This window comes from Oceanimonas baumannii (assembly GCF_002245495.1).
Taxonomy (GTDB): domain Bacteria; phylum Pseudomonadota; class Gammaproteobacteria; order Enterobacterales; family Aeromonadaceae; genus Oceanimonas; species Oceanimonas baumannii.
The window spans coordinates 57,672-396,017 of record NZ_NQJF01000002.1 but is presented as its reverse complement, the minus strand read 5'-3'; the positions used below and the strand labels follow the sequence as shown (position 1 = coordinate 396,017).

The 338,346-nt window shown below is 55.7% G+C and carries 312 protein-coding genes, 3 tRNA genes, 3 pseudogenes and 1 riboswitch (1 of these 319 cut by a window edge); of the genes and pseudogenes, 110 read left to right on the top strand and 208 right to left on the bottom strand.

Annotated elements, in window-relative coordinates:
- The 7 genes from B6S09_RS03870 to B6S09_RS03840 form a co-directional block, all read right to left on the bottom strand.
- A partial coding sequence (locus B6S09_RS03870; RefSeq protein ID WP_141201984.1) for a retention module-containing protein occupies window positions 1-3,133 on the bottom strand: 3,133 nt, incomplete at its 3' end.
- 213 nt (window positions 3,134-3,346) lie between these two features.
- Window positions 3,347-5,254: a bifunctional diguanylate cyclase/phosphodiesterase gene (locus B6S09_RS03865; RefSeq protein WP_094277172.1), complete on the bottom strand. Its 1,908-nt coding sequence runs from the start codon at window positions 5,252-5,254 to the stop codon at window positions 3,347-3,349.
- 82 nt (window positions 5,255-5,336) lie between these two features.
- Window positions 5,337-6,020 carry a transglutaminase-like cysteine peptidase gene (locus B6S09_RS03860; protein ID WP_094277171.1) on the bottom strand — a complete coding sequence of 228 codons (684 nt, stop codon included), beginning with the start codon at window positions 6,018-6,020 and terminating at the stop codon, window positions 5,337-5,339.
- A complete protein-coding gene (locus B6S09_RS03855) occupies window positions 6,017-6,616 on the bottom strand; it encodes an OmpA family protein (RefSeq protein WP_094277170.1) in 600 nt (199 codons plus the stop codon). Before B6S09_RS03855 ends, B6S09_RS03860 begins: the two co-directional genes overlap by 4 nt.
- Window positions 6,617-6,636: 20 nt before the next feature.
- The gene (locus tag B6S09_RS03850; RefSeq protein ID WP_094277169.1) at window positions 6,637-7,941 is read right to left on the bottom strand and encodes a TolC family outer membrane protein; all 1,305 of its coding nucleotides are present in this window, start codon (window positions 7,939-7,941) and stop codon (window positions 6,637-6,639) included.
- 21 nt (window positions 7,942-7,962) lie between these two features.
- On the bottom strand, window positions 7,963-9,345 hold the full coding sequence (locus B6S09_RS03845) for an HlyD family type I secretion periplasmic adaptor subunit (RefSeq protein WP_094277168.1): 1,383 nt from the start codon (window positions 9,343-9,345) through the stop codon (window positions 7,963-7,965).
- On the bottom strand, window positions 9,338-11,479 hold the full coding sequence (locus B6S09_RS03840; RefSeq protein WP_166670279.1) for a type I secretion system permease/ATPase: 2,142 nt from the start codon (window positions 11,477-11,479) through the stop codon (window positions 9,338-9,340). The genes B6S09_RS03845 and B6S09_RS03840 overlap by 8 nt, the downstream gene beginning before the upstream one ends.
- Before the next feature lie 236 nt (window positions 11,480-11,715).
- Between B6S09_RS03840 and B6S09_RS03835 the strand changes: the two genes are divergently transcribed.
- Complete coding sequence (locus tag B6S09_RS03835; RefSeq protein ID WP_094277166.1) at window positions 11,716-13,338, top strand: methyl-accepting chemotaxis protein; 1,623 nt, start codon at window positions 11,716-11,718, stop codon at window positions 13,336-13,338.
- 121 nt (window positions 13,339-13,459) lie between these two features.
- On the opposite strand, the gene B6S09_RS03830 is transcribed toward B6S09_RS03835, so the two are convergent.
- The 9 genes from B6S09_RS03830 to B6S09_RS03790 all read right to left on the bottom strand — a co-directional run bounded on the left by B6S09_RS03830 (window position 13,460) and on the right by B6S09_RS03790 (window position 23,353).
- A complete protein-coding gene (locus B6S09_RS03830) occupies window positions 13,460-14,818 on the bottom strand; it encodes an MBL fold metallo-hydrolase (RefSeq protein ID WP_094277198.1) in 1,359 nt (452 codons plus the stop codon).
- Window positions 14,819-14,972: 154 nt separating this feature from the next.
- Window positions 14,973-15,773, bottom strand: a complete 801-nt coding sequence (locus tag B6S09_RS03825) for an undecaprenyl-diphosphate phosphatase (RefSeq protein WP_208321686.1) — start codon at window positions 15,771-15,773, stop codon at window positions 14,973-14,975.
- A gap of 124 nt (window positions 15,774-15,897) precedes the next feature.
- Window positions 15,898-17,169, bottom strand: coding sequence for an exopolysaccharide biosynthesis polyprenyl glycosylphosphotransferase (locus B6S09_RS03820; RefSeq protein WP_244900095.1), 1,272 nt, complete (start codon window positions 17,167-17,169; stop codon window positions 15,898-15,900).
- A 28-nt stretch (window positions 17,170-17,197) separates the two neighbouring features.
- Window positions 17,198-17,977 (bottom strand): glycosyltransferase family 2 protein, encoded by a 780-nt coding sequence (locus B6S09_RS03815; protein ID WP_094277164.1) that lies wholly within the window; start codon window positions 17,975-17,977, stop codon window positions 17,198-17,200.
- Window positions 17,970-18,938: a glycosyltransferase family A protein gene (locus tag B6S09_RS03810; RefSeq protein WP_094277163.1), complete on the bottom strand. Its 969-nt coding sequence runs from the start codon at window positions 18,936-18,938 to the stop codon at window positions 17,970-17,972. The genes B6S09_RS03815 and B6S09_RS03810 overlap by 8 nt, the downstream gene beginning before the upstream one ends.
- 30 nt (window positions 18,939-18,968) lie before the next feature.
- Window positions 18,969-19,745, bottom strand: a complete 777-nt coding sequence (locus B6S09_RS03805) for a glycosyltransferase family A protein (protein WP_094277162.1) — start codon at window positions 19,743-19,745, stop codon at window positions 18,969-18,971.
- Window positions 19,746-19,790: 45 nt separating this feature from the next.
- Window positions 19,791-20,723: a sulfotransferase family protein gene (locus B6S09_RS03800; RefSeq protein WP_094277161.1), complete on the bottom strand. Its 933-nt coding sequence runs from the start codon at window positions 20,721-20,723 to the stop codon at window positions 19,791-19,793.
- Between the two features lie 10 nt (window positions 20,724-20,733).
- Complete coding sequence (locus tag B6S09_RS03795; protein ID WP_094277160.1) at window positions 20,734-22,020, bottom strand: flippase; 1,287 nt, start codon at window positions 22,018-22,020, stop codon at window positions 20,734-20,736.
- Between the two features lie 4 nt (window positions 22,021-22,024).
- Window positions 22,025-23,353 (bottom strand): nucleotide sugar dehydrogenase, encoded by a 1,329-nt coding sequence (locus tag B6S09_RS03790; protein WP_094277159.1) that lies wholly within the window; start codon window positions 23,351-23,353, stop codon window positions 22,025-22,027.
- Between the two features lie 220 nt (window positions 23,354-23,573).
- Here B6S09_RS03790 and rcsF point away from each other — a divergent pair, with 220 nt between their 5' ends.
- Window positions 23,574-23,942 carry an Rcs stress response system protein RcsF gene (gene rcsF, locus B6S09_RS03785; RefSeq protein ID WP_094277158.1) on the top strand — a complete coding sequence of 123 codons (369 nt, stop codon included), beginning with the start codon at window positions 23,574-23,576 and terminating at the stop codon, window positions 23,940-23,942.
- Between the two features lie 61 nt (window positions 23,943-24,003).
- Entirely contained in the window at window positions 24,004-24,699 is a 696-nt protein-coding gene (gene tsaA / locus B6S09_RS03780) for a tRNA (N6-threonylcarbamoyladenosine(37)-N6)-methyltransferase TrmO (RefSeq protein WP_094277157.1), read from the top strand.
- A gap of 165 nt (window positions 24,700-24,864) precedes the next feature.
- Here the strand turns inward: tsaA and B6S09_RS03775 are convergent, their stop codons facing one another.
- The 3 genes from B6S09_RS03775 to B6S09_RS03765 all read right to left on the bottom strand — a co-directional run bounded on the left by B6S09_RS03775 (window position 24,865) and on the right by B6S09_RS03765 (window position 26,718).
- Entirely contained in the window at window positions 24,865-25,305 is a 441-nt protein-coding gene (locus B6S09_RS03775; RefSeq protein ID WP_094277156.1) for a flavodoxin, read from the bottom strand.
- A gap of 358 nt (window positions 25,306-25,663) precedes the next feature.
- On the bottom strand, window positions 25,664-26,386 hold the full coding sequence (gene truC, locus B6S09_RS03770; RefSeq protein WP_094277155.1) for a tRNA pseudouridine(65) synthase TruC: 723 nt from the start codon (window positions 26,384-26,386) through the stop codon (window positions 25,664-25,666).
- Complete coding sequence (locus B6S09_RS03765; protein WP_094277154.1) at window positions 26,383-26,718, bottom strand: YqcC family protein; 336 nt, start codon at window positions 26,716-26,718, stop codon at window positions 26,383-26,385. The genes truC and B6S09_RS03765 overlap by 4 nt, the downstream gene beginning before the upstream one ends.
- A gap of 88 nt (window positions 26,719-26,806) precedes the next feature.
- Here B6S09_RS03765 and B6S09_RS03760 point away from each other — a divergent pair, with 88 nt between their 5' ends.
- The 5 genes from B6S09_RS03760 (at window position 26,807) to B6S09_RS03740 (ending at window position 29,818) form a co-directional block, all read left to right on the top strand.
- A complete protein-coding gene (locus B6S09_RS03760) occupies window positions 26,807-27,841 on the top strand; it encodes a DUF3549 family protein (protein WP_094277153.1) in 1,035 nt (344 codons plus the stop codon).
- Complete coding sequence (locus B6S09_RS03755) at window positions 27,834-28,136, top strand: DUF3301 domain-containing protein (RefSeq protein WP_094277152.1); 303 nt, start codon at window positions 27,834-27,836, stop codon at window positions 28,134-28,136. Before B6S09_RS03760 ends, B6S09_RS03755 begins: the two co-directional genes overlap by 8 nt.
- A gap of 391 nt (window positions 28,137-28,527) precedes the next feature.
- Window positions 28,528-28,755, top strand: coding sequence for a DUF2789 domain-containing protein (locus B6S09_RS03750; RefSeq protein ID WP_094277151.1), 228 nt, complete (start codon window positions 28,528-28,530; stop codon window positions 28,753-28,755).
- Between the two features lie 14 nt (window positions 28,756-28,769).
- Entirely contained in the window at window positions 28,770-29,045 is a 276-nt protein-coding gene (locus B6S09_RS03745) for a hypothetical protein (protein WP_094277150.1), read from the top strand.
- The gene (locus B6S09_RS03740) at window positions 29,045-29,818 is read left to right on the top strand and encodes a Zn-ribbon-containing protein (protein WP_094277149.1); all 774 of its coding nucleotides are present in this window, start codon (window positions 29,045-29,047) and stop codon (window positions 29,816-29,818) included. Before B6S09_RS03745 ends, B6S09_RS03740 begins: the two co-directional genes overlap by 1 nt.
- 17 nt (window positions 29,819-29,835) lie before the next feature.
- Here B6S09_RS03740 and syd read toward each other — a convergent pair whose 3' ends face one another.
- Window positions 29,836-30,393, bottom strand: a complete 558-nt coding sequence (gene syd, locus B6S09_RS03735; protein WP_094277148.1) for a SecY-interacting protein — start codon at window positions 30,391-30,393, stop codon at window positions 29,836-29,838.
- Between the two features lie 73 nt (window positions 30,394-30,466).
- Between syd and queF the strand changes: the two genes are divergently transcribed.
- The 6 genes from queF to B6S09_RS03705 all read left to right on the top strand — a co-directional run bounded on the left by queF (window position 30,467) and on the right by B6S09_RS03705 (window position 38,448).
- On the top strand, window positions 30,467-31,318 hold the full coding sequence (queF, locus tag B6S09_RS03730) for an NADPH-dependent 7-cyano-7-deazaguanine reductase QueF (RefSeq protein WP_094277147.1): 852 nt from the start codon (window positions 30,467-30,469) through the stop codon (window positions 31,316-31,318).
- Window positions 31,319-31,401: 83 nt separating this feature from the next.
- The gene (locus tag B6S09_RS03725; RefSeq protein WP_094277146.1) at window positions 31,402-33,657 is read left to right on the top strand and encodes a tetratricopeptide repeat protein; all 2,256 of its coding nucleotides are present in this window, start codon (window positions 31,402-31,404) and stop codon (window positions 33,655-33,657) included.
- A 26-nt stretch (window positions 33,658-33,683) separates the two neighbouring features.
- Entirely contained in the window at window positions 33,684-35,189 is a 1,506-nt protein-coding gene (locus B6S09_RS03720) for a GGDEF domain-containing protein (RefSeq protein ID WP_243832783.1), read from the top strand.
- A gap of 29 nt (window positions 35,190-35,218) precedes the next feature.
- Window positions 35,219-36,574 (top strand): nucleotide 5'-monophosphate nucleosidase PpnN, encoded by a 1,356-nt coding sequence (ppnN, locus tag B6S09_RS03715; RefSeq protein WP_094277145.1) that lies wholly within the window; start codon window positions 35,219-35,221, stop codon window positions 36,572-36,574.
- Window position 36,575: 1 nt separating this feature from the next.
- The gene (gene xni, locus B6S09_RS03710) at window positions 36,576-37,364 is read left to right on the top strand and encodes a flap endonuclease Xni (RefSeq protein WP_094277144.1); all 789 of its coding nucleotides are present in this window, start codon (window positions 36,576-36,578) and stop codon (window positions 37,362-37,364) included.
- Between the two features lie 76 nt (window positions 37,365-37,440).
- A complete protein-coding gene (locus tag B6S09_RS03705; RefSeq protein WP_094277143.1) occupies window positions 37,441-38,448 on the top strand; it encodes an isocitrate dehydrogenase in 1,008 nt (335 codons plus the stop codon).
- An 86-nt stretch (window positions 38,449-38,534) separates the two neighbouring features.
- Here the strand turns inward: B6S09_RS03705 and rlmM are convergent, their stop codons facing one another.
- The 4 genes from rlmM to B6S09_RS03685 are packed head-to-tail and all read right to left on the bottom strand — an operon-like array spanning window position 38,535 to window position 41,518.
- Window positions 38,535-39,626 carry a 23S rRNA (cytidine(2498)-2'-O)-methyltransferase RlmM gene (gene rlmM, locus B6S09_RS03700; protein WP_094277142.1) on the bottom strand — a complete coding sequence of 364 codons (1,092 nt, stop codon included), beginning with the start codon at window positions 39,624-39,626 and terminating at the stop codon, window positions 38,535-38,537.
- The gene (locus B6S09_RS03695) at window positions 39,623-40,009 is read right to left on the bottom strand and encodes a DUF423 domain-containing protein (RefSeq protein ID WP_094277141.1); all 387 of its coding nucleotides are present in this window, start codon (window positions 40,007-40,009) and stop codon (window positions 39,623-39,625) included. The genes rlmM and B6S09_RS03695 overlap by 4 nt, the downstream gene beginning before the upstream one ends.
- Window positions 39,999-40,610, bottom strand: a complete 612-nt coding sequence (locus tag B6S09_RS03690) for an alpha/beta fold hydrolase (RefSeq protein ID WP_094277140.1) — start codon at window positions 40,608-40,610, stop codon at window positions 39,999-40,001. Before B6S09_RS03690 ends, B6S09_RS03695 begins: the two co-directional genes overlap by 11 nt.
- A complete protein-coding gene (locus B6S09_RS03685) occupies window positions 40,607-41,518 on the bottom strand; it encodes a transcriptional regulator GcvA (RefSeq protein ID WP_094277139.1) in 912 nt (303 codons plus the stop codon). Before B6S09_RS03685 ends, B6S09_RS03690 begins: the two co-directional genes overlap by 4 nt.
- A 132-nt stretch (window positions 41,519-41,650) precedes the next feature.
- On the opposite strand from B6S09_RS03685, the gene B6S09_RS03680 reads away from it, so the two are divergent.
- A complete protein-coding gene (locus tag B6S09_RS03680) occupies window positions 41,651-42,271 on the top strand; it encodes a DUF2726 domain-containing protein (RefSeq protein WP_094277195.1) in 621 nt (206 codons plus the stop codon).
- A gap of 12 nt (window positions 42,272-42,283) precedes the next feature.
- Here the strand turns inward: B6S09_RS03680 and B6S09_RS03675 are convergent, their stop codons facing one another.
- From B6S09_RS03675 to B6S09_RS03665, 3 genes are all read right to left on the bottom strand, one after another.
- On the bottom strand, window positions 42,284-43,015 hold the full coding sequence (locus B6S09_RS03675) for a 3'-5' exonuclease (protein ID WP_094277138.1): 732 nt from the start codon (window positions 43,013-43,015) through the stop codon (window positions 42,284-42,286).
- A gap of 7 nt (window positions 43,016-43,022) precedes the next feature.
- Window positions 43,023-44,894: a putative nucleotidyltransferase substrate binding domain-containing protein gene (locus B6S09_RS03670; protein WP_094277137.1), complete on the bottom strand. Its 1,872-nt coding sequence runs from the start codon at window positions 44,892-44,894 to the stop codon at window positions 43,023-43,025.
- A gap of 62 nt (window positions 44,895-44,956) precedes the next feature.
- On the bottom strand, window positions 44,957-46,594 hold the full coding sequence (locus B6S09_RS03665) for a BCCT family transporter (RefSeq protein WP_094277136.1): 1,638 nt from the start codon (window positions 46,592-46,594) through the stop codon (window positions 44,957-44,959).
- A 187-nt stretch (window positions 46,595-46,781) separates the two neighbouring features.
- Here B6S09_RS03665 and B6S09_RS03660 point away from each other — a divergent pair, with 187 nt between their 5' ends.
- Window positions 46,782-48,509 (top strand): proline--tRNA ligase, encoded by a 1,728-nt coding sequence (locus B6S09_RS03660; RefSeq protein WP_094277135.1) that lies wholly within the window; start codon window positions 46,782-46,784, stop codon window positions 48,507-48,509.
- A 99-nt stretch (window positions 48,510-48,608) separates the two neighbouring features.
- Here B6S09_RS03660 and tyrA read toward each other — a convergent pair whose 3' ends face one another.
- Both tyrA and B6S09_RS03650 read right to left on the bottom strand, forming a co-directional pair.
- On the bottom strand, window positions 48,609-49,739 hold the full coding sequence (gene tyrA, locus B6S09_RS03655) for a bifunctional chorismate mutase/prephenate dehydrogenase (RefSeq protein WP_094277134.1): 1,131 nt from the start codon (window positions 49,737-49,739) through the stop codon (window positions 48,609-48,611).
- Between the two features lie 79 nt (window positions 49,740-49,818).
- Window positions 49,819-50,889 (bottom strand): 3-deoxy-7-phosphoheptulonate synthase, encoded by a 1,071-nt coding sequence (locus B6S09_RS03650; RefSeq protein ID WP_094277133.1) that lies wholly within the window; start codon window positions 50,887-50,889, stop codon window positions 49,819-49,821.
- Between the two features lie 213 nt (window positions 50,890-51,102).
- On the opposite strand from B6S09_RS03650, the gene B6S09_RS03645 reads away from it, so the two are divergent.
- A complete protein-coding gene (locus B6S09_RS03645) occupies window positions 51,103-51,408 on the top strand; it encodes a hypothetical protein (RefSeq protein WP_094277132.1) in 306 nt (101 codons plus the stop codon).
- A 15-nt stretch (window positions 51,409-51,423) separates the two neighbouring features.
- Here B6S09_RS03645 and B6S09_RS03640 read toward each other — a convergent pair whose 3' ends face one another.
- The 49 genes from B6S09_RS03640 to zipA all read right to left on the bottom strand — a co-directional run bounded on the left by B6S09_RS03640 (window position 51,424) and on the right by zipA (window position 98,834).
- Window positions 51,424-52,215, bottom strand: coding sequence for an MlaA family lipoprotein (locus B6S09_RS03640; protein ID WP_094277131.1), 792 nt, complete (start codon window positions 52,213-52,215; stop codon window positions 51,424-51,426).
- Between the two features lie 73 nt (window positions 52,216-52,288).
- Complete coding sequence (gene ccmI, locus B6S09_RS03635; protein WP_094277130.1) at window positions 52,289-53,503, bottom strand: c-type cytochrome biogenesis protein CcmI; 1,215 nt, start codon at window positions 53,501-53,503, stop codon at window positions 52,289-52,291.
- Window position 53,504: 1 nt separating this feature from the next.
- Window positions 53,505-53,966 carry a cytochrome c-type biogenesis protein gene (locus B6S09_RS03630; RefSeq protein WP_243832785.1) on the bottom strand — a complete coding sequence of 154 codons (462 nt, stop codon included), beginning with the start codon at window positions 53,964-53,966 and terminating at the stop codon, window positions 53,505-53,507.
- 3 nt (window positions 53,967-53,969) lie between these two features.
- Window positions 53,970-54,503, bottom strand: a complete 534-nt coding sequence (locus B6S09_RS03625) for a DsbE family thiol:disulfide interchange protein (protein WP_094277129.1) — start codon at window positions 54,501-54,503, stop codon at window positions 53,970-53,972.
- Window positions 54,500-56,458: a heme lyase CcmF/NrfE family subunit gene (locus B6S09_RS03620; RefSeq protein WP_094277128.1), complete on the bottom strand. Its 1,959-nt coding sequence runs from the start codon at window positions 56,456-56,458 to the stop codon at window positions 54,500-54,502. Before B6S09_RS03620 ends, B6S09_RS03625 begins: the two co-directional genes overlap by 4 nt.
- Entirely contained in the window at window positions 56,455-56,949 is a 495-nt protein-coding gene (gene ccmE / locus B6S09_RS03615; protein ID WP_094277127.1) for a cytochrome c maturation protein CcmE, read from the bottom strand. The genes B6S09_RS03620 and ccmE overlap by 4 nt, the downstream gene beginning before the upstream one ends.
- Window positions 56,946-57,152 (bottom strand): heme exporter protein CcmD, encoded by a 207-nt coding sequence (gene ccmD, locus B6S09_RS03610; RefSeq protein ID WP_094277126.1) that lies wholly within the window; start codon window positions 57,150-57,152, stop codon window positions 56,946-56,948. Before ccmD ends, ccmE begins: the two co-directional genes overlap by 4 nt.
- Window positions 57,142-57,888, bottom strand: coding sequence for a heme ABC transporter permease (locus B6S09_RS03605; RefSeq protein WP_094277125.1), 747 nt, complete (start codon window positions 57,886-57,888; stop codon window positions 57,142-57,144). Before B6S09_RS03605 ends, ccmD begins: the two co-directional genes overlap by 11 nt.
- Before the next feature lie 106 nt (window positions 57,889-57,994).
- On the bottom strand, window positions 57,995-58,663 hold the full coding sequence (ccmB, locus tag B6S09_RS03600) for a heme exporter protein CcmB (protein ID WP_094277124.1): 669 nt from the start codon (window positions 58,661-58,663) through the stop codon (window positions 57,995-57,997).
- Window positions 58,660-59,292 carry a cytochrome c biogenesis heme-transporting ATPase CcmA gene (ccmA, locus tag B6S09_RS03595; protein WP_094277123.1) on the bottom strand — a complete coding sequence of 211 codons (633 nt, stop codon included), beginning with the start codon at window positions 59,290-59,292 and terminating at the stop codon, window positions 58,660-58,662. The genes ccmB and ccmA overlap by 4 nt, the downstream gene beginning before the upstream one ends.
- 186 nt (window positions 59,293-59,478) lie before the next feature.
- A complete protein-coding gene (locus B6S09_RS03590; protein WP_094277122.1) occupies window positions 59,479-59,883 on the bottom strand; it encodes a DUF2802 domain-containing protein in 405 nt (134 codons plus the stop codon).
- Complete coding sequence (locus B6S09_RS03585; RefSeq protein ID WP_094277121.1) at window positions 59,883-60,371, bottom strand: chemotaxis protein CheW; 489 nt, start codon at window positions 60,369-60,371, stop codon at window positions 59,883-59,885. Before B6S09_RS03585 ends, B6S09_RS03590 begins: the two co-directional genes overlap by 1 nt.
- Window positions 60,372-60,390: 19 nt before the next feature.
- The gene (locus B6S09_RS03580; RefSeq protein WP_094277120.1) at window positions 60,391-61,143 is read right to left on the bottom strand and encodes a chemotaxis protein CheW; all 753 of its coding nucleotides are present in this window, start codon (window positions 61,141-61,143) and stop codon (window positions 60,391-60,393) included.
- Window positions 61,140-61,922: a ParA family protein gene (locus B6S09_RS03575; protein ID WP_094277119.1), complete on the bottom strand. Its 783-nt coding sequence runs from the start codon at window positions 61,920-61,922 to the stop codon at window positions 61,140-61,142. The genes B6S09_RS03580 and B6S09_RS03575 overlap by 4 nt, the downstream gene beginning before the upstream one ends.
- Window positions 61,919-62,764 (bottom strand): flagellar motor protein MotB, encoded by an 846-nt coding sequence (locus tag B6S09_RS03570; protein WP_243832786.1) that lies wholly within the window; start codon window positions 62,762-62,764, stop codon window positions 61,919-61,921. Before B6S09_RS03570 ends, B6S09_RS03575 begins: the two co-directional genes overlap by 4 nt.
- Window positions 62,761-63,504 carry a flagellar motor protein gene (locus tag B6S09_RS03565; protein WP_094277118.1) on the bottom strand — a complete coding sequence of 248 codons (744 nt, stop codon included), beginning with the start codon at window positions 63,502-63,504 and terminating at the stop codon, window positions 62,761-62,763. The genes B6S09_RS03570 and B6S09_RS03565 overlap by 4 nt, the downstream gene beginning before the upstream one ends.
- Window position 63,505: 1 nt before the next feature.
- Window positions 63,506-64,633, bottom strand: a complete 1,128-nt coding sequence (locus tag B6S09_RS03560; protein WP_094277117.1) for a protein-glutamate methylesterase/protein-glutamine glutaminase — start codon at window positions 64,631-64,633, stop codon at window positions 63,506-63,508.
- A 28-nt stretch (window positions 64,634-64,661) separates the two neighbouring features.
- A complete protein-coding gene (locus tag B6S09_RS03555) occupies window positions 64,662-66,692 on the bottom strand; it encodes a chemotaxis protein CheA (protein ID WP_094277116.1) in 2,031 nt (676 codons plus the stop codon).
- 9 nt (window positions 66,693-66,701) lie between these two features.
- Window positions 66,702-67,463 carry a protein phosphatase CheZ gene (locus tag B6S09_RS03550; RefSeq protein WP_094277115.1) on the bottom strand — a complete coding sequence of 254 codons (762 nt, stop codon included), beginning with the start codon at window positions 67,461-67,463 and terminating at the stop codon, window positions 66,702-66,704.
- Window positions 67,464-67,472: 9 nt separating this feature from the next.
- Window positions 67,473-67,844: a chemotaxis response regulator CheY gene (gene cheY / locus B6S09_RS03545; protein ID WP_439331555.1), complete on the bottom strand. Its 372-nt coding sequence runs from the start codon at window positions 67,842-67,844 to the stop codon at window positions 67,473-67,475.
- 144 nt (window positions 67,845-67,988) lie between these two features.
- Window positions 67,989-68,702, bottom strand: coding sequence for an RNA polymerase sigma factor FliA (locus tag B6S09_RS03540; protein ID WP_094277113.1), 714 nt, complete (start codon window positions 68,700-68,702; stop codon window positions 67,989-67,991).
- Complete coding sequence (locus tag B6S09_RS03535) at window positions 68,695-69,582, bottom strand: MinD/ParA family ATP-binding protein (RefSeq protein ID WP_094277112.1); 888 nt, start codon at window positions 69,580-69,582, stop codon at window positions 68,695-68,697. Before B6S09_RS03535 ends, B6S09_RS03540 begins: the two co-directional genes overlap by 8 nt.
- On the bottom strand, window positions 69,575-70,933 hold the full coding sequence (gene flhF / locus B6S09_RS03530) for a flagellar biosynthesis GTPase FlhF (protein WP_094277111.1): 1,359 nt from the start codon (window positions 70,931-70,933) through the stop codon (window positions 69,575-69,577). Before flhF ends, B6S09_RS03535 begins: the two co-directional genes overlap by 8 nt.
- Window positions 70,934-70,947: 14 nt before the next feature.
- Window positions 70,948-73,047 (bottom strand): flagellar biosynthesis protein FlhA, encoded by a 2,100-nt coding sequence (gene flhA, locus B6S09_RS03525; protein WP_094277110.1) that lies wholly within the window; start codon window positions 73,045-73,047, stop codon window positions 70,948-70,950.
- A gap of 159 nt (window positions 73,048-73,206) precedes the next feature.
- A complete protein-coding gene (gene flhB / locus B6S09_RS03520) occupies window positions 73,207-74,340 on the bottom strand; it encodes a flagellar biosynthesis protein FlhB (protein ID WP_094277109.1) in 1,134 nt (377 codons plus the stop codon).
- A gap of 1 nt (window position 74,341) precedes the next feature.
- Entirely contained in the window at window positions 74,342-75,130 is a 789-nt protein-coding gene (fliR, locus tag B6S09_RS03515) for a flagellar biosynthetic protein FliR (RefSeq protein ID WP_094277108.1), read from the bottom strand.
- 141 nt (window positions 75,131-75,271) lie between these two features.
- Window positions 75,272-75,541 carry a flagellar biosynthesis protein FliQ gene (fliQ, locus tag B6S09_RS03510; protein ID WP_094277107.1) on the bottom strand — a complete coding sequence of 90 codons (270 nt, stop codon included), beginning with the start codon at window positions 75,539-75,541 and terminating at the stop codon, window positions 75,272-75,274.
- Entirely contained in the window at window positions 75,541-76,218 is a 678-nt protein-coding gene (gene fliP / locus B6S09_RS03505) for a flagellar type III secretion system pore protein FliP (RefSeq protein WP_417604648.1), read from the bottom strand. Before fliP (B6S09_RS03505) ends, fliQ (B6S09_RS03510) begins: the two co-directional genes overlap by 1 nt.
- 138 nt (window positions 76,219-76,356) lie before the next feature.
- Entirely contained in the window at window positions 76,357-76,692 is a 336-nt protein-coding gene (gene fliO / locus B6S09_RS03500) for a flagellar biosynthetic protein FliO (RefSeq protein WP_094277105.1), read from the bottom strand.
- Window positions 76,689-77,102: a flagellar motor switch protein FliN gene (fliN, locus tag B6S09_RS03495; RefSeq protein WP_094277104.1), complete on the bottom strand. Its 414-nt coding sequence runs from the start codon at window positions 77,100-77,102 to the stop codon at window positions 76,689-76,691. The genes fliO and fliN (B6S09_RS03495) overlap by 4 nt, the downstream gene beginning before the upstream one ends.
- Entirely contained in the window at window positions 77,102-78,157 is a 1,056-nt protein-coding gene (gene fliM / locus B6S09_RS03490) for a flagellar motor switch protein FliM (protein WP_094277103.1), read from the bottom strand. The genes fliN (B6S09_RS03495) and fliM overlap by 1 nt, the downstream gene beginning before the upstream one ends.
- A gap of 7 nt (window positions 78,158-78,164) precedes the next feature.
- Window positions 78,165-78,644, bottom strand: a complete 480-nt coding sequence (locus tag B6S09_RS03485; RefSeq protein WP_094277102.1) for a flagellar basal body-associated FliL family protein — start codon at window positions 78,642-78,644, stop codon at window positions 78,165-78,167.
- Between the two features lie 28 nt (window positions 78,645-78,672).
- Window positions 78,673-80,787 carry a flagellar hook-length control protein FliK gene (locus tag B6S09_RS03480; RefSeq protein WP_094277101.1) on the bottom strand — a complete coding sequence of 705 codons (2,115 nt, stop codon included), beginning with the start codon at window positions 80,785-80,787 and terminating at the stop codon, window positions 78,673-78,675.
- Between the two features lie 143 nt (window positions 80,788-80,930).
- Complete coding sequence (fliJ, locus tag B6S09_RS03475) at window positions 80,931-81,368, bottom strand: flagellar export protein FliJ (protein ID WP_094277100.1); 438 nt, start codon at window positions 81,366-81,368, stop codon at window positions 80,931-80,933.
- On the bottom strand, window positions 81,368-82,645 hold the full coding sequence (gene fliI, locus B6S09_RS03470; RefSeq protein WP_417604650.1) for a flagellar protein export ATPase FliI: 1,278 nt from the start codon (window positions 82,643-82,645) through the stop codon (window positions 81,368-81,370). Before fliI ends, fliJ begins: the two co-directional genes overlap by 1 nt.
- Before the next feature lie 40 nt (window positions 82,646-82,685).
- Window positions 82,686-83,480: a flagellar assembly protein FliH gene (gene fliH, locus B6S09_RS03465; protein ID WP_094277098.1), complete on the bottom strand. Its 795-nt coding sequence runs from the start codon at window positions 83,478-83,480 to the stop codon at window positions 82,686-82,688.
- Window positions 83,477-84,523, bottom strand: a complete 1,047-nt coding sequence (fliG, locus tag B6S09_RS03460) for a flagellar motor switch protein FliG (RefSeq protein ID WP_094277097.1) — start codon at window positions 84,521-84,523, stop codon at window positions 83,477-83,479. Before fliG ends, fliH begins: the two co-directional genes overlap by 4 nt.
- Window positions 84,516-86,207 carry a flagellar basal-body MS-ring/collar protein FliF gene (gene fliF, locus B6S09_RS03455; protein ID WP_424991644.1) on the bottom strand — a complete coding sequence of 564 codons (1,692 nt, stop codon included), beginning with the start codon at window positions 86,205-86,207 and terminating at the stop codon, window positions 84,516-84,518. The genes fliG and fliF (B6S09_RS03455) overlap by 8 nt, the downstream gene beginning before the upstream one ends.
- Window positions 86,208-86,233: 26 nt before the next feature.
- Complete coding sequence (gene fliE / locus B6S09_RS03450) at window positions 86,234-86,548, bottom strand: flagellar hook-basal body complex protein FliE (protein WP_094277095.1); 315 nt, start codon at window positions 86,546-86,548, stop codon at window positions 86,234-86,236.
- An 82-nt stretch (window positions 86,549-86,630) separates the two neighbouring features.
- A complete protein-coding gene (locus tag B6S09_RS03445) occupies window positions 86,631-87,950 on the bottom strand; it encodes a sigma-54-dependent transcriptional regulator (protein ID WP_094277094.1) in 1,320 nt (439 codons plus the stop codon).
- A 195-nt stretch (window positions 87,951-88,145) separates the two neighbouring features.
- Window positions 88,146-89,168, bottom strand: coding sequence for a sensor histidine kinase (locus B6S09_RS03440; protein ID WP_094277093.1), 1,023 nt, complete (start codon window positions 89,166-89,168; stop codon window positions 88,146-88,148).
- 216 nt (window positions 89,169-89,384) lie between these two features.
- Window positions 89,385-90,836, bottom strand: a complete 1,452-nt coding sequence (locus B6S09_RS03435) for a sigma-54 dependent transcriptional regulator (protein ID WP_094277092.1) — start codon at window positions 90,834-90,836, stop codon at window positions 89,385-89,387.
- A 295-nt stretch (window positions 90,837-91,131) separates the two neighbouring features.
- Window positions 91,132-91,527, bottom strand: a complete 396-nt coding sequence (gene fliS / locus B6S09_RS03430; protein WP_094277091.1) for a flagellar export chaperone FliS — start codon at window positions 91,525-91,527, stop codon at window positions 91,132-91,134.
- Between the two features lie 23 nt (window positions 91,528-91,550).
- Window positions 91,551-91,847, bottom strand: a complete 297-nt coding sequence (locus tag B6S09_RS03425) for a hypothetical protein (protein WP_094277090.1) — start codon at window positions 91,845-91,847, stop codon at window positions 91,551-91,553.
- Entirely contained in the window at window positions 91,844-93,247 is a 1,404-nt protein-coding gene (fliD, locus tag B6S09_RS03420; RefSeq protein WP_094277089.1) for a flagellar filament capping protein FliD, read from the bottom strand. The genes B6S09_RS03425 and fliD (B6S09_RS03420) overlap by 4 nt, the downstream gene beginning before the upstream one ends.
- A 10-nt stretch (window positions 93,248-93,257) precedes the next feature.
- Window positions 93,258-93,635 (bottom strand): flagellar protein FlaG, encoded by a 378-nt coding sequence (locus B6S09_RS03415; RefSeq protein ID WP_094277088.1) that lies wholly within the window; start codon window positions 93,633-93,635, stop codon window positions 93,258-93,260.
- A 106-nt stretch (window positions 93,636-93,741) separates the two neighbouring features.
- Window positions 93,742-95,241, bottom strand: coding sequence for a flagellin (locus B6S09_RS18725; RefSeq protein ID WP_094277087.1), 1,500 nt, complete (start codon window positions 95,239-95,241; stop codon window positions 93,742-93,744).
- Window positions 95,242-95,580: 339 nt separating this feature from the next.
- Window positions 95,581-97,620: an NAD-dependent DNA ligase LigA gene (gene ligA / locus B6S09_RS03405; RefSeq protein WP_094277086.1), complete on the bottom strand. Its 2,040-nt coding sequence runs from the start codon at window positions 97,618-97,620 to the stop codon at window positions 95,581-95,583.
- A 233-nt stretch (window positions 97,621-97,853) separates the two neighbouring features.
- Window positions 97,854-98,834 carry a cell division protein ZipA gene (zipA, locus tag B6S09_RS03400; RefSeq protein ID WP_243832787.1) on the bottom strand — a complete coding sequence of 327 codons (981 nt, stop codon included), beginning with the start codon at window positions 98,832-98,834 and terminating at the stop codon, window positions 97,854-97,856.
- A 279-nt stretch (window positions 98,835-99,113) separates the two neighbouring features.
- Here zipA and cysZ point away from each other — a divergent pair, with 279 nt between their 5' ends.
- Entirely contained in the window at window positions 99,114-99,875 is a 762-nt protein-coding gene (cysZ, locus tag B6S09_RS03395) for a sulfate transporter CysZ (protein ID WP_094277084.1), read from the top strand.
- On the opposite strand, the gene mepK is transcribed toward cysZ, so the two are convergent.
- Complete coding sequence (gene mepK, locus B6S09_RS03390) at window positions 99,842-100,387, bottom strand: peptidoglycan L,D-endopeptidase MepK (protein WP_094277083.1); 546 nt, start codon at window positions 100,385-100,387, stop codon at window positions 99,842-99,844. The genes cysZ and mepK overlap by 34 nt on opposite strands.
- Window positions 100,388-100,525: 138 nt before the next feature.
- Entirely contained in the window at window positions 100,526-102,031 is a 1,506-nt protein-coding gene (locus B6S09_RS03385) for a L,D-transpeptidase family protein (RefSeq protein ID WP_094277082.1), read from the bottom strand.
- A 286-nt stretch (window positions 102,032-102,317) separates the two neighbouring features.
- On the opposite strand from B6S09_RS03385, the gene cysK reads away from it, so the two are divergent.
- From cysK to dsdA, 6 genes are all read left to right on the top strand, one after another.
- The gene (gene cysK, locus B6S09_RS03380) at window positions 102,318-103,286 is read left to right on the top strand and encodes a cysteine synthase A (RefSeq protein ID WP_094277081.1); all 969 of its coding nucleotides are present in this window, start codon (window positions 102,318-102,320) and stop codon (window positions 103,284-103,286) included.
- A 141-nt stretch (window positions 103,287-103,427) separates the two neighbouring features.
- A complete protein-coding gene (gene crr, locus B6S09_RS03375) occupies window positions 103,428-103,937 on the top strand; it encodes a PTS glucose transporter subunit IIA (protein WP_094277080.1) in 510 nt (169 codons plus the stop codon).
- 4 nt (window positions 103,938-103,941) lie between these two features.
- Window positions 103,942-104,220, top strand: a complete 279-nt coding sequence (locus tag B6S09_RS03370; RefSeq protein WP_094277079.1) for an HlyU family transcriptional regulator — start codon at window positions 103,942-103,944, stop codon at window positions 104,218-104,220.
- Complete coding sequence (locus tag B6S09_RS03365; RefSeq protein WP_094277078.1) at window positions 104,213-106,207, top strand: tRNA(Met) cytidine acetyltransferase TmcA; 1,995 nt, start codon at window positions 104,213-104,215, stop codon at window positions 106,205-106,207. The genes B6S09_RS03370 and B6S09_RS03365 overlap by 8 nt, the downstream gene beginning before the upstream one ends.
- Window positions 106,208-106,324: 117 nt before the next feature.
- A complete protein-coding gene (locus tag B6S09_RS03360; RefSeq protein WP_094277077.1) occupies window positions 106,325-107,665 on the top strand; it encodes an alanine/glycine:cation symporter family protein in 1,341 nt (446 codons plus the stop codon).
- Between the two features lie 329 nt (window positions 107,666-107,994).
- Window positions 107,995-109,350 carry a D-serine ammonia-lyase gene (gene dsdA / locus B6S09_RS03355; RefSeq protein WP_094277076.1) on the top strand — a complete coding sequence of 452 codons (1,356 nt, stop codon included), beginning with the start codon at window positions 107,995-107,997 and terminating at the stop codon, window positions 109,348-109,350.
- Window positions 109,351-109,597: 247 nt separating this feature from the next.
- On the opposite strand, the gene B6S09_RS03350 is transcribed toward dsdA, so the two are convergent.
- Window positions 109,598-110,197 carry a transglycosylase SLT domain-containing protein gene (locus tag B6S09_RS03350; RefSeq protein WP_094277192.1) on the bottom strand — a complete coding sequence of 200 codons (600 nt, stop codon included), beginning with the start codon at window positions 110,195-110,197 and terminating at the stop codon, window positions 109,598-109,600.
- 210 nt (window positions 110,198-110,407) lie between these two features.
- On the opposite strand from B6S09_RS03350, the gene B6S09_RS03345 reads away from it, so the two are divergent.
- Window positions 110,408-112,669, top strand: a complete 2,262-nt coding sequence (locus tag B6S09_RS03345) for an arginine/lysine/ornithine decarboxylase (protein ID WP_094277075.1) — start codon at window positions 110,408-110,410, stop codon at window positions 112,667-112,669.
- 93 nt (window positions 112,670-112,762) lie between these two features.
- Here the strand turns inward: B6S09_RS03345 and flgL (B6S09_RS03340) are convergent, their stop codons facing one another.
- The 13 genes from flgL (B6S09_RS03340) to B6S09_RS03280 all read right to left on the bottom strand — a co-directional run bounded on the left by flgL (B6S09_RS03340) (window position 112,763) and on the right by B6S09_RS03280 (window position 125,286).
- Window positions 112,763-114,013 carry a flagellar hook-associated protein FlgL gene (gene flgL / locus B6S09_RS03340; protein ID WP_094277074.1) on the bottom strand — a complete coding sequence of 417 codons (1,251 nt, stop codon included), beginning with the start codon at window positions 114,011-114,013 and terminating at the stop codon, window positions 112,763-112,765.
- A gap of 9 nt (window positions 114,014-114,022) precedes the next feature.
- Window positions 114,023-115,984, bottom strand: coding sequence for a flagellar hook-associated protein FlgK (flgK, locus tag B6S09_RS03335; RefSeq protein ID WP_094277073.1), 1,962 nt, complete (start codon window positions 115,982-115,984; stop codon window positions 114,023-114,025).
- 9 nt (window positions 115,985-115,993) lie between these two features.
- Complete coding sequence (gene flgJ / locus B6S09_RS03330; protein WP_094277072.1) at window positions 115,994-116,968, bottom strand: flagellar assembly peptidoglycan hydrolase FlgJ; 975 nt, start codon at window positions 116,966-116,968, stop codon at window positions 115,994-115,996.
- Window positions 116,969-117,038: 70 nt separating this feature from the next.
- Window positions 117,039-118,133, bottom strand: a complete 1,095-nt coding sequence (locus B6S09_RS03325) for a flagellar basal body P-ring protein FlgI (protein WP_094277071.1) — start codon at window positions 118,131-118,133, stop codon at window positions 117,039-117,041.
- A 13-nt stretch (window positions 118,134-118,146) separates the two neighbouring features.
- Window positions 118,147-118,821, bottom strand: coding sequence for a flagellar basal body L-ring protein FlgH (gene flgH / locus B6S09_RS03320; protein ID WP_094277070.1), 675 nt, complete (start codon window positions 118,819-118,821; stop codon window positions 118,147-118,149).
- A gap of 13 nt (window positions 118,822-118,834) precedes the next feature.
- Entirely contained in the window at window positions 118,835-119,623 is a 789-nt protein-coding gene (flgG, locus tag B6S09_RS03315) for a flagellar basal-body rod protein FlgG (RefSeq protein WP_094277069.1), read from the bottom strand.
- Between the two features lie 11 nt (window positions 119,624-119,634).
- A complete protein-coding gene (locus B6S09_RS03310; protein ID WP_094277068.1) occupies window positions 119,635-120,381 on the bottom strand; it encodes a flagellar basal body rod protein FlgF in 747 nt (248 codons plus the stop codon).
- A 151-nt stretch (window positions 120,382-120,532) separates the two neighbouring features.
- Window positions 120,533-121,801 carry a flagellar hook protein FlgE gene (gene flgE, locus B6S09_RS03305; protein WP_094277067.1) on the bottom strand — a complete coding sequence of 423 codons (1,269 nt, stop codon included), beginning with the start codon at window positions 121,799-121,801 and terminating at the stop codon, window positions 120,533-120,535.
- A 9-nt stretch (window positions 121,802-121,810) separates the two neighbouring features.
- Entirely contained in the window at window positions 121,811-122,509 is a 699-nt protein-coding gene (locus tag B6S09_RS03300; RefSeq protein ID WP_094277066.1) for a flagellar hook assembly protein FlgD, read from the bottom strand.
- Window positions 122,510-122,514: 5 nt separating this feature from the next.
- Window positions 122,515-122,934, bottom strand: coding sequence for a flagellar basal body rod protein FlgC (gene flgC / locus B6S09_RS03295; RefSeq protein ID WP_094277065.1), 420 nt, complete (start codon window positions 122,932-122,934; stop codon window positions 122,515-122,517).
- Window positions 122,931-123,332: a flagellar basal body rod protein FlgB gene (flgB, locus tag B6S09_RS03290; protein WP_094277064.1), complete on the bottom strand. Its 402-nt coding sequence runs from the start codon at window positions 123,330-123,332 to the stop codon at window positions 122,931-122,933. The genes flgC (B6S09_RS03295) and flgB (B6S09_RS03290) overlap by 4 nt, the downstream gene beginning before the upstream one ends.
- Before the next feature lie 198 nt (window positions 123,333-123,530).
- Window positions 123,531-124,352 carry a CheR family methyltransferase gene (locus B6S09_RS03285; RefSeq protein ID WP_094277063.1) on the bottom strand — a complete coding sequence of 274 codons (822 nt, stop codon included), beginning with the start codon at window positions 124,350-124,352 and terminating at the stop codon, window positions 123,531-123,533.
- A gap of 22 nt (window positions 124,353-124,374) precedes the next feature.
- Window positions 124,375-125,286, bottom strand: a complete 912-nt coding sequence (locus B6S09_RS03280; RefSeq protein WP_094277062.1) for a chemotaxis protein CheV — start codon at window positions 125,284-125,286, stop codon at window positions 124,375-124,377.
- A gap of 236 nt (window positions 125,287-125,522) precedes the next feature.
- On the opposite strand from B6S09_RS03280, the gene flgA (B6S09_RS03275) reads away from it, so the two are divergent.
- The 3 genes from flgA (B6S09_RS03275) (at window position 125,523) to B6S09_RS03265 (ending at window position 126,978) form a co-directional block, all read left to right on the top strand.
- Window positions 125,523-126,182 carry a flagellar basal body P-ring formation chaperone FlgA gene (gene flgA, locus B6S09_RS03275; RefSeq protein ID WP_243832788.1) on the top strand — a complete coding sequence of 220 codons (660 nt, stop codon included), beginning with the start codon at window positions 125,523-125,525 and terminating at the stop codon, window positions 126,180-126,182.
- 68 nt (window positions 126,183-126,250) lie between these two features.
- A complete protein-coding gene (gene flgM / locus B6S09_RS03270) occupies window positions 126,251-126,565 on the top strand; it encodes a flagellar biosynthesis anti-sigma factor FlgM (protein WP_094277060.1) in 315 nt (104 codons plus the stop codon).
- Window positions 126,565-126,978 carry a flagella synthesis protein FlgN gene (locus B6S09_RS03265; protein WP_094277059.1) on the top strand — a complete coding sequence of 138 codons (414 nt, stop codon included), beginning with the start codon at window positions 126,565-126,567 and terminating at the stop codon, window positions 126,976-126,978. The genes flgM (B6S09_RS03270) and B6S09_RS03265 overlap by 1 nt, the downstream gene beginning before the upstream one ends.
- A gap of 8 nt (window positions 126,979-126,986) precedes the next feature.
- On the opposite strand, the gene B6S09_RS03260 is transcribed toward B6S09_RS03265, so the two are convergent.
- Both B6S09_RS03260 and B6S09_RS03255 read right to left on the bottom strand, forming a co-directional pair.
- Complete coding sequence (locus B6S09_RS03260; RefSeq protein ID WP_094277058.1) at window positions 126,987-127,385, bottom strand: LPP20 family lipoprotein; 399 nt, start codon at window positions 127,383-127,385, stop codon at window positions 126,987-126,989.
- Window positions 127,375-128,175, bottom strand: coding sequence for a FlgO family outer membrane protein (locus tag B6S09_RS03255; protein WP_094277057.1), 801 nt, complete (start codon window positions 128,173-128,175; stop codon window positions 127,375-127,377). Before B6S09_RS03255 ends, B6S09_RS03260 begins: the two co-directional genes overlap by 11 nt.
- A gap of 162 nt (window positions 128,176-128,337) precedes the next feature.
- Between B6S09_RS03255 and B6S09_RS03250 the strand changes: the two genes are divergently transcribed.
- The 9 genes from B6S09_RS03250 to B6S09_RS03210 all read left to right on the top strand — a co-directional run bounded on the left by B6S09_RS03250 (window position 128,338) and on the right by B6S09_RS03210 (window position 135,437).
- Window positions 128,338-129,501: a flagellar assembly protein T N-terminal domain-containing protein gene (locus B6S09_RS03250; protein ID WP_094277056.1), complete on the top strand. Its 1,164-nt coding sequence runs from the start codon at window positions 128,338-128,340 to the stop codon at window positions 129,499-129,501.
- A 93-nt stretch (window positions 129,502-129,594) separates the two neighbouring features.
- A tRNA-Arg gene (locus B6S09_RS03245) sits at window positions 129,595-129,669 on the top strand.
- A 64-nt stretch (window positions 129,670-129,733) separates the two neighbouring features.
- Window positions 129,734-130,564: an SDR family oxidoreductase gene (locus B6S09_RS03240; protein ID WP_094277055.1), complete on the top strand. Its 831-nt coding sequence runs from the start codon at window positions 129,734-129,736 to the stop codon at window positions 130,562-130,564.
- 22 nt (window positions 130,565-130,586) lie between these two features.
- Window positions 130,587-131,438 (top strand): TraB/GumN family protein, encoded by an 852-nt coding sequence (locus tag B6S09_RS03235; RefSeq protein ID WP_094277054.1) that lies wholly within the window; start codon window positions 130,587-130,589, stop codon window positions 131,436-131,438.
- A gap of 70 nt (window positions 131,439-131,508) precedes the next feature.
- Complete coding sequence (locus tag B6S09_RS03230; protein WP_094277053.1) at window positions 131,509-131,661, top strand: DUF3149 domain-containing protein; 153 nt, start codon at window positions 131,509-131,511, stop codon at window positions 131,659-131,661.
- Between the two features lie 113 nt (window positions 131,662-131,774).
- Window positions 131,775-132,356, top strand: coding sequence for a DNA endonuclease SmrA (gene smrA, locus B6S09_RS03225; RefSeq protein ID WP_094277052.1), 582 nt, complete (start codon window positions 131,775-131,777; stop codon window positions 132,354-132,356).
- Window positions 132,357-132,380: 24 nt separating this feature from the next.
- On the top strand, window positions 132,381-133,856 hold the full coding sequence (locus tag B6S09_RS03220) for a carboxypeptidase M32 (protein ID WP_094277051.1): 1,476 nt from the start codon (window positions 132,381-132,383) through the stop codon (window positions 133,854-133,856).
- Between the two features lie 51 nt (window positions 133,857-133,907).
- Window positions 133,908-134,285, top strand: a complete 378-nt coding sequence (locus B6S09_RS03215) for a thiol-disulfide oxidoreductase DCC family protein (RefSeq protein ID WP_094277050.1) — start codon at window positions 133,908-133,910, stop codon at window positions 134,283-134,285.
- A gap of 66 nt (window positions 134,286-134,351) precedes the next feature.
- Window positions 134,352-135,437 carry a ketoacyl-ACP synthase III gene (locus B6S09_RS03210; protein ID WP_094277049.1) on the top strand — a complete coding sequence of 362 codons (1,086 nt, stop codon included), beginning with the start codon at window positions 134,352-134,354 and terminating at the stop codon, window positions 135,435-135,437.
- A 17-nt stretch (window positions 135,438-135,454) separates the two neighbouring features.
- Here B6S09_RS03210 and B6S09_RS03205 read toward each other — a convergent pair whose 3' ends face one another.
- Entirely contained in the window at window positions 135,455-135,934 is a 480-nt protein-coding gene (locus tag B6S09_RS03205) for a VC2046/SO_2500 family protein (protein WP_094277048.1), read from the bottom strand.
- A gap of 132 nt (window positions 135,935-136,066) precedes the next feature.
- Between B6S09_RS03205 and B6S09_RS03200 the strand changes: the two genes are divergently transcribed.
- The 3 genes from B6S09_RS03200 (at window position 136,067) to B6S09_RS03190 (ending at window position 136,885) form a co-directional block, all read left to right on the top strand.
- Window positions 136,067-136,151 (top strand) — tRNA-Tyr (locus B6S09_RS03200).
- 53 nt (window positions 136,152-136,204) lie between these two features.
- A tRNA-Tyr gene (locus B6S09_RS03195) sits at window positions 136,205-136,289 on the top strand.
- Window positions 136,290-136,405: 116 nt separating this feature from the next.
- Window positions 136,406-136,885 (top strand): DUF6515 family protein, encoded by a 480-nt coding sequence (locus B6S09_RS03190; RefSeq protein ID WP_134113962.1) that lies wholly within the window; start codon window positions 136,406-136,408, stop codon window positions 136,883-136,885.
- Window positions 136,886-136,888: 3 nt separating this feature from the next.
- On the opposite strand, the gene B6S09_RS03185 is transcribed toward B6S09_RS03190, so the two are convergent.
- Both B6S09_RS03185 and B6S09_RS03180 read right to left on the bottom strand, forming a co-directional pair.
- Entirely contained in the window at window positions 136,889-139,978 is a 3,090-nt protein-coding gene (locus B6S09_RS03185; protein ID WP_094277046.1) for an efflux RND transporter permease subunit, read from the bottom strand.
- Window positions 139,965-140,984 (bottom strand): efflux RND transporter periplasmic adaptor subunit, encoded by a 1,020-nt coding sequence (locus tag B6S09_RS03180; protein WP_094277045.1) that lies wholly within the window; start codon window positions 140,982-140,984, stop codon window positions 139,965-139,967. Before B6S09_RS03180 ends, B6S09_RS03185 begins: the two co-directional genes overlap by 14 nt.
- A 216-nt stretch (window positions 140,985-141,200) precedes the next feature.
- Between B6S09_RS03180 and xthA the strand changes: the two genes are divergently transcribed.
- On the top strand, window positions 141,201-142,010 hold the full coding sequence (xthA, locus tag B6S09_RS03175; RefSeq protein WP_094277044.1) for an exodeoxyribonuclease III: 810 nt from the start codon (window positions 141,201-141,203) through the stop codon (window positions 142,008-142,010).
- A 63-nt stretch (window positions 142,011-142,073) separates the two neighbouring features.
- Here xthA and B6S09_RS03170 read toward each other — a convergent pair whose 3' ends face one another.
- From B6S09_RS03170 to B6S09_RS03155, 4 genes are read right to left on the bottom strand one after another with little or no spacing between them, the layout of a single operon-like run.
- Window positions 142,074-142,766 carry an ABC transporter permease gene (locus B6S09_RS03170; protein ID WP_094277043.1) on the bottom strand — a complete coding sequence of 231 codons (693 nt, stop codon included), beginning with the start codon at window positions 142,764-142,766 and terminating at the stop codon, window positions 142,074-142,076.
- Window positions 142,767-142,769: 3 nt separating this feature from the next.
- Window positions 142,770-143,510 carry an ABC transporter permease gene (locus tag B6S09_RS03165; RefSeq protein WP_094277042.1) on the bottom strand — a complete coding sequence of 247 codons (741 nt, stop codon included), beginning with the start codon at window positions 143,508-143,510 and terminating at the stop codon, window positions 142,770-142,772.
- A gap of 47 nt (window positions 143,511-143,557) precedes the next feature.
- On the bottom strand, window positions 143,558-144,334 hold the full coding sequence (locus B6S09_RS03160) for an ABC transporter substrate-binding protein (protein WP_094277041.1): 777 nt from the start codon (window positions 144,332-144,334) through the stop codon (window positions 143,558-143,560).
- Between the two features lie 28 nt (window positions 144,335-144,362).
- Window positions 144,363-145,130, bottom strand: coding sequence for an ABC transporter ATP-binding protein (locus B6S09_RS03155; RefSeq protein WP_094277040.1), 768 nt, complete (start codon window positions 145,128-145,130; stop codon window positions 144,363-144,365).
- Between the two features lie 382 nt (window positions 145,131-145,512).
- Between B6S09_RS03155 and B6S09_RS03150 the strand changes: the two genes are divergently transcribed.
- The 3 genes from B6S09_RS03150 to ycaO all read left to right on the top strand — a co-directional run bounded on the left by B6S09_RS03150 (window position 145,513) and on the right by ycaO (window position 149,566).
- Window positions 145,513-146,424: a LysO family transporter gene (locus B6S09_RS03150; protein ID WP_094277039.1), complete on the top strand. Its 912-nt coding sequence runs from the start codon at window positions 145,513-145,515 to the stop codon at window positions 146,422-146,424.
- 146 nt (window positions 146,425-146,570) lie between these two features.
- Window positions 146,571-147,674, top strand: a complete 1,104-nt coding sequence (gene asd / locus B6S09_RS03145) for an aspartate-semialdehyde dehydrogenase (protein WP_094277191.1) — start codon at window positions 146,571-146,573, stop codon at window positions 147,672-147,674.
- Between the two features lie 134 nt (window positions 147,675-147,808).
- Window positions 147,809-149,566 (top strand): 30S ribosomal protein S12 methylthiotransferase accessory factor YcaO, encoded by a 1,758-nt coding sequence (gene ycaO, locus B6S09_RS03140; protein ID WP_094277038.1) that lies wholly within the window; start codon window positions 147,809-147,811, stop codon window positions 149,564-149,566.
- A gap of 87 nt (window positions 149,567-149,653) precedes the next feature.
- Here ycaO and B6S09_RS03135 read toward each other — a convergent pair whose 3' ends face one another.
- Together B6S09_RS03135 and B6S09_RS03130 are read right to left on the bottom strand one after the other, a co-directional pair.
- A complete protein-coding gene (locus B6S09_RS03135; protein ID WP_094277037.1) occupies window positions 149,654-150,382 on the bottom strand; it encodes a DsbA family protein in 729 nt (242 codons plus the stop codon).
- A gap of 67 nt (window positions 150,383-150,449) precedes the next feature.
- Window positions 150,450-151,076 carry an energy-coupling factor ABC transporter permease gene (locus B6S09_RS03130; protein WP_094277036.1) on the bottom strand — a complete coding sequence of 209 codons (627 nt, stop codon included), beginning with the start codon at window positions 151,074-151,076 and terminating at the stop codon, window positions 150,450-150,452.
- A gap of 229 nt (window positions 151,077-151,305) precedes the next feature.
- Here B6S09_RS03130 and B6S09_RS03125 point away from each other — a divergent pair, with 229 nt between their 5' ends.
- The 5 genes from B6S09_RS03125 (at window position 151,306) to B6S09_RS03105 (ending at window position 157,742) form a co-directional block, all read left to right on the top strand.
- Entirely contained in the window at window positions 151,306-152,253 is a 948-nt protein-coding gene (locus B6S09_RS03125) for a TAXI family TRAP transporter solute-binding subunit (RefSeq protein ID WP_094277035.1), read from the top strand.
- A 57-nt stretch (window positions 152,254-152,310) separates the two neighbouring features.
- Window positions 152,311-154,323: a TRAP transporter permease gene (locus B6S09_RS03120; protein WP_094277034.1), complete on the top strand. Its 2,013-nt coding sequence runs from the start codon at window positions 152,311-152,313 to the stop codon at window positions 154,321-154,323.
- Entirely contained in the window at window positions 154,320-154,691 is a 372-nt protein-coding gene (locus tag B6S09_RS03115; protein ID WP_094277033.1) for a DUF1850 domain-containing protein, read from the top strand. The genes B6S09_RS03120 and B6S09_RS03115 overlap by 4 nt, the downstream gene beginning before the upstream one ends.
- A 98-nt stretch (window positions 154,692-154,789) precedes the next feature.
- Entirely contained in the window at window positions 154,790-156,457 is a 1,668-nt protein-coding gene (locus B6S09_RS03110; RefSeq protein WP_243832789.1) for a sensor histidine kinase, read from the top strand.
- Window positions 156,438-157,742, top strand: coding sequence for a sigma-54-dependent transcriptional regulator (locus tag B6S09_RS03105; RefSeq protein ID WP_094277031.1), 1,305 nt, complete (start codon window positions 156,438-156,440; stop codon window positions 157,740-157,742). The genes B6S09_RS03110 and B6S09_RS03105 overlap by 20 nt, the downstream gene beginning before the upstream one ends.
- A 17-nt stretch (window positions 157,743-157,759) precedes the next feature.
- Here B6S09_RS03105 and B6S09_RS03100 read toward each other — a convergent pair whose 3' ends face one another.
- Both B6S09_RS03100 and B6S09_RS03095 read right to left on the bottom strand, forming a co-directional pair.
- Window positions 157,760-158,461 carry a DUF3108 domain-containing protein gene (locus B6S09_RS03100; RefSeq protein WP_094277030.1) on the bottom strand — a complete coding sequence of 234 codons (702 nt, stop codon included), beginning with the start codon at window positions 158,459-158,461 and terminating at the stop codon, window positions 157,760-157,762.
- Window positions 158,462-158,472: 11 nt separating this feature from the next.
- A complete protein-coding gene (locus B6S09_RS03095) occupies window positions 158,473-159,786 on the bottom strand; it encodes an MFS transporter (protein WP_094277029.1) in 1,314 nt (437 codons plus the stop codon).
- Between the two features lie 129 nt (window positions 159,787-159,915).
- Here B6S09_RS03095 and B6S09_RS03090 point away from each other — a divergent pair, with 129 nt between their 5' ends.
- The gene (locus B6S09_RS03090) at window positions 159,916-160,554 is read left to right on the top strand and encodes a response regulator transcription factor (RefSeq protein WP_094277028.1); all 639 of its coding nucleotides are present in this window, start codon (window positions 159,916-159,918) and stop codon (window positions 160,552-160,554) included.
- Window positions 160,555-160,607: 53 nt separating this feature from the next.
- Here the strand turns inward: B6S09_RS03090 and B6S09_RS03085 are convergent, their stop codons facing one another.
- Together B6S09_RS03085 and B6S09_RS03080 are read right to left on the bottom strand one after the other, a co-directional pair.
- The gene (locus B6S09_RS03085; protein ID WP_094277027.1) at window positions 160,608-164,081 is read right to left on the bottom strand and encodes a hybrid sensor histidine kinase/response regulator; all 3,474 of its coding nucleotides are present in this window, start codon (window positions 164,079-164,081) and stop codon (window positions 160,608-160,610) included.
- Complete coding sequence (locus tag B6S09_RS03080) at window positions 164,078-165,223, bottom strand: 3-phenylpropionate MFS transporter (RefSeq protein WP_094277026.1); 1,146 nt, start codon at window positions 165,221-165,223, stop codon at window positions 164,078-164,080. The genes B6S09_RS03085 and B6S09_RS03080 overlap by 4 nt, the downstream gene beginning before the upstream one ends.
- 91 nt (window positions 165,224-165,314) lie before the next feature.
- Between B6S09_RS03080 and B6S09_RS03075 the strand changes: the two genes are divergently transcribed.
- Window positions 165,315-166,229, top strand: coding sequence for a ChaN family lipoprotein (locus B6S09_RS03075; RefSeq protein ID WP_094277025.1), 915 nt, complete (start codon window positions 165,315-165,317; stop codon window positions 166,227-166,229).
- On the opposite strand, the gene B6S09_RS03070 is transcribed toward B6S09_RS03075, so the two are convergent.
- Complete coding sequence (locus B6S09_RS03070) at window positions 166,230-167,594, bottom strand: GGDEF domain-containing protein (RefSeq protein ID WP_094277024.1); 1,365 nt, start codon at window positions 167,592-167,594, stop codon at window positions 166,230-166,232. It abuts the gene before it with no gap.
- 143 nt (window positions 167,595-167,737) lie between these two features.
- Between B6S09_RS03070 and B6S09_RS03065 the strand changes: the two genes are divergently transcribed.
- Window positions 167,738-168,070: a DMT family transporter gene (locus tag B6S09_RS03065; RefSeq protein WP_094277023.1), complete on the top strand. Its 333-nt coding sequence runs from the start codon at window positions 167,738-167,740 to the stop codon at window positions 168,068-168,070.
- A 242-nt stretch (window positions 168,071-168,312) separates the two neighbouring features.
- Here the strand turns inward: B6S09_RS03065 and ugpC are convergent, their stop codons facing one another.
- Genes ugpC through ugpB form a run of 4 tightly spaced genes read right to left on the bottom strand, consistent with a single transcriptional unit; the run spans window position 168,313 to window position 172,422 of the window.
- Window positions 168,313-169,386, bottom strand: a complete 1,074-nt coding sequence (gene ugpC, locus B6S09_RS03060; RefSeq protein ID WP_094277022.1) for a sn-glycerol-3-phosphate ABC transporter ATP-binding protein UgpC — start codon at window positions 169,384-169,386, stop codon at window positions 168,313-168,315.
- Window positions 169,386-170,234: a sn-glycerol-3-phosphate ABC transporter permease UgpE gene (gene ugpE, locus B6S09_RS03055; RefSeq protein ID WP_094277021.1), complete on the bottom strand. Its 849-nt coding sequence runs from the start codon at window positions 170,232-170,234 to the stop codon at window positions 169,386-169,388. Before ugpE ends, ugpC begins: the two co-directional genes overlap by 1 nt.
- Window positions 170,234-171,112, bottom strand: coding sequence for a sn-glycerol-3-phosphate ABC transporter permease UgpA (gene ugpA / locus B6S09_RS03050; protein WP_094277020.1), 879 nt, complete (start codon window positions 171,110-171,112; stop codon window positions 170,234-170,236). Before ugpA ends, ugpE begins: the two co-directional genes overlap by 1 nt.
- Window positions 171,113-171,123: 11 nt before the next feature.
- On the bottom strand, window positions 171,124-172,422 hold the full coding sequence (gene ugpB, locus B6S09_RS03045; protein WP_094277019.1) for a sn-glycerol-3-phosphate ABC transporter substrate-binding protein UgpB: 1,299 nt from the start codon (window positions 172,420-172,422) through the stop codon (window positions 171,124-171,126).
- Between the two features lie 188 nt (window positions 172,423-172,610).
- On the opposite strand from ugpB, the gene B6S09_RS03040 reads away from it, so the two are divergent.
- Window positions 172,611-173,330, top strand: a complete 720-nt coding sequence (locus B6S09_RS03040) for a glycerophosphoryl diester phosphodiesterase (RefSeq protein WP_094277018.1) — start codon at window positions 172,611-172,613, stop codon at window positions 173,328-173,330.
- 160 nt (window positions 173,331-173,490) lie between these two features.
- Entirely contained in the window at window positions 173,491-174,888 is a 1,398-nt protein-coding gene (locus tag B6S09_RS03035; RefSeq protein WP_094277017.1) for a DEAD/DEAH box helicase, read from the top strand.
- Window positions 174,889-174,923: 35 nt separating this feature from the next.
- Here B6S09_RS03035 and B6S09_RS03030 read toward each other — a convergent pair whose 3' ends face one another.
- From B6S09_RS03030 to B6S09_RS03010, 5 genes are all read right to left on the bottom strand, one after another.
- Window positions 174,924-176,075 (bottom strand): benzoate/H(+) symporter BenE family transporter, encoded by a 1,152-nt coding sequence (locus B6S09_RS03030; protein WP_094277016.1) that lies wholly within the window; start codon window positions 176,073-176,075, stop codon window positions 174,924-174,926.
- Window positions 176,076-176,146: 71 nt separating this feature from the next.
- Window positions 176,147-176,581 carry a CBS domain-containing protein gene (locus B6S09_RS03025; protein ID WP_094277015.1) on the bottom strand — a complete coding sequence of 145 codons (435 nt, stop codon included), beginning with the start codon at window positions 176,579-176,581 and terminating at the stop codon, window positions 176,147-176,149.
- A gap of 141 nt (window positions 176,582-176,722) precedes the next feature.
- The gene (hutZ, locus tag B6S09_RS03020) at window positions 176,723-177,259 is read right to left on the bottom strand and encodes a heme utilization protein HutZ (protein WP_094277014.1); all 537 of its coding nucleotides are present in this window, start codon (window positions 177,257-177,259) and stop codon (window positions 176,723-176,725) included.
- Window positions 177,252-177,755: a heme utilization cystosolic carrier protein HutX gene (gene hutX / locus B6S09_RS03015; protein WP_094277013.1), complete on the bottom strand. Its 504-nt coding sequence runs from the start codon at window positions 177,753-177,755 to the stop codon at window positions 177,252-177,254. The genes hutZ and hutX overlap by 8 nt, the downstream gene beginning before the upstream one ends.
- Window positions 177,756-177,768: 13 nt before the next feature.
- Window positions 177,769-179,718 carry a TonB-dependent hemoglobin/transferrin/lactoferrin family receptor gene (locus B6S09_RS03010; RefSeq protein WP_166670274.1) on the bottom strand — a complete coding sequence of 650 codons (1,950 nt, stop codon included), beginning with the start codon at window positions 179,716-179,718 and terminating at the stop codon, window positions 177,769-177,771.
- A gap of 254 nt (window positions 179,719-179,972) precedes the next feature.
- On the opposite strand from B6S09_RS03010, the gene B6S09_RS03005 reads away from it, so the two are divergent.
- The 12 genes from B6S09_RS03005 to pdxR all read left to right on the top strand — a co-directional run bounded on the left by B6S09_RS03005 (window position 179,973) and on the right by pdxR (window position 190,495).
- Window positions 179,973-180,659 carry an energy transducer TonB gene (locus B6S09_RS03005; RefSeq protein WP_094277011.1) on the top strand — a complete coding sequence of 229 codons (687 nt, stop codon included), beginning with the start codon at window positions 179,973-179,975 and terminating at the stop codon, window positions 180,657-180,659.
- A gap of 3 nt (window positions 180,660-180,662) precedes the next feature.
- On the top strand, window positions 180,663-181,283 hold the full coding sequence (locus B6S09_RS03000; RefSeq protein ID WP_094277010.1) for a MotA/TolQ/ExbB proton channel family protein: 621 nt from the start codon (window positions 180,663-180,665) through the stop codon (window positions 181,281-181,283).
- Window positions 181,280-181,702 (top strand): ExbD/TolR family protein, encoded by a 423-nt coding sequence (locus tag B6S09_RS02995; protein ID WP_094277009.1) that lies wholly within the window; start codon window positions 181,280-181,282, stop codon window positions 181,700-181,702. The genes B6S09_RS03000 and B6S09_RS02995 overlap by 4 nt, the downstream gene beginning before the upstream one ends.
- Window positions 181,702-182,523, top strand: a complete 822-nt coding sequence (locus tag B6S09_RS02990; protein ID WP_094277008.1) for a heme/hemin ABC transporter substrate-binding protein — start codon at window positions 181,702-181,704, stop codon at window positions 182,521-182,523. Before B6S09_RS02995 ends, B6S09_RS02990 begins: the two co-directional genes overlap by 1 nt.
- Window positions 182,520-183,536: a FecCD family ABC transporter permease gene (locus B6S09_RS02985; RefSeq protein ID WP_094277007.1), complete on the top strand. Its 1,017-nt coding sequence runs from the start codon at window positions 182,520-182,522 to the stop codon at window positions 183,534-183,536. Before B6S09_RS02990 ends, B6S09_RS02985 begins: the two co-directional genes overlap by 4 nt.
- Window positions 183,533-184,300, top strand: a complete 768-nt coding sequence (locus B6S09_RS02980; protein ID WP_166670275.1) for a heme ABC transporter ATP-binding protein — start codon at window positions 183,533-183,535, stop codon at window positions 184,298-184,300. The genes B6S09_RS02985 and B6S09_RS02980 overlap by 4 nt, the downstream gene beginning before the upstream one ends.
- Before the next feature lie 84 nt (window positions 184,301-184,384).
- Window positions 184,385-184,579, top strand: coding sequence for a hypothetical protein (locus tag B6S09_RS18275; protein WP_134113963.1), 195 nt, complete (start codon window positions 184,385-184,387; stop codon window positions 184,577-184,579).
- 187 nt (window positions 184,580-184,766) lie between these two features.
- On the top strand, window positions 184,767-185,822 hold the full coding sequence (locus B6S09_RS02975; protein WP_094277006.1) for a BMP family protein: 1,056 nt from the start codon (window positions 184,767-184,769) through the stop codon (window positions 185,820-185,822).
- Between the two features lie 289 nt (window positions 185,823-186,111).
- Window positions 186,112-187,779, top strand: a complete 1,668-nt coding sequence (gene ettA / locus B6S09_RS02970) for an energy-dependent translational throttle protein EttA (RefSeq protein WP_094277005.1) — start codon at window positions 186,112-186,114, stop codon at window positions 187,777-187,779.
- A gap of 126 nt (window positions 187,780-187,905) precedes the next feature.
- Entirely contained in the window at window positions 187,906-188,613 is a 708-nt protein-coding gene (locus B6S09_RS02965) for an AzlC family ABC transporter permease (RefSeq protein ID WP_094277004.1), read from the top strand.
- Entirely contained in the window at window positions 188,610-188,921 is a 312-nt protein-coding gene (locus B6S09_RS02960; protein WP_094277003.1) for an AzlD family protein, read from the top strand. Before B6S09_RS02965 ends, B6S09_RS02960 begins: the two co-directional genes overlap by 4 nt.
- A 92-nt stretch (window positions 188,922-189,013) precedes the next feature.
- Entirely contained in the window at window positions 189,014-190,495 is a 1,482-nt protein-coding gene (pdxR, locus tag B6S09_RS02955) for a MocR-like pyridoxine biosynthesis transcription factor PdxR (protein ID WP_094277002.1), read from the top strand.
- A gap of 21 nt (window positions 190,496-190,516) precedes the next feature.
- Here pdxR and B6S09_RS02950 read toward each other — a convergent pair whose 3' ends face one another.
- The 4 genes from B6S09_RS02950 to B6S09_RS02935 all read right to left on the bottom strand — a co-directional run bounded on the left by B6S09_RS02950 (window position 190,517) and on the right by B6S09_RS02935 (window position 194,862).
- On the bottom strand, window positions 190,517-191,284 hold the full coding sequence (locus tag B6S09_RS02950) for an IclR family transcriptional regulator (RefSeq protein WP_094277001.1): 768 nt from the start codon (window positions 191,282-191,284) through the stop codon (window positions 190,517-190,519).
- A 32-nt stretch (window positions 191,285-191,316) separates the two neighbouring features.
- Window positions 191,317-191,724, bottom strand: a complete 408-nt coding sequence (locus B6S09_RS02945) for a GlcG/HbpS family heme-binding protein (protein ID WP_208321688.1) — start codon at window positions 191,722-191,724, stop codon at window positions 191,317-191,319.
- Window positions 191,725-191,798: 74 nt separating this feature from the next.
- Complete coding sequence (locus tag B6S09_RS02940) at window positions 191,799-193,751, bottom strand: TRAP transporter large permease (protein ID WP_094277000.1); 1,953 nt, start codon at window positions 193,749-193,751, stop codon at window positions 191,799-191,801.
- Between the two features lie 118 nt (window positions 193,752-193,869).
- On the bottom strand, window positions 193,870-194,862 hold the full coding sequence (locus B6S09_RS02935) for a TRAP transporter substrate-binding protein (protein ID WP_208321689.1): 993 nt from the start codon (window positions 194,860-194,862) through the stop codon (window positions 193,870-193,872).
- Window positions 194,863-195,126: 264 nt separating this feature from the next.
- Here B6S09_RS02935 and B6S09_RS02930 point away from each other — a divergent pair, with 264 nt between their 5' ends.
- Window positions 195,127-196,749 carry a GMC family oxidoreductase gene (locus B6S09_RS02930; RefSeq protein ID WP_208321690.1) on the top strand — a complete coding sequence of 541 codons (1,623 nt, stop codon included), beginning with the start codon at window positions 195,127-195,129 and terminating at the stop codon, window positions 196,747-196,749.
- A gap of 90 nt (window positions 196,750-196,839) precedes the next feature.
- Here B6S09_RS02930 and B6S09_RS02925 read toward each other — a convergent pair whose 3' ends face one another.
- Window positions 196,840-197,655, bottom strand: coding sequence for a phytanoyl-CoA dioxygenase family protein (locus B6S09_RS02925; protein ID WP_094276998.1), 816 nt, complete (start codon window positions 197,653-197,655; stop codon window positions 196,840-196,842).
- A 95-nt stretch (window positions 197,656-197,750) separates the two neighbouring features.
- Between B6S09_RS02925 and B6S09_RS02920 the strand changes: the two genes are divergently transcribed.
- The 3 genes from B6S09_RS02920 to B6S09_RS02910 all read left to right on the top strand — a co-directional run bounded on the left by B6S09_RS02920 (window position 197,751) and on the right by B6S09_RS02910 (window position 200,626).
- On the top strand, window positions 197,751-198,656 hold the full coding sequence (locus B6S09_RS02920) for a LysR substrate-binding domain-containing protein (protein ID WP_094276997.1): 906 nt from the start codon (window positions 197,751-197,753) through the stop codon (window positions 198,654-198,656).
- Between the two features lie 99 nt (window positions 198,657-198,755).
- On the top strand, window positions 198,756-199,841 hold the full coding sequence (locus tag B6S09_RS02915; RefSeq protein ID WP_094276996.1) for a DUF2817 domain-containing protein: 1,086 nt from the start codon (window positions 198,756-198,758) through the stop codon (window positions 199,839-199,841).
- On the top strand, window positions 199,838-200,626 hold the full coding sequence (locus B6S09_RS02910; protein ID WP_243832790.1) for an alpha/beta fold hydrolase: 789 nt from the start codon (window positions 199,838-199,840) through the stop codon (window positions 200,624-200,626). The genes B6S09_RS02915 and B6S09_RS02910 overlap by 4 nt, the downstream gene beginning before the upstream one ends.
- Before the next feature lie 53 nt (window positions 200,627-200,679).
- On the opposite strand, the gene B6S09_RS02905 is transcribed toward B6S09_RS02910, so the two are convergent.
- Together B6S09_RS02905 and B6S09_RS02900 are read right to left on the bottom strand one after the other, a co-directional pair.
- Window positions 200,680-202,032 (bottom strand): Na+/H+ antiporter family protein, encoded by a 1,353-nt coding sequence (locus B6S09_RS02905; RefSeq protein ID WP_094276994.1) that lies wholly within the window; start codon window positions 202,030-202,032, stop codon window positions 200,680-200,682.
- Window positions 202,033-202,157: 125 nt separating this feature from the next.
- On the bottom strand, window positions 202,158-202,754 hold the full coding sequence (locus B6S09_RS02900; RefSeq protein WP_094276993.1) for a DUF4202 domain-containing protein: 597 nt from the start codon (window positions 202,752-202,754) through the stop codon (window positions 202,158-202,160).
- 171 nt (window positions 202,755-202,925) lie between these two features.
- On the opposite strand from B6S09_RS02900, the gene hmpA reads away from it, so the two are divergent.
- Both hmpA and B6S09_RS02890 read left to right on the top strand, forming a co-directional pair.
- A complete protein-coding gene (hmpA, locus tag B6S09_RS02895) occupies window positions 202,926-204,122 on the top strand; it encodes an NO-inducible flavohemoprotein (protein WP_094276992.1) in 1,197 nt (398 codons plus the stop codon).
- Window positions 204,123-204,350: 228 nt separating this feature from the next.
- Window positions 204,351-205,184, top strand: a complete 834-nt coding sequence (locus B6S09_RS02890; RefSeq protein ID WP_094276991.1) for an HpcH/HpaI aldolase/citrate lyase family protein — start codon at window positions 204,351-204,353, stop codon at window positions 205,182-205,184.
- A gap of 48 nt (window positions 205,185-205,232) precedes the next feature.
- Here the strand turns inward: B6S09_RS02890 and B6S09_RS02885 are convergent, their stop codons facing one another.
- Complete coding sequence (locus B6S09_RS02885; protein WP_094276990.1) at window positions 205,233-205,376, bottom strand: entericidin A/B family lipoprotein; 144 nt, start codon at window positions 205,374-205,376, stop codon at window positions 205,233-205,235.
- A gap of 51 nt (window positions 205,377-205,427) precedes the next feature.
- Entirely contained in the window at window positions 205,428-205,718 is a 291-nt protein-coding gene (locus B6S09_RS02880; RefSeq protein WP_094276989.1) for a hypothetical protein, read from the bottom strand.
- A gap of 87 nt (window positions 205,719-205,805) precedes the next feature.
- Here B6S09_RS02880 and B6S09_RS02875 point away from each other — a divergent pair, with 87 nt between their 5' ends.
- Window positions 205,806-206,717, top strand: a complete 912-nt coding sequence (locus tag B6S09_RS02875; RefSeq protein ID WP_094276988.1) for a lytic transglycosylase domain-containing protein — start codon at window positions 205,806-205,808, stop codon at window positions 206,715-206,717.
- Here B6S09_RS02875 and B6S09_RS02870 read toward each other — a convergent pair.
- The 22 genes from B6S09_RS02870 to flgB (B6S09_RS02765) all read right to left on the bottom strand — a co-directional run bounded on the left by B6S09_RS02870 (window position 206,711) and on the right by flgB (B6S09_RS02765) (window position 225,359).
- Window positions 206,711-207,643: a flagellar motor protein MotB gene (locus tag B6S09_RS02870; protein ID WP_094276987.1), complete on the bottom strand. Its 933-nt coding sequence runs from the start codon at window positions 207,641-207,643 to the stop codon at window positions 206,711-206,713. The genes B6S09_RS02875 and B6S09_RS02870 overlap by 7 nt on opposite strands.
- Window positions 207,643-208,509 carry a flagellar motor stator protein MotA gene (gene motA / locus B6S09_RS02865; RefSeq protein WP_094276986.1) on the bottom strand — a complete coding sequence of 289 codons (867 nt, stop codon included), beginning with the start codon at window positions 208,507-208,509 and terminating at the stop codon, window positions 207,643-207,645. The genes B6S09_RS02870 and motA overlap by 1 nt, the downstream gene beginning before the upstream one ends.
- On the bottom strand, window positions 208,509-209,228 hold the full coding sequence (locus B6S09_RS02860; RefSeq protein ID WP_094276985.1) for a FliA/WhiG family RNA polymerase sigma factor: 720 nt from the start codon (window positions 209,226-209,228) through the stop codon (window positions 208,509-208,511). The genes motA and B6S09_RS02860 overlap by 1 nt, the downstream gene beginning before the upstream one ends.
- A 9-nt stretch (window positions 209,229-209,237) precedes the next feature.
- Window positions 209,238-209,723, bottom strand: a complete 486-nt coding sequence (locus B6S09_RS02855; RefSeq protein ID WP_094276984.1) for a flagellar basal body-associated FliL family protein — start codon at window positions 209,721-209,723, stop codon at window positions 209,238-209,240.
- A gap of 17 nt (window positions 209,724-209,740) precedes the next feature.
- A complete protein-coding gene (locus B6S09_RS02850; RefSeq protein WP_243832791.1) occupies window positions 209,741-211,051 on the bottom strand; it encodes a flagellar hook-length control protein FliK in 1,311 nt (436 codons plus the stop codon).
- Window positions 211,048-211,449, bottom strand: a complete 402-nt coding sequence (locus B6S09_RS02845) for a hypothetical protein (protein ID WP_094276983.1) — start codon at window positions 211,447-211,449, stop codon at window positions 211,048-211,050. Before B6S09_RS02845 ends, B6S09_RS02850 begins: the two co-directional genes overlap by 4 nt.
- Window positions 211,446-211,841, bottom strand: a complete 396-nt coding sequence (fliS, locus tag B6S09_RS02840) for a flagellar export chaperone FliS (RefSeq protein WP_094276982.1) — start codon at window positions 211,839-211,841, stop codon at window positions 211,446-211,448. Before fliS (B6S09_RS02840) ends, B6S09_RS02845 begins: the two co-directional genes overlap by 4 nt.
- Window positions 211,842-211,859: 18 nt before the next feature.
- The gene (gene fliD, locus B6S09_RS02835) at window positions 211,860-213,176 is read right to left on the bottom strand and encodes a flagellar filament capping protein FliD (RefSeq protein ID WP_094276981.1); all 1,317 of its coding nucleotides are present in this window, start codon (window positions 213,174-213,176) and stop codon (window positions 211,860-211,862) included.
- Between the two features lie 194 nt (window positions 213,177-213,370).
- Window positions 213,371-214,240: a lateral flagellin LafA gene (lafA, locus tag B6S09_RS02830; RefSeq protein ID WP_094276980.1), complete on the bottom strand. Its 870-nt coding sequence runs from the start codon at window positions 214,238-214,240 to the stop codon at window positions 213,371-213,373.
- 131 nt (window positions 214,241-214,371) lie between these two features.
- Window positions 214,372-215,229, bottom strand: coding sequence for a lateral flagellin LafA (gene lafA, locus B6S09_RS02825; RefSeq protein WP_094276979.1), 858 nt, complete (start codon window positions 215,227-215,229; stop codon window positions 214,372-214,374).
- 275 nt (window positions 215,230-215,504) lie between these two features.
- Window positions 215,505-216,503, bottom strand: a complete 999-nt coding sequence (locus B6S09_RS02820) for a hypothetical protein (protein ID WP_094276978.1) — start codon at window positions 216,501-216,503, stop codon at window positions 215,505-215,507.
- 10 nt (window positions 216,504-216,513) lie between these two features.
- Window positions 216,514-217,410 (bottom strand): flagellar hook-associated protein FlgL, encoded by an 897-nt coding sequence (flgL, locus tag B6S09_RS02815; RefSeq protein ID WP_094276977.1) that lies wholly within the window; start codon window positions 217,408-217,410, stop codon window positions 216,514-216,516.
- Between the two features lie 11 nt (window positions 217,411-217,421).
- Window positions 217,422-218,744 carry a flagellar hook-associated protein FlgK gene (flgK, locus tag B6S09_RS02810; protein WP_166670276.1) on the bottom strand — a complete coding sequence of 441 codons (1,323 nt, stop codon included), beginning with the start codon at window positions 218,742-218,744 and terminating at the stop codon, window positions 217,422-217,424.
- A gap of 6 nt (window positions 218,745-218,750) precedes the next feature.
- Window positions 218,751-219,137, bottom strand: a complete 387-nt coding sequence (locus B6S09_RS02805) for a rod-binding protein (protein WP_094276976.1) — start codon at window positions 219,135-219,137, stop codon at window positions 218,751-218,753.
- Between the two features lie 17 nt (window positions 219,138-219,154).
- Window positions 219,155-220,264: a lateral flagellar basal body P-ring FlgIL gene (gene fgIL / locus B6S09_RS02800; protein WP_169713354.1), complete on the bottom strand. Its 1,110-nt coding sequence runs from the start codon at window positions 220,262-220,264 to the stop codon at window positions 219,155-219,157.
- A gap of 116 nt (window positions 220,265-220,380) precedes the next feature.
- The gene (gene flgH / locus B6S09_RS02795) at window positions 220,381-221,049 is read right to left on the bottom strand and encodes a flagellar basal body L-ring protein FlgH (RefSeq protein WP_417604454.1); all 669 of its coding nucleotides are present in this window, start codon (window positions 221,047-221,049) and stop codon (window positions 220,381-220,383) included.
- Complete coding sequence (flgG, locus tag B6S09_RS02790; protein ID WP_094276975.1) at window positions 221,049-221,834, bottom strand: flagellar basal-body rod protein FlgG; 786 nt, start codon at window positions 221,832-221,834, stop codon at window positions 221,049-221,051. The genes flgH (B6S09_RS02795) and flgG (B6S09_RS02790) overlap by 1 nt, the downstream gene beginning before the upstream one ends.
- A 46-nt stretch (window positions 221,835-221,880) precedes the next feature.
- Window positions 221,881-222,612, bottom strand: coding sequence for a flagellar basal body rod protein FlgF (locus B6S09_RS02785; RefSeq protein WP_094276974.1), 732 nt, complete (start codon window positions 222,610-222,612; stop codon window positions 221,881-221,883).
- Window positions 222,613-222,621: 9 nt separating this feature from the next.
- The gene (gene flgE, locus B6S09_RS02780; protein WP_094276973.1) at window positions 222,622-223,887 is read right to left on the bottom strand and encodes a flagellar hook protein FlgE; all 1,266 of its coding nucleotides are present in this window, start codon (window positions 223,885-223,887) and stop codon (window positions 222,622-222,624) included.
- Window positions 223,888-223,906: 19 nt separating this feature from the next.
- A complete protein-coding gene (locus tag B6S09_RS02775; RefSeq protein ID WP_094276972.1) occupies window positions 223,907-224,569 on the bottom strand; it encodes a flagellar hook assembly protein FlgD in 663 nt (220 codons plus the stop codon).
- A 2-nt stretch (window positions 224,570-224,571) separates the two neighbouring features.
- Window positions 224,572-224,991: a flagellar basal body rod protein FlgC gene (gene flgC, locus B6S09_RS02770; protein WP_094276971.1), complete on the bottom strand. Its 420-nt coding sequence runs from the start codon at window positions 224,989-224,991 to the stop codon at window positions 224,572-224,574.
- 2 nt (window positions 224,992-224,993) lie between these two features.
- Window positions 224,994-225,359 carry a flagellar basal body rod protein FlgB gene (flgB, locus tag B6S09_RS02765; protein ID WP_094276970.1) on the bottom strand — a complete coding sequence of 122 codons (366 nt, stop codon included), beginning with the start codon at window positions 225,357-225,359 and terminating at the stop codon, window positions 224,994-224,996.
- A 155-nt stretch (window positions 225,360-225,514) separates the two neighbouring features.
- Between flgB (B6S09_RS02765) and flgA (B6S09_RS02760) the strand changes: the two genes are divergently transcribed.
- The 3 genes from flgA (B6S09_RS02760) to flgN are packed head-to-tail and all read left to right on the top strand — an operon-like array spanning window position 225,515 to window position 226,930.
- On the top strand, window positions 225,515-226,189 hold the full coding sequence (gene flgA, locus B6S09_RS02760; RefSeq protein ID WP_243832792.1) for a flagellar basal body P-ring formation chaperone FlgA: 675 nt from the start codon (window positions 225,515-225,517) through the stop codon (window positions 226,187-226,189).
- A 58-nt stretch (window positions 226,190-226,247) separates the two neighbouring features.
- Window positions 226,248-226,523, top strand: coding sequence for a flagellar biosynthesis anti-sigma factor FlgM (flgM, locus tag B6S09_RS02755; protein WP_094276969.1), 276 nt, complete (start codon window positions 226,248-226,250; stop codon window positions 226,521-226,523).
- Window positions 226,520-226,930 (top strand): flagellar export chaperone FlgN, encoded by a 411-nt coding sequence (gene flgN, locus B6S09_RS02750; protein ID WP_094276968.1) that lies wholly within the window; start codon window positions 226,520-226,522, stop codon window positions 226,928-226,930. The genes flgM (B6S09_RS02755) and flgN overlap by 4 nt, the downstream gene beginning before the upstream one ends.
- Here the strand turns inward: flgN and B6S09_RS02745 are convergent.
- The 15 genes from B6S09_RS02745 to B6S09_RS02675 all read right to left on the bottom strand — a co-directional run bounded on the left by B6S09_RS02745 (window position 226,902) and on the right by B6S09_RS02675 (window position 241,173).
- Window positions 226,902-227,315, bottom strand: a complete 414-nt coding sequence (locus B6S09_RS02745) for a hypothetical protein (protein ID WP_094276967.1) — start codon at window positions 227,313-227,315, stop codon at window positions 226,902-226,904. The genes flgN and B6S09_RS02745 overlap by 29 nt on opposite strands.
- Window positions 227,284-228,642 (bottom strand): FliI/YscN family ATPase, encoded by a 1,359-nt coding sequence (locus B6S09_RS02740; protein WP_094276966.1) that lies wholly within the window; start codon window positions 228,640-228,642, stop codon window positions 227,284-227,286. Before B6S09_RS02740 ends, B6S09_RS02745 begins: the two co-directional genes overlap by 32 nt.
- Window positions 228,629-229,339, bottom strand: coding sequence for a FliH/SctL family protein (locus B6S09_RS02735; RefSeq protein WP_243832793.1), 711 nt, complete (start codon window positions 229,337-229,339; stop codon window positions 228,629-228,631). The genes B6S09_RS02740 and B6S09_RS02735 overlap by 14 nt, the downstream gene beginning before the upstream one ends.
- Window positions 229,339-230,364, bottom strand: coding sequence for a FliG C-terminal domain-containing protein (locus B6S09_RS02730; RefSeq protein ID WP_094276964.1), 1,026 nt, complete (start codon window positions 230,362-230,364; stop codon window positions 229,339-229,341). The genes B6S09_RS02735 and B6S09_RS02730 overlap by 1 nt, the downstream gene beginning before the upstream one ends.
- Window positions 230,357-232,054 carry a flagellar basal-body MS-ring/collar protein FliF gene (gene fliF / locus B6S09_RS02725; protein WP_094276963.1) on the bottom strand — a complete coding sequence of 566 codons (1,698 nt, stop codon included), beginning with the start codon at window positions 232,052-232,054 and terminating at the stop codon, window positions 230,357-230,359. Before fliF (B6S09_RS02725) ends, B6S09_RS02730 begins: the two co-directional genes overlap by 8 nt.
- A gap of 9 nt (window positions 232,055-232,063) precedes the next feature.
- Complete coding sequence (gene fliE, locus B6S09_RS02720) at window positions 232,064-232,387, bottom strand: flagellar hook-basal body complex protein FliE (RefSeq protein ID WP_094276962.1); 324 nt, start codon at window positions 232,385-232,387, stop codon at window positions 232,064-232,066.
- A 2-nt stretch (window positions 232,388-232,389) separates the two neighbouring features.
- Window positions 232,390-233,742 carry a sigma-54-dependent transcriptional regulator gene (locus B6S09_RS02715; protein ID WP_243832794.1) on the bottom strand — a complete coding sequence of 451 codons (1,353 nt, stop codon included), beginning with the start codon at window positions 233,740-233,742 and terminating at the stop codon, window positions 232,390-232,392.
- On the bottom strand, window positions 233,739-234,584 hold the full coding sequence (locus B6S09_RS02710) for a MotY family protein (RefSeq protein WP_094276960.1): 846 nt from the start codon (window positions 234,582-234,584) through the stop codon (window positions 233,739-233,741). Before B6S09_RS02710 ends, B6S09_RS02715 begins: the two co-directional genes overlap by 4 nt.
- Window positions 234,585-234,697: 113 nt before the next feature.
- Window positions 234,698-234,784, bottom strand: a riboswitch (cyclic di-GMP riboswitch).
- Between the two features lie 126 nt (window positions 234,785-234,910).
- A complete protein-coding gene (gene flhA, locus B6S09_RS02705; RefSeq protein WP_424991645.1) occupies window positions 234,911-236,959 on the bottom strand; it encodes a flagellar biosynthesis protein FlhA in 2,049 nt (682 codons plus the stop codon).
- Between the two features lie 40 nt (window positions 236,960-236,999).
- Complete coding sequence (gene flhB, locus B6S09_RS02700) at window positions 237,000-238,130, bottom strand: flagellar biosynthesis protein FlhB (protein ID WP_094276958.1); 1,131 nt, start codon at window positions 238,128-238,130, stop codon at window positions 237,000-237,002.
- Complete coding sequence (gene fliR, locus B6S09_RS02695) at window positions 238,131-238,910, bottom strand: flagellar biosynthetic protein FliR (RefSeq protein ID WP_094276957.1); 780 nt, start codon at window positions 238,908-238,910, stop codon at window positions 238,131-238,133.
- On the bottom strand, window positions 238,911-239,177 hold the full coding sequence (gene fliQ, locus B6S09_RS02690; protein ID WP_094276956.1) for a flagellar biosynthesis protein FliQ: 267 nt from the start codon (window positions 239,175-239,177) through the stop codon (window positions 238,911-238,913).
- Entirely contained in the window at window positions 239,178-239,909 is a 732-nt protein-coding gene (gene fliP / locus B6S09_RS02685; RefSeq protein WP_094276955.1) for a flagellar type III secretion system pore protein FliP, read from the bottom strand.
- Window positions 239,899-240,273, bottom strand: a complete 375-nt coding sequence (gene fliN / locus B6S09_RS02680; protein WP_094276954.1) for a flagellar motor switch protein FliN — start codon at window positions 240,271-240,273, stop codon at window positions 239,899-239,901. Before fliN (B6S09_RS02680) ends, fliP (B6S09_RS02685) begins: the two co-directional genes overlap by 11 nt.
- An 18-nt stretch (window positions 240,274-240,291) precedes the next feature.
- The gene (locus B6S09_RS02675) at window positions 240,292-241,173 is read right to left on the bottom strand and encodes a FliM/FliN family flagellar motor switch protein (protein WP_243832795.1); all 882 of its coding nucleotides are present in this window, start codon (window positions 241,171-241,173) and stop codon (window positions 240,292-240,294) included.
- Between the two features lie 195 nt (window positions 241,174-241,368).
- Between B6S09_RS02675 and chrA the strand changes: the two genes are divergently transcribed.
- Window positions 241,369-242,499: a chromate efflux transporter gene (chrA, locus tag B6S09_RS02670; RefSeq protein WP_094276952.1), complete on the top strand. Its 1,131-nt coding sequence runs from the start codon at window positions 241,369-241,371 to the stop codon at window positions 242,497-242,499.
- Between the two features lie 107 nt (window positions 242,500-242,606).
- On the opposite strand, the gene purT is transcribed toward chrA, so the two are convergent.
- The 6 genes from purT to B6S09_RS02640 all read right to left on the bottom strand — a co-directional run bounded on the left by purT (window position 242,607) and on the right by B6S09_RS02640 (window position 251,068).
- On the bottom strand, window positions 242,607-243,788 hold the full coding sequence (purT, locus tag B6S09_RS02665) for a formate-dependent phosphoribosylglycinamide formyltransferase (RefSeq protein ID WP_094276951.1): 1,182 nt from the start codon (window positions 243,786-243,788) through the stop codon (window positions 242,607-242,609).
- Between the two features lie 50 nt (window positions 243,789-243,838).
- Window positions 243,839-246,292: a heavy metal translocating P-type ATPase gene (locus B6S09_RS02660; protein WP_094276950.1), complete on the bottom strand. Its 2,454-nt coding sequence runs from the start codon at window positions 246,290-246,292 to the stop codon at window positions 243,839-243,841.
- A 15-nt stretch (window positions 246,293-246,307) separates the two neighbouring features.
- Window positions 246,308-246,499, bottom strand: a complete 192-nt coding sequence (locus B6S09_RS02655) for a heavy-metal-associated domain-containing protein (protein ID WP_094276949.1) — start codon at window positions 246,497-246,499, stop codon at window positions 246,308-246,310.
- A gap of 157 nt (window positions 246,500-246,656) precedes the next feature.
- A complete protein-coding gene (locus tag B6S09_RS02650; protein WP_094276948.1) occupies window positions 246,657-248,189 on the bottom strand; it encodes an EAL domain-containing protein in 1,533 nt (510 codons plus the stop codon).
- Window positions 248,190-248,301: 112 nt separating this feature from the next.
- Window positions 248,302-249,582, bottom strand: coding sequence for a 4-aminobutyrate--2-oxoglutarate transaminase (gene gabT, locus B6S09_RS02645; RefSeq protein WP_094276947.1), 1,281 nt, complete (start codon window positions 249,580-249,582; stop codon window positions 248,302-248,304).
- 22 nt (window positions 249,583-249,604) lie between these two features.
- Window positions 249,605-251,068, bottom strand: coding sequence for an NAD-dependent succinate-semialdehyde dehydrogenase (locus B6S09_RS02640; protein ID WP_094276946.1), 1,464 nt, complete (start codon window positions 251,066-251,068; stop codon window positions 249,605-249,607).
- Between the two features lie 157 nt (window positions 251,069-251,225).
- On the opposite strand from B6S09_RS02640, the gene B6S09_RS02635 reads away from it, so the two are divergent.
- The 5 genes from B6S09_RS02635 to B6S09_RS02615 all read left to right on the top strand — a co-directional run bounded on the left by B6S09_RS02635 (window position 251,226) and on the right by B6S09_RS02615 (window position 255,812).
- The gene (locus tag B6S09_RS02635) at window positions 251,226-252,155 is read left to right on the top strand and encodes a LysR family transcriptional regulator (protein ID WP_094276945.1); all 930 of its coding nucleotides are present in this window, start codon (window positions 251,226-251,228) and stop codon (window positions 252,153-252,155) included.
- 316 nt (window positions 252,156-252,471) lie between these two features.
- Entirely contained in the window at window positions 252,472-253,479 is a 1,008-nt protein-coding gene (gene dctP, locus B6S09_RS02630; protein ID WP_094276944.1) for a TRAP transporter substrate-binding protein DctP, read from the top strand.
- Between the two features lie 57 nt (window positions 253,480-253,536).
- Window positions 253,537-254,070: a TRAP transporter small permease subunit gene (locus B6S09_RS02625; protein WP_094276943.1), complete on the top strand. Its 534-nt coding sequence runs from the start codon at window positions 253,537-253,539 to the stop codon at window positions 254,068-254,070.
- The gene (locus tag B6S09_RS02620) at window positions 254,067-255,383 is read left to right on the top strand and encodes a TRAP transporter large permease (RefSeq protein ID WP_094276942.1); all 1,317 of its coding nucleotides are present in this window, start codon (window positions 254,067-254,069) and stop codon (window positions 255,381-255,383) included. The genes B6S09_RS02625 and B6S09_RS02620 overlap by 4 nt, the downstream gene beginning before the upstream one ends.
- A gap of 6 nt (window positions 255,384-255,389) precedes the next feature.
- Window positions 255,390-255,812, top strand: coding sequence for a universal stress protein (locus B6S09_RS02615; RefSeq protein WP_094276941.1), 423 nt, complete (start codon window positions 255,390-255,392; stop codon window positions 255,810-255,812).
- Window positions 255,813-255,925: 113 nt separating this feature from the next.
- On the opposite strand, the gene zntR is transcribed toward B6S09_RS02615, so the two are convergent.
- A complete protein-coding gene (gene zntR / locus B6S09_RS02610; protein ID WP_094276940.1) occupies window positions 255,926-256,354 on the bottom strand; it encodes a Zn(2+)-responsive transcriptional regulator in 429 nt (142 codons plus the stop codon).
- Window positions 256,355-256,552: 198 nt separating this feature from the next.
- On the opposite strand from zntR, the gene purH reads away from it, so the two are divergent.
- Entirely contained in the window at window positions 256,553-258,136 is a 1,584-nt protein-coding gene (gene purH, locus B6S09_RS02605) for a bifunctional phosphoribosylaminoimidazolecarboxamide formyltransferase/IMP cyclohydrolase (RefSeq protein ID WP_094276939.1), read from the top strand.
- A gap of 15 nt (window positions 258,137-258,151) precedes the next feature.
- Window positions 258,152-259,435, top strand: coding sequence for a phosphoribosylamine--glycine ligase (purD, locus tag B6S09_RS02600; protein ID WP_094276938.1), 1,284 nt, complete (start codon window positions 258,152-258,154; stop codon window positions 259,433-259,435).
- Between the two features lie 293 nt (window positions 259,436-259,728).
- Here purD and B6S09_RS02595 read toward each other — a convergent pair whose 3' ends face one another.
- From B6S09_RS02595 to B6S09_RS02580, 4 genes are all read right to left on the bottom strand, one after another.
- Window positions 259,729-260,109: a sirohydrochlorin chelatase gene (locus tag B6S09_RS02595; protein ID WP_094276937.1), complete on the bottom strand. Its 381-nt coding sequence runs from the start codon at window positions 260,107-260,109 to the stop codon at window positions 259,729-259,731.
- A 1-nt stretch (window position 260,110) separates the two neighbouring features.
- On the bottom strand, window positions 260,111-260,530 hold the full coding sequence (locus B6S09_RS02590; protein ID WP_094276936.1) for a hypothetical protein: 420 nt from the start codon (window positions 260,528-260,530) through the stop codon (window positions 260,111-260,113).
- A gap of 128 nt (window positions 260,531-260,658) precedes the next feature.
- Window positions 260,659-260,931 (bottom strand): nucleoid-associated protein HU-alpha, encoded by a 273-nt coding sequence (gene hupA, locus B6S09_RS02585; RefSeq protein ID WP_094200167.1) that lies wholly within the window; start codon window positions 260,929-260,931, stop codon window positions 260,659-260,661.
- 216 nt (window positions 260,932-261,147) lie between these two features.
- A complete protein-coding gene (locus tag B6S09_RS02580) occupies window positions 261,148-262,011 on the bottom strand; it encodes an NAD(P)-dependent oxidoreductase (protein ID WP_094276935.1) in 864 nt (287 codons plus the stop codon).
- Window positions 262,012-262,169: 158 nt separating this feature from the next.
- Here B6S09_RS02580 and B6S09_RS02575 point away from each other — a divergent pair, with 158 nt between their 5' ends.
- Window positions 262,170-264,143 (top strand): TonB-dependent copper receptor, encoded by a 1,974-nt coding sequence (locus tag B6S09_RS02575; protein WP_094276934.1) that lies wholly within the window; start codon window positions 262,170-262,172, stop codon window positions 264,141-264,143.
- Between the two features lie 59 nt (window positions 264,144-264,202).
- Here the strand turns inward: B6S09_RS02575 and B6S09_RS02570 are convergent, their stop codons facing one another.
- Complete coding sequence (locus tag B6S09_RS02570) at window positions 264,203-265,090, bottom strand: LysR family transcriptional regulator (RefSeq protein ID WP_094276933.1); 888 nt, start codon at window positions 265,088-265,090, stop codon at window positions 264,203-264,205.
- 80 nt (window positions 265,091-265,170) lie between these two features.
- Between B6S09_RS02570 and B6S09_RS02565 the strand changes: the two genes are divergently transcribed.
- Entirely contained in the window at window positions 265,171-266,415 is a 1,245-nt protein-coding gene (locus B6S09_RS02565) for an MFS transporter (protein ID WP_094276932.1), read from the top strand.
- A gap of 50 nt (window positions 266,416-266,465) precedes the next feature.
- Here the strand turns inward: B6S09_RS02565 and B6S09_RS02560 are convergent, their stop codons facing one another.
- From B6S09_RS02560 to B6S09_RS02530, 7 genes and pseudogenes are all read right to left on the bottom strand, one after another.
- Entirely contained in the window at window positions 266,466-267,269 is an 804-nt protein-coding gene (locus B6S09_RS02560; RefSeq protein WP_094276931.1) for a DUF1338 domain-containing protein, read from the bottom strand.
- Window positions 267,270-267,287: 18 nt separating this feature from the next.
- Entirely contained in the window at window positions 267,288-268,757 is a 1,470-nt protein-coding gene (astD, locus tag B6S09_RS02555) for a succinylglutamate-semialdehyde dehydrogenase (RefSeq protein ID WP_094276930.1), read from the bottom strand.
- Window positions 268,750-269,778: an arginine N-succinyltransferase gene (gene astA, locus B6S09_RS02550; protein WP_094276929.1), complete on the bottom strand. Its 1,029-nt coding sequence runs from the start codon at window positions 269,776-269,778 to the stop codon at window positions 268,750-268,752. The genes astD and astA overlap by 8 nt, the downstream gene beginning before the upstream one ends.
- Window positions 269,779-269,842: 64 nt before the next feature.
- Window positions 269,843-271,057: an aspartate aminotransferase family protein gene (locus B6S09_RS02545; protein ID WP_094276928.1), complete on the bottom strand. Its 1,215-nt coding sequence runs from the start codon at window positions 271,055-271,057 to the stop codon at window positions 269,843-269,845.
- A 440-nt stretch (window positions 271,058-271,497) separates the two neighbouring features.
- Window positions 271,498-272,079, bottom strand: a complete 582-nt coding sequence (locus B6S09_RS02540; protein WP_094276927.1) for an anthranilate synthase component II — start codon at window positions 272,077-272,079, stop codon at window positions 271,498-271,500.
- Between the two features lie 423 nt (window positions 272,080-272,502).
- A pseudogene (locus B6S09_RS02535) lies at window positions 272,503-273,418 on the bottom strand (IS5 family transposase).
- A 140-nt stretch (window positions 273,419-273,558) separates the two neighbouring features.
- A pseudogene (locus tag B6S09_RS02530) lies at window positions 273,559-273,959 on the bottom strand (ISAs1 family transposase); the annotation flags it as partial.
- 221 nt (window positions 273,960-274,180) lie between these two features.
- Between B6S09_RS02530 and B6S09_RS02525 the strand changes: the two are divergent.
- Window positions 274,181-275,200, top strand: coding sequence for a helix-turn-helix transcriptional regulator (locus B6S09_RS02525; protein WP_094276925.1), 1,020 nt, complete (start codon window positions 274,181-274,183; stop codon window positions 275,198-275,200).
- On the opposite strand, the gene B6S09_RS02520 is transcribed toward B6S09_RS02525, so the two are convergent.
- Window positions 275,182-275,832 carry a HEPN domain-containing protein gene (locus B6S09_RS02520; protein WP_208321691.1) on the bottom strand — a complete coding sequence of 217 codons (651 nt, stop codon included), beginning with the start codon at window positions 275,830-275,832 and terminating at the stop codon, window positions 275,182-275,184. The genes B6S09_RS02525 and B6S09_RS02520 overlap by 19 nt on opposite strands.
- Before the next feature lie 515 nt (window positions 275,833-276,347).
- Between B6S09_RS02520 and B6S09_RS02515 the strand changes: the two genes are divergently transcribed.
- From B6S09_RS02515 to B6S09_RS02490, 6 genes are read left to right on the top strand one after another with little or no spacing between them, the layout of a single operon-like run.
- A complete protein-coding gene (locus tag B6S09_RS02515) occupies window positions 276,348-278,042 on the top strand; it encodes a dynamin family protein (RefSeq protein ID WP_094276924.1) in 1,695 nt (564 codons plus the stop codon).
- Entirely contained in the window at window positions 278,039-279,541 is a 1,503-nt protein-coding gene (locus B6S09_RS02510) for a dynamin family protein (protein WP_094276923.1), read from the top strand. Before B6S09_RS02515 ends, B6S09_RS02510 begins: the two co-directional genes overlap by 4 nt.
- Before the next feature lie 6 nt (window positions 279,542-279,547).
- Window positions 279,548-280,300, top strand: a complete 753-nt coding sequence (locus B6S09_RS02505) for a hypothetical protein (protein WP_094276922.1) — start codon at window positions 279,548-279,550, stop codon at window positions 280,298-280,300.
- Window positions 280,297-281,745, top strand: coding sequence for a hypothetical protein (locus tag B6S09_RS02500; protein WP_094276921.1), 1,449 nt, complete (start codon window positions 280,297-280,299; stop codon window positions 281,743-281,745). Before B6S09_RS02505 ends, B6S09_RS02500 begins: the two co-directional genes overlap by 4 nt.
- Before the next feature lie 14 nt (window positions 281,746-281,759).
- Window positions 281,760-283,877, top strand: coding sequence for a dynamin family protein (locus B6S09_RS02495; protein ID WP_094276920.1), 2,118 nt, complete (start codon window positions 281,760-281,762; stop codon window positions 283,875-283,877).
- A gap of 59 nt (window positions 283,878-283,936) precedes the next feature.
- Window positions 283,937-284,599 carry a hypothetical protein gene (locus B6S09_RS02490; protein WP_094276919.1) on the top strand — a complete coding sequence of 221 codons (663 nt, stop codon included), beginning with the start codon at window positions 283,937-283,939 and terminating at the stop codon, window positions 284,597-284,599.
- 76 nt (window positions 284,600-284,675) lie between these two features.
- On the opposite strand, the gene darG is transcribed toward B6S09_RS02490, so the two are convergent.
- From darG to B6S09_RS02445, 9 genes and pseudogenes are all read right to left on the bottom strand, one after another.
- Window positions 284,676-285,722: a type II toxin-antitoxin system antitoxin DNA ADP-ribosyl glycohydrolase DarG gene (gene darG / locus B6S09_RS02485; RefSeq protein ID WP_094276918.1), complete on the bottom strand. Its 1,047-nt coding sequence runs from the start codon at window positions 285,720-285,722 to the stop codon at window positions 284,676-284,678.
- Window positions 285,723-285,736: 14 nt separating this feature from the next.
- Window positions 285,737-286,393: a type II toxin-antitoxin system toxin DNA ADP-ribosyl transferase DarT gene (darT, locus tag B6S09_RS02480; RefSeq protein WP_208321692.1), complete on the bottom strand. Its 657-nt coding sequence runs from the start codon at window positions 286,391-286,393 to the stop codon at window positions 285,737-285,739.
- 121 nt (window positions 286,394-286,514) lie between these two features.
- Window positions 286,515-287,747 (bottom strand): annotated as a pseudogene (locus B6S09_RS18815) (tyrosine-type recombinase/integrase); the annotation flags it as partial.
- Between the two features lie 278 nt (window positions 287,748-288,025).
- Window positions 288,026-289,672, bottom strand: coding sequence for an electron transfer flavoprotein-ubiquinone oxidoreductase (locus B6S09_RS02470; protein WP_094276916.1), 1,647 nt, complete (start codon window positions 289,670-289,672; stop codon window positions 288,026-288,028).
- Window positions 289,673-289,727: 55 nt separating this feature from the next.
- Window positions 289,728-291,071, bottom strand: coding sequence for a YjiH family protein (locus B6S09_RS02465; protein ID WP_094276915.1), 1,344 nt, complete (start codon window positions 291,069-291,071; stop codon window positions 289,728-289,730).
- A 119-nt stretch (window positions 291,072-291,190) separates the two neighbouring features.
- Entirely contained in the window at window positions 291,191-292,123 is a 933-nt protein-coding gene (locus B6S09_RS02460) for an electron transfer flavoprotein subunit alpha/FixB family protein (RefSeq protein ID WP_094276914.1), read from the bottom strand.
- Window positions 292,123-292,872, bottom strand: coding sequence for an electron transfer flavoprotein subunit beta/FixA family protein (locus tag B6S09_RS02455; protein ID WP_094276913.1), 750 nt, complete (start codon window positions 292,870-292,872; stop codon window positions 292,123-292,125). The genes B6S09_RS02460 and B6S09_RS02455 overlap by 1 nt, the downstream gene beginning before the upstream one ends.
- Window positions 292,873-292,884: 12 nt before the next feature.
- Entirely contained in the window at window positions 292,885-294,024 is a 1,140-nt protein-coding gene (locus B6S09_RS02450; RefSeq protein WP_094276912.1) for an acyl-CoA dehydrogenase family protein, read from the bottom strand.
- A gap of 113 nt (window positions 294,025-294,137) precedes the next feature.
- Window positions 294,138-295,283, bottom strand: coding sequence for a CaiB/BaiF CoA transferase family protein (locus tag B6S09_RS02445; RefSeq protein WP_094276911.1), 1,146 nt, complete (start codon window positions 295,281-295,283; stop codon window positions 294,138-294,140).
- Between the two features lie 105 nt (window positions 295,284-295,388).
- Here B6S09_RS02445 and B6S09_RS02440 point away from each other — a divergent pair, with 105 nt between their 5' ends.
- Window positions 295,389-296,297 (top strand): LysR family transcriptional regulator, encoded by a 909-nt coding sequence (locus B6S09_RS02440; protein ID WP_094276910.1) that lies wholly within the window; start codon window positions 295,389-295,391, stop codon window positions 296,295-296,297.
- Between the two features lie 150 nt (window positions 296,298-296,447).
- Here the strand turns inward: B6S09_RS02440 and B6S09_RS02435 are convergent, their stop codons facing one another.
- The 3 genes from B6S09_RS02435 to B6S09_RS02425 all read right to left on the bottom strand — a co-directional run bounded on the left by B6S09_RS02435 (window position 296,448) and on the right by B6S09_RS02425 (window position 302,689).
- Window positions 296,448-298,427 carry a sensor domain-containing diguanylate cyclase gene (locus tag B6S09_RS02435; RefSeq protein WP_094276909.1) on the bottom strand — a complete coding sequence of 660 codons (1,980 nt, stop codon included), beginning with the start codon at window positions 298,425-298,427 and terminating at the stop codon, window positions 296,448-296,450.
- A 150-nt stretch (window positions 298,428-298,577) separates the two neighbouring features.
- Entirely contained in the window at window positions 298,578-301,610 is a 3,033-nt protein-coding gene (locus B6S09_RS02430; protein WP_094276908.1) for an efflux RND transporter permease subunit, read from the bottom strand.
- Between the two features lie 14 nt (window positions 301,611-301,624).
- On the bottom strand, window positions 301,625-302,689 hold the full coding sequence (locus B6S09_RS02425) for an efflux RND transporter periplasmic adaptor subunit (RefSeq protein ID WP_417604526.1): 1,065 nt from the start codon (window positions 302,687-302,689) through the stop codon (window positions 301,625-301,627).
- Window positions 302,690-302,845: 156 nt separating this feature from the next.
- Here B6S09_RS02425 and B6S09_RS02420 point away from each other — a divergent pair, with 156 nt between their 5' ends.
- Window positions 302,846-303,289: a helix-turn-helix domain-containing protein gene (locus tag B6S09_RS02420; RefSeq protein ID WP_094276907.1), complete on the top strand. Its 444-nt coding sequence runs from the start codon at window positions 302,846-302,848 to the stop codon at window positions 303,287-303,289.
- 6 nt (window positions 303,290-303,295) lie between these two features.
- On the opposite strand, the gene zapE is transcribed toward B6S09_RS02420, so the two are convergent.
- The 4 genes from zapE to B6S09_RS18415 all read right to left on the bottom strand — a co-directional run bounded on the left by zapE (window position 303,296) and on the right by B6S09_RS18415 (window position 317,556).
- Window positions 303,296-304,411, bottom strand: coding sequence for a cell division protein ZapE (gene zapE / locus B6S09_RS02415; RefSeq protein ID WP_094276906.1), 1,116 nt, complete (start codon window positions 304,409-304,411; stop codon window positions 303,296-303,298).
- Window positions 304,412-304,479: 68 nt separating this feature from the next.
- The gene (locus B6S09_RS02410) at window positions 304,480-305,481 is read right to left on the bottom strand and encodes a protein kinase domain-containing protein (RefSeq protein WP_166670277.1); all 1,002 of its coding nucleotides are present in this window, start codon (window positions 305,479-305,481) and stop codon (window positions 304,480-304,482) included.
- Window positions 305,482-305,489: 8 nt separating this feature from the next.
- The gene (locus tag B6S09_RS02405; protein WP_243832798.1) at window positions 305,490-310,295 is read right to left on the bottom strand and encodes a CapA family protein; all 4,806 of its coding nucleotides are present in this window, start codon (window positions 310,293-310,295) and stop codon (window positions 305,490-305,492) included.
- Window positions 310,296-310,434: 139 nt separating this feature from the next.
- On the bottom strand, window positions 310,435-317,556 hold the full coding sequence (locus B6S09_RS18415; RefSeq protein ID WP_169713353.1) for a hypothetical protein: 7,122 nt from the start codon (window positions 317,554-317,556) through the stop codon (window positions 310,435-310,437).
- 235 nt (window positions 317,557-317,791) lie between these two features.
- Here B6S09_RS18415 and B6S09_RS02395 point away from each other — a divergent pair, with 235 nt between their 5' ends.
- The 5 genes from B6S09_RS02395 to B6S09_RS02375 all read left to right on the top strand — a co-directional run bounded on the left by B6S09_RS02395 (window position 317,792) and on the right by B6S09_RS02375 (window position 323,694).
- Window positions 317,792-319,198, top strand: a complete 1,407-nt coding sequence (locus B6S09_RS02395; RefSeq protein ID WP_094276903.1) for a TolC family outer membrane protein — start codon at window positions 317,792-317,794, stop codon at window positions 319,196-319,198.
- Between the two features lie 65 nt (window positions 319,199-319,263).
- Window positions 319,264-321,405: a type I secretion system permease/ATPase gene (locus B6S09_RS02390; RefSeq protein ID WP_094276902.1), complete on the top strand. Its 2,142-nt coding sequence runs from the start codon at window positions 319,264-319,266 to the stop codon at window positions 321,403-321,405.
- Window positions 321,402-322,721: an HlyD family type I secretion periplasmic adaptor subunit gene (locus B6S09_RS02385; RefSeq protein ID WP_094276901.1), complete on the top strand. Its 1,320-nt coding sequence runs from the start codon at window positions 321,402-321,404 to the stop codon at window positions 322,719-322,721. Before B6S09_RS02390 ends, B6S09_RS02385 begins: the two co-directional genes overlap by 4 nt.
- Window positions 322,718-323,341, top strand: coding sequence for a response regulator transcription factor (locus B6S09_RS02380; RefSeq protein ID WP_094276900.1), 624 nt, complete (start codon window positions 322,718-322,720; stop codon window positions 323,339-323,341). Before B6S09_RS02385 ends, B6S09_RS02380 begins: the two co-directional genes overlap by 4 nt.
- Window positions 323,341-323,694, top strand: coding sequence for a tryptophan synthase subunit beta like protein (locus B6S09_RS02375; RefSeq protein ID WP_243832861.1), 354 nt, complete (start codon window positions 323,341-323,343; stop codon window positions 323,692-323,694). The genes B6S09_RS02380 and B6S09_RS02375 overlap by 1 nt, the downstream gene beginning before the upstream one ends.
- A gap of 9 nt (window positions 323,695-323,703) precedes the next feature.
- Here the strand turns inward: B6S09_RS02375 and B6S09_RS02370 are convergent, their stop codons facing one another.
- The 3 genes from B6S09_RS02370 to B6S09_RS02360 form a co-directional block, all read right to left on the bottom strand.
- Window positions 323,704-325,629 carry a bifunctional diguanylate cyclase/phosphodiesterase gene (locus B6S09_RS02370; protein ID WP_094276898.1) on the bottom strand — a complete coding sequence of 642 codons (1,926 nt, stop codon included), beginning with the start codon at window positions 325,627-325,629 and terminating at the stop codon, window positions 323,704-323,706.
- A 40-nt stretch (window positions 325,630-325,669) separates the two neighbouring features.
- On the bottom strand, window positions 325,670-326,359 hold the full coding sequence (locus B6S09_RS02365; protein ID WP_094277180.1) for a transglutaminase-like cysteine peptidase: 690 nt from the start codon (window positions 326,357-326,359) through the stop codon (window positions 325,670-325,672).
- A 115-nt stretch (window positions 326,360-326,474) separates the two neighbouring features.
- Complete coding sequence (locus tag B6S09_RS02360) at window positions 326,475-327,188, bottom strand: UTRA domain-containing protein (RefSeq protein WP_094277179.1); 714 nt, start codon at window positions 327,186-327,188, stop codon at window positions 326,475-326,477.
- A gap of 237 nt (window positions 327,189-327,425) precedes the next feature.
- On the opposite strand from B6S09_RS02360, the gene B6S09_RS02355 reads away from it, so the two are divergent.
- Genes B6S09_RS02355 through B6S09_RS02330 form a run of 6 tightly spaced genes read left to right on the top strand, consistent with a single transcriptional unit; the run spans window position 327,426 to window position 332,603 of the window.
- A complete protein-coding gene (locus B6S09_RS02355) occupies window positions 327,426-328,433 on the top strand; it encodes an ABC transporter substrate-binding protein (RefSeq protein WP_424991650.1) in 1,008 nt (335 codons plus the stop codon).
- 2 nt (window positions 328,434-328,435) lie between these two features.
- On the top strand, window positions 328,436-329,239 hold the full coding sequence (locus B6S09_RS02350; RefSeq protein WP_094276896.1) for an alkaline phosphatase family protein: 804 nt from the start codon (window positions 328,436-328,438) through the stop codon (window positions 329,237-329,239).
- Window positions 329,236-330,147 carry an ABC transporter permease gene (locus B6S09_RS02345; protein ID WP_094276895.1) on the top strand — a complete coding sequence of 304 codons (912 nt, stop codon included), beginning with the start codon at window positions 329,236-329,238 and terminating at the stop codon, window positions 330,145-330,147. The genes B6S09_RS02350 and B6S09_RS02345 overlap by 4 nt, the downstream gene beginning before the upstream one ends.
- Window positions 330,140-330,922: an ABC transporter permease gene (locus B6S09_RS02340; RefSeq protein ID WP_094276894.1), complete on the top strand. Its 783-nt coding sequence runs from the start codon at window positions 330,140-330,142 to the stop codon at window positions 330,920-330,922. Before B6S09_RS02345 ends, B6S09_RS02340 begins: the two co-directional genes overlap by 8 nt.
- Window positions 330,922-331,938 (top strand): ABC transporter ATP-binding protein, encoded by a 1,017-nt coding sequence (locus B6S09_RS02335; protein ID WP_094276893.1) that lies wholly within the window; start codon window positions 330,922-330,924, stop codon window positions 331,936-331,938. Before B6S09_RS02340 ends, B6S09_RS02335 begins: the two co-directional genes overlap by 1 nt.
- Complete coding sequence (locus B6S09_RS02330; protein ID WP_094276892.1) at window positions 331,938-332,603, top strand: HAD family hydrolase; 666 nt, start codon at window positions 331,938-331,940, stop codon at window positions 332,601-332,603. Before B6S09_RS02335 ends, B6S09_RS02330 begins: the two co-directional genes overlap by 1 nt.
- A gap of 152 nt (window positions 332,604-332,755) precedes the next feature.
- On the opposite strand, the gene B6S09_RS02325 is transcribed toward B6S09_RS02330, so the two are convergent.
- The gene (locus tag B6S09_RS02325; RefSeq protein WP_341802690.1) at window positions 332,756-332,992 is read right to left on the bottom strand and encodes an NADPH-dependent FMN reductase family protein; all 237 of its coding nucleotides are present in this window, start codon (window positions 332,990-332,992) and stop codon (window positions 332,756-332,758) included.
- A 179-nt stretch (window positions 332,993-333,171) separates the two neighbouring features.
- Complete coding sequence (locus B6S09_RS02320; protein WP_094276891.1) at window positions 333,172-333,513, bottom strand: DUF2750 domain-containing protein; 342 nt, start codon at window positions 333,511-333,513, stop codon at window positions 333,172-333,174.
- 145 nt (window positions 333,514-333,658) lie between these two features.
- Here B6S09_RS02320 and B6S09_RS02315 point away from each other — a divergent pair, with 145 nt between their 5' ends.
- The 4 genes from B6S09_RS02315 to B6S09_RS02300 all read left to right on the top strand — a co-directional run bounded on the left by B6S09_RS02315 (window position 333,659) and on the right by B6S09_RS02300 (window position 336,729).
- Entirely contained in the window at window positions 333,659-334,306 is a 648-nt protein-coding gene (locus B6S09_RS02315) for an isochorismatase family protein (protein WP_094276890.1), read from the top strand.
- Window positions 334,299-335,486, top strand: a complete 1,188-nt coding sequence (gene pncB, locus B6S09_RS02310) for a nicotinate phosphoribosyltransferase (protein ID WP_094276889.1) — start codon at window positions 334,299-334,301, stop codon at window positions 335,484-335,486. Before B6S09_RS02315 ends, pncB begins: the two co-directional genes overlap by 8 nt.
- 97 nt (window positions 335,487-335,583) lie before the next feature.
- Entirely contained in the window at window positions 335,584-336,378 is a 795-nt protein-coding gene (gene phhA / locus B6S09_RS02305) for a phenylalanine 4-monooxygenase (RefSeq protein ID WP_094276888.1), read from the top strand.
- Between the two features lie 9 nt (window positions 336,379-336,387).
- Window positions 336,388-336,729 carry a 4a-hydroxytetrahydrobiopterin dehydratase gene (locus tag B6S09_RS02300; RefSeq protein WP_094276887.1) on the top strand — a complete coding sequence of 114 codons (342 nt, stop codon included), beginning with the start codon at window positions 336,388-336,390 and terminating at the stop codon, window positions 336,727-336,729.
- Between the two features lie 123 nt (window positions 336,730-336,852).
- On the opposite strand, the gene B6S09_RS02295 is transcribed toward B6S09_RS02300, so the two are convergent.
- Window positions 336,853-338,127 carry an NAD(P)/FAD-dependent oxidoreductase gene (locus tag B6S09_RS02295; RefSeq protein ID WP_094276886.1) on the bottom strand — a complete coding sequence of 425 codons (1,275 nt, stop codon included), beginning with the start codon at window positions 338,125-338,127 and terminating at the stop codon, window positions 336,853-336,855.
- Between the two features lie 13 nt (window positions 338,128-338,140).
- Window positions 338,141-338,346, bottom strand: partial view of an aldehyde dehydrogenase PuuC gene (gene puuC / locus B6S09_RS02290; protein ID WP_094276885.1) — the 3' end only. 1,279 nt of this gene lie beyond the right edge of the window; the window shows 206 of its 1,485 coding nt (coding positions 1,280-1,485); its start codon lies beyond the right edge, outside the window; it ends in the stop codon at window positions 338,141-338,143.

Below are 338,346 nucleotides of genomic sequence, written 5' to 3'. Positions count from 1 at the left end.
CCACCCCCACCACGGCACCACCGGTTGCCCAGTTATCGGCTCCGGCGGTGTCGTTATCGAGCACGCCATCAACAGCACTCACGTTCAGGGTATCCCCTTCGGTGACGCTGTTGCTGTCATTCGCAGCCACCGGCTCGTCATCCACAATGGTGATGACCACGGTGTTGGTCACCGTGTTGCCGAAGCCGTCGGTGGCGGTGTAGCTGAAACTGTCGGTCTCTGCGACGCCATCCACGTCCGTCGTTGCTTGGGTCAGGGTGTAGCTGAAGGTGCCATCGGTGTTCACCGACCAGCTGCCAAAACCAGCGGTGCCACTTTGTGCCCCGTCCACACTCCAGCCAGACTGCAGGTTGAGGCTGCCATTGATGATTTTTTCACTGTCATCGCCGGCACTGGTGCCCGCCGGCAGGCCCGCTTCATCCACCTGACCGGTGGTGGTCGCCGGCACCCCGGTAACGTCGTTGACATTGATGGTCAAGGTGGCGTACGCCAGATCGCCGTCGCCGTCCTGTACCGTGTAGGTGAACACGTCCTGCGCGTTACTGTTAATGGCATCGGCCGTGGCCACATAGGTGTAGCTGCCATCGGCGTTCAGCATCAGGCTGCCGTAGCTGCCGGCCACGGTCGTGCCCACGTTGCCATTGCTGGCCGCTGCCCCACTGTTACCGGCCACCACCCCCACCACGGCACCACCGGTTGCCCAGTTATCGGCCCCGGCGGTGTCGTTATCGAGCACACCATCAGCGGCATTCACCGCCAGGGTATCCCCTTCGGTGACGCTGTTGCTGTCATTGTTGGCATTGGGGCCATCGTCGCGCACTTCAATGCCCAGGATGCCCTGTACCGGTGAGCCGTCGCTGTCGGTCACCCGGACATCAAAGTCATCACGTACCACATCGCCCGCTTCTACCTGATTGGGATCGGTGTGATCTTCGGTGTTGTCACTCAGGGTATATGCCCAGCGATAACTGCCGTCGGGATTTTGCGTCACCTCCAGGGTGCCATAGGTGCCGGACACGGTGCCGCCCCCGGTGACATTGACCCAGGTGCCACTGCTGTCCTGAACCCGCACTTCCAGACTGGCCAGGCTGTCACCGAAGGTGTTGATGTCCAGGGTGCCGCGGGTGCTTTCGTTATCACTGCTGCCATCGGAGCCGCCGTCATCCAGCGCCGATTCCGCCACCCAGTCACGACCATCATCAAAGGTAATATTCAGCGTGGGAGTGGAGTCTTCTCCCACCGTCACCGTCAGGATCGCAGTATCGCTGTCGCCGTCACTGTCGGTAAGGGTGTATTCAATCTGCACCTGTCCTTCGGTACCGGCCGCCGGCTCAAAGCGGATCTGACCGTCTTCGGTAATGCTGACCGTGCCCGCCTCTTCAAACCCCGGCAGCAAGACCACCGCGGTCACTTGCGCGCCGTCGGCACCCTCAACGTCATTGGCCATCACATCCACCACAATGGCGGTGTCTTCCGGGGTACTGACGCTGTCATTGTTGGCATTGGGGCCATCGTCGCGCACTTCAATGCCCAGGATGCCCTGTACCGGTGAGCCGTCGCTGTCGGTCACCCGGACATCAAAGTCATCACGTACCACATCGCCCGCTTCTACCTGGTTGGGATCGGTGTGATCTTCGGTGTTGTCACTCAGGGTATATGCCCAGCGATAACTGCCGTCGGGATTTTGTGTCACCTCCAGGGTGCCATAGGTACCGGACACGGTGCCGCCCCCGGTGACATTGATCCAGGTGCCACTGCTGTCCTGTACCCGTACTTCCAGACTGGCCAGGCTGTCACCGAAGGTGTTGATGCCCAGGGTGCCGCGGGTGCTTTCGTTATCACTGCTGCCATCGGAACCGCCGTCATCCAGCGCCGATTCCGCCACCCAGTCACGACCATCATCAAAGGTAATATTCAGCGTGGGAGTGGAGTCTTCTCCCACCGTCACCGTCAGGATCGCAGTATCGCTGTCGCCGTCACCGTCGGTAAGAGTGTATTCAATCTGTACCTGTCCTTCGGTACCGGCCGCCGGCTCAAAGCGGATCTGACCGTCTTCGGTAATGCTGATCGTGCCCGCTTCTTCAAAGCCCGGCACAAAAGCCACACCAGTAACAGTGGCGCCGTCCGCGCCTTCAATATCGTTATCAATTACATCCACTACTATGGGAGTATCTTCCGGCGTACTGGCAAAATCATCAATGGCATCGGGGCCGTCATCCAGTACTTCAATATGAATATTGCCGGTGGCCTGTTCACCGTCATCATCGGTAATACGAACCGGAACAACTTCCGATAAACGATCGTTATCAAAGACCGCATCGCTGTCGCCATGCTGCTGAGGATCATTAACCGTGTAGGTCCAGTTATAATTTTCATCAAACACCAGGGTCCCGTATTCCGTTAGCACGGTGCCGCCACTGGTAATATCAACCCAGTTACCGCTGGCATCCTGCACTTCTACCAATGCCAGTACATCATTACCGGTATTAATAATTAGGGTGCCGCTTGCCGATTCATTGTCAGAGCCGGAACGGCTGCCAACAGGTAAAGCACCTTCATCGACCCAGGCAAAATTACCATCTGCAAGTTCAGGGAACACCGGAGGAATTTCAGCAGGCGTTAACGGAGGGTTATAGTTAATATCCAGCTCAGGGAGGCTGTTTTCATCCAGTAACCGGGGCAGCTCATCAAGCACAGTCGCAAATGCCTCGGGCGCAAAGGCGGTATCAAAACCAGCTTCGGCCAGCAGCGCATCACCGGTTCTGTCCACCACCACAAACCCGGCATTGCCGCTGCCGTCGGCAGTCACTGGTCCGGCTGCGGGGTTACCGGCTGCAGGCGCATCAAACAATTTGGTAGGGTCAAGACCAGCCAGAATGGCAGCCTGAATGGCTTCTGCTTCTTCGGCTGCACCAGGGGCATCTGTCATATCTGGCTGGGTAACAACGGTACCGGCTTCAGCCGGAACATCAGTGTAAACAATACCGGAGTTTTCATCGGTCAGCAGCACACTGCCTGCAGGCAAAATCTGTCCCGGACTTACCGGCGTCACAGTGCCGTCTTTTTCAATAACAAACGCCTGACCTTTCAGGCTGGTAATTTGAACAGCGCTTTCAATGCGTACGGTATCCATGCTTTTAGCCCCTTTTTTTCCTTTAAATTAAGGTTAGGGCTGCTTCACTTATGGATCCTGCACAAAATTTAGCCGCATCAGGAAGGGTTAATAATAGCTTCTTTCTATAAAAGCGAACAATCTACCCATTCGAGTCTCGTTTTTGGATTAAGAGGTAGTCACCCATTCCCAAATGGACTCATGTAAACCTTATCCGCCAGCAGGTGCCAAAGCCTACAGCAGGCGACCCGGCGGGCTGACAAATCCCTGATAGGCGTCTACATGTAGGGTTTTCAGACGTTCTACCTGCTCACCGGTTTCCACTCGAGACGCGATGGTCAATGCTCCCATACTGTGTGCTGCACGGCATACCGCAGCCAGAAAAGCATCATTATAATCAGGATGCTGTACCTGACTGGTGTAACCATGATCCAGCTTCACATACACAGGCCTTAACTTTCCCAGGTGCACCAACAAATCAAAATGCCGACCAAAATGATCTACACCCCAGTCAACTTTCAATCCGGCAAGTGGAGAAATCAGCCGCTCCCAGCCAAGGGCAAAAGCGCTTTCTGGCAACTCCAGCAGGAGCCGGTCGCGCACCGGCTCATAGCGTTCCAGAATTTGTGACAGCTTGCGCCAGAATCCTTCCTGATGACAGCTCTGTCGCGTTACGTTGACCGCCAGCTTCAATTCCGGCCGGGACTCCAAAATACGTAATACGCAGGCAATTACATGCAAGTCCAGCCGCTCCCCCAGGCCAAATTGCTCGGCCACCGGCAAAAAATGATCGGCACCATAGGCAATATCGTTGTTACGGATGCTGACAAATACTTCATCGTGACAACGCTCACCACTAAAGTTCATCACTGCCTGTGTGCTCAGTTCAAATCCGTTGCTGTCCAGCACCTCCTCCAGCCGCGCTTTCCACTGCAATCTGCCCAGTCGTTCCCGCTGCTGGTGCGCATCAACAACAACGCCGGTTTCATTGATCCGCGCCCGGTTAAGCGCATGGTCCGCCCGGGTGAGCAAGCGGCTAATATCGTCACCGGGTTGTACCAGCACAATGCCTACCACTGACAGCTCACGTTCATCACCCGGATCTTTCACCAGTTCGGCAATGCGCCGGTTAATGGCATCTCCCAACTGCTTAAGCAAGGCCGGATCCGGCTCGCTAATCAGCACTGCAAACTCCGTCAGCGAAATACGTGCCAGCACATGTTCACCAAAATCCCGGCATAACTGACGTAAATGCTTGCCGATCACCCGCAGCATCTGATCCCGGGCCTCAAACCCCTCCTCTTTGTACAACCAGTTAAGCACCGTAGCCGAAACCATCACCAGGGCTCCACCACGGTCGTCATCCAGCCAGCTCTGGCTTTGCGCCGTCAGCCAGGCTCGATTGCCAAGGCCGGAGGTATGGTCCAAAAACGCCCGTTTTCGCAAACGTTCGGCCTCGTCAGCCTGCTCTTCAAACTGCGCTTCCAGTTTGCCCGACATATGATTAATGGCCTGTACCACCTGCTTAAGCTCACGGGTAGCGGGCAACGCAATGGTCTTACCAAAATGATGCTGCTCAATATCTCTGGCCTGCAGTTCTATATCGTGCAGCGGCTTCAGTAAATGGCGCAGCGCCATCACCAGCGCCACCCAGACCAGCGCAAAACTGATGGAAAACCAGGCCAGCAAACGGCTCATGCCCTGCCACAGCTGAAAATAAGCATGCCCGGTATGCCCCTCCACATACAGCTGTCCAAGCTGCATCCAGCCAGATGTCAGCACCGCCTGGTGATGCCCGCCTTCAAACAAGCCCAGCTCTGAAAACCAAGCCGGTACTCCCCGCGGGGGAGCGATGTTTTCCCGGGTAATGGTCATATTACCGGCCAGCAGGTTCAGCTCTACCTTACGGTAATAACCGCCATCGAACATGGCATTGATGACCGACTCGGCCCCCAGCTGGTCCTCATTTTCCAGATAAGGAGTTAACGCAAGCCCCAGAGAAGTGGCCGTATTGATCACCATAAATTCCTGCTGCTGAGCAAGGTAATTGCGGGTTGAACTGAACTGCACCGAGTAGGCTGATACAAACAGCAGGAAAAACAATATCAGCGTGGTGATCAACAGTTGCCGGTATAGCGTCATATCCAAGTCCTGTTAATAAACTCCTGACCCAGCCATGGAAATGGGGCCGTCAATGGTAAGCCCCGTTTCAGCGATGACATGCTTAATCGAGATTAATGGCGGGTCGCTTCAGGCGGGTGGTATTCAGCCGGCTCCGTAAATCATTCCATAACGAAAGCCGCGACGACTCACCGGCCAGCTCCCCCCGGCCCCGTTCTTTCATCAGCCACAAATGTTCACCGTTAAAGCTGTAAATAGGTGCCAGATCACCCCGCTGTGTGGCCGGCATAATCTCTGTTTTAAGGTTGTCCAGGATCAGCGGAACTGATGCCGGCGTCGGATAATAGGCCACGACCATATGAAACTGATTCAACTCCAGCGCCTTGACATAAACCAGGCGAAGCTTGTGATCCGCAACACCCAGCTCCCGCAATGAGAAATACTTTGCCAAGCTGAAATCTTCGCAATCTCCCCCGCCAGCGCCAATAAACTCCATGGGCGTTGCCCAATAGTCATTCTTCGCCCACAATCTGATGTCATCAACAAACGCCAGCCGGTTAAAAAATCCGTTAATCCGTGTCATGGCCTGCTGCTCATCCCAGCCTACGCTTTGCCCCTCACGTACCAGCCGTCGCCACTGCGCCAGCCTCCCTGCCGCTGCCGAACCATACACACTCTGCACAGCGGCACGCATGTGGCTGTCTTCTTCTTCCAGTGACCAGGCTGGCACCCCGAGCAACACGCTCAGCAGTACCAGCCCGTAAAGCCGGTGATAAATCGGCCTCATTGCTCAGAAGCTGGCTCCATGCTGTATACATTCCAGCGCAGTCGCGCCCCCTCGGTCATATTGGTAAGCGCGCCCACCACCCGCCGGTTGGCGGCAGCCGACTGCTCATCGTCTCCCATCAATACCGGTTTGCTCTCGCCATAACCGATAATCTCCAGGCGCTCACCGGCGACCCCTTGTTGGATCAGGGCTCGGCGCACTGTCTCTGCCCGCCGTTTAGACAACGCCAAGTTATAGGACTCGGTTCCCACCTGGCTGGCATGCCCTTCCAGCAGCAGCTTCAGCTCGGGGCTGTCGGTCATAAACGCCGCCATCTGGTTTATCTCACCTTGATACTTGGGCATGATGTTCGATTTGTCGTGCGCAAACAGCACAATAATATCCTGCTGTAATACCCGGTTTTCACTGCCGCCACAGCCATCGTTATCCACCAAAGCATTCATGACTGAGTCCAGACAGTTATCCCGGGCAGTGATCACACCGTCTCTGTCCATATCGGTAAGATCATATTGAGGGGTTGTTTCGAGCTCCGGCTCGGCAGTAAGGGAACACCCCGCCAGCGGCAGCACCAAAGCCAGCAAAATCCATGTTTTCATCGTCATTCTCCTTGTTGTTGTTACTGCCACTGCTCAGGCTGCGTAAAGCGCAATGCATCCAGCAACTGACCCGATGCATTGATAATGCGATATTCCGCCAGCAACTGATCATATTCCGCATTAATGTAAGAACGCCGAGCCTCAAACAACTCGTTCTCGGTGTTCAGCACATCCAGCAACGTCCGGCTTCCCAGTGAAAACTGTTTCTTGTACGCATCCACAGTGTCGTAACTGGACTCCACATGCCGGCGCAAAAAGTCTTTCTGCCGGCCCAACGACTCATACGCCGCCCAGGCCAGGCGCATGCCTTCATCCACCTGACGGTGGGCATTCATATGAATGTCTTTGGCCTGCATTTCCAGCGCCGAGGTAGAACGGCTGCGAGCCACATCGGCACCGCCGTTAAACAGGTTGTAGCGCATGCGAACCATGGCGGTGAAATCGTTGTTATGGCCGCGAATGCCGTCTATGTCATCATTCCAGTTACTGTCGAGCTCAATGTTTACCTTAGGGTAAAAGCCTGACTTGGCATCTTTGTGCTGTTGATGCGCCGCTTCCACATCAAAAGCGGCCGACTTCAGGGTGGGGTGCTTCTCTTTCGCCACCACCAGCGCGTCTTCCAGCGTGGGCGGCACAAAATTGGCGTCAGGCGAAGGCTGACGTAAATCGCCGGGCATCTCGTTAACCAGAGACATAAACTGGCTTTGTGCATCCCGCAGATTATTTTCTGCCGCTGTCATATTGGAATAAGCCCGCGCTACCCGGCCATTAATTTGATTAAGATCTGCAGTGGAGCCCACCCCCGAGCTGGTACGCCGCTGAATATCCGACAAAATCTGCTCGTGTGTCGCCAGGTTACGCTGCGACAACTCTACTATTTCATGCTGGCGTAGCACGTTGAGGTAAACTTCAGCTACCCGCAGTGCGATATTTTCTGCGTCCGATAACAGGGTGTAACGCTGGGCATCAGCTTCCGCCTGGGTACGATGTACATTGCTGGACGTTTTAAAGCCATCGAACAACATTTGCCTGAGCGACAGTCCGGCTTCCTTCCTGGTCAGTGTTTTATCTGCCCGAGGGTCACCATCGCGCACACCGGGGCTGTCGGTGTATTCATAACCAATGCCGGCACTGGCATCGAGCTTGGGCAAATAACCTGCCACTGCCTCATCGTTGTCATATTGCCGTGATTGATAAAGGTGGAAGGCCTCTTTCACCTTGGGATGGGTCATCAGAGTCTGCGTGACCGCCTCTTCCAGTGTTTGCCCATAGGCCGGCAGTACCATGACGGTACCGACCAGCACTGCAATCGCCGATTTTTTCATTATTGACACTCCCTTTCTCACTTAACGCTCACGCAAAGCACCCTGCTTTGCTCTTAAGATGGGCTTAAGCAGATAGTCCAGTACCGTTTTTTTCCCGGTAATAATGTCTACCCCGGCCTGCATGCCCGGAATAATCCGAAGCGGTGCCTGCTCGCTGCCCAAATAACTTTCATGTGTTCGAATGGTGGCCAGAAAAAAAGTATTGCCGTCTTTATCCTGAATGGAATCAGCACTGATTTTTTCCACCTCACCCATCAGCCCACCGTAAATGGTGAAATCGTATGCGGTGAACTTGACCATGGCCTCCAGCCCCGGTCGTAAAAAGCCGATATCGCGCGGTTCAATGCGGGCTTCTACCAGCAGCGTGTCTTCCAGCGGTACGATTTCAACCAGGCTCACACCGGGCTGTACCACGCCTCCCACCGTATTCACACTCAGGGTTTTTACCGTTCCTTTTACCGGCGACAGCACGGAAGTTCGCTTCACCCTGTCTTGCAGACCAACCTCTCCCTCTTTTAACTGTGCCAGCCGGCCGCGCCGTTCATTGAGCTCCTGCTGCGCTTCTGAGCGAAAACTCAGGGCCACTTCTTTGCGCTTGAAAATAGCCTCACGCAGGGTGGCCTCCAGTTTGGGCAGCAACAACCGGGCCGAATTGAGCTCCCCCTGCAGTTCATTCAGCTGTCGCTCGAGGCGCAGAATCTCAACCTGCGGCACAATGCCTTCCCGGGCCAGCGGCCGGCTCATGTTCACTTCCCGGGCGGCCAGCCCAACCCCTCGGCGCAGGGTGCTGACCCGGGAGTTGGTTTCCACAATCTCCTGTTCACGCTGGCTGATCTGGTTACCGATAATGGATAACTGGTTTCTGACATAATCCAGCCGTTCGTTATACAGCGAGCGCTGAATGGCCGGCTGCTCGGCATATTGGGCCACAAATTCATCGGGGAAATTCAGCGGCACCGGCACAACCTGCACCTGTTCGCGCCAGCCGGCATTGGCATCCTCCTGCACCAAAATGGCGTCCACCTGCGCGCCCAGCCGCAGCACATCCCCCTGCAGGGCCGCAATTTCCTGCTCACGCTCGCGCAAGTCCGATTTAAAACGGGTATCGTCGATCAGCAGCAATGGCTGGCCTTTTTCCACCCGCTCCCCCTCACGTACATACAACTCGCGCACTATGCCCCCTTCCAGGTTCGACACCACCTGCAACTGGCTGGACGGGATCACGGTGCCGGTGCCGGACGTTACTTCCTCCAGCCAGGCAAGGCGGGCCCAGACAATGGCCGCCAGTACAAAGGCGAGCATGCACCACAACAGCGCGCGGGCCCCTTTGGGCGTATTCAGCAACAGGGCAGCAGCCGTGTCACTGGCATACTCCAGTTGTTCCGGTCTGGGAGGGTTAGCCATGACTGGCCTCCCGCACCGGGGCCGCACCGGCCTGCAGTTGCGCCAGTACCTGCTCCTTCGGGCCGCTGGCCATGATCCTGCCCTGTTCCAGCACGATCAGCCGGTCCACTACATCCAGCATGGAGGTACGGTGTGTAACCAGCAGCAGCGTTTGCTCTTTGGTCAGGTGCTTAAGCTGCTCACGCACATGCAGCTCAGAGCGGTTGTCCATATTGGAAGTAGGCTCGTCCATCATCATGATCACGGGGTTATTGAGCCAGGCTCTGGCAATGGCTACCGCTTGTCGCTGTCCTCCCGACAGTAAGCGGCCGCCCTCACCCACCTGGCGATCCAGACCGTCGGGATCCTGGTGAGAAAACAGGGTTACCCCGGCCCGGTCTGCCGCTCTCAGCACCGCCTCTTCATTAACCAGCGGATTAGCAATCACAATGTTGTCGCGCAGGGAGCCATAAAACAGGGTGACATCTTGCGGCACGACCCCCAGGTTGCTTCTCAGGGTGGCCGGTTGCAGCTGCTCGATATTAATACCGTCAATACGGATGGTGCCTTCCGTGGGTTTATAAAGGCCGGCCACCAGCCGTTCCAGAGTGGTTTTGCCCGAGCCAATACGGCCAATAATGGCCACTTTTTCACCCGGCTTAATGTGCAGGCTCACCTTGTTCAGTACATTCAGCTGCGAGCCGGGATAACAAAAGCTCACTTCCTCAAATACGATGTCGCCCTTAAAACGGGGATGATGAATAAAACGCCGGCCTGCTTCCTGCTCATCAGGGGCCGCCATCACGTTTTCCAGAATATCCATGGCCGAGCGGGCATGGTTGTAGCGGGTAGAAAGCACGGACAATTGCACCATGGGGGCAATGGCCCTGCTGCCCAGCATAACGGCGGCAATTAACCCGCCCATAGACAGCTCACCGGCGGCAATAAGGTATACCCCCAGCACAATCAGGCTGATGGTGGTTACCTGCTGAGTAACACTGGCCAGCACCGACACCCCGTTGGTCAGCCGGCGGGTTTTCATGCCCCAGTTTGCCATGTGGCTCACTGCCTGCTCCCAGCGATGCTGAAACGCACCCTGGGCACCAAACAACTTGATGGTTTCCAGCCCGGCAATGCCCTCCACCAGGTTGGCATTTTTCTGCGAGGCCAGGCGTGACCCCTCCTCAATGCTGTGCCGCAGCGGCCGTTGTACCAACAGGCTGATCACCAGCAACAGCAGCATGGCGATTAACGGAGCCCATACCATGTGGCCGGCAAATACCCAAATAATGAACAAAAACAACAGCGCAAACGGAATGTCCACCAGTGCAGCCACGGTGGCTGAGGTCAGAAATTCACGAATGGCCTCGAACTCCTGCAAATGCCGGGCAAACGCCCCGGTAGAGGGCGGTCGGGCTTCCATGCGCATGCCCATCACCTTGGAAAAAATACGGGCTGAGAGCAGCACGTCGGCTTTTTTCCCTGCCACATCAATAAAGTGGCTGCGCAGCAAACGCATTACGAAGTCAAATACGAACACCACGGCCGCCCCCGTGGCCAGCACCCACAGCGAATCGAACGCCAGGTTAGGCACAATCTTGTCGTAAACATTCATGGTGAACAGCGGGGTAACCAGAGCGAACAGGTTAATCAGCAGCGAACCGGCCAGTACATCACGATAAATAGAGGCAGAACGGCGAAGGGTGCTCCAGAACCAGTGGCCATGATCATGATCCAGCACCTGAGGTGATCGCTCATCAAAGCGGAAACGGGGTTTCAGCAAGATAAGCCGGCCACTGTAACTGTCGGCCAGGTTACCGGCAGGCAACCATTGTTCGCCTTCACCGGTGTCAGGCAATAGAATCCGGTAACCCCGTTCATCATCCTGCTCAAGTAATACGCAGGCACTGCCGTTTTTCAGTAATAAAATGCAGGGCAGCAATAAATCGGAAATATCGCCAAGGGAAGATGTATCCTGTCGAGAAGAAAAACCGGCACGCTCTGCCGCTCGGGGGAACAAAACCGTCGTCAGCCGGCCATCAATCAGCGGCAGGCCATGTATCAGCGCCTCTCCCTGATGAGGCTGACCATAAAAACGGGTAAGAAATACCAGGCTCTGCAACAACGAACACCCGGCGGAGTTTGCATCCTGCATCCCCATCACCGCTCCATGTGTTAGCACCTGAGGCTAAGTCTAGTGAAACAATGAGGAAACGGCGAAAAATCGAACAATTAATCACACCAGAGCGGACGCGCTGCGGTCCTGACCTCTTTTTTGATCTGGCTCAGTAAACTGGCCATAACTTCCCCGTTAGCCTGGTTGCATCAGGCACCGGAAACGGGTTTAATCTGCGGCTGATTTTTAGCGCGGCTGTAAAAAAGGAACGTTGTATGCTTCGAAAAATTAGAATAGCCCCTCGCTCTGCCATGGCTTTTGGCACTCTCGGTCTTATTACCCTTATCATTGGATTAATGGCCATTGCTCAGCTTAAAAGCATCGACAACCTGGTATCAGGCCTCACCTATAAACGTATTCCCGCTACCAACAACGTGGGTAAACTGCGTCAGAACTTTCTGCTGCTCCGGCTGTATACCCTGAACGCCGTTTATCCGAAAGATGACCAGCACCGCAGAGAATCACTTAGCCGCCTGCAGGAGCTGGAAAAAGAGTTCGATCACGATATTCAAACCATGCAAAGCTATATCACAACGGATGAAGGCAAGGCTCTGCATGCCAGGCTGGAAGCAGCCAAATCGCAATATGATCAACGACATCAACAACTTGTTAGCATGATCCAGCGTAACCAGCAGGAACAGGCAGAACAATTCCGTTATCAGGGCTTTAACGAGCTGGGCATTGCCGTTAGCAGTGCTCTTGATAATATCGCCAACTATCACCAGAGACGGGCTACGTTAGCTGCCGAGCAGGCCAACAGCACCATAAAAGTCTCCACCCTGGCCATGGGTATTGCCATGATCGTAGCCATCGCTCTGGTAGTGGTTCTGGCACTGCTGTTCAGCCGGAGCCTGCTGCTGCCCATTCGCAAAGCGGTAGAGGTGAGTGAAACCATTGCCTCCGGCAACCTCACCACCCACTTCAGCGACGACGCCAAAGACGAAGCCGGCGAGATGATCCGGGCCCTGGCCGCCATGCAACAGCAGCTGAAAAACACCATTCTCGATATTAATGATTCATCCACTCAGCTGGCCTCCACAGCCGAAGAGCTGAGCGTGGTGACTGATCAGTCCACCCGTACTCTGCAACAGCAAAGCGATGAGCTGGAGCAGGCCGCCACAGCCGTGAACGAAATGACATCTGCTGTGGAAGAAGTGGCCCGCAATGCGGCCGCCACCTCCCAAAACTCTGACATCGCCGATGACAAAGCCCGCATTGGTCACGATAAGGTCATGCACACCATTAATACGGTGACCGAGCTGGAGCAGGAAATCGTCAATACCCGTCAGGGGGTAGAAAGCCTGGCTAACCGGGTGCGCGACATTGGCAGCGTGCTGGATGTTATTCGTGGTATTGCCGAACAAACCAACCTGCTGGCCCTTAATGCCGCCATTGAAGCCGCCCGGGCCGGTGAATCAGGCCGTGGCTTTGCCGTGGTGGCTGACGAAGTTCGGGCACTGGCACACCGCACTCAGGAATCCACCAAAGAAATTGAAAGCATGATGCATGCGATTCAGAACGAAACTAACGACACCGTCAATGCCATTCACGTTAGTACCGAACGCAGCGTGCAGACTCGTCAGGTTGCCCAGGAAGCCGGGGAGGCTCTGCAACTGATCACAGAAGCCATTATACAAATCAATGAACAAAACCAGACCATTGCCAGCGCCGCTGAAGAGCAGGCCTCGGTATCCCGAGAGGTAGACCGTAACCTGGTCAATATCCGCGACCTCTCGGTGCAAACCTCTGCCGGCGCACATCAGACCAACGTCTCGAGTAACGATCTGGCCCGTCTTGCCGAACGTCTGCATCAACTGGTCACCCAGTTCCGGGTGTAATGCCCCTGGATTCCGGCCTACGGGCCGGAATCCATTCCTCAGACGGCGCTGTTGGTTAAGAATGTGCACATCTGCACGGGAGCGACGACACTGTCTTTCCAGCCCCCAGACCGGGATCCCTTTAAGGCACAACCACCTCGCACTCCGGCAACAACACCGCCAGCTTCTGCTGCAACACGGTTTTGGCACCGCTCTCCCCATGAATGAGCCTGATTTGCCGGGGCGGCGGATTCATACCGGTCGCAAATGCGATCAGATCGTCTTGCCCGGCATGGGCCGAATAACCACTCACCTGATGCACCCGGGCTCGAATATCAAAGCGCTCACCATCAAGCTCCACCCAACCGCCCCCAGGACCATATTCCAGAATATCCCGCCCCGGAGTGCCCTCGGCCTGATAGCCGACAAACAACACATCGTTACGCGCATCATTCAGCAGCGCCTTTAAATAATTCACCACCCTGCCCCCGGCACACATCCCTGAGCCGGCCAGCACCACACAAGGCTGATGCGAGCGGGCCAGGTACCCCACCGCATTAAGGTGGTCCTGATGTGAGTTGATCACCGTTAACTGCTCAAACGACAACGGATGCCTGCCCTCACTCACCCGTGCGTGAGCCTCATCATTCCAGAATGGCTTCAGCTTACGATAAATCCCGGTAAAATTTGCCGCCAGAGGAGAGTCCACTACCACCTCCAGTTCATTCCAGGGCAGTCCCGGTGCTGCCTGTTCGCCGCCAAACTCCGCAATCAGGCTTTCCAGCTCATACAGCAAATCCTGCGTGCGTCCCAGACTAAAAGCCGGAATAAGCAAGGTACCACCATCTTCCAGCGCATGTTCCACCGCTACTTTCAGCCGCAAACGGCGATCTGCGCGACTTTCATGATTTTTATCGCCATAAGTACTTTCCAGCACCAGAACATCTGCGTATTCGGGTGATTCCGGCGGTACCAGCAAGGGGGAGTGAGGAGCCCCCAGGTCGCCGCTGAAGACAATGCGCTGCTCGCCGGCCTCACACTCCACATAGGCTGAGCCCAGAATATGCCCCGCCCGTTGCAGCCGGATGCGTATATCACTGCCCTCTACCTGTTGCCACTGGCCATAAGGCAAGGGCCGCAAACGCGAAGCAAGCACCTTAAGCACCCGCTCAATCAGCTTTTTATCACGGGTAAAACCAATTCTCAGCGCATCTTCCAGCATGGCTGGCAGTAATAAGGCCGACGGCTGCGAGCAATATATCGGCCCTTCAAACCCAGCTCCCAGTAAATAAGGCAGCCGCCCCACATGATCAATATGCACATGAGTCACAACCAGCGCTTTAATATGCTCCACAGGAAAATCAATGGCCAGGCCGTCCCGCGCATCCAGTCCCTGAAATAAACCGCAGTCAATTAACACACCGGCCCCGTTTAGCCGCAGTTCATGACAAGAACCGGTCACTCCCCGTACCGCGCCGTGATGTAAAATGTCCACCGTCATGTTCACCCCCACCGATGCATCCCGCCCTTTTACCCGTTAAGATAAAACAGCACCTGCAAATCATTCAATATATGCCACCATAGCCCGTCATCAAAAAAAATGCCCGCTGCTTAATCTGGCAGCGGGCATAAAACACCTCAACAAATACGGCAGGCTACTGATACGTCAGCACTGCCACCAGCACTCCCCCCAGAGCAAGCCGGTAAATAACAAATGGCAGAACACCAATTCGGTTAAGCAAGGCCAAAAACAATTTAATACAGGCCAATGCACTTACAAACGACACCACAGTGCCAATGATAATGGCTGACCACGACATCATCGCAGAGCCATCCAGCAAACCACTGGCCTGGTGGCTGCCAGCCAGAAAGATAATGGGAATGGACATCAGAAACGAATAACGTGCTGCAGCTTCACGGGTAAGGCCAAGCATGAGTCCGGCCGTTATGGTAATACCGCTGCGCGACGTGCCCGGCACCAGAGCCAGCGCCTGAGCACAGCCCAGAAACAGTGCACTGCGCCAGCCTGCCTCATATTCCGATTTAAACTGCCTGGCCATACGATCGGCCCACCACAGCAAAACGCCAAAAAATACCGTGGTAGCGGCAATCACCCAGCCACTGCGTAAATAGCGTTCAATCACATCTCCCAGCAACATTCCCGCTACACAAGCGGGAATGGTCGCCAATACAATCCCCCAGGCCAGCCGCGATTCGGCACACAAGGCTTTGCCCCTAAGTGAGCCAAACCACGCCCCTGCCATGGCAAAGACTTCCTTTCGGAAGTAAACAATCACTGCCAACAGGCTTCCCAGGTGAACGGCCACATCAAATGCCATCCCCTGATCCTGCCAGCCAAACAATACTGACGGCAATACCAGATGAGCAGAGCTGGACACCGGCAGAAACTCGGTAAAGCCCTGAATTAAAGCTAAAAAAACTGCATGGAATTCCACTTTAATGCTTCCTGTACAGGTACAACCCCGGGCACACAGACTACATCCGACCGCCATATTCAACCATGACTTTACTACTGAAAGATGACAGCCCCGTCAGCAGCACAGATGGCACAAGCATGTGTTATCTTGCACCAAACCCGGTAAACAGGATCCTGATGGTTTTATAAACAATCAAAATATCCAGCCACAAAGAGAAATTCTTAATGTAAAAAAAGTCATACTCAAGCTTTTTTTTCATACCATCCAGCTCGGCAGCATAACCTTGTTTGACCTGAGCCCAGCCAGAAATGCCTGGCCGCACTATATGACGATAACTGAAAAAAGGAACATCCTGCTCATACCACTCCGACAACTCACAAGACTCCGGACGCGGTCCGATAAAGCTCATCTCTCCTTTTAACACATTCAGCACTTGCGGCAGCTCATCCAGCCGGTATTTTCTGAGCACTTTTCCCACCTTGGTAATACGGGGGTCCTGACTGCTCTCGGTAAAACACTTACCACCACCATTAACATGCATACTACGAAATTTATACATATTGAACAGCCTGCCACCGTAGCCCACCCTTTTCTGCACAAACAGGGCCGGTCCTTTACTGTCGCAGCGAATTAAAACCGTCAGCACAACAAACACCGGCACCAGCACGGGCAACAAACATAACGCCAGCACAATGTCTGCGGCCCGTTTAATAAAGCAATACACAACCGAAGGCTGAAGTGACCCGAACTCATTTTCAGAAACATACTCTATTTTTACCCGGCCCGTCAGCGACTCCATCAGCCGCTTATAGTGAAAAACCGGGATTCTCTGTAGCGTGCAGGCCGCAAGAAAACGCTGCCAGTGTTCCGGAATACTGGCATGCAGATCGGTCATAATGGCGTCTACATGCGTAGTGAGCGGCTCAGCGTGTTCAAGCTTGATCCATCTGACCCCCGGCAGTTCAGGATGGGGCTCGGCCCGCCCGAGGGGAAGATAGGCGATATGATAAAATACATGCCTGACGACCGTAAAATACGTAAAATAGAAAAACAGCAGTGCCGCCAGAAAACTATAAAAAATATAATAAACTGAGTAACCAAAACGAAAAGCAAAGAAGAAAAACACCAATCCCCCATACCAGGCCAGCACGGTGGGTAAAATATAAAGCGCTTTTCTCGCCTCCGGGAACCCCATCAGCTTATGCAAAGACACCAGGCTTAAAGAAAAAGCGCACGCTACTCCCGCCTGACTGTTTAATTTAATCATGTCGGGAGACACAACTCCCTCCACCTTCCACATCAACAATGAAGGCAAGAGCACCACAAAGAAAAAACCAGAAAAAAACTGAAATGTACGGGAGTATATTAACTTATGAGACAATAACTCCGCCTGTTTCACAGATACAACTTCCATGACCTACCTCATCAATCCATGATGAATGTCAGTGCATAACACCAGTCAGCCTGGCAAATGCAGGAGCGTACTTTCTTAATACCCCTCTCAGGGCATAATGAGTAAAATAATACGCAGCCACCGGCACCGGCAGCTTTTCGCACTCTCTGTAAACCCGCCAGGTATGCCTGGCAGCACTAAATTTGTTATAAGAAACAGAACCTTTATGTATTCTGTATTTAGCCAGAGGCTGAGAGATACCATAAGCATAATCCGTATGCTTCAGTAATGTCAGCCATAGCGCATAGTCCTGCCGCTTTCTTACTTCCGGCATCAACACCTTGCCAAAGTGGTGAGTGTCATACATAGCCGTAAGACATCCGATATAACAGGTTTTAAGCAGATCTTGATAGCTCACCCGCTCCGGCACCCCGACGAATCCAATATTATTGTCCTCTCCGTCTATCTTGTAATAAGAGGAAAATGATATTGGTGCATGATTAGACAGCATAAACTCAACCTGCTTTTCCAGCTTATCCGGCAGCCAGAGATCATCCGCATCCAGAAAAGCAATAAAGCGTCCACTGACCATTGCTATGGCTTTATTTCTTGCTACCGCAGCCCCTGAGTTACAAGGCAGCCTGAAGCAACGAATGCGTTTATCCTGTTCAGCCAGTGATAACGCAAGCTCATAGCTGTTATCGTCGGAACCGTCGTCGACTATAAGCAGTTCAAAATCAGGGTAAGATTGGCTGAGCACTGACAACACCGAATTGTGCAGAGTGGTAGCTGAATTAAACACAGGCATAATAACACTAACCTTACCCATAATTATTTCTTTTCCAATCTACAAGCTTAGCCATAATACGGTGGAGTGGCATTGAAATGCACACAGGAACTGAGGAAAACAGATAATAAAAACAAACCTTTATCGGAGCAACATCTTTAAAAAGTCTACCTTTGATATCAAATAAATCAGAATTCCCCATTCTCATGTTTTGGTTCCAGCAGTATATAACTTGATTGTTGAATCTAACTTTAAGTGCTGAGCTTACTTCTTTATCTTGGTAATGGTTAATAAAAGAGAGCAAGTGTTCATTCGCAACCTCCTCATCTGTATAAGGAGTGGTTTTGGTAACCATGCTATCAGAATCACGATAATATATTGCTCCCGATTTATTTATAAGAATATACTCAGACGTTTCTTCTATGGCTCTAAGCCATAAACATACATCTCCCCCGCGTTTTACTCTACCGGCAGGGAAGCCTCCAACACCATGGAAAAGGTTCTTATTCATTATTACAGTTGATGTATAAAAAGGAGAAGCATATAAATAACTCAGAAAAGACACCACTCTAAACATTTCATGTTCACACTGAATGCTCGATCTTAGATTAATACCATCATATACATCAAATAGGGCAGCAAAGAACTTATGACTGGGGTTATTTTCTAGCGCCACCACAAAATTATTTAAATGTTCAGGAAGCCACTCATCATCAGCATCAATAAATGCAACCCACTCAGAATTAGACTTTTCCACCCCAAGATTTCTTGCTGCATAACCTCCAGGACCGGCTTCATCACGATAATAGATAGATATACGCTTATCCTCAAAACGCTCAACAATATGAGTACTTTTATCAGTAGAGGGATCACAGACAATAATCAACTCAAAAAGAGGGTATGATTGATTAAGGACAGAGTTAATTGAACGAAGAAGATGCCTCTCCTTGTTATATACAGGCATGACAACAGAAATAAGAACCCCATACCTAACAGTTTCCATAAAACTCCAAAACTAAAGAAAAAACAACATCTACACCTTCCTAAAAATATATTTCAAGACCCTTACCCCACCCCCAAAATCTTTAAGCCTATAAAAAACAAAACAAAAGAACAATACCCTCCCCATAAAGAGACCAAAAACTCTTTTGAAACACTCATACCTAGACTCTATTGCATAATATGATTTAAAGTCAGCTCCACTTGATTCATCAGGATGATCACAGATATTGAGAGGTACATAGATCCCTCGGCAACCTGCTCTTATAAGCGATGCCAAAAAAACAGGTTCATCACATAAGAACAGTTTTTGACCTGTCCCCATATCCTCGGGAAAGAAACACCTTGCGTTCAACAATGAACTTCTTAAACAACTTATTTCTATAGTGCCTACACTAAGGATAGAGAAAAGGTCGTGCTTAGTTTTCCTTTTTGAAAACTTAACAGGTTGAGTTAACCCCCTATTATAAGAAAACGTTATAAAATCCACACCACTATTTTCTTTGTACGAAAGAATGACTTTTTTATAAAAATCATCTTCATACACCACATCATCGTCACAAAACAAAACAATATCAGCATGTGAGTTTTCAATAGCTACATTTCTACTTTTTGTGACTCCTACACTATTTATTGGTATATACCTAATATCACTTCGCCGCTTAAAATGCTCTTGATAATTCATCAACTGATCACATCCGCCAACTTGATGAACAATTGTTATGGAAACATATAAGCTCTGTGGGGGCAAGTTATTAATTAACCTGAATATTCTATCTCCATAAGTGGAATACAACATCTCAAGAGTCATACGTAAACAGCCAGTAGTTAACAGTAAAAAATATGCATGACATAGTTAAGCATTAATTACACTGTTAATAATATCTATTTCTCTGTCAGTAAGGAACTTCTTACCTTTCCCTATCGATTTTCTATTCGGTGCGTCATATACAGAAGCATGATGCTTTCTTAAACAGACATCACCCATAATATCCAGAATGTCTTTCACTCTTTTTTCTCTAAGTGGGACCCCAATTCTACCAGATATTTCAAGAATAGTATTTTCTGGTGCAGAAACTAACTTTTCATAATCCACCTCGATAAATCTTAGGTTTGGATTATCCGTCTTAAAATTATTCCAAGCACAATAACTAGCTTTCCACCTTTCAGCCGCACGAGATACATCACCACATAGCCCAGAGTTAATATATGAAGAAACAACATCAATAGGATCTCTCTTCATGCATATATATCTAGCTCGTGGGAATGCTTTCCTTATAACACCTAAACTCAAGGTGTTCAATGGTGTCTTATCACCTACAAACCTAGATTCAACACCATCATTCACAGAAAGCCAAAAGTATAACTTGTTTATCAGATTAAAAAGGCTTTGCTCTTTCTCTGGCCACCTACATGCCTCTTCCACGAAATCCCTCAGGGTTAAGACATTGAAAGTATCAAACTCCTTATGATACTCAAGTAAACTAATCGTTGTTTTTACTTTATAATCCCAAGACTCCCCAGAATTTCTGTAGAAATGCATTATTTGCTCAGGTAGAACATAAGTCTCCGGTGGTATATATATATCCATCTCTTGCATCATAAGCCGACGGAGCAAGGTATTTCCTGATCTGCCACACCCCACCAAAAAGATAAAATCTTTACTTGCTCCATCATCCTCAAGTCGACATTTCTTTGTGACTTTAAAAGTCATAGACTTAATCAGTCGCATATGAAACTGGTATTTTGGGTTTGTTTTATAGAAAAACCTGAGTTCATTCATATTCATGCCATCACCATTAAATATAAGACATCCCCATTTTTTTAAAAACAAAAAACAACAAAACACAATTCCAGATTACAATACTTATAGCCACACCAATAGCAGCCCCAATAGCTCCATAAATTGGGATCAACCATACACAAAGCAGAACACTAAAAAGTACTGCAACCAATTGCCCTTTCAAAGTATCCCTTTCATGCCCACTCATGGAGAGCAGATAACCCACAGAGCCACAAAACACATTAAATAACTGCCCGATCACCAGCACAGCCATGGGGTAATAGGCCGACAAGGCATATTCATCACCAAACACCCAGCCCAGCAGACTTTGCCCACCAAACAGCAATATCAGACCAATGGGCAGCGCAATGGAAAAAGATCCCCGTGCTGCCTGTCTGGCCAGGTGTTGCAGTTGCTCCTTATTTTGATCTCGCCATGCCTTGGCGAAATAAGGCGCAACCACCAGGTTGACCAATGTTAACGACAGCACCACAAACTGGGCACCCCGCTCTGCTACCCGCATGGCGGCCACCTGATCATCTGTGCTGAGCACCCCAAGTAACACCAGGCTGATTTGGGTATTGAATGAGCTAACCAATGCCAGCAAGGTAAAAGGCAGCAGAGCCCGCCCCCACTGCTTGGTGTGATACTCAGGTTTAGTATCTGAAGTAAACACTGGCTGCAGCTTTAAAAAAGCCAGGCTGAATAAAACAAATATTATAAAAGCCACGATTATCTGGCTGTAGATAAGATTTTCTACACTCAAACGATTGGTACTCAGCAGGTATAAGAAGGCTATCAGCAATAAAGCTGGCTGGATGAGCAACTTGGGCAGCTCTGAATAAAATGGTTTGGCCAGACCTTTAAGAGCACCGTCCCGTACTGCAGCCAGCGCAGTAAAGGGAAGTATAAATACTGCCAGTGTTATGAATTGCCATTTACTTTCACTGGGTAACCAGCCAGAAAGACTTAAAAAAACAGCAAGAACAATCAAGCTGAATACGCTCACCCAGACATGTGCAAACCTGATCACTCCCCGATACAGCCCCCACTGCATTTTATGAGAGAATACAGCGATTTCACGCGTTAGCAGGGCAGGAACTCCACCCGCCACAGGCAGTGCCAGCATGGATATGACTGTCATGACAAACACATATTGCCCGAACTTTTCTGGCCCCAGCTCTCTGGCCAGTAACACACTAACCACCAGGCTCAAAGGTAAAGACGCAGCCCGCAGCATACCAAGACTGATAAAGCTTTTAATCAGGGGGCGTTTTATCACCAGAAGAAGTTTATTCCACATTTATTTAGTCGTTTCCAAATAAGTCTCTGGTATACACCTTTTCCGCCACACTCTGCAGCTCTGGTGTTAACCGGTTTGCCACAATGACATCCGCCTTTTGTATAAACTCGCCAATTCCTTTAATAACTGGTGATTGTAAAAACTCCGCATCATCCAGCAATGGCTCATAAACAATAATATTTATCCGGTGGGCTTTAATCCGCTTCATAATGCCCTGAATGGCAGAGTCCCTGAAATTATCGGATCCCGCTTTCATCGCCAGCCGGTAAATGCCCACGGTGGGAACCGGTGGGGCCTGTACAGGTGTGGTACAGACCGTGGCAAATCCGGAAGAATTGCAGTGTGCTTCTGAATAGTGATAGTGATACAGCGCTTGATAAGGTTGCCGGACACTGAGGTGGCGATTTAGCTTTTCTATTATCCGGCTGGCAATAAAGCTTTTCCGGGTGCTGTTGGCGTCCACAATGGCCTGAATAAGATTACTGGGGATATCCCGGTAGTTAGACAGCAGCTGCCTGGTATCTTTGGGCAGGCAATAGCCACCATAGCCAAAGCTGGGGTTGTTATAGTGCTCACCAATGCGCGGATCCAGGCAGACTCCCTCAATAATCTGTTTGCTGTTCAGGTTTTTACTTTCTGCGTAGGTATCCAGCTCATTAAAAAATGCCACCCGCATAGCCAGATAAGTATTGGCAAACAGCTTGATGGCTTCGGCCTCGGTGCTGCTGGTAAACAGCACCGGAACCTGCTCAACCGCCGCTCCCTGCTGCATCAGCGCAGCATAACGCCCGGCCAGATCCGGCTGCCCGCCCACAATCAGCCGTGACGGATAAAGGTTGTCGTGCAGCGCACGGCCTTCACGAAGAAACTCGGGCGAAAACAGGATATTGGCGTTTTGAGTGTGCTGAATAAGCTGGCAGGTAAAGCCCACCGGTACGGTAGACTTGATAATGATAAGCGCGTGAGGGTTAAGGCGGGTAACGGCTTCTGCCACTTCGGTGACAGACCGGGTATTGAAATAACCGGTATCCGGATCGTAGTCGGTTGGCGTGGCAATAATCACCAGCCCGGCCTGCCGGCATGCGTGAGGCAGACTGGTAGTTGCCTGAAAAGTGATGGCCGGATCATTCAGAAATGCCTGAATGTCATTGTCTTCCAGCGGAGATATACGGTTATTAAGCTGAGTGATTTTAGCCGGGTTGATGTCTTGCAAGACTACGTGGTTATGCTGTGCCAGCAGCAGTGCATTAGCCAGCCCCACATATCCTGCTCCGATGACGGCAACCACCTGACGTGGCTGACCGCTTTTTACGCTACCGCCCGTGGAGTGCATACGGCGTTTCTCCCATTGCCGATGTCCGAAATGTGCACAACAGCGCATGCTCGTCCTGAGTATGCTTTCCGCTGTTGTCTTTATTGATAATACACCTTTTTGGAAAAAGTGGCCGCGAAGCCGAATGCACATTACCGGGCTGATCATGCGTTTGTGACTTTCCGCGGGCTGCCAGCTAAGGCAGAATAGGCGTAACTCACTCAGATATTAAGGATTTGTCATGCGTGTACCTGCACTGGTTCTGGCTGCCCTCACTCTTTCCGGTTGTGCCAATATGGCGGTAGACAGCAATGTGTCGCCCACCGGTATTAAGGATTATTACAAAGGTAACAACGTCACCCTGTATGGCCGTGATGAACTGAAAGGCCTTAACTATGTCACCCTGGGCACGGTGGAAGGCGAAGCCTGTAAGATTGAAGCCAATGAACCACCTCCTAAAGATGCCGATGCCCGTGCCCACATTCGCCGCCGTGCCGCCGATATGGGAGCCAATGGCATTTTGCTGGACCGCTGCACCCGGTTTAATGACATGCCCGGATGCATTGAGCAGGTGCTGTGCAGTGGCCAGGCACTTAAAGTTAATAAGTAGTAAGCCCCAGGCTGTCGGCCGTAATTACTGCTGGCAGCCATGACTGTGTTTTTGAGAATTTATGACCACGATTAATCTTGATCCGATTGGCATCGTCCGCTCGCCTTATAAGGAAAAATTTGCGGTACCGCGCCAGCCGGGGCTGGTAAGCCGCGCCCGGGCACAGCTTGAGATGTTGCCGCCTTATAACGATCCCAGTGCATTCAGAGGGTTGGGCGAGTTCAGTCATTTATGGCTGGTGTTTGTCTTTCACCAAACCATGGAGCAAGGCTGGAAGCCCACCGTGCGTCCCCCCCGCCTGGGAGGAAACGAACGGGTCGGTGTGTTCTCTACCCGCTCCACCTTCCGCCCCAACCCGCTGGGGTTGTCGGTAGTCGAGCTGCGCGACATGTGCAAAAGCGGCAACAAGGTATGGCTGGAGCTGGGAGGGGTAGATCTGGTCGACGGCACCCCCATTGTAGACATTAAGCCCTATTTGCCCTGGGCCGATGCCGTGCCCCACGCTCATGGGGGCTTTGCACCTACACCACCGGATCTGGGTATGGAAGTCATTTTTTCGCCCGATGCCGAGCAGGCTTGCGCGCGCTCTTCCGTGCCCGACTTGCAGGAATTTATTACCGAAGTTCTGGTGCAGGATCCCCGCCCTGCCTATAAAAAACAGGAACAGGGCTGGCAGAAATATGGCGTGCGTTTATACGACTACAACGTGCGGTATGAAGTGTTTGGCCAGCTTACCCGTGTGTTAGAGATAGTCTAGATTAGCGCCTGCAGGCCCGGTTTTAACACGCTTACAAACCGGGCTATGGTGTCGCATAGGGTACGGTTTTCATCGCCATGCTTGCTGCATGGATTCCGGCTCGGAGGCCGGAATGGCGGCAGTTGCACTCCCGCACAGACGGCAGCCCAGGCCATGTTGCAGGTGTTAAATTTTTTCCATCCAGCTTTTCAGCCACTGCAGTGCCGGCACTTCCGGCTCCAGGGTTTCAGAAGCGTCTACTTTTAAATGCTCAGTCACCGCCTGTGCCTGCAGCTCCTGCAACTGCTCGTTAAGCAGCTCGCCGGCACCACAAAAATGCTCATAGCTGCTGTCACCCAGGGCTACCAAGGCATAACGCACGTCGGGAATAGGCGGGCAGGTTTCACGCAGTTCCTGATAGAAAGGCACCAGATCGGGCGGCAGTTCTCCCTGCCCGGTGGTTGAGGTAACAAACAGCCAGAAGTGGGAGCGGTCGAGCCCGGCAAGCTCGGCATCCTCATGCAGGCTTACACTGTGGCCGGCTTTAATCAATTCTTCTTCCAGCGTTTCAGCCACCAGCACGGCCGAACCGTAAACGGTTCCGATAATAATATCCACTGTTGCCATTCATGCGCTCCTTGTTTTTATTGGTGTCGGTGCACTATGCCATGGCCAGCCAGGCATGTGTAGGGCCGGAATGACAGTGTGTCGTCGCTCCCGTGAAGAAACGTCATCCCCGTGAAGACGGGGACGGGAGCCCAGAGCAGACGTGCACACTCTCAACCAACAGCGCCGTCTGAGGAATGGATTTCCGCCTGCGCGGGAATGACGACTAAACGAGCGGGAATGACAAAATCTCGTCGCTCCCGTGCAGACGGGAGCCCAGGGCAGACGTGTACACGCTCAGCCAACAGCGCCGTCTGAGGAGTGGATTTCCGCCTTCGCGGAAATGACAACGAAGCGAACGGGAATGACGACTAAGTTTCTACAAATTCCACCCGAATTCGTTGGCAAGGTGCTTCCAATGGTGATCTACGGGGGCGACGATGTTGAGCGGCGCTCCGGTGACCGGATGGGTAAGACTCAAGCGGGCAGCATGTAGCATAAGGCGATCACATTGATACTGCTCCCGGAAAAAACGGTTATGACGACCATCGCCGTGACTGGTGTCGCCCACAATAGGGTGACGCAGGTGAGCCATGTGCCGGCGCAGCTGATGCTTGCGCCCGGTTTCAGGGCTGAGCTGCATCAGGCTGTAACGGCTGGTGGCATGCTTTTTGGACACCGTAAAGGGCAGTTCAACCTTTGACAGTCCCTGCCAGCGGGTAACGGCATCCTGAGGCGGTTTGTCGGCATCGGCAAATTTGTCAGCAATGTCATCAAGTTCGCAGGTAAGGGCATAGTCAAGCCTCCCCTCCCCTTCCAGATACCCCCTCACCACAGCCAGATAGGTTTTGTTTATCTCACGGCCACTGAAAGCCTCGGTCAGTGTGCGGGCTACCTCGGCATTTTTGGCAAACAGCAGCACGCCCGAAGTAGGGCGATCCAGCCGGTGTACCGGAAACACATGGCAACCCACGGCATCACGGGTCAACTGCATGGCAAAACGGGTTTCATGACGATCAAGCCAGCTGCGGTGAACCAGCAGGCCAGGCTCTTTATTAACGGCGACCAGCCACTCATCTTCATAAATCAGTGAGATACTCATGCTTCGCGCTCCACCGGCAGGCCGGTCAGGGTTTCATCCAGCTGAGCAATGGCTTCAAGCAGTGCGCTTGTTTCTTCGGGTGCGCCTTTCATGCTTTCCGTTGCCATCGGGTAAACCGCAATGCGGGCAGGCAGCGGCAGGCCGGCGGCCAGCAGATCTCGCAGCCGGGGCAGCAACACAAACTGCAGCCATTGAGGCAGGCTTAAGGTATCGAGACAAAAGGGCTGCGTACTTTGCAGGGCACCAGGTGGCGGGGGCTCGTCTTGCCACCAGCCAAGGGTGTTAAGCTCATTTTCTATGGTGAGCAACAAATGATGAACCGTGGCAGACATGCAGCAAACTCCTCTTTAAAACTGCCCGCTACTATACCATCCCGGCTTTCTACTCCCTATAATTCGCCTCTGCAGACAGGAGGATCCGATGCAAATAGACACTCTCAGTGAATTTTTAACTCAGGCCGGCACCGATTTTCGGCTGTTCGACCTGGGCCGGCGGCTGCAGCCCCTGGAGCAGAGCGACTTTGCCGCCATCGAAGCTGGCCGCCGTCCCTACCCCTGGCCCTTGCAGCGCCATGCCTGGCTCGCCGTCTGCTACTGGCAGCAAAACGGCGGCCAGCCTTATGTGTGGTTTTTAAAAATCCCCCTGGATGAACGCGGTTTGTTTAACAATGCCGCGGTAAAGCATTTTCTGTCCGCTCTGGTGGAGCAGCTGGGGGGGGATATACATGCCCCGCTGACCGATGAACAACAGCAACAGCTGGCAGACACCCCGTTTACCTTCCAGCCGGCACAAGACAAGCTGGCGGCGTTTCATGCCCGCCTTAGTCTGGCGCTGAAGCATGCGCCTTCGGCTTATTATCAGGGAGCGGTTGATTACTTAACTACGCCGGCCAGCCAGCACTGGCAACAACTCGGCCTGCAAGGACTGGCGGATGTGGCTGCCCGGCTGCATAGCGATACTGCCCTGGCCAACACCGTGCAGCAGCATCTGTGGCAATTGCCGGAGCCGGTGCAACAGGCACTGCTGACCCAATGCGAACATCACCCTCTGCCCGCGCCGCTGGCCAAAGCCATGATTGAGGCGGTAAGCGCCGAGCAGGAACGCCAGGAGCCCAATGAAGAACGCATTGCCCTGCTGTTGCGCGCCACGGCCGGTTGCGCCCCGTTCAAGGCGCGCAGTGCCAAGCTTTCCAGCCTGATGTCTCTGCAACCGGGCCAGCCGCTGCTGCTGACCATGGCAGCTCGCCTGTGGCAAGATCTGACCGACGAAGCCCTGCTGCTGCAATATTTAACCCTGCTGGCCGACCAGCATGGCGAACTGTTTAACGGCCTGTTTGCCGAGCTGGTATCGGTGCCGGCCCTGCGCCCGCTGATCCTGGCCAATTTGCATAATCCGGAGTTACCTGCTCCACTCAAGCAGGCCTTTGGCAATTTGTTTGCGGCCACCCATGGCTGAGCTGCTGGGCTTGCTGGCCCTGTTTGTGCTGGGTGCCAGCGTGTGGCAGCTGCGTCGCCAGAGCGAATTTGCCAACCGCTGGCTGGTACATTACTGCAAGCGCCAGCAGTTTCAGCTGCTGAGCGTGTACCGTTACCGGTTTTGTCTGCGCAAGGGTCGGCTGCTGGCTCATTTCCGTTTTGAGTTCAGCCACGATGGCATGCAGCATAATGAAGGTGAATTGTGGCTCTGCGGCCTGAAGGTGATGGAAGTATCAGTGCCGGTGCTGCGGGAAGACCCCTTCGGGGAGCTGTAAACTGTAAGTGGTGTTGGCTGTTGCCGCCGGCCAATGGATTCCGGCTCGGAGGCCGGAATGACAAGATTTCGTCGCTCCCGTGAAGAAACGTCATCCCCGTGAAGACGGGGACAGGAGCCCAGGGCAGACGTGCACATTCTCAATCAGCAGCGCTGTCTGAGGAATGGATTCCCGCCTGCGCGGGAATGACGACTAAACGAGTGAGAGTGGCGAAATCTCGTCGCTCCCGTGAAGACGGGAGCCCAGGGCAGACGTGCACATTCTCAATCAACAGCGCTGTCTGAGGAATGGATTCCCGCCTGCGCGGGAATGACTACTAAACGAGCAAGAATGGCGATTAAGAAAGCAGGCACGGTTTGCCCGAATCAACTCGGGCCTACAGGAGGAAGATATGGAACATATGATTCATCCATTCAGTGAATTGTTTGAACAGTTAGGGCTGGATGCCAGCCATAAAGGTATTGAGCACTTTCTGCAACAGCACAAGCTGCCACCAGAGATGGAGCTGGTTAATGCCCCCTTCTGGAACAATGCTCAGGCAACATTTTTAAAAGAAGGACTGCAGGAGGATTCAGACTGGGCTGAGGTGATCGATCAGCTGAATGCCAGTCTGAGGTAATTTACGGAGTTTGCATGTCGCAACCTATTATTGATGTTATTCATCGCCTCGCCGCCGAAGGCAAGGCGGTGACCACCGCCACAGTACGGGCCCGCTTGTCGGGCCCGGTTAACATGGCTGAGCTGATCAGCCTGGTCAACCGCTATCGTAGTGCGCCAGAATCACTGCCGACAGCAGCCCCGGCAGAGACGTCGTCCGAACAATCCCCCGAGCAGCGCCTGCTGGCGCTGGAAGAGAAAGTGCGCATGCTGGAAGCTCGGCTGGCACGCCTTGAGGAGTCCGGTGTCTGATGTGGGTATGTGAACTTCAGTTTGATTGTTATCAGGACACACAGCTGTCCGGGGCCGAGCAGGCCATTCGTCAGTTGCTGGACGCGCTGCGCTATAACGGCCAGATTATTGGCCGGGAATTTCCAACGGCCATTTATCAGGGCTGGCTGATCAGCCGGGTTGTGTGTCCCGAGCAGGACAGCCTGCACCCGCGCCACAACAGCCGCCAGGTGGAGCTGGCCATTGAACAGTTACACCAGGCCGGGCTGACCAGCCCGAAAGTCACCACCCGCGGGCCGGACCTGAATTCCGATACCACCGATGAAACGCACACGCCAGGGTGGCAGATACTGTACACCAGCTATCTGCATACCTGCTCACCCCTGCGCTGTGGTGAACATTTCTCTCCCATACCGCTTTATCGCATTCCGGCCGTGGCCAACGGGGATTTTAAGCAGGTATTAAAATGGCAGGAAGACTGGGAAGCCTGTGATCAGCTGCAGATGAACGGCTCCATTCTGGAGCATGCCGCCGTGGAAGAGATTTCATCACCCACCAGCCTGCTCAGCCGCCGGGGCCGGGATCTGGCCAAACGCATCGAGTATTTAACCAAAGTCCCTACTTTTTATTATTTATACCGGGTGGGTGGCGACAGCCTGTCCGCAGAGCAGGCCCGCCACTGCCCCGGTTGCGGCGACCACTGGCACCTGGACGCACCGCTGCACGATATTTTTGACTTTTTCTGCGAGCCCTGCCGGCTGGTGTCGAATCTGTCGTGGGACTTTAAATCGTAGCTCCGGATGCAACGGGGCTACGGCGTTAAATGATATGCATGCGGCCCCACCGGTTCGGCCCGGTGCAAAAAAGTGGCCAGATCCGGAGCCAGAGTGCCGATAGCCCCCTGCCCCAGGCGTTCCAGCAGCACGGCTCCGCTGACATTGTCCAGGGTAATCAGCCGGCGTTCATCGCGGCAGGTAGCAATAAACCAGGTGGCTGGCAGCTTCAGTTTCTGCTGCATCAGCTGATGGCCGATCTGATTTTGCTGCAACCGCTCAAAATCAGCGTCATTCCAGGGCTGCAGCAAGGTAATAAACATTCCCTTGTAACACAGGGGTAAATGGCCGGCGTAATAATGCCCGAACAACGCCGGCAGCGACGGATGCACCGGCATATTCAGCGCCTGTGCCAGGTTGTCAAAAGAGCCCGGCTCTGCTCGGGTATAAGGATGCCAGGCTACCTTGCCCTGGTGTGCCGGCAGTTGCCCTGCAGGAGATGGCTCACCGGGATCATGTTCGGCCAGCGGCTGACCATAGTTCCTTTGATAACGCTCAAACAGGGCGGCCAGTGCCGTCACCACTTGATTCTGCATGGCAAACCCTCACAATAATGTCTTTAGCAATGTATACAACATGAAAGCCCCATTCTACCAACCGGACATTCAAATGACACCAGAGCAAAAATATCAGCACAGTGATTCCCTGGCGGGGCTGGAGTTAGGCAAACAGAGCAGCTACGTCAGCGAATATGATCCGGGGCAGCTGCAGGCCGTGCCCCGCAGTCTGAACCGTGATGATCTGGGGCTACAGGCCGATGCCCTGCCCTTTTCCGGTGAAGATTTATGGAATCTCTATGAGCTGTCATGGCTGAATGCCAGAGGGAAGCCGGTGGTAGCCATGGGTGAAGTGCGGGTGCCGGCCACCAGTACCCATCTGATTGAATCAAAGTCATTCAAACTGTACCTGAACAGTTTTAACCAGAGCCGCTTTGAAAGCCTGACCGCCGTGGAAGAAACCCTGGCCCGGGATCTGTCCGCCTGCGCCGATGGCAAGGTGATGGTCAAACTCTACGAGCTGCAGATGGCACCGGCTCAGTTTGGCCGCCTGCCCGGCCACTGCATTGATCAGCTGGATATTGATATTGAGCATTATCAGCCGGTACCGGATCTGCTGGCCAATGCCACAGACACCGAAGAAGTGTGCGAAACCCTGCACTCCCATTTGCTCAAGTCCAACTGTCTGGTAACCGGCCAGCCCGACTGGGGCAGCGTGATGATCCGTTACCAGGGGCCGCGCATTCGGGAAGATGCCTTGCTGCGCTACCTGGTGGGTTTTCGCCAGCATAACGAATTTCACGAGCAGTGCGTAGAACGGATTTTTATGGATATTATGCAACACTGCAAACCCAGCGAGCTGACCGTGTATGCCCGCTACACCCGCCGGGGTGGGTTGGATATTAACCCCTATCGCAGCAATGTTGCCGGCAAGGCCGCTAACGTTCGTTTGCTGCGTCAGTAACTTGTTAAACCGGCAAGGCTGGACGTGGGCAGGCGGGCTTCGTAAACTGCGCTACTGGCCCGGTTTTTTCGGTATCGATTATTGTGATTCTGTCTGTCGCCGTTCTGGTGTCACATCTGGCGGGCGCACCGCCGCTGTCATCTTACCAACCTGAGCCCGCTGAACTGCAGCGGGCCCGGCGACTTATGCTGAGCCGGCCCGGTGAATGCGTGGCACTTACTCACTTCTTTCTGCAACGTAAAGAAGCCAAGCCGGCCTCCATGTTCAACTCCCGGCAGGAGCTGGACAAACTGGAGCAGGCCAAACGCTACCGTACCCGGGGACAGACCTTTACCGCATGGCAGCTGCAGGCCTTGTGTCAGGCCAACGACGACCAGTTACTGACCGCCGATGCCAGTATTAACCAGGCTATCAGCCTGGCCCGACGGCACCGTCAGTCCGATGCACTGGTCACAGCCCTGCTGATAAAAGCCAAACTGGCCCTGGCCAGCGAGCATGTGGATCAGGCGCAGACCTTGCTGGATGAAGCCCAGAAGGCCATTCTGCCATCCGACCTGACGCTGATGGGGGATCTGCAGTTGCTGCAGGCAACCCTGCTGATGTACCGGCACCGTTACGATGAAGCCCGTCAGCTATTAGAACAGGTGCGTCTGCAGGCATTGCAACAGGATGATGCCCTGCACCAGTCGTGGGCCAACTTTTTGTTGGGCGATTACTATCTGCAATTGCAGCAGGACGAACTGGCACTCTCCCATTTTCTGGAAACCCTGGATGTACTGGGCGATCGCCGCCAGTTTTATGTTAAGGCCCTGGCCGCCAAAAAAACGGCTGCCATTTATGCTGCCCTGGGCCAGAACGACAAAGCTCTGCAATTTGCCAACCAGTCCACCACCGAATTTGAACAGCTGGGTAACAGCCCGCTGCTGATAAGCTCACTGCTTAACCTGGGCCGGGTTACCCGGGCCGGCAATGATGCCAACCTGGCACTGGTATACTTTTTTAATGCCCTGGATTTAGTGAAAATCCAGGGCGATACCGAGCAAATGGCAGCACTTTATCTGGAGATCGGTCAGTCTTATTCCTGGCTGGGAAGTTATAAGGAAGCCCAGCACTACCTGGATCTGGCTCGAACCGGGTTTGAACGTACGCACGATCTTCCTCACCTGGCCGATACACTGATTCAACTGGGCAAAATGCACCTGGCACAAACAGAATATGGTGTGGCGCTGCTTCGACTGGAACGGGCGAGAATCATCGCTGAACAGCTTGATGATGTAGTGAAATTAATGGAAACACACCGCTTGCTGGCACAGCTGTTTGAACAAAGTGGCAATATGGCCGCCGCGCTGACACATCAAAAAGCACTGCATGCCTATTTCCAGCGAGCCACTAATGTTAATCGGTTACTAACCCAGAGCCTGGTTCAGGATAATGAATTACAACTGCAACAAGAACGCGAACTAAGCGAACTGGGCAGACGCAGTGAAAAACTACTGCAGGACAGGGAGCGCTTTGCTCTGCTGGCAGCAGGCCTGAGCCTGCTGTCGCCACTGTTACTTTATGGACTGCTACGTAACCATATTCGCAGCCGCCGCCTGTGGCGGCAAAATCAGGAGCTGCAACAGTCTTTATTAATTGAACCCCTTACCGGGCTGCCCAACTGGCGTAAACTGATGCAACGGCTGCCCAAGGAAATGGCCCGCCAGCAGCAACGATCTGAACAGTGGTACCTGAACGAAGAACAGGCCCGGCCTTTTGATGACAAGATTTATTACCTGCTGTTGCAGGTACCCTTTATGAGCAGTCTAAGGGAGCGGCTGGGACTGGCACAGTCTACCGAGATCCAACAACAACTGGGAGCTTATCTGCGTGGCCGCATTCACCCCAGGTCCCGGCTTTATGATCTGCGTGATGGTCAGTTTATTTATGCGATTCCACAAAAGGAAGTTGCCGAATTGGCCCCCATTTTAACCGCGCTGGAGCGTATGTTTGCCGAGTTCCCTTGCCAGTATGAACTGGACAGACGCATTTTTACCGGCATTATCGGACACCCGTTTTTACCCAAAGCACCCAATGCGCTCGACGATTTACGCCTTGGCGATATTCTCTACCTGGCGCTTGCCGGTGCTCGACAACTGGCGGAAATTACACAGGAATCAGCTTGGGTTGAACTGGTGGCTGTAGATTGTCAGCAAGCAGCCTTTTTTACCGGTGACGTACGCAGCTGTTGCATTCAGGGTATTATGAAAGGGCTGGTAAAAGTGAACAGCTCTCATAAAAAACAACAAATTGACTGGCAAGCACTTCAACCCGAGTTACCATCGACACATCAGGGATAGTCGCTGTGAGAGCCTTATGGTGAATAATGAATAATGATGATCTCTGGATGCTAAAGGATCTGCCATCTGCCATCACAGCGCTGGAAACCCTGTGTGATGGCCTGCAGCACAGTTTGTCCGATGACGGGGCGCTCTCCGGACAGGAAGATAACCATGGCCTGCGGGTACAATGGCAAAAGCTGCTCGGAAACTTGTCACCTGCACACACGCACAATAAGGCATCGAACAGCAATGAGGCGACGCTAATTGATGCGCTGCAGGCACAACTGACATTTTTGAAACGCCATCAGCAACAACAGCAGGAGCAGCAGCAGCAAAGCCGTGAGCAATTGTTGCAGGCCGCACATTTTTTACAGGAAGCCGATTACGCTGAAGAACGGTTGTCCGGCCTGATTACAGCGCTTGAGGGTAATGGCCATATTATTTATTACCTTTATCCCCTACTGGAGTGCTACCAGCAGGCGGTCTCTGTTTGCGCACAACAGCGGCAGCAGGAGCGTGCTCGTCAACAGGAAATCTGTCAGCGTTTACTTACCCTGATCGATGAGCTGAGCTATACCGGAGATGTCGGCAACGAAATTAACAGCATTAAGCAACTGCTGCTTGCACAGAGTGACCACACCAACCTGCCAGCCCACTGCCTGCGGCTGATAGCGCTGGTTATCGAAGGCAGCCGTCTAGAACGTCAGCTTTCCAGCCGCTTTTTACTGCGGCTGAATAACAATCTGGAAAGCATGCAGACACAATGCCTGACCTCGGTCAGTGAAGGTAAGAGGATTGTCAGTGCCCGCCAGATTCAGGATGCCAGCCTGGTAGAAGAGATCCATGCTATTGACCGGCATTTGTCCGGACACCTTGATACATCACTGGCACAAAGCATCGTTGCCCACCTCAATGGCCTGAAAACAGTGGCGCAACAACATGCTCAGCTGCAGCAACGAGAAGCTGCTCTGTTAAGCCAGCTTGAATCACTTGAAAATGAAGTCGGTAAACTTAAACAGCAGACCAGTGACTACCGGCGGCGTCTTACCAGTCAGAATGAAAAGCTGATGATAGACGGACTTACACAGATTTATAACCGGACCGCGCTTGATGAACGACTGAAAGTTGACTTTGCGCGCTGGCAGAAAACGCAAAGCCCGCTGTGCATTGTGCTGTTGGATGTGGATTTCTTTAAGAAAATTAACGACCAGTACGGCCACCTGGCAGGCGACAAGGCATTACGCCTGATTGCCCGCACACTGCGTAACAGTTTAAAAGAAAGTGACTTTATTGCCCGGTTTGGCGGGGAAGAATTTGCCATTTTAATGCTGGATGTTGACCCGATATTATTGCACCGGCCTTTACATCAGTTGCGCCAAAAAATTGAGGCCATCCCGTTCAGCTTTAAACAGGAGCGCGTTACCATCACCGTTTCTATAGGAGCCACCCTGTTACAACCCGGGGACACCATTACCACGGCTCTGGAACGCGCCGATCAGGCCCTTTACAGGGCAAAAAATGCAGGCCGTAATCAGCTCGTCATTGCCTGAGCCTGCTCATTACAACTCAGAGATACATTATGATCACCCATATTAATCCGGTTGGCAGCATGAATCTGTTGTCGCAAATGGAGGTGGATCGCCTCAAGCAGTCAGCTTCAGGCAGTCTGTATCATTTGTTCAGAAATTGTGCTTTAGCGGTACTTAACTCCGGCAGTAAAACCGACAGCTCCAAAGAAATACTGGAACGCTATAAAGACTTTGACATTAATGTTATCCGCCGTGAACGGGGTATTAAACTGGAGTTGTTCAACCCTCCCGAGCATGCTTTTGTAGATGGTGAAATTATACGCAGCATTCAGGACCATCTGTTTTCTGTACTGCGGGACATTATCTATGTCAATAGCCATTTACAGGCCAGCTCACTGTTTAACTTAACGGCCTCTACGCATATCACCGATCTGGTATTTTCCATTTTACGTCATGCCAAAGCCATTAACCCGGGAGCCGATCCTAATCTGGTGGTCTGTTGGGGGGGGCACTCCATCAGCCCGGTGGAATATCAGTATACCCGTGAGGTAGGTAATGAGCTGGGGCTGCGCGAGCTGAATATTTGCACCGGCTGTGGTCCGGGAGCCATGGAAGGTCCCATGAAGGGAGCAGCCGTCGGCCATGCCAAGCAGCGGGTTACCGGCAGCCGTTATATCGGCCTGACCGAGCCTTCCATTATTGCCGCCGAGCCACCTAACCCGATTGTCAACGAGCTGGTGATTCTGCCGGATATTGAAAAGCGGCTGGAAGCCTTTGTCCGCCTGGGCCACGGCATTATTATTTTCCCAGGTGGCGTGGGCACAGCAGAAGAAATTCTGTATATCCTCGGCATTATGATGCACCCGGAAAACCGGAATCAGCCGCTGCCCATTATTCTCACCGGCCCTAAAGAAAGTGCTGATTATTTTCGCAGTATTGATGAGTTTATCGGCAGTACTCTGGGCCCGGATGCACAGAGCCTGTATGAAATTATTATTGATGACCCGGCAGAAGTCGCCCGCCGCATAAAAACCACCATGCCAATGGTACGGGATTACCGCAAGTCAGTGGGCGATGCCTACTCCTTTAACTGGTCATTGAAAGTTGAGCCGGAATTCCAGCTGCCTTTTAACCCAGATCACGAAAGTATGGCCAACCTGAATCTGCACTGGGATCAGGCCCCGCAGCAACTGGCAGCCAACCTGCGGCGGGCATTTTCCGGCATTGTCGCGGGCAATGTAAAGGAAAGCGGGCTGCATGCCATTGAGAAAAAAGGGCCGTTTTTGATTAATGGCGATCCCCGCCTGATGAAGATGATGGACAAGCTGCTACGGCAGTTTGTGGAGCAGCAACGTATGAAACTGCCCGGCTCGGCCTACGTGCCTTGCTATCGCATCAGCCGCTGACATGCCCGCTCAGCTGCTGATTCTGGATGCGATGAACCTGGTGCGCCGGCTGCATGCGGTGCAACTTAACCAGTATGCCCAGCCCGAAGCACAACTGGCGGCAACACGTGCCGCCCTGGTGCAGGCGACCGGAAAGCTGCTGGGCCGGTTTCGGCCAAGTCATGTGGTGGCTGTCTTTGATGGCGCACCGGTGGGATTTCGCCACCGGCTGTACCCGGAATACAAAGCCAATCGCCAGCCCATGCCGGCAGAGTTGTCCGGTTACCTGGACGAGCTGCAGCAGGCGCTGTTGCAACAGGGCATCAGTGCCCTGCTGTCGGACAGTGAAGAAGCCGACGATCTGGTGGCTACCCTGGCCTGCCAGCTGGCCCGCCATGGCGGAAACAGCGTTATCGTGTCGACCGACAAGGGCTTTTGCCAGCTGCTGGGGCCCCATATTCAGCTATGGGATCACTTTGGCCAGCGCTGGCTGGATGAAGCACATGTACAGCAGAAATTCGGTCTGTCCCCGCAGCAACTGGTGGATTACTGGGCACTGACCGGCGTGACCGGTAGTAATGTGAAAGGCGTGCCCGGAATTGGGCCCAAACGAGCCCAAAAGTTACTGCAACAACTTGATAACCTGGATACCATCCTGACCATCACGGCCACCGGCAAAGAACAAAATACTGTTCAAAAGCATAAAAATGATGCTCTGTTGGCGCGACAACTTGTGAAACTGGTGGATGATATTGAGCTAGGGGTTAATCTTCAGCAGCTTCGATATCACAATCAGACCAAAGAGCCATAGGCATAATGGGAACAAAATGTTATAAAGTCGCTGCTAAACAGAACGTAAACCAACCATTGATAACGGAAGCTGCCCCATGAACAAACGCAGTATTACCGTGATCCCGGGTGATGGCATCGGTCCCAGCATTATCGATGCCGCCCTGCGCATTATGGATCACGCAGGTTGTAATTTTCACTATGACTACGCCGATGCCGGCCTGATGGCCCTGGAAAAACACGGCGAGCTTCTTCCTCAGATAACCCTGGACCAGATCAGCCAGAACAAAATTGCCCTGAAAGGCCCTCTTACCACACCGGTAGGCGGCGGCTTTACCTCCATTAACGTTTCCCTTCGCAAGCTTTTCAACCTCTACGCCAACGTACGCCCGGTAGTGTCGTTTGAAGGCACGAAAAGCCGCTTTGAAAACATCGATATCATTACCATTCGGGAAAATACCGAAGGCATGTATTCCGGTGCCGGACAAAAGCGCGCCGATGATAACAGCAGCGCCGAGGCCATGAGCATTATCACTCGCGAGGGAGCCGAGCGTATTGTGACCTTTGGTTATGAGCTGGCCCGCAATGAAGGCCGCAAAAAGGTCACCGTGGTCCACAAGGCCAATATTCTCAAGTCTACCTCCGGTTTGTTTTTGGAAGTGGCACGGGAAATTGCTCAGCGTTATCCCGATATTGAAACCAATGAAATGATCGTGGATGCCGCCTGCATGAACCTGGTGATGTATCCCGAGCGCTTTGATGTGATTATCACCACCAACCTGTTCGGTGACATTCTTTCCGATCTCTGCGCCGGCCTGGTAGGCGGTCTGGGTATGGCTCCGGGTGCCAATATCGGCAAAGACGTGGCCATTTTTGAAGCCGTGCACGGCTCGGCCCCTGATATTGCCGGCCAGAACATTGCCAACCCCTGCTCGGTGATCCTGGCCTCCATTCAGATGCTGGAACACCTGGGCATGGCCGACAAGGCTGCACAAATCCGCAATGCCGTGCGTAAAACCATTGCCGAAGGCCAGACCGTTACCCGGGATCTGGGCGGCACAGCCAGCACCACAGAGTTTACCGACGCGATTATTGCCAACCTTTAATACCGGCTTTAAGCGGTTACCAAAACAAAAGGCGCTGTAATAACAGCGCCTTTTTTAGTTTTATCCGTGGCCGTTGTCCGAAAGAGTCAGGCCTTGGGCTCCAGTCTGGCAACCTTGCGTGGCTGACATACATGCACAGTGATCTCTTCACGATCGTGATAAAGCTGTTTTGCCTGCACCTGAAACCCACCCAGCTGATCGAGTTTTTCCTGCAATTGCTGCAGGTTATACACCGCCTCGGCATAGCGCTTTTTCATCGGCAATTTAAGGTTGAAGATCGCTTCCTGGCAGTCTTCTTCCAGCAGCCAGTCGGCCATCAGCGCAACAACTCTGGCCGGTTTATCAACCATGTCGCAAACCAGCCAGTACACATTCTTGCGGCTCGGACGCCACTTAAAACCGTCTTCCCGGTAATGCTTTACCTGGCCGGTGTCCATCAGGCTTTGCGCCATGGGGCCATTATCAATGGCGGCCACCATCATCCCCCGCGCCACCAGCTGATAGGTCCAGCCACCAGGTGCAGCCCCCAGATCCACTCCACGCAGGCCCGAAGTCAGACGGGTATCCCATTCTTCCCGGGGAATAAACACGTGAAAGGCTTCTTCCAGCTTAAGACTGGAACGGCTGGGAGCATCGGCAGGAAAGCGCAGTCGCGGAATGCCCATATGAAAAGGAGACTGGTTATAGGAATAGGAATACCCCAGCATCACTTTGTTATTGGCCGTAAAAAATAAATGCAGTGTCGGCCGGTTACGGGCTTCACTGCGGGTTAATATGCCTTTGCCACGCAGCGCCTGACGCGCAGGTACCGTAAACTTGCGGCAAAAACGCGATAATTCTTTGCCGTCGTTGGTGTCTGCGGTTTCCACCCTGATTTCCCCGCACAGCGGCATGCCTTCGGCAGCTTCCAGCAGCGGGCTGATGCGATCATCAAGAGGGAGATCGTTCAGCTCCGCCCATACTACCAGCATCTGGCGGGCAAAAATCAGTTCGCGGAACGGCAACTTACGCGCCAGCAAATCGCCATCTTCTGGCTGAAAACACTCATATACGACAAAACCGCTGTCATCTTTGGTACGGGCAAAACCGGGACACCCCATCAGTCCTGCCCTTTCCTGAATTTCCGCTGCCGCTTCTTTTTCAAATCCGGGGCGGCAATATATCAACAACTGTTTCATTTAAACCTCAACCAGGTGCGGCCAGCCAGTAACAGGCACAGCCAGCCCACCATAAAACTCATCCCCCCGAGCGGGGTAATAAAACCAATCCCTTTGGTGCCAAACAACACCAGGGTATAAATACTGCCGCTGAACATCACAATGCCCAGCACAAAAAAGATCACGGCGGCATTCAGCAACCCGCTAGCACGCTGTTTTAGCATCACAGCCACCAGCAACAAGGCCAGTGCATGTAAAAACTGATATTGCACACCGGTGTTAAATGCCGATACCAGCGTCGCGGCCGTGCCACCGGCTGCCAGGCCATGAGCTCCATAAGCCCCCAGCGCAGTCGCTGTCAGACCAAACAGGGCTGCCCCATAAAACGCGAGATTAATGCTCACGAATAAAGTTCCTCATGTTGTCGATAACACACGCCAGGTTGCTTTCAAGCGTGGCCCCCGACGCCTTGCGGGGCTTGAAGCCATGATCACCGTCCGTTATCCAGCTGGTCTGTACCGTATCAGCCAGATCGTACCCAGCCACGGCTTCCCGATCGCCAAACGTATCCCGCTCCCCTTGCAGCAACAACGTCGGTGTTGTTATGGAAGCCAGGTGCTGCCCGCGAAAGCGATCCGGCTTGCCTGGCGGATAAAAAGGAAACCCCAGCAATATCAAACCAGCGGGCTGCAGCTCATCGGCCACCAGTGAAGCCATGCGCCCGCCCATGGATTTGCCCGCCATAAACAGCCCGGGGTGAGCAAATTCAGCAACGACCTGCCGCCAGCAGTCAAGCAATACCGGCTCCCGGTCGGGGGGGCGGCGGCGACCATCAGCGCGGGTTTTCTGCATATACGGAAACTCAAAACGAATCACCTGAATATCATCACAGGCTAGCCCTTGCGCCAGCGTTTGCATGACATCATGCTCCATGCCAGCACCGGCACCGTGCGCCAGCAATAAGCGGCGACACGCCGTATCAGAGCCGTTTTTTAACACCTTCATCCGTTCACCGCCTTTTGCTTTTCTTCTTTGGTCACCAATGCCAGCATCCAGTCGCGAAAAGCGGCTATCTTACCCAGGCTGGCCTGAGACTCATGTGTGACCAGGTAATAAGCATTCTTCGACATTAACACCTGCTCAAAGGGACAGACCAGCCGTCCGGCGTCAATTTCCGGCTGAGTCAGCACACTGTGACCGAGTGCCACTCCCTGCCCGTGAATGGCAGCCTGGATCACCATGGAAGAGTGGCTGAATATCGGCCCCTGATTCACATTGGCCGCCTGAATATCCAGCTGTTTAAACCAGGCCTTCCAGTCACGCCGGGAAGTGTCGTGCAACAGCGTATGCCGGGTCAGATCATCCGGGCTTTTCAGTGGCCGGGTGCCCATCAGCAGCATGGGTGAGCACACAGGGATAAGGTATTCAGTGTGCAGTTTGTCGGCACGCAGCCCGGGCCAATGTCCCTTGCCGTAATAAATGGCCACATCCACATCGTCAGTCAGTGACCCTTCATCAAGATCAACGGCCTTGATGCGCACATCAATGTCCGGATGCTCTTCACTGAAGCGCACCAGCCGGGGTACCAGCCACTGAATGGCAAAACTCGGCTGCAGACTGACCGTTAATGCTCCTTTGGCACTGCGTGCCAGCAGCCGCTCAGTAGCGTCGGAGATACCGGTAAAAATATCCTTTATTTCAAGAAAATAGCTTTGGCCTTCTTCCGTCAGCAACAGCGAGCGGTTACGCCGGCGAAACAGCTTGATACCCAGATACTCTTCCAGCCCCTTAATTTGATGGCTGATGGCTGCCTGAGTGACAAACAGCTCTTCCGCCGCCCGGGTAAAACTCAGATTCCGGGCCGCGGCTTCAAAGGCCTTCAGTGCATTAAGCGGGGGTAATCGCCGGGACATGCTCACCTCTGGCAGCGTTTTAATGGCTGTGAATTATAGGGGTGAGCGCCGGTGCATACCAGCACCACCCCGGTTCATTTTTTATTACTGGCTGAGTACACTGATAATATCTTGTTCATACCGGATAAAATGATGATCGACTGGTTGCCCGTTTCCTTACTCGACTGGCTGATGCTGAGCCTGGTAACACTGCTTGTTCTGCTGGTGCTTTTCAGCCTGCTGCGCCGTATCTGGCAAGGCAAGCCGGGCCAGGCGTATGTGCAGAAGATCATGTTCAGCCCGGAGGCCGCCACGGCCTTTAAGCTGCTTGAACGCACCGCTGGTACCCACCTGCGAGTGTTTCCGGCGGTGCAGATGAGCGAAGTGCTGGCGCTGTCGCCCACACTGAGAAAAGCACATAAAGAGCAAGCCTGGCAGACAATATATGGCGAGAAGCTGGATTTTGTGCTGTGTGCGCCCGGCGATCTGACCCCCCGCCTCGTTGTAGCCCTGACCGACGACAGCCTGAGCCGGGCCGATGGCCGACACCGGCACCGGTTACTGGAGCAAATTGAAGCAGCCGGTCTGCCCGTGGTACATATCTCCCCCAAAGACTGGCCCGAGCCTCAGGAGCTGCAGGACGAAATAAAAGCCTTGCTGCGCCCTGTGAGTCAGCCTGCCCCGCTCGCCGGTGGCCGCCGGGAACCAGTGCTCAGCCTGCCCGACAGCGAACCCGATGACGGACCTAAAGTACCTCCCCTCGGGAAACTGTGACCCCTTTGAAAATTAGAGCCACAGCTCACTTAATGGCATTTCCGGTGTGTAGTGATAGGCTATCTGCGCTTGTAACAGTTCGGCGGTAGCTAATGCATCGGTCAGGGCATGATGGGGCGGATAGTGAGGCAGGTTGTAACGCTCACGGCTTTTGGCCAGCCGGATAGATACCGGCTTGTGGCCGCGCAGACGGCTCCACAGACTGAGTGTTCTCGGGTGAAAACGGGTTTCCAGCTCCATGGTATCGACCACCGGAAAACGAATATCCTCATTCAGCCGGGCCTTCAGCGCCGCCGCAAAAAATATCTGCTCTATACGCCGGTAATGCACCACCACAATATGACCGGCCAGAGCAGTGAGCAGTTCATCAAGCACCTGCAGCAAATCCGGGGCTTCTTCTATTTCAGAATGGGTTATACCGTGTAAGGCAACGGTTTCCCCTGCCAGTGGCCGGTGCGGATTTACAATCCAGTGGGCCGCATCGCGACAGCGAATACGGTGCAGGGTAAACGGTACCAGACCAATGCTGACAATGGCGTCTTTCCGGGCATCCAGACCGGTCGTTTCAAAGTCCAGTGCCACGAAAGGCACCTCGGCAAGGGGCGTGTCCGGATCTGGCAGGCCGGCCCGGTAAAAGCGCTGCAACCGGTAATCACGGGCACTGCGGGCCCGCTGTTCAAACAACGCCGGCCAGTCAGGTGCACGAACCGGCTCCACCAGTGATGACGGTCTCAGGTAAACCATAACTTCCTCAAGGGGCTCGTCCGGGCTGATAACGGAACTTCAGAAATTTCTGAGCCTGGCTCAGGATCTGAAAGGCATCTTTTAAATTCCGCCGCTCAAAGTCGGACAGATTTTCCGGCTCTATATTGTTATCGGGCTCCCGGCCCGCTTCCACATCCATGGCCTGATGGCGGATACGCACCGTGGCAATAAACTCCATGGCATCACGCAAATCCGGTCCCCTTCCTCTGGGCAGAATGTCGGCTTCTATCACATCGTTCAGCCGTTCAAAGGAATTGCGGGCCTTGGATCCCGTGGCCAGGGCATGTACACGGATCAGATCCGCCAGCGGCGCCGTTCCCCGGCGCTTGAGATTGATGGAATTGTTATGCTTGCCATCCTGCTCCATCACGAACTCTTTGAAGAAGCCCAGCGGCGGCGTACGCAGCAAGGCATTGCGGGCCATGCTGGCCAGAAAACGCGGACTGCGCCGGGCCCGGCGCACGATCAACCGGTTAAGCTGCTCGGCCCACTCCAGGTGCCCGTATACGCCGTCAAGATCGAAGAAAACGTTGCTGTTAAGCAATGAGCGGGCACTGGGGTTATCGATCCAGTCAAGAAAGCACTGTTCCCATTCTTTACGGGTTTTACGCCATTCAGGATTGGTGGCCATAATATTGCCGGTGCAATAACTGTAGCCGCAGGCGGCCAGACCATCGCTGACATATTTGGCCAGTGCAGCAAAATAATCGTTATGATGCTCTGCACTATAACCATTATCCAGAATAATAGCGTTATCCTGATCGGTCACCACCAGCTGCTCGTCACGGGCCATCGAGCCCAGCGCCAGAAAGCAGTAGGGCACCGGCGGTGGCCCCAGGTTTTCTTCGGCCAGCTCCAGCAGGCGCTGTTTAAAGCTGCGGCCAATCACCGCCATGGCCGAGCCAATCATATGAGAGTTGGCATCTTCCTTGACCATGCGCACAAAGCAGGCCCGGGCATCATCGGCAATGGTGGCAAGCTCATCGGCATCCTGAGCCCGGAAGATATGCCGCACCACAAACAGGCTGTTACGGGACTCATGTCGCATCACATCTGACAGCGCCACCACGCCAATAGGCTTTCCTCTGTGCAGCACCGGCAGATGATGCAGGTTATAGCGCAACATGGTGAGCATGGCTTCAAACACGTATTGATCACTTTCTGCCGCCACCAGATCCACCGACATAATGTCGGCCACCGGAGTATCGGCTGGCAGCTGTTCCGCCAGTACCCGGGTTCGCAGATCCCTGTCAGTAATAATACCGGCCACCTCGTCCTCTTCTTCACCCTGTTCATTCAGGATAAGAATGGATGACACCGCTTCTTCGGTCATTTTACGGGCCGCATCATAGACGCTGGCCGAACGACCGATGGACACCGGCTCCCGCGAGATCAGCTCACGAATGCCCGATGTCATCAGCTCATTGGCATCCTGATAACGGGATACTGCATGGCGCAGCCGGGCACTGTCCCCGACCTCCACAAAGTCGGCAAAAACTTCAAAACGCTCATATAGATCATGAAACACCGCTTCCGGCAGACAGTACACCAGGGTGTCTTCCAGTGCCGTGGCCGGCAACCGGTTTTTGTTATTCATCAGCAGTCCCATCTGGCCAAACAGACTGCCTTCACTCAAACGGTTATACAGCTCGCCGTTACGACGGTGTATTTCCACCGCCCCGCTGCGGATCAGATAAAGATCATGTACCGCATCGCCATATTTGAAAATAATGGTGCCGGCACGAAAGTAGGCAACTTCCACCTGGGTCGCCACCTGCTCCAGCACATCTTCGGGCAATGACTTAAAGGGATAGTACTGGCGAATGAAGGCAAGTACCTCCAGTTGCTCAGCTTCCATGGCTCACTCCTGCAAAGCGAAAAAAGGCAGCGCATGGCTGCCTTGAATAAATGAATCCGGCGTTATTTGCCTCTTGGCTCCGACATCAGTCCCTTGATCAGCGCCACACAGGATATCAGCAGCACAATGGTAAAGGGGAAACCGGTAGAAACGGCCATGGCCTGCAAGCCGGCCAGACCACCGCCCAGCATCAGCGCAATAGCCACCAGCCCCTCAAAGGTACACCAGAATACCCGCTGAGGTTTGGGCGCATTCACCTTGCCACCGGCAGCGATGGTGTCTATCACCAGCGAGCCGGAGTCGGAAGAGGTCACAAAGAACACCACCACCAGCACAATACCGATAAAGGAGGTAATGGCCGTCAGCGGCAGTTGCTCTAACATCACGAACAGCTGCAACGGCAGATCCGCCTCAGCAACAGCATTAATGCCTTTACTGACCACCAGATCAATGGCAGTACCACCAAATGCACTGAACCACAGCATACAGGCGGAAGTCGGCACCACCAGCACGGCAATCAGGAATTCACGAACGGAGCGGCCACGGGACACCCGGGCGATAAACATGCCGACAAAGGGTGACCAGGAAATCCACCAGGCCCAGTAGAAAGCAGTCCAGCCTTGCGAGTAGTTGGCATCTTCACGGCCAAAGGGCATGGACAAGGCCGGGAAATATTCAAAATAAGAGACAATGTTGTTAAACAGACCGCTTAAGATCAGCAAGGTTGGACCGACTATCACCACAAACAGCAGCAGCAGTGCGGCCAGTGCCATATTGATTTCCGACAGGCGCTTCACCCCGGCATCCAGGCCCGCCAGTACCGAAACCAGTGCCACCGCCGTGATCAGGATCACCAGCACCACCTGAGTGGTGATGGTGTCGGGAATATCAAACAGGAAGTTCAGACCGGCAGAGGCCTGCGACGCCCCGTATCCCAGCGAGGTGGCCAGACCAAACAAAGTGGCCACCACGGCCAGAATATCAATAATATGCCCGGGCCAGCCCCATACCCGCTCTCCCAGCAGCGGATAGAGTACGGAGCGCATGGTCAGCGGCAGCCCCTTGTTAAAGGAAAAAATGGCCAGACCCAGCGCCAGCACGGCATACACGGCCCAAGGGTGTAATGCCCAGTGATAAAGCGTGGCTGCCATACCCAGACGGGTCGCCTCAGTGGCATCACCGGCAGCACCGCCCAGAGGAGCCCAGTCGGTACGCATCCCATTCTCTGCAGTGGTACCGGCCATGGACGTACTGAAGTGGGTCAGCGGCTCCGATACCCCGAAGAACATAAGACCAATCCCCATGCCGGCAGCAAAGAGCATGGAGAACCAGCCAATGTAGGTAAAATCAGGCGAGGCCTCGGTACCACCGATACGCACTCTGCCCAGCGGGGACACAATCAGGCCCAGGCACACCAGCACAATAATGTTGCCGGACATCAGGAAGAACCAGTCAAGGGTTGATGTCAGCCAGGCCCGCAGATCGCTGAACATGGGGCCAACCTGATTCTGAAAGGCAAGTGTCAGAAACACGAAGGCCACAATGGCCAGCCCGGAAATCATAAAAACGCGGTTGTGAATATCCAGCCCGAACGGGCCGATTTGCAGGGCGATATTGTCTTGCCCTATCTGATAATCCGTATCGATCGGATTCGCTCTGCCCTCGGGGGCGATAACATCGTGGTTATCTTTTTCGGCCATGAAAATGCTTCCTTGTTTAAGGGATTGGCTTGTTTTTACGGTTACAGGGTAGCACAGCGGGGGCAGTCAATGGGCTCAGGCAGGCCCGCATGAACAATATTTAAGCAGCGCAAGACACTTCTGCCCGCCCCGCCCCCCTGCTACAATTCGGGCTTTCATGGATTTTAAGCTAACAAGGTTCCCGTTCATGCGTACCAGTCAATACCTGCTTTCCACCCTTAAAGAAACTCCGAGTGATGCCGAGGTGATCAGCCACCAGCTGATGCTGCGTGCAGGCATGATCCGCAAGCTGGCGTCAGGCCTTTACACCTGGCTGCCCAGTGGCCTGCGGGTATTGAATAAAGTGGCGGCCATTGTGCGGGAAGAAATGAACCGCGCCGGTGCCATTGAAATGCTGATGCCGGTGGTCCAGCCTGCGGATTTATGGCAGGAAACCGGACGCTGGGACAAATTCGGCCCCGAGCTGCTGCGCATTAAAGACCGCCATGAGCGTCCTTTTGTACTGGGCCCGACCCATGAGGAAGTGATTACCGCCATGGTGCGTAACGAAGTGGCGTCTTACAAGCAGCTGCCCCTGAACCTGTATCAGATCCAGACCAAATTCCGCGATGAAGTGCGCCCTCGTTTTGGTGTAATGCGCTCCCGCGAATTTGTGATGAAGGATGCCTACTCCTTCCATACCAATCAGGAAAGCCTTCAGCAAACCTATGACGCCATGTACCAGGCCTACAGCCGGGTGTTTGAGCGCATGGGACTGGACTTCCGGGCCGTACTGGCCGACACCGGTGCCATTGGTGGCAGTGCGTCCCACGAGTTCCACGTGCTGGCCGAGAGTGGAGAAGACGATATCGCCTTCTCCAGCGGATCCGATTACGCCGCCAACATCGAAATGGCCGAAGCCCTGGCACTCAAAGACGCCGCCGATGCGCCCACTCAGGACATGGTGCTGACCGACACCCCGGATACCAAAACCATTGCTGATCTGGTGGAAAAATTCGGCCTTAATATCGAGCAGACCGTAAAAACCCTGCTGGTGAAGGCCGCCGACGACATGGACGCCCCGCTGGTGGCGCTGCTGGTACGTGGCGATCACGAGCTGAACGAAGTAAAGGCAGAGAAACTGCCCCAGGTAGCCAGCCCGCTGACCTTCGCCACCGAAGAAGAAGTCCGTGCCGCCGTGGGTGCCGGCCCCGGTTCATTGGGCCCGCTCAACATGCCGGTACCGGTGATTGTGGATCGCACCGTAGCGGTAATGAGCGACTTTGGTGCCGGTGCCAATATCGACGATAAGCACTATTTCGGCATCAACTGGGGCCGGGACCTGCCTCTGCCCGAGGTGGCCGATCTGCGTAATGTGCGCGAAGGAGACCCCAGCCCCTGCGGCCAGGGTGTATTGCAGATCAAACGCGGCATTGAAGTGGGCCATATCTTCCAGCTCGGTAACAATTACTCCGAAAAGATGAACGCCACCGTGCTGAACGAAGGTGGTAAAGCCACCGTGCTGGAAATGGGCTGCTATGGCATTGGCGTCTCGCGTATTGTGGCTGCCGCCATTGAGCAGAACCACGATGACCGCGGCATTATCTGGCCCGACGCCCTGGCTCCTTTCCAGGTCGTGATTATTCCCATGAACATGCACAAGTCGCACCGGGTGCAGGAAGTCGCCGACAAGCTTTATGCCGACCTGACTGCCGCCGGTATTGAAGTGCTGTTTGACGATCGCAAAGAACGTCCGGGCGTGATGTTTGCCGACATGGAACTACTGGGTGTTCCTCACAGCATTGTGATTGGTGAGCGCGGCCTGGATAACGGCGTGGTGGAATACAAACACCGCCGTGGCGGCGACAAACAGGAAGTGGCCATTACCGAGATCGTTACCAAAATTCAGGAACTGACCGCTCAGGCTCCGCATTAACGAACCTGTGGCATGCTATGCCCGCTTTTATACGGGCATAGCAGACCGCTTCAGAGTGCCGCACAGCATTGAAGGCCGCGTATCAACGCGGCCTTTTTGTTAGTCGGCGTGATGGCGGCTGTCGTTGGCCTGAGCCAGCAACATGCGGCTTTCTTTAAGGAAGGTGCCGGCATAATCGCCGAAATAGTCACTGACAGCACGAAACTGTTTGACGAATGCCTCACGCTCACCGCTTTCCAGCTGTTCCAGCAGCTCACCAAAACGAGCGTGATAACGGCGGATCATCGCCAGATTACGGGGAGAGGACAAAATAATATCGGCATAAAGCGCCGGATCCTGTGCAAACAGACGGCCGACCATCGCCAGCTCCAGCCGGTAGATGGGCGAACTCAACCGCAGCAACCGGGCCAGGTCTGCCCCTTCAGCACACAGATGCGCACCATAGGCAAAACTGGTGAAATGTCGCAGCGCCTGTACCAGACTCATGGCTTCATCATGATCGGTGGCAGGGACTTCCTGCAGACGGGCTCCCCAGATACGCATTTGTGCCAGCAGCCACTGGTAACGTTCTGCTCCCCGGCCATCACAGTGAATAATCACCTGTTTGGCAAGACTGGGAATATCCGGTCCGAACATGGGATGCAGGCCCAGTACAGGACCGCCATGCGCCTTCAGCATGGCAGCAACCGGCTCGCTTTTCACACTGGTAAGATCCACCAGCAGACAGTGCTCAGGCAATGCCGGCAACCGCTCAATCACCGCCACGGTCTGATCAATCGGAACAGCAATCATCACCAGGCCCGCATCGGCCAGCAACTCATCCGCCCGGCTCCAGTCATCTTTTTCCAGGATTTCAACCTGATAGCCTGAAAGCGTCAGCAAATGCGCAAACACACCGCCCAGCTGACCACCGCCACCAATGACCACAGCCTTGCCGAGCTCAGGATTAACGCACTTGAAGCCGGTGTCTTTTTCACTGGCATAAGACTCACGCATAAAGCGGCGCAATACATCTTCAATCAGATCCGGCGGCACGCCCTGGGCTTCAGCCTCGGCCCGACGGCTGGCCAGCATGGCAGCTTCCCGATCCGGTGCGTATATCGGCAGACCATGGCGGCTTTTTACTTCCCCTACCCCGGCTACCAGCTTTAACCGCTGAGCGAACAGTGCTACCAGCTGTTGGTCAACCTTGTCGATCTGATCCCGCAGGACCTTAAGTTCATCTACCATTGCATTCATCCCGGAATTAAGACGCCGGACCTGAGTCCGGCGTTGCATTATGCCTGTTTCTTGCCTGAGCTGACAATTATCAGGCTACGCGCGCCTTCAGCGTAGCAGAAAGCTGCTGATGACAGCGCTCAAGCAGCTCGGCGGTGGTGTCCCAGCCAATGCAGGCGTCGGTAATGGAAATACCGTACTGCATGTCACAGACCGGCTGCTCACTGGACTGATTGCCTTCAAACAGGTGAGATTCCAGCATAATACCAAGGATCGATTCATTACCTTCCTGGAGCTGACGTACCACATTATCGGTAACCAGCGGCTGCAGACTGTAATCTTTATTGGAGTTACCATGGCTGCAGTCCACCACCAACCGCGGCTTGAGGCCGGCAGCAGTCATGGCTTTTTCGGCCAGGGCAATATTTACCGAATCATAGTTGGGCTGTTTTCCCCCACGCAGAATGACATGGCCATCGGGGTTACCCTGGGTAACCAGCAGCGCCACTTGTCCCTCCTGGTTAATACCCATAAAGGCATGAGACTCGGCAGCCGCCTTCATGGCATTAATGGCCGTACCCAGATTACCATCGGTGCCGTTTTTGAAGCCTACCGGCATGGACAAACCGGATGCCATTTCACGGTGCGTTTGCGACTCTGTCGTGCGGGCACCGATGGCCGACCAGGAAAACAGTTCCGCCAGGTATTGCGGGCTGATGGGATCCAGCGCTTCTGTCGCCAGAGGCAGCTCGAGCTCGGCCAGCCAGCACAGCAGCTCTCGGGACTTGTGCAGACCCAGTTCAATGTCAAAAGAACCATCCAGGTGAGGATCATTAATAAACCCCTTCCAGCCAACCGTGGTGCGCGGTTTTTCAAAATAGACACGCATTACGATATAAAGGCTGTCGCGGTATTCATCATGCAGTTTTTTGAGGCGGGTTGCGTACTCTTTGGCTGCGTCGACGTCATGAATGGAGCAGGGACCGCAAATCACCAGCAGACGGTGATCCTTGCGATGAACAATATCGGAAATGGTTTGCCGTGCCTGACCAATGTAGTCCAGTGCCTTTTGCGAAATAGGCAGTTTTGCTTTCAGCTCGGCCGGGGTGATCATTACTTTTTCGGATTGAATATGGATATTGTTTAATGTGTCTTTCTGCATGATGACATCCTCACTGTAAACCTTTCGTTACAACCAAACAAAAAATAAAAGGAGAATCATATTTGACTTATGATAACTTCTCTTTTACGCAACCACCTTCAACCTTATCAAGGCTTGCTGGGCTTGCAAAGCCCGGAATGCGGCAAATGCGTGTTATTTTAGTGAATGGTCAGAAAGCACTCTGTTTATAATGAGAATAACCAAGGAGCCCGCATGCCACTGAGCGAACGAGAGCACCGCGAGCTGGTGTCAGCACTGCGGCGTATTCTGGATCATTACGGAGTGGATTACCGGCAGAGCCCGGAGTCATATAATTATGACACCCTGTATGATCACCAGTGCCGGTTGATTCTGGACGAGGTTGCCACCAGCTGGCAGCAACATTATGGCTATCGGCCCAGCCCCCTGGCTCTGCAGAAAGCCCTGTTTGCCGCAGAGCACAGCCGCCGCTTTTCACCCCCCTGGTACAAAAGGCTGATAACGCGGTTTAGCCGGAAGTCATCACCCCGGCCCCGTTAATACGGGGCCTGCAGGTTAGCCGTCAATTTCGTCCATAAAGGCATCGAGGTTTTCCTCGGCCGGTGCATCGGTTTCCTTGCCGACTCTGGCGTCCTGGTACTGCAGATAAAAGTCTTTAGTCAGCCCATAAGGATCAAGGGAGTTGTCGATAATGGCTTCTCTATCAATCAGTTCGCTGCGTTGATACAGACCATCCAGCGCCCATTTACCGGTACGCATCGCAAACGACATCAGATCGTAGGGAAAGTACAGCGTATCAACAATATCACCGGAAAGCTGGCGCAGTGTAGCGGGTCCATAAAACGGAATCATCAGGAAAGGCCCATCACCCACCCCTATTTGTCCCAGAACCTGACCAAAGTCTTTGGCCTGGGGATCAAATGACATTTTACTGGCCACATCAAAGTAACCCAGTATCCCAACGGTACTGTTAACCCCGAAACGTACCAGGTTGGTACCGGCACCAGGAAAATCCCCGGTCACCAGATGGTTAACAAAGCTGGCCGGCTCTTCCAGGTTCAGTACCACATTCTGAATACCATCGCGTACCGAGCGGGGAACATAGTCGGCATAGGCATGGGCTGCCGGACGCACCAGATAAGGCTCAGCTACATCGTAGTTGATTGCCCAGCCAACGCGGTTAACCGGCTCAAAGGGGTCGCGGGGATCGTCCGCGGTGGATTTGGCGTAGTCGGCAGGAACAGCCGGCGAGAAGGGGTCATTGACCCGCTCCTGCTCCACACCATGATGTGCCGCACAACCGGTCAATAATAACCCGGCTGCGGGGATAAGCGCTCGATGCCACATTCTTGGTCGCTCATGGTTGTTGTTATAAGACATAAAGTTTAATCATGGCTGGCTATAACAGCCAGCCACAGGCTTAAAGCGGTGTGTCGATCAGCACGGTTAACTGACGATCTTCATCGGTACTGAGCTTGCTGCTACGCCCTTCCCAAGCATTGGTCACATCGGTCACGTTACCACTGGGTGCAATACGTGCCTTGATCACCACCTCATCACGGGTGCTGAGGTTGTTCTCAGGTACCATGGCATCAGCATTGGAAAGGGTTACGCTCAGCGGAAACGCCGGCTGTTCAATACGTCGTGCAGCCAGCGGCATCTCACCGCCATTGGCGTCCACCGCAAACACAAACAGCACAGCCCCGGGATGATAAGGCACACTGGTGCCGGTATTGATTTCCACCTGATAACGAGGACCGGTAACCGGTGCCTGCTCACTGCTGGTCATTTGCTGTTCGGCAAAGGTAATGGAGCGCTGCACCATGGCATAGCGCGGATTATCTTCCGGCATGATGTTCAGCATCTGCTGCCAGCGGGCAATGGCCAGCGCATAGTCATTCTGCTGCAGCGCCATAAAGGCAAACACCGACCAGGCCTCCAGATTACCAGGCTGACGGGCCAATACACCACTTACCATCTGTTCGGCACGCAGGCTTTCTCCGGTCATGGCCAGCGCTTCGGCATAAGGCACCCGCACGGCGTCCGGCTCATCGGTTAACCGCATGGCCTTTTCAAGCGCATCGCGGGCAGTTTCACCGTCACGCATCTCCAGTGCCAGCCGGCCCAGCAGCAACCAGCCACGATAATCATCCCCCTCCAGATGCAGCCGGGTACGCAGGGCCAGCATCAGCTCGTGCATATCCTGCTCAGTCACGGTTTCATCGGGCTCGATCAGTACCTTGCGGGACAGCTCCTGCAGCTGAGCGGACACCCTCTGCCATTCTGCCACTTCACGATGCGCACCCACCTGCCAGTAAGCACCAACGCTCACCAACACCGCCAGTGCAACGGCTGATATCACCACCAGCGGGCTGCGACCGCCACGGGCTTTGGGCTCCTGGCTGACCACATCGTCCAGCAGACTTTTCTGTAATTCCTGCTGCAGAGCGGTATCGTCTTCCAGAAGACCCAGTTCGCTGTCCTGCTTCAGCTCTTTCAGACGCTGATGATACAGCTGTGTGTTCAGCTCATTACGGCTGTGGCTCGATTCGGCACGGCCCCGGGTCAAGGGCAAAATAATAACCAGTGCCAGCAGCGCCGTCAGGGCGGCACTGAGAATCCAGAAAAGGGTCATGTCAGCTCTCTTTGTTCTTGTTCAGCAGGCGATTAAGGCGTTGCTTTTCTTCTTCGCTCAAGGCCTCATCGGCAGACGCCACCGGCTTTTTACGGGTGCGTAACAGCACCACCACAGCGCCAATCAGCAGCACCAGTACCGGGCTGGCCCACAGGATCAGGGTGGAAGCCATAAACGGCGGCTTATAGAGAATAAAGTTGCCGTAGCGCGCCACCATATAGTCGACCACCTCATCCTTACTGTTGCCATCCTGCAACATCTGATAGGTTTTTTCGCGCAGGTCCTTAGCGAGTTCGGCATTCGAGTCGGCAATGTCCTGGTTCTGACATTTAGGGCAACGCAGCTCTTTCAGCAGCTCGCGAAACACGACTTCCTTGTCCGGGTCATCAAAGTCGTATACATCAATGGCGGCATGAGCCACCGGCAGCCAAAACAGGGCAGCCAGCATCAGCACTCGCAACATGGGTTACTCCATCTGCTCAAAAATGGGCTTGAGGGTTTGCTTCCAAACCTGATCGTTCACATCCCCCACATGGCGATAGCGGATAACCCCTTTACTATCGATAAGAAAGGTTTCGGGTGCACCATATACTCCCAGATCAAGCCCAAGCATACCGCGGGGATCATACAGATCGATGGCATACGGGTTACCCAGGTTGCTCAGCCAGCGCAGCGCTTTTTCCCGCTCATCCTTATAGTTCATGCCGATGATATAAACCCCTTCAGTGGCCTTCAGCCGGTTCAGGTACTCATGTTCGGCATAACAGGTAGGACACCAGGTAGCCCACACGTTCAGCAGCATGGGTTTGCCGGTAAAAATGGCTTTGTCATGTTGCTTGGCGGGGTCGTGCAGATCCTGCAGGGTGAACTCAGGAATAGGCTGATCGATCAGTACCGATTCCAGTTTGGTGGGGTCGGAAAACAGCCCCTTATACAGGAATACGCTGGCCCCCAGAAACAACAGCAAGGGAATTGACAGGATCAGGATGCGACGGTTCATTGTGCCTCCACAGTCTGTTGCTTACGGCCAAAGCGATAACGCTTGTCCATCATGGCGATCACGCCACCGATGGACATCAGCAGGCCACCAAACCAGATCCAGCGGACAAAGGGCTTGTAATAAAGTCGTACCGCCCAGGCACCATCATCCAGCTCTTCACCCAGTGCGGCATAGAGATCCCGGGTGAAACCGGCATCAATGGCCGCCTCGGTCATTGACATGCGCTGCACCAGATAAAAACGCTTCTCGGCTTTCAGCTCGGTAAGCGGCTGACCGTTTTTGGCCACGCTGATAACCCCTTTGAAACCATCGTAGTTCGGGCCGTCGGCTTCTCGAATCCCCTCAAAGGTAAAGGTGTAATCGGCAAAGGTCACGGTATCACCGGGGAGCATGCGCACATCACGTTCAATGCTGTACAGCTGGGTACAGCTTATCCCGATAATGGTGACCGCCAGGCCGATATGGCCAAGGATCATGGCCCAGTGACTGTTACCCAGCTTACGCACACCAGTAAAGAAAGCATGACGATGGGTCGCACGCACCCAGGTTTCCTGCAGACTGGTAATGGTAATAAAGGCACCCAGACCAATACCCAAAGCAGCCCAGGGCTCAAACTGAGCGGAGAAAAGCACCGGCAGTGCCACGCCGATCGCGATACTGAGCACCAGTGCCAGCAGCAACTTGCCGTTGATCTCTTTCATCTGCTGACGACGCCAGCGGAACAGCGGACCGGCCCCCAGCAACAGCGCAAAGGGAATAATCAGCCAGGCATAAAGGCTGTTAAAAAAGGGCGCGCCAATGGAAATACTGCCCATGCCCAGCTCTTTGTGCACCAGTGGCAGCAAGGTCCCGATCAGCACCACCACCAGGCCCGCCATCAGAATGATGTTGTTACCCAGCAACAGGCTTTCGCGGCTGGCCAGCTCATGTTTGCCGTGGCTGCGTACTTCGGCTCCTTTGATGGCATAAAGCAGCAGTGATGAGCCCACCACCAGCAACAGGAAAATAAGAATGAACAGACCTCGGGTAGGATCGGACGCAAAGGCATGTACCGATACCAGCACACCGGAGCGCACCAGGAAGGTACCCAGCAAACTTAAAGAGAATGCCATAATGGCCAGCAACACGGTCCAGGCCTTGAAACTGGCGCGCTTCTCAGTAACGGCCAGAGAGTGGATAAGGGCCGTGCCGGCCAGCCAGGGCATAAAGGAGGCGTTTTCCACCGGATCCCAGAACCACCAGCCGCCCCAGCCCAGCTCGTAATAAGCCCACCAGGAGCCCAGAGCGATGCCCAGCGTCAGAAAGATCCAGGCGGCCATGGTCCACGGGCGGGACCAGCGGGCCCAGGCAGCATCCAGCTTGCCGGTCATCAGAGATGCAATGGCAAAGGCAAAGGCCACCGAGAAACCCACATACCCCATATACAGCATGGGCGGATGGAAAATCAGGCCGGGATCCTGCAGCAGCGGATTCAGATCGCGTCCGTCTACCGGGAAAAACGGCAGTGTACGCTCAAAGGGGTTGGAGGTGAGCAATACAAACAGCAGAAAGCCGATGGCAATCATGCCCATCACGCTCAGCACCCGCGCCACCGCATCCAGCGGCAGAGCGCGGCTGAAGCGGGCAACGGCGGCCGTCCAGCCTGCCAGGATCAGCACCCACAGCAGCAATGAGCCTTCATGTGCACCCCACACTGCAGAAATACGGTAAGCCAGTGGCAACAGACTGTTGGAGTTGGACGCCACATACAGCACAGTAAAGTCATGCTCTATAAAGGCCCAGGTCAGGCACAAGAAGGAGATCAGCAGAAAGCCGAACTGGGCATAAGCCAAAGGGCGGGCCAGCAGCATCATGGCAGTGTTGCTGCGGGCGGCCCCCAACAAGGGGTAAATACTCAGTACCAGAGCGCTGGCCAGGGCCAGTATCAGGGTAAATTGTCCAAGCTCGGGGATCATAGGTTGCTGCCCTTCAGCTGTGCCTCCGTGTACTCGGGTTTGAAGTGCTCCATTCCCTTGAGCGCTTCTGCCACTTCAGGTGGCATGTATTCTTCGTCATGCTTGGCCAGCACTTCGAAGGCATCAATGGTACGGGCGTCAGCCAGGTGCCCCTGGGCGACGATACCCTGCCCTTCCCGGAACAGATCCGGCAGAATGCCGTCAAACCGCACCGTTACCTGCTCACCACCGGCATCCACCAGTGCAAAGCTGACTTTCAGGCTTTGCTGATCCCGTTCAACGGAACCCGGCACCACCAGGCCACCGATACGCAGACGCTGACCCACTTCCGGCGTAATATTTTCTTTACCCTTACCCTGTACCAGTTCGGTGGGAGTGTAAAAAAGGTCAATGTTTTGCTGCAGGGCATAAAGCATCAGCCCCACCATAAGCGATAGTCCGGCCACCACGGCCAGCAACACCGTCATTCGCTTTTTACGTCTGGGGTTCATAACGTATTCTCCAACTTGCGGGCAGCTTCACGGCGAGCAGCCCTGGCTTGTTTTTGACTGACTTCACGCAGCAAGCGTTTTTTTGTTTTGACAGTGACGACCACCTGCCCAAGCAGCACCAGCAAGGTGACAGCAAAAGATAACCACACGTAAAAGCCATAGCCTCCCATGGCCCAGAAGGCAGACCAACTCTCAAACTTCATGTTGTTTCTCCGCCAGCTTCAAAACCCAGGGACGATGAGACTCCCGTCTGATCAGCTCATTACGCAACCGCATCAGGGTCAGCGCACCAAGGAAGCAAATAAAGGCAAAAATCATGATCAACAACGGCCAGAGCATGTCGTTTGAAATGGACGGCTTATCAAATTTGGTGATAGTGGCTCCCTGATGCAGGGTATTCCACCATTCAACGGAGTAATGAATAATGGGCAGGTTGATCACCCCGACCAGCGCCAGAATACCGGCGGCACGGCCAGCCAGCACCTTGTCGGAAATGGCGTTATAAAGCGCAATCACCCCAAGATAGAGAAACAGCAGAATCAGTTCGGATGTCAGACGCGCATCCCATACCCACCAGGTTCCCCACATGGGTTTACCCCAGGCAGCACCGGTGAACAGGGCAATAAAGGTGAATACGGCTCCCACCGGCGCGATGGCCGACACCGCCATGTTCGCCGTTTTGATTTGCCATACCAGACCAATAAAGGCAGCAATGGCCATGGAAGAGTAGGCCCCCATCGACATGATGGCCGCCGGCACATGGATGTAAATGATGCGGAACGCATCACCCTGCTGGTAGTCGGCCGGCGCAAATGCCAGCCCCCACGCCAGTCCGATGGTAAAGGAGATCACGCTGAATGCAGCAAACCAGGGTAGCCACAGACCGGCAATGCGGTAAGCGTCCTCTGACCTGGCGTAGGGGTGTAACCATTTCCACATCTTGCTCAAAGACCTTTTATATACTACGTATTTTTGGGCGGGGTTAAGATAACCCAAATCCGCTCTGTTTAAAAATTTTTGCCGATCTTTAACGGCTCAAATGACCCTAATTCACGCTAACCCGCAGCGCCGCTGCAATGGCAAAAGGTGCCAGCGTCACACTGCCCGCCAGCATGGCCCCCAAAATGGCCAGCTGACCACTATAGGGCAAGCCAAGCCCCGCAGTTTCAATCGCGGAAGTCGCAAAGATAAGCACGGGAATATACAGCGGCAGTGTCAACAGACTGAGCAGCACCCCCCCCTTGCCAATGCCAACGGTCAGTGCCACTCCAATCGCTCCCAGCAGGCTGAGAATCGGTGTCCCGAGCAACAGCGTCCAGAACATCCCCAGAAAACCGTTCATATCCATGCTGAGCAACACCGCCACCAGCGGTGACAACAGCAATAACGGTAACCCGGTCAGCAGCCAGTGCGCCAGCACCTTGGCCAGCACCACAACCCCTAACGGGCAGGGCATCAGCATCATTTGTTCCAGAGTGCCGTCAATATAGTCATCGCGAAACAGCCGTTCCAGCGCCAGCAACGACGCCAACAGCGCCGCCACCCACACGATACCGGGGGCAATACGCGCCAGCAGCGCCGGCTCGGGCCCCACGCCCAGAGGAAACAGGGTAATCACGATGACGAAAAACCACAGCGGATTTAGAATATCGGCGCGCCGGCGCAGGGCGCTGACCAGCTCCCGGCGCACCACACCGGCGAAAGAATGCATCATTGGGCGTCCTCGCGGGATGACGTGAGATGAAGAACTCGTGCCCGGTCGGCGCACAGATTAAGATCCTGGTGAGTGGTGATCAGCACCATCCCCCCCGCATCAGTGTGCTCCAGAAACAACCGCTCCAGCACTTTTACCCCATGTTTGTCGATGGCGGTAAAGGGTTCATCGAGGATCCAGAGCTTGGGTCCACCCAGCCATAAACGAGCCAGTGCCACCCGGCGCTTCTGCCCGGCGGAAAGCTGACCGGCATATTGATCTTCCAGACCGGCCAGCCCGACCTGAGCCAGCACTTCCCACAGATTGGCATTGCTGCCCTGATGGTGCATGCGGCGAAAAAAGGCCAGATTCTCATAGGCAGAGAGCTCGTGCTTAATGCCGGCCTGATGGCCGAGATAGAATAATTCCTGGTGGAAGCTGTCACGACAGTGCTCAATATTCTCTCCCTGCCAGCTTACATTGCCTTCATAAGGCCGGGACAAGCCTGCCAGCAGACGCAACAAGCTGGTTTTGCCAGCCCCATTGGGTCCGGCAACCTGCACCAGCTCACCGGGAGCAACAGAAAGAGACAGCTCACTGAACAGAGTGCGTTCTTCGCGAACGCAGGTCAGAGCGTTGGCTTCAAGCATAGTAAGAGTTCGGCCGTTAAAAAATGGCCGCCAGTCTAGCACAAGGTGCCGGTACAGACTTGCCCCTTGGGGCCATAAGGCAGAATTACAGGAAGTTTATTGCGCTGGGACAAAAATAGCGAAAAGAAGCAGGTCAGGATTCGCTGCGCTCATCGCCAACCTGCGTCAATGGGAACAGTTCAGGGGTTAGCGCCGACGATGCAGCGACAACAACAGCTCGGCTTCAGCTCTGGGCATGTCACATTCGGCCATGATTTCTTCAATATCGGCACCCAGCTGAACCATGCGGGCAGCCCGGCTGTAAAGCTTGCTCTGGGGATCCTTGAGCGCCAGCTCCTGCTGTTGTTCGCGCAGCGCGGCCAGATAGCGGCCCAGCTCATTCAGCTTTTTGCCCATGCCGATATTGGCCGTCTGCAGCTCTTCCAGTTGTTTGCGGTAGCTGTCCCGGTTACGGGCCAGCTCTCGCATCAGGGTGCTCATGGCCTCAAGCTTGCGCTGGCTGCGCCGCCACATCATCCAGGCAATCCCTATGGCGGCCAGCGCCATCACCAACGCCAGTAACGCCAAAAGCAAGGCGGTTTCACTGATCATTAAAGCTGGCTCAGCTCTTCCCACTCATCATCGGAGAGCAGCTTATCAAGATCCACCAGGATCAGCAGTTCGTTTTCCCGGTTGCACACGCCCTGAATAAAGCGGGCGCTTTCACTGGTGCCGACATTGGGTGCGCTTTCTATTTCCGACGACTTCAGATAAACCACTTCGGCCACGCTGTCGACCAGAATACCGACCACCTGCTTTTCTGCCTCAATGATCACAATACGGGTATTGTCGGTCACCTCTACACTCGGCAGGCCAAAACGCAGACGGGTGTCGAGCACGGTAACCACATTGCCACGCAGGTTAATAATCCCCAGCACATAGTCCGGCGCACCGGGAACCGGAGCAATATCGCTGTAGCGCAATACCTCCTGCACCTGCATCACATTGATACCATAGGTTTCGTTATCCAGACGAAAGGTAACCCACTGCAGGACTTCGTTTTCGGCCAGACTTTCCGCCACATTGCGATGATTGCTCATACACGCATCCTTATTTCTCTCAGACCCGATGTCCGTCGATATTTTTACCTTGCTCCAGCAGCGCGATCAACGCATCCACATGCAGCAGAGCACACATTTTTTCTTTTACCATTCCTGCCAGCCAGGGCCGGGAGCCGGGTGTGGTCCGCCATTTCACCTGCTCCCGGCTGAGCAGGGAGGTGCCTTTCAGCTGATGACAGGACAGCCCCCAGTGGCTTTCGCCCAGGGTGACCACATACTGATATTCTTCATCCTGAATATGCCCGGGCATGGCCCAGCGCGCCGTGTCTACCACACTGAGCTGGCGTTCCCGTTCGGTCATGATACCGGCAAACCAGGCCGGCTTACCAAACAGGCTGGTGAGCCTGGTCAGCTGATAAATGCCTCCCAGGTGTGTAAGCGGTACGGCAAAGGTCATGCCGGCCACTTCAAAAAACAGCGCCTGAAAATGCGCTTCTGTTTCCATATTGCGCCAGGCCGGTGCCTTATCCGGTGCGGGCAGAGGGGCCGCTGTGACCTCCGGTATGGGCGACGGCACCTCGTCGGACATCGCCTTTAATTCCGGTTCACTGAGCGGCGCCAACGGCTCGGCAGCCGCTTCTTCTTTCAGCTCGGCGACGGTAGCCAGCAATGACTCCAACGCCCGGCGACGTTCATCTTCCTGTGGATCGGCGTAAGCCACCGGCGCAACCTCAGGTGCGGGCTGCGGCTCATGTTCTTCCAACAGGGCATCGAAGTAATCGTCGAGAGCCGCAAACTGACGTTGATTCATAACGGCTGGTCTCCTCCGTCGAGACGCCACAAATAGCGCAGCAGGGTCTGATAGGCATACACACCCCGGCTGCCCTTGGCATAGTAAGACGGTGGTTCATGGCGCAAGCTGGCATCACGAAATTTGGTATCTACCGGTACCACCGCCGGCCAGACGCGATCGCCATACTGCTCTTTCAGGCTTTCAAGGCTCTGTACAGAGGCCCGGGTGCGCTGATCATACATGGTTGGTACCACGGTGTAATTAAATCCGTCTTTGCGGGCCTTATGCATCAGCTTAAAGGTACTGACCATGCGCTCCAGCCCCTTGAGCGCCAGAAATTCGGTCTGAACCGGCACCAGAATACGATCGCAGGCCGCCAGGGCGTTTACCATCATCACCCCCAGCACCGGCGGGCAGTCGATAATGGCCACATCAAAGTCGTGCTTTACTTCGGCCAGCAGCCGTTTCAGTACCAGCCCCATCCCTTCCCGGCTGCTGGAAGTACGCTCCAGTGTGGCCAGGGAAATGGACGCAGGCAGCAAGGTGATGCCCTCAAACCGGGTCTGCAGTGCTACCCGGTCAAACTCAGCTCGCCCTGCCCCGGCCTGAAACAAGTCAAACAAGGTGCCCTGCAGCGCATCCGAGTTGTAGTCCAGATAGGCGGTCAGTGAGCCGTGGGGATCCGTGTCGATCAACAGCACCCGTTTGTTGCGCTGCGCCAACAGGCCCGCCAGCGCCACCACTGAGGTGGTTTTTCCAACACCGCCTTTTTGATTTGCTACGGTCCAGACTATCACTGCCTTATCCTGTCGTTGGTAATGCGAATGCCGCCTCCCGGCAGCTCATAAATCTGAATGCCTTCTTTTTGCTCCGGCTCGGGAGGCCGCGCCGGTGGTGGCAAAGGGGGCTGCCAGCGGCTGGCCGCAATGGCAATTTCCACCCGCCGCTGGGGCCCACGCCCCGCTTCCCTGCGTTGTTCGGTAGCCACTGGCCGGTATTGTCCGTAAGCCTCGAGCCGCAGCCGCTGTGGGGCTACTCCACGCTGCTCCAGCTGTTCCAGTACTGCCCTGGCTCGCTCAGCAGACAGCTGCCAGTTGGATGCATACAATTCGTTGCTGACGGCTATATTATCGGTAAAACCCCGGACATGAATAAAGTGGGTGTCCTGAATAAGCAAGGGTATCAGGGCGCTAAACACCGCCTCACTGTTACCGCCAAGCAGTGCACTGCCTTCGGCAAACAGCAGACTGCCATCCAGCGTCAGCACCAGTTCGTGATCACCCTGCTCTATGCTTGCCAGCTGCCGTTTGGTAAGCGGGGCCAGTTTTTCGCCCAGCTCCAATTTCAGCTGATGCAGGCTATTCGCACTGCTGGTGGCCGCCAGAACATCGCTGGCCGGCAGTGCCGGCTGGCCTTCATATTCCATGGCACCATTCATCTCCGGCCGGGCCCCTAGCTGGCCCAACGCCTGCTGCACGCCCTCCATCACCGGCTGACGCAATTCAGTACGGGACGCATGCACCGCATACAGCACCACAAACAGTGCAAAAGCCAGGGTCATGTAATCGGCATAAGAGACAAGCCAGCGCTCGGTATGCTGATCCCGGCTGGCCGGCATCAGTGAACGGCGTTTAATCAATGTCTGCCTCCCTGAAACTGATTAAGCTGGCGGCTGACCGACAAGCTGCCTTCTCCACGGGCGATGGCCAGCAGGCCGATGGCAGTCAGCTCCCGATAGCGCAGCTCGAGCCGGCAGATAGCCCGCAACCGGTTGGCCAATGGCAATAACAACAGGTTGGCCAGCCCCACCCCGTAAAGGGTGGCCACAAAGGCCACGGCAATACCGCTGCCGAGGCGGGCAGGATCATCCAGGTGCGACATCGCCTGAATCAGCCCCAGCACGGCACCAATAATGCCAATGGTCGGGCTGTAACCGCCCATGGCCTCAAACACACGGGCTTCCAGTTCTTTCTGCTCTTCAATACGGGCCAGCTCATTATCCAGCAACTGTTCCATCATGGCCGGCTCGGTGCCATCCACCAGCCATTGCAGTCCCTGACGGGTGAAGTCATCAAGGTTATCGGAGTGCAAGCGTCCTTCCAGGGCCAGAAAACCCGATTGTCTCGCCTCATGCGACCAGCGCAGCAAGCGTGAACATTGTTCCTGAAAGGGCCAGACCGGCGGGGTCAGTACCCTGCCCAGCGCCCTGAGTGCAGCACAAAACTGGAACCAGGGTGTTTGCAGCCATACCGCCCCCAGACTGCCGCCCAGCACAATCAGCAACGCCGGCCCGTCCAGCAATACCGACAGGCTACCTCCGTGCCACCACTGAGCCAGCACGATACAGGCAAGCGCAAGCAGCAGACCGGCCAGCGCCATATCAGCCTGCCATCTCGTTAACAATGGCCTCGCCGATCAACGGCAGCGGCAGCGACTCAGACGCAATCCCGGCTTTGGCCACCGCCTGAGGCATCCCATACACTACACAGGTTTCTTCATCCTGTGCCCAGATGCTGCCTCCCTGCTCCTTGAGCAGACGGGCACCGTCACGACCATCGGCACCCATGCCGGTGAGCACCACTGCCAGCACCTTGCCACCATACACTTTGGCAGCAGAAGCAAAGGTGATGTCGACACAGGGCTTGTAATTCACCTTGTCATTACCATCAAGAATACGCAGGCGCGCCGCACCGGGCCGGCCTTCAAAAATCATTTGCCGGCCACCCGGTGCCAGATAGGCATGCCCCGGGCGAAGAACATCACCGTCCTGAGCTTCCTTAACCCGGATCTGGCACAGTCCGTCCAGCCGGGCGGCAAAAGCAGTGGTAAAGGTGCCGGGCATATGCTGTACCAGCACAATGGGATGAGGAAACGTGGCCGGCAGCTTGGTCAGCACGGCTTGCAGCGCCACCGGACCACCGGTTGATGTTCCGATGGCCAGCAGCTGATAACTTTTGCCACTGCGCCGGGGTGGAGCTCGCCGTTCGCCGGCGCTGGCTGCCAACGGGACTGTCGGCTCCCGGCTGAAACGCGCAGGTGCAGCGGTGGTCGCAGGACGTGCTGACATAGACACCGGAGCTGCTGCCGGCCTGGGCGCAACCGCTCTCAGCCGCCGGCGGGCAATGGCCCGTACCCGCTGCTGCAGCTGAGCAATCGCTTCTTCCTTGCTGCGGGCAATGTCTTCAAAACGCTTGGGCAGAAAGTCCATGGCACCGGCGTCGAGCGCTTCCAGCGTCGCACGGGCACCGTCGTGAGTGAGGGATGAAAACATCAGCACCGGCGTGGGCATGGCTTTCATGATCTCGCGCACGGCAGTAATACCATCCATCACCGGCATTTCGATATCCATGGTGATCACATCCGGCCGCAGGATTTTCACCTTGTCGATGGCTTCTTTACCATTGGCAGCCGTGTCGACCACCTCCAGCAGCGGATCCTGCCCGAGGATCTCACTGACCCGCCGGCGAAAGAAGCTGGAATCATCAACCACCAGAACCCGAATAGTCATTGTTGTTATCGTGCTCCCTGTTGGTGCGTCAGGCGTAACGCCGCGCATAAGCCTTGATCAGGCCTGCAATATCAAGAATAAGGGCAATACCGCCATCGCTGGTGATAGTCGCACCCGCCATACCTGGGGTGCCATGCAGCAGGTGGTCCAGTGGTTTAATCACCACTTCTTCCTGGCCGATAAGGCCATCTACCACAAATCCCACCTGTTGATTACCAATCATCACCAACACCACATGGCCATGCGCCTTGCGCTCCCGCCTGCCGTTACGCAGCAGCCAGTCCTGCAGGTAAAACAGCGGAATGGCCCGGTTGCGCACCACCACGGTAAGCTGGCCGTCGACCATGCTGGTTCTGGTTAAATCCAGGTGGAAGATTTCATTGACGTTGGTCAGCGGCAGGGCAAACGTCTGCTCTCCCACCACCACCATCAGGGTAGGCAAAATGGCCAGGGTCAGCGGCACCTTTATCTGCAGTCTGGTACCCTTGCCTTTTTCCGAGTCGATCAGGATAGAGCCGTTTACCGAGCTGATGCCGGTTTTCACCACATCCATGCCGACGCCCCGACCTGATACGTCGGTAATCTCCACCTTGGTGGAAAAACCCGGGGCGAAGATCAGGTTATAGGCTTCATTGTCACTCATCCGGGCGGCACCATCGGCATCAAGAATGCCCCGCTTGATGGCAATGCTCTTGAGCTTTTCCGGATCCATACCGGCACCATCGTCTTCAATGCCCAGCAGAATATGATCCCCTTCCTGAGACGCGGTCAGCCGGATCACTCCCTTACGGGGTTTACCGGCGGCTTCCCGTTCTTCGGGAGATTCGATGCCATGATCACAGGAGTTACGTACCAGGTGCACCAGCGGGTCGGCCAGGGCTTCCACCAGGTTCTTATCGAGATCAGTGTCTTCCCCCACCATTTCCAGCTCGATTTCCTTTTTCATATTCCGGGCAATATCACGCACCACCCGGGGAAAACGGCCAAATACCTTTTTAATGGGCTGCATACGGGTTTTCATCACCGCGCCCTGCAGGTCTCCGGTCACCGCATCCAGATTGGTGACCGCTTTGGTGATTTCTTCATTTTCGTGCCCCGCTTGCAGGCTGAGCAGACGGTTACGTACCAGCACCAGCTCACCCACCATATTCATGATGCTGTCGAGGGTTTTGGTATCGACCCGGACTGTAGTGTCTGCCGGCGGTGCAGCCGGTTTAGAAGGGGCCGCAGGCCTGGAAGCCGCCGGCGGTGCGCTTGAGATAACTGGCTTGCTGCCATCGGGCACGGCACCACCCGGTGCAGGAGTGACAGTGGGTCCTTTACCGGCACCATGAAGTTGATCGAGCAGGGCTTCAAACTCGCCATCATCAATCAGCTCGTCGCCAGTTTGGCTGCTTGCAGCAGAAGGGGCTGCCGGCGCAGGGCTCTCAGCCTCGGGCACGCCGCCATGTTTGCCGGCACCATGCAGTTGATCGAGCAGGGCTTCAAACTCATCGTCGGTAATATCATCGCTATTGCTGCTTTCAATACCGACCTGTTCACTGTATTGCTCCGTATTGAGCTCACCGAGCATTTGCTGATATTCCTGCTCGTTCAGTGACTCAATGGTATTAATGTCGGCCGGTGTTGCTGCCACCGGCTCGCTGCCTGGCGCAGCGCTCTCTTCCTGCCCAGGCTGGCAATAGAAGCTCAGCTCTTCCAGCAGAGCCGGATCGGCCGGCGTGGGCTCTTGGCGATTCTGGATTTCTGCGAACATGGAGTTCACCGTATCCAGCGCGCGTAAGATCACATCCATCAGCTCGGAAGTAACGCGGCGCTGTCCGGTGCGCAAAATATCAAACACATTTTCCGCTTTATGACAGGTTTCTACCAGGGCGGTGAGAGACAAAAAGCCGGCTCCCCCCTTGACGGTATGAAAACCACGGAAAATCGCGTTCAGCAGATCCTTATCGTCGGGCTGACGCTCCAGGGTTACCAGTTGCTCCGACAGCTGCTCCAGAATTTCCGATGCTTCCACCAGAAAGTCCTGCAGAATATCCTCGTCTACCTCAAAGCCCATGCTTGCTCCTTAAAACCCCAGACTGGACAGCAGATCGTCCACTTCATCCTGATCCGAGACCACATCATCCCGTTGTTCTTTATTAATGATGGGCCCCTCGGCTGCAACGGCCTTGCCTGGATCGTTATTCTGAACCACGACCTGCCCGCCGGTTGCCGGTTGCTCACCGGTAAGACGACCAAATACCGATAAAATCTCTACCAGCTTGGCTTCGACTTCCTGTACCAGGGTAATCACCCGGCGAATAACCTGGCCGGTCAGATCCTGGTAGTCCTGAGCCATCAGTATTTCGGTGAGCAGCTCCCGCAACTGATTGGCGTCCTGATCCGAGTTTTGCAGAAAACCGTCCAGCTGGTAGCAAAGCTCCTTAAACTGGCCAAGCTCTAACTGACGCCGCATCAATCCCTGCCAGCCCGGCTTCACCTGCTGAATGCGATCGTTAAGGCGATCGGCAATGGGCAGGCTCGCTTCAACCGCGTCCATGGTGCGGTTGGCAGCCTTATCGGTCATATCAATGACATAATTCAGGCGTTCGCGTGCATCGGGAATATCGGTTTCTGCCAGCTCGGGTAAACGGGGATCATTACGGAACTCCTGCAGAGAATCGTGTAACTGGCGGGTCAGCTGCCCTACCTGATCCAACAGGGCGTCGGCATGAGGCATGCAGACATCCGTCATAAAACGATCGGCCCCGGCCTGATCGCCCTGCTCCAGCAGTGCCACCAGTTCCCGGGCCTGTTCCAGACTGATCAGTCCGTGTGGTTGTGTCATGTGAGGCCTTTATCCGATGCGCTCGAATACCTTCTCGAGTTTCTCTTTCAGGGTGCCGGCGGTAAAAGGTTTTACTACATAACCGTTCACACCCGCCTGGGCAGCGGTAATAATCTGCTCGCGCTTGGCTTCTGCCGTCACCATTAATACCGGCAAATGCTTCAGTTTTTCATCAGCCCGAATGGCCTTGAGCAGATCAATGCCCTGCATACCGGGCATATTCCAGTCGGTGACCACAAAATCGAAATCACCATTTTTAAGCATGGGCAGCGCCGTAAGGCCATCATCCGCTTCGTGGGTGTTATTAAAGCCCAGATCTCTGAGCAGATTTTTTATGATCCTGCGCATGGTGGAAAAATCATCCACAATGAGGATTTTCATGTTCTTGTCCAACCCATTCCTCCTGTACTGCTGCACCAACAGCCGCTGAACATGGTGTAAAAATACCTACTCAATACAAGTCGGCAGATATGCCCGTTTCTGAACGGGAATATGATATTTTTCAACTTAACTGGCGTTTTTTTATCAAGCCGTCCAGTCTTTAAGGCGAGATTTCAGCCGCAGCATGGCCTGGCTGTGAATCTGGCTCACACGGGACTCAGATACCTCCAGTATGCCGCCGATTTCACGCAGATTCAGCTCTTCATCGTAATAAAGAGATAACACCAGGGCTTCGCGTTCCGGCAACTTGCGAATACCTTCTGCCAGTGCATGCTGAAAACGCTCTCTGGCCATCCCCTCAAAGGGGCTGCCGGCATGGGCATAGGAATCGGCCTGATGCTCAATCCCCTGCTCAAACTCATCCATTTCCAGCAATTTGCCATGATTCACATCGGCCAGCATGGCGTGATATTCGCTCAGGGATACCCCCAGTTCAGCGGCAATTTCACGATCTTGTGCCGGCCGGCCCTCCCGCCGCTGAATGATATTCATGGCATCGGAAATGTTACGGCCATTGCGGTGCACCGAACGCGGAACCCAGTCACCACGGCGAATTTCATCCAGCATGGCCCCCCGGATACGAATGCCGGCAAAGGTCTCAAAGCTGGCCCCTTTGGACGCATCAAAATTTCTGGACGCCTCCAACAACCCCACCATGCCTGACTGGATCAAATCGTCGAGCAGCACACTGTCGGGCAGTCGCGCCAGCAAATGCTGAGCAATGCGTCGCACCAGTCCGGCATGGCGTTCAACCAGGCTCTGGCTGTTGTGCCGGGCATAGGCCTGTACCTTATTCACCACGGGCACCTTGCGCTTCAATGGCCGGATTCATCAGTAACCGTTCAACAAAGAACTGCAGGTGGCCTTCCGCCCGATGTGGCGTAGGCCAGGTCAGCGCCTTGGATGCCAGAGCACGGATCGCAATGGCCGATGGTGATTTGGGATACTGATTGACCACCAGGGCCTGTCGCCGCACCGCCATACGCAGATTGCCATCGAAAGGAATGCAGGCCACCAGCTCCAGTGAGGCATCGAGAAACTTGTCGGTCACCCGGGTCAGCTTGGCAAACAACTCATTGCCCTCCCGCTGGCTGCGTACCATGTTGGCCACAATCTTAAAACGGAACACGCCGTGCTCCCGGGAAAGCAGCTTGATCAGCGCATAGGCATCGGTAATGGAAGTGGGTTCATCACACACCACCACCAGCACCTCCTGAGAAGCACGGGAAAAGCTCAGCACCATATCAGAAATACCGGCCGCAGTGTCGACCAGCAGCACGTCCACCGGGGTTCTCATTTCACTGAAGGCACGGATAAGGCTGACATGCTCCAGAGGCGACAGCTCGGTCATGGACTGATTACCGGAAGTCGCGGGGATAATACGAATACCCTGAGGGCCTTCCACCATAACGTCATCCAGGCTGCACTCGCCTCTGAGCACATGAGAAAGGTTTCGCCCTACCCGAATGCCGAGCAGTACATCGACATTGGCCAGCCCCAGATCGGCATCCAGCACCATGACCCGTTTCCCCTGAGCCGCCATGGCGGAGGCCATGTTCAGGGTAATATTGGTTTTACCCACGCCGCCCTTACCGCCGGTTACGGCAATCACCTGCACCCTGTTCATTTTCTGCATAAGCCGCAATCCGTTTGCCTGATCATGAAACCAATTATTCATAAAAACGTGCATCCTTATCATCGGCCCCGGCAGCATCCCAGTAATAGGGGTCTTCCCGCCGCTCCACGGCACCCATTGCCTGCTTGACCAGCTCCTCGGCCTTGGCCAGACGCAAATCTTCCGGAACCCTTTGCCCGTCAGTGACATAGCTGATGGGCAGGCTGTTCTGAATACTGATATCAAGCACATCTCCCAGTGACAGGCTTTCATCAAGCTTGGTCAGGATGCAGCCGGCAAGAGGAATACGCCGGAAGTGCTCTACGGCTTCCTGCAGCACACGTCGCTGAGCGGTAGATGGCAAGACCAGATAATTACGAATGCGGATCTGGCGATCTCCCACCAGATTATCGAGCTGCTCGTTCAGGCGCATATCCCGCTGCCCCATGCCGGCGGTATCGATTAATACCAGGCGACGATGCCGCAATTGATAAAGCGCCTGCGCCAGCTCCTGATAGGTTCGGGCCTGTTTGACCGCCACTCCCATAATTCGGCCATAGGTCTGCAATTGCTCATGGGCTCCGATGCGGTAGTGATCCGTGGTGATCAACGCCAGCTGATCCGCACCATGGCGGGCGGCAAAGCGGGCAGCAAGTTTGGCGATCGTCGTGGTTTTCCCCACGCCGGTCGGCCCCAACAATGCCACGGCACCGCCCTGACGCATAATTTCGTCTTCACCGGTGACCAGCAGTCCGGTTAATGCATGCTCTATCTGAGCCCAGGCTTCATGAGGGGCGGAACCTTCATCAACACGCATGGCCAGCATATCGGCAAAACCGTCACTGAACCCCAGCTGATTCAGTTGTTTGATCAGCATGGCCCGCACCGGCTCACGCCGCTCCACTTCCTGCCACATCAGACCGGATACCTGGTGCTCCAGCAGCCGGCGAATGCTGGCAATTTCCTGACGCATGGCATTCAGTTCTTTATCTTTGGCACTTTCTTTTTGACGATGGCGGCTTTTTTCTCCACCGGCAAATAAAGGAGCTTGCTGGGGAAGCACCGGCTCGCGCCGCTCCTCAGGCTGACCCCAGTCGACCTGATCGGCCAGCGTCTGGGGGGAAGGTGCGGCACTGCCACGGCTCAGCAGAGCTTGCAGTGAATCGGCCTGCTGCTGCTCATTGAGCGGTGCCACAAATTGACGGGCCTGCGACGAAATTCTGACATTATCGTCCCTGAGTGAACGCTGCCCCTGGTCGACCGGCGTATTATCGTCGTCGTCAACAGCCGCCACTATCTCAATGCCACCCGATACTTTTTTATTAGACATAATGACCGCATCAGCGCCCAGCTCTTCCTTTACTTCGGCCAGGGCAGCCCGCATGTCTTTGGCAAAAAAACGTTTAATCTTCATTCAACTCTCTCCCGCTACTGCTGCCCTACCGACGCCACGATACGGATTTGACGATCATCCGGCACTTCCTGATAAGACAGCACCCGCAGACTGGGAATAGTATGCTTTACAAAGCGCGCCAGGGTGGTGCGCAACATGCCCGACGTCAGCAATATTGCCGGCTGACCTTCCAGCTCCTGATTGGCGGCGGCCTGAGACAGAGACTGCTGCATGCGTTCTGCCAGTCCCGGCTCTATGCCGCTGCCCTGAGCGCCACCGGCCTGCAAAGAGTTCTGCAAAATTTGTTCCAACTCTGGTGCCAAAGTAATAACCGGCAGCTCGCGCTCGGTACCGGCAATTTCCTGCACCAGAAAACGACGCAGTGAAATACGGCAGGCAGCGGTGAGCACTTCCGGATCCTGACTCTTGGGTGCATATTCGGTAAGGGTCTGCAGAATGGTCCGCATATCCCTGATGGACACGCCTTCGTTGAGCAGGCTTTGCAGCACCTTGGTGACCAGAGCCAGGCTAAGGGTGTTAGGGACCAGCCCTTCGACCAGCTTGGGCTGGGTGCGGCCTACCTGGTCAATCAGATTCTGTACTTCTTCATGGCCCAGCAGCTGAGAGGCGTTATTGGTCAACAGCTGGCTTAAGTGCGTGGCCACCACGGTGGCCGCATCCACCACCGTGTAGCCCAAGCTCTGGGCATTTTCTATCTGATCCCGGCCAATCCAGGTCGCTTCCAGCCCGAACGCCGGATCCCGGGTATCGATTCCCTGCACCGGACCAAACACCTGGCCCGGATTAATGGCCAGCTCCCGCTCGGGATAAATATCGGCCAACCCCGAGCTGACGCCCATTAAGGTGATCTGATATTCGTTAGGTCCCAGCTCCAGGTTGTCGCGGATGTGCACGGCGGGGATCAGAAAGCCCAGTTCCTGAGACAGCTTTTTACGCACGCCCTTAATGCGGCTGAGCAGCTCTCCCCCCTGAGAAATATCCACCAGACTGATCAGACGGTAGCCCACTTCCAGCCCGATGGTATCGACCTGAGTCACATCATCCCAGCTCAGCTCACGGTTCTCATTGCCAGCCACCGCCGGCGGCAGGGCAGCATCTTCCTGCTGTTTCAGTGCCTGTTGCTGACGGCGTTTGTGCATCCACCAGGCACCACCGGCAGCCAGGCCACCGAGCAGCAGAAAGGCAAAGTGAGGCATGCCCGGCACCAGCCCCATGGCGATCAGTATACCGGCGGCAATGGACAGTGAACGCGGATTGTCAAAAAGCTGACCCAGCATGGCCTGCCCCATGTCTTCACGGGTATTTTGCCGCGTCACGATAATGGCGGCGGCGATGGACAGCAGCAAGGAAGGAATCTGCGCCACCAGACCATCACCAATGGTCAGCAGTGTATAAACACGGGCGGCTTCGCCAAAGCTCAGTTCGTGCTGGGCCATGCCAATAATGAAACCACCGATGATATTAATGAACAGGATCATGATGCCGGCAATGGCATCGCCTTTTACAAACTTTGAAGCACCATCCATAGAGCCGTAAAAATCGGCTTCCCGGGTGACTTCATCACGGCGGGTACGGGCCTCATCCTGATTGATAAGGCCGGCATTCAGATCCGCATCGATGGCCATTTGCTTGCCAGGCATCGCATCCAGGGTAAAACGGGCACTGACTTCGGAAATACGGCCGGCACCCTTGGTGACCACCACAAAGTTGATGATCATCAAAATCAGAAAGACGATAAGGCCCACGGCATAGTTGCCGCCAATCACCACAGAACCAAAGGCTTCAATAACGTTACCGGCAGCATTACCGCCCTGGTGTCCTTCCAGCAGCACGACCCGGGTGGACGCCACGTTGAGCGCCAGCCTGAGCAGCGTGGCGATCAGCAGTACGGTAGGAAAAGCCGCGAAGTCGAGCGGGCGTTGTGTATAAACGGCGACCAGCAACACGACCAGTGCCAGGGCGATATTGAAGGAAAACAGCACATCCAGCATCAAGGGCGGAATGGGCAGCACCACCATAGCCAGTGCCGCCAGCACCAGCAAGGGCGTGCCCATACCCGAATGCACCCACCGGGACCACTGTTTAACCTGAGAAAGCCTTGCCCTTAACTCCATGACGCTCGCTGATGTTCAAAAATCATAGCAGCAATCATGCAAAAAATGAGCCAACCCCACCAAACCCTAACCCTCCCCTTATCAAGAGGAAGAAATCAAAGCGTGAAGAAGTCCGCATGTTACACCTTCCCCTGTGAAGAAGGGCTGGAAGGGGACAGGTCACACCCGGTATTCATCCGGGATGGGCAAGTCATCCTTGAGCGGCACCGGCTTGTTTCCCTGCCCTTTGCGCCAGGCGTTCAGCTGGAACACATAGGCTAGGATCTGCGCCACGGCCACAAACAGACCGTCAGGGATTTCCCGGTCCAGCTTAGTGGAATGATAAACTGCCCGCGCCAGGGCCGGTGAAGAGATCACCGGCACCTTGTATTCCCGGGCAATTTCCCGGATTTTAAGGGCCACTTCATCCAGCCCCTTGGCCACGACCACAGGCGCAGAGCCAGGTTTGTCCTTGTCATAACGCAGCGCCACAGAATAGTGGCTGGGGTTGACCACCACCACATCGGCGGTGGGGACTTCCGCCATCATCCGGCGGTTGGCCATTTCCTGCTGCAGGCGGCGAATACGGCTTTTCACCTCGGGCTTGCCCTCGGTATTTTTATATTCGTCCTTCACTTCCTGCAGGGTCATTTTCAGCTGACGGGTGTGATTCCAGACCTGAAACGGCACATCAATGGCTACAATGGGCAGCAGCGCCAGGCATAACCCCAGCCCCATCCAGAGCAACAGCTCCAACGCATCCTTCATCGCCATATTCAGGGTTTCGCTGCTTAAACGCAGAATATTGTCGAACTGCCCCCACAGCAGCCAGATGGCAATGGTGGCGATGAATACCACCTTGGCGATGGACTTGAGCAACTCCACCAGTGCCTGGACGCCAAACATGCGCTTAATGCCGTTGACAGGGCTCAGACGATTCCATTTCGGCATCATCGCCTGGGTACTGAAATTAAAGCCACCCAGCAGACTGTTGCCCACCAGCGCCGCCACCAGGACTACCGCAAACAGCCCGAGCAACGGCCACATTAATCCGCCGATGGCGGAAGCCAGTGCCGGCATCATGGTCTCGGGATCAAAAATAGCGGCCCGTTCCAGCTGAAAGCTTTGTGCAAACACCGCCGACATGGCCGTACCCAGCGTATCTCCCAGCATCAGCAGGGCGGCAGCGGCACTGAGCAGTACCGCAGCCGTACCCAGTTCCTTGGAGCGGGGGATTTGCCCTTTCTCCCGGGCCTGACGAAGTCGCTGCTCCGTGGGCTGTTCTGTTCTTTCCTGACCGTCTGACTCTGCCATATCAGCCTCCTTCGCAGGTCAGCCTAAGGGTGTCACACATCACCTGTTGCAGCCGCAACCACTGGTTTTCAAAATGATCCATAAAGCCACCCAGCGTCAGCCACATAATAAACAAGCCACATACCATGCTGATGGCAAAACCCACGCTGAAGATATTGAGCTGGGGGGCCGCCCGGGTCATGACCCCGAAACTGAAGTTAATCAGCAGCATGGCCACTATCGCTGACAAAGACATGGCTACCGCCGCCTGAAATAACAGTGTCAGCAAGCCCGCCAGATTCTGCCAGTCCCCCACCCTCAGACCGCTGGCCGATACCGGAACAGAGGTGAAGCTGAGCACAATGGCTTCTATCATCACCAAATGACCATTGAGTGCCAGAAATAACAAGGTGCCCAGCATCAGGTAAAGCTGGCCCACCACAGGTGCCGACTGGCCGTTAAGCGGATCCACCATGGAGGCAAAACCCAGGCTGGTCTGCATCGCAATAATCTGCCCGGCGGTAACAAACGTTTGCAGCAAAAATTGCGACAACAAGCCAATCACGGCACCAATCAGCACCTGCTGCATGCTGATCAAAAATCCTTCCACCGAAAACAACGCCACCGGCGGCATGGCCGGCAGCACCGGTGCCACGGCGATCGTGACTGCTACCGCCAGTAACAGACGCACATACACAGGGGTCAGGTTTGCACCAAACATCACCATGGTCATCATTAACCCGGCAATACGGAAGAGTGGCCAGAGATAAGACGACAGCCATTGCATCAGCTCAGCAGTGGTATAGCTCAAACAAACTCCTGAATAAGAAAGCGATAAGCCGTGAGCAGCCCGAGTCGTTGGCAAGCCTTCCGTTATCAACTCAGTTAGTGAGCAGAACTCAGTTCCTGCGAGCAACGGGTTTAGCTTACGGCTTAAAGCTTATGGCTGCGTTTAACCGATTACCTGCGGTATCAGGTCCGTCAGCTCGTGAAAGTAATCAATCAGCATGCCGAATCCCCAGTGGGCCCCCACCGCCAGCGCGCCCAGGGTGACCAGCAAACGGGGCAGAAAGCTCAGTGTTTGTTCGTTAATGGACGTAGCCGCCTGAAAAATGGACACCATCAGACCTACCGCCAGGCTCGGAAAAATCACCGCCGACACCAGCAGCGTCACCAGCCAGAGCGCGCTGCGGAACAGATCCACAAAAGTTTCCGGGCTCATCAGCTGGCTCCCAGCCCGAAGCTGTTGGCCAGGGTACCCATAATCAGGTTCCAGCCGTCCACCAGCACAAACAGCATCAGTTTGAACGGCAACGAGATCAGCATGGGCGAGAGCATCATCATCCCCATGGCCATCAGAATACTGGCCACTACCAGATCAATGACCAGAAATGGCAGAAACAGCATAAAGCCTATCTGAAAAGCGGTTTTCAGCTCACTGGTCACAAAGGCCGGGATCAGTACCCGCAGGGGCACCTCGGCTTCATTGCTGACCTGTACGCCGGCAATATTCAGAAAGGTCTCAAGATCCTTGACCCGGGTCTGGGCCAGCATAAAGTCGCGAATAGGTTGCTCGGCCCGGGTGAGTGCCTGTTTTGAGCTGATTTCTTCTGCCAGATAGGGCTGCAGCGCTTCGGCGTTAACCCGATCAAGTACCGGTGACATGATAAAAAATGACAGAAACAGGCTGATGCCAATCAAAACCTGGTTGGAAGGGCTTTGCTGTAACCCCAGCGCCTGTCGCAAAATGGACAGCACCACAATAATGCGGGTAAACGAAGTCATCATAATCACCATGGCCGGCAAGAACGACAACGCCGTCATTAATGCCAGTACCTGCAGCGTCAGGCTGTATTCCTGACTGCCGTCTGGATTGGTGGTCACCGTGACCGCTGACATGCCCTGCTGAGCCAGGGCAGGGGTAGCCAATAATAACAAAAGCGGCAAAACATAACTGAGACGGCTCACCTTTTCTTCCTTTTCATTTAAACCTGCTCCGGTGCTGCATAAAACCTGTTTTGCCGAATAATGCCGGGTCTACAACGGAGGCTGCTTTTTGACTTCGGGTGGTGACAGTGGTTGCTCCAGTTTACCCAGATGGTTAATGTTCTGCGGCGTAATACCCAGCAGCCATTGCTCTTCACCCACTTGGACCACCACCAGTTTTTCTTTATGACCCAGCGCCAGGCTGGAGATCACCCTGAGCTGCCGGTTACCGCCAAACGCCGGCAGTTTCAGCCGGCGCAGCACCTGGCCCAGTACCAGCAACAGCCCAATAACCAGTAAGGACGACAGCGCCCAGGAGCTCCAGTCAATCTCCGGGCCCTGAGCAAAGGCAGGTGTCACCATCATCAGTAGCAGTGCATGCCTCATTTGAGCTTTTTAATCCGTTCGGTCTGGCTGATGACATCGGTCAGGCGAATACCGAACTTGTCGTTAACCACCACCACCTCACCATGAGCAATCAGGGTACCATTCACCATCACATCAAGGGCTTCACCGGCCAGACGGTCCAGCTCAACCACCGAGCCCTGGTTCAGCTGCAGCAGATTACGAATGCTGATCTGAGTGCGACCGACTTCCATGGAGATGGTGACCGGAATATCCAGTATGGTGTCGAGCTTACGCCGCTCTTCCTGGGTAATGGGGTCATTAGCACTGCTGAAGTCATCCAGCTCAGCCTTTTTAACCCCGCCTTGCTCCTGCTCCGCCATAGCGTCGCCCCAAATATCATCCAGCTCGCTTTGATCGAGTTGTTCACCTTGATCGTTCTGCTCGCTCATTATGCGTCCTCAATGGTTCTTTCCAGTTCTTCCAGCTCGGCTTCGCCATCTATGCGTATGCCTCCGCGGGTTACTTCATGCAGTTCGGTTTTCACGGTATCGGGCCGTTTTATCTTTTCGGTAATGCGAATGGCCATCTTTTCCTGGGTTCTGCCCAGCTGAGCCCTGAAAGTTGGCAGCTGCTCTACCGACACCAGCAAGTGCTCGGGCATATCAACGGGAATAATATCACCGGCCTGCCAGTCCATGATATTGCGCAGCGTCACTTCCTTTTCCAGCAGGCGGGTCGACATTTCTACTTCCACGTCCAGAATTTCGTCACGCAGCGCCTTGCCCCAGCGCAGATCGTTTTCGCCTTTATCGCTTTGCACACCGGCATCCAGCAGTTCGCGAATCGGCTCCAGCATGCCGTAGGGCAGTGTTACATGAAAGTCACCGCCACCACCGTCGAGATCAATATGAAACGAGCTGACCACCACCACTTCGGTAGGGCTGACAATATTGGCCATGGTGGGGTTAACTTCGGAGTCGAGGTATTCAAACTCCACGTCCATCACCGGTGCCCAGGCTTCTTTATAGTCTTCAAACACCAGCTTCAGCAGCAACTGGATCACCCGCCGCTCGGTAGGCGTGAATTCCCGGCCTTCAATTTTGGCATGACGCCCATCACCACCAAAAAAGTTATCCACCAGAATAAATACCAGCCTGGCTTCCATGGTCACCAGACCAATCCCTTTCAACGGACGAAAGCGCACCATATTCAGGCTGGTCGGCAAAAACAGCGAATGCACATATTCGCCATATTTGATTACCTGCACACCATTTATGGATACCTCGGCGGTACGCCGCATCATGTTGAACAAACTGATGCGCATATGGCGGGCAAATCGTTCATTCACCATTTCCAGGGTCGGCATACGACCCCGGACAATGCGATCCTGAGAAGAGAAATCAAACGAAGCAACCCCGCCTTCCGATTTAACTTCCTCTTCCTTGATCTCGTCGGCCCCGTGTAGCAAGGCATCGATTTCATCTTGGGATAACAGATCGCTCACAGCTCACCTATTGCATCACTATGCTGGTAAATAACACTTTTTCGAACAGACGCTGCTCCAGCACCTCGGCAGTGGCATGATTCAGCTCATTCAACGCTTCTTCACGCAGTGCCTTTTTATTGGCGGCCGTCAGATAATTGTCAGCGGTTTGACGGCTGAACACATTCAGCAAGGTACTCTCAAACAGTGGCAAATGCTTCCGGGCAAGCTCGGCATTCGCCTCCCCCCTGACCATCAGCTGCGCTTCTATCTGTACCAGCCGGTCCCGGCGGCCACCGGGCACGCTGAAGATAAACGGCTGAGACAGGCTGACATACATAGCCTGACTGCTATCGGTATCCTGCCCGGCTGAAGCAACCTGCTCCGCCGGCACCAGCAATAACCAGGCGGCAGCCCCGCCGCCACCGGCCAGCATAATCAGCAGCAATATCCAGACCAGTTTTCGTTTGTACCATGCCACCTTGGGGATGGTGAGGTTCTCTGCCATTAGGTGTCCTTAACAATTACCCGAGCCATCAGGCAAAAAAGTCGATGCGGCCATCACGAATCTGCGCATCGGTCGCATAACCGCCATAAGCCGTTTCGTCATCATTCCGGCCCTGCTCAAAAGAGGAAGAATTATGCCCATTTTCCCGGCCTGTTGCACCCTGCCCCGAACCGCCATTTTGTGCCGAGCCCTGCTGCTGGCCGGCAAAACTGCCTACTTGTCCCTGCCCCAGCTGAATACCCTGCTGACTGAGCATATCCCGCAGGCGCGGCATGGCCTGCTCCAGCATATCCCGTGCCTGAGCGTGCTGCGCCTGAATATGCATGCTGACTTCACCCTGTTCAAATTTCAGCTGAATACGCATGCCACCCAGCTCTGACGGATTAAGGCGAATATCCGCCTCCTGCAGATCCTGATTGATCATCACCTGCACCTGCTGGCTCAGTTGCCGGGCATTATGCTCAGGCGACGCCTGATGCAGATTGAGCAGCCTGTCGGCCTGAGGCTGAGCGGCCCGCTCCGGTATGGTGCCGGCCACATCACGGGTCGCGGTGATGGCTGCGGCAGGCTGACTTTGCTGCTCAGAGCCCGCCTTGGCGGTATTTTCTGCCCCGGCGGCCGAAGCCATATTGGCCATTGCTTCGGCCAGCCGTTCACCACGGCCGGCGTTTTCACTGGCACTGCCATCCTGGTCTTTAGCCTCCCCGGCACTGCTGTCGGCGGCAGACAAGCTCATCTCGTCATTTGTCACTGCCGGTGCATCCGTTTTAGGTTCGGCACTGCCTTGCTGCGCCCAGCGGCGACCATGTTCAATCTGGGCCAGCCAGTCGGGAGGAGCGGTCTGACGCTGACTCTCTTTCTGGGCGGCAGCCACACTTTCCTGCCGCAACGGCGCAGCCGGCTCATCATCGTTATCAGCCGTGACTTCCGGCCGAGTCAGGTCAGCTGCTCCGGTGGTCTGAGGCGGCTGAGCAATGCGCTGCGTGACTGATTGGCTTTCCATGCCGGCTGCTGCCGGCACCTGCTCCCCTTTGCTCTGGCCAGTGACGGCCTTCACCGAATTGTGCTGATCAGGCGCAGTTTCTGACTGCGGTTTCTGTCCGCCATGAACGGACTGAGCCTGTTCAGCAACGGGCCTGCTATCTGCGCTGAAAATCTTGGTGTCACCCTGGCCCGCAGCCCGGACCAGGTTCTGCTCTGTTGTGGCCGCTTTCCTGTCGGAGCGCTGAGCAGCGGCTTGTTCTGCTGCCTGTGTTTGCTCATCACGACGGGCAGCAGTACCGGTGTTCACTGCCCCCTGTCCGGTCTCTGCGGTTGCTCCGGCTGTTTTATTCTGATGACTGGCCAAGGGAGCGCTGTCAACATCAGCCACATTACCCAGGGCTGCACCGGCCGGGAGCGGTTGCACGGCGCTGCCGGCACCTTGGGAACGGTTTCCTTTGTCGCCGTGCTCAGACGCCTTCACGTTATCCGGAGCTACGTCATCCGGAACTACGTCAGCCCCCTTTGCCGGGGTCTCACTCAGATACCGGCCCGGCTCATTCCCCTTACTGCTATCAGCATCGGACTTACCCTGCGCACCGGCATTTATCTGAAAGCCGCCTTCCGCCCTGCCGGCCGGTTCGCTGGCCACCTGCTGCAACACGGAAGGCTCTGCCGGTTGTCTGGCCGCAACAAGCAGCTCCGAACGACCTGGTTGAAGGCGCTCATCAGCTGCCGGCGCTATGATGCCGGATGTTGCCGCTTCCGGCAGCGAATTGCCGGCCCGGGGGGGCGCAGCAGCAGTATTCAGCTGGGCAGCACCGCCATCCTCTTCGGTCACCACCTGACTGGAGGGAGTGGTTTCCGTGGTGTGCTGCCCGGCAGCCTCCGGCCTGTCGCTGCCTTCCGTATCCTGCCCCTGTTCGCTGCCCGCAGCGTCTTTCGCCGGCTCATCGGTTTGGCCACTGGCCGTTGTCTCGCTATCGCCGGCATTCACTTCACCCTTGCTCTCGGCGGAAGTGGATGTGACCGGCTGGCTGGCATCGGCTTCAGCGGTTTTCAGCAGCTCGGAAAAGTCTGCCCGCTCCCCTTCTGGCTGTGGCTGCATCGCGGCACTGGCTGAACCCATGCCGCCGGACAGGATGGAAATGACTGTGGTCATACTGATTCACCTGATTAAGAGTGTGGCCACTTGGCTGACACGCTGATAGCAAGATAATGCAATATACAAGCCAACTTTAATAAGCGCAGCCGGTGGACGACGAGCATACAGTCACCCGCTCATCGGGCCTGCAGAATGGGGGGTTAAAGAGGTTTGCGGTGGTAACGATAGATAGCGAGGTTATCGAGCATTTTTTGCTCCTGGCGGGCAGCCTCCTGCTTTTTTCGCTCGGCTTCACGCTCCATCAGCTTGGCAATGGCCTGTTTGCGGGAGCGCACCGCCAGCCAGGCATCGCGGCTTTTGGCAAGTTGCTCACGGGCCTGCTGCAGCCCTTCCTGCTGCTGCTGCTGTGCCACCTCCAGCTTGTCGATAAAGCCCCGGAAATGACCGAACTGGTGCGCTTCCAGCCCGCTGCGGCCCCGCTGCTGAAAGGTTTGCACATATTGCCGCTGGTACTGGCTCAAGGTCTCCAGCTGTTGTTCCATTTGCTGCAGTTGCAACTGAGCAACGTTCAGTTCGGCTGCGGATCTGCGCTCTTCGCCGTCGAGCTGCTCCAGCAGCAGATTCAGCGCCCGGCTCATCAGCCGGCCCTCAACAGCGGCATGGCGACCACTTCCAGCTCTTTCAGACAGGCCTCGTAATCAAACACATCAGTCATGCCCTGGGTTAAAAAGCGCTCCAGCCGGGGCCGGATGGTAATGGCCATATCAAGACGGGGATCGGCACCGCTTTTATACGCTCCCAGGTTAATCAGATCGTGATTCTGCTGATAAAGCGCATAAGCCTGTTTCACGGCCCGGGCCTGCTGCTGGTGCAGAGGAGAAGTCACTGCCGTCATCACCCGGCTGATCGATTTTTCAATATCAATAGCCGGATAATGACCGCTGTCTGCCAGTTGCCGGGACAACACAATATGGCCATCAAGAATGGCCCGGGCCGCATCGGCAATCGGATCCTGCAGGTCGTCCCCTTCGGTGAGCACGGTAAAAAAGGCGGTAATACTGCCCTGCCCTTCACCCCCGTTACCGGCCCGCTCTACCAGTGCCGGCAATTTGGCAAAGACGGAAGGCGGATAACCCTTGCTGGCCGGCGGCTCGCCTACTGCCAGGGCAATTTCCCGCTGGGCCTGAGCGTAGCGGGTAAGAGAGTCCATCAACAGCAGCACATTCAACCCCTGTTCCCGGTAATATTCCGCCAGGGTAAGGGCGGTTTCACAACCTTTAAGGCGCATCAGCGGCGAAGCATCGGCGGGAGCAGCTACCACCACGGAACGGGCCCGCCCGTCCTGCCCGAGGATGACATCAATAAATTCTTTTACTTCCCGGCCCCGCTCACCGATAAGGCCCACCACCACCACATCGGCCTTTGCCCCTCGGGTCATCATGCCCAGCAGCACACTTTTCCCCACCCCCGAGCCGGCAAACAGCCCCATGCGCTGCCCCTGACCCACCGTCAAGACGGAATTAATGGCACGCACCCCCACATCCATGGGGGCTTCAATAGGTTTGCGGGCCATGGGGTTGATGGGGCGGGAGACAAAATCGGCGGTAGTGCCGGTGTTAATGGGGCCAAGACCATCCAGCGGCTGACCTATCCCGTTGATGACCCGGCCCAGCAGCGCCATGCCCACAGGCACACCGTTGCCATCGCCGGCGGGGGTGACCCTGGCCCCCGGGATCACGCCTTTCAGCGATTCGCTGGGCATTAAATAGAGTTTATCGTCGGCAAAACCCACCACTTCAGCATCCATTTCTCCGAAACGGGTCTGCACCTTGCACTGACTGCCCACGGCGGCAGTGCACCCTACCGCCTCCAGGGTTAACCCCACCACCCGGGTGAGTTTGCCGCTGGCAGCCATGGAAGGAGCCAGGCCGGCGCACTGATATGCGCGCAGGCGTTCAGCCAGCGTCTGTGTCATGAAAACGGTTCCAGTTGGCCTTGATAAAGTTGGCCATCAGCTCGTCGATACGACTGGCCATACTCACATCCAGCTGCGACATGGCAGTGTTGAGCCGTAACTCGCCCCGCTCCAGCCCGGGCTCCGCTACAAACTCCCAGCCCCGTTTGGCCTGAGCGGCCTCGTCGTACCGAGCCTGCAACATGGCCATGTCTTCCGCATGCAAATAAAAGGTAAGCGTGCCTTCATGATGTGGCAGCGCCTGCAGCGCTTCCTGCACCGTGGCCAGCAGCAGTTTGGGTGAGGTCGTCGCCTCGGCTTTTAACAAGTTGCGCGCCAGCTCCATGGCCATGATCACCAGGCTCTGCTCCACGGTATGATCAATAGTAGCCAGCGGGGCCTGCAGCTGCTCCGTTAGCGTATTCCAGCGCTCAAGCAACGCTTGCATTTGCGCTTCACCGTCTGCCAGGCCTTGTTCAAGCCCTTGTTGCAACCCGGCTTCATGACCTTCCTGCATGCCCTTCAGGCGGCCTTCTTCCCGTCCTTCCGCCAGCCCCTGCTCCTTCCCCTCGGCGTGGCCTTCTTCATAGGCGGCCTGACGAATGGCTTCCAGGGCTTCGGCAGTCAGCGGCTCGGGAGCCATCTCGGCTTCCGGCTCCTGCTCGGGTGCCAGCGGCTCGGGTTCATGGCGCAGCCTGAATGCAGCCTGCTCCGGCTGTTCCGGCTCCGGCAGGTTCAGCTCGGGCCACTGCCAACCGGCAGGGATGCGACCTTTGGCATCGTACTCCCGGCTCATACGTAATCATCTCCGCCGCCCTTGGCCAGCATCAGTTCGCCGGTATCGGCCAGACGACGGGCAACGGCCAGAATGTCACGCTGGGCAGATTCCACATCGCTGACCCGTACCGGCCCCATGGCTTCCAGATCGTCCTGCAGCATTTCAGCAGCACGGCGGGACATATTATTGAAGAACTTCTCTTTAAGCTGATCGTCGGCCCCTTTAAGGGCTCGCTGCAGCAGTTCGGCATTCACTTCGCGCAGCAGTACCTGAATGCCCCTGTCGTCCACATCGATCAGGTTTTCGAACACGAACATCAGATCCTGAATCTTCATGCTCATTTCTTCGTCCTGATCGCGAATGGAGTCCATCAGGGCCCCTTCTACCGAGGTATCCAGGTAGTTCATGATATCGGCGGCGGTTTTCAGGCCGCCCATTTTGGCTGCCTTGGCATTGCTCTTGCCAACGAACTGTTTCTCCATGATGTCGTTCAGCTCCTGCAGCGCCGCCGGCTGTACTTCTTCCAGCTCGGCAATACGCATAATCAGATCCAGCCGCATCGGCTCAGGGAACTGCTGCAAAATGGCCGCGGCCTGATCGGCATCGAGATAAGACAATACGATGGTCTGAATTTGCGGGTGTTCATTGTGAATAATGCCGGCCACCTGACGGGCGTCCATCCACTTCAACGAGTCGAGACCGCGGGAGCCGGCACCGGCGGCAATCTGGTTCACCAACCGGCCGGCCTTGTCTTCACCCAGCGCGGCCACCAAGGCATTACGCACAAAGTCCTGACTGCCCACACCAATTTTGGTAAAGCGCTGAATGTCTTCAATGAACAAGCGGTGCACGGCACCGACCCGATCCGGACTGAAGTCACCCATGGCGGCCATTTTCATGCCCAGGCGCTGCACCTGTTTGGGATCGAGGTGACGAAAAATCTGGGCAGCATCGTCTTCCCGCAGGCTCAGCATCAGCAGGGCCGCCTTTTCGGTGCCCGTCATGCGCGACAGCAGCTGCCGCTGGGCATCGGTTATTACCAGTCCCTGATCATCAGTCATCGCTTTGCACCCAGTCTCTGATTACCTGTGCCGCCAGATCCGGCTCGTTGGACACCAACGCACGCACCGCCGACAGCAAGTCTTCGTCTTTATTCAGGTCCGGTAACCGGAGCTGGCCGTCCTTGATACCGAACATACCGTCTTCCAGCTCAGCCTGCTGCGCCAGCAGCTCCAGATCATCACTGCCCGACAGCGCACTCTGGCCATCCAGATCCAGATCGTCGGCCTTGTCATCAATATTCAGCAGACGTTTTACCATGGGCCGCACCAGCGCCAGCAGCAGCACCACCAACACCAGTACGGCACCCAGAATACGCGCCAGTCGCCAGAACCAGGCCTGTTCATAAAAAGGAATATCGGCCACGGCATCGAGATCGGGCCGGTTAAACGACATGCTCACCACTTCCAGCGCATCTCCCCGGCTCACATCAAAGCCCAGTCCGCCTTTCAGCAGGCGCTCAATGCGGGCCAGCTCGGCACTTTCAAGCGGAACCCGGTCTACCGTGCCATCGGCCTGTGTTACTGTCTTGTAATCTACCGCCACCGACACCGTCAGCCGGCGAATATCGCCCACGGCGCTTTCGGTATGGCTGATGGTGGTGTCCAGCTCAAAGTTGCGGGTGGCTTCGCGCCGGCTGCGCTCGGTTCCGGTTTTTTCCGAGGTCTGCCCGGCCTGCTCGGGAATGTCCGAATCCATCGGAGGCTGATTGGTCAGGGCCCCGGGAATGCCAATGGGGCCGTTGCCGGAGGTGTTGTCTTCCATCACCATTTCCGAGCGCACCGCGGGCATGTCGGGATTAAAAGTTTTAACGGTTTGCTGATGGCGGCGGAAGTCCAGGTTCAGGTCTACCTCGGCGGTATAATTGCCAAGCCCCAGCACCGGACTGAGAATGGCGTCAATCTTCTGACGATATTCTTCTTCCTGCGTTTGCTGCAGTTCAAATTCCCGCCGGTTGCGGGCCGCCTGCGGATCCTGCGAGCCGGAGTTGAGCAGGCGTCCGTTCTGATCGGTCACCGTTACCCGGCCAGGCGTAAGATCAGACACCGCTGAGGCAACCGTATCGACGATGGCGTCCACTTCTTCCTGGCGCAAACTGCTGCCCCGGCGCAGATTCAGTACCACAGTGGCGCTGGGTTTGCGCTTGTCGCGCACAAATACGTTTTCACGGGGAATAGCCAGCAGCACCTGCGCCCGGGCCACGCTGTTGTATTGCTCTATCACCCGCGCCAGCTGACGCTCGCGGCTCAGGTTAAGGCGTTCACGCTCCAGCCGCTGGCTGATGCCAAAACCGGGATCGGAAAGCAGTATGCTGTCGCCTTCAGGTGGTGCCTGAGTAAGACCAGAGCGGCGCAAACCGAGCTGAATGTCGGCATATTGATCGGCGCGTACCAGCACACTGTTGCCATCAATTTTATATTCAACCTTTTGCGCATCGAGGTAGTCGAGGGTTTCAATCAGTTCCTGATTGTTATACACCCCCAACGGCCGCATTTCGGGCTCTTTGCCCCACAGCAGCACAAAAATGGCCATGGCCAGGCAAATGGCCAGCGCCAGCACAATAACAATCTGGCGCAACACATCGGCATTGCCCAGCAGCGCAAAAGGCGTACTTTTTCGCTCTTGTGCTTCCATGTCGGCGCCATCGCTGTTGGCCGGAAGTGTGCGTCTGTCGGTTTCCGCCAGCGGATTGTCAGCCACCCGTCAGCTCCTTACACCGGCATGTTCATAATGGTTTTATAAGATTCCACCAGCTTGTTACGTACCTGTACGGTAGCATCAAAGGCAATGCTGGATTTTTGTGCAGAAATCATCACCTGCTCCAGACCCACGGCAGGGTCTCCCAGTTCAAAGCGGGTACGCAAATCACCGGTGGTTTGCTGCAGCCCATTCACCTTGTTCACGGCCTGACCCAGCAGTTCAGCAAAATCCTGACGGGGTGCCGTTTCCTGCACCGCAGCCATATTCCGGGCTTCCCCCTGCAGTGACTGCATTTCTGCCAGCAATGCGGCGGCTTTAATGTCCATGATAATGGCTCCTCAATCAGTGAATTTCACACAACCCGCGCATATTAATGCAAAGCTCGGGCCAGTTCATCTTTGGTACGTGTTAAACCGGAACTTCGATGCCGGCATCACGCATACGGGCCAGCTTGTAACGCAAGGTACGCGGGCTGATCCCCAGCTGTTCGGCAACTTCCCGCCGGCTGCCGCCACTGCTTTGCAGCGCCTGCAGAATAATTCGGTGCTCCTGGCTTTCCAGTTTATCGCCAAGCTCACGGGGAGCCGCAGCAACACAGGGGCCGGCATCATCCAGGAAAATATCACCGGCGGAAATCTGATGGCCGCCAGCCAGGATCAGTGCCCGCTGCATCACATTATCCAGTTCCCGTACATTGCCTGGCCAATGCCAGTTTTTCAGCCGTTTTTCGGCGTCGGCCGACAGGCTTATGCCATGCCGCCCCTGCATGGCACCGTGCCGATTTAACAGAAAACGGGCCAGCGGCAAAATATCGTCGGGGCGCTCGGCCAGCGCCGGCCACACCAGCGGAAACACATTCAGGCGATAATACAGATCTTCTCTGAAGCGCCCTTCAGATACGGCTTTGCGCAAATCACGGTTACTGGTGGCCAGTACCCGTACATTCAGCCGCAGGCTTTTTCGCCCCCCCAGACGTTCTACTTCCTGCTCCTGCAGCACCCGCAGTAACTTGGCCTGAAGGTTCACATCCATTTCAGTAATTTCATCCAGCAGCAAGGTACCTTCGTCGGCCAGCTCAAACTTGCCCGGGCAGGCCTGTACCGCACCGGTAAACGCCCCCTTTTCATAGCCGAACAAGGTTGCTTCCAGCATATTATCGGGAATGGCAGCACAGTTGATGGCCACGAACGGTTTAGTGGCCCTGGCTGAACGGGCATGAATAAACCGCGCCAGCACCTCCTTGCCGGTACCACTCGGACCGGAGATCATCACACTGGCCTCGGTCACGGCGACCCGCGCCGCCAGCTGCAGCAACTGACGACTGGCAACATCTTCGGCAACAGGGTCGTCGCTGTCGACAGACTCAGGACGCACATACCGGCGCACCCGCTCCAGCAAGGCCTCTGGGGTAAAGGGCTTGGCCAGATAATCCACGGCACCGGCACGCATGGCGGTAACCGCTCCCGATACCTGAGCATGGGCGGTAATCACCAGCACCGGCAGTCCCGGCAGCCGCTCATTTATCCACTCCAGCAGCTCCAGACCATTCATGCCCGCCATCTGCACATCAGTAATCACCATACGCACCGGCGTTTGCTGTAAATAAAGGATGGCCTCTTCAGCGCTGTTCACACACTGGCTTGTCAGCCCGGCCAGCTCCAGGGTGTCTTGCAATGCCTGCTGCAGACCGCTATCGTCTTCCACAATCAGAATATCGATATTCATCATGTTTCCCTATTCAACTTGATGGCTAACCCATCAAGATCTCTGCTTTAAAGGTCGTCATATTCACCCCTACCCACCGTCATCTCCACCCTTACCCACCGTCATCTCCGCGAAGGCGGAGATCCATGACATACCGCACCGAACTCCTGTCCCCACCGAGTGACCACAGAGAAAAGAAAACGTTTTCACCCGTGTACATTATTCTGTCGCCAATGGCAGCCACAGGCTGAAGCAACTACCCTGCCCCTCTGCAGAGCTGACTTCTACCCTGCCCTGATGGGCGCGTATTACCGAGGCCACCGCCGCCAAACCAAGGCCGGTGCCCTGGCTGCGGGTAGTAAAAAAAGGCGTAAAAACTTGCTGCTGCAGCTCGCGGCTCATTCCCTTGCCGTTATCCGTTACCTGAATAAGCAATTGCTGCTGCTGCGCACTGGCGTTCACCGTCAACTCACTGGCTCCGGCTTCCACGGCATTTTCCAGCAGATTAAGCATGATGCCCCTGAGACTGTTAACATTGCCCATCATGATCAAGCCCGGCTCCGCCCGGCATTGCAGGCGGACGTTGTCCGCAAACAAGGTGCCGGCGGTGTCGGTAATGTCATTGAGTAATGCAGGCACGCACAACGGCTCGGCCAGTGCCGCCTGATCCGGACGGGCAAACAACAGAATGTCGCTTATTTGACGCTCAATATCGCTCAGCCTTTCCATCAGCCGGCCCTGAAAGCGCTCTCGCTGCGCCGTATTCAGGCTGGAACTGGCTAGATTGGCCCCGTACAGAGTGGCGGCCGCCAGCGGCGTACGAATTTGATGAGCAAGGGTTGCCGCCATGCGGCCCAATGCCGCCAGCCGCTCGGCATGACTCTGCTGTTCAACCCAGGCTCGGGTGGGGGTGAGATCCGTTAACTGCACCAGCTGCCCGGGCTGCCCTTCTAGATGGGAAATGGCCAGCTGCACCCGGCGGCCATTTTTCAATGACACCTGCAGGCCATCGTCGGGCCGAGGCGCAAAATCACGGGAAATCACCTCAAGCCAGGGAATATTCAGCAGTGGCTCATCCAACAGCCCGCGGGCGGCGGCGTTGGCCCGGCTGACCACCCCCTGACCATCCACCCACAGCAGACCGCCGGGCATGGTGTGCAGAATTTGTTCCAGCTGCTCCGGCCCCAGTACATCAAACCAAGGCGCATCGGGCACAGCAATAGCAGAGTTGAAAGGTATCATGACTGGTATTATTCAAAATACGTGCCAGCTAAGGGCCAACGTTAAGCTATCAGCTGTAAGCTGTCAGACGATCGAGTTGTCAAAAAATAAAGTACAGTGCTTACAGCATTACTAATTGCCAGCACCTTTCATTTCTCGGACTGAGCTCGGCATTACAGCTCGCTAAAATCGTCTTACAGCTGATAACTGACGGCTTCCAGCTCCCCGTAAGGGGGATTAATCCCTTGCTATGCCATATTTTTTCATTTTTTCCACCAGGGTAGTGCGCCGCATACCCAGATGTTCGGCGGCCCGGGCAACCACTCCCTCATTGGCATCCAGCGCCTTGCCAATCACATCGATTTCAATGCTGGCCAGCACTTCCTTCAGGTTATAGCATTCAGAAGTTAAATCAGGAATATGCAGATCACCGTTTACCGCTGTGTGGATTTCTTCATCCGGCTCAAACTCAAAAAAAGCAGCGCCGTCATCTTCAGGTTCGTCACTGTTGCTCGAAAAAACGGACGCCAGTGCTGCCTGCTCGTCCATTTCGTCGAACACCTCGGGCACATAATCGCCGCGGTATTTTTCCGGCAAATCCCCGGGCTCCACCTGCTGTCCCGGGCACATGATCATCATACGTTCCACCAGGTTGGACAACTCCCGCACATTTCCGGGCCAGTGATAGCCCTGCAGGGTATTCACGGCTTGGGCAGAAAAAGAAATATTCACCTGATGGTTTTCACGATGGCGTGCAACGAGCTCACTCAGCAACAATGGCAAATCGTCCTGACGCTGACGCAGCGGGGGGGAAATAATAGGAAATACATTCAGCCGGTAATATAAATCTTCCCGAAAACGCTGCTCCTGGATCATGACTTCCAGATCCCGGTGAGTGGCAGCAATAATACGCACATTGGTCTTAATCGGGCGAGTGCCTCCTACCCGTTCAAAGGTCCGCTCCTGTAACACGCGTAATAATTTTACCTGCATAGGCAGCGGCATATCGCCTATTTCATCCAGAAACAGGGTGCCGCCTTCGGCCAGTTCAAAGCGGCCTTTACGTGCCGCCACAGCACCGGTAAAGGCCCCTTTTTCATGACCGAACAACTCACTTTCCAGCAATTCGGCCGGAATGGCACCACAGTTGATGGGTACAAAAGGGCCAGCAGACTGTTGTGACAATAAATGTATAGCTTGCGCAATGACTTCCTTGCCGGTACCAGACTCTCCCAGCAGCAACACATTGGCCTGCTTGTCGGCCACCTGCCGGATAAGGACTTTCACCTCTTGCATGCCGGCGCTTTCGCCCACCAGCAAGGTTTTCAGCTGCTCGTTTTGTTCATCACTCACGGTAACAGGACGCCATTGCGATGCCTGATGCAACAGCCGGGTCAGCTCGTCGTAAGTGAGCTCTTTCAGGGTGCCCAGCAGATTATTGGCCTGGCACTGACCAGGGTGCAGGCTGATAAACACATGGTGGGAATGATCATCAAGCAGCTCCTGGAGTGGAAAGTCCGTTTCCCCCAGCAGTACCGTCATGGTGTTGGGCTGCTCACGCAGCCACGCAAGATCACTGGCACGGCTGCCACTGCGCCACTCAACCTGCATAAAAGAAAGGATAGCCTCAAGCCTTGACCGTCGCTCCTGGTTATGATCCATGATCAAGACACAGCCGTTAAAGCCCATAGGGTAAATATCCTTTAAATTCACTTGGTTATTGGATTGGTTTCTGATTTTTCTTCCCGGCTCGACATCAGAACCACACTAAAGTGATATATAACCACACCAAGGTGATATTGACATGAAACCAACTTTAGTCGTAATTCTGACACAGGCGTCAAAACAACTCGACAAAGATAGTCGCAGAAGAGCCACTTTTATTGATCAGGATCAAGTTTAGGGCAGGAGTGGATATTTTTTTGACGAATGGCGGGGCATTAAAGACAATTCAGCCCGCTGTTTGCAGCGGGCTGAAGGGTAATCAGGCAGGAATTTGTTGCTGTTCAACGGGAATAGCGTCCCAGGCTTCCTTGATTTCACGCAGCAAGGCGCTGATGGACTCGAGCTTTTCAATACTGTTTTCGCTGTTGGCCACCACCAGCTCCGCCATCATAAATTCATAAAGGTTATCAAGGTTGGCAGAAATATCGCCGCCTTCCTGGTGATCCAGAGCGGCACGCAGTTCGGCAACAATGGTCATGGCCGAGCCAAGCAGCTCGCCTTGCTCGGCACGCTTGCTCTGCTCCATGGCTGAACGTGCCCGGGCCAGTCGTTCCAGTGCGCCGGCCAGCAGCATTTGCACTACTTTATAAGGCGAGGCCACGGTTTTCTGGCTGTCCAGAGCCACGGATTTATAGGCTTTCATTGAGCCGCGCATGGATACTTACTCCTGAATAACAATTAGTTTCGTTTAACGGTTTGATAGGCCTGCACCGAACGCCGGCCCTTTTTCATACTTTTCAGCTTGTCACCCAACTGTTGCTTAACCGCTTCGGCAGACGCTTTAAGCTGGCGGGAGCGCTGAATAAGGGCTGCCGAGTCATGCTCGGACACACTCCCTTGCTCAATAAGCTGCTGCAATAAGTGTGCCCTGGTCTGCAATTGCTCAGACAACCACTGCTCATCCAGAGCATCTGGATTGACCAGCGCGGCAAGCACACTCTCATCCAGCTTTTCTAACTGCTCAACCAGTGTCATTGCTTGCCGCCACTGAAGTCTGGCATGTTATCAAAAGCAGCAACAACAGAGCTGAGCTGCTGGTTTAGCTGGGCTACCATAATATCCATATCGGTAAACTGCTTATAAACGCGCTCTTCATACTTTTCCATGTAGATCTCGAAATCCGCCCGCTCTTTATTCAGCTTTTTCATCTGCTCGTTGAGCGAGGTATCCCGTTTGGTCAGGATCCCTTCCTTACCCACAAAGCTTTCCAGCATATCGTCCAGCTTTTTGGAGACCCCTTCTTCCGATGCAAACAACTGACCGATTTTGGAAAAGTTTTCATCAATCTGCTTTTTCAGCAGATCTTCATCCAGCTCAATTTTACCGTCTTTTTGGGTGGTGATGCCCAGGTCGGTCAGCGACTTGACGGGAGCACTGGCTCCTTCTATCGGTTCACTGAGCATGCGGCGGATCTGTGATGTCAGGTTGCGGGCGGTACCGTCACCGTTCAGCGGGCCGGCCTTTTCTGTTTCGGCATCATAGGAAGTGAGCTGATTGATAGTGGCAATCACGGAGTTAAAAGATTTAACGAACTCCTGCAGGTTTGTTTCTACCGTGCCCTTGTCATAACCAATGGTCAGCTTGGTATCGGGCTTTTCGCTGTCTGCAGAGGTATCGTTCACCTTTTTCAGATCCAGGGTAACGCCCTGAATGGCATCCTTAATCTCGTTGGTCTGGCTGGTAACCAGGGCTCCATCAATTCTGACCTGAGCATCTTTGGCGGCCTGAATTTCAGTGACAGTGCCAATGCTGGAAAGATCGTGAGCTCCTTCACCGTCTCCATTGCCGGATGCAGATACGGTTATGGTATTCTCGGTGCCGGTTTTATCTGAGAAAAATACCAGGCGGGAGCCGGTGTCGTCGGTAACTACGGTTGCCCGCACGCCCTTGTTGTCTTCCGCGTTATTGACCGCATTGGCCACATCGGCCAGGGTACTTTTGTCTTTATCAATAGAAACGGTAAAAGACTCATCACCCACTCCCAGCGTTAGCGAGCCTGAGCCCAGCTTTTTCTCGGCATCGGCTTTAGGAATAGCGCTGGAGCCTACCTTGTGCGCTTCTGCCAGCTGCTCCACCACTATGGTATAGGTACCGGCCACCGCAGTTTTATCCGCTGTAGCACTGGCAAAGCCGCTGTTGGAAAAACTGGTAGAGCGTTTTTCAAAAGCTTCTTCATCGCCCAGTGTTTTTAATGAGTTTTTAAACTCTTCCAGCATGCCTTTAAGGGTGCCGTAAGACGACAGCTGTATGCCAATATCACCGGCACGACGCTGAAACATTTTTTCTTTGGGCGCGCGTTCGCCCGCGACGGTTGCATCCACAAAACTTTGAATGGGAAAGCCCGAGCCTACGCCCGGCAGTTTGAGGTCGCCCACAATATGTCTCCTATGCCTTCGTGTCTATCAGGCCGCCGCTGGCTTCGGCCAGCCGGCTGATCACTTCAAGCAGCTCTTCGGTCGGGATCTGACGAATGATATCACCACTGTGGTTATCCACCACCGTTACCACATTACGGCCCGAGTCTTCATCAACCCGGAACTTGAGCCCGCGATTAAAGGTGCCGATAAACGACTCCATCTGCTCCGCCATTTGCTCCAGCTGCTCACCGGACAGCTCACTCTCCTGCGGCTTGTCTGCCGCCTGTACCGCCTGCGCAGTTTGCGTGGCTTCGCTGCCAACAGGCTGAGTGGTAACGGGTGCTTGTTTTTGGGCAAGGTCTGCCGCGGCGGCAGGAGTACGTTGGTTCAGCGGGAGCGTATCCATGGTTGCGTCCTCATGTGAAAGCGCCGTTCAGCTTAATGGCCAGAATACTGCGGCACTAAGCTCAACGGCGAAAAAACCGGGGGTTGCCCCCCGGTTGAGGTTCAGCTTAGCCCAGCAGAGACAGTGCTGCCTGCGGGATTTGCTTGGCTTGCGCCAGGATGGAGGTACCGGCCTGCTGCAGAATCTGCTGCTTGGTCAGGTTCACGGTTTCCTGAGCGAAGTCAACGTCCTTGATACGGGACATACCGGCCGCCGCGTTCTCACGGGTGTTGGCCAGGTTGTTGATAGTGCTGTTCAGACGATTCTGCATGGCACCCAGGTCGGAACGCTGAGCATCGATCATGCCGATGGCACCGTCGAGAATACCAATGGCCTTCTGAGCACCATCCTGAGTGGCCAGACTGATGGTGGACACATCCTTCAGTTCGGAAAACTCACCAGCAGCAAGAGTACCCAAGGTCGCGTTATCAGCACCATCTTTTACTGAAAAAGCGTCATTGGAGTTCAAGCGTACTGAGCCAGCAATAATAGTGCTGTCGTCTGCTGCGGTACCGCTGGTAAGAGCAACGGCCGCTGTGCCGGCATCGTTTCCGTCAATGTCTTTACCACGAACATTAATGGTGTCACCGTCGGCATTGCCAACAAAGTTTTCAATTTTAATATCGGTGCCATCATCGCTGGTCAGAACCAGATCACCACCATCCATGGAAGCTTTAATACCGCTTTCAGCCGCTTTGGCGTTAATCGCATCAGCCAGCGAGGTCAGATCTGTTTCACTTTCAACGTTTGCTGAAACGGCAACACCATTCAGTTCAAAACCCACTTTACCGGCAGCGCTCAGTCCTGACAGTACGGCGGTAGACTTGGCTTCGGCGCTAACGCCAGTTGCAGAGCTAACATCATTCACTGCTTTGGCGATATCTTTCGCAGAAGCGCCGGCGGCCACGGCTACATCTACCGCTTCACGACCATTGATGGTAAGGGTGCCAGATGCGGTGACACCGTTATCAGCCACGGTTGCCAGGTCTGCCGCCGCAGCACTGGCCGCACCCAGACCTTCACCGGCGGTACCGGCGGTCAAGGTTTGACGGTGAGAACCGATTTTATTGGCTGCAACGCTCTTCAGGGTCAGATCAATGGTTTCATTAGCATTGGCACCAACCTGTAGAGTACGGCTACCAAAGCTGCCATCGAGCAGGTTCTGTCCACCAAAAGACGTTGTTTCTGCAATGCGGGTCAGCTCGTTTTGCAGCGCGCTCACTTCCTTCTGAATGGCGCTACGGTCATCATCGGAGTTGGTACCGTTAGCAGATTGCAGCGCCAGGTCACGCATACGCTGCAGGATGGCGGTAGACTCGTTCATCGCGCCTTCTGCCGTCTGGGCAATGGAGATACCATCGCTGGCGTTTTTCATCGCCACACCCAGACCACGCACCTGAGAATTCAGGCGGTTGGAGATTTGCAGGCCGGCAGCATCATCCTTGGCGGAGTTGATACGGCTACCGGTAGCCAGACGCTCCATGGAAGTGGCCAGAGCATTGGAAGACTGGTTCAGGTTACGCTGGGCGGTCATGCCGGTAACGTTGGTGTTTACTGTAATCGCCATAATTAGCTCTCCGTTGAGGTTTCCGGTATGCCCGGTATTGCTTTGTTACTCAGGGTATCGGCGAGGGTTCTGGCTTCTTTAGTGTTTTTTTCACCAGGTTTGCAGCTATGTAGCTCAGGCCGCCCTGCCTTTCATAAGGGCTATCGGCTTCATTTGGCCAAGCTTTAGAACGTTTTGGCAGGTTCAGCTTTAAGCACTGATGTCGCTTGGAGAAAGGTTCCGGAGCGGGGCCGGAATGATGAGGGGCAGGTATTACTGACGGATGAAGATTGCCGCTTCGCGGTAAGTTGCGGGCATTGGCCCGCATGGACCCCCGCCTTCGCGGGGGCGACGTTAAATTCAGATAGCTTTGTGCTGCTCCAGAAGAGCAATCAGCCCGTCTTCATCCATAATGGTGATGCCCAGCTCCTGAGCCTTGGCAAGTTTGGAGCCGGCGGCTTCACCGGCCACCAGCACGCTGGTTTTGGCGGACACCGAGCCGGCCACTTTGGCCCCCAGAGCCTGCAGTGCGGCCTTAGCGTCGTTGCGGGGCATGCGGCTTAAGGTGCCGGTCAGTACCCAGGTCTGGCCCGCCAGCGGCTGGGCGTCCGCTTTGGGTGCTTCCATCTCCGGCCAGGCAAGACCACAGCCGCCCTGATCTTTAGGAGTCACCAGGGCATCAACGACTTCCCGGTTATGGGTCTGGCGGAAGAAATAATAGATGTGTTTGGCCACAATTTCGCCCACATCGGGCACTTCAATCAGCTTTTCCACCTCGGCATTCATCACCGCCTCCAGTTCAAGGAAGTGACGTGCCAGATTGTTGGCGGTGGCTTCACCCACCTCGCGAATGCCCAGGGCATAGAGAAAACGCGGCAGCGTGGTAGTTCGTGCCTTGTCAAAGGCAGCCAGCAGTTTCACTGCGGACTTTTCGCCCATGCGCTCCAGGCCCATCAGGGTTGCTTGCTCGAGATGAAACAAGTCTGCCGGGGTTTTGACCAGCTCGTTATCCACCAGCTGCTCCACCAGTTTGGTACCCAGTCCTTCAATGTCCAGTGCCTTGCGGGAGGCAAAGTGGCGCAGGGCTTCCTTACGCTGGGCGGCACAGAACAGGCCGCCGGTGCAACGGGCCACGGCTTCGCCTTCTATCCGCTCGATATCGGATTCACATACCGGGCACTGCGCGGGAAAAGTAATGTCCTGTGCAGAAGCGGGCCGGCGCTCCGGCACCACTCCCACCACCTGGGGGATCACATCACCGGCGCGACGGATGATGACGGTATCACCAATTTTTACCCCCAGCCGTGCAATTTCATCGGCGTTGTGCAGGGTAGCGTTAGACACGGTCACACCGGCTACCAACACAGGTCTCAGCTTGGCCACCGGCGTAATGGCACCGGTGCGGCCCACCTGGAATTCCACGTTCAGCAGTTCGGTCAGCTCTTCCTGGGCCGGAAACTTGTGGGCAGTGGCCCAGCGCGGCGCCCGGGCCACAAAACCCAGTTGTGCCTGCAGCGCCAGCTCGTCCACCTTGTAGACCACACCGTCGATTTCATAGGGCAACTGATCCCGGCGCGCCAGAATATCGTCATGATAGGCCTGGCAGCCTTCACGCCCGCTGACCCGCTTGATCTCCGGGCTGACCGGAAAACCCCAGCCCTTGAGGGTTTGCAGAATATCAAAGTGGCGTTCGCCCAGTGGCTGCCCCTCAACCAGGCCGGTACCGTAGCAATAAAAAGCCAGAGGCCGGCTGGCGGTGATTCTGGAGTCGAGCTGACGCAGGCTGCCCGCCGCCGCATTGCGGGGATTTGCAAATACCTTGCCGTCTTCAAGGCGGGCACGTTCATTCATCTGCTCAAAGCCGGCTCTGGGCATATAGACTTCGCCGCGCACTTCCAGCCGCTCGGGCCAGCCTTCACCGCGCAAATTCAGCGGCACGGCGCGTATGGTGCGCACGTTTTCGGTAATGCCCTCGCCGGTGGTGCCGTCGCCCCGGGTGGCGGCCTGTACCAGCCGGCCCTGTTCGTACACCAGGCTCACAGCCAGACCATCAAGCTTGGGCTCACAGCAAAACTCAAGCGGCTCACTGCGCCCCAGGCGATCGAGAATACGTTTTTCAAACGCGGCCAGCTCATCTTCGCTGAACACATTATCCAGCGAGAGCATGGCCATGGCATGCTGAACTTCGGGAAAGGCCGACACCGGCGCACCGCCTACCCGCTGACTGGGTGAGCCGGCATCCCGCCATTCCGGGTGCTCCGCTTCCAGCGCCAGCAGCTCACGCATGCAGCGGTCATACTCCGCATCGGGTACGCTGGGATCGTCTTCCACGTAATACTGATAGTTCCAGGTGTTAAGCTGTTCGCGCAGGGCGAGTAAACGGGCGTGGGCATCGTTCATGAATGGATTCCGCATAAACAAAAAGTCAGACTGCTGGCAAACCTTTGAGTTTTCCTGTCGTGATTCCAGCCAGGGAGCCGCATCCTAGCGCAGGCGGAAGGTCTCCACCTTCGTGGAGATGACGACATGCTACAACAGCGTTACAAAGAAACAGGTAGCAAAACACAAATGCTGTATTTGCCATTAAAACAAAAAGTGCGGCTGACGCCGCACTTTAACGTTATCAATAAGGGTTATTGGACCTGGCTGTCATAATCGCGTAACTGCTCGCGACAGTGAGCCAGATAGTCGGGGCTGACAGGCGAACGCTGTGCATCAAACAGCAGGGCATCCAGCTCTTCGGCCAGGTTCTCGGCAGTCTGCACCATCAGGTTAAACTGGTTTTTGGCCATCCCCGGACGCGGCAGCTGCATAAAAATAGAAACACCGGGCGTACGGAAATCAATCATTTCCTTCGGGTTAAAGGTGCCGGGCTTCATCATGTTGATCAGGCTGAACAAGATGCTGCCCTGCCCCGCGGGGGTCTGATGGTGATGAAAGATATCCATCTCACCAAAGTGAAAGCCATTGCTGGTCAGTGCCCGCATCAGAGCAGTGCCGTCAATCTGCTGATTGGGTCGGGCCATCAGGTTAATCACATAAACATCCTGCCAGGTTCGCGGTACTTCGCGTAACGGCGGCAGCGGCTCGGGTTCTGCTACGGGCTCAGGCTGCACCTGTGGCTCGGGCTGTTCGGCATCGGCATCAACAACAGCAGCTTGCTCTGCTGCTTCAAATTGACGCCCTACGGCCGGCTCTGCTTCAGCTTCCGGCATCACGGCCTGCTTCGGACGCACCGGCTCGCCGAACAAGGGATCAAACTCATCTTCATCTGCGGGCTGTGGTTGCACAGCCGTTTTGCGGGCTGCCGGCGGCTCAGGTACCCTGACCGGCTCATCATCGTCATCCAGGGCCGAAAAGCGGGGTTCTTCACGCCAGTCATCAGCAGTAGCATCCTGCTCCGTCGTGGCGTTATTAGCACTGGCCACACGCACCTGCCCAATGCCGTCCTGATCAAAGCTGTCTTCAGATGCCGGATCCGACGCCACCTTGTCCATGGGCTTGTCGCGCATGGATGGCTGACGGTCTTTTTTGCTGCTCCATAATCCATGGATCAACAGGGCGGCGATGGCCATGGCGCCCAGAATAATCAAGATAATTCGCAAGTCCTGCATTATCGCTTCTCTTGTTTTTGCCGCCGAGCCGCTGGCACCGGCATTATCCATAGGGATATCCCATTACTGCGACAAGGGTATGTTTACCATTCTGATTTGACAAGAGTCTGGCCGGCCCTAATCCCATAAAATCATGACCTTTTTGCAGTCAAGGCCGCTTCCAGCGGGAAAATACGCTGCGACAGGCACCTTCGCGCCGTGTTTTTAGCCGGAGGAGGAGGCTGGCGATGCGCCTGCCCCTTCTTTAGAATAAGCGCTTCATTTTGCGAGAGAGTTGTTATGTCTGTCAGTTATCATAGCGCCAGCGGGCCACAGTATCTGATGAAGGGGTTATCCCTGATCAGCGACCGGGATCTGCGCCCCTTTGTGTTAATTCCGCTGCTGGTGAACCTGCTGCTGTTTGGCGGCGCATTTTACTACCTTTACACCCAGCTGGAAGTGATGTTTGGCTGGCTGTCAGAACAAACCCCGGATTATCTGCACTGGCTGGGTTATGTGTTGTGGCCGCTGGCCCTTGTCACCATTGCGGTGGGCTTTTCGTTTGTGTTTACCGGTTTTGCCAATATGCTGGCAGCCCCCTTTAACGGTCTGCTGGCCGAACGGGTAGAACTGAAACTGACCGGCAACCCGGTGCCCGACAGCGGCTGGCTGGACTTGATTAAAGACACCCCGCGCATGCTGGGCCGGGAATGGCGCAAAATGGCCTACTACCTGCCCCGGGCACTGGGTTGCCTGTTGCTGTTTCTGGTGCCGGTGGTGGGCCAGACCCTTGCCCCGCTGGTGTGGTTTGCCTTCAGCGCCTGGATGATGGCCATTCAGTATTGTGATTACCCGTTCGATAATCACAAAATCGACTTTACTCTGATGCAACGGGAGCTGGGCTCCAAGCGCCGGCTTACCTGGGGGTTCGGAGCCAGCGTAACCCTGTGTTCAAGCCTGCCTTTTGTTAACCTGCTGGTCATGCCGGTGGCCGTATGCGGTGCCACCGCCCTGTGGGTGGATCACTTTTACCAGCTGCGTACCGGCCCGGTATCCAGGTGAACAAAGTCAGACTTGGGATAATATCCCACCCCGCCCACAGCCAGGTTGCGGGCGGCATTGCGCACATGAGCCAGCTCCACGCCGGGCAGGCGCAAATCAATGGCCTGTCCTTTCATGTGATAGCTTTTTTTGGCAACCCCCGAACTTTTGCTGCGCAACATGGCGTTGGTCACCGGTGAGCGATAACCGGAGATAATCTGGATCTCTCCCTGCTGGCCAAGGCGGTGCTGCAGCAGAAACAATTGATCAAACAAACCGGGATCGATGCGATGAACTTCATTGCTGCGAAAATCACGCATGACCTGGTTGAAAGAGGCCAGGCCATCGTCAATGTAGTGCCCTTCTTCCCAGAAGCTGGCACTGACTTTCTCGCCGGTATGCAGGTTATGCAGACTGAGCTTGCGCACCGGTGCCGACAAACTGGCCTGGGCCGGACCGGTAAACAGCGCAGCAGCACCCAGCCCACCCAGCCCCAGTAAAAAACGACGACGATCAAGATGGCGCGACAGCATAAAACCTCCTTCAGGCGCACAAGAAAGCCGGGCTGACCGTAAAGAAACAAGCAGCGTTTTCTTCACCGGCCGGCCCGGCCCCGTTCAGTATCGGGCAAAAATTAACCCATATCGATATTGAGGATCAACAACCTTTGGTTATAAGGAGGCAGACGCCCGTTCGCTCAGACTCATTTGATCTTTTGCCAGGCTGCTTTTAAACGGATCGGACAACGTGCGATCAAACTTGTAGATGTCATCCCGGAACTGGGGCAGTTCACTGCCTGCCAGCCAGCCCCGCCAATACACCATATACACCGGCAGCGGATCCTGTACCTTCAGCCAGCGGGTACGTTTACTCGATTTCAGCTTTGCCAGCCCTTCGCGGCTCCAGTTTGCACTCAGCAGCCATTCCGCCAGCTGCTCGGCGTTCTCTACCCGCACACAGCCCGAGCTGAGCGCCCGACTATCCCGGGAGAACAGTCCGCGGGCCGGCGTGTCATGCAGATAAATGGCATCATTGTTGGGCAAATGGAACTTCCAGGATCCCAGCGCATTGTTGCTGCCGGGTTTTTGCCGTAAGCGAAACGGAAAGCGATTCTCCATATAAAGCACATATTGCCATTCTTCACCGGATACCACGTTGCCGGCGCTGTCGATAACCTCAAATCCCATCCGATCAATATAGCCCGGATCCCGGTAAAGTTTCGGGACTATGTCTTTTTGAAGAATGGAGCGAGGCACGTTCCAGGGCGGATTCACCACCACATTGGTGATCTGGCTGTACATAATGGGAGTTTTACGACTGTTCCGGCCCACTATCACATCGCTTTCCAGTACCATCACCTGTTCCTGATAAAGCCGTAACCGATATTCGGGAATATTCACCAGCATATAAGAAGGTGGCAGGCTGTCGCCTATCAGGGTGCGCAGCATGCTGCGCATCAGCAATTGAGCCCGGACGCGGGGAGTGGTATCAAGCCAGGCATAGGTACGCTTCCCCACCACCCCGTCCGTTGTCAGCCCGTGCCGTGCCTGAAAGGCCTTAACCGCCTGCGCCAGCGGTTCATCAAACAGCTCGGGATGCAGGCCAGGCTCGCCGGCGGGCATGTCTCCCAGCCGCTGCAGCCGTTTGCGCAGCAGCAATACCGCAGCCGCTTCATCGCCGGGCCTGAGCGTGGCACCGGCAATCGCCGGCCAGGGCTCATCGGCCATGGCCAGTAACCGAGCCAGCTGTATTTTGAGCGAGTGATAATCACCAAAGCCAGGCACCAGTTTATTAACCAGCGCCTGCCGGTCTCCGGCTTGCGGCCTGCTGCCGACCGCCTGCAGCAGGCTCTCCCTTTCTTCTGCGCTGGCCACCAGTGGCAGCTTGCGCGTACGTAAATATTGCCGAGCTTCAAAATCCATTGCTGACCATTCGCGCCAGAAAGACGACAACGCCAGCCAGAGTTCATCATCGGCGGTTTCTGATGCCGTGTCGGCCAACACGGCCTGTTGCCAGCGTTGGGTAATGGCCGGATGTACATCTGCCAGCGCCAGCTCCAGCCCCAGCTGGTGCAGCTGCAAACGGGCATCGGGCTCCTGTTGCCAGGTCCCAGCCTGGGACGACAGGCTGAATAAACAAAGGCTGCATAGCCAGGTTAAAACAACGGTTTTTTTCATTGATAAATTCCGGTATTCGGCTCCTGCTAAAGACCAGCAAAGGCCTGAGATTCTGACATTAATGAATAACGCCGGGATAAACAGAACTCAGCCATTCAGGCACAAAAAACATCATGATAATGATCACGCATACGGTGACGATGCCAAAAACTAAGCTGATAGGAATATGATTTTATCATCTAATAACATATTGTTATAACAAATCGTCACTTCTCATTCCTGCCGGAATGATTAAGCTGAATACTGTATTTCATCTTTTTCGTTATTTACATCAGGGACCGCCACAATGAGCAAGATTTTTGAAGATAACTCTCTCACCATTGGCCGCACACCTCTGGTAAAACTGAATCGGGTCAGCCAGGGCCGGGTGTTTGCCAAGGTGGAAAGCCGTAACCCCAGCTTCAGTGTTAAGTGCCGCATTGGTGCCAACATGATCTGGGATGCAGAAAAGCGCGGTGAGCTGGTCGCCGGCAAAGAACTGATTGAGCCCACCAGTGGCAATACCGGTATTGCACTGGCCTTTGTGGCGGCTGCCCGTGGTTATGCCATTACCCTGACCATGCCCAACACCATGAGTCTGGAGCGCCGCCAGCTGCTGAAGGCCCTGGGTGCCAAACTGGTGCTGACCGATGGTGCCAAAGGCATGAAAGGTGCTATTGAGAAGGCCATGGAGCTGAAAGAATCTCAGCCGGAAAAATACGTGCTGCTGCAGCAGTTCAATAACCCCGCCAACCCGGAAATCCACGAAAAAACCACCGGTCCCGAGATCTGGGAAGACACTGACGGTGAAGTGGACGTGTTTGTGGCCGGTGTGGGCACCGGTGGCACCCTGACCGGTGTTTCCCGCTACATCAAGAACACCAAAGGCAAGGCTATTACCACCGTTGCGGTTGAGCCGGTAGAGTCTCCGGTCATTGCCCAGGCCCTGGCCGGTGAAGAGATCAAACCGGGTCCTCATAAAATTCAGGGTATTGGTGCCGGCTTTATTCCGGGCAACCTGGACCTGTCCCTGATCGACCGCGTTGAGCAAATCTCCAGTGAAGATGCCATCGATATGGCCCGCCGCCTGATGAAAGACGAAGGCATTCTGGCCGGCATCAGCTCCGGTGCCGCCGTAGTGGCCGCCAACCGTATTGCCGAGTTGCCCGAGTTTGCCGGAAAGAACATTGTGGTTATTCTGCCAAGCTCCGGAGAGCGCTACCTGAGCACAGCGCTGTTCCAGGGTATTTTTACCGATCAGGAACTGCAGCAGTAAGCACTGCACAAACCGCATAAGGCACCGTAAGGTGCCTTTTTTGTGATGATATCATCAGGCTTTAATACAACGGACACAGGCTGTTTATTCACTTTCTGGCCGTGCTATCATCATCGGGTAAATCCTTCAGGAGCTGAGACAATGGGTCTGTTCGATAAACTGAAAAAAATGGTGTCTGACGATACCAATGTTGCCGATGCCATTGAGGTATTTGCCCCGCTTTCCGGTGAAATCGTGCCTCTTGAGGAAGTACCGGATGTGGTGTTTGCGGAGAAAATCGTGGGTGACGGCCTGGCCATCAAACCCAGCGGTAACAAAATGGTGGCTCCTTGTGACGGCACCATCGGCAAAATATTTGAAACCAACCATGCATTCTCCATTGAATCGGATTCAGGGCTGGAAATGTTTGTGCATTTCGGTATTGATACCGTTGAGCTGAAAGGTGAAGGCTTTACCCGGATAGCACAGGAAGGCCAGCAGGTGAAAAAAGGCGATACCGTGCTGGAATTTGATCTGGCCCTGCTGGAGCAAAAAGCCAAGTCCACGCTCACTCCCGTGGTCATTTCCAATATGGATGAAGTAAAAGAGCTGGAAAAAGAAAGCGGTATTGTTAATGCAGCCGACGACGTGATTCTGCGAGTATGGAAATAACCGTATGCTTGGCTGGCTGAAAAACCTGTTTACCCCGCAAGCCCCCGCCGGCCCCCGCTTTGAGCCGGTGGAATACAAGGGTTTTACCATTATTCCCGAGCCCGGTGCCGAGGGTGGGCAGTTTCGGTTACAAGGGCGCATTGTGCACAGCAAGAACGGTGAACAACGGGAGTACCGGCTGATCCGGGCTGATCTGCTGCCCGGAGCCGAGCAGGCCGCCGAACTGATGATAAGCAAGGCCCAGCGTCTTATCGACGAAAACGGTGAACGGCTGTTTGACTGACTGGCCCGGCTTTTGCCGGCAACTGCAATATACAGGTGAACGCCGCCTGCTGGTGCTGAGCGGCGAAGAAAGCTGGGCACAGCAGCAGGCTCAGGCGCTGCTTGCCCTTTCTGCTGCTACTTCCACACTCTGGCTGGGTGATGCGCCTGCCGGACAACCCCACAGCCCTACGGGCAAATATCATACCGCCCTCGGACGGGAGTATCAGCACCTGGTATTTAATGCCTTCAGTGGCTTGCATCCGGATGCACTGGGGGCTTCCGCCGGCGCGCTGACCGCAGGTGGTGTGTTGTTACTGCTATGCCCTCCTCTCAAGCTCTGGCCCGGTTTTGCCGATCCGGATCTGCGCCGCTATGTGGCCCTGCCGGAACAGGCGGCCGGGCTGACCAGCCGTTTTATTACCCGCTTTATACGGATCCAGCAGGCTGATCGCCACGTGCTGAGCTGGCAACAGGGAACACCTTTTCCGACTCTTTCGCTGCCCGCCGGCACCTTATGGCAAGGGCAACAGGATAACCGTGGATGCCTGAATCCACAGCAGCGCCATGCACTGGCAGTCATGCTGCACAGCGCCCGGACCCACACACCTGTGGTATTGACCGCAGACCGGGGCCGGGGCAAGTCCAGTCTGCTTGGCCGGCTGGCGGCACGTTTGCTACGGGCCGGCAAACGCATCGTGCTGACGGCACCCAACCCGGGAGCCGCCGCTCAGGCCCAGGCTCACTGTCCTGTTCCGCTGCCCTTTATAGCACCCGATACCCTGCTGAAAGCTCCCCCTCCGGCAGATCTGGTCCTGGTGGACGAAGCCGCCGCCATTCCGGTGCCCATGCTGCTCACCCTGGCCCGACGCCATTGTTGCGTATTTGCCAGCACAGAACACGGCTACGAAGGCACCGGCCTTGGTTTTGCGCTTAAATTCCAGCCAGCCCTGGCAGCCCTGCATCCGCACTGGCGCAAGCTGCATATGAATATGCCGGCACGCTGGAGCAGCACAGATCCGCTGGAGCCACTGCTGTTCCGGCTGCTGGCCCTGAATGCCAGCCCCCCAGCACCACCACCGGCTGGCGAACTGAATATCCAATGGATAAGCCGGCAGCAACTGCTGAATAACGACACCTTGCTGCTGCAGGTATTTGGCCTGCTGATCCTGGCACACTATCAGACACGCCCGGGAGACCTGCGCCAGCTGCTGGACGCCCCCGGCATGTCCCTTGCCGTGGTGTTCCGCCAACGGACTCCGGTAGCCGCGGCGTTATTGCAGCGAGAAGGAGCCCTGGAGCAGACACTGGCAGACGCCATCTGGCGTGGCCAACGCCGCCCCCGGGGACATTTGCTGCCTCAGTCGCTGGCTTTTCATGGCGGACAGGCACAGGCCTGCCAGTTCAGTTATGAACGCATTATGCGCATTGTGGTGCATCCGGACAGCCAGAAGACGGGAATCGGCTCGCAATTAGTGCACTGGCTGAAACACAACACGCAAGCCGACTTTCTGGGCACCAGCTTTGGTGCCAGTCCGGATCTGCTGGCCTTCTGGCATCACAACCGGTTTAAGCTGGTGCGCACCGGGCTGGCTGCCGATGGCGTCAGCGGTTTGCCTGCCGCCATGATGTTGTGGCCGCTGACCACAGCAGCACAAACGGTATTACCCGTCTGGCAGGGATCTTTTGCTGCCGACCTTCAGGATGAGGGCCGCAATATGCCCGGCGATTTACCCCACCCTGTGCCCCGGGTTAACGAACAACAGGACCGGCAGCGAGCCCATGACCTGGCCTTTTATCACCGGGACTGGCATGCAGACCGTCCCGCATTACGCCGCTTTGTGCATCGCCAGCCGCCTTGCCCCTCCCTTGATGAACAGCAGCAACGACTGCTGCAGGCCGCCCTTATACCGGGAGCCGATCCCGTTGTGCTGGCCAGAGAGTTTGGTCATGCAGGGCAAAAAAGTGTGATCTCGGCGTTACGCCGGATCATGCAATGCTATTTTTAGTTTCACCCGAAACACGTTAGGAGTAGTCTAAATGTTCTGAATGGGTCTAGTCTGTATGCCATGCAGCACGACTCATTAATCACACTTTAATTCTTATTTTGCTCAGGAGTGACACCGATGGAATGGATCACCTCACTGCTTACCTCTGTTAATGGCGTGGTATGGGGCGTCCCCATGCTGGTTGGTATTCTCGGCCTCGGCCTTTATCTGCAGCTGGGCCTTGGTCTGATGCCCATACGCAAGCTGGGCACCGGCTTTAAGTTATTGTTCAGCCGCACCGAGGCCGGTGCCGGGGAAATTTCTCCCTTTAATGCCCTGATGACCGCCCTGTCGGCCACCATTGGTACCGGTAATATTGCCGGTGTGGCCACCGCCATTTTCTTCGGCGGCCCGGGTGCCTTGTTCTGGATGTGGATGACGGCCCTGGTGGGCATGGCCACTAAATACGCCGAGGCAGTGTGCGCGGTGAAATACCGTGAGACCGACGACCAGGGTAACCATGTCGGTGGCCCTATGTACTACATCCGCAACGGGCTGGGTGCAAAATGGGCATGGCTTGGGGTGGCTTTTGCCATCTTCGGCGGCATTGCCGGCTTTGGCATTGGCAATACCGTACAGGCCAACTCGGTAGCCGACGCACTCGATTCATCTTTCGGTATTTCCCATACCACGACGGGGGTGGTGCTGATGGTACTGGTCGGCCTGGTACTGATTGGCGGTATTCGCTGGATCTCTGAAGTGGCCGGGAAACTGGTACCACTGATGACAGTGTCTTATTTTGCCGCCGGTATTGTCGTTCTCGCCATGAACCTGAGTGCCATTCCTTCCGCCTTCGGCTTGATCATTGAATATGCCTTTACACCTATCGCTGCCCAGGGTGGCTTTGCCGGTGCCGCGGTATGGGCCGCCATTCGTTTTGGTGTTGCCCGGGGTGTGTTCTCTAACGAAGCCGGTCTGGGCAGTGCGCCCATCGCGCATGCCGCCGCCAAAACCGACAACCCGGTACGTCAGGGCCTGATTGCCATGCTGGGCACCTTTATCGATACTATTATTGTGTGTTCCGTCACCGGTCTGGCCATCATTGTGACCGGCAGCTGGACCAGCGGTGAGGCCGGTGCTTCGCTTACCACCCTGGCATTCTCCATGGCCATTCCCGGCGGTGAATATATCGTTTCAGTGGCACTGGCGGTGTTTGCCTTCACCACCATTCTGGGCTGGAGTTTTTACGGCGAGAAATGTGTGCAGTTCCTGTTTGGTGTTAAAGCCATTGTGCCTTTCCGTATTGCCTGGGTGCTGGCTCTGCCCATTGGTGCCACTCAGTCGCTGGAATTTATCTGGCTGATGGCCGACACCATGAATGCCATGATGGCCATTCCCAACCTGATAGCCCTGGCGCTGCTGAGCCCGGTCGTCTTCCGCCTGACCAAGGAATATTTCGCCCGGCAGAAAGCAAGCTGATTGATAAGGTAACCACCAGTACAAAGGGCACCGGCAGCGGTGCCCTTTTTGTTTGTGACGACCGGTTCTGGCAGTGGATGTCGGCGGCATGGACCCCGCCGATGATCTTTCCATGCAGGAAATGAGTATTTCGTCATGCCCGTGAAGACGGGCATCCAGAACATGGGGACAAGATATTGACCACAACCCAACGCCTGCAGAAGTGCATGGATCCTCCGCGTCCTGGGTGACGTTTCTTCGCGGATGAGTCCATAGAATGACGGCGACGCCCTTTGTTCGTTGCCCAACGCTGTTATACTGGCAACAGCTTGTATTCAGGACATTTTCCCATGCATTCACAGCCCCATTATTCCCAAAGTGCCATTCAGGAACTCTGCCGTCATTACCCCTTGCTTAACCCGCTGATGGCATTAACGCCGGTCTGCTGGTTCAACCCTGAACGCCAGCCGCTGGAGCAGGCGCTGAGCAGTGTCGGGCTGACTGCCGATGATGTGGCGGATGCCGCCGCCCGGCTGAACCGCTTTGCGGCTTATTTCAGGGCGGTATTTCCTGAAACGCAGGCCCTGAATGGCATTCTAGAATCTCCCCTGCAAGCCATTCCCGGCATGCAGCAGGCCATGATCCGGCAATATGAACAGCCACTGGCCGGCACCCTGATGCTGAAACGGGACGATCTGCTGCCGGTGTCCGGCTCCATCAAGGCCCGAGGTGGCATTTATGAGGTATTGCACCATGCAGAAAAGCTGGCGCTGAAAGCAGGTTTACTGCACCTGCACGACGATTATGCCAAGCTGGACAGCGATGAGTTTCGCGCCTTTTTTGGTCAACATGCGATTGCCGTTGGCTCTACCGGTAACCTGGGGCTGTCCATCGGCATTATCAGCGCCAGACTGGGCTTTAAGGTCAGCGTGCATATGTCTGCAGACGCCCGGGAGTGGAAAAAACACCTGCTGCGCAGCCACGGCGTCAGGGTTGTAGAGTACCAGAGTGATTATTCGGTAGCCGTGGCCGAAGGCCGCGCCGACGCTCTGAATGATCCTTACTGCCACTTTGTAGATGACGAGAACTCGGTACAACTGTTTCTGGGTTACGCCGTGGCCGGACTCCGGCTGAAAGCCCAGCTCGAGCAACAGGGGATTAGCGTCAATCGTGAGCATCCCCTGTTTGTCTATTTGCCCTGTGGTGTGGGCGGTGGCCCCGGTGGAGTGGCTTTTGGACTGAAACTGGCCTTCGGCGATGCCGTACACTGCGTGTTTGCCGAGCCCACCCACTCCCCTTGCATGTTACTGGGAGTATATACCGGCCTGCACGATGCGATTTCGGTTCAGGATCTGGGCATCGATAACCTGACCACTGCCGATGGCCTGGCGGTGGGGCGCCCTTCCGGCTTTGTGGGCCGGGTCATGGCCCCCATGCTGGATGGCTTTTACACCCTGCCCGATGAAGAAATGCTCAGTTTGCTCAACCTGCTGGCACAACAGGAAAATATTCGTCTCGAGCCCTCGGCCCTGGCCGGCATGCCCGGTCCCTGGCGGGTTGCGAGTGAAGATCAGGGTTACAAAGAACGCATGGGACTGACCCCGGCCCGTATGGCACGCGCCCACCATCTGGTCTGGGCCACCGGCGGCGGCATGGTACCTGAAGAAGAAATGGCAAAATACCTGAGCACAAGCCGTAAGCCGTAAGCCGTAAGCGATCAGCTTTAAGTAGAGTGGCTGGTGGTTTTTGAGGTGTGCCTGTTTAGTACATGCTGTTTGCTTGATGGGCTCCGGCCTGCGCCGGAGCGACGATAATGATGCTGTCATTCTGGAGAAGGCCAGAATCCATTGTACAAACCACACAGAAACTTCAGACACCACCTCGTATCGGAAGGCCCTAAACAGAAAAACTTACAGCTGATAGCTTACCGCTTACAGCTCCCCGAAGGGGTCGTCAGAACCAGCCTTTATTCAGCTCATCCTTACACTGCCAGTATTGCTCGGAGTAACGTTTGGCACGGGCTTCCACTTTACGGGAGACACCCAGCAGCCAGCGCTTACGCTGGTGACTGCCTCGCTTATAGCCGCCCCAGCCTTCGTGGTAATTCAGATACTGGCCATAGGCATCCCATTTTGACACGCCATTCAGCCGACTGGTTTTGCTCATGTACCAGCCCATAAAATCCATGGCATCATCAAAGTCGTCTCTGTCGGCCCAGCCATTACCTGTTTCCCGCTGATAATCGGCCCAGGTTTCGTCTTTGGCCTGAGCATAGCCGTAAGCGCTTGACGCCCGGCCATAGGGGATAAACAAAAACCAGCGCATGGGCGGCCGGGCATCGTGCCTGAAGCTGCTCTCCTGATACATCATGGCCATGGTGACATGCACCGGGGCTCCCCATTTTTCACGGTTTTTTTCAGCCGCCTCATGCCAGTCGGAATATTGTTCAAAAATGGAGCAGATATTGGCAGGATTATCAGGCGGTGCCGTGGCACAGCCGGACAAGGTGATAGCCAGCGAGGCCATAGCGAACAATTGAAGCTTTCTGAACATAAGCATCTCTTACCGTCAATCGGGCCTCAGATAGTGCCCTTGATAATGATGTTTTTCCAGCGCTCAGGCCATACGGAACACTGCCATTATTTAGTCACACAATATGCATAACTATCTTTTGTCAGTACTCCGGTCTGGCAGTAGAATGCAGTTCGGCTATGATTCTGACATTCGCTTTCAGCACCTGTCTTTGGCAATAAGGGACTATTAATGCGCTTTTACTTTCCCATCGTCATCATTGACGAAGATTTTCGCTCCGAAAATACCAGCGGCTCGGGTATTCGTGAACTGGCCTCCGCCATTGAAAAGGCCGGTATGGATGTTGTGGGCTACACCAGCTACGGCGACCTCACCTCCTTTGCCCAGCAGCAGAGCCGGGCGGCCGGCTTTGTACTGTCCATTGATGACGAAGAGCTGGCCGGCAGCCGGGAAGAAGCGCACTCGGTATTGGAGCAGCTGCGCCGCTTTGTGGAGCAGATTCGCCATCGCAACCCGGATATTCCCATTTACCTTTATGGTGAAACCCGTACCGCCCGCCATATTCCCAACGCCATTCTGCGGGAGCTGCACGGCTTTATTCACATGCACGAAGACACCCCCGACTTTGTGGCAAGGCATATTATTCGTGAGGCCAAAAGCTACCTGGACTCGCTGGCTCCGCCGTTTTTCCGTGCTCTCACCCACTATGCCCAGGACGGCTCCTATTCCTGGCACTGCCCGGGTCACTCCGGCGGGGTCGCTTTTCTGAAGTCGCCGGTCGGCCAGATGTTTCATCAGTTTTTTGGTGAGAACATGCTGCGCGCCGATGTATGCAACTCGGTCGACGAGCTGGGCCAGCTGCTGGATCACACCGGCCCCGTAGCGGCTTCCGAACGCAATGCAGCCCGTATTTTTAATGCCGATCATCTGTTTTTTGTCACCAACGGTACCTCTACCTCCAACAAGATTGTGTGGAACTCCACGGTGGCTCCCGGTGATATCGTGGTGGTCGATCGCAACTGTCACAAGTCCATTTTGCATGCCATCATGATGACAGGTGCGGTACCGGTATTCCTGATGCCGACCCGCAACCACTACGGCATTATCGGCCCCATTCCCCGCAGCGAATTTGAGCCCGAGCGCATCCGTGAAAAAATGGAAGCCAACCCTTTCTGCAAGGAAATTCTGGCTAAAAACCCGAATATCAAACCACGGGTACTGACCATTACCCAGTCGACCTACGACGGTATTCTCTATAACGTGGAAGAAATAAAGAACCTGCTCGATGGGGAAATAGAAACCCTGCACTTTGACGAGGCCTGGCTGCCTCATGCGGCGTTTCATGACTTTTATGGTGACTATCACGCCATTGGCGAGGGCCGGCCGCGCTGCGAAGACTCCATGGTGTTTGCCACCCAGTCAACTCACAAGCTGCTGGCTGGATTGTCTCAGGCATCCCAGATCCTGATCCAGGATGGGGAAAAAACACAGCTTGATCGCCATGTCTTTAACGAAGCCTATCTGATGCACACCTCTACCAGTCCGCAATACGCCATTATTGCCTCCTGCGACGTGGCAGCCGCCATGATGGAAGAGCCGGGGGGTACCGCGCTGGTGGAGGAATCCCTGGCCGAAGCACTGGAGTTTCGCCGGGCCATGCGCAAGGTGGACGACGAATACGGCATCGACTGGTGGTTCAAGGTATGGGGGCCGGATGATCTGACCGATCACGGCCTGGATGAGCGCGATGCCTGGATGCTGCGCTCGGAAGACAGCTGGCATGGTTTTGGTGATATCGAGCCCGGCTTTAACCTGCTGGATCCGATTAAAGCCACCATTCTTACACCGGGCCTAAATATGAAAGGCCAGTTTGCCGAATCAGGCATTCCGGCGGTCGTGGTCACCAAATATCTGGCCGAGCACGGCATTGTGATTGAGAAAACCGGGCTGTACTCCTTTTTTATCATGTTTACCATCGGCATCACCAAAGGCCGCTGGAACACCATGGTGACCGAGCTGCAGCAGTTTAAGGACGATTACGACAAAAATGTGCCGCTGTGGAAAATTTTGCCTCAGTTTGTACAGAGCCAGCCCCACTATGAGCGGGTAGGCCTGCGGGATCTGTGTGATCAAATTCACGCGGTGTATAAAGAGAACGACGTGGCCAGACTGACCACCGAAATGTATCTGTCAGATCTGGTGCCGGCCATGAAGCCAGCAGACGCCTTTGCCAGAATGGCGCATAAAGAGATTGAGCGGGTACCGCTGGATGAACTGGCCGGGCGCACCACGGCGGTGATGGTGGCCCCCTACCCGCCCGGCATTCCGCTGTTGATCCCAGGTGAAGTGTTTAACGACACCATTATCAGCTACCTGCGCTTTGCCCGTGAGTTTAACCAGCGCTTCCCCGGCTTTGAAACTTATATTCATGGTCTGGTGGCAGAAGAGCGCCAGGGCGAAATACAGTATTTCGTAGATTGTGTGATCGAATAACCCCCCCCTGACCCTCCCCTTAACAAGGGGAGGGAGTAGACATAGCGCTGTGTCCCTCCCCCCTGCTAAGGGGGAGGCTGGGAGGGGGTACCGTTAAATGTAATTAAACAGACTCATGCTCTGCACTTTGCCGAACATGGTTTGGGTGGCCTGCAAGGCCACCATGGTCTGGCTGAATTCACCGGTAGCTTTGGCATAGTCGAGATCTTCCATACCACCACGCAGCTTGTTCAGGGTCAGACTCATGTCTTCATGAGTGACCTGCTGGTTTTCAATACGCTGCATGCGGTTGCCGGTGTCTGCACGTACCCGGGTAAAATGACTGCCCATTGCATCCAGCTCATTCAGGATATCGCTCATCTCACTCTGGCCCGATGGGTTATGGCCGTCACTTTCCAGCCAGTCTTTGGCCCGGTTCAGTATATCGAATACATCACGGCTATCCTCGCCAGTACCGTCATTCACATCGGAGGACAAGGTGATTTTGTCGCCGGCTTTGGCTTCTCCCTTAATGGTGATATCCACTCCGTCTACGGTGATTTTCTCACCCGGAACATAAGGTGCAGGGTTATTAGGATCCGCCGGAACAGACACACCATTGTCGTCAGTGACAATCACCGCAATACCACCGGGATTGTTTGGATCATCAACAAAATCAATAGTGTAGTCGTGAGCGTCAGTAAAGCTGGTCTTATCCGAAATAGCCGCTTTTTCCACTCTGAGGTTGTCTTCCCGGGCTTCACCTCCCAGCGCATAAGAAGCGATAAAATCCCCTTTGGGATTGGGCACACCGCCAAACACCACCTCACCACTGTGATTAATCCCCACCCTGACATTATCCCCGACCATCATGTCGCGCTGACCGCCGTCCCCGCCATAACTGACAGAGCCGTCGGGCTGACGGATAAAGGGAGAGCTGTCGGTCTGAAAACCACCAAAAATATACTGGCCAAATTCGTCCCGGGTATTGGCCAGATCCAGCATTTCGTCAATGCGGCTTTGCAGCTCTTCCTTGTAAGCGTCCCGCTCCTGCTGGGTAATGGCCGGATTATTAGCCCCAAGCATAATTTCCTTGACCTGCTGCGTGGTGGTTTCGGCCGAGCTTAATGCCCATTCTTCCCGGCGCAAGCGGTTCTCTGCCAGGTTAATATTATTCTGGTATTGCGCGAGCTTACGCAGCTCCTGCTTATAGTTAAGAATGCCGTTGGCAGCAACCGGATCTTCACTGGCATGCTCCACCCGTTTGCCGGAAGACATTTTTCCCAGTTGATCGTTAGCCTGAGCCGTCCGGGCACTGATGTTATTCAGGTTACGCTGAATAAACTGAAAACTGGCAACACGCATTATGGCTCCTTAGCGGATCTGCAACAGGGTATTCATGGTTTCGCTGGCGGTAGATACTACCCGGGCCGCCGCCATATAAGACTGCTGAAAACGCAGCAAGTTAGCAGCTTCTTCATCCAGGTTCACGCCGGAGGTCGACATCATACGATCATAAGACTGCTGGTAGGCCGCTCCCGCAGCTTCTGCCTTTACCCCCTGATTACGGGTCAGGCTGCCAATACCCACGGCTGTCTGGTTAAGGCTGTCTGTCACGGTGGACTTGCCGTTATTAAGCCACTTTTTGTTTTGCAGCTCGGCAAAGGCCAGGGCATTTTCATTGTTCCCCGAACCACTGGCCTGTCGAATTTCAAACTGGTCAAAGGCCTCCGGGTCCCCGTTCAGGGTCAGTTCCAGATCGCCAAAACTCATTTTGCCATCCGTTACCGTGACATTGGTGAACAAGTCATTGCCGTCTTTATCCTGCACGTTGTACTGCAGGCCGCCGGCTCCGTCATCCACCACTTTCAGGGTCAGCGGATAAGCACTTTCGTCAATGGCTGAAGCGGGGGGCACCGATTCGGCAACGCTGACCGAGGGTTTGGCAGTGCCTTTGTTATCCCCGTCAGGGCTGATCGTCAGTGAGCCGGATGCGGCTATCTGATCACCGGTATTCAGTTTTAATTCCAGATCAATCGCCCCCTGGCGGGTAGGCTGCACCAGCATTTCATCACTGACATTGGGCTCGTCCGACAACGTCAGACTAAATCCGAGTTCATTACTCAGATCCAATACCTGCGCAGCGGGATCGGTCGGGTCGGCGGTGGCAGTGATGGTTTGCCGCTTGCCGGTGGTGATATCGGTTAAAACGTATTCATTACCGCCCTTATATTGCAGGCTGTATTCCCCGCCGGTCAGTTTGCCGGTATCGGTAATTTCTACCGCGCCGGTCACATTGGGGTTACTCCCCACAAAGCGTCTGGACATAGCATCAGGGTCGTTAATGTCATTAAACATGCTCTTGCCCGGGTCACCGTTAAGATCCACCCCCTGAGCCTGAATTTTGTTAAAGGCATCGGCAATGGCAATGGCGGTTTTCCCCATGTCGCTCAGATTCGGTCCCAGCACCTGATCGCGGTAATGGAACAACGCGCCCATTTCGCCTCCCAGTGCCTGACTGCCTTTAATGCGGGTAGCCTGACCATTACTGTTTGGCGCTACCAGGTAAAGCTCACTTTGCTTATGCTCCGGCGAGCCTTCCCGCACCTCCATCTGATAGGCCTGGTTGCCCGATACCAGCGGCTCACGACCGGCCAGCATCACGGAAATCATGCCATTGCTGTCTTTCAGTGTGGTGATCTGCACCTGTTTGCCCAGCTCCTGGATCAGCTGGTCACGCTGATCAAGCAGGTCGTTGGGGGTACCGTTCTGCCCGGCATTCATGATTTGCTGGTTCAGATCGGCAATACCGGCAGTGAGCGAGCTGACATGAGCGGCCCGGGATTCGATATCCCGGTTTTTAATCATCTGCTCCTGCTCCAGCGAACTGTAAAATTCGTTGAAGTGATCGACAATGTCCTGGGCATTGGCCAGCATCAGCTCCCGGTTGCCAAGGTTACCCGGGTTATCGGCCACGGCGTTAATAGCACTGTAAAGATCGTCGAGACTGCTGGCCAGACCACTGTTAACGCTGGTCATGGTTTTGTCGAGATAGGAAAGATGGTTATACAGTGCCTCAGCCCCGGCCTTTTCGGTATTGTTGACCAGCACATCACGAAAGGCATATTCCTGATACATGCGGGTGACATCGGTCACCCGGGTACCGGTACCATAAAAGCTGCCACCGGAAAACATGTGCATGGTGGTGGCCTGTTCAGCCCGCTGCCGGTGATAGCCTTCGGTGTTCACGTTGGCAATGTTGTGACCGGTGGTCGCCAGCTGGGCCTGAGCTGCCAGCAGCCCGCTTACCCCGGTTTGATAAATATCAACAGCCATAATGTGTCCTTATGCTTGTGATGCCAGCCGGTTAACGGTGTCGAGAACCGCACTCAGTTTGCTGGCATAGTTCGGGTCAGTGGCATAGCCCGCCTGTTGCAGGGCCCTGAAATACTGATGCGGTGAGCCGGTTTGCTGAAGCGCCTTACCGTAACGGGGATTATCGTTCAGAAACTGCACATAATCGTTAAAACTGTCGTTGAACGAGGCATAGGATCGGAACGGTGCCTGTACCTTAACGGCAATCCCCTGCTCATATTCCAGTGTACTGACCCAGGTTTTCTGCTCTTTCCAGCTTTTATCGGCCTTGATGCCAAAAAGATTATGGCTGGATGCCCCATTTTTTCTGCCGATAATCTTTTTACCCCAGCCGGTTTCCAGCGCAGCCTGCGCCAGCATGGCTTTCGGGTCCAGCCCCAGACGCTTGCCGGCAGCGGTGGCGGCAGGCAACAACTGCCGCACAAACGCTTCCGGTGAGTCAAATTTTTGACCGGCCGCCAGGGTCACTGCGTCTTCTGGCGTATTCTGCGCCGCCTTCAGCGGCGGCCGGGCCTTATCTGTTGCCGGCGACTCACCGGCCTCGGTGGGTCTTGCCACCTTGCCATTGATACGACGAACATTTTCCAGACTGAAATGACGGGCTTCAGAGGCCGCCTTTTGGTCGTCTCCGCCCCCCAGCTGACGCACAATCAAATCCGCAAGCCCCAGGCTGCCCTGCCGGCTGAGCTCGCTGCTCATCTGCTGATCGTGCATATCCTGATAAAACTGGGTGTAACGACTGTTCATGGGACTGTCGGATTCAAACACCTTGTTGGCATCACGCATCGACTTAAACAACTGCTGGGTGAACAGGCTTTCAAACTGGCGGGCGGCTTCATCCAGTGCCTTGCCTCTGTCCTGAGCAAAACCCTGCTGGCGCAGCCGGTCCAGCCCCTGAATGTCGTTGGCCAGCAGGCTGTTCTGAACGGTGTCGATATTTTTCATGTGTTGCCTCCAAGTGCCCCGGATGCCCGTGTTCGTGGGCATAAGATGGCGATACCCTCTGCCATGCCCGCTAGATAATCACCAGCTCACCCTGAATGGCACCGGCCTGACGCAGGGCTTCCAGAATGGCGACCAGATCGCCCGGAGCCACTCCCACCTGATTGACTGCCCGTACCAGGTCATCCAGCGTGGTACCGGTATCCAGTTTGAACATACGGCCATCCTGCTGCTCTACGTTAATTCCCGAGTTAGGCACCACCACGGTATTGCCGCCGGCCAGCGCATTGGGCTGAGACACCTGCGGATTTTCATTAATGGTAATTATCAGCCCGCCATGAGTGATAGCAGCAGGCTTAAGCTGTACCTGCTGGCCAATCACCACGGTACCGGTGCGTGAATTGACGATAATTTTTGCTGCTTCATCGGCCACGTCCACGGTCAGGTTTTCCAGTGTCGACAAAAAACTGACGCGCTGCCCGGTATCCCGTGGGGCATAGACGGTCACCGAGGTGGCATCCAGCGCCTGCGCACTGGCCGGCCCTACCAGATCGTTAATCACCTCAGCCATGCGTCTGGCAGTGGTAAAGTCAGGGCGGTGCAGGTTAAAGGTAATGGTGTCCCCCCGGCCGAAAGAACTGGGGACTTCCCGCTCTACCATGGCCCCGGCCGGAATACGGCCTACCGTCGGAGTGTTAATCATGATGGAAGAACCGTCGGCTCCCTCAGCCCCCAGACCACCGACTACCAGGCTGCCCTGAGCCAGAGCGTAAACCCTGCCATCCACCCCTTTCAGAAAGGTTTGCAGTAAGGTTCCGCCACGCAGGCTCTTTGCCTCGCCAATAGCGGAGACGGTCACATCAATGGTCTGACCCGGCTTGGAGAAAGGCGGCAGCTCGGCATGCACCGCCACCGGCGCTACGTCGTTCATTTTGGGACGAAGGTTTTCGGGTATGGTAATACCGAAATTAGTCAGCATGGTACGAAAGGTTTGCTGAGCAAAAGCATTGTTACGCTCACCGGTGCCAGGCAGGCCGGCCACCAGGCCATAACCCACCAGCTGGTTGGCCCGCACACCGGCCACCGAACTGATATCTTTAATCCGGGCCGCCTGTGCCGGCAATGCCAGCATGGCCATACTCAACAGTAATGTGCTAAGCCTTTTCATTTATGTGCCCTCATTAAAACGGAAACCAGGGACTGTTAAAGAACTTGGCCAGCCAGCCCCGGTTCTGGGTGTTGGCAAAATCGCCGGTGCCGCCGTAATAAATACGGGCATTAGCCACTCTGGTCGACGCCACCCGGTTGTCGGAGCTGATATCCTGCGGTCTGATCATGCCGCTGATCCGAACATATTCTTCGCCGGTATTCAGCATCAGCCACTTTTCTCCCTGCACCATCAGATTACCGTTCGGCAATACTCTGGCCACACTGACGGTAATACTGCCCTGCAGGCTGTTGCTCTGGTTGGTATTGGCCTGACCATCAAACTCATTGTTGCTGGACATACTGGCCGTGACCGGGTAGCCCGCGATGTTGATGGGCTGGCCACCAATATTGAGCGGATTGACAGTCAGACTATTGTCTTTCGCCTGCTGGGTAGTGGCCCGTTTCTGCGCCCGGGTCGATTCTGACAAGTCCACGGTAATGATGTCACCCACCCGGTGCGCCTTAATATCGGAATACAGGCTGTTGGCGTAGTTGTCCTGAAAAATCGCCCCATTGGGCTCCAGTTGCTCGCTCCCGGGGCCGGGGATCACCGGCGCATAGGCCGGGTCGTCGGGCTTTGGGGTATAGGGCGTAGATGTACAGGCCGCCAGCAACAGGGCGGCACTCAGCATCAGAACACGCTTCATCACCTGCCTCCGCTTACAATTGCTGGTTAACGTAGGCCAGCATGTCATCCACGGCGGAGATCACCTTGGAGTTCATTTCATATACCCGCTGAGCCTGAATAAGGTTAACCAGTTCTTCGGTGACGTTGACATTAGAGGTTTCCAGCATGCCCTGCTTCAGATTGCCAAAGCCATCTGCACCGGCAATGCCCTGCAGCGGCGCACCGCTGGACTGGGTTTCCAGATAAAGGTTTTCCCCTTTGGGCTGCAGACCGGCGGGGTTGGCAAAATCAGTCACAATGATCTGACCAATCACCTGTCCTTCGGCCTGCCCGGCCAGTTGCACCGACACCTCACCATTGGTACCAACGCTGATGCTCTGAGCATTTTCCGGGATCTGCATTTCCGGCAGCAACGGATAGCCATTACCGGGGGTAACAATAATGCCTTCATCGTTAAGAGCAAACTGACCGTTGCGGGTATAGCCGGTAGTGCCATCGGGCAGCAGCACTTCAAAAAAACCACGACCGTCAATCATCACATCAAGGGCATTATCGGTGGTCTGCACGTTGCCCTGAGTAAAGCTTTTCTGGGTCGCGACCACCTTACTGCCCGCACCTATCATCAGACCCGATGGCAGGTTACTGTCGGCAGTGGCACGGCCGCCGGGCTGGTGCACATTCTGGTAAAGCAGATCTTCAAAAATGGCACGCCCTTTTTTAAAACCAACGGTGCTGGCGTTAGCCAGGTTATTGGAAGTCACCGAAATATTGGTCTGCTGGGCATCCAGTCCGGTTTTGCTAATCCACAATGCGGGGTTCATTCTGATCTCCTTTAGCCAATACGCAGCAGTTGGGCATGGGCCTTGTCGTTCTCTTCGGCATGGCTCATCATTTTCAGTTGTGTTTCAAAGCGCCGTTGCAGGTCAATTAAATGGGTCATTTCGGCAATAGGGTTCACGTTACTGCCTTCCAGCGCACCGGCAATCAGCTGCACCTGGGCTGAAGCTGGCTCAGCCTCACCGTCTTTACGACGAAACAAACCATCCGCACCTTTTTCTATTGCATCATATTGCGGCAGCACCGTTTTGATACGCTGCAACTCGGCACCGCCATTGGGGGCTTCGCCTTCCAGACGGGCAAAAAGGGTACCGTCTTTGTTAATCTCCAGTTTTTCCAGCGGCAGCGGCACCACTATCGGGTTACCACCATCATCTAGCACATTCAGGCCGGTGCTGGTTTGCAGCAGACCTTCTACCGACACCTGAAGATTACCAAAACGGGTATAGGCTTCGCTGCCGTCTGCCGCTTCCACCGCCAGCCAGCCGTCACCGGCGACCGCCACGTCAAGTTCCCGGCCCGTGGTCTGAATAGGGCCGGCGGCAAAGTTTTGCCCCGGACGTTCCGTCATGGCAAACACCCGGGAAGGCAGACCTTCACCAAACGCCTGCATGGCCCTGGCCTGCTCCAGATCGGCACGAAAGCCGGTGGTATTAGCATTAGCCAGGTTATTGGCGCGCAAAGCCACACTGTGCATATTTTCTTTCGCGCCCGACATGGCGATATAAAGCAGGTGATCCATTTCAGCTCCGTGGTTGTCCGGCTGGTAATGGTGGAATTTAATGCAAAATTAATGCCACCACAGTATGAAAGGCCCGCTCAGAAGTAAAAAATGAACCATAAAAAAACCCGGGATCTTGGGCCCCGGGTTTCTTTCAGCTTCCGGCTTAATATTAGCGGATTTGTAGTATGGTCTGCTGCAGGGTGCTGTTGATTTCCAGCGCCCGGGAGTTTGCCTGGAAGTTGCGCTGAGCGGTGATCAAGTCCACCAGCTCGGTGGTCAGATTGGTATTGGACTGCTCCAATGAGGCCACGCTCACCTTGCCGAAAATACCGGTATTGGGCTGGCCGGTCACCGCTTCACCCGACAGCAATGACTCCCGCCACTGGGTATCACCAATCTGGGTCAGCCCCTGTTCATTGGGAAACCGTGCCATGGCCACAACACCCAGGTTTTCGGTGCTGCCGTTACTGTAAGTCGCACGCACCAGACCGTCGGCCCCGACATCCACTTTGGTCAGCCGGCCTACGGTATTACCATCCTGATCATTCTCGGTCACCTCAAAAGGTCCGGAATTCAGCGTGGCGGAACTTAAAGACAACTCGATGGTCTGGTCGGGGTCAGAACCATTGGTAAAGCCCAGTGCACTCGTCGTAAACTCCGCCGGATCAGGCGCAGTCAGCTGACCACTATTATCGAATGTCAGTTGCTGAGCACCGCCACCGACATCACTGCCATCAACATAAACGTGCATCTCCCATGTATTATCCGTGACAGGAGGAGTGGCATCCGGGTTAGGTCCTGTTTTTACAAAATACTGCGTCAGTGTATGAGTATCTCCCAGAGAGTCATAAATGGTCATGGACGTGGAGGAGGTATAAGTCGCGGAATTTCCCGGATCGAAGTTGGCAGTGTCCAGAGCTTCAGCTTTTACCGGCAAGTTCACACCGATAGAAACATTCTCGGTCATTTTAGGCTCACCGGCCTTGTCAGGTATACGCAAAGGCTGAGTGCTGTTAATACCCAGTCCGGCAGGCGTACCATCTTTATTGGACGCATAGGTCTGCAGGTAATGACCCTGTGAGTTGACCACAAACCCTTCATCGTTCAGCTTAAAGGCACCAGCCCGGGTAAAGGTGCGATCGAGAGAACCAATTTCATTGGACATCACAAAAAAACCGCTGCCGTTAATCGCCATATCCAGGGAGTTATTGGTGAACTGCAATGCCCCCTGATGAAACTGCTGGGCCACGGCGGCGGTCTGCACACCACTGCCCGACTGGGTTTTGGCGTTGGCAAAAATGGAGTTGGCATAGACATCGGCAAACTCGGCGCGGGATTCCTTGAAGCCGATAGTGTTGACGTTGGCAATGTTGTTGGCGGTGACGTCCAGATCTTTCTGAGCCGCATTGACGCCGCTGAGTGCGATATTAAAAGACATAAGTACTCCTTACGCCGCCTTGCGGCTGGCTATTTCCAGAATTTGATTAAGCGGCAGGCCACCCAGGCCGGCCAGGTTGACCAGAGTGGGACTGTCAGCACTGCCCAGTGTGACACTGTCTACCTTTGCAAAAGCTAACGCACTCAGATCTTCCCGCTGATCGTTAACCAGGCCACTGACTTTAATTGTGTATTTACCTGTCGGGGCAGCCTCTCCGGCTTCGTTCATACCATCCCAGGTAAATTTAACGTTACCACGCTGATCACCTTCGAGCGGAATGGTACGTATCAGTTCGCCTTTTTCATTTTCAATACGAACCAGTACGTTACTGGCACCTTCTCCGGCCACCACCACACCCTCAACCGGCTCGCTGTTGTCCCAGTAGGCAACTTCACTCGGCACCAGTACTTTCTGACCGACCAGGCTGGAGGCCTGTAATGCCTGGCTGGAGGTCATCACACTACTTAATCCGGCCAGCTGTTCACTCATTTTGCTGATGCCGTCAGCGGTGGTAAATGAGGTCATTTGCGAAATCATCTGAGAGTTATCTGCCGGCTTGAACGGATCCTGATAAGCCAGCTGCTGACTCAGCAGGGCAAAAAAGTCTTCCTGCTCGAGCTGCGCCTTGCTGTTTTCAGCGGCCTTATCTGCCGGGCTTTGCTCTCCCGGCCACTTAAGACCGTTAAAGTAATCATTATTAATCTGCATGCTGATTATCCCTTACCAAGCCGCAGGGTCTGCTGCAGCATTTGCTTGGCGGCATCGGCCACCTGCACATTGGTCTGATAATTACGCGAGGCACTCAGCATATCGGTCATTTCTTCCACCACGTTAACGTTGGGCTTGTAGATAAAGCCCTCAGCATCCGCCATGGGATGATCCGGATGAAATTCTTTTTGCAGGGGCTTGTCGGTTTCCACAATGCCCATGATTTTGACACCGACACTTTCCTGACGATCCGACAGTGCCTTGTCGAGATCGGCAGCAAATACCGGTTTACGGGCCCGGTAGGTTTCATCAATGCTGGAGCTGACACTGTCGGCGTTGGCCAGGTTACTGGCCGTGGTATTAAGGCGGACCGACTGGGCGCTCATGGCGCTGCCGGAAATATCAAAGACGTTAAAAAGGCTCACATCGAGTCTCCTTTTATGGCTTTCAGCAGACCGGAAATCTTGCTGTTAAGAAACTCCAGCGAGGCCTGATATTGCAGAGCATTTTCCATATAACTGGCGCGCTCGGTCTGCACATCGACGGTATTACCATCACCGGTGTCGGGCTGATTGGGTACACGATATTGCACCGTACCGGGCGGAGCCAGTTCAACGGCAAAATGACGGCTGTCGGTACGGCTGAGTGAAAAGCTCTGCGCCCCCTGTGCCTTGCTGAGTGCCGCCTGAAAATCCATGTCTTTCGCCTTATATCCCGGCGTATCTGAATTAGCCAGGTTACCGGCCAGCAGCTCGGCACGCTCGGAACGTGCCGTCAGCGCATGCTGATGAATGCCAAATGCTTTGTCGAAAGAAATCGTCACCGCCCACCTCCCGCGTTATCGTGACCCACAACCGGGAATATATAAGCAAAAGGTATGCCAAGAAATTAGAAAACCGGTAATGAAATATGCAGGTTAAGCCTGAAACAGGCTGCATCATGCCAGCTAATGCGTTATGTAACAGAAAGTAACGTAGTCATGGTGCCTTCGCGCAGCGAAGGCACCATCAGAGAAGAAAGACTACCTGAGGCGATAAATAATACCGGGACTGCAACGGATCATTTCAAACCGATCCGACAGGCCGGTGAGTGATTCTGATGCGCCAAGCAGCAGGTACCCTCCCGGATTCAGAGCACCGGCAAACTGATTGAGAATTTTGGATTTATTCTCCGGGGAGAAGTAAATCAACACGTTACGACAAAAAATGATATCGAACTTGCCCAGCGAAGCATAGCTGTCCAGCAGATTGTAAGACCGGAAGCTCACCATGTTTCTGATGGCGGGCTGCAATTGCATGCGACCGTTATCAAGCGCAGTAAAAAATCTGCTGCGACGTTCCGGCGACAATCCCCGGGCCAGAGAAAGGCTGTCATAAATGCCCTGTTTGCATTGCTCAAGCATGGTGGCGGAAATATCAGTGGCAATAATTTGCAGCCCCGGCAACGCTCCCGGCCGCCGGGACATGTATTCCTGGGCGGTCATGGCAATAGAGTATGGCTCCTGACCCGATGAGCAGGCAGCTGACCAGACCCGCAACGATTTCCCAGGCTTGGCCAGTTCGGGGAACAACCGTTCACTAAGCTGGGTAAAGGGGTAATTGTCGCGAAACCACAAGGTCTCATTGGTGGTCATGGCATCGATAACCGCCGTTTTCAGCTCACGTTCCCGCAATTGCATGGAACGCTCTATCAGCTGCCCCATAGACTCGATACCAAAACGGGTCATCAGCGGCGACAGACGGCTTTTAACCAGATATTGCTTGCTGTTACCGAGGACGATGCCGGTATTGTTTTCCAGAAACCGGCAAAACGCCTGATACTGATCGTCAGTGAAGTTTTTCATCCGTGTTTGTTACACCCTCAGTTTATAGCGCGTCACTGACCGCAGTAGCCAGTTCATCCGGCTGAAACTTGGCAATAAAGTTATCAGCCCCCACTTTCTCAACCAGAGCCTTATTAAACACGCCACTCAGTGACGTATGCAGGATCACGTGCAAGCTTTTGAGGGCTGGGTGACTGCGGATTTCGGCAGTGAGAGTGTAACCATCCATCTCCGGCATTTCCACGTCGGAAATAACCAGAGACACCTGCTCCTCAATCGGCCCTTGCGCAGCCATTTCAACCAGTTTATTCAGTGCCTGACGGCCGTTTTCAGTGACGATACATTCCAGACCCAGAGACTCCACCGCCTTGACTACCTGGCGGCGGGCAACAGAAGAGTCATCGGCAATCAGTACCGGTTTGTGCCCGGCAGACTGTTGCCGGGAGCGTGCAACAATCGCGGCATCCACATCGGTGCTGGCGGGAGAGATCTCATCAAGAATTTTTTCCACATCGAGAATTTCCACCAGCTCACCGTCAATTTCAGTGACCGCGGTCATGTAGTTAAAACGACCGGCGCCTTTGGGAGGAGGCAGAATGGACTCCCAGTTAACGTTGATAATACGTTCAACCGAGCTGACCAGAAACCCCTGCACCGAGCGGTTGTATTCGGAAATAATGACAAAACTGTCTTCGGTCTGCTCTACCGGACGACCACCCATGGACTTGCTTAAATCAATAATGGAAATCGTCTGACCACGAATGTTGGCAACGCCCCGGATAACCGGATGACGCTGAGGCAGCCCACTGAGCCTGGGGCACTGCAGCACTTCCTTGACTTTAAACACATTGATGCCAAATCTTTGACGGCCGTTGAGCCTGAACAGCAATAATTCCAGCCGGTTTTGCCCCACCAGTTGAGTTCTCTGGTTTACCGAGTCGAGTACACCCGCCATTATTCAGCCTCCGGAATGAGTTTCAGCGGCCACAGCATCCTATGGCATGCTTTATGCAGCGATAAAGTAATCGTTCTAGCTTAACACCGGCCATTTGCCAGCGCTACTTGAGTACTGCAAAGTTGGAACCAATCATCACTAACAGCATTATCGGCGATGGAGTAACGATGCTTAATGGTTTTTTGCGGCAAACCTATTCCCGGTCCCGGCTCACCCAAAAGACACTGACAGGGCTTGTGCTCTTACTTGCCGCACTTCCGCTTGCTGCTCAAACCAGTCCTCATCACGAAATTCGTCGCTATGCTGAAGAATATGTACGCGACTTTGTTCATGCCGGCCCCGATGACAAAGTCAATATTGAAGCCGCCAGCATAGATACCCGTCTGCAGCTGACAGAATGTCCAGGCATGCTGACTGCCGATATTCGTGGTAGTGGCGAGGTCCGGCGCAATACCCATGTTTTTGTACAGTGTCATGAGCAACCGGGCTGGAGTCTGTTTGTGCCGGTACGGGTCCGGGTGCTGAAACCGGTAGTAACGGCAGCCACCCCCATCTCCCGCAACACGCTGCTGCAACCAGCTCAACTACAGCTCAGCTATCAGGATGAAGTGCTGGTCAGGGGCGATGTGTTCGATAATATTCAGGCGCTGGCCGGCACCCGGAGCAAACGGGATCTGCGCCCTGGCCGTCCCATCCTGGCCAACCAGCTTTGCGTGGTATGCAAGGACGACAAAGTCACCATTGTGGCTGAAAACGGCGGCCTTTCCATCCGGACCACAGGGATCGCCGATGAAGATGGCACTTTTAATGAAAATATACGTGTCCGCAACAGTCGCTCAGGACGGCAGATACAGGGACGAATCAGCGAGGCCGGTATTGTAAGAGTTGGTCTTTAAATTCTGCTAAAGTTGCTGTCAGGGCGGCCGATAACCGCTCTGACAGCAGCAAACCAGGACAATGCATTATGGCCATAGACAAACTTCCGCCCGGGTTTCACAACAACCCGGTCAGTAATAACAAGTACCCGCAGAAGAGCGGTAGCGCTGCAGCCAGCGGCACCCCCGCCCCTGTATCAGGCCGGGATGAGGTCACACTGACCCCCGAAGCCAGACAGCTGAACCGCATGCAGCAGAGCCTGTCTGCCGGCACCGGTGCCGATAACAGCGCCCGGCTGGAAGCTATTAAAAAAGCGATAAATGAAGGCAGCTACACAGTAAATGCCGACCGCCTGGCCGGTAATATCATTAGCCTCGAACGCGATATAGAGTCACTGTATTAATGAACCTGGATACGCTGCTGACACAACAACACGCTCAGCTTGAGCGCCTGCTCGATATCACTGAGCAGGAACTCGAGCTTATCGTCCAGCGCAAAGCGCTGGAGCTTCCTCCCCTGACCGGGCAAAAACAACAACTGCTTGCGGATATCCAGGATACCGACGCCAGCCTGTGCGCGCATCCTGATGTAGCACTGCTGGCCAGCGAGTATGAGTCCAGGGTAAATGAATTACGGGCATTAATGAACCGCTGTCAGGAACGCAACCAGGTCGCAGAGCAGGTACTGGAGCAATCCCTTGCCGGGACCCGCCAGCTGGCCAATATTCTCAGCCGCCTGCATGAACGCCAGAGCATGACCTATGATCAAAAAGGTCATACCCGGGGCATCAATAAAGGAACCGGCTTTAAAGTATAACGCCGGCCTTACCGCCCTCCCCGGCGCAGTCGCTCATACAGGGCAAGATCCAGCTCCAGTTCAGTGACATACATATCTCCGTCAGGATAACTGTTGACCACTCTGGCCCCCCGCACTACCCCGCGACTGGTGCTGTTTACCGGTCCGTCCTGCAGAATATGACTGTTCAGTTCACTCGAACTTGATATCCGGACGCCTCCCAGCTGTTCGTTCAGCTCGCGATAAGCATCCAGTCGTGAAGCCCGCATGGCGTGCAGCAGCTTCTGCTGAAAATCAGCAGGTTGTTGCAGGCTGATGGGCGCGTAGCCCACCGCATGTAATGTCCCTTTCAAGGCCGTTTGCTCATGACCGGAACTGCACGCTGCCAGCAGAATACTGACAGCAACGGCAAAAAGTTTATTTCGCATATCGGCTTCTATCTATTGGCTGCAAGGGCATGGCCGGTCCTTTCAGCTGTGGCGTGCTGGATGCCAGGTATTCGGGCACAAACTGCTGGGCACTGGCAACCATGGTGTTATCACCCATCCGGATCAAACGGGCATTGACCATGCGGCCCCCGGACGTTCTGGTAATGGTGCCATGTAACAAGAAAGAGGCGCCGATATTGGAGGTCAGCTCACGATAATCCCGGCTGGTGCTGATATCCCCTTGAGGGGTGATACGAATATAAGGCAGCGCCTTAAAATCAACTACTTTAAAACCGTACTGGTTCAGCTGAAACATCATGGTTTCAGATAAAAAGCGGCTGAAGCTATCATGAGTGCGGTAATCATCCTGCTCAACAAAACCACTGACCGCAATACCCGAGCCGGCGTTCAGTCCGTGTACGCTCGACACCAGCTGATGCGCCAACGCGGAAATATGCTTTTGCAGCAAGGTCTGGCTACCAATATCAGCATCCGGCGCATTCTTGAGATAAACACTGCGGTTGCCGGGATGAATACGCATCGGAATGCCATCGCGAATCTCAATGGCCCGTGCATCAGCCTGGACTTTCTGGTGATAATGCACTTCCTGTTTGCCGGACGGAGTATAAAGAGGGCCTCGTCCCGCACTCTGGGTATAATAGTGTGCGCTGTGATCATGCGGCAGATAATGATGGTACGCATCAAATCCCTGCACATGACCCTGTTGGTGCCTGTCAGCACAGCCCGACAGAGCAACCAGCCCGGCCAGAGCAACCATTTTTGCCTTCATTTATTATCCTTATCGCGTGAGACGAAGCTGGCTCTTGCTTTTATATATTTAAATATCGGCCATTAAAACACCGACTTTAGACATTTATTGTCAGTCATGCAATATGGCGCACTTTTTGCTTAAAATATACCATCAACCGCTAGTCCAGAATAAAACATTATCATGCGTACCGCTTTGCTTTTGCTCAGAAAACTGCCCCGTTTCAGCGGGCTGGTTTTATTAATATGGTCATCCTGCATCCGGGCTGACTGGTACCAGGCGGAAGGTTCGGCACCACTAAGCCTGGGAGCCGATACCGCTCGTCAGCAGGCACTGGAGCAGGCATTGAGCGATGCATTGCTGCAATCGGGGGCATCGCTGAATACTACCCAATCAGCCACAAATGGCACCTTTAGCGGCCAGCAACTGGACATTTCCGCTCAAGGCGAGCTGATGGACTATCTGATTATTAATGAGCGTAAGCAACAGGGCCGCCTCTGGCTGACAGTTCGGGCGGATATCTGGCCTGGTGAACACCGCCGGGAGCAGTGTGCCGGACGTTACCGGCCCGGACTGGCCCTGAGCACCATCACACTGCGTCATCCCGAGCAAGGCAGCACCGGTCAGATTTATGAGCTGGGTGCCGCCGTGACCAGCCGTTTATCGTCATTGCTGGCAGCAAACGTCAATATTACGTCGGCACCGGGCGCACCGCTGACTACCGATACCGCCCTGCCTCGCAGTGCCGGTTTACGTCAGGGAGGGGATGTCCTGGCCGCTCATCAGCAAGCACGGCTGCTGCTCAGCGGTACCATTGAAGACATCAGCATCGAAGACGGACACTGGAGCAAGTGGACCTTCTCGGATATTCCCCGCGCCTTTCACATGCGGCTGGTGCTGGAAGACAGTCTGACCGGTGATGTGCTGTTACAGCGGGATTACCAGACTCGCTCAAGCTGGGATTATGGCAAACACGACCGGGTAAACGTGCATGAACAGGGCTTCTGGCAATCGGAGTATGGTATGGCCGTAGCCCAGTTGCTGAAAAATGCCAGCCGGGAGCTGGTTCAGGCTCAGGTCTGCCTTAAAGCAATAGGCAATATCGTTCAGCAGTCGGAAGAAGGGGTGTTAATGGATCTGGGCCGCCGCGAAGGCATTCAGGCCGGCGATCGTTTTACCCTGATGCACCGGCGTCAACTCACACCGGGCTATTACAGTGAGAGCTCGTCAACGGCAGTGTTTACAGTACAGCAAAGCCACGCCGACTACAGCATACTGCTCCCTGCCGGTAACGAGGCCAAAATCACCCCCGCCCGCCCCGGTGACCGGCTGGTACAACTATGGTAAGCCTGACATCAGGGTAAGCTTGGTTACTTAACCGGCAAACGGCCGGCACAATATTGCGCTGCAAATGGAAATTTGCAATATTGTGCTTCGCTTGTCCCCGTAGTTTAATGGATAAAACAAGCCCCTCCTAAGGGTTAGATGCAGGTTCGATTCCTGCCGGGGACGCCATTCAATCGATTTTCATCTCTTCTTTCTGCTACATTGGTTTCTCGTTTTTGAAGGAAGCCATGTTATGTCCGGATCTGTTCTTGTTACCGGTTGTTCTACCGGTATTGGTTACGCTGCTGCACACTACCTTAAACAACACGGCTTTGATGTGGTTGCTTCCGCCCGCAACGCACAGGATGTAACACGGCTTCGCCGGGAAGGGCTGAAGGCGGTTCAGCTGGATCTGGCCGAGGACACCAGCATAGAGCAAGGCCTGGAACAGGCGCTTTCCATGACCGGCGGCCAGCTTTATGGCCTGTTTAATAACGGGGCCTATGGCCAGCCCGGCGCGCTGGAAGATCTGCCAACGCAGGCGCTGCGCGAGCAGTTCAATACCAACCTATTCGGTACTCACCACCTGACCCGCCTGGTATTACCCCTGATGCTGAAAGCCGGAGAAGGCCGCATTATTCAGAACAGTTCGGTGCTTGGATTGGTGGCAATGAAATATCGCGGTGCCTACAACGCCTCCAAATTTGCACTCGAAGGTTACACCGACACCCTGCGCCTAGAGCTGACCAACACCAATGTGCACGTCAGCCTGCTGGAACCAGGTCCCATTGAAACCCGATTTCGCGCCAATGCCAGAGCCGCCTTTTTACGCCATATTCACATGGATCAAAGCCGCCACCAGGCAGACTATCAACACACGCTGGCCCGGCTGGAAAAGCCCGGTCCGAGCTCCCGCTATAGCCTGCCCGCCGAGGCTTGTCTGCCCCCGCTGTTACATGCATTAACCAGCCCGGCCCCCAAAGCCCGCTACCCGGTCACCCGCCCCACCAAAATGCTGGGCTGGCTGCGCCGGGTACTGAGCACCCAGGCACTGGACCGGCTACTGTTAAAAGCGGGTGGCTGAATACCAATAACCGGGAGTTCCCATGAAACGATTTCTGTATTTATGGCTGTGGCTCTGGTGCGGCACCGCCTTTGCCGCGCCGGCATTGTGGCTGGCGCAAAAGGGGGAACAACAATTCTGGTTGTTCGGCTCGGTGCACATTGCCGATGAGCGTCTCAAGACGCTGCCTTCGCCGGTAACACAGGCTCTGAGTAACAGCGAGCTGCTGTTGCTGGAAGTAGATCCGCTCAAGATGAACGCCAGTAGTTTTGCCCATGTACTCACTCCCGGTACAGACTGGCAGCATCGCCTGGGGACGCCCCTTGCCGATGAACTGGAGCAGGCGGTCACGACCAGCGGACACGCTATGCTGCAACAGTTACCCCCCTGGTTTGCAGCCCTGCAACTGACCCAGCTGAAAGCACAGGAGCTGGGTTTTCACAGCCGGCAGGGGGTGGATATGCAGTTGCGACTGCTGGCCAGGCAACAAAGTGTCCCCGTGGCCGGGCTGGAACAGCCGACCCTGGTCATGGAATTGCTGGCCTCCCTGCATGAACGCGGCCTTGAGCGTGATTTTGTGTCTCACAGCCTGCTGGAAATGGCACAGCTGCAGTCTCATCTGGACCGCCTGTTAACAACCTGGCTTGATGGCGACGAACAGGCTCTGCTGGCCTTGTTGCAGGAAGAGCAAAGCCCGGCCCTGACCCGGTTTATCGAGCATGAACTGCTGGAAAAACGGAATCGCCTCTGGCTGCAGCGTCTGGAGCAGCTGAACCCGCAGCAGGCATTCATCGTGGTGGGTGCCCTGCACCTTTATGGGGAACAGGGACTGATCAGTTTGCTTGAAAATGCCGGCTATACCCTTAGTAAAGTCAAGGACAAGTCCGTTTATTGATCAGGATCAGCATGTGCCGGACTGGTCCCGCTAGTATGCCTGTAACGGAGCGCGTGATAGGAGAAAGGCAATGGCATTCTGGCTCGATTTAATGTTTGGCAGCGATGTAGGGTTTATGTCGATGATGGTGATCATTGCAACTACCCTGCTCATCAGTTTTTATGCCGGGTATTTCATCTACAAGGTGATGAAATCCGATCCCAATGGCGAAGCCGGCAAATAACTAACGATTTAACAACGGCGGGCCTCACACTCCTCCTCCCCGGGGCCCGTCGTTCCCCTCTTCATTTCATTTGCTTATACTGCGGCTAATCCCGGATTAAAAGGAGCCGCGCCATGAGCCATTCTGACTGGTCGTCCTTTCTCGATGAACTGGACGGATTCACTGCCATCAGGCAAGACACCCTGCCGGCTGCCCATGGCCACAAAGGCGATGCCGCCGCCATGGCCGAACGCCGCCGGGCAGCACAAACCGACACGGATGCCACTGAACAGGCGCTTTCTCTCGATCATGTCAAACTGCTGCGCCCCGATGATATGGTCAGCTACAAAAAGGCCGGCGTACAGGAAGGCGTATTTAAAAAGCTGCGGCTGGGTAAATACCCGTGCGAGGCTCGCCTCGACTTGCATCATCACACCGTAGAACGCGCCCGCGATGCCCTGCTGAACTTTTTACATGGCTGTCTGCGCCGGAATATCCGCTCGGTCATCATAGTGCACGGCAAAGGTGAGCGCAGCCAGCCCCCTGCCCTGCTGAAAAGCTATGTTTCCGGCTGGTTGCCTCAGTTAGCGGAAGTGCTGGCCTGCCACAGTGCCCTGCGCCAGCATGGCGGCAGCGGCTGCCTTTATGTATTGTTGCGCAAAAGCGAACAGGCCAAACAGGATACCCGTGAGCGGCTGCAGAGCCGGCAGGGCTGAGAACTTAACCCCAAGGAACACTCCATGTCTTATTCCGCACTGGAACAGCATTTTGAACAACTGCACCATCTGCAGCACCTGGGAGCCATCTGTGGCTGGGATCAGGCAACCATGATGCCTGCCGGTGGCAACGAAGCCAGAGCCGAAGCCCTCGGCACGCTGGCAGTATTGTGTCATCAGCAGTTACAGGATGAGCGCCTTGCCGGCTGGTTTAATGACGCCGGCAACGAAGTCCTGTCGCTTCAGCAACAGCAAAGCCTGAAAGAAATGCAGCGTGTATGGCGCGATGCCACCCTGCTGCCGGCGGATCTGGTACGGGCACGCTCTCTCGCCGGCTCCCGCTGTGAACACGCCTGGCGCAGCCTGCGGAAAAATAATGACTGGCACGGTTTTTTGCCCCTGTTTGAAGAAGTAGTGGCGTTATCACGGCACGCCGCCAGTGCCCGGGCAGATGCCCTGGGGTTATCCCGTTATGACAGCCTGCTTGAGCAGTATGAACCGGGTATGCGCACCCACACCCTGGATGCCTTGTTTGATGATATCAATCAATGGCTGCCGGGGCTGATTGGACAGGTACAGGAAAAGCAGGGTCATGAACCCTTTTTGCAGCCGCAAGGGCCATTTGCCACCGACAGGCAAAAAGCGCTGGGGCTGGAGATAATGACGCAGCTGGGCTTTGATTTTAACCGGGGCCGGCTGGATGTCAGTGCTCATCCTTTTTGCGGTGGCGTCAGCGACGATGTGCGCCTGACCACCCGTTATGATGAGAACGATGCGGCACAGGCTCTGATGGGAATTATCCATGAGACCGGTCATGCCCGCTATGAACAGGGCCTTCCGGTAACATGGCGCAAATGGCCGGTGGGTCAGGCCAGATCCATGGGCGTGCACGAGTCTCAGAGCCTGTTTTTTGAAATGCAGCTGGCTCGTCATCCGGCTTTCCTGACACAGCTTTCCCCCTTACTGAATCAGTATCTGGGGGAGCAGCCGGCGTTTGCTCCCGAGAACCTGGCCCGGCTGTATACCAGGGTAAAACCCGGCTTTATTCGCGTAGACGCCGATGAAGTCACTTATCCGGCCCACATCATGCTGCGTTATCAGATTGAGCGGGATCTGATTGACGGCAATATGGAGCCCCGCCACCTTCCTGAACGCTGGGATCAGTTGATGCAGCATTATCTGGGGCTCAGCACAAAAGATAATTATAAAAACGGTTGCCTGCAGGACATTCACTGGACCGATGGCAGTTTTGGCTACTTTCCCAGCTATACCCTCGGGGCCATTTATGCCGCTCAGCTGGCCGAGGCCATGCAGCAGCAGCTCGGCCCGTTTGAGAAGTTGCTCACCGGCGACCTTACCGCTGTGTTTGACTGGCTGCAGCACCACGTGTGGCAGCATGCCAGCCTGTTATCCACCGACGCGCTGCTGACACAGGCTTCCGGCCAGGCGCTGACGGTAAGGCCGTTCCGCCATCATCTGGAACAACGCTATTTAAGCTGAAGCGACTATGCTCAATACAGGTTTCACGGATGAAGCCATGGAGGAAGCACTGTGGATGACCATAAGGTACGCCACCGGCTGGTGGTGTTTTATGACGGTGCCTGTGAAGGCTGTATCAAGGACAGAGCCCGCTATGAACGCTGGGCGGGCGAGCAAGGCAAGGATATTTACTGGTTCGATATTACCGATAAAGAAGAAGTTCTGCTGAGCATGGGCATCAGCCCGCAGCAGGCATTGCGAGAACTGCATGTACAAACCGCCGAGGGCGATATTTATTCCGAGCTGGACGCGTATATTCTGCTGATGAAACGGGTGCCACGACTCAAGCCCCTGGCTCTCTTCATTGGTCTGCCGGTGATCCGCCCGGCCCTGTCCTGGCTGTACCGTACCTGGGTGCGTAGCCGGCTTGAACGGGATGGCCGTTTGTAAGCAGTAGAGTTCCGGTCATGCCTTGGGCATAATTGGCAGACCCCACACCGAACAAGCGGGAATATCATGCGTTATGCCAATATCACCGGCTGGGGCAAGTGTCTGCCGCCGGCCGTGCTGACTAATGAGGATCTCAGTACCTTTCTGGATACCTCGGACGATTGGATTCAAAGCCGCACCGGCATTCGGGCCCGGCGCATTGCCCATGTAAACACCTCCGAACTGGCCACCGTGGCCGCCCGCCACGCCCTGGCCGCCGCCGGCCTTGAACCAACGCAGATTGACGGCATCATTCTGGCCACCGCCAGCCCCGATACCCTGGTACCCAGCGCTGCCTCGGCAGTACAACGCAATCTCGGCATTCCGGCTGCCGCCGTGTTTGATCTGAATGCCGCCTGCACCGGCTTTATTTATGGCCTGAGTGTCGGCTCGGCATTAATTCGCGCCGGCAGCATGAACCGGCTGCTGGTTATCGGTGCTGAACGCCTGACACATTACCTTGACTGGACCCGGCGTGATACCGCCGTGCTGTTTGGTGATGGTGCTGGTGCCGTGGTGCTGGAAGCCAGCGAGCAGCAGAGCGGCCTGCTCGCCGACAAGCTCGGCTGTGACGCCGAAGCCAGAGATATTCTGGCGGTGCCCGACTCGGGTACCGGACGTACCCGCTTTGCTCATATTGATGGCCTGTTTGACGTGAACTTTGAAGGCCAGGAAATTTTCAGGCGGGCCGTGCGAGGCATGGGAGACGCGGCCGGTTTTGTGCTGGAGCAGGCCGGTGTCAGCCCGGAGCATATTGACTTGATGCTGCCGCACCAGGCCAATGTGCGCATTATCGAAACGCTGGCCAGAAAAATGTCTGTGCCACCGGAAAAGGTCATGATCAATATTGCCGACTATGGCAATACTTCTGCGGCCACCGTGCCGGTTGCACTGTGTGAGGCACTGGAGCAGGGCCGAGTCCGCCCCGGCTCACTGCTCCTGACCGCCGCCTTTGGTGCCGGCCTGACCTGGGGAGCCGGTGTGATTCGCTGGGGAGAGCGGGTCACCCCGCTCAGACAAAGTGATGCCACCCTGCCTCCGTGCGAACATACGGCCCTGGAGCTGCTGGCTCCGGCCATTGCCGGCTGCCGACAGGCACAACGGGAACAATAAACCTCGCCAGCCGCCGTTCAGGCGGTTGCATGTACCGCTTCCAGTACCTCGAGCAGCCTGCCGGGCTGCTCGGGTAACAAGGCATTCAGTTTGCCCTGCATCCGGGCCAGGGCTCGGGGTGCCAGGTTGGAGGCCACTTCCGCCGGCAACTCATCAGGTGACGGTTTAAGCGGCTCGCCGCGCATGGCCAGTAATAACCGCAGGCTGTCTTGCTGTAAGGTGCCGGCAAGCTGGCTCAGCCCCGCAACGCGGGCAGTATCTTCCGGTTCAGCAAACAGAGGCGGCGTGGGCGCGGGCAGGCTGAAATGCTGCCGCCAGTCAGGCTCGGCCGAGCCGGCTGCCGGCTCCTCAATACGGGGCAAATCCCGGGCATCTTCCGACAGCATCGCCAGCAACAGGCCAAAATCACCACGACGCCCCTGGTGAACGGCCTGATTAAGGCTGTCTCCCAGCTGGCTGTCGTTGATCAGCAAATTGGCGTGTACCGGCGTGGCCATAAAAAACCCGAAAAGTTTAAAAGTTAGGCATTTAACTCTTTATCGGCCGAAAAGCCCCAAATTTTAGTAAATTAATTGCCTTTCAGGGGTTCACATCCCTGCCGGTTTTGGTAGTATGCGCCCCACTGATGTGGAGGGGTTCCCGAGTGGCCAAAGGGATCAGACTGTAAATCTGACGGCTCAGCCTTCGCTGGTTCGAATCCAGCTCCCTCCACCACCTATTCAGTTCATCGCCACGGCGCTGAACCACACAATTTGAAGTTTACTCGTGGAGGGGTTCCCGAGTGGCCAAAGGGATCAGACTGTAAATCTGACGGCTCAGCCTTCGCTGGTTCGAATCCAGCTCCCTCCACCATTATTTAAAAGCCGGTGCCTAGCACCGGCTTTTTTTATTGCTGCGCCAATGAACCATACTTGAAGTATCTCCGGGTGCCACGACACAGTGCCGTGGCCGGGCAATACAGGAGATAGATGATGGTATCTTCATTCATGTATCACGGCGTCCGGTTACTGACCCTGCTGACAGTATTATTGCTGCCTTCCCTGAGCCAGGCAGAGCAAGGACATTACCGGGAGCATCACCGGCTGCAGCAATATGCTCCCCCCGACAGGCAACATCGCAGCCAGAACAGCTACCGCCATGACCGCCAGCATAAGGCAGCCCGGAACCACGGGTTACGCCGGCATAAGCACCATGTCTCCCCCCGCGTAAGGGTCCAGCGTCCCTATTACTATTCCCCGCCCCGGGTACTGTACCGTGGCCGCGCGTCACCGGGCCCCGGCATTGCTGTCCTGTTACCCCTGGGCAGCCTGATCCGCGAGCTGCCCGGTGGTTACATCAGCCTGTATTTCAATGGCTATCCCTACTACTACCATGGCGGCAATTACTATCGTTCTTACCGGCACGGCTACCGGGTGGTAGCCCCGCCCGGCCGCTCTTCCGGCTGGTAAGGGCTAGTCGGACTCATGCAGTACGGCATCAAGCCGGCGCTGCTGATGTTCCGGTGAGCGGGTATGCCGCGCCAGCATGCGATACATGGCCGGCACAATAAACAGGGTCAGCAAGGTGGCCAGCGCCACACCGCCAAACACCACCATGCCCACCGACTGCCGGCTTTCTGCCCCGGCCCCACTGGCAAGAATAAGCGGTACGGCACCGGCAACCGTGGTAAACGCCGTCATCAGAATCGGCCGCAGGCGACGCACCGCCGCCTCGGTCAGGGCCTCGTCAAACTCCAGCCCCTTGTCTCGTAGCTGATTGGCAAACTCCACAATCAGAATACCGTTTTTGGTCACCAGCCCTATCAGCATAACCATGGCAATCTGGCTGTAGGCATTCAGCGTAATGCCTGAAAAGTACAACCCCAGCAAGCCACCCAGCAGCCCCAGTGGCACGGTCAGCAACACAATAAAAGGGTGCACAAAGCTTTCGAACTGGGCTGCCAGGATCAAAAACACCACCACCAGCGCCAGCCCGAACACAAAGGCTACATCACTCTGGTTGGAGCGATATTCCAGCGACTCCCCTTTATAGTCGACGGTCGCGGCATCGGGCAGATTGTCCCGCACCAGCCCATCGAGGTAGTCGAGCGCTTCTCCCAGGCTGTAACTGCCCTCCAGGTTGGCACTGAGGGTAATGGCTTTTTTCCGGTTGTAGTGATTCAGCGAGCCCGGTGCACCCTGCTCCTGCAGGCTGACCAGGTTGTCGAGAGACACCAGATCACCGCCGTTGGTACGCAGATACAGCGACGCCAGATCATCCAGCCGGCCGAAATCGTTTTCGTCCCCCTTGAGGAACACATCATATTCCTCACCCTGGCGGGAGTAAGTGGTCATGGCCTGGCCTCCCAGCATGACATTTAGGCTGTCAGCTACCTCGGTCACCGAAATACCCAGGCTGGCCGCTCTTTGCTTATCGACCTGCACCAGCAGCTCAGGCTTGGTTCGATCAAAGTCCAGCTCCAGATCACTCAGTCCGGGGTTATCACGAGCCAGGGTACGAAGCTGCTCGGCCCATTCCAGCAGCTGATCATAATCGGCTCCTCCCAGCACAAACTCTACCGGTGTACTGGAGCCGCTGCGAATAGACGAAGGCAAAATGGGGATCACCAGCACCTCAGTCACATGACGGGTCAAGGCACGGATACGCCCTGCCACTACCGCCGATGACACACTGCGCTCATCCCAGCCGGACAGGCTGGCAAACATGATTCCGCTATTCACACCGCCACCAAAACCGGGGGTGCGAACCGTCAGGCTGCTGATAATACCTTCTTCCCGGAGTGGCATCAGACTGCTTTCTACCTCGCCCATGGCCTGGCTCATCCGCTCAAAGCTGGCTCCTTCGGCCCCCTTGACCAGTACAATCACCACGCCTCTGTCTTCTTCAGGTGTCAGGCTCTGAGGGACTTCCCGAAACAGCACGGCAATCACCCCCAGTGCCGCCACCATCACCAGCGGTGCCCACCAGCCATGACGCAGTTCCCGCACCAGCAAACGGCGGTAGCCCGTTTCAAGCCGGGCAAAAGCCCCGTCAAAATAGCGTGCCAGCCGGCTGGGTGACTGTGCAGGCTTCAGCAGTTTCTCCGCCATGACCGGGCTGAGGGTCAAGGCCACCAGGGAGGAAAAGCCCACGGCAGCAGCCAGCAGTACCGCAAACTCGGTAAAAATACGACCGATAATTCCGCCCATAAACACGATGGGTAAAAACACCGAAATCAGGGTAAGGGTGGTGGCGATGACCGCAAAGCCCACTTCACGGGTGCCGTGCCAGGCCGCTGCCAGCGGGGAACGGCCGCGTTCCAGATGATGATGAATGTTTTCCAGCACCACAATGGCATCGTCCACCACCAGGCCAATGGCCATAATCAGCGCCATCAATGTGATCAGGTTGACTGAAAAGCCCATGATCATGGCCACAATGAAGGCGCTGATCAGCGAAACAGGCACTGTCACCGCCGGGATCAGGGTGGCACGAACCTGCCCGAGAAAGAGATAAATCACCAGCACCACCAGTGCCATGGTGATCATCAGCGTCTGATAAACCTCATCAATGGCGCTTTCAATAAATACCGAGCTGTCGTAGGTCCAGGTCAGTTCGGTATTGTCGGGCAAAAAGGGCTGCTGAGCCTGCACCGCCCGCTTTACCTCATCAATCACTTCCAGGGTGTTGGCCTGGGTTTGTTTGACAATGCCAAGGCCCACCACACTCTGGCCATTGGAGCGGAACAGGGTGTCTTCCGGTTTTTCCCCTTCCCATATCTCTGCCACGTCCCGCAGATAAATACGCTCGCCACTACCGAGGTTGCGGATGGCCAGGTTATTAAAATCGGCGGCACTGTTGTAACCGCGTTCAATGCGGGCGGCAAAATTCTGCTGATCATTTTCCAGTGTGCCTGCCGGCAGCTCTACATTCTGACTGCGCAGAGCGGCAGCGATATCGGCCACGGTAACGCCCCGTACTGCCATGGCGGCAGTATTCAGGCGTACATTCATGACCCGCTCTTTGCGTCCGCCCACCCAGACCGAGCTGACACCATCCAGCAGGCTGAAGCGATCAGCCAGCACGTTTTCCGCATAATCCCCCAGTTCCAGAGCCGACATGCCAGTAGAGCGGAGCGTAACCCAGAGGATCACATCATTACGGCCGGTATCTTTGGTAACCACAGGCGCATCGGCATCATCCGGCAATTGACGGGAAGCGCGGGAGACGGCTTCGCGTACATCGCTGGCGGCATTATCAAGATCCCGCTCGGGGTTGAATTCAACGGTAATGCTCGATCGGCCATCACTGGTGGCAGAGCTGATAAATTTGACACCGCTGATCCCGGACAACTCATCTTCCAGGCGCTTGGTCACCTGGCTTTCCATTACGCTGGCACTGGCACCGGTGTAGTCGGTGCGCACGGTCACAATGGGTGATGTGGTGTCGGGCATTTCCCTCAGCGGTAACTCAAAAAAAGCAATCAGGCCGAATACGCACAGCATCAGGCTGAGCACCGTGGCCAGCACCGGCCGGGCAATGGCAATATCAGAGAGCCGCATCGGCCACCTCCACCTGTATGCCATCCCGCAACTTGACGATACCTTCGCTGACCACCCGCTCTCCGACAGCAAGGCCGGTGCTTATCTGCACCCATTCCCCCAGATTACGGCCCACACTGACACTGCGCCGGCTGACCTTATTCGCCTCATCCACGACATAAACATAACGCTGGTTACCGGCATAAAGCAGGCTGCTGGCCGGCACCGCCAGACCGGTGCCATTACTCAGCACCAGCTGCACCCGCATCAGCATTCCCGGTACCAGAGCGCCGTCACTGTTATCAAACTCCAGCCGAACCTGAGCATTAAGGGTGGCGGGATCCACCGCCGGTGCCACCACCGCCAGCCGGCCGTCAAACCGTCGATCCCCGTGGGCATCCGTGGTGCCCTGCAAGATATCGCCCACCTTTAATTTCAAAAAATGTTTTTCCGGCACGGCCAGATCCAGTTTGAGCAGGCTGAGATCATACAGCTCAGCCACCGGCTCACTGGCCCCCAGCAAACTACCCGGTGCCACGTCGCTCAGCCCCATCACGCCGGCAAAAGGCGCTTTCAGGCTAAGGTAATCGAGCTGCACCCGGGCCGCCTGCAAGCGGGCCTCCGCCATGGCCACGGCAGCCTGCTGGCCTTCCAGCTCGGTCTGGGTAACGGCCTTGCGCTTAAACAGTGTCTGAAAATTGGTCAGGATGCGTCTGGCGTCACGCAGCCCGGCAACGGCTTCACTGACTGCCGCTCTGGCTGCCCTGTCGTCCAGGCTCAGCAGCAGTTGGCCCTGCTCGACTTGCTGGCCCGGCACAAAATGGACCTGAGTGACCCGGGCGCTGACCTGAGGCGCAATGGCCACCCGTTGACTGGCCTTGAGGGTGCCTACCAGTTGCAGCCGGGCCGGCAGCTGCTGCTCGGTAACGGTAACGGCCCTGATCACAGGCCCTTGCTGAGCCGGCACCACGGCAGAAAATAAAAGCAGGAACCAGGCCGCCGCCAGGGAATAATAATTTTTTTTCATGTACTTGCTTCCAAACACGCATTACCGCCAGTGTACCTGTTTGGCACAGCCAGACTATGTCAATGTCACGCAACCTTGTCACAAAATGTGACAATCCCGGCAGACGCTCCGCCCATCCCGGCAGTGCCGGATGAAAAGCTGGCCGTGACGTTCACCGGCTGCCGATGGCGAGGCTTTCTGCTAGCATGTGCTCAAATTTCTCAACTTCCGTGTGTTATGAAAGTTATTTCTTTTAATATCAATGGCCTTCGCGCCCGCTTGCATCAGCTGCAGGCCCTTATCGACAAGCACAACCCTGATATTATCGGACTGCAGGAAACCAAGGTACACGATGAGGCCTTTCCGCTGGAAGCCGTACAGGCGATGGGCTATCACGTCTATTTTCATGGTCAGAAAGCCCACTATGGTGTCGCCCTGCTGAGCAGACAGCCGGCCGTCAGCGTACAAAATGGTTTCCCGACCGATGATGAGGATGCCCAGCGACGCATGATTATCGGCCGTTTTACCCGCCCTGATGGCAGCCTGTTCACCGTGCTGAACGGATATTTCCCGCAGGGGGAAAACCGTAAACATGAAACCAAGTTTCCGGCCAAGGAGCGCTTCTATCAGGATTTACAGCACTACCTGAATACGCATCACCAGCCAGGTGAGGCACTGGTGGTGATCGGTGATATGAATATATCTCATACCGATCTGGATATTGGCATCGGCGAGCCCAACCGAAAACGCTGGTTGCGGGATGGCAAGTGTTCTTTTCTACCGGAAGAACGAGAGTGGATGGAACGTCTGCTGGGCTGGGGCCTGACGGATACCTGGCGTTCGCAGAATCCGGTAAATGCCGAAACCTATTCCTGGTTCGATTATCGCAGCAAAGGCTTTAATGACAACCGAGGCCTGCGCATCGATCTTATCCTGGCCACCGAGCCGCTGATGGCGCAGCTAGAAGAATCCGGCATCGATTATGAACTGCGCGGCATTGAAAAGCCCTCTGATCACGCACCTATCTGGGCCAGTTTTAAAGATTAACCGCATTGGCCGGCCACCGTGTTGCAAAGCAGCGGCACAGTAGCCGGCCATGACGGGGACTGTCTACACCTTACGCGGGAGCAAGTGCCGGAACCAACGCTTTTCCAGCCAGCGAAAGCCCCAGACCAGTAGAAAGGTCAGGCACATATATAAAAAACCAGCCGCCAGAAAGGCCTCAAACGGTGAGTAATAGCGGGAGTTTACAATGCGCGCGGCACCGGTCAGATCCACGATAGTGATCACCCCTGCCACCGCTGAACCGTGCAGCATAAAGATCACTTCGTTACTGTAGGCCGGCAGCGCCCGGCGAAAGGAGTTGGGCAGAATAATGCGACGCAAGGTAGTCAGCCGGCTCATGCCAAAGGCATAGGCAGCTTCTATTTCCCCTTTCGGCATGGCACTGATGGCACCACGAATGATCTCGGCCGTGTAAGCACCGGTATTAAGGGTAAAGGCCAGCACGGCACAGAACCAGGCCTGGCTGAACCATTCCCAGGCGGTGGAATCTTTCAGCCATTGCCACTGGGCAGCACCGTAATAAATCAGAAACAACTGCACCAGCAGCGGCGTACCGCGGAAAAAATAAATATAAGCCCAGGCCGGTCCTTTCAGCAGCCAGGAATGGCTGTTACGCATAATCCCCATGGGCACTGCCAGCAGCAGCCCCAGAACCAGCGCCAGCGACACCAGCCAGACGGTGGTGTACAGCCCCTGCCAGTACACCGTCCACTCGTTTAAAACAATTGAGAAATCCATGGCTTACCTTCCCGGAATGGCATAATGGCGCTCAGCCCAGCGCAACATGGAAGTAGACAGCGTGGTAAACAGCAAAAAGATGAGTGCCACCGCCATATAAAAGGTAAAAGGCAACTGCGTGGCCCCGGCAGCCAATGATGCTTTTCGCACCATGTCATCCAGGCCGATAATCGACACCAGTGCCGTGGTTTTCAGCAACACCAGCCAGTTGTTGCCCAGCCCGGGCAACGCATGCCGCATCATCTGGGGAAACAATATTCGCCGGAACACCAGCAATGGCCTCATGCCATAGGCGCGGGCAGCTTCCAGCTCTCCTTTGTCCACCGCCAGAATGGCACCACGAAACGTTTCCGCCATATAGGCACCAAAAATAAAGCCAATGGTAACTATGCCGGCAATAAAGGGGCTGATTTCAATGTAGTCCGGCACATAGCTGGTCCACTCATGACCGGGATCGCCGCCTCCCAGCCATTCATTCAGCGATTCGTTAAGTGAATAAAGTGAATTGTTCAGTAACACCTGGCCGCCAAAGAAAATCAGCATCATCAGCACCAGATCGGGGATCCCGCGTATTACCGTGGTATAAAGGGTGGCCAGCCAGCGAGCCGGCCGCACCGAAGACAACTTGGCCACTGCTCCCAGCAGACCCAGAGTGACCGCCAGCAGTAATGACAGCAATGCCACCTGCAGGGTAATCCAGGCCCCTTCCAGCAGGGCTCCTTCGTAACCTTTTAAATCGAACATCGCCACGTCCTGTGATAGCCGGTCCCGCCAAGGACCGGCCCGACCGATTACTTGCCGTAAACGTCGTAATCAAAGTATTTGTTGTTCACTTCCTGATATTTACCGCTTTCGCGCAGATCCAGAATGGCCTGATCCAGCATTGCTTTCAGATCCTTATCCTGCTTGCGCACGGCAATGCCAAAGCCTTCGCCAAACCACTTTTCATCAGTGACTGACGGACCAACAAATTCAAAGGCATCACCGCCTTCCTTATTCAGCAGACCTTCTTCAATGGCAGTGGCATCGAGAAACACATAATCAACCCGGCCCGCCTTGAGATCCAGGTAGGCATCGTCGGCATTGCCATACCGAACCAGACCCACCTCATCGCCAAAATTCTCGGTCAGGTACTTGTCGTGTGTGGTCGCTATCTGCACACCGATTTTCTTTCCGGCCAGGCCTTCCACGGACAGTTCGAACTCAGTACCTTTGGCCGCCACAAACTTGTTCGGCACCAGGGCATACTTACCGGTAAAGTCCACGGTACGCTTGCGCTCCTCAGTGATCGACATGGCCGCAATAATGGCATCGTATTTACGCGCCAGCAGGGCCGGAATAATGCCGTCCCAGTCCTGGGCCACCAGCTGACACTTCACCTGCATCTGTTCACACAGGGCATTGGCCATGTCAACATCAAAGCCCTGTAGTTCCCCGTTTTCATCAGTCCATGAAAACGGCGGATAGGCCCCTTCAATACCAAAACGCACGGTTTTCCATTCCTTTGCCTGTACGGCCCCTGTCGCCAGCGCTGCCATCACGGCACCTGCTATCCACAGTTTTTTCATGACGTTCTCCTTGTATGCATCGTTTGTTTCAGTAAACCGAAGAAATAAATTGCCGGAACCGTTCAGAAGAGGGGTTAGCAAAGACCTCTTTAGGGTTGCCCTGCTCTTCAACCATGCCCTGGTGCAGGAACATCAGCTTGTTGGATACATCCCGAGCAAAGCTCATTTCGTGCGTCACCACCAGCATGGTGCGGCCTTCTTCTGCCAGCGCCCGCATGACACCCAGCACTTCTCCCACCAGCTCCGGATCCAGCGCCGAAGTCGGCTCGTCAAACAGCATGACTTCAGGTTCTACCGCCAGGGCACGGGCAATCGCCGCCCGCTGCTGCTGACCGCCGGAAAGATGGCCCGGGTAATAATCCCGCCGCTCATACAATCCCACCCGCTGCAACAAGGCTTCCCCCTTGGCAACAGCGTCCTTTTTGGGGACACCCAGCACATGCACCGGTACCTCAATAATATTCTGCAAAATCGTCATGTGTGACCAGAGGTTGAAACTCTGGAACACCATGGCAAGGCGGGAGCGAATTCGCTCCACCTGGCGCATATTGACCGGTTCACGCTCACCGGCCCGGTTGGTCTGCATGGCGATAAGCTCGCCGTGCAGGCGCACCTCACCCGCTGAGGGCATTTCCAGCAGGTTAATGCAGCGAAGAAATGTGGATTTGCCAGAGCCGGAAGAGCCGATAATGGAAATGACGTCTCCCTTTTCGGCAGTCAGATCAATGCCTTTAAGTACTTCCAGCGAGCCATAATGCTTATGCAGGCCCGTGACTTCGAGGGCGGGTTTGCTCATCCGTTAGACCTTTTATTACCGGAGCCCATCATGGGATCCTGTTCCTTTCCTGTACGTTAACAGCCTGTTAACCTTTCTGGAAAAAGTTACCACCAGACTGGCCCAATAACAACATAATCAGCGGCAAAAAACCATTAATGTTGGTTTTTTATACTAACATAACGGCTGTAACAATATAAAAATATGCATAAAACCGGAATAAAGTATCACTCAGATATACTCTTCCCCGCCTTTCAGCTGTTTAATCAGCAAGCAGATCACATTCTTATTCACTAAAGCCCACCGCGTTCGCTTTTTTTTAACGAATTGCTCACGTATGCTGTCGCAACATAGATTAATGGTCAAAAGTTGTGCCTGACCACCTGACTGGAAGATAATTACCATGTACTCCGGCATGCTTATCGTATTACTGCCCCTTGCTCTTGGCTACTGCATTCCCTGCCGCTCCCAATCGCTGGTGCACTTTATTAATGTGGCCGTTGAGCGCATGGTGTACCTGATCCTGTTTCTGATGGGGATCAGTCTGGCTTTTGTAGATAATCTTAGTACTCATCTGGGCACAATTTTTATTCTTTGTGGCGTTTTTCTGGCCTGCATCACGCTCTGCAACCTGGCCGGACTCTGGCTGCTGGATCTGCGCCGGGGACGACTGAGCGGTGAACGGGGTGTGCCAGTTATCAGCAAATGGGCACTGCTGCTGGACTCAGCCAAGCTATGTCTGGTGATCCTGGCCGGGCTCGGTGCCGGCCAGTTTCTGGATCCCGAGTGGTTTCAGGTAGATACCCTGAGCGAGTGGGCACTGATGCTGCTGCTGCTGCTTATTGGCGTACAACTGCGCAATTCGGGCATGAAGCTGCGCCAGATTCTACTTAATCGATGGGGTCTTGCCATAGCTCTGACCGTAATGGTGAGCTCCTGGGTCGGCGGTTTGCTGGGGGCCTGGCTGATGAACATGCCACTGACTCAGGGGCTAGCCTTTGCCTCGGGCAACGGCTGGTATTCGCTGTCGGGTATTTTAATCGGTGACAAACTGGGGCCTGTCATGGGCAGTGCTGCCTTTCTTAACGATCTGGCCCGGGAGCTGATCGCCATCATGATCATTCCGGCTCTGATGCGACGTCACCCCTCCTGCGCCATCGGTTATGGCGGCGCTACCTCCATGGATTTTACCCTGCCGGTTCTGCAACGCTCCGGCGGGGTGGCCATTGTACCGGTAGCCATTGTCTCAGGATTTGTGCTGAGCCTGGCAGGTCCGGTGCTCATGTTAGGCTTTCTGTCGTTTACCTCCGGCTGACAGTCGCGCTGTCATGGCCCTTTGAATAACGGCAAGCTGTACAAAAAACGACCTTTCTTTTTCGCTTTCCCCTTGCACCTTTGGCTGCAATCGGTATTGTGTTGGGCAGGTTTTTTGATTCTCTTTCAAAGCAAGGACACTGAATGATGAAAAAAGTAGGTCTGGTCGGCTGGCGCGGTATGGTCGGCTCCGTACTGATGAGCCGCATGGTAGAAGAAGGTGACTTTTCTCGTATTGATCCCGTCTTTTTCACCACCTCCCAGGCCGGGCAGCCTGCCCCCAACTTTGGCAAAGACGCCGGCACACTGCAGGATGCCTATGACATCGAAGCGCTGAAGGCGCTGGATGTGGTACTGACCTGTCAGGGCGGTGACTATACCAAAGACGTGTATCCCCGTTTGCGTGCCGCAGGCTGGAATGGCTACTGGATTGATGCCGCCTCTGCCCTGCGCATGGATGACGATGCCCTGATTGTGCTGGATCCGGTAAACGGCAAGCAAATTCAGGAAGCTCTGGCCAACGGTGCCAAAACCTTTGTAGGCGGCAACTGCACCGTGAGCCTGATGCTGATGGCACTGGGCGGCCTGTTTGAACAGGATCTGGTTGAGTGGGTATCGGTATCCACCTATCAGGCAGCCTCCGGTGGCGGTGCCCGTCATATGCGTGAGCTGGTTACCCAGATGGGCATTTTGCGCGACGAAGTAGCCGATGAACTGGCCGATTCAGGTTCAGCCATTCTGGAGCTGGAACGCAAGATCACCGAGAAGACCCGCAGCGGTGACCTGCCGGTCGATAACTTTGGTGTACCGCTGGCTGGCAGCCTGATCCCCTGGATCGATTCTCAGCTGGAAAACGGCCAGAGCCGTGAAGAATGGAAAGGCCAGGCCGAAACCAACAAGATCCTGGGCATTGAACAGGCGATTCCGGTAGACGGTCTGTGCGTACGCATCGGTGCGCTGCGTTGCCACAGCCAGGCCTTCACCATCAAGCTGAAGAAAGATATTTCCATTCCGGAAGTGGAGAAGCTCCTGGCTGCCCATAACGACTGGGTGAAAGTGATCCCCAACGATCGCCAGCAGTCCATGGATGAACTGACGCCGGCCGCCGTCACCGGCACCCTGAGCGTTCCTGTTGGCCGTCTGCGCAAGCTGAACATGGGTCCGGAATATCTGGCTGCCTTTACCGTCGGAGATCAGCTGCTGTGGGGTGCCGCCGAGCCCCTGCGTCGTATGCTGCACCTGCTGCCATAAGCGCTTCGCTGATTACCTGAAACGCCCGCCTCATGCGGGCGTTTTTTATTGGTGGCAACCCGCTTTGTGCTTGTTCAAATTATCACCTCGGGTTAGGATCAGCCCCTTTTTTGCCGAACCCGCCAGAGGTATTCATGAAAACCTTTATCCCCAGCAAAGACGCTGCGCTGGAAGACTCTATCAGCCGCTTCCAGAACAAACTGCAGGCGCTGGGCTTCGATATTGAAGAGGCCTCCTGGCTGAACCCGGTACCTCACGTATGGTCGGTTCATATTCGCGATAAAGAGTGCGGTCTGTGCTTTACCAATGGCAAGGGGGCCAGCAAAAAAGCGGCTCTGGCCTCAGCCCTGGGTGAATACTTTGAGCGTCTGGCCACCAACTATTTCTTTGCCGATTTTTACCTTGGCCGTGACATCGCCGACGGCGATTTCGTGCATTACCCCAATGAAAAGTGGTTTCCCGTTCCTGCGGACAATCAGCTGCCTGCGGCCCTGCTGGATGACTATACCCGCGGCTTTTACGATCCGGACAAAGCACTGACCGCCGATATGCTGATAGACCTGCAATCCGGCAACGAAGATCGGGGTATCTGTGCCCTGCCCTTTGAACGTCAGGGCGATCATAAAACCGTTTATATTCCCATGAATATCGTGGGCAACCTGTATGTGTCCAACGGCATGAGCGCCGGTAACACCAAAACCGAGGCCCGGACACAGGGGCTGTCGGAAGTATTCGAGCGCGCCATTAAAAACCGCATTATTGCCGAACGCATCAGCCTGCCCAAAATTCCTGAGCAGGTGATGAACCGTTATCCGCATATTCAGGAGTCCATCGCTACCCTGGAAGCGGAAGGCTTCCCGATCTTTGCCTATGACGCGTCTCTCGGTGGCCGCTATCCAGTGATCTGCGTAGTGCTGTTCAACCCGGCCAACAGTACCTGTTTTGCCTCATTTGGTGCCCATCCCCGTTTTGCCGTGGCACTGGAACGCACCGTGACCGAGCTGCTGCAGGGCCGCGGTCTGAAAGATCTGGACGTGTTCGTCCCGCCCTCTTTTGACGATGACGAAGTGGCTGATCACCATAACCTGGAAACCCACTTTATCGACTCTTCAGGTCTGATCAGCTGGGATCTGTTCCAGGTGCAGGCAGATTACGCATTTGCCGACTGGGACTTCAGCGGCAGCTCCGAAGAAGAGTTCAACCATCTGCTGGGTATTTTCAACGAGCTGGAACAGCCGGTTTATATTGCTGACTATGAGCACCTTGGCGTCTACGCCTGTCGTATTCTGGCTCCGGGAATGTCGGATATTTACCCGGTAGAAGATCTGGAGCTGGCCAATAACAATATGGGCGCGCATCTGCGAGCGACTCTGCTGAGCCTGCCCCAGAGCGATGCCGACGGCGAGCAACTGATGGCACTGTATGATCAGCTGGAGCAGGAAGGACTGGATGACTTTACCCGGGTACGCGAACTGATTGGTATTGCCCCCGATAAAGGTACTGCCTGGCATACCCTGCGGGTTGGCGAGCTGAAATGCATGCTGGCCCTGGCCGCCGGTGAGCTGGAAAGCGCACTCGATTATGCCGACTGGACCCTAAGCTTTAATGCGTCCGTGTTCAGTGAAGCGCGCGCCCGCTACTATCGCTGTCTGAAAGCCTCACTGGAGCTGCACCTGTCTGAAGAGCGTAAGCCAGAGCAATATCGTGCTGCCTTTGACCGCATGTTTGGTCAAGACACGGTTACCGCCGCCTGGGCTCAGATAGACGGCAGCGCCCGCTTTCATGGCCTGACCGCCGCCGATGAAAGCCTGAAAGACTTTGGCACTCATCAGGCCTTGCTGGCTACCTACGAGAAGCTGCAGAAAGCAAAGCGCGAAGCAAGCTGGGCGTAATATCCGGATCTCCTCCGGTACTCAGCTAAACCAAAAGACCCGGGCAAAGCCCGGGTCTTTTTGATCACATCCGCTCCCTGCACTGACTCAGGATTTCTGCTCTTCCAGAATTTTCTTCAGGCCTTCCTCATCAATGGCACCGGGGATCAGGGTGCCATCAGGGAAGACCAGTGCCGGTGTGCCATTCAGGCCGAGGGCTCGGAATAGGGTCAGGTTCTGGTTCAGCTTGTCGGCGATATCCTTGCTGCCGGCCGTTTTCTGCAGGCTTTTGGCGTCCAGGCCGGCTTTATCGGCAATGGTGGCCAGGGCGGCGGCCTGAACCCGTTTCTGACTCATCAGGGCCTGATGCAGCTCAGCATACTGCTTGGGTGCTTCTTTTGCTGCGGCCAGCGCCAGACGTGCCGCTTGTACGGAGTCCGGACCGAGAATGCCCAGATCCTTTACGATAATTTTCAGCTCGGGTTCAGTCTTCAGCACTTCCAGCAGCGTCTGGTTCAGGCGATGGCAGTAAGGGCAGTTATAATCGGTGAAATACACCATTTCCACTTTGCCATCGGGATTGCCTATTACGCCGTCCGTGTTGTTGGCGAATAATTGGGCAGACTGCGCTTTCAGCTGTTTGGAGAACTCCGCCTGCTGGGCTACCCGGTCGTTTTCTTCCAGCTTGATAATGGCATCCCGTAGCATTTCCGGCTCGGCCATCAGTGCTTCCCGCACCCGCTTCTGAAACTCTTCCTGACTCATCTCCGCCTGCGCCATCATGGGCAGGCTCAGGGCCACCAGAGGGGCCAGTATTTTCAGTGTACGATGTTTCATCTTATTCTCGCTTTAGCGCAATCAATCTGCACAGCCTACCAGAGCCAGCACGGCTTCAGAAGCCCCGCTATTTATTGATAAGGTAATCCCTGTCATAAAAGGTGCACATCCACTGGGGACGAAACACCACCAGCAGGGTGATGGCCATGCCGTTAAGCAGTGCCTCGGGAAACAGTAATAACGGCAGAATAGTCAGGTAATCGTTCTGCACCATCGCCCAGCTGTAGTCTCCCGACCACACCATATACCCTGCCAACGCTGCGGTTTTAACGGCAATGGTCAGGGCCGCGTTAAAAAAGCCCGCCACAAAGATATACACAAACAAATGACGGTACAGATAACTGTAAGTCAGCAGAAAAATAAAGTAACTGAACGAAACAGGTAAAATGACGCCCAGCAACACATTTACCCCGAACTCCGGCCAGGTTTCAAAACCAAACGCAGTGATCAGCACCAGGGTCAGCGTGGCCATCAGCAGACCCAGCCGCCAGCCCAGCATCAGAGCCAGGGTGGTCAGACCAAGAAAATGAATTTCCTGGCCATCGCGAATGCCTGCCTGCAACATCCACAGCGGCACCAGTGCAATGGCCCCGCCAAAGCACAAATGCTGCCGTTGTTTGTCTTCCATCAACGCCGGCCAGTTCACCCGCCAGGCTGCCAGCACCAGCGTGGCCACTGCCATAGTCCAAATCATTACCTGTTCTCTTCTTTGCCTTATCCGTATTCAGGTTACCAGAGAGGCGACATGACGCACATTCATTCTGAATATTCAGACAACGGGATGCCCATATTCTGAAATTACAGAAAAAGGTTGCCACCCCACCTATAAAAATCAACAACTTAAATAAAAAACACCTGTTTAACTTGTGGCATCAAAAGTGCAACACAATGAGTGCAAACCCACAACCAAGGAAGCCAAATCAATGAAGATGTTTAAACACTGTTTGCTCGGCGCCTCTCTGGCTCTGTCCGCCACCACCGCTCAGGCAGCGGAATTCATCAACGTGCTGACCGGCGGCACCAGTGGCGTATATTATCCGCTCGGCGTGGCCATCTCTCAGCTTTACGATGAACATATTCCTGACTCCCGCGTTCAGGTTCAGGCCACCCGAGCGTCGGTTGAAAACCTGACCCTGTTGCAAAAAGGACGGGGCGAAATTGGCTTTGCCCTGGCCGACAGTGTGGCAGATGCCTGGAACGGTGAAAAAGAAGCAGGCTTTCCCGCCCCGCTGGACAAACTCAGAGCGGTGGGGGCTACTTACTCAAATTACATTCAGATTGTTGCCCGGGCCGACAGCGGCATCACCAGCCTGGAAGACCTTAAAGGCAAGCGCATTTCTGTCGGCGCTCCCCGTTCAGGAACCGAGCTGAACGCCCGCACCATCTTCAAGGCGGCCGGTCTGAGCTACGACGATTTTTCCCGCACCGAATACCTGCCATTTGGCGAGTCGGTCGAACTGATGAAAAACCGCCAGCTTGACGCCACATTACAATCGGCAGGTCTGGGGATGGCGGCTTTCCGCGATCTGGCCTCTCATGCGCCGGTCGTGTTTATTTCCATCCCAGCTGAACTGGTCGCCAAAATCGGCAATGATGCCTACCGCCCCGGCCTGATCCCCGCCGGCACCTATACCGGTCAGGACGAAGATGTGTCTACCGTGGCCATCAGCAACCTGCTGATCACCCATCAAAATGTTTCCGATGACACCGCCTACCAGATGGCCAAACAGGTATATGAAAACCTGCCGGCCTTGCGTAATGCGCATAATGCCGCCAATGGAATTGATCCTGCCAGCGCCGTCGACGGCCTGCCATTACCGCTGCACCCGGGAGCAGAGCGCTACTACCGCGAACAGGGACTGGTGAAGTAATTCCATATAACAACAAGTCCGGCCGCCCTTTCGGGCGGTTCGGGCCGGGAGACAACAATGAGCAGTTACCAGAACCGGCACGCCCTGATCTTTTATGGAGCATTGTGCTTTTCCGTTTTTCAGATCATTACCGCCGCGTTCAGCCCGCTGTCCACCACTGTAGTAAGGGCAATACACGTGGGCTTTTTACTGTTCCTGGTTTACCAGCTTTATGGTGCCCGGGGCCAGTCTTTAACACGACCTTCGGTATGGGGCACCTTACTGGGCACGGTCGCGCTGTTATTTGCCTTTTATCACTGGTGGTTTGAAGCGGATCTTATCTACCGCGCCGGTGAAATGAACCAGACAGACTGGATCATCGGCAGTGTCACTCTGTTGATGGTGTTCGATGCCGCCCGCCGCCTGATGGGCTGGGCGCTACCTCTTATCTGCCTGACATTTGCCGGCTACGCCCTGTTTGGTCAGCATTTGCCCGATGCCCTTATGCACCGGGGATATGGCCTGGATCAGGTTGTTTCACAACTGGCGTTCAGCACAGAGGGGATCTACGGTACTCCCACTTATGTTTCATCCAGTTATATTTTTCTGTTTATTCTGTTCGGTGCCTTTCTGGAACAGGCCGGTATGCTCAGGCTGTTCAATGATGTGGCCATTGGCTCCGTTGGCCATACCCGAGGCGGGCCGGCCAAGGTGTCGGTGCTGTCATCGGGCATGATGGGAACCATTAATGGCTCCGGTGTCGCCAATGTGGTCAGCACCGGCCAGTTTACCATTCCGCTGATGAAAAAATTCGGGTACCGGGCCGACTTTGCCGGTGCGGTTGAAGCCACCAGTTCCATGGGCGGCCAGATCATGCCGCCGGTAATGGGTGCCGTGGCATTTATTATGGCGGAAACCATTAATGTCCCCTATGTGGAGATCACCAAAGCCGCACTGATCCCGGCCCTGCTTTATTTCTTCACGGTGTTTCTGATGGTACACCTGGAAGCCGGACGCGCCGGCCTGAACGGACTGCCCAAATCAGAATGCCCCAACCCGCTGAAAGCATTAAAAGAGCGCTGGTATCTGCTGCTCCCTCTGGCGGCCCTGGTCGTAATGCTGTTCTCTGGCTTCACGCCCCTGTTTGCCGGCATGATGGGCCTGGCACTGACGGTGGTGCTGATTATGGGCAACGGCCTGGCCCGGCATATCAGTGCCAAAGGGTTGCGCTATGGGTTCTGGGTATTACTGGGGCTGGCCTGCGCCACCTTCAATCACTACGGCATTACCGCCATTTTTGTCATTGTGGCCATCTTGACCGTGCTGTTGCTGGTAAAGCGTGAACAGAACATTTTAAGCACAGTGATCAACGCCCTCTATCAAGGCGCACTGCATGCCCTGCCGGTAGGGGTTGCCTGTGCCCTGGTGGGCGTGATTATCGGCGTAATCTCCCTGACTGGTGCCGCCACTATTGTAGCCGGTTTTATCATTCAGCTGGGAGAGCACAGCCTGCTGCTGTCACTGGCACTGACCATGCTTACCTGTCTGGTGCTCGGTATGGGGATTCCCACTATACCCAACTACATTATTACCAGCTCCATTGCTGCGCCGGCCCTGCTTGAACTGGGTGTGCCGCTGATCGTCTCGCATATGTTTGTATTTTATTTCGGCATTATGGCTGACCTGACCCCTCCGGTGGCACTGGCAGCGTTCGCCGCCTCCCCCATCGCCGGCGCATCGGGCCTGCGCATTGGTATGCGCTCGTTACAGATTGCCATTGCCGGATTTGTGGTGCCCTATATGGCGGTCTACACACCCGAACTGATGCTGCAGGGCGATGCCGGCATCGCAGCTACCCTGTTTGTCATCTTCAAGGCACTGCTGGCCGTGTCTTTATGGGGGATGGGAGCCATTGGCTACTGGCTGAAACCGTTCACGCTTGTCGAGCGGCTGATTGCAGTGGGTGCCGCTGCCCTGCTGGTATTTTCTCTGCCCATGACTGACGAACTGGGGCTGGGCCTTGCTGCCCTGCTGCTGGGCCGGCACTGGTGGCAACAGCGCCGCCGCCAGCCGTTAATGACGGCATCATGATCTGTCTGTCTGGTGCAAACACCCTGGTGATGCTGCTGACCGGCAGCATCACCTTAAGCTGGCAGCACTCGGTAGAAAAAATACGCTGGGAAGAGCAGTATCAGGCTCATCCCCCCTATTTATACCTTACCGGTGCCAGCGTGCTGGGCTCAGGGGCCGGCATGGAGCCTCCCTCTGACGCCCAGCTGCATAATGGCCGCTGGTACTGGCAGCCGGATCTGAAGGTAAAAGAAGTGGTACTTGCCGGTTCGGAGTTTACCGGCGAATATACCCTCTGTTTTGCCGCCGGCCGCTGCCATCCGCTCAGCCACTGGCTGGATACAGGGCAACAGGTCATTCTTTCAGCCTGTCGTCCGGAGGGTGACTGATTTTACCGTTAAAAAAACAGGCCGGCTGGCTGCTGCTGTTACTGCTTTTTATCCTGCTGTTACTGCAGGTCTGGCATCAAAGCTGGCAACATCAGGCCATGGCACAAGAGCAGCGGGCACAGCAACAGCTGCAGGTTTACCGGGCGGCACTGGAATCGGAAATCGCCCGTTTTGAAAACATTCCCCGGGCATTACAGTTTCATCCGGTGTTGCTTCAGGCGCTGGAACAACCCGACAACAACCATGCCAGCGACAAAGCCAACCGCCTGCTGCAGCAACTGGCTGATGATACCGGCGTTGAAGCCCTGTATCTTATCAATGCCGGCGGCGTCACTCTGGCAGCAAGCAACTGGCACACCCCTTATAGTTTTGTCGGACAAAGTTACCGTTTCCGGCCTTACTTCAATGACGCCCTGAACGGCAATATCGGCGAATTTTATGCCGTGGGTGCCACCACCCGTACTCCCGGATACTTTTTTGGGCTGCACATGAGCGGGCAAGGCGGTGCTAACGGAGTTCTGGCGGCAAAAATCACCCTGAAGAAGCTGGAGCAAAACTGGCAACTCTCCGGCGAAAAAGTGCTGGTGGTCGATAAAGAACAGGTTATCGCGCTGGCATCTGATACCCGGCTCAAATTTAAAACCCTTGCTCCCCTCACTACCGAGGCCCGGCAACGACTGGAGCTGGCCCGGCAATATACTCCCATGTCCCTGGCCCCCGTGACCATCACCCGGCACGGTCAGCAAATGCAATGGCAGGGAAGGCTCTATGGTACCAGCGAGCTGTCGCTGCCACGACTGCAGTGGCGTATGCAGTTATGGTGGCCAAGCCGCCAGTTGTCACTCAATGCCACCCTGCTGACAACATTGACCGGGTTCGGACTGATCGTCCTGCTGTTACTACTGCTTTACTGGCGGCAACGCCGCCGCTACTACCGTATGCAGGTAAAGGCACGCTGTGAGCTGGAACAACAGGTCACGTCCCGCACTGCCGCCCTGGCCGCCACCAATTATCAACTTGAACAGCAAGTGCAGGAGCGAACCCAGGCAGAAGCCAGGCTCAGATCCATGCAACATGAACTGATACAGATTAACCGGCTGGCCGCCTTGGGGCAGATGGCCGCAGGGGTGGTACACGAAGTTAACCAGCCGCTGACGGCGCTGAGAAATCAGTCGGTCAACACGCTCTTGCTCAGCGAACGCGGCAGATATGATGAAGTCAAAACCAGCCTGCAAACCATGGAGCGACTGATCAACCGGATTGCCCGTCTGACTTCACAGCTAAAGCTGTTTGCCGCCACCCGCCGCATTACCAAAGGCCAGAGTGATCTTCATGAAGCGCTGGACAACGTAATGAGCTGGCTGTCGTCACGCTTTACGACACAGGGCATTGAGCTGTGTCGGCAGTACTCCGATACTGTGCAGCTGCCAATAGAGCTGCATGCTCTTGAGCAGATATTGGCCAACCTGCTGGCCAACAGCCTGGATGCGCTGGATCATCACAGCCAGGGCACGATCACGGTCAGCGCCGGCCCGGGCTGGCTGCAGGTCCGGGACAATGGCCCGGGCATTGAACCGGCATTACAGGACAAGGTGACCGAGCCATTTTTCTCTACCAAGCAGGCCGGTCAGGGCCTTGGCCTGGGCTTGTCGATTGTGCGCGACCTGGCCGAAGCCAGCGACGGCCGGCTGACGATTCAGCACCCGCCCGAGGGCGGGATCCTGTTTCATATTGACTGGAGCCCCCATGACCAGACCCCCCATTGAAATATGGCTGGTTGAAGACGATGAAGACGTACGTCAGACCCTGCTGCAGACGCTGCAGTTGTCGGATTTGCCTGCCCGTGGATTTTCCCGCGCGGAGCACGCCCTCAAGGCACTGACGGCGGATGCTCCGGTGGTGATGCTGAGTGACGTACGCATGCCCGGTATGGACGGGCTGTCCTTGCTGCGGCAACTGCAGAAACATGATGCCGAGTTGCCGGTGCTGTTACTGACCGGCCATGGTGATATCCGGATGGCCGTTGAGGCCATGCGGATGGGGGCCCAGGACTTTTTTGAAAAACCCTATCAGCCGGAGCAGCTGCTGCACAGCCTGCGCCAGGCCATGGAAAGGCGAGCACTTGTGCTCGATAACCGCCGGTTACGCCGTTGCCTGGCAGCAGGCAAACAGCCTGATTTATTGCTGGGCCATACACCGGAAATGGATCTGCTGCGCCGGCAAATTGACAATATCGCCGATACCAGTGCCAGTGTGCTGATCCTGGGCGAAACCGGCACCGGCAAAGAGCTGGTGGCGCGCAGCCTGCATCAGGGCAGCGGACGCAAAGGACATTTTGTTGCCGTTAACTGTACCGCCCTGCCGGAGTCCATTTTTGAGAGTGAAATGTTCGGTGCCGAGCCCGGCGCCTTTACCGGTGTCACCAAAAGGCGTATCGGGAAAGTAGAACATGCCGATAATGGCACCCTGTTCCTTGATGAAATTGAGGGCATGCCCCTGCCTTTGCAGGCCAAAATGCTGCGGGTGCTGCAAGAGTCCGTTCTGGAACGACTGGGAGGTAACCAGCTGATAAACGTTGACGCCAGAGTCGTTGCCGCTACCAAAATTGACCTGCAGGAAGCCGGCCGTGCCGGGCTGTTCCGCCCCGATCTCTACTTCAGGCTGAATGTGGTCACCCTGGCTCTGCCTCCGTTACGTCAGCGACGCGCCGATATTCCGTTATTGTTTCTGCATTTTACAGAACAGGCAAAAGAGCAATATAACCGGGATGCCGCACCGCCGCCGGATGCGCTGTTACAACAGCTCATTTGCCGTGACTGGCCCGGAAATGTGCGCGAGCTACGCCATGTTGCGGAACAGTATGTTTTGGGAGTCCTGCCAGTCACAGCAGCTCAGTCTCCCCTGACCTTGCCGGAGCAACTGGCGGCACTGGAGCAACAGCTGATTTTTGATGCTATGCATAAAAGCCAGAATCAGGTAGCCCAGGCTGCAGAGCAGCTTGGGATCCCGCGAAAAACCCTGTACGACAAACTGGCCAGATACCGCCAGTAAGCACAATAAAAGCCGGCTCAGCCTTCGTCTGCCAGCCGGTAATCCATTTTGCTGAGGGTAGCCGTCACCGCCAGCTGACGGTTTTCTTCGTGACTTATCTGCACCAGCAAATAGTCGAGCTCAGGGGCAACCCAAAACCGGGTTTTACGTTTACTGTTGCCCCGGTCCCGTTCCACAATAAGGGTGTCGAGCGTACCGATGCCTGTTTTCAGCGCCTGGGTTCCCACCACTTTGAAAGGCATGCTTTTTATCTCACCATCACGCGCTACCTTGTACTCAAAGGCCTGCTTGCCGGCAATCAGATCACAACGGGCCTCAAAGAAAAAGCTGACCGGATCAAACACACCACCTTCTGCCGACAGCAGCTTGTCGCCGTCTTTATCCTGATAAAGCAACATGTCGGTGCCCTTATCAAACACCAGCCGCTCTTCCCGGGTCACTCCCAGAGCTTTGGCTTTATAGCTGAAGGTCTCGGGACTGGCAGTACAGTCATGCCAGGTAAAGCTTGCTTTCTGGTCTACATCCAGCAGCCAGTGACGTAATGAAAAGTGGACATGATATTGATCGCGGTTGCGATCAATACTGAGGGTGTTTACTCCCTTGGTCGCATCACCGTTAAGCATGACCGAAAATTCGGCCCGCATATGGTCAATATCGCGAGCGGTGGCCGCACTTGCCAGTAACAGGCCGGTCAGCGCCAGCAGACATTTTTGCAACATGATGTATCCTCTTATGAGTCGTCCTGAACATTCGGCAGGCCCTGTGCCAACCATACACCAAGAAGTGTTAACAAAGAAAACACCAGTATCACCGCCAGCGCCGACAGCAACCCCAGCAACATACTCAGCGCCCCTGCCAGCAACAGCAGAACTCCCATCAGCGTATTGCTCACGGCAACATAATCGGTGCGTTTGTCACCTCCGGCCAGATCGACCAGAAAGGTTTTTCGGCCCACCCGCACACCGGCATGAGCCACGCTGAGGATAAAGATAACCAGTGCAAAATATCCCGCTGGCACACGGTCTTCAAGAGCAAGATGAAAACAGACGACCAGCCCCAGCACGGCGGCAATCAACCCGGCCAGTTGCAACACCCGCAGTGAAGAAACATCGGCCAGCTTACCCCAGAGCCAGCTGCTGATAAACTGGGCCAGTCCCTGAGCGATAACCATCCCTCCCAGCACCTGTATGCCCCCGTTATAATCCTGCGCCACCAGCACATAATAGGGTGCAACCAGCGCCGTGGACATCAGCAGGGTTCTCACCAGCAGAAAGCGCCCGAACGCAGGATCCTGCTTGACCAGTTTCAGGCTGGCAAGCGCATACTGCCAGCCGTTAACGCCCCCTTCGGTGGCTCCGGGCAGCTCCTGAATACCACTGTAGCACCAGATCCCAAGCCCCCATATGGCCGCGGCGGTCAGCAAAATCAGCACATATCCCCACAGCGGCAGAGAATCCGGTATCGTCAGCAGCAAGCCGAATATCAGCCCCGCTCCCCCAGCCAGACTGGCCCCGGCACCGGTCACCTTGCCCCGTTCTTGTTTGGGAATGGTCTTACCCAGCACGTCCTTGGAAGCAATAGAGCAAAGTCCTCTGGCAAGGCTCATCAGGGCCAGCAGCAGCAATAACAGTACCCCGGCCAACCAGCCCGACCAAAGCCATGCCGTCATGGCCATCAGTACCAGACAGCCGGCCTGCAAACCGGCCCCCCATAACCAGGCTCTCTTGCGCAACGGCATTAACCGCACCCTGGCCCCGAGCAAGAGCTGAGGCAGCATGGAGCCGCTTTCCCGAATAGGCACCAGCCAGCCAATCAGCCAGAGCGGTGCCCCTACAGCCTGAAACAGCCAGGGCAGAACGGTTTTGGCATTCATCATCAGCTCGGCCAGTGCCGTGGCCAGCTGAGCCAGAATCAATCTGCGCCGGTTACCCACCGCCTGATGACATTGATCATCGGGAATATCTTTGCAGATGCGAGCATCTTCATCATTATCTGTCAGGCGGGCCAGCCAGCCGCGCTCTGATTCTGATTTGCTTTCAAACATGTTCCGGCTCAATCTACGTGATCACGAAAATAGGGCCAAAGAGTTCTCAGCCACGCTGCAAAGCCCTATCATACAATTTAAAATGGAACGAGCTTCCATTGAATACTTTACCGACACAAGGAACGCATCATGGACTCGGGCTATCGCATTATCATTGCCGATGACCACCCCCTGTTTCGCAACGCACTGCAGCAGGCCGTGCAGCTGGCCGTGCAGGGAGTTCACCTGCAGGAAGTGGACAGCATCGACAGCCTGCTGCAGCTGTTGTCAGAAACCGATGACACAGACCTGCTGCTGCTGGATCTGAAAATGCCCGGCGCCAGTGGCTTCTCCGGCCTGACCCGGCTACGGGCACTGTATCCGTCACTGCCCGTAGTCGTGGTATCGGCCAGTGAAGAAACCAATGTAGTACAACAGGCTATGCGTCTCGGGGCCGTGGGTTTTATTCCCAAATCATCCCCCATGCCGGTGCTGGTCAATGCGCTGAATACAGTGCTGGAAGGCGACGGCTGGTTTCCGGAAGGCATTAATCCTGATGATGCCCCCGAAGACGACATGGCCAGCCGTCTGGCCAGCCTCACGCCTCAGCAATTCAAGGTGCTGACCATGTTGTCGGAAGGCAAACTGAACAAGCAGATTGCCTATGAACTGGATGTATCGGAAGCCACCATCAAGGCGCATGTTACTGCTATTTTCCGCAAGCTTGACGTGAAAAACCGTACTCAGGCGGTCATCGCGTTGTCACAACTGGAAGGCGGCGAGTTCTGACCTGGCGGGCTCGGAACCGGCAGACAGCGAGCCCACAGACTGCCCTGACACCCCTATCCTCCGCTTTTCACCAGGTGCTGCAGCAACGTCCTGAGCTTGAGCGGCTTGACCGGCTTGCTCAGATAACTTAAATCCAGCTGTTGTAACTGCTGTTGCAGCTCAGGCTGACGATCGGCGCTAATCACCACGGCAGGAATACAGCCAAATTCCAGGCGAAGCATATTGATGGCGGAAACACCGGTTTCACCATCATCGAGATGATAGTCAGACAGGATCACCTGAGGTACCAGGCCTTCATGACACAGCGCCTGAGCACTGCCTGCACTGCCTGCCAGCGATACCTCACATCCCCAGCGTTCCAGCAGGCTCTTCATCGCCGTCAGAATATCCGCTTCGTTATCAATGCACAGCACCCGCAAACCAGCAAGCCGGTTATTGCCGCCGGCCACGGCAACGGGGGCCGGCACCATGGTGCCTGGCAACTGACGGGAACGCGGCAGCGTCACGCTGAATACCGAGCCTTTTCCCTCCTGTGAGTGCACCCCCAGCTTATGATCAAGTATTCCCGCCAGCCCCTGCGAAATGGCCAGTCCAAGGCCCAGTCCCTGCTGATGACGCTGCCCCGGCTCCAGCCGCATAAACTCATCAAAGATCACATCCAGCTTGTCGGCAGGTATGCCGGGACCGTTATCCCATACTTCAATGCGTACCTGGTCACCCAGCCGGCGCAGACCCAGCACAATATGTCCCCCATTGGTATAACGCAGGGCATTGGTTAAAAAATTCTGCAGAATGCGCCGCAGCAAGCGAGGATCGCTGTGCACCCCCACTTTGCTGTTCACCACGGCAAACGCGCCGCCCTGCTGCTCTACCAGCACGCCAAACTCCGCCTGGAGGGTATCGAACAGTCCTTTAATGGGAAAATCCTGAAACCGGGGCACCAGCTTGCCCGACTCCAGCCGCGACATATCCAGCAAGTCACCAATCAGTTCTTCCGCCGCCGTTAACGAGCGATCAATATGCCCGGCCAGCCGCCGGCTCTCCTCGTCGCCGGAAGTTTCCAGCCAGGAAGAAGCAAATAACTTGGCCGCATTTAGCGGCTGCATCAGATCATGACTCACTGCAGCCAGAAAACGGCTTTTGGAGGCATTGGCCAGCTCCGCCTGACGGTTCGCTTCCAGCAACTGCTCATTCACTGCCGACAGCTCCTGAGTCCGCTCGGCCACCCGTTGTTCCAGCATAACATTGGCGTCTTTCAGCACCTGCTCGGCCTTGCGGAAGGTAGTGATATCGCTGAAGGTCATCACAAATCCGCCTCCGGGCATGGGGTTACCCTGCACTTCAATCACCCGGCCATCGGGGCGGGTGCGGGACGACACATGCCGGCTGCCGGCTTTCATGAAAGACACCCGGCGGTTGACTTGTTTATCAACCTCACCCGGGCCGCACAGACCCTGCTCGGCATTATGGCGAATAATATCGGCAATAGGCCGGCCCACCCGTACCAATCCGGTGGGGTATTGAAACAATTCCAGATAGCGCCGGTTCCAGGCCACCAGTCTGAGCTCTTTGTCCACCACCGAAATACCCAGACCAATGTGCTCGATGGCACCCTGTAACAAACCCCGGTTGAAACGAAACACATCACCGGCTTCGTCCACAATGGTCGCAAGCTCTTCCAGCTCCATAGAGCGTCCCTGCACTGCTGACGCCAGTACCAGACGGGCCGATGAGGTGCCAAATACCCCGGCCAGCACCCGCTCGGTATGCCGGATTAAGCTGGCCGGAGCTTGCATGCTGCCTTCCAGCGTACCCTGCTCTCCGGCGTAACGGGCAAAAGCCCGCTTGACCCTGGCTTCGCCCACAAAACGCGATGCCAGCTGCTCCAGATCCCGTACCGTCACCTTGGCCCGGTAAACATCACCATCATCTTTCTGATGCCGGCCGACAAAGGCCGCAGCCTGAAAGCGCTCTCCCATCGATGACACCGACAGCCAGGAGCCCGCCAGATAGCCAGCGAGGTTACACCCCAGGCTGAGTAAAATACCCCAGGTCACCGGGCTCATCTCGGCCAGCCACCCCAGTGCCGGCGGCGTCAGCAACCAGAGCACCACGTTGGTACTGGCATCACCAGCAAACAGGCCGGTTTCCGCCATCAGGTTCAGCAGCCACATCAGCATGCCCAGGCTTAACCCCCAGTAGGCCCCCCGCCGGTTGCCACCTCGCCACAACAGCCCCAGCACCAGTGCCGGAGCAAACTGGGCGATGGCCGCAAAACTGAGATAGCCGATACGCGACAGGCTGCTGATGTCGCCCAGCCATAAAAACACCAGCCAGGCCGTGGCCATGATCACCACAATGGCGGTGCGGCGCACGTTCAGCAGCAGTTGCGCCACATCCTCAAACCCCGCCCCCTGCAACTGACGCCGGCGCAGTATCATCGGCAACACCAGATCATTACTGATCATGATGGCCAGCGCGATGGTGGAGATAATCATCATACCGGTGGCGGCCGATGCCCCGCCGATAAAGGCCAGCATGGCCAGATAGGAATGCCCAAGATCCAGCGGCAGACTGATAACATAGGTATCGGGAGACGTCCCCGGTGACAGCCACTGCTGGCCGGCCAGCGACAACGGCAACACCAGCAGGCCGAACAACAGCAGATAAACCGGAAAGATACGACGGGCCAGACGCAGATCGGCTTCGCTGTGATGCTCCACTACCGCCACATGAAACTGACGCGGCAGACAAATGATGGCACTCATGGACAACAGGGTGTACACGCCGATATCCAGCAGATGACCGCCGCTTACCGTGCTCAGACTGCCGATGAAATCTTCTGCCACCATCACCCTGTGCTGACTGGGATAGGCCAGCACCAGCCAGAGTGCAAAACCGCCGACCACAATAAAGGCAATCAGCTTCACCACCGATTCGGCGGCAATGGCCACCATCACGCCCCGCTGATGCTCGGTAGCATCAATATGACGAGTACCGAACAGCAGAATAAACAGGGTAAACAGCAAGGTGACCATCAGCGCGACTTCACCGGCATTACGGCCGGCACCGGCCACTACATCAGGCGCCATCAGGCTCAGCCCCATCACAATGGCTTTGAGTTGCAGCGCGATATAGGGCAGCACCCCGACTATCGCGATCAAGGTGATAAACACCGCCAGCCGTTGCGATTTGCCATAACGGGCAGCAATGAAGTCGGCAATGGAGGTGATATGTTCCCGCTTGGCCACTTCAATCAAACGGGCAATAAAGCGTCCGCCGAAGGTGAAAATAATCACGGGACCAAGATAAATGGTGAAAAAGGTCCAGCCATCGGTACTGGCCTGACCGACAGTGCCAAAAAAGCTCCAGGAGGTGCAGTAAACGGCCAGAGACAAGCTGTACAGCATGGGCCGCATACGGCGTACCAGGTTGCTCATGCTCGGCCGGTCTCCCAGCCAGGCCAGCAAAAACAGCACCCCGAGGTAGACCAGTGCAATATTAATAACGGTCCAGCCCTGCATCATCTCGCTTGTTGCTCCTCAGACAAGGGCCTGGCCAGCAGCCAGGCCACCGGCAGCACCAGCGCTGCCATTAACCAGAAAGTATGTCCGCCCAGGCCCGGATAAAGCTGCCCCGACAACATCAGCAGTATGCCTGATACCATGCCAAGGGCAATGGAGGCATACAGCGCCTGGGCACCAAATACAGCCGCTTCATCCAGCTCGCGGCTGATAAAACGCACCGCACCCAGATGGCTGAGCCCGAAACTGCCGGCATGCAGCAACTGCGCCAGCACCAGCCATATCAGCTCGGTGGTGGCACCCAGCATTAACCAGCGGCACAGAGCACAAAGCAGGCCGGCCGCCAGCAGTACGCGCGCCGTCAGCTGAGCGAGCCACTTCCGGTCCAGCGCAAATATCATAATTTCGGCCAGTACGCCCAGCCCCCACAAATAACCGATCACCGTCGTACTGTAACCCTGCTGTTGCCAGTAAAGGGCACTGAACCCGTAGTAAAACGCGTGACTGCCCTGCAACAAGGCCGTGATCAGCAAAAAACGTCCCACCCCGGGCCGCTGCAGCACCCGCATGATACTATCACCGCCACGCCCGGCCGGCTGCTCAGCGGGGGCAGGCCGGGGCTGCAGCAAGGTCAACAGGATAAGCAGAGCCAGCGACATCACCATGCTGTGCAGTATCCACTGGCTACCACCGTATTCATTGAGCATGCCCACCGCCAGATTGGCGGCAATAAAGGCCGCAGAGCCCCATAGCCGGGCCTTGCCGTAATCCAGCCGGATCTGCACAATATAACGGCTGGCCATGGCCTCGCTGAGCGGGATCAGGGCCGGATACACCAGGTTTACCGCCAGCGTCAGCACCAGCAGGCCGACGGTGGACTGCCAGCCATAAAAGGCCATAAAGGCGAGCAGACTCAGCACACTCAGGCCCTGCATGACCGGCAGCAAATGCCGGGCCGACCGCACCCGGCCCATAATCCCCAGAATGCCGGCACAGCGCACCGCCATGCCCAGCCCCAGCAGTAACCCCACCAGCCCGGCGCCGGCACCGGCGTCTCCCAGCCACAGCGCCCAGTAAGGTAAAAAGGTGCCGTAGCCAAAGTAATAAAGGGCAAAAAACAATGCCAGCCAGCGTGCAGGCGTCATAGTGGTTTCAGTTGAATCAACATGCTGGTTATGATAATGCCTTTAATGGTGAATTACCGTTACCAAACCGTATTAAATAAAAGGGCCTCTGATGAGACAGATAAGTATGTTGCTGTGCGCTCTGCTGCTGACCGGCTGTCAGGTGCATACCGGTGCCGCAACTGCCCCCGCCACCCTTTACGATTTTACCCTGACAGATGACAGAGGCCAGATGCTGAGCGCAGCAACGGCGGCAGAGCGGCTGGCCGGCATGGATGTCATTATGGTGGGTGAGCTGCACGGGCATCCGGGGGTGCACCGGTTTCAGGCAACACTGCTGGCCGCCCTGCTGGAACAGCCTGAGCCGCTGGCACTGGCCATGGAGCAATTCACCCGGAATCATCAGGCTGAACTGAACGCCTACCTGAGCGGCAAGCTGGGAGAGGATGCGTTTATTGAGCAGGCCGATGCCTGGCCTTCCTATCGCCACGATTATCGCCCGCTCATAGAGCTGGCCAAGTCGGCCGGTATCGATGTCATTGCTGCCAACGCGCCCCGCCACATTGTGCGTTGCATTGGCCAGCAAGGTCCCGGCTATCTGGACAAACTGCCGGCGACCGAGCGGGGCTGGGTGGCCGGGCGGCTGACGCTGGATGAAGACGAATACAAGTCCCGCTTTATGAACACCCGCTTTCATGGCCACAGCCCCGACGAACGTCAGTTTGCCGCCCAGACCGCCTGGGACGACACCATGGCAGAAAGCATGGCAGCCTATCTGGCCACACACCCGGGGCACAGAATCATGCTGACCGTTGGCCGTTTCCATATTGCCGATGGTATGGGAACCGCCCAGCGCCTGAAAGCACGCATGCCAAAGCTGAATATTGCCCTTATCTACCCGGTCTTGTCCGGTGAGGCTGCGCCAGACGCGCCGTTATGGTCTCTGAAGGTTCAGGCCCTGCCCGCTCCCCGGCTGGACGGTGAACCATTCCCGGCTATAAAAATGGAACTCCCCGAATGCCTGTGATTACCCGGCAGCAACACAGCGATTACGGCCTGCAGATTTGGCCTGATAAAGCGCCTGATCGGCACGTTTAATCAGCTGTTCATAATCAGGATGACCGTCAAAGCTGGCCACGCCACCGCTGATGGTCACTTTCAGACTCTGATTGTCGGGCAATTCCAGCTCACTGCTCAGCAACTTTTCACGAATTTTATCAGCCACTGTCAGTGCATTGCTGATATTGGCTTCCACCAGCACCACCAGTAATTCTTCACCGCCATAACGAAAACAAAAATCACTGCTGCGAATGTTTTCTGCCACCAGCCTTGCCACCTGCTGCAAGACCATGTCTCCGCCCTTGTGCCCATGGTTATCATTAATGGACTTGAAATGGTCAACATCAAACAGCACCACGGAGAAGCTCCCGCCGCCACGCATGGCCAGCCTCACCTCTCGGTTGAGTACCGCCGGCATAAAACGCCTGTCCAGCAACCGGGTCAGCGTATCCCGGCCGTGCTCCAGCTCGATAAAACGATCAAACAACTTGGTCAGTACATAAGAGACCGATCTCAGCTGCTGCTGTAAGGCGGCCATGTTTTCTGCCAGTGCAGCCCTGTCTTCAAGCACCGGTATCAGTGCCGGCAGGTGCTGCTCGTCAATCCGGTGAAGGATATGCTCAATTTTTTCCAGCTCGTTTGCACCTTCAAACATCGAAACAGCCTGGTGATAAAACCAGAGCCCGAACTCCGACTGTCGCAGCGGCTGCAACGACATGCCGGGCTGATGCAGGGTAAACATCAGCTCCTGGCTCCAGTCAAGCAGAGCTGCCCGCTGGCGCTCACGCTCTACTGAAAGATTCAGTCCCAGATTATGCAGACGGTAGGCCTCGGCTGCCCGACTTTTGGTATCCGCTTTGGTAACAAACGCAAGGTTCATCAGCTCCAGCGACAGATCGATAACCCCGGCCAGATAGGTAGCGGCCTGCAGCCAGTCATCGGGCCCGGACCAGCGCCGGGTAACATGCTCAAGCAGACGTTTTTTATGCAGACGGGCTCCCGCCGACACCAAACTGATGGGCAGATTAATACGGGCATGCACCCGGCCCACTTCAAACTGGCGTTCCACGGACGGCCCTATCTGGGCAGGCTCCTGAACCGAAAAGACCTGATCCAGCCAACGGCTCATGGACGCTTTCAGCTGTTGCTCTACCTGTTCGTGCTCCAGAAAACGCCGGGCATCCGGCAGTTCCATCATTTGCTGATAAAAATTGCTCGCCAGTTCCCGGCTGTGCGCCTGCACCAGTTCACGCATTTCATGTCTTAGCGCCGGTGAATAGTCATGAAGAATTTGCAGCCACTGGGACTGGCCATAATCGAAAGGGTTTAACATAAGGAGGAGCTACTTCAGTATTTGGCTATATATTACCGCAAACAAGATAAAAACTCACGCCAGGTCCGGTAACCTGCACCAATGTGCCCGTCCGTTTGATACACTCGGCTCACTGATGGTTTCTTTTGTTACTGAGCAACATAATGAATGCTTATCTGCTGCTGACCCTGGCCATTGCTGCCGAAGTCGTCGCCACCACGGCACTCAAGGCATCGGCCGGCTTTACCCGACCCGGGCCCTCATTACTGGTGGTGGCCGGTTATGGCCTGGCTTTCTGGCTACTGAGCATGGTGATAAAAACCATGCCGGTGGGCGTGGCTTATGCTATCTGGTCCGGGGCCGGTATTGTGCTGATTACACTGCTGGCGGTGTTGTTTTACCGCCAGATCCCCGATATGGCGGCATTGCTGGGCATGGGGCTGATTATTGCCGGTGTGGCCGTAATACAGTTATGGTCAAAAACCGGCGGGCACTAATTCAGGCAGCATTTTGAATTTTTATATTTCGCAGTGAACATAAAGTCTGGTGTTTGTATTGATACAACACCCTGCCAATGCAAACAGTGGTAAGAAAAGCAAACTTAATAACTTCATTTATCACCTGAATTTAAATGATTTCTATCATCACCAGCTTGATAAAAAACCATCAAAACAGTGGGGGCTATATCATGATTTAAATTCAGAGGCAGATTATCACATGAAATTTTGTCATTCACTTTTTAACTTATCAGCATCTCCGGCTCCAGCCGGCGACCAGTTTCCGCCGAGAACAAATGCAAGTGTTCCGCTCCGATCACCAGATTTTGTGGCTGAGGCAACACACTGATGTCGTCGAGCCTGGCGACCAGCTGCTGCTGGGTACCCGGCAACCGGCAATAATAAAGACACTCTGCCCCCAGCATTTCGGTCATTACCGGAGCAATGCTGATCGGTAATCCCGGCCCCTGCAACCGCAATTGCTCGGGCCGCAGGCCCAGCATCACCTTACCCTCTTGATACCTTTGCGCCAAGGTCAGCCTCTGGCCGTCTTCCAGCAGCAGACTATTCCCTTCCACGCTGGCAGGCAGAATATTCATCGCCGGTGCACCGATAAACTGCGCCACAAACAAACTGGCCGGACGCCGGTATATGTCCATCGGTCGTCCGACTTGCTCCACCCGCCCCTGATTCAGCACCACCAGCCGGTCGGCCAGGGTCATGGCCTCGACCTGATCATGGGTCACATAAACCGCAGTGGTATTCAGCTTGCGCTGCAGCCGTTTAATTTCCAGCCGCATCTGCCCCCTGAGCTTGGCATCCAGGTTCGACAGTGGTTCATCAAACAAAAATAACCGCGGATTACGCACAATCGCCCTGCCCATCGCAACCCGCTGACGCTGGCCGCCGGACAGCTGACGCGGCCGCCGTTCAAGCAGCGCTTCCAGCTCCAGCAAAGACGCGGTTTCTTCTACCCGGGCCCGGATGGCTGCGCGTGCCATCCCGCGCACTTTCAGTCCATACGCCATATTGTCAAACACGGTCATATGGGGATAGAGCGCATAGTTCTGAAATACCATGGCAATATCACGCTCACCGGGCTCCCGTTCATTCACCCGCTCGCCATTAATCAGCAGCTCACCTTCGGTGATCGGCTCCAGGCCGGCAATCATGCGCAACAGCGTTGACTTGCCACAACCCGATGGCCCTACCAGCACCAGCATTTCGCCGTGATCAATATCTATATTCAGCGCCTGCACGGCACGGTGACCATTGGCATAGGTTTTTTGCAGGCCTTTGAGTTCTATCTTCGCCATTACTTTTCCGGCTCCACCAGACTTTTTACAAAAAATCGCTGCATGCCAAGCACCACCACTACCGGTGGCAGCATGGCCAGCAGACTGACTGCCATGACCCGGTTCCAGGCGATATCGCCGTTATCTACCGCCAGCATACGGGACAAACCCATCACCATGGTGTAATAACTGTCATCGGTAGTGATTAACAGTGGCCAGAGATACTGATTCCACCCGTAGATAAAGGTGATCACAAACAAAGCCGCCAGGTTGGTCCGGGACAGCGGCAATACTATGTCCCTGAAGAACCGCCAGGGTCCGGCCCCGTCCATGCGCGCCGCTTCCAGCAGCTCCGGCGGCAGCGTCATAAAAAACTGGCGGAAAAGAAAGGTCGCAGTGGCACTGGCAATCAGTGGCAGCGTCAGACCGGTCATGGAATTCAGTAATCCCAGATCAGCCACAATTTTGAAGGTGGGCATAATCCGGACTTCTACCGGCAGCATCAAGGTGATGAAAATCAGCCAGAAGCACAGCATGCGGCCGGGAAAGCGGAAAAAGACCACAGCGTAAGCCGACAACATGGAAATGCTCAGCTTACCCACGGCAATCAATAACGCCATCAGGGTGGAATTGAATAGCATGCCGGCCACCGGCACTCCGAGCTCCCGGCTGGCCTCGCCATTTAACACCTCGGCAAAAACGGAAAGACCCAGCTCTCCCGGCAGCCAGGAAACCTGTCCACTCATGACTTCATGACTGTGATGGGTTGCCGCCACCAGTGCCAGCCACACCGGCAACGCCACTGCAATCACACCGAGAATAAGCAACAGATAAGAGCAAAAAGATAACCAGGGCCGGTTTTCTACCATCAGTACGCTACCCGCTTTTCAATGTATTTAAATTGCACCACGGTTAATCCTGCCACCAATATCATCAGCACAACTGACTGTGCGGCAGAGCCCCCCACATCCAGGCCGACAAAACCATCGGTATAGACCTGATACACCAGAGTGGTGGTGCTGCTGCCGGGCCCGCCCCGGGTAGTGGCATGAATCACCCCGAATGTATCGAAAAAGGCATACACCAGATTGATAACCAGCAGGAAAAATGCGGTGGGTGACAGCAACGGGAATACGATGCTGAAAAAACGCCGGACAGGACCCGCCCCGTCAATGGCGGCGGCTTCAACCAGGCTGCCGGGTATGCTCTGCAGGCCGGCAAGGAAAAACAAAAAGTTGTAACTTATCTGCTTCCAGGCCGATGCCAGAATCACCAGCCAGAGAGCATGATTTCCGTTCAGGGCCGGATCCCAGTCTATGCCCATACTCACCAGCCAGCGCCCGACCTGGCCGACCCCGGGATTAAACATAAATAACCACAACACGCCGGCCACCGCCGGCGCTACTGCATAAGGCCAGATCAGCAGGGTTTTAAACCCGCCGGCAACCCGGGTGATCCGGTTGGCCAGTACCGCCAGCAGCAAGCCGCCAGATAACGCCAGCACCGATACGGCCAAACTAAAGCCCAGCGTGGTCAATGAGGTGGTGTAGTAACGCGGCTCTGAGAGCAGCATGACAAAATTCGTCAGGCCGACAAATTCACTGTTCAGGCCAAAGGCGTCTTCACGCAACAACGCCTGCCAGAAGGCCTGGCCTGCCGGCCACAGGAAGAAGATCAGCGTAATGATCAGCTGAGGCAACAGCAACAGCAGGGGGAACCCCTGCTGACGAAAATAATGGTGTTTCACTGCTATTACACTCAGTTCACTTTGGCAAACCGGCCAAGCTGGGCATTGGAACGCTCAACAATGGTATTGAGTGCCTTTTGGGGTTCACTTTGATCTGCCCAGACCTTTTCCAGCTCTTCATCCACAATATCGCGGATCTGCACAAAGTTACCCAGCCTGATACCTTTGGAGTTCACCGTCGGCTCGGTCCGGGTCATCTGTTCGATGGCCACTTCCGTACCCGGGTTCTGCTGGTAAAAGCCCTGCTCCTGGGTAAGCTTGTAAGCGGCATGGGTAATGGGCAGATAACCGGTAAACTGATGCCAGTCGGCCTGAATTTCCGGTGAGGACAAAAACTCAAAGAATTCGGCAACACCCTGATATTCTTCTTGCTCATGCCCCTGCAATACCCACAGGGTTGCGCCGCCGATAATCGAGTTCTGTGGCTGCTTAATCAGCGTTTCGTTGTAAGGCAGCAGGCCGACACCGAACTCAAAATCAGGGGTATTGTTTTTAATACCGGCATAAGAGGCGGATGATCCCATAAACATGGCGCACTCACCGGAGTAGAATAAAGGCAGACTGTCGGACTGGCGGCCGCCATATTTAAACAGACCGCTCTTACCCCACTCGGCCAGCTGCTCAATATGCTGCACATACTCAGCACGGTTCACCAGCAGCTCCACCTCGGTTCCGGCAAAACCATTATTGGCCGTGGCAAAGGGAATATCATGCAGGGCAGCAAAGTTCTCCAGCTGCACCCAGGGTGTCCAGCTGGTAGTAAAGGCACAGTCAGTACCTGTTTCTTTCAGCCGTTGCCCTGCCTGCGCCATTTCTTGCCAGGTGGTGGGCACTTCCACTCCGGCCCGTGCAAGCAGATCACGATTATAATAAAGCACCGGCGTGGAGCTGTTAAAAGGCATGGACAACATGTTGTTGTCATTGTCTGTGTAATAGCCGGTGACCGCCGGCAGATATTTACTTTGATCGAATGCCTTGCCAGCATCCTGCATCAGCTTATATACAGGATAAATGGCATTATCGGCCGCCATCATGGTCGCCGTACCGACTTCGAATACTTGAACAATATGAGGTTGCTGCCGGGCTCGAAATGCCGTGATGGCCCCGGTCATGGTCTCACTGTAACTGCCCTTATAGACCGGCTTAATCTCAAACTCAGACTGGCTCTGATTAAATTTACCGGCAATTTCATTGACCTTGTTTCCGAGCTCTCCACCCATGGCATGCCACCATGCAATCTGGGTTGCCGACGCCGCCTGGCCGCTCAGAAACAGACCGGAAAGGGCAAGACTGATTGCTTTAACATTCATGATGAGTCCTCACTGAACAATGAAATACGGTATCTGAGGTCATCAGCCTGAAGGACAAATATGAATCTTTTGTAGGTTTTTTATAACACCTTGATGGCAGGGCCTTAATCAGTGAATCATCCACTCACCGGCTGTCATAAAAAGGTGATAGCCTGTCACTCCACAAAACGTGTAGACGGATATAAACCATGCTGTTATGCGGACACCGCGGGGTGGCAGCCCTGGCACCGGAAAACACCCTCGCCGGGTTGAGGACTGCTTACAGGCTCGGGCTTGAATGGGTAGAAATTGATGTGCAACTCAGCCGCGATGATGAAGTGGTGGTGATCCACGATAATACCGTGAACCGCTGCAGCAACGGCCGCGGCAAAGTGAGCGAACTGGAGTGGCCGGAGCTTGCCAGGCTGGATGCCGGCGGCTGGTTTGACGCCGGGTTTTACGGCGAAGCCATTCCCCGGCTGAGTGATTACCTTGGCCTGGCCCATGCGCTTGGCATCAAGGTGAATATTGAGCTCAAAATTCACGCCGGTGACGACCCTCGCCGGCTGTGCCAGCACGTTCACGCTGTTATCGCTCAACTCTCTCTGCCGGAAAATACCCTGCTGTTTTCAAGTTTTGAACCTGCCTGTCTGGCACACCTGCAGCAACTTGCCCCCGCCATTGCCCGTGGTCTGCTGGTAGAACGCCTGCCCCACGACTGGCACGCGCAATTACTGCGACTGGGCTGCATGGCCCTGCACTGCAATCATAAATATCTGACTCATACTCAGGCCCGGGCCGTCAACGCCGCCGGCTTTTTGCTGCACTGCTATACCGTCAACGACAAGACCCGTATGCACACACTGGCCGACTGGGGAGTGGATATGATTTTTACCGATGATCCACAAGGGTATCAGCATCAGCCCTGAATAACGCCCGCCGCAAACCTCCCCGACAGAGTATTGGCCCGCTCTGTGCTCCTTCATTAGCACTTTTTATGGCTTTTGGTGCTTTTCTGTTATCATGCCGCCACTTTGCCCACCGGCAATCCCTCAATCGTCCGCCAGGACCTTGTTAGTTCGGAGTCTCATGTCATTTGCTTCTCTCGGTCTGAACGAACAGCTCGTTCAAGCCATTAACGAATGTGGCTATACAGAGCCGACCCCCATTCAGCAGCAAGCCATTCCGCTGGTCCTGAAAGGAGGTGACCTGCTCGCCGGCGCTCAGACCGGCACCGGCAAAACTGCCGGCTTTGGCCTGCCCATGCTGCAACGCCTGGGTGAAACCAAAGCACGCCCTCTGGCCAATGGCCGGGCACCGGTACGCGCTCTGGTACTTACCCCCACTCGTGAGCTGGCCGCTCAGGTGGAAGAGAACCTGCGCGCCTATGCCAAACATACCGGTTTGCGTACCCTGGTCATGTTCGGCGGGGTCAGCATCAACCCGCAAATGAAAGCCCTGGGCCGCAAGGTCGACGTGGTTGTGGCCACCCCGGGCCGGCTGCTTGATCATGTATCCCAGCGTTCTATCGACCTGTCCCGCATAGAAATGCTGGTACTTGACGAAGCCGACCGTATGCTGGACATGGGCTTTATCCGTGATATCCGCCGCATTCTGGCATTGCTGCCCAAACAGCGTCAGAACCTGCTGTTTTCCGCCACCTTTTCTGATGACATCAAGGCACTGGCAGAAGATCTGCTGCATAAGCCCGAGCACATTGAGGTTGCCCGCCGCAACGCCACCGCCGAGACCATTTCCCAGCGCTTCTTTGACGTGGACAAGGGCCGCAAGCGGGCGCTGCTCAGCTACCATATTGGCCATCACAACTGGCGTCAGGTACTGGTGTTTACCCGTACCAAGCACGGTGCCAACCGCCTGGCCGAGCAGCTGGGCAAAGACGGTCTGCCGGCCATGGCCATTCATGGCAACAAGAGTCAGGGTGCCCGCACCAAGGCCCTGAGTGAGTTCAAAAACGGCGGCATTCGCGTACTGGTTGCTACCGACATCGCCGCCCGTGGCATCGACATCAGCGAGCTGCCCCATGTAGTGAACTATGAGCTGCCCCACGTGGCAGAAGATTACGTGCACCGCATCGGACGCACCGGCCGGGCCGGCAGCAACGGTGAAGCACTGTCACTGGTCAGTGCCGAAGAAAAACCACTGCTGAAGGCCATTGAAAAGCTTATCAAGCAAAGCGCCGAACTGGAGCAGGTGCCCGGCTTTGAGCCCGACCCCAACGCCCCGGTTACGCCCCTTGAAAATTCACGCGGAGGCAACCGTGGCCGCAATGGTGGCGGCCAGCGGTCTGGTGGCCAGCGCTCCGGCAATCGCAACGGCGGTAACCGCAATGGGGGCGGTCAGCGCTCTGACGGCCAACGCTCGGGCAACCGCAGCGGCGGCAATGGTGAAGGTCAGCGTACCGGGGCTCCCCGTCGCCGGCCGCGCCGTGACGGCCAGCCCCGGCCTCAGGCCGAGCACAACAGCTGACAACAAAACCCCGGGCTTGCCCCGGGTTTTTTATGTTAACGACGGTGCCGGCTGTTCAGCCAGTGCACCCCGCCCCCCACCACCAGCCCCCAGAACGCACTGCCGATACCCAGCAGGGAAACACCCGAGGCGGTGACCATAAAGGTCAGCAGGGCCGCATCCCGTTCCTGTTCATCACGTAGTGCTACGGTCAGGCTGTTGCCAATGGTACCCAGCAACGCCAGGCCGGCAATGGCCATAATCAGCTCTTTGGGCAGAGCTGCAAAGAGCGATACCACGGTGGCGGCAAAGATGCCCATCAGCAGATAAAACAGGCCAGCCCAGAGACTGGCCCGGTAACGCCGTTCAGGCGCGCTGTCCACCTCCGGCCCCATGCAGATAGCCGCACTGATCGCCGCCAGATTAAAGGCAAAACCGCCAAACGGGGCCAGCAGCACGCCGGCCAGCCCGGTCACACTGACCAGCGGCGAAGCCGGCACGTCATAACCGTGCGCCCGGAGTACCGCCACCCCGGGCACATTTTGTGACGCCATGGTCACCATAAACAGCGGTATACCAATGCCAATCAGGCTGGTCAGGCTGAATTCAGGCCAGGTCAGCACGGGCATGGCCGGTTGCCAGTCAAGCTGCTCGGTCTGCATCAGCCCCATTCCGCTGGCCAGGCCCAGCCCGGCCAGCAGGCACAGCGGGATCACATAGCGGGGCAAGCGCCGGCGCAAACCGAGGTATACCACCAGCATCGTTATCACCAGCAGCGGCGCACTTTGCACCGACACAAACAGGTCCAGCCCAAAGTTCAGCAGCACCCCGCCCAGCATGGCGGCCGCCAGACCACCGGGAAGTAACCGCATAATATGATCAAACCAGCCGGTGAGACCGCATACCAGCAACAGCAGAGAGCTGAATAAGAATACTCCCACCGCCTCATTCATCGGCAGGCCGGCCAGGGCCGTCACCAGCAGAGCTGCTCCCGGAGTAGACCAGGCCGTCAGCACCGGCTGACGGTAACGCAGGGTCAGCAGCAGGGTAGTCAGTCCCGAGCCCAGCCCCAGCGCCCACATCCAGGAGCTGGTCTGGGCCTGACTGGCCCCGGCAGCCGCCGCCGCCTGAAAGATAATGGCGGCCGAGCTGCTGTAACCAACCAGCACAGCAATAAAACCCGCAGAAAGGTGAGACAAACTGAACATGGGGACTCCAAAAAAACAGGCGCAGCCGGGCCGCGCCTTATTACCTAAACGATCATTACCTCAGTAACAAATCAGCCCCGTTCTTTCAGCAGTCCGGCACATAAGCGTACAAAGTCGGAAGAAGTGACCATGCCCTGTAACCGGCCTTCTTCATCAACGACCGTCAGGCAGCCGTGCTTGTTGCTGAGAAAAAACTGCACCACTTCGGTCAGCGGTGCCTGGGCATCCACACTTTCAAGATCGGAATCCAGAATTTCCATCACCCGGCACTGACGTTCCCGCCGCTCCAGCGCGCTGACCCCATAATCAGACAACAACCCCATAATGGTGGCGAGCATGCGTTTCTGAGTGAGCACACCCAGCAGTTTGCCGGTCAGCGGATCCACCACAGGAATATGACGAATACTTTTTTCCCGCATCAGATCATGCGCATCTTTAAGGGTCGCGGTTTGATCCAGTGTCAGCAGATCGCGGGTCATGATGTCGCAAACACGTTCTAACGCCATGAGAAACTTCCTTTTTCCTGTTTATCACGATAAACAATAGTATGTTCCCTGTTTTGGCACAGTGCCGTACAGGTTGCAACAAAAAACAAAAAGCCCGCGAAAATCACGTATTCGCGGGCACTCATGGGGGAGTTAACTGTATTATTGATGCGCAGGCACCGCCTTGTGGCCATCGGTCAGATGCAGTACATCAACCAGATCATCGCCGCTTACCGCAAAGGCCTGACCAAATCCCTTCACGAACAGTCCTCGCTCCGGCACCAGGCGGAACAGATGGAAATCGCCGAGACCGGCCAGCCCGGTGACCATGTCACCGTGGCGCTCGGTCAGGGCTCTGATGCCCGCCAGCCAGGCCTCGGTATCACGCTCCACCCGCTCCGGACGCGCATCAAAAGTGAGCCGTTTACGGGCAAACAGGGTACGGCAGCCTTGCTCATCTTCCACCATCATCAGCGAAACGCTGGGGACAGACAGCAAATTGCGGGTATGACGGGCCAGTTCGCTGATCAGGATGTAATACCCGTCCTCTCGCAGTGCAAACGGAGCATAACTGACATTAGGGGCGCCCTCAGCATCCACCGTAGCCAGCAGCAAGGTCTTCATACTGTCGCGGAACTCGCGGATTTCCGGCTCCAGCCGCCCCTGTAAGCGCGCTTGTTTTTCGGCGTGTTCAACCATGCTGTAACTCCTTTAATGCGTGAAAGGCGGCGACTTGCTCAGGGAACAGCACTCCCTTGTCGTCCCGGCCAAGATAGATTTTAAAAACACAGTGGCCGTCGTCATTGTAAAAAACAATGGCGTGAGCCTCCTTGCCCCGGTGCGCCTTGCTCTGCAGTGCAATATGGCCAATGGCATCCAGTTTCAGGTGTCCGTGCAGCTCACCGGGTGCACCGAACAGATTGTAATAGCCATATCCGCTACGGCCCCTGGGCAGCGGGGCCTTCACTTCAAAAACGGAGCCGGCCACCTCAATAATGGTGGTTACCGGTCCCCATCCTGCGACCTGCTCCAGCAGGTGTTGCGCCTGATCACCGGAAAGCAGACAGACCAGCTCTGCGGGCAGGCACTGCATTACCTGCCATTCACTGACTTCCAGTCGTCTGGCCATTTCCACCGGACGCAGGGCCGGCTCGGCAGCCAGCAATTCATTAACCTGTGCAGTCAACTCAGACATTCCTGTTCCTCGTTCAGAAGCGGTAAAGGGCATTCAGCTTGATATTGCGGCCCGGTTCATACAGTTCATTAAAGGCGCGACGATAGTACCTGTCGGTCAGGTTGTCCACGGTCACCCCCAGCTCCAGGCCGCTGAGCGCCCCCTCGGCATACCAGCGGGCTCCCAGATCCAGCAGGGTGTAGCTGTCATAGGCTCGGTCTTCAAAGTGAACCGAGCCGGCATAGGTCATCCGGGCCCCCAGTTTAAGCTGGCTGTCAAACACCCAGTAATCGGTGCGGGCTACCCATTTATCGGCGGGGATCCCCTCCAGATCAGCCCCGGTGTGCTTGTCTTTGCCCGCGGTTCGGCCGTATGACAGCCCCAGTTCCAGATCCTGCCAGGCGTAATCCAGATTCAGCTCTCCTCCCCGGAGCACCGCCTTCTGGACGTTGTCGTAACGGGTTTCAAACACGCCATTCCTGAAATCCATGATGACCTTTTGCTCGATAAAATCATCAACATCGTTCCGGAACATGCTGGCGCTCAGCCTGAGACTATCGTTGTCCGCCAGCACGTCATCAAAACCGGCCCGGACAATAAGCTCTTTACTGGCGGCCTTTTCCGGACGCAGATCCGGATTGGGTACAAAAACATTATTTCCTATCGGTCCCAGGGAGAAATGGGTGCCGCTGGTATAAAGCTCTTCGCTGGTCGGTGCCCTGAACGCCTCATCATAACGGGCAATCACCTCCAGCCAGTCGGTGGCCTGCCAGCTTAACGCCAGCGAGGTCGACAGCTCACTTTCACTGCGCTTTGAGCCAGCCAGGTTTTTGGCCTCGGTGGAGAAATGGTCATAACGCAGGGCCGGCAGCAAAAGCCATGCATCGCCCAGCGGTACTTCGACCTGTACAAAACTGCCTATGATGTCGGAACGACCGTCCGCCGGTGTGGGCCGGTTAGCCCCTTCCCGGCTGCCCTGGCTTTTGTCCTGATAACCGTCCAACCCGTAGGTCAGCTTGCCCCAGTCCAGTTGCGAGCGATTGACCAGGCTGAGCCCCAGGGTTCGGTAGTCGGTGTGATCGCGCTGGTTTTTTAGCACACGAAATTCATCTACCTCGGTGCGGTTGTGATACAGGGTCAGCTCCAGATCCACCAGCCCGGAGTCCGGATTCAGCCGGTATCCCAGTACGCTGCCGCGGTCAGCAGACTCCCGTTCCACCAAAGGACTGCTGGAGTCGACATTGGCTTCCGGGTTACCGGGCACGGCACCGGTGGTTTCACTTTGCCGGTGGCTCAGGGTTAAACGCTGGGCATCGTCCAGCTGCCAGCCCAATTTAATCAAGCCGCCCCGTTCACGCTCCGCAGAATAGGACAGGTTGCTGTCGCTTCCCAGGCGGGTATCGTGCTGGTCCCGGTAATAGCCATTCAACAGCAGATCGAGCTGCTCACCGGCACCATACAAGGCCGCACTGGTACGATTCTGCTCCGCCGCCGTACCATGGCTTTGCGTGATATAACCTCCCAGGTTCTGACCTTCGCTCAGAAGCTCCCGGCCGCTCCGGGTGGTCTGGGCGACCACCCCACCGATGGCACCACTGCCCCACAGGCTGCCGGCAGGTCCCATAATGACATCAACCTGCTTCAGCAACTCGGGGGCGACCTGATAAGAGCCCCTGTGCCCGGCCACAAAGTTCTGACGGGCACCGTCCACCAGTTGCAGCACCCGGTTACCATCAAGGCCACGGATCACCGGCTGCTGATTACTGCTGCGCGGGCCACCGCCGATATCGATATTGGGATGATACTTAAATGCCTCAGCCACGCTGTCGGGTTGCTGCTCATCAAGTTGCTGACGGGTGACAACCGCTGCGCTGTGCTTGCTGCCGGCCAGCGTAGACTGGTCACGGCTGGCCTGAACCAGCACTTCGTCCAGCTGGCTGATGTCTGTCGCCTGAGCCGGCAGCCCCAAAACAGCCAGCGCCACCAGAGACAGTTTCCTCCCCGATAAACACGCCACAGTATTCGCTCTGTTCACAATGGTTTTCTCTTCAGAAAAAAGTAATAGAAGACGATGAACAGGCTAATTCACAACAAATATCAATGCAACGCATTATCATTAGCATAATCAACAACTCATCTACAGGCTAATGCAACACATTATCATTTGAATAGACATTGGCAGAAAAATCCGTATGCTGAGGGCCTCATTGTTATCTGATTTTTGAAGGTGGATGGATCGTGAGCCTGAAACGCTACGGCCTCTTTGTTGTGACTTCGTTGCTGCTGCATGGATTGCTGGCTCAGGCCATGGATCGTCAGACGCTCGAAATGGCGTTGGCTCCCGCCGATAGTCCGGGACCTATTAGTGTGCAAATGATCCCGCCGGCCTTTACTCCGCCCCCCGAGCCCGCACCGCCGGAGCCGGAACCTCCCAAGCCGGAGCCAAAACCGAAGCCAAAACCGAAGCCAAAGCCGGAGCCAAAGCCGAAGCCCAAACCGGAGCCAAAACCGAAGCCCAAACCGGAGCCCAAGCCAAAGCCGGAGCCCAGACCGAAGCCAAAGCCGGAGCCCAGACCGGAGCCTCTGCCTGAGCCAGTCAAGCAGCCGCCCAAACCTCAGCCCCAGCAGGCCAGAGACAGTGCGCCCAAACGCATTGAGAAACCGAGTTTCCGCACTCAGCCGTCTCCCATCGCCTACCCCACCCAGGCCCGCCGTCGCGGTCTGGAAGGCACGGTAGTGGTAGAGGTGTGGCTGGATGAGCAAGGCAAACAGACCAAGCGCATACTGGCCCGCTCTTCCGGCGTTGGTGTGCTCGACAAGGCAGCACTTAAGGCCATCGCCAAATGGCGTTTTTCCGCCTATGTGGAAAACGGCAAGGCACTGGCCCACCGTGTACAGATCCCCATTCGTTTCAAACTGGATTAAATCATGTCGTTTCTTAATCAATTGCATCAACAACTGGGCCTGATGAGCTGGCCCCTGATCGTTTGCTCCGTAATCACCCTGGCCATCTGGCTGGAACGGGGCCTGAGCCTGCTGTGGATCAGCCTGCGCGGCGAGCAGGAAAAACGCCGCCTGCGCAGCCAGGAGATCCCATACCCCGGAGAGCACTCGGAAGAATCCGCTTCCGTGATGCTGCAAGGGTGCCGGCTGCTGGTTCAGCACAAGGCATGCCCCAAATCGATTCGTGAAGATCTGGCCGCCGTCTGGTTACAGCACCAGCGCCGCCGGCTGCACTCCGGCCTGCGGGTACTGACTCTGGTGGGCGTGATCAGCCCGCTGCTGGGCCTGCTGGGTACGGTGCTGGGCCTGATGGAGATGTTTAAAAGCATCGGCGAAAGCGGTGAGCCTGTCACCCCGACCCTGCTGGCAGATGGACTTGGCCTGGCCATGAGCACCACCGCCGCCGGTCTGCTTATCGCCCTGCCCGCCATTGCCGGTGCCCAGCTGTTCGGGCTTTGGGCCGATCGACTGCTCGACCGCCTTACCCATGAACTGAACCGCTGCAACCTGCATCTGGAAGGACTGGGGCTGGGAGGCCGGTCATGATCAAAAGTCCTGAGGCAAGCCAGTCCGCCTGGCGAGCCATGACCCCCGACATTACTCCCCTGCTCGATATTATTTTTATCGTGCTGGTGTTCCTGCTGCTGACTGCCAATATTCCTCTGCAGTCCCTTGAGGTGGATCTGCCCAAAACAGACAGTGAGGCGCTGTCTGCGGTCCAGGACGAAAAGAGCATGACCATCAACATGATGGCAGGCAGCCCGGCCTGGGCGCTGCAGGGAGAAAAATACGAAGACTGGGCGGCATTTAAACCGGTGCTGGAAAGCAACCTGGAAGCCCTGAAAAAGGCCGAACTCATGCTTGCCTCCGACGGCATGGTAACAGTGGACAACATGATGAAACTGCTGGCCTTTTTACAGGAACACGAAATCCAGGCCACCCAGATCCTGATGGAGGAAGAATAATGAAATGCTGGTGGCTCGCTTCCCTGTTACTGCTCGCCGGCCAGGCGACCGCCGGGGAGCGTGTGCTCAGTGCTGGCAACAGCGTGACCGAGCTGATTCTGGCGCTGGATGCCAGAGACCAGCTGGTGGCCACCGACAGCACCAGCGTCCTGCCTGAAGGACTTAATGTGCCCAAACTTGGCTATCATCGCCAGCTCAGCGCCGAAGGCATGCTGTCCACCAACCCGGATCTGGTGGTGGGCAGTGCCGAAATGGGCCCCGATGATGCCCTGGAGCTGCTCAGCCGTGCCGGTGTAGCGGTGGAAAAACTGCCCGAAGCACTCACGGTAGCCGGACTGCAGCAAAACATCACTCGCCTGGGTGAATTGCTGAACAAGCAGCCACAAGCCAGTGCCCTGCACCAAAAAGTGCAGCAACAGGCCGATGCGCTGCACGGCAGCACCAACGGCAAAAAGGCCATTTTTCTGCTGCTGAGCGATGGCAACCGGATCCAGGTGGCCGGCCACAACACCCTGGCCGACAGCCTGATCACTCTGGCCGGCGGCAGCAACCCTGCCACTGAGCTGGAAGGTTACAAGCCGGTCGCCATAGAAGCCCTGGTGGCCATGCAGCCCGAGGTGATTCTGATCAGCCGCCGCCATCTGGATCAACAGGGTACCCCTGCCCAGCTGTTACGGAACTTTCCACTGCTGGGGCAAACCCCTGCCGCAACCAATGACGCCATTGTGGCCATTAACGGTCGAGCACTGATCGGGGGCCTCGGGCTGTCTACCCTGGATGAAGCCGAACGCCTGCACCATGAGTGGTTCAGCCAGCCATGATTCGCCACCCCGCCCTGCAGCCCGTTCTGCTGGCACTGCTGGTGGCCACCGGGCTGGGGTCGCTGGTCACCGGCCCGATGGCCCTGAACTGGGGAAGCCTGCTCGCGCCCGCTGAACTGAGCGACACCGAACAGCTGGTATTGTTGCACATTCGCCTGCCCCGCACCCTGCTGTGTCTGGCGGTCGGAGCCACACTGGCCATGTGTGGTGCCGTTATGCAGGGGCTGTTTCGCAATCCCCTGGCCGATCCCGGCATTATCGGTGTGTCCAGCGGTGCCGCTCTGGGCGCAGCCATCTCCATGGTGTTGATGTCTCCGATGGCGGCGACCATACCTGCCTGGCTGGGTACCGGCCTGACCTCGTTAATGGCCTTCAGCGGCGGCCTTGTGGCGACGTTGGTGATCTACCGGCTGGCTCGTACCCCGCAGGGTACCTCGGTGAGCGTGCTGCTGCTGGCCGGGGTGGCCATTGCCGCGCTGTCGGGTGGCGTGCTGGGGCTGCTGAACTACCTGGCCGACGATCAGACCCTGCGGGATCTGACCCTGTGGCAGATGGGCTCGCTGACCCAGAGCAGTGTCCCGCAGCTGATACTGGTATGTGCCACAGCCCTGCTCCTGGTGGTGGTGCTCGGCCGCCAGTCCACGGCGCTGAACGCCCTGACCCTGGGGGAAGCGGAAGCCCGGCACCTCGGCATTGAAGTACAAAAACTCAAACGACGGCTGGTGCTGACTACCGCCATGGCGGTGGGAATTTGCGTGGCGGCGGTAGGTATCATCGGCTTTGTCGGGCTGGTGGTGCCGCATCTGGTGCGACTGCTGGCCGGCCCTGATCATCGCGGCCTGCTGCCGCTGTCGGCATTGCTGGGGGCCTGGCTGCTGTTGCTGGCCGACATGCTGGCACGCACCCTGGCCGCCCCCGCAGAAATGCCGGTAGGCATTGTGACCGCCCTGCTGGGCGCGCCTTTCTTCCTGTGGCTGCTACTGAAACAAAAACGAGGGGTGGGCCTGGCATGACGACATCTCCCCTACAGATCCACGACCTGTCGCTGTCGGTCAACCGCCGCCCGTTGCTGAGCGACATACACCTTGAAATAGAAAGCGGCAAGGTCACCGTGCTGCTCGGCCCCAATGGGGCCGGCAAAAGTACCCTGCTGCACTGTATTGCCGGCGAGATGAAACATGAAGGCGAACTGCGCCTGTTAGGACGACTGCGTGAACACTGGAACAAACGGGAACTGGCCCGCCGGCTGGCGGTTCTGCCGCAACAGTCCAGCCTGATGTTTCCGTTTCTGGCCCATGAGGTGGTTGCCATGGGGCGTATTCCCCACGACACCCTGAACCAGGAAAACCAACGTATTGTAGAAACTTGCATGCAACAGGCCAATGTGTGGCATTTGAGAGACGCCGCCTACCCCAGGCTGTCAGGGGGAGAAAAGCAACGGGTACACTTTGCCCGGGTACTGGCCCAGCTGGCCGGCGAGCACGGGCAGCAACTGCTGCTGCTGGATGAGCCCACCTCAGCGCTGGATCTGGGCCAGCAGCACAGCCTGCTGAAAGAAGCCAGGCTCCTTGCCGCCGGCGGCACCGCGGTGTTGGTTATTGTGCATGACCTCAACCTGGCGGCCCGCTACGGCGATCGCCTGGTTCTGATGCAGGATGGCCGGATAAGCTGTACAGGCACGCCAGAGCAAGTGCTTACACCGGACCGGGTAGAGCAACACTTTGGCTACCGCACGCAGCTGTTGCAAAGCCCTGACGGCCATGCCGTGCTGATGTGAAATAAAGAAACAGCTATTTTTCCCACTTCTGACTGCCTGCCAACCATGCTATAAGCATTCCTTCTTCTAGCTGAAAGTGTACTTATGAAAACAATCAAAATAAGAAAAGGCTTGCTCTCTTGCGTATTGTTAGCAGCACTGTGGATGCCTCTGCTGGTATCAGCTGCAGCCATCGACAAGCACACCCAAAAACCAGTCTGGATGGACTGGGCCTTTTTTGGTAACACAGTGGCTTCCGCCTGCCTCACCCGATGGTGTAATAACCGCGATCCGGAATAATTTGCCGCCGCAAGGATGCGGTTTTATTGACTGACACCCCACCTCTCCTCGCTCTACCTTCTTTTTTGTGACCTCCCCCGCAACAAACGAAACAAATATTTAACACACATAAGACAAAAGAATAGGGTTTCTTCACCAATAAAGTTTACAACTAACAACAGATATAGAAACAATCAAGGAAGAAACCATGAACAAGATCTCTCGCAACCTGCTGGTCGCCGCCGGCCTGGCGCTAACTCCTCTGGCTCAGGCCATTACCGCCGAGCAAACCGACATTGCCGTACTGATCCCCGGAAAGCATGACGACGGCGGCTTTATGCAGGCGGCCTACCGGGGCTACGAAAAAATCCGTGATCAGTTGGATGTAAATGCCAGCTTTGTATCCAATATCTCCGCCACCTCGGATCCGGTATTACTCACCGAAGCCATGCGTGAGCTGGCCACAAAAGGCCCCGACATGATTATCGCCCATGGCGGCCAGTGCAACGGCCCGGCCGAAACCGTGAGCCAGGAATTCCCCAACATCAAGTTTGTGGTCATTCAGGGCCATGTACAAGGCCCCAACCTGTCCAGCTACGTGGTGCGCCAGGAAGACTCCGCCTGGCTGGCCGGTGCCCTGGCAGGCCTGACTACGGAGACCAATATAGTAGGCCATATTTCCGGTGCCTGGCCCAAGCCGGGATTGATCGGTCGTGCCGCCTTTTATGACGGCCTGATGCACGTCAATCCGGACGCTAAGTTCCTCACCTGGTTCACCGGCGATCTGGACAACACCCAAATCAACGCCGACACCGCCGGTGCCGAGATTAAGCATGGTGCAGATGTCATCTACACCATGCTCAACGGCGGCCGCCAGGGGGTGATCGATGAGGTTAAGAAACACAATAGTGAGGTGCGTCACATTGGTAATGTATCCGATTGGACCCAGGTTGATCCGACCTTCGTCGGCTCGGCAGTAGCCGACGCCAGCGTGGCCATTCTCAATGCCGCCCAGGACTTCACCAACGGCCAGTGGAAGCCCGACCAGATCACCGAAATCGGCTTAGGCCAAGGCGACGTGGTTAAACTAACTCTGGCAGACGACGTATCCCCCGAGGTGCAGGCAAAACTGGATGAACTGGCTCAGCAGCTAATCAGCGGCGAGATCACCATGAAAACCACCTATGAAGGAAAGGAGTTCCACCCCGCTACCGGCGACTTTGTGGAGCAGTCCTTCAAGGAAACCCTGAAGAACAAATCCTGATCGGGAAAGCCTTATCTTTCTCTGTTATCACTCCTGCGCACTATATCGTCACTCCCTCGAAGGCGGGAGTGACGTGTACTCACGAGGACAATAAGTGCCTGCTTCGCATTACCGCCGTTTCAGGTCGCAAGGATCTTCGCTTTTCATCCTACTCGCCACTGGCATTCCCCGCCCAGCCAAGTACCATATAGCACCATGGCCCTGCGTTGGCCGCGGGCTGCTTCACACTCAGCCCTATGATCTGTCAAAACGGCCTGTCAACTCACTGATTTATCAGGACAATATAGAAATGGCTCAATTTGTTTACACCATGCACCGCGTGGGCAAGGTGGTTCCGCCCAAGCGTCATATTCTGAAGAATATCTCTCTGTCGTTCTTTCCCGGAGCCAAAATCGGCGTTCTGGGCCTGAACGGTGCAGGTAAATCTACCCTGCTGCGCATCATGGCTGGCATCGATACCGAGATTGAAGGCGAAGCCCGTGCCCAGCCCGGCATCAAAATCGGCTACCTGCCTCAGGAGCCCCAACTCAATCCCGAGTACACCGTACGTCAGGAAGTGGAAGAAGGCGTGGCCGAAGTGGCCGGCGCCCTCAAAGAGCTGGACGCCGTTTACACCGCCTACGCTGATCCGGATGCCGACTTCGACAAGCTGGCCAAGCGTCAGGGTGAGCTGGAAGCCATTATTCAGGCCCACGACGGTCATAACCTGGACAACCAGCTCGAGCGCGCCGCCGACGCCCTGCGCCTACCGCCCTGGGATGCCGTGATCGGCAAGCTGTCCGGTGGTGAACGCCGCCGCGTAGCCATGTGCAAGCTGCTGCTGGAAAAGCCCGACATGCTGCTGCTGGACGAACCCACCAACCACCTGGACGCCGAGTCCGTGGCCTGGCTGGAACGCTTCCTGCATGACTACGAAGGCACCGTAGTGGCCATTACCCACGACCGTTACTTCCTCGACAACGTGGCCGGCTGGATCCTGGAGCTGGACCGGGGCGAAGGCATTCCGTGGGAAGGCAACTACTCTTCCTGGCTGGAACAAAAGGATCAGCGCCTGTCTCAGGAAGCTTCTTCCGAAGCCGCCCGTCAGAAGTCCATCCAGAAAGAACTGGAGTGGGTGCGTCAGAACCCGAAAGGCCGTCAGGCCAAGTCCAAGGCCCGTATGGCCCGCTTTGAAGAGCTGCAGAACCAGGACTTCCAGAAGCGTAACGAGACCAACGAGCTGTTCATTCCGCCCGGCCCGCGCTTGGGTGACAAAGTGATAGACGTTGAAAACCTGACCAAGTCCTACGGTGATCGTGTGCTGATTGACGATCTGTCGTTCAGCATTCCCAAGGGTGCCATCGTCGGCATCATCGGCCCCAACGGTGCCGGTAAGTCGACCCTGTTCCGCATGCTCACCAACGCCGAGCAGCCGGATTCCGGCAACATTGCCCTGGGTGATACCGTGCAGCTGGCCTCGGTTGAGCAGTTCCGCGACGCCATGGACAACAACAAGACCGTATGGGAAGAAGTATCCGGCGGACTCGACATGATGCGCATCGGCAACCTGGAGATCCCCAGCCGTGCCTATCTGGGCCGGTTCAACTTCAAGGGCACCGACCAGCAGAAGCGGGTTGGCGAGCTGTCCGGTGGTGAGCGCGGCCGTCTGCACATGGCCAAGCTGCTGCAGACCGGTGGCAACGTGCTGCTGCTCGACGAACCGACCAACGACCTGGATGTGGAAACCCTGCGCGCGCTGGAAAACGCCCTGCTGGAATTCCCCGGCTGCGCCATGGTGATCTCGCACGACCGCTGGTTCCTCGACCGTATCGCCACCCACATCCTCGACTACAAGGATGAAGGCAAGGTGGAATTCTTCGAAGGCAACTTCACCGAATACGAAGAGTGGAAGAAGAAAACCTACGGTGCCGAGGCGATTCAGCCCAAGCGTATCAAGTACAAGCGCATCATTAAGTAAGGCTTGTAGCTGTGCTGACAAAGGCCCGCCTCGTGCGGGTCTTTTTTATTGTTGTGATCCTTCACCTCGCCCTTACTACCCCCTATGGTATGCTGTCTGTTTTACGTCTTCACACACGGAATTTTTATGGACACCTATGCGGCCCAGGCCCAGCTGGACCGGCAGGATATCTGGCAGGGCTTTAAACAGCTGCTGCCCCTTTCCTTCTTTGTGGCCGCCTTTGGTCTGGCGTTTGGCCTGGCCGCACACCAGACCGGCCTCAGCGACGGCAGCATCGTGCTGATGAGTGCCACCGTGTTTGCCGGCACCTCCCAGTTTGCCGCCCTCGACGTCTGGGGGCTGCAGGTGCCGCTGGTACCATTAATGATAACCACCTTTGCCATCAACGCCCGTCACCTGCTGATGGGAGCAACTCTTTACCCCTGGCTGCGCCATCTGCCACCAGCCAGGCGCTACGGTATTATGCTGTTTGCCTCCGATGCCAACTGGGCCCTGGCAATGCAGCATTTTCACAAGGGTGAACGGGCTCTGGGGATTTTATTTGGCGGTGGCATGGCGATCTGGGGCTTCTGGATGGTCGGCACCTGGCTCGGAATCCGTTTCGGCAGCGCCATTGAAGATCCGGTCAGCATCGGCCTCGATATGGTGCTGGGCTGCTTCCTGCTGGCCATGGCGCTGGGAGCACGCAAGGATCTTCGTACCCTGGTCATCTGGATAGTAGCCGGGGGGAGTTCTATGGCTGCGTACTGGTGGCTGCCGGAAAACAGCCATGTGGTGGTAGGTGCGCTGGCCGGCGGACTATTAGGAGCAATTTGGATGGAGAAAGGGAAATGATGCTGGAAACCACAGGCAGCGGCACCCTGCTTATTATCGCTGTCATGGCGGTGGTTACCCTGTTCACCCGGCTGGGTGGTGTGCTGATCATGTCCGTTATTCCCATTAACCGCCGGGTGCAGAACTTTATCAGCGCCATGTCGGGATCCGTGCTGATCGCCATTCTTACCCCCCAGGCAGTCAACGGCGACGACGGTGCCCGGGCTGCACTGCTGGCCACCGGCCTGGTGATGCTGGTGCTTAAAAAGCCGCTGCCCGCTATCACCGCCGGCGTGCTGACAGCGGCACTATGGCGGCAGATACTGTAATTAAAAACGAAACAAAAAGTCTCATTTTTATTAATTATTGGCTATGCTGTGACGAACCGTCCCACCAAACCTGACATGGGAGCACAGTTCATATGCCCGCCTTGTTTCCGCTGGACCGAAACGCCCCTTCAACCCTGCAGCAACAGGTACGGGAGCACCTGGTTAACGCTATTCTCAACGGATTTATAGCGGCTGATCGGGCCTTGCCCTCCTGCAGAAATCTGGCAAAAAACCTGAATGTGGCACGTAATACCATCGTTCAGGTCTATGACGATCTGGTTTCTGACGGTTACCTTATTGCCCGCGAACGCCGTGGCTATTTTGTTAATCCCGATCTGCCGGCAGCCCAGCCCGCCATTCCCGGTACCGGACACGGCTCACTCCCTGCCCTGGACTGGACACACCGGCTCAAGGTCAGCCCGGGCCAGCAGCCCAATGCCAGTCTGTCCCACAACTGGCAACGTTATCGCTACCCCTTTGTCTACAGCCAGCTCGACAGTAGTCTGTTCCCTCTTGACCACTGGCGCAAATGCTGGCGCGATGCAGTGAGTGTGCAGGCCATCAAGGACTGGAGTTCGGATCGCTACGACAGCGACGATCCCCTGCTGCTTGAACAATTGCAACGACGTATCCTGCCCGGCCGGGGCATTCAGGCCCACACCGACGAAATCCTGATCACCGTCGGCTCCCAACAGGCGCTTTATCTGCTGGCCCAGCTACTACTGGATGAAAAATCCTGCTTCGGCATTGAAGATCCCGGGTACCCCAGCGCGGCCCACATCGCCCGCCTGTTTGGTGCCCGAGTACAAAGCCTGGCGGTCGATAAGGAAGGACTGGTCATCAACGACCGCCTGTCCGGCTGCAGAGCCATTTACCTCACTCCCAGCCACCAGTGTCCGACCACGGTTACCCTGCCACTGGAACGACGGCAAGCCTTGCTGGAGCAGGCCGAACTACACGACTTCCTGCTCATTGAAGACGACTATGAAATGGAAATGAACTTCGGCAGCCACCCGACCCCGGCGCTGAAAAGCATGGATAACCGTGGGCGTGTACTTTATGTCGGCAGCTTGTCAAAAACCCTGGCACCCGGACTGCGCTTGGGCTTTCTGGTGGGTCCGGCTCCGTTGATACGGGAAGCACGCAACCTGCGCCAGCTGATGCTACGTCACCCGCCGCTCAACAATCAGCGCGCCGTTGCCCTGTTTCTGTCGCTCGGCTATCACGACACTCTGGTACGAAAACTGGCCCGGGAATTTGAACAGCGCGCCCGCTGCCTGAGCGATGCCCTGCAACAACACCTGCCTGACTGCAGGGCATCGTCCATCGGCGGCTCCTCCTGCTGGCTGACACTGCCGGCCGGGCTGGACGGTACGGAGCTGAAAAAACGGGCGGCCGACCATGGCCTGCTGATCATCAGTGGCGACAGCTATCACATAGGAGCTGGGTTGCCGACCAACACGGTCAAGCTCGGCTTCTCGGCCATTCCCCTGGATCGCATCGAACCCGGTATCCGGCTGCTGGCGGAAGTGAAGGCCGAGCTGGCGAAAAAGCAGGAGAAAGAAGGGATATAGTCCAGGCTCAAGGCCCGGATATTAAAGATCGAGTACCTTTTCCAGTTGCACCGCCGCCCGGCGCAGGGCAGGTGCCCATTCCATCAGGCTGGCAAGCGGCTTACGGGCCGTAGGAGCATGCACCGCCAGCGCCGCACGCACCTGACCTACCTCGTCGTAGACAGGAACCGCAATGGCTACCATGCCTTCAAACATTTCCTCGTTATCAATACTCAGGGTATTTTCAGCAATCTGTTCCAGCTCCCTTTCCAACCGCTCCCTGTCGGTAATGGTATGAGGTGTATGAGGCTCCAGATTCAAAGCAGACAGCAGCGCCTTACGCCGGTGTGTTGGCATCAACGCCAGCAGAAGCTTGCCGGCAGCTGTGCTGTGTAAAGGCATGCGTGAGCCCGGATGCAGCTGAATGCGCACCGGCCAGTTGGTTTCTATCCGCTCGAAATACAGCAGCTCATGGCCATCCAGCAATGCAATGTTACAGGTTTCACCCAGCTCATCCGCCAGCTTCTGCAGCACAGCTCGTCTTGCCGCACCTACCCCTCTCTGCGCCAGCACACCCAATGCTATTTTACGCAACCGGGGGCCGGGGCTAAGGTAACGACCATCCGGCTCCCTCTGCAGTAACCCTTCCTGCTCCAGCTGTCCGATAATCCGGTGCACCGTCGGCTTGGGCACATCCAGTCGCTGACAAAGCTCGGCCGCGGTGATGGCCCTGTCTTCCTTCAGCATTGTTTCGATCAAGGCAAAGGCACGAAGCAAAGTCGAATTGGTTGTGCTGGCAGCAGTGCTCATAATCCCTCCCGGATGAATGTAACCGCATTTTATCACAGTGCCGCCTGAATACGCTGCGCAAACTGCAGACTGAGAACCTCATCCTCCTCCAACGTCCTGCCACTGACTCCCACGGCACCAATCAGTTTACCGTCATCAAACAAGGGTTGGCCGCCAGGAAGCGAGGTCAGGCCATCATCCTTGAAATCACCCAATGAAAGTTGTTCTTCCAGTAGTCGTTGCCGAAATAAAACCGTCGGCACCTCCATTTTTGCTGAGCTATAGGCTTTGCCCATGGCAATTGTAACCAACCGCTGAGGCGCATCATTCATACGGTATAGATGAACCAGAGAACCGCTGCTGTCTACAATCGCGAAACAAAGTGGCCGCCCGCCGTCTTCGGCAATACGCTCGGCCATAGACAGAGTAACACCTGCCCATGCCATGAAGTTGATATTCAAAATACATCCTGATTCTTTAGTGTGCACCAAAGCCCAAGCGGAACCAGAAGGCATCGCTTGGGCATAATAAAAAATCACAGCAGCAACAGCGAAATTTCCGGTAAATAGGTAATCATCAGCAACACGGCAATCATTACCAACAGATATACCCAGACGGCTTTGGCCAAGCCACCGATACTGACGTTGGCAATGCCACTGGCCACAAACAAGTTGACCCCCACCGGTGGCGTAATAAAACCAATGGCCAGATTCATCACCATGATGACCCCGAAATGCACCGGGTTTACTCCCACGGCGGTCACCAACGGCAGTAATATGGGCGTCAGGATCACAATGGCGGCCAACGCTTCCATAAAAATGCCAATCCACAGCAGGAAGATGTTAATCATAATCAGGATGATCAGCTTACTGGACGTCAGCGCCAGGATAGCCTCGGCAATGATTTCAGGGATCTGCTCTATGGTCATGATATTGCCGAAGATAGTCGCCATAGCCATCAGCACAATAATAATGGAAGAGATATTCGCCGCTTCCTGACTCGCCCCCCACAAGCTGCTCAATGACAGCTCCCGGTGAACAAAAAGTCCCACAATCAGCCCGTAAAGCGCGGCGACCGCTGCGGCCTCAGTCGGTGTCATGATGCCGCCATAGATCCCGCCCAGCACAATCACCGGCACCATCAGTGCCCACTTGGCTTGCCAGGCCGCACACATAAAGGTTTTCAGAGAGCGCTCACGGATTTCACCATGCCAGCCATTTTTTCTGGAAATCAGATAGGCAACCAGCATCAATGCTGCCCCCATGATTAACCCGGGGATAATACCGGCGATAAATAGCTTGCCAATGGATACCTGAGCCGACACGCCATACACCACAAAGGGGTTGCTGGGGGGAATAATCACCCCGATGGCACCGGCACAGGCCACAATTGTCGCGGCAAAATACTTGTCGTAACCCCGGGCAATCATGGCCGGAATGGTGATAGATCCGATGGCTGCGACGGTAGCCGGGCCCGAACCACTGATAGAGGCAAAGAAAATACAGGTCATGATACTGGCCAGAGCCATGCCCCCGGGCAACGCCCCCACCAGTTCATCTCCCAGTGCCAGCAATCTCCGTGACAGACCACCCGCTCCCATAAAGACGCCGGCGGCAATAAAGAAGGGAATGGCCATGATGGGAAAGGAGTCGATGGACGAAAAAGCAATCTGCGCCAGGTAATCGACCGGCAGGGTTCCGGCCCCCAATACCGTGGTCAGTCCCGCCAATCCCAGAGCAAAGGCAATAGGCACTCCCAATACGAGAAAAAGGGTAAAGTAGCCAAATAACAACAGGGAAGCGCTCCAGTCATCGGAGAGCATGACGGGCAAAAACAGTAAAACCGACAGTGCCATCCCCATGGCTACACTCGGCAACGTCATGCCCCTGCTTTGTCGCCACAATGCCTGCAGGGTACGTATTCCCATCAAGCCAAAACCAACAGGCAATATCAGATAAGGAATGTAGTATCCGATTTGCAACGCCGGCGTGGTCTGTGGCATTTCTAATTGCATCCTGACGTAGTCAAGCCCCATGTATGCAAACAGGCAAACCAATATCAGAGTACAGAAATCAATCATGACCCAGAGGATATTTTGCCAGTGTGCTGATAGCCGGTTGTGCAATACATCCACCCGGATACCTCCCCGGTTCAGGATGGAGAGAGACACGGCAAGATAGGAAATCCAGATAAAAATGTAGCGGGCCAGTTCTTCGGTCCATACACCCCAACCGACGGCACTTTTTACCCGGACACGCAAGGCCTCGGTATCCAGCCAGTGACCGAACATACGTTCAAAGCCCGGTGTAGCAATCAATTCCAGCAGGGTAGATATTCCATACCTGAAAAAAGTCTGATAATTAATGATGAAAATCATCACTATCAAACCAATAAACAGGAAAGGCTTTTCAACGTTATTAAATATATTTGCCAGTGGATATGCGCTTTTTATTTCCGCCTGACTGACACGAGGTTTTAACAGTTCCATAAGGCCGCTCCGGCACAGTCCTTCAGCCAATAAAACGGGCGGACCTTATCATCCCCCCCAGGCTCAACGCCGGCGTCAGTGATCGTGACGCCGGCACTTTTATGCAGAAACGCTGCGTTTACTGCTGGGTTTCCTGAACCAATTCAAGCAAATCGTCCGGCAGGTTGGCTGCAAATTCTTCAAATACCGGCTTGGTCAACTCGCGGAACCTTGCCTGCTCTTCCTTCGTGGTCTGGTGAATCGCAATCCCGGCATCAATCATACCCTGGCGCGCTTTTTCCTCATTTGCAGGGTAGGCTTGCGTACGTTGATAGGTCACCGCTTCCTGAGCAGCTGCTTCAATGACTTCCTGAGCCTCCACCGGCAGGGAGTCCCACCACTTCTTGTTGGCCATGGCCACTTGCATGCCATAGTTGTGCGCCGAGGTGACGGCATATTTCAGATTTTCATGATGTTTGGCACCAAACATGTGAGGGAAAGTATTGCCCTCCGCATCAATGGTGCCCTGTTGCAAGGCGGTATACACCTCACCCCAGGCAATGGGAGCCGGGTTCGCACCCAAGGCTTTTGCTACCGCAACTTCTACCGGTGAGTCAGTCGTCCTCATTTTCAGCCCAGACAAGGAATCGGGTCCTGAAAGCGGCTTACTGCTGGACACAAAATTACGATAGCCATACTCGGCATACATGATCGGCTGCAAGCCAATGTCATTAGATACCTGTTCAAAATAAGTATTCAAGGGACCGCCCTTATCCAGGGACTGGTAGAGTTTTTCCTGGTGTTCGGGGCTGGTGATATAAGGCAGGTCAAATACCTGAAATAACGGGGAGAAGCTTGCCAAGTTGGGGGTCGAGCTTACTCCTATTTCCAGCGTACCCCGCTGCGCGCCCTCTACCAGTACCCGGTCACTGCCAAGAATGGCTCCCGGGAACAACTGAACCCGGATTTTTCCATCTGACTTTTCCTTCACCAGTTCGGCAAACTTATCATAGGCCAGAGTAATGTGATTACCCGGGGGCGCGGTATGCGCCAGCTTCATCTTGAGCTTGGGTCCTGAATAATCGGCCATGGCTGCTGAGCTGACCGACATGGCCAGTACGACGGAAGACAAAACAAACGAACCTGCTTTCATAAGATAACCTCGTCCTTGGCTTAAACAACCGTTACAAAAACTTAACAAGTGAGACTATATTAACCAATTAATATTTATGTCAATGTTAAAACCAATAAAATCGATACAAAAAGTATCAAAAAACAATTACAAGTTAAAAATAAGTAACTACCATGGATTCAGTACACTTTCTGAGTTCTTGTAAAAAGGCCCTTCGACCTGGTGTTGGAGACGTGCCTACTGCCACTTGTCAGGTGATAAGTCATGTCTATGTATCAAAACCAGGTGTTCGGCGAATTCGACTATATCGTGGTGGGTGCCGGCTCGGCCGGGTGCGTGCTGGCCAACCGGCTCAGTGAAGATCCCCATATCCGGGTTCTGCTGCTGGAAGCCGGTGGCCAGGACAACAACCCCTGGATCCATATTCCGGTCGGCTACTTCAAGACCATGCACAACCCGGCCACTGACTGGTGTTACCAGACCGATCCGGATGAAGGCATCGACGGCCGACGGTTGCAATGGCCCAGAGGCAAGGTGCTGGGCGGCTCCAGCTCACTCAACGGACTGCTCTATATCCGTGGTCAGCACCAGGACTACGACCACTGGGCCGCCCTCGGCAACGACGGCTGGAGTTATCAGGAAGTGCTGCCCTACTTCAAAAAATCTGAATGTCAGTCCAGAGGTAAAAATGATTATCACGGCGTGAATGGTCCGCTTAAGGTGTCCGATTTACGCCTGCGCCGGGAAATTGCCGACCGCTTTGTCACCGCAGCCAGGCAAACCGGTATTCCGGCCAACCCGGATTTCAACGGAGCCGAACAGGAAGGGGTCGGCTATTTTCAGCAGACCGCCTACAAAGGGTTACGTTGCAGCAGTGCCAAGGCTTTTCTGCGTCCTGCACTCAAACGCCCCAACCTGACCCTGCTCACTCATGCCCATACCCGCCGAATTCTGCTGGAAGGAAAACAGGCTACCGGCATTGAATTTGAGTACAAGGGCAAGCGGCAGCTGGCACGGGTAACACGGGAAGTCATCTTGAGCGCCGGCGCCATCGGCTCGCCGCAGATTCTGCAATGTTCCGGCATCGGTGAACCCTCACACCTGGCCTCAGTTGGGGTGGAATGCCGTCATGTCCTGCCCGGCGTGGGTGAAAACCTGCAGGATCATCTGCAGATCCGTCTGGTCTTCAGGACCAGCTGCAAAACTCTGAACGATGAGGTTAATCATCCGTTGAAAAAGCTCGGCGTGGGCATGCAGTATGCGTTGTCACGCACCGGCCCTTTGACCCTGGCCGCCAGCCAGGTGTGTGTGTTTACCCGCTCCCGGGAAGATCTGGAACGACCGGACATTCAGTTCCACATGCAGCCTCTGAGTGCCGACAAGCCCGGTGAAGGCGTTCATCCCTTTTCCGCCTTCACTGCCTCGGTGTGCCAGCTGCGTCCCCACAGCCGGGGCCGCATTCGCATTATCAGTGCCGATCCGCACCAGTACCCGTCCATTCAGGCCAACTACCTGTCGGCCGAAGAAGACTGCCGGGTGGCGGTGGACGCCATCAAGGTGGCCCGCCGTATTGCCGAGGCCGAAGCACTGAAACCGGTGATCCTCGATGAGCACGTGCCCGGACGCCAGTACCAGAGTGACGAACAATTATTGGAAGCGGCCAGAAAGTTCAGCCAGACCATTTATCATCCCACCAGTACCTGCAAAATGGGGCAGGATGACATGGCGGTGGTCGACAGCCGGCTAAAAGTACATGGCATTGAGGGGCTGCGAGTGGCCGATGCCTCCATCATGCCGGTTATCGTGTCCGGCAATACCAATGCGCCTTCCATTATGATCGGAGAAAAAGCCGCCGACATGATTAAGGAAGATCAACGACACGACTGAACAAGGCCCAGATTCGAAAATACAAAATAACAACGGGTTATGCCAAAAGCATAACCCGTTGAAATCTTCATCCAGCAGACCTGCCTGAACTCAACGGCGCCATACCACCGGGAACCAGTCTTCACGCATCTTGTCGCCGGTTTGCAGGTTAATGCCGTCAAAGGGCGGTGAAGTAGGCCCGCCCCGGTTTACATAACGCACATCGTCGCCCATAAAGCGGGTTGAAAAAGCCCGGCGTCTATTTTGGGTCTGATTACCCGGTGCACCGTGTACGGTTTTAAAGTTGAACAACAGGGCATCCCCCAACTCCATCTCGGGGATCAGGATTTCAAAATCGCCGTTGTCGATGTCCGGCATCTCCATATAGGGGCTGTCATCAGCATACCAGGACGCGTTAGTGGACCATTTGCTCGGGCGCACCGGCTTGGGCCAGCGGTGTGATCCCAGTACAACCTGCAAGGCATTTTCAGGAGTAATGGGATCGAGCGGAATCCAGTAACTGCCAGTCTGCTCACCATCCACACAATAATAAGGGTTGTCCTGGTGCCAGGGCGTGGCCTTGGAAGTTCCTGGCTCCTTCACCAGAATGTGCTCATGAAACACCTGAACCGCCTCAGATCCGGTGGCTTCGCCCACAATGGCAGCACCGGGCGACTGCTCTATCCACTGGCGGAATTCGGGAATACGCTGCCAGTTGCAGTAATCTTCAAAGAAACGGCCAGAGTCCGTGCCGGTGACATTTTCACGGCCATGCTCACTGGGTTCGTTCAGTACCCGATCAAAACCCACTCGCAGCGGCTCAATCCAGTCTTTAAAGACGCCTTTAATCACGATGGCCCCATCACGCTGATAGGCGGCTATTTGCTCATCGGTCAGCCAGATATTGCCGGCAATGGCTGTGGTCATGTCTCACTCCTTTCCCCGGTATTGATAACAGCTCGACTTTAACAGCTTTTTTACATAGCATAAAAATATAGTTTTAATATGAAGTTCATAAAATAATGGCTATACCCTTTACTTTTCGACAACTTGGTTATTTTGTGGCCGTGGCTCAGCACGGCAGCATCAGCAAGGCTGCCGAGACACTGCATGTATCACAACCATCCGTGTCTATCGCCATTACTCAGCTGGAACACCTGCTGGGTCAGCCATTATTTCAGCGCCATCGCGGACAGGGTGTCAGCCTGAGTCCGCGGGGTGAGACTTTGTTTAACGAAGCCCGGCATATTCTGAGGCTTTCCCATAACCTGCTCGATAACCGGCATCAGAACGGGACTGAAGTGGAAGGCAGGCTGGTCATCGGCTGCTTCCGGGATATCGCACCCTATTATCTCCCACGGCTGGTGAGCGAGTTTGAACGTCGTTATCCGCGTATTCAGGTGAGCATGCAGGAACAGGATCTGGCCGGGGTACGGCAGGAGCTGGAGCAGGGTAAAGCCGAGCTGATACTGAGCTATGCTCTGGGGCTGCCACCGGAGTGCAGTACTCATGTGCTGGATGAGCTCAAACCCTATGCCCTGCTACCGGTTAATCATCCTCTGTCCGGCAAGCCGGCATTAAGCCTGGCAGAACTCGCCGAATGCACCCTGATCCTGCAAGACATGCCACTGACCCGGGAATACTTTCTGTCCCTGTTCTGGCAGCAGGATCTGCAGCCGGCGCGCATTCACCACACCCTGTCATTTGAAATGCAGCGAGGTCTGGTCGCCCATGGCCATGGTGTGGCACTGTCCTGCACCCGCCCCGCTGGCGATCAAAGCTACGACGGAGCTCCCATTGCCTGCGTGCCACTAAGTGATGAGGTGCCGCCCCAACGGGTAGTGCTGGCCCGCTCACCATCTTTTCCGCTGTCATTGCCGGCCCGGCTGTTTGTGGAGCAGGTCACAGGGCGGGCATTTTCCACCTAAAATCATGGCTGTTTCCGATTTTTCAGTGACTTAACCCGGCGAAATAGCATTGGGGCGCTACACTGTGGTGTAGCTTTTTCACTCAGGTTTTCGCTGATAATGACCACCCGCCCCCCCCTGGATTCGCCCGCTTCCGACAACCGCGTCCCTTCCCGCCGCCCCGGACGTCATCAACATAAACCATTGCCCGAACTGCATTTACTGGAACATCTGCTCCAGCAGGGAGCCCCTGCCTTGCGCAGCCGGATCCTGACCGAAGTGCGCGACGGTGAGCGTTACCTGCCGGTTTACGCACTGGAGCTCGGCAGCGCCAGCCACACGGCACCGGTGCTGCTGCTCAGCGGTGGCGTGCATGGCATTGAGCGTATCGGCACTCAGCTGCTGCTGGCCCAGTTGGACACACTGCTTCAGCGGCTGAACTGGGATCGCAGCCTGCAGCAGTTGCTGCAGCGGGTGCGTATCGTGATGTGTCCGCTGCTTAATCCGGTGGGCATGGCACACGGCTGGCGCAGCAATGGAAATGGTATCGATTTGATGCGCAATGCGCCGATTGACGCCGAGCAACCGAGCCCCTGGCTGGTATCCGGACATCGCCTGGGACGATGGCTGCCCTGGTACCGGGGTAAACAGGACCAGCCGATGCAAACAGAGGCACAGGCGTTCTGCAGCCTGGTTGAAGAGCAACTCGCCGCCGCGCCCTTCACCCTGGCGCTGGACTGTCACTCGGGCTTTGGTATGCGCGACCGGATCTGGTTTCCTTACTCAGGACGACGCCAGTTACTGGAGCACGCCGCCGAATTGCACGCCCTGTTACAGCTGTTCGAACACAGTCACCCGCATCACCCTTACCTGTTTGAACCACAGCATCATCATTACCGCACCCACGGTGATCTCTGGGATTACCTCTATCAGCGACACTATCAGCGCCAGCAACAAGTGTTTTTGCCACTAACGCTGGAAATGGGCTCCTGGCTCTGGGTAAAAAAGAACCTGCGCCAGCTCACCAGCTATACCGGTCTGTTCAACCCGCTGGTCCCCCATCGCCATCAGCGTACACTGCGCCGCCATCAGCTGTTACTGGACTTTCTGCTGCGGGCGGTAGACGCCTGGCAAAACTGGCTGCCTGCCGATGACAAACGACGCCTGCATCAGCGCAGTGCCGAACGTCGCTGGGAGATACCATGACCAGAACACCTAGGCAGATGAACAGTTCCCGGCCAGCCGCCATGCAAGACAAGCAGCATGCCGGCTGGGTGTTGTTACGCGGCCTGGCCCGGGAATGCCGTCATTGGGGAAACTTTCCTGAGCGCCTTGCCGCGCACCTGGGACAGCCGGTACGCTGTCTGGAACTGCCTGGCAACGGCACCGGTTACCAGCAAAAAACCCCCGTAACCATTACCGCCATGCTGGAGCAGATAAGACAGCAGGCCGGGCTTCAGGCACCGGTTAATGTACTGGGGTTATCGATGGGGGGCATGATCGCCGCCGAATGGGCCTTGCGGTATCCGCAAGAAGTCCGCGGACTGGTACTCGTCAACTCAAGCAGCACACTCAGTCCCCCCTGGCAACGAATGCGCATGACAGCACTGCCTCACTTGCTGCTGGCCCTGATATTACCCAGGGCACAACGGGAATCTCTGGTTTACCGGCTGACCTGTACCCGCCGGGATGACCAGCGTATCACGCTGCGCCAGTGGATCCGCTATGCCAACCAGTATCCAACGTCTCATGTTAACTTTTTACGCCAGCTGATTGCCGCCGCCCGTTACCGGGTAGCCGGTGCATCGCCCGTTGTTACGCCGCTGGTGTTATGCAGCCGGGGGGATCGGCTGGTTAATCCGGCCTGCAGCCACATACTGGCACAGCATTGGCGTATCCAGGCTGATGAGCATCCTTGGGCGGGGCACGATCTGCCCCATGATGCCCCGGACTGGCTGTTGCATAAGCTGGCCGGTTACCAGGGCCGCTAAAACAAGTGTGCCGGGCATGGCCCGGCACACTGACAGCTGACTCATCTCCCGTATTACAACACCTGAGCAGCTATCCAGCCAAAGAGGACCAGCGGAATGTTGTAATGGATAAAGGTAGGGATCACCGAGTCGCGGATATGGTCATGCTGACCATCGGCATTCAGACCAGCAGTGGGCCCCAGAGTTGAATCGGACGCAGGCGAACCCGCATCACCCAGCGCACCGGCAGTCCCCACCAGCGCCAGTGTGGCCAGCGGAGAAAAGCCGAAACTGATGGCCAGAGGCACATAAATGGCGGCAATAATCGGAATGGTGGAAAACGATGAGCCGATACCCATGGTAATAAACAGCCCCACCAGCAGCATCACCAGTGCAGCCAATGCCCGATTATCCCCTATCAGCTCTCCCGAGCCAGCCACCAGTTCGGGAATGGCACCGGACGCTTTCATCACACCGGCAAAGCCTGAAGCGGCAATCATGATAAAGCCGATCAACGCCATCAGCCGCATTCCCTGCGTAAACACGTCGTCCTGATCCTTCCACTTGAACAGACCGTTCATCGACAGCAAGGCAAAACCCAGCAGCCCGCCCAGTACCATGGAGCCGGTAGTCAGCTGCACCACCAGGGCACCCACAATCGCCACCCCAATCATTATCAGCTGTTTACGACTGAGCTGAGGACGGCTGACTTTTTCACCTTTTACCTCATTCAGCGGCGACTGATAGCCCCGTGGGCGACGATAGCTGAACAACACCGCCACCAGCAATCCGAGCAACATTCCCACCGCCGGCAGCAACATGGCCTTGGGTGCCATGGCGGTCGTCACCTGCATACCCAGCTCTTCACCGGCCTGATTGACACTGTTGGTGAGAATATCGTTCAGAAAAATCGTGCCGAAACCCACCGGCGTGGTCATATACATAATGGTAATGCTGAAGGTAATTACGCAGGCCACGGCACGTCGATCCAGCTGCAGCATATTCATCAGCCCCAGCAATGGCGGCACCAGTATGGGGATAAAGGCAATATGTACCGGCACCACAGTGCCCGATGCTGCCCCAACCAGAATCAGCGCCACAAACAGCAGCCACTTCACTCCCCCCGGAGCCCTCTGCGTACCGGCCGTACCGGGCCGGGCGCCCACCCAGGCCAGAGCCTTGTCCGACACCATGGCGGTAACGCCAGTGCGTGACAAGGCCACAGCAAAAGCCCCAAGCGTGGCATAAGCCAGCGCCACCGTGGCACCTCCGCCCAGCCCCTCATTAAACGACGAAATCACCTGATCCACCGACATGCCGGCCCAGAGCCCGCCGATCAGCGCCGCCACCACCAGTGAAAACACCACTGAAACCCGGGCCAGACACAGCCCCACCATCACCAGAATCGCCAACACGATTGCATTCATCGGATCCTCTCCCCTTTCGCTCACATCCTGTTAAGGGTGCATCAGACCGACGCACAACAAATATTTAACATCATTAACAAAATTAAAATAAATATATTTTCTGTATGGTTTGCATAGCGTGAAGACTATGTACTCTCCGCCAACGCCTTACCCACTACGGCCTGCATGGCCGCTGACAAAGGCAATAACAGCGCAGCCTGATGGCCTTTTTCCGACATTTTACGCCAGGTTTTACCGATAATATCGACTACTTTTTCCTGTTCATGTCCGGCTGCAAAGTCTTCCAGATAAAACTGCAGAAAGACCAGGCAAACCACATCTTCCAGCGTCTGCACATCCTGATCCTGTTTAAGGCACTTTTTCAGCAGCAGCGTACTGACTCTCTGCCGGGCCTGCTGTTCATAGCCCGCCTCGGCCATCAGCCGAGTGGTAAGTTCCGCATGATAATGCGCCAGTTCACTGCGCCATTGCTGATAGCCGGCTCTGCCGGCAGGGTAATCCGCCCGGGGAATGGCCCAGCGGCGAATATGCTGAGCGCGGGCGGCAATATGCAGCAGTTCGCCGGCATCCGGGGCGAAACGGGTGAGTTGTTGTGTCATACGTTCACTGTAAAGCCGCTCTTTAGGCCAGTTTTTTCCTTCAGAACACTGGAGGTTGGGATCCTCGGCATTAACCTGATCAATGGCGGCGATAACCCGCTTAAAATCCGGAGAAGACAACATTTGGCTGATTCCTTGCACATATTGCCCGCAATCATACCGGCTGCGTCCGCCCAGCTCGAGCCTGAAGCACAAAAAAGGAAGAAATTCATTGATGCATTTCAAATGTACCTATAATATCCGCCCTATAAGTGACATATTTAATGCAACTTAAGATCAAGTAACGAGGTATACATGCTGGAAGCCCGCACCATTGAAATCGTGAAAAGCACCGTTCCGCTGCTGGAATCGGCTAACACCGCCCTGACCGAACATTTTTACCAACGGATGTTTCGCGACAATCCCGAGCTGAAAGATGTGTTTAACCTCAGCCACCAGCAGACAGGCCGTCAACCTGCTGCCCTGTTTGCCGCCGTACTGGCCTATGCCAAAAACATCGACAACCCCGCCGTGCTAAGTGCCGCCGTAGAGCGTATCGCCCACAAACACACCGGCTTTTCCATTCAGCCAGCGCAATACGCCATTGTCGGTCACCACTTGCTGGAAACCATTAAAGAGTTGGCCCCCGATGCTGCCACACCGGAAGTGATTGATGCCTGGGCTCAGGCCTACGGTGCCCTGGCCGATATTTTTATTGGCCGCGAAGAGCAGATCTATACCGATAACGAAACCCGGACCGGTGGCTGGCGTGGCCCCCGTACCTTTGTGGTTCAGGAGAAACAGACCGAAAGCGAACACATCACCAGTTTTTTGCTGGCCCCGGCCGACGGTGGTCCCGTGGTGGACTTCAGGCCCGGTCAGTATCTGAACCTGCACCTGACTTCTGACAAACTGGAACACAAGGAATATCGTCAGTATTCCCTGTGCCAGGCTCCTAATGGCAAGAATTACCGCATTGCCGTTAAACGTGAGCAAGGCGGGGTGGGATCCAATTTTTTGCATGACCACCTTCAGCCGGGTGACAGCATCCAGGTGCTGCCCCCTTCCGGTGATTTTTTTATGGAAGTCACCCCCGATACGCCGGTGGTACTGATCTCAGCCGGTGTCGGCCTGACCCCGATGCGGGCCATGCTCGACCAGTTGCAACGCCTGCATCATCAGGCTCCCGTGCACTGGCTGCATGCCTGTGAAAATGGCAGCCAGCACGCCTTCAAACAAGATATTCAGAGCCGCCGCCAGGCTGATGACAACCTGAACACCCACACCTGGTATCGCACTCCCCAGGCCTGCGATCAGCCGGCGGAAGACTATGACGCCACCGGCCTGATGGATCTCACCCGGGTACGTGACGCCATCAGCCTGCCCGGTGCTCACTACTACTTCTGCGGCCCGGTGCCCTTTATGGCGATGGTGAAGGACACCCTGGCCGGCTGGGGGATAACCGAAGAGCAACTGCACTACGAAGTATTTGGTCCGCACCAGAGCCTCTGACGGTTATTCAGCATGTTGCGCTGAAATGGCTCTCTGCCTGCGCGGAGATAACTGAGCCATCGCAATAAAAAGCAACATCAGGCTCCCAAAGAAGTGAACCGCCCGGCCGTGTCGCCACTTTAATCTGTCAAACAAGGCCCGCGCTGCTTGCAGCCGGGCCTTGTATGATTTAAACAGAAGACTTCTTCACATCGCTTCGCACTGGCGAAGAGTTAAATGGAGTTTTCTATGAATATCAATGCGCTGCAGACCCTGCTGTTTGTTCCGGCGAATCGCCCCGAGCGGTTTGAAAAAGCCCTGAACAGCGGTGCCGATGCCATTATCATCGATCTGGAAGATGCCGTGCCGCCGGCAGAAAAGGATGCCGCCCGCAGCACGCTGGCCAACTGGCTCGCTGAACAACCTTCCGCTTCAGTGCTGATACGCATAAACGGCACCAACACCCCCTGGTTTAACCAGGATACCGTCCTGTGCCGCTCCGATGCCGTGGCTGCCATCGTGGTGCCCAAGGCAGAAGATCCGGGTGCACTCACCGAGCTGGCCAATGCCTGTGACAAGCCGCTGCTGCCGTTTATTGAGTCTGCCAGAGCCCTGTTCCTGCTCAATGATATTGCCACCGTCAACGGCGTGGCCCGGCTGCTGTTTGGTCAGCTGGACATGGCACTGGATCTGGGCATGGATTACCCGCCTCCCGCCGGCGAGCCTTATGATGAAACGCCCTTTCTGCCCATTCGGAGTCAGCTGGTCGTCTGCTCCCGGGCTCACGGCCTGGCTGCCCCGCTGGATGCGGTTTACACCGCCTTTAACGATGACCAGGGTCTGCAGGCTTATGTACATGAAGGGATGAAACTGGGCTTTGACGGCATTTTACTGGTGCACCCACGCCAGGTACGGCCCGCCACTCAGGCGATGGCACCGACTGAAGCCCAGATCGTCTGGGCCGGCAAGGTACTTGCTGCCGGGCAGCAGCATAATGGTGCCGTCGTGGCCGTCAGCGAACATATGGTAGACAGCCCGGTGATTACCCGGGCCAGACGCATTCTGCAGCACAAGCGCCACTGAACAACAGGGCCGGCATTCGCCGGCCCTGTTTACCATCAGTCTTTTAAACTACAGCTTTTTCTGTACGTCTCTCGCTGCCTCTTGCACAACTTCACCACCACGTTCAATGTCTTTACCGGCACCGGCAAACGTGTTGCAACCTGCCAGCACCGCCGTCACCGCCAAACACAGCACTAATTGATAAGCTTTCATTCAAAACCTCCGTGAAGAATTGCGCCTACCCAGTATAGCCACTTTCAGGCATCACCCAACTGCTCCCCACAGTGTCAGCAGCGCCAGCACAATAGCCGCCCCCACCACCGGGTAAACCAGATAACCATCGTTACTGCGTTTCGCCTGCCGATAGAGCAGATAAACCAGCACGCGGTGATAAAGCAGCAACAGCATGCCAGCCAGGGCAAACTCTCCCAGCTCAAGCCACCGGGCTCTCAGGGCATAAAGCAATAACAGAAGCGGTTGCAGCATAATCAGGTAAAGAGTGAGCTTATGCAGACGACGCCCCAGAGCCGTTCCGTTTCCTTTATCACGATGCATATTCACTCCTTGCGCTGTTCTTAACTCTATAAACGGCACAACACCGGAAAAACCAAACCAGGTACGTAAATTGCTTGGCAGCACACCATGAAAATTTTACTGCTTTTACTGTTTGCCGGCGTTTACAGCAGCCAGGCCCGGGCGTTTAGCTTTAGTAACGCGCTGTACGCGCATCCGGAAGTCAAACAAGAAATGGATTACCTGCGCCGCCACCCGGCCTGGCTGGAACGCAGCCGGAAAAGAGCGGAACCCTGGCTTCCTCATTTCTTACCGCTACTGCGCGCTCACCGTCTGCCCGACAACCTCGTCTGGCTGCCGGTCATCGAAAGTGCCTATCTGCCCGGAGCCGTCTCCCCTGCCGGGGCGGCAGGGTTGTGGCAATTAATGCCGGCCACGGCAGAGCGTTTTGGCATTCTGGTTTCCGACAGTTACGACGGTCGACTGGCCCCGCTCAGCGCCACCCGGGCAGCACTGAATTATCTGGCCTGGCTGCACCGTTACTTCGACGGCGACTGGCTGCTGGCACTGGCCGCCTACAATGCGGGAGAAGGTCGGGTGCGCAGGGCCATAGCCCGCAGCGGCAGCAGGGATTTCTGGCAGTTGCCTCTGCCGGAAGAAACCCGCCGCTACGTTCCCCGGTTTCTGGCCGCACAAAAACTGCTGGGCCGGCCGGGACCAGGCACGCCGACCTTACGGGAATACAAAATAACAGGGCCATTGTCATTACCCGCGCTGGCACAGCGGCTGGGTGTGCCGGCAGAGACCCTGAAAGCTGGCAACCTGGCGTTAAAGGGTAATCAGATACCGGCGGGACATGAAATATCGATATTAATAGATAACACCGGCCGGCGCCGAGCAGAACAGCTCATTACCATCAGCCCGCAGCCGTTGTTTTCAGACAGCGCCGCCGGACTGGATATGTCCGGCACCGGCCGCCTGTTTAACAAGAGCAACCCGGCGTTCAGTACCGCCCCGCCACCAGGCTGGCTCGGTTACTGAATAACGGTGGCCGCCTGCTCCTGAACCCGGGCACTTTGTTGCTGTTTATTGAAAATGCCATCGGTCAACCCGGCATCAAACAGGGTTTGCAGCAACTTTTCTGCCTCCTTACTCAGCAGCAGCAGCTCCACTCGCCGGTTATGGCCCGAAGTAGGATTCTCCACATCAAAAGGGGCCTGTTCGGCCATAGCCACCACCTGCAACACCCGGTTGCGGGGCACACCGGCCAGCTCCAGCAGCTGACGCACGTTCTGCGCCCGGGCACCGGAAAGATCCCAGTTGGAATAATGCTGACTGGCATAACGCACCGAATCGGTATGACCGGAAATGACCAGCCGGTTTTCTACTTTTTCAAATACCGGTGCCAGCGCGTGCAGCAATTGTTCAAAATGCTGCTCCATACGGGCGCTGCCCCGGGTAAACATCGGTTTATCAGCCTGATCATGGATTCGGATACGTAACCCCTCCGGCACAATGTTGAGCTCAAGGTTATTTTCCATGCCCTCACGTCTGGCCAGTTCACCAATCAAGATTGCCAGCCGGCGCTTGTCCTGTTCACTTTCCACTCTGCCCGGGTGCAAATCGGCCGGGCTTTGCAGCGGCTCGGTGGCCAGGCTGATATCCTGCAGCTCGGTAGCCTGCCCGGGGATCTGCGCCAGCGGCTGCCCCTGCACATCCACCGGAAAGGGGGTGCCCCCCAGCAGATACGGGCTGGTACTGCCTTCAAATACCGAGTAATCACGCAACTTGGTGGCAACACTTTCCCGCTCTTGTTCACTCGACACCGACAGGATCCATAACACCAGAAACAACGCCATCATGGCCAGGGCAAAATCGGCAAAGGCCACCTTCCAGGCCCCGCCGTGACTGCCTTCACCTTTATGACGGGATTTACGCCGGACAATAATGGTTCCCTGTTCCCGCATCAGACACTTTCCGCTTCAGCTTCGTTTAACCAGGACTCCATATCCATAAAGCCCGGTTTAATATCCTGTTCAATGGACTTGCGCCCGGCATCCACCGCCAGTAAAGGAGATTTACCACTGACATGAGACACCAGTACCGCCTTAACACACTCCAGCGCAGTAATACGCCGCCCTACCCATTGCTCCATGGCATTACTGAGCGGACTCAGCAGGCAGTAGCAGGCAAAAATACCAAGAAAAGTGCCCACCAGGGCGGCCGCCACATGGACGCCAATGTAAGTCAGCGGTCCATCAAGGTGCTGCATGGTAATAATGATCCCCATCACCGCCGCCAGAATACCAAAGCCCGGCATCGCATCCGCCGTTTTGGCCATGGCATGAGAGGGCTTGAGCATGCTTTCTTCCAGGGTGTCGATCTCCTGCTCCAGCAACGCTTCCAATTCATGGGCGCTGAGCTTGCCCATACCCAGCATGCGCAGATTATCAATAATGAAACCGAGCAGCTCCGGGCTGCCGGTCACCAGCGGATACCGGCTGAACAGAGGACTGGTTTCCGGTGATTCCACATGGCCATCCAACGCTTTCAGTCCCTTGAGCCGGGTTTCCTGCAACAGCTGATGCAACAACGGCAACAGCTGGCGGTACAGTTCAGCATCATTTTTCTGGCCACCACTGATGGCTTTCAGCTGCTGCCAGATCCCTTTCAGAACGGCACTGGAGTTACCCAGGATCAGCGCCCCCGCCCCGGCACCGAAAATAATGACAATTTCGGCCGGCTGCCATAATGCCGCCAGCTTGCCATTGGCCATCACAAAACCACCAAATACACATACCAGAATGACGGCAATTCCCACCAGCTTCTGCATTATTCTTCTCCATTCCGGGCAAACTCCCGGTTTAACAGGGCCAGGCATTGTTTGTGCAACTGGCATACCCTGGACTCGGTCAGATCAAGCACCAGGGCAATTTCCTTCATATTCAGCTCATGCTGGTAATACAGTGACATCAACCGCTGCTCCCGCTCGGGCAAACGGGTCAACAATGCCCGGATATGACGTTGCTGCTCCAGCCGTGCAATGGCGTCGTTATAAGACGGCTCATGGCCATGCTCCAGCAGCTCCTGCAGGCTTTCCATTTCCTCCAGCTGCCCGGCATAGAGAATACGGCGCAGCTCATCCATCTCAATGCCAAGCGCATCGGCCAGCTCAGTTTCCGTGGGCCGCCTGCCCAGACGTCGCATCAGCTCGCGCTCGGTCTGAGCGCACTGATGACTCTGCTGGCGCAGTTGCCGTGGTCGCCAGTCGTGGCGGCGCAGTTCGTCCAGAATCGCTCCGCGTACCCGCTTAAAGGCAAAACTGGCAAAGCTGTCATCGGGCGGACCGCCGTAACGCCGCAGGGCTTCCAGCAAGCCCATAATGCCGATCTGTGCCAGATCATCGGCATCCATCACGGTATTGACCTGGTACCTGAGCTGCCCCAGCACCCGCTTGACCAGCGGCAGATACTGGTTAAGCCAGTAACTTTCGTTCTCTGCTTCAGGCGCGGAGGCAGCAGCTTCTTCTGACCAGACTTGATCTACTAGCATGCGCACCTCCTATTGAATCACCAGCTTGGTAATCAACACGGCTTCGACGGAGGGCGCATAGCCGTAATGCTGCAGCCGCTGGTTGAGGGCCTGCTGTAACTCACCCTCGAATTTGCCCATGTTTTGCAACTGTGACTGCACCTGTTCATGATCAAACTCGCTGAAATAGGTCAGCGTGGTGTTTCTCAGTGCCGGCAAAACCCCTTGCCACAGACTTACCTGCTCTGGCCGGTGACTCATCAGAGCCAGCTCCAGCACCATGTAGTGGTTGCGCCTTTCACCGGACAAACCGATCACAAACTGCTCCAGCGGCTGAAATTGCGGCTCGCTGACCGGCTCGGGGGCGGGCTCGCTCTGCAGCATGGCCAGCCAGCCCTGTTCAGCGAAGGCCTGCCGATAATCGGCCAGTATAAAAGTGCCGGCTCCCATACCTGCCAGCAGTACCGCCAGCAACAGCAGGGCTGTTAAAACATAAGATCGGGATTTTTTTGCCACGTTATTCTTTCCTTTATTCACACCAGAGCATTAATCCAACCCGCGCCTGCTGTTTTTAAGCGAATGTCGTCACTGGCTTCAGCCAGTTCCGCACCCATTTCAATATCGTTATTAAATGAGGAAGATGACGGCTGCCGGTCGTGCTGACCCACATTTACTTCCACACCGCCCCCATGCTGGCTGAGCAGGTCATAACGCAGCCGGTCAGCCTGAGCGGCAATGGCATCGCGTATGCCGGCATGGCTGGCATTTATCTGTATATGCAGCCGGTCGCCTTCCAGCCTGACGGTCAGCTCCATCCGGCCCATTTCAGGTGGATCCAGTTTGATCCGTGCCTGCTGAACCTGCTGGTTAAGCTGCAACTCCACTTTATCTTTCAGGGTTTTCAGCAGCTGTTCACCCAGAATGGCTTTATCTGTCGAGGATAATGACACCGGTGCCCATTCATGCGCTGTAGCAAGGACAGGACGTGCCGCTGCCGGTATTAGCGGCAGCACGGCACTGGTATCGGTCCCGGCGGCCGCAGCTGGTACCGTTGCTATCTCTGCACCGCCCAGCCGCTGTAGTAACGGCACATGGGCAGCCGGTGCCGCCTGCCTTTGCCCCATGGCTGTTGCCGGCGGGGTTTGCTCACCTGGATGAGCGCCCTGCTGCGCCTGCTGCTGCAGCCGCCACAACTGCACCGGCATACGGTTCTGCTCTCCCATCGCTTCCGCTGACCCTACGGCGGTGGGCAATGATGCAACGTTGTGCAGCCCCCCCTCGGGCGGCACAACGGGGAACACTACGTTGCCGGTCACCTCACCGGTAACCGGCGGCATTTCGGGTAACGGCACACCGACAACTGCATCACCCGCAACAAGCGGCATCTCGGGTAACGGCACACCGACGACTGCATCACCCGCAACAGGCGGCATCTCGGGTAACGGCATGCTGCCGGTCGTATCACCCGCAACAGGCGGATCATCGGGTACCGGCATGCTGCCGGCCGGCAAAGCGGTGCGCAGGTTTTCAGCCGGTGCCGTGCGGATGAACGCATGATCCGGCATCACTGCTTCCCCGAACAAAAAGCGATGCGGGCCGGCACCCGCCGCCTCTGAGCCTGGTCCGGGCAGACCGGACTCTGCTGCAACAGGCCCGGCTGAACTCGCCCGGTGATCGTAACTGGCAGGAACGCTGTCTGCAGGCAGGCCACTGTCCGGTGCCGGCATGCGCCCGGCAAATCCGGCAACCCCGTCCTCAGGCATTGCGGCGCTGACACCGGACTTTAACGTGCTCGCCGGCACACTGGCCCCGTTCCCCGGCAAAAATGCCGGCAGGGAAATCACGACTCGTCCTCCAGTTGACTGATCCAGTCATAGGCCAGTGAGCCCATATGCTGCTCACGCAACCGCTCCAGCCGCTGTTCCAGCAGTCCGGCCTGCTCATTGACCCTGCTCCAGTGTTCCCGGTATTGAGTCTCAAAGCGGTTAAGCAGCTGCCTTTGCTGCTCATTCAGTTGGGAGCGATAGGGTTTTAAATCGGCAAGAACCTGTCTTAACAGACCGTCCAGCTCGTTCAGCCAGCCCCACTGACCGGCCTGCACCGCCTGTGCCGTGCGTTGCTGTAATATCAGAAGCCGGGCAAACAGCGGAGCCAGCTCGGAACGCTCACATTGAATCTGGCCGGCAACGGAAGGAATGGGAGTTTCCGCCGCCGGCATCAACTGATTCCGCCCTTGTTTCATGCCGGCACCTCAGTGCCCATACCCTGCCATCCGTCACGCAGATCGGTCAGCACGCGATACACCGGTGCCAATAGTGAAACATCATTATTCACACTGGCACTAAACAGCTGCCGGCCGCAAAAGTCGTACAGTGCATGCAGGTTTAGCGCCAGCTCTCCGCCATTTTCCATATCCAGAGAGCTGTCCAAACCTCCAATAATATCAATGGCTTTGGCAATGGACTGACCCTTTTGCTCTATGCGGCCGGCCACAATATGGCCTTCAGCCCGGGCTATTTCATCCATCAGTCCGTCCATTAACATCAGCACCAGCTCACGGGGTGAGGCCTGAGCGGCTCGGGCATCCGTGTGCGTATGCTGGTAAATATCAAGGCCGGAATCGGCATCAAACATGGTCAGCTCCTGGCTCCGTTAAAACATGGTCATGGTCTGTTGCATTTGCTGTGCCAATGTTTGCATTCGGGTGAACTGGGCCAGATAACGCTGGTAAACCTTGTTCATGCGGCTGTCCAGCGCTTCCTGGCGATCAGCAATGCGATCCAGCCCGCTTTGAAGACTGCGATCCCGTTGTACCAGGGTACCGTTGCGATCCAGATAAGGTTTAAGATCCGCTTCCAGCCGGGTAAGCAGACCATTACTGCCGGTAAACGCACCTTCCAGTGCTCCGGGCTTGTTTTCCTGCAACTTCGCCATGGCGGCCGTATCGAGCGACAGCTTACCGTGGCGATCGGTGGTAATCCCCAGCTCGGCCAGACTGAAACCAGCCGGCGGGTTAGACAAGGTTCCGCGTAACCTGCCAAGCACGCCCCGAGCCATACTGTCACCAGCCAGCACGGCACTGCTGCCTTCCTTGCTCTGGGTGTATTTCTGCACCTCGGTCAGCAGCCCGTTATAAGCATCGACAATGCCTTTCATCGACTCGCCAATGGCGGCCTGATCCGTCGCAACGCTCAGCCCAAGGGGGGCATCCGTGTAATTGCCGGCGGCATCCCGGGCATGAGCCTTGGTTACCGTCAGGCTGAGGCCATCTATCTGACCATCAAAGGTATTGGTGGCACTGGTCAGCTGCAGTCCGCCGGCTCCTCCCAGTTCAACCACCGCATCCTGCGAGGCAGACAGCCGGGTTTTGTTGGTAATGGCATTCTGCAGTTCATTAAAGGCGGCATCACCATTGCCACCGCTGAGCGTAACGGTCATAGCCTGGCTGGCACCGGTCCTGCTACCGGTCAGCATCAGGTGAGTCTGGCCATTGGAACGAACCAGCGAGGCCTGCACACCATTGTTGTCCGCGGCCTGATTAATGGCGTCCCGCAGACCGGTAATGCCGCTGGCAGGATCCAGAGCAGACAAGTCCAGGCTCAGGACTTCCCCGTCTACGGTAATCGCCAGGGTTCCCTGGGCAGGCACCGCCCAGTTTTCATTCAGAGCAAGCGAATACTGGTCGGCCTGGGCCAGCTGTTTGACGTAAAGTTGGTAGTCAGCATTGGCCGCCCCCGATTTAACGGTGGCACTGGCATACCCTTCGGCACTGAAACTGGCTGACTGGCTGCTCAGACCGCCGTCTTTATTCAGTCCCTTGATCGCATCCTGCAGTGCCTGCAGCTTGCCCTTGATCTGGCTGTAAGCCTCTTTTTCGGCACTCAGCTGAATGCGCTGGGTTTTAAGCAGATTATCCAGCGGTGCTCTGTCCGCCGACATCAGCATTTGTGCCATTGAGGACGGATCCATTCCGTTCATTCCAAACATCGCCACCTCCGCAGTAAGACATTATTTGCATCTTTATTCTTCAGATAACGGCGTGGCGGGAAACAGACTTGAATAAGACAGTCATTTAAAACAATAAAAAAACGGCTCATCAAGAGCCGTTAAAAAGCAAAGAACACTGCCCGGGGCGATGTCTCCCCGAAACAAGCTATTAGTTATCAGCGCAGCAGAGACATCACCAGGCCGCTCATCTGGTTGGCGTTGCTCAGCACCGACATACCGGACTGCATCAGCATCTGGTTTTTGGACATATTGGAGGCTTCAGTGGCGAAGTCGGCATCCATAATACGGCCCTTGGCGGCTTCACCGTTTTCACGCATATTACCCAGATTGGTAATAGTGTGTTCAAGACGATTGATGTTGGCACCCAGCTGACCACGCACCGCACTCACTGCACCAAGGAAAGTATTCAGAGTATCAATGGCAGCTGAAGCATCCGTTTCCAGATCACCTAATGCTGTAGTGTCAGGAGCAGGAGCGGTGCCTGCTGTAATTGCTGATTTAGCGTTAATATCCTGTACTGCAGCACTGATATCTACACTTAAGGTTTCACTTGTGCTCGCACCGATCTGGAATGACACTGCTGCGGCCCCGAATTTACCAGCATCTGTCAGCAAGTTAGTGCCTGCGCCATAACTGGTATTACCCATGATATTAGCTATTTCCTTGCCCAACTGGAGAAATTCAGTGTTCATGGCTTTCAGTTCGGCAGCTGAGTTGGTGCCGTTGGCACCCTGAGTGGCCAGATCCTTCATGCGCTGAGTAATATTGGTGATCTCATCAAAGGCACCTTCGGCAGTCTGCATCATCGAGATGGCATCCTGGGAGTTACGCATGGCCACACCCTGGCCATTAGTCTGGGCCTGCAGGCGCACAGCAATTTGCAGGCCAGCAGCATCGTCGGCGGCGGAGTTAATACGAAAACCGGTGCCCAGGCGCTCCATGGCCGTGCCCAGCATTTTGTTGGTGCTGTTCAAGGTGTTCTGGGTGACCAGAGAAGTGTAATTAGTATGAATGGACAGGCCCATCATTGTTTCCTTATAAAAGTCATAACTGGCTGATTCATAAACCTAAAGCGACCAGTTAGTAATAGGACTTTAATAATCATGCCAATAAAAAAGGCCCCTGTTTAAGGAGCCTTTAATTCAGCAAGCTGGCCTTAACGCAGCAGAGACATCACCAGCCCACTCATCTGGTTAGCATTGCTCAGCACCGACATACCGGACTGCATCAGCATCTGGTTTTTGGACATATTGGAAGCTTCGGTGGCGAAATCAGCATCCATAATCCGGCCCTTGGCGGCTTCACCGTTTTCACGCATATTCCCCAGGTTGGTAATGGTGTGCTCAAGACGATTGATGTTAGCACCAAGCTGACCACGTACTTCACTTACGTCGTCCAGAAAGGTGTTCAGAGTACCAATGGCAGTAGAAGAATTGGCCTGAGTCGTCAGATCACCCAAAGCAGTAACACCAGCTGTGAGAGCTGTACTGGTGTTCAGTGCCTTTACTTCGGCGTTGATATCCACATCCAGGGTTTCAGCAGTGCTGGCACCAATCTGGAAAGTAACGGCCCCCCCCTCAAACTTGCCACCAGCAGCAAACAAATTAGTACCCGCCCCATAGGCAGTGTTTTTCATGATGTTTTCAAGCTCGGCACCCAATTGCTGGAATTCAGCGTCAAGCGCAGTGTTTTCGGCGGCAGAGTTGGTTCCATTGGCACCTTGGGTAGCCAGGTCTTTCATACGCTGGGCGATATTAGTCATTTCATCAAAAGCACTTTCCCCTGTCTGCAGCATGGAGATAGCGTCCTGGGCGTTGCGCATGGCCACGCCCTGACCATTGGTCTGAGCCTGCAGACGCACGGCAATCTGCAGGCCAGCGGCGTCGTCGGCGGCAGAGTTAATACGAAAACCGGTGCCCAGGCGCTCCATGGCCGTGCCCAGCATTTTGTTGGTGCTGTTCAGGGTATTCTGGGTGACCAGAGAGGTATAGTTGGTATGAATGGACAGGCCCATAATCGTTTCCTTTTAAAAGCGTGATTGGCTTGGTTCATTCCTTTAAAACGGCGACCCACCTGAGCAACTTGAAAGAAAAATAAAATTTTTTGTAAGGAGTAAAAGAAGAAAAGCGGGGCGTTTTTAATCGCCCATGTAGTGTGTGTCCTTGTGACTTGATGAGGCTGTATGCGCTTATACATAAACAGTATCAGCTGGCAACTCGATGATGGATAAAGGGGCAAGGATATCCGTTCCTCCCCTCTGCGTCAGCAGAGGTGCGATCGTATGAATATTTATTCCTTACGCAATAATGCCACCGCATTATGGCGCGCGACATTGGCCTGAGCCACCAGGGCCGACACTAGCTGTTCAAAGGGACTGCCACTGTTATCCAGCGGGGTCTTGCTCGCCGGTCCTGATATCGCTGGCCATTCATCAGCCATTTGCTGCAGAATAAAGCGGCGCTGCTCCTGCAGCCGGACGGTATAGTCCTGAATACGGGTCAACACCCGCTGCAGATGCTCACGTTCACTGGCCAGCTCCCCCTTGCGGGCCGCCTGCAACAACGGCGCCAGGGCATCCGGCTCGGGGGTGGCTTTAATCAACACAGCTTCTCCCGCCGGCACCCGTATGCCTTCGCCCTGCATCAGAATAGGCTGACGCAATATGGCTTCGGCCCTGTCGGTAGCCACCAGCTGCACTTTGCCCTGCTCCGCCTCGGCACTGATACCCAGGGGTTTTACATGGCGGTTAAGCTGAGCAAGGGTATCGGCCGGGCGCTGACCCGGTACTATGGTAATGCCCATGGCCTGCTGCTGCCCCGCCAGCAACAGGGTAATACGCTCCCGGCTGCCTTTTACGCTCAGCAAGTCGACCTTGTCGAGCTGAAAGCGATGACGGGCAGCATTGCCTTCCAGAGCCTTGGGTTGCAGCCGGGCATCAAGCCGGCCCTGCTGCTGCAACTGCTCACTCAAGCGCGACAACTGCTCGCCCCATTTTTGCTGTTGTCCGGCACTCATGCCTGACGCCTGCATACGCTGAGCCAGGGAGCGCAACTGCTGCCAGGCCTGGTTCAGGGATTGCTCTGCCGCCTGCAGCCGGGCCACGCCCGACTGCGCCTGACTGAGCCTGCCCCATTGCTGAAACCGCCCCGGAGCCGACAAGCCGGCACCGGGAGCAATGAGCGTTTTGCTGCCATCGGCCTTGTCGGCCAGGCCAGGCGCGGCGGCAACGCCACCGGCAGGATCCAGCTTGGTCTGTACTGCCCCGGGCCGTGTGCTGGCGAGTTGCATTATGGGATCCTTACCGAGCGTTAAACAGCGACAGCTGGTTCACATTCACAAAGGCCTGCTGGCTGCTCTGCAGCGCCAGCAGCATCTGCTGCATGTTCATTGCCGCCTCGCCATAGTCCAGCGCCGACAGCTCGTTATGCAGCCCCTGGCCAAAGACCTTCATCTCACCGTGAGTGGCCACTACCTGCTCCAGGCCATTAATGCGCCCGCCGATGTCGGTGAGGGTACGGGTCAGATTGCCAAGGCCCTTGTCCAGGCTGTTGAGCATATCGGCCACGGAGCCGCTGATACTGCCGCTGGTGGTCTCCAGCACCTGAATAAAGTCATGCACTTCCTGCAGCAGATTGCCGCCATTGAACATCAGCCCTTTGGCAGTGTCATTGGCAGCCACGGTAACACCGTTGGCAATGCTCACCTGACGCTGATAATTATCTCCCTGATAGGAAAATTCGCCGGGGGCGGTTTCCGCCACCGCTGGCACATCGGTACGGGAGCCGGAAAACAAATAATGCCCTTCTTCGTTACGGGCATTAACCAGATCCAGCAGACCCGCCTTAAGAGAGTCCATTTCCTGTGTCAGAGCCCGACGCTCTTCCAGGTTGTAGGTACCGTTACCCGCTTCTACGGTCATGTCCCGCAGACGCAGCAGGATATTTTTCATGGCGTCGATCTGGCTTTCCTGCTGCCCCAAGCGACCGGTGACCTGCAGCGCATTTTTCTCATATTGCTCAATGGCGCTGATTTCCTTGTCGATGCCCTGCAGCCGCACCGTGGCCAGCGGGTCGTCAGAAGGTTTGAGCATGCGATCACCACTGCTCATCTGCTGTAGCAGTTTGCCGTAGTCGGCACCACCCTGCTGCATGCTCTGCATCATAATCCGCTGAATTTGTCCTGTACTGACGCGCATATCGGCTCCCGTTAAATCATGTTCAGCAGGGTGTTGAACAGCTGGTCGGCGGTGCCGATCACCTTGGCATTAGCCTGATAGTTCTGCACATAATTCATCATGTTCATGGCTTCTTCATCCAGGTTTACGCCACTGACACCATCTCGCCGGGCCTGGGCCTCGGTGCGAATATTGTCTGATGCCGCCGCGTCAGCCTGCCATTGGGCACTGGTGATGGCCAGCTGACCCACCATACCGCGGTATTGCTCATAACTGTCGTCCTGCAGCCCCAGCAGGGTCTGCAGATTATCGTTGTTTCCCGGCCCGGCATTGGTACTGCCGGACAGCGCCAGCTGCTCCGGAGTCAACTCATCCGGCACCTTAAGGCTGCCGGCAGCATCACCGGCGGTAAATGCAAACAAAGGGGCACCGGACTGGCCGCTGAGATCCACGCCCTGGGCCAATTGCCGATTGATGTTCTTGGCGAATACTTCGGCCATGGTGTCGAGCTCCTCCCTGGCCGGTTGCAGTTGTTGTTCCCGGTGCAGCATCAATCCGCCCAGACTGCCCCCGGCCCCTCCACCAAGGGGATAATCCTGGCCGCTGAAGCCCACCGAGATAAGGGTATCATTCCGGCTGATCTGCGCAGCCTGGTTACCCAGCACCAGAGGTTGTCCCTGCTCCAGACTCACATTAATGGTGCCGTCGGCCTGACGGGAAGAACGAATGTCCACCAGCCCGGAAAGCTGACGCAGGGCCTCATCGCGAGTGTCCTCCAGAATCCCGGCATTGCCCCCCTTGGCCCCCACCTCCTTGATTTTTTCATTCAGTTCCGCCACCTGAGTCAGCAGGTTGTTAGCCTGGCTGGAAGTGGCATCCAGCTGATCCAGTACCCGACGCTCCTGCGCATCGAGCTGGCTTCCCAGGTGATTGAAACGCTGGGCCAGAGCCTTGGCAGAGGCGATGATCTGCTGACGCGGAGCCGTACTCTGGGGGGCTTCTGCGGCACCGTTAAGCGCGGCAAAAAACGACGTCAGTCCAGGCAGCAGACTGCTGTCTTCACTGCCCAGCACGGTTTCCATCTGCCCCAGGTAATCACTCACCTGCCAGCGCTGACCGGCTTCGGACTCGGCGCGCCACAGCTGGGCGGTCAGAAATTCGTCAGCCACCCGGCGCAGCCCGGTTACCTGCACGCCGCTGCCTCCCATAACCCCGAAGCCACTCTGGCGGGCCGACAGCTGTACTTCCTGACGGCTGTAACCGGGCACATTCACATTGGCCACATTCTGGCTCATGGTATTCAGCGCCGTTTGAGCCGCTTGCAGCCCCGACAGACCATTGTTAATCATCGCCATGTTTTATTATCCGTTTTTGGCCACTCTCAGCGGCTGGCTGAAGGCAGCAAGGGAACTCTCACTAATATTAGCGACCGTCCCGGCATGACTCTTTAACAGGCCCCCAAGCTGGTTAACCATCAACTCCCGCAGGCCGGTCTGTCCTTGAGAAGCCATGCTCATGGCAATTTGGCCGTCGTGCCAATCGCGCATCATTGTTTGCTGGGGGCCGGGAGTAAAAGGGCTGTCGGGATCCCGCAAAGCATCCGTGGCGGTGCGCATATTCTTCAGCACCATCTGCAAAAACATGGCTTCAAACTGCTCGGCGGCCTGCTCCAGCCCCTGCTGCGGAGACTGACGTTTGATGGTGTTCAGCTCCTGCCAGTCCAGATACTGGCTCTGTTCTATTTTCATTATTATTTTCCCTCTCTCTACAACACCACCAGCTCGCCTTCCAGCGCACCGGCTTCATCCAGTGCCTGCAGAATAGACATCAGATCATCCGGTTTGGCCCCCAGACTGTTGACCGCCTGTACAATTTCATTCAGTGCGGTGCCTTCTGGCCAGACAAACATTTCGCCCGGCTCCTGTTCCACCTTGAGATCGGATTCAGGGGTCACTGCGGTCTGACCCTGAGCAAAGGCATTCGGCTGGCTTACATTAAAACGTTCGGTAATAGTGACCGTCAGGCTGCCGTGGCTGACCGCTGCCGCCCGCACCTTCACATTTTGTCCGACCACCACGGTGCCGGTACGGCTGTTAAATACCACTTTCGGACGTTTGGGACCCGTTACTACACGAACGTCTTCCAGCATCGACATAAAGGTCACTCGCTGACGGGCATCCGCCGGTGCCCTTACCTCAATGGCCCGCGGCCCGGTGGCCTGAGCCACATCGGGACCAAACACCTGATTAATGGCCTGCTCCACATTTCGGGCGCTGCGGAAATTGGCATTTTTCAGATTCAGGGTCACCACCGGCTCACTGACAAAGCTGGAGGGAATTTCCTGTTCAATCAGCGCGCCGTTGGGGATCAGCCCGGCGGTCGGCACATTCACGGTAATGGAAGATCCGCTGTTGCCTTCAGCCTTTAAGCCCCCCACCACCAGGTTGCCCTGCGCCACGGCATAGACCTGGCCATCAACGCCACGCAGGGGGGTCAGCAACAAGCTACCTCCCCGCAGGCTTTTGGCATCACCAATGGATGACACCGTCACATCCAGAGTCTGGCCACGTCCGGCCAGCGCCGGCAGGGTGGCATGCACCGACACCGCGGCCACATTCTTCAGCCGGGGATCGGTGCCGTCTTCCAGCTGTACCCCGAACTGGCGCAGCATGTTGGTCATCGACTGACCGGTAAACTTGACCTGGCTGCGGTCGCCGGTGCCCGACAGCCCCACCACCAGACCGTAGCCCACCAGCTGGTTGTCACGAATGCCCTGTATATCGACCACGTCCAGCAGCGGCCGCTCACTGGCCCGGGTGCCGCCGGGAAGAACACACGCCAGCAGCAAGGCCAGTGCGCCAGCCCGGAAAGACAGACTATGCCGCTGATGTGGTTCACCTCGCCTTCCCTCCCGGCATGTTCGCAGTCTGAACCAGGAACACCGGTGCAGGAACGGCCCATGAAGCAATTGCCTGAATCTCATAACGACTCCTAAAGGGGAAACCAGCTGCTGTTAAAGAAGCGCGACAACCAGCCGGCCTGATTGGTGTCGGCCAGGGCACCGCGACCGGCATAAGTGATACGGGCATCGCCCAGGCGCTGCGATGGCACCCGGTTCTGGCTGTCGATATCATCCATGCGCACCAGCCCCTGCAGGCGTACATATTCATCCCCCTGGTTCAGTCGGATCCATTTTTCTCCTTTAACCCGGAGCACCCCGTTGGGCAGCACTTCCGACACCGTCACCGTGATCGAGCCGGACAGGGTATTCTGCTGGCTGGTGCTGGCCGATCCGCTGAAATCTCGCTCCACACCGGCCTCGGCGGTCAGGTTGGTTCTGAGTGTGCGCCCCACCAGGGGGGCCGGAATGTCGAGGCTGCTGCTTTTACCGAGGCTGGTATCGGCTTTTTTACTGGACTGAGTCCGCTCCTGCAGCAGCACCGTCAGCATATCGCCCTCACGAAAGGCTCGCCTGTCCTGAAACAGGGCAATCATGGTTCCGTTACTGAAGGCACTGCCATGCCGAGCCTGCTGCTGCACCGGCGCTGCGGGAGGCGTAGGAGCCCAGTCGTCTTCACCCGGCTCGGGCGGGATCAGTTCGTAGGTGGTGCAACCGCTCAGCATCAGCAGGGCGGCGGCCAGACAGTGGCGCAGCATCATCACAACGCCTGGCTGACAAACTTGAGCATTTGATCGGCGGCAGACACCACCTTGGCATTCATTTCATACGAACGCTGGGTGGTGATCATGTCCACCATTTCTTCCACCACATTGACATTGGAGCCTTCCAGTGTGCCTTGCTTGAGGGTACCCAGGGCATCGTCACCAGCCTGGCCTTCCATCGGCTCACCGGACGCTCCGGTCTGGCGATAGAGGTTACCGCCCATGGCTTCCAGACCGGCGGGGTTGGAAAAGTTAGCCAGTGTGATCAGGCCCAGCTCCTGAGGCTCTACCTGTCCCGCCAGGGTGGCACTGACAATACCGTTGGTGCCCACGGTCACCTTGACGGTATTTTCCGGAATCTCTATCTGCGGCACCAGCGGTAAACCTTCGGCATTGACCATCATACCTTCGGCGTTGCGGTGAAACTGGCCGTTGCGGGTATATACCAGTTCGCCATTCGGGCGCTCAATCTGGAAAAAACCCTGGCCAACAATGGCCATGTCCAGCTCCTGACCGGTATTCTGAAAACTGCCGGAGGTAAATACCTTCTGGGTGCCGACCACCTTGACGCCGTTACCCATCTGAATGCCGGTAGGGATCTGGTTTTGCTGATCCGCCGCAGCCCCGGGCTGACGCTGAACCTGATAAAACAGATCCTCAAAAGCCACCCGATCCCGTTTAAAACCGACGGTATTGACGTTGGCCAGGTTATTGGAAATCGCGGTCATACGCGCATCCTGAGCGCTCAGACCGGTTTTGCTTACCCACAGGGCTGCATGCATGATTGTTTATCCTGTTAACTATATTGAATAAATGACATCAAGGGGATCAGCTGCCCCGGATCAGCCTGGCACCGGCCCGGGCCTGATCGTCGGCGGTTTTCATGGCCCGCACCTGCAGTTCAAACTGCCGGCCCAGGGCCATGGTCTGTACCATCTCTTCCACCACATTGACGTTGGCCCCTTCCAGATGGCCCTGCTTGATCACCACTTCTTCGTCCATTGCCAGGGCACCGGGCTGCTCCGGATAGAACAGGCCATCCAGACCCTTTTTCAGCAGCCCTTCATCCGGCCGCACCAGCTTGATACGACCGCCTTCAATCTGGGCTCCACCTCCGGGCGGCGTCACACTGACAGTGCCGTCACGACCAATCTCAAGCCGGCTGAATTCAGGCAACACCAGCGGGCCGTCTTCCCCCACCACCGGACGGCCATTGATGGTCAGCTCTCCTGCCGGGCTGATCAGCATATTGCCGGCCCGGGTATAGCCTTCGTCATTTCCCTCACTCTGCACCGCAATAAAGCCCTCGCCCTGAATGGCGATATCAAGATCGCGGCCGGTGGCCTGCAGAGGACCCGCCGCCATGTTGGTGCCGGCGGGCAAGCTCTGGGCCAGGGCCCGAGTGTGCAGACCATCACCTTCCAGAAAGCGGGCCGATGCCTGCTCATAATCGGCACGAAACCCCTGCGTGTTGGCATTGGCAAGATTGTTGGCACGAATGCCCTGCGCCATCATGGCGTGCTGGGCACCGGACATGGCGGTATATAACAAACGATCCATTCAGCCACCTCAGAAGGAGTTAAACAGCACCTGTGTCATCTTGTCAGCTGCGCTGATACTCTTGGAGTTAGCCTGATAATTACGCTGAGCGGTCATCAGGTTAACCAGTTCACCGGTCAGCTCGACATTGGATCCTTCATAAGCGCCGGCAGTCAGGCTGCCCAGAGTACCGGTGCCCGGCTCCCCCAGGGTCGGAGCCCCCGAGGCAAAGCTCTGATGCCAGCTGGTGTTGTCTCCCTGACGCAGGCCATTGGGATTGGCAAACGCTGCCATCACCACCTTCCCCTTGATCTGCTCCTGCCCGTTGGTGAATACCGCATACATATCGCCGTTGGACTCAAAACGAATGCCGGCCAGCTCACCGGCGGTGTAACCGTCGGGCTGATTACGGGAAACGCTAAATTCGCTGGCATACTGGGTCATGTCAGCAGGAGTGAGGGTAATCTTGACCGGCTCAGCTCCTTCCGGACTGAAGGCCAGCTCAATCTTGCTGAGTTTGGCGTTGTCGGCATCCACCACAGCATTGGTGCCGGTCACCCCGGTAAACTTGCCATCGCTGCCAAAGGCCAACGTTGCGCCGGGCAGTGATTTCGGAGCTTCCGGAGGCGGAGGTGAAGCCGGGTCCTTGTTCAGGGGCTCACCATTGATATAAAAGTGCTGCTGCCACTCGTTAGAACCGGTTTTAACAAAGTACTGGGTCAGTACATGGCGGGAACCGAGTGAGTCGAACACTTCACTGGACTGAGAAAAGTTGTAACTGGTGGCATCATCCGGAGCAAAATTGGCTTCCGGAATTTCCGCATCGGCCTTGAGATTGGCGGTAAACTCAACCCGGGTACTGGCTTCGGCCGGCAAAGCGCCGCCATCTACCCGCAGATCCTCAATCACCCCCTGTTGCAGCTGGCCTGCCTCATCGATCGCATACCCCTGCAGACGCATGCCATTGCCACCTACAATGTAATTATTGGCATCCCGGTTAAAGGTGCCGGCACGGGTAAAAGCCGTCTGGCCGTTCAGGCTGGTCATAAAAAAACCGTTGCCGGAAATGGCCAGATCCAGCGCCCGGCCGGTGTTCACCACATCGCCGTCGCGCTCAAAGTTCTGCGTGACATTGCTGACTTGCACTCCGCTTGGCTGTCCGCCCCCATAAATGGCAGCGAACTCCGCCCGGGCACTTTTAAAGCCGGCAGTAGAGACGTTGGCAATATTGTGGCTGATCACCCCCAGCGACTCGCTGGTGGCCCGCAGACCATTCAGACCAATACTCATGGACATAACTGATTTCCTTAAGCGGTTAAGACTGACCGAACTCGGTCACCTGAAACAATGACATCTGGCCGATCCCGGCCAGTTCCAGCATGATGTCGCCGCCACCGGCAGGCAGGCTGACTTTTTCCACGGTCCGCGCCATATAGGGCGACAACGTCAGGGTCTCCCCCTTCCGGCTGGCGGAGACTCTGAACTCATAATCTCCAGCAGGCAGTTCAGCGAGAGAAAATGCCAGCTCTCCCTCAGGGGAATGCCATTCCTGCTGATGTACCTGCTGGCCGCTCTGGTCATACACCTCAAGCGTCAGAGCGTCGGTACCCGCCGGCACCGGTATGGTGCCATTCAGGCTTTCAGGCGCTGCCAGGCTGATGGACTGCACCGGCACCGTGACGCTTTTTCCCATCAGTGAAGTACTGCCCAGCACCTGCAGGGTGTCGAGCAAGGTTGCTTGCTGCTGGCCCTGGATTTTCATCTGTTCAATCCCTTCCACCATGCTGAACTGGGCCAGTTGCGTCACATACTGCGTGCCGTCAAGCGGGTTGAGAGGATCCTGGTTGTTGATCTGCGCCACCATCATTTGCAGAAACTCACTGCGCAGACCGCTGATACCGCCATCTGCCGCCGGTGCAATAGCACTTTCCGGGCTGCTGATGGCATTGTCCAGGCCGTTGATACTTGCCAATGCCATGATTAACGCTGCCCCAGGTTAAGCAGGCCCTGCTGCATGCTGTTGACCCGGCCAATCACTTCCACTGCCGACTCAAAACTACGGGAAGCAGACATCATGTCCGCCATCTCTTCCATGACATTCACCCCGGCGTAATACACATTGCCGTCGTCATTGGCCAGGGGATGATCCGGCTGATAACGCTGCTCTGGCTGACGGTCCGAAGGCAGTACCCCGGCAATGTTCACACCGGCACCAGCCAGTTCACCGGCCTGAGTCTGCTGATAGACAGTGGCAAATACCGGCTTAATCGCGCGGTAGGCTTCTTCTTCACTGGCCGCCACCGAGCCGGCATTGGCCAGGTTGGACGCGACCGTGTTCATCCGGCTGGTCTGTGCCTGCAAGGCACTGCCGGCGATGTCATATACCCGTTGAAACGACATGATTAACGTCCTTCTATGGCCTGCTGCAGACCACGTAGCTTGATGTTCAGAAAAGTCAGGCTGGTCTGAAAGTCCATGGCATTTTCGGCAAAGGCGGTTTGCTCTACCGACAACTCCACGGTGTTACCGTCTTTTGAAGGCTGATAGGGCACGCGATACAGACTTTCTGCCGCCATTCCCGGCTTGCTTATTCCCTGGCGCAACGCGCTTTCGGTCTGTTGCAATACTGCCTTGTAGTCGATATCCCGAGCCCGGTAACCGGGCGTGTCCACATTGGCCAGATTGCCGGCCAGCAATTGTGTTCTGTCCATCCGGAGCGATAATGCATGAGGATGAATGCCCAGAGCCTTGTCGAATCCCAGCGCCATTTGTTGTACCTTTCACCTCACCCGTATTGATTTCAGTATTTCCTTACAAAATTCATGCCAAAAAATAAAATAAATTTAATTCAATGAGTTACAAGAAAATCTCAGCCGATGACGGCGCGACTCGGGAAAGGCGTTTTCCCCCCGGAAAAAGCGTCTTGCTGCTGTTGCTTGCCATGACGTTTTCCGTCCGGGCCGATCTGGCCGGGGAGTTATCCCGGGCAGCAGAACAACGGCTGGCGCACTATGCCAATGAACATGACTGGTTGCCTTATCAGGCCGGGTTCAGCCCCTGGCTGCCCGCCGGGGCATCCCGCCTGCCCGAGTGCGCCCAGCCAGTGCGGTTTGAACCGGCACAGGCCGGCGACGCTCCCTGGGGACGGGTACCCTGGCTGATTCACTGCCCGGACGACCCCGGCTGGACCACCCGTGCCCGGGTAGAGGTCAGTGTGCACCTGCCGGTCTGGGTGGCCCGTGAGCGGCTGCGGCGGGAGCAGGAGCTGAGTGCGTCCGTGCTGCAGCTTAAAAGCCTGAGTCTGGAGCGGCTGCACCGGGGCTTTATTGCCGGTCGTCAGCCACCAAAGCAGCGCTTGTTGCGGGACCTTCCCGCCGGAGAGCCGCTTTATCCGGCGCTGCTGGCACCGCGCTGGCTGGTAAAAAAAAATGAACAGGTGGTGATTGAGGCACAAGGGAATGGTTTTACCGTCACCACCCAGGGGCTGGCTCTGACAAATGGCAGCGAGGGTGAGTTAATCAGGGTACGTAATATCGACTCTGAAAAGATCATTCAGGCCCGGGTCGTGGCCGGAAACCGGGTACAAAGTTTACGCTAAAGTTTTTGTTGTGCCGGGACGTTAATTAAAGACAGCCGAATAAACCATGGATCACCATATGAAAGTCAGCCCTCATCGCATCACGTCGCTGAGCCAGGTATCACAACGAGATATGCCTGCCAGCAACACCGGAAAAACTCAGGCAGCTCCCAAGGAGCAAACAGCCTTCAGCCCCGAGCTGGGTATGCTGCAACAGGCCAGGGACAAGCTGGACGCCATGCCCGATGTGGATCTGGAAAAAGTCGCCAGACTGCGTCAGGCCATCGCCAATAATGAGCTGCCGCTGGATCTCGACGCCTTGTCTCAGGCCGTGCTTGAGCTGCACCGCCGATGAGCAAGGTCATACTGCAAACGCTCTGGCAGGCACTACAGCAGGAACATCAGGGGTATGCACATCTGCATCGTCTGCTGCAACATCAGGCCCGTCTGCTGACCGGCCAGGATCATCAGGGTCTGCTCAGCCATAACCCCAAACAAATGGCACTCACCCGGCAACTCGCAGAGCTGGCAGCCACGCGGGAGCAGCTGCAGGCCAGCCTGGGAGCGGCCAGCCTTGAGCAACTCTGTCAGCAGCTGCCTGCGGCGCTGTCAGCCCGGATCGACGGACGCTGGCAGGAGCTGCAGCAACAGGCCCGCCTGTGCCAGGCGCTGAATGACAGCAATGGCCGTTTGCTGGCCAGTCAGAAAGAATGGCTTGAGCATCATTTAGGCGTCAGCGAAACGGTTTATCAGCCGGCCTGACACACCACTCCAGCTGGTTTTCCCACTCGCGCCGCTGTTGTTCACGACGTATCTGCTGTACCCGGCGCTGTTCCAGCAATTCCAGCCCCTTAAGCTTGCCCGCCTGCTGCCGGCTGAGCCGTTGCAGACGCTCACTGTCCTGCCAGGCCGCTTCCAGCTGACGTGAATGCCCTTCGATAACGCTGTTCAGCTGCTGACGAAGGTGCCCCTGATTCAGCAGGCCAATGGCACCGGTGCCCGCCGGCACCTGGCTCAGTCCCGCTCTGGCCTGCTCCAGTGAGCATTGCTGCTGCTGCAGCTGCCCGGCCCGTTCATTCAGCCGGTCACGCTGGCGGATAAGACTGTCCAGCTGTTCACGCTGCTGGTTGATCAGGTGCTTGCGCATACATTCCTCCGCTTAACAGGGCCAGTTGTTCCAGCGCCTGTGTCAGACTCACCGGTTCATGCTCATGCTGCTGCAGGAACGCCGCCAGTGCAGGATAGTTGGCAATGGCCTCATCGGTTTCATGGCTTTTACCGCTTTGAATTCCTCCCAGAGGCAATAGCTCACGCACCTGCTGATACAGGCCAAACCAGCGTTTGCACTGCACCGCCTGCAGCAGGTGTTCAGGACCAGCAACCTTGCTCATCACCCGGCTGATGGAGGCACCGATATCAATGGCCGGGTAATGACCCTGCTCGGCCAGTTGCCGGCTCAGCACCACGTGGCCATCGAGAATGGCACGGGCTGCATCAGCCACCGGATCCTGCTGATCGTCCCCCTCTGCCAGCACGGTATAAAATGCGGTGAGACTGCCAGTGGCCTGTTCACCGTTACCGGCCCGCTCCACCAGCTCGGTAAGTGAGCTGAATGCCGAGGGCGGATAGCCCCGTGCCACCGGCGGCTCTCCTACCGCCAGACCAATTTCACGCTGGGCCTGCACATAACGGGTCAGTGAATCCATCAGCAACAGCACGTCTTTGCCCTGATCACGAAAATATTCAGCCACCCGGTGACAGCTTTCTGCTGCCCGTACCCGCATTAACGGACTCTGATCGGCCGGGGCTGCAATCACCAGGGTTTTGGCCCGCCCCTGCTCGCCCAAACAATCGTCAATAAATTCCCTGACCTCCCGGCCCCGCTCACCAATCAGTCCGACCACCACCACATCGGCCTGGGTGTAACGGGCCATCATGCCCAACAGCACACTCTTGCCTACTCCGGGGCCGGCAAACAGCCCCAGCCGTTGCCCCTTACCCGGGGTGAGCAGGCCATTGATGGCACGCACGCCCACATCCAGCGGCTCGCTGACCCGGCGACGTAACAGCGGGTTGGGCACCCGCTGTTGCCAGGACACGGGCTGCCCCTTTATCGGCGGCAGCCCGTCCAGTGGCCGCATCAGCCCATCCACAATGCGCCCCAGCAACAAGGGGGAGATCGAGAAGCTGGACTCGCTGGTACAGGGTCGGACTCTGGCCCCGGTATAAAGCCCGGAAGGAGCTCTCAATGGCAGTAATAACGCCTGCTCCCGGTCCAGCGCCACCACCTCGGCTTCCAGCTCACCACCGCCTTCGGTATCAATGCAGCAGCGCTGCCCCATCACCAGCCGGCAGCCGGACACCTCCAGCAGATTACCGGTGACTTTTAATAACCGGCCATAAACCTGGCCAATATCCAGATCTTCACTGAGTGCGGCCCGGGCCAGCTGCAGCCGCTGCTCAAGCAGGCTCATCGGCGGCATCCAGACTATGTACCACCCGCGCCATGCCTTTTTGCAGACGCTCTTCGGTCAGGGCTTCCAGCGTCAGAGTTTCGGTTTCGATGCGACAATCTCCCGGCGCCAATGCCGCATCCTCATGCAGCGCCCAGCCCTGACACTCGGTGATGCCAATTTCTTTCAGCCGGGCACGATCATCCGGATTCACAAATAACTGCAGTTCCTGCGTGCGGGCATCAATCCCCGCCAGGGCCTCTTCCACAATGGCCAGCACCTGCCCCGGGTTCAGGGTCAGCTCGGCACGGATCACCCGCCGGGCGACCTGCTCCACCAGCTCACAGAGCTGTTCCCGCTGCCGGTGCAGCGCCGACAGCGACAACTGCTGCCATTGCTGATCGGCACTGCTTTGCCACTGCCGCAGTTCGTCGGCCAGGCTTTGCTGTAACTCGCGCAGCTGCACCAGGCTTTGTTCTCGCCCTTGCTCAATGCCCTGCTCCATACCGAGTTTCAGGCCTTCACTCCGGCCCTGTTCCAGCCCGGCAGCCTGGCCCTGCTCCAGGCCGTCCCGGTAACCCTGTTCAAGGCTCTGACGATATTCGGCCTGTTCTTCTTCCGGAGTCACTTCCGGCTGCTGCGGCTCTCCGTAAAGGGACGGAAACCGATAACGGCGATAAGCAACCGGCATACGCCCGTCATTTAAGTGTCGTTTCACTAGCTCACCACCTGCTCTTCATACAGCTGGAATTCCAACTCACCCTGCTCTGCCAGTTCACGCACCAGATCCATGACCTCCTGCCGGGCGTTTTCTACCCGGCTGACCGCCACCGCACCCTGACGCAACATATCCTGCTCCATCTGCTGGGCCATGCGCCGGGGCATGGCTTCCAACATGACCCTGCGCACCTGACTGTCGGCACCTTTCAGCGCCAGCCCCAGCACTTCCACAGGCAGATCCTGCACAATACGCTGCAGGGTTTCCTGGGTTTGCCGGGCCAGACTGGTAAAGTCATACATATTGCGCTCAATATCGCCGCCTTTTTCCGCATTGTGCTGCTTGATAGATTCCATCAGCTGGCCGCGGTTACCCTGATAGCGGTTAACGATATCCGCCACCTGACGCACCCCGTCGACACGGGCACCTGCATTGTGCGCAACGAACTCCATACACCGGGCAAGGGCCGCTTTAAGCTCTGCCACGACAAATTCGCTGACTTCATTAAGATTGGCCACCCGCAGCAGCAAGCCGTCGTGACTCTCTTCCGGCAACAGCGACAATACGGCGGCAGCAGAGTCAGCAGGTAAGAATGCCAGAATAACCGCCTGCATCTGAGGGTGCTCCTGCTGCAGAAAACGCGCCAGCAATTCAGGCTGAACCCACTGCAGGCGCTGGATTTCATGGCGGACCACATCCCCGTACATGGAGTCCAGCAGCCCACGGGCCAGCTTTTCACCCAGCGCCAGATCCAGCGTGCGTTCAAGATATTCCCGCGAGGCGGAATTGATGCCGCTCTGCTGACGATAAAGATCAAAAAACTCCTGCAACGTGCCCCTGGCAGATTCGGCCGAGACTCCCGACAATCTGGCCATGGCGGTGGTCACCTTGTTGACTTCCTCCCGGTCCAGGCGCTGTAACACCCGGGCGGCGGCACTTTCCCCCATGCTCAGCAACAGCACGGCAGCCTTTTCGGTTTCTATCAGCTTCAGGCCTGCAGCCTGTTCAGTCAGTTGCTCAGTCATGATCTTTTATCCAGTGCTTGATAACTTCCGCCACTCTGTCGGTTTCCCGCTCCGCCAGCAGTTGCAGATGGGTCACCTGAACTTTCAGCTCACTGCCCGGCGGCGGCAGCTGCCACTCGAGCTCATCGGCTTCCCAGGGCAAGGTGGTATGCGGGCCGGCACGTTCCCCCTCCTCTGTCCTGCCCAGCCGGGCCAGGGCTGCCTCGTCTTCGGTGGCTGCGGGCAAGGCTGCCTGCAGTTCACGCATGGCGGCCGCTTGCTGATTGGTTCCCAGATGACGTACCAGCGGGCGAACCCCCAGCAGCAGCACCGCCAGTACCATAAAGGCACCCAGCAGATAGCGGGCATAGGTCTGGGTTTCCGGCTGCTGCCACCAGGCCAGCGGCTCCGGAAATTCCGCCAGCACCGTTGCGGGGGCAAAATCAAAGCTGGACAGGGCAAAACTGTCTCCCCGGGACGGGCTGAAGCCAACCGCGCCCTGCACCATTTGCCCTAACTGGGTCAGTTGCTGCGGATCCCAGCCACCTTCCGGTGCGGCGCTGTTATTCAGCAGCACTGACACGCTCAGCTGATTAATACGCCCGCTCTGGTAACGGGTGTGCACCACCGAACGACCACTCTCGAACTGACGCTGATATTCCCGCTGTTCATGCTGGCTTTGGTTATCCTTGGGCTCGGTGTTTTCACCATCGGCGTCGGTTTGCGGCGGCGTGTTGGACAAGGCCCCCGGAATACCCAGCTCCAGACGATTCTGAGTCAGATTCTCACTGCTGGTTTCACGCAGTAATACCGGGGTTTGATCCAGGCTTTCACGGGTTTCTTCCACTGCGTTAAAATCAAGGCTGGCCGTTACCTGCACCCGGAAGTTACTGGCCCCCAGTACCGGATAGAGCATATCCCGGGCGCGCTGGGCCAGCTGCTGTTCCAGCTGACGGGTATATTCCATCTGACGCAGACTCAGGCCCCGGCTCTGACCATTCACTGCCAACTCGTCACTCAGCACCTGACCACGCTGGTCAATCACGGAAACATTTTTACGGGTCATTCCCGGCACACTGCCAGACACCAGGTTCACAATCCCTTCTACCTGAGCCGGATCCGGCTCCTGTCCCGGCACTACATCCAGCATCACCGATGCGGTAGGGGTTTGCTCGGCACGGCCGATAAACAGCGTGCGCTCAGGCATGGCCAGATGCACCCTGGCCTGACGTACCCAATCCAGCGCCATGATGGTACGTGACAGCTCCCCTTCCAGTGCATGGCGGTAACGGCGGGTTTCCATAAACTGGCTGGTACCAAAGCCGGAGCCCTGAGCCAGCTCATCCATACCGGCAGGCAGCACCGCCCTGACGCCCTGGGATGCCAGGCGCATGCGTACCGGGCCCAGTTGCGTTTCCTCTACCAGAATCTGGCCGCTGTTAGGATCCAGACGGAAGGGAATTTGCTCCTGCTCCAGCACCTCGACAATGCGGGACTGATCATACAACTCCTGTTTGCCATACAAAGGCACGAAACTGCGTCCGGCCTGCCACAAAAACATCACTACGGCGGCGGCAATAATAACCGCCAGACTGCCCAGCAGCATGACCTGGCGATGATGAGCCGACATCCCCAGCCAGTACTCCCTTACCTTGCCAAAGCCGGCTTTCAGCGGCTGACCGGCGCTCATCAGTGCGCTTGCTTGTGCCATAACAACTCCTTACAGCGGCATGCGCATGATGTCGTCAAATGCCGTCATCATTTTATTGCGCACCTGCACCAGGGTGGAAAAGCTCAGACCTGCCTTCTGGCTGGCCAGCATGGCACCGGCCAGATCATCACTGGCGCCGGTTTCCACTGCTGTCATCAGCTGTGAAGCCTGCATCTGTTCATGATTGATGGCCCGCATCGTGGTTTTCATCAGCATGCCAAAATCCCCCTGCTCCGCGGCCGGGGTAATAGCAACACCGCTCTGCGCCTGGTGTTGCAGCTGGCCAAGACGTACCAGCATGGCCTGCTGCGTGCTTTCCGGTGAAATATTCATGTTCAGGCTCCTATGACACGGTCAATATCAATGCCCTGCTCACGCATGGCAGCCAATTTGTAACGCAGCGCCCGGGTCGTCAGTCCCAGGGCTTCCGCCGTGCGGGAGCGATGGCCGCTGTATTTGCGCAAAATCTGTAATACATAGTCGAATTCAGCGCGCTGGCGGCTAGCCTGCAAACCATCAGGCGCGGTTTCCGGTTGCGGCTGACCGACAGATAAAAGAGGGTTGGCTACCCGCCCCTGACCGGCCCTGGGCAGCATCAGATCCACCACATCGATAATGGCGCTGCGGGCCAGGATCAATGCCCGCTGAATCACATTTTCAAGCTCGCGGATATTGCCGGGCCAGTCATGGCAGAGCAACGCCCGCTCAGCTTCCGGACTCACGCCGAATGATTCACCCTGACCGTATTTCTGTAAAAAATGACGGACCAGCGGCATGATGTCTTCCGCCCGCTCACGCAGTGGCGGCCAGCCAAGCGGCAGTACATCCAGACGGTAGAATAAGTCTTCACGGAACTCGCCGGCGCTTACTGCTTCCCGCAGATCCTTGTTACAGGCTGCAACAATACGCACATTAAGCTGTACTTTCTGATGACTGCCCAGGCGCTCTACTTCCTTTTCCTGCAACACGCGCAGCAGTTTTGTCTGCAGTGCCAGGGGCATTTCTGAAATTTCATCCAGCAGCAGGGTGCCGCCGTTGGCCAGCTCAAACTTGCCTGCCTGGGCCTGGACAGCGCCGGTATAAGCTCCCTTGCTGTAACCGAACAGTACGGCTTCCAGCATGCTTTCGGGAATCGCAGCACAATTCACCGCTACAAAGGGGCCATCGCTGCGATCGGAAACCTGATGAATATAACGAGCCAGACACTCTTTGCCGGTACCGGACTCCCCCCCAATAAGCACCGCTGCCGGAGTTTGCGCCGCCCGGTAGGCCAGCTGCAGCACCTGCAGACCCGCGCGGGAGCGCACCACCATGTCGCCGGTGCTGTGGCGTAATGCCAGGCTCTGCCCCAGCACCCGCAACAGCTGGCTGGGCTGAAACGGCTTAAGCACATAATCACTGGCACCGGCTTGCAACGCCTCGCTGGCCAGCGCACTTTCACCATGCGCGACCATGGCCAGAATCACAGCCTGAGGAAAACGACTGATCAGCGTCTGAATATGGCCGGTGAAACCGCTGCCAATATCACTGTCGATCAGGATAACGCCCGGTTTTTGCTCGCTGCGAGCGGCGATGCTCACCCGCTCAGGCCGATATCCTTCATTTACCAGCGCCTCGCAACAGAGATCCGGCACGCCACTATCTGAGATTATCCAGAGCAAAGAAGAAGAGTGACAACTTGGTTTCATGATGCTTGTTCTGCCTTGATAATAGAAATAACAACGCGCCGGTTTTGATAACGTCCGGCAGGGGTGGTGTTATCCGTCACTGGATGGGCCTCGCCAAAGGCACGAATCGACATTGGCAAGGTTGGATGATAATGACGCAATAAATCTGCGATTTGCTCAGCCCGCTGCCGGGAGAGCTTAAGATTCAGCGCGTCACTGCCGCTGTTGTCGGTATAAGACTCCAGCAGTAAGGAGGCCGGCTGCATCTTCCTTATATGTGCGGCAAACGCCGCCAGCTGCTGACGCTGGCCATCGGAAAGTACCCGCGCACCACCTTGAAAATGCAGGGTCAAGCGTTCGCCGTTAAAGGTGGGCTCTGCGCTGCCCAGCCCCAGACATCGCCGGAACTCGCTATATGCCTGCTGAAAATAAATACTCGGCATCACCATACGGTGGGGATTACCCGACTCAGAGGTCGCCAGCCAGCGACCATTGGCCAGGGCATTAAGTGCCTCCGGCATTTGCTGATTGAAGTGCAATTGCTGACGCTGCCAGTGGCTTTGCGTCAGTGGCTGTTCAGGTATCTGTTGCCAGGGAGCCGGAACAACGGCCAGAGTCGCCAGCCCCCCCTGTATGCCCCGGGCCTGCCAGTCAATAGTCAGCACCGGGTGGTCTTTACCGCTGGCACTGAAACGGGCCATCGCCACCTGTCCGATACGGTGCTCCAGCACACAACGGGAGGCCTTGCGCTCAGCATGCCAGGCAGCCTTGTCCAGCTCGGTCACGTAATCGGCCGATGCTCCGGAGCTGCCCAGCATGACCCCAAGGCAGGCCATGCCTTTCAGTCTTGCAAGGTTGTTCATGTTGCTTCTTGTCATTTTCTGCCGGCATCAGAATACCGGCCCGGCACAAGGCCAGGATGTGAAGTAACGCTGAGAAAGGTTTACAGGTGGCGAAACGCCGGAAGGTAACCTGCCTTGGCAGCCCCGCTATCGTAGGAAAATATTCCCTTAGACCGGAGGCTTTGCGTCCTGCACTTTCATGCAGTTTGCCCTTGTCATCAGCAATAAAAATTCAGTGCGTCAACATTTGACTAAATAAAGCTACCGGTTTCAACCCCAAGACACCGTTTTTACTGTGGGTATTGCTGAAGTGAACAGGAAACATACGCAGCCTGTTCACTCCTCATTCAGCCCAGTGTCCCCACCACATCAATCTGAATGTGCTCGGGCACTTCGTTGTAGGATAGTACTTTAAGCCCTTTGGCGAAGACCGCCCCGTATCGGGCCAAAAGAGGTCTCAATTGAGGCATTACCAGCAACACCGCAGGCACGCCCTGCTCCTGCAGGGTTTCGGTCACTGCCGGCATTTTTTGCTGCAACTGAGACAACAGGTTAGGCTCGACCGGGAAGCTGTCGATGCTGGCCTTGGCATTTTGCTGCTGGGCCTGCCCCAAGGCACCGAGCAGGGTCTGCTCCAGGGTGTCGGCCAGGGTGAATGCGCTTAATACGCTCCGCTCTCCCATAATCTGACGCACAATCACCCGCTTCAGAGCACAACGCACGTCCGCCGCCAGCAACACCGGATCCTTGGTGACCTCCGCCCCTTCCACCAGCGCTGTTGCAATGGTGACCACGTCCGCCAGGCTGACCTGCTCTTTCAGCAGATAACGGAACACCCGCAGCTGCAGCACCGGCGGTACCGCTTCCCCCAGCAGACCTGCCAGCTTCGGTGCCTGCTGTTGCAGCCGCTCCAGCCAGTGACTGACATCATCAAGCACCAGCAGCTCCGGCAGATGTTCGCGCATCAGCTTACTGACGTGAGTGGCCACCACACTGGCCGAGTCCACCACCGCATAACCGTAGTTCAGTGCTCTGGCCTTGTTACCGGGTTCAATCCACACCGCCGGCATGCCATAGGCTGGCTCCTGAGTCAGCTCGCCATCGACTTCGCCATACGTTTCCCCTTTGTTGATGGCCAGCATGCGTTCACCATCGGCCTTACCACTGGCCATCACCACCCCGGCCAGTTTGATACGGTACTCCTGAGGCGACAGTTGCAGGTTGTCACGCACCCGTATCTCCGGTAACAAAAATCCGGCCTGCTCCGACAGACTCTTGCGTACCCCCCGGATCCGCCCCAGCAAGGGAGCGCCCTGCTCTTCATGCACCAGACTCACCAGCCGGTAACCCAGCTCCAGCGTCAGCAGATCCACCTGAGGCAGGTCCTGCCAGCCAAACGAGACATGACTGTCCTGCTCCCGGGCCAGCAAAGACTCGGCCTGCACCAGAGAGTCACTCTTGCTGTCCTCCGCCTGTTGCAAGCGACGGGCCACATAACCGAGCACGGCGGCAAACAGTAAAAACACCAGAGTCGGCATGCCGGGCACCAGCCCCAGGATCAGCATGACCGCAGCCCCGGTCCATACCACGCGGGGAGACGCCAGCAGTTGCTGCCCTACCTGGGTCGACATGTCGCTGTCGTCATTGACCCGGGTCACGATAATGGCGGCGGCAGTGGCCAGCAGCAATGAAGGGATCTGGGCCACCAGGCCGTCACCGATGGTAAGCAGGGCAAAACGCTGGAACGCTTCGGCAGCACTCAGTTCATACTGGAACATGCCGATCATGAAGCCGCCCAGCAGGTTGATAAACAGGATCAACAGGCCGGCAATGGCGTCGCCACGTACAAATTTGGACGCCCCATCCATGGAGCCGTAGAAATCGGCTTCCCGGGCCACCTCCTGGCGGCGGTTACGGGCCTGCTCCTGATCGATGGCACCGGCATTAAGATCAGCGTCAATAGCCATCTGCTTGCCCGGCAAGGCATCCAGGGTAAAGCGGGCGGCCACTTCCGAGATCCGCTCGCCGCCCTTGGTGATCACCACGAAGTTGATGATCATCAGAATAACGAACACCACCATGCCCACCACATAGTTGCCGCCGATCACCACTTCGCCAAAGGCTTCGATCACCTTACCGGCGGCCCCCGCCCCTTCATGGCCGCTGAGCAGGACCACCCGGGTCGAGGCCACATTCAAAGTCAGCCGCATCAAAGTGGCCACCAGCAGTACGGTGGGGAATACCGAGAAGTCCAGCGGACGGCGCGCCGATACCGCCACCAGCAGCACCAGAATGGCCAGCACAATATTGAAGGTAAAGAGCGCGTCCAGCAGCCAGGGCGGTAACGGCAATATCACCATGGCCAGCACCGCAATCAGCAACAAGGGGACGGCCATATAAGGACGACCAAGGCCTTTCCAGTTCACACTTCACCTCTTAATGTTGGTATTTCTTCGGAATCTGAAAATCGGGCAGGTCGCCAGGCTGACGGCCCCGCCCTTCACGCCAGGCCTTCAGCTGCAGTACATGAGTCAGTACATAGGCCATCGCGCTGTAAAGGCCCGCCGGTACCTGCTGATCCACCCGGGTGGAGTGATACAGGGCCCGGGTCAGGGGCGGCAGGCTGATAATGTCGAGATCGTGCAGCCGGGCCAGTTCGCGAATACGTGCGGCCAGGGCATCGGTGCCCTTGGCAATCACAAAAGGCGCTTCGGCACGCTCGGGATCGTACTTGAGTGCTACCGCATAATGGGTGGGATTGACGATCACCACGTCGGCGTCGGGCACCCGCTGCTCGATACGGCCGGTGGCCATCTGAAACTGAATTTGCCGGATACGCTGCTTTATTTCGGGGCGCCCTTCGGTATTTTTTTGCTCGTCTTTGACTTCCTGCCTGGTCATTTTCAGTTTCTGGTTCATCGACCACTTCTGAAAAGGCACATCGAGCAGCGCAATCACGGCCAGTGCCGCACACAGCGCCAGCACCGCAAGTATCAGCAGTCCCAGGCCCTGGCCAAAGCCGGTGACCAGCGGCATCCGGCCGAGAAACACCAGCCGCTCCCACTGACTGTAAAGCAGCACGGCCAGCGTGCCGCCCAGCAGCGTGACCTTGAGCATGGACTTGAGCAGCTCCACCAGCGTCTGCCTGGAGAACATACGCTTGAGCCCCGACAGCGGGTCAAGCCGGCTCAGCTTCGGCTGCAGGCTGTCCCAGGAAAACAACAACCCGCCAGGCACCAGCCCCGACAACATCAGCAGCACCGAAAGGGTAAGAAACACCGGCAACAGCGCCCACAGGGTGGCCATCAGCGCCAGCTCCAGCAGTTCCAGCATGTGCGCCGGCTCATGGGTGGCCACCGCCGGCAGTTCCATCGCCAGGGTAAACAAGCGGCGAAAAAAAGCCCCCAGTGCGGTCGTCTGCCACCACAACACCAGGCCGCCAAGAAACAACAGCACGACGGTATTGAGATCCTTGGAGCGGGCGACCTGACCTTCGCGCCGGGCCTTGCGCTTACGCTGCTCCGTGGGTTGTTCGCTTTTATCCTGAGAAGAATTCTGCCCGGCCATTTATGAGCCCCACTGGCGCATCAGTTCAAACACGTCCTGGCTGAATTCCAGATAACGCTGAGGAATGTTGGCCAGCATCAGCAATAACGACACCAGTCCCAGCATCATGGTCATGGGAAATCCCAGAGCAAAAATATTGAGTGAGGGCGCGCTGCGGTTCATGACACCGAAGGTGATATTGACCAGTAACATGGCGATGACCGCCGGTAACGCCAGTAGCAGCGCGGCGCCAAACATCCAGCCGGCCAGGTTGATCAACAGCGACAAATCCAGCTCAGTCAGGCTGTGGCCTACCGGCCAGCGGCGAAAGCTCTCCACAATGACATCCAGTGCCAGCAAGTGGCCATTCCAGGCCAGAAACAACAACGCCACAAATATCCACAGCAACTGCCCCAGCAAGGGTGCCGAACCGCCATTAACCGGATCATTCATCACCGCCATGGCCAGTCCCATCTGCATCGACAATATCTGCCCGGCCATGGTCACCACGGTGAACAACAGTTGCAGCATCAGTGCCAGCAAGGCCCCGAACAGCAATTGCTCCAGGGTGATGACCAGGGTGGCAAAGGAAAACGGGTCAACTTCGGGCCCCTTTGGCAACAACGGCATCAGCACCATGGCCAGCACAAAGGCGAACAGCAGCCGGATTTGCGGGCTCAGATGACCGTCACCGAACAAGGGTAGCACCCAGAAAAACGCCGCCAGCCGGCAAAAGGGCCACCAGCCCTTGCCTATCCAGGCCATCAGTTCGGGAGTGGTCAGACTGAGCAAAGGCGTCATTCAAAGACTTCCGGGAATAGTGGTAAAGAGCATGTCAAACAGCTCCATCAGCTCACGCAGCATCCAGTGGCCAGCAAAGATCAGCATCAGCAGGGTGACCAGCAGCCGGGGGAAAAAGCTCAGGGTCTGCTCCTGGATCTGGGTGGCCGACTGAATAATGCTCACCACCAGACCCACCACCATACCGGGAATAATCAACACACTGACCATGGCGATAATGGTCAGCACTGCCTGACTGATAATGTCTACTGTCTGTTCGGGGGTCATTCAGCCCCCGAAACTTCGTGCCAGGGTACCCACCGTCATCGCCCAGCCATCTACCAGTACAAACAGCATCAGCTTGAACGGCAGTGAAATCACCAGCGGCGACAGCATCATCATGCCCATGGCCATCAGCACACTGGCGACGACCAGATCGATCACCAGAAAGGGAATAAACAGCATGAAGCCGATCTGAAAAGCGGTCTTGAGTTCGCTCAGCACAAAGGCAGGGATCAATACCTCAAAGGGCACCTCTTCAGGGGCCATATCGGTAGGCTCCTGCGCAATGTTGAGGATCTGCTCCAGATCCGTTTCCCGGGTCTGGGCCAGCATAAACGTCTGCAGCGGGGCCTTGGCAGTCACCAGCGCCTGCTCAAAACCGATGCTGCCATTGTCGTAGGGCACAAAGGCGTTGTGGTAGATGTCCTGCCATACCGGCCGCATAATCAGCAGGGTCAGTGCCAGCGCGATACCGATAAGCACCCGGTTGGGCGGGCTCTGCTGAAGTCCCAGCGCCTGACGCAGCACCGCCAGCACCACGATAATACGGGTAAAACTGGTCAGCATCAGCAAGAACGCCGGCAGCAGCCCCAGAGCCGTCATCAGCAGCAAAATCTGAAGTTTCAGGCTGTATTCGGTGTTGCCGTCGGGGCCGGTGACCGTCAGCAACGGCATGTCAGCCAGGGCAACCCCCGGCAACAGTATTAACCCCAGCGCCAGCCAGAACTTATGTTTCATTCGCTCCCGCCTGGCTTGCGGGCCGGTTCACAATGCGGGTCAGCCGCACGCCGTAACGGCCATTGGCCACAACCACCTCACCCTGAGCCAGCAAGGCACCGTTTACCTTCACATCCAGCGGTTCTCCCACGGCCTTGTTCAGTTCAATCACGGCACCTTCACCGGCTTCCATCAGCTCACCCAGACTGACCTCGGCACTGGCAACCTCCAGCGTGACCTTGACCGGCAACTGCTGAAAATAATCCAGATCCCGGGTGTCCTGTGGGGCTGCCGCCACTTCCGGCTCCATGGCCACATCACTGAACAGACTGTCCAGATCATCGCCCGCCAGGAGGCCATTCTCTTCTTGTTGTATGTCGGTCATTTACCGCTCCGTAAATATTCAGTCTATAAATCCGTGACTGGCAAACACCAGCCTGCCATCACGCTCTGCCACCCGCCCTTTCAGCAGTGGCTGTTCCCCGGCCCGAGCCACCACTTCCTGCAGCAGATTAATGGGCAGCACGTCTCCTTCCCTCAGCCCGCTCACGTCTCCCAGCGGCAGCTCAAAGCTGGCCAGCGGTACCGATAGCCGGGTGGTCAGCCGGGGCAGCCTGGCGTTCAGGGCTGCAGACAGCCCCTCAATGGCCGGATCGGGCAAAGCTTCCGGCTCCTCGGCGGTCAACGCCGGAAGCACCAGCATCCAGCTCAGTTGCTGGCCGGCAAAACTGATCTCAAAAGCAAGGTGTGTCTGCGGTATAAAATCCGGTGCGCCGGCTTGCATGCCGGCATGACCGGACACCGCCTCCGGCAAGATTCGCGCCATCAGACCGTCTGCCAGCATCAGCAGCAGGCTGGATGCCAGCCTGCGCTCCGTTTCAGACACTGACCGCAATAACGCCGGAGTCTCGCCGGGCTGCCCGCCAAATGTCATTTCCGCCAGCCCGTACAGGGCACCATGTTCTATCTGCAAAGCCGCAGAGGGTTGCAGCCGGCCATTCCATTGATGTTCCATCACAAAATGCAGACGGTCCGTGTTGTGTTCCAACAGCTCCTGTAGCCGGCAGCTCAGGCTCAGATCACTGCGGTAAAGCATGGCTTCAAGCCGGCGACGCCAGCCATCCCGACATTCTTCTATGGCCTGAAGCAAGCGTTCCCGCTGCTGCTCCCGGGGAGACTCCTGTTGCAAAAAGTCATAAGGGGGAAAGCCCCCTTCCCCTGCAGGATGAATTTTTCCGCTGCCCGGTGCGCACGGAGTCTTTGCTGCCCGCTGCTTGTTGCTCACTGCCTTTTCCTCCAGGGCGGCCTGTACCACCTGAACTGCTGCCCGGCCGCCCGAATATGCGACAGGGCCCATTACCTTTAGCGTCACCCTGTAGCAAAAGTCGTTCCAACTTTACAAAAACAACAAAAAACCCATGTATAAACTGTCATACCGGGCAGGTATCATGGCCACATCCTTTTTCAAGCGGATTTCTGTATGCTCTCGGTGTTCTGGCAGTTCTTTATGCTGGGCTGGGTCAGTTTTGGCGGACCAGCGGCTCATATCGGTTATTTTCAGCGCCATTTCGTGCAAAAGCTGGGGTGGCTGCCCCAGGATCAGTTTGCCTCCACTCTAGCGCTGTGCCAGTTTCTTCCCGGGCCGGCATCCAGCCAGCTGGGCTTTGCCATCGGCTACCAGCGCGCCGGCCTCGGCGGTGCCATTGCTGCCTTTGCCGGATTTACCCTACCTTCCTTTTTGCTGATGCTGGCACTGGCACTGCTGGGGCAGCACTATGCCGGCTCGGCCGTGACCCTGGCGATAATCAATGGGCTGAAGCTGTTTGCACTGGTGGTGGTGGCCGATGCCGTGCTGTCCATGGCCGGACAGTTTTGCCGCAGCCGCCTGCCCCTGAGTCTGGCCGTGGGCACGGCTGCGCTGCTGTGGATCTGGCCTGGGCTGGCAGCCCAGTTTGCCGCCTTACTGACGGCCGGCATCACGGGTGCGCTTCTGCTTACCCCGGGAGGCGATAAAACGGCAAACAAGCCTCTGATTAACTGGCCGTTTTTATTGCTGTTTGCATTTTTGCTGGTGTTATTACCGCTGCTAGCTCCCCCGGGCTCGGCTGGCCTGTTTGCTGACTTTTATCAGGCCGGCAGCCTGGTGTTTGGCGGTGGCCATGTGGTGCTCCCCCTGTTGCAGAACCTGCTCGCCGGTGAGCTCTCGAATAATGCCTTTCTGACCGGCTACGGTGCTGCTCAGGCCATGCCCGGCCCCATGTTCAGCCTGGCGGCTTTTCTGGGCGCAGAGCTACTGCCGGCCAGCCCTCTGCAGGGAGCGCTGGTCGCTACCTTCGGGGTGTTTTTGCCGGGCTTTTTGCTGGTGCTGGCGTTTATCAATGGCTGGCAGACGCTGGCTGCCAATCCGCGTATGGCTGGTGCCATTGCCGGTATTAATGCCGCTGTGGTGGGGCTGCTGCTGGCGGCGCTGTATCAGCCGGTGTTCGTGGCCAGCGTGACCGGCGCACCGGCCCTGGCCGCAGCGGCCCTAGGCCTGCTGGCACTGAGGGCATTCCGTTGTCCGCTGCTGCTGCTGATCCCGGCCTTTATGCTGCTGGGATTCTGGCTCTAACCCGTTCAGCCTCAATAACCTCAGACCATAAAAAATCCGGCAAACCCTCAGGGCGTGCCGGATTTAATGGATTGCCACCTGCGCGGCAATGACCACCTGAATTCCTGTTAGAACGTTACCTTGACCGCCTCGGCGGCACGGCGGGCCTGGTCACGGGCACCGTCGATGCTGTCACCCAGGGCCAGGGCCACGCCCATGCGGCGGCGACCGTTGATCTCCGGTTTACCGAACAGGCGCAGATCGGTATCAGGCTGTGCCAAAGCCTCAGCCAGGTTGCCAAAGGTGGTTTGGACTGACTCACCCTCCGGCAGGATCACCGCTGAGGCCGCCGGTCCATACTGACGGATAGCAGGGACAGGCAGGCCGAGAATGGCCCGGGCATGCAAGGCAAACTCCGACAGGTTCTGGGAAATCAGCGTAACCATACCGGTGTCATGAGGCCGGGGCGACACTTCGCTGAACAGCACTTCATCTCCGCGAATAAACAGCTCTACGCCAAACAAGCCACGACCGCCGAGGGCCGCGGTAATTTTTTCGGCCACTTGCTCTGCCGCCGCCAGCGCCGACGGGCTCATCGCCTGAGGCTGCCAGGATTCACGATAATCACCATCCACCTGAATATGACCGATGGGTGCGCAAAAGCTGGTGCCGCCGGCATGACGCACGGTAAGCAAGGTAATTTCGTAGTCGAACTGAACAAATCCTTCCACTATCACCCGGCCGCCACCGGCACGGCCGCCTTCCTGGGCGTAGTGCCAGGCGGCATCGATATCGGCCTCGGCTTTAACCGTGCTCTGCCCCTTGCCGGACGAGCTCATGATCGGCTTGACCACGCAGGGCAGGCCAATCTCAGCCACGGCGGCACGAAACTCCTCCAGCGTGCCGGCAAAGCAGTAGGGAGAAGTGGACAGCCCCAGCTCTTCCGCCGCCAGCCGGCGAATGCCTTCCCGGTTCATGGTGAGCTGAGTGGCCCGGGCGGTGGGCACCACGGTAAACCCTTCCTGCTCAAGCTCAGCCAGGGTATCGGTGGCGATGGCCTCAATTTCGGGCACAATCAGATCTGGTTGTTCTTGCTCAATCACGGCGCGCAGGGCTGCACCATCAAGCATGGAAATCACGTGAGCGCGGTGGGCCACTTGCATGGCCGGCGAGTTGGGATAACGGTCCACGACGATCACTTCAACGCCAAGGCGCTGCAGTTCGATCACCACTTCCTTGCCCAGCTCACCGCCACCGCACATCAAAACCCGGGTGGCAGTTGCCGAGAGGGGGGTACCCAGAGTTGTCATAACGGAGTCCTGTTTTATGGGAAAGCGCGCATTATAACAACTCCGGTCTTTTATGTGCTCCTGAACCGCTTCAGCCGCAGCGCATTACTCACTACAAATACACTGGAAAGCGCCATGGCACCGGCTGCCAGCATGGGCGACAGCAACAGCCCAAACGCCGGATAAAGCACTCCGGCCGCCACCGGAATAAGGCACACATTGTAGGCAAAGGCCCAGAACAGGTTCTGGCGAATGTTGCGCAGTGTGGCCCGGCTGATGGCCAGAGCCTGAGGCACGGCGCGCAGGTCACCACGCATTAGTACAACCTGAGCTGCCTCAATGGCAATGTCGGTACCGGTGCCAATGGCCAGGCCAACGTCTGCTGCCGCCAACGCCGGCGCATCGTTGATGCCGTCCCCTACAAACGCCACAGCACCGTGCTGCTTGCGCAGATGTGCCAGAGCCGCCACCTTGCCATCGGGCATAACTTCGGCTTCCACCGCATCAATGCCCAGTTGCCTGGCAATGGCATTGGCCGTTCCTGCGTTATCACCGGTAATCATCGCCACTTTCAGTCCCTGTTCATGCAGGGCGGCAATGGCGGCGGGCGTGCCTTCCTTTACTCTGTCTGCCACCGCCAGCACCGCAGCCGGTTTACCGTCGATGGCAGCATACAAGGGAGTTTTACCCTCACCGGCAAGCTGACTGGCGAGATTGGTAAACTCGGACAGATCCATATTCAGGGACTTCAGGTAGCGATCGGCTCCCACATTCACCCGCATACCACCTGCCTTTGCCGTTACCCCCATACCGGTCACGGTGTCGAACTCACTGACCTCAGGCAGATTCAGGTTGCGCTCTTGTGCCGCCGCCATCAGTGCCTCGGCGATGGGATGCTCAGAGCGCTGCTCTACCGCCGCGATCAATGCCAGTACCCGATCCTGGTCTTGTCCTGAGCTCACATGCAGATCGGTCAGTTCGGGTTTGCCCTCGGTGAGCGTACCGGTTTTGTCAAAGGCAATCACCTTGACCGCGCGCAGTCCTTGCAGTGCTTCCCCCTTGCGGAACAAGACCCCCAGCTCGGCCGCACGACCGGTCCCGACCATGATGGAAGTCGGCGTCGCCAGGCCCATGGCGCAAGGACAGGCGATAATCAGCACCGCCACCCCGTTTACCAGCGCAAAGCTGAGCGCCGGAGCCGGCCCCTGCCACCACCAAAGCACAAAGGTCAGCAGCGCCAGGCTCATCACCACCGGCACAAACACTCCGGTGACTTTATCGACCAGCGCCTGAATGGGCAGCTTGGCCCCCTGGGCCTGCTCCACCATCCGAATGATTTGGGCAAGCCTGGTTTGTTTGCCTACCTGCGTGACTTCTACCAGCAAGGAGCCCTTGTTGTTGACGGTACCGCCGGTGACTTCATCCCCCTCTCCCTTGGCAACCGGTGCCGGCTCACCGGTCAGCATGGACTCATCCACCCATGAAGAACCGTCTATTACGGTGCCATCCACCGGAATACGTTCGCCAGGGCGTACCCGTACATGGTCTTTGACTTTTACTCGCTTGAGAGGAATGTCTTCGGTGCTGCCATTTTTCTCGACCCGGGCCGTGGGGGCCTGCAGACTAAGCAGCTTTTTAATGGCTTCACCGGTGCGCCCTTTTGCCCGGGCCTCAAGAAAGCGCCCCAGCAAAATGAGTGTAACGATCACCGCCGCCGCTTCAAAATAAACCTGACGGCTGCCCTCCGGTAACCAGTGACCGGAAAAAGTAGCCACGGTGGAGTAACCCCAGGCCGCCAATCCGCCCAGCGCAACCAGAGAGTTCATCTCCGGCGCACCGCGCAGCAGTGCCGGCAGCCCTTTCTTCAGGAACAGCAAGCCCGGACCAAACAGTACCAGGGTGGCCAGCACAAACTGAAGTTGCCAGTTGAGAGACTGCCCCAGCGTACGCTCCACCCATGCATGCATGCCGGGCACAAAATGGGAGCCCATTTCCAGCACAAACACTGGCAGAGTAAGCAGGGCCGACAGCAACAATGAACGCTTCAGTGATACCAGCTCCCGATTGCGCTCATCACTTTCGTTATTTTCGCTCTGCTCGTCGACAGCTTCAGCACTGAAGCCGGCTTTTTCCACCACAGTAATCAGCGCGTTGATATCCTGACTGCCCGAGAGCAACGCTACATATGCCCGCCCGGCGGCCAGATTAACATTGGCGGACAGTACGCCGGGCAGACGGCTTAACACCTTTTCCACCCGGCCGGTGCAGGACGCACAGCTCATGCCGCCAATCACCAGCTCCGTTTTCTCCACCGGGCTCCGGTAACCGGCTTTTTCCACCGCCGCCACCAGTTCAGCGGTGGCAAGGCCCTTATCCAGCACCAGCTCGGCACTGCCGGACGCCAGATTAACACTGGCCGAGTGCACGCCCTGCACACCGTTCAGGGCCTTTTCGACCCGGGACACGCAGGAGGCACAACTCATCCCCTCAATGGGCAGACGAAGTTCCGTTGTGTTTGTGCTCATGACTGCCTCCGCTGTTTATTCGCAGCTGTAGCCGGCATCACTCAACGCCTCGACAATGTCTTCTCGAGGCAGAGTGGAACTGATGCTCACCTTGCGGCTGGCCAGTTCAAAGTTCAGTTCACAGTCCGGATCCAGCCCGGTAAGAATGCCGGAAATCACGCCCACACAGTGGCCGCAGGTCATGTCGGGAACGGTAAGGGTCAGCATGGTTTTATCTCCTGATTAAGTGTGACACTCTTACTTTGAACCCTGACACAGGGGGAAGGTCAAGCCCAAAAAGCTGCATCGTTTAAGATGTCCGGCATTTTTTATGAGCGAGCCACCAAACACCACCTTTACCTGATGTTTTAATTGGGAAAAAGGTTCAAAATGCTCCCCGTTCCCGCAGCATCAATATCCCGGAAATAGGCATGGGCCGATAAAATACGTAACCCTGAATAAGGAAGACCTGGCGCTGAGCCAGGTAAGTGATTTGAGCCGGTGTTTCCACTCCCTCCGCGATCACCGTCATATTCGTCTGATGAGCAGAAGAAATGATGGAGTCCAAAACGCTACTCTTGACATCATTGGTACCAATCGTATCAATAAACATTTTATCTATTTTGATGCCCTCTATGCTCAGCTGCTGCAGATAAACAAAACCACCATAGCCTGTGCCGAAGTCATCAATTTTGAACTGGTAGCCTCGCTTAATCAGTGAACTAATATGTCTGTCCGCATGATGCAGACTCTTTATCGGTGTCCGCTCTGTCAGCTCAAACTTAATACGATCCGGCCAAGGCCAGTTCCGCGCCTGCAGCCAGCGCACCAGACAATCCGTTTCCACATGTTCAGCCACTAAATTAATGCTGACCCAGTGCGCAGTATCAAGCCGCTCAAGATCATCAAGCACACGACGCAGCAACTGCATGGTAATTTCTACTATCAGCCCCTCACTTTCCGCGACCGGAATAAACTGATCCGGTGGTATTAACTCACTTCCCTTTTGCCAGCGAACCAGTACCTCATATCCCACAATACGCTGACTTCTGCTATCTACCACCGGCTGATAATAGGGAATAAATCCGCCATCCTTAATCCCTTGCTCAATAAGACCGCGAAGCGTGTTCCGGTAACGACGAAAATAGAGGTAACCTGCCGCCAACACTGTTCCCAGAGCCAGACTGATCACACAACCCCACCACCATAGTAAACCGTGAGCATGGTTACGTAATGCCTGCCCGCCCCATAACTGCTGCACGCTGGCCACAAGAGGCTGGCTCTGATGAATAAAATCTTGCTGTATCAACAGCGAAGCATCTTCATTGGGGATAGCAGGGTTGCCGCGCTGAAGAGTGTCCAGCCTGGTGCCAGTGTAATCGAAGGAAAGGTAAAAACAGTCGCTACAAGGTGTTTCGAGCAGCTCCCTGCTCCAGCTGCTGTCCAGTACCCAGAACACCACATTCCCCTGCTGCTGATAGTGCACCAGCAACTCACTCTCCGTACCTGCATATAGGGGAGTATTCAACAAAGTAAATCCGTCAGATGCCGGGCTTTGAATGTACTTGTTATCAACAGCCAGCCCGACACTCGAACAACTGATATTCAGAGCATTTTTTATACCGATAAGACGTATATAGCGACTGTAATATTGAGGAGCACGCAACAGTTGCATATCTTGTTCACTGCAATCAAATTTCAACCCGGCAAGTTGCGCCATAATGGTACGATCAAGCGCACTCGCCCGACGTTCCAGATAAGAATCAATCTCCTGCATTTTTTGCTGCAATAAATACTTGGTCAGCGGCGTGACCAATATCGGCACGCTCAGCGCCAGAAACAAGAAAGGCAGTAACATGAGAACCAATGCGACTTTCAATGAACGAAAAGCAGCCACCACTGAAACCCCACCATTCATGAACACTCGGCTCACTTTAACAGCCAACAAGCACTTGCAGGTACATTCATGAAACAAAAAAGGCGGGCACATGGCCCGCCAAAACTACTTTGACATCGACGTATCTACCGGCTCAGACGAGCTCGGCAAGCACCTGCTCAAGCAGATCCAGACCTTCACTGACCACCTCCTGCGGTGAAGTCAGGGCCGGCAGGAAACGGATAACGTTGCCGCGAACACCGCAAGACAACAAAATCACGCCCTTTTCGATCCCCTTGGCCACTATCGCTTTGGTCAGTTCAGGGTTTGGCTGATCCACATCCCCATTGTGCACCAGCTCCATCGCCACCATGGCACCCAGGTTGCGCACCTGGCCGATATGGTGAGGATATTTGGCCTGCAGTTCACTCAGGCGCTTGTTCATCAGCTCACCCAAGGCCAGGGCCTTGTTGCACAGCTGTTCTTCTTCAATGATCTTCAGTACTTCCAGGCCAGCAGCACAGGCCAGCGGGAAGGCCGCATAAGTACCACCCAGGCCACCCGGGTTGGCTGCGTCCATGATCTCAGCCTTGCCCACCACGGCTGACAGCGGGAAACCACCGGCAATACCCTTGGCCATGGTCATCAGATCCGGCTCAATGCCGGCATATTCGGTGGCGAACAGCTTGCCGGTACGGGCAAAACCGGTCTGAATCTCATCGCAGATCAGCACAATGCCGTGCTGATCGCAGATCGCGCGCAGCTTTTGCAGGAAAGAAGCCGGGGCCTGATAGAAACCACCCTCGCCCTGTACCGGCTCGATGATCAGTGCTGCTACTCGTCCCGGCTCAATATCACAGTGAAACAACTCATCCAGGGCCTTGAGGGACTGCTCCTCGGTCACACCGTGATAAGCGTTCGGATAAGGCAGGTGATAGATCTCGCCCGGGAAAGGACCAAAGCCGGCTTTATAGGGTGCAACCTTGCCGGTCAGCCCCATGGACAGATTGGTACGGCCGTGAAAACCACCATTAAAGGCAATCACGCCGCTGCGCTTGGTATGAGCACGCGCAATTTTTACCGCATTTTCTACCGCTTCGGCACCGGTGGTGACAAAAATGGCCTTTTTGGCGCTGTCGCCCGGAGCCAGCTTCACCAGACGCTCGGCCAGCTCAACCGCACTCTCATAAGGAGTGACCATGGCACAGGTGTGACTGAAGCGCTGCAGCTGCTCGTTGACCGCAGCTACAATACGCGGATGGCTGTGTCCGGTGTTAACCACAGCAATACCGGCGGCGAAGTCGATAAAGCGGTTGCCTTCTACGTCCCAGATTTCATTGTTCAGGGCACGGTCGACGTAAACAGGGGCCATGTTGCCCATGCCGCGGGCAAAGACGGCATCTTTGCGTTGCTGGAGTTGCTGGTTCTTGCTCATGATATTTCTCCTTTAAAACGGCTCAGCGAATGCCGCCCATGCACAGGTATTTGGTTTCCATATAATCGGCCAGGCCTTCGGCGGAGCCTTCACGGCCCAGACCCGACTCTTTCACGCCGCCAAAGGGGGCAATCTCGTTGGACAAAATGCCTTCGTTAATGCCGATCATGCCGTATTCCAGCTGCTCGGCGACGCGCCAGATACGGCTGTGGCTCTCGGTATAAAAATAAGCGGCCAGACCGTAAGGGGTATCGTTGGCAATGGTCACGGCTTCTGCTTCATCACTGAAACGAATGACCGGTGCAACCGGACCAAAGATTTCCTGGTTGGCAATAGCCATTTGCTGGGTTACGTCCCCCAGGATGGTCGGCTCAAAGAACAGCTCGCCGGCCTCATGGCGATGTCCACCGGTGATCAGGGTGGCACCTTCGCTCTGGGCCGCATCTACCATGCCAGCAATTTTGTCGACGGCAGCCTTGTTGATCACAGGACCAAGGGTAGTCGCAGCATCGAGACCATTACCGATAACAAACTTCTCTACTTCAGCCTTGAAGCGGGCCATAAATTCATCGTAAATGCCGTCCTGCACCAAAATACGGTTGGCGCACACACAGGTCTGACCGGCATTGCGAAACTTGGAAATCACTGCCCCGGTCACGGCCGCATCGAGGTCGGCATCGTCAAACACGATAAAGGGCGCATTCCCACCCAGCTCCAGACTGAGCTTTTTCACAGTGTCGGCGCTCTGACCATAGAGCAGCTTGCCTACACGGGTAGAGCCGGTGAACGACAGCTTGCGTACCCGAGCATCGCTGGTCAGTACATTACCCACTGCCGCCGCCTGGCTGGATGTCACCATGTTAATCACGCCGGCAGGAATGCCCGCCTGCTCGGCCAGGGCCATCAGCGCCAGCGCAGAGAATGGAGTTTCTTCCGACGGCTTGACCACGGTGGTGCAGCCAGCCGCCAGTGCGGGTGCCAGCTTGCGGGTAATCATGGCGTTGGGGAAGTTCCAGGGGGTAATCGCTGCCACTACACCAATGGGCTGCTGAATGCTCAGCGCCCGCTTGTCACCGGTAGGTGCGGAAAATACCCGACCATAGGCTCGCTTGGCTTCTTCGGCATACCACTCAATGTAGGAGGCTCCGTACAGTACCTCCCCCCGGGTTTCGAACAACGGTTTGCCCTGCTCCTGAGTCATCAGCCGGGCCAGATCTTCTTTATGTTCAATGATCAGATCAAACCAGTCCCGCAGCAGGCGAGCACGTTCTTTCGGATTAAGCGCACTCCAGGCCGGAAGAGCCCGGCTGGCGGCCTCGATGGCGGCACGGGTTTCGGTTTCTCCCATGTCAGGCACCTGGCCCAGTTGTTCGCCGGTGGCAGGGTTATATACAGAAATGGTGTTACCGCCGTCGGCCTGACACCAGCGACCGTCAATATAGCCGCTTTCCCTTACCAGGGTACTGTTCACTGCAGAAATGCTCATAGTAGCTGCCTCATCTTGATTCCATCCTCGCCCGCAAGTCCAATTGCCGTGAGCAGCGCCACAACGGCACGGGCCACTGTTTGACAACATGCTAGCCCCCGGCGCAAAGTCCGGTAAATTATCTCCTATCAACATATACATTGAGGCAGTTCAAACTATGAGCCAAACCAACCGACCTGTTCTCAGCCAGATTGGTGATTATGAAATTCGTCTGCTGAAGCTGTTTAAAACCGTGGTTGAGTGCGGCGGATTTTCCGCCGCGGAAACCGAGCTGAATATCAGTCGTTCCACCATCAGCGTACACATGGCCAATCTGGAAAGCCGGCTAAAACTAAAACTGTGCCGGCGTGGCCGCTCAGGTTTTTCCCTCACTGATGACGGCGAAGTCATTTACGACTCCACCAAACGGCTGTTCAGCCGGCTGGAGGAATTTCGCTATACGGTGAACGAACTGCACGAACAGCTGAGTGGCGAACTGAAAATTGTGTCCAGTGACAGCATCTGGCTGGAAGATGAATTTTCCATGGTGAAGGTATTTTCTGCACTGGGAGAACAGGCCCCGGATGTCAATGTCAGTGTCGATGTCGCCTACATGGGCGAAATTGAGCGCCGGGTGCTGAGTGACGAGGCCGATATCGGCTTTATCCATTATCACCGGGATCTGGAAGGGCTGGACTATCATCACCTGTATCAGGTGCGCTGTTTTCTGTATTGCAGCGATCGTCATCCGTTGTTTGCCGAGCAGGACGATGATGTCATCACCGAGCGGCTGCCCGAATTCAAACTGATCCACCCCGGCATTCATACCAACCCGGAAACCAGCGCCCAGCTGGCAGGCATGAAGCTGGCTGGACGCGCCTATCATTATGAGCCTCGTGCCGCCCTGATTTTATCGGGCCAGTACATCGGCTTTTTGCCCGAAAGTTACGCCCGCCGCTGGGTGGACAACGGTCGCCTGCGCCCCCTTCTGCCCCGCCAGAAAACGCATTTGCTGGGTATTTCCGCCATTACCCGCAGCCACGGCCGCCAGAGCCGCATACGGCAGTTGTTTCTGCAGTTGATTAAAGACCAGCTGAGCCAAGGCTGATGCTCCGCCCCTCCCCCTTGCTCAAGGGGGAGAACAGCCCGCAACCCGCAACCGTTACCTTGTCTGACAACAGCGTAACAGTATGATCACACTCACAGTTCCCACCTTTGATTCTGCTGTAATTCCTCTTTTAAATAGTGCTAACCACTGTATACACAAGGACTTTCCGGCTTTGTTTGATTCTCATCAAACTCAAGTTTCGCTTTCGTGCATTTAACCGGACGTTAACCTGACGCAGACTTTATATCGTCAAGTTTAATCTCACCTCGGGCCAGACCCGACATCAATGGAACGTGATAACACAAGGGACTAACACATGAACAGACTCTGGAGCACTGCCCGCACCAAGATTGCCGCCTCGCTGATTGCCGTTGCCGGCATGGGGGCCACCATGGAAGCCATGGCCGCCGATGTCACCTGGCGTTTTACCAACCTTTATTCCCGCGGTACCGCCTTTGGTGATGTATACCAGTCTTTTGCCGACAAGATAGAAGCCGATTCTGACGGCCGCATGAAAATCAATATGCTTTATGCCGGCGAAGGCGTCGACACCAAAGGCATTATCAGTGCCACCAAGTCCGGCCTGCTGGACATGGCCGCGCCTTTCCAGCCCATGCATGCCGGTGAAATTCCTTTCGGTGTCGTTGAAGTCGGGTTACCTGGATCCAATGGCAGCCTGGAAGAGCTGAACCAGCTGTTTTATGAAAAAGGCTGGAGTGACGTACTGACTGAAGCCTACGACCGTCATAACCTGGTCTGGCTGGCTCCCTACTTTCAGCCCGGTGTCTATGTGATCACCAAAGAAAAAATTGAGTCGATAGAAGACTTCAAGGGTCTGAAAATCCGTGCTCCTGGTGCCTACGGCCGCTTCTTCCGTGAGCTGGGTGCGTCTCCGGTTAACCTGGCCTGGGGGGAAACCTATACCAGTCTGGCCACCGGCGTCATTGACGGCACCATCGGTTCCAACCTGATTGACCATCGCGACGGCAACTTTGCCGAAGTAGCCAAGTTCATGTACCCGCTGCCGGTATCCAGTGCCCAGGCACTGCCGGTACTGGTGAACAAGAACGCCTGGAAAAAACTGCCGGACGATCTGAAGGAAGTGGTACGCAACGCCGCCAAATGGCATGCCGAGCAGCAGGCAGAAAAGTCTGCCCTGTGGGAAAAAGAAGCCGTGGCCGATATGGAAAAGCAGGGCCTGACCTGGAGCCCGGATGCCTCCGATGCCGATCAGGCCAAATGGCGTGACGCCGCCGAAGCCGTTTGGGCCCACTACGGCAAAACCGATAAATACAGCTCCCGCCTCGTTGAGCTGATGAAGTAAGCCTTATCACTGCCCCGCGCTGCGGGGCAGCCTGCATAACAATCACCCGGACGTATCATGAAAACACTGCTTAGTTTCTGGTGCAGAGGCGTCGGCTGGCTGGTATCTGCTACCAGCCATACCATTTCTCTGGCGTTACCCTTGCTGGCAGGCACCGTCGCTTTTGAGGTGTTCTCCCGCTATGTACTGGATCGCCCCACCCTCTGGGCCTACGACGTTTCCCTGTTTTTATTTGGTTACATCGGTGCCTTGTGCGGTGCCCATGCCCAGCTGAAAAAATCCCATATCAACGTCGATATTGTCTATCTGGCGGTATCCCAACGCTGGAAAAATGTCTTTGATCTGCTGGCCAATACCCTCGGGGGCTTCTTTTTGCTGGTCATTGCCACCAAGGGTTGGGAAAAGGCAGTGGAAGCACTGGAATTTGGTTATACCCGGCAGTCGGAATGGGCACCGTCCATCGCCCATTTCTGGATTATGGTGACCGTCGCCGCCGTGCTGTTTTTAATGCAGCTGTCGGCAGACATGATTAAAGATACCTGGCAACTGGTCACCGGTGATCCCCTGCTGAATGAGGAAGAACAAGCATGAGTATTGAACTGATCACCGGCCTGCTGCTGCTGGGCGTACTGGTGTCTTTTATCATGGGGGCTCAGGTGGGCCTGGCATTGGGCGGTGTAGCCATGTTGCTGGGCTATGCCACCTGGGGAGACGGAATTTTCAACATTGTGCCCACCACCATTGAAAGCACGCTGTTCAGCTTTGTGCTGCTGGCCATTCCCCTTTACATCTATATGGGACAATTACTGACCCGCTCTGGCATTGGTGATGCCATGTTCAAGGCCAGCCAGCTGGTGATTGGTCGCATTCGCGGCTCACTGGCCATCAGCGTGATTGGCGTCTGCTCCATGATCGGTGCCATGGTCGGCATTATTGGTGCCGGCATCATGACCTCGGGCAGCATTGCCCTGCGTCCCATGCTGGAGCGCGGCTATGACAAAAAGCTGGCCCTTGGAGTAATCATGGCCGGCGGTGGTCTGGGCATTCTTATTCCGCCCAGCATTCCCATGATTTTATTCAGTTCTACCACACAGAACTCGGTGGGCAAAATGTTTATCGGTGCCCTGATACCGGCGCTGATTTCGATCACTGTCATGGTGCTGTATGTGGTGATCTCCTGCAAACTCAACCCCAGCCGCGCCCCCATGGGCCACGCTCTGGATGTACCCAAGAATAACCGCGAAAAGTTAATCACCCTGCGTGATGGCTTTCTGGCCTTGGGGCTGATTGCTCTGGTGCTCGGCAGCATTATCAGTGGCATAGCCACCCCCACCGAGTCTGGTGCAATTGGTGTGGTGGGTGCCCTGTTGCTGGCCATTCTTTACCGTCGGTTCAAACTAAACATGATGAAGCGCTCCGGTGCCGAGACCGCCCTGCTGGTCAGTGTGGCTATCTGGATTGTGATGGGTGCCTCGGTGTTCAGCAACTTTCACCTGCTGATGGGCGTGCAGGGCATGGTGGCGGATTTTGCCTCCGGCCTGGACCTGCCCCCCATCGCCATTATCATCATGATGCAGGTGGTAATGCTGCTGCTCGGTTTTATCATCGATGAGATGATCATCGTGCTGATCTGTGCCCCGCTGTTCACCCCCATTGCCGTGAGCCTGGGCTACGACCCCATCTGGTTCGGTATTCTGATGATTCTGAATATCGAGATTGCGGTGCAGACGCCCCCCTACGGCTTCGCGCTGTTCTATCTCAAGGGCATAGCCCCTCCCGGCGTCACCATGATGGATATTTACAAGTCTATTCTGCCTTTTGTGGCGCTCAAGCTGGGCGTGCTGATCCTGTGCATGCTGGTACCGGAAATCGTGACCTGGCTGCCCAACAAACTAATGGGGTAACGACTGATGTTCAAAGAGATACTGCTGCCGCTGGATTTTGAGCACGAGAACCTGTCCGCACAGGTGGTGGAGTCAGCACTGCAGCTGTGCCACCCCGAAGGCCGGATTCACCTGCTGTATGTGAATCCGTCCCGGGTGCATCATGCCGCGGCCCCGTTTTACTCCAAGGAACTGCTGGAGAAACAAGACGAAGCCATCAGGGCACAGCTGGATGAATTTATGCAGACGCATATCCCCGACGAGCATCGCGGCCGTCTGGAAGTGCGTCACGGCGTGGTGTATGACACCATTCTGGCCCGGGCCAAGAAGCTGGCTGTCAATTTAATTATCATGCCCGCTTCACGTCCGGGAGCCGAAACCTACCTGCTCGGCTCCAACTCATCAAAAGTGGTTCGCCACGCCGACTGTGCTGTTCTGGTAGTAAGGTAACGGACACTAGGCTCCTGCTGCCGCGGGAGCCTGGTGCCAACGGAAGCGGCACCACAGCAATGGTGGAAAAGCTACTGACCTGACCGCAGAATACGGCTGTTTCAGAGGGGGCATTAACGGGCGTTATTGTCAGTATTCTCCAGCTTGCCGTCCAGCGCTTCCAGAATGGAGCAGTGCTCGGCACTTTCCTGGCCGCCGCAGCAAGCGTCCGACAGCTGGCGCAACGAACGGCGGAACTGCTCCAGCTCGCGAATGCGCTCTTCCACATCAGCCAGCTTGGTATCGGCCACTGCTTTCACCTCACGGCAGGAGACTTCACAGCTGCTGATGCGCAGGGCCAGAAGCTCTTCAATATCTTTCAGGGAAAACCCCACTTTCTTACTGCGCAGAATAAAATGCAGACGTTTCTTGTCGTCTTCACTGTACTGCCGGTAGCCGGTGGAAGTGCGCACTCCCGGCACCAGCAATCCTTCCTTTTCATAAAAACGCAGGGTATCGGCCTTGATACCAAAGGCCTTGGCCAGCTCACCAATACGATACATCCGATCCTCCTTTAACAGCAGGTTTGATTACACATAAAGTCTCTTTACACCGAACCAAATAGTCCGGCACTCAGCGGCAAAAGCGGGTAGAATATGCCGCCTCCGTTCTGGCGTACCAGGCGGTTTGGTAAAGCCGGTGGCGTTGTCTCGCCGATTTTACCAAACCCCCCGATGAATCGTTAAAGGAACGAGAACATAATGGAAACTGCCCGACCCATTCGCCGTGCTCTGCTGAGTGTGTCCGACAAACAAGGCATTGTGGAATTCGCCCAGGGGCTGCACGCCCGTGGCGTGGAGCTGCTGTCTACCGGCGGCACCGCCCGCCTGCTGGCGGAACAAGGCCTGCCCGTGACCGAAGTATCCGACTATACCGGTTTTCCGGAAATGATGGACGGTCGCGTCAAGACCCTGCACCCCAAGGTACACGGCGGCATTCTCGGTCGTCGCGGCCAGGACGACGCCATCATGAACGAGCACGGCATTGCGCCCATCGACATGGTCGTGGTCAATCTCTATCCTTTCGCCAATACCGTTGCCAAGGCCGATTGCAGCCTGGAAGACGCGATTGAAAACATCGATATCGGTGGTCCCACCATGGTGCGCGCTGCGGCCAAAAACCACAACGACGTAGCCATTGTGGTTAACGCCAGCGACTACGATCGCCTGCTGACCGAGCTGGATGCCAACGGCAACAGCCTGAACCAGGCCACCCGCTTCAGCCTGGCCATTGCCGCCTTTGAACACACCGCCCAGTACGACGGCATGATCGCCAACTACTTTGGCACCATGGTACCGGCCTATCACCAGGCCACCGAGGGCTCCAAGTTCCCGCGCACCGTGAACTACCAGTTCACCAAGAAGCAGGATCTGCGCTACGGCGAAAACAGCCACCAGAGCGCCGCCTTCTATGTGGAAAACAACGTCGACGAAGCTTCTGTCGCTACCGCCACCCAGCTGCAGGGCAAGGAGCTGTCCTACAATAACATCGCCGACACCGACGCCGCCTTGGAGTGTGTGAAGGAATTCGATGAGCCGGCCTGTGTGATCGTCAAGCACGCCAATCCCTGCGGTGTAGCCCTGGGCGGGAGTCTTCTGGAAGCCTACGATCGTGCCTACCAGACCGATCCCACTTCTGCCTTTGGCGGCATCATCGCCTTTAACCGCGAGCTGGACGCGGCCACCGCCAGTGCCATTATCGAGCGCCAGTTTGTGGAAGTGATCATCGCTCCGTCCATCAGCGCCGAGGCAAAAGCCGCCGTGGCCGACAAGAAGAACGTACGTCTGCTGGAATGCGGTCAGTGGAACAATCAGACCCAGGGTCTCGACATTAAACGTGTGAACGGCGGTATTCTGGTGCAGGACCGGGATCAGGGCATGGTCGACCTGGCCGACCTCAAGGTAGTGAGCAAGCGCCAGCCCACCGAGGAAGAACTGAAAGATCTGCTGTTCTGCTGGAAGGTGGCCAAGTTCGTTAAATCCAACGCCATCGTCTACGCCAAGGACAGCCAGACCATCGGTGTGGGTGCCGGTCAGATGAGCCGCGTTTACTCCGCCAAAATCGCCGGTATCAAGGCCGCTGATGAAGGCCTGCAGGTAGAAGGTTCGGTGATGGCATCTGATGCCTTCTTCCCCTTCCGTGACGGCATCGACGCCGCCGCCGCCGCCGGCATCAGCTGTGTTATCCAGCCCGGTGGCTCCATGCGCGACGAAGAAGTCATACAGGCTGCCGACGAGCACGGCATGGCCATGGTCTTTACCGGCATGCGCCACTTCCGCCACTGATTGCGAGGAAATTCCATGAACGTATTAGTCATCGGCGGTGGCGGTCGTGAACACGCTCTGGCGTGGAAAGCCGCCCAGTCCCCCAGGGTCAGCCGGGTGTTTGTTGCCCCGGGCAATGCCGGTACCGAACTTGAGCCGGCCCTTACCAATGTGGCCATTGCCGCCACCGACATTCCGGCCCTGCTGGCGTTTGCCAAACAGGAGCAGATTGAGCTGACCATCGTCGGCCCTGAAGCTCCGCTGGTGGCGGGCGTGGTCGATGCCTTTGAAGCCGACGGTCTGACCATTTTCGGCCCCAGCGCGGGTGCGGCTCAGCTGGAAGGCTCCAAGGCCTTTACCAAAGACTTTCTGGCCCGCCAGCAAATTCCTACTGCCGCTTATCAGAACTTCACCGAAGTAGAGCCGGCGCTGGACTACCTGCGTCAGCAGGGTGCTCCTATCGTCATCAAGGCCGACGGCCTTGCCGCAGGCAAAGGCGTGATCGTGGCCATGTCCCTGGCAGAAGCCGAGGACGCAGTACGCGACATGCTGGCGGGTAACGCCTTTGGTGACGCCGGCAGCCGGGTGGTAATCGAGGAGTTCCTCGACGGTGAAGAAGCTTCTTTCATCGTCATGGTAGACGGCGAGCACGTGGTGCCCATGGCCACCAGCCAGGATCACAAGCGCGTGGGCGACAAGGACACCGGCCCCAACACCGGCGGCATGGGGGCCTATAGCCCGGCTCCGGTGGTTACCCAGGAAATCCATGACCGAATCATGGAGCAGGTGATCATGCCTACGGTACGCGGCATGGCGGATGAAGGTCATGTGTACAAAGGCTTTCTCTATGCCGGCTTGATGATCGACCAGGCTGGTCAGCCCAAGGTGATCGAGTTCAACTGCCGCTTTGGTGATCCGGAAACCCAGCCCATTATGCTGCGGCTGAAATCCGATCTGGTAGAGCTGTGTCTGGCAGGCTGCAAGGGTGAGCTGAACACGGTCACTGCCGAGTTTGATGAGCGCGCCGCCGTGGGTGTGGTACTGGCGGCGGGTGGCTACCCGGGTGCCTATCGTCAGGGTGATGTGATCACCGGTATTCCCGCCGAGGCCGACGGAGCCAAGGTATTCCACGCCGGCACCCAGTTCAAGGGGGATGAAGTAGTTACCGCCGGCGGCCGGGTGCTGTGTGCCACCGCCCTGGGTGAAAGCGTCAGCCAGGCCCAGCAAAAAGCCTATGAACTGACCCGCCAGATCCAGTGGGACGATGTGTTTTTCCGCAACGATATCGCCTGGCGGGCGATAGAACGGGAACAGCAGTAAAAACTGAACGGGGCCAAATTGGCCCCGATTTTTATTGTTGGTCACCCTTGCGAAGGAACGTCATCCCCAGCGAAGGCGGGGACGAGACCTGTTACATACCATGCTGGCATCTGAGGCGTCTTTAATGGATGCCCGTCTGCACGGGCATGACGTCCTTGCCCGTGTACACCTGCACTGTCATAACGAAAATGCCAGGCAGCAGGTTAGGACAAGTCCCAGCATTTTTGCCGGTCATACCGAACTGAGCTTACAGAGGCAATATTGGGATTCGCTTCGCTCATCGCCAACCTGCCCTACCCATTAACCTCATTACTCCCCTGCAGCTGTTCTGCCAGCCACTGGTCAAAACCCGGAATCGCCCCCAGGTGCGGTAACAGGGTCAGTTTTACCCCCGGGTACTGGGCTTTTTTCTCCGCCAGTACGGAAGGCAGGTCTTTGACGACATGCTTGCCTTCGGCAAGAAAATAAGGAAACAGCGTGATGTCCCGGGCTCCGGCAGCCACCTGGGCATCAATCACCTGTACCAGTGACGGCTCTGCCAGCTCCCAGAAACCATGTCCGGTCAAATCAAAGCCGCCTTTCATTGAGGCCGTCATACGCTGGGCAAACCCGGCAATTTCCTCATTGGCAGCAGTCCGTCTGCTGCCATGAGCGACCAGAATAAAGCCTTTCATGCTACTCCTTATTGATACACACATCCGGCGGCTGAGCCGCCAGCACATCCACACAAAAATCCCAGCAGGCAATGCGATAGTGCTGAATGTCTTCATCCAGATGCGAGCCCATGGTCTCCTGATGAAACCAGGTTAAAAAACGAGATGGGGTAATCAGCTGGATCTGGCTGTCGATATCATCGTCATCCTCAAGCAGCTCATGAACATCGGCCCCTTCCAGCACGCGGTAACCATAAAGATGGCCAAAGCTCAGCCAGTACACAATGTGTGGCGGTGTATCCATACCGGATGGTACCCCCATGGCCAGCTCCAGGCAGCCACTCCATACATCCTGATGCAGCTCTGTAAGCATCAGCCCGGTGGTTAAACCGCGGGCTCCGGCCCAGGGCACGGCAACCTGACGAATTGCATTCACTTCCATTACAGCCTCCCAGGTTAGGGGCAGGTTCTGACCACTGTTATAACAACCTAATGATCCTGGGGGCAAGTTCAGCGTAAAAAAAACCCGGCCAGAGCCGGGTTTGGAATGCGTAAACGTCAGCCTGAGGCTTAGTTCACCGCATCTTTCAGCGCCTTGCCGGCCACAAAGGCAGGCACGTTTGCCGCTGCAATCTGAATTTCTTTACCGGTTTGCGGGTTACGGCCGGTACGGGCTGCGCGATGGTTTACCTTGAAAGTACCAAAACCAACCAGTTGCACAGGGTCACCTTCTTTCAGGCTTTGAGTGATACCGTTGAGTACTTCTTCCAGGGCAGCCTTGGCCTGAGCCTTGTTCAGGTCGGCCTTGGCGGCGATTGCATCGACAAGCTGAGTTTTATTCATAGGGTATCCTTTCTCACTTGGCATTAAGCGGTTGCCCACTCTAGTCAAATTCAGGCCTCAAGCAAAGCCTTTGGCTTGCGGCCGTATATCAAGTGCCGTTGTTTTGTGCGGAAATTGCGGAAAATATCACATTCCCGCAAATGAAAACCCAAGGTGAGCCTTGAGTTGTGCTCAGCATAGCCGAGCCTGCGGGGCTCTGCCAAGAGCCTGTACGAGTCAGGACTTAAGATCCCGTATCACTACGGTAGAATCGCAGCGCCCCATCCCCTGCTCCAGCAAGCGCTCATACACTTCATGTACATGTTCGGTGAGCGGCAATTTAACCCCCTGTTGTGCGGCTTCATCCAGGCAAATACCCAGGTCCTTGTACATCCACTGAGCGGCAAAGCCAAAGTCGAAGCTGTCGTCAGCCATAGTCTGTGCACGGTTCTCCAGCTGCCAGCTTTGCGCCGCACCACCAGCCAGGACCTCGATCAGAGTGGGGATATCCAGATCCGCTTTCTGCGCGATCATCAGGCCTTCGGCAATCCCCTGCACGGCACCAATCACACAGATCTGGTTAACCATTTTACATCGTTGGCCGGCTCCTACCGGCCCCAGCCGGGTAACTTTTTTGCCGTAAGCTGCCAGCACCGGAGCTGCCTCAGCCACGTCTTCCTCGGCGCCGCCAATCATAATGGTCAGTGCGCCATTTTCTGCCCCGAGCTGACCACCGGATACCGGTGCATCAATAAAGCGGCTCCCTTGCTTACCGGCTCTCTCCGACAGCTCCTCAGCCAGACGGGCCGACGTGGTAGTGTGATCTATCAGCAGGGTTCCGGCTTTAACACCCGCCAAGACGCCATCCTCACCGTACATTACGGCGCGCACGTCGTCGTCATTCCCCACACACACCATCACCATGTCGGCGTTTTGGGCCGCCTCTGCCGGCGTAGCACCACAGCTGCCACCAAAACGGGCCTCCCAGTCTGCTGCCTTCTGCGAATTACGGTTATACACGCAGACTTCATGACCAGCCTTCTGCAGGTGCCCGGCCATGGGGAAACCCATCACTCCCAGTCCGATAAATGCCAGTTTCATGGTTCGGCTCCTTTTAATAAACAAATAACACCGGGCTGCATGATCCCACGCACACCGGTGAGCCACAAGGTGGCAGCGCTGCGACAATATGCCACATTGTGCTCATTTAAGGCCGGTTTTACTCTCACGTTCTCGTTTTGAAAGCGCACACCTTTATCATGAAACATCATTACATTGTCACTCTTGGCCTTCCTCTGCTTGGCTTGGGGACGGCTCACGCAAATGACGATCCGGTCTATCCTGCCACCACGGTGGCTACCCCCATCACCATTACCGCCTCGGCGCTCAGTGCCCCCGGTGAAGTCCGGCTGGATCCAGATTCGCCGGTGCAGCCCATTCCCGCTGCCGACGGCGCCGGCCTGCTTAAGACCGTGCCCGGAATCAGTATTACCCGTAAGGGCGGCATGGCCGGAGACCCGCTGCTACGCGGCCTGGGGGGATCACGCCTGTCTGTAACCAGCGACGGCAATTATGTGCTGGGAGGCTGTGCTGGCCGTATGGACCCGCCTACCGCTTATCTGTTTCCCCGCTCGTTCGATGAAGTGGTGATCACCAAAGGACCACAGACTGTAACTCAGGGCCCCGGACTGGTGGCTGGCTCGGTGCAGTTCAAACGCCGCCCTCGCTATTATGCCGAGCCCGGGTTTATGCTGGATGGCGGTATGACCACCGGCAGTGCTGACCGCTTCGATGCCTTTGCCGCTCTTGAGGCCGGCAATTCAATGGGTTATATGCGTCTGAATGCCAACCACAATGAGGCCGGCAACTACCAGGACGGCAGCGGCAACCGGATCAACTCCGCCTATAACAAGGACAGCCAGAGCGTGCAACTGGGGCTGACGCCGGACGAGCTCAGCCTGCTCGAGCTGTCTTATGATCGCAGCCGGGGAGAGGCTGCCTATGCAGACAGAAGTATGGACGGCAGTAAATTCGACCGGGATGCGTGGGGCGTGAAACTGGAGCGCCAGGCCATTACTCCCTGGCTGAGCAAGCTGCAGCTGCAATTCGGTCACAGCGAGGTTGATCATGTGATGGATAACTACAGCCTGCGCCCGCTCGAAGGCATGATGTACAAGGCAATGAACCCGGATCGGAGCACCGACACAGCCCGCCTGCTGGCAGAGCTGAATCTGGGCACGCACCAGACCCAGGTGGGCATGGACTGGATGCAAGATGCCCATCGTGTACGCATGGCCATGGGAATGAACAAGGCCGCCGCCAATGCCTATCGTAACCAGCCTCGCAAAGATAACCAGAGCTTTAACAACATGGGGATGTTTGTTGAGGACGACTGGCTGCTGAGCGACAAACAACGACTGATCAGCGGGGTCCGGCTCGATAAAACCGAAGCCCGATTTGAGCAACTACCGGCCAGCTCTTCCCTGAAAGAGCAAAACTATTATCTGCACGCCGGTTTTGTACGGCTGGAGCACAGCCAGCAGGACTGGACCTGGTATGCAGGCTATGGCCAGGCCGAGCGGGCCCCGGATTTCTGGGAACGAAACCGTAATGGCGAACTGAACACAGAAACCAATCATCAGCTGGATGCCGGTGTACTTTATCGCAAGGGTAACCTCAGCGGATCGGTATCCGTATTTGCCGGCTATGTGGACGATTTTATCCTGGTAGACAACACCACTCTGCCACAGGCCCGTAATATCAATGCCCGGCGCTTTGGTGGTGAAGCCGAGGTAAGCTGGCGTGTTGCCGATGACTGGACCCTGGCATCCAACCTGTCTTACACCCATGGCCAGAACCTGAGTAACGATATCCCTCTGGGCCAGACGCCGCCGCTGGAACTGAACACCACCCTTGGATACGACAATGGTACTCAGGAAGTTGCGCTGCTGATGCGCAACGTGGCCGCCCAGCATCGCTTTGCCGAAGGTCAGGGTAATATTATTGGCCAGGACACCGGCCCTTCTGCAGGATTTACCGTATTTTCCCTGAATGCAGGCTGGCAGCTTACCCCTACGGTGAAGCTGGCTGCCGGGATCGATAACTTACTCGACAAGGATTACAGCGAGTTTATCAACAAGCAAGAGGCCTACCCGCTCGGCGACAACCCGGTAACCGGACGCATCAGCGAGCCCGGCCGGCAATGGTGGGCTGAAGTACAGATCAGCCTGTAGCACAATTTACCCCGTCATGCCGGCCTTCAGCGCCGGCATTTTTTAGCCGGCCCCGAGGGCTACTCAATCGGGAGGCGCGACCTGGCCATATCCTGCCCCGCGCAGGAAAACTGCGGGCTTTCCCTGATAATCTGTGCCAGACGGAAACTCGCCTCTGTGACCTGCTCGGCCACGAACAGGGTAGTGTCGGTCTTTGGCAGGGGTGGCAGACTGTCTTCCACCACCAGCCCCTCTTCCAGGGTACTGCGGGGAATAACCCCCACGCCAATTCCCGCTCTCACCGCCGCCAGTACCCCGGCCCGGCTCTGACTGGTAAAGGCGATTCGGCAGGGTTTCTGCCACTGCTCCAACACCTGCAGCGCCATATCCCTGTGATAACAGCCATCCACAAATACCGCCAGGGGCAGAGGCTCCCGCATATGAGTCGAATGCAGGGGGGAACGCACCCAGACCAGTTCGTCGCGACCAAGGTGCGTTCCCCCCGTCGACAACAGCGGCATCTCCACCAGAGCGAGATCCAGCTTGCCCTGCTGTAGCAGCGACACCAGTTGCTGAGGGCGATGATCGCACTGCACCTCCAGCCGTACCTCGGGGTAATTGAGTACAAATGTTTCCAGCAAGGGCGGCAGACTGCGAGTGGCGTACTGATCATGAGTACCAAAACGCACCTTGCCGCCAATCTCCGCGTTCAGAAAGGAGCCCAGGATCCGGTCATGCTGGTTCAGCAGCAGCTGGGCATGGGATCTGAGCAGATCGCCCGCTGGGGTTAGCCGGACACCATATTGTCCTCGCTCGAGTAAATCGGTTGAAACCAGTCCTTCCAGCCGGCTCAGTTGCATGCTGATGGTCGACGGTGCCCGATGCAAACGGCCGGCAGCCACCGTCAGATTAAGGGTTTCCGCCACTACCACAAAAGTCCGCAGCAAAGGTATAGGCAAGTCGCGCATGAGCAGAATTCAGCCTTATTGAACGCAGATATGAATATTCATCGATTTACCGAAAGCCGGCAAGTGGTCAGGATGTGAGCATGAGCGGTTCATCACAGGATAAAGGAGCGTCAAGGGTGAAAATAGCCGTGGTATTCGGATTGAACCAGGTGGTGAGTCATGGTTTTGGCATGTTTTTGTTTGCCGCCATGGTCCCCCTGATGCGGGAAAGCATTCTCCTCAATCACTGGCATCTGGCAGCCATCGGCGCGCTGACCCAGCTGGCCTACCTGGCCGGAGCCCTTCTGCTTGGGGTATTCGGTCACCGCCTGGGCACGGAACGTCTGGCGCTGATCACGGGAAGCCTGTCGTCGGGGCTGCTGCTGACCATGGCCTACCTTGAGCACCCGCTACTCATCATGGCGGTGCTGACCTGCCTGGCCGCCAGTGCCGCCATCAGCTGGGGCACACTGGTGGAAATCGTCAGCCGCCATGTTCATGCCGGCCTGCGCTCAACCTGCCTCTCTACCATCTCCAGCGGTACTGCCTGGGGATACGGGCTGAATGGCTTGCTGATCCTGATAATAGTGCCAATGCTGGGCTGGCAGCAGGCCTGGTTATTGGCGGGAGGAACAGGCCTGTTGGTGGTGACCCTGACCCGGCGGCTGTTGCAAGCCCTTAACAAGCCCCTTACTGCAACCGCAGTTTCCCCCGAGCCGGCGCTCCCTACTTCCCGGTTGCTGTTCACCATCTTCAATGAACGCACCGCCTTTCTGGCCTGCCTGACCTGCTTTCTCGCCGGCTTGACCACCATGCCCTTTTCCAGCTGGGTCAACACCTACCTGGATCAGCTTGCCCTGCCCGCCAGCCTTGGCGGCTACACCTGGACCACGGTGGGTGTCACCGGCATGGTAGCCGGACTGCTCGCCGGAAAACTGGCCGACAAACAAGGTCACGGCGTGGCCTTGCTGGTCATCTTCGGCGGATTTGCCCTGGGTCTGATGGCGTTTGTGTATGATCCGGGCCGTTTTGCCCTGATGGCGGGGTTTGGCTACGGCCTGATGTATTTTCCCATGTGGGGCATTCTGGCCGGTTGGGTGGGCAGAGACTACTCGGCAACGGCCACCATGCAGATCAGCGGAGCCTGTATGATGACCTTCGGCCTGGGGGGCACCCTGGGTAATCTGCTGACCGGTTACCTGCGCGCCGCCACCGGCTCACTGGATGCGGTCTTTATTGCTCTGGCGGGAGCCGCCGTGTTGCTGGTGGTTCTGGCAGTCTGGATATGGGCGAAATGCCCAGCAAGCGCCACCAACACCTCAGCGCCGGAAACACCGCTATCCTGATATGCCCACCCGGCTTGCGAGCTCGAAAGCCGGGTGGAAACCGAGCTTATTCAGCCACGGCTGGCATCAGTACTTTCAAAGATCTTGTCTGCCGAGGCCGCGACAAAGCCGGTATAAAGCTCGCCATCGGGCCTGGGATAACGCAGCGCAAACTCGTAAAAGCAGCTGGGCAAGGCCCCTTCACCGTCAGTGAAGGTCACCAGTGCAGTGTCCGCCATGGTGGATGATTGCTCCAGCAATACCTCCGGTGAGCCTTTAATCTCACCGCCGGCATCATTCAGCCGAAACCCCGCCTGTTTGAGGGTGCTGTTCACCGCCTCCAGACTGTCATAGTCCTTCAGGTGGTTCACGCTGACGGTGAAGTGGTTAGCGCGGAAGCCATAGGCTGCCAGCCAGCCAGCATATTCACTTTCATCAGCCAGCGTTTTGTAGTCGGCATGAGAAATATGCCAGGGTGCACCGGAATAAAGAAAGCCGGTCTGCTGCGGCAAGTCCTCATCCACCTGTTTGATCAACCCATCTACAATGTGCTGTAACTCAGGGGAACACTGTTCCAGCAGCAGTTCGCTGATAAACACTTTCGGCGCCATCGGGTCAGCATGCTCGTAGTGACGGGCATAAAGCTTTTTGGCTTCAAAGTGATACTCACCTTTCTGCTCATACCCCAACGCCAGAAAATGGGCGGCCAGCTTTTCCAGGCCAACCTTGGGATGCTTAAATGTACGAAAAGCCACATGATCGTTAATAATGGCCTCGTCGCCTCCCAGCAAATCATGAATTTTCAGCGCACTGGGCGTCACAGTAAGATAGTGCTGCCAGAGAGCCTCAAACAATTCATTAACGGACGTATGCATAACAGACTGCTTCCTTGTTTAAAAACTGAGCCCCGGTGACAGGGTGCCCGGCATTTCCAGGCTTTCGCCTTCCACCGACGCCACCGGGTAGGCACAGTAGTCAGCGGCATAATATGCACTGGCCCTGTGATTACCGCTGTCGCCTACACCGCCAAAGGGGGCAGCACCGGATGCACCGGTAATGGGCCGGTTACGGTTAACAATGCCGGCGCGAATATGACGATAAAAATAGTCCCAGTCCGCATCACTGTCAGACAACAAGCCTGCCGACAGACCATAGCGGGTGCGGTTGGCAATGTTCAGCGCCTCGGGCAGATCATTAAAACGAATAATCTGCAGCAGCGGGCCAAAATATTCTTCATCGGGTAACTGAGACACGCCGGTGACATCCACAATGCCCGGTGATACCAGGCCGGTGCCTGGTTGCAGGTGTTTCAGCATCAACAGCGACTCACCGCCAAAAGCCAGCAAGTGTGCCTGGGCGGCCACCATACCCCGCGCCGCACGCTCGGAGATCATCGCGCCCATAAAGGGCTGAGGGCTGGCATCGTAATGCCCGACGCGAATTGCTTTGGTCACCGCTACCAGCCGCGCCACCAACCGGTCACCGGCTTCGCCAGCGGGCACCAACAAACGGCGGGCACAAGTGCAGCGCTGGCCGCTGGTAATAAAGGCCGACTGTACAATGGCATGCACGGCGGCATCCACATCGGCGACGTCGGTAACAACCAGCGGATTGTTGCCGCCCATTTCCAGCGCCAGTATTTTTCCTGGCTGGCCGGCATACTGCTGATGCAGCAACTTGCCCGTATTGGAAGAGCCGGTAAAAAACAGGCCGTCGATGCCCTCGTGAGAGGCCAGCGCCTTGCCAGTGCCCACTTCACCTTGCACCAGATTAAGCACGCCCGCGGGCAGCCCGGCTTCGTGCCACAGCCGCACGCATTCCTGAGCCACCAGAGGCGTCAGCTCGGAAGGCTTGAACACGATGGTATTGCCGGCAATCAATGCCGGGATGATATGACCGTTAGGCAAATGACCGGGAAAGTTGTAAGGGCCAAACACCGCCACCACGCCATGAGGCTTGTGGCGTACAAAGGCACGGGCACCGGCCATGGGGTTTTCCACCGTACCGGTACGCTCAAAATAGGCTTTTTCGGACAGACCGGTTTTACCGATCATAGCGCCCACTTCGGTGAGGGCTTCCCACTCAGGTTTACCGGTTTCTCTGGCAATGAATCCGGCCAGCTGCGGCTTGTGCTGCTCCAGCAGTTCAGCAAACCGCCGGATCAGCGACAGCCGCTCTTCGATCGTCCGGAATGCCCAGTCGGCACTGGCCGCCCGGGCTGCCGCCACGGCGTCATCTACCTGCGTTTCATTGGCTGCGGCCCCTTGCCAGACCACTTCATTTTTGGCCGGGTCGATGGACTCAAACACATCGCCCGCGCCTGCCAGCCATTCCCCGTTAATGTATTGCACGGCTTCAGTCATTGCGCTTCATCTCCGCTACCCTGACGGTATCTCCGTCTTCTACCTTCAGCAGACGCGCCATTTCTTCGCTCATGACTGCCTGCCCCTTGTGTTCATTAACTGCCATATCACCCAGCAGGGCACGAAACCCTTCAAAGCGGGTGTTGCTGATCAGGTATTTTTCCGTGGTGACCGGATGACCAATCTGCACCGTTAACCGGCGACTTTGACGCAAGGTGCTAATCTGCTGCACTTCGCATTCCACCGTCGGGCCGGCATCAAAAATGTCGACATAACCACGCCAGGAAAACCCTTCTTCTTCAAGCAGATGTCGCGCCGGCCGGGTTTTGTCATGGGTCTCACCAATCACCGAGCGGGCTTCTTTAGACAACAAATTCACATAGATCGGATATTTGGGCATCAGATCGGCAATAAAACCCTTCTGACCAATGCCGGTGAGGTAATCCACGGTCGGAAAGTCCATGGAGAAAAAATGCTCCTGCAGCCAGCTCCAGAACGGGCTGTTGCCCCCCTCGTCAGAGACGCCACGCATTTCTGCCAGAATACGCCGGTCAAACAGCTCAGGAAACTCCGCCAGAAACAAAAACCGGCATTTGGATAACAGCCGGCCGTTCAGGCCCTGGCGAGCGGGCTCGCGTAAGAACAGGCTGCATAGCTCGCTGACCCCGGTGTAGTCGTTGGTCAGGGTCAGGGTTTCCACGACATTGTGAATACCCAGTTTACGGGAACAATGCACCTGCTTGCCCAGCAGGTAAGTATAAAAGGGAGAAGACAGCCCTACCGCCGACTCCAGCGCCGTAGTACCCAACACCTCACCGGTGTCACTGTCTTCAGCCACAAAAAAATACAGGCATTCGCCCTTGCCGCTGGCGCGGCTGGCAAAAGACGTTAATGAATGCTCAATTTTGTTTTGCAGCAGCTCGTCGTTTACCGGCAGCGAGGTAAAGCCATGACCGGACTCAATGGAGATCTGCTTGAGCATGGCAAAATCACGCTGCTCTATGGGTCTTATCACCAGCATGCAGCACTCCTTATGACAACAATGGGCGGGGCACCCTGCCCCGCCAGTAATAGTGGTGATGGCCTCAGCCGTTCACCACCCGGGCAACAGCACGCTCAAAGCGGGCCAGGCCTTCCAGCACTTCTTCTCTGGTGATCACCAGAGACGGTGCAAACCGAACCACGTTGGCACCGGCGACCAGCACCATCAGACCTTCTTCTGAAGATGCCTGTAAAAAGTCTTTGGCACGGCCGGCAAACTGCTCATTCAGCACACAGCCCAGCAGCAGCCCTTTGCCACGAACTTCGGAGAAACAACCATATTTGGCATTGATTTTCTCAAGCTCTTCCCGGTACCACCCTTCGCGTTCCTTCACGCCCGCCAGCACGTCTGGCGTGTTAACGGTATCAAAGGCAGCCTCGGCAACCGCGCAGGCCAGCGGGTTGCCGCCATAAGTAGAGCCATGAGTGCCCGGCTTGAGTGACGCGGCAATATCAGCTCGAGTCAGCATGGCACCGATGGGAAAACCACCGCCCAACGCCTTGGCACTGGTCAGAATGTCAGGAGTCACACCGGTTTCCATGTACGCATAAAGGGCACCGGTGCGGCCTACGCCTGTTTGTACTTCATCAAATACCAGCAGTGCATTGTGCTGATCACACAGCTCACGCACGGCTTTCACAAATCCGGGCTCCGGGCTGATAATACCGCCCTCGCCCTGCAGCGGTTCCATTACCACGGCACAGGTACGGTCCGAGATCATGGCCTTGAGTGCCTCAAGATCATTGTAGGGAACGTGATCTACATCGGCAGGCTTGGGACCAAAACCATCAGAATAGGCGGCCTGGCCACCCACAGTGACGGTAAAGAAGGTGCGACCATGAAAACCCTGTTTAAAGGCGATAATCTGGGTTTTTTCGGCATTAAAGTGCTCAATGGCGTAACGACGGGCCAGCTTGAGTGCCGCTTCGTTGGCCTCGGCACCGGAGTTACAGAAATACACCCGCTCGGCAAAGGTGGCGTCTACCAGCTTTTTGCCCAGGCGCAGTGCCGGCTCGTTGGTCCAGACGTTACTCAGATGCCACAGCTTTTCACCCTGCTCTTTCAGAGCATTGACCAGCGCCGGATGACAGTGGCCCAGGCAGTTCACCGCTATGCCGCCGGCAAAGTCGATAAACTCCTTATCTTGCTGATCCCATACCCGGGCTCCCAGGCCCCGTACCGGAATGCTTTTAGAAGGTGCATAGTTAGGCACCATCACCTGGTCGAACAGTTCACGGGTAACAGCCATATCAGACATGCTTTATTCCTCCACTTACCGCAGCATGCTCTGCGATAAAAGTTAAATCCATGTAAACATGCAAGCATTATTGCAAAGTAACCGCAACTTGTCTCTATACAATCGTAAATTTGTGGTTGTTTATTTTGCCATTGAGAAAATTGTAGTCATTTATCTTGCATAAGCTCGCACCACCGTGTGTTCCGGCCGGCGACAGCTCCCTGCCGGCTGCATAAACACTCACCGTCATTATTTCTTTCCCGGCAGTGTCATACGAACGAGAAAACCTGATAAATGAAATTAGAAAAACTTATAGGTGAACAAAAAACAGTCACCCACTTTCACTTTCCGCAAAAAGCCGGATGGAATGTCTGTGTTATATGAGAACGGTCTGGAAAGGGAGTCAGGAGTGATTAGGGTAACAGTACCGGAGATGATGCCATTACCCCGTTAAAGAGGGCCTACAACAAGCCAAGAAAGTTCCCCAGTAGCTGATGCCCGCTTTCGGTCAGAATACTTTCCGGATGAAACTGCACACTGTGCACCGGCAGGACTTTATGCTGCATCCCCATTATCTCATCCCGTCCGCCTGTCTCATGCTCGCTCCAGGCCGTCACTTCAAAGCAGGCGGGCAAGGTCTCAGCCTTCACTACCAGAGAATGATAACGGGTAACCGTCAGCGGATCGGGCAAACCCGCAAACAGGCCGGTGCCGGTGTGACGAATAGCCGAGGTTTTGCCATGCATCACCCGCCGGGCCCTTACCACTTCTCCCCCGAAAGCCTGAGCAATGGCCTGATGCCCCAGACACACGCCAAGTATGGGAAGATCACCGGCAAAACGCTCGATCGCCGCCAGAGACACACCAGCCTCGTTCGGGGTGCAGGGGCCAGGAGAAATCACCAGCCCCGCCGGGCGCAGCGCTGCAACCTCGTCCAGGCTGATGTCGTCATTACGGCGCACAACCACTTCCAGCCCCAGCTCCCCAAAATACTGCACCAGATTCCAGGTGAAGGAGTCGTAATTGTCGATCATCAGCAGCATGTTGCACTTATCTCTTTGATTTAATTAAAACTAGATAGCCTGATACTGCTTTGATACCCGCCCTGATACCCGCAATTTCATTTGATACCCAGAACCGGGACCTCAACAGCACATATGAGGAGGCCGCATTTTCGCATGCTGGGGGTTAGCGTCAAACCTAAGTGATCTTTTGCCTGAGTTGGCGCACGACGACACAACAAGAACAACACCAAACCAGATCTATAGAGTTATCGAGGCCAAAATCAGAACCTTAATCACAGCCGACAACCACTACGTTGAAAACACTGTATTGAGATAACAAAGAAGACAGCCACCCTCTATCTATACATTTACTTTAAAAAATCAATAATAAATTATTTAAACCAACGGCGTTGTTGATCAAATCATAGCCGAGAAAGCCTGTCCCTATTGGGCTTGATGCCCTTAACTGACCGGCTGGCGAACAGGCATACCGAGTCCTATGACTCTGTTCATGACCTTAACCCCGGCCAGGATTTCACCGACCTGGCCGTTGTAGCTACGCAGGCTGAGCTTGGGGCTCACCAGCTGTTTGTAACGGGACATCGCCGTTTCTGCCAGCGACCGCTGATGGTCGCCAGAGGCACGTTTCCACTCAGCAAGGTTTCCTGATTTCAGTGCCGTCACGGCGTCGTTTCTCGGATGTCCTTCTTCCCAGTAGCCCGCATTTTTGCGCGGTGGGATGGTCGCTTTGCTACCTTTTTTGAGCAGGAGTTGATGGCATTCCCGAGTATCGTAAGCACCATCGCCCGAGACCTGATTTAACTGACGCCGAAGCGGGTTTAGCAAGGTCGGCAAGACCTCGTTATCGGCCACGTTCTCCAGGCTCATTTCGGCGGCGATGACCTCATGAGTGCGGGCATCAATAGCCAGGTGCAACTTGCGCCAGACCCGGCGCTTATCCTTGCCATGCTTGCGTTGTTTCCATTCGCCTTCACCGAACACCTTCAGTCCGGTGGCGTCGATAACCAGGTGGGTGACCGCCCCTTTACTGGGCAAGCGGTATTTCACGTTCACGGTCTGGGCGCGCTTGCTGATGCTGCTGTAACTGGGCGAGGTCAGCGGCACGTCCATCAGCTGGAATATGGAGTTGATGAACCCTTCCAACGCCCGTAACGGCAAGCCGAAGAAAGCCTTGAGCATCAGTGCCGTCAATGGCGCTATCGCTGTAGTGGAAGCCTCGCCCGCGGCGGCCATGATGCTGATGGCAATGCCATTGCTCGATGGCTTGCTCATCCATCCAGAATGTCAGTGAACCGCGATTGATCAAAGCCCGGTTGTACTGCCGCCAGTTACTGATGTTGTGCCGCGCTTTGCCCATCTGTCAGCTCCGAGTCCGTTCGTCAGATGATCAGATCATGGGTAGGACAGATAGTTCCCTGATTTAGGAAACAACGCCGACTGAAGGTGTCAGAGCTAACGCAACAGAGTTCATAATTTAAACAACCCTGTAAATTCGCTCTAATAATCATCATTCAGACAGCACAACTTTCGTTTTCTCGCCATGCTCAGGCTGCGTACCGTGTTTCGCTTCAAAATATTCAGGATCCATAGTCTGATGACGCCCAAGTTTTCGCCCGCATAACCCACCCGATTTTTCTGCCGGTCTTCGTCAAAGACAATGCCCAGCATCCAGTACAGCAGGTTTTCCACCGACCAGTGCGAGCAAGTCACCTTCAGTTCTAAGCTGGCATCCAGTGCCCGACAACTTATATAAAAGCGAACAAAATCATGGTTTTTCCCATTGTTAACCCGCTCGGCTTGCACTGCAATGATGGTCTGGCTTTCCACGTCTGGCAAATCGTCAGGCACTCATCGACTGCCATAGCCCAACACCACCGATGCACTTTCCTGCCGTGTTGCAAGTAATACTCAGAGAGGTGGTCATAAAGATTGACACCTGACCATTTACCGGCTTTTATCTTTTGGGTTTATAAAAACGCTTAAAACATATTGAAATACTCTGCACTGAAGCATCAATAAAGGGAGAGCAGCCAAAGTTATCGCGAAAATACCGCAGAAATCTTGGTCGACTTCCTGTCTGTGGCGCTTTCACTAAAAAAATAAAATACCAGGAGCACTAATGGACACACTTTTTCGATACCTTGCCATGTTGCAGTTGATCCCACGCGCACCTCAATACAGGGCCACGACAACCTTACAGAGCTTACTGGAAGAACAAGGATTTACGGTCAATCTCCGTTCCATTCAGCGCAATCTGGAAACGTTATCGAACCACTTTCCGCTTATCTGCGATCAGAGCGAGCGGCCCTACCGCTGGTCATTTGACCCAAGCTTCAAAAGTACCCTACCCGCCATGGATACCGCCACCGCTCTGACCCTGGTGCTGGCAGAAGAATATCTCAAGGGCCTGTTACCCAAGATAGCGGTAGACAAACTCAGCCCCCAGTTTCACGGTGCCCGCAAGTTTCTGGACGGCCTGCAGAAAAACGGCTTTGCCGACTGGGCCCGCCAGGTGCGCGCCATTCCCAACGGCAAGGCACTGCTGCCGGCGGCTATCACGCCGCCTGTATGGCAGGGAGTCAGCGATGCCCTGCTCCAGCGCCAGGCAATAGATGTGAATTACCACAGCCGGCAAAAACAGGAAGTAAAACAGTACACACTGCACCCTCAGGGGCTGGTGGTACGCCACAGCGTCAGTTATCTGCTGGCCACGGTGAACGACTATGAAGACATTCGGCAGTTTGCCCTGCACCGCATTCAGCAACTGGCACTGAGCAAATCTCCATTTCGGCCACATCCGACCTTCAGCGTGGAAAACTATATCGCCGAAGGGGCCTTCGGTTATCCGCTGGACAAACAACAAGTACAGTTGGTGGCCCGGGTCGATCCCAGTGTGGCCTGGACGCTGGCAGAAACGCCGGTCAGCGAACAACAACAACTGTCCGCACCCGCCGACGATGGCTGGAAAACCCTGACCGCCACTGTGCCCAACGATCAGCAGACCCAGTGGTGGCTGATGGGTTTTGGTGCCCGGGTGGAAGTGCTGGAGCCAATGGAATGGCGTATGGCCATCGCCGAGCAGGCTGAGAAGATGCTGAACATGTACGCCCGGGAAGAGTGTCAGCTCACCGGCGGATAGCTCGCTTCGCCCCATACCAGCCCGGCATGATCCATCATGATGCCGATAATGACCGGCACCAGCTCTCCCAATATGGCATTGGCATCGCGCAGCTGACTGCGATTCATGCGGCTGTTCCAGGTAGCTCCGCCATGAATCAACTGGTTGCGCAGGGTATACAATCGGTTGAACACCACCGCCAGCACACTGGCCGTATCTTTGCCGGCCAGCGCCGTATTCGCAAACCGCTTGGCGGCGACAAAACGGCTTTCCCAGTTTTCTCCTACTGCCAGACCATTACGATGATCCCAAAACGGCTGATAGATATAAGGGGTATCAAGCAGTACCCGGATAGCGCCTGAGTAGCGCTGCCAGACTAGATTGTAAAGCTGCTGTTCCGAATCCAGATCTACCAATCGGGTGAGATAGCGACTGAATTTTTCGTCTTCCAACATACGCTGCTCGCCCAGTTCGTTGGCGTAGGCGGCGTTAAAGGCAATCCACAGGAATACAAAACGGCCATCTTCGTCGTCACACTGTTCGGCCCGGTCAAGCCAGCTCAGTGCTCTATGCACCCGCAGTGCCAGCGCTTCTGGATGGCTGTCGCGCTCTTTACGTTGACGTGCTTTAAGAATTTCGTGGGTCAGTGCCATTCCCTGCTCCGTTATTTTGTCATTGTTGCTCAACAGAGTTGAGATACTGGCACCACTGAACAAGACAGATATTTTTTACATTCTTCAATTATAAATTCTGACTCCAAAATTATTTTTAAACAAAAAAGTTAAAATAACGCCATTCTCGTCCCACTCTCCCCCTTCCCAGCCAATTTGGCTGGACCAGCCATGTGATTTTTTGGCATAGTTTCAACAGATAAAAAATTCAAAGCGACACCAAGTGTCGCCTGCCATGTCAGACTAAAACGCAACAAAAAGACATGCTCCAAGCACCGGGATAAAAATGCCAACACAGCTGCCTTCTCTTACGGTTTTTTGCGCCAAATGTGGCTGGAAAAAAGCCTGCCCACCTGCGGGAGACGTGCTTCTTGGAGTACCCAGGCAGTGCCCGCAGTGTGGCAATTCTGACTTGCAATTCAGACGCTCATCCCTGCTGGAGTCAGCTCGCCGACTCCTGACATCTTCATCAAAAAAATAATATTACAGAGGTAGCCATGGCGGAGAATATTGCCAAGCCCGCGTTACAGGAAGAACTATTGCATCAGGCACAAGACATAGAAGCCCTGTTACAACGCTATGAACTGGGCACTGATGCCTTTCTCAAAAAAGTAAATGAAGCGAAGCACTTCACTGTACGTATTCCCCTAGTTGGAGCCTTCAGCAGTGGTAAAACGTCTCTCATTAATGCGCTGCTGGGGCAAAAATATTTTGCCGTAGAGGTAAACCCTGAAACCAGCCTGCCGGTAGAGCTTAGCTACGGCGAGCAGGTAGCCTTTACCGGTCATGGCAGTCAGGGCAATACCTTAACCTACACACAGGAAGAAATGCTGCAGCAAGCCTACGATGCCATTCTGCCCGATGGCTGGCTGGAAGCGCGGCTGCCTGCAGAGCAGTTAGCTAACTTTCCCTACCTGACCCTGGTAGACATGCCAGGCTGGGATTCGGGCATTAATCAGCACTCCAAAGCCATTGACAGCTACCTTAACCGCAGCCTGGCCTATGCCATTGTGGTGAGTGCTGAAGAAGGCACGCTGCGTGACTCCATTCGAACTTTTTTGCAGGAGCTTGCACTCCGCCATATGCCTGCTCTGCTTATCGTTACCAAAATTGATAAAAAGCCGGCTGAAGACATTAGCGCCGTGGTTGAAAAACTGCATGCCGAAGCTACCGATTTGCTTGGCCAGCCTCCCCTCGCCTTGGCCGTGGTCAGCGCCCGTAAAAAAAGAGTGGCAGAGTTTTCAGCAGCCCTTGCCAGCGTGCACGACAAAATGGATGAACGCTTTCAGCAGGCGGTATTGGTGCCGGTAAACGATCAGCTAAGGCAACTAAGCATTCGTCTGGAGCAGCTCAGAAACACAGAGAACCTGGATGCAGAGAAAGTTCGAGCAGAACAGCAAGAACTGGATCAGAAAGCCGAACAATTCCGTCAGCGTCTGCAATTGCAGGAGCAACAGTTGGATAAGGATCTGCAACAGGGCGTTGAACGTGTAATTGGCCATGTGCGCTCCCGACTGCTGAGTAACACGCAAAGCCTGGCCAGTGATCTTATTTATGCATCCGGCCTTGAAGACAACATTATGACCATTGTTCGGCTGGCATTGGCAGAAAGCGTGGAAAAAGAGTTTTCCGGTCACATCAGTCGCTACCTGAACAATGTGGCCAATGACGTTCCTCAGGGAATTACCGTCAGCAGTCAGTTCAATGCCAGCACCGATGGCTTCAAGATCTCCGACGATACATTCAACAACTTCACCACCACTCTGGTCAGCATGCTGCCGCTGATGATCCCTGCCATTGGGCTGCCGGTAAAAGTGCTGGGTGTAGTGGGTGCGCTGCTCACCGATTTGGCCCGCAGCTTTTTTAACAAAACCAATAAAGAGCTGGAAGCAGCACGCCAGCAGGAAGCCGCCGAGTCCCAGGTTCGCAACCAGTGCATTCCTGCTGTCATGAATCAGGTGGAAGCTCAACTGCGCCAGCAAATTCAGCAACAGGCCCAGAACATAAAAGAACAGGTCGCCAGCGAAACCAATACGTTTATGCAAAACAACCAAAACACCCTGAAAGAGCTGGAACAGCAACTGCAGCAGGGTGAAGCGGCCTTTGAGCAAAAGCGTCAGCAATATCTCACCGACCTGGCCACCGTGAAGCAGTGGATAACCCTGTTTAGCACCAAGGAGAACGGCCAATGAGCTTGTCAGAACTTGATCCCGCCACGCTGAGCAGTCGATATCAGTTGCTCTGCCGCGCCAGCCATCCGGATCCCGATGAACATCCGCTGCCACCGGCTATCAAGCAGGCGCTGTCGCAACTGGATGACCTCATTCATCAGGAGCTGCCGGAGCTGGCCCGCCAGGGCAGCCCGGATCACATTGCCGACCTGCTGGCCGACATGAGCCGGGAATATCAGCGTCTGGCAGCCTTTTGCGAGTTTCCGGATCTGGGCAGCAAGGTCGTCGTCGGCATTGGCGGTGCTTTCAGTACCGGCAAGTCGAGCTTTATTAATACCCTGCTTGGCGGCCCCAAACGGCTGGCCACCGAAGTGGATGAAACCACCGCCCTGCCCAGCCACCTGATGTGGGGCGAGCAGGAGCAGATCACCGCGCTTAATTTGTTTCATCGCCGGGTTGGTCTGACTCAGGAAGAGTTTCTGTCGCTCACTCATGAAGAAAAAGTTCGTTACGGTAGCCAGGTAAGCGCCTTGCTCAAATCGGCGTACCTCACCCTGCCTGAGTTTCCCTGGCGGCACCTCAGCCTGCTGGATACTCCCGGCTACTCCAAACCTGACGACGAGCGCGGCCACCTTAGCAGCGATGCCAACATTGCCCGCAGTCAACTTAACGCCTGCCAGTATATTGTCTGGCTGGTGCAGGCTGATGCCGGTGTGATCAGTGAGAATGATCTGGCCTTTCTGGCTACCCTGCGCCGTGATATTCCGCTGCTGGTGGTCATTAGCCGTGCCGACAAAAAACCGGAAGAAGACATTCAGGCCATCACCCGGCTGGTAAGCGATACTCTGGCAGCCCGAGGTATTACCACCCTGGATGTGCTGCCATTCTCCAGCCGCAAAAAACGGCTCTATCCGGTAGAGCCCATTCAGGCCTGGCTGGAACAATGGGAACAAAGCCCTCAGGCTCCCACCTTTGCCATTAACTTCAGCAAGCTGTTTTTCAATTATCGTCTGTTCCTGGATCAGTGGCGTCGCCATGCCGGCCGCCGCCTGCACAAAATTAACCGCATTCTGGCCCTGGCCGACAATGACGTGCTGATGAAAGACGCTCAGGATCTGAAAAGCATGGCTCAGCAAGAATGTGACCAGGCCGAGGAGCTGGGCAAAACCCTCACCGATATTGAGTATCGCTTGTTTCAACAACTAAGGCTGGTGGCCGGTGTGCTGAACATGCCTATGCCCGAGCCTAGTGCAATGGATTTGCTTCAGCCTGTTATTCAGGACATGGCCGCCATGTTGCGGGAGCTTCGTGAACGCCGTGACTTGCCCGAGCTGGATTTGAGCGATGTCCTGCACGATCTGACCAAGGCCGGCACACTGGGGAACCTGGATAAACTGCTGCTGCGCACCCAGCCGCATCCCGCCTTGCAGGAACTCACCGAGCCACAGCCGGTAACGCGCCTGGCCGAGTTGCTGCGCCAGCCTGCCTCCCCTTCTTCCATTGAAAATCTGTTGCCCTGAGGTGTTATGAACGCTCCCGCACATCCACTGGAACAAAAATTAAACAGCATAAAACACCAGTTGTTCCCTTTGCGCCAACATGTGATTACTTCAGAGAGCCCTGCGGTTATTGAGGCCTACGCCACCCTGTTGGCAGCTATTTTGCGTGGCCAGCCAGGCATCAGCGCCGAGCAGGACATGCTGTTCCGACGCCTGCTGCATTCCATGAACCTGGATGGTCAGCAAGCCCAACTGTTGAGCAAGGGCGGTCAGCTCAGTAGTGAAGAGCTGCTGGAGTGTATTGAACTGGTTAAACAGTCAGGCAGGGCGGACGCGTTTCTCTTGGATGCATTAATAATTTTAAGAGTAAGTCGCCCCCTCGCACCTCAAGATTTAAGCATGCTATCTGAGTTGACCGCATTGTTTTGTATTAATGAAACAAAAATAAAGTCAGCGACATTCTGGCTACACAATATATTAAAGCTAAAAACAATAAAACTAGACTTCAAACCCCGAATAAAAAAACACAAAAGACCATCTAATCACTGGTCGAGAAAATTTAATTCCTGGAACATAAAAAAAGAAAACAAGAGCTTTATAGAGCGCGACGAACAGATAATAGAAAGCATCCACAAAGAAAATTTCGCCAACTCAAAAATATCAGGAATATTTATAAAAAACCAGCCTGATAGAGTGTTTGTAGTAAGTTACCCAAAAAACATGTTAACTTGGGTGGATTTTATTGACTTCGAAATAATTATTAAAGAAGGTCAACAATGAACGCACCTGTAAAACTTGACAAATGCCTTAACATTCAGCAAGTATTAAGCCAGTTTGATAACATCAAGCTAAAGCACTTCTCTCTGCCTTGCCATGCCATTGCAGAGCTGCCGGAGCACGACAGAGAGCTTTATTTTTGCCAGCTTGCGATGTTGTTGCTGGCCGGTGGAAGTATCAGTGCCAACCAGCAGCGCTTGCTGCAATTACTGTTACCAACCATGGGGCTGGCTAGCAAGTTACCCACCCTCATGGCTCGGGCTCAGCAGCTTGAACAGAAAGATCTGGAAACCGGAATTGAGCAGCTAAAGGAAAAAGAGCTCACCAAAACCTTTATTGTCGATACGCTGGTTCTATGCCGTCTGGAGCAGCCTCTTAACCAGGATCAATGCCAGATCCTGGCCGAGCTGGTCGCCCTGCTTGAGTTGCATCATGCCGATATGGAACATCTTTCCCAAGTCGCGGCTCTAATTCTTGGCCTGCCCCAAGCTGATAAATTGCCCAGCAACTTCAACCCGGATCCACTCAAACTGGACTGCTGGGAAGAGTTTTTATACCGGGAACTTACAGCGGAGCATCTGCAAGCCGGCGTCCATAATGGTTATTGGCGCATTTCCAAGTCGCTAAGTATTGAATTCCCCTTTACACTTGATAACATTAAAATAGTATTCACCCAGAATGGAAAGTTAACTGTAAAAGCAATTGGTGACATAAATCTAAATAATTTACTCTTAGTAAATCCGGTTATATCAATTCATAAAAATGATTGGGGGAACCTTTCTATATATAACTGCAAAATAGAAGGAGCTTATCCTAAAAACAAAAAATTATCCGCATTAACTATAGATGGGTTAACATCCACAATTGAACGCACTCACTTCAAAACAAAAGACGCAAGAGCACTCCGCGCAATTAGCGGAAAAATAAAAATAAAAGAATGCACCTTTGATGAGTGTGGCAATTCTGAGCTGGTTGGAGGTGGAGTCAGCTCCCGCGCAGAGATACTATGTATAATCAGAACAAGCTTTTCAAACTGCAAAGCAAAAATCGCCGGCGGAATTAGGGCGACACACGCAGACATAAAAAACTGCAAACTTGAAAAATGCAATTCCCAATATATAAAAGAATGTGACTTTGATTTAGAAAATAGAGAGAAATCTGTTGCTTTTGGTCATAATGCCGGCGGTGTATTTCTAAACAACATTAAAGGTGAGCATGATATAGAACAATGTGAATTCGAGGATTCATCAGTCAAAGTAGTATTTAAACAACATTATGACTTAATGAGAAATTGTAAAATGTTAGATTCAACGCTAGCAGTTGATGACAGCAGCTCCCACATATACTGCGAGCAAAATGCAAGAAAAAGCATTAACAGAGTATATTTAGGTGTTTTTTCAGGAACATCTGGAAAGGTACCTTATCAATCTTGGTGGGACGACTTCTAATAGTGAGCACAACAATGAATATCAACTTAAATGATCTGCAGAATAAAGTCACCGACCTCTGTGTGCTGTTCTCCGAACAAGCCAGTGGTTTCACCGAAACCGAGAGCCTGCTGGACCTAAAACAGGAGCTGGCGGATAAAACTGCACGGTTTTCCGCCGAAGAGCAGTGCCTGAGCATTGGCATTATGGGACAGGTAAAGGCCGGCAAAAGCACCTTTTTAAACGCCCTGCTGTTTAATGGCGAGCCGGTGCTGCCCGAAGCGGCCACGCCCAAAACCGCCAACCTGACGCGCATTACCTACGGCGAAGAGCCCAGACTGGAGGTGGAATACTACAGTCTGGAAGAATGGCAAGCGCTGGAAAAGGCCGCCGCTCAGCCGGGCGACAGCGCCCAGGCCAAGGTAGCCAGAGAGCTAATAGCGCTGGCGCAACAAAACCAACTCAACGTGGCACAGAAGCTGCAATACGGCAATGTCGAACCCCTTTCTGCTGCCAGTAATGAAGAGCTGTTAACCCTGCTTAATCAGTATGTGGGTGAAAATGGTCGTTATACCGCTCTGGTCAAAATGACGCACCTCTATCTGCCCCGAGAAGAACTGCGGGGCTACGAGGTGGTCGATACTCCCGGCATGAATGACCCCATTCAAAGCCGCACTCAAAAAACCCGGGATTACATGGCCGAGTGCGATGTGGTGTTTTTCCTGTCCCGGGCCAGCCAGTTTCTCGATCAGTCCGATATGAACCTGCTGAGTGAGCAACTACCTGGCAAAGGGGTGAAACGCATGGTGCTGGTGGCCGGCCAGCTGGACGCCACTATTCTCGATGATGGCGACAACAGAGCCTCGCTTGCCGAAACGGAAGAAAATATTCTTACCCGTCTGGGCCGGGGAGCCGAGAACAAGATTCAGGATCTGGTAAATCAGCGCGAACAACGGGGCCAGACCGAAATTGCCGCCATGCTGAGTGAAATGAAAAAGCCAGTATTTGCCAGCACCTTCGCTCACGGCTTTGCCTGCTTGCCCCATGAGAAATGGAACCAGGCCATGCATCACAGCCACAGCGAGCTGACCGAGATGGCCGAAGATAAGTGGAACAACTATCAGTTTACTCAGCAAGACTGGCTGCGCATTGGCAACTTCGCCACCCTGCAAAAAGCCTATGAACAGGCCCGAGCTGATCGCCAGCCCCTGCTGGATGCACAGCGCAACAGCATTGCCAGCCATACTCAGGAACAGTGGCAACACCGGCTGCAGTTGCTGAAAGAAGCGGTGGAAAGTCGCCATCACAAGCTGAAGACAGGAGACATCAACAGCCTGCAGCAGCAAACACAGTGTGAACAACGCATTGGCAATTTCGACATGCTGCTCAAACAGCACATTCGCCAGAATATTCAGCGAATTAATCAGGCCACCAGCGAACTGATGGCGTCGCTTGAACAACAGGCGGCAGACTACCAGCAGGTACATACCCAAACCGGAACCAAATCCATTCAGCGTTCAAGAACGGTAAGCACTTCCAGATGGTATAACCCCTTTTCCTGGGGCAGCAGTGAAACCATCTGGTATACCGACTACGAAAGCTACCAGTTTGCCAGCAGTGCCGATGCCGCCGAGCAGGTTCGCAAATATGCCCAACGCTGCAAACAGGATATCGAACATAAATTCAATCAGCTGATAAACCCCAGCACTCTTAAACACGAGTTGAAAGCCAGCCTGATTAACGTGCTGGATACCAAGAGTGAGCACTTTGATCCTCAGGGCTTTCGTACCATTCTGGATCACAGTATCGAAAAGCTGAAGCTACCCACCCTGGAGCTGGAAACCGGCAATATGGCCGACATGATCAGCAGCCGGTTTCAGGGAGAGGTTAAAGGCAACGACATCAATGCATTGCGCAGCACTCTGGCCGACACCCTGCGCCAGGTATTTCAACGGCTTGGGCAAAGTGTGCGCCAGGGCGAAAACCGGCTGTGCGATGCGCTGAAAACAGTATCCGCTACGCTGGCCAGTAGCCTGACCCAGGATCTGCGTAATGAGCTCGACAAGCTCAAACACGACTTCAGCCAGCATCAGCAACAACTGGAGCACTACAGCCAGTTGTTGGTGTTGATTGAAAAGAACCAGCAGTTGTAATTAATACCGGGCCGTATTGGGTTATTGCGGTCCCCTACATGCAAACAAGGAATGAGCACATGAAAACACAAATTTCTGCACTGGGTTTAGCGTTTACCTTGCTTTGTGCGCCGGCCATGGCTGACTTGACGATTGAGTCCAAGATCCCAGGCTCTGCAGAAGGCACGGTAAAATATGCCTCTATGGACTTCTGGCTGGAAACAGACAATGGAGACACCATCGACCTGGCAGATACCGATGAAGTCTACGACTACCTGATTGATAAGGTGGGGCAGAAAGTGCGGTTTGATGGTGCCTCTGTTACCTACAGCAATGGCCATACCTACTTTGAGCCCAAGTTTGAACAAGCCGCTGCCTTGCCGGCCCTCAAAGTCAGCCTGAGCACTAATGACGACGGCGTTACCCATATTTTTCTGGACGATAGGCCTGCTTTTTCCGTCAATGATTACTATAGTGCCCGAGTGCTAAAAGAGTATACCACTAGTGATAACAAGGTATCCGTAATTCAGTTACTGACCGGCGGTACCGGCTGTCCAGCTGATCATATGCTGCTTGTATCTCATTATCATGGCCAGCCCCTGCTCACGCCAACGTTTGGTAACTGCAGCGACATGATTGAAACCAAAGTGGAAAACGGCAAAATTGTGATGGAACTTCCGGGAAAGGTTGATGAAACCTGGACCTGGGACAACGCTACCTATCGGCTGGTAAAGCAAGGGTAAGCTTCAAGACGGTAAAAATGGGAGTGAGACAGAAATCAAATCACTCCCAATTACAACCTATTCCCTTCATCCATTATTAGGCGGCAGCAGTAATCCACCCCTTTTTAGTTAATACATTAACTGCCAAGGAAATTTGACGAGGGCTAAATTGCTGTTTGCGTTCACTCCACGCATAAGTTTGGTGAACCACATCATCTACTGAGCTTGCCGTATTGTGCTTCATTACCCAATGCACTGTTGATAGCAATTCCAGGCCGAAGGATGATTCAAACCCTTCCACTAATTCAGCAACTTGGTCAAAACGGGCTCTGGTTTCGGGTGAACGCTTCAGAAACTCGGAAGCCTGCTCGGCAGCACCGGGCATCAAGGTGAGCTGCTTGTCGGGCGCATCTCCGCCATCGGCATAGCCAGATACCAGATGCCCTTCAATCACGTTCAGTACATGACGCAGGTTCTCTGCATAAGGGCCATAAGGTGCTTGATTGTATTTCAGACGCAACGGCTCACCCGCCTCCTGCATAAAGTACATCAGCTTATGCACTTCCAGCAGGGTCACGAACGGATCGAGCAAGCCCCCAAGGTAGCGGCGCATCAGTTCAACCAAGGCAGCTCTGCCGGCTGTCATAGCTGGCACTTCACGCTTATGAATCATGTTCTCGGGGGCAGGTGCGCCTGCAGGTTCATAAATGACCACTTTTACATTTTCAAGCGGTTGCAGAGCAGCTTCTATTCTGAATCTGACCTCCTCCCACTTCAGGCCCCCCAGGCCACTTCCCAGTGGCGGAATAGCGATAGATGAGATGTTGTTTTGGCGTATGGTTTCAACCAACGCCTGAAGCCCTGCTTCTATGTCTTCCATCTGGCTCTTGCCACGCCAGTGCCGTTTGGTAGGAAAGTTAATAATGTAACGTGGGCCGCTCAGCTGGCCGGTATCAAATACAAACATTTGCCCAGGCCGGACTTCATCACGTTTACATGCCGCAGCATATGCCTTGAAGTTCTCAGGGAAAGCGTGCTTAAACTGAAGAGCCAAACCACGGCCCATAACACCAACACAATTCACTGTGTTGATCAGTGCCTCGGCATCTGCTTGAAAAATATCGCCATTTTTGTACTCAATCATCCTCGCAGACTCCTTCAATAATACCACTCAGGCTTAACCTCAACGCTGGGCATGTGACCACTAGCAGTCAGTGCACTCATCACCTGCTGGTGAACAGCATGAGATTGTACGCCAATACGCTCGACCAGATGCCATGGAAAACGCTGCTCCATCAAAAACTCGGCCTGTTTGCCTTCTTTTACTGTTGCCGCAACTCCGTTTCCACTCCAGCGGTTGGACTGAACAGCATCCCAGTTTATTTCGTTTAGCTGTGCCAAACTGGCTCGATCTTCGAAGTAGGTAGCCCCAGCATTTGACAGCGTGAAGGCCCAACAAACGCGGTTTTGGTTTGCCCAGTTAACAGAAGCGTGCAAATCAGCTTCAAGATGAATAATAGGTCCTTGTCCGCTGCGATAGCTCAGTTCAGGATGATTTCTCTGGTAGATCAGGTAAAGCATTATTGACCTGGGACAGAAGTAAAATGGTACACAGTCTCCCACATGCAATCTTGGATGACTCGTCAGGGTGAGTTGATGCAACCGCCGCTGCTTGATGCTATTCATGCCAATAGTCGTCCCCTGTGACGCTCGCCTGACGATTTCAGCATCGCACCACAGATGCTGATCGGTGATGATCGAAGGAAGCCTATCTACATGAACAATATGATAAATTTTTGGTTGTTGTGGGACCATCACCGCCTCGCTATCGGCTTTGAATAGGCATCATTATCAAAATGCATTGTTTGTACATGGCTCAATAACGAAACCGTATGCCTTTCAATTTGCTTGTTTTTTGTTCTACGGCGTGTCATTACACCTTCCCTGCAGGCAAGTCGTTACCTGCTAACCCATCTATCAGATCCGCCCATTCCTGCATCATGACTTTACGTTCATCCAGGTACTGGGCCTGGTTGTAGCTGGCTCTTACCTTGTCTCTTTCGGCATGCGCCAACTGGCGCTCTATTAAATCTGAACGGTAACCCATTTCGTTCAACAAGGTAGATGCAGTGGCCCGAAAACCGTGAGCCGAAAAGCCAATGCTGCCCTTGCCGCTGAATCCCATACGTTCCAGAGCCCGGTTCAGGGTAGTTGCCGTCATGTAAGTATCCGGGTTACGCAGGTTAGGAAACAACAACGGCCGGCCACCAGTGAGAGTATACAGCTCTCGCAGTAGCTCAACTGCCTGGCGAGAAAGCGGCACTATATGGGGCTGACGCATCTTCATTTTTTCAGCCGGGATCCGCCATTCGGCTCGGTCCAGGTCAAACTCGTGCCATTCTGCTTTACGCAGCTCTACAGTGCGAACAAAAGTCAACAACATCAGCCGCAACGCAATCACAGTGGTTCTGTAACCACCATATTCGTCCAGCGCCTTGATGAACTGAATAATCTGCTCTCGGGTAAGGGGTTTGCGGTGTTCCACCTTGGGCCGATGAATAGCGCCCTTCAGAGCTGCGGCAGGATCATGGTCGGCACGCAGGGTGGCAACTGCATAACGGAAAATGGCAGACGACCACTGCCGGATAAGCAGGGCCACGGTTTCCGCTCCCCTACTCGCCGAATAATTTCCAGCAGGTGGGCTGCAGCCACATTACGAATGGGAAGCTTTCCGATATGCGGGAACACATCCGCCGCCAGAAAGCGTTCAACCTGGCGCAGGTAATATGGCGTCCAGCCGGGAGACTTCTTATCTATCCACTCTCGCGCCAGCGATTCACAGGTGCTGGCATTCGCTGCCTGGTTCGCCAGGCGTTCGGCTTGCCGCTGATGTGACGGATGGAGCCCTTGCTTGACCAGGGCCCTCGCCTTGTCATGCTCGGTACGAGCACCAGCCAGGCTCAGGGTTGGGTATTCACCAATGGCAAAGACATTCTCTTTACCGGCAATCCGGTAACGATACCGCCACAGCTTGGATCCCGAAGGTCTAACCTCCAGGTAAAGGCCCTGTCCATCGGCCAGCTTCTGGGGTTTGCTGGAAGGCTTGGTGTAACGAACTTTGGCATCGGTAAGCGGCATAATGCGGGTATCCTGATTTCGATACCCGCAAAAATATCCGCAATGTTCATGGATGGCAATAGACACCAAAAATCTAAAATGGAGCTAAAATACTGATATTAAATACTTTAGTGATTTACTGAGAGACCTTAATGGACACCAATGGACTAGAATGTCGATTATCAATCATCAGCAGCATATTGAACTTATCTCTTTGATTTTATTAAAACTATATAGCTTAAGACTACCTTAGCACCCAGAGCCGGGACCTCAACAGCACATATGAGGAGGCCGCATTTTCGCATCTATCCTGTTGACGTCAAATCTCGGTTACATATTCGGATAATTGGGGCCCCCGCCTCCTTCCGGCACCATCCAGCGAATATTCTGGGATGGATCCTTGATATCGCAGGTTTTGCAGTGCACACAATTTTGCGCATTAATCTGCAATCGCGCTCCCGCTTCCTGCTCAACAATCTCATAAACCCCCGCCGGACAGTATCGCTGGGCCGGCTCCGCCCAGCGCGGCAAGTTTTGTGTCAGCGGAATCGCCGGCTCCTGCAACTGCAGATGACAGGGTTGCTCTTCCTCATGGTTGGTACTGGACAAAAACACCGAAGAGAGCTTGTCAAAGCTCAGCATGCCATCCGGTTTGGGATAGGTAATGACTGGACAATATGCCGCCTCTCGCAGCCCGGCATGGTCCGGCCGCCGATCATGCAAGGTCAGGGGCTGGCGGCCAGCGAACATCCGCTGCTCCAGCCAGTTAAAGGCACCGCCCAGCCTGGGCCCCAGGCGATGCAATGCCGGACCGAAGTTACGGCTCTGATACAACTCATCGTATAGCCAGGACGTTCGAAAACCTTCGTAAAAGGAAACCAGCTCCCGCCCTTCCGTGCCGCTGGCCAGAGCCTCGAACACGGCTTCCGCAGCCAGCAAACCGGACTTCATGGCGGTGTGGGTGCCCTTGATGCGAGCCGGATTCAGGGTGCCTGCGTCACAGCCGAGCAGCACCGCACCCGGCATCGTCATCCTGGGCAGGGAATTGAAACCTCCTTTGGCGATGGCCCGGGCTCCGTAAGACACCCGCTTTCCTCCTTCCAGATACTGACGAAACAGCGGATGTTGTTTCATTCGCTGAAACTCGTCAAAGGGACTCAGCCAGGGGTTGGTATAGTTGAGATCCACCACTATCCCCACCACCACCTGGTTGTGCTCGCTGTGGTAGAGAAAACTGCCACCACCGGCATTTCCCGTCAACGGCCAGCCGGTACCGTGCACCACCAACCCCGGCTTATGTCTGGCCGGATCAATGTCCCACAGCTCCTTGATGCCAATACCGTAATGCTGAGGATCGGCCTGCTTATCCAGCTGAAAACGGCTGATCAGCTCCTTGCCCAGATGCCCGCGGCAGCCTTCGGCAAAAAGGGTATAGCGCGCATGCAGCTCCATGCCGGGCATATAGCCGGCTCTGGGCTTGCCATCCCGGCCGATGCCCATGTCCCCGGTGGCAATGCCCTTGACAGTGCCATCATCGTGGTAAAGCACTTCGCTTGCAGCAAAGCCCGGGTATATGTCCACCCCCAGAGCCTCGGCCTGCTCCGCCAGCCAGCGACACAGCTTGCCCAGGCTGGCCACATAACAGCCTTCATTGTGAAGGCTGGGCGGTGCCAGCCAGCCAGGGATACGATGCGCCGCTCCATTCTGCTGTAGCCAGTAAAGCTCATCGTCAGCAACCGGGGTCGTCAGCGGGGCCCCGCGCTCAGCCCAATCCGGAAAGAGTTCGTTCAGGGCCCGTGGGTCGATAATCGCTCCGGAGAGGATATGAGCCCCCACTTCCGAGCCCTTCTCCACCACGCACACGCTCAGCTCGCGCCCGGCCTCTCTCGCCTGCTGCATCAACCGACAGGCTGCCGACAGGCCCGCAGGACCGGCACCGACAATGACCACATCAACGTCCATGATTTCTCTATTCATTACTACTCCCCGTCAATCTGGCAGGGACGGAAATCTCCGCCCCTGCGCTCCAGACTCAGAAAATCAAATGTGCAGCCAGCGCCACCAGGGGAATGGCCAGCAAGGTCCGAATAAGAAAAATAATCACCAGATCCTTCACCGACAGCGGTATATCCGACTCCAGCATGGCGTTGGCACTTTCGGTAAAGAAGATGATCTGAATGGTGGAAAGGGTACAGACAAAGAACACACTCATCGGAGCCACATCCCCCCCAGCGATGATAATGGCGGGTAAGGCAATCTCGGCAATGGAGAGCAGCACGGTGGGAGCAACCTTGTCGGCATCCGGCAGTTGTAGCAGGTTGAGCAGTGGCTCAAACACCACGCCCAGATACTCAAACACGGGGGTGTAGGTACCGATTACCAGGGCGATGGTGGCGATTGACAGAATATACGCCACTATCTTCTGGGCAAAGGTCGTTGCTTCCCACAAGTAACGGCCAAATACCTCGGGGCCGGTGGTCGCGGCGCGCTCGGCGGCGGCCTGGCAGGCCCGCGCCAGAATAGAACCTTCCGGGTTATCATCTGCCCGCTGTTGCCGCTGCATGCGGCCGTCGAAGTAGCAGTCCGGCTTTCGACTCAGCGGCGGCAGCCGGGTAACCACGGCCGCCAGCAAGAAGTTAATGACAAAAGACGAAACAATCATGTGAGGCAGATACTCCATGATGCCACCTATGGACGCGAGCAGGGCAAAAAAGCCCAGGCTGCAGATACTGAAATTGGTGGCGATGCTGGCGGCTTCCCGCTGAGTATAGTGGCCACTGCGATACAGTTTGTTGGTAATGAAAATGCCCACGGCCGGCGCAGCAACAAACGAGGCCACCGCATCCACCGCCGAGCGACCGGGTAAACGGTAGAATGGACGCATAAGGGGCTCCATCAGGGTTCCTACAAACTCAAGAAACCCAAACTCGGTCAGGAACAGCACCAGAAAACCGGCAATCACCACCGTCAGGAACACACTCCCGCCAAGGTAAAGAGCCAGTCCTCCCACGTCCTTGTGCAGAAACCACTCGGGACCGATCTGAAAGACCAGTAGCCCCGCAAACACGGCACCCAGCAGGAACAACAACCCCACCAGAAGGTTGTCCTTGTGATGGTATTTTTTCAACGCAACATTACTGGTCAGCCGCGAAGCCAGCCAGGTCACCACAAGCAACAGGGTTAACGCCAGGGTCAGATACTTCAGGTTATCACCCAGCGAGCCCTTGATCGCCCCGATAAGGCTGACCAGGGGGATGGTCGCCTTGTCTCCCCACAGCGACAGAGGTATAAAAAAAATAAACAGTCCGATGAAACTGCCCAACAGCGCCTTGAAAGCGCCTCCGCGTCTTCCTTGAATTACTTCGACGTTATTCATCCTTCCTCTCCATTGACAGGATAAAGCCGAACCCGCCCTCGCGAGTCACTCCCTCGATAAGGCGTCGTCATCTACGACGACCTTCCATTCCTTCGTTCTTTCCGCCCTTGCTATCAGAGTCAGGATAATTGCGCTGTCAGGCGTGGCACTGCCTCAAACAAATCTGCCACCAGGCCGTAGTCTGCAATGCGGAAGATGGGGGCATCCTCATCCTTGTTGATGGCCACGATAATGCGGGATTCTTTCATGCCAGCCAGATGCTGGATGGCACCGGAAATGCCCACGGCAATATAGAGCTCCGGCGCGACTATCTTGCCGGTCTGGCCGACCTGCCGATCATTGGCCACAAAGCCGGCATCCACGGCGGCACGGGACGCGCCTATTGCCGCCCCCAGCTTGTCGGCAAGGCCTTCTATCAGGGCAAAATGCTCCGCCTTGCCAAGCCCGCGTCCGCCCGACACCACCACCCGGGCATCCCCCAACTCGGGGCGATCCGATGTTGACAGCGCTTCCGCCACAAACCGCGACAGGCCACTGTCGTGCACCGAATCCAACTCATCAATCGAGGCACTACCACCTGCAGCTGAGGCGGCCGCAAAGGCACTGGCACGCACCGTCAGCACCTTGATCGGATCGAGGGAACGCACGGTCGCAATAGCATTACCGGCATAAATGGGACGTTGAAAGGTATCGGCGCTTTCTACCGAGGTGATGTCAGACAGTTGGCCCACGCCGAGCAACGCGGCCACCCGCGGCAACAAGTTCTTGCCCTGGGTGCTGGCTGGCGCCAGGATATGGCTGCATTCCCGCCCCAGTTCGGTCACCAGCGGCGCCAGGTTTTCGGCCAGTTGGTGGGCATATACGGCATGATCGGCCAGCCAGACTCTGGCTACCCCGTCGATCTGTGCACCGGCTTCCGCCACCGCCCGGCAATCCTGCCCGGCCACCAGCAGTATCAGCTTCTCACCCAGCTGGCGAGCGGCCGCCACGGTATTCAGGGTTGCTCCTCTGAGAGAATGATTGTCATGTTCCGCAACGATCAAAATTGCCATCAGATCACCTTCGCATCGTGTTTCAGTTTGTCGACCAGCTCTTCCACCGAGCTCACCATAATCCCTCCCTGGCGCTCCGCCGGCGGCGTCACGCTGAGCAGCTCGCTATGGCTTTTCAAGCTCACGCCCAATGCATCAGGCGTGCAGGACTCCAGGGGTTTCTTCTTGGCTTTCATGATGTTGGGCAAGGATGCATAGCGCGGCTCATTAAGTCGCAAATCCGTTGTCACCACCGCCGGCAGCCGCAATGCGATGGTTTGCAGGCCCCCATCCACCTCCCGGGTCACCAGGGCCTCCTGTCCTTCGATGTTCACCGCCGAGGCAAAGGTGCCCTGCCCCATGCCGGTCAGTGCGGCCAGCATCTGCCCGGTCTGGTTGTGATCGGCATCAATGCCCTGCTTGCCGAGGATCACCAGCCCGGGCTGCTCCTGCTCCACCAGCCGGGCCAGCAGTCGTGCCACCGACAGCGGCTCGGGCAAATGCTCGGTACGTACATGAATCCCGCGGTCAGCCCCCAGCGCCAGGGCTGCCCGGATCTGTTCCTGAACCTCGTCGGGACCGATCGATATCACCACCACCTCGGAAGCGATGCCCGCTTCCTTTAGCCGAACCGCCTCTTCCACCGCAATTTCACAAAAGGGGTTCATCGCCATCTTGACATTATCCAGGTCAACATCGCGCCGATCGGACCTGACCCTGACCCTGACGTTGTAATCGATGACTCTTTTCACCGTGACCAGTATCTTCATCTTGCTTGCTCCTCAGTCATTCAGCATGGTGCGCGCAATGATGTTGCGCTGTACCTCGGATGAGCCTTCGTAGATGCGCATAATGCGCACGTCCCGTGCGTAACGTTCCAGCGGCATTTCACGGGTGTAGCCATAGCCACCGTGGATCTGCAACGCCTTGTCAGTAATACGGCCGGCCGCTTCCGAGGCATAAAGCTTGGCCATCGCCGACTCCTGAGAAAAACGCTCCCCTTGCTCACGCTTGCTGGCCGCCCGCAGGCCGAACATCCGTGCAGCTTCCAGATCCGTGGCCATATCGGCCAGCATCCATTGCAGACCCTGAAAATCGGCAATGGGATGGTCATTTACTTCGCGAGTTTTGGCCCAGTGCAGGGCCGCCTCAAGAGCCGCCCCCGCAATACCGGTGCAACTGGCGGCAATTTCCACCCGGCCGTTGTCCAGTACCTGCATGGCGGTACGAAACCCTTTGCCTTCTTCACCACCCAGCAGGCTGTCGGCCGGCACTTCGCAGTCCAGTGCCACCTCGAACACGTGTCCGCCTTTCAGGCCCATGGTGCGCTCGGGTGAGCTCACCTCGATGCCGGCCGTATGGCGATCGACGATGAAGGCGCAGATCCCCCGGTGACCGGCGTGTTTATCGGTTTTGGCATAGACCACCATAAAATCCGCTTCGGCCGCGTTGGAAATAAAGTGCTTAACGCCACGCAGGCGATACCCTGTCTCGGTCTTTTCCGCCGTGGTACGCATGGCAGCCGGGTTGGAGCCGGCATTGGGCTCGGTCAGTGCGAAGGCGCCCAGCAGTTCGCCGCTGGCGGCACCCGGCAGCCAGCGCTGACGCTGCGCCTCGGTACCGCCCAGCAGAATGGAGTCGGTGGCCAGGAAATGGGCCGTCACCATGGAGGCAGTAGAACCGCAGGCGGCGGCAAGCTGCTCCACAGACAGATAAAGCGCCACGGCCGACACCCCGGTGCCGCCGCAGAGCTCAGGCAGGTTCATGCCCATGATGCCGATGTCGGACAATGCCGCCCGATGGCGGGTGGCCGACTGACTGCCTTCATCAATTTCCGCCGCCGCCGGCGCTATGACTTCCTGGCAAAAACGCTGCATGGCGTCGGCGAGCATGCGGTCATCTTCAGTAATGGTAATATTCATGATGATCCTTTCCTTGGGTTCTCGGTTTTGCTGCGGCCTCCTGTAGGCAGGCCGCAGCAGGGCCCACCGGCTGCGCCGGCGTAGCAAAATGACGTAGGGAATAAGCCGCAGGTTTAGGGGTTAAACAACTCGGCGTTGTGCTCACCCAGCACGGGAGCCGTTGCCGGTGTCGGGGTAGCCCAGGCGCTGGCTTGCACCGGCTGGGTCATCATGGGAACCTCCCCCAGACGATGATGTTGCTGGGTCTTCAGCAGACGGCGTTCCCCCTGCTGGGCCCGTGCCAGTACCTCCCCCATTTCCAGTACCGGCGAGGCGGGAATGCCGGCCGCCGCCAGACTGGCGATGGCCGACTCCACCTTGTGGCCGGAGAGCCAGGTTTCGATAAGATCACGTAACTCGGGCTCATGGCGAGTTCGGGCTTCATCTGAACCAAAGCGTTCGTCCTGTACCAGCTCAGGCTGGCCCATGGCGGTGCACAAGGCAGCAAACTGCCGGTTATTGAGCACGGCGATAATGACGCGTCCGTTCACGGCATTAAACGAGCCGAACGGCGTGGACAGCGGATGACGGTTACCGACACGCCCCGGCGCTTCGCCACCAAACATCCATTGCGCCACTGGCGTTGGCATCAGAGAAAACAGGCAGTCAAGCATGGCTATATCCAGGTGAACCCCTTGGCCACTGCGCTGACGATCAAACAAGGCGGCCAATATGGCCCAGGAGGCATAAAGCCCCGCCGCCAGATCGGCGATGGACTCTCCCACCTTGGTCGGCTCGCCATCAGGCTCACCGGTAATGGACATGATGCCGGACATCCCCTGCACCACCAGATCATAAGCTGGCAACCCGCTCAGTTCACCTTGCTGACCGAAGCCGGAAATACTGGCATAAATAATATCGGGGTTGATCGCTTTGATAGCCGAAAAGCCCACTCCCAGTCGTTCGGCTACCCCCGGCTTGAAGTTTTCCACCAGCACGTCGGCCTCGCGTACCAGCTCCAGTAAACGGGCCAGGTGATCGGGATTTTTCAGATCGGCAACGATGCCCTTTTTATTGCGATTCATCAGGGTGAACAGTGCACTTTCTCCCTGCGCGAAGGGTCCCACATAACGATATTCATCGCCGCTTGGCGGCTCCACCTTGATAATTTCGGCTCCCAGATCCGATAACAGGGCGGTGCAAAATGGCCCGGACAATACCCGAGTAAGATCGATGACTTTGATTCCGGCCAAAGGCTGGCGGCGGTGTGGCTGTTCCATGATATGGGCCTCAGAGTTCTGGTTAGGTCTTGGCTCTGAGTTTGTCAGTGGGTTAATATTTGGTAAAACATTAGTTGCAAATATTAAATATAGGTTTTTTTAGTAGTGATAACCTTACATCAACTCAGAGTGTTTGTGGCGGTTGCCGAAAGTGGCGGTACCGCTGCCGCCGCACGCCATTTATACCTGTCTCAACCCTCGGTCTCACTGACGGTACGTAACCTTGAAGCGGAGCTGGGGACCGAACTGTTTATTCGCAATCCGCCACGCGGGTTGTCCATCACCCCCTTTGGCCGCACCAAGCTGGAAGAGGCCCGAACCTTACTCTCTATAGCCGAGATGTTTGCCGAACCTCAGGATGCCGGAGGTCAGCTGCACGGCCAGATTATCATCGGTTATTTCAACTCTCTGGGGCCACCTTATGTACCTGGCCTGTTGCGGTATTTACGAGAAAGGTTGCCCGGTGTGGATGTGCAACTGCGCGACGGAGATCTGGGCTCTATCAACCGCATGCTGGAAACCGGCCAGGTAGAGCTGGCGCTGACCTATGATTTGGGCATGACCGAACGCCCGCGGGTGCACCTGCTGAAAGAGTGTCAGTTTTACGCTGCCTTGCCCCCAGAACATCCTCTGGCACAGCAACAAACCGTGTCGCTGGAAGCGCTGGCGCAAGAAACTCTCATCCAGTTTGACTTGCCCCACAGCCGCGAATTTCTGATGTCCCCATTCTGGCAGTACCAGCTGGAACCCCGTATTGCCTATCGCACCACCTCGCTGGAAATGGTGCGCGGCATGGTGGCTCAGGGGCTGGGGGTTGCTTTACTGATTACCCAGTCGCTAGCAGAACAAACACATGATGGCTCCCGGCTGGTGTGCCGCCCCATTGAGAATGCATTACCCTCGCAGCGACTGGTACTCGCTCACTCTCACCATTTTTCACCCACTCCTGTAGCAGAAGCGGTTACCCAGGAGATAAAGGATTTTTTCAAGGAAAGACTATCCGATTGCATTTGATCAGACTTATCCGGCTGCTCAGCGTGCAGCACACACTGGGCACTGTGTGCAGGCTACCTGTAATGGAACCTCTTTAAGGCCACCAACAATGAATACGAACAGAGCTATGCACCAGCCTGTGTATTCGAGTTACACAGGCCACAAGTTCATTTAAATTTCGAAGTTGCCTTTTTCTCCCGGCTCACCGGCCGCACAAACCTGATTCCGACCACTGTTTTTCGCCTTATAAAGTGCCTGATCGGCAGATTTAAGCAGCGCTTGAATACTCCCGTGAGCCTCCGACAAGGTAGCCACACCTAGCGATACGGTAAAACGAATTTCAATATTATTACTCACTATTACGCGCAGCCGGCCAAGGGCCTGGCGAATTTGCTCAGCCTTGTGTGTCCCCTGCTCCAGTGAGGTATCGGGCAGCAGGATCACGAACTCTTCGCCACCAAACCGGGCCAGCACATCAGTGGTTCTGAGTGAATTCTGGCAGTGCTCTGCCAGCGCCTTAAGCACCTCGTCGCCGGCATCGTGACCATAGGTATCATTCACTTTCTTGAAATGATCAATATCCAGCTCTATCAACGTCAATGGCATACCAACTCGGTGCGCCCGGGCCAGTTCCCGTTCGGCAAGTTCGTCAAACCAACGCCGGTTGGCGGCACCGGTCAGCGGATCCTTATGGGCCAGCTCTTTTAGCTGTTGTTCCAGCCGGGCCTGATGGCTGACATTTTGCATACTGAAACGGCCCAGCTCCAGCGTCCGCTCATGGCTTAAACGCGATGATACGCTGCAGGACATGACCAGAATGTCACCATTCTTGGCTTTGATACGGATACGTCTGTGATGCTCTTCATCCTGCATCATGGTACTCAGTAAAGCATGAGCTTGTTCAAAAGACTCTGCATCAATCAGTTCAGCCAGGCTTTTTTGGCGTACCAGCTCCTCCCGTTGATACCCCAGATACTCCAGGGTGCGCTTATTAGTATTGGAAATTCGTCCGTCTTGAGTCAGCGTCAAATAACCGATGGGAGCGTTTTCATAAAGATCCTTAAAGTTCTCCAGCTGCTCCCGCTCCAGAGCCGCATTTTGTCGGGCCTGCTGGCGGTTACGTATCAAAAGATATACAGCCAGCAAGGTGAGCAGAAACACGGCTGCCAACGCACCCCTGAACCCTGGCTTGTGATAAATCGCAGCAGCCTGCCACCGCTGTTTTTCAGATTCTATTAAAATGGCCCACTGGGATGCCTGAAGATCGCTGACAACGCCCAGATCATAGACATACCGAGCACTGCTGGTTCCTTCATAAATATTGGCAATATCCAGCCAGCTAAAACTGAACAGGCTGCCGTCCAAATAGACCGAGCCAGCGGTTCTGCTTTGCAATTGTTGCCATAATGACGGTTGCCAGCTGGCCACTGTCAGATCCGGCCGGTCACGCATCCAGCCCCATTCATTAGCCGGCTTGTGATTCACCATCCAGTAACCTTCGGCATTCAGCAACATGGCCCTGTCCCCTTTGGGAAACAATTCAATAAACTGGTTCAGCATACCAGCGGCCTTCATATTCAGTACCAGTAGCCCGGCCGGCTCACCGGTGACGCTTTTCATCATGCGCACCAGCCGTATAGTGGGTTTGAAAGGGGTTTCCAGCTTATCCTGCTCTTTGTTCAGATCCAGTGGCGACAAATAAACCTGGCCGGGTGTCAGCTTCAGGCCCCGCTGTACATAATAACGGTCTTTTTTATCCTGCAATTTATGTTCAGGCACCACAAACGTACCTAAATTCGTGTTATTGATGCGAATGCGCTCTTTACCATCAAGATCGATAATACGAATTTGATCATAGCGGCCATAAATAGCAGCCGTGTTGAGAAAAACCTGCGTCAGTTTCTGTTGATTTTCTGCATTAGGTTGATCAAGAAAGCCCAGCTCATAAGCCACGGCAGAGAGTTGCTGAGTATCCTGCACTGATACCATCAAGTGCTCGTGAAGCATGGTACGGGCAGCCTTGGTCAAATGCTGATGGCGCTGCAGTGCCTGCTTCTTAAGACCATTATCATAAACGTTTTTCCCCACCCACAGGCCCAGCCCAAGCAACACCCAGGACACACATCCCCATAATACAAAACGCTGTAGCATATTGTTCCCGTTATCGCCTGCTTCTATATGACTGAGCCACTCAGTCGGAAAACTAAAACGAGCTACTATATCAGTTCAGCGAGGTAGTGTCTGAGTAAAAACGCCTGCTCCAACGGAGCAGGCGTTTTATATATTTTTAATAAATTAATTTTATTTTATGCGAAAAATAACCAGATAAAGTAAAGGGACTACAACCAGAGTGAGTACTGTGGCAAAAGCCAGACCAAACATGATGGTGACCGCCATACTCTTGAAAAAGGGATCCATCACCAATGGTGCAACACCTAGAATAGTCGTCAGAGCCCCCAGAAACACCGGACGGGCCCGGCTTACGGCAGCGTCTACCACTGCGGAAAAACCAGGTTTACCTCCGGAAATTTCCATATCCGCCTGATCCACCAGTACAATGGCATTTTTCACCAGCATACCTATCAGGCTGAGCAGACCCAGTATGGCCATAAACTCAAACGGAACCTGAAACAACACTAATCCCAAGGTAACACCAATGATCGCCAGTGGAGCGGTCAGCCAAATAACCAAGGGCTGACGCAGGGCATTAAACATCACCACCACAGCGAGTATCATGGCGCCGAAGCCATAAGGTGCCGACAGAGTCAGGCCTTCGTTGGCTTCTTTTGAAGCTTTATCCTCTCCATGCCATTCCAACCGGTATCCAGGTGGCAGCGTTATCGCTTCTATCTCGGGGCGTAACCGTTCAAGCAAGGGTCCCGACAACTCACCGGGCTGCGGATCGGCCTGGGCCTTGATGGTGGGGAACCTGTCTACTCTGCGAATAATGGCATCTACCCACTCCAGCTGTACTGAAGTAACCAGCTGGCTTACCGGCACATACTGCTGAGCAGCCGGACTGTAAACCTGCACATTTTCCACCATATCGGCGCTCACACGCTCGGCTGCGGGTGCCCGGGAAATAATGGGGATTAGCTGGTCCCTTTCACGATACACACCAATATGCTCTCCGCTAAAGGCACGATTAATCGCCTGACTGATATCGGTCAGGGTCAGCCCGGCTCGACGGGCAGCAACTTCATCTACCACAGGACGCAGCACAGGTACCTTTTCACGCCAGTCGTCCTGAATAGCAATAGCGCCATCGTCCTGCGCCATAATGGCCTTGGCTTCTTCAGCCAACCGGCGCAGCACCGCCGGTTCTGGCCCCATAAAAGCGGCTTCTATTTTTTTGCCGCCTCCCCGCCCCAGCATAAACTTCCATACCTTTATATCAGCCAAGGGATGTCGCTCCGAAAGCTGCTGCTGTAGCCTCGCCACCATGTCAGCAATCTGCCTGGGCTCATCCACATCAACCAGTAACTGACCATAACTGGTGTTGGGATCTTCCGGCCCGTAGGTAAGCATAAAACGCAGCCCGCCCTGACCGATAAAGCTGGTCACATGGGTTACCCCATCTTGCTGCAGCACAAACTCCCCCATGCGCGTTAACTCGGCCTCTGTTTCCCGTATATCCGTTCCCTGAGGCAGATACATGTCTACTACAAATTGAGGCCGTGCCGACTCGGGCATAAAACCTGGTTGTACCCACTTAAAGCCAAAGATAGCACCAGCCAGCAATACCAAAAGCAGCCCGCCGGTAATGGCCCTGTAATGTAGTGCCATGCTCAGTAAACGGCGATAGCGCACGAGCAGGCTCGACTCAGGGGTGCTTTCAGCAGAGGGCGATACTTTCAACAACGCAACACAAAACAGCGGCGTGAGCGTGACAGCAAACAGCCAGCTCAACAGCATGGAATAGAGGATTACCCAGAATAATGACCCGGCATATTCCCCCATATCAGTAGGCGATAGACCAATCGCGCTGAATGCCAGAATTCCCACGGCGGTCCCGCCCAATAAAGGCCATTGGGTAGACTGCACCACAGCGGCAGCGGCTTGGCTGGCCCGTTCTCCCTTCTGCAAACGCACCAGAATACCGTCGGTAACCACAATGGCGTTATCTACCAGCATACCCAGAGCGATGATCAGTGCCCCCAGTGAAACTCGCTGCATGGCAATGCCATCGAGCCTCATGGCGATAAGCGTGCCAGCCACGGTCAGCAGCAAAACGGCACCCACAATGATCCCGCTACGCAACCCCATAAATAGCACCAGCACCAGAACAACAATGGCCACTGCGGCCACCAGGTTGGCTACAAAGCCATTTACTGCCTCGCGCACCGATTCGGACTGGTAAGACACTTCATGCAATGTCATGCCGATGGGCCGCTCACTTTCCAGCTGGGCCAGCCGGGCCCGTACCGCCTCCCCCATGTTCACCACGTTGCCACCCGCCACCTGGGAAATACCCAGGCCAATGGCTGGATTGCCGTCATATTTCATCAGCGCCCGGGGCGGTTCACTCTCAGACCTGGTAATGGTCGCCAGATCCTTTAAAAACACCACGCGATCACCATCCTGAGAGGTGATCGCCAGGTTCCCCAATGCCTCTACTGAATCCGCCTGGCCAGTGGGACTGAAATACACTCGTTGAGGACCGATTTTCAGATCGCCAGCGTCGGTTATTACGTTTTGCTGGCGCAAGGTCTGATAAATTCTGCTGAGCGGCACTCCCAACCGGGCTGCCTGAGCAGCAGAAATTTCCAGGTAAATGGCTTCTTGCGGGGCACCAAGAGTTGCAACCCTCGCTACTCCGGGCACCTGTAGCAGTTCCCGTTCCAGCTCGCGCAGATAATCTTTCACCTGCTGCAACGTAAAACCTTCTCCAGTCACCGCAAGAAACAGTGCATACACATCACCAAAGTCATCGTTGACTACAGAGGGGCCTGCTCCCGGAGGTAACTGACGCTGAGCATCACTTACCTTACGCCTTAATTTGTCCCACACCTGCTCCAGCTCCCGGGCACTGTGAGCAAAACGCATGTCGATCTCCACTTTAACCAGTGAGTCACCCATGCGCGACACCGAAGTGACTTCCTTCAGCTCCTGCAGTTGCTGCACAGCTTCTTCAATCACCTCGGTCACCTCTTCCGCGACCTGTTCCGGTAAAGCACCAGGATACGGTGTGGAGATCACCGCTTGACGAATGACAAACTCCGGATCTTCAAACCTGCCCAGGCTCTGATAACTGATGTAACCACCTACCAGTAGCAGCAGGCAAACCATCCAGGCAATAGTGCGCCTGGCAAGAGTATGTTCGGCAATATTCACGAAGAAGTCCTTGTTCAGGGAGTAGATTGCATCGGCCGTACCTTAAGGCCTTCCCGGAGCTGGCTGACACCAGCAGTCACAATACGCTCACCACGATCCAAACCACTGCTGACCTCCACGTTTTCGCCCTGAATAGCCCCAAGGTTGACCGGCTGACGTTCGACCCGGCTACTTTCGGGATTAACCTTCCACACACTCGTGCCACCATCAGGATCAGCCACTACCGCCCGAAGAGGAATAGTGATCAAACCGGCTGCAGCCTGCTCCATCGCATTGGGCACCACTTCCACCGACATGCCTGGCAGCATGGTAAAGTCGGTGCCGGCGTCCAGTGCCAGCACAGCTTCATAACTCTGGGTTTGCGGGTCGGCTTCAGCAGAAAATGCCTTCAGTCTTACCGGCAGCGGTTGCTCTGGTCGATCGGCAAACACTGCCAGGCCTTCCAGCTGTTTAGGGGCAGTACGCACTACACGCTCAGGCACACTAATCACAATCTCAAGATTTTCAGTATCCTGTAAACTTAACACTGGCTGTTTAGCCTGCACATTGCTGAAGTTTTCCACCTGCCGGCGAGTAATAACGCCATTGAACGGTGCTCGCAGGCGCGTGTCATCCATGTCTTTTTGGGCAGCCAAATAATTGGCCCTGGCCACCTCCATCGCGGTACGCTTTTGATCCACCTCGGCGCGGGCCACCGCCTGGCTTTGCTGCCAGATACGATTAACACGGTTATAGTCAGTACGGGCTTTATTATATTCTGCTTCGGCAGAATTGAGCCGGATTTGATAGTTTTCACCATCCAGCCTGGCCACCAGTGTGCCCTGTTCTACCCGCTGACCTTCCTGCACCGGCAGCTCTATAATGCGGCCGGGCACGTTGAAGGCCAGCTCGGCCCGTTGTACCGCTCGAACTCTACCCGGGAAACGCAGACTGCTGTCGCCACTGCCAGCATCAACTCGCATAATTTGTGCCGGCCGTACAACTTCTTCGGTACTGGTCGGCGGTGCGTTTTGATCACAAGCGGTCAGACTGGTCATCAGACCAGCAGCACTTAGCAGGCACAACATGGTACTTTTCAATCCCATATCCTTTCACTCTCATGCATTAAAATCTGTAATGTGGGAATACGATACCGAATGGTTTTATTCATGGTTTAGTGTTGACCAAACTTTTCTTGCTAACAATACCCGCAGCGCCCAAAATGGGTATTAGTTTCTCATGCCGACATAAAAACCATGACAATCAATGACGAGCACATCACCACTCACTTCGGACGTATATGGCCGGCTCATGTTAAGGCTCTGACCGAGCTATTGATCAAACTGAGACAACACTTTGACGGTGACCTCGATCTAATGCTGATACTGGCTATTATCGGTACCCGAAGTCAGCCATCACGTCAGACGAATACCATGACCTACGCCCAGTTTATATCTGGTGACCGTCCTCTTCCTGCCAGCCGGCCCATTAATATTCAGTCAGTAGCAGAATGCAGCGGTATTGCCAGAGAAACTGTTCGCAGAAAAGTAGCAAAGCTGGCAGACATGGGGCTGATAAAAAGAGAGCAGAGCGGCAACCTGATGATTACCGCTCTGGCTACCAACACCCTCACCTCATCTACCGAAGCCAGCCTGCAATACTTGGTTGAAATGCAAAAACATTACCAGGAAAAGGAATAGCCCGGATTACCCCCGCCCCTTAAACCGTGCCAGCTGCATTTCCTTCAGGCGGCTAAGAGTCCGGCGAAACGCGAATGCTAATGCACCATCTGTATAGAGCTCATCCATGGGTACCGCCGCTTCAATATATAGGGGGATGCCACGGTCATAGCACTCATCCACCAGCGCGATAAAGCGACGGCCGCCATCATCCTGGCGGGACAGTACTGGTAACATGCGGTCACCGGCAGCCACCTGAGTCGAACCATCCTCAGTACCTCTGGCAATGGGAACCTGCCTGCTACTGCAGCTAATACGGGGCACCTCGCTCAGCAATATATAATCAAACCTGTCGCACAGCACAATAAAGTCCTGCGCTGCCAGCGGCTGCTCACACAAGTCTGCATAACGGCACCAGAGCACCTGCTCACTGCATCCCAGCAGCGGAATGAGCCGGTTACCCAGCATAAATTGCGTGGTTTCTTTTCCCGCGCCGGCCAGTTGCCCAAAAACACCGGCAAGGGCCCCGGGATCGTTGATCCAGTAACGCTGGTGTTGCAGCCCCGGGTGCAGACGGTGATCCTCTCTGCCGTGTACCGCCACTACCCGCATGTGCCGGATCATGGATGCCACTGCCGGCAAAAACTGCTCCCGGTTGAAACCGCTCTCATACAAACCTTCGGGGTGCTGATTGGACGTAGCCACCAGCACCAGTCCCTGCTCAAACAGATGCTGCAGCAGCCGCCCCAGCAGCATGGCATCACCAATATCACTCACAAACAGCTCATCCAGGCACAATACCCGTATTTCGGAACTTAGCTCCTGTGCCAGTTGCTTCAATGGATCTTCGGTGCCGGTAAGCTGAAACAGGCGCCTGTGCAGCTGCTGCATAAAATGATGAAAATGCAGCCGCCGGGCAGACACTCCGGCGGATTGCAGGCTATAAAAAAATCGATCCATCAGCCAGGTTTTACCCCGGCCCACCGGCCCCCATAAGTACACACCCTGAACAACTGCCTCATTGGCCAGCAAACTCCGATAACAGCACTCAAGCCACTCAATGGCATGCCGCTGAGCATCGTCATCGGTAAACCCTGACTCCAGAGCAGCAAGATAAGCAGAATGGGGAGATAACACAGTCATGGCGGACTCGGGCTAAAAAGGAATAAGGCTATTAAGCCATAATGTTATAAAAATAACCAACCACTTAGTTATATATTTCTAACTTCATCAAAATAGGGGTGCTCCATGGCCTCTTTAGCCGTCAACCTTTCCTGATGATCCACCCTCATCACTTTTGATATAAGATCCAACGCCAGCTCAGATTTAAAACTGGAGCCTGAGCTTTCTAATACCATCTTGCTTTCCTCACTACCATTATAAATGGCTTCAAGGTTTTCTTTGCATGGCTCACTCAAAGAGTACTTTTCTATATAACTTAACAATTCATACTTACCAAAAAAACCTGAGATACTTCTGAGTAAATCAGGTTCTTCTTTCCCTTTGAAAAAAGGGAAAGAGTTACAAATAAGACCAGAAAACAAACACGCAAAAGACCACATATCCAGAGAATAATCATACTGCTTCATCCCCAGCAACAGCTCAGGTGCTTTGTAGTAGTGAGAGCCAACTCGCAGGTGATACTCTTTATATGGGTGATAAAAATCTGCCATTCCCCAGTCAATTATTTTTAATCGCATCCTTTTTCTATTGATTACAATGTTTGATGGTTTGATGTCTCTGTGTATCACCCCTTTTCCATGGGCTTCATTCAGTCCATTAAGTAGTTGATACATATAAAGCTTAACTTCTCTTTCATCAAGTGTTGTGTTTCTTGTTATCAAGTTATCATTTTTATAAAAGTGCATTACAATACACTTTTTATTGACATTATAATCTTTGACAACATCGAAAATGTGAGCAACATTCCTGCCACCTTTCAGCCGTCTGAGAACAGAAATCTCCCTCCGGATCTTATCGGCCCTGTCTTTTTCCAGTATTTTTATGGTGACATGCTCTTTGGTACTCTTATGAATACCTTTGTAAACGGTAGAAAAATTCCCCTTACCCAGCACCCTGCCAACAGAGTAATCATCCACATTCCCCCAGGTTACTTTTTTACTAGAATAATCCCAGAATTTTTTATTTTCTTCAGAATTAACATTCTGGTATGTCCTTGATATTGAATACCTTTCGTTTTTCTCTATATACATAGAACTCATCACCCTTTAAGTGAAACAGGTTGTGAAAGGTTCTTAAGCGCAGTAACCACTTCGCTAAGACGAGTACCATTAGAGGATTTCACCAATAGCAAATCCCCTTCTTGTAAATCCTGACGAAGGCTACTCATCACGGCTCCAGCTAGCTCAAACCAGCGGCATGGAATGCCCTGCTCGCGCAATTTTTCGGCGACAGCCTGCATGTGCTTTCCAACCAGATATACCTTTTCAGGGGAACACTTGACAATATCCGGTGACAATTCTAGATGATACTGCTGTGCTTGCTGCCCCAGCTCCAACATATCACCCAGAAGCAGCAGAGATCGCCCGCTGTGATTAAGGTCCGACACCTGCTGTAATGCTACCGACATGGAAAGCGGATTAGCATTATAGCTGTCATTCAGCACCGTCAATTGTTTGCCATCAACGCATAACTGTAATGCTTCCCCTCGCCCTTCAATCGGTTTTAAGGACGAACAACGTTCAGTAATCACCTGTAAAGGAAGCCCAAGGTGCCGTGCCAGAATAAGACATACCAGGCTATTCACTGCAAAGTGTCGACCACTCATCCCCAGGGTATATTTCAGTTTATCTCCCTGACAGTCAGCTTCTACCACACCTTGTTTGGCATCAAAGGCCTGCAACCGGTAATCAGCCTGTTCATGCTCACCATAAGTAAGCAAGGAAAGCCCTTCTGCCTTCGCTCTGGCTGCAATCTCATCATAATGATCCGTATCCCTGCACACTATAGCCAGCCCGCCTCGCCGCACTCCCCGAAACAAGTTTGACTTTCTTACTGCCACAGACGCTGTATCTTCTCCGTCACGTAAATGCGCCGGGCCAATATTAGTGATCACAGCGACATCCGGTGCAAGCAGCTTGATGTTCTGGTATTGCCTGGCGTTAATAGCCGACACGGCTACTTCTAATGCCACCAGCTGTGCCGACGGAGGTATACTCGCCATTACTGTAAAAATACCAACACGAGAATTGTAGTTATCGTAGGTAGTATGCACTTCCATCTGCTCTGATAATAACTGCTGGATCATCGACACTAATGTTGTCTTACCTGCACTACCAGTCACAGCTACCAACGGGCAAGATAGTCTTTGTCGAGCAGCAATACCCATCTCAATCAGTGCCTTAATGGGATCTTCTACAATCAGTACGGGCAACGTTTTTGGTAAATTAGCTACCGGACGACTCACAACCGCTCCGACGACACCAGCAGGCAAGGTACTCAGTACATCGTGACTGTCCCAGCGTCGACGGTAACAGTTGGCAATCGTAGAAAATTGTTCATGATGAGCTAAGTCAAGCGAAGTTGATGCCACATACAGAGTTGGAGACGGAAGCATGGCCGCATGGCTACGCGCCCGTATTACCGAGTTAACATGCCAGTCATCGGAAGGGGGAGTAATCCAACGCCCTCCGGTAACAGCCTGCAACTGGAGGGCATCCCAGCTATATTTTTGTTCTTTTTTCAAAGACAACCAAGAAAAATCACTTCGGTAGCTTTGTTGAATAAAGGGCCAGCGCATCTCCGGCTTTTCTGGCAATCCCAGACCGAAATATACCGGAAGCCTGATGCATACCTGCTCGGCTCCTGAGCCAGTAATAAGCCTCATCTGGAGATTCAGCTCAGTATTAATCCAGTCCTTTTTTAATGGTGGGCGAATGCCATAGAAATCCCGGTATATAACACCGGAACACCAGCGGCTGGTGGGCAGCAACCAGTCACAGAAATCATGATCCATCCCTCTTCCCCAAGATGGACTCTCTTTTTCCCAACTCGGTACCGCAGTGACTTCCAGACGCCAGTCTTCTTCCACCGGAGTATCTATGCGCCAGAAGCTTTCAACCCAAATCATCTGGCGTTCATCGATCCAACGAGGGCCACTTTTGAGCCCCAATAAGGTAAAAGGCCCCAAAGTAACAGGTTCAATTTTCGCATCATCAGGCACCTGCTCTACTGTCCAGGCTGGATCCAGTACTGCCCCCCAAAGATTAGGAGACGGCCTGAATACCTTAGTTGGCAGAAGTGCAACACACGTATTTTCTGACCCGCCTTTTACTTCTAAAACCGCAGTACCGTTGTTACTCAGTTCAAATTTGGTATTGAAGGGCTGACACCTTTTGTTGAAAAGGCTCAGTATGGTTTCAGCCTTCCCTTCCTTAGCCTGCCATGACTGGCCAAACCCTACTTCAACCGGCACAAAAACAATGCGAACAACCCCTTTTCTGCTCAATTCAAGCTGGAAAAGGCCTCCGTATTTGGGCGATGATCGCACAGCATCAAACAACAGATCTCCAGCATCGTAAATAATTGGCTTCTGTCGATACAGCTCAACCCCTTGCAAACGGTGTGCGGAAGCGCCCAAAACTGCATCCGCTCCAGCCTCAATCAGCGCGTGCCCAGCTTTTACCTGAGCCTGAGAAGGACTTGTCGCATGGTTATCACCCCAATGCACACACACCAGAACGATATCTGCAAGCTCCCTACACTTATCAATTTTCGGCTTCATCTGCTGCCATGATTTTATATCATTCAACGGCAGATAAGCTGTACCAGCAGTTGTTTCGGTAGCAGCAAAATGAGGCTGAGTAGAATCTACCGCTATCATCGCGATCCGTAGTGCTCCCACTCTCCGGATTAAAGGGCAAAATGCCGCTTCCCGGTTGATGCCCGACCCAATCTGCTCTATGCCGGCAGCAGCCAGCCAGCGCTGCTGATCAAGCAAACCGTCCGAACCGTAATCACCACTGTGATTGTTAGCTGTACTGACAACATCGACTCCTGCCAGGCCCAGTATTTCCAGCATCTCAGGACGAGCACGATAGTAGTAAGGACCTCCCTCACTCTTATCCGCACCCTGCTCCCCCCGAATTGTCACTACTGACTCCAGATTAACAATGCTCAGGTGGGACTCTTTAAGTGCCGGAATATCCAGTATTTTCGATGCTCCAAGCTCTGCGGTACGGTAATGCTGCCTCCGGCCCAGATTGACATCACCTCCCCAAGCAAGTAACACAGAGTCATCTTCCTGTTTAGCTGAAAGAGGGAAAAGTAACTTACATTCTTTTTGGCTTCTGAGTAACTCCCAGTAAGCTACATACCCAGACAGGTAATGCTCAACATCATCGATCCTTACCCTGAATGAGTGATGGCGTATAAAAAAGCTGCCCAGTATGGTGTCAGGTTTAGCAAAGTACATCGCAAACTCTGGCCAGAAGAAGCCGTTCATCAGGTAGTTAGCCCTGGCATGTAATGCGCTATAAAACTCTCCCTCATCAAATCCCTGCAACAAATGCTGCATTTCTGGCATCGTTTTTATCCGCGTCAGGGTATGGTGAAAAGCCATACTCAGTTCAAGCAGCGTCGGATAGGTAGTTCTTCTGCTCTTGATAAAATCGAGATAACCGGAAATATTATTAACGGCAAAGCGAAAATATTTTTCTTTTGGCCGGTAACGAGTCAGTTCATTAACACAATAAGACAACCAGTGATCATGTGCTTGCCAATGCTTATTATCAATAAAGTAATCAAAAGCACGTTCCACCAACGTCAGCCAGCGTTCATTTTTTGTTATACCATATAGTCTCATCAGCCCGAATGCTGCTTCACCGTCATAATAAATAATACGAAAGTGACCTTTAATAGAAAGATCTTCAGCATTCAGCACATGTACAAGTTTCCCGGTACCAGGATCTTGCATCAGTTCAATTCCTGTCGCCAGCGACTCCATTAGGGAGAGGTAGCGTTCATCGCCGGTCAACTCGGTATACTTAACCATGGCCAGCAAACAAACAGCATTCCCTCCTAACTTAATTTCATTGCCGGTATCTACCAGATAAGCCGCTTGCTGGGTACCGCTCAACGAATAAGTATGGATCAGCTCATTGGCAAGATACTCCAGGGCACGATCAATAGCACTTTTCAGCTCATTACATTGAGTAAGCTCCCATGCTTCAAGCATGGAGTAAGTCGTACTGGCATGGCGTAGCGTATTGTAATTGGAAATCTGACGGCCAAAACAGGGAAAATAACCATAAATAAACCTTCCCGATGGCATAACCTGGCGGGAAAGAAAAGACGCACCGCGATTAACCAGGCTGAACACCTTCTCTGCATTCAGTGGCCCAGGCTGACGCCGGCCGCCATTACGTCCGGGGCCTGCCAGAGGGATCCCCTTATTACTTGATCCCGGCAGGTCATTAATACTTGAATCCCGAGAGTAGAAGCGTCCATTGGTAGAAAAAACATATAAAATAGCATCGCTATTTATATTAAAAGAAAGAGGCTCACTAAAACGTTTTCTGGCATACGCTACAAGATTTTTATTATTCAGACAAGCATGAGCGATTTTACTACCACCGTAGAGAATCGCGTTGGCATTCAGCTCCTGCTCAAGAAGTGCCTGCTCAAAGTTATGTGAAAAAGAAATACCATAACGAAAATAATTTCTCTTCGTCCGGCTCAATAACTCATCCAACTGAGCTTGCCGCATCGGGCGAACATTGGTTACCCAGTCGACCCGTAGCCACTTTATCGAGAGTTCATCATTGTTCGCTGCTTGATGGCACTTATCAACACCTTTGCTCCAGGCTTCTTCAAAGGAAGAACCTGCCACAGAGATCACGCACGCTTTATCTCTGACATTACTTAAAGAGAAAAAAAGTATCACTTCCGGAAGAGCAGGACTTTCCCTATCATCTTTAGCCCCGAAGTTTTCAATTTTTATAACTGCACTTCCATTAAATAAATGAACAAGCTCGTCATAGGCCTGTTTAAGTAATGCATCCGGCACTTTCAAACCTCTCAGTGTCTGAGTTTCACTACATTGGAGCTAAACCAAGAAATCTACCTTAACACTACAAACAAAATCAGGCCCTCTGTAAAGAGGGCCTTCTGTTACGCTTGCATACTAGCGATAAGATGAAACTTTATTACTGATCAAGCCCGCCAGGATTATTGGAGAGATCGAAAGGATCTTCCATCTGCTGCCCGCCAGCAACATCATTAAACCCATCTTCCGAAGAAGAGCCTGCATAACCTGAATCACCCGATGACTTATTCCCTTCATCAGCAGGACCACCCAGGCCGAGATCCTCTTCATCTCCGAACAAGACGCTATCCATATCAAGCGCTTTACCTTGCTGATCTCCGGCTTGTTCAGGACCTGATTGCTTATCTTCCTCACCGGCTACAGGCATAGGAACCAGTTCATCCTCTCCATCAGAGAAAAGGCTCAGTGCCTTGGCTTTACCGCCTCCCTTGCCACTGTTATCCCAGTCTGAGTTATCGCTGTTCTCAGCATTGTTGTTATCACCGGAGTTGCCTGGTGCATCCTGATCACCATTGCCATGGCCATTGTTACCCTTCGGCCCCTTGCCGTTGCCATTACCCCTGCCGCTGTTGCCCTGGCCGGAGTTATCGCTGTTCTCGGCATTGTTGTTGTCACCGGAGTTGCCGGGTGCATCTTGGTCACCATTGCCGTGGCCATTGTTACCCTTCGGCCCCTTGCCGTTGCCATTACCCCTGCCGCTGTTGCCCTGGCCGGAGTTATCGCTGTTCTCGGCATTGTTGTTGTCACCGGAGTTGCCGGGTGCATCCTGGTCACCATTGCCGTGGCCATTGTTACCCTTCGCCCCCTTGCCGTTGCCAGTAAGTTCAGGCAGCTTGGCCGGCGCTTCATGGGTATCCCCAGCACCGCCATCGCTTCCGGAACCTTCATCGTCTCCACTGCCGTCGGCCGGCTCGGGAGCAGGGGCCTGATCCGTGTCGTCATCCCCCTCGTCCCCTTGACCCGCACCGCTTCCCGGCGCCTCCGCGTCGTCGGACGCCTGTTCCGAACCGACCGGTTGCCCATCCTGGCTTACCAGCACGCTTTCCGCACTCCGGCCATCCTCGCCGCGAACGACTTCCGCCGTGATGCTCCAGTCATCCTGACCGGCGGGAGGAGCCACCTTGACCTGGATGCCCTCCATCTCAGCGTCAGTCAGCCCCTTCAGCACGAGATTGCCCTGGTCATCGACGTCGAACGCGATCGGCTGGCCATTCTTGTCGACGAGGGAGACGATATCGCTATCGGAAACGCCATCCAGTTTCAGCGTGATGTCGCCCATGGCATCTTCCACGTCGGTATTGAGCGCGGCGTCGACCCGGAGGTCGTACTCTGCGCGAGGCTCGATGATTGCGCCATCGTGCCAGACCGAACCGTCTTCGAATATGAAACCCTTGATGAGATCGACGACCAGCCCGTTCTCGGTGGAAGAACTGGGATTTGTTTCATCGATGATCGTTCCACGGACATACTTCAATCCGCCCCAGGCAGGATCCAGCGCTTGGCTCTGCAGCCCCGAGAAATCATAGTCCTCCGGCGATCCGCTCAACAGGATATAGCTTCCGTCCGGGTGATGGCCCGTGATGGACCCTTTCTCTTGATAGGTCGGCTGTCTCAAATCCAGCAATTCCTTGCTGGCAAAGCTCTGGTACGCCCCGGTATGGTCGTTCAGGTCTTTGAGCGTGTATCCCTCCGGCTCAAGCGTGCCATCGGCGATCACAAGCTCGGAGCCATCCGGTTCCGGCAGAGGAACGACGACGTTCTTCGAAACGAGCTGAATATCGATCGACGGATCGGGAATGTCGATAGACGGATCGGGAATGTCGGTGCCGGCGTCGCCATCTGCATCGGATTCGCCGTCAGAGCCCTTATCGGACTCGCCATCAGATTCACCGTCTGAACCCTTACCAGACTCGCCGTCGGAGCCCTTGTCGGATTCGCCGTCAGAGCCCTTACCGGATTCACCGTCGGAGCCCTTGTCGGATTCTCCGTCAGAGCCCTTATCGGACTCACCATCAGATTCACCGCCTGAACCCTTACCGGACTCGCCGTCAGAGCCCTTGTCGGACTCGCCATCGGATTCACCGTCGGAGCCCTTGTCGGATTCTCCGTCAGAGCCCTTATCGGACTCACCATCAGATTCACCGCCTGAACCCTTACCGGATTCGCCGTCGGAGCCCTTGTCAGACTCGCCATCGGATTCGCCGTCGGAGCCCTTATCGGACTCACCATCAGATTCACCGCCGGAGCCCTTACCGGACTCGCCATCAGATTCACCGTCTGAACCCTTACCGGACTCGCCGTCGGAGCCCTTGTCAGACTCGCCATCGGATTCACCGTCGGAGCCCTTGTCAGACTCGCCATCGGATTCGCCGTCGGAGCCCTTATCGGACTCACCATCAGATTCACCGTCTGAACCCTTACCGGACTCGCCGTCGGAGCCCTTGTCAGACTCGCCATCGGATTCTCCGTCAGAGCCCTTATCGGACTCGTCATCAGACTCACCGTCGGAGCCCTTGTCAGACTCGCCGTCGGAGCCCTTGTCGGACTCGTCATCAGACTCACCGTCAGAGCCCTTGTCGGATTCTCCGTCAGAGCCCTTATCGGACTCGCCATCGGACTCGCCATCAGATTCACCGTCGGAGCCCTTGTCAGACTCGCCCTCGGATTCGCCGTCAGAGCCCTTGTCGGACTCACCGTCAGACTCGCCCTCGGATTCACCGTCAGAGTCGGCATCCGCATCGGCGTCAGCATCCGCATCGGCATCTGCATCTGCATCTGCATCCGCGTCGGCATCCGCGTCGGCGTCAGCATCTGCATCCGCATCGGCGTCCGCATCCGCATCGGCGTCAGCATCCGCATCCGCGTCGGCGTCTGCATCCGCGTCGGCGTCAGCGTCAGCATCGGCATCAGCGTCGGCATCGGCATCCGCATCGGCGTCAGCATCGGCATCTGCATCCGCATCAGCGTCGGCATCGGCATCGGCGTCCGCGTCTGCATCCGCATCGGCATCGGCGTCTGCATCGGCGTCAGCATCGGCGTCAGCATCCGCATCGGCGTCAGCATCCGCATCGGCATCGGCGTCAGCATCGGCATCCGCATCGGCGTCAGCATCCGCATCGGCGTCAGCGTCAGCATCGGCGTCAGCATCGGCGTCAGCGTCAGCATCGGCGTCAGCATCGGCGTCGGCATCCGCATCGGCGTCCGCATCCGCATCAGCGTCGGCATCTGCATCCGCATCGGAGTCAGCATCGGCATCGGCATCCGAATCAGCATCGGCATCCGCATCGGCGTCGGCATCCGCATCGGCGTCAGCATCCGCATCAGCGTCGGCATCTGCATCCGCATCAGCGTCTGCATCCGCATCCGCATCCGCATCCGCGTCGGCATCTGCATCAGCGTCCGCATCCGCATCCGCATCGGCGTCAGCATCGGCATCCGCATCCGCGTCGGCATCTGCATCAGCGTCCGCATCCGCATCGGCGTCAGCATCGGCATCCGCATCCGCGTCGGCATCGGCGTCAGCATCGGCGTCAGCATCCGCATCCGCATCGGCGTCAGCATCTGCATCCGCATCCGCGTCGGCATCCGCATCCGCGTCGGCATCCGCATCGGCATCGGCGTCAGCATCAGCATCGGCATCGGCATCCGCATCAGCGTCCGCATCTGCATCCGCATCGGCATCTGCATCGGCGTCCGCATCGGCATCTGCATCAGCATCTGCATCCGCATCGGCGTCAGCATCGGCATCCGCATCGGCGTCGGCGTCAGCGTCGGCATCCGCATCGGCGTCCGCATCCGCATCCGCATCAGCGTCCGCATCGGCGTCAGCATCGGCATCCGCGTCGGCGTCTGCATCCGCATCCGCATCGGCGTCAGCATCGGCATCCGCATCAGCGTCCGCATCCGCATCGGCGTCCGCATCGGCATCAGCATCCGCATCGGCATCAGCGTCTGCATCCGCATCGGCGTCAGCATCTGCATCAGCATCCGCGTCGGCATCTGCATCGGCGTCAGCATCCGCATCGGCGTCAGCATCCGCATCAGCATCTGCATCTGCATCCGCATCCGCATCGGCATCTGCATCAGCGTCGGCATCGGCATCAGCATCCGCATCGGCATCCGCGTCGGCATCGGCATCCGCGTCCGCATCAGCGTCTGCATCCGCATCGGCGTCGGCGTCCGCATCGGCGTCAGCATCCGCATCGGCGTCAGCATCTGCATCCGCATCTGCATCTGCATCTGCATCTGCATCTGCATCGGCGTCAGCATCGGCATCCGCATCGGCGTCAGCATCTGCATCCGCGTCTGCATCAGCGTCCGCATCGGCGTCCGCATCCGCATCGGCATCGGCGTCAGCATCCGCGTCCGCATCGGCATCAGCATCGGCATCGGCGTCGGCGTCCGCATCCGCATCGGCGTCAGCATCGGCATCCGCATCAGCGTCCGCATCCGCATCAGCGTCGGCATCTGCATCCGCATCCGCGTCAGCATCGGCATCCGAATCAGCATCTGCATCCGCATCGGCGTCCGCATCGGCATCCGCGTCGGCATCGGCATCCGCATCGGCGTCCGCATCTGCATCCGCATCCGCATCGGCGTCCGCATCTGCATCCGCGTCGGCATCGGCATCAGCGTCTGCATCGGCATCCGCATCGGCGTCTGCATCCGCGTCGGCATCTGCATCAGCATCGGCGTCCGCATCCGCATCGGCGTCAGCATCGGCATCGGCATCGGCGTCAGCATCGGCATCCGCATCGGCGTCAGCATCCGCATCGGCGTCAGCATCCGCATCGGCGTCCGCATCCGCATCGGCGTCGGCGTCGGCATCCGCATCGGCGTCCGCATCCGCATCCGCATCAGCGTCGGCATCTGCATCCGCATCGGCGTCAGCATCGGCGTCAGCATCGGCGTCAGCATCCGCATCGGCGTCAGCATCTGCATCCGCATCGGCATCAGCGTCTGCATCCGCATCCGCGTCGGCATCTGCATCAGCGTCGGCATCTGCATCGGCGTCAGCATCCGCATCCGCGTCGGCATCTGCATCCGCATCGGCGTCTGCATCGGCATCGGCATCGGCGTCAGCATCCGCATCCGCATCCGCATCGGCGTCAGCATCTGCATCCGCATCCGCGTCGGCATCCGCATCGGCGTCCGCATCCGCATCGGCGTCGGCATCCGCATCGGCGTCCGCATCCGCATCCGCATCCGCGTCGGCATCTGCATCCGCATCAGCGTCCGCATCGGCGTCAGCATCGGCGTCAGCATCGGCATCCGCATCCGCATCGGCGTCAGCATCTGCATCCGCATCGGCGTCAGCATCGGCGTCAGCATCGGCGTCAGCATCGGCATCGGCATCGGCGTCAGCATCGGCGTCGGCGTCGGCGTCAGCATCGGCATCCGCATCGGCGTCAGCATCCGCATCGGCGTCTGCATCCGCATCGGCGTCAGCATCGGCGTCAGCGTCAGCATCGGCGTCGGCGTCAGCATCGGCATCCGCATCGGCGTCCGCATCCGCATCAGCGTCGGCATCTGCATCCGCATCGGAGTCAGCATCGGCATCGGCATCCGAATCAGCATCGGCATCCGCGTCAGCATCCGCATCCGCATCGGCGTCGGCGTCAGCATCGGCATCTGCATCGGCGTCCGCATCGGCGTCGGCGTCAGCATCCGCATCCGCGTCGGCATCGGCATCGGCGTCAGCATCCGCATCGGCGTCAGCATCGGCGTCAGCATCCGCATCGGCGTCAGCATCCGCATCGGCATCGGCGTCAGCATCGGCATCCGCATCGGCGTCAGCATCCGCATCGGCGTCAGCGTCAGCATCGGCGTCGGCATCTGCATCAGCGTCCGCATCCGCATCGGCGTCAGCATCGGCATCCGCATCAGCGTCGGCATCGGCGTCAGCATCGGCATCCGCATCAGCGTCGGCATCTGCATCCGCATCGGCGTCTGCATCGGCATCCGCGTCAGCATCCGCATCCGCATCCGCATCGGCGTCGGCATCCGCATCGGCGTCAGCGTCTGCATCGGCGTCTGCATCGGCGTCTGCATCGGCATCAGCATCAGCATCGGCATCGGCATCCGCATCTGCATCGGCGTCAGCGTCTGCATCTGCATCTGCATCCGCGTCGGCATCCGCATCGGCGTCAGCATCGGCATCCGCATCGGCGTCAGCATCGGCGTCGGCATCGGCATCGGCATCGGCGTCGGCATCGGCATCGGCGTCGGCATCGGCGTCCGCGTCAGAGTCCGCGTCGGCATCCGCATCAGCATCCGCGTCCGCATCGGCATCCGCATCGGCGTCAGCATCCGCGTCAGCATCCGCATCAGCATCGGCGTCCGCATCCGCATCGGCGTCAGCATCGGCATCAGCGTCGGCGTCGGCGTCAGCATCAGCATCGGCGTCCGCATCGGCATCGGCATCTGCATCGGCGTCCGCGTCGGCATCGGCATCAGCGTCTGCATCGGCGTCAGCATCAGCGTCTGCATCAGCATCCGCATCGGCATCGGCGTCTGCATCCGCATCTGCATCAGCATCGGCGTCCGCATCCGCATCGGCGTCAGCATCGGCATCCGCATCAGCGTCCGCATCCGCATCAGCGTCCGCATCCGCATCAGCGTCAGCATCGGCATCAGCGTCTGCATCCGCATCGGCATCGGCATCGGCATCAGCATCCGCATCCGCATCGGCGTCAGCGTCCGCATCAGAGTCGGCGTCAGCATCAGAGTCAGCATCGACTTCCGTCTCGTCTGTACCTGCTCCGGCTTCCAGTTCAAACGGTTCTACCGGCTCGATACCAAACTCAAACGACTGAGGATCAACTTCTTCGGCCACCCTGGTTAACAATACAAAAGAGCCGCCGCCGCCAGTGGGCGCTCCAGCCAAACCGGCTGCAGGGGCTTCAAGCTCTTCCAGAAGATCGTCACCGTTTTCCAGTGCTGCTAATACCGCTTCTACACTGGGGTCAAGCAAGGCACTTTCTTGCGTAGCTGGTTCAGCAGATACCTGCATATTCGGAGTCAGTTGCAGTGTCTGGTTTTCACCAAAAGACATCGGTACACTGTCTCCGAAATCAAGCGAAACCCGGCCATTCTCTCCGGTTATCAGTTCCTCACCGACAAATAAAGTATCGCCGACGGACAGCTGACGAACGGCACCGTCAGGCGCTTTAACGGCTACCTGACCAGAAACCTCGGTGATCACTGCAATGGCTACGCTCATACCTTGCCAACCTTCTGAATATTGTGATAATCGCTACATAATAATACAGTGATGTCATAAAAATATTGTCCGGAGGTACAGTATGTCTTTTCATACAAAGTATTAGTATGTAATGATTAAATCAGCCTCAAATGAAGAAAAACATTCAACCAATCCGGTTAACATTCTGTAATGAAAATGAATATGTTCATGTTATTTCCTTACAGTACCGCTTCAATGGACTAAGCCACCGACCATGCAATTATCAAAGCCACGTTCAATCTTGCTCGCCAGCCTGTGTGTCCTGACTTCTGCCGTTAACGCCCAGGGGACAGCCAATAACGCGGCTGGTGTTGTAGAAAAAGCCATTTCAACCAATCCTGAAGTTCAGGCAAGCTGGCGCACTTTTAATGCGGCCGCGTATGATATTGATTTTGCCAAAGGCGGGTATCTCCCGACTGTCGATGTAACCGCCGGCTATGGTAAAGAGTGGCGTAATTACACAAATCCCAAAGATTTTACGGGCAGTGCAGCCGAAATTTCTCTGGTTCAGATGGTTTATGACGGATTTAAAACGTCAAACGATGTAACACGTTTTGAGAATGCCCAGCTGGTTCGCTATTTTGAACTGAGAAGTGTTCTGGACGATACCGCCCTGTCGACCCTGAGAGCTTATCAGGATGTCATGCGCTATCGCGAACTGGTTCGCTTGGCTGAAGAAAACCTGGCCAATCATGTTGACGTATATAAACAGATAGAAATCAGTGCCCGTGCAGGAGTAGCACGCAGAGCGGATCTGGAACAGGTAAGCGGACGTGTTTCTCTTGCCGAATCCAATGTATTAACAGAAATGAGCAACCTTCATGATGTCACCGCCCGTTATCTGCGCATCGTCGGTGAATTGCCGCCAGCAGATCTGACAGCTCTGGAGCTCAATAACAGTGAACTTCCGCTTACCCTGCAAGATGCCATGCGACTGGCCTATCAGGGTAACCCTGATTTTCATGCAGCCCTGCGCAATATCAATGCCCAGGAAGCCGCAGTTGAAAGTCAAAAAGCAGCTTTCCACCCTGAGCTTAACCTGAATGCAAGATACGGCACCCAGGATTATGTAGATAGTCAGGTAGATGAACGCCGTAATGAAGGTCGCATAGGCCTTGATATCCGTTACAACCTTTACCGCGGTGGACGCGATCAAGCCAGTGTCAACAAAGCCTATGAAGAAGCGGACAGAGCCAGAGATCAGCGTAATAAAGCCTGCGTAGACATGCGACAGACTCTGCAAATTGCATACAATGATGTTCAGAAACTCGATCAACAGCTCCCGATCCTCAATCAGCACAGGTTGTCTTCCGATCGTGTCCGGGCGGCGTATCAGGGTCAGTTTAACATCAGCGAACGGACCCTCCTGGATGTACTGGATGCTCAAAATGAATATTTCCAGGCCAGTCGGGCCTATACCAATGCAGCCTATGACAGGGGCACCGCCATCGCCAGAACACTGACGGCCATGGGGCAACTGTTGCCGGCACTGAATGTGGTCAAAGAAGATTTGCCTTCTCTAAGCGACCTTGGTGCAGAGCCCATCACCGTGGATGTGGACTCTGCCTGCCCGGCTGAAGAAATCGGCTCTCTCGCAAAACGGCCCGTCTTTCTGAGATAATATTCTGGCTGACCGCTTATCACAGCCCCGGTGGCAACGCTGCCGGGGAATAAACGGAAATATAGATGCCACAAGCAATACACCAAACACAACCAGGCGGCCCCTTGCTGGGTTGCCTGCTTATTTTATGCCGCTTGCATGAGCGAAAACTCACCAGCGATGCCGCCCTGGCAGGATTACCGCTGGTTGATGGAATACTGACACCATCGGTTTTTCACCGTGCCGCCCGGCGAGCAGGTCTTACCAGCCGGGTATCAGATCATCAACTGTCCGACATCAATGCATCGCTACTTCCTGCCGTACTGTTACTGAACAATAACAGTGCCTGTGTGGTCACCAGCCTTAATCAGGAACAGAATACCGCCCGGGTCATCTGGCCTGACCTGGCCGATGCTGAAGTCACTGTTTCTCTCGATACCATCACGCAGCAATACTCTGGCAGCCTTATCTATGCTCAGCCGGAGTTTCATTTTGATGAACGAGCCTCCGGCGGCAGTTTTCGTGCCCGGGGGCACTGGTTCTGGAGCGTAATAAAGCAAAACCGGGCGCTGTATCGTGACATTATTTTTGCTGCTGTCATGATAAATCTGCTGGCAGTCACCATGCCGCTGTTTGTGATGAACGTCTATGATCGTGTTGTTCCTAATCATGCCACACACACCTTATGGGTACTGGCTGCGGGCGTGTTCGTCGTCTTGTGTGCCGACCTGGGCTTGCGCCTTATGCGCGGCTGGTTTGTGGATATGGGAGCAAACCGGGCCGACATCAGGTTGTCAGCAGCTATCATGGAACAAATTCTCAGCATGAGACTGTCTGAGCGGCCCGCCTCAGCAGGCTCCTTCGCCAGTAACGTGCAGTCTTTTGAATCCATCCGCAGTTTTATTGGCTCAGTCACGCTGGTCGCCCTGGTCGATCTGCCTTTTATTTTTCTATTCTGCGCTATTATTGCGCTGATCAACTGGCTACTGGTTATTCCTATTATTATCGGTGCGCTGGCCGTGCTGATTTATGCCGTTATTGCCCAGCGCCGCATGCAGCGTCTTTCTGAAAAAATGATGCAGGCAAGCGCGATGCGTAACGCTACCCTGGTCGAATGCCTCAGTAACCTGGAAACCATCAAGGTCACCGGTGCCGCCAGTAAAATGCAGGGTACCTGGGAAAGTACCGTTTTATTTCTTTCCAAGCTTACAGCACGTATGCGTCTGCTGGCTTCGTCCGTCAGTAACGGAGCTATCTGGACACAGCACGTAGTGGCCGTCAGCCTGATTATTCTCGGGGTTTATCTGATCCGGGAAGGTCAACTCACCCAAGGCGGACTGATCGCGGCCTACCTGTTATCTTCCAGAGCCATGGGCCCGGTGGGCCACGCCGCTTCCTTGCTGTCTCAGTATCACCATGCGGTCGCCGCCATGAATACATTAAACCGGATTATGGCAAGCCCGACCGAGCGTCCCGAAGGGCGTCACCGGCTCAACCGTCCGATTCTGAGGGGAGAGATTGAATTTCGCCAGGTCAGCTTTAGCTACCCGAATGCGGAAAAGCAGGCGCTGAACGACATCAGTTTTAAAATTAATGCGGGTGAGCACGTTGCCATCCTGGGGCGTAACGGCTCAGGGAAAAGTACCGTTGAACGCCTGATATTAGGTCTTTATGAGCCCGACGCCGGCACCATACTGATTGACGGTGTCGATATTCGTCAGCTGGATCCGGCCGAACTGCGCCGGGGCATGGGCTATGTTCCCCAGGATGTCTCGCTGTTTTACGGTACCCTGCGCGACAACCTGGTTATGGGTATCTCTCAGGTTGATGATGCCCGCATTGTGCATGCAACCAATCAAAGCGGCCTGGCCGACTTTGTTGATACTCACCCGTCAGGCTTTGATATGCAGGTAGGTGAACGTGGAGAGCTGTTGTCCGGCGGACAGCGTCAGTCGGTTGCCATTGCCAGAGCCCTTATCAAGGAATCTCCCATTCTGTTACTTGATGAACCCACCGGCTCGCTGGATCAACGCAACGAACAGCAAATAAAGCACAGCCTTCAGCACAGCTCTCATGGCAGAACATTGGTGCTGGTCACTCATCGCAGCGCACTACTGTCTCTGGTTGATCGTATTATCGTGGTAGATAATGGCCAGCTGGTTGCCAATGGCCCCAAAGAAGAAGTATTGGAAGCGCTCAGACAAGGCAAAATAGGGAGTGCAGCATGACCCCCGACAGAGAGCCTCATGTCAGTAAAAACTGGGCACTGGACGCCCAGTGGGCCCGCCTTCAGCAGGAACCGGTTCGTACGCGGGCTCTGCTGTACTCCATGGGAGCGATATTGGTTGCTTTGATCATCTGGTCTGCGTTTGCTTCCCTTGATGAAGTCACTCGTGGTGAGGGCCGTGTTATTCCGTCCCGACAGTTGCAGGTAGTGCAGTCACTGGATGGGGGCATCGTCCAGGAAATTCTGGTGAAAGAAGGCCAGACCGTTGAAGCAGGTGAAGTACTCTTACGCATTGACCCTACCCGCTCAATATCCAACCTGCGCGAAAGCCAGGTACAGTATCTTTCAGCCAGTGCTGAGGTAACACGTTTACAGGCCCTGATCGATCAGACCGAACCGGAGTTTGCCGAGGAGTTGCATCAGCAGGCGCCCGATCTGATCAGTCGGGAGCTGCGTCTGTACCGTGCCAGCCAGGAAGAGCTGCAAGAGCAGATTGCCATTTATAATCATCAGCTCAGCCAGCGCCAGCAGGATCTGGTTGAAGCGCAAGCCGAGCTGAAGCAACACACCCACTCGCTGGCACTTAGTCAGCAAGAACTAAAAGTAACCCGCCCTTTACTCGAATTGGGTGCGGTTTCCGATGTCGATATTCTGCGTATACAACGGGAAATCAGCCGCTCTCGTGGGGAAGCCGAACGGGCTCGTGCATCCATCAGCCGTAGTAAGGCTGCCATTGAAGAAGCCCAGAACAAACTCAGAGAAGTAGAACTCAACGTGACCAATCAGTGGCGTCGCGACTACCTGGCCGCCAAGGCCAGACTCGATGCCCTCGGTGAGGCCGAGTCTGCGCTGGAAGACCGGGTGCAGCAAACCGAAATACGGGCACCGGTACGAGGCACAGTACAGCGTCTGTTTGCTAATACCGTTGGCGGAGTTGTATCTCCGGGACGGGAAGTACTGGAACTGATCCCGCTGGATGATGAACTGATCATTGAAGCCAAAATTCAGCCGAAGGACATCGCCTTCATTCGTCCCGGGCAAAGTGCCATGATCAAATTCACTGCTTATGACTTCGCGATTTACGGAGGGCTGGACGCCGAGGTCAGACACATCAGTGCCGATACCATTAAAGACGACAAGGGTGACAGCCACTACCTGGTACGCCTGGCCACCCAACGTGCCGGCCTTGCCAGCGATCTGGCCATTATCCCGGGCATGATCACCGAGGTCGATATTCTGACCGGAAAAAAAACCGTACTGGAATACCTGCTTAAACCTGTACTTCGAGCCACTTCAAAAGCGATGACAGAACGATGAAACATGCAGTGTTTATAACCGAAAAAGGGTTTTACAGCCCGCGCTGGTGCCAGGCCTTTCCCGACGCCACGATTGTAGATATTGATCTGCTCGCAGAGCCTTTTGTACAACCCGGGCTGTTCTGGATTCTGACCGGTATCCCCGACTGGGAAGCACAAGTTAAGCACCTGACAGCACAAGGACATACAGTGGTAGCCCTGACTCGCCAGCCACAGATGGACGAGCTGAGGCTGGCGCTCACCGCCGGAGCAAGGGGCTACCTGGAAGCCTTATCGAGTCATCACATTCTTTCCCAGGCGGCGCAGACCATCAGCGCCGGCGGCATGTGGCTGCCGGCTGAACTTGTCACCCACATGATTGGCCTCCTGTCTCCCATCATGGAAAAAAACGCTTCTGTTAATAAGGAGACATCAACCGCTAGCGGAGTTCTTGACCGTCTCACCGGCCGGGAGCGCGAGGTCGTTCATGAAGTGCTGAAAGGCGGCAGTAACAAACGTATTGCTCTGGAACTCAATATTACCGAACGAACCGTTAAAGCTCACCTGAGCTCGGTATTTGAAAAACTGGGTGCCCGGGATCGCATGCACCTGATGTTGCTGGCACGTGAACAGGAGCTGTGATGATGTTTGTAAAGCGAGATACCACCGGCAGCATATGTGCTGCGAGCCTTGAAAAAACACCGGATATCAATGAACCCATTTCCGGCAGCTCGCCAGAACTGGCCAAGTTTATCGGAGTGGAACAGCAACATCCGCTGCCGGAGCTCGATCCACTCCGTGAATCAGATCTGGCCATGTCGCGGGTACTGGAAGATCTGATCGATCTGCTTATCGATAAAAAACTGATCCAGTTCACCGAGCTGCCGGCCATGGCTCAGCAAAAACTGCTGGCCCGCCAGAGCCTGAGAACCCAATGCAGGCTGGACCTGCTCGGCGACAATGATGCAGACGACGAGCAAATCCCCATGATCTGAAAAACAGCGCTATTTTTTCTCCGGCCTGATCCCCGGGCCCCCCGCAGCGTCAAATCCCAAAGCCATCAACAACTCGCGTTGTTCTGCCTGTTGCACGCCATCTGCAATCATGCACAGGCCAATGGAGTGCCCCAAACTGCACAGGCCTCTCAAGAAGCCCTGATTACCGTCATTGCTATCAAGCCCGATGAACAAAGAACCATCCACCTTCAGGTAATCCAGCCCCAGCTCCTCAAGATGAGCAATTCTGGCGAAGTCACGTCCGGCCCGCTCCATGCCCAGGTGACAGCCTGATGGTTTCACTTCAATACAAAACGCCCTGAACAACTCAAGATCAGCAATAACATGCCGTTCAGAAAACTCCAGCCAAAGCAGTGAGGCAAGCTCGCCAGCTTCACTCAGCAAGGAGATCAGGCGCTGCCGGCTCGCAGCCTGGCGCAAGGTTTCCATCGACAGATTCAGCGCAACCGGTTCAGCCTTTTCATGCAGGGCATGAATGACATGCTCGACCATAGCAACATCAAATTCCGGCATCATTCCCATGCGCCGGGCCCAGGGCATAATGTCCCCGGCACGCCAGGTGTTCCCCTGCCAGTGCAGGCGCATCATGGCCTCTTCATGTAACTGCACATCACCAGCCAGCTGCAACACCGGAAAACGCACCGAGGTTACGGCGTTTGCTGCCATGGCCTGAGTTAATAGCTGACGCCACTCCCCTTCACTCCGGTGGCTGTTCGCTGTCACCGCTTCTCTGGCTTCAACACAGGTGATGCCCCGTTGCTCAGCTGCAGCCAGCAGACCATCAACCCGGCTCATCACCTCCCCTCGACTTTCACCCGCAAGGAAGTAACAAGCCCCCTGGGGTAATACCGGCTGAGCCTTAAGCCAGCCCTGGCTCCAGTTCTGCAGGCGCTGGTTAAGAGAGACACTCAGAGAGGCAAGCTCTTCCGTATCCGTAAGCAGCAGCAAAAAATCACTGCCATTCAGTCTGCCCACACGAACATCAGCAAACATGGCCTGCTCCGATGCCGGCCATTCCTGTAAGAGCCGGGCAAACTCCGTTAATAACCTATCCGTCTGCTCACGTCCCAGGGTCCGGTTAATGGATGCAAGCTCAGAAATACGCACCAGAATGATCGCATGATGACCATCATCTTCACTCAGCAGAGCATCCAGCTGGCCGTTAATGGTATCGCGGTTGGCCAACCCGGTAACAGCATCATGCTGATGCTGATAGCGCAGCGCTTCCAGCCGGCGGGACTCACTCTCCAGCATGTCCCGTACACGACCGGAAAGCTGATTCATTGACCGCACCAGACGGCTAAACTCCAGAGTGCGCGGCTCGCTTGACATAATAAAACGGCGTCCGCCAATGGCTTCGGCCTGTTTCACCACATCTTTCAGAGGACGAGTTATTTGCCTGAGCAGCCAGCTGCCCAAAGCACCACATGCCAAAGCAACCAGCAGCAGCCACCATGTCAGACGTAACGTAGTGTGCCACAAGGCGGCATAGGCCACCTGAGTCTGGCTTTCTACATACAGGGTGCCATACTGATGCCAGCCATCCTGTACCTGCGCGACGCCTGCTGGCACCGATAATTCCGCCAGGTTCACAAACCAGTCTGGCACGGTATCCTGCTTCGCCTGTAATGCAGACACTTTACGCTGCAGCACACCACCTGAAGGAGCGATCAGCTCAATACGCCGGTAATGGCCGGTATCAAACTGAGCCGCTACCAACAACTCAACGGTAACCTCATCTTTTTCCACCTGGGATAAGGTCAGCGCCAGTGAATTGGCGTTGTCGATATTTTTCTGCTGCAACTGTTCCTGATAATAATTGCGTGCGCTCAAAGTACTGATGGTAAAGCTGCTGATAAATGCCAGCATCATCAGTACCGCAATCGCCAGCCATAGCTGTTTGTTCAGAGACATGGCACATTCTCCCTGTGAACCTGAACGGATATGATGCGTTTCACCAACTCACTCCTTCCTGTCGAATTTTTTCCAGTACCAGCCTCCAGCGTGATAGCCGGTCAACCGGATTGGCAGCCGATGCCGTCGCCCCCGGAGTCCATAGCCCCTGGCTGTTGAAACTAAAAACGGGGGTCAAATCAGGGCGTTGCGAACCCGGCAGGATGTCGGATGTCAGACTGTCCAGCAGCAAAGGGTCCGAAGACGGGGTGGCGTAATAACCGAGAACCATATGGGCCTGAGAAATAGAACTGCGAGGGCCGCCAATTTTCGCCCGGACATAAATTAACCGCAGGCGATCATCATCAATCCCGGCCATACGTAAACTGATATATTGAGCGATGGCATAATCTTCACAGTCACCCAGGCCCCGCCCCAATGTTTCCAGCGGTGTGGCCCAATAATCTTCTTTACCCCATAAAGACTGATCCAGCTGGTAACTGAGGTGTCGATGAAAAAAACGGTTAACCTGCTGCAACCGGGCCTGCTCCGGCAGCGTGCCAGCCTCACTCAGCATCCGCTCCCAGTCCCGGGATACCTCAACACGGTCACGTCCGTAGCGGCGCTCCATCAGATGATGCAGACGGGTAAAATCGGCACTGACGCCGCCCGCACCGTAAGAAAGCGGCACTTCCCGGCAAATTACCCCCAAAAGCAGCAACAATGTCACGCTCGTGGTTACTTTGCGCATGCCCAGCATCCTCGACAATGTTCATGGGGCGCGCCACCCCGGCGAATGTAAGCATCCTAGCATAACGGATTCATTCCGGGCACAGCGTGTTCACCAACCGGGAAAAATGACAGGTTCAGAAACTGAGGCTTTCCACGCGAATGCGCACGGCATCATGCCGCCAGATCTCTCTGTCACAGTCGATGACCCGATCGAACTGATCGTAGTTAATACGGCTCACCGCCAGCACCGGACTGCCCTGAGACAAATTAAGCGTACTGGCCGCCTCTCCCCGCACCGCCGTGGGACAAATATCAAATCGTGAGCGACTGTATTCCAGCCCGTACTCCCGCTGGTAAAGGGCTGTCAATGACTGACTCAGATCCTGCTGTTCAATCCCCGGGAACAGCTCGGGCCGCAGAAAATGCTCCACATAAAGCACGGTGCGGCCATCAATACACCGCGCCCGGCAAATGCGGATCAGTTTACTCAGGGGGGAAAGCCCCATTTCCGTCACCAACTCGCAGGGGGCCACCACCGTCTCGCAGGACAGCACCTGTGTCTGAGCCTGCCGTTGCTGTGCACGCACCATTTCATGAAAATGAGAACGGCTGGCCGGATTGTATTCCAGACGGGGTAATGACACGAACCAGCCGCGACGTTCCTCCCGGTAGATAAGCCCTTCGGTCTCCAGCATCGACAGCGCGTCTTTGACGGTGATGCGGGTCGTATCAAACAGGGTGGCAAGTTCCCGTTCGGCAGGCAGCTTGTGACCTGGCGCCAGGGTGGCGGTTGCAATTTGCCGGCGCAGAGTATCAATGATCCGGGAGTTCAGGGATGAAGTCGTCAAGGCTGTATGTGGACTGGTCCAGAAATGGGTAGCGCCAGCATGGCGAGATAAAATGACACCGCGATGACGGCACGAGATGATATTTCCATCAAACCGCCGCAAAACTGCCATACAAGTGTCGCCTGACTGTAGCCTTATTGTCATCTATCCAACCTAGCATGAGTCTGAACCTGACCTAGTCCAGAGGACATCACACTCATGAAAAAGCTGTTCACCGCAAGTCTGCTTACCCTGGCCATGGGCACCAGCGCCCAGGCCGCCGATCTCAGCGAACTGGAAGCCAAGGCCCGGGCCGAAGGCCAGGTCAACAGCGTCGGTATGCCCGACAGCTGGGCCAACTGGAAGGACACCTGGCGGGATCTGGGCAACCAGTACGGCCTGAAACACCAGGACACCGACATGAGCTCGGCTCAGGAGATCGCCAAGTTTGCCGCCGAGAAAGAAGATGCCACCGCCGACATCGGTGACGTGGGTGCCGCTTTCGCCCCTATCGCCGTGCAGCAGGGCGTAACTCAAGCCTACAAACCATCCACCTGGAGCGAGATCCCCGACTGGGCCAAGGATGCAGACGGCCACTGGATGCTCGGCTACACCGGCACCATCGCCTTTATCGTTAACAACGAGCTGGTCAGTAAGGTACCTACCTCCTGGGAAGGTCTGCGCGACGGCGACTATCAGGTCACCGTGGGTGATGTCGGTGTAGCCGCTCAGGCCAACAGCGCCATTCTGGCTGCCTCCTTTGCCCTGGGCGGTGATGAGTCCAACCTGGCACCGGCCCTGGACCTGTTCGCGGACCTGGCCCGTCAGGGACGTCTGTCACCGGTGGACACCAATATCGCCAACCTGGAAAAAGGCGAGATTGAAATGGCGGTGCTGTGGGACTTCAACGCCCTCAACTACCGGGATCAAATCGACCGTGATCGCTTTACCGTGGTGATTCCGTCGGATGGCTCTCTGATCTCCGGCTATGCCACCATCATCAACAAATACGCCAAACACCCCAATGCCGCCAAACTGGCACGGGAATACATTCTGAGCGATGCCGGCCAAATCAACCTGGCCCGGGGCTATGCCCGTCCTATCCGCACTAATGTCATCCTGCCCGAAGACGTACAAGCCCAGCTGCTGCCCAACGAAATGTACGCCAATGCCCGCCCCATCACAGACTTCGCTACCTGGGAGCAAAGCACCAAGCGCCTGCCGCGTCAGTGGCAAAGCGAAGTGCTGGTGCACCAGCAGAGGTAAGCATGCACAAGGTCATACTGATCATCATTGACGGTTTGGCCCACGAGGTAGCCCGGCACAGTCTGGGCTACCTGCTGGCCATGACCGAAGCAGGACGCGCCACCAGCTACAAACTACAGTGCGAGTTGCCGGCGCTGTCACGCCCCTTGTATGAAACCATTCTCACCGGCACCCGGCCGGTGGATCACGGTGTAGTACACAACGGAGTGGTACGTTTAAGCAACGAGACCAGCCTGTTCCACCTGGCCCGCGGGGCCGGGCTTTCCACTGCGGCAGCAGCCTACCACTGGGTAAGCGAACTCTATAACCGCGCGCCCTACGATCCGGTGCGGGATCGCTTCACCCGTGATGAACAACTGCCCATTCAGCACGGTATTTTTTACCACCAGGACGATTACCCCGACAGCCACCTGCTGGTCGACGCCGAATGGCTGCGCCGCAGTGCAGATCCGGATTTACTGCTGATCCATCCGATGAACGTGGATGATGCCGGCCACAAATTTGGCCTGGATTCATCCCAGTACCGCAACAGCGCACGCCACTTCGATCTGTTGCTGGCCGATTACGTACCACGCTGGCTGCAGCAAGGTTACCAGATCATGATCACCAGTGATCATGGCATGAACCGGGATCGCAGCCACAGCGGTACCCTGCCGGAAGAGCGGGAAGTGCCGCTGTTCGTACTGGGTTCGGCGTTCACTCATGACAGGCACGCCCACCCGTGCCAGACCGAGCTGTGCGGCACCCTGGCCAGCCTGCTTGGCATCGATCATCACAAGCCCCTGTGCCGGGAGTTGCTGATATGACAGAGCATACCCTGACCACCGACCGCTCATTAAAAGCGGCAGCCCCGGAGATCACCAGTACCACACCGGCCACCCGCCCTTCTCACTGGCAACGCCGGCTGCCGCTGTTGCTGTTGCTGCCCTTTGGTCTGGTGTTCGCCCTGTTTCAGCTGGCCCCCATCGCCTGGGTGGCCATTAATGCCTTTCAGGCCGGCGGAGACTGGAGCCTGGCCAACTTTCGGGAGATCCTCGGTTCCCCCTACTACCGTCAATCCTTCGGCAACAGTTTTGATCTGGCGTTCTGGTCCAGCCTGATTGGACTGGCCATTGCCACTCTGGGAACGGCAGCGCTGCGACGGGTACCGGGCCGGCTGCAAAACGCTGTGGTGGCTTTTACCACCATGGCCAGCAACTTTTCCGGCGTGCCCCTGGCCTTTGCCTTTATTGTGCTGCTGGGCATGAACGGCACTCTGACTCTCTTACTGCAACAGCTGGGGCTGGCCGAGCAGTTTAATCTCTACTCCCGTACAGGCCTGCTGGTGCTTTATACCTACTTCCAGATCCCGCTGGCGGTGCTGTTACTTTACCCGGCATTCGACGCCGTGCGCGACGACTGGCGCGACGCCGCCGCCCTGCTGGGTGCCGGCCCGGTACAATACTGGCTACGGGTAGTACTGCCGGTGCTGAGCCCGGCCCTGCTCGGCACCTTTATCATTCTGCTCGCCAATGCCCTGGGTGCCTACGCCAGCACCTATGCGCTGATGACCAGCAACTATAACCTGGTCACCATTCAGATTGCCGGGCTGGTGGCGGGAGACATCTTCCTCGAGCCCCAGCTGGCGGCGGCGCTGTCATTACTGCTGATGGCACTGCTGTTGCTGGTCACCGCCGTTAACCACTGGCTTGTTGCCCGGAGTCGTCATGTCTAAGCCTCCCCTGTCCGCCCGCCTCATGGTCTGGACCCTGGTCTCTCTGCTGGCCGCCCCCATCGTCATTACGCTGATCTACTCCCTGGCCGAGAGCTGGGGAGCCCAGATACTGCCACAAGGGTTCAGCGCCGAGTGGTATGCCAGGCTGTGGAGCGACAGCCGCTTTCTGGCCGCCTTTGGCCGCTCGCTGCTGGTCTGTCTGGCAGCGCTTGTGCTCAGTCTGGTGCTGATCTTGCCGGTGCTGTTCGTGGTGTTTTACTACTTCCCCCGGCTGAAGGGCCTGATGAACCTGCTGGTGCTGCTGCCCTTTGCGGTGCCGCCGGTAGTATCATCGGTGGGTCTGCTGCAACTGTACGCCGGCGGCCCTTTGCCTCTGGTAGGCACCCCCTGGATCCTGGTGCTGTGCTATTTCACCCTGAGCCTGCCCTTTATGTACCGGGCCCTGGCCAACAACCTGGAAGCGGTTAACCTGCCCGATCTGATGGACGCCGCTCATCTGCTGGGTGCCGGTACCACCCGCGCCTTTTTACAGGTGGTGTTGCCCAACCTGCGCAACGGCTTGCTCAGCGCCCTGTTTCTGGCGTTTTCCTTCCTGTTCGGGGAGTTCGTGTTTGCCAACCTGCTGGTGGGCACCCGCTTTGAAACCCTGCAGGTTTATCTGTACAGCCAGCGCACCACCAGCGGCCACTTCACCAGCGCCATGGTGATGTCCTATTTCCTGTTTATCGGCCTCGCCACCTGGGTGGCGCTGCGCCTGCAATCCCGGAGCACCTGATGTTCTATCTGGAAGTTGCCCATCTCGCCAAATCCTTTGGCGATACTCATGTATTCAGTGACATTCACTTCGATATTCGCCGGGGAGAGCTGGTCACCCTGCTCGGTCCCTCAGGCTGCGGCAAGTCCACTCTGCTACGCAGCCTGGCCGGCCTGGTGAACCCGGATCACGGCCATATCCGCGTGGCCGGTGAAGACATTACTCACCTCAAGCCCCAGAAACGGGGCATCGGCATGGTGTTTCAGAGCTATGCCCTGTTCCCCAACCTGACCGTAGCCGGCAACATCGCCTTTGGCCTGCGCATGCAAAAAATGAACAGAGCCGAGCTGAACCGCCGGGTGGCAGATGCCGTGGCACTGGTCGGCCTGGAAGGCCGGGAAAGCCACTACCCCGCACAACTTTCCGGTGGTCAGCGCCAACGGGTAGCCCTGGCCCGGGCTCTGGTGGTACAGCCGCGTATTTTGCTGCTGGACGAGCCGCTGTCGGCGCTGGATGCCCCAATCCGCAAACGACTGCGCGAGCAGATCCGACGCATTCAGCAACAGCTCGAGCTCACTACCGTATTCGTGACCCACGATCAGGAAGAGGCGCTGACCATGTCGGATCGCGTCTTTGTGATGAACCAGGGCCGTATCGTACAGGCCGACACCGCCGAGGGCGTTTACACCCGCCCCGCCAATGACTTTGTGGCGGGCTTTATGGGCAGCTATAACCTGCTTGGCCCCGAGCAGGCTGCCGCCCTGTTCGGCATGCGCATTCGCGGCCGGCTGGCCATTCGCCCCGAGACCATTTACATTCACGAGCCGGGTCGCGATTATGGTATGCCGATGACAACGCCTTTACCCGCCCACGTGGAACACCACCAGCTGCTGGGCAACGTGATCCGTTATCGCATGAGACTTGCCCACGCCACCCTGGAGGTGGATACGCTTAACCGGGGCCCGGCCTCATTACTGTCTGCCGGAAGCCGGGTCGAGCTGCTGCTGCCCAAAAATGAACTGAAAGAGGTTGCCTGATGAAGCTGGCCATATTTGATCTGGACGAAACCCTGATTGCCGGTGACTCTGCCACTTTATGGCTGGAGTTTCTGGCCAAGCGTGGCCTGGTCAGCGACGCCCTGCTGGCCGAAGAGCGGCGACTAATGGAAGACTATTACGCCGGCACCCTCGACATGAACGCCTACATGGCGCTGACCCTGGCACCGCTGGAAGGTCAGCGCCCCGAAGAGGTGGTCCCACTGGTAACGGAGTTTATCAGACAGCACATTGCCCCCATCGTTTATCCGCAGGCTCGGGAACGTCTGGACTGGCATCGCACCCAGGGCCATCGCTGCCTGGTCATTTCCGCCACCGGCGAGCACCTGGTCAGGCCGATTGCTCAATACCTGGGGGTAGCGGATGCCATTGGTGTGCAAACCGATATCGTCAACGGCCATTACAGCGGTCGCCCAACCGGTATTTTCAGCTTTCAGCACGGTAAGGTCGTGCGCCTGGGTCACTGGCTGCAGGAGCAGGGTCTTGAGCACGGCTTCTGCTACGGCTACAGCGACTCCCACAACGATCTGGCGCTGCTGGAATACGTAGATAAAGCCGCGGTGATCAACGGTGACGAGACCCTCAATGCGCTGGCGGCCGAACGGGGCTGGCAGCAGTTAAACTGGACGTTGGAAAGGCAACCGTAAGCGCGCAGCTGCGCAGATTGAAGATAAGTGCGACGAACGCCAACATTTTCATCGTCTGACAAATGGACTCCGGCCTTTGCCGGAGTGACAAAAGGTATACCGAAGCAGCCTCTTACAGCTTAAGGCTGACGGCTTACAGCTCCCCGAAGGGATTATCCAAACAGCTTCTTCGAAAGCGCCACGATTTTACCCTGGTAGTGGGCGATGGCCAGCTCCCGTTCATCGGGCTGACGCGAGCCATCACTACCGGCCAGGGTGCTGGCGCCATAGAGAGTGCCGCCGCCCACTTTGGAGGTATCGGCCACTTCCGGAGCAGCATAGCCAATGGGCACGATAATCATGCCGTGGTGAGCCAGGGTGTTCCAACCACAAGGCACAAAAAACGGCACTTGTTTAAAGTGCCGTTAGCCTGATAACAAGGACACCCCTGCCCTGGTCGTCAATTATTTTTCTTCGTCATGCCTGTTTAACCCTGTCACCTTCACATTCTGAAGATTCCCGGCCGTTGGCACCGGACTCCCGCCTTCGCGGGTGTGACGAGAGAACAGGAGTTACAACCCAAAGTAAATCAGGCGAATTCTTTCACCATTTCCAGTACATCCAGCTCGATGCCGTCGAGCTCTTCGTTCCAGTTAGGACCAATGCGCACACCGTCTTCCGACAGGTCTTCCACCCAGATTTCCAGAAACTCGGCCAGGGTGATTTCAAAGGGCTCATACTGGGCCCACTCGTCCACACACTGGTTCTGGGCCTCTGCTTTGGTAGACCATAACGGCATCACTTCGGTATCCTGAAACTCGGTGGAATCACACACCACCCATTCGTCTCCGAAACGAAGCCCCCACATCAGGTTGTCGGCTTTCACTTGATCGATAAAACGCTGGTATTCTGGCTGGTGGAGCTGGCTCATTACGGTCACCTTTGGCTTAATGAGGGGAAGACACCCCGATTGGGGGCGATACTGAACCAAATTAACATTAGACTCAATCAAAACAATATTAAAAAACCGTGCTATGCAGTGGCTCTTGCCGCACATGACAAACAGGAGACGGCACATGAAATTGCCCGCCAAACACAGGGTAGCCAGTCTGGACGTAGATGCCCAGTATACTTTTACCCCCGTTTGCCCCGACGAGCTGCCGGTCGCCGGCGGCGATACCATTGCCGCCGAGCTGAACCATCAGGCGTCTTTTGCGGGCCTTCGCCTGGGCTCCAAGGACGCACACTCACCGGCAGCCCACTGGGTGGCCAGCAGTGATAAACCCGCTTTCAGTAAGGTAGAAGGCGATAACCTTGATATCCGCTGGCCCCTGCATGCAGTACCCGGCACCAAAGGGTTTGAACTGCTGGAAGAACTGCCCCACCCCGCCGACTACGACTTTTTTGTCTGGAAAGGTGTCGAGCCCGATATGCATCCTTACGGAGCCTGCTACCACGATCTGGCCGAACGCCAGAGCACAGGCCTGATTGAATATTTGCGCTGTCATCATATCGACACCGTGCTGGTGGGAGGCCTGGCTACCGACTACTGCGTGTTTCATACGGTAAAACAGCTTCTGGCCGCCGGCTTTAATGTGATCGTCAACCGCGCTGCCACCCGGGGCGTGGCCGACAACAGCAGCCGGCACGCTATTGCCGACATGATCCAGCTGGGGGCGCACTTTGTGCACGACAGCAACGATCTGGAGCAAAGCGATGACTGAGCCCGTGATCACCACTCTGCTCGATACCGATCTGTATAAATACACCATGATGCAAGCCGTGCTGCACCAGCACCCGGCCGCCGAAGTGGAATACCGGTTTCGCTGCCGGACCCCGGATGTGGACTTCTCCGCTTGCTTCGACGACATCAGCAGGGAAATCGACCATCTCTGTACCCTTCAGCTCACCGACGACGAGCTCGACTACCTGGCCGAACTCGATTACCTCAAGCCCGACTTCATTCACTTTCTGCGCCTGTTCCGGCTAGACCGTCGCTTTGTAGAGCTGGAATGCATAGATGGCCGGCTGGAACTCAGCATTCGTGGCCCCTGGCTGCATACTATTTTGTTTGAGGTGCCGCTGCTGGCCATCATCAGCGAAGTGTATTGCCGCCATCATTATCCCTGCCCGGACTGGCAGCAAGCACGCGAAAAAACACAGCAAAAAATCGCCCAGATCACCCAGGAAGAAGGGTTTCGTTTTTCCGACTTCGGCACCCGCCGGCGTTTTTCAGCAAAGTGGCAAAAGGAAGTGGTGCACACTCTGGCCAGCGCCTTGCCCAAACAGTTTTCCGGCACCAGCAACCTGGCGTTATCACGCCTGATTGGCCGCCCGCCCATGGGCACCATGGCGCATGAGTTCCTGCAAGCGTTTCAGGCTCTGGGCCCACGCCTTATCGACAGCCAGAAGGCCGCACTGGATGCCTGGGTAGGAGAATATCGCGGCCGGCTTGGCATTGCCCTTACTGATGTCGTCGGCATGGATGCCTTTTTGCGAGATTTTGATCTCTACTACGCCAAGTTGTTCGACGGCCTGCGTCACGACTCCGGCGACCCGGTGGTCTGGACCGAAAAAGCCCTGGCCCATTACCGCAAGCTCAAGGTTGACCCAAATGGCAAACGGCTGGTCTACAGTGACTCGCTCACCGTCACTAAGGCACTGGAGCTTTACCAGCGCTTTTCCGGTCAGTGCCGGCCGGCCTTTGGCATAGGGACCTATATCACCAACGATGTGACTGACACCACACCGCTCAGCATGGTGATTAAAATGACCCGCTGCAACGGCCAGGCGGTCGCCAAGCTGTCAGACAGCCCGGGCAAAGCCATGTGCGAGGATGACGGTTACCTGACCTATTTGTCCCAGGTATTTGGCGTGCAGCCGCCAGTTGTAAATAAAAACTGACACCAGCGTAAAGCCAAACTGCCAGACTGCCCTTCTCAGTACGCGTTGATGTCTCTAAATTAAAAGGCAAAACCACACTGACGAAGGGCAATGTTTCATGACTGCCTCCACCTACGTGGCCCGTAAACCCGGGCCCGACGGCAACATTCATTACACGGAGGAAGAAAATGCCGTCTGGCAGACGCTGATGACACGTCAGCTCAACTGCGTGCAGCACAGGGCCTGTAACGAATACCTGACGGGACTGGCACGTCTCGACCTGCCCCGGGATCGCATCCCGCAACTGGACGAGATTAACCGGGTATTACAGCCCGCCACCGGCTGGCGTGTGGCTCGAGTGCCGGCCCTGATCTCTTTTGATCGTTTCTTTGAATTGCTGGCCAGCCAGCAGTTTCCGGTGGCCACGTTTATTCGCCGGCGGGAAGATCTCGATTACCTGCAAGAGCCGGATATCTTTCACGAGCTGTTTGGCCACTGCGCTATGCTCACCCACCCGGCGTTTGCCCGCTTTACCCATATCTACGGGCAACTCGGCCAGAACGCGACGCCCAGAGAGCGTGGCTTTCTGGCAAGGCTGTACTGGTTTACCGTAGAGTTCGGCCTGCTCAACACCCCCGAAGGCCGGCGCATATACGGCGGCGGCATACTGTCTTCGCCAGGTGAAACTCAGTATGCCTTCGAATCGGATAAGCCCGAATTCCGCCCCTTTAACATGCTGGATGTGCTGCGCACTCCCTATCGCATCGATATCATGCAGCCCATCTACTATGTACTGGACAGCCTGGACGATCTCTTTGCCATTGCCGGTATGAATATCATGGCCGAGGTTCACAAGGCGCAACAAATGGGGCTGTTTGCCCCCACCTTTACACCCAAACAAACCGCCGTTTAAGGAGAATCCATGACCCAACTGGCCCAACAACAATGCGAGGCCTGCCGGGCCGATGCGCCCAAAGTCAGCGACGCCGAGCTGGCCGAGCTGATGACACAAATTCCCGACTGGACTCCGCTGGCCCGGGATGGTGTGCTGCAGCTGGAGCGGGAGTTCAAGTTCAAGAACTTCAAACTGGCCTGGGCCTTTGCCAACCAGGTGGCCGAACTGGCCGAAAGCGAGTTTCATCACCCGGCCATTTTGCTGGAATGGGGCAAGGTCACCATCACCTGGTGGACACATGCCATCGGTGGCCTGCACCGCAACGATTTCATTATGGCGGCGCGGACGGACGGCTTGCTTGAGCCGTAAACGGAAGTAAGAAATAGTCATCTCCGCCTTCGGGAAGATGACGTCCTTTCGCGAGAGTGACGACAGAAAAAAGCAAGCCAGGGTTAGCTTCGAACCCTGGCTTGCTTCATAAAAAACCGGAGCTTAAACCCCCAGCTTGTCGCGCAGGCTGTAGTAGGCCGCTCCCATGGCACTGAACGGCACCTGAAAACGGCGACCGCCGAAAAATGGCAGATGCGGCAGGCTGGCAAAAGCGTCAAAACGCTCGGCCTGTCCCTTAAGCACTTCCGACAGTAACTTGCCCGCCAGATGGGTACAGGTAACGCCATGGCCGCTGTATCCCTGCATGTAATACACGTTGGGCTCCAGCCGTCCGAACTGCGGCAGTCGCGACAGCGTCAGCAAGAAATTGCCGGTCCAGCGGTAATCCACCTTGATCCCTTCCAGCTGAGGAAAGGTCTTCAGCAGTTTGGGCAACACCAGTCGATCTATGTCATCCGGATCCCTGGCGCCATAAACCACGCCACCGCCGTAAAGCAGCCGGTTGTCACCGGTGATACGGTAATAATCGAGCAGATAATTGCAGTCTTCCACACAGTACTGATTGGCAATCAGACGGCTGGCCTGCTCCTCACTGAGCGGCTCTGTGGTCACAATCTGGGTACCACAGGGCATGGCTTTGGCCGAGAGCTTGGGCTCCAGATTGCCCAGATAGGCATTACCTGCCAGCACCATAAACCTGGCACTGACACTGCCCTTATCGGTTTTCGCCAGGGCCGGGTCGCCATAGGTCAGGCTGGTGACCGCAGACTGCTCAAAAATGCGTCCACCCAGCTTACGGATGGCTTCCGCCTCACCCAGAGCAAGATTAAGAGGGTGAATATGGCCGCCGCGATGATCCAGCAAACCCCCGACATAGTTTTGGCTGTCGATCTCCTGCGCCACTCTGCCCGCATCCAGCAGCTCCAGACCATCGTGACCATAACGCTCCCAGTTGCCTTTCTGGCTTTCCAGCTCGTGCAGCTGACGAGGATTCAGGGCCGCGAAAATACCGCCGGGCTTAAAATCGCATTGAATATCGTATTGCTCAATGCGACTGCGAATAATATCACCGCCTTCAAACATCATACTGCCCAGCATACGGGCAGTATCGTGACCATAGCGGGATTCAATCACATCTATATCACGGCTATAGGAGTTAACCAGCTGGCCACCATTACGACCACTGGCACCAAAGCCTATGCGCCCTGCTTCCAGCAGTACCACATCAAAGCCAGCCTCACTCAGGAACAGTGCGGTGGAAAGGCCGGTGTAACCACCGCCCACCACACATACATCACACTGAATGTTTTCGGTCAGTTGCGGCCAGGAGGCGTGCTCGTTGGCAGTGGCCGCGTAGTAGCTGTTTACGTGCTCCATAACATACTGCTCCTTAATCCAGTGCCAGCCAGGTGGTCTTGAGTTCGGTAAATTTATCAAAGGCGTGCAATGACTTGTCACGACCATTGCCACTTTGCTTCACCCCACCAAAGGGCACCGTCATGTCACCGTCGTTGTAATTGTTGATAAATACAGAGCCGGCCTTGAGCTGCCGCGCCAGCCGGTGAGCCCGGCGTAGATCCGATGTCCACAGCCCGG

Excerpts from the sequence above, each read along its gene's own strand:
- astA (WP_094276929.1), bottom strand. The coding sequence starts at position 269,778 with ATGCTGGTGATAAGACCCATAGAGCAGCGTGATTTTGCCATGCTCAAG.
- B6S09_RS03265 (WP_094277059.1), top strand. The coding sequence starts at position 126,565 with ATGAACCTGGATACGCTGCTGACACAACAACACGCTCAGCTTGAGCGC.
- B6S09_RS02625 (WP_094276943.1), top strand. The coding sequence starts at position 253,537 with ATGAAAACACTGCTTAGTTTCTGGTGCAGAGGCGTCGGCTGGCTGGTA.
- B6S09_RS03555 (WP_094277116.1), bottom strand. The coding sequence starts at position 66,692 with ATGGGCTTTGAGGTAGACGAGGATATTCTGCAGGACTTTCTGGTGGAA.
- B6S09_RS18275 (WP_134113963.1), top strand. The coding sequence starts at position 184,385 with ATGAAAACAATCAAAATAAGAAAAGGCTTGCTCTCTTGCGTATTGTTA.
- B6S09_RS02470 (WP_094276916.1), bottom strand. The coding sequence starts at position 289,672 with ATGAATAGAGAAATCATGGACGTTGATGTGGTCATTGTCGGTGCCGGT.
- B6S09_RS02435 (WP_094276909.1), bottom strand. The coding sequence starts at position 298,427 with ATGCTACAGCGTTTTGTATTATGGGGATGTGTGTCCTGGGTGTTGCTT.
- B6S09_RS03125 (WP_094277035.1), top strand. The coding sequence starts at position 151,306 with ATGAAGATGTTTAAACACTGTTTGCTCGGCGCCTCTCTGGCTCTGTCC.
- hutX (WP_094277013.1), bottom strand. The coding sequence starts at position 177,755 with ATGTCTGAGTTGACTGCACAGGTTAATGAATTGCTGGCTGCCGAGCCG.
- flgC (WP_094276971.1), bottom strand. The coding sequence starts at position 224,991 with ATGTCGTTTCAACGGGTATATGACATCGCCGGCAGTGCCTTGCAGGCA.
- B6S09_RS02320 (WP_094276891.1), bottom strand. The coding sequence starts at position 333,513 with ATGAGCCAGCTCCACCAGCCAGAATACCAGCGTTTTATCGATCAAGTG.
- B6S09_RS03630 (WP_243832785.1), bottom strand. The coding sequence starts at position 53,966 with ATGTTGCGAGTGCTGATGCTGGCTGCCCTGTTTTGGCTGCCGGTGGCT.
- tsaA (WP_094277157.1), top strand. The coding sequence starts at position 24,004 with ATGACCACGATTAATCTTGATCCGATTGGCATCGTCCGCTCGCCTTAT.
- B6S09_RS03090 (WP_094277028.1), top strand. The coding sequence starts at position 159,916 with ATGGACTCGGGCTATCGCATTATCATTGCCGATGACCACCCCCTGTTT.
- flgK (WP_166670276.1), bottom strand. The coding sequence starts at position 218,744 with ATGGCGATGATTAACAATGGTCTGTCGGGGCTGCAAGCGGCTCAAACG.
- B6S09_RS03810 (WP_094277163.1), bottom strand. The coding sequence starts at position 18,938 with ATGGAAACTGTTAGGTATGGGGTTCTTATTTCTGTTGTCATGCCTGTA.
- fliP (WP_417604648.1), bottom strand. The coding sequence starts at position 76,218 with ATGTCAGCGGTCACGGTGACCACCAATCCAGACGGCAGTCAGGAATAC.
- cysZ (WP_094277084.1), top strand. The coding sequence starts at position 99,114 with ATGTCTGTCAGTTATCATAGCGCCAGCGGGCCACAGTATCTGATGAAG.
- flgH (WP_417604454.1), bottom strand. The coding sequence starts at position 221,049 with ATGATGCTGCGCCACTGTCTGGCCGCCGCCCTGCTGATGCTGAGCGGT.
- hmpA (WP_094276992.1), top strand. The coding sequence starts at position 202,926 with ATGCTGGAAGCCCGCACCATTGAAATCGTGAAAAGCACCGTTCCGCTG.
- B6S09_RS03185 (WP_094277046.1), bottom strand. The coding sequence starts at position 139,978 with ATGCGGCTCTCTGATATTGCCATTGCCCGGCCGGTGCTGGCCACGGTG.
- B6S09_RS02715 (WP_243832794.1), bottom strand. The coding sequence starts at position 233,742 with ATGAAACCAAGTTGTCACTCTTCTTCTTTGCTCTGGATAATCTCAGAT.
- flgM (WP_094276969.1), top strand. The coding sequence starts at position 226,248 with ATGAAAGTCAGCCCTCATCGCATCACGTCGCTGAGCCAGGTATCACAA.
- B6S09_RS02920 (WP_094276997.1), top strand. The coding sequence starts at position 197,751 with ATGGCTATACCCTTTACTTTTCGACAACTTGGTTATTTTGTGGCCGTG.
- B6S09_RS02925 (WP_094276998.1), bottom strand. The coding sequence starts at position 197,655 with ATGACCACAGCCATTGCCGGCAATATCTGGCTGACCGATGAGCAAATA.
- B6S09_RS03120 (WP_094277034.1), top strand. The coding sequence starts at position 152,311 with ATGAGCAGTTACCAGAACCGGCACGCCCTGATCTTTTATGGAGCATTG.
- fliR (WP_094276957.1), bottom strand. The coding sequence starts at position 238,910 with ATGACGCCTTTGCTCAGTCTGACCACTCCCGAACTGATGGCCTGGATA.
- ccmE (WP_094277127.1), bottom strand. The coding sequence starts at position 56,949 with ATGAACCCCAGACGTAAAAAGCGAATGACGGTGTTGCTGGCCGTGGTG.
- B6S09_RS02495 (WP_094276920.1), top strand. The coding sequence starts at position 281,760 with ATGAATATCAACTTAAATGATCTGCAGAATAAAGTCACCGACCTCTGT.
- B6S09_RS03795 (WP_094277160.1), bottom strand. The coding sequence starts at position 22,020 with ATGTGGAATAAACTTCTTCTGGTGATAAAACGCCCCCTGATTAAAAGC.
- B6S09_RS02775 (WP_094276972.1), bottom strand. The coding sequence starts at position 224,569 with ATGGCATTGGCAAGTATCAACGGCCTGGACAATGCCATCAGCAGCCCG.
- B6S09_RS03135 (WP_094277037.1), bottom strand. The coding sequence starts at position 150,382 with ATGAAACATCGTACACTGAAAATACTGGCCCCTCTGGTGGCCCTGAGC.
- flgH (WP_094277070.1), bottom strand. The coding sequence starts at position 118,821 with ATGAAGCGTGTTCTGATGCTGAGTGCCGCCCTGTTGCTGGCGGCCTGT.
- cheY (WP_439331555.1), bottom strand. The coding sequence starts at position 67,844 with ATGAAAATCCTCATTGTGGATGATTTTTCCACCATGCGCAGGATCATA.
- B6S09_RS03765 (WP_094277154.1), bottom strand. The coding sequence starts at position 26,718 with ATGTCTGCCACGGTTCATCATTTGTTGCTCACCATAGAAAATGAGCTT.
- B6S09_RS03100 (WP_094277030.1), bottom strand. The coding sequence starts at position 158,461 with ATGTTGCAAAAATGTCTGCTGGCGCTGACCGGCCTGTTACTGGCAAGT.
- B6S09_RS03285 (WP_094277063.1), bottom strand. The coding sequence starts at position 124,352 with ATGAAAAACTTCACTGACGATCAGTATCAGGCGTTTTGCCGGTTTCTG.
- B6S09_RS02905 (WP_094276994.1), bottom strand. The coding sequence starts at position 202,032 with ATGAATGCAATCGTGTTGGCGATTCTGGTGATGGTGGGGCTGTGTCTG.
- hupA (WP_094200167.1), bottom strand. The coding sequence starts at position 260,931 with ATGAATAAAACTCAGCTTGTCGATGCAATCGCCGCCAAGGCCGACCTG.
- B6S09_RS03840 (WP_166670279.1), bottom strand. The coding sequence starts at position 11,479 with ATGCAGGATGCAAACTCCGCCGGGTGTTCGTTGTTGCAGAGCCTGGTA.
- B6S09_RS03845 (WP_094277168.1), bottom strand. The coding sequence starts at position 9,345 with ATGGCTAACCCTCCCAGACCGGAACAACTGGAGTATGCCAGTGACACG.
- B6S09_RS03745 (WP_094277150.1), top strand. The coding sequence starts at position 28,770 with ATGTCGCAACCTATTATTGATGTTATTCATCGCCTCGCCGCCGAAGGC.
- darG (WP_094276918.1), bottom strand. The coding sequence starts at position 285,722 with ATGATTGAGTACAAAAATGGCGATATTTTTCAAGCAGATGCCGAGGCA.
- B6S09_RS03240 (WP_094277055.1), top strand. The coding sequence starts at position 129,734 with ATGTCCGGATCTGTTCTTGTTACCGGTTGTTCTACCGGTATTGGTTAC.
- cysK (WP_094277081.1), top strand. The coding sequence starts at position 102,318 with ATGAGCAAGATTTTTGAAGATAACTCTCTCACCATTGGCCGCACACCT.
- B6S09_RS03065 (WP_094277023.1), top strand. The coding sequence starts at position 167,738 with ATGAATGCTTATCTGCTGCTGACCCTGGCCATTGCTGCCGAAGTCGTC.
- ppnN (WP_094277145.1), top strand. The coding sequence starts at position 35,219 with ATGATCACCCATATTAATCCGGTTGGCAGCATGAATCTGTTGTCGCAA.
- B6S09_RS03445 (WP_094277094.1), bottom strand. The coding sequence starts at position 87,950 with ATGATGAATATCGATATTCTGATTGTGGAAGACGATAGCGGTCTGCAG.
- B6S09_RS02385 (WP_094276901.1), top strand. The coding sequence starts at position 321,402 with ATGACCCCCGACAGAGAGCCTCATGTCAGTAAAAACTGGGCACTGGAC.
- B6S09_RS02525 (WP_094276925.1), top strand. The coding sequence starts at position 274,181 with ATGGACACACTTTTTCGATACCTTGCCATGTTGCAGTTGATCCCACGC.
- mepK (WP_094277083.1), bottom strand. The coding sequence starts at position 100,387 with ATGCTGTCGCGCCATCTTGATCGTCGTCGTTTTTTACTGGGGCTGGGT.
- ycaO (WP_094277038.1), top strand. The coding sequence starts at position 147,809 with ATGAAAACCTTTATCCCCAGCAAAGACGCTGCGCTGGAAGACTCTATC.
- B6S09_RS03865 (WP_094277172.1), bottom strand. The coding sequence starts at position 5,254 with ATGACGCTATACCGGCAACTGTTGATCACCACGCTGATATTGTTTTTC.
- B6S09_RS03620 (WP_094277128.1), bottom strand. The coding sequence starts at position 56,458 with ATGATCCCCGAGCTTGGACAATTTACCCTGATACTGGCCCTGGCCAGC.
- flgJ (WP_094277072.1), bottom strand. The coding sequence starts at position 116,968 with ATGAAAAATATCGACACCGTTCAGAACAGCCTGCTGGCCAACGACATT.
- B6S09_RS03110 (WP_243832789.1), top strand. The coding sequence starts at position 154,790 with ATGGCACAAGAGCAGCGGGCACAGCAACAGCTGCAGGTTTACCGGGCG.
- purT (WP_094276951.1), bottom strand. The coding sequence starts at position 243,788 with ATGACAACTCTGGGTACCCCCCTCTCGGCAACTGCCACCCGGGTTTTG.
- xni (WP_094277144.1), top strand. The coding sequence starts at position 36,576 with ATGCCCGCTCAGCTGCTGATTCTGGATGCGATGAACCTGGTGCGCCGG.
- fliN (WP_094277104.1), bottom strand. The coding sequence starts at position 77,102 with ATGAGCGAGCAGAACGATCAAGGTGAACAACTCGATCAAAGCGAGCTG.
- lafA (WP_094276979.1), bottom strand. The coding sequence starts at position 215,229 with ATGGGCCTGTCCATTCATACCAACTATACCTCTCTGGTCACCCAGAAT.
- B6S09_RS03550 (WP_094277115.1), bottom strand. The coding sequence starts at position 67,463 with ATGACACAACCACACGGACTGATCAGTCTGGAACAGGCCCGGGAACTG.
- B6S09_RS02370 (WP_094276898.1), bottom strand. The coding sequence starts at position 325,629 with ATGTCTCTGAACAAACAGCTATGGCTGGCGATTGCGGTACTGATGATG.
- B6S09_RS02455 (WP_094276913.1), bottom strand. The coding sequence starts at position 292,872 with ATGAAGATACTGGTCACGGTGAAAAGAGTCATCGATTACAACGTCAGG.
- B6S09_RS02820 (WP_094276978.1), bottom strand. The coding sequence starts at position 216,503 with ATGCAACTCGCCAGCACACGGCCCGGGGCAGTACAGACCAAGCTGGAT.
- syd (WP_094277148.1), bottom strand. The coding sequence starts at position 30,393 with ATGCAGAATCAAGTGGTGACGGCACTGGCCGCCCTGTTTGAGCGTTAT.
- B6S09_RS03565 (WP_094277118.1), bottom strand. The coding sequence starts at position 63,504 with ATGGCGCTGGCCGGTCTGCTGCTTGCGCTTGCCTGTATCGTGCTGGCT.
- B6S09_RS03690 (WP_094277140.1), bottom strand. The coding sequence starts at position 40,610 with ATGAAGGTGTTAAAAAACGGCTCTGATACGGCGTGTCGCCGCTTATTG.
- flhB (WP_094277109.1), bottom strand. The coding sequence starts at position 74,340 with ATGGCAGAGTCAGACGGTCAGGAAAGAACAGAACAGCCCACGGAGCAG.
- flgN (WP_094276968.1), top strand. The coding sequence starts at position 226,520 with ATGAGCAAGGTCATACTGCAAACGCTCTGGCAGGCACTACAGCAGGAA.
- B6S09_RS03750 (WP_094277151.1), top strand. The coding sequence starts at position 28,528 with ATGGAACATATGATTCATCCATTCAGTGAATTGTTTGAACAGTTAGGG.
- fliF (WP_094276963.1), bottom strand. The coding sequence starts at position 232,054 with ATGGCACAAGCAAGCGCACTGATGAGCGCCGGTCAGCCGCTGAAAGCC.
- B6S09_RS03325 (WP_094277071.1), bottom strand. The coding sequence starts at position 118,133 with ATGAAAAGGCTTAGCACATTACTGTTGAGTATGGCCATGCTGGCATTG.
- B6S09_RS18725 (WP_094277087.1), bottom strand. The coding sequence starts at position 95,241 with ATGGCGATTACAGTAAACACCAACGTTACCGGCATGACCGCCCAGCGT.
- B6S09_RS02335 (WP_094276893.1), top strand. The coding sequence starts at position 330,922 with ATGTTCTATCTGGAAGTTGCCCATCTCGCCAAATCCTTTGGCGATACT.
- B6S09_RS03705 (WP_094277143.1), top strand. The coding sequence starts at position 37,441 with ATGAACAAACGCAGTATTACCGTGATCCCGGGTGATGGCATCGGTCCC.
- B6S09_RS03800 (WP_094277161.1), bottom strand. The coding sequence starts at position 20,723 with ATGAATATGAATGAACTCAGGTTTTTCTATAAAACAAACCCAAAATAC.
- B6S09_RS02575 (WP_094276934.1), top strand. The coding sequence starts at position 262,170 with ATGAAACATCATTACATTGTCACTCTTGGCCTTCCTCTGCTTGGCTTG.
- B6S09_RS02595 (WP_094276937.1), bottom strand. The coding sequence starts at position 260,109 with ATGAAAGGCTTTATTCTGGTCGCTCATGGCAGCAGACGGACTGCTGCC.
- ettA (WP_094277005.1), top strand. The coding sequence starts at position 186,112 with ATGGCTCAATTTGTTTACACCATGCACCGCGTGGGCAAGGTGGTTCCG.
- B6S09_RS03345 (WP_094277075.1), top strand. The coding sequence starts at position 110,408 with ATGCGCTTTTACTTTCCCATCGTCATCATTGACGAAGATTTTCGCTCC.
- B6S09_RS03210 (WP_094277049.1), top strand. The coding sequence starts at position 134,352 with ATGCGTTATGCCAATATCACCGGCTGGGGCAAGTGTCTGCCGCCGGCC.
- B6S09_RS03350 (WP_094277192.1), bottom strand. The coding sequence starts at position 110,197 with ATGTTCAGAAAGCTTCAATTGTTCGCTATGGCCTCGCTGGCTATCACC.
- B6S09_RS02860 (WP_094276985.1), bottom strand. The coding sequence starts at position 209,228 with ATGCTAGTAGATCAAGTCTGGTCAGAAGAAGCTGCTGCCTCCGCGCCT.
- B6S09_RS02845 (WP_094276983.1), bottom strand. The coding sequence starts at position 211,449 with ATGAAACAAGGGCGGAATCAGTTGATGCCGGCGGCGGAAACTCCCATT.
- B6S09_RS03580 (WP_094277120.1), bottom strand. The coding sequence starts at position 61,143 with ATGAATCAACGTCAGTTTGCGGCTCTCGACGATTACTTCGATGCCCTG.
- B6S09_RS03095 (WP_094277029.1), bottom strand. The coding sequence starts at position 159,786 with ATGTTTGAAAGCAAATCAGAATCAGAGCGCGGCTGGCTGGCCCGCCTG.
- B6S09_RS02490 (WP_094276919.1), top strand. The coding sequence starts at position 283,937 with ATGAAAACACAAATTTCTGCACTGGGTTTAGCGTTTACCTTGCTTTGT.
- B6S09_RS02350 (WP_094276896.1), top strand. The coding sequence starts at position 328,436 with ATGCACAAGGTCATACTGATCATCATTGACGGTTTGGCCCACGAGGTA.
- B6S09_RS03665 (WP_094277136.1), bottom strand. The coding sequence starts at position 46,594 with ATGGCCGAAAAAGATAACCACGATGTTATCGCCCCCGAGGGCAGAGCG.
- B6S09_RS03585 (WP_094277121.1), bottom strand. The coding sequence starts at position 60,371 with ATGAGCAATCATCGCAATGTGGCGGAAAGTCTGGCCGAAAACGAAGTC.
- B6S09_RS03280 (WP_094277062.1), bottom strand. The coding sequence starts at position 125,286 with ATGGCGGGTGTACTCGACTCGGTAAACCAGAGAACTCAACTGGTGGGG.
- B6S09_RS03760 (WP_094277153.1), top strand. The coding sequence starts at position 26,807 with ATGCAAATAGACACTCTCAGTGAATTTTTAACTCAGGCCGGCACCGAT.
- zapE (WP_094276906.1), bottom strand. The coding sequence starts at position 304,411 with ATGACTGTGTTATCTCCCCATTCTGCTTATCTTGCTGCTCTGGAGTCA.
- chrA (WP_094276952.1), top strand. The coding sequence starts at position 241,369 with ATGCTCTCGGTGTTCTGGCAGTTCTTTATGCTGGGCTGGGTCAGTTTT.
- B6S09_RS02885 (WP_094276990.1), bottom strand. The coding sequence starts at position 205,376 with ATGAAAGCTTATCAATTAGTGCTGTGTTTGGCGGTGACGGCGGTGCTG.
- B6S09_RS02805 (WP_094276976.1), bottom strand. The coding sequence starts at position 219,137 with ATGAAAATAGAACAGAGCCAGTATCTGGACTGGCAGGAGCTGAACACC.
- B6S09_RS02380 (WP_094276900.1), top strand. The coding sequence starts at position 322,718 with ATGAAACATGCAGTGTTTATAACCGAAAAAGGGTTTTACAGCCCGCGC.
- B6S09_RS03830 (WP_094277198.1), bottom strand. The coding sequence starts at position 14,818 with ATGACGGTGGACATTTTACATCACGGCGCGGTACGGGGAGTGACCGGT.
- B6S09_RS02570 (WP_094276933.1), bottom strand. The coding sequence starts at position 265,090 with ATGCGCGACTTGCCTATACCTTTGCTGCGGACTTTTGTGGTAGTGGCG.
- crr (WP_094277080.1), top strand. The coding sequence starts at position 103,428 with ATGGGTCTGTTCGATAAACTGAAAAAAATGGTGTCTGACGATACCAAT.
- purH (WP_094276939.1), top strand. The coding sequence starts at position 256,553 with ATGGAAACTGCCCGACCCATTCGCCGTGCTCTGCTGAGTGTGTCCGAC.
- ligA (WP_094277086.1), bottom strand. The coding sequence starts at position 97,620 with ATGAACGATGCCCACGCCCGTTTACTCGCCCTGCGCGAACAGCTTAAC.
- rcsF (WP_094277158.1), top strand. The coding sequence starts at position 23,574 with ATGCGTGTACCTGCACTGGTTCTGGCTGCCCTCACTCTTTCCGGTTGT.
- fliE (WP_094276962.1), bottom strand. The coding sequence starts at position 232,387 with ATGAATATTTCACCGGAAAGCACGCAGCAGGCCATGCTGGTACGTCTT.
- rlmM (WP_094277142.1), bottom strand. The coding sequence starts at position 39,626 with ATGAAACAGTTGTTGATATATTGCCGCCCCGGATTTGAAAAAGAAGCG.
- zipA (WP_243832787.1), bottom strand. The coding sequence starts at position 98,834 with ATGCAGGACTTGCGAATTATCTTGATTATTCTGGGCGCCATGGCCATC.
- B6S09_RS03425 (WP_094277090.1), bottom strand. The coding sequence starts at position 91,847 with ATGACACTGGTTGAGCAGTTAGAAAAGCTGGATGAGAGTGTGCTTGCC.
- B6S09_RS03260 (WP_094277058.1), bottom strand. The coding sequence starts at position 127,385 with ATGCGAAATAAACTTTTTGCCGTTGCTGTCAGTATTCTGCTGGCAGCG.
- B6S09_RS03040 (WP_094277018.1), top strand. The coding sequence starts at position 172,611 with ATGCTGTTATGCGGACACCGCGGGGTGGCAGCCCTGGCACCGGAAAAC.
- B6S09_RS03850 (WP_094277169.1), bottom strand. The coding sequence starts at position 7,941 with ATGAAAAAATCGGCGATTGCAGTGCTGGTCGGTACCGTCATGGTACTG.
- dsdA (WP_094277076.1), top strand. The coding sequence starts at position 107,995 with ATGCATTCACAGCCCCATTATTCCCAAAGTGCCATTCAGGAACTCTGC.
- B6S09_RS03230 (WP_094277053.1), top strand. The coding sequence starts at position 131,509 with ATGGCATTCTGGCTCGATTTAATGTTTGGCAGCGATGTAGGGTTTATG.
- flgG (WP_094277069.1), bottom strand. The coding sequence starts at position 119,623 with ATGAACCCCGCATTGTGGATTAGCAAAACCGGACTGGATGCCCAGCAG.
- pdxR (WP_094277002.1), top strand. The coding sequence starts at position 189,014 with ATGCCCGCCTTGTTTCCGCTGGACCGAAACGCCCCTTCAACCCTGCAG.
- B6S09_RS02450 (WP_094276912.1), bottom strand. The coding sequence starts at position 294,024 with ATGAATATTACCATTACTGAAGATGACCGCATGCTCGCCGACGCCATG.
- B6S09_RS02540 (WP_094276927.1), bottom strand. The coding sequence starts at position 272,079 with ATGCTGCTGATGATCGACAATTACGACTCCTTCACCTGGAATCTGGTG.
- B6S09_RS03855 (WP_094277170.1), bottom strand. The coding sequence starts at position 6,616 with ATGAAAACATGGATTTTGCTGGCTTTGGTGCTGCCGCTGGCGGGGTGT.
- B6S09_RS02950 (WP_094277001.1), bottom strand. The coding sequence starts at position 191,284 with ATGAGCACTGCTGCCAGCACAACCAATTCGACTTTGCTTCGTGCCTTT.
- B6S09_RS02900 (WP_094276993.1), bottom strand. The coding sequence starts at position 202,754 with ATGTTGTCTTCTCCGGATTTTAAGCGGGTTATCGCCGCCATTGATCAG.
- B6S09_RS02730 (WP_094276964.1), bottom strand. The coding sequence starts at position 230,364 with ATGACTGAGCAACTGACTGAACAGGCTGCAGGCCTGAAGCTGATAGAA.
- flgB (WP_094276970.1), bottom strand. The coding sequence starts at position 225,359 with ATGGCGCTGGGATTCGACAAGGCTCTGGGCATTCATCCTCATGCATTA.
- B6S09_RS03025 (WP_094277015.1), bottom strand. The coding sequence starts at position 176,581 with ATGGCGTTAGAACGTGTTTGCGACATCATGACCCGCGATCTGCTGACA.
- B6S09_RS03160 (WP_094277041.1), bottom strand. The coding sequence starts at position 144,334 with ATGAAAAAACTGTGGATAGCAGGTGCCGTGATGGCAGCGCTGGCGACA.
- B6S09_RS02340 (WP_094276894.1), top strand. The coding sequence starts at position 330,140 with ATGTCTAAGCCTCCCCTGTCCGCCCGCCTCATGGTCTGGACCCTGGTC.
- B6S09_RS02545 (WP_094276928.1), bottom strand. The coding sequence starts at position 271,057 with ATGTCTGATATGGCTGTTACCCGTGAACTGTTCGACCAGGTGATGGTG.
- ccmD (WP_094277126.1), bottom strand. The coding sequence starts at position 57,152 with ATGAAGTTTGAGAGTTGGTCTGCCTTCTGGGCCATGGGAGGCTATGGC.
- B6S09_RS03220 (WP_094277051.1), top strand. The coding sequence starts at position 132,381 with ATGTCTTATTCCGCACTGGAACAGCATTTTGAACAACTGCACCATCTG.
- B6S09_RS02560 (WP_094276931.1), bottom strand. The coding sequence starts at position 267,269 with ATGCATACGTCCGTTAATGAATTGTTTGAGGCTCTCTGGCAGCACTAT.
- fliS (WP_094276982.1), bottom strand. The coding sequence starts at position 211,841 with ATGTTTGATGCCGATTCCGGCCTTGATATTTACCAGCATACGCACACG.
- B6S09_RS03300 (WP_094277066.1), bottom strand. The coding sequence starts at position 122,509 with ATGCAGATTAATAATGATTACTTTAACGGTCTTAAGTGGCCGGGAGAG.
- motA (WP_094276986.1), bottom strand. The coding sequence starts at position 208,509 with ATGCAGAAGCTGGTGGGAATTGCCGTCATTCTGGTATGTGTATTTGGT.
- B6S09_RS02995 (WP_094277009.1), top strand. The coding sequence starts at position 181,280 with ATGATCAAAAGTCCTGAGGCAAGCCAGTCCGCCTGGCGAGCCATGACC.
- purD (WP_094276938.1), top strand. The coding sequence starts at position 258,152 with ATGAACGTATTAGTCATCGGCGGTGGCGGTCGTGAACACGCTCTGGCG.
- B6S09_RS03035 (WP_094277017.1), top strand. The coding sequence starts at position 173,491 with ATGTCATTTGCTTCTCTCGGTCTGAACGAACAGCTCGTTCAAGCCATT.
- B6S09_RS02965 (WP_094277004.1), top strand. The coding sequence starts at position 187,906 with ATGGACACCTATGCGGCCCAGGCCCAGCTGGACCGGCAGGATATCTGG.
- B6S09_RS03560 (WP_094277117.1), bottom strand. The coding sequence starts at position 64,633 with ATGACTATTCGGGTTCTGGTGGTTGATGATTCCAGCTTCTTTCGCCGG.
- pncB (WP_094276889.1), top strand. The coding sequence starts at position 334,299 with ATGACTGAGCCCGTGATCACCACTCTGCTCGATACCGATCTGTATAAA.
- B6S09_RS02930 (WP_208321690.1), top strand. The coding sequence starts at position 195,127 with ATGTCTATGTATCAAAACCAGGTGTTCGGCGAATTCGACTATATCGTG.
- B6S09_RS03250 (WP_094277056.1), top strand. The coding sequence starts at position 128,338 with ATGCGTACCGCTTTGCTTTTGCTCAGAAAACTGCCCCGTTTCAGCGGG.
- B6S09_RS02940 (WP_094277000.1), bottom strand. The coding sequence starts at position 193,751 with ATGGAACTGTTAAAACCTCGTGTCAGTCAGGCGGAAATAAAAAGCGCA.
- B6S09_RS02980 (WP_166670275.1), top strand. The coding sequence starts at position 183,533 with ATGACGACATCTCCCCTACAGATCCACGACCTGTCGCTGTCGGTCAAC.
- flgE (WP_094277067.1), bottom strand. The coding sequence starts at position 121,801 with ATGTCTTTTAATATCGCACTCAGCGGCGTCAATGCGGCTCAGAAAGAT.
- B6S09_RS03000 (WP_094277010.1), top strand. The coding sequence starts at position 180,663 with ATGTCGTTTCTTAATCAATTGCATCAACAACTGGGCCTGATGAGCTGG.
- B6S09_RS02740 (WP_094276966.1), bottom strand. The coding sequence starts at position 228,642 with ATGAGCCTGCTTGAGCAGCGGCTGCAGCTGGCCCGGGCCGCACTCAGT.
- fliO (WP_094277105.1), bottom strand. The coding sequence starts at position 76,692 with ATGAGGCATGCACTGCTACTGATGATGGTGACACCTGCCTTTGCTCAG.
- B6S09_RS03360 (WP_094277077.1), top strand. The coding sequence starts at position 106,325 with ATGGAATGGATCACCTCACTGCTTACCTCTGTTAATGGCGTGGTATGG.
- B6S09_RS02915 (WP_094276996.1), top strand. The coding sequence starts at position 198,756 with ATGACCACCCGCCCCCCCCTGGATTCGCCCGCTTCCGACAACCGCGTC.
- B6S09_RS03385 (WP_094277082.1), bottom strand. The coding sequence starts at position 102,031 with ATGAAAAAAACCGTTGTTTTAACCTGGCTATGCAGCCTTTGTTTATTC.
- B6S09_RS03070 (WP_094277024.1), bottom strand. The coding sequence starts at position 167,594 with ATGTTAAACCCTTTCGATTATGGCCAGTCCCAGTGGCTGCAAATTCTT.
- fliQ (WP_094276956.1), bottom strand. The coding sequence starts at position 239,177 with ATGACCCCCGAACAGACAGTAGACATTATCAGTCAGGCAGTGCTGACC.
- zntR (WP_094276940.1), bottom strand. The coding sequence starts at position 256,354 with ATGTATCGTATTGGTGAGCTGGCCAAGGCCTTTGGTATCAAGGCCGAT.
- asd (WP_094277191.1), top strand. The coding sequence starts at position 146,571 with ATGAAAAAAGTAGGTCTGGTCGGCTGGCGCGGTATGGTCGGCTCCGTA.
- B6S09_RS03660 (WP_094277135.1), top strand. The coding sequence starts at position 46,782 with ATGCGTACCAGTCAATACCTGCTTTCCACCCTTAAAGAAACTCCGAGT.
- B6S09_RS03755 (WP_094277152.1), top strand. The coding sequence starts at position 27,834 with ATGGCTGAGCTGCTGGGCTTGCTGGCCCTGTTTGTGCTGGGTGCCAGC.
- B6S09_RS03775 (WP_094277156.1), bottom strand. The coding sequence starts at position 25,305 with ATGGCAACAGTGGATATTATTATCGGAACCGTTTACGGTTCGGCCGTG.
- B6S09_RS02875 (WP_094276988.1), top strand. The coding sequence starts at position 205,806 with ATGAAAATTTTACTGCTTTTACTGTTTGCCGGCGTTTACAGCAGCCAG.
- phhA (WP_094276888.1), top strand. The coding sequence starts at position 335,584 with ATGACTGCCTCCACCTACGTGGCCCGTAAACCCGGGCCCGACGGCAAC.
- B6S09_RS02880 (WP_094276989.1), bottom strand. The coding sequence starts at position 205,718 with ATGCATCGTGATAAAGGAAACGGAACGGCTCTGGGGCGTCGTCTGCAT.
- B6S09_RS02650 (WP_094276948.1), bottom strand. The coding sequence starts at position 248,189 with ATGAATGGTGGGGTTTCAGTGGTGGCTGCTTTTCGTTCATTGAAAGTC.
- B6S09_RS02870 (WP_094276987.1), bottom strand. The coding sequence starts at position 207,643 with ATGCGGGAACAGGGAACCATTATTGTCCGGCGTAAATCCCGTCATAAA.
- flgL (WP_094277074.1), bottom strand. The coding sequence starts at position 114,013 with ATGCGTGTTGCCAGTTTTCAGTTTATTCAGCGTAACCTGAATAACATC.
- gabT (WP_094276947.1), bottom strand. The coding sequence starts at position 249,582 with ATGAGCAAGAACCAGCAACTCCAGCAACGCAAAGATGCCGTCTTTGCC.
- B6S09_RS02615 (WP_094276941.1), top strand. The coding sequence starts at position 255,390 with ATGTTCAAAGAGATACTGCTGCCGCTGGATTTTGAGCACGAGAACCTG.
- B6S09_RS03205 (WP_094277048.1), bottom strand. The coding sequence starts at position 135,934 with ATGGCCACGCCGGTACACGCCAATTTGCTGATCAACGACAGCCAGCTG.
- B6S09_RS02710 (WP_094276960.1), bottom strand. The coding sequence starts at position 234,584 with ATGAACAACCTTGCAAGACTGAAAGGCATGGCCTGCCTTGGGGTCATG.
- fliH (WP_094277098.1), bottom strand. The coding sequence starts at position 83,480 with ATGAGCCGGGAGTACGATGCCAAAGGTCGCATCCCTGCCGGTTGGCAG.
- B6S09_RS02620 (WP_094276942.1), top strand. The coding sequence starts at position 254,067 with ATGAGTATTGAACTGATCACCGGCCTGCTGCTGCTGGGCGTACTGGTG.
- B6S09_RS02390 (WP_094276902.1), top strand. The coding sequence starts at position 319,264 with ATGCCACAAGCAATACACCAAACACAACCAGGCGGCCCCTTGCTGGGT.
- B6S09_RS03085 (WP_094277027.1), bottom strand. The coding sequence starts at position 164,081 with ATGATGCAGGGCTGGACCGTTATTAATATTGCACTGGTCTACCTCGGG.
- flgL (WP_094276977.1), bottom strand. The coding sequence starts at position 217,410 with ATGCGCGTCAGTACAGGACAAATTCAGCGGATTATGATGCAGAGCATG.
- B6S09_RS02785 (WP_094276974.1), bottom strand. The coding sequence starts at position 222,612 with ATGGATCGTTTGTTATATACCGCCATGTCCGGTGCCCAGCACGCCATG.
- ugpE (WP_094277021.1), bottom strand. The coding sequence starts at position 170,234 with ATGGTAGAAAACCGGCCCTGGTTATCTTTTTGCTCTTATCTGTTGCTT.
- B6S09_RS02355 (WP_424991650.1), top strand. The coding sequence starts at position 327,426 with ATGGGCACCAGCGCCCAGGCCGCCGATCTCAGCGAACTGGAAGCCAAG.
- B6S09_RS02960 (WP_094277003.1), top strand. The coding sequence starts at position 188,610 with ATGATGCTGGAAACCACAGGCAGCGGCACCCTGCTTATTATCGCTGTC.
- ccmA (WP_094277123.1), bottom strand. The coding sequence starts at position 59,292 with ATGCTTGAAGCCAACGCTCTGACCTGCGTTCGCGAAGAACGCACTCTG.
- B6S09_RS03485 (WP_094277102.1), bottom strand. The coding sequence starts at position 78,644 with ATGGCAGAGAACCTCACCATCCCCAAGGTGGCATGGTACAAACGAAAA.
- B6S09_RS02745 (WP_094276967.1), bottom strand. The coding sequence starts at position 227,315 with ATGCGCAAGCACCTGATCAACCAGCAGCGTGAACAGCTGGACAGTCTT.
- B6S09_RS02655 (WP_094276949.1), bottom strand. The coding sequence starts at position 246,499 with ATGCTGACCCTTACCGTTCCCGACATGACCTGCGGCCACTGTGTGGGC.
- flgK (WP_094277073.1), bottom strand. The coding sequence starts at position 115,984 with ATGGCTGTTGATATTTATCAAACCGGGGTAAGCGGGCTGCTGGCAGCT.
- lafA (WP_094276980.1), bottom strand. The coding sequence starts at position 214,240 with ATGGGCCTGTCCATTCATACTAATTACACTTCTCTGGTCACCCAGAAC.
- flhF (WP_094277111.1), bottom strand. The coding sequence starts at position 70,933 with ATGAAGATTAAACGTTTTTTTGCCAAAGACATGCGGGCTGCCCTGGCC.
- B6S09_RS02420 (WP_094276907.1), top strand. The coding sequence starts at position 302,846 with ATGACAATCAATGACGAGCACATCACCACTCACTTCGGACGTATATGG.
- hutZ (WP_094277014.1), bottom strand. The coding sequence starts at position 177,259 with ATGGTTGAACACGCCGAAAAACAAGCGCGCTTACAGGGGCGGCTGGAG.
- B6S09_RS02520 (WP_208321691.1), bottom strand. The coding sequence starts at position 275,832 with ATGGCACTGACCCACGAAATTCTTAAAGCACGTCAACGTAAAGAGCGC.
- B6S09_RS03235 (WP_094277054.1), top strand. The coding sequence starts at position 130,587 with ATGAAACGATTTCTGTATTTATGGCTGTGGCTCTGGTGCGGCACCGCC.
- B6S09_RS02345 (WP_094276895.1), top strand. The coding sequence starts at position 329,236 with ATGACAGAGCATACCCTGACCACCGACCGCTCATTAAAAGCGGCAGCC.
- fliP (WP_094276955.1), bottom strand. The coding sequence starts at position 239,909 with ATGAAACATAAGTTCTGGCTGGCGCTGGGGTTAATACTGTTGCCGGGG.
- B6S09_RS03640 (WP_094277131.1), bottom strand. The coding sequence starts at position 52,215 with ATGTGGCATCGAGCGCTTATCCCCGCAGCCGGGTTATTATTGACCGGT.
- B6S09_RS03815 (WP_094277164.1), bottom strand. The coding sequence starts at position 17,977 with ATGGGTAAGGTTAGTGTTATTATGCCTGTGTTTAATTCAGCTACCACT.
- B6S09_RS03370 (WP_094277079.1), top strand. The coding sequence starts at position 103,942 with ATGCTTGGCTGGCTGAAAAACCTGTTTACCCCGCAAGCCCCCGCCGGC.
- fliE (WP_094277095.1), bottom strand. The coding sequence starts at position 86,548 with ATGGACATTAAAGCCGCCGCATTGCTGGCAGAAATGCAGTCACTGCAG.
- B6S09_RS02640 (WP_094276946.1), bottom strand. The coding sequence starts at position 251,068 with ATGAGCATTTCTGCAGTGAACAGTACCCTGGTAAGGGAAAGCGGCTAT.
- tyrA (WP_094277134.1), bottom strand. The coding sequence starts at position 49,739 with ATGGTAGATGAACTTAAGGTCCTGCGGGATCAGATCGACAAGGTTGAC.
- B6S09_RS02500 (WP_094276921.1), top strand. The coding sequence starts at position 280,297 with ATGAACGCACCTGTAAAACTTGACAAATGCCTTAACATTCAGCAAGTA.
- flgG (WP_094276975.1), bottom strand. The coding sequence starts at position 221,834 with ATGCATGCAGCCCTGTGGGTAAGCAAAACCGGTCTGAGCGCTCAGGAT.
- B6S09_RS03605 (WP_094277125.1), bottom strand. The coding sequence starts at position 57,888 with ATGTGGAAATGGTTACACCCCTACGCCAGGTCAGAGGACGCTTACCGC.
- fliN (WP_094276954.1), bottom strand. The coding sequence starts at position 240,273 with ATGACCGACATACAACAAGAAGAGAATGGCCTCCTGGCGGGCGATGAT.
- B6S09_RS02975 (WP_094277006.1), top strand. The coding sequence starts at position 184,767 with ATGAACAAGATCTCTCGCAACCTGCTGGTCGCCGCCGGCCTGGCGCTA.
- flgM (WP_094277060.1), top strand. The coding sequence starts at position 126,251 with ATGGCCATAGACAAACTTCCGCCCGGGTTTCACAACAACCCGGTCAGT.
- ccmI (WP_094277130.1), bottom strand. The coding sequence starts at position 53,503 with ATGACCCTTTTCTGGATTCTCAGTGCCGCCCTGACGGCGCTGCTGGCA.
- B6S09_RS02635 (WP_094276945.1), top strand. The coding sequence starts at position 251,226 with ATGAGCCAAACCAACCGACCTGTTCTCAGCCAGATTGGTGATTATGAA.
- B6S09_RS03805 (WP_094277162.1), bottom strand. The coding sequence starts at position 19,745 with ATGACTCTTGAGATGTTGTATTCCACTTATGGAGATAGAATATTCAGG.
- xthA (WP_094277044.1), top strand. The coding sequence starts at position 141,201 with ATGAAAGTTATTTCTTTTAATATCAATGGCCTTCGCGCCCGCTTGCAT.
- smrA (WP_094277052.1), top strand. The coding sequence starts at position 131,775 with ATGAGCCATTCTGACTGGTCGTCCTTTCTCGATGAACTGGACGGATTC.
- B6S09_RS03645 (WP_094277132.1), top strand. The coding sequence starts at position 51,103 with ATGCCACTGAGCGAACGAGAGCACCGCGAGCTGGTGTCAGCACTGCGG.
- B6S09_RS02395 (WP_094276903.1), top strand. The coding sequence starts at position 317,792 with ATGCAATTATCAAAGCCACGTTCAATCTTGCTCGCCAGCCTGTGTGTC.
- B6S09_RS03675 (WP_094277138.1), bottom strand. The coding sequence starts at position 43,015 with ATGGTTTACCTGAGACCGTCATCACTGGTGGAGCCGGTTCGTGCACCT.
- darT (WP_208321692.1), bottom strand. The coding sequence starts at position 286,393 with ATGGTCCCACAACAACCAAAAATTTATCATATTGTTCATGTAGATAGG.
- B6S09_RS03130 (WP_094277036.1), bottom strand. The coding sequence starts at position 151,076 with ATGATTTGGACTATGGCAGTGGCCACGCTGGTGCTGGCAGCCTGGCGG.
- B6S09_RS03625 (WP_094277129.1), bottom strand. The coding sequence starts at position 54,503 with ATGAACCGTCGCATCCTGATCCTGTCAATTCCCTTGCTGTTGTTTCTG.
- B6S09_RS02590 (WP_094276936.1), bottom strand. The coding sequence starts at position 260,530 with ATGGAAGTGAATGCAATTCGTCAGGTTGCCGTGCCCTGGGCCGGAGCC.
- flhA (WP_094277110.1), bottom strand. The coding sequence starts at position 73,047 with ATGGAGTTAAGGGCAAGGCTTTCTCAGGTTAAACAGTGGTCCCGGTGG.
- B6S09_RS03030 (WP_094277016.1), bottom strand. The coding sequence starts at position 176,075 with ATGTTCAGTTTGTCTCACCTTTCTGCGGGTTTTATTGCTGTGCTGGTT.
- B6S09_RS02445 (WP_094276911.1), bottom strand. The coding sequence starts at position 295,283 with ATGGAACAGCCACACCGCCGCCAGCCTTTGGCCGGAATCAAAGTCATC.
- fliJ (WP_094277100.1), bottom strand. The coding sequence starts at position 81,368 with ATGAGCCGGGCGCTGAATCTGCTGCTGGAGCAGCTCGACGGCGAAGAG.
- B6S09_RS03720 (WP_243832783.1), top strand. The coding sequence starts at position 33,684 with ATGAATAATGATGATCTCTGGATGCTAAAGGATCTGCCATCTGCCATC.
- ccmB (WP_094277124.1), bottom strand. The coding sequence starts at position 58,663 with ATGATGCATTCTTTCGCCGGTGTGGTGCGCCGGGAGCTGGTCAGCGCC.
- B6S09_RS03415 (WP_094277088.1), bottom strand. The coding sequence starts at position 93,635 with ATGGATACGCTCCCGCTGAACCAACGTACTCCTGCCGCCGCGGCAGAC.
- B6S09_RS03480 (WP_094277101.1), bottom strand. The coding sequence starts at position 80,787 with ATGACCACAGTCATTTCCATCCTGTCCGGCGGCATGGGTTCAGCCAGT.
- B6S09_RS02510 (WP_094276923.1), top strand. The coding sequence starts at position 278,039 with ATGAGCTTGTCAGAACTTGATCCCGCCACGCTGAGCAGTCGATATCAG.
- B6S09_RS03255 (WP_094277057.1), bottom strand. The coding sequence starts at position 128,175 with ATGAAGGCAAAAATGGTTGCTCTGGCCGGGCTGGTTGCTCTGTCGGGC.
- B6S09_RS03835 (WP_094277166.1), top strand. The coding sequence starts at position 11,716 with ATGCTTCGAAAAATTAGAATAGCCCCTCGCTCTGCCATGGCTTTTGGC.
- B6S09_RS03435 (WP_094277092.1), bottom strand. The coding sequence starts at position 90,836 with ATGGGCTTTAACGGCTGTGTCTTGATCATGGATCATAACCAGGAGCGA.
- B6S09_RS02300 (WP_094276887.1), top strand. The coding sequence starts at position 336,388 with ATGACCCAACTGGCCCAACAACAATGCGAGGCCTGCCGGGCCGATGCG.
- B6S09_RS02565 (WP_094276932.1), top strand. The coding sequence starts at position 265,171 with ATGAGCGGTTCATCACAGGATAAAGGAGCGTCAAGGGTGAAAATAGCC.
- B6S09_RS02410 (WP_166670277.1), bottom strand. The coding sequence starts at position 305,481 with ATGTATATAGAGAAAAACGAAAGGTATTCAATATCAAGGACATACCAG.
- ugpB (WP_094277019.1), bottom strand. The coding sequence starts at position 172,422 with ATGAATGTTAAAGCAATCAGTCTTGCCCTTTCCGGTCTGTTTCTGAGC.
- B6S09_RS03180 (WP_094277045.1), bottom strand. The coding sequence starts at position 140,984 with ATGAAAAAAAATTATTATTCCCTGGCGGCGGCCTGGTTCCTGCTTTTA.
- fliQ (WP_094277107.1), bottom strand. The coding sequence starts at position 75,541 with ATGAGCCCGGAAACTTTTGTGGATCTGTTCCGCAGCGCGCTCTGGCTG.
- B6S09_RS02315 (WP_094276890.1), top strand. The coding sequence starts at position 333,659 with ATGAAATTGCCCGCCAAACACAGGGTAGCCAGTCTGGACGTAGATGCC.
- B6S09_RS03080 (WP_094277026.1), bottom strand. The coding sequence starts at position 165,223 with ATGACGCCTGCACGCTGGCTGGCATTGTTTTTTGCCCTTTATTACTTT.
- B6S09_RS03115 (WP_094277033.1), top strand. The coding sequence starts at position 154,320 with ATGATCTGTCTGTCTGGTGCAAACACCCTGGTGATGCTGCTGACCGGC.
- fliS (WP_094277091.1), bottom strand. The coding sequence starts at position 91,527 with ATGCGCGGCTCAATGAAAGCCTATAAATCCGTGGCTCTGGACAGCCAG.
- B6S09_RS02295 (WP_094276886.1), bottom strand. The coding sequence starts at position 338,127 with ATGGAGCACGTAAACAGCTACTACGCGGCCACTGCCAACGAGCACGCC.
- B6S09_RS02375 (WP_243832861.1), top strand. The coding sequence starts at position 323,341 with ATGATGTTTGTAAAGCGAGATACCACCGGCAGCATATGTGCTGCGAGC.
- flgE (WP_094276973.1), bottom strand. The coding sequence starts at position 223,887 with ATGTCCATGAGTATTGGTCTGAATGGTCTGCGGGCCACCAGCGAGTCG.
- B6S09_RS03155 (WP_094277040.1), bottom strand. The coding sequence starts at position 145,130 with ATGAGCAAACCCGCCCTCGAAGTCACGGGCCTGCATAAGCATTATGGC.
- B6S09_RS03535 (WP_094277112.1), bottom strand. The coding sequence starts at position 69,582 with ATGAATAATTGGTTTCATGATCAGGCAAACGGATTGCGGCTTATGCAG.
- dctP (WP_094276944.1), top strand. The coding sequence starts at position 252,472 with ATGAACAGACTCTGGAGCACTGCCCGCACCAAGATTGCCGCCTCGCTG.
- fliD (WP_094276981.1), bottom strand. The coding sequence starts at position 213,176 with ATGGATCCGTCCTCAATGGCACAAATGCTGATGTCGGCGGACAGAGCA.
- flhB (WP_094276958.1), bottom strand. The coding sequence starts at position 238,130 with ATGGCCGGGCAGAATTCTTCTCAGGATAAAAGCGAACAACCCACGGAG.
- B6S09_RS03105 (WP_094277031.1), top strand. The coding sequence starts at position 156,438 with ATGACCAGACCCCCCATTGAAATATGGCTGGTTGAAGACGATGAAGAC.
- B6S09_RS03860 (WP_094277171.1), bottom strand. The coding sequence starts at position 6,020 with ATGAGGCCGATTTATCACCGGCTTTACGGGCTGGTACTGCTGAGCGTG.
- ugpC (WP_094277022.1), bottom strand. The coding sequence starts at position 169,386 with ATGGCGAAGATAGAACTCAAAGGCCTGCAAAAAACCTATGCCAATGGT.
- queF (WP_094277147.1), top strand. The coding sequence starts at position 30,467 with ATGACACCAGAGCAAAAATATCAGCACAGTGATTCCCTGGCGGGGCTG.
- B6S09_RS03740 (WP_094277149.1), top strand. The coding sequence starts at position 29,045 with ATGTGGGTATGTGAACTTCAGTTTGATTGTTATCAGGACACACAGCTG.
- B6S09_RS03165 (WP_094277042.1), bottom strand. The coding sequence starts at position 143,510 with ATGTTCGATTTAAAAGGTTACGAAGGAGCCCTGCTGGAAGGGGCCTGG.
- B6S09_RS02990 (WP_094277008.1), top strand. The coding sequence starts at position 181,702 with ATGAAATGCTGGTGGCTCGCTTCCCTGTTACTGCTCGCCGGCCAGGCG.
- B6S09_RS02465 (WP_094276915.1), bottom strand. The coding sequence starts at position 291,071 with ATGAATAACGTCGAAGTAATTCAAGGAAGACGCGGAGGCGCTTTCAAG.
- B6S09_RS18415 (WP_169713353.1), bottom strand. The coding sequence starts at position 317,556 with ATGAGCGTAGCCATTGCAGTGATCACCGAGGTTTCTGGTCAGGTAGCC.
- B6S09_RS02910 (WP_243832790.1), top strand. The coding sequence starts at position 199,838 with ATGACCAGAACACCTAGGCAGATGAACAGTTCCCGGCCAGCCGCCATG.
- B6S09_RS03190 (WP_134113962.1), top strand. The coding sequence starts at position 136,406 with ATGATGGTATCTTCATTCATGTATCACGGCGTCCGGTTACTGACCCTG.
- B6S09_RS03680 (WP_094277195.1), top strand. The coding sequence starts at position 41,651 with ATGATCGACTGGTTGCCCGTTTCCTTACTCGACTGGCTGATGCTGAGC.
- B6S09_RS03685 (WP_094277139.1), bottom strand. The coding sequence starts at position 41,518 with ATGTCCCGGCGATTACCCCCGCTTAATGCACTGAAGGCCTTTGAAGCC.
- truC (WP_094277155.1), bottom strand. The coding sequence starts at position 26,386 with ATGAGTATCTCACTGATTTATGAAGATGAGTGGCTGGTCGCCGTTAAT.
- B6S09_RS03790 (WP_094277159.1), bottom strand. The coding sequence starts at position 23,353 with ATGCACTCCACGGGCGGTAGCGTAAAAAGCGGTCAGCCACGTCAGGTG.
- fliG (WP_094277097.1), bottom strand. The coding sequence starts at position 84,523 with ATGACTGATGATCAGGGACTGGTAATAACCGATGCCCAGCGGCAGCTG.
- B6S09_RS03590 (WP_094277122.1), bottom strand. The coding sequence starts at position 59,883 with ATGATCAGTGAAACCGCCTTGCTTTTGGCGTTACTGGCGTTGGTGATG.
- B6S09_RS02660 (WP_094276950.1), bottom strand. The coding sequence starts at position 246,292 with ATGAGCACAAACACAACGGAACTTCGTCTGCCCATTGAGGGGATGAGT.
- B6S09_RS03440 (WP_094277093.1), bottom strand. The coding sequence starts at position 89,168 with ATGATACCTTTCAACTCTGCTATTGCTGTGCCCGATGCGCCTTGGTTT.
- B6S09_RS02330 (WP_094276892.1), top strand. The coding sequence starts at position 331,938 with ATGAAGCTGGCCATATTTGATCTGGACGAAACCCTGATTGCCGGTGAC.
- B6S09_RS02505 (WP_094276922.1), top strand. The coding sequence starts at position 279,548 with ATGAACGCTCCCGCACATCCACTGGAACAAAAATTAAACAGCATAAAA.
- B6S09_RS02515 (WP_094276924.1), top strand. The coding sequence starts at position 276,348 with ATGGCGGAGAATATTGCCAAGCCCGCGTTACAGGAAGAACTATTGCAT.
- B6S09_RS03075 (WP_094277025.1), top strand. The coding sequence starts at position 165,315 with ATGAGACAGATAAGTATGTTGCTGTGCGCTCTGCTGCTGACCGGCTGT.
- astD (WP_094276930.1), bottom strand. The coding sequence starts at position 268,757 with ATGACTGAAGCCGTGCAATACATTAACGGGGAATGGCTGGCAGGCGCG.
- B6S09_RS02580 (WP_094276935.1), bottom strand. The coding sequence starts at position 262,011 with ATGAAACTGGCATTTATCGGACTGGGAGTGATGGGTTTCCCCATGGCC.
- B6S09_RS02460 (WP_094276914.1), bottom strand. The coding sequence starts at position 292,123 with ATGGCAATTTTGATCGTTGCGGAACATGACAATCATTCTCTCAGAGGA.
- B6S09_RS03310 (WP_094277068.1), bottom strand. The coding sequence starts at position 120,381 with ATGGATCACCTGCTTTATATCGCCATGTCGGGCGCGAAAGAAAATATG.
- flhA (WP_424991645.1), bottom strand. The coding sequence starts at position 236,959 with ATGGCCGTCCCCTTGTTGCTGATTGCGGTGCTGGCCATGGTGATATTG.
- B6S09_RS03820 (WP_244900095.1), bottom strand. The coding sequence starts at position 17,169 with ATGGAAGTTGTATCTGTGAAACAGGCGGAGTTATTGTCTCATAAGTTA.
- B6S09_RS02365 (WP_094277180.1), bottom strand. The coding sequence starts at position 326,359 with ATGCGCAAAGTAACCACGAGCGTGACATTGTTGCTGCTTTTGGGGGTA.
- fliI (WP_417604650.1), bottom strand. The coding sequence starts at position 82,645 with ATGGCTGCCAGCGGCAAACTCACCCGGGTGGTGGGGTTAACCCTGGAG.
- B6S09_RS02890 (WP_094276991.1), top strand. The coding sequence starts at position 204,351 with ATGAATATCAATGCGCTGCAGACCCTGCTGTTTGTTCCGGCGAATCGC.
- B6S09_RS03670 (WP_094277137.1), bottom strand. The coding sequence starts at position 44,894 with ATGGAAGCTGAGCAACTGGAGGTACTTGCCTTCATTCGCCAGTACTAT.
- B6S09_RS02985 (WP_094277007.1), top strand. The coding sequence starts at position 182,520 with ATGATTCGCCACCCCGCCCTGCAGCCCGTTCTGCTGGCACTGCTGGTG.
- B6S09_RS03150 (WP_094277039.1), top strand. The coding sequence starts at position 145,513 with ATGTACTCCGGCATGCTTATCGTATTACTGCCCCTTGCTCTTGGCTAC.
- B6S09_RS03650 (WP_094277133.1), bottom strand. The coding sequence starts at position 50,889 with ATGCAGAAAGACACATTAAACAATATCCATATTCAATCCGAAAAAGTA.
- B6S09_RS03170 (WP_094277043.1), bottom strand. The coding sequence starts at position 142,766 with ATGGATTTCTCAATTGTTTTAAACGAGTGGACGGTGTACTGGCAGGGG.